We start from the raw sequence: 456,635 nt of genomic DNA on the forward strand, positions 1-456,635 counted from the left end.
CGCGACCGAGCGGGGCCGTCCGCCAGGAAGCCGACGATCGCGCCGACTGCGATCACATCCGGCCTCCACGGCACCGCCCTGGGCATCGACCTCGGGCCGGGGTCTCCCCCCCCCCCCGTACGGCACCCACCAGGCGGAGCAGACCCCGGCCCGAGCCCCCGGAAACCCTCGCCGCCGGCCGCCCGGATCGCGAGCCGAGCCCGACGCATCCGGCGGGATGGCCCGACGCCGTGGGTCTCGTCCGGGTGGGGCTCCGTCGATCGCTCCGGGAAATGTCGGGGGGTGGGTCTAGCGTCCGGAGGACATCTTCCGACGGCGAGGGAGCCTGTGATGACGTCCCGACTCAATCCGTACCTCACGTTCGACGGCAACGCCCGTGAGGCCATGGAGACCTACCAGTCGATCTTCGGCGGTCAGCTGCGGGTGAGCACGTTCGGCGAGTTCGGCTCGCCCGACCCGCAGATCAAGGACAAGGTGATGCACGCGATGCTGGAGACCCCGCAGGGCTACACCCTGATGGCCTCGGACACCGCGCCCGGTATGCCGTTCACCCCGGGCAATGCCAACACCGTGAGCCTCAGCGGCGACGACGGCGACGACCTGCGCGACTTCTGGACCAAGCTGGCCGACGGCGCGACCGTCAGCGTCCCCCTGGAGAAGCAGATGTGGGGCGACGAGTTCGGCCAGCTCATCGACAAGTTCGGCGTCCCCTGGATGGTCAACATCAGCGCCGCGCAGTGACCTTCCGACGGCAGCCGTCCCCTCGGGCGGCTGCCGTCCGGTCATCCCCGGCGCCGCGCCGTCACGGGTCCGGTGCGCGGCCTACCGTCACGAGGCGGGTGCGCGGCCTACCGTCACGGGTCCGGTGCGCGGCCTACCGTCACGAGGCCGGTGCGCGGCCTACCGTCACGGGTCCGGTGCGCGGCCTACCGTCACGAGGCCGGTGCGCGGCCTACCGGCGCGGTGCGGCCGGTTCGATGCGGGCTGCGGGCGGCGTCCGGGCGCGGTGTCACGCCGCGCGGTGCGGCTCGTGCCACACGGCGGTGTGGTCCCGGATCCGCGGTCCGGCCGATTCCGGGCCGCGTGCGCACGTCGTGCCGCGGCGGCCGGACCGGCCCCGTAGTCTCCCCGAACGGGCCCGGTGTCTCTACTCCTCGGTCGTGGTCGCCCCCGGCGTCTCGCCGCGCACGACGGCCAGCACGTCGTCGCCGAACCTGGTGAGCTTGCTCTGGCCGACCCCGCTGACCGTGCCCAGCTGGTCCGATGACGACGGAGCCAGCGCCGCGACCGCGCGCAGCGTCTTGTCGTGAAAGATCACATAGGGCGGGACGCCCTGCTCCTTCGCCACCGAGGCGCGCCACGCGCGCAGCCGTTCGAACAGCGGCTCGGCCTCGGCGGGGAAGTCGGCGGGGACCGCGGCGGCCGTGCGCGCGGCCCGGGGCGAGGACGAGCCGGAGCGGGACCGCTGCGCCGGGATCTCGCGGCGCATCATCACGGTGGCCTCGCCGCGCAGGACCGCGGAGCTGCGGTCGGTGAGCACCAGAGTGCTGTACTCGCCCTCGACCGCGAGATAGCCACCGGCGAGCAGCTGGCGGACCACCCCGCGCCACTCGGCGTCGCGCAGGTCGGCGCCGATGCCGAAGACGCTCAGCTCGTCGTGGCGGAACTGGATGACCTTCTCGGTGCGCTTGCCGAGCAGGATGTCGATCGACTGGCCGGCGCCGAACTTCTGGCCGCGCTCCTTCTTCAGGCGGAACACCGTGGACAGCAGTTTCTGCGCCGCCACCGTGCCGTCCCAGGACTCCGGCGGGCTCAGGCAGGTGTCGCAGTTGCCGCACGACTCGGCCGGCGCCTGCTGATCGAAGTACGCCAGCAGCTGCCCGCGCCGGCAGGAGACCGTCTCGCACAGCGCGAGCATCGCGTCGAGATGGCGCGCGGCGTTGCGGCGGAACGCGAGATCCCCCTCCGAGCTGTCGATCATCTTGCGCTGCTGCACCACGTCCTGCAGCCCGTACGCCAGCCAGGCGGTCGACGGCAGCCCGTCGCGCCCGGCCCGCCCGGTCTCCTGGTAGTAGCCCTCCACCGACTTGGGCAGGTCCAGGTGGGCGACGAAGCGCACGTCGGGTTTGTCGATGCCCATCCCGAAGGCGATCGTCGCCACCATCACCAGCCCGTCCTCGCGCAGGAAGCGGGACTGGTTGGCCGCCCGGGTGCGCGGGTCCAGCCCGGCGTGGTACGGCAGAGCCGGAATCCCGTTGGCCGAGAGGAACTCCGCGTGCTTCTCCACCGACGCCCGGGACAGGCAGTAGACGATCCCCGCGTCGCCCGGGTGCTCGGTGCGCAGCAGGTCGAGCAGCTGACGCTTGGGCTCGTTCTTCGGCACGATCCGGTACTGGATGTTGGGGCGGTCGAAGCTGGCGGTGAAGTGCCGGGCCTGCGTCAGCTGCAGCCGCGTGGCGATCTCGTCGCGGGTGGCCGTGGTCGCGGTGGCGGTCAGCGCGATCCGCGGCACGTCCGGCCAGCGCTCGTGCAGCATCGACAGCGCCAGGTAGTCCGGCCGGAAGTCGTGGCCCCACTGCGCGACGCAGTGCGCCTCGTCGATGGCGAACAGCGAGACATGCCCCCGGTCGAGCAGCCGCTGCACGCCGGGCGTCCCCAGCCCCTCCGGCGCGACGTAGAGCAGGTCCAGCTCACCGGCGACGAACTCGGCCTCGACCAGGCGCCGCTCGTCCAGATCCTGCGAGGAGTTCAGGAAGTTCGCCCGGACGCCGAGCGTGCGCAGGGCGTCGACCTGGTCCTGCATCAGCGCGATGAGCGGCGAGATGACCACCCCGGTGCCCGGCCGCACCAGCGCGGGGATCTGGTAGCACAGCGACTTGCCACCGCCGGTCGGCATCAGCACCAGCGCGTCGCCACCGCCGATCACGTGCTCGACGATCTCGCGCTGCTGCCCGCGGAACTCCGGATAGCCGAAGATGCGGTTGAGCGCGTCGGTGGCGCTGGAAACGGGGATCGGGGGAGCCGAAGTCACCCAGCGATAGTAGAGAGCCGGACCGGCATCCCGCCCCTCCCTGTGGACAACCCGGTCGGGTGACAGCCCCGCCCGGCCCGGGCCCGCGGGGAGGCGACGGCCGCCCGCGAGCCGCGGGCGGCCGTCGCCCGTCCGTCACCGGGCCGCCGTGCCGGAGACCCGGCCCCGGGTCACTCGGCCAGCGGCAGGTCGATGGTGTGCGACGTGTGCGACGCCTTGGTACGCAGGTACCGCACGTTCGCCGCGGACACGTGCACCCCGGTCGGGATCCGCTGTGTCACCTCCACGCCCAGCGTCTGCAGTTGCAGCGCCTTGTCGGGGTTGTTGCTGAGCAGCCGGATCCGGTCGGCGCCCACCGCGAGCAGCATCTGCGCGGCCGCGGTGTAGTCCCGCTCGTCCTCGCCGCGGCCCAGCGCCAGGTTCGCCTCGTAGGTGTCCAGCCCGTCGTCCTGCAGCGCGTACGCGTCCAGCTTCGCGTACAGGCCGATGCCGCGGCCCTCCTGGCGCAGGTAGAGCAGGAAACCGCCCTGCTCGGTGATCCGCTCGGCGGCCTCGCGCAGCTGCGGCCCGCAGTCGCAGCGCTGGCTGCCGAACACGTCCCCGGTCAGGCACTCGCTGTGCGGCCGGACCAGCGGCGCGCGGCCACCCGCGGCCGACTTGGTCAGCGCCCGCCGCCAGTCGCCCAGGCCCAGCGCCAGGTGCTCGCGGCCGTCGGCCAGGCCGTCGAAGGTCATCACCTGGGCGGTCGTGGCGTACCCGTCGGGGAACCGCAGCGGGACGGTCACCTGCCGCCGGATCGTCGCCCTCGCCGTTGCCGGGGCTTCAGACATCGGTCCTCCTCATGTGTTGCCGCTGGCCGCGGCGTCGCCCGAAGATCGGGCGCCGTACGCCGCGGATTATCGTGGACGCACGATGGCTGAGCGTCCTTACACCTTGTTGAGTTGCGGGATGTCGATCGACGGTTATCTCGACGACACCACCGAGGAGCGTCTGCTCCTGTCGAACGACGCGGATTTCGACCGCGTCGACGAGGTGCGCGCCGGCTGCGACGCCATCCTGGTCGGCGCGGCGACGATCCGTCAGGACAACCCGCGCCTGCTGGTGCGCTCCGCGCGGCGCCGCGCCGCGCGGGTGGCGCGCGGGGCGCCGGCGAACCCGGTGAAGGTGACCGTGACCAGCCGCGGCGACCTCGACCCGGGGGCGTCGTTCTTCACCGCCGGGGATCCGGAGAAGCTGGTCTACTGCGCCACCCCGGCGCTGGCCGAGGCCCGCGCCCGGCTCGGCGCGGTGGCCACCGTGGTGGACGGCGGCGACCCGGTCGACGTGCACCTGGTCTCGGTGGACCTGGCCGCGCGCGGGGTGCGCCGGCTGATGGTCGAGGGCGGCGGCACCGTGCACACCCAGTTCCTCACCCGTGACCTCGCGGACGAGTTGCAGCTGGTGGTGGCCCCGTTCTTCGTGGGGGACTCGCGGGCTCCGCGGTTCGTGCACGACGGCGACTTCCCGGCCGGCCCGAAGAACCGGGCCCGGCTGGCCGGGGTCCGCCAGATCGGGGACGTGGTGCTGCTGCGCTACGCCCTGTCCGACCGCTGCCGGGACTGAGCGCCCCGCCGCGCCCGGCGGCGTCGCGCCCCGGACGAGCCGGCGTCCCCGGAGGCGTCCACGCTGCGCGCGCCCGTTCCGGATCCCGCGACGCGGTGCGGGCCGGCGACCCGGTCGGCCGGTCAAACCGCGACCTGACCCGTGTACGCCGGTTGCCGCACCGTGGCCAGGCGGATCCGTACCGGCTCCGGCACGCACGTGCCGACCGCCGGGGAGATCGGCGCGGTGTCCCGTACCCGGGAATCGGCCCGCGCCGGGAGCGCCGGGACCGGCTCGGCCACCGGCTGGTCGTCCGCGGGCGCCGGCCGCAGCCGCCGCGCGGCGCGGACCGCGACCACCAGCGCGCCCGGCGCCGCCGCGACGAAGGCGCAGATCCCGTACGCCACCGCGATCGTCACGCCCTGCTCCGCGCTCAGCCCGGCCGCGCCGAACGCCCAGGCCAGCACGCCCTCCCGCGGCCCCCAGCCGCCCACGTTCAGCGGGATGCCCATGGCGAGTAGGGCCAGCAGCAGCAGCGGGGCGAGCGTCAGCAGCGAGGCGCCGTTGCCGGCCACCCGGGCCGCCACCAGGAACGTCGCCAGGTGCCCGGCCAGCACCAACGCCGAGGCGAACAGCACCCCGGGCCAGTTCCGGCGGGCCAGCAGCCCGGAGCGGATCTCCGCGGCGCCGGTGCGGGCCGCGCCGGCGAGCCGGGAGCGGCCCCGCTCCACCCGGCGTGCCACGCCCACCACCAGCAGCGAGCAGATCGTCACGACGGCGGCGCCGGCGGCCACCTCGGCGCCGTGCGCGCCGATCAGGGTCAGCACCGGCGACGGCACGGTGACCAGCACCGCCCCGCCCACGACCAGCAGGACCAGCTGCCCCGCGGTGCGCTCCAGCACCACCGCCCGGACGCCGCGCCCCACGTCGCCCTCCTCGCGGCCGTGCTGCACGGCGCGGCCGACGTCGCCGAGCACCCCGCCGGGCAGCGCCGCGTTCAGGAACAGCGCCTGGTAGTAGTCGGCGGTCGCGTCCCGGATCGACAGCCGCAGGCCGAGGCCGCGGGCGACCAGGCACCAGCGCCACGCGCTGAGCACCGTGGTGAGCACGCCGATCCCGAAGGCCAGCGCCAGGGTGCCGGTGTCGAGCACCCGCAGCCCGTCCAGGAAGGCGCCGGTGCCCAGCCGCCACAGCACCAGCGCGATGATCCCGGCGCCGCCCAGCAGCCGTGCCCAGGCCCAGAACGATCGCGTCACTTTCCCGTCCCCTCGTCGATCCTCAGGGACTAGTACGCCGGACCGCCTCACCAGGGTTCACTCGAAGATCGCCAGAACATCCCGGTGTCCGACCGTGACCTCCGGCAGCGCCGCCAGCCGGGCCGCCAGGTACTCGTCGAAGCGCAGGTCGGGCCGCTGCTGCGCGGCCGCGCCGACCCAGCCGCGCAGCCACTCGGCGGTCAGCCGCGCGCGCTGCGGGCCGAGGCGCCACGGACTCTCCCGGGTGACCACCCGCGCTCCGGCGCGGGTGAACGCGGCCGCCGTGTACGCCGGCGCGTCCGGCCCGAGCAGCGGCCGCCCACCGGTCTCCCGGCGCTGGTGCGCGTTGAACGCCGCCTCGACCTCCCGGTCGCGCGGGTCCTGCGGGGTGAACCGGACCTGCCCGGTGACCGACAGCGTGAACAGCGCGGTCGTGCGGGCCTGCGCGCACACCTCGACGAGCCGGTCCACCTCGGCCGCGGTCAGCAGGTCCAGCAGCGCCGAGCAGGTGACCAGGTCGGCGCCGGTCAGGTCGTCACGTGTCAGCGCGGTCACGTCCCGCTCGTCGATCGCCACGTTGGCGCCCTCCGGCATCCGGTCCGCGGCCACCTCGAGCAGCTCGTGGTCGCGGTCGGTGAGGATCCACAGCTGTGGCGCCGGCAGCCGCGGCGCCAGCCACCGGCCCAGCGAGCCGGTCCCGCAGCCCAGGTCGCGGATCACCTTGACCGGCTGGGGCAGCAGCCCGACCAGCTCCAGGGAGCGGGCATCGGCGTCGGCGGGCTCGCGCAGGGCCAGCCAGTCGGCGCTGAATTCTCCGGTCATGGGGTTCCTTCCTCGATGGTTCGCAGAATGGCGGTCAGCCGGCGGGCGGTCTCGTCCCAGCCGGTCAGCGTCGCCCGGCGGGCCCGGGCCCGGTCCCGCCAGGTCTCGCGCAGGCCGGCGTCGGTGAGCCAGGCGCGCAGGACGGCCGCGAGCGCGCCGGCGTCCTCGGGTGGCACGAGACTCCCGGGCACGCCGCCGCCGGCCTCGCCGAGGGCCTCCGGGACGCCGCCGACGTCGGTGGCGACGACCGGGAGGGCGTGCGCGAGCGCCTCGGTGATCACCATGCCGTACGTCTCGGCGCGTGAGGCGAGCACGAACAGGTCGGCGTCGCGGTAGGCGGCGTCGAGCTGCGCGCCGGCCAGCGGGCCGGGGAACGTGACCCGATCGGCGACCGGGTCCGGCACCGGCGGGATCCGCCCGGCGCCGGCGAACGTGCACTCCCAGGCCAGGTCGGTGAGCCGGGCCAGGGCCGCCAGCAGCAGGTCCTGGCCCTTGCGCGGGGTCAGCGAGGCCACGCAGAGCAGCCGGTGGCCGGTGCCGGACGGCACGCCCGGGTCGGCCCGGTCCACCCCCGGCGCGGCCACGTGGACGTGCGGCAGGTCGTGCAGGGCCTCGACGCGCCGGGCGGCCGGGGCGCTGGTGGCGACGACCGCGGCGGCCAGGCGCAGGGCGCGCCGTTCCAGGGCGCGCAGCTCGGCGGCCTCGGCCGGGCTCAGGCCGGTCTCGTCGCCGAGCGGCAGGTGGACCAGGATCACCAGGCGCAGGCGGTCGGCGTGCGGCTGGAGAACCTCCGGGACGCCGCCGGCCACCAGGCCGTCGAGCAGGACCGTCGCACCGGCCGGGAGCCGGGCCAGGGCGTGGGCGAGCCGGTCCCGGTCGGCCGCGGCGGGGCGCGGCCAGGCGCCCGCCACGGCGATCTCCCGTACGTCGTACGACGCCGCCAGGTGGTCGAGCACCCGGCGGTCGTAGCGGTTGCCGCCGCTGGGCGTCGCCGGGTCGTCGACGCCGGCCGGCAGCACCACGTGGAGCCGGTGGGTCACCGCAGGGTTCGTTCGTAGCTCGCCCAGGCGATGTGCGACTCGTGCAGGGTGACCTGGATGCCGGTCAGGCCGCGCGCGCCCGGCCCGAGCTCACCGGCGCAGACCCGTACGGCCAGCCGGTCGGCGATCACCTTGGCGAGGAACTCGGTGGAGGTGTTGACGCCGGAGAACTCCGGATCGTCGTCGAGGTTGCGGTAGCTGAGGCCGGAGCAGATGGTGCGCAGCTGCTCGCTCGCCCGGCCGATGTCGACGACGATGTTGTCCTCGTCCAGCTCCGGGCGGCGGAAGGTGGCGTCCACCACGAAGGTGGCGCCGTGCAGCCGCTGCGCGGGCCCGAAGACCTCGCCGGAGAAGCTGTGCGCGATCATGATGTGGTCGCGGACGGTGACGCTGAACAAGGGCTCTCTCCTCGGTTGGCGGATCTGGACTGCACAACGGTTACCCGGACCGGAAAGATCAATTCTCGGCCGGATAGTCGATCACATGGCACAGCGCGGCCAGGCCGCCGCCGGCCAGCCGGGGCAGCAACTCGGGCAGCTCGGTGAAGGCGGACCGACCGCTGACCAGGGCGTCGAACCGGTCGTCGCGCAGCAGGCGCAGGGCCAGCCGCAGGCGTTCGGCGTACGACCGGCCGCGCGCCGGGGCGATCCCGCCCACCTGGCTGCTGCGGATCGTCAGCCGCCGGGAGTGGAAGAACTCGCCGAGCGGCAGCGCGACCTGGCGGTCGCCGTACCAGCTGAGCTCCACCACGGTCCGCTCCGGCGCGGCCAGCTCCAGACAGCGGACCAGCCCGGCCGGGTTGGCGCTGGCGTGGATGACCAGGTCCCGGCCGGACAGGGCGTCCGCCGGCAGGGCGAAGTCGACGCCGAGCGCGTCCGCGACCGCCTTCCGCGCCGGGTCGGCGTCGACCAGCTGCACGTCCGCGCCCGGGAACCCGGCCAGCACCGCGGCCACCGACGAGCCGACCATGCCGCCGCCGACCACGGTGATCCGGTCGCCCAGCTGCGGGGCGGCGTCCCAGATCGCGTTCACCGCGGTCTCCACCGTGCCGGTCAGCACCGCCCGGGCGGCCGGCACACCGTCGGGGACGACGGTGACGCTCTCCACCGGCACGACGAACCGCGTCTGATGCGGGAAGAGCGAGAAGACGGTCCGCCCGCGCAGGTGCCCCGGGCCGATCTCGACCACGCCGACGTTCAGGTAGCCGTACTTCACCGGCGCCGGGAAGTCGCCGGCCTGGAACGGCGCGCGCATGGTGGCCCACTGGCTCTGCGGCACCCGCCCCTGGAAGACCAGCGTCTCGGTGCCGCGGCTGACGCCGGAGTGCAGCGTACGCACCAGGACCTCGCCCGGACCGGGATCCGGCACCGTTTCCGGGCGTATCTCCCCCTCCCCGGGGGAAACCAACCAAAAGGCCCTCGCGTCGAACACGAACCCCACTCCCTCTGAACCGAAAGTCCTCGCCAAGCGTGTGTGTGGAGGACAGCGGTTAGACCCTATGTCCAGGAGGCACGGTGACCACCACTACCGCCACGACGACCCCGTCCCGGGCGCCGTTGTTCGGGTTCGCCGCCCAGCTCGCGCTGATCGCCGTCCTGGCCGGGACCGCGGGGCTGACCCTGGCCGGCGGGCTCGCCGGGATCGTCTACGGCGTGGTCCTGTGCGCCCTGCTCGGCGCCGCCCTGCAGCGCGCCGGGACGACCGTGCTGGGCTGGGCCAACCTCGTCACGCTCGGCCGGGCCGTGCTCACCGGCGGGGTGACCGCGCTGGTCACCAGCTCGGCGCTGGGCCGCCCGGCGCCGGTCTGGCTGCTGGTCACGATGGCGGCCGTGGCCCTGGCCATGGACGGGGTGGACGGCCAGGTGGCCCGCCGCACCGGGACGTCCTCGCAGCTCGGCGCGCGGTTCGACATGGAGGTGGACGCGTTCCTGATCCTGGTGCTCAGCGTGCACGCCGCGATCTCCTACGGCTGGTGGGCGCTGGCCATCGGCGCGTTCCGGTACGCGTTCGTCGCCGCCTCCTGGGCGCTGCCCTGGCTGACCGCGGCGCTGCCGCCGCGCTTCTCCCGCAAGGTGGTGGCCGCCCAGCAGGGGGTGCTGCTGGCGGCGGTGGCGACCGGGCTGCTGCCGGACTGGGCCGCGATCGCCGTGCTGGCCGTCGCGCTGGCCTCGCTGACCTGGTCCTTCGGGCGGGACATCGCCTGGCTGCACCGGGCGTCGCGGATCCGGGCGGCGGCACACGAGCGGTGGTCCGCGCCTCGGCGTCCGGCCCTGGCGCGCTAGGTTCCCGGGGTCGCGTCCCGGGCGCCGCCGGGGCCGACCCGGGCCACCGTGCCCGCCCGCGCCCGCGGGACCGCCCCCGGGTGCAGGATCGCGGCGATCGCCTCCACCCCGTCGACCAGCCGCGGGCCCGGCCGCACCACCAGGCCGTCCCCGTCGATCGCCCACACCTGGGCGTCCGGGAAGTGCGGCAGCACCGTCTCGGCCTGCCGGATCGCGCCGTCCAGGTGGTAACCGCACGGCGTCACCAGCACCACGTCCGGCTTCGGCGCGGCCAGCTCGGCCCAGGACACCTGCACCGACCGCCGGCCCGGCTGCGCCGCCACCGGCTCGCCACCGGCCGCCACCACCAGGTCCGGCACCCAGTGCCCACCGGTGAACGGCGGATCCACCCACTCCACGATCGCCACCCGGGGCCGCGGCCGGCCGGCGACCGCCGCGGCCACCGCGTCCAGCCGCCGCTGCAGGCCCGCGACCAGCGCCCGGCCCCGCTCCGGTACGCCCGTCGCCGCCGCCACCTCGACGAACGTGGCCAGCACGTCGGCCAGGCTGTGCGGGTCCAGGCTGAGCACGGCGGCGCGGCAGCCGAGATGGGCCAGCGCGTCGTCGACGTGCCCGGACGGCAGCGCGCACACCCGGCACAGGTCCTGTGTCAGGATCAGGTCGGGGGACAGGCCGGCCAGGGCGTCGGCGTGCAGGGTGTAGAGGTCGCCGCCGGCCGCCATCCGGGTGCGGACGTAGTCGTCGATCTCGGCGGGGGTCATCCCACGGGTGTCCCGGCCGCCGACCACCACGGTCTTGTCCGAGCGGGCGGCGGCCGGCTCGTCGCACTCGAAGGTGACGCCGACCAGGTCGTCGCCGAGGCCCAGGGCGTACACGATCTCGGTGGCGGAGGGCAGCAGGGACACCAGACGCATACCCCCATCCTGCCCGCTCCCCGGCCGCTGCGGTGGGTCGCTCCGCGCGGGGCCGGCACCCCGCGCCGACGCCCGGCGGCCGGCTCCCCGCTCGCCCCTATGCCGAAAGTCCGATGCGGGCGGCCCAAGAATACGACTCCGGTCCGATGTGCCCGCGGCGCCGGGTGGCCATGCTGAACGGCATCACCGGACCGCGGATCCCGTCCAGGCAGCCGCGGCGCCCGTGTGACCGGCTTCGGGAGGAGACCGAGATGACGACAGCCCCGCTGGCCCACACCGATGCGCTCGTCCTCGACTACCTGGCCGCGCTCTGGGCGGCGAGTGAGGACCTGCCGCCCGAGCGGCGCGACGAGCTGATGCGGACGGTGACCGACTATCTCGCGCTGCGCCGCGCGCCCGACGGCGATCCGTCACCGGTGCTGGCCCGGTTAGGCCCCCCGGAGCAGCTCGCCGAGGCCACCCGGCGCGGCTTCCTGCCGCTGCACCTGCGGCTGCCGGCGCCGCCGCCGGCCCCGGCCACTCCGGCCCGGGTGTCCGTGGTCGGCGGCGCCGAGTCCGTGGCGATCGCCCTGTTGACCGCTGGCACGTTCCTGATGCCGGTGGTGAGCCCGGCCGCCGGCATGCTGATCGCCACCGGCTCGTCCCGGTGGACATCGGGCCAGAAAGCGGCCGGCTGGATGCTGACCTCGGGCTCCGCCGCGGCCGCGGTGCTGACCGTCCTGGCGCTCGCCGGCCTCGGCGCCGGCGCGGGCGCGATCCTGCTGCTGGCCTATCTGGCGGCCTGCGCCGGTTCGGTGATCGCCGGCCTGGTCCTGCTGGCCGGCATACCCCAGCCGGAACGGGACTGAGCGCGGCCGGGACCGGCGGCGTCCGCGACGGGTCCGGGGACGGTCATCGCGGCGGCTCCGCCACCCGCTCCAGCCGGGTCCACCGGGCCCACCCGCGCTCGCGCATCAGCTCCCGCAGCCGCTGCAAACGCGCGTCGGACTCGACGGCGAGCGCGTCCAGCAGGTCGAACGGCAGGTCGTCGTGCAGGTCCTCGCCGACCTCGCCGGACGTGTACGACTGCTCGGCCATGGCGGCCATGATGTCGGCGACCTCCCGCAGCAGCGGGTCGTCGTCGCCCCGGTCGTTGTCGAACAGCTCCGACAGCAGCAGGTACAACCGCAGCATCCGCGGGTCCTCCAGCTGCGCGACCTTCTCGGCGATCCAGTCGCTCACCCGATCGGGCCAGCGGGCCGCGATCAGGATCCACCCGTCGCGCTCGCCCGCCACCATCCGTTCCGACACGCCGGCCGCCCGCAGCCGGTCCAGGTAGGACGCCGCCGCCGGTGGCAGCACCAGGCTGTCACCGGCGGCGAGTTGGGCGATCTGCTTACGGCTGGTCTCCAGCCGTTCGATCTCCTCGCGCAGGTGGCTGTCGATCCGCTCGGCGGCGTGCGCGAACGTCGCGGCGTCCGCGTCGAGCATCTGACGGATCTGCGACAGCGGCACGCCGGCGTTGGCGAGGGTACGGATCTTGATGAGGGACACGACCGCCGTGGCGCCGTACCGCCGGTAGCCCGACGCGTCGCGCTCCGGCTCGGGCAGCAGCCCGACCTGGTGGTAGTGCCGCACCGCCCGCACCGTGACGCCGGCGTACTCCGCCAGCCGACCGATCGTCAGCATGTCCTCATCCCGCCCTTACCGAATGCCGTTCAGGAGATCTTGCGACGGTAGGTGATGGTCGCGACGACGTAGGCGACGACGAGGATGCCGGCGCACCACGCGAGCGCGATCCCGATGTCGTCGCCGACCGGCCGCTGGGCGAGCAGGGCGCGGATCGCGTCGACGATGGAGGTTACCGGCTGGTTCTCGGCGAAGGCGCGCACCGGGCCGGGCATGGTCCCGGTCGGCACGAACGCCGAGCTGATGAACGGCAGGAAGACCAGCGGGTAGGAGAATGCGCTCGCCCCGTCCACGCTCTTGGCGGTCAGGCCCGGGATGACGGCGAGCCAGGTCAGCGCCAGCGTGAACAGCACGAGGATGCCGGCGACGACGAGCCAGCTGAGCACCCCGGCGCCCGAGCGGAAGCCCATCAGCAGGGCGACGCCGACGACCACCACGACCGAGATCAGGTTGGCGAGCAGCGACGTCAGAACGTGCGCCCAGAGCACCCCCGAGCGGGCGATCGGCATGGATTGGAAACGTTCGAAGATCCCGTCGCGCATGTCCATGAACAGCCGGAACGCGGTGTACGAGATGCCCGACGCGATGGTGATCAGCAGGATGCCCGGGAGCAGGTAGTTCACGTACGGGCCGCCCCCGGTGTCGATCGCGCCGCCGAAGACGTAGACGAAGATGAGCATGAGGGCGATCGGTGTGACCGCGGTGGTGATGATCGTGTCGAGGCTGCGGGTGACGTGGCGCATGGTCCGCCCGGTCAGCACGGCGGTGTCGGTGAGAAAGTGCGTGGTCATCGTCGTCCTTGTCGCTGGGCGTCTTCGCCGGTGCGGCCGACGACCGCGAGGAAGACATCTTCGAGGGAGGGCTGCTTCTCGACGTACCGGACCTCGGCGGCCGGCAGGAGCTGCTTGAGTTCGGCCAGGGTGCCGTCGACGATGATCCGGCCCTCGTGGAGGATCGCGATCCGGTCGGCGAGCTGTTCGGCCTCCTCCAGGTACTGCGTGGTGAGCAGCACGGTGGTGCCGCCCCGGGCCAGTTCCTCGACCGCCCGCCACACCTCGATGCGCGCCTCCGGGTCGAGGCCGGTGGTCGGCTCGTCGAGGAAGATGACCGGTGGATCGCCGATCAGGCTCATCGCGATGTCCAGCCGGCGGCGCATCCCACCGGAGTACGTCGCCACCCTGCGGTCGCCGGCCTCGGTCAGAGAGAAGCGCTCCAGGAGGTCGGCCGCGACCGCGGCCGGGTCGCTCAGGTGCCTCAGCCGGGCGACCAGGACCAGGTTCTCCCGCCCGGTGAGGATCTCGTCGACGGCCGCGAACTGGCCGGTGAGACTGATGGACTCGCGGACGTCGGCGGCCTGGGCCGTGACGTCGAAGCCGTTGACCCGGGCGGTGCCCGCGTCCGCCTTGAGCAGTGTGGAGAGGATTCGCACCACTGTGGTCTTGCCCGCCCCGTTGGAGCCGAGCAGGGCGAAGATGCTGCCCCGTGCCACCTCGATGTCCACGCCGCGCAGCACGCGCAGCTGCTTGTACGACTTCTCCAGGCCCCGCGCGAGGATCGCGGGGCCGGAGATCTGCCGGGTTGTCGCCGGGATGCTCATGCGGTCAGTGTCGAGGGTTGACGCTGCGTCAGGGTCAAGCCCGGGAGCGGACGCGTTGCGGCTGCGCCGGTCCCGCTCGCTCCCACCCGCGGCCACCGGATGCCGGGTCCGCCGGCGGCCGACCCGACGACTCCCGTCAGGCGGCCGGCGTCAGCGGGTCGGCCGGCTCGCCGAGGATCTCGGTGAGGACCTGGTTCCAGACCGCCCGGGGCGGGACCTCGTGGCCGACGCCCTCCAGCCAGACCAGCCGGGACCCGGGGATCACCCGGGCCAGCTCGCGCGGATGCTCCGGCGGGAACCGCTGGTCGAGGGTCCCGTGCAGGATGAGCGTGGGGGCGGTGACGGCGGGCAGGCGGTCGCGCACCGGCGGCCCGAAACCGGCGAGGCGGTGGTTGAGCCGGGCGGTGGCCAGGTTCGCGGACCGGTCGAAGACGCGTTCGGCGAGGCGGCGCAGCTGGGGCTCGTCCGGGGTGAACGGGCCGCCGCGCGAGCGGATCTCGGCGATCAGGCCGGCCACCGCGGTGCGCCGGTCCGACCAGTCGATCTCGTCGGCGGGGGCGCGGAGGCGCACCTCGGTGGCGGGCGCGGTACGGACCGCGACCGCGGTCACGCCGGCGAGCACCGGGACGGCGTCCGGGCCGAGTCCGGCGCTGGTCGCGATCAGGGTCAGGGTGAGCACCCGGTGCGGCTGCTCGACGGCGATCCGCTGGGCCAGCGCGCCGCCGAGGGAGAGGCCGACCAGGTGCGCGGCGGGCACCCCGAGCGCGTCCAGCACGCCGAGCGCGTCGTTCATCAGGTCCGCTCCCGAGTACCCCGCCCCGGCCGGGAACGACGTGGAGCGGCCGGTGTCGCGGTGGTCGTAGCGGATGACGAACCGGCCACCGGCGGCCAGCCGGCGGCAGAACTCGTCGTCCCACCAATCCATCGAACTGGCCTCCCCGGCGAGCAGCAGAAGGGGCGGGTCGGTGCGTTCGCCGAAGGTCTCCAGGCACACCTGGATGCCGTTGACCGGCATCATCGTCTCGGTCACCACGAGGCCATTGTGCGGGCGCTCACCGACAGTCAAGTTAAAACCGGATCACAACGGATGACGAGATCGATGTGAGCGGTTCTCGGCTCTTGCGGGCCGTCCGGCGATCCGGTGCCGGAAGTGCCGAGCCGGCCTGCTCCGGCCCGGCGCTGTGCTTGACTCCACACGTGAATATTCCCGATTTGTCGGAATTTGAGCCGCATCGGAGCGAGGCGGACGCGGCCTTCGAGGGCGCCCGGGTGCCCGGGCTGCGGGCCGAGTTCTTCCGCCGGGCCGAGGGTGGCCGGATCGCCAGCGTCGGACGGTACTGCCTGGGCGCTCAGGAGCTGTTCCTCGCCTGGGGTTACGTCGACGAGGAGCACTGCCGGCACCACGCGGTCCGGGACCGGCGGGGTGGCTGGCACCCGGCCGCCGCCGGGTGTCCCGAGGTCGAGCTGATCAGAGACGGCGAGGTCGTGGTCGGCCTGGCCGTCCGCGCCTCCACCGGCGACTGGGTCCGGGCCCGGCGTGACTGACCCGGCCGCAGGCCAAGGGGGCGGGAGCGGTGCCGGGCGTGAGTGACCCGGCCGCAGGCCACGGGGGCGGGAGCGGTGCCGGGCGTGAGTGACCCGGCCGCGGGCCACGGGAGCGGTGCGGGGCCCGGCGTGACTGACCCGGCCGCGGGCCACGGGGGCGGGAGCGGTGCCGGGCGTGAGTGACCCGGCCGCAGGCCACGGGGGCGGTGCGGGGCCCGGCGTGACTGACCCGGCCGCGGGCCACGGGAGCGGGCCGGAAGCGGGGCCGGGCGGGTGGGGGCGGGCCGGGGAAGCGGGCCCGGCGGGCGAGAGCGGGCCGGTGGTTGGAGGTGGGCCGGTGGGTCGAGCGATCGCGCGCCGGCCGGCCTCGGGCGCGGGAGCGGGCGCCCCGCCCGGTGGGGGACGCCCGCGGTTGAGCGGTGCCGGTGGCCCGGGTGCGGGCCACGCCCGGCCGTGGCCGGACGCCTACCGGTGGGTCGGGGCGGGTGCCGTGACGGCGTCCCGGGCCTGGTTGCGGACGATCCGCAGGGAGGCGGCGGTGAGTCCGAGGGCCAGCAGGAACAGGGCCAGGTGCAGGTACGGGTCGACGACCGGCACGAAGCCGATCACCGCGACCGGGATCTGCACCACGGCGATCAGCGCGGCCAGCAGCCATCTGCGGTGACCGCTCCACAGCATCGCCGTCCACACCGGCGCCGAGGCGACCAGCAGGGTGAGGCCGTCGAGCACCGCGTGCAGGTACGTGTTGTGGACGTTGTTGTGAGCGAACGCCTGGGCCGGTGCGGCGATCCAGAGACCGGCGACGGCGAGGGCGAGAACGACAGCGGCACGACGCATGGGATCCTCCAGCGTGATCAGACCGTTGCTCCGAGTAATCACGGTACAAACGCGGCAGCCGTCAGGTAAAGCGTCACGGGGATTCATTCCCGCGGATTGGCACATCGCCACGTGACGTCGCTGTCCGTACCGATGATCCTGCCCGATCGGACCACTGGCTACCGAATGTGATGATCACTAGCCTGCTCTCGTGCGTTTAGTGGAGATGGCCACCGCGTGTGCGGTGACGGTCGGTATTTCAGCGTCCTCTTACGCTGCGTTGAATCCGCAGGAGTTGGAGGCGCGGGCGCGGCGGGTTGCCGACCGGGCGACGTGCCGGACCGTGGACACCGCGATCGTCGCGTTCATCGCGCTCAACGACACCGATCCCACATCGATCCAGCAGCTCCGGCCGTACGTCAGGGGCGACATCTCGGGTTACCGCATCGTCGCCGGGAGGGCCGCCGGCCCGGGTTGCTGACGCGCGGGCCCGGGACCACGCCTCACGTCCGGTCCCGGCCGCTCCGGAACCGGGCCCGGACCGGACGCGGTGACCGGGGCCGCCCCGCCTTCCCGCGGCGGGCGGCGGCCGCCGGGACCGCGCGGCTTCCGGTCGCGGGCGGCGTCTGCCCGTGGTGCCGACCGGACGGCCGGGCGACCGTCATACCATCGGCCTGTACCACCGGATGAGGATGGAAACGGGTGACGATGGAGACGTTGGAGTTCCAGGCCGAGGCGCGCCAGCTGCTGCAGCTGATGGTCCACTCGATCTATTCGAACAAGGACATCTTCCTGCGCGAGTTGATCTCGAACGCGTCCGACGCGCTGGACAAGCTGCGCCTGGCCAAGCTGCAGGACGGTCTGGAGGCGGACACCTCCGACCTGCACATCGAGATCGAGGCGGACTCCGAGGCACGGACGCTGACCGTCCGGGACAACGGCATCGGCATGACCCGCGAGGAGGTCGTGACGCTGATCGGGACGATCGCCAAGTCCGGGACCGCCGACCTGCTCGCCAAGCTCAAGGAGGCGTCCGACAGCAAGGGCGACGCCGAGCTGATCGGTCAGTTCGGGGTCGGCTTCTACTCGACCTTCATGGTCGCCGACCGGGTGAGCCTGGTGACCCGCAAGGCCGGCACCGAGGGGCACGGCACCCGATGGGAGTCGGCCGGCGAGGGAACGTACACGATCGACGACGCGCCGGACGCGCCGGTCGGCACCGCGGTGACGCTGCACCTGCGGCCCAAGGACGAGGAGGACGCGCTCTACGACTACGCCGACCAGTGGCGGATCAAGCAGATCGTGAAGCGCTACTCGGACTTCATCTCCTTCCCCATCCGGATGGGGGAGGAGACGCTGAACTCGATGAAGGCGCTCTGGGCACGCCCGCGCAGCGAGGTCTCGGACGACGAGTACCACCAGTTCTACCGGCACATCAGCCACGACTGGGCCGACCCGCTCGAGATCATCAACATGAAGGCGGAGGGCACCTTCGAGTACGAGGCGCTGCTGTTCATCCCGTCCCGCGCCCCGCACGACCTGTTCCAGCGTGACGCCCGCCGTGGCCTGCAGCTCTACGTCAAGCGCGTCTTCATCATGGACGACAGCAAGGAGCTGATCCCCGACTACCTGCGCTTCGTCAAGGGCGTCGTGGACGCGGCGGACCTGTCGCTGAACATCTCCCGGGAGATCCTGCAGCAGGACCGGCACATCCAGATGATCCGCCGCCGGCTGGTCAAGAAGGTCCTGTCCACGATCAAGGACATGATGACCGGCAACCCGGAGAAGTACGCGACGTTCTGGCGCGAGTTCGGCCGGGCGGTCAAGGAGGGCCTGCTCAGCGAGCCGGACAACCACAAGCCGATCCTGGACATCGCCTCCTTCGCCACCACGCACTCCGCCGAGCCGACCACGCTCGCCGGCTACGTGGAGCGGATGAAGGAGGGCCAGGAGGAGATCTACTACCTGACCGGCGAGAGCCGCTCCCAGGTGGAGAACTCGCCGCACATGGAGGCGTTCCGGGAGCAGGGCTACGAGGTGCTGATCCTCACCGACCCGGTCGACGAGATCTGGGTCGACGCGGTGCCCGAGTACGACGGCCGGAAGCTGCGCTCGATCGCCCGCGGGTCGGTGGACCTGAAGAAGGACGAGGAGGAGAAGGAGCCGGAGGGCGACTTCGGCCCGCTGCTGGGCTTCCTCAAGGAGAAGCTCGACGAGCAGGTCAAGGAGGTGCGCCTCTCGCACCGGCTGACCACCTCGCCGGCCTGCCTGGTCAGCGACTCCGACGACATCACCCCGGCGCTGGAGAAGATGTACCGCGCGATGGGCCAGGAGGGGCCGCGGGTGAAGCGGATCCTGGAGCTCAACCCGAACCACCCGCTGGTCACCGGGTTGCGGTCGGCGCACGAGCGCGGCGCCGACGACCCGGCGCTGCCGGAGACCGCCGAGCTGCTGTACGGCACCGCCCTGCTGGCCGAGGGCGGCGACCTGGAGGACCCGGCCCGTTTCGCGAAACTGCTCGCCGACCGGCTGGCTCGCACCGTCTGATCGGCAATACGCATAAGCGGCCCCGGGAGCATTCCGGGGCCGCTTTTATCTTTGTGACTGCCGTCGATATGGCTATGCTCGCGGAATGAGGTGCGAAGCCTGCGGCTTGGACAACGACCCGTCGCTCGACTATTGCGACAATTGTGAGCATCCGCTGCGGGATTCCACCACCGCCGTCATTTCTCCGCGGCAGCCGGTCCCGGTGCCGCGGCCCCGGCCCGTCCCGACGGTGGAGTTCATCGACGACGGGGACGACGAGGAGGAGACCCGGGTCCACGGCGGGATCCCGCGGCAGCCGGCCGAGCCGCGCCCGCTGACCCGCCCGCTGCTGGCCGCTGTCGCGGTGCTGACGCTGGCCGGGGCGGTCGGCGGCACGGTGCTGGCGCTCAACCGGGACGAACCGGAACCCGGCCCCGAGCCGATCGTCACGGTCACCACCAGCGCGTTCACCGAGCCGGCGCTGCCGCTCACGGCGGAGCCCACCATTGGTCCGCCGTCGCCGACCGCCGACCGGGCGGCGCAGGGCGCGGCACTGGACGAGCTGCTCGATCGCAGCAAGCGCAGCCGCGACAAGCTGGTCCAGGCGAACGACGCGGTGTTCCGGTGTGCCGGCCTGGCCGGCGCGATCCGGCGGTTGCGTGACGTCGGCACCGAACGCAACCAGGAGCGGGCCACCCTGGCCGGCCTGGACCTGTCCGCGTTGGCGAACGGCGAGGAGCTCCGCAGCGCCCTCGACTCTGCGCTGTCGCATTCGCTGACCGCCGACGGCTATTACGTGAAATGGGCTCAGGAAAAGCAGCGTAACGGCTGCCGGGAAACCGCCGTGGCGGAAGCGCACCGCATCGACGGGGACAACGAGTCGAAGATCGCCGGCACGGCCAAGAAACGATTCCTCGATTCGTGGAATCCGGTCGCCGCGCAGCTGGGGCTGCCGCTGCGCGACCGCGACGGGATCTAGCGACCGGCTCCGGGTGCGGCGGGACTTCCACGCCCGGTCCAAGTGCGGCAGCCGCCATTGATCATGGCTGGAGCTCGAGGTTGAGGCGGCGGGTGTGGTGGGCTCGTCTGGCTCGTGCCTGGTGCCGGCGTCGCCGGTTTGACCGGCGCAGACGGTAGGTGATGCTGCGGGTCGGACGGATCAGCAGGACGTTGATCAGACGGCGGATCTCGTTGCCGGTCAGATCGATCATGGTGGGCTGGCCGTGGCGGTCTGTTGCTCGGGCGTCGGCGGCGCAGATCGCGTGCCCGCACGAGCTGGGCGAAGGTGACCGGGCCGGGCGCCCAGCATCGGTAGAAGGCCAGCTCACCGGTGGTGTTGTCGCGGCGGATCAGCAGACCGTGCCGGCCGTCGTCGTCCGGATCACCGTCGGCGCCGACGAGCAGGGCGCACTGGTCCTCAGCGAGTTCACCGGCGCCGCGGCCGAACTCGACGACGCCTTCCTGATCAACGCTCACGACACCGATGACGTCGGAGGCGGGATTCCCGAGGCCCTCAACGCCGAATCGCAGGACCTTGTGGTGCGGATGCGCCACATGCGGGAGCAGGTCCGTGCATACGATATCGCCTACTGGGCCCGCGACTTCCTGAAGGTTCTCGGTGTTCGGCGGAACACCCCACGAGGCCGGGCAGGCCGAAACAGCGATGTCCTGATTCACTCATGCGAAAGGCTTTCCGATGTCCGAGCAGTCACACGAGCCCGACAACAATGGTGATTCCTCTCCGCAGAAGTCGTCCGCGGAGCCCGGGAGTTACGGCAGCCTCACCGTGGAAGACGAGCCTGGCGGCACCACAGATCCCGCCGACCTCGCCGGTTCGGCAACTACGGACGACGCCGAAGTCGGCCCCTCCAACAACGAAGCGGACGATCTCTGATCGCTCCGGCCGCATGCGACGACGGATGTATGCGGCGGCTCGCTCTACCCCTCGTAGCCGGCAGTGGTGTGCCGGCGCGGACTTCGGTCCCGACCTTCCGTGCTGCCCCCGGCCAGCAGCACACAACCGGTGCAGCTCCGGCGGAATCTTCTCGCGCAGCACTTTCAGTGCGTGATCCTTCTGGCCGGTCACCAGCACCCGCTGCCCGCGGGCCATCAGCGCGGACACCAGGTTGGCAATCGTGCAGGTCTTGCCAGTGCCGGGCGCCCAGCCGGCCTCTGCGCCGATCCATCAGCTGCGCATCGAACGCGGCCAGGTCCGGGCGACGACCTGTCGCGCTGGGCGTGTCCCCGATCCGGATGGAAACCGTCCAGACCGGCGAGCACCTGGCGGTCCTCCAACGTCTGCGGCCGGAGACGATCACAACAGCGATCTCCGCGGTGGCCCGGTCCAGACGCGGGACCACGGTCTCGACCAACAGATGCCGGCGTAGAGGGTCACCCTCGGTGCTCTGCCAGCGCAGCAGGCCCGTTCCCGGCACCATCTCGAACTCGTCGTCCTGCTGCTTGAGCAGTCTCGCGGCCTGCTCGAGCAGCTCGTACAAATTCCGGTGCTGCTGCGGCCAAGCGCTGCTGCTGCGTCCACGTCGTCAGCCAGCGGGCGAACACGGACGTCACCGATGGCGGCTCGGCGCGTTCCCATGACGGTATGGTCAGCGGCCCGGCACCGACCAGGCGTGGCGATGGGCCGTCGTGCGGCGGTGACGTCGGCGAGGAACTCCATCAGTGTTCCTGAAGAAGGGCGTCAAAGCCCGCCGGCGTGGCCCGGCAGGACTCCGGCACCGCCGGACGGATCGAGAGCTGCCAGGGCTGCCGGTCGTCGCCGTGTCCGCCGCGAGCCACTCCAGGATCTCGGAGTCGCCCGGGGCGATCGCGGGCTCGGCGATGGCTCCGGGCGTGCAGGACGTCTGCCCTTCCATCCGCGGCCGGCGCCACCGGAGGTCGATGACGAGTCCTCGATCATTTCCGGACGGCTCCCGCCGTGCCGCATCCGTTCATCTGGCGTCCAACTGGGACCCCTAGCCTGGCCCGGCACGATAGGCCGACGCGAGGAGCCCGGACTGATGCGGCAGACGCATGCCCGCCCGACGACCAGTGCCGGGGCGGGCCGTTCCGTCCCGCCGGTGGGGGCTCGCCGGCATTCCCACGAGGTCGAGACGATGCTGGCCCTGCAACGGTCGGCCGGGAACGCCGGTGTGTCCCGGTTGATCGACCGGCAGGGTGGCCCGGTCGTGCAACGCACGGAGATGCCGGGCGCCTGGAATCCGTCCTGGGACGCCGACAGCGTCGAACTCGACGACCTTTCCCCGGCCGAACCGGCCCCGGCCGAACCGGCCCAGGCCGCCCCGGGCCTGGACGTCGCCGCGGTCATCCGGGCGAGCCTGGAGGCCGAGTCCGAGGTGGCGGTTGATCCGGCTGCTGTTGCGTTGCCGGCGTCGCGGCCGGGGTCGGTGGCGTCGTTGTCGGGTGGGGTGTCTGAGGTGGCGGTTGATCCGGCTGCTGTTGCGTTGCCGGCGTCGCGGCCGGGGTCGGTGGCGTCGTTGTCGGGTGGGGTGTCTGAGGTGGCGGTTGATCCGGCTGCTGTCGCGTTGCCGGCGTCGCGGCCCGGCACGCCGGCGTCCGTCGTCGAGTCGCAGCAGCCGGGATGGTTGCGGCGGACCTTCAACGGCGATGAGGCGAAGATGACCGGGGCGGCGCTGGCGGTCGCCGGTCCCGGCGCGGGCCTGGCGAACAATGCCAACCCGTCCTTCGGTCTGATGGCGGGTGCGACCGGCGGCGCCAGCCTGACCGCGTTCGGCGACGCCATGAGCGAGGTGGTCAAGGCCGCGCGCTCGCCCGAGGGGTACAAGACGATGAACTGGGGCAAACTCGTCGGCGGCGTTCTCGCTTTCGGTGGCCTGGTCACCGCCGCGCCGAGCATCGCCGAGAAGGTGCCCCACGGCCGGGCCGCCGGCATGCTCCTGCAGGGCGTCGGCCTGCTCATCAAGAGCTACGGCGAGGGATACAGGCTGGAGAAGGGCTCGACCGCGCTCTCCGGCCTGCCCGACGGCGACATCGCCAAGGCCGCCGGCAACTTCGTCGCCGCCGTGGCGCCCATCCTGCAGGGCGCCGTCTACCTGAAGGAACCCGAGCTGGGCAGGATGCTGACGTCGGACGCTCTCGCCGCCGGCACGACAGGATCCCGGATGCTGAAGGCGGCGCTCTACTTCACCGTCGGGAGCGGGGCCGGAGACTTCGCCAGCGAGGTGGTCAAGGGCGTCAAGGAGGGCAGGGTCAACCCCGGTAAGGCGTTCGGCGGTCTCCTCCAGTCGGCCGGCGCGTTGACGTTCGCGAACGGCGCGGTCTTCCAGAACCTGCGCGCCCGTAACGGCGGGCTGTACCTGCAGGCCCTCGGCCTGGCCGCGAAGAGTGCCGGTGAGGGAATCAAGTTGGAGGACACGTCACTGAACGCCTGGCCGTCACGCCGGCGGCGCACCGCGCCGGCCACCACCGGAGCGAACGCCGTCTGACCCGGTGCGTGAAGCGGCCCGCGTTCCGGAGGGAACGCGGGCCGCTCACGTGGGTGGGACGTCAGTTCGACGCGGCGGGCGCCGCGGTCCTGACCATCAGGCCGTTGAGGTAGAGCGACTCGCGGCACTGGGTCGCCCGGCTGGCGTTGGCCGGGGTGCCCGGCGTCCGGCAGGTCACCAGCATGCTCACCCTCGCGCCGGCCGGCACCCGGATCGGGGTGACCGAGTGGTAGTCCTGGTTGCGGAAGTTCTCCAGCGCGTACGTCACGACCGGGACGCCGTTGGCGGTCACCCGCAGCGTGCCCTCGTCGCCCTGGACGTTGTCCACCAGGAAGTCGGTGAGCAGGAAGGTCCGCCTCGGCGGAACGGTGAAGCTGCGCTCGGCGGAGCCCGCCTTGTTCGTCCGGAACGAGATGGCGGCGGAGAACTGCTGGCCCTGGCCGCTGCCCGTGGCGCCGCTGCCGCCGCCCTCCGCCGTGCCGCTGTCCGTCCGGCCCGCGCTGCCGGAGCCGGGTGCGGCGGAGGTGGCGGCCGCGGTGGGGGTCGGGTCCGGCGGGGTGGTGGCGAGCTCGTTCTCCGCGGCGGCCTGCTGCTGCCGCGCGGTGTTCTGGTCGACTGCTTCCTTCGCCGCCGACTTCACCGCTGGCCGGACCAGGCCGAACCAGAGGGCGAGCAGCGCCAGCAGGAGCGTGAGCAGGGCGGCCAGCAGTTTGAGCAGTCCAGCCGAGATCACCGGCTTCTGGACGAAGACGCCCTCCAGCGTAAGGACCCGGCCGTGCTCAGGCCGTATCTCCACGGTGAACGGGGACTCGCGGGGCGGGCCCCACCAGTGCCAGCGGCGGGCCCGTACGGTCAAGCGTGTCTCTGCCCGGGTGCCGTTCCCGACGGTCATGGCCGCCGGCTGGAGCGCGAACGTGACCTGGTCGGTCCCGTCGGCGGCGGCGAAGGTCAGCTCCTCCGCGACGTTGCCGTGGTTGTCGGTGTCGACGCGGTATCGGCCCTGGCGGAGGCCGGACTGCGAGCCCGGCTGCAGCAGGGCCGCGACCTCCTGGAACGGCTCGATCGCGAGCACGCCCTCCTGCACCACGGTGGCGTCCGGGTGCTCCGACGGCACGATCCGCACGCCGAACGGCCGCTCGCCGGCCGGGACGCGGGGGGACCGCGGAGGGGCAAAGGTCACCGTCACGGTCTCGCTACCCGCCGGGTAGAGGTTGATCTCCGCTGGCTCGACGTGGGCCCATTCCGCGGGCTCGCCGAGCACCTCGATCCGATAGGCCTCCACAGTGTCGCCGGTGTTACGAACGGTGACCGGGACCGTCGCTGTCGAGCCGGGGGCCAGGGAGACGTACTCGGTCCCCAGATTCGCCGATGCGCGCATGTCGCTGAGCGTAGAGATCGATCCGAACCACAGTAGGGCCGTGCGGGAACCGGCGCGGGCAGACCTGCTGCCCGTCCGGGCTGCCGCGCCCCGGGCTCACCGTCCGTTAAGTACTTGCTAAGCGGATCGGAGCAGGATGTCGGCGGCACGGCGAAGGAGGAATCGATCATGCAACGGGTGCCGGTATATGTCCAGGCCACGGATCCGATCACGCTGCTGGGCATGAAGAGCCATCTCTCGGGGAGCGCGGAGGTCCGCGTCGTCGGCGAGACGGAACGGGAGTCCGCCTCGGTCACCGTGGTCGTCCCGGATGCCGTGACCGAGGAGACCTTCGCCACTCTGCGTGAGCTGCGTCGCGGTCCGAGTCGGCTGGTGCTGATCTCGTCCACCCTGGACGACGCCCAGCTGTCGCGTGCGGTCGAGTGCGGCGTCGTCGGCGTGGTCCGCCGCTCCGAGGTGTCGAGCGCGAGGCTCGTGCAGGTGTTGGTCGGCGCGGCCCGCGGCGAGGGCAGCGTGCCGGGCGACCTGCTGGGCCGGCTGCTGGAGCAGATGGGCCGGCTCCAGCGTGAGGTGCTGCACCCGCGCGGCCTCACCCTGCGCGGGCTGACCACCCGCGAGGTCGACGTGCTGCGCCTGGTCGCCGACGGATTGGAGACCCGCGAGATCGCCTCCCAGCTGTCCTATTCGGAGCGTACGGTGAAGAACGTGCTGCACGAGGTCACCACCCGGCTGCAGCTGCGCAACCGGGCGCACGCGGTGGCATACGCGCTCCGGCACGACCTGATCTGAGGGCACACATCCTGCCCCCGGGAATGCCCCGTTGCCCGGTGCGGGTACCGGGGTGTTTCGCCGAGGATGAAGTCCCGCCTGTCTTCCTGAGGGGCCTTCACGTGCGTAAGTCTCTGGTCCACATGGCCCTCGCCGTGGCCGTGCTCGTCGCGGCGCCGGGCGTGTGGGCGGTCGTCGCCGGTGAGGCGGATGCCGCGCCCGACGATCCGCCGCCGGCCGCCGCCGACCTGCGAGTGGCCTATGTCGGCACGGCGCACCGGTCCATCGGTGTTGTCTCCGGCAGCGGCGCCGACGCGGTCTCGGACCCGCTGTTCGCCACGACCGTGCAGCACTTCGACGACGAGGCGTCGGCTCGCGGCGCCACGGTGACCTGGGTGAGCCGCCGCACGTCCCGCCTGGCGCAGGTGTGGGTGCGGGTGGGCGCCGGCGCTCCGGTGCAGCTCACCTCGGACACCGCCCAGGTGGCCGGGCACCCGGTGATCTCCCCGGACGGCACGCGGGTCGCCTACGCGATGACCCGTGAGGGCCAGGGCAGCGCCCGCGACATCTACGTGGTGCCGGTCTCGGGCGGCCAACCTCGGCGGGTCACCGACGGCACCGGGGACAACTACTGGCCGTCCTGGTCGCCGGACGGCACCGAGATCGCCTTCGAGGGCAAGCGCGGCTCGGCCGTCACGCAGGTGTGGTGCATCCCGACCGCCGGCGGCGAGGCCCGGTACGTCACCAACATCGAGGGCGGCGCGGGCGAGCCGTCGTGGAATCCCGTCGCGAGCCGTAACCTGATCGCCTACACCGCCGCGCCGGCCAGCGTGACCGACCGCAAGGTGCACATCATCGCCCGGGACGGCACCAATGACCGGTTGATGCTCAACGCGGCCTGGGAGAGCCGGCAGCCCGCGTGGTCCCCGGACGGCGTCACGGTCGCCTTCATCAGCCGCAGCACCCAGCCCGCCGGCGCGCTGGGCGACGTCGACCTGCTCTACAGCGGCGAGCCCCGCGACGACGGCTGCGCCTGCGTCGCGCAGCTGCGGTACGACCAGGACCGCTCGATCGGCACGCCCGGCTGGTACAACCCGGACGGCGCCGGCGAGCGACTGCTGATCACCCGGACCACCGCGGCGGACCGGTACACCGCCGACCTCTGCGACATCCGGCCGGACGCCGTCGACCCGCGCGATCTCGGCGTGACCGTGCTCCGCGAGGACCCGGGCGCCGCCGCGAACCCCGACCGGCTGTGGAACCCGGTCAACGGCGATCCGTGGACGTCCCGGCCGTCGTACTCGCCGGACGGGCAGCACATCCTGATCAGCCGGTTCGAGACCGAGGGCCCGAACCGGGTCGCGCGGCTCTGGGTGGTCGGGGCGGACGGCGCCGGGGCGCGACGCCTGGAACTCGCGGAGCGGACCGCCACCGGCTCGGAGACCGAGGCGGTCTGGTCGCCGGACGGTACGAGGATCGCCTACTCGCTGCGCACGCCGGGCGCCCCGGCACGGATCGTGGTGGTGAACGCGGAGACCGGCGCCCTGGGGGCCGCGCTGCCCACCAGCACCGACCCGGTGGGCGACACCCAGCCGGCCTGGTCACCCGACAGCGGCACGCTGGCGTTCGCCCGCGGGCAGACCGAGGGGCGGGCCGCGAACAGCCACGTCCGGCTCGCCGCCGCCGACGGTTCGGGCACCGGAACCGACATCACCGCGGCCTCGGGCGGCGCGGGCCGCTCCGACTACGGCGTGGGCTTCGCGCCGGACGGCAACCGGATCGCCTTCGGCCGGGCGCCGGACGGCATGCTCGCCACCGACCTGTACGGCGGCAACTGCCAGGTGCTGGTGCCGGCGGGCAGCGCCTGCGGCGGCGCGCTGATCGCGCCGGACGACGGGCCGCACCATCCCCGGGATGTGGACTGGTCGCCGGACAGTGCGCGGCTGGCGCACGCGGGGCGGCGCTACGCCGCCGCCACCGAGGCGGACTACGTCAAAACGTACGACCTGGCCAGCGGCGTCCGTGACGGCCTGACCTGGGAGATCCCCGGACGGCACCGGTGGCCGGCCTGGCAGCGCGCCAGCGACCTCGAGACCGCGGTGGTGCAACCGCCGCAGAGGTTCACGGCCGGGAAGAGCACCACCCTGACGCTGTCGGTCACCGACAACGGTCCGGTCACCGCCCACGGGGTGCACGTGGACCTGGAGGTGCCGGAGGGCTTCCGGGTCACCGCCCTGGAGGCCGGCGCCGGCGTCTGCGACGTCACCGCCCTCACCTGCGACCTGGGTACGCCCGGCATCGGCGGCACGGTCCGGGTGCGAGTCACGGTGACCGCCACCGGAGCGGCCACCGCGACCCTGCGCTGGACGGCCGGGGGCTGGCTCGCCGACGCCGCCCCGGGCGACAACACCGCCGAGGTCCGGCTGGTGGCCGACGCGCCACCGTCGCCGTCGCCCAGCATCTCCCCGAGCGCGTCACCGAGTGTGTCACCCAGCGTGCCGGTGGTGCCGCCCGCGCCGCCGATGCCGCCCCTGCTGCAGGTCAGCGTGGTGATCACCCCGACGCCCACCTGGGTGGGCCACCGGACGACGGTGCGCTACACCGTTCGCAACGTCGGCGGCGGCACCGCCACCGGTGTCACCATCCAGCCCAGGCTGCCCACCGGCATCCCGGTCGTCACCCGGCCGGCGAACTGCGACGCGACCGTCTGCCGGATCGGCGACCTGCCCCCGGGCGCGGCCCGTCAGCTCACCTTCGTGCTGGTCCCGCAACGGAAGACCACCACGACCGTACGAGGGACGGTCACCGCGGACACGGTCGTCGCCCGGCAGGTGAGCGCGCCGCTGCGGGTGCTGCAACCGCGCATCGAGGCCATCCCGGAGATCGGGCCGCCCGGCTTCGTCACCATCATCCGCGGCCAGGACTTCCCGCCCGGTGTGCCGGTGCGGCTGGCCTGGGACACCGGGGTCACCGTGGCGGCGAACCCGGCGGTGCCGGACGCCGAGGGCACGTTCGACGCGCAACTGCTGGTGCTCTGGAAGGACGCGCTCGGCCCGCGCAAGGCGGTCGCGACCGGGAACGGCTTCCCCGCGGTGACCGCCGACTTCCGGGTCGTCGCACCGGCGCAGCAGCCACCGGGGCTGGTGCTGCGCAAGTGATCGACGAGGTGGACGCGGCGCTGCTCGCGCTGCTGAGCGAGGACACCCTGCCGGGCACGGACATCCAGGTGGCGTTCGACGCGCCGACCAAGGAGTGGACGGCGCGGCGCACCGCTCCGACGGTGAACCTGTTCCTCTACGACATCCAGGAGGACATGTCGTTGCGGCAGGAGGGTTCGGCGGTCGAGTACGACGAGGACGGAGCGGTGGTGGCCGAGCACGACGCGCCGCGCTACTTCTCCCTGTCCTACCTGGTCACGGCGTGGACCAGTCGGCCGCAGGACGAGCACCGCATCCTGTCGATCCTGCTGGCGGGGCTGGTCCGGCATGACGTTCTGCCGCCCGCGCGGCTGACCGGGACACTGGCCGGGCTCGGCCTGCCGGTCTCCATGTCGATCGCCGTGCCGCCGGTCCGGGACCGGGGTCTCGCGGACATCTGGACGGCGGTCGGCGGCAACCTGAAGCCCTCGCTCGACCTGGTCGTGCTCGCCCCGCTGGCGGGCAGCCGGGTGCGGGCCGCCGCGGCCGTCACCGACGGGCTGCGGCTGCACGCGAGCGACGCGTACACCGGCGCGGACGAGTCCCGGCGGCTCAACCTGCCGGACGTCCCGGCCGAGGACCCGGCAGCCGCGCTGGGCGTGCCACGGGAACGTGAGCTGCCGGCCGAGCGCCGCCGGCGAGGTGGCGGCAGCCGGCCGGTCGGGCCTCGGCGATGAGCGCGCCCACGGTCGACGGCGCGGTCGACGACACCGCACTGACCGGCGTCGAGTACCTCGGTGTCCGGCTCTCGCTCGTGGAGCAGCGCGTGCGTCAGGCGGTCGCGCTCCGGCAGGCCACCGATCCGGAACCCGGCGATCCGCTGCGCGGCCTGCACATCTCCGGTGCCGCGGCCCGGCGGCTGATCGAGGATCCGGACGCCGGCCCGCTGCCGGACCTCGTCGACCGGGAGGCGCAGCAGGCCGCCGAGGCGGTCGCCGACCGCGCCGAGCAGGCCGGGGTACGCGTGCCGCTGCGTCACCTCGCCCGCGAGTTCGACCTGCTGACCCTGGATACCGAGCTCCTGCTGACCGCGCTGCTGCCGGACCTGGATCGCCGGTACGAGAAGCTGTACGGCTACCTCAACGACGACGTGACCCGTCCGCGGGCCACCGTCGGGCTGGCCATCGAGCTGTGCGGCGTCCCGTCCTTCCTCGGCACGGCCCGCGCCCGCCTCAGCGCCGGGTGCCCCCTCGTCGACGGGGGCCTGCTGCTGGTCGAGGACGCCGACCGGCCGTTTCTGACCCGTACCTTGCGGGTACCGGACCGGGTGACCGCGCATCTGCTCGGTGACGACCGGCCCGATCCGCGGGTGAGCCGCGTGCTGCGGCCGGTCCCCGAGCCCGGCTGGGAGCCGGCCGGCGCGGCCGGGCTGGCGGCCGCCATCCGTGCCGGACACCGGCTCGGCTACGTGCACGACCCGGCCGGGGGCGCGGCCGAGGACCTCGCGGCGTCCGCGCTGGCCGGAGTGGGACGCCCGGCGTTTCGCCTGGACCTGGACGCGGTGGCCGGGGATCCGGCGCCCGCGGAGACGGTCGCGGCCGCGGTCCGTGAGGCCCGGCTGGCCGGCGCCGGGCTGGTCGCCGGACCGGTCGACCCGGCGAGCCTGAACGTCCTGCAGGGTCTTCTCGACGCGACGGTGCCGGTCGTGCTGACCGGCCGGTCACGCTGGGATCCGCTCTGGGCCGGGCACACCCCCGTGCTGGTGGCCGCGCCGCGGTTCGGCGCCGGGCGGCGGGCGCAGCTGTGGCACGCCGCGCTCGACGGGACGGGTGCGCGGGTCGCGGCGGACGTGGACGTGGCGCGGGAGCTGTCGCCGTACACCTTGACCGCGCCGCAGGCGCGACAGGCCGCTACGGTCGCCGCCCAGCAGGCGTTGCTCGATGGCGCGGATCGCGTCGGCGCCGGGCACATCCGGATCGGGGTGCGCAGCCAGAACGCGGCCGGCCTGGAACAGCTGGCCCGCCGGGTGGAGCCCGGTGTCGGCTGGACGGATCTCGTGGTGCCCGAGGACGTCGGGCGGCAGCTGCGGGACCTGACCGACCGGGTCCGGCACCGCGAACAGGTACTGGGCGGCTGGCGGCTGCGGCCGGGCGGTGGCCGGGGCCGCGGCGTGACCGGGCTGTTCGCCGGCGACTCGGGCACCGGCAAGACCATGTCCGCCGAGGTCGTCGCCGCGGACCTCGGTCTCGACCTGTACATCGTGGATCTGTCGACGGTGGTGGACAAGTACGTCGGCCAGACCGAGAAGAACCTGGAGCGCATCTTCACCGAGGCCGCCGGGGTCAACGGGGTGCTGCTTTTCGACGAGGCGGACGCCATCTTCGGCAAGCGTTCCGAGGTGAGCGACGCGCACGACCGGTACGCCAACATGGAGAGCGCCTACCTGCTGCAGCGGATGGAGTCGTTCGACGGTATCGCCATCCTGACCACGAACCTGCGGGCCAACCTGGACGAGGCGTTCATCCGCAGGCTCGACGTCATCGTCGATTTCCCGGTGCCCGACCAGGCCCAGCGGCGTTCCCTGTGGGACCACTGCCTCGGCGACGAGCTGCCCCGGGCCGACGACGTCGACCTGGACCGCTGCGCCCGGGTCTACGAGCTCTCGGGCGGGGCGATCCGGGCGTGCGCGGTCAGCGCCGGATATCTCGCGGCGGTGGCCGGCGGCCCGGTGACGATGGCCCACCTGGTGGCCGCCGCCGAGCGCGAGTACCGCAAGATGGGCCGCCTGTTGCCGACCGGCTGACCGCCGTCGACGAGCCGGCCAGGCCGTTAGGTCCAGCATCCGGATCTCCACCCACGGGCTCATGAGCGTGGCGGGGTCGCGGTCGACCGGGCGTGGACGAACTCGCGGCTGCGGAACCGCGATCCGCGGTCGCTCGACCAGGTCGTCGTGTTACCGGCGGGCCCGGCCTGCCGACGCTGCCGCTCACGCCGGGCCAGGCCCTCACACGGCACCGATCCCCTGGTCGGTGAGCCACGCCTCGCCCGCTCCGACACTCGCGCTCTCGGTCCAGAAGCCCCACGTCTTGGGACCCACGTCCATGGCGGCCAGGATGTTCGGGACCTGCGACATGGGCAGGTCGTAGCCGGCCGGTAGCGAGAACATCTGCCTGATCTTGCCGGTGATGAATTCCTGGAGTCTCTCCGGTTGCAGCTCCTGCAGGTCCTTGGTCAGTCCGGTCGCGCGGACCTCGCTGTTCAACTTGCTCTTCTGCAGGTCCTTGCCGATGTTGATCCAGTTGGCCTTCATCGCCTGGTACTTCGCTGTCGCGGCCGCCTTCCTCGCATCGAGCTCCGCTTGGCTGAGGCCACCGGTGTTGTCCTTGTTGCCCTTCATGGTCAGCAGGGTGGCAGGCAGGAGGGACGGGTAGGTCACCTCGGCGAAGATGGCGACGTGCTTGTCCCAGCGGTCCTTGGCGAAGATGTGACCCTGACTCTGGGACGCGGTGAGGTCGGCCCACGCGACGTGGCCGCCGTCCTTGACCAGGACCAGGTCGGGGCGGGTGCCGCCCTTGGTCACCTGCGTCGCGATCGAGTAACCGCCGCCGGCCTTGACGCTGAAGTCGGAAGTGGGGTTGCTGACCAGGGTCTCGATCACGTAACCGAACGCGGCCGCCATCCCCTGCGTGCTCCCGGTTTCGAGGTAGTCGTCCCACAACCGTGTCCACAGGGCTGTCCGCCCGTCCAGGTTGGCGTACGCCCCGAGCGACGGAACGCTCAGCACGAAGGTGTAGGCGTCCTGGGTCTTCGCGTCGATCGCGTCGAAGAAGTCCTTGGCCGCCTTCTGCCGGTCCGCGTCGCCGTCGTTGTAGGTCGCGTGCTCGACGGCTCGCGCGAGCGCCGGCGTGCCGGCGCCGGCCCGCTCCCCGGTGACCAGGCTGTCGCGCCCGGCGGCGATCTGCCGCGCGTTGGCCTCCGCCTCGCGTTCGCCGGCGCCGCCCGGGTCGGTCACGCCCACCCCGCCCACGGTGGAGCCGACCTGGGTGATCGGCTTGACGACGTGGGTGAGCTCGTGGATCCGGGTCTGCCTGTTGTCGCCGCCGGAGCCGTAGACGATGTCCTGCCCGATGGTGAACGCGCTCGCGTTCACCGCCGCGGCGGCGCGGGCGGCGGCCGGGCCACGGAACTCTCGCACACCCGACAGGTCCGCCTGGAACGCCGACTCCATCTCCCGCTGGAACGGTGCTTCCAGCGGCCGGCCCGCACCGCTCAGCACCTCGTCGATCCGGTCGCTCGCACCGGTCTCGGCGACCTCGTCCGTGCAGCCCGCACCGTGTTCGTGCACCTGTCGGGCCAGGAGCTGCCCGACCGCGCGGTTGCCGATCGCCCGCTGCAGGGCCAGCACCCGGCCGGGGCCGGACACCGCGGCCGGTGGTTCCTTCCCCGGCCCCGTCCGGTCCGGACCAGGCCCGCTTCGGGCGCCCGCCGGCTCCGTGGTCCGCCGGGGTTCCTGCCTGGCCGCGCTTCGTCCGTACTGCATCCCGCCAGTCAACACCGCGACCGCCACCGCCACGGGTAGCCACTCGGGCAGGCTTTCTGCCCCCCGAGACGCCCTGACGGACCTTGGCACGACGCGGCCGCCCGGCGAGGCTGGCAGCGTCCACCATTACGGGTTTGAAGGGGTTCCGCATGCCGACGTACCTGTCTCCCGGCGTCTACGTGGAGGAGGCGCCGAGCGGTTCGCGTCCCATCGAGGGCGTCGGCACCGCCGTGGCGGCATTCGTGGGGTTCGCGGAGAAGGGCCCCTTCCACACGCCGACGCTCGTCACCAACTGGAGCCAGTACGTCCAGGTGTTCGGTGGCATGGTCGATGGCACCTACCTGGCCAACTCGGTCTACGGCTACTTCGCCAACGGCGGCGGCGTCGCGTACGTCGTCCGGGTCGGCGCACCGGCCACCGGCGGCACGAGCGGCAACGGCCAGAAGGCGCTGCCGAACGGTGCCCCGGCCAGGATCGGCACCTTCCGGGCCGCGGCGCTGTCCGGTTCCGCGTCCGGCGGTGAGGTCACCGTCGAGATCGCCGACCCGGACGGCGAGGGCGCCGGGGAGGACCAGTTCCGGCTGATCGTGCACCAGGCCGGCCAGCAGGCCGAGGTCTTCCAGGGCTCGTTCCGCCGCCGCTCCGACAACAACGTGGTCAACCAGGTCCGTGAGCACTCGAAGCTGATCGTGCTGGAGGAGGCCGCCTCGGCCAATTCGCTGGCCCGCCCGGCCAACCAGACGGTCACCCTGGCCACCCCGGCCCCGGGCACGGATGTCGTCCCGGCCGGCCTGTCGGTCGACGAGTTCGCCGGCGACCTCGACACCCGCTCCGGCCTGGGCGGCCTGGAGGCGATCGACGAGATCACCATGGTGGCGGCGCCCGACCTGATGGCGGCGTACCAGCAGGGCGCGCTCAGCCTGGAGGAGGTCAAGGCGGCGCAGCTCGCGCTCATCTCGCACTGCGAGCAGATGGGTGACCGGCTGGCGATCCTGGACACCCCGCCGGACCTCAGTGCGCAGCAGGTGCGCGTCTGGCGGCAGGAGACGGCCGGCTACGACTCGAAGTTCGCCGCCCTGTACTACCCGTGGGTCAAGGTCTTCGACCCGGCCGGCGGCCGCAATGTGGTCATGCCGCCCAGCGGTCACGTGGCCGGGCTCTGGTCGCGGACCGACAACGAGCGCGGCGTGCACAAGGCCCCGGCCAACGAGGTGCTGCGCGGCGTCGTCGAGGTGCAGAACAACGTCACCAAGGGCGAGCAGGACCTGCTCAACCCGATCGGGGTCAACTGCATCCGGGCGTTCCCGGGCCGTGGGGTCCGGGTCTGGGGCGCGCGTACCCTCTCGTCCGACCCGGCCTGGCGGTACGTGCCCGTGCGCCGCCTCTTCAACTACATCGAGGAGTCGATCCTCCTCGGCACCCAGTGGATCGTCTTCGAGCCGAACGATCAGCGGCTCTGGGGCACGATCCGGCGCAACATCGGCGCGTTCCTGACCGAGGAGTGGCGTCGCGGCGCGCTGTTCGGCGCCACCGCCGCCGACGCTTTCTACGTCAAGTGCGACAGCGAGACGAACCCGCCCGAGGTCATCGACCGGGGGCAGGTCGTGTGTGAGATCGGCATCTGCCCGGTCAAGCCGGCCGAGTTCGTGGTCTTCCGGCTTTCGCAGTTCTCCGACAGCACCAGTCTCGTCAACGAGTAGTAACGAAAGGCGGCGAACATGGCCGGTGGCGATACCCTCATCGTCCACAGTTTCTCCATCGAGCTGGGCGGCATCCAGGTCGAGTACGTGCAGGAGGTCAGCGGGCTGACGTTCGAACTGGACGCCATCGAGGTCCAGCAGGTCACCCCGACCGGCGAGCTGGTCATCCGCAAGATCCCGGGCGCGCGCAAGGGCGGCGAGTGCACCATCACCCGCGGTCTCGACAAGAGCAGCGCGTTCACCGACTGGATCAAGAAGACGTTCCTGAACGGCGCGGTCGACGACGCCCGGCGGCACATCAGCATCATCATCAACGACTCGCAGCGCCAGGAAGGCCGGCGCTTCGAGCTGACCAACGCGTGGGTCAACAAGTGGGAGGGCCCGAGCCTCAAGGCCGGCGACTCGACCGCCGCGACCGAGAAGGTCACCGTGGTGTACGAGGACATCAGCACCTCATGAGACGGCGCAGCGTCTCCGGCGGAGATCTCGACACCCTCACGGCGGAGCAGGTGGCGGCGCCGGTGGTTCCGGCGCCACCACGGCTGCAGACCGAGTTCACCTTCCAGCTCCCGCGCGGGTACGTCGACGAGGACGGCATGGTTCACCGCGACGGCACGATGCGGCTGGCCACCGCCCGCGACGAACTGGCCCCGCTGATCGACGTGCGGGTCAAGCAGAACCCCGCGTACCTGTCGGTGGTGCTGCTCAGCCTGGTCGTGACCCGGATCGGCACGATCACCACGATCCGGACCGAGACGATCGAGCGGCTGTTCGCCTCCGACCTGGCATTCCTGCAGGACCTGTACCGGCGGATCAACGCGGAGGGGCACACCCTCGCCGAGGTGACCTGCCCGAACTGTGAGACCTCCTTCGACGTCGACCTGGCCGGCAGCCGCCTGGGGGAATCGTGACGTACGGGGCCGACCGGCTCCACGAGGAGGTCGCGTACGTCGCCTACCACTTCCACTGGCCGCGGCCGGAAATCCTCGACCTCACCCACGCCGAGCGTGTCCGCTGGGTGGAGGAGATCGCGCGGATCAACACCAGGATGAACGAGGTTCGATAGCACCATGGCGGTATGGGACAGGCTGCGGCGGCGCGGGCCGCGGGCCGTGCCCTCCGAGGCCGGGCAGGCGACCGCGGCGACCGGTCCGGTGAACGCGGATCCGGCCGCCGCCGACCCGGGTTGGCCGGCACTGCCGCCGCTACGTCCGGTGCTGGCGGCTCGGCAGATCGACCTGCTCAGTGACGGCGATCGGTTCACGGCGGGTCTCAGCACCAGACAAGACCCCTCTTTCCGTACGGCATTCGAGCCGCGCCGTGACCCGCAGGCACCGGTCGGGGTGGTTCGTGATCTGCTGCGCCCGGCCGGCGTGCCCCGGTCCCGCACGGCAGCCGGCCCCCCGTTCGTGCACCGCGCGCCGTCCACCGAGAGCCCCGAGATCTCGCCCACCGGTCCGGTGGCCCCCGAGGGTCCCGCGTCGTCGCCCGGCTCGGCCGCGCCCGGTGTGACTTCGCCCGGTTCGACCCCGTCCCGGTCCGGCTCGCCGGGTGCGGCGGCGTCCGGCCCGGCGGCTCGTTCCGCGCGGACGGCCGTGCCCGCGCGCACCGCCACGCGAGGGCGGTCGCTGGTGTCCGCGCGGCCGGCCGAGCCGGCCCGGCGGTTGCCCGTCCGACCCCGGCCGGCGGCTCCCCGGAGTGCCGCGCCGACCCCGCCGGTGGCCGGGGAAGCGGCTTCCAGCGGCGCGGGCCGGGGTGGCTCGGACTCCCTCGGTGGTGTGCCCGCGGCCGGCGCGGGCTCCGACGGACCGGACGCGCAGGCGGCCCGGCCCGACCGGCCGGCGCACCGACAGGCTGTCGAACGCCCCGGGCCGGCCGACGCGATGCGGGCCGCGGCGCGCAGCGCGGAATCGCCCGCGGCCCCCCCGCAGCGTACGGTGGACATGCCCCTGCCGCAGCCGGCTGTTCCGCCGCCGGTGGACGCGGATGTGGTTCAGCGCTCGGCACAGACGCCTCCGGTGCCGCGGGCGCGGCCCGTGGGGCTCGGCGAGCCGATCCAGGGTGTGCCGCCGACAGCGCGCTTCGGTCCGGTGGATCCGGACCGTCCAGCTCGCGGCACGATCCGCCCCGCCCGCCCGCACGCGCAGCGGCCCGGTCCGGCGCCGCGATCCGGCCGTCCGGCCGACGGCGACCGGGCGAATCCGGTGGTGACATCCCGGGCCGGCACGGATTCACCGCCGGTCGCGGGCGGTGACCGGGCCCCCGTGGTGGGTCAGCACGCCGCGGAACCGGGCTCCGGCTCACGTGCGGCGGCTCCCCCCAGCGATGCGGCGTCACCGGTGGCACGGTCCGTGGGACCGGTGTCGCCCACAACAGAATCGCCGGATCCGGCGTCCTCCAGGGGCGGCCGCCCGGTGTCACCTGTGGTGCGGTCCGGCGGTCCGGGCACGCCCGGAACGCGGCCGGCAGGCTCCGCGACGTCCGGTGGCCCGGGCCGGCGCGGGGGCCCAGCATCGCCTGGCGGTTCCGCAACGCCGGGTGACGCGACCACCTCCGGTGGTCCGGTCACCCCTGCCGGTGCCGCCGGCTCGGGTGAGCCGGGACCCCCCGGTACCCCCGCGACGTCCGGTGGCCCGGTCACGCCGCCGGTGGTCTCCGCCCGCCCGGTGCAGCGCAGCCCGTTGCCGGGCTCGGCCGATGCGACCGCGGCTGACGGGCAGGCCGGATCCCGGTCGGCCGGCTCGCCGGACCGGCTTCCCGATGCGGCGGCCGGTGCCGCGCCCGGTGGGGCGGCGAGCGGGCACGGCGCGGCCGCGGTCCACGCGGCACCCGCCGATCGGCGGGCTGCCGAGCCGGCGCCGGGCGACAGCGCCCGGCCCCCCGTCGTACCGCCGCGGGTTTCGCCGGACTCCGGCCGGGTCCGCCGCGCCGGCCTCGGTGCCCCGCTGTCCGTGCCGCCGCCGTCGATGTCCCTGGCGCCACCCGCCGCTCGTGCCTCCTCGCTCGACAGCGGGCCCGGCGACGGTGCCCGGCCGGATCCGGCGTTCGTCCAGCGTGCGGTCATGCCGACGCCGCCGGTGCGCCCGGCGGTGCCGCCCGCCTCGCCGGTGCAACGCGCGGTGACGCCCGCCTCGCCGGTGCAACGCGCGGTGACGCCCGCCTCGCCGGTGCAACGCGCGGTGACGCCCGCCTCGCCGGTGCAGCCGGTGGTGACGCCGGCCTTCCCGGCGCAACGTGCGGTGCCGCCTGCCCCACCGGAGGCGCCGGCTTCGCAGCGCGCCACGCGCGGGTCGCTCGCTTCTCCGGCCCCGGCGGCGGGCCCGCAGCGGCGCGACACCCCAGCACAGCGGTCGGAGTGGCATCCGGTGATCCGATCGGTGGTACCGGGCGACGTCACCCGGTCCCCGTTGCCCGCAGAGCCACGACCCGCTGGCCGGGCACCGGCAGCCGGCGGCGGGCGAACGTCATCGCCCGGTGGCGATGCGGTGGCGGCGCGGACCGGAACGGCATACCGGGCCACCCCGCGCTCCGCTACGGTCCGCCCGGGTCCGTCCCGCACCGGCGGGCCGCTCCCGCAGGCCGGGGCGAGGACATCTTCCACCGGGGTGCTGCGGACCGGGAGCGGGTCGCCGCTCGCCGGCGGACCGCGTATGCACGGCGACGGAGCGACTTCCGTACGGCCGCGCGCCGAGCTGGTCGAACCGGCCGGCCCGCGGTCCACCGGTTCACCCTCCGCCCTCGCCGCCGCGACCGCACCGGTGGTAGCGCGCTCGACGCACGTACTTGATCGGGGTCTTCCCGTCGTGCCCGCCCGCATCCGGAACGGGGAGCAACACCCGGAGCTTGTCGCCGGCGCCGCGCCGCAGAGCCTGCGGAGCGCCGGCCGTCCGATCCCGACCGGTTCGCCGGTGCCCCTGGGGGGCCGCTCGAGCGCGCCGTTGTCGGTGGTGCAGCGCGCCCCGGCCCCGCTCGCGCGGACCGCGCACCCGACGGCGGCACCGGCTCAGCGGGCCGGCGGGCCGGCCCCCGCGGCCCGCGGTGAAGCGGCGACATCCGCGGCACCGCGCGCGGCGACACCGGCGCCGGACCTGGACACGCTGTTCCAACGGCTGGAGCCGCGACATGTCGACGCCCTGCTGGGGCGTCTCGACGACCGGCAGCTGCACAGGCTGATCAAGCTGTTCCGGCGCGAGCACCTCGACGCGCTCGCCCACCGGCTGACCGATCCGGTTCAGCGCCTGCTGCGGGCTGAGATGCGCACCAGCCGGGAACGGTCCGCGCGGCTGCGGGACGGCTGGCGATGACGGGAACCAACGGCCGGCGGCGGCGAGAAGGAGGACCAGATGAGTGATCCCGGTACCAGCGTTCACTTCCGGCTGCGCATCGACAGCATCGACCTCGGCGAGTGGAACTCCTGCGACGGCCTGGGCATCCAGGTGGAGCTGGAGCAGCACCAGGAGGGTGGCAACAACGACTTCGTCTGGCAGCTGCCGTCCCGCCTGGTCTACACGAACGTGACCCTGACCCGGCCGCTGACCGACGACACCGAGAAGGTCTTCAAGTACCTGTCGAAGCTGCCGCAGCGGGTGCGCCGCGGCACCGCCGAGATCGCCGCGCTCAAACCGGACCGGTCGCTGCTGGTGCAGTGGGGGCTGGCCGACGTCGTGCTGGTGCGCTGGTCCGGGCCGACCTTCGACCCGAGCCGCTCCGAGGTCGCCTCGGAGAGCATCGAACTCGCCTACCACGGTTTCACCGAGGTGAGCGGCTGATGGCCCGGACCGGGAAAGTGGCCGCGGGCCTCCAGCTCTACCAACCGCCGCCGGCCGGTGGGGACCAGCCGGGTGGGCCACTCGGCGGGCCGATCCGGTTCATGTTCAATCCGAACGAGCTTTCGCTGAGCAAGTCGGCGAACTGGATTCCGCACGTGGTGCGGGCCGCCGAGGACGTCGGCGTGGCCGAGTTCAGCGGCTCCGGGCCGCGTACGCTCAGCCTGACGATCTTCCTGGACGCCACCGACACCCACGACCGGTCCGTGCAGGAGCGGGTGGAGAAGCTGCTGACCTGCTGCGTGCCGACCAAGGCGAGCATCGCGGCGAAGGCCCCGTCGCCGCCGTGGGTCAAGTTCACCTGGGGACAGTTCCAGACCGTGTCGTTCTACTCGTACGTCAGCCAGATCGACGCGACGTACAAGCTGTTCGACCCGGACGGCACCCCGCTGCGGGCCACGTGCTCGCTGACCCTGACCGAGATCAGCGGGTCGACGCCGGGGCAGAACCCGACCTCCGGCACGCTCACCGCGCAGCGGGTGCATCGCCTGGTCGCCGGGGACACGCTGGAGATGCTGGCGTACCGCGAGTACGGCGATCCGACCGCCTGGCGGGTGATCGCGGAGGCCAACGACATCGACGACCCGGTGCGGCTGCGGCCCGGGCGGCAGCTGCTGCTGCCGGCCGCGGAGGGGTGAGGCGTGGGCGCCGGCACCGACCACGTCAATAACCTTCAGATCGGGCTCCCCGGGCAACTGCCCAAGAAGTGGGAGCGGCGGCTGGTCTCGGCCACCGTGGAGGACAGCAGCAACCTCGCGGCCGTCGCGGAGCTGCGCTTCCGCGACGAGCACGGCGTCTTCTACGCCGAGAACGGGGTGCGGATCGGGACCAGGGTGACCGTCCGCGTACGGCGGGGACGCACCGCGCCGATCCTGCTCTTCCAGGGCGAGGTCGTCACCCTGGAGTCGCAGCACGACGGGCACGGGACGTTCTCGGTGGTCCGCGCGCTCGACCTCTCCCACCGGCTGATGCGCGGGCAGCGGGTCCGGGGCTTCGTGAAGCAGACCCCGACGATGATCGCCCGGCGGCTGGCCGGCGCCGCGGGTCTGCCGATCGGGCGGATCGACTCGTTCGCCCGCTCCTACGACATGCTGACCCAGCCGAACGTGAGCGACTGGGACTTCCTCAAGATGCTCGCCGTCGACAACGAGGCCGAGGTGCTGATGGTCGACGGCAAGTTCTGCTTCCGGGCCAGCGAGCGTGCCTCGACCGCGCCGGGCGCCGGGCTGACCGCCGAGCAGAGCCCCAAGGTGATCGAGGCCGGCAACAACGTGCTGGCGGTCCGCTCCACGGTCACCTCGGTCGGGCAGGTGCCGGCGGTGACCGTACGGGGATGGGATCCGGTGCGGAAGAAGTCGATCAAGACGTACCTGCCGGTCACCGGCAGCACCGAGCTCGACATCAAGACGACGCCGCAGAAGGCGGTCCAACCGTTCCGCTCGGGTGGTGCGGGGCTGAACGTGACCGACGTGCCGTACGAGACCGAGGCCGAGACGCGGGTGGTGGCCGGGGCCGTCGCCGCCGACGTGACCGCCGCGCTGGCCGAGCTGGAGGTGGGCGTGCGTGGCCGGCCCGAGCTGCGCGCCGGGGTGCCGATGTCGCTGCAGAAGGTCGGCCCCGAGTTCGACGGGAGATACACCATCACGTCCAGCCGGCACGTCTTCGCGCCCGGCGCGGTCTACGAGACCTGGGTGACGGTCAGCGGCCGCCAGGACCGGTCGATCTACGGACTGGCCGGCGGATCCGCTGCCCCGGCCCGGCCGGTCCGGGTGCCCGGCATGGCGATCGGTATCGTCACCGACACCAAGGTGGACGCCGATCCACGCCAGGCCGGGCGCGCGTCCAGGCGCAAGAACCAGGGCTGGGTCCGGCTCCGGTTCCCCTGGCTGACCGACGACACCGAGTACCAGACCGACTGGGTGCGGACCGTGCAGCTGGGCGGGGTCGGTGGTGGCGGCGTCTTCTGCCCGGAGATCAACGACGAGGTGCTGGTCGGGTTCGAGCAGGGGCTGCTGGACCGGCCGTACGTCATCGGTGGCCTCTACAACGGCAAGGACGACCCGTCGCCGCACCAGACCAATCTCATCGACCCGACCACCGGCAAGGTGAACCGGCGCTCGTTCAGTTCCCGCTCCGGCGACCGGGTGGAGCTGCTCGACTCCCGGCTCAACCCGAAGGGCATCCGCCTCGCCACGGCCAGGGACAAGCTCGTCGTCTTCCTGGACCGGGGCAACAAGAAGATCGTCGTGCATGCCGACGGCAGGATCGAGATCGACGCGACCGGCGCCATCGAGGTGCGCGGCCGCGGCATCACCCTGGACGCCGGAATCGGCGACCTGACGCTCAAGGGCCGGCGGGTCGAGGTGGCCGGCACCGTCGAGGCGGACATCCACGCGCCCATCGTGAAGCTGAACTGACGGGGGACTCCCATGCCGCACTTACCCGCAGCCCGCATCGGTGATCCGATCAGCGACCTGGCCGCCCCGATGGTGCCCGGCCCGCCCACCGGCGTCCTCGGCACCCCCGCCGGCGGCCCACCGGTGAAGGGCATGCCGGCCGCCGGCGCGCCGCCGCTGATGGGCGTGCCGTCCGTGCTCATCGCCGGCAGACCGGCCGCGGTGGTCGGCACCCTCGGGGTGTGCACGCCGCACTACGCCCTCGCGGTGACGAACGTGGTCCGCCCGCCGACGCCGCCGCGCATCGGCGGTCAGGTGCTGATCGGTGGGTTCCCGGCGGTCCGGCAGTTCGACCAGGTGGTGTGCAACGCCCGCGTCGTGGCCGGCGCGCCGACCGTCCTGATCGGGGGTTGACGTGGCCGAGCAGTTCATCGGCAACGGGTGGGCGTTCCCGCTGCGGGTCGACGCCACCGGCGGCATCGCGCTGGTCAGCCGGGAACGGGAGATCGCCGAGGCGATCAGGTTGATCCTGGCCACCGCTCCCGGCGAGCGGCCGATGCGGCCGGAGTTCGGCTGCGGCGTGCACGAGTACGTCTTCGCGCCGGCGGACGAGAACACCGCCGGGCGGGTCGCCTTCGAGGTGCGCCGCGCGCTGGACCGCTGGGAGCCCCGGATCGACGTCAGCGACGTGGTGGTCGGCTTCGACGACGAGGACGCCGGTGTGCTCTACATCGACGTGCGCTACACCATCCGGGGCACCAACGACCCGCGCAACCTGGTCTTCCCGTTCTACGTCATCCCGTCGCACGACGACGCCGCCGAAGAGAGCGCCGCCTGATGCCGCTGCCCGCACCGAACCTCGACGACCGACGCTTCCAGCAGCTCGTCGACGAGGCCAAGAAGTTCATCCAGCAGCGCGCTCCCGAGTGGAGCGACCACAACGTGTCGGATCCCGGCGTGACGTTGATCGAGGCGTTCGCGCACATGGTCGATCAGTTGATCTACCGGCTCAACCGAGTGCCCGACAAGAACTACCTGGCCTTCCTCGACCTGATCGGGGTCCGGCTCTTCCCGCCGGCGGCGGCCCGCGGCGGCGTCACGTTCTGGTTGTCCGGCCCGCAGGAACAGCCCGTGCTGGTGCCGGCCGGCACCGAGGTGGCGACCGAGCGGACCGTCACCGAGGACGCCGTCGTCTTCACCACCTCGGCCGACCTGGCGATCGTGCCGTGCCGGCTCACCCGGCTCCGCCGGCATCCGGTCGCGGGCCCGCCGGCGGACCTGCTGGACGCGGTGATCGACGGCCGGGACATGTCGGTCTTCCAGCAGACGCCGGCGGTCGGCGACAGTCTGCTCCTCGGCCTCTCCGCGCCGGTGCCGTCCTGCGCGGTGCTGCTCGAGCTGGACAGCCGGGTGGAGGGCGTCGGCGTCGACCCGCGGCAGCCGCCCCTGGTCTGGGAGGCGTGGACCGGCGAGGGCTGGGCGGCCTGCGACGTCGAACGGGACGACACCGGTGGCCTCAACAAGCCGGGCGACGTGATCCTGCACGTGCCCGCAGGCCACGTCACGTCGGTGCAGGCCGGTCAGGTGGCCGGGTGGCTGCGTTGCCGGCTCGTCGAACCGGAGCCGGGACAGCCGTCCTACGCGCAGTCGCCGACCGTGCGGGCGGTCACCGCGGCCACCATCGGCGGCACGACACCGGCGATGCACGCCGAGACCGTCAGCGAGGAGATGCTGGGCGACTCGGAGGGTGTTCCGGGACAGTGCTTCCTGGTGTCGCGGCCGCCGATCGTCGCCGGCGCCGAACCGCTGGTGGTCGAGACCTCGGACGGGGACTCCTGGACGCGCTGGACCGAGGTGGACAACTTCGCCGGCTCGGAGCCCTTCGACCGGCACGTGACCGTCGATCGCACCATCGGCGAGATCGGCTTCGGGCCGGCGGTGCGGCAGGCGGACGGCACGCTGCGGCAGTACGGCGCGGTGCCGGCGGTCGGTGCCCGGGTGCGGATCCGCCGGTACCGGACCGGTGGCGGGCGGCAGGGGAACGTGGCGCGGCGGGCGCTGTCGGTGCTGCGCAGCTCGATTCCGTACGTCAGCGTGGTGGAGAACCGCAACCCGGCCCTCGGCGGGGTGGACGGCGAGACGGTGGCCGAGGCCCGCATCCGTGGCCCGGTGCAGTTGCGCGCCCAGGACCGGGCGGTCACCGCGGCCGACTACGAGCTGCTCGCCCGGCAGGCGGCGCCGGCCGCGGCCCGGGTCCGGTGCCTGCCGGCCGGGGACGGCAGCGCGGCCGGGGGCGTGCGGCTGCTCGTCGTGCCGGCCGCGGTGCCGGACGAGACCGGGCGGCTCCCGTTCGAGGACCTGGTGCCCGACGACACCATGCTGGCCACCATCGCCGCCGACCTGGACGCCCGCCGGCCGATCGGCGCCAGGCTGGTCGTGGAGCCGCCGTTCTACCAGGGCGTCACCGTGGTGGCCCGGCTGCGGCCCCGCCCGGACGCGTCCGCGGTGCGGCTGCGCGCCCAGGCCGAGGAGGCGCTGTACCGGTATCTCGACCCGCTCCAGGGCGGACCGGACGGGCGCGGGTGGCCATTCGGCCGGCCAGTGCACTCGGGCGAGGTGTTCGGGGTGCTGCAACGGCTACCGGGTGTCGAGGTGGTGGAGGAGGTGCGGATGTTTCCCGCCGACCCGCTCACCGGCCGGCGCGGTGACGAGGTCACCCGCATCGAGCTGGACCGGCACGCCCTGGTCTTCTCGCACCAGCACCAGGTCCGGGTGGAGCAGCGATGAGCGGGCGGCGGGCCGCGGTGCCGGGCCTGCGGTCGCCGGACCCGTTGGGGCGGCGGCTGCCGGCCGTGTACGCGGCGGACGAGTTGGCGCAGCGTATGACCGACGGCTTCGACCAGGTGCTGGCGCCGGTGCAGGCCACGCTGGACAGTCTGTGGGCGTACCTGTCCCCGGCCCTCGCGCCGGAGGACTTCGTCGACTGGCTGGGCGGCTGGGTCGGCGCCACGGCCGGGCCGGACCGGCCCGTCGGACAGCGCCGGGTCGCGGTGAGCACCGCGATCGCGACGCATCGGATCCGCGGGACCGCGGCCGGACTGCGGGCGGAGATCCGGGACGTGTTCGGGGTCGAGGCGGAGATCGTGGAGAGCGGTGGCACGTCGTGGTCGGCGACTCCGGGCACCGCCCTGCCCGGGAGCGCGGAACCGGACCTGCTGGTGCGGGTACGGGTGGGGGAGCCGTCGAACGTGTTCGTGGAGCGGCTCCGGGAGTTCGTCGAGGGGAATCGGCCGGCTCATGTGCCGTGCCGGGTCGAGGTGTTGCCGCTATGACGTTGTGTGACAACTGCGGATCTCCGGTCACGCCGGGCGATGCGTTCTGCGGGGTGTGCGGGGCGTTCCTGGACTGGGCCGCGGCCGCGCCGCGACCGGCGGCTTCCGGGCCGGTCGCGGCTGTGCCCGCGGGTCCGGGGGCGGTGCCGGAGGCGCCTGTGTCCGAGCCGCGACCGGCGGCTTCCGGCCTGGTGGGGGCGGTGCCGGAGGCGCCTGTGTCCGAGCCGCGACCGGCGGCTTCCGGCCTGGTGGGGGCGGTGCCGGAGGTGCCTGTGTCCGAGCCGCGACCGGCGGCTTCCGGGCCGGTGGCGGCGGTGCCGGAGGCGCCTGTGTCGGAGCCGCGACCGGCGGAAGAGGAGGCCGCGAGCCCGGAGCCGCCCGCGGCGGCCGAAACGCCGCAGGAGGCCCCGAGGGAGACGCCGGCGACCCCGGAGCCCGAGGAGCCGGACCCGCAGCGCCGCGCCGCCGCCCTGGTCATCCCGGTCGCCGAGGCCACCCTCCGGCCGATAGCCGATCCCATCGTCGTACCGAAGGATCCCACCGCCGACCAACCCGGCGCGGTCCAGCCGGGCCGTCCCGTCGCCCCGCGCCCCGTCCTGCGCGAGTTCGCCGACGTCCCGGACATGGCGGGCGAGGTCACCTGCCCGAACTGCGAAGCCCGCAATCCCGCCGACCGTGCCTTCTGCCGCCGCTGCGGTCACTCCCTGCGCGCGGAGCGGGCCGTCGAGCGCACCCGCCGCCGCTTCCGCCTGCGCCTGCCTCGGAACCGCGGCCGGCTGCGCCGCCTGCTGGCCGTCCTGGCCGTCCTGGCCCTGCTGGTGGCTCTGGTGTGGGCTGGCGTGCAGTACGGCCCGCGCATGGTCGACGCCGTCCGGGACCGGACCGCCACTCCCAAGCTGGTCACCCCGGATGCCGTCACCGCATCCAGTTCCGCCCGCGGGCACGGCCCCTCGCTGATCAGCGACGGGCTGAACAATCGGTACTGGGCTCCGGCGGAGGGCAAGGGGAAGGGCGCCTGGGTGGAGCTGACGTTCGACAAGCCGATCCGGGTGCTCAACCTGATCGTGCACGGCGGTGTCTCCCCGCAGCAGCAGAAGTACGCCGGTCAGGGCCGCCCGGCCGATGTGCTGCTCACCCTTTGGACGCCGGACGGCAAGCACACCGACCGGGAGTTGCACCTGGTCGACCGATCCGGTCCGCAGACCTTCGAGATGGCCGTCGGCGACGTGACCCGGATGCGCCTGACCGTCAGGTCCGGTTACGGCCTGACCGGCGGCAAGGTCCCGGCGATCGCCGAGATCGAGGTGTTCAAGCGACCCTGAGGGGGCTGTTGAGCGGGACGCCGAGGGTGCGCAGGACATTCTCGTACTGCCGCCGGCTTCGTTCCGCCGCGGCCCGATCCCCGGCCCGCAACTGCGCCGCGATGAGCAGCCGCCACCCCGCGTCGTGGTGCTGGTCGAGGTCGAGCGCCCACCGTGCCGCCCGGGCCGCCGCCACCGGCCGCCCGGCATCGAGCTCGAGGTCGGCCAGCCTCTCGGCGGCGTGCGCGGCCTGTGCCCGGTACCGTTCCCGGCTGGGGACGACCCAGTCGGCCGGTCCCTCCTCGGGGAGCAGATCGTCGGTGTGAAGCTGTAGCGCTGCCCGGAACAGCCGGATCGCCTCGCCCGGGTCGGTCGCCGCGGCGCGCCGCCCGGCCCGGTACGTCTGGGCGAACGCCGCCACGTCGAGGTCCATCGTCTCGGTGACCAGCCGGTACGTCGGCCCGCTGCGGACGATGTAGCGCGACGCCCCGCGGGCCACGCCCGGCTCGAGGAACGTGCGCAGCGTCGACACCGCCACGTGAAGGTTGTTGACCGCGCCGGCGGCGGTCATCTCCGGCCACAGCGCGTCTATGATCTGCTCACGGTGCACCGGGCGGCCCTCGGCCGCGGCCAGGTAGCGCAACAGGGTGCGGCTGCGTGGCCGGATGGCGCCGAGGTCGAGAGCCCGTCCGTCCTCCTCGACTCGGAAACCGCCGAAACAGTACCAGCGCAGCGTCATGATCTCTCCGTGGGGCATGGGGTGCGTCTGGGCCGTCAGGGCAACAGCGAATGACCAAAGAGGACAGATACTGTGCCCGACCGGGGTGAGTATCAACGACGCGGGCGGAACAACGGGAGGCGGCGTATGAAAATATCGTGTTACCGGCGACCCTGTGTATGCCGGTCTGTTTCGGTCCTATCGGTTCCTCAGCAGGGAAATCGACGACCGTACGGCTACCGCCGGGCGGTGACGGTCATTGCCTCGATGTCGCCCGAATCACAGTCGGTGGCCGGTGCCGCAGATCTCAGTTCTCCCCACCGGTGACCATGCGGGGGCCGCCGGCGGCGATCCGCCGGGCGTTCGCCTCCGCCTCGCGCTCACCGGCACCGCCCGGGTTCGTGACGTCCACCCCGCCGACCGTCGAGCCCGCGGTGGTGATCGGTTCGCCACGTGCGTCAGCTCGTGGATCCGGGTCTCCCGGCTCTGGCCGCCGGCTCCGTACACGATGGCGTTGCCAATCGTGAAGGCCTTGGCGTCCACCGCCGAGGCGGCCCGCTCGGCAGCCGGACCGCGGAACTCCCGGACTGCCGAGAGGTCCGGCGGGAAGGTCGGCTCCATCTCGCGCTGGAACGGCGTCTCCAGCGGGCGCCCGCCGCCCCGGAGTGCGGCATCCACCAGACTGTCCGCACTCCCCGAGCCGCCATGCCTGCACCCGTCACCGCATCCGGCGTCGTGGCTGCGGGCCGCCAGCAGGTCGCCGGCCGCCCGGTTCCCGATCGTGCGTCGCAGCGCTGGCAGCCCCGGGTCGCCGCCACCGGTCCACCTGGCCGTGGCGGCGGGTGCGACTGCCCGTGCGGCCTCCACGCGTCCCTCGGCCGGCCGTCGGGTGCTGCCCATGCGCGCTCTTCCCTCACCGGGCGATGTCGTCTGACGTTAGCCCGTCCCGCCTGCGCCGTGTCGTCGGGCGGCGGGTTCCCGCCCCTCCCGGGCAATCATCGTGCCCCGCGGATCCCCGCCCGTGACGACCGGCGACCCGAGCGGTCGGGCCCCGCGAAGGCGCGGTGCAGAACACGCCGCTGTGGGCCGGTAATCACCCGGAGATAACCCGCTACAACTATCTGCTCGCCGCTGCGCAGCTGGATCGGTATCTCCTTGACCGTGGTGACGACTTGGCGGCGGGGGAGGCGTCGGAAGGATCGGGTGCCACGCGCCCGAGCCCGGCGGCCTCACGACGGCATGGTCACCCCGGAAGTGACGATCAGCGAACGGCCCGCCGAGGCCGAGGACCGCGCAATGCCGGGGCATGGGGAGGGGGACCTCATCATCGGACTGGACCGATCCGCGATCGGGACCCTGGTGGAACGCACAACCAGCGCGCGAGGACAGCCTGCCCGAAACAACCTCAGAACCGACGGATTACACGGCCGGCGTTCAAGGACGAGGCGCTAGCCGGTCACCCCGCCGATCGCGGTGACCAGGGCGGTCAGGGCGGTCAGCGCCTCGGTGCCCGGACGGGCGTACCGGAGGAGCTCCTCCAGCGCGGCCCGGGCCCGGCCCGGCCGGGCCAGCTCCTCCGGCGCCGCGGCCTCGACCTCGGCCAGGCTGCGGCCGGCCGCCTCCGGGTCCGGGAAATCACCCAGGTTGGTGCGTACCCGGCTGAGCAGCCGGGTCACCCCGGCCGCGTCGAGCCCGTTGTTCTGCTGGTTGAAGACGTTGTCGTGGCCGCCGAAGTTGTTCTGGCCGCCGCTGACGGCGCCGATGTGGAAGTTGTGCGAGTCAGGCATCCGGGGTCCCTCCGCTCGTGGTGAACACGTTGCCGCTGCCACCGAAGTTGTTCTGCCCGCCGACGATCGTGCCGACCTGGACGAGGCTGCTGTTCTGCAGCGTGATCTGGTTGACCGCCTGGCGGAACTCGAGCGGGTCGACGCCCGCCTCGACGAGATAGTCGATGATCGCCTCGCCGACGATCCGGTCGACCAGCTTGACGTACTTGATGCCGTCGAGCTTCTGCAGGTAGCTCTCCGGGGCGGGGGAGGAGGCGAGGTCGCGCACGCTGATCCGGGCGCCGTAGTCGTGGGTCCGGAACTCGTCCGCCGCGCTGTCCGAGCGGTGCATCGCCCAGCGCAGCGCGACCGCCGCGCCGATCGACCGGACCAGCCGGACCGGGCCGGCCACCACGTCGACGACGACGGTACGCAGGGCGGCGGCCAGGGCGTACGACCCGGCCTTCTCCGGGCGCAGGCTGTCGGCCAGCCGGCACTCCGGGCGCAGCGGCGGCAGCACGGTGCCGAGGAACTCCGCGTAGAGCATCCCGCCCTCGACCGCGACGTGCACGAACGCGCTGACCGAGATGCCCAGCGCCTGCGCGCCCAGGATGACCCGGTCGTGCTGATCCTGGATGTCCTTGCCGCGCACCGGGATGACCACCCGCAGGTACTGCCGGAGCCCGCCCTGCGGATTGGCCACGATCGCGTCCACGGTGGCGTCGTCGGCCATCGTGTACGGCATCCGGGTGGTCGGGTCGAGCACCGGGTCGTTCTCGTCGCGGATCCCGTCGGCCACCACGTACGACCGGACGGACAGCCCGGCGACCCGCTGGCCCTCGTCCAGCCAGGGCGCGCGCATCGCCTCGATGGCGTGCTTGAGCCGCCGGTTCAGCGCCACCGCGTCGATGTGCACCGGCTGCTCCGGGCGCTTGCCGTCCGGGGTGCGCGGGCGCAGCGTCATGCTGAACGACCAGCCCTGCTCGACCCGGCCGCAGCCGAGGAACGGGTCGTCGTGGTGCACCACCACGTTGCCCCGCTGCGCGGCGGCGATCAGCGCCAGCCGGTCCTCGATCATGCTGTCCCGCATCCGGCGGCGCTGGTGCGCGGCGCCCGGGGCGAACTCGGTGGTGACGATCCGGTAGTCCGCGCGGCGGTGGAGGACCGACATCGCGGCGATCGCCAGCAGCAGGAGCAGGGCCATCCACGGCCGGTCCGGACGGTCGGTGGAGCCGGCCGGGCCGTACTCCTCGGCGAGGTCCCACAGCTGGAGGATCAGCATCGCCCCGCAGGCGGCCAGCAGTCCGGAGACGAGCCAGCGGAGCCGGGTCAGCCGGAGGCGGCGCAGCAGCTGCCGCAGGCTGTCCGAGCGGGCGAACGCCACCACCGCGCCGAGCGCCGCGACCGCGAGCACGGTCGCCGGGCTGCACAGCGCGGCCGCGATCAGCAGGGCCGTCGCGATGGCGTGCCGCGCCGCGTTGCGGCGGCGGACCCGGAAGCACTGCCGGACGATCGGGTCGAGGTCGAAGCCGTGCGACGGCGGGACCGACCGACGGGTCTCGCCGATCAGCTCGTCCACCACCGCGTCGGCGAAGCCGGGCACGAGGAAGGCGGCGCTGCACAGATAGCGGGTGGTGTTGCTCAGCCGATCACTGGAGCGCGTGTACAGCGGCATGGAGAGCGGGGCGCCGGGCGCCGGGCCGGGAGTGTGCAACGTGGTCATCGGCGTCCGTCCGGGGTGTGCGGAGCGCATCCTGATCGCACGACGGTAGGCGCGGCCGCGCGATGTCGTCAATGGACTTCCCGGACGGCATGACCAGGGTGTCGGCCGGGGCGCACGAGCCGTTCGGCCGAGCGGCTCAGCCCCGGGCGAGATCGACGAAGAACGTGCCGATGTTGGTGAAGATCTCCGCGAAGCCGTCGCCGATGCTGCGCGCCACGTCGGCGGCCGGCCCGGGGCTGGTGCCGATCCAGAACACCAGCAGGAACAGCAGCACCCAGCCGAGCACCTTCTTCATGGCGATCCCCACCCCCCACAGCGCGATCCATGATCCTCACACAGCCAGGGAGAACTGTAGGGAAGACGCGCCCGTTCCTGAGGCCGCTCACAGTAAAGTGGGAGTGACTTTCTTTTGACAGACACTCTCAGATTATGGCTTCCTCGAAAGCGCGCTGGCTCGCGCTCGCCGCCATGGCGTTCTGCACACTCGCCGTCGGCCTCGACGGCACGGTGCTCAGCGTCGCGCTGCCCACCCTGGCCCGCGACCTCGGCGCATCCACCGGTGACCTGCAGTGGTTCACCACCTCGTACCTGCTGGTCCTGGCCGCCGCGCTGCTGCCGGCCGGGATGCTCGGCGACCGGTTCGGGCGCAAGCGGTTCCTGCTCGGCGCGCTCGTGCTGTTCGGCGCCGCATCCGCCTGGTGCGCCTGGGCCACCGGCGCGGGGCAGCTGATCGCCGCACGAGCCGTCCTCGGCCTCGCCTCCGCGGTGATCATGCCGTTGATCGGTGCGGTGCTCACCGTCGTCTTCGACGACGCGTCCCGGCCCCGCGCGCTGTCCGTCTGGGTGAGCGCGAACGCGCTGGGCATCCCGCTCGGCCCGCTGCTCGGCGGCTGGCTGCTCGACCACTTCTGGTGGGGCTCGGTCTTCCTGATCAACCTGCCGATCGTCGGGTTCGGGCTGCTCGCCGTCAGCGCCTGGGTGCCCGAGTCGTACGGCGACCGGCAGCGCCGGCTGGACTTGCCCGGTGTGCTGCTCTCCGCGACCGGGCTGGTGGCGATGACGTACGGGATCATCGAAGCCGGCGAACGCGGCCCGGACGAGGCGCGGTCCCTGCTGGCCCTCGGCGTCGGCGCCGCCGCCCTGATCGCCCTGGCGATCTGGCAGCGGCGCGCGAGTGCGCCGCTGATCGACCTGGACCTGTTCCGCTCCCGCGGCTTCACCGGCGGCTCGATCCTGGCCACGATCGCCAACTTCGCGTTCTTCGGCCTGCTCTTCGCGCTGCCGCAGCTCTTCCAGGCGGTCGGCGCTCAGGACGCGCTCGGCACCGGCGTGCGCCTGCTCCCGGTCATCGGCGGCCTGATGGTCGGCGCCCGGCTCGCCGACGCGCTGGTGGCCCGGGCCGGGACCCGCGTGGTGGTCGCCGTCGGCCTGACCATGATGGCCGTGGCGCTGCTGGCCGGCGCCCGCACCGGCGTGGACACCGGCTACGGCTACGTCGCCGCGTGGATCACCGTCGCCGGGGTCGGCCTCGGCTTCACCATGCCGCCCGCCATGAGCGCCGCGCTCGCCGCGCTCACCCCGCACCGCAGCGGCGTCGGCAACGGCCTGATCCAGGCGATGCGCCAGGTCGGTAGCGCGGTCGGTGTCGCCGTGCTCGGCACCGTGCTCAACGCCGGATACCGCGACCGGGTGGACGCCGCCGGCCTGCCGGCCGCGGCCCGCGACAGCGCCGCCTCCGGGGTCGCGGTCGCCCAGCAGGCCGGCGATCCCGGGATGCTGGACACGGTGCGCCACGCGTTCACCGACGGCATGGCCGCCGCCCTGATCACCAGCGGCGTGGTCGCCGCGGTGGGGGTGCTGCTCGCGCTGATCCTGCCCCGGCGCGGCCCTCGCCCGGCGACCGGGGCGGAGCCGGGCGTGCTGGCAGAATCGGGGGCATGACCGCGACCCCCACCAGCCTGCGCGAGCGCAAGAAGGCGAAGACCCGGGCCGCCATCCGCGAGCACGCGATGCGGTTGTTCGAGGAGCAGGGGTACGCGTCGACCACCGTGGAGCAGATCGCCGAGGCGGCCGAGGTCTCGCCGAGCACCTTCTTCCGGTACTTCCCGGCCAAGGAGGACGTGATCCTGACCGACGACTACGACCCGCTCATCGTCGCCGCGATCCGTGCCCAGCCGCCGGAGGTGCCCCCGATCCGGGCGGTGCGGCACGCGATGCGCGAGGTGTTCGCCGGCCTCCCCGCCGAGGCGTGGGCGAGCGAGCAGCGCCGCCAGCGGTTGTTCGCCCAGGTCCCGGAGCTGCGGGCGCGGGCGTTGCACCAGATGGGCGAGGCCCTCGACCTCATCACCGGGGCGATCGCCGAGCGGGTCGGCCTGCCGGCCGACGACATCCGGGTCCGGGCGGTCGGCGGCGCCGTCACCGGGGTGGTCATGGCGGTGCTGCCGCCGGGCCGGATGACCGGTGAGACGTCGCTGGAGAACGCGGACCTCGAGCGCCTCCAGGAGGGGCTGGCCCTGCTGGAGCAGGGACTGCCCCTGCCCTGAGCGGTCCGCGCGCCAGCCTTGGCGCGTCAGCTCCGGCGCGGGTCAGGGTCGGCGCGGTCCGGCCTCGGTGCGGGTTCCCGGTTTCGGTCTGGTTCCCGGTTTCGGTGCGGGTCGGCTTCGGTCCGGTTCCCGGCCCCGGTGCGGGTCGGCTTCGGTGCCGGTCTCCGGCTTCGGTGCGGGTCGGCTTCGGCGCGGGTCAGCCGAGGGCTTCCCGGGCCGCGGCGAGGAGCTGTTCGGAGAGCTCGGTGCCGGCGGTGGCGCGGGCCAGCAGCAGGGCGCCGACCATGGTGCTGACGGCGGCCAGGTCCGGTTCGCCGTCCCGGCCCAGCATCCGGGCGTAGGCCGCCACCCCGTCGGCGTAGGCGCGCCGGGCTGTCTCGCCCCCCGCCGCGCGGGCGACATCGCCCGCGAACCCGGCGGAGGGGCAGCCCGCGCCGGGCCCGTCCCGATGCGCCGCCGACAGGTACGCATCCACGAACGCCCGCCGCGCCCGCGCATCGAGCGACCCGTCGGTGTCACCGCGCCCGGGCGAGCCCTCGGCCGCCTCCGGCACCGTCCGCGCATCGAGCGACCCGCCCGGGTCGCCTGGCTCCGGCGAGCCCTCGGCCCCCTCCGGCGCCGCCCGGCCCGTGGCTCCCGCCGCCCGGCCCGTGGCTCCCGCCGCCCGGCCCGTGGCTCCCGCCGCCCGGCCCGTGGTTCCCGCCGCCCGGCCGGTCTCGCCCGCGCCCCGCAGGCGCGCCGCCTGTTCCGCGAAGGCGTGCTCGATCGCCTCGGCGACCAGCGCGTCCTTGGACTCGAACTGCTTGTAGAACCCGCCGTGCGTCAGCCCTGCGGCAGCGCTCACGTCGGCGACGCTCACCCCGGAGACGCCGCGCTCCCGGAAGAGCCGGGCCGCCGTCGCGACGATCCGCTCCCGGTTCTGCCTGGCCTGCGCCTGCGACACCCGTCCCATGCCCCAACTATAGATGGCATCCGTCATCTATAGCCGCGCGACGCAACCGGCGCCCCTGCTGCCTCCGCACCCGCTGCCGCCGTCTCGGCAGGGGCGCGGGAGTGAAATCCCGGTCCGCTGGGTACCGCCGCGTCATGTCGACCATCACCGATGCCGGCACCGGCCAGCTCGTCCTCGCCGCGGTGCTCGGCATCGCGGCAGTCATCCTGCTGATCGCCTGGGCGAAGTGGCACCCGTTCCTCGCCCTCATCGCCGGAACCGGCGTCCTCGGCATGGTGGCCGGCGCCGACCCCGCCAAGATCGTCACTTCGTTCACCGCCGGGCTGGGCAGCACCGCCGGCAGCGTCGGCGTGCTGATCGCGCTCGGCTCGATGATCGGCGCGCTGCTGGCCGACTCCGGCGGCGCGGACGGCATCGTCCGCCGGATCGTGGCCGGGGTCGGCGGGGCGGCGCTGCCGTGGGCCATGGCCGGGGTGGCCGCGCTGATTGGGCTGCCGCTGTTCTTCGAGGTCGGCGTCGTGCTGCTGGTGCCGATCGTGCTGCTGGTGGCGCGGCGTACCGATGTCGGGCTGCTGCGGATCGGCATCCCGGCGCTGGCCGGCCTGTCGGTGCTGCACGGCCTGGTGCCGCCGCACCCGGGTCCCCTGGTCGCGATCGACAGCCTGCACGCCGATCTCGGGCTGACGCTGATGTTCGGCCTGATCTGCGCGATCCCGACGGTGATCGTGGCCGGGCCGGTGTTCGGCAACTTCATCGCGCCGCGGGTGCCGCTGGCGGCCGGGGGCGGCCTCGTCGCGGACAGGTCGGAGCGGGCCGGTGACGCCGGCGCGGTGCCGGAGCCGGCCGGCAGCGACGCCGGTGCGGTGCCGGAGCGGGCCGGCGGCGACGCCGGTGCGGTGCCGGAGCGGGTCGGCGGCGACGCCGACATGGCGCCGGAGCGGGCGGCCCCGCGGCGCGACCCGGGCTTCTGGCCCGCCGTCCTGACCGTCCTGCTGCCGATCGTGCTGATGCTGGCCCGCGGCGTCGCCGAGATCACCCTGGCCGAGGGGGACGGCGCCCGCGACGTGCTGGAGGTGCTCGGCCAGCCGGTGGTGGCCCTGCTCTTCGGCGTGCTGCTGGCGATGTGGAGCCTCGGCCACCGTAGCGGCTTCGACCGCCGGGAGACTTCCGCGGTGGTCGGCGGCGCGCTGCCCCCGATCGCCGGCATCCTGCTGATCGTCGCCGCGGGCGGCGGTTTCAAGCAGGTCCTGGTGGACACCGGGGTGGGGGAGGTGATCGCCGACGCGGCGAAGGACGCCAACATCAACGCGCTGCTGCTGGGCTTCCTGGTCGCGGTCGGGATCCGGGTGGCGACCGGCTCGGCCACGGTCGCCACCATCACCGCCGCGGGCATCGTCGCGCCGCTCGCCGCCGGCCTGGACCGGCCCGAGGTGTCCCTGCTGGTGCTGGCGATCGGCGCCGGCTCGTTGTTCTTCTCGCACGTCAACGACGCCGGGTTCTGGCTGGTCAAGGAGTACTTCGGGATGACCGTCGGGCAGACCGTCAAGACCTGGTCGGTGCTGGAGACGATCATCTCGGTGGTCGGTTTCGCCTGCGTGCTGCTGCTGAGCCTGCTGGTGTGACCGGGAGGTCGCGGCCGGTGTCGCGCGGCAGCCGCACCCCGCCGCGTGGGCGGACGAGTGGCCGACACGGCGTGGCCGCGCCCACCCGGGAAGCGCGCTGTCTCGTACCGGAAAAACCGGAACATCCGCAAGACCGGCTGGTCCTGGCCGGCCTGCTGCTGATCGAGTCGGCCGAGGAGGAGGCCACCGGGCTGGGCGTCGGGAACGGCGTCCCGGCGCGGTGCGCGCACCGGGCGTCGGCCGCGGTCGGCGCCGATCGCCGCGGTCGGCACCGATGCGACCGGCCTGCTTCGCCTGCTCGACGCACCGCGGGGTTGACGCCGGCCGGGTCGCGCGGCCGGCGTCGAGTGCCGACCGCGCGACCGGCCGCGGCGCGGCCGGCCGGGGTCGCGCGGATGTACCGGTACGCGGTCGCCCCGGGCGGTGGGTGATCAGTTGCCGCTGGTGCGGCTACGCGTTGCGCTTGTCGCGCCAGGCGAGGAACTCGCGGAGTGCGGTGAGGTCGGGTTCCGGGCCGCCGGTGTGGATGCTGAAGAGGCGGGCGCCGAGGTCGTACATCCGGTCGCGGTCTTCGGGCTTGCCCATCACGGAGATCTCGATGTCGGCCGGGTCGCGGCCGATGGCGGCGCAGTGTTCGCGGAGGACGCCGAGTTTGTGTTCGAGGGTCTCGGCGTCGGAGAAGCTGTGCCAGATGTCGGCGTGTTTGGCCGTGAGGCGCAGCGTCTTCTTCTCGCCGCCGCCGCCGATCAGGACCGGGATGTCGCGGGTCGGCTTCGGGTTGAGCTTCTCCCAGCGCGACTCGATGCGGGGAAGTGCGGTGGCGAGGTCGTCGAGACGGCCGCCGGCGGTGCCGAACTCGTAGCCGTACTCGGTGTAGTCGCGTTCGAACCAGCCCGAGCCGATGCCGAGGATCAGCCGGCCTTCGCTGATGTGGTCCACCGTGCGGGCCATGTCGGCGAGGAGATCGGGGTTGCGGTAGCTGTTGCAGGTGACCAGGGCGCCGATCTCCACCCGGGAGGTGGACTCGGCCCAGGCCGCCAGCATGGTCCAGCACTCGAAGTGCAGTCCGTCCGGTTCCCCGCTGAGCGGGTAGAAGTGGTCCCAGTTGAACAGGACGTCGACGCCGGCCTCCTCGGCCTCGGCGGCGGTGCGCCGGATGGTGGCGTAGTCCATGTGTTGCGGCTGCAGTTGCAGCCCGATCCGAACCGGCCTGTCAGTCATGGGTCGAGCCTATGTGCAAGTGGCGTCGATTTTCTGGCCGACCGTGACGAACTCGCCGTTGAGGAACGCTTTCGGATCCGCCGAGCGGCTGCCCTGGGTCAGTGCCGCGGCGACCTCGTCGACCGCGGCGCGCTGCGTCACGTCGTCGCTTCTGGCGCCGGCCGCGGAGACCTGCCCGGCCATGTCGGCGAAGGTCTTCTGCAGGGCCTTGCGCGCGTCGTCGCCCGAGCCGGTCGCGTAGGCGGCGGCCTTGACCGCGCCGTCGGTGAGGATCTTGTAGACCGCGGTGCAGACGTATTTCGGCTGGCCGGCCGAGGCGGACGGCACGGGGGCGACGCTGAACGGCGCCGGCAGCGATTCGGGGGAGACCTCGATCTCACAGCCGGCGGCCAGCGCCGCGGTCGCGATCAGGGCGATGGGCGCGGCGGTGCGGCGGCGCATCGGCATTCCCCTTTCTCGATTCGGGTACGCGGCAGCATAGTGCGCGGCGTCGCCGGCCGCCGATCTCGCCGATGCCGGACCGGCCGTGCGCGACCTTATGCCGAGCCGGGAAGTTACCCTGAACGTGGCCAAACTCCCCAAAAAAGCTCTCATCGCCGGGATAGCGACTATCCTCTTCGCGGCCGGCGGCACGGCGTTCGCCGAAATCGTCTCGCCCAGCCCGGTGACCTCGCCGTCGTTCAACGGCTCCGTGTACGCGGTCGCGTACCGGGGCAGCACCGTCTACGTCGGCGGCGCCTTCACCCGCGCCATCGTCGACGGCCGCAATGTGGAACGCACCCGGCTCGCCGCCTTCGACTCGCGCACCGGCGCCCTGCTCGACTGGAAGCCCAGCGCCGACGGCAACGTGCGGGCCCTCGCCGTCGACGGCGACACCGTCTACGCGGCCGGCGACTTCGACCGGATCAACGGCGAGTCCCGGGACGCGATCGCCGGGATCGGCGCCACCGACGGCGCCCTCACCGCGCTGCGGCACACCGTCGCCGGGCAGCCCAACGCGCTCGCCACCGGGCACGGCCGGCTCTACGTCGGTGGCCGGATCACCGCGGTGGACGGTGTGCCGCGCACCAATCTGGCCGCGTTCCGCACCGAGAGCGGCGCCCTGGACCCGTGGGCGCCGACCACCGACGACACCGTGAACGCGCTGGCCACCGGCGCCGACCGGGTCTACCTCGGCGGCAGCTTCCACCGCGCCAACGGGTTGCGGTCCACGCTGCGACTGGCCGCGGTGCACCCGGAGACCGGGGCGCTGGATCCGGGGTTCCGGCCGAAACCGGTCTCCCAGGTGCTCGCGCTGGCCGCCGCGGCCGACGGGGTGTACGCGGCGCTCGGCGGGCTGGGCGGGCGGGCCGTGTCGTACACCCGGGAGGGGGCGACGCGCTGGACGCGGGTCTTCGACGGCGACGCCCAGGCGATCACCGTGCTCGGCGGCATCGTCTACGTCGGCGGGCACTTCGACAAGGCGTGCACCACCACGAACAACGGGGTCCAGGGGGTGTGCACCGACGGCTCGCTGGCCCGCGGCAAGCTGGCCGCCGTCGACCCGCAGGGCAACCTGCTGGACTGGGCGCCGCAGGCCAACGGGGTCGCCGGGACCAGATCGCTGGCCGCCAGCCCGGAGCTGGGGTCGGTCAGCGCGGTCGGCGACTTCACCACCGTCGGCGGGCTGCCGCGCAAGCGGTACGCGGAGTTCGGCGTGGTCGCCCGCCGGGCCGAGAGCGCGCGGGCCACGTCGGACTTCGTGGCCTCGTACAACTTCGACACCACGATCGCGGACGGCACCTTCGACGACGGCTCCGGGCGCGGGCACCTGCTGCGTGCGGTGGCGCGCAACGGGGGCGCGCTGCGGCTGGTGCCGCACGGCGCCGGGCAGGCGCTGCGGTTCCCGGCGAAATGCACCGGCGCGGCCTGCCCACGCCTGGTGCTGCAGGGCGAGGCGGCGCCGGATCTCAACCCGGGGGCCCGGCCGATCCGGTACGGCGCCGGCGTGCTGCTCTCCCCGGCGGAGACCTCCAGCGGCGAGAACATCGTGCAGAAGGGCTACTCGACCGGCGGCGGCCAGTACAAACTGCAGGTCGACGGGGTGTCCGGCAAGCCCAGCTGCGGTTTCGGCGAGGACGTCGTGCACCTCGCGCGCAGCCGGGTGTCGGTGGCCGACGGCAACTGGCACAGCCTGGAGTGCCGGCGTACCGGCCCGACCCTGTCCATCCTCGTCGACGGCGTGCTGCAGTCCAGCGTGCCGGTTCCGGCCACGCTCGCGGTGAACACCGACTCGCCGTTCACCGTCGGCGGCAAGGGCGCGGGCGCGAACAACGACCAGTTCCACGGCACCCTCGACGACGTGTGGGTGCACATCGGATGACGGCCGACCGGGCCCGGCGACCCGCCACGCGCCCGGTCCGGGCCGGGAGGGGCCGCGGGCGGCGGGGCCCGGCCGCCGGGGGAGCGGGCGGGGACGGTACAGCGTGTGCCGGTCGGAGGTCCGGCACACGCTGTCCTCGCCACGCCGTCAGCGGCGGGCGGTGGCCTCCGGGCGGCCGACGGCGGCAGGCGCGAGGCGGGTGGACCGGCCGGACGAAGCCGGCGCCCCGCGGCGGCCACGCCGCCCGGAATTGAAGGTCATCGTTGCAGTCGGGTTGCGCGGATGCAACATCCCGTTCCGGATTGTTTCCGGCTGCCGCGCGTCAGGCCCGCCGGGGCAGCCGCAGGGCGATCACCGCGCCCACGGCGAGGACCGCGGCGCCGGTCAGTACGGCCGGGCGGGTGCCGTCGATGAACGACTCCAGGCTGCCGAAGCCGCCCAGCGAGCTGAAGATCGACGACAGCGCGGCGACGCCGGCCGCGACGCCGAACTCGCGGATCGTGTTGTTGGCGCCGGAGGCCACGCCCTGCTCCGCGACGTCCACGCTGGCCAGCACCATCGTGCTGACCGGCGCGAAGGTCAGGCCCATCCCGATGCCGGCCAGGACGAACGCGCCGATCAGGGCGGCGTACGGGGTGGTGGCCGACAGGGTCAGCGCTACCCAGAGCAGGCCGGCGGCCAGGCACACCTGCCCGGCGACGATCAGGACCCGCTGACCGACCCGGCCGGCGAGCAGCCCGGCCAGCGGCGCGACCACCATCGGCGCCGCGGTCCAGGGCAGGGTGCGCAGGCCGGACTGCAGCGGGCTGAGTCCCTGCACCACCTGGAAGAACTGGGCGAGCAGGAACACCGACCCGAACGCGCCCGCCGAGAACGTCAGGGTCACCGCGTTGACCACGCTGAAGCCCCGGCTGCGGAACAGGCGCAGCGGCAGCATCGGCGTGCGGTTGCGGGCCTGCCAGAACACGAACCCGGCGAGCAGCGCGGCGGCCGCGCCCAGCATGACCGGCACCCGTCCGGAGGTCCAGCCGCGGTCCGGGCCGTCCACCACGCCCCAGACCAGCAGCAGCATGCCGGTGGCGGAGAGCGCCAGGCCGATCGGGTCGAGTCTGCGGCCGTCGCCACGCGACTCGTCGAGCACCGTGGCCGCCAGGATCACCGCCAGCACACCGACCGGCACGTTCAGCCAGAAGATCCAGGACCAGTGCAGCCCGTCGGCGACCGCGCCGCCGACCACCGGGCCGACCGCGACGCCGAGGCCGGTGACGCCGCCCCAGACGCCGACCGCGGCGTTGCGCAGCCGGGCGGGGACCGCGCGGGCGAGCAGGGTCAGCGCGAGCGGGGTGATCGCCGCGCCGCCCAGGCCCTGCACCGCTCGGGCGGCGGTGAGCTGCCACGCCTCGGTGGCGAGCGCGGCGGCCGCGGAGGCGAGCGTGAAGACGATGATGCCGCCGAGGAACATCCGGCGCCGGCCGAGCCGGTCGCCGAGGGCCGCGGCGGTGAGCAGGAACGCCGCGAACGGCAGCGTGTACGCGTTGACGAACCACTGCAGGTCGGCGATGGAGGCGTGCAGCTCGGTGCGGATCACCGGCAGCGCGGTGCTGACCACCAGGTTGTCCAGCGACACCATGAAGGTCGGGATGCCGACGGCGGCCAGCACGGCGGCGAGCGGCCGGGCCGCCCGGGCGCCGGCCCGGGTGACGGGTTTTTCCGGTACGACAGTGGTCACGACTTCCCCCTGAATACGCATGACTGATCCGCGAAGTTGTTATCCGCTGATAACTAAGCACCGTAAGCATCAACTGATAACCTGTCAACGTGACTCGGACCCGCCTGACCGCATCGGAACGCCAGGAGCAGATCCTCGCCGCCGCGCTCACCGCCTTCGCGCAGGGCGGATACGCCGGCACCAGCACCGATCAGGTCGCCCGCCTGGCCGGCGTCTCCCAGCCGTACGTGATCCGCATCTTCGGCTCGAAGCAGGAACTGTTCCTGGCCACGGTGCGCCACGCCGGCCGGCGGATCGAGGCGCTGTGGCGGGCGGCGGCCGAGCGCGAGCCCACCCTGGCCGGCCTGGGCGGGGCGTACACCGAGCTGCTCGCCGAGCGGGAGCTGCCGATCATCCTGCTGCAGGGCTTCGCCGCCAGCGCGGACCCGGTGGTCGGCGAGGCGGTGCGCGCCTGCTACGGCAACCTCTACGAGACCGTGTGCGAGCTGACCGGCGCCGGCGCCGAGGAGGTGCGCGACTTCTTCGCGATGGGCATGCTGAAGACGATCCTCGGCGCGATGCGCGTCGTCGGTCCCGACCCGGTACCCACCGAGCCCTGGATGGCCGCGCTGATCAGCAGCTTCCCCGACGACGCCGGCTAGGACCCGGCTCCACCGGCGAGCACGAGCGCTTCCCGGCACGGCCGGCGGGCCCCGCGCCCCGGCCACGTCGGCGGCCGGGGCGGGTGCCACGCGCGATGGCCACGGGGCTCGGCGGTGGCCCGCGGACGGGGCCCGCGGGTCGTACCGGAAAGGCGACGGCGACCGGCGGCGACGCCGCGCCCCGACCGGGGTCTCAGATGTTGTGTCGCAGGTAGGCGGGCTCGCGCCAGCCGAGCATGGCCTCGGTCATCCGCACCGCGTCGACGGCCGGGCGCACGTCGTGCACGCGCACGATGCGGGCGCCGCGGACGATGCTGAAGACCACCGTGGCGAGAGTGCCGGCCAGGCGCTCACGCTGCGGGCGGTCCAGTGTCTCGCCGATGAAATCCTTGTTGCTGAGGGCGGCGAGCATCGGGTAGCCGATCTCGGCGATCTCGTCCAGGCGGCGGGTCAGTTCCAGCGAGTGCAGGGTGTTCTTGTTCAGGTCGTGGCCCGGATCGATGATGATCTGATCCGGGCGGACGCCGCGGGACAGGGCCAGCTCCACCTTCTGCCGCAGGAACGCGGCGACCTCCGCGGTCACGTCCCGGTACCGCGGGCTCGGGTACGCGGTGCGCGGCGGGGCCAGGCTGTGGCAGATCACCAGCTGGGCGTCGGTGCCGGCGACCGCGTCGGCCATCGCCGGGTCGCGCAGTCCCGAGGTGTCGTTGACCACCCCGGCGCCCTGCTTGATCACCTCGGCGGCGACCTCGGGGCGGAACGTGTCCACCGAGACCACGGCGAGACCCTGGGCCGCCTGGACCACCGGCAGGACCCGGTCCAGTTCCTCGGCGGCGGACACCTCGGGGCCCGGGGCGAACGGTACCCCGCCGATGTCGATCCAGTCGGCGCCGTCGGCGGCCGCCGCCCGCACCGCCTCGGTCGCCTTCTCCAGGGCGAAGGTGCGGCCCCGGTCGTGGAACGAATCCGGCGTCCGGTTCACGATCGCCATCACGACCACGCGGCGGGAGAAGTCGAAGGTCCGGCCGCCGATCACCCGGGCGCCGCTGATGTCGCTCACGGTCGCCGACCCTAACAGCGGCGGGCCGACGGTTCCGCACGCGCATCCCGCGGCCCGGCCCGGTGCGGCGGCCGAGCCACCCCGCACCCGGGGTGGCGGCTGTCCCCGCCCGGCCCGGTGTCAGCTCCTGACCAGCTCGGTCACCCAGTCCACGGCCACCCGCGCCTGCTCTGGCGGCCCGCTGTGCAGACCGTCCATGATCAGCCAGATCCGGTCGGCGAGCAGCCGGTCCCCGCCCAGTTCGGCGACCAGCCGGTCGACCAGCGCCCGGCTGTCCGCCAGATAGGCCCGGGCCACCTGCGCGGGCTCGTCGGCCGCCCCGGGGAACTCGGTCAGATGGTTGCGGAACGCGCATCCGCGGTAGCCGGGGCGGCGGGTGCTCTCGGCGATCGCGGTGACCAGCGCGATCAGCTGCTCGGCGGGACCGTCCGCCCAGCGCAGCGCCTCCGCGGTGGCCTGCTCCCGCTCCCGCCGGACCAGCGTCAGGTAGGCCGTGACGAGCTCCGTCTTGCTGGGGAAGTGCCGGTAGAGCAGGTTCTTCCCGCAGTGCGCGGCCTCCACCACCTGCGCCATCCCGACCGCGCGGACGCCGTACCGGTAGAACAGCCCGGCGGCCGCGGTGAGAATGGTGTCGCGGGTGCCGGGGGCCGGCCTGCGTACCATGAGCCCACCCTAGAGGACCGATCGGTCCAACCGGACATTCAACCGCCCGCCGGACAGTTCGCGGGTTTCCGTCACCAGCTCCAGGCCCTCCGCGCGATGCGCGAAGACCAGGACCGTACGCCCGGACGCCGCATCCAGCAGATCCGCCATCAGCTCCCGTGCCCCGTCCTCGTCGATCCCCTCGGTCGGCTCGTCCAGGATCAGCAGCGCCGGCTCGGCGAGCAGCGCCCGCGCGGTCGCGAACCGCCGCCGCTGGCCGCCGGACATCGTGCTGCCGCCGGCGCCCAGCCAGGTGTCCAAGCCGTCCGGCAGCCCGGCCAGCCAGGAGCCGAGACCGACCCGCCGGGCAACGGCGACAAGCCGCTCATCGGTCGCGGCCGGCGCGGCGAGACGGAGATTTTCCCGTACGGTCGACGCGAACACGTGCCCGGTCTCGTCCCCGACCAGCACCGCCCGCCCACCGACCCGGACGGTGCCGGCGCGCGGCGCGAGCAGCCCGCCGAGCACCGCGCCCAGCGTCGACTTGCCGGAGCCGGAACGGCCGGTCACCGCGACCTTCGCGCCGGGCGGCAGGTGCAGGTCCAGCCCGTCGAGCACCGGGTCGAGGGTGGGGTCCCAGCCGGCGACCAGGCCCCGCACGTGTACCTCGCCGGTCACGACCGCGTCCTGCCCCGCGGCTGTGCCGCGTACTGTCGTGCCCTCCGCACCGTTCCGTCCGTCCTTGCCGGCCCGGCGGCCGGCCACGCCGGTGGTCAGCGCGGCGACCCGGCGTTCCGCCCCGGCCGCCCGGCGGGCCGCGATCGCCGACTCCGGCAGCGCGACGACCGGCTCGCCCAGGGCGATCACGCCGAGCAGCAGCACCGCGCTCCACTCCGCCGGAATGCCGGCGTCGTGCAGTGCCAGCGCCGTCCCGGCCGCCGCCACCGCCCACCCGAGATGCGCGATCGCCGCGGCCAGCCCGGACATCCGCGCCGCGCGCGCCTCCAGGTCCGCCAGGGCCCGGCTCCGCCGCTCCGGTACGCCCGGGCGCCCGCTCCCGGCACCCAGCTCCTCCACCCCGTCGACGGTCTCCACCATCGCGTCCCGCAGCGCCGCCCGGGCCACCCCGGTCGCCGTGTCCTGCCGGTCCGCCTGCCACCCGGCCACCGCGGGCGCGATCACCCCGGAGATCAGCACGCCGAGGGTGAGCGGCGCGATCAGAGCCGGCGTCATCGCGTCCGTCCCGGCCGCCAGCAGCACGGCCGTCCCCGACCCGGCCACGATCACGGTGACCAGCGCGGTCAGCGCCGGCAGCCGGCCGCGCAGCAGCCCGTCCACCCGCGCGTCCACGTCGTCGACGAGCCGGGTGAGCAGGTCCCCGCGCCGGTGCAGCCGGGGCCCGGGAACGCGCGGGATCAGCCGCGCGTAGACCCTGGCCCGCCGCCTCCCCAGCCGCGCGAACGCCACGTCGTGCGCGACCAGCCGTTCCAGGTAGCGCAGCAGCGGCCGGGCCACCGCGCTGCCACGCACCAGGACCACCGCCGCCGAGAGGGTCAGCACCGGGGGCAGTTCCGCGGCCCGTACCAGCAGCCAGGCCGCGGAGCCGGTCAGCAGGATCCCGGCCAGCACCGACCCGGCCCCGAGCAGCACCGCCACCCACGGCCGCCGCCACCAGACACCACCGGAACGCCGCTCGGCGTCGTGCGGGGCCGGTGGCCGGTCCGCGGGGTCCGCCGGCTCCTGTTGGCCGGCGTCGTGCGGGGTTGGGGGTTGGTTCGCGGGGTCCGCCGGCTCCTGTTGGCCGATGTGGTGGGGGATCGGTGGGTGGTTCGCCGGGTCGGCGGACCGGGAGTGGCCGGTGTGGTGCGGGGTTGACGATCGGCCGGCCCGGCCGGTGGTCGCGTGCCGTCCGGTCTCGTCCAACGGCTGCCGCCTGTCGCCGGCAAGTTCCGCGATATGGCCTGTCGGCCGGCCGAGCCCGCAGGCCGGGGTCGTGCCCGGGCAACGGCCGTGGACCTGCGTCACGGGCCGATCCTGGTCGCCGACGTGGCTCGCCGGAGGCTGGATCTCGACGACCCGGTCGGCGGCGGCCAGCAGGGCCGGACGGTGCGCGACCACCAGCACGGCGCAGCCCCGCCGGGCGAACTCGCGCAGCCGGGCCGCCACGAGACGCTCGGCGGCCGGGTCCAGGTGGGCGGTCGGCTCGTCGAGCAGCAGGGTGACCACCGGCCGCGGGCGGCGTCCGGGGCCGGCCTCGTCGAGCCGCGGACGTTCCACGGCCCGCCGTGTCGGCCCGCCCGCCCGCCCGGCCCGGTGCAGCAGCGCGGCCAGGGCGAGGCGCTGGCGCTGACCGGCCGAGATGCCGTTGGCGTGCTCGCCGAGCGGCGTCTCCGGGGTGATCTCGGCGTCCAGGCCGACCAGGTGCAGCGCGTCGCGTACCTCGTCGGCGGTGGCGTCGGCCGGGAACGCCTGACCGACCGTACGGGCGTGCGGCAGTGCCGGGCGCTGCGGCAGGTGAAACGCCCGCCCCACCGCGACCGCCCCGGCCTCGGCCGGGTGCAGCCCGGCGAACACCCGCAGCGCCGTGCTCTTGCCGGCCCCGGACGGCCCCCGCAGCGCGACCATCTCCCCGGCCCGCACCGAGAGCTCCGGCAGCCACAGCGCCTCACCACCCGCGCCGGGGTAGGTGGCCCGCACCCCGGCCGCGAGCACCCCCCACCGAACCGTCTCGGCCACCGCGGTCCACTCCGCATCCCCGCCGAACCCGGCCACCTCTTCACCACCGCCGGCCGCTGCCGGTTGTCCTTCGAGCGCTGCCGTGCCCCCGCTGTGCCCTGCCGGTCCTGGTCCGGCCGCTGCCGTGCCCCCGCCGTGCGCTGCCGGTTCTCGTTCGAGCGCTACCGTGCCCCCGTCGAGTGGTACTGCGCCTTCGCTGAGTGGTGCCGGGTCCCCGCCCCGCTCAGTCGTGTCCGCTGCCTCGGCGGGCGACGCGGCCCTTGAGATCCCGCCGAGCCGGACCACGCTCCCAGCCTCGCTGTTCCGACCAGCCCCATAGGGTGCGCAGGCACCCGAGCTGGTGCTCATCGCGGTATCCCGCAGCGTGATAGCCCCGTCAACGCCAGCCGGGGTCGTTGGGCCGGTGATGACGGTGGTTTCCGGCGGCCTGATACCCCCGCCAGCGCCGGCTGGGGTCGCTGCGCCGGCGGTGGTTTCGCGTGCGTTGATGCGACGGCGAGTGCCAGCTGGGGTGGTCGGGCTGGCGCCGGGCGCGGTTTCGGGTGCGTTGATGCGAGCGTGAGCACCAGCTGAGGACGGATCGGCGTGGTGCGGGTCGCCGCGGTGCGGGACGGCGGGGCCCGGAGCGGCGAGGATCTCGTCGACGTCGGCGATGACCGCGGTGGCGTCGGTGGCGGCGTGGTAGCGGGCGGCCATCTCGCGCAGCGGCCGGTACGCCTCCGGGGCGAGCAGGATCGCGAGCAGCGCCGGTGCCAGGGACATCGAGCCACCGGCGACGCGCAGTCCGGCCTGCACCGCGATCAGGCCGACCGACAGCGTGCCGACCAGGTCGAGCGCGGTCGAGGAGAGGAACGCGACGCGCAGCACCCGCATGGTGGCGCGGCGATGCCGGTCGGTCAGGTCGGCGATGACGCCGATCTGGCGTTCGGCGCGGCCGTACATCCGGAGGGTGGCCAGTCCCTGTACGACGTCGAGGAAGTGCCCCGCCAGGCGCGCGTCGGCCGCCCAGCGCTGCCGGGCCCGGGCCTGCGTGGCCCAGCCCACGAGCGCGCCGAGCAGCGGCACCAGCGGAAGCGTGAGCACCGCGATCACGGCGGAGGCCGGGTCCACCAGGGCCAGCACGGCGATCACCGCGGGGGGCAGCAGCACGCCCAGGGCCAGGGACGGCAGGTAGCCGGAGAACCACGGGCGCAGCGAGTCCAGCCCGGTGCCGAGGACCGTGGTGAGCCGGCCCGCGCCGTACGACGCCACCCATGCCGGTCCGCGCCGCACCACCGCGGCCAGCAGTGACCGGCGCAGCTCGTCGGTGACCCGGGCGGCGGTCCGCCGGGCGACCACCTGCTCGGCCCAGGACAGCAGCCCGCGCGCCGCGAACGCCCCGCCGAGCAGGAGGATCGCCGCGGTGCGTGATCCGCCGTACAGCCACGATCGGGACAGCGATGGCGCGACGATCCGGCACAGCGCGACGGCGACGGCGATCGTGGCCGCCGCCTGTCCGATTCCGATCGCGGCCAGCAGCGCCACCCCGGCCCGCCCGGTGCGGGCGTGCCGCAGCAGCCGCGGATCGATCGGGCCCCGGGCGACGCGCCGGCCGGGCGCCTCCTCCTGCTTCACCGCCCCAGTGTCCGAGCGGGTGGTTTCGGCCGCGTTGTGGTGATCGCCCGGGGCGGAGTCGGTACCGGGAACGGCCCCGGACCGTGCGTCTTCCGGCAACCTCCCACGCGCCGGGCCGGTCCGCACCGCGCCACCTCCGGCGGTTCCGGCCGCGCAGGCGCCAGACCCCGGCCCGCCGGACCGGACCAAGCCGAACCTGGCCGGGTCGGGGTCCGGCGGTGCCGCCCGCCCGGGCCCCGGCGGCGTCACGACGGCACCCGTTCGCTGGCGATCCGGCGCCGGAACACCCAGTACGACCAGGTCTGGTAGGCCAGCACCCCGGGCAGCACGATCACGCCGGCGACGGTGATCAGCCGCAGCGCGGCCGGCCCGGCCGCCGCCGACTCGCGGGTCAGCGACCACATCGGGTCCAGTGTGCTGCGCAGCACCACCGACCCGTGCGCGGTGAACACCGCGACCACCGCCCCGGCCACGCCGAGCGCGACCGCCGTGAACGCCCCGCCCTCGCGGCCCTGCCGGGCCAGCATCCCGGCGATGACGCTGAGCACCGCCGCGACCAGGGCGAGCCGGGAGCCGGTGGCGATGCCGGCGAGCAGCAGGCCGACCGTGCCGAGGTTCCCGCCGTGCCGGCCCAGCGCCACCGCGCGGCGGCGGACCGGTCCGGTGGTGCGCAGGGCCAGGAAGGTGGCGCCGAGCATCACCGCGCCGAACAGCGCGGCCAGCGCGCCGAGACCGGCGGCCGGGGTGAGCAGCGGGGACAGGCTGCGGCCGAGGCCGTTGCCGGTGACCGTGCCGTCCGGGCCGAGGGCCAGGCCGTGGACGAAGACGCCGAGCAGCGCGCCCCAGAGCAGCACCACCCCGGCCGATGACCCGGCCAGCAGCCGGTCGCAGCGCCGCCGCCAGGCCGGCGAGTCGTGTTTGCCGCGGAACTCCAGGGCCACCCCGCGCACCGCGAGCAGCAGCAGGATGCCGACCATCGGCAGGTACGTCCCGGCCAGCAGGACGGCGTACCAGTCGGGGAAGGCGGCGAAGGTGACGCCGATCGCGGCGACCAGCCACACCTCGTTGCCGTCCCAGAACGGGCCGATCGTCCGGATGGCCGCCGCGCGCTCGTGGTCGTCGCGGCCGAGGAACGGGGCGAGCACGCCGACGCCGAAGTCGAAGCCCTCCAGGACGAAGTACAGCACCCAGGCGAGGACGAGGATCGCGAACCAGAACGTGATCATGGAAGGCAGCTCCTAGTAGGCCGGGGCGGGGTCCGCCGCGGGCGACTTCTCCGGGACCTCGGCGAGCGGCTTGCCGCAGAGATGGACGACGAGCCGGTACCAGGCGACCGCCAGCAGCCCGTAGACGAGCGTGAACCCGGCCAGCGACGCGACCACCTCGACGCTGGTGAGCCCGGGGGACACCCCGTCGGCCACGGTCGAGATCCCGAACGCCAGCCACGGCTGTCGCGCGGTCTCGGTGAACACCCACCCGAACGTGTTCGCGGCGGCCGGCAGCAGCGGCGCCAGCAGCAGGATCCGCCTCGCCCAGCCGGGGACGCCGGCGCCGGCCTGCAGGGCCGCGGGCAGCAGCGGGAGCCGCCACTTCCTGGTGGAGGAGGCCCAGAGGTAGTACGCCGCGAGCGCCATGCCGGCCACCCCGGCGCCGATCATCAGCCGGAACGTCCAGAACGCCACCGGGATCATCGGTACGTAGCTGCCCGGACCGTACTGCGCCACGTACTGCGCCTGCAGGTCGTCGATGCCCTGCACGGTCCCGCTGAACGAGCCGGTGCCGAGGAAGGAGAGCAGGCGGGGGATCTCCACGGTCAGGAACGGCTTCTCGTGGCCCAGCGTGCCGAGCGCGAAGACCGAGAACGGCGCGCCGGTGGTGGTCTCGTAGAGGGCCTCGGCGGCGGCCATCTTCATCGGCTGCACCGCGGTCATCACCTTGCCGAGGTGGTCGCCGGTGATCGCGGTCAGCGCCCCGCCGGCCAGCATCAGCCACGCGCCGAGGCGGGACAGCGTACGGAAGGCGGGGTCGGCCGCCAGCCGCCGGACGCCGATCGCCAGCAGCAGCCCGCCGCCGGCCATCGCGGCCCCGGCCATGGTGTGCGGGAACGCGGCCAGCACCACCTCGTTGGTGAGCAACTCGACGAAGCTGGTCAGATGGGCGCGCCCGGTGACCGGGTCGAGCGCGTACGCCACCGGGTTCTGCATGAACGAGTTCGCCGCCAGGATGATGTACGCCGACAGCAGTGTCCCGGCCGCGACGATCACGATGGTCGCGGCGTGCAGCCGCCGGGGCAGCCGGCCCCACCCGAAATACCACAGCGCGAGGAACGTCGCCTCCAGGAAGAACGCGAGCATCCCCTCGATGGCCAGCGTCGGGCCGAACACGTCGCCGTAGAACTTGGCGAACGCGCTCCAGCCGAGCCCGAACTGGAACTCCTGCACCAGGCCGGTGACCACGCCGACCGCGAACGTCACGATCAGCAGTTTCCCGACGAACCGGGTGAGGTCGCGGAACCGGTCGTCGCCGGTGCGCAGCCAGGTCAGGTGCAGCCCGGCCGCGGTCGCCGACAGGCAGATCGACAGCGGGACGAACAGGTAGTGGTAGATCGTCACGACCGCGAACTGCAGGCGGGTCAGGTCGAGCACGTCCATCGGGTGTCCCCCTCTACGACTCTTCGTAGTAGATACTACGAGGCGTAGTACGACCGGCCCTAGTAGGATGGGTCACATGGCACTAGGCGATCTCGAACGCGAGGTCATGACACAGCTGTGGGATGCTCGTGAGCCGCTGACCGTGCGGCAGGTGCACGAGCGGCTCAGCCGTGACCGGGAGCTGGCGTACACGACCGTGATGACCGTCCTCGACCGCCTCGCCAAGAAGCAGCTCGTCGTCCAGCAGCGGGCCGACCGGGCGTACCGGTACGCCCCGGCGCAGACGCGCGAGGAGATGACCGCCGGCCTGATGCTCGACGCGCTCAGCGCCACACCGGACCGCGACGCCGCGCTCGCCTACTTCCTCGGCCAGCTGCCGCCCGACGCGCTGCGGGCCGCCATGGAAGCCACCCAGAAGGAGCCGTGACCGCGCTCCTGCTCGGCGCTCTCGGGCTGACCCTCTCGCTGGTCGTCCCGGGCGTCCTGGCGGGCGCGCGCTGGCCGGACCGCGCGCCGGTGGCCGCCGTCCTGCTCTGGCAGGCGATCACGCTGACCTCGGTGCTCTGCGCGCTCGGGGTGGTCCTGGCCGCCCCGGAGGAGCTGACCCGGGCGGCCGGCGCGGACCATCCGTGGACCGTCGCGGCGCTGGTCCTGTCCCTGGCGGTGGCCGCCACCATCGTGATCCGGCTGCTGATCTCGCTGATCCGGGTCAGCGCCCGGGCCCGCGCCCGGCGGGCCCGGCACCGGATGCTGGTCGACCTGCTGGACCGGGTGGAGCGGCACCGCGAGCTGGGCGGCGCCGAGGTGCGGGTGCTCGACGGCGCGCTGCCGCTGGCGTACTGCGTGCCCGGGCGGCAGCCGCGGGTGGTGCTCAGCGACGCGGTGCTGCGCGTCCTCGACCGGGCGCAGGTCGACGCGGTGCTCGCCCACGAGCAGGCACACCTGCGGCACCGGCACGAGCTGGTGATGGAGTCGTTCACGGCGTTCTACCAGGCGGTGCCGCGCCCGCTGCGCAGCCGGGCGCCGCTGGATGCCGTACACCTGCTTCTGGAGATGGTCTCCGACGACGCCGCCCGCCGCCGCACCGGCCCGGCCCCGCTGCGTGCCGCGCTGGCCCGCCTGTCCGACGCCGTCCCCCTGGCGGAGGAGGCGCCCGCCGACCCGGCGGGTGAATCCCGCCGGCGCAGGCTCGACCGGCTGGCCGGTCCGGCGTCCACGTCGACCGGTCTGGCGGTCCTCGCCGGCATCGCCGCCGCCGGTCTCCTGGTGCTACCCACGGTGATCCTGGTCGTTCCGTGGCTCGGTCAGGCGCTGGACGCGTGGCCGTTTCGCTCACTCTGAGTGCGGATGGGTGTGCATGGGGTATCCCTGCCCGGCTGGCCTTCATCTGCCCGCATGATCCGAGTACGGTGGTCTCCGGTTCGGCAGCCCCCCATCGTCCACCCGGCCGATCTGACGAACCACCGCCTAATCGCCGCGAGGCGAGCCGGGGACCCAGGTACCCGGGGTGCAGCCACCCAGTGGCCGGGCGCGCTTCCCGCCCGAACCCGTCAGCTAACCCGGTCGGCGGCCGAGTGGGAAGAAAGGACAACGCACCTACGTGAAACGGATAGGCGCGCGTGGCGTGCTGCGCAGTGTGCTGTGCGCGGTCGCCGCTGCCGGGCTCGTTCTCACCGGACCTGTCGTTGCCCACGCCACACCTTCGCCGTCCAGCGTCGAGGACCAGATCGACAAGCGGTGGAACGAGCTCGAGCCCGTCATCGAGGACTACAACGACGTGCACGGGAAGCTGACCAAGCTGCAGAAGCAGCAGCGGCAGCTGAACAGGACGCTCGCCCCACTGCAGAAGCAGGTCGACGCGGCGATGTCGCAGGTGCGTGGCCTGGCGGCCGACGCCTACATGCAGGGCCCGCCGAGCGCCCTCGGCGCGATCCTGAGCGGCTCGCCGACCGGTCTGACCGAGAAGCTCTCGCTTCTCGAGCAGCTGGCCACCAACCGCCAGGAATCGATCAGCGGCGTCGTGAAACTGCGCGACAAGTACGCCGCCGACAAGCAGAAGGTGGATGCGCTGGCATCCGAGATCTCCGCCCGGGACGCCGACCTGAAGCAGAAGAAGGCGGCGATCGAGAAGGAGATCAAGTCCCTCCAGAAGTTGCGGATCAGGGCGTACGGCGCGGCGGGCGAGAGCGACGGGCCGTACCGCACGGGTCCGTGCCCGGTGGACTACACCAACGACAAGGGTGGCCGGGCCGCTCAGCGGGCGTGTGACCTGATCGGTAAGCCGTACGTCTTCGGTTCCGAGGGTCCGAACAGCTACGACTGCTCGGGGCTGACGAAGGAGGCGTGGGCGGCCGTCGGAGTGCACCTCGAGCACTACACGAAGGATCAGTGGGGTTCCACCACGCCGGTGAGCCGGAGCGAGTTGAGGCCGGGTGACCTGGTCTTCTACTACTCCGACGTGCATCATGTGGCCATCTACATCGGTGGCGGCATGGTGGTGCACGCGCCGCACACCGGCGACCACGTGCGGATGGCGACGATCGACCGCGGTCCGATCGCCGGCTACCGCCGGCCGGGCTAGACCGCCGGTCCGGATCGAGGGCCGCTTCCGGTTCGCCGGGGGCGGCCTTTCCTCCGGTACGACCCGGCAGCCCCCGTCCGCAGGCTTCGCAGCCGAGCCCCGTGCCGGTCGGCTCCTCGCGGCTCCCGCCGGCCGCCCACGCGGAGGATGCCGGTCGGGCGCCCCGCCGGCCGCCCATCGCCGTCGGTACGGCGCCGGTCGGGCGCTTGTCGAGCCTGCCGCGGCAACGCCGGGCCGGGGCGCGGGCATAATCGCGTCTCATGAGCGACGCCTTGATCGACAGCCTCACCGCGGCGGTGCGGGCCCGCCCGGACGACCTGCCGCTGCGGCTGCACCTGGCCGAGCTGCTGGTGGCCGCCGGGCGTGGCGCCGAGGCCGTCGAGCACGCCGCTCAGGTGCTCGGCCGGGAGCCGGGCAACGAGGCCGCGCGGCGTCTCATGATGTCCGCGCTGAACCCACCGGCCACCCCGGCGCGGCCGGTCCCCGGGCCCGGGCCGGCCCCGGGCGACACGCCCGGCGCCGTCGACTGGGCCGCCCTGGAGCAGCAGTTCGGCGATGTCGTCGCGCCGCGCTTCGCCCCCGCCGGCGACCGACCCGAAGCGGTCACCGGCCACGACGACCGCGCCTTCGACGTGGAGCGTTCCACGGTCACACTGGCCGATGTCGGCGGCATGGCCGAGGTCAAGAAGCGCCTGGAGGTCTCCTTCCTCGGCCCGCTGCGCAATCCCCGGCTGCGCAGCCTGTTCGGCAAGAGCCTGCGCGGCGGGCTGCTGCTCTACGGCCCGCCCGGCTGCGGCAAGACCTTCCTGGCCCGGGCGGTCGCGGGGGAGATGGGCGCCGCCTTCGTCTCGCTGTCGATCACCGACGTGCTCACCATGTGGGTGGGCAGCTCCGAGCGCAACCTGCACGATCTGTTCGAGTCGGCCCGCGCGCACGCGCCGTGCGTGCTGTTCCTCGACGAGATCGACGCGCTCGGGCACAAGCGCAGCCAGCTGCACTCGTCGGCGATGCGTACCGTGGTCAACCAGCTGCTCACCGAGCTGGACGGGGTGCAGGGCGGCAACGAGGGCGTCTTCGTGCTGGCGGCGACGAACGCCCCGTGGGACGTGGACGCCGCCCTGCGCCGGCCGGGACGGCTGGACCGGACCGTCCTGGTGCTGCCGCCGGACCGCCCGGCGCGGGCCGCGATCATCGAGTACCACCTGCGGGACCGTCCGGTCGCGGGCGTCGATCTCGCCGCCGTGGCCGCGGCGACCGACGGCTTCTCCGGCGCCGACCTGGCGCATCTGTGCGAAACCGCCGCCGAGTACGCGATGCGCGACTCCATCGCCACCGGCGAGATCCGCATGATCGCCCAGGTCGACATGCTGGCCGCGGCGCGCGAGGTCCGGCCCTCCACCGACGCGTGGTTCGCCACCGCCCGCAACGTCGCGCTGTTCGCCAACCAGAGCGGTGAGTACGACGACCTGGCCGCGTACCTGAAGAAGCGCAAGTCGCGGTGACCGCGGCGGCGCGTGCGCGACTGCTGGCCGAGCTGGGCCGCTACGACCGGGCCGAGGCCGAGGTGCGCTCCGGGCTGGCCGACCGGCTCGCAGACGCCGAGCTGCTCGCGCTGCTCGCCGCGGTGCTGCGGTTGCGTGGCCGGCCCGGCGACGCCCTCGCCGCCGCGGACGCCGCGGTCGCGGTGGTGCCCGGCGCGGCCGGGGCGCACGCGGAACGTGCGGAGAACCTGATCGCGCTCGCCCGTACCGCGGAGGCGGTCGCGGCCGCGACCGAAGCGGTCCGGCTGCGCCCCGCCGAACCCCAGGCGCACCGGGTCCTGGCCCGCGCGCACGCCGCCGGGCGGGATTTCGGCCGGGCCCGGACCGCGGCCCGGCAGGCGCTGGCCTTCGACCCCCGGTCGGTGGCCAGCCTGCTCACCCTCGCCGAGGTGGAGCGGATCTCCGGCCGCCGCCGGGCCGCGGCGCGGGCCACCCGGGCCGCGCTGGCCGAGGACCCGGAGCACCCCGGCGGACGGTGGCTGGTCGCCCTGCTCGACGCGGAGCGCCTGCATGTCGCCGGCGCCATGCGCGGACTGCGTCAGCTGGCCGCCGAGCATCCGGACCGGCTCGGCGGCCAGACGCTGGCGTGGCCGATCCTGGGCGTGCTGGCCGGGTTGCGGCGCGGGCTGGCGGTGGGCGTGCCGCTGGTGTTCGGGATGCGCCTGGCGGCCCGCTGGTGGGTGCCGGCGGAGTGTTTCGCGCGCCCGACCGCGTTGGTGGTGGCGGTCGTGATGATCACTTTCGCGGCGCGGGTGCTGCTGCCGGCGGGCCGCCTGCCGTGGCGGTGCCTGGCGTTTCTGCCGCGGCGCGCGGTGCTCGCCGGGCTGGTCGCGGCCGGCGGTTCGGTCGCGCTGCTCCTGGCGTACGCGGTGACCGGGCGGTGGCCGGTGCTGCTGCTCGCCGCGCTGTCCGGGGGCGCTCTGCTCCGGATGCGGGCTACATCACTATCGACCGGCTGAAACTTGCCCACCTGGCAAGATCTTTGGATGCTGGGCGTCATGGCGCATTCAGGCCCCGCTTGACCGGCCGACACCCGGACTTCTCCGGGCGCGCGAAGCCGCAGCTCAGCGCCGGTGTTGCAGTGGATCACTATTGTTGCGCCGGTGTCACGTCATGTCACCCTGCCCCATCGATGTGACGACTTTTCGTTTTTATCGTGCCGGTGTGCCCCACGCCGGCCGGCTCATCGAGGAGCTCTGCCGTGACCGTCGACGCCCCGCCCCGCGCCACCCGGTCCGGTTGGCTCTCCGCGCTCCGCGAGCTCGGCCTGGTCGCCGTCCTGTTCCTGGTCTACAAGGTCGGCCGGCTGGCGGCGACCGGACACGTCGCCCAGGCCTACGACAACGCCCGCACGGTGTGGGACCTGGAGCGCCGGTTACGCCTGCCGGGCGAGCTGAGCGTGCAGCACCGGCTGCTGAGCTGGCACTGGCTGGTCGAGGTGGCGAACTGCTACTACGCGTACGTGCACTTCCCGGCCACCGCCGCCTGCCTGATCTGGCTGTACCTCCGCCGTCCGGCGCACTACCGCTGGACCCGCAACGTGCTGGTCCTGCTCACCGGCGCCGCGCTGCTGGTGCACTTCGTGATGCCGCTGGCCCCGCCGCGGATGCTCACCGGCACCGGAATGCTCGACCTGGGCCGCCTGTACGGCCCGGCCGTCTACGGCGCGCCGGAGACCGACCAGCTCTCCAACCAGTACGCGGCGATGCCCTCCCTGCACGTCGGCTGGGCCGTCGTGGTGGCGATCGCGCTGATCAGCGCGACATCGATGCGGTGGCGTGCGCTGTGGCTCCTGCACCCGGTGATCACCCTGCTGGTGGTGGTGGCGACCGGCAACCACTACTGGCTGGACGCGATCGCGGCCGGTGCGCTGCTGGCCGTGGCGTACGCGGTGGTGCGTTCGCAGTTCCCCGGCGGCCCGGACGTCCCGGTCCCCGGACAGCTCCCGGGCGCCGCCACGGTCCCGGCGCCCGCCGTCGCTGCGGTACCCGGCGCCGGGCGCGGCGATTCGTCCGACCCGCTCGCCGCTTCGGCCACGGTCGCGCCGGGCGGCGCGCCGCCCCCCAGCACGCCGGGGGGCGCGCCCGCCGTCGGCCCGTCGGGGGATGTCACCGGTCCGGGGGCGGGCGCCGGCGTGTCGGTCCGGGCGTCGGTGCCACGTCCGCGTGTCCCGCTGGAGAGGTCCGCGTCGCGCCGTTGACGGCGTTGCCGTGCATCCGTGCAGTGAGCCGTTGAGCGATGCTGTGTGCAGGGGCCGCTGACCGGTGCCGCTGTGCAGGGAGCCGCTGAGCGGTGCCGCGCCGGGCGATGCTGCGCTGCGCGATGCTGCGCTGCGCTGCGCGATGCTGCGCTGCGCTGCGCTGCGCTGCGCTGCGCTGCGCTGCGCGATGCCGCGCTGCGCGATGCCGCGCTGCGCGATGCCGCGCTGCCGTGGTTCCGGTGCCGCGCTGCGCGGTGCCGCGGTTCCGGTGCTGCGCTGCCCGTGCCGCGTTGACGGGTCCGCCGCGGGTCGGGCTGCCGCTCGCGGCGCGCTCCGCGACCGCCGAGCGCTTCGCCGGCGCGTACCTTCGGGCCAGGTCCGAGTTGCGGCGGTGGCCCGTTCCGGCGCCCTTCGCTAGTCCTGCTGCTGCTCCCACCAGTTCAGTGGATTGCCCTCGGCGTCGTAGACGTTGCCGTACTCCCAGTGCGCCCCGCGCGGCCCGGTCCATCCGTCGATGGCCGCCTCCACCGCGTCGAACCCGGCGGCCGCCGGCACGGTGATCACGATGAACCGCCGGTCCGCCGGCAGCTCCACGATCCCGCCCAGCTCGTCGAAGGCGTCCCGCAACAGTCCCAGATCGTCCGCACCGGGCGGTCGTTTCGGTACCACCAGGAGGCAGATGTTGCCGCCGTGCCGCACCACCTCGAACGCGCCGCCGGCCTGCACCCGGATCCGGTCGCCGGCCGCGAGTCCCTCCACCAGCGCCGGTGTGCCGAGCACCAGGTGCACACCGGGCTCGATGGTCCGGGTCAGCACCGTCTCGTAGACAAGTCGCCCACCCGCCCCCAGTCCAGCCACCAGCCGAACGTGCGAGTGTTCCGCCAATTCCTCAACGGTCACGCCGGGCATTCTGGGGCATTCCACGCGGCCACGCCCGACCAACCCGCCGCAGTTTCGCACATCGTTGCCGACCCGCGATCTTCACCCACCCCTCCGATGCCCGGTCTCGGTTGCACGCCGCGCACCGGCGTCTTCGGTCCGCAGCCGTCGTTGGCCGGTCGTCCGGCTGGCGATCGTTTGCCCGCAGCTACGGCTGGGTGTGGTGTTGGTCCGGTCGTCGGGCCGGTGTGGGTCTGCTTTGTCGGTGGAATCGGCGGGTGTGGTGTTGGTGGGGTCGCTGGGCTGATGTGGGTTTGGTTTGTCGGTGGGGTCGGCGGGCCGGTGTGGGTTTGGGCTGTCGGTCCGGTCGGCGGGTGTGGTGCCGGTCCGCTGTTGGTCTGGATGCCGGACTGGCCGGTCGGGTCCGACGTCGCATCGTTCGTCTCGGCAGCTCGGCAGCTCGGCAGCTCGGCAGCTCGGCAGCTCGGCAGCTCGGCAGCTCGGCAGCGCTGTCCTCCCGGGTCTGCTGTCACCTCGTGACGCGCGCGGCGTCCTACGCTGGATCGGTGAACCTCGACTGGCCGGACTGCAAGAACGCTCGCGATCTCGGCGGTCTCCCCACCGCCGAAGGCGGCCGGGTCCGCCCCGGGGCGCTGATCCGGTCCGACAGCCACGGCCGCCTGACCCCGGACGCGGTCCGCGCCATCCGGGCCCTGGGCGTCGCGCGCATCCTGGACCTGCGCTCGTCTCGTGAGTGCGCCGCGGACCCGAGCCCATTCTCCGGCGACCCGTCCTACCGGCACGTGCCCCTCCTCGCCGACCCGATGGGCTACGACCCGCCGGCGGACACCTATGGCCCCATGCTGGACCACAACACCGTCCGGATCGCCCATGCCTTCCGGGAGATCGCCAGCGCTCCGCCGGGCGGCCTTCTCGTCCACTGCCGTAGCGGACGTGACCGCACCGGAGCCCTGGTCGCGCTCCTGCTCGCGGTAGCCGGTGTCGCCCCGGAGGACATCGCCAGCGACTTCGCCCAGACTCCTGGCACCTCCTCCGACGCGATGCGCAACACCCTGATGCACGCCACCACCCGCTACGGCGGGGTACCGGCCTACCTGACCTACTGCGGCGTGCCCGCCACCGACCTCACCGCGATCCGGGAACGCCTCACCGTCCGGCCGTCCTGACCGTGGTGCTCTTCCTGGCGACCCGAGCCAGGCGCCTGCCCTGAGCAGCGCACATGCCGGCCGCTTCCCCCGGCATCCCCGGCGGCGCGGCGCGCCGAACTGCTCGTAGCCGGCCAGGTGCGGGACTCGTGGCGCGGCTACCATGCACCGGCGCCGCTTCGCTCAGGGAAGGCCTGGGGAAGCCGGAGACGGGCCCAGCACCGCGCTGTGCCGGGCAGGCGATGGTTCAGGTGGCGGGGCGACTCCACTGGACGGAGAGACCGGAGGCCGCTCGCTCCGTCCGGATCTCCATGGCCGATCCGAGCATGGTGGCCCGGTCGACGACCAGCACCGTCTCGTCCAACGCGTATGTCACCCGCTCGGACACCAGCACCGGCTCACCCGGCGGCCGGCGAAGCAGCCCGGCCACCGGTTCCTCGAGCAATCCGGGCCGCACCACCTCGGAGGCTCGGTGCACCAGATGTCCCTGGTTGATCAACGCCGCGTACAGCGAGGTGTCGCTGAGGTCGACGGAGACCAGGTCGGTGCCGCGCACCCAGGACAGCTGGTGCACTGCGGGCCGCCCGGCGACCAGCCGTAGCCGTTCCAGGCGTAGCGCCGGCCCGTCGCCCAGCCGGGCGGCGGCCCAGTCCGGAGGTGTCGCCGCGGACTGGTCGAGGATCTCCGTGGTGACCGTCTGGCCCTGGGCTCGCAGATCGTCGGCGAATCCGTGCAGCGAGGTGAGCTGGTATTTCGCTCGCGGGAACACGAACGTGCCCCGCCCTGGCTCCTGCGAGAGCAGGCCCTCGTCCTCCAGCCGTTGGAGGGCCTGCCGCAGCGTCGCCAGGGTGACCCCGTACCGCGAGCTGAGCTCCTTCTGCGGAGGCAGGGCGGATCCGGGCGGCCACTCGCCGTCCTTGATCTTGCTGGTCAGATCATCGGCGATCACCTGGTACTTCGGCGTGCGCGGGGGCAGCGGGCACCTCCTGGTCGAGCTGGTCAAGGGCGGCGCGGAACGCGGCGACCTCGGCTCGCAGGTCATCGGGCGACGCACCGTCCAGAACCCTACGCATCAGGGCCGCGCCGATCACCACCCCGTCCGCGGACTGCGCGGCCGCAGCGGCCTGCGCCGGCGTGGAGATGCCGAATCCGATCAGCACCGGCAGGTCGGTGACCGCCTTGATCCGGGTGGCGAGCGGAGCGGCCGACTCGGCGAGGGTGTCGCGTTCCCCGGTGGTGTCCATGACGCTCACCGCGTACACGAAATTGCGGCTCCGGGCGCCGATCTGGGCCAACCGTTCCGGCGGCGTGACCGGCGCGGCGAGCAGGACCAGGTCGATGCCGGCGGAGGTCGCGGCCGCCTCCAGTCGATCCGCCTCGTCGACCGGCACGTCGGGAACGATCAGCCCGGAAATGCCGGCGGCGGCGAGCCGCCGGCAGAACTCCTCGGGGCCACCGGCGGAGGCGGCAGGTGCGCGGCCGGAGCCGTGCGGTGGGGCAACCGGCCCGCTGCCGGAGCCGTCCGGGACAGCGGTCGTTCGGGCGTCTGCGGTGGTGGCCGCTTCGGTGGTGAGGGTTGTGGGGCTCGGGGTGGTCGTCGGCCGGGTGCGCGGGGCGGTGGCCGCTTCGGTGGCGGGGGTTGTGGGGCTCGGGGTGGTCGTCGGCCGGGTGCGCGGGGCGGTGGCCGCTTCGGTGGCGGGGGTTGTGCGGCTCAGGGCGGTTGTCGGCCCGGCGTCCCGGGGGGTGTCTCGGGTGGTTGCCGCTCCCGTGGTGGGAAGGGAAGCGCGCAGAGGCGCCGGCGCCGCACTGACGTGACCTCTGCGGGACGTGGCGGGCTGCTCCCGGAAGACCAGGTTGGCGTAGGTCATGGCGATCAGCGGGATGCGGATACGATCCCGGGCGGCGGTCAGCTCGGTCAGGAGGGAGCCGATCGTGACGCCACGACGTAGCGCCTGGTCGGAGGCCTGCTGGATGGTGGCGCCGTCGAGCATCGGGTCGGAGAACGGGAGGCCGATCTCCACCGCGTCGGCGCCGCCCTCCTGGAAGGCCAGCAGGTAGTCGATCCAGTTCTCGGTGATGCCGGCGGTCAGGTACGGATTGAGCCGCTTCACCGGCCCTCACCCGCCAGCGTCGCCATGTCCTTGTCGCCCCGGCCGGAAAGCGTGAGCAGGACGGTGGAGCCGGTCGGCAGGTCCGGTGTGCCGGCTGCCCGCAGCACCCAGGCCACCGCGTGGGCCGACTCCAGCGCGCAGATGATGCCCTCGCTGCGGGCCAGCCGGCGCACCGCGGTGATCACCTCCTCGTCGGTGACCGTGCGGTATTCCGCTCGGCCGGAGGCGCCCAGATGGGCGTGCTCGGGACCGATGCCCGGATAGTCGAGGCCGGCGGCGATCGACTCGGCCTCCAGCACCTGCCCGTCCGGATCCTGCAGGACGAATGATCGGTAACCGTGCACCACGCCGGGCGTCCCGTCGGTCATCGCGGCGCCACCGGCGGCCTCCACCCCGACCAGCCGGGCCGGTGTGTCGACGAATCCGGCGAACGTGCCGGCCGCGTTGGAGCCGCCGCCCACGCATGCCACCACCACGTCGGGCACGCTCGGGGCCTGGGCGCGGGCCTCCTCGCCGATCACCCGCTGCAGTTCGCGGACCAGCCACGGATAGGGGTGTGGGCCGGCGACCGAGCCCAGACAGAAGTGCGCCTCGTCGACAGCGGCCACCCACGCGCGCATCGCCTCGTTGGTCGCGTCCTTCAGCGTGCGACTGCCGCTGGTCACCGGGATCACCTCGGCGCCGAGCAGCTCCATACGGAAGACGTTGAGCTGCTGCCGGGCGATGTCGCGCTCGCCCATGTAGACCGTGGCCCGCATGCCGAACAGGGCGGCCGCGGTGGCGGTGGCGACCCCGTGCTGGCCCGCGCCCGTCTCGGCGATCAGCCGGGTCTTGCCCATCCGCCGCGCGAGCAGCGCCTGGCCGAGGACATTGTTGATCTTGTGGGAGCCGGTGTGCGCCAGATCCTCGCGCTTGAGCAGCAGCGTGATGCCGAGCTGAGCGGACAGGTTCTCCGCCGGGGTGAGGGCGGTGGGGCGGCCGGCGTAGTCGGCGCGCAGGCGGGCGAGACGGTCCCGGAAGGCCGGGTCGGACCAGGCGTCACGGAACGCCACGTCCAGGGCGGCGCAGGCCGGGATCAGGGACTCGGGGACGTAGCGCCCACCGAACTGACCGAACCGGCCGGTCGCGGTGGGCGCACTCATCAAAGACATCGCCGCTCCAAAAGTTATAGAACTCTGCCGCCCCAGCATGCCATGATGGGGCGGCAAAGTTCTAGAACTATTTTCGGAACGGAGGTCAGGCGACCTTGTACAACGCCTCCGGAGTCACCAGGCCGGCGAACACCCGGCCGTCATCGGTGATGAGCACGCTGAACAGCGATCCGCTGAGCAGGCGTCCCTTGCCCCACGAGCCGCTGACCTCCGGCACCATGCTCAGCAGCGCCTTGGCCTGGTCGGCCTTCTCGCCCGAGCCCTTGCCCACGCCGGTCAGCCGGTCCAGGGCGTCGGCCGGGATCTTGCCGGAAGCGATGGCGGTCCAGCCCTTGCCGATCACCGTGGGCTCGGCGGCCTCGGCGCCGGCGGGCACCTTCGACGCGGGACGTGCCGTGCTCTTCTCCGTGGCGTCCGAGGGCTTCACGGCCTTCGACCCGACCTCGTCGATCTTCGCGCCCGGCGGCGGGTTGAAGGTGAACTGCTCGGCGTCCGGCACCTGGAAGCTGATGGTGTCGAAGGCGATCCGGACGGCCGGCTTGACCGCGTTCTTGGCGTACACCTCGACCCGCAGCGGGATGTGCTCCTCGGCGTCGATCGCCAGCCGCAGCTGGCCCACCAGCGACTCGGTGTCCTTCGGGCTGAGCACCAGTTCGTATGCGTCACGCCCGGCGACCTGCGCCGCGCCCGTGGTCTGGACCTTGGTGCTCGGGGTGATCGCGGCGAGAGCCGCGTCGGCCGCCTCCTGCGGGGTCGAGGGCACCGCGCTCGGCAGCGAGTGCGGCTTGGCAGTGGTGTCGGCCGGCAGCTTGAGGTGCATGCCGGTGTTCGCCGAGCTGCTCCACTGCCAGAGGTCCGACCCGTTACGGATCACATCGGTCTCACCCTGCGCGCTCTGCAGGGCGAGCCGCACCTTGTCCTCGCCCGCGTACCACACGCGGGCGGTGTTGCTCCCGGAGACAAGATTGGTCAGGCCGCCTCCCGCGGAGGCGCCGAGGCTGCTCGCCAGGCCCGCGACACCGGGCAGGCCGAGATCGGCGCTCTGTACCACGGTGCCGGAGAGGCCGGCGGGTTTGGCGTTCTGCAGATCCACCAGCAGCTGGGCCGCGCTGCGCTCCGGCAGCGACGGCTCAGCGCTGGCCACGATCGTGCCGGCCGCCGCGCCGCCTCCGATGACGACTATCGCCGTGGCCCCCGGCACCAGCCAGCGCAGTGCGGGCCTGGACTTCCACACGGACACGATGTCCACCTCCCGTTGGTCTGCACCCATCCTGCTTCGGCGCCGCTGTGATCAGGCTGAGAGCGACCCGTAGGGGCTCAGCGGTAAGGGTCGGCGTGCTGAGAGGTCACTGAGAGCCGGTGCCGGCCGACGACAACGACATGCGACTCTGAAAGGCGTGCGGTTGCTGGTGGTGGAGGACGAGGAACGGTTGGCGGCCGCCCTGCGCCGCGGCCTGCAGGCTGAGGGGTTCGCGGTGGACGTGGCCCATGACGGGCAGGACGGGCTGGAGATGGCCCGGCACGGCGGCTACGACGCGATGATCCTCGACGTGATGCTGCCCCGGCTGTCCGGTTACCGCGTGGTGCGGCAGTTGCGCGCCGAGCGGCACTGGCTGCCGGTGCTGATGCTGTCCGCCAAGGACGGCGAATACGACCAGGCCGACGGCCTGGACTGTGGCGCCGACGACTATCTGACCAAGCCGTTCTCGTACGTCGTCTTGCTGGCTCGTCTGCGTGCCCTGCTGCGCCGCGGCATCCAGGCCCGTCCCGTGGTCCTCGCGTGCGGCGACGTGGAGCTCGACCCGGCGGAGAAGCGCGTGCTCGTGACCGGCACCGAGGTGACCCTGACGACCCGCGAGTTCGCCCTGCTGGAGTACCTGATCCGCCGGCCCGGTGAGGTGGTCTCGAAGACCGAGCTGCTCGACCACGTGTGGGACGCGGCGCTGGACACCGCGCCGAACGCCGTCGAGGTGTATGTCGGCTACCTGCGTCGCAAGATCGGGCGGGAGCGGCTGGAGACAGTGCGCGGGGCCGGGTACCGGCTGGTGCCCCTGTCCGGGATGCCGGAGAAGCCGGGCGCACCGGCGGAGAGCCGCCCGTGACCCGGGAAGCGGCCGTCACGGTGTGCGCCTCGGCAATGTGCTGCCGCACGGCCGGACCCGCGGTGTGCGGTCGGTGCGGGGCACGGCGGGCCGTGTGGCCAGCGTGGGGCAGGGCAGGGCCCTGTGGCCAGCGTGGGGCACGGCGCGACGGTGCGGTCAGCGTGGGGCACGGCGCGACGCTGCGGCCAGCGCGTGGCACGGCGGGGCGGTGTGGCCAGCGCGGGGGAGGGCGCGACGCTGTGGCCAGCGTGGGGCACGGCGCGACGCTGCGGCATTTCAGACGGGTGGATAGATGCGACGCCGCCTGCGTGAGCTGAGCCTGCGGGCCCGCCTGCTGCTGATCTCCGCCGCCGCGCTGTCGTTCGGGCTGGCCGCGGGTGGGGTACTGCTGGTCGCGGTGCTGACCTTCGCGCAGGGGCGGGCCGTGCACGCGGAGGCGCTGGAGACCGCTGAGGGGGTGGCGCGGCTGGTCGACCAGGGGCAGCTCACCGACCCGATCCAGGTCACGCCGGGCGTTCAGGTCCAGGTCATCGACGAGCAGAACCGGGTGCGGGCGGTCTCGGCCACCGCGGACCGGCTGGTGCCGATCCTGTACGTGAAGGAGCTGCGCGTCCTGCGCGACGGCGAGGGCGTGGAGATCCCGGGGGAGCGGATCGGCTTCGACGGCGCCGCGCGGGTCGTCAAGGTCACCGCCGGGCCGGCCACCCATCCGCTGCGGATCCTGGTGGCGCGCTCCACCAGCCAGCTCACTCAGAGCGTGCACCTGCTCCGGGTCACCCTGCTGGTCGCGTTCCCGCTGTTGGTCGCGCTCCTGGCGGCGGGTCTGTGGCGGGCGTTGGGGGCGGCGTTGCGTCCGGTCGACGCGCTGCGGGCCGGCGCCGAGGAGATCACCGGGGGCACCCGGGCCGGCCGGTTGCCGGTGCCCGGCTCGCACGACGAGATCAGGCGTCTCGCGCTGACCCTCAACGACATGCTGCACCGGCTGGACACCGCGCGGGCCCGGCAGCGCGCCTTCGTGGCGGACGCCGCGCACGAGTTGCGCAGCCCGCTCACCAACATGCGGACCGAGCTGGAGGTGGCGCAGCGGCTGCCGGACGACACCGACTGGCCGGCGCTCGCCGACGACCTGCTCACCGACGTGCAGCGGCTCTCCCGGCTGGTGGACGACCTGCTGTTGCTGGCCCGGTCGGACGACGGGGCGGCGCGGGCCGTCTCCGGCAGGCTGGAACAGGTCGATCTCGGTCAACTGGTCGGGGAGGTGGCGGCACGCTATCCGGGGGTCCGGCACGACGAGTCCGCCGAGCCGCTGCCGCTGGTCGCCGAGCCGGACGCGCTGGCCCGGGTGGTGGCGAACCTGCTCGACAACGCCTGCCGGCACCGACGCTCACGGGTGACGGTCCGCACCGCCGCGTCCGGCGCCGAGCTGTTGGTGGTGGTCACCGACGACGGACCGGGCATTCCGGCGGCCGACCGGGAGCGGGTCTTCGACCGGTTCACCCGGCTCGACGACGCTCGCGCGCGGGACGCCGGTGGCTCCGGGCTCGGCCTGGCCATCGTCCGGGAACTGGTGCGCAGGCATGGCGGTTCGGTCACGCTGGGCGATGCGGAGCCGGGATTGCGGGTCGAGGTACGCCTGCCGCGCGCCCGGGAGGTGATCACGAGCGGGTGAGCGCCCGCGGAATCCCGGAAATTCGCGGGAACTCATCGGACCGTCGCGCCGACCAAGGAACGTGCCCGGCAGCGGGCGACGATACGACGGAAGGGTTCCCCCACCATGTCGCTGTTCAAGCGTTCCGCAGTGGTGGCCGCCGCGGCCGGAGTCCTGACCCTGGCGCTCGCCGGGCCGGCCGCCGCCCACGTGACGGTCAACCCGAACTCGGCCACCGCCGGCGGCTACGCGAAGGTGTCGTTCCGGGTGCCGAACGAGTCGGACAGCGCCTCCACCACCAAGCTCGAGGTGAACCTCCCCGCCGACCAGCCGATCGCGTCGGTCTCGGTCAAGCCGGTCCCCGGCTGGACCGCGGTGGCCCAGAAGACCAAGCTGGCCACCCCGATCAAGGCGCACGACACGGAGATCACCGAGGCGGTCTCGAAGATCACCTGGACCGCCGCGAAGGGCTCGGAGATCAAGCCGGGTGAGTTCCAGGAGTTCGACGTGTCGATGGGGGCGCTGCCGGAGTCGGGGCAACTGGTCTTCAAAGCACTGCAGACGTACTCCAACGGCGACGTGGTGCGCTGGATCGACGAGCCCACCACGGACGGATCCGAGCCGGAGAGCCCGGCGCCCGTTCTGAAGATCGTTCCGGCCGCGAACGGCAGCGCTGCCCCGTCGGCGGCCGCCGCGGCCCCGGCCGCCGAGGCGGATGACTCGGACGACTCGGATGACTCGGACGGCTCGGGCAGCGGCCTGGGGCTCGCCGGTCTGATCGCGGGACTCGTCGCCCTGCTGCTGGCCGGTCTGGCGTACCTGAAAGCGAGCCGCAAGCCGGAGTCCGCCGCGCCGGGTACGCCTGCCGCGAGCTGAAAAAGGAACCCCGGCCGAGATGTCGGGGGCGAGACGGCAGGGTGTCGCGGCCGGGAAGATCGGTCGTCTGAGGGAGCCCGTGGCAGCGTCTCGGCCGGGGAGGTCCATCGCGCCCGGTGCGCCGCTGTGCGCTGAGACCCGGATCGCGCCACGGTGACCCGCACTCCGCTGTCGCGGAAGACCGACGACGGTTGGCTGCAGAGATCAGCAAGTCCCGCGTCCGCACCGCAGGATCGCGCTGATCGTCGTCGCGCGCGGGGCGTATCAGTCGCGTTGGCGAGGTGGGCCACCGTGGTGACGATCTGATCTCGCCGGAGATGCGGCGTCACCGGGCCGATCCGTCGGCGGAGCGGGGCATCCGCGATCCTCGCGGAGATCCAGGACAGCGGCGAGCCGGGCCGGTACCTCGCGAAGCGCCGCGTCGTCCCCGGCCCTTCGGGCCCGGAGAAGGTGGAGCCGGTTCCATCTGACCGGCAGACGGGCGGCGTGGGGTGCTGGCCGATGCGGTCGTGTCGCGGTCCTGGGTGGTGAACTGCGGTGACGGCGGATATAGCATTGGCTGCAAGATCCAGCTTTACTACCGGGGTGAACGGATCTCGTGTCTACGCCCGGCTCTGGCATGGGCTTCTCGCCGCCGTCGTGGTGTGCTCGCTGGTGACCCAGATCGTGCTGACGGCGCAGGGTTCGCCCGATTCGGATGGTGTGGTGGAACCGGTGGTGACCCGGTTCGTTCGCATGCTCAGTTACTTCACGATCCAGAGCAACATCCTGCTTCTGATCGTGGCGGTCACGCTGGCGGTGAATCCGGAGCGGGACGGCCCACTGTGGCGGGTGATCCGTCTGGACGCGGTGCTGGGCATCATCATCACCGGCTTGGTGTATGCGACGGTGCTGGCGGGCCAGGCGAACCCGACGGGTGCGGGCTGGTGGTCGAATCTGGGGTTCCACTACGTGGCGCCGTGGTGGGCGCTGTCGGGCTGGTTGCTGTTCGGGCCGCGGTCGCGGATGGACAGGCGGACGCTGGGATGGGCGGTGGTCTGGCCGGTGCTGTGGATCGGCTACACGTTCGCCCATGGTGCGGTCACTGACTGGTATCCGTATCCCTTTGCCAGCGTGACGGACATCGGTTATGGCGCCGCGGTCCGCAATATGGCTTTCGTGGTGGTGATCGCGATCCTGTTCGGGGCGATCCTGTGGGGTTTGGACCGCCGTTTGCCGGGTGGGCGCCCGGTCGCCTCGACCCCGGTTCGAAACTCGCAGCGTGCTGAGTCCGTCGTGAGCGCTGATCCGGGTCCTGCCGACGGCACAGGGGTCGGCAGGTCGGGCGTCGAGCGCCAGCGCCAGGCCTGTTGATCCGGCCGCTGCTTCGGATCCCGGGCCCGGAGGGACATGGAGTCGTCGGCCAGGCGCGAGAACCGTTCGAGCCCCGTGCCCGGGCTGCGCCGGCGTAGCGGAGCGGCATTCCCCCGCGTGGGCAACACCTCGGCGTCGACGTTTCGTCGCGGCGACGGGTTGTGGTCCGGCCGGGCGCGTTTGCGGTGCGGTGCCCGCCGCTCATCCGGGGAGCTGACACCGCCGCCGGGCGGCGGGCAGGCACCACCGCCCGGCGGCACTTCGGCCGCATCACGCCGCGATGTCACCGCGTCCGGGGTGACCGACTCCGACGCTCACGCGGCCGGCGTCACGCCGCCCGGTGCGCGGGTCCGGTCACCGGCTCCAGCACCTCTCGCCCGCCGAGGTACGGCCGCAGGGCCGCGGGCACCCGCACCGAGCCGTCCGGCTGCTGGTGGTTCTCCAGGATCGGGATCAGCCAGCGGGTCGTCGCCAGCGTGCCGTTGAGCGTGGCCGGGGTGCGCAGCGTGCCGTCCCGGCCGCGGTGGCGGATGTCCAGCCGCCGTGCCTGGAACGTCGTGCAGTTCGACGTCGAGGTCACCTCGCGGTAGCGGCCCTGCGACGGCACCCACGCCTCGCAGTCGTACTTGCGCGCCGCGGAGGACCCCAGGTCGCCGGCGGCCACGTCGATCACCCGGTACGGCACCTCGACCTTGGCCAGCATCTCCTCCTGCATGGCGAGCAGCGCCAGGTGCTCGCCGGCCGCGTCGTCGGGGTCGCAGAAGGAGAACATCTCCACCTTGTCGAACTGGTGCACGCGCAGGATGCCGCGTACGTCACGCCCGTGCGAGCCGGCCTCCCGCCGGAAGCACGACGACCACCCGGCGTAGCGCAGCGGGCCGCCGCGCAGGTCGAGGACCTCGTCGCGGTGGTACGCGGCCAGGGCGACCTCGGAGGTGCCCACCAGGTAGAGGTCGTCGGCCTCCAACCGGTACACCTCGCCGGCGTGCGCGCCGAGAAAGCCGGTGCCCTGCATCGCCTCCGGTTTGACCAGCGCCGGAGTGATCGACGGCGTGAAGCCGTGCTCGACCGCCTGGGCGACGGCCAGTTGCAGCAGGCCCAGTTGCAGCAGCGCGCCGACGCCGGTCAGGAAGTAGAACCGCGACCCGGACACCTTGGCGCCCCGCTCGGTGTCGATCGCCCCGAGCGCCTCGCCGATCTCCAGGTGGTCCCTGGGCGCGGTCAGTCCGGGCGGATCGCCGACCGTGCGCAGCACCACGAAGTCGTCCTCGCCGCCCGGCGGGACGCCGTCCACCACCAGGTTGGGCAGGGCGAGGTGGGCCTGCCGGAGGACCTCGCCGGCCTTGTCCGCCGCGGCCTGGGCCGCCTTGACCTCGGCGGCCAGCTGCCGGGTCCGCGCCAGCAGTTCGGCACGCTCGTCGCCGGACGCCGCGGCGACCCGTTTGCCGAGCAGCTTCTGCTCGGTCCGGAGCGCCTCGAAACGCTGGACGGCGACCCGGCGCTCCTCGTCGGCGCGCAGCAGATCGTCCACCTTCGACACCGACTCACCGCGCAGCCGCTGGCCGGCACGGAACAGGTCGGGCTGTTCACGCAGCAGCCGCAGGTCAATCATGGGCACGTGCCAGCAGCTCGTCGACCTTCGCCAGCGTGTCGTCGGCCTGCGCGCACACGGCCGCGTCGTCGGGCGCCCCGCAGACCATCACGAACGACTGCAGCACGGCCTGCAGACCCGCCTGCACCTCATCCTGCGTGGTGTCGCTCATCGTCCGTCTCCTCAGACCTCGAGCGCGTTGGACGCGCGGAAGATGTGGGCCAGCCCCGCGATGCTCGCCCGGCCCTGGAACGCCACGTACTCGGGGATGCACACGTGCGGGTCCCACTTCTGCTTGTAGGCCAGCTGGGTCTGCGCGGGGTACACCGCCTCGCCGTGCAGCCACAGCAGCTGCATCAGCAGGTGGAAACCGGGACTGTGCCCGGCCGGCAGATTCTCCTCCGCCAGGCCGGTGAACGGGGTGAAACCGAAGTGCAGCCACGGGACGTTCTCGGACTGGAAGCGCTCGATCGCGGTGCGGTTGATCGCCTCCATGATCCCGGGCACCCGGTCGGGGATGCGCCGGCTCAGGTCGTGCATCCAGCCCGGCCGGTCGCCGTACACCGGGCTGTAGGAGATGTACCCGACCAGCCGGTCCTCGATCGTGCCGACGAACAGGCGGCGGTGCTGCTGCGCCTCGCCGCCGTACTGGCCGACGAGGAACTCCAGCTCGCGGCTGTGCTCGCCCTTCGAGGTCAGCCACACCGCGTCCAGCTCGCGCATCTGGTCGTACCAGTCGTCCAGCTTGGCCTCGATGACCTGCAGGCCGGCCCGGAACGACCGGGAGATCTTGTTGCGCAGCTGCATGAACTTGGTGCCGGCCAGGGTGAACCGGGCCAGGTCGACGGCCCAGGAGGCGCCGATCTGGTTGACCGTGAAGCCGCTGCGGGCGTAGGCGTCGACGTCGTCACGCTGCAGCTGTACGGCCACCACCGTGCGCTGCTGCGCACGCGCGAAGTCGAGGAAGCCGTGGAGCAGGTCGGCGTACGACTCCGCGGGGGCGAACGGGCCGCCGAACTGCACCAGGTAGCGGCCCGCGGTCCGATACGCGACGACGCCGGGGCGCCCGGGCAGCGTGAAATACTCGTTGCCCTCGTTGACTGCCAGGAAAGACGACGGGTTGTTCGCCCCGGGATAGTCGCGGATGCAATTCAGTGCGACTTCTGCGGGGGACGGTGAATCGGTCATGGGAAGTGTCCAATCGCGCCTGTGAGCGGACGGGATAGCCATCGCCAGTAGACCATGTGGGGATAGTGCCAACAAGGGCCGCTGTCGGTGTCAGAAGGTGGTCAGCGGGTTGTCAGCACGGGCCTGCAGAATCGTTGGTGTCAGCGAGGAGAGATACCCGAAGTGGTCTAACGGGGATCGGATCTCCAGGTTCGATCGGGTGTATGCCCGCGTAGGTTCGAATCCTGCTCTCTCCGCGGTGGTGAAAAGGGGTCCCGTGATGGGGCCCCTTTTTCATTTCCGGGCATTGTCAGGATAGCGTCAGCCACGCGTCAGAGCGGTCACCCACCATGGGTCGCGGCGAGTCAACTGCGACCGAGGAGAAATTGTGGTCCGAACTGCCGGCCGGCCGGAGCCATTGCGCAGCTACGGCTCATACATCGCAGACCGGGACGTCGACGGCGCCGGCTGGGTCTACACGGTGAGCGCCCGGTCCCTGCTGGAGGACGTCTTCACCAGTGTCAGCCTCAAGCGCGCGCTGGAGAACGATCCCGACGGCGAGGCCCTGCAGCATCCGTACGTGGTCGGCCGTTGCGCGGTCGCCGGGCCCGCGGACCTGGACGCGTCCCTCGACGCGGCCGCCGAGGCGGCCCCGCGCTGGGCCGCGATGCCGCTGGAGACCCGGATGAGCCTGGGGGAGCGGTTCCGCGCCGCGCTGCACGAGAACCGCGAGACGTTCCTGGAGCTGCTGATCGCCGAGGCGCACCCGCGCAAGCTCGCCGAGTGGGAGCTCGCCGGTCTGCTGCAGATCTACAGCCCGGAAAGCCTGTCGTTCGCCGCCAGCCAGATGCACACCGAGTTCCGCCACGGCGACCGGCGCCTCATCGTGCGCCGCCAGGCGGACGGCGTGGTCTGCGTCAACCCGCCGCAGAACGCGCCGGCCTCCAGCGCGGCGCTGGCCGTGCTGGCCCTGATGGCCGGCAACGCGGTGGTGGTGCGGGCCCCGCGCAGCATCCCGCTGAGCACCATGTGGCTGATGCGGGACCTGGTCGCGCCGCTGCTGCGCGAGCTCGGCGCCCCGCCCGGGACGCTCAACGTCGTCTGCAGCAAGCCCCGCGAGACGCTCGACCGCTGGCTGCGGCATCCCGGCGTCGACGACATCTTCTACTTCGGCGGCAGCGCGGAGGGGCTGCGCTTCCAGGCCGAGTGCGTCGAGCACGGCAAGAAGCCGATCCTCGAACTGGCCGGCAACGACGGTGTGGTCGTGTGGCACGACGCCGACCTGCAACTGGCCGCCGAGGCGATCACCGAGTGCTTCTTCGGCTCCGGCCAGATCTGCATGGTGCCCAACTACGTCATCGCCCACCCGTTGATCGCCGACGAGCTGCTGGAGCGGGTGGCCAAGGCGGCCGCCGAGATCCGGCCCGGCCTGCCCGGCGAACCGGACTCCCTGCTGTCCCCGGTGCGCCGCAGCGAGAAGTTCTTCGCCCTGCTCGAACAGGCGAGGTCGCGGGGCGCGCAGCTGGTCTGCGGCGGCGAGCGCATCGAGCTGGACGGCACGGTCTCGGACACCGGCGTGTTCCTGCAGCCGACCGTCCTGCGGGTCGACGGTCTCGCCGGGGCCCGCGACGTGGATGCGGTGCGGCACGAGACGTTCTTCCCGCTGCTGCCGGTCGTGGTGCCGGAACCGGCCGCGGACGCCGAGCTGCTGGACCGGGTGATCCAGTACGTCAACAGCAACGAGTACGGCCTGCGCAACTCGCTGTGGGCCGGCTCGGACGAGGTGGTCGGCCGGTTCGTCGCCGAGATCCGCAACGGCGGCCTGCTGAAGATCAACGACTCGCACATCGGCTTCCTGCCGTACCTGCCCACGCACGGCGGCACCGGCCTGACCAGCGGGGTCTACGGCGAGGCGAACTACCCGATCGTCAAGACCTCGCACCAGCAGGGGGTCAGCATCTCGACCGGCAGCAACCCCCGGCAAGCCGTCTTCGGCCTCGGCTGATCCGCTCGCGAACAGGAGACCTCACCATGCGTTCCCTCGACATCGCCCGCGAGGCTTGTGAAGCCTCGCACCCCGGCCTGCTCAAGGCCCTGTCCGAGCACTCGCTCAGCGAGCTGGAGCGCCCGGGCGGCCCGGCCGTCAAACTGTTCCGCGACCACGGTGGCGCCGGGCTGCTGGTGCCGCGGGACTTCGGCGGGGCCGGCGCCGGCGCGCTCACCGCCGTACGGATCAATCGGGCGCTCGGCGCCGCCAGCCCGTCGCTGGGCGCGGCGGTGACCATGCACCATTTCACCGCCGGCATGCTGTACAGCCTGACCGGCTCGGCCGGGCGTCTCACCGGCGCGCAGCTGGGCCTGCTGGAGCGGGTCGCGGGCGAGCGGCTGCTGATGGCGTCCGCCTGGGCCGAGGGCCGGTCCAGCCAGAACATCCTGGTGCCGGCCGTGAAGGCGGAACCTGCGCCCGGCGGCGGTTTCGTGGTCAACGGCGTGAAGAAGCCGTGCAGCCTGGCCCGTTCCATGGATCTGCTGACCGCCAGCGTGGCGGTGCCCGGCGACGACGGCGAGTCGCTGGCGGTGCTGCTGATCCCGGCCGACACGCCCGGCATCTCGGTGCATCCCTTCTGGAGCAACCCGGTGCTGGCCGCCGCCGAGAGCGAGGAGGTGCGGCTGGAGGACGTGCACGTACCGGAGGATCTGGTGATCCGCACGGTGCCGGACGACCCGACCCGCCTCGACGATCTGCAGTCGGCCGGATTCGTCTGGTTCGTCATGCTGATCTCGTCGGTCTACACCGGCGCCGCCTCGGCCCTGACCGAACGGGTGCTCAAGGCCGGGCGCGGCAGCGTCACCGACCGGGCCGCGCTGGGCGTGCAGCTGGACTCCGCGGTCGGGCTGCTCGAAGGGGTGGCCCGCGCGGTCGACGCCGGCGAACTGAACGAGGACGTCGTCGCCGCCGCGCTGGTGGCCCGCTACGCGGTCCAGGACCACCTGGTACGCGTCGCCGACCTGGCGGTGGAGACGCTCGGCGGCATCGCCTGGATCAAGGACCCGGAGATCGCCTACCTGGCCTCCGCGGTCCGCCCGCTGGCCTTCCACCCGCCGTCGCGGGCCAGCGCCGCCGAACCCCTGATCGACTACTTCAGCGGCGAGCCGCTGCGGCTGTCCTGACCGCCGAGAACCGGAAGGAGACCCGATGACCACGGTCGCATCTCCCGCATCCGTCGACACCGAGGAGGAGATCCTCAACCTGTACCGGGCGCACCTGAGCAAGGGCCGCGCCACTCTGGCGGAGCTGTTCGGCAGCCACATGGAGGTGGCCTCCGAGGGGGCCTGGATCTACACCAGCGACGGCGAGGAGTTCCTCAACTTCGGTGGGTACGGCGTCTTCGTCATGGGGGCGCGGCACCCGCGGGTGCTGGACGCCGTCACCCGGCAGCTGCGCACCCATCCCACCTCGACCCGGATCCTGCTGGAGCCGACCGTGGCGCGCGCCGCCGAGGCGCTGACCCGGATCACCCCGCCGGGCATGGACCGGGTGCACTTCTCGCTCTCCGGCGCCGAGGCGGTGGAGACCGCGCTCAAGCTCGGCCGCGCGCACGGCCGGCGCCGGCTCGTCTCCATGTCCGGCGGATACCACGGCAAGACCCTCGGCGCGCTCTCCGCGACCGCCAAGGAGGTCTACCAGCGGCCGTTCCGGCCGCTGCTGCCGGACGTCACCCATCTGCCGTACGGCGACGCGGACGCGCTGGGGGAGCACCTGTCCCGGTACCCGGGCGAGGTCACCGTCATCGTGGAGCCGGTCCAGGGCGAGGGTGGCGTGGTGATCCCCCCGGCCGGCTACCTCAAACAGGTCGAGCAGCTGTGCCGCCGGCACGGCGCCTTCCTGATCGTCGACGAGGTGCAGACCGGCATGGGGCGGCTCGGCTCCTGGTGGGGTTGCACCGCCGCGGATGTCGTCCCGGACGTGCTGCTGACCGGCAAGGCGCTCGGCGGCGGCATCCTGCCGGTGTCGGCCGCGGTCGCCGACCGCGCGACGTTCAAGCCCTTCGACAAGGACCCGTACCTGCACACCGCGACGTTCTCCGGCCAGCCGCTGCTGATGGCCGCGGTGCAGGGCGCGATCGAGGCGGTGGAGCAGGACGACCTGGTCGCCCGTGCGGCGGCGCTCGGCGCCCGCCTGCTGCCGGAGATCCGCGCCATCGTGCACCGCAACATCCCGGACCTGACCGTCGACGTCCGCGGCGTGGGCCTGCTGATCGGCGTGGAGCTGATCGAGGCCGGCCTCGCCGGTGAGCTGCTGATCGAGCTGTTCAACCACGGGGTGGTGGCGAACCACTCCATGATCGGCAGCTCGGTGGTGCGGTTCACCCCACCGGCGACCCTCACCGAGCGTGAGCTCACGACCTTCTTCCAGGCTCTCGACGGGGCCACCCGGGACCTCGTCAACCGTCGTACCCGAATGCCGAAAGGCGGCAACTGACCATGCGCCAGGTCTCCCTCGACGCGGTGATCCACAACACCGCCGCCGATTACGTGCTGCAGCAGATCGCCCGCTTCGACCAGTATCCGACGCTGGCCCCGCACGTGAACGCCACCACCGTGCACACCGGCCTGCCGGAGCCGGTCGGCTCCTCCAGCTGGGAGCTGCACTTCCGCAGCGGCCTGCTGCGCTGGACCGAGCAGGAGCGGTTCCTGACCGACCAGCTGCGCATCGAGTTCGCCCAGACCGACGGTGACTTCGACGAGTTCTCCGGCGTCTGGCAGCTGCGCCAGGACGGCGCCGACACCGCGCTCAGCTTCCGGTGCGACTTCGACTTCGGCATCCCGTCGCTGGAGGGCATCCTCGACCCGATCGCCGAGCGGGTGATCCGCGAGACCGCCGCCTGGGCGGTGGCCGGCCTGTTCGACCACCTCGAGGTCACCTTCGCCGGGCCCGCACCGGCCGTCCCCGTGCCGGCCGGCGACGCCGGCTGAGCCCGCACCCTTCGAGAGGCCATCTGATGGACGCGAAGAATCCGTTCGAAACCCGGGCCACCTTCCGGGCGCACCGGGCCGAGTACCTCGTCGGCTTCGCCGCCAGCACCGTGCTGCTGATCTGGCACTACGACGAGATCCGCTGGCTCCCCGCCATCGGGCTGTTCCTGTACATCGACCTGATCGGCTACATCCCCGGCGCGATCGCCTTCCACCGCAGCAGGACCAAGCGGATCAGCAAGGTCTACTACTACCTCTACAACACCATGCACAGCATGATCACGCAGGCCGCGGTCGTGGTGCTGTGGGGCCTGCTGATCGGGTGGGAGTGGGCGCTGCTGATCATCCCGTTCCACCTGTTCGGTGACCGCGGCGTGTTCGGCAACTTCCTCAAGCCGCTCAGCCTGCCGTTCGAGCCGGTCGCCTACCCCGGTTACGCGCGCCTGATCGACGCGCTGCGCTCCGGGGTGGACTCCAGCGGCTCGGCGGCCGGCGTGCTGGGCGCGGAAGCCCCGGCGCGGGTGCCGGACGCCGCGCCCGCGGCGGCCGTCCGCTGATGGACACCGAGACCCTGGAGGGGCGGCGGCGCCGGGCGGTACGCCACTTCGCGTCCGGCGTGGCCGTGCTGACCGTCGTCGACGACAGCGGCACACCGCACGGCACGACGGTCAGCGCGGTGACCGCCATCTCCCGCGAGCCCCTGCTGCTCGGCGTCTGCCTGCGCCTGAACTCGGCGTTCGCGCGCCGGGTCCGCGACGGCGGCCGGTTCACCGTGAACGTGTTGCGCAGCGACCAGTACGCGACGGCACGCTGGTTCGCCGACCCGGCACGTCCGGCCGGGACGGCCCAGTTCCGCGACGTCGCGTGGGAGACCGATGCGCTGACCGGCGCGCCGACGCTGACCGGATCGCTGGCCACCCTCGGCTGCCAGCTGGTCGAGCGGCTCGCCCTGGGCGACCACGACCTGCTGGTGGCGCAGGTCCTGGCCGGATCGGCGAGCTGGGGATCACCACTGCTCAGTTACGCCGGCCGGCTGCACGACGGCGACCTGCACAGCATGGCGCCGGACAGTTCGGAACTGACCGTTAGGAGTTCTCGATGACCGCCGTGATCCCTCCCGAGGCCGACTGGGAGCAGGCGCCCGGGCTGCTGACCGGGGCCAAGACCCTGGAGCTCAGCGCGGAGCGGTGCAACCTGGGTTACTGGCTCAGCGCCGTCGCCCAGGGCACCCTGCGCGACCGGGCGGTGACCGGGCACCACAACGCCGCGGTGCCGCCGTTCATGAAGCAGGACGGCCCGCTGCGCGAGGCGATGATGCTGGAGCTGGGGCTGCGCTCGGTGGCCGAGGAGAAGGCCACCCGCATCCTGTCCTACTACGTCGCGAACGCGCCGGGCATCGTGGAGATGGAGTTCTACGCCACGCAGCTCATCGACGAGGCCCGCCACTCCAAGGTGTTCCGCGACCACCTGGTCGAGCTGGGCGTCCCGGCGGCCGAGCTGCACGACACGATCGCCGAGATGTCCCGGGAGTACGTGCCCGAGGTGCTGCAGCCGGTGGAGGATCTGGCCGCCCGGATCATCCGCGACGAGCGGGACTTCGTCGGCGGGGTGGCGGTGTTCACCATCGTCATCGAGGGCGTGCTGGCGCCGGCCGCGGAGCTCGCCGAGCGCAAGTGGGACCGGCTCGACCCGGCGGCGAGCGAGATCTCCCGTGGCGCCGCGATCGACGAGATCCGGCATCTGACCGTGGGCAGCTCGATCATCCGCGACCACCTGATCCGGCACCCGGAGTACCGGCCGCGGCTGATGGAGATCCTGGCGGCCGGGCGCGAGCTGTGGGACCGGGTGCCCGACCGCAAGTACGTGATGTACCGCGAGGAGCTGTTCCAGAAGGGCATGGCCCAGCAGGCCGACCTGCTGCGCGACTACGAGGTGTGGCCGGGCCGGTTGCTGCTGGACACCACCCCCGAGGAGCGCTACGACATGGCCGAGCGCTGGACCGACGAGATGGCCGAGTCGCGGCTGCGGTTCATGGGGCTGGAGGACGCGCTCCCGCTGCTCAGCGGCACGGACGTGGCATGAGCGCCGGGGGTAGCGGCGACCGGCACCCGGTGCTCGCGGGCGTGGGTGGGTGGCTGCCGTCCCGGGTGGTCACCAACGACGACCTGGCCGCCCACCTGGACACCTCCGACGCGTGGATCCGCAGCCGTACCGGGATCGGTTCGCGGCGGTTCGCCGAGCCCGGCGTGTCGACCGGCGACCTGGCCGTGGCGGCGGGCGCGCTGGCCCTCAAGTCCAGCGGTGAGGCGCAGGCCGACGCGGTGGTGCTGGCCACCGCCACGCCGGACCACCCGCTGCCGGGCACCGCGCCCCAGGTCGCCGAGCGGCTGGGCCTGATCGGGGCCGCGGCGTTCGACGTGGCCGCGGTCTGCGCGGGCTTCGTGTACGGTCTGGCCACCGCCGGCGGGCTGATCGCCGCGGGGACCGCCCGCCGGGTGCTGCTGATCGGCGCGGAGACCTTCACCAGCATCGTGAACCCGCGTGACCGCAGCACCGCGGTGATCTTCGCGGACGGCGCCGGCGCGGTCGTGCTGCGCGCGGGCCGGCCGGACGAGCCGGGTGCGCTCGGCCCCACCGACCTGGGCAGCGACGGTGGGAACCATGAGCTGATCATGGTGCCGGGCGGTGGCTCCCGCCAGCGTTCCTCGGGCGCGGATCCCGGCCCGGAGGACCACTTCTTCCACATGGCCGGCCGCGACGTCTACCGGCACGCCGTCGAGCGGCTGACCTCCTCCTCGCGGGCCGCCCTGGCACACGCGGGGTGGCAGGTCACGGACGTCGACCGGTTCGTACCTCACCAGGCGAACGCGAAGATCTCCGCCGCGGTCGCCGACCGGCTGGGCCTGGACGCCGACCGCGTGCTGTCGAACATCGCCGAGGTGGGCAACACGTCGGCCGCGTCCATCCCGCTGCTGCTCGCCCAGGCCGGCGCCGACGGGCGCCTGCAGCCCGGCCACCGGGTCCTGCTGGCCGCGTTCGGCGGCGGGCTGACGTGGGGGGCATCCACCCTGGTCTGGCCGGACATCACCGCACTGACCGTCTGATCACTGTTGTATTCGGAGGGATTGCCATGTTCGACACCGTGAAGAAGGTCCTCGTCAGCCGCTTCCAGGTTCCGGCGGAGGACATCGAGCCGGAGGCCAGCCTGGAGGATCTGGAGCTCGACTCCCTCGATCTCGTCGAGCTCGCGACCATCCTGGAGAGCGAGTACGGCGTCCGGATCACCGACGACGAGATCGCCGAGGCCAAGCAGGTCGGCGCCGTCGCGGACCTGGCCGCGCGAAAGGCAGCGACGGTCTGATGCCGGCGCACCGCGTCGCCGTTACCGGCCTGGGGCTCGTCACCCCGGCCGGTATCGGCGTGACCGAGACGTGGGAGCGGATCCTCGACGCCGAGCCGACCGCCGCCCACGACCCCGAGCTGGCCGACAACCCGGTCACCATCTCGTGCCGGGTGCCCGGCTTCGACGGCGGCGCGCTGCTCGGCCGCCGCGCCCGCAAGATGGACCGGTTCACCCAGTTCGCCGTGGTCGCGGCGACCGAGGCGCTCGCCGACGCGGGTCTGGACCCGGCCCGCTGGGACGGCGCCCGCGTGGCCGTGGTGCTGGGCAACGCGGACGGCGGTTTCGCCACGGTCGAGCAGCAGCACAGCGTGCTGACGCAGCAGGGCGCCGGGTTCGTCTCCGCGCTGCTGCTGCCGATGCAGCTGTCCAACATGCTCGCCGGCCAGCTCTCCCTGCAGTTCGGGGCGACCGGCCCCAGCTTCTGTGTCGCGACCGCGTGCGCCTCCGGCACCACGGCCATCGGCCTGGCCTGCGATCTGCTGCGCCTGGACCGGTGCGACGTGGTCATCACCGGCGGCAGCGAGGCCCTGGTGACGCCGCTGATCATGGCCGGCTTCGCCCGGATGGGCGCGCTGTCACGGCGGGCCGGCGACCCGCGGGAGGCGATGCGGCCCTTCGAGGTGGAGCGGGACGGTTTCGTCGGGGCCGAGGGCGCCGGCATCCTGGTGCTGGAACGGCTGGCCGACGCCCGGGCCCGGGGCGCCGGGATCCGGGCCACCGTGGACGGCACCGGGCACTCCGCCGACGCGCACCACCTCACCGCGCCGGACCCGGAGGGCCGGGGGCTGGAGCGGGCGATCCGCGCCGCGCTCGCCGACGCCGACGCGGGCGCCGGCGACATCGACCACGTCAACGCGCACGGCACCGCCACCCCGCTCGGGGACCTCGCCGAGTCGCGGGCCGTCGAGCGGGTGCTGCGCTCGCGGCCGCTGGTGAGCTCCACCAAGGGCGTCACCGGGCACATGCTCGGCGCCGCCGGGGCGGTGGAGGCCGCGCTCACCGTGCTCGCGGTGCAGCACGGTGTGGTGCCTCCGACGGCCAACCTCGACCGGCAGGATCCGGAGGTGGAGGTCGAGGTGGCGACCAAGCCGGTGCACCGCCGGCTGGACGCGGCGCTGAGCCTGTCGGCCGGCTTCGGCGGGCAGAACGCGGCCGTGCTGGTGCGCGCGATCTGAGCCGCGCCGGCCGGCGCGGAGCCCGGTGGCCGGTCGGCTGTTCGCCGGCCGGCCACCGCCGGGCGCGGCACCGGCGGCGGCCGGCCGTGACGGCGGCCGGTGGCGCGGACCGCGACCGGAGGCGAGGATCGCCACCGGTGGGCCGGAGAGCATCCGATGCCGGCGGGCGGCGGTCGCCGCCCGCCTCAGCGTGCGGTGATGCTGCGCAGCGCCGTCGCGGTGGCCTCGTCGGCGGGGTAGAACGACTCGATGCACAACTCGGCGACGGTGATGTCGAGCGGGGTGCCGAAGGTCGCCACGGTGCTGAAGAACGCCAGCTCGCCGAATTCCGACTTCAACCGCAGCGGTACGAAGATGCGGGCCGACGCGCCCGGCTGCGGTTCCGGCTGGCCCGGGTCGCACGGGTACCCCTGCAGTTCTTCCTCCAGCGCGGCCAGCACGGAGTCGCCGCTGAGCAGCACCTGACGGTGCAGGCGGGCCAGCACGTGGGAGCGCCACTCGGCGAAGTTGAGGATGTGCGGCGCCAGCCCCTCGGGGTGCAGGCTGGCGCGCAGCACGTTGGCGTCCGGCGGGGTGACCAGCCACGGGGCGGCCATGCCGAGCAGCGTGGTGAGGGCCACGTTCGCGTCGACGATGTTCCAGTGCCGGTCGACGACCACCGCCGGGTACGGATCGTGCCCGCTGACCACCTGGCGCACGGCGGCGCGCACGGCGGTGATGCTCGGCGCGTCGAGCGGCGTCTCCAGGTAGGCCGGGGCGTACCCGCTGGCCAGCAGCAGGCGGTTGCGCTCGCGCAGCGACAGCTCCAGGCAGTCGGCCAGTTGCAGCAGCACATCGCGGCTCGGCACGGACCGCCCGGTCTCGATGAAGCTCAGGTGGCGTGCGGAGATGCCGGCCTTGTTGGCCAGCTCCAGCTGGCTCAGTCGGCGGCGATGGCGCCATTGCCGTACCAGGGCGCCGGCGGTGGAGCGGGAGGCGACGGGTGCATTCACGGAACTCACCCTGGCATGTTCATTGCTGTTTGTACATGTTTGTACCGAGATTGTAAAACGATGAGTAAATTGAACTTCACTCTACGTGGTAGAGCAGGGTGAGCGTCATGCGCAACGCCGGGGTGCCGGACCCCTCGGCGGCGAGCTCGACGCCGTAGTCGGTCTCCCAGAAGCCGCGCGGGCGCGGGCGCACCCGCGCCACCCGGACCCGGCCGCGCACCCGGTCGCCGACCCGGACCGGGCTCAGCAGCCGTACGTCCGAGACGCCCTTGTTGACGACGTGGTCGGCGCCGATGACGTCGACCACCTCCGACAGCATCGCCGGCACCATGGACATCAGCAGGAAGCCGTGGGCGACCGGGGCGCCGAACGGCCCCGCCGCGGCCCGTTCGGCGTCCACGTGGATCCACTGGCGGTCACCGGTGATCTCGGCGAAGGCGGTCACCGTCGCGGCGGAGACGTCGCGCCAGTCGCTCACCCCGAGCTCCTCGCCCACCAGCGCGGGCAGCCCGGTCACCGGGGTGCGGCGCGCGCTCATGCCGCCCGGCCCGCCGCGACGACCGCGGCCGCCCTGGCGCCCACCGCGTGCGCGCCGCCGTCCACGTGCAGCGTCTCCCCGGTGACGGCGGGCAGCCAGTCCGACCACAGCGCGCAGATGGCGCGGCCCACCGGCTCCGGATCGGTGTGGTCCCAGCCCAGCGCCGCCCGCTCCCGCCAGGCCTCGACGAGCGTCTCGAACGTGCCGATGGCGCTGGCCGCCACCGTCCGCAGCGGACCGGCGGCGACCAGGTTCACCCGGGTGCCCTGCGGCCCCAGGGCGTGCGCGAGGTAGCGGCAGCAGCTCTCCAGGCCGCCCTTGGCGACGCCCATCCAGTCGTACCCGGGCCAGACCTGCCCGGCGTCGAAGTCCAGGCCGACGATCGACCCGCCGCCGGCCGCCGCCAGCAGGGGCGCGGTCGCCCGGCCCAGCGCGGCGAAGGAGTACGTGGAGACGTGCATCGTGCGGGCCACCTCCGGCCACCCGGCGGTCAGGAAGCCGCCGTCCAGCGCCTCCGCGGGGGCGAAGGCCGCCGCGTGCAGCACCCCGTCGAGCCGTCCCCAGCGCTCCTGCACCTGCGCGGCGACGCGCGTCAGGTGCTCCGCGTCGGTCAGATCCAGCTCCAGCACGTCGCACCGGTGCGGAAGTCGCGCGGCGATCTTCTCGGTGATCCGCAGCCCGCGCCCGAAGCCGGTGAGCACGACCTCGGCGCCCTGCAGCTGAGCCTGGCGGGCCGCGGCGAACGCGATGGAGCGTTCGGTGATGACTCCGGTGATCAGAAGCTTCTTCCCGTCGAGCAGCACAGCGGTTCCCCATCTCTTCCGCAGATCGGACGACGTCATTCTGGTGAGCATTTCTGACACCGGGTTGACAGCTGACTGATAAGCGGCGTCCGACTACCTCGCAGGTAATGGACCCGTTCTGAACAGCCATGCCAGAGTTCGGACCGATCAGCGACGGATCTCGGGCAGAGAAGGAGAGGAACGGTTCGATGACTCAGGTCGCGCGTAGCCCGCTCGCCGGTTCCCAGCGGACCTCGATCGGCGACCGGATGGACCGTTTGCCGGTCACCGCCCTGCACCGATCGATGACCGCGTTCGTCGGTGCCGGCCTCTTCTTCGACTATTTCGACAGCAATCTTTCCGGCACGGTTTCCAAGGTGTTGCAGACCCAGTTCGCGGTCGGCGGGACCACGCTGATGCTCTTCCTCGCCTCCGGGTTCATCGGCCAGTTCGTGGGGTCGCTGGTGCTGGGCAGGTTGTCCGACCGGCTGGGGCGGCGGCGCGCGTTCATGCTCAACCTGCTGACCTACTCGCTGTTCACCCTGGCCGGCGCCTTCTCGCCGAGCGCGGGCTGGCTGATCGTGACCCGGTTCCTGGCCGGGCTGGGCATCGGGGCCGAGCAGACGCTGGCCGACTGCTATCTCGCCGAGGTGCTGCCGCCGGCCAAGCGGGGCCGGCTCATCGCCTGGGCCTACAGCCTGGCGTTCTGCGGTGTGCCGGCGGTCGGGTTCACGGCGCTGTGGCTGGCGCCGCGCAGCTGGCTGGGGGTGGCCGGCTGGCGGTGGGTCTTCGTCGCCGGGGCGCTGGGCACCGTCGCGGTGTGGCTGCTGCGCCGGGGCCTGATCGAGTCGCCGCGCTGGCTCGCCGCGCGTGGCCGGATCGCCGAGGCCGACCAGCTGGTGCGGCGGCTGGAGAGGCAGGCCGGCGTCGTGTCCGAGCCGCTCGCGCCGGTCGCGGCGGCCGGCGTGGACCGCCGCCCGCCCGGCTACCGCGTGCTGTTCAGCGCCGGCCAGCGTGGGCGCACCCTGGTGCTGTGGACCGTCTGCCTGCTCTCCGTGGTGGCGTACTACGGGTTCGGCACGCTGGCCCCGCAGGTGCTCGCGGTCAAGGGCGTCGACGTGGTGTCCGGGCTGGGCTACACCGCCCTGACGTTCCTGGGCTACCCGTTCGGGTCACTGCTGACGGTGCCGGTCATCGACCGCGTCGAGCGGCGCGTGCTCATCTGCGGCGCGGCGGTGCTGATGGCCGCGAGCGGGCTCGGGTTCGGGCTGTCGGCCGACCCGGTGGCGGTGGTGGTGTTCGGGTTCCTCTACACGCTGCTGAGCAACGTCTTCTCGACCGCGTCGCACGTCTTCCTCGCCGAGCAGTACCCGACCGAGTTCCGGACCACCGCCACCGGGGCCGCGTACTCGCTGTCGCGCCTCGGCGCCGGGGTGCTGCCGTTCGTGATGATCCCGATCCTGCAGCACGGCGGCGCGGGGCTGCTGTTCACCGTGATCGCGGGCGCCATGGCGGTGCTGGTCGTCGTGGTCGGGCTGTTCGGCCAGCGCACCACGGGCCTGTCGGTCGACCGGCACGACCAGCTGTCCTGAGCCGCCGGCGGGCGCGGCTCACTGCGGCAGGCCGAGCTGCCGCCCCGCCGAGTGGGCCACGTGGTCCCAGAACGCGTCCGGCTCGGGCAGCAGGCCCTGCACCAGCCTCTGCACCGCCACGTCCGCCGAGGCCAGCAGCTGGCTCCAGGCGAGCATCAGCGGTGGTATCACCTCCAGGGGGACGCCGACCAGCAGGCCGCGCGCCAGGCTGCCGACGTTGCGGGCCATGGCCGTCGACAGCTGCTCGCTCGCCGGCAGCGGCTGCTCCGGCGCCACCGTCCGGGCGTACAGCACGATGCCGGCCAGCACCAGCAGGGTCCGGCTGCCGGCGACGATGACCTCCGGCGACGGCCGGTAGTGCGGGTGCGACGGCTCCCAGAGCAGCGCGTACTCGGCGGGATGGGTCCGCGCCCAGGAGCGCACCGCGCGGGCGACCGCGACCCACTGCCGGGCCGGGCTCGCGGTCTGCCGCAGGGCCGTCGACGCGGCCTGTTCCATGGCACAGGCGAGGCTCGCGTACGCGTCCAGCATCAGCTCGCCGAGCAGCGCGTCCGGGGAGCCGCAGTGCCGCTGCAGCTCGGCCAGCGGCATCCCGGCCGCGTCGGCCACCGAGGCCAGGTCGAGCCGGCCCGGGCGGTGCCGGGTGAGGCACTGGTACGCGGCCCACCGGATCCGGAAGGCCGGGTCCGGGTCGTTGCCGGAAGTCCGCATGTGTCTCCTCATTCCTTTGCCGGGTTCCGCCCGCACACACGCGCCCGCACCACAGTCGGCCGGCGGCGCGGCATGACTATGGCGTGTGTCACTCGTCGTCGGCCGCCCCTGCCCGGACGCGGCGACTCCGCCCGCGGCGTCGCCGTCCGCGCCTGAAAGGGCAGGCCAGGCCGTTATGGTTCCGCGAAAGACGAGCGCTGTCGATTACCCGCCAGGTAGTGGAATGCGCAGTGTCGTACTGTATGTCCCACTCCTGAGCCGAGATGAACTCATCGTGTCTGGAGTGGAACTGTCCGTCACCGACAATTCGCCGGATAGCCCTCATCTCTCACGCAGCGTGAACCCGGCGGTTCGCCGCCGCGGGGTCACCGAGGCTCCTTCTCCGTGCGTCGATCTCCGGTCTCGATCGACTTGTGGGCGACGGCGCCGTCCGGGGCGGCTCGACCGCGGTCACTATGCGTGTTTGCGGGCGATTTCAGGCACTACGTGGCGGGTAATGGACGGCCCGGAAAATGCTGTGGTAAGAACTTCGATGTCCTTCTCATTGATCGATGGTCGGTAATGTTTCGACATTAATTCGGAGCGTCGAACGATAAGACGCGTCACGCCGTCAACGGTGACGGCCACGCCTCGACACGTCGCTGAAGGGCTGGACGAACCTGTGTCGCCGACCGGCACCGAATTGCGTCCGACGAGCTTAGCCCCGGCTTTCCGATATTTTGAGAACCGTCCGGAGCAATGCACGTCGCACGCGGGATGCCGGCAGGTGCATGTCGGTGGATCGAAGTCATGGGGGTTGCGCCGTGAACATCTGGATAATGGGCCAGATGCTGATCGAGTCCGGACATCGCAGTACGCGATTCCGGGGTGGTATGCAGGGGGCCCTGCTGGCCGCGCTGATCAGCGCGCAGGGGCAGATCATGCCGTTCGGCACGCTGTCGGAGGAGCTGTGGGGTGGTCGGCAGCCGGACGGTATGGAGAACGCGTTGCAGGCGCATGCCAGCCGGTTGCGGCGCAAGTTGCGGGCGCTGGAGCCGGAGCGGGCTGAGGCGCGGCTGGTGGCGCGGGCCGGTGGGTACCGTCTGGATCTGGACGGGGCGGCCACCGACGCGATCACGTTCGCCAGTGAGGTGGCCGCGGTGCAGGCGGATCCGGGTCTGCCGCCCGCGGTGGTCAGTCAGCGGTTGCGTGCGGTGCTGTCGCTGTGGCGTGGTCAGGTGTTCGGGGGTGCTCCGGTCGGCATGATCGCGCAGGCGTGGGCGGCCCGGTTGAGCGCGGTGCGGATCGCGGCGTTGGAGATGTTGTTCGACAACGAGTTGAAGCTGGGGTTGCACAGCGCGATCGTGCCGGAGTTGTCGGCGTTGGTGCGTTCCGAGGCGCTCAACGAGCGGTGGTGCGAGCAGTTGATGGTGGCGTTGTACCGGTCCGGGCGGCAGGCCGAGGCGCTCGGGGTGTATCAGCGGATGCGGCAGCAGATGAACGAGGAGCTCGGGGTGGACCCGTCGCCGATGCTGCGCAATCACGAGCGGGCGATCCTCGCGCACGACGACGGCCTGCTCATCCACGGTGACCACCGCCTGCTGCGCGCCGTGGCCCGCTGACCGCACGCCGGTCAGCGCCGTGTCAGCCGGCGGTCAGCGGCGCCGGGCAGGGTGTGCTCAACCGTACGTTCCCCAGCGCCGAAAGGGCGTCCCGATGCCTGCTGCCGCCGACCGGTTCACCTCGGTAGTGATCATCGCCAATCCGCGTGCCGGCACCACCTCCCCCGCGGTGGTGGCCGACATCGCGCGGCGGTGCGCCCGCCGGATACCGGACGTACGGTCGTTCTGGACGGCCGGTCGCGGGGACGGTGTCCGTCTCGCCCGCGCCGTGGCCGCGGCGGACGGCGCATCGGTCCTGGTCATCGCCGCTGGCGGGGACGGCACCGTGCGTGAGGTCGTCGAGGGCCTGGTGCAGGGCACGCCGCCCGGAGCGGCCCCGCCCGTGCTGGCCGTGGTGCCGGTGGGCACCGGCAACTCCAACTATCTCGCGCAGTGGGGCGAGGTGCCGTGGACCGACGCGCTGGAGGCGCTGCTGGAGCCGGCCGCGGACGGGCCGGTACGCGCCGAGATCCGCTGGCTCGATCTCTACCGGCTCGCCGAGACCTCCGAGCTGATCCTGCTGGGCGCCTGCTCCGGCCTGGTCGCCGAGGCGCTCGGGGTGGCCGCCGGCATCGAGCTGACCGGGCGGGCGCGCTACCGCGAGGCACTGACCCGCGCGGCCGCCCGGCACCGCCCCTACGCCGGGCGCGTCGAGGTGGACGGCGACGTGGTGCACGAGGGACCCACCATCCTGGCCAACGTCGGCGGCGGCCGCTACCGAGGCGGGATCGCCCGGCTCCTGCCGTTCTCCGTCCTCGACGACGGATACCTCGACGTCTGTGTCATCGACGCCACGGTCCCCGCCGAGCAGGTGCCCGAGCTGATCACCGACGGCGGGCACATCGGCCGCCCCGGTGTCGTCTACGCCCGCGGCAAGCGGGTGACCATCAGCAGCACCGACCACACCCCCGTCCCCTTCGAGCACGACGGTGAGCTGGTCCGCGGCGACCACCGCCGATTCACGGTCGAGGTCCTGGCCGCGGCGCTGCCGGTGGCCTGTCACGCCGGCCGGCCGGTCGGATGAGCGGCGCCGGCGGCGCGTCCGCGCAGCTCGCCCGGTGGGCGGCCGGACTACGGCCGGACGACGTGCCCGAGCGGGTCCGGGACCTCGCGGCCAGCCAGATCCTGTCCCAGCTCGCCGCCATCCGGGCCGGTCTGCGGCACAGCGCCGGCGCCCGGCTGGTGACCGCGTTCGGCCCGCCGCTCCAACCGGATCCCCGCCGCTCGGCCGCCGTCCTGGCCGCCCTCGGCTCGTGGCTCAACCTGGACGACACCGCGTACTCCGGCCACCTCGGACCGTCCTGCGTGGCGGTCCCGCTCGCCTACGCCCATGCCCGGGAAACCGACGGCGCCGCGCTGGTCACGGCCGTCGTCGCGGCCGACGAGTGCGCGGCCCGGATCACCGCCGCCGCCACGCTCGGGCCGCTGCGCGGGCAGAGCGCGCTGCACACCCACCTGGCCGGCGCGGTCACCGGCCGGATGAAGCTGTCCCCGGCGGCCCCGGGGCAGTGGGCGCACGCGCTCGCGCTGGCCTTCGCGGCGCCGCCCTGGCCGGTCATGCACGCGTTCCTCGGCGGTGATGCCAAGCTCACCCACGCGCTGGTCCCGGTCCGGGCGGCGATGGACGCCTGCGACGCGGCCGAAGCCGGCCTGACCGGGGTGCCGGACGTACTGGAGAATCCGCGCGGCTTCCTCAGCCGGTTCGCCTCCGTCGCGCTGCCGGAGACGCTCACCGGGGGACTCGGTCGCCGCTGGCACACCGAGACGCTCTCGTTCAAGGTGCGTCCCGGCGGCCCGGGCGTCGACGCGGCCGTGGACTGCGCGTGCGAGCTGCACCCGAGCATCGGCGGCGCCGCCATCGAGTCGGTCGTGGTGCAGGCCTCCGCCTACACCGGCTACGCGGCCCGCCAGGCGCAGCCGTACCTCGATGGGCAGCGCACGCCGCTGAGCGCGCTGCTGCTGTCCGTGGGCTACCCGGTGGCCACCGCCCTTCTCACCGGCGACCTGACGGTCGAGGACCTGGAGCCGGCGCGGCTGGCCGACCCGGCCCGCTGGGAGCTGGCGCACCGGGTGCGGCTGGAGCAGCACGACGGCATGACCGCGCAGCTGCTGGAATCGGCGGCCCCGTTCGGAGCGGCGCTGCGCTCGGCCGGTGAACCCGGACGGCAGTGGCTGCGCGACTTCGTCGGCCCCGACCTCGCCCGCCTGGCGGGCGACACCGTGCCGGAGGAGACGTTCACGACGGCGGAGAAGGCGACGCCCGCGCGGCTGACCGTGCGTCTGGGCGACGGCCGGGTGCTGACGCGCGAGCGCCGGGTGCCGGTCGGCGCCGCCGGCGACGACCTGCGCGCCCGGCATCGTGAGCTGGTCCGCGAGAAGTTCCTCGCGCAGGGCGGCGATCCGGCCGTCGCCGACGCCGGCGGTGACCTGGCCGACATGTCAGCGTCGCAGCTCAGGACTTGGATCGAGGCGGCGTTGCGCTGACCGCCGACGGTGTCAGCGCGCGGTCAGGTGCCGGTCAGAGGCCGGGCGCATCCTGAAGCGAGCCGAACCTCGTGAAGGAGTTCCGCCAATGCCAGAGCAAGCTTTCCGACCGGCCCCGGCGTCTCCGGGGCCGCGCAGCGGCCTCGTCGGCGTCGACCCGGCCGCGGCGACGACGAAGGAGGTCGGCGCACACTTCGCCGAGCTCGCCAAGGAGGTCCGTGCCGCCGGCCTCCTGGAGCTTCGACCCGCACGGTACTACGGCCGGCTGGCCTTCAACGCCGCGATGTTTCTCGCCGGGCTCGTCGCCTTCTTCCTGATCGGCGACTCGTGGTGGCAGCTGGCCGTCGCCGCGTGGATGGGAATCTCCTGCGTGCAGAGCGCCTACATGTTCCACGACGCCGGGCACAAGGCGATGTTCCGTGGCATGCCGGCCACCGCGGTCGGGCGTATCCATGCCAACCTGGTCAACGGGGTCAGCTACGGCTGGTGGGTGAACCACCACAACCGGCACCACAGCTTCCCCAACAACATCGACCTGGACCCGGACATCGGCCGGCGGACGGCCATCTTCGACATGAGCCAGTACGCCAGCCGTACCCGCTGGCAGAAGTTCGTGGTCCGGCACCAGCACGTGCTCTTCTTCGTGCTGCTGGTGCTGGAGGGTTACAAGATGCGGCGTACGTCGGTGCTGGCCATCGCCCGCGGCCAGACCAAGCGGCCGTGGGTCGAGGGCGGGCTGATCGCCCTGCACCTGGCCATCTACCTGACCGTGGTGTTCACGGTCCTGTCCCCGCTGCTCGCGGTCGCGTTCATCGTGGTGCAGCAGGGTGTGCTCGGCCTGCACTTCGGTCTGATCTTCGCGCCCAACCACAAGGGCATGGAGGTACGGCGTGGCGAGGAGTCGCTGGACTGGCTGGAGCGTCAGGTGCTGACCTCGCGCAACATCCGCCCGTCCGCGTTCATCGACTTCATGTACGGCGGCCTCAACTACCAGATCGAGCACCACCTGTTCCCGACCATGCCGCGGATGAACCTGGGCCGGGCCCGGCCGATGGTGCGCGACTACTGCGCGCGCAACGGCATCCCGTACCTGGAGGTCGGCGTGCTGGAGTCCTACCGTGAGGTGGCCGGCTTCCTGCACGACGTCAGCGAACCGGCGCGGCAGGGTGTGGCGCCCGTCGCCGCCTGAGCGGGTACCGGCCACCGGGGGCGTGCCCCCGGTGAGTTCCGTCGTTGAGGCGCCGGGCTGCTGTGGTCTCGAAGGGACCCGGCGGCCCGGCGCCTTCGCCCGTGCGGCGGCCGGCCGATGGAGCGGTCGCGGGTCCTGCTGGGATCCGGCGGCCCGGCGTCTTCGCCGGTGCGGCGCGCCGCCTGTCGGGCTCCTGCGGTTCCGATGGAACCAGGGGGCCCGGTGCCTTCGCCGATGCGACGGCCGTCATCAGGCCGATGCGGGCCGGGATGACGGTGGCGCGCCGCCCTCGCGGTGCGGCGGCCGCCCCCGGGCCGGGCATCCGATCCGGGCGCGCGGGTTCGCGCCGGTGCCCGCGGCCCGCGTTCGCGCTGGGCCCGAGCACGACGAAGACCTCCCGGGAGCCCGGGAGGTCTTCGTCGTGCCGCAGGCGCGGCCTACCCCTGCGATCGGCTCGGCACGTGGGCCAGCGCCGCGGTGTGGCCGGGGATGTGCTGCTCGGCGCGCAGGTCGATGACCGCGCTCCACGGGATGTCGTCCTCGAGCACCACCTGGCCCGCGCGGTCGACCAGGCGCGCGTGCACCGGCGTGGACGCCAGCTCCTGCGGCGTACCGGCCAGCAGGTCGATCAGCTCGGCGGCGTTGCGCCGCACCATGTCCACCCGTTCCAGGTGCGAGGTGGACGACAGGATGGTGTCGATGGCCGGCCCGGACATGGCGGGGGCGTTGTCGATGACGGCCGGCGTCCCGGCGATGACGGCGTGGGCGGTGCCCACCAGGGCACGGTCGCTGAGCGCGATGTGCGCGAGCCGCCACGCGGTGGCGGCCCGGTCGGCGTCCGTGGGCAGGGCGTCGAACGGCAGCTCTCCGGCGACGCGCACCAGTTCCCGGTACGCCACGGCCAGTTTCTCGGTCTGCATGAGGGACTCCGTGGGGTGTGGGCCGGATGTGTGGACAGCCCGGCGACCGTGGCCACGGGGAAGCCACGGTCGCCGGGGGCTAATCAGCTCACCTGCTGGACACCTGCGATGCCGCAGGGGCGGGAGCGGGCGGTTTGGCCGCGGCGCGGCGGCGACCGGGCAGCACCAGGAGGGCGAACAGCCCGCCGATCAGGGTGCCGATCGCGGCCACGACGAAGCCGATGTGCAGACCGTCGGTGAACACCGGCGCGACCGCGTCGAGCACCGGGCCGCGCAGCTGCTGCGGCAGCCGTTCGATCACGGACAGGTCACCGGCGGACAGCGCCTCGACCGTCCCGCCCTGCCCGGCCGGGCCCAGCGAGACACCGCGCAGCGCGTCGGGCACCGCCGCGTCGAGGTGGCGCAGCAGCAGGGTTCCGGTGATCGCGACGCCGAAGACGCTGCCGACCTGGCGGAAGGTGTTGGAGACACCGGACGCGGTGCCGGCCTGCTCGGGGCGGACCGAGGACAGCAGCGCCACGGTCGCCGGGGCGCCCACCAGGGACACACCGGCACCGAGAAGCGCCAGCGCCCACCAGTAGGCGGCGAAGCTGGTGCCCGGTTCGAGCCGCGCGAGCTGCAGCAGGCCCGCCGCGCTCGCCACGGAACCGATGACGATCGGCAGCTTCGGGCCGGTCTTGGCGGCGAGCACGCTGGCGACGTAGGAGAACACCATGATCGCCACGTTGAGCGCCAGGAAGCGTACGCCGGTGGCGGTGGTGGACAGCCCGTTGATCTGCTGCAGGTAGAGCGTGAGCAGGAAGATGCTGCCGTAGAGGCCGAACAGGCCGAGGAAGTTCACCGCGCCGGCGACGACCAGCACCGGGCTGCGGAACAGGTTCATCGGCAGCATCGGATCCGGCTGGCGCAGCTCCCAGGCGACGAAGGCGATCAGGGCGACGACCGCCACGGCGAAGGAGCTCAGGATCAGCGTGTCGCCCCAGCCGCGCGAGCTGGCCTCGATCAGGCCGTAGACGAGCGCGACCATGGCCAGTACGAACAGGACCTGGCCCACCACGTCGGCCCGGCGCCGGCCCGGTGCCCTGCTCTCGCCGAGCCGGCGGGCCAGCACCACGAAGGCGAGCACCCCGAACGGCACGTTCACCCAGAAGATCGCCGGCCAGCCGACGTTGTCCACCAGCAGGCCGCCGAGCACCGGGCCGGCGGCGAGCGCCAGGCCGCCGATGCCGGCCCAGATGCCGATCGCCCGGGCCCGGGCCGCCGGCTCCGGGAAGGTCACCGAGACCAGGGCCAGCGAGACCGGGATCATGACCGAGCCCGCGGCGCCCTGCAGGATGCGGGCCGCGAGCAGGAACTCGAAGTCCGGCGCCAGGGCGCAGAGTATGGAGGCGACCAGGAAGACCACCAGGCCACCCATGAAGATGCGCTTGCGGCCGAAGATGTCGCCGAGCGTGCCGGCGGTCAGCAGCAGACAGGCGACCGCGAGCGCGTAGGCGTCGATGATCCACTGCAACTGGGTGATGTCGGTCGACAGGTCACGCTGGATCTCGGGGAGCGCCACGTTCACGATCGTGGAGTCGAGATACACCATGAAGATGCCGATGCAGATGAACGTCAGCAGGAGGCCGCGCCCGCTGGCTTCCGGGGCGCTTCGGCTGGAGTTGGTCATGTCGTCCTCGTGGTTGCGGGGAGCGGACAGTGCGGAAAGGTCCGGGGCGCCCCGGATCTCTGACGTCATACGGACCGTATCTGACTGACCGTCAGTCAGTCAAATGACCCGTGGTCAGTCATGTAGGGTGGGGGCAGTCGGTGGTGGAGGAGTTGATCGTGACCCAGACCGTTTCCCGTGCCGGACGCAAACGAGTCGTCAAGACCCCCGAGGCGCGCCGCGCCGACATCATGCGCGCGGGCCTGGAGGTGTTCCGCTCCATCGGCTTCGCCGAGGCGACCATCGCCGACATCACCAGCGCCGCGGGCATGGGCAAGGGCAGCTTCTACCTCTACTTCGAGACCAAGGATCACGTCCTCGGCGCGCTGTGGGAGGAGTATGTCAACAAGTTCGTCGCCACCACCGAGGAGATCCTTGCGCGTGGGGGCGCCTGGTGGCCGACCATCGACGAGCTGCTCACCGCGCTGATCGACCACGCCGTGGAGCACGCCGAGCTGCACCGGCTGGTCTACGGCTCGGCCAACGCCAAGGCCCTCGAGCTGTGCCGGGCGTCCAACGCCCGGGTCATCGACCTGATCTGCGAGTTCGTCACGCGCGGCGCCGCCGCCGGCGCGTTCCGGACCCGGCAGCCCGCATGGACGTTCCGGATGATCTACCACGCGGCCGACGGCCTGCTCGACGACCTGATCGCCGGTGGGGCGCCGCTGGACACCGCGGAGATCACCCGCAGCGTCCTGGAGCTGGCGCACCGCTCCCTCGGCGACGTGGTCGTGGTGCACGGCGCGTGAGAGCGCGCCGCGCCGCGGCGACGTGGGCGGGGCTTGAGAGGGCGCCGTGGGCGGGGGCTCGAGAGCGCGCCGCGCCCGCGGCGACGGGGTTGTGGTGTGGCGGCGGACACGGCCACGGGCCGGCTCCCGGTGAGGGTGCCGGCCCGCGGCCGTGTCCGGGCGCGGAGTCTCAGCCGCGCACGCGCTCCATCTTCACGACCTTGCCGGCCCACGGGCAGAACCGCTCCGAGGTCCACCAGTCCTGGCCGACGTAGGACGGCAGGCCGTCGCACAGCTCGATGCTGATGGCGGCGAAGGTGACGTCGTTCGGGTCGAGGTGCCAGGTGTAGCCGGGGTTGTACGGCGACGTGGTGCGCACGATCCGGCCGTTGACGTGTTCGTTGCTCCGGCCGTACAGCACCTGGAACGCCTTGTCGATGTCGGCGCGCTCGACGAGCTGCACCCGGAACTGCTCGGTGCCGCCGGTCTCGCCGTCACCCGGGGTCTCGAAGGTGGCGACGTAGCCGCCCAGCGGCGCGGCACTGGTCGCGGCGGCGGGCGTGACCGCGGTCGCGAGCAGGCCGGCGGTGAGCGCCAGGGCGGACAGCGCGGTGGTCGTGGTGATACGCAACTTGCTCTCCCAGGTCGTGGTTGAGGCGACGGCCGGGCTTGTGGCCCGGCCCGTTCAGCGAACCACACGACCTTCCGAAGTGGATCACGATGTCATTGTTGTTCATGCTTTCTTAAGTAGTATTGCCGGTTGACCTTCGTTTCTTAGGGTGAGCCGGATCGTCGGCCGTGGCGCCCCACCGCCGCGCCGGCTGTCGCACATTTCGATTTGCGGGCGGGCGGGCACGCCGGGGTGGAAAGCTTCCTCGCGGCGGTTCGTGCCGGACAGGGGGGCGACATGGTCAGGATCGCGATTGTGGTCGGGAGCACCCGGCCGGGGCGTAACAGCGAGGCGGTGGCCGGGTGGGTGCACGAACAGGCGAGCAGGCGCGGCGACGCGCAGTTCGAGCTGGTCGACATCGCCACCTTCGATCTGCCGATTCTCGACGAGCCGGTGCCGCCGTCGATGGGTCAGTACAGCAAGGAGCACACCAAACGGTGGGCGGCCAAGATCGCCGAGTTCGACGGGTACGTGTTCGTCACCCCGGAGTACAACCACGGCCCGTCGGGCGCGCTGAAGAACGCGCTGGACTATCTGTACGGCGAGTGGAACAACAAGGCGGCCGGATTCGTCTCCTACGGCTCGGCCGGCGGCACCAGGGCGGTGGAGCAGCTGCGACTGATCGCCGCGGAGCTGCAGATGGCCACGGTGCGTTCACAGGTGGCGCTGTCGCTGTTCACCGACTTCGAGAACTTCAGCACCTTCCGTCCCACCGCCAACCACGACGCGGCGATGAACACGATGTTCGAGCAGCTCGTCTCGTGGAGCACGGCGATGAAGACGGTGCGTGAGCAGAGCCAGATCGCCGCGGCCTACCAGTCCTGACGGCGGGTCAGGGGTGTCGTCCAGCGGCGTCGTGCTGGGCCGCCCACAGCCGGAACCGAGGTATCGCCTCACCGAGGTTGAGCGGCCCGCAGGCCACCTCGAAGCGGCCGTCGTCGACGCCGGACATGAGCCAGTCGTGCTCGCTACGGTGCACCTGGTGGCCCGCGAAGGTGAGGCCGTGCAGGGCGGTTCCCCGCAGGTCCACCGTCAGCGACCATCCGGGATGGTCCAGCGTCTCGATCGACACGCCGGACTCGTGCTCCCAGTTCCCGTCGCACGGGGCGGCGTACCAGCCCTGCAGCCACGTCAACGGGTCGGGGTGATGGGCGTAGGGGCGCGGCTCCGGATCCGTCATCCGATCATGATGCGCGAGTTGCCGGCGCTTCTCGTCCGCCGCGCCGCCGGTCCGGCCCGTGTCGCGCCGCACGGCGTGCCCGCGCCCGGTCCGGCCGGGCCGGGTCCGCGGTGGAGGTGCCGCCCGGGTCAGGGGTGGAGGCGCCGCCCGGGTCAGCGGTAGAGGCGCAGGTCGGCGATGCTCCACCAGTTGGCGGCGGCCGCGGTCGTGGTGACCCGCAGGTGGCGCGCGCGGGTGCGTGGCAGGTCCACGGTGGTGAGCTGGCCGGTCCCGGCGCCCGCGGCCAGCGTGTGCCAGTGGGTGCCGTCGAGGCTGCCGGTCAGTCGCCAGCCGCGGGCGTAGTCGCCCAGGTTCGCGCCGCTGTCGATCGCCACCCGCCGGAACGACGTCGCGGCGCCCAGATCGACCTGCAGGTACTGACCGGGTCGCTGGGCCTGGCCGCTGCTGAAGCGGGTGGTGGCATCGTCGTCCAGGGCGGCTGCCGGGGTCTCGCCGGCCGGTGCCGCGGTGGCCGTCGCGCCGGTCAGCGGCACCCGGTGCAGGCGCGACTCCAACGCCGGGTGGCGGGGCCAGGTGAAGGTGGCCAGCGCGCCGCCCGGCAGGGTGTACTCGAACGACCGGTCACCCACGGCCACCGCGAAGGTCCGCGGGTCGTCGTTCTGGTTGTGCACCACCAGCGCGGTCGAGCCGTCCGGGTTGCGGAAGGCGACGTCCATGATCTGGCCGTTCCAGCCGGTGGTGCCGAACGATGTGCTGGCCACCCGTACGGCGCCGGGCGGCACGAACTTCGCCAGGTGCCCGATGGTGTAGTACTCGGCGTTGGTCGTCACGGCGCCGTCCGGCTGGACGGTGACCAGGCCGGTGCAGGTGTCGCAGCCACCCAGGTGCGGCCCGCCGGTGTCGTTCAGCGCGATGTTCCAGTTGACCACCGAGCGGGCCCAGCTGCGGGTGGCGCCGATGGCGGCCGTACGGGCGTGCCAGACCAGGGTGTCGCGGAAGAACTTGGCCGGGGGATCGTCCGGGCCGTGCGAGCCGGAGCATTCGGTGAACCAGATCCCTTTGTCCGGGAACGCGTCGTGCAGCGCCGTCTGCGCCGCGGGATCCCCGGCGTAGCAGTGGTACGCGGTGCCGGCGATCCACCGGGCGGCCGGGCCGGTCAGCAGCTCGTACGGATAATCGGTCTCCGGGTTCTCGCCCGGCGGCGTGTTGGCGACGTCGCCCGGGTGGGTGCTCCAGTTGTGGTCGTAGCCGAGGATCCTGGTGCGCGGGCTCGCCGCGCGCAGCAACGGGCCCAGCGCTTCGATCACCTTCGCCTGCTGGCGCACCGGCATGTCGGTGCCGGGATAACCGGACGGCGTGCGGTTCTGTGGCTCGTTCTGCACCGACAGGTAGTCGATCGGGACGCCGGCCCGGGCGTACGCCGTGACGAATGCGACCAGATAGCGGGCGTACGCGTCATAGATCGCCGGGTCGTCCCGCAGCCGGCCACCGATCAGTGATCCGGTCGTCTTCATCCAGGCCGGTGGGCTCCACGGCGTCGCCATCACGGTCAGTCGCGGGTTGATCCGGCGGGCCTCGCGCAGCAGGGGGAGGATACGGGCCTCGTCGTGGCGGATGCTGAACCTGCGCAGCGCGAAGTCGCTCTGCCCGGCCGGCACGTCGTCATAGGTGTGGTGCCGGTCGGCCGCGGTGAAGTCCGACGAGCCGACCGGCTGGCGCAGGAAGCTCACGCCGATGCCGTGGCGCGGATCGAACAGCGCGCGCAGGGTCCGCTCCCGCACGGCGGGGCTCAGGCCGGACAGCACCGCGGTCGAGGAGTCGGTGATCGACGCGCCGAAGCCGTCCATCCGCTGGTAGGACCGGCCGGGGTCGACCACGATGGTCGGCGCGGCCGAGTGCCGCCCGAACGTGACCGGCGCGCGCTGGTGCAGCAGCTCCGAGCGGTCCACCGTGGTGACCCAGACCCGCGCCCGCGGCGGGGCGTCGGACCGGTGGGCGGAGGCGCTGTCGGCGGCCCCGGTCAGGCCGAGCGTGGTCGCCAGGACGGTGATCCCGAGCCCGGAACCGAGCCTGCTCATCGTGCCTCCACCGGTCGATGCCTGTAACAAATGAAACAGCGGAACGCCGTTCCTCAGGCAGCGAAACATGCCCGGAAAAGCCGTGTCAACAGAGGATTGCCGCATCGACGAGCGGCCTGTTTGTTTCATGGTGTTCCAGGTCGGGCCCGGCGCTGACGGTGCGCCGCCCATCAGGCGTAACGCTTCTCCGCCCGGGCCCGCGCCTTCGCCGCCTCCACCTCGCGGTCCTTCGGCGGCGCGCTGGTGACCAGCCCGTCCAGCAACTGCTGAGTGGCCGCGGCGACCGCCGCCACCGCGGCGTCGAAGACCGCCCGGTTGGCCTGCGACGGGCGGGCCGCGCCGGCCACCTTGCGGACGTACTGCAGAGCGGCGGCGTGCACCTCCTCGGCGGTGGCGGGCGGCTGGAAATTGTGCAACTGGTGAATGTTGCGGCACACGTCGGTCTCCTTCGCGGGGGCCGTACATTGTCGGGAATCCATGCCATACTCGGCCATCCGGCGCTGATCGGATAGCCGTACCCGCAGCCGGTCACTCTCGCTGCCGGGAGCGGCGCGGCCGTGGAACGCGGGGTGGACAGGTGACTGCGGACGGCACTGACGGCGGGCGCGTGTCTCGCCGCAGCGGTCCAGGTACCTCCCCCATTCTTGCCGCGATCCGCCGGATGTGCCGTCTCCGATGTGATCGTGGCGTCCGCCGCCGGCTACGCCGCCTGGCACGACCGGCGGCGGGCCCGGCAGCCCCGCGACGGGCGGTCACTCCGGGCCGGGTACGCCCTCGGCGCCGCCGCGTGCGCCTGCGGGGGCGCCGCCCATCTGCTCATGCTGGCCGGGGGCCGTCCGCACCGGATCCCCACCACCCCGGCGCCCTGCATCTCCACGGCCGCCGCGGCGCCGGTGCCGGTCCGTGACGGTTGTCGGCGGGCGCCGCGCGGCCCGGGGACGCCGGTGCGGCCTTCTAAGCTTGCGGCATGGGCGCGCACTGGTACGAGTCCGCCATCGACCGGCAGCTCCGCGAGGCCACCGAGCGCGGCGAGTTCGAGAACCTGCCGGGCGCCGGCCGGCCGCTGCGCGGTTACGGCGAGGAGTACGACGAGGACTGGTGGGTCAAGGACTGGCTGCGCCGGGAGGGGGCGACCGCCGGGGTGATCCCGCCGACCCTGGCGCTGCGCCGGGCCGCCGAGGATCTGGAGACCATGATCGACCGGCTGCGCACCGAGCCGGAGGTCCGCGAGCACGTGGCGCAGCTGAACGCGCGGATCGATCGGGCCCGGCGCGGTCACCTGGACGGCCCGCCGGTGGTCCTGCCGCGGTTCGACGCCGACGCGGTCGTCGCCGCCTGGCGGCAGCGCCGGATCACCTGAACGGCGGCGGCCCCGCGCTCGCCGGCCGACGGCGCCGGCGGTCAGCTCTCGGTGACCTGCAGCGGCTTGGCGGTCAGCGTGTCACAGCTGACGTACGCCAGGTCGATCGTCACGTCGGTGAACAGCAGCCACGGCAGTGTCAGCGGCGGCGGCTGCTCCGGGGTGAACGTCACCGGGATCAGGCCGAACAGCTTGCCGGTGAACTTCGGGGTGTAGAACTTGACGTTCCCCTCGGTGATCAGCTCCCTGCTCTTGATCACGGTGGTGGCGTCGCCGGGCTCGTCGATGGTCAGGCTGAACGGGGTGTTGACCGCCTTGGACATGTTGAACTGCAGCGACTTGACCGGCCCGTCGGCGGTCGGCACGTCGGCCACGCCCTCGTAGGTCGAGTCGTACATGTTCAGCGCGGCCACCTTCATGATCCCGGGCCGGATCGCCGACTGCGGGACCGCGCCCTCGGCGACAAGCCCGCGCTGGCGCGGCCCGAGGCACGGGATGACGTCCGGATCGGCCGACGCCGACACCGACGCCGACACCGCGGGGGATGCGCCGGTGGTGCGGACCGGCGCGCTGCTCGGGACGCCGGTGGCGCCGGTGGCGCCGGTCGCCGGGGTGGTGGTGGTCGCGGTGGGGGTCGGTGCCGCGGTGGGCGTTGAGCTCGTCGCCGACGCCGACGGCGACGCGCTCGGAGCCGGCGACTCCTGGTCGTCGCCGATGCCGAGCAGGTTGCCGACGCCGTCGACCACGTCCTGGAGGCCGTCGAGGACCGGGTTGCCGTCCCCCGTCTCGGCGGGCGTCGATGCCGAGGCCGGGGCGGACGGCGTGCTGGCGCCGTCCTCGGCCGGGTCGGCCGGGGTGGTGGTGCGCCTGCCGGTCGGCTCGACGGTGCGCGTGGTCCCGGGCCTGGCGGTGCTCTTCGCCGAGGTCCGGGTGGACGCCGACGGGGTGGCGCTGATCGAGATCGACGGCAGGCCCGCCGGACAGTCCTCGGCGCTGGCCGGCATCCGGCTGCCGATCAGCACGACGCCGCCCACGAGGGCCGGCACCACGATGATCGCCAGCGCCTTGCGGTGGAGACTCCGGCCGGGGCCGGGCAGCTCGTCGCGCGGCCGGTCGAAGCCGGGCAGGATGCTGGGGTCGCTCTGCGCCGGGCCGTGCGCCGGGGCGGGCTCCGGACGGTCGTCGTGCCCGGCGGCCACCGGCTCGGTCGGGCTGTCGTGGCGCGTGTCGTCGTCGGCGGACGGCGGGGTCCGGTCGCCGGCCGGGCCGGTGCCGTCCAGCGGGCCCTGCAGGTTCGCGTCGGGCCGGTCGCCGGGGGCGGGGGACCAGGACACCGCGAGCGCGCCGCCGATGATGCCGAACAGCATGCCGAGGAACCAGCCACCGAAGTTCAGGCCGATGAACGAGTAGAGCGCGGTCAGCAGGCCGACGATGCCGTAGAACATCCGTTGAGCCGGGGTGAACCAGACCAGGACCCCGCAGAGGATCATGAGGACCGGCAGCACGTACGACAGGAAGCCCTGCGGTCCGATGTGGATATCCAGCTTCATGTCGCTGATCAGGGACATGTTGGCACTGAGGAACAGGAACAGACCGGACAGCAGGAGGAACAGACCGCCCCAGAACGGCCGGCCCCGCCGCCACCGGCGGAATCTGCTGCCGAATTCGTCCGTCGTCACTCGTCCTCCAGTGTTTCTTCACGCGTTCCGCAACGGGCGGGGCTCGCGGAATGCTCCACGAGCCCCAGGTGAGACCAGGTCAGCCGGGGAAGCACTCGCTGCTCTCGCCCTTACCGATGAGCAGCTTGAGACTCATGCCCTTGAGCTTGAAGCTCGACGCGGTCGTCGAGTACGCCCGCTGCTTCAGGTTCTCGATGCTGACCGAGGACGCCTGCTGGCCGAAGCCACCGACCTCGCCGTGCTCGTCCGCACCGTCGGCGTCGAGCTTGGAGGCGTCCACGCCGATCTGAATGTTCTTGAACGTCGCGTCGCCGCTCAGCTCCGACATGCCGATCAGCAGGTCGTCGGCCTGCACCGCGTTGGCCGCGGAGCCCTTCGGGTTGTTGGCGTCGAACGTGGCGCCCTTGGCCGCCTCGATACGGAGCGTGATCGGTCCGACGGCGACCGACTGGCACAGGTTGTAGATGTCGGCGTGCTGGATGCCGGACTTCGCCGCGACGATCGGCTTCTTCGGGTCAGCGGTGCTCAACGTGCCGCTGTACTGGGTGAAGCCCTGACCCTCGAGATGGTCCGCCGTCAGCTTGAACGGGGTGCCGGACACCGTGATGTTCGCGGCGAGGGCGCCCTGCGCGAGGGCGACGACAAGACCGCCGGCCACGGCGGTGGGAACGCCCACGGCCACGGCGAACCGGCGCCAGTTGGTACGTCCGGTGGCCGGAGCGCTCTGCGCTTCCTTCACGGAACCTCCTATGGAAGAGAAGACGGCTCGTAGCCACACCGCCGATGGCTCGTATCGACGGGCGACAGTGCGGCCGACCGTCGACAGTGAGGCAAGTCGATGCCGTCGTCGTAACGTTCGGGAAATGTTGCCGCCCCTGCACGGTGACTACAAGGGGCTTGGCTACTAGTCAGTAACCCACGTCACGTGATCATGATGACGGAGCGTCATGGCGTCGCCCCCGGAGTCCGATATGACGGCAATAAACCGGACAACCGGCCGTGATCCGTTAGTGTGGCGGTAACCACAGGTATACGAGGCATCGTGGGTTACGGATCGGTAACGAAATCCAGAGAACTCTCAGGAACCGGTATTTCGCCCGCCCGGGCAGGGGACTTCCGCCGGTCCGGCCGATGTTGATCTCCTAGGATGGCCGGGTCCGCTCATGTGCCCTCCGGCCCCTGCCGATGAGGTCTGCATGACCGCTTCCGTGGCGCCCGGCCGATGAGGCTGCAACGCCGGCTCCATCAGGGCTTCGCCGCCCTGCTGGCACTCTTCACGGCGTTCCTCGTGGTGCAGTTCGGGGTGGGCGCGCGGCTGCGCGACGACCACGACCGGCGCTTCGCCCGGATCGGCGACGCCCGCGATGCCAACCGGCTCGCCCTGCAACGGATGACCGACGCCGAGACCGGGGTGCGCGGCTACCAGCTCACCGGCGAACGGCTCTTCCTGTCGCCGTACGACAGCGGACGCGGCGCCGCGCTGGTCGCCCTCGACCGCGCCGCCACGCTCAGTCACGATCCGCAGGCCCGTGCACTGCTGCACGCGGAGCGGCAGGCGGCCGACGACTGGCTCGGCCAGTACGCCGTCCCGACCGCCGGTGGACCGGCCGCCGGTCGGCCGAGCGCCGCCCTGGGCAAGCAGCTCTTCGACCGCCTGCGCGCGGTGAACAGCGCCGCGGACGACGCGATCGCCGCCGAGCAGCACGCCGAGCGGGTCACCGCACGGCGTACCGAGCGGCTGCTCGGGCTCGCCTCGGGCGTGCTGGTGGTGGCCGTGCTGGCCGCGGGTTACCTGCTGGTCCGGGTCAGCCGCCGGCAGCTGCTCGTGCCGCTGGCCCGGGTCGGCGACACCATCCGCCGCCAGGCTGCCGGGGACCGCTCGGCCCGTGCCGAGCCGGACGGCGCGGCGGAACTGCGTACCGTGATCGAAGCCCTCAACGACCTGGGCGCGCAGACCGAGCGGCTGCTCGCCGACGAGCAGGCCCGGGCCGCCCGGGCCTGGCTGCGCCAGGCGGTCGCCGGCGAGCTGCAGCAGGAGGGCGCCGACCCGGCGGTCGTCGCCTACCGGGTGGTCGCGCGGATCGCCGGTGCGCTGGGCGCGGACGCGGTGTACGGCGCGCTGCCCGTGCCGGGCGCCGGGCAGGTCACCGCGCACTGGCCGGAGACCGCCGCCGAGCTGGACCCGGCGGTCGCCGGCGACCTGCTCGCCGGGCCGGCCGGCGAGCAGGTCGCCGGCCGGCCCGGCGGCGGCCTGGCCGTCACCCTCGGCGCGGACGGCGAGTGCCCCCGCGGCTATCTGCTGGTGGTGCGGGAGTCCGTGCCGCAGTGGGCCGAGTCGGAGCGCCGGCTGCTGGCCGGGGTGGCCCGGGAGATCGAGCGGGTGCTGCGCCAGCACGGCATCCGGGCCCAGCAGGACCTGCTGATCAGCGAACTGCGGATGCTGGACCAGCGCAAGGACGTCTTCATCCAGACCGTCACGCACGAGCTGCGCACCCCGCTGACCAGCATCCTGGGCTATGCGGAGATGCTCGCCGAGGCGGACGACGGCGAGCTGACGCCGATGCAGCGGCGTTCGGTGCAGGCGGTGCTGCGCAACGCCCACCGGCTCCACGACACCATCGGCGACCTGCTGCTTCTCGACCGGCCCGGCTGTGGCGCGGAGAGCACCGAGCCGCTGGACGTGGCCGAGCTGGCCACCTCGGTGCACACCGAGCTGTGCACGGCGGCGCAGGCCAAGGCGCTCACGGTGACCTTCGAGGCGGAGCCGGCCTGGGTGCACGGCGACCGGACGCAGCTGCAGCGGGCGCTGCGCAAGCTGATGGAGAACGCCATCAAGTTCACCCCGCCCGGTGGCAGCGTGACCTGGCGGTGCGGCATGCAGGAGCAGACCGTCACGGTGGCCGTCACGGACACCGGCATCGGCATCCCGGCCGCGGACGTGCCCGGGTTGTTCACCCCGTTCCACCGGGCCGGCAACGCGATGGACCAGGCGGTGCAGGGGCCCGGCCTGGGCCTGGCGATCGTCCGGGACATCGTGCGCGACCACGGCGGCGGCATCGCCGTGCAGTCGGCGGTCGGCCGGGGCAGCACCTTCACGGTCACCCTGCCGGCCGTGCCGGCCCCGGTGCCGGTCCCGGCGAACTGACTGCCGGCGGACACCCGCGGCGTGGCCGGCGGTCAGCGGGCCGGCACGGCCATCCGGACCACCCGCCACCCCTCCAGGTCGGCGGTGCGGTGCGTGATCAGCAGCACGGTCCGGTCGCCGGCCGCGGCCAGCAGGTCGGCGACCAGCGCGCCGGCGGTGGCGTCGTCCAGGTGCTCGCCCGGCTCGTCCAGGATCAGCACCCGGGCGCCGGTGAGCAGGATCCGGGCCAGCGCGAGGCGCCGCCGCTGCCCGCCGGAGAGGGCCATGCCGTGCTCGCCGACCAACGTCTCCAGCCCGTCCGGCAGGGTCCGCACCCAGTCCCGCAGGCGGGCCGCGGCCAGCGCGTCGAGCAGCTCGGCGTCGCTGGCTTCGGGCCGGGCGATCCGTAGGTTCGCACCGATCGTGGTGTCGAACAGGTAGGCGTCCTCCGGCAGGTAGCCGACGATCTCCCGGACCCGGTCGGCCGGGATGTCGCACAGGTCCGTGCCGTCCAGGGTGACCCGGCCGGCGCGCGGGTCGAGGAAGCGGACCAGCAGCGCGGCCACCGTGCTCTTGCCGGAGCCGCTCGGGCCGACCAGGGCGACCCGGGAGCCGGGCGGCAGCGTCAGGTCGAACCCGGCCACCGCGGTGCGCCCGGCCGTCCAGCCCGCGGTCACGCCGGCCAGCCGCAGCTCCGGGACGGGCGCGGCGGCCGGATGCGCGCCGGGGGCGCCGGCCGGCCGCGGGCGCGGCACGCTCGCGCCGGCCCGGGAACCGCCGGTCAGCGGGTCCGGGGCGGTCCAGATCTCCGCGAGCCGGCGCAGCGACGCGCGCGCGGTCGCGTACCGCTGCGCCGCGGCCGGCAGCGGCCCGGCGATCTCGAAGACCGCCAGGGGAGTGAGCACCACCAGCGCCAGCAGCTCACCGTGCAGGCTGCCGGCGCGGACGGCGGCGGCCCCGGCGAGCAGCCCGGCGAGCACGCTGACCCCGGTGCACAGCGCGGTCACCGCGGCGCCCAGGCCGGCGGCCGCCGCGGACCGGCGGGCCGCGGCGGTGAGCCGGGCGTCGATCCGCGCGAGATGGTCCCGGTGGCCGTCGGCCGCCGCGTACGCCACCAGGTCGGGCATCCCGTGCACCAGGTCGACCACGCCGGTGGCCAGCTCGGCGCGCAGCGGCGCCAGCCGGGCGTCGGCACGGCGCACGGCGGCGCGCTGCAACAGCGGCACCGCCACCCCGGTGGCCAGCAGCGCCGCGGCCAGGGTCAGCCCGGCGACCGGCACCAGGGCGCCGACCATCAGCACCGACGCCAGGCCGACCAGCGCGGCCACGGCGTAGGGCAGCAGCACCCGGGTGACCAGGTCGAGCACCGCGTCGACGTCGGAGGCCAGGCGCTGGGCCAGGTCGGCGCGGCGGAAGTCGGCCAGCCCGGCCGGGGCGAGCACCTCGAGACGCCGGTAGAGCGTGACCCGGACACCGGCCAGGACCCGGAACGCGGCGTCGTGCCCGATCAGCCGTTCCAGGTAGCGCAGCACGCCGCGGCCGAGGCCGCAGGCGCGGACCGCGACGATGGCCACCATCAGGTGCAGGATCGGCGGGTGCAGCGCGGCGCGGGAGATCAGCCAGGCGGAGACCGCGGCGAGCGCGACGGCGCAACCGGCGGCGCCGGCCCCGGCGAGCACGGCCACAAGGAGCCGGCCCCGGGCGGGGCGGAGGATCGCGTACGCCGAAAGCCCGCGTCGTGGCAGCGCACCGGTCGTCATCGTGGTTCCGTTCGTCGTCGTCATGCCCGGCCCGCGGGGACCAGGCCGGGTTCGCCGACCGTGAGCACCCGGTCGGCCAGGCGGATCAGTTCCGGACGGTGCGCCGCCATCAGCACGGTGCGCCCGCGGGCCAGCTCGCGGATGGCCGCCATCACCTCGGCCGCGGTGTCCGAGTCCAGGTTGGCGGTCGGCTCGTCGAGCAGCACGACCGGCGCGTCCCGCAGGAACGCCCGCGCCAGCGCGACCCGTTGCCGCTGCCCGGCGGACAGCCCGGTCCCGGCGTCACCGAGCACGGTGGCGTAGCCGTCCGGCAGCTCCGCGACGAACCCGGCGACCCCGGCGGCCTCGGCCGCCGCGTGCACGGCGGCGTCGGAGTGCTCCGCGCCGAGCGTGATGTTGTCACGCACCGAGGCGGCGAACAGGTGCGGCCGCTGCGGGACCCAGGCCACCCACCGGCGCCAGGCGTCCAGGTCGAGCTCGTCCAGGGGCGTCCCGCCGACGGTGACCCGGCCGGCGTCCGGGGTCACGAAGCCCAGCAGCACCGCCAGCGCGGTGGACTTGCCGCAACCGGACGGGCCGGTCAGCGCGACCACCTCGCCGGGCGCGACGGTGGCGCGCAGCCGCAGCGCGGGTTCGGCGCGACCGGGGTAGCGCACCTCGACGTCGTCGAAGACGATCTCGCCGGAGGCGGGCGTCCGGGTGCCCGGCCGCGGCGCCGGGGTCTCCAGCACGGCGAAGACCTCCTCGGCGGCGGCCAGCCCCTCCGCGCTCGCGTGGTAGTTGGCGCCCACCTCGCGCAGCGGCCGGTACGCCTCCGGCGCCAGGATCAGCACCAGCAGCGCGGTGGTCAGGTCCAGGTGGCCGGAGACCAGCCGCAGGCCGATGCCGACCGCGACCAGGGCCACCGACAGGGTGGCGAGCAGCTCCAGCACCAGCGAGGAGAGGAACGCGGTGCGCAGCGTGCGCATGGTGTGCTCGCGCTGCTGCGCGCTGATCCGCCGGATGATCCCGGCCTGGGCCCGGGCCCGGCCGAGCAGCTTGAGCGTGGGCAGCCCGGCGACCACGTCCAGGAAGTGGTGCGACAGGCGGGACAGCAGCCGGAACTGGCGGCGGTTCCGCTCCTCGGTGTGCATCCCGACCAGGGCCATGAACAGCGGGATCAGCGGCAGGGTGACCGCGATGGTGACGGTCGCGGTGAGGTCGGCGGGTAGCAGCCGGGCCAGCACCATCCCGGGTACCAGGACGGCGAGGACCAGCTGCGGGAGGTACTTGGCGAAGTAGCCGTCCAGCGCGTCCAGGCCGTGACTGACCAGGGTGGCCACCTCGCCGGCCGGGCGGCGCCCGGCCGGGCCGAGGCGGACCAGGTGCCGCAGCAGCCGGTCGCGCAGCTGGCTCTTGACCGCGGCGGCGGAACGGGCCGCGGCCACCTCCTGCAGCCAGGCCACCCCGGCCCGGGCGGCCAGGACCGCGGCCAGCAGCCCCCACGCCGCGTCCGCGCCGTCCAGGAACACCGCGGTGATCGCCCGGGCCAGCAGGGTGGCCTGGGCCAGCAGCAACGCGGCGTGCACGACGCCGAGCGCGACGGTGGCCGCCAGGTACGCCCGGGTGGTCCGGGCGTACCTGAGCAGGCGCGGGTCGAGCGGTTTCATGCGGGGATGTCGCTGAGCTTGAGCCGCTTGCGGAACACCCAGTACGTCCAGCCCTGGTAGATCAGGACGATCGGGGTGAAGAACACCGCCACCCAGGTCATCACCTTCAGCGTGTACGGCGTCGACGACGCGTTGTGCACGGTCAGGCTGTACGCCGGGTCGATGGTGGACGGCATCACGTCCGGGAACAGGGTCACGAACAGCGCGGCCACGGCGAGCAGCAGGGTCGCCCCGGTGGCCGCGAACGCCCAGCCCTCACGCCGGGCCCGGGTCAGCGGGATCGCGGCCAGCAGGGCGAGCGCGGCGGCCGCGGAGAGCGCGATGCCCCACCCGTCGGTGTGCGCGAGCCCGGTCCAGAGAAGGAACCCGGCCGCCACCGGCACCGCCGCCAGCGACAGCTGCGACGCCAGCCGGCCCGACTGCGCGCGCATCGGGCCGTCCGTCTTGAGCGCCAGGAAGACCGCGCCGTGCAGGGTGAACAGCACCAGCGTGGTCAGGCCGCCGAGCAGCGCGTACGGGTTGAGCAGGTCGAAGAAGCCGCCGACGTACTCGTGCCGGGCGTCGAGCCGGACGCCGCGCAGGATGTTGCCGAACGCCACGCCCCACAGGATCGCCGGGACCAGGCTGCCCACGAAGATCGCGATGTCCCAGCGCTTGCGCCAGAGCGCGCCGTCGCGCTTGCCGCGGTACTCGAAGGCCACGCCGCGCACGATCAGCGCGACCAGGATCAGCAGCAGCGGCAGGAAGAAGCCGCTGAACAGGGTGGCGTACCACTCCGGGAAGGCGGCGAAGGTGGCGCCGCCGGCGACCAGCAGCCACACCTCGTTGCCGTCCCAGACCGGCCCGATGGTGTTGATCGCCAGCCGGCGGGAGCGTTCGTCGCGGCCGACCACGGGCAGCAGGATGCCGACGCCGAAGTCGAAGCCCTCCAGCAGGAAGTAGCCGGCCCAGAGGACGCCGATCAGCAGAAACCAGACGGTGGTGAGTTCCATGGGTTCGTCCTCAGTACGCGAAGGCGAGCGGCCGGTCCTCGGCCTCGTCGCCGGTGTCGGCAGGGATTTCCGGGGCGCCGGCGCGGGCGTACTTGAGGAACAGCCCGACCTCGATCACCGCGAGCACGCCGTAGAGCAGGGTCAGCACGATCAGGCCGGTGGCCGCCTCGCCGGTGGAGACCGCCGGGGAGCCGGACTGGTCGGTCTTGAACAGGCCGAACACCGTCCACGGCTGGCGGCCCATCTCGGTGAAGATCCAGCCGAACGAGTTGGCCAGCAGCGGCATCGCGACGCATCCGATCGAGGCGATCCACAACCAGCGGCTGGTCGAGCGGCGCTCGCCCCGGTTGAACCAGAGCGCGGCCAGGGCGACCAGCATGGCCAGCCCGCCGAAGCCGATCATCAGGCGGAACGACCAGTAGGTGACCGGCACGATCGGCGTGTAGTCGCCCTCGCCGTACTCGCGCTGGTACGCGCTCTGCAGGTCGTTGATCCCCTCGACCTCGCCGGACGGGTCGCCGGTGGCCATGAAGGACAGCAGCGACGGGATCCGTACGCTCCAGACCTCCTCCTTGCCGTCGAGCGAGCCGATGGTGAAGACCGAGAACGAGGCCGACTCGGTGTTCTCGTAGAGCGCCTCGGCGGCGGCCATCTTCATCGGCTGCTGCTCGGTCATCACCCGGGCCTGCAGGTCACCGGTGATCAGCACGCCCAGCCCGGCGATCAGCACCACCCAGGCGCCGAGTCGCAGCGACGGCCGGAACACCTGCTCCTGGTTGCCCTTGCGCAGGTGCCAGGCGCTGACCGCGAGCAGCAGCGCGCCCGCGGTGAGGAAGCACGCGGTGATCGTGTGCGGGAAGGTGACCAGCGTGGTGCTGTTGGTCAGCACCGCCCAGATGCTGGTCAGCTCGGCCCGGCCGTCGCCCATCTTCCACCCGACCGGGTGCTGCATCCAGGAGTTGGCGGCCAGGATGAAGTAGGCCGAGAGCATGGTGCCGATCGCCGCGGTCCAGATGGTGGCCAGGTGCACGCGCTTCGGCAGCCGGTCCCAGCCGAAGATCCACAGTCCGAGGAACGTGGACTCCAGGAAGAAGGCGAGCAGGCCCTCCATGGCCAGCGGTGCGCCGAAGATGTCCCCGACGAACCGGGAGTAGTTGGACCAGTTCATGCCGAACTGGAACTCCTGCACGATGCCGGTGACCACACCGATCGCGAAGTTGATCAGGAACAGCTTGCCCCAGAACTTGGTGGCCCGCAGGTAGTGCTCCTTGCCGGTCCGGACCCAGGCGGTCTGAAGTCCGGCGACGAGGGCCGAAAGTCCGATCGTTATCGGTACGAAGATGAAGTGGTACACGGTGGTGATCCCGAATTGCCACCGCGAAAGGTCGAGCGAATCCACCGGGGGTCCTTTCCGCTAGTCGTCCTGACTCTTGACCAGCGGATACCTATCGATCAGGGGCAAAGGTCCCGACTGCGAACCGCGGAAGGTCCCGCCCCGAACCGGACCCGGAGAATTCCGGGATCGGAAACACACGGCGCGTAGCGTGCGACCGTGGACCTGCACACCGTGACCGAAGTCATCAGTCCCGCCGGCCCGGGTATGTGGCGGCCCGGGGACGCCTGGCTGGGTGGCGGAACGGCGCTGTTCGGCGAGCCGCGCCCCGAGCTCTCCCGGCTGCTCGACCTGCCCTCGGCCGGTTGGGATCCGCTGACCGTACGCGACGACGGCGTGGAGATCGCGGCGACCTGCACGATCGCCGAGCTGGCCGCCGCGCTGGCCGGGCCGGCGATCGTCCGGCAGTGCTGCGACGCGTTCCTGGCCTCCTTCAAGATCTGGAACGTGGCCACGGTCGGCGGCAACCTCTGCGCCGCCCTGCCGGCCGGGCCGATGATCTCGCTCGGCTCGGCCCTGGACGGGGTGTGCACCCTGATCGCGGCGTCCGGGCGGGAGCGGCAGGTGCCGGTCGCCGGCTTCGTGACCGGCGCCGGGCGCACCGTGCTGCGCGACGGTGAGCTGCTGCGGTCGATCTTCCTGCCGGCGGCGGCGCTGCGGGCCCGGACCGCGTACCGGCGGGGCCGTCTGCACCGGCACGGCCGCTCCGCCGTGCTGCTGATCGGCCGGGCCGAGCCCGGCGGCGGCCTGACGCTGACCGTGACCGCCGCGACCCGCCGGCCCCGGGTGCTGCGTTTCGCCCGGCCGCCGCACGCCGGCGAGCTGGCCGCCGCCCTGGCCGCCATCCCCGCCACCGAGTACGTCGACGACGTGCACGGCCACCCGGCCTGGCGCCGGCACCTGACCGGGTACTACGCCGAGCAGATCAGAACGGAGCTGGGCCGGTGAGCGTGGAGATCAACGGAACGCCGCACGAGCGGGCCCCCCGCCCCGGCCAGTGCCTGCGCACCTACCTGCGGGAGGAGGGCTGCTTCGGGGTCAAGAAGGGCTGCGACTCCGGGGATTGCGGGGCCTGCACCGTGCACGTCGACGGCCGGCCGGTGCACTCCTGCGTCTACCCGGCGTTCCGCGCGCAGGGGTGCCGGGTCACCACGGTGGAGGGCCTCGCCGGCCGCGACGGCCTGCACCCGGTGCAGCGTGCGTTCCTGGCGGCACAGGGCTTCCAGTGCGGCTTCTGCACGGCCGGGCTGATCATGACGGTCGCCGCACTGGACCCCGCCCAGCACGCCGATCTGCCCCGGGCGCTCAAGGGCAACCTCTGCCGCTGCACCGGGTACCGCGCCATCGCCGACGCGGTCGCCGGTGTGCCGAACCAGGCCGTCCCGGCGCCGGGCCGCGCGGTCGGCTCGGCGACCGGCGCCCCGGCCGGTCCCCAGGTGGTCACCGGAACCGCCCGGTACACCCTGGACGTCCGGGTGCCCGGCGTGCTGCACCTCAAGGTGCTGCGCTCCCCGCACGCGCACGCCCGGATCGTCGCCGTGGACGCCACCGAGGCGTTCCGGGTCGACGGCGTCGAGGCGGTCCTGACCCACCGGGACGCGCCGGAACGGCTGTTCTCCACCGCCCAGCACGAGAACGCGGCCGAGGACCCGGCCGACACCCGGGTCCTCGACGACGTGGTCCGGTTCGTCGGCCAGCGCGTCGCGGCGGTGGTCGCCACCAGCGAGGCGGCGGCCGAGGAGGGCTGCCGGCGGCTGCGCGTGCGGTACGAGGTCCGCCCCGCCGTGACCGACCCGGCGCTCGCCCTCGCCCCGGACGCCCCGCTCGTGCACGGCGACAAGCTCGACCGCAACGTGGTCGGCGAGCTGCACGCCGCGCTGGGCGACGTGGCCGGCGGGTTCGCCGACGCCGACGAGGTGTACCAGGCGACCTTCCGGACCCCGCGGGTGCAGCACGCCAGCCTGGAGACGCACGGGGCCCTCGGCTGGCTCGACGGCGACGGGCGCCTGGTCATCCGGTCCAGCACGCAGACGCCGTTCCTGACCCGCCGCGCCGTCGCCGAGCTGTACGACCTGCCCCTCGCGCGGGTACGGGTGATCGCCGGGCGGGTCGGCGGCGGCTTCGGCGGCAAGCAGGAGATGCTGGTGGAGGACCTGGTGGCGCTGGCCGTGCTGCGCACCGGCCGGCCGGTGCAGTGGGAGTACACCCGGGCCGAGCAGTTCTGCGCGGCGACCACCCGGCACCCGTTCACGGTGACCATGAAGGCCGGGGCGAAACGGGACGGGACGATCACCGCGATGCAGCTCGACGTGCTCGTGGACACCGGCGCGTACGGCAACCACGGTCCCGCGGTGATGTTCCACGGCTGCCACGAGTCGGTCGCGGTCTACCGGTGCGCGAACATGCGCACCGACGCGCGCACCGTCTACACCAACACCGTGCCGGCCGGCGCCTTCCGGGGGTACGGCCTCGGCCAGGTCACCTTCGCCGTCGAGTCGGTCCTCGACGAGCTGGCCCGCCGGATCGGGATGGACCCGGTCACGTTCCGCGAACGCAACGTGGTCCGCCCCGGCGACGACCTGACCGCTCCCGGCGACCACGCCGACGACCTGGGCATCGCCAGTTACGGCCTGGACCAGTGCCTGGCCCGGATGCGGCAGGCCGGGGCGACCCGCGACGCCGCGCCGGACGGCTGGCTGGTCGGCGAGGGCATGGCGATCGCGATGATCGCGGCCGGGCCGCCCGGCGGGCACCACGCCGACGCCACCGTCCGGTCGCTGGGCGAGGGCCGGTACGAGCTGTCGGTCGGCACGGCGGAGTTCGGCAACGGCAGCACCACGGTGCACGCCCAGATCGCCGCCGACGAGCTGGGCACCACACCGGACCGGATCGTGATCCGGCAGTCGGACACCGACGCGGTACGGCACGACACCGGGGCGTTCGCCTCCACCGGTGTGGTGGTGGCCGGGCAGGCGGTGCTGCGCGCGGCCCGGGCGCTGCGGGCCTGCGGCGGCCCGGTCGGGCACGGGCACTGCGACGGGACACCGCGGTCGGTGGCGTTCAACGCCCAGTGGTTCCGGATCGCCGTCGACCCGGACACCGGCGAGCTGCGGATCCTGCGCAGCGTGCACAGCGCGGACGCGGGCACCGTGCTGAACCCGCTGCAGCTGCGCGGGCAGATCGAGGGCGGGGTGGCGCAGGCGCTCGGCTCGGCGCTGGCCGAGCACGTCGACCTCGACGAGCGCGGCGCGGTCACCACCACCACGTTCCGGCAGTACCACCTGCCGACCCTCGCGGACACGCCGCGGACCGAGGTGCACTTCGCGCGGACGTCCGACGCGATCGGGCCGCTGGGCGCCAAGTCGATGAGCGAGAGCCCGTACAACCCGGTCGCGCCGGCGCTGGCCAACGCCCTGCGCGACGCGACCGGCGTGCGGATGACCGTGATCCCGTTCACCGCGGACCGGATCTGGGCCGCCATGCACTAGTTTGCGGGTGTGGACGCGACGTTGAGACGGCGGCTGGGCACGGGCGACGCGGTGACCGTCGGGCTCGGGGCGATGCTCGGAGCCGGCGTGTTCGCCGCGTTCGGGCCGGCCGCCCGGTCGGCGCGGGAACTGCTGCCGGTCGCGCTCGGCATCGCCGCGGTGGTGGCGTACTGCAACGCGACCTCGTCGGCGCGCCTGGCGGCGCGGCATCCGCAGAGCGGCGGCACCTATGTGTACGGCCGGGAGCGGCTCGGCCCGTTCTGGGGCTACCTGGCCGGGTGGACGTTCGTGGTCGGCAAGACGGCCTCCTGCGCGGCGATGGCGATGACCTTCGCGGCGTACGTCGCGCCGGGCTGGGAACGGCCCGCCGGGATGGCCGCGGTCCTCGTGCTGACCTGGCTGAACTGGCAGGGCGTGCAGCGCTCCGCCGCGGTCAGCCGGGTGATCGTGGCGATCGTGCTGGCGGTGCTGCTGGCCGTGGTCGTGGCGGCGCTGGCCGGTCCCGGGCACCCGGACGCGGCGCCGGCCAGCGTTGCGGCGCCCACCCCGGGCGGGGTGCTGCAGGCGGCCGGCCTGCTGTTCTTCGCCTTCGCCGGGTACGCCCGGATCGCCACCCTGGGCGAGGAGGTGCGTGACCCGGCGCGGACCATCCCGCGGGCGGTGACGATCGCGCTCGGCGCGGTGCTGCTGACGTACGCGGCAGTCTGTTTCGCCCTGCTGGCTGCCCTCGGACCCGGCGGCCTGGCCGCCTCCGCCACGCCGGTCGCGGACGCCGCGGCGGCCTCCGGCGCGTCCTGGCTGGTCCCGGTGGTCCGCGCGGCGGCGGCGCTGGCCGCGCTCGGCGCCCTGCTGGCGCTGATCCTCGGCGTCTCCCGAACCGCCCTGGCGATGGCCCGCGACGGGTTCCTGCCGCGCCGGCTGGCCGCCGTGCACCCCCGCCACCAGGTCCCGCACGTGGCCGAACTGGCTGTCGGCCTGATCGTGGTGGCGCTGGTGGCCACCGTGGACCTGCGCGGCGCGATCGGTTTCTCGTCCTTCGGGGTGCTGCTGTACTACGCGATCGCGAACGCCGCCGCGCTCACCCTCTCCCGCGTCGTGCCGATCACCGGGCTGGTGGGCTGCCTGGTGCTGGCGTTCGCTCTGCCGTGGCGCTCGGTCCTGACCGGCGCCGCGGTGGTCCTGGCCGGTGCGCTCGCCTACGCGCTGACCCGCCGCGGCGGTGACCGACCGGAGCGTTGACTCGCCGTGGCGGTGACCGGCTCCGGCGTTGACCGGCCCCGGCGTGGCCAGCCGTGGCGTGACCAGCCGTGGCGTTGATCCGCTGCGGCGTGACCAGCCGTGGCGTTGATCCGCTGCGGCGTTGACTCGCCGTGGCGTTGACCGGCCCCGGCGTAAACCGCCGGACCAGTGACCCAGCCTCCTAGGACGGCTTGGCGGAGGTGTCCCAGGTGACATTGCCGAGCATGGGGTCGCTGCTGGTCACGGGCGTGCTCGTCACCCTGCGGGCGACGCCGGTGCCGGACCGGACGGGTCCCGGCGGGTGAATCCGGCAGTCGCGCGACTGAACCGGGCGGCGGCGCGGCTGGTACCCAGGGAAGTAGTGACCGTATGCACACCTTCCGTGAGGAGCCGCCGTCATGACCTCCGCCGACCTGATCCTGATGGCGGACCGGATCCACACCCTGGCACCCGGTCCACAACCGACCGCGATCGCCGTCACGGGCGCGACGGTCACCGCGCTCGGCGACCGGGCGGACGCACGTGACTGGCGCGGCCCCCGGACCGAGATCGTCGACCTGGGTTCCGCCACGATCACCCCCGGCCTGGTCGACGGGCACGCGCACCCGGTGATGGGGCTGAGCATGACCCGGGGCACGGACCTGTCCGGAGTCCGTACCCGGGAGGAGTTGACGAAGGCCCTGCGGGCCGCGGCCGTCCCGCCCGGTGGCTGGCTGCAGGGCTTCGGCCTGGACCCGAACGCGTTCGAGGGCGCGCCGATCACCCACGCGCCGCTGGTCGAGGCGCTCGGCCCGGACGTCCCGGTGTTCCTGGTGATGTTCGACGCGCACTCCGCGCTGGTCAGCCCGCGGGCGCTGGAGATCGCCGGGATCACCGGGCCGCGCGAGTTCGCCTCCGGGGCCAGCGTCGTGTGCGACCCGCAGGGCCGGCCCACCGGGCACCTGCTGGAGTGGGAGGCGGCGATGGTGGTGCACGAGATGCTGCCCGCGGACGCGCCGGGCGACCGGCGGGCCCGGCTGCGCGATCTGATGGCCCGGATGGCGGCCAGTGGGCTGACCGCGGCCAACGCGATGGATTTCGGGCTGGACTCGCTGGAGCTGTTCCGCGCCCTGGAGGACGACGGTGAGTTGCCGCTGCGCTGGCGGTGCGCGCCGTTCGTGATGCCCGGCGACGGCCTGGACCGGGTCGTCGAGCAGCAGCGGCTGAGCGGGCGCCGGTGGCGGGTCGACGGCGCCAAATTCATGATCGACGGGACCATCGACGGCGGCACCGCCTGGCTCGACGAACCGGACAGCCACGGCGAGTCGACCGCCTGTCTCTGGCCCGACCCGGCCGAGTACGCCGCCGCGGCGACCTGTCTCGCCGGGCACGGGATCCCGCTGGTCACGCACGCCATCGGCGACGCCGGCATCCGGTTCGTGCTGGACACCGTCGCCGGGCTGCCACGCCCCCGGGTGCCGCACCGCATCGAGCACCTGGAGACCATGCCGACCGAGCTGGTCGCCCGGTTCGCCGCAGTCGACGTGACCGCCAGTATGCAACCCACGCACTGCACCCACTACACCCGCGCCGACCACACCGACAACTGGTCGCGCCGGCTCGGCAAGCAGCGCGCCGACCGGGCGTTCCGCGCCCGCGACCTGCGCGAGCGGGGTGCGCGGCTGGTGCTGGGCTCGGACTGGCCGATCGCCCCGTTCGACCCGCGCGGCATCATCGCCGCGGCCCGGCTGCGCCGTCCGGCCGGCTCGCCCGATGTCGAGCCGATCCTGCCGGGGCAGGCGCTCACCGCCCGGATGGCGCTCGAGGGCTACACGACGCAGGCGGCGGCCGCGGCCGGCCGTGCCGGCGGCGGGCGGATCGTACCCGGCTGTCCCGCCGACCTGTCGGTGTTCGGGTTGGACCCGCTGACCGCGGGGGCGGACGAGTTCGCCGAGTCCCCGGTGCCGCTGACGGTCGTCGCCGGGACGATCACCCACCGCGCCTGAGCGGGGCGGCCGTCTCGCTTCCCGCCGGCCGGCCGGTGCTGACAGAGAACGGCTGAGCCCGCTGCCCCGTCGGTTGGTGCTGGTGGTGGTTGGCCAGGCCGGGCGCCGGCTGGTGTTGGGCGCGGTTATGGGTGGTGGTTGGTGACGCTGGGCGCCGGTTGGCGGTACTCGGCTGGCGTTCGTGGTCGTCATGGGTGGCCGATTAGCGCGGTGGGCGCCAGCTGGCCGCCCGCGGCTGGCGTCGGTGGTGGTGGAGCGGGGCGGCATACGACGACGGGTGCCGGTTGGTCGGTGGTTGCGGCTTGCCGCTTTCTGGTACGGGTGAGGGCTGCGTCTTCCGGTTCGGGTTCGCGGTCCCGGTGCCGCGCTTCGGACCGCTGTGACGTCGGCATCGCGCCGTGCAGCCACGGGGCGCATGACCACGGGCGCGGAGGGCTGGATCGTCAAGGGAAGGTGGGTTTTCCCGTGGGGCGGCGGCCGCGGGCGGCTGGATCGGTCTGGACGTGGGGCGGTGTTGCGCCGGCGTCGTCAGCGAGGGCGGAAGTGGCCGGGGCTCACGCCGAGGATGCGTTTGAAGTGGCGGGTCAGGTGCGGCTGGTCGTAGAAGCCGCTGCGCTGCGCGACCGTGGGCAGCGGGTGGCCGGCCACGATGAGGCGGCGGGCGAGGTCGACGCGGCGGGAGATGACGTACTGGTGGGGGGCCATGCCGTACTCGCGGCGGAAGGAGCGGACCAGGTGCGCCGGGGTGAAGTGCAACCGGTCGGCGGCCGTGCGCAGTGGGAGGCCGGGGACGATGTGAGCCTCCAGCAGGTCGCGCAGGTCACGTGCGGCTCCGCCGTGTGCCGGTGGGGCCGGACGGTCGTCGAGCCGGGCGCGTAACCGTTCGAGCGCGACGGCGAGCAGGTCGTCGGCGGACGGCTCGTCGCCGGGCAGACGGACCAGGCGGTGCACCGTCGAGATCATCCGGCGCAGGGCGGGATCGGCCAGTGTGGGCGCGTCGACGGTGGCGCCGACCAGGCGGTCGGGAAGCTGGCCGGGCTCCAGGTAGAGCACGCGTTTGCGGAACCCGTGCGGGTTGGCGGCGGTGCCGTTGTGCGGAACGTGTGGCGGCAGCAGCGTGACCGTCCCGCCGAACGCGCCGCGCTCGTGGCGGTCCAGGTCGTAGCGCACCGCACCGTCGTCGACCAGCAGCAGGGTCCAGGTGGCGTGCGCGTGCATCGGGTACGCGTGCTCGCCGAACCGGGCGTGCAGCACCTCGGCCACACCGTCCAGCGCGGGGCGCCACGCGCGGATCGACGGGGCCGGCGACACGTCAAAATCGTACAAGACCCGCAGGTCGTGGCCCGGCCACGATCAGTGTCATGACCGGATTCACCACCAAGATCGCTGTCCTGCTCCGTGACGAACTGCTCGTCTGGCAACGCCTGAACGTCACCGCCTTCCTGGTCTCCGGGCTGGCCACGGTCGAGCCGGAGACGCTCGGCCAGACGTACGTCGACGGCGGCGACGTCGAGTACCTGCCGATGTTCCGCCAGCCCGTGCTGGTCTTCGCGGGCGGTAAGGAGCTGATGCGGGAGGCGCACACCCGGGGACTGGCTCGTGGCGTACGGATGTCGATCTTCACTGCGGATCTTTTCGCGACCGGGCACGACGCGGCGAACCGGGCCGCGGTCCGCTCGGTGCCTACCGCTGAGCTTAATCTCGTAGGGTTGGCGGTGTACGGCCCCCGCAACGCCGTCGACAAGGTCGTCAAGGGTGCGTCGATGCACGGTTGACGTCGTCGCCGGGCAGCTCCGTGCGGCTGGAAGCCGTCGCGTCGTCGCTCTCGCCGGTCGGTGGGCCGGGTCGATGGGCCGTAACCCGGGGTGGACCGGGTCGATGGTCCCGAACCGAGGGTAGGCCGGATCGATGGTCCCGGGCCGAGGGTAGGCCGGGTCGGTCGTCCGGGATCGGCGGTGGGCCGGCCGGTCGTCCGGGACCGGGGGGTGGGGGAGCGGCGTCGTCCGCGGCTCCGGGTTCAGCGCAGTGACCACCGCTGGTTGGGCTGGCTGCGGCAGGCGACCACCACGACGCGTGTGCCGGGGCGGGCGCCGCTGGACGGGTCGGTGAGGCAGCCGTTGCCCGCCGCGTTCACCAGCTCGCCGGAGCCGGTCGCCCGCCACTTCGCGGTGGTACGGCCGTCGCAGCCGGTCAGGTGGACGGTGCTGTCACCGACCAGCAGCGCGCACTTGCCCATCACCCGTAGCGTCCCGTCATCGGCAAGCGTCCACACCTGGGCGACGCTGCGGTTGCAGTCGAACACCTGGATGGTGCTGTCGTCGACCGGGATCGCGCCCGGGAGGTCGAGGCACAGGCCGTTTCCGCTGACCAGAGCGCCGGTGCCGGTCAGCAGCGGGGACGGCACGAGGCCCGCGGGCGTGTCCGGCTCATCCGGAGCGACCGCGCTGGTGGAGGCCGAAGCGGTGGCCCTGGCGGAGGTCGGGCTCGTGGCCGGTGCGCTGCTGGTCGTGGCGGACGAGCTCGCAGCGGTGCTGCCGGCGGCTGCGGGGCCGGAACCGGCGCCCCGGTCGCCACCGCCGGTCGAGCCGTCCGCGGCGCCCGGCGTCGGCGACGCGGACACGGCAGCCGGTCCGGTGACGGCGGGCAGCGGGTGGTCCGGCAGCCCGGACGACAGCGCGGTGTCCGAGCCGGGTCGCAGCGCGGTGTACCCGACCAGGGCCAGCGCCGTCGCCGCTGCCGCTCCGGCGCCGGTCAGCAGCAGCGGCCGCCGCTTGCGTCGCGGCGTTTCCGGCCCGTTCCCGGTGCCGCCCGAGAAGACCGGAAGCACCTGCGTGGGTGAGTCCGGAGCGGGGCCGGCCGGCCAGGTGGCGTCCGATGTGGCCGCCGCGTCGGCCACATCGTCCTGAACGACGAACGGACGCACCAGCAACGGGTCTCGGTCGGCACCGGAATCCTCGCCGTCCACGGACAGATCCACCCCCCGATCAGGAATCGATGAACCAACTTACCGGCAGCCGGCGGCCCGTGCGGGGACCGTTCGGCCGACCCGGGCCCCGGCCGGACCGGCCATTGCCCCGCCCGACCCGGTGATCATGCTCGTACGAGCGGTCGGTCACCTCGCTGACCAGTCCATCCCCGCACGGGGCCGGGCTCGCGACCGAGCCGGGAGATTCAGGTCACTTTCATGTCCGGTCGTCGATCGTGGATGCTCCTCTCCGCTGTTGAGCATCGGTTGCGTCCTTGCCCGGAGCCGGGGCCTGCAGACCTTGCTTCGTCGGGTCTTTGCCCCGGGCCGGGGCCCGCAGACCTCGCTTCGTCGGGTCTTCGCCCGGGGCTGGCACTCGCGGATTCGTTCAGCGTTTCCAGAACGGCTTGGACGCCGGCTCGGACGGCCCGGCGCCGAAATCCGTCAGCACCCGTACCGCCGTGGACCACTTGTCGTCCAGGGAGGCGTCCCCGCCGAGAAGGGCGACCAGGTCGCGCAGGGGTGCGAAGTCGTCCCCATCGAGCGGGCTGAGCAGCACGGTGAGCCGGCTGGTGAGGTCGTCGAGCAGGTCTCGTCGCTCGTGGTGGGGCCGGTCGGTGGCGTCGCGCAGCCGCTCGGCCTCCACCGTGGCGAGCCGGCGTACGTCAGCGATCGGGATGCCGGTGTCGTGCTGGAACGCCCGGCGGGCGCGGGTGAAACCGCGCGGCGCACCCGCCCCCGGGGCGCTACCCAGCATCGCGCCGGGTGGTGGGCCGCCGGCTGCCCGTCCCAGGACGCCCGGTGCACTTGTCTTGGCACTCGCCGGTGCGAAGCGCGGCCCGGTGGGGCCGGCCGGACCACCCGGGGCGGGCGGGAAGATTGCCGGCGGCGTGGGGGCCGCCGCGTCCGGGAACGGCGAGGCGGCCGCGGAGAGCACCATGCCCACCGGGACCGGTGCGGGCGGCTCCCAGCCGGACGGCATCTCGACCGGTTGGGTGACTCGCCGGACCTGGCCGCCCTCGTTCACCACGCGTTCGTCGACGGCGACATACGCGGTGAAGCGGCACAGAACGCCGAAGCGCAGCGACAAGTCGACGATCTGCTGCTCGAGGCCGTAGTCGCCGGCAGAATACGCGTCCTCGAGGTCGCGCAGCCGGGCCCGCGCCCACTGCTTGGTGATCGCCGCCTCGGTGCTGCGCCGCACCGCCACGGTGGTCCGGAACTCCCGGTCGTCGCGGGTTCTCCCGGTGACCGTGAGGCTGCCTGCGGCGGCGCCGGCGTACCGCCCCGTCACCACCAGCGGCACGCCGGGGTAGAGCCCGGGAAGACGGCCCGGCGTCCGGGTGCCGTCGGTCGGCGTGAACCCGTCGCCGCCGATCGTCAGGTCGGTGACCAGGGGAGCGCCGATCCGGCGGTGGATGTGCTCCATCGCCTCGTCCAGCCGGTCCTCGCTCTCCACCAGCTCGGCCCGCCCGGCGCCGAGGGTGGCCAGCCGGCCGAGGAATCCGGCGTTGACCGCGCGGTCGATGCCGATGGTGTGCAGCCGGGTGCCGCCGATCAGCGGGGTGACCTCATGGACGATCTGCTCCTCGTTGCCCACCTGCCCATCGGTGACCAGCACCAGCACCCGGTCCCGGCCGGTGCTGTCGGCGAGCAGGCCCAGCCCGGTCGTCAGCGGTGTGAGCAGCTCGGTGCCCCCGCGGGCGTCGGCGCGGGCCAGGTGCTCGACCGCGCGATACCGGTTACGGTCGGTCGCCTCGCTCAGCCCCGCCTCCAGCCCGTCCGGCCGTTCCACCTGATGGTCGAAGGTCAGCACGGCGAACCGGTCAGCCGCGGTGAGCGTGTCCACGACCCGGGCCGCGGCACGCCGGGCAGCCACCATCTTCCACCCGCCCATGCTGCCGGACCGGTCGAGCAGCAGCACCACGTCCTTCGGCCGGGGCGGCGCCTCTTCGGCGGGCGGCAGCACCACCAGCTGGTACGTGCCCGCATCGCCGTCACCGTCCGGTACCGCCACCGCGGTCTGACCGCCGGGGGAGTACGCCAGGCGCAGCACGAAGTCGCGGTCGGCGCGCTCGCCCGGGCTGATCCGCAGCGTCCCGTCCTGCTCGGAGACGGCGTGCAGGCTGGACCGCACCTCGCCCAGCTCCAGCCCGGCCGGGTCCACGGTCACGCCGATGGAGAGCCGCAACGGGTGGGGGAATCCGGGCAGCAGCACCGGCGGAGTGATGCGCGAGGCGTCGGGCACCGCGTCGGTGTCGGCGGTCTGCCCGTCCCCCGCGTACGGCGCCGGCAGCGCGTCGCCGGGGATGTATCGCGGGGCAACGACCAGCGGGAACCGCAACGTGGCCGCGCCGTCCTCATAGGGCAGCGGGCCGACCAGCCGCAGCCGGACCACGACCCGCTCGCCGGACAGGATGTTGCCGGCGCGCATGGTGAACACGTCCGGTCGTTCCTCCTCGGCGATCGACGCGCGCCGGCCGGCCGCGACGGCCTCGTCGTACTGCTGGCGGGCGGCGCCGCGCTCCCGCAGCTCGGCGGTCACCGTGCGGTCGTCGGCCGTCATCGTCATGCCGATGACGGCGGCGCGGTCGGGCAGGGGGAAGACATACGTCGCCTCGAGCGCGGTGTCGTGGGTGTTGACGAACTCGGCGGTCACTTCGGTGCGGACGACCAGGCCGCTGATCGCGGCTCGGACGTCGAGCCGGTCCAGCGGAAGGTTGCCGCGGTCGGTACGCATCGCGCCGAACCCGGACTCCGGCACGTGCCGGACGCGTTCCAACTCGCCGGGCCCCATCGGATTGACGTAGATGATCACGAATCTCTCCTATCGGTGAGCCCACGGGACGCGAGCAGGTCGAGCAGGGGCCGGGCTGCGGTGGCGAGCTCGGTGCGATCGATGTGGTCCAGGTGCGCGGCGCCGGGCACGAGCAGGATCACGCCGGCGCCCAGGGGCAGGCCGGTGAGCACGCCTCCCGTGCCGGCAGCGGGCCATCCGCCGGGTGGGTCGGACGGTGGTGGGGGCACATCCGGCGTACCGGAAAGGATGGCGCCGGTTCCCGGCGGCGCGGGAGCGAAGCCGCCGACCTCCGGGCTTTCCGCGTGGAATCCGGCCGAGCCTCGTGAACGGGAAGAGGGATCGCCGTTTCCGAGTGGGCCGGAAGGGAGGCTGCCTCCCTCCGTCGGGCTGGAGGGACAACCGGCTCCGGGCAGACCGGCGGGGGAGTCATCTCCGCGCGGACGGGCGGGGAAACCGGAGGGCCGGCCGGATGGTGCGCCGGATGGCTCGTCCGAACGTGGAGTGGATGGCGCGCCGGAAGGCGGCCCGGATCGTGCGCCGGATGGCGGCCCGGACTGCGTGCCGGAAGGTGGCGTGGATGCGGCGCCGGAGGGCGGGCCGGGCGGCGCAGGCGATGCGGCGCCGGAGGGCGGGCCGGGCGGCGCAGGCGATGCGGCGCCGGAGGGCGGGCCGGGCGGCACAGGGAATGCGGCGCCGGAAGACGGGCCGGGTGGCGCTGCGGACGGGGAGCTGGCGGCCGGTTCGCCGGGCATCGCCGGCGGCGCGCCGGTGCGGCTCTTCTGCCCTGCGCGACGGCTGATCCCGGGCGGTGGTGCTGACGCGCCGGCCCCGCCAGCCGCCGCGGGGGCAGGTGCGGGAAAGGACCAGTCGGCGGTGAGGTCCGTCGACCCCGAGGTGGCGGGTGCGGCCTTCCAGAACGGCGGCCGATCGGCCGGCGGGGGCGGTGGGGGCTCGGAGTTGAGCAGCACGGACGGCACCCGGGCGACCTCGGACAGGGCTTCCTCCGATGTGCCGGCGAGCTCGGCCTGGATCTCGGCGAGCGTGCGCCCGGCCGCCTGCAGGCGCTTGATCGCGACGAGCTGCAGCAGGTGTCGAGGGCCGTAGAGCGCGTTGCGGCCGCGCATGCCGAGCGGCCGGTCGACCAGGCCGATCGTCGAATACCACCGGATCGAGCGGCGGTCCGGCAGATCTCGGACGCGGCCGTTGGGCGCGCCGGAATACTCCGCGGCGAGCGCGATGCGCACCCGGTCGACCAGCTCCTCCATCGTCCACATGAGTGAAGCATGACACTGTCACCGTGACAGTGTCAACGTCGTCTGGCAGGATGACAGCATGCTGGATCGGTTCGGACTGGCCGGCGTAGGACTGGACGGCGTACGACTGGACGGCGTGGAACTGGACGGATGGGCACTGAACGGATGGGGACTGAACGATTTGGGACTGGATCGGTTGAGACTGGTGAGCCTCTCGCACGTCAACGACCCGGCGCGGATCAGCGTTTATCCCGGTGACCCGCCATTCGAGTTGGAGACCGTGGCGACCCTGTCGGCGCAGGGCTTCTACCTGCGCGCGGTGCGCGGCGGCGAGCACACCGGCACGCACTGGGGCGCCCCGGGGCACTTCACCGCGGGTGGGCTGCTCGCCGACGAGCTGGAACCGGCCGACCTGTTCCGTCCGGCGGTCAAGGTCGATGTGCGAGCGGCATGCGCCGCCGACCCGGACTATGCGGTCACCGTCGCTGACCTGCAGGCCTGGGAGCGGCGGCACGGCCGGATCCCGGACGAGTCTGTGGTGATCATCTGGACCGGATGGGAGGAGCGGTTCGGCGGTGACGGGTTCGACCGGCACCCCGGCTTCGCGCCGGAGGCCGTGCGCTGGCTGGTGGCGACCGGGCGGCTGGGGGAGCGCGGCGGCACCGGCACCGACGCGTTCAGCCCTGATGTCAGCACCGACTCCGAGTTCACCGTCTCCCGGCTGGTCTACCAGCGCCGCCGGATCAGCCTGGAGGTGCTGGCGCATCTGACGGATCTGCCGGCCACCGGCGCGTGGGTCCTGTGTGGCGGGCAGATCAACCGGGCCGGCTCAGGCTCGACGGCCCTCATCTATGGAGTGCTGCCACCCGCGGATCGAGCTGAGGCGGGGTGTGAGATAGCCGGTTGATCCGAGAGCGAGGTGTGAGTCAGGCCCAGGGCGCTGCCAGGTGCGGACGCTCCAGGTGCGGACGCTCCAGGCGCAAGGCGCAAGGCGCAAGGCGCAAGGCGCAAGGCGCGGGACAGGGCCGGACGCTGCCGCGTGCGCACCGATCGAGGGCCGGTGTGCCAGAAGCGGATGCTGCCACCCGCAGGTCGATCAGGGGAGGGATGTAGGGCAGGGCCCGGAACGCTGCCACGTGCGGACCGATCCGCGCCCGATGTGCGACGGGGCACCGGCTCCACCGGGCGCTCCCACCGGCGGACCCATCACGGCCGACGCCAGACGAACGCAGCGTCGACGAGGCAAGGACGACGCGGAACGGACGGGCGGGAGGACCCACATGAGGCGCGCGCGAGGCCGACGGAAACCGGCCACCCACCCACCGCAGCGCCACCCCACCCGTCCGGCGGCGACCCGCGCTACGAGGTCCCGCCCGTCACCGGGCCCCCGCCCCCGGGCTGCACCACCCCGTTCACCGTCAGCGTGTACGGCGCATACTGCGTGACCGCACCGCTCGGATCGTCCTGCGCCACGATCGCCACCACCTTGGGGAACTCGGCCAGCGCCGCCACCCGGTCGATCGGTACCACCGCGGCGCGCCGCGGCCCCAGCCCGACCAGCGACACGTGCCAGGACCGCACCGGGACCGGATGCCACTGGGTCGGCGACCTCCAGCCGGCCAGCGTGCTGCTCGGCACCCGGTTGCGCCCGATCGTGATCGCGCCGATGTGCCAGCCGCCCTGGTTGACCGCGGCGTCGGTGACGTACCGGAAGCCCAGCAGCACCTTCTTCCCGGCGTACGCGGTGAGGTCGTAAGCGACTTTGACGCCGGCGGCCAGGCCGGTCAGGCCCGGGCCGAGCGGCCCTTTGACCGTGCTGTCGCCGCCCACCATCTGGTACGTCTTGCCGCCGTCGGCGGAGATCGTCACGTAGCCGTAGTCGAACTCCTTCTCCAGGCCGTAGCTGGTGGTGAAGCGCAGCACCGGGTCGTCGGCCGGCACCTCGACCTGTCGTGCCGCGGTCTCGTCGGTGCTGGCGGTGTTGCCGGAGAACAGCATCCGCGCGTCGATTTTCCAGGCCAGCGGGGTGGGCGGCAGCGTGCGGGCCCCGCTGAAGGTGACCGTGGTGAGCTTGCCGCGCGGCAGCCGGATGAAGTCGGCCCCGTTGGGCGCCGCGCCGGGTTTGTCGTACGACGCCTTGTTGTCCAGGTTGACCGTGGAGCGCAGCCCGGCCGCGGTCACCCGGTCGCGGGCCACGCCGGTGATCGTGCCGCCGGGCGCGCCGACCTCCTTGTCCACCAGCGTCATCACCTGGAAGTCGTGCAGCACGTCGGTGAGTCTGACGCCGCTGGGCAGCGCCGCCTGCAGCGACTCCAGTGAGTGGCGTTTCTTGTCGCGATGCAGTGTGGAGAGCACCGCGGCGCCGAACCGGTCGCGCAGGTAGATCATCAGCTGATAGGTGATGCCGTAGTCGGCGAGCACCTCGTTCGGTTCGCCCTCGGCCCACAGGTTCAGCGAGTTCTGCGCGCCGCCGCATTCGCGCGGGTTGGCGTTGTAGAGCGTCTTGACGTTGCCGAACCCCTGGTAGCACGCGATGTGGCTGTCGTAGCCACGGTGGTGGACGCTCAACCGGGTGTCGACGTAACCGACCAGCGTCTGCGCGTAGTCGGACAGGCCCTCGTTGAGCCATTCGACCTCGTCCGGGTCGGCGTAGTACTCCAGCAGGTGCTGCCACTCGTGGGCGAAGGTGCCCTCGTACATGCGGGGGCGGGCCGGGCGGCTGGTGCACAGGTCGTCGGTCGGCTCGTTCTTCGGCTCGGCGCCCAGCCGGTGCGTCCAGTCGTAGGCGTCGATGGTCATCACGTTGCGGTCGAACAGCTCGTTGAGCTGCGCGGAGAAGAACCCCGCGATGTACGTCGGGCGTTGCGGGAAGTGGTAGAAGTTGTCGTCGCGCACGTTGTCGACCAGGGTGACCGTCTTGTCGCCGTCGCCGGTGAAGTCGCCCTCCATCGCCGCGTCGGCGCCCGAACGGTCCGGCGGCGTGCTGAACGCGGCGGTCTCCTTCGGGTAGATGGTGTTGTCGAACTCGCTCGCCAGGGCCGCCACCTGCGCGTCGGTCACCTCGACGGCGTTCTTGCGGCAGTCGTCGGCCGGGAACGCGATGTCCTGGGCGACCCACACCTCGATGTGCTTGCCGACCGCGCGCAGCGTGTAGTCCTTGCGGTAGAGGTCGCCCTCGGTGTCGTCCAGCCCGACCCAGCTGCGCACCGTGCCGACCGGCGGGGTCGCCGCGGGCGCGCGGCGGGCGCTGGGTTGCGGCCGGTATCGCGCCGCCGGCAGGGCCTTCCCGGCCAGGCTCAGCCGGGTACGCCGCAGCTTGCGGCCGTCGGGGTCCGGCAGCCTCGCGGCCCGCCCGCCGGCCGTGGTGGTGTCCGCCGGCGGCGTTCCGCCGAGCCCGCCGGTTCGGGCCGACGGCGTCCCGGCAGGTCCGCCGCGGCCGGTGTCGGCTGCCGGCAGCGCGCCGGCGTGCCCGCCCGCGGCGGGGCCGGACGCCGGCTGCTGTGCCTCGGCCGGGCTGGTGAGGAGCGGGGTCATGGCCACGATTGCGGCGAAGCAGGCAAATCCGGTGCGATTCACGAAGCGGACGTTACCCTCCTAACAGGGCGTCCGGTACCAAAACGCGCATTAGCCCATGAACCATCCACCGATCCCGCCGTTGCGGCGGGCGGGCCGCGCGGCTTCGCGGCCTCGCGGCGAGCTCACTCGAACAGGCTGTGCCGCTTGCCGCCCTCGGCGCGCCGGCGGGCCCGGCGGCGCAGCTGGATCACCACGATGTCGATCATCGCCACCGCCGCCCAGGCTGCCAGCAGCCAGCCCGGCACGGTCCAGCCGGCGCGGAACAGCAGCGCCGCCAGCGCCGCGCAGACCACCAGGCCGAAGGCGGCGAGCAGGAGCCGGAGGTTGAGCGGACTGTACGGCTCCTCGACGGTGCCGCGGCGGCCTGAGGGTTGCGGGCCGATGGGCATAGGCACGAATCTACCCGTGTCGGGCGCACCGGAAACAAGCCACCCCAAGATCGGGTAACTTCGATATCTTCGGCCTCTTGGCACTGATCCGCTGTGGACAGGAGAGGCCGTGTCGGAGACGGGGCGCACCGAGCAGAACACCCGCAAACTCGGCACCTGGTCGGTGTTCGTCATCGCGGTCTCCGCGATGACGCCACTCACCGTCGTGGCCGGGGCGCTTCCCCTCGGGTACGGGGAGGTGAAGGAGAAGGGCATCCCGGTCGCGTACGTCCTGGTGGCCGCGGTGCTGGCGATCTTCACGGTCGGGCTCACCGCGATGGCGCGGCACGTGCCCAACAGCGGAGCCTTCTACGCGTACGCGGCCAAGGGCCTGACCCGCCCGGCCGGCGTCGGCACCGCGCTGATCGCGCTGCTGGCCTACAACGCCATGCAGATCGGGCTGTACGGGGCGTTCGGCGTGGCCGCGCACAACGCGGCGGCGATCTTCGGGTTGGAGATGTCCTGGATCGTCTGGGCGCTGCTGGGCTGGGTGGCGATCACCGGTCTCGGGCTGCGGCGCATCGACGTCAACGCCCGCGTCCTGACCGTCCTGGTCGGTGCCGAGGTGCTGATCGTGCTGGTGCTCGACGCGGTCATGGTGGGCCATCCGGCCGGCGGCTCGGTCACCTTCGACACCGTCAACCCCGCGCTGATCGCCACCGCCGGCGGGGTGTCGCTGCTGGTCGGCGCGGTCGCCGGGATGGTCGGCTTCGAGGCGCCGCTGGTGTACGCGGCGGAGGCCCGCGACCCGCGCCGTACGGTCGCCCGCGCGATCTTCATGACGCTGGGCGTCGCCGCGATCCTGTACGGCGGGTCCGCCTGGGCGATGTCCGTGGTCGCCGGGCCGGACCGGATCGTCGAGGTCGCCGCCGAGTACCTCAACGACCTGTTCTTCGTGCTGCCCGACCCGTACCTGCCGGCCGCGATCACCGACCTGGCCCGGGTGTTCTTCGCGACCAGCCTGTTCGCCGCGATGCTCGCCTTCCACCACACGGTCGCCCGGTACGCGCTGACCGTCGCCCGCGAGGGCGTGCTCCCGCCGGCGCTGGCCCGCACCCGTGACGACGTGCCGGTCGCCGCCTCACTGGCCCAGTCCGGGCTGGCCCTCGTGGTGCTGCTGGTCTTCGCGGCGCTGGTGCTGAACCCGACGACCGACCTGTTCTTCTTCGGTACGGTCTCCGGCGGCCTCGGCGTGCTCGCCCTGATGACCATCGCGTCACTCGCGGTGCTGCGGTTCTTCCGGCGCGACCCGCACGGCGAGACGCGCTGGCGCCGCTCGGTGGCGCCGTGGATCGCGACGGTCTTCCTGGTGCTGATGCTGCTGCTGTCGGTGGCGTTCTTCGGCGACCTGCTGGACTCCGACAACCCGGTCAAGGTGTGGCTGCCGCCGCTGGCCTTCCTGCTGCTGTTCGTCGGCGGCGTCGGCTGGGGCCGCCGGCTGCGCCGGGACCGCCCGGCGGTGTATGCGGCGATCGGCGGCGGACTGCCGCCCGAGGGCGCGCCGGCCGCCGCCGGGGCGGACTCCGATCACCGAGGGTGACCCGGCGCGCGGCCCGGTGCGGTCGGCCGCCCGGCCGGTCGGCGCTCGCCGCAAACGCCGGACGGGCCGGGCCGCCCGGTGGCCGGCGGGAGCCGTCAGGCCCGTCGATACCGGCCACCCGGCTGTCGGCCGCCCCCGTGCCGAGCCTTATGATCTTGGTGTTCACGCGACTCACACCGCTGAACATCCGGCAGTTGTCGTGCGACCCAAGAAGTCCTGCGGCACCGAGTCGGCTGATCCGCCGGTGCCCCCGGCATCCGAACCCACCAGTCGGGCCCGGCGGATCCGCAAACTTCCGGCCGCGTCGAACGGCCGGCGCCTGGGCGGCGCGCCGTCGCCGCCCAGGACGTCACCGAGCGTGAGCACTCCGGGGCCAGAGCGGCTCGGTGGCATGCCGCTGCGCGTCGCGCAGCGCCCGCAGCACGTTGCCGTGCGCCAGTTTCCGCAGATCGCCGTCCGGCCAGCCGCGCGCCCGCAACTCGGCGAGCAGGTTCGGGTAGCCCGCGACGTCGGCCAGGCCCACCGGGACGTCCGGCGTGCCGTCGAAATCGCCGCCCAGCCCCACGTGATCGACACCGGCCACCGCGCGGGCGTGCTCGACGTGGTCGGCCACGTCCGAGACGGTCGCCTCCGGCCGCGGATTGGCCGCCAGCCAGGCCCGGAACGCCGGCTGCGCCCGCTGGTCGACGACCCGGGCCCGCGGCGGGTCACCCTCCCCGGCCCGGGGGCCGCGCGGCCAGTCGTCCTCGATCGGCGGCAGGCCCAGGCGCTCCCACTCGGCGTCCGCCGCCCGCTGCCACCGCAGCACGGCCGCCGAGACGAACGGCGCGACGAACGTCAGTTGCACCACCCCGCCGTTGCCGGGCAGCCGCTGCAGCACGTCGTCGGGCACGTTGCGGGGATGGTCGGTGACCGCCCGGGCCCCGGAATGGCTGAAGATCACCGGTGCGGTGGCCTCGTCCAGCGCGGCGTGCATGGTCTCCGCCGCGACGTGCGACAGGTCGACGAGCACGCCCAGGCGCTGCATCTGCCGTACCAGCGCACGCCCCTCGGCCGTCAGGCCGCCCACCAGCGGATCCTGCGCCGCGGAGTCGGCCCACGCCGTGTGGTGGTTGTGGGTGAGCGTCACGTAGCGCACGCCGAGCCGGGCGAAGGACCGCAGCACGCCGGGTGACCGCGCCAGGCAGTGCCCGCCCTCGATGCCGATCAGCGAGGCGATCCGCCCCTGAGCGACGATCCGTTCCACGTCGTCGGCGGTGTACGCCGCGGCCAGCTCCCCGGGATACGCCGCGAGCAGCCGGTACACCAGGTCGATCTGCTCCATGGTGTGCGTGACCGCCTCCGGCTCGGGCAGCGCGGACGGCACGTAGACGGACCAGAACTGCGCGCCCACCCGGCCGGCGCGCAGCCGCGGCAGATCGGTGTGCAGCTCCGGACGTGCCCGGTCGAGCGCCGCGACGTCCGAACCGTGCGCCTCGCGCAGGCGCATCGCCAGGTCATTGTGCCCATCGAAGATCCACATGTGCTCTGGCTACCGGCGCGACGCCCGTCGGGCAAGCCCGACACCCGCAACCTGCCCGCACCGGCACGGGCACTAGGCGTGCACCGTACGACCCGGAATCTCTTTCACATGCCCGGCGGGACACGCCGCCGGACAGGTGCCCGGCGGGACGAACCCGCTGGACAGATCTCGGGGGAGATTTCATCGTGAAGCGCTCGACGCTGCGTAAGACCGTACTGACGCTGACCGCTCTCGTCGCCGGATTCGGCGCCGCGACGGCCACGCCGGCACAGGCCGCGCAAGCCGCCGACGCCGGGTGCAGGACCGGCGCCAAGCTGGTCCCGACCTGTGGTGTTCTCTGGGGCGGCGCCGCCGGTGGATTCACCAGCGCGCCGCGCGACAAGGCACTGAAGGACTGGGAGAAGGCGAGCGGCCGGACCGCCACCATCTTCCACCAGTACCACAAGGGCAACGAGCCGTTCCCGACCAAGGCCGAGATCGCGATGACCGAGGACGCCGCGCACCCCCGGGTGCTGCTGGAGAACTGGAAGATCGCGTACGGCTCGACCTGGGCCAAGGTCGCCAAGGGCGAGCAGGACAAGCGGATCGACGCGTTCGCGGCGCGGGCCAAGGCGTACGGCAAGAAGTTCTTCCTGGCCCTCAACCACGAGCCGGAGAACGATGTGGTGGCGCGGGCCGGCTCCGGCATGCAGGCCAAGGACTTCGCGGCGATGTACCGGCACACCATCGAGCGGCTGCGCGCCAAGGGCGTGACGAACGTGGTCAACGTGCTGGCGTACATGGGCAACGAGAAGTGGATGGCGCAGTCCTGGTGGAAGGACCTCTACCCCGGTGACGACGTCGTCGACTGGGTCGGCCTGGACTCGTACGTCTCGGTGGAGAAGGGCTACTACCACTTCGGCGACTTCGGTGACCTGCTCGACCGCAAGCCCAAGGGCGGCGCGCTCGGCTTCTACGACTGGGCCACCACCAAGCACGCCAGCAAGCCGCTGATGATCGCCGAGTGGGGCGCGTACCACCGCGTGGGCAAGCGTGCCGACAAGTCGTTCGTCTACGACAGCGTGCTGGCCGAGCTGAAGAAGCGTCCCGCGATCAAGGCGATCGTGCACTTCGACACCAAGCACGACGACGAGGGCGACCGCGACATCAGCATCGACAGCACCAGCTCCTCGCTGTCGGCGTTCCGCAAGCTGGCCGCCAACCCGATCTTCAACGTGAAGCTCGGCTGAGACTCAACTCTCCCCCTGAAAGGAAGCGCCGCCCGGGTCCCCCGCCCGGGCGGCGCTTTCGTTGTCCGCCCCGCCCGCCCGGCCGGGACGCCGGGCCGCGCGGACCTCCTGCTCAGGAGGTCAGGACCGTCTGCAACCGCCTCGCCTCCTTGACCAAACGGGTGGAGCCGGGCCGGGCGGCGACCTCGGCCAGCCCCGGGATCGGCGCGCCCGCGCCGGCCCGGCCCGCCTGCACCGCTCCGGCGGCGTCACCCGTGCCGGCTTCCTGGTCCGTCGCGGACGCCTGGCCCGTTCCGGCGGCGTAGTCCGTGCCGGCCGCCCGGACCGTGCCGGCCACCTGGGTGGACAGTTCCAGCAGGTCGGGCAGCCCGCGCCGGGCGGTGGGCAGCAGCACCGGCAGGACGGCGGTCAGGATGTCCCAGACGGCGGCCGAAGCGCCGCCCCGGTGCGCGCCGGCCAGGGCCGGCACCAGGCGGGAGAGTTTCACCGTCGCGTCGGCGCAGAGGTCGGCCAGGGCCGCGCCGACCGCTGGCGCGAACGGCTCCGGACCGGCTGCCAGGGTGCAGAAAGCGTCCACCGCCGCGACGCGGTCCTGCTGGTGGCGGGCGCCCAGGGCGTAGGCGAGGCCGTAGGCCAGGGCCGGACCGACCGGGCCGGAGCACTCGGCGAGCAGCGGCAGCAGCGCCGCACCCGCGCGCTGCTCCTGGTCGGCCAGCGCGGCCAGTTCGGGCAGCGCCCAGGCCGCGGCCACCTCCCGATGCTGGGGCAGCACCATCGCCAGCACGTCGCCGCACTCGTGGAACGTCCGCGGCCAGCCGTCCGGCTCGGCTCCCGGGGTGACGGTGAGCAACTGACGCTCCAGGCGCAGCCCGCCGTCGCGGGCCGGGCGCACGGCGGCCACCACCCGCCGGGTGAGCGGGGAATACCAGGTGTGCCGGTAGCCGGACGGATGTTGCTCGAACCGGCTGCTGATCGGATCGGGCAGGCCCCCGGCGGCCAGCCAGGCGGCGAACTGGCGCCCGGCCGGGGAAGTCAGTCGCGTCGCGGCGGCGGCGACCGCCGGATCGGTTCGCCGGGGCAGCCGCAGCAGCGCCTGTTCGAAGTCCACCGGCCACGGCTGCCAGCCCTCCGCCTCGGCCCGGCGCAGCCGTTCCAGCAGCACCGCCGCGTCCAGACCGCCGGTCACATGGGTCGGGGTGGCGACCGTCACCGGCACCAGGGTGCTGCTCAGCTGGACCGCCGCCTCGGCGAGCCGCAGGGCCAGCACGCCGTCGGGGGTGGCGGCCAGCGGTGAGTCCGGCCCGCCGCGGCGGCCGTCCTGCCACGCCGCACGCACCGAGGTCACCAGCCGCTGCCGGCGGGAGCGCAGCGTGCGGGCGCCGGTCGCGCAGCGGATCGCCAGGCCGAGGTACATCAGCGGGGAGGATTCGTTGCCGCCGGCGTCGGCGAAGTGGCCCGGGTACCGGTCGAGGACCGGCCGCAGCGCGGCGGCCAGTGCCGGCGGACCCGCGGTGGTGTAGAGCGCGACCAGGCCGGCCAGCACCCGCTCCCAGCGGACCGCGGTCTGCTCGTGGCACAGCGCGGCCAGCTCCTCGGCGAGTTCCGCCGGGGTGGCGATGGGCGGTGGCATCTCGGCCGGCGGGGCGGCCGGACCCGGCCCGCGGATGCCGGCCGGCGCCGGGACGGCCGTGCCGAACAGCTCGGCGGCCCGGGCCGGCAGATCGCCGGAGAGCGCGGCGGCCGCGTCGGCGATCCGGGCCACGCTCGCCCGGTCCAGGCCGCCGGCCCGCCTGCCGATCAGGGTCAGCGCCCGTTCCTGCACATCCAGCGCCGGATGGCCGAACCCGGCGGCGACCGTCTCCAGCACCTCGCCGGCCCGGCCCGGGTGCCGGCGCGCGACCCTCTCCAGCCAGGACAGCTGCGCCGTGACCAGGGTCTTCTCCGCGCGCAGCAGGGTCGGCGCGCTGGCCTCCAGCAGGGTCGACAGCTCCAGCCGCCCGGCGTCGTCGACCGCCCGCAGCGCCTTCTGCGCCAGCGTGGCCACCGGGCCGGGAGCCTCGGGCAGCAGCCGGGCGTAGTCGAGGACATGGCTGGACAGCTCGTCGAGAGTCGGTTCCAGCGCGTCGTGCAGCAGCGCGAACGGGCGCAGCTGAGGTGCCCGGCCGCCACGGGCCAGGCGGTCGAGGGTCAGGTCCAGAACGGTCTTGCGGGCCAGCACGCCGTCGGCGACCAGGTCCGCGATGACCGCCGGGACCCGCGGCGTGGGGTCCCACCGCGCGGCCGTGGCGTCCCACGAGCCGCCGGCCAGGTCGGCGCCGAGGCCGTCGCACTCGAACAGAGCGGGCAGCAGCGAGTCGCGCAACGGGTCGTCGCGCAGCCGCGCGCCGAGCGCCGACCGGCCGCCGCGCCGCCCGGAGACCGGTTCCAGCAGGTTCGCCAGCCAGGCGCGGACCACGTTCTCCCGGACCGGTGGCTCGGCCCCGCCGGCCCGCAGCAGCTCCGCGATCATCGGCCACAGGTGCTGGTCGGCGTCGCGCAGCGGGATCCGCTCGGCGAGCCGCCGGCCCAGCTCGCCCAGCCAGGGCACCTGCCGGAGCCGGGCGACCTCCAGGAACCGGTCCGGGCCGACCCGGGTCCAGGCCTGCATGGCGCCGCGCGACAGCAGCGCCGCCGCGCGGGCGGCGGTCGGCATGCAGCCGATCACGGCCAGCGCGTACCCCGGGTTGGGGTTGACGTCGGCGCGCCACCAGGCGTTGCGCTCGGCGCGCCGGATGCCCGCCTCGACGTCGCCGGCCAGAGCGAGACGATGCTGTTCGGTGGCGCCGGCCAGCAGCGCGACGATCCGGGCCCGGTGCCCGCGCCGGGCGTGCCGCTGCAGGATCTCCCAGCTCAGGATCATGCCGCGGCCTCGGTGTCCGCGATCGTCGTGGCGGTCTTTCCGGAACGGGCCATCCGCACCGCGAGGAGGTGCTTGCACGGGCCGCGGCCGCCGCGGTGCCGCGCCCACCACGGGCAGGTGCAGGACTGCGCCGCGTCGCGTACGTGGTACGTCTGCCCGCCGCTGACCACCCGGGACACCTCCGCGCCGACGCTCACCGCGCCCGCGCTGATCAGCGCCCGCGCACCGGTCAGCCGCGGGCTCATCCGCTCGGCGGCGTCCGCGGTGTACGGCAGGGCGCGGTGGAAGTAGCCCGCCTCGGCCAGGTCGTAGCCCACCCGCCCGGCCGTGCCCAGCTGGGTCAGCGCGTCGCGGACCCGGGCGGCGTCCAGTCCGGATGCGGTGGCCAGCGTGTCCACGTCGATCGCCGGATCCCCGGTCAGCAGCGCGCTGACCAGGTCGGCGTCGTCGGCCACCTCGTCGGAGGTCAGCGACTCGAGGACCGTGCCCTCGCCGGGGAACCCGCGGTACGGCTCCGGGGACAGCGTCAGCGACAGCCGCTGCTGCGGCATGCTCAGCTCCCAGGCGCTGGCCACCGGGGCGCTGCCGGCGGTGACGGCCGGGCCGTACACGCGCAGGCCGGTCGCGTACCGCAGGAAGGGTTTCAGGGCGGCCAGGCGGCCGGCGCCCGGCAGGCACACCGCGCCCGGAACCGGCCGCGACGTCAGGCGCAGCGACCGCCCGGCCGCGACCGCCCAGAGCACCGACCGGTCGGCCGGCAGGCGGTGGAACAGGGCGCGGGCCTCGGTGACGCCGAGCTCGGCGCGCGCGTCGAACCGCGCGGTCAGCACCTGCGCCTCGGCGAAGCCGCGCAGCCACCGGGTCGGCAGCGGCACCCTGCGTTCCACCAGGCGACCGTCGAACGTGGTCACGGCCAGCTCGTCCGGGCCGACCGCGAGGTGCATCGCCTCGCCGGCGCCGACCCGGCTGAGCGCCCGCCGCAGCGGCAGGTCGACGTCCACGTTGGTGGTGCCGTGGCCGACGATGTCGCCGTCCAGCCCGGCGGGCAGCACGTCCAGTCGCGCGTGGACACCGCAGCAGCCGGAGAACGACTCGAAGCGCAGCCGGTCGCCGCCGGCGGTCACCACGGGGTCGAGGCTGGCCGGCGGCAGCGGCCGGAAGTACCGGGTGCGGGCCACCTCGGCCACGGCGAGCAGACCGGTCGCCGCAGCGCCGGGCACGGTCAGGAACCCGGTGAAGAATCGGGGGTGCGCCGCCGGGCCGCCGGAGGTCTGCAGGGTCAGGCCGCCGTCCAGAGCCGACGATCCGAGGTACGAATAAGCCGCGGTAACCATGCGCGAGAAACTAGAACACAGGTACGACAGATTTCGCCGCCGCCGGAGCCCGCCGGCTCGGCGCCGGACGCGCGGGGGCGCCGGTGGCAGGAGCGGCCGTGGCGGCAGGGCCAAAGGCATACGCTCCGGGGCACTTCGGGTCCGGTGGCGGAGGGTTGTCGTCATGGGACTAACCTCGCGGTTGGTTCTGCGACGCCTCCGTGATCAGTCTGTGGGGCGTCTATGAGCTCCAGTTCGCCGCGTCCGGCAGCGGTTCGTGCCACGATGGGCGAAGTGTGCGAGTGTCCCGGTCCGGAGTGGGAGAGATGAGCGAACACGTTTCCGACAGCGCCGAGTGGCAGGCCCTACAGGGCCACGCCGAGAAGATCTCCGGCGTCCACCTGCGTGACCTGTTCGACAGCGACCCGCGGCGTGGCGAGCGCTACGCCGCCGAGGTCGCCGATCTGTATGTCGACTACAGCAAGAACCTGGTCACCGACGAGGTGCTGTCCGCGCTGTTCGCGCTGGCCGGCCGGGCCAAGCTGACCGAGCGGATCACCGCGATGTTCAGCGGCGAGCACATCAACGTCACCGAGGACCGCGCCGTGCTGCACACCGCGCTGCGCCTGCCGCGCGACGCCCGGCTGGTGGTCGACGGCCAGGACGTGGTGGCCGACGTGCACGAGGTGCTGGACCGGATGGGCGTGTTCGCCGACAAGGTGCGCTCCGGGGAGTGGAAGGGGCACACCGGCGAGCGGATCCGTACCGTGGTGAACATCGGCATCGGTGGCTCCGACCTGGGCCCGGTGATGGCGTACGAGGCGCTGAAGGACTACACCCAGCGCGACATCGAGTGCCGGTTCGTGTCGAACATCGACCCCACCGACCTGTACGAGAAGACCCGCGACCTGGACCCGGCCAGCACGCTGTTCATCGTGGTGTCGAAGACCTTCACCACCCAGGAGACGCTGACCAACGCCGCGGAGGCGCGCAACTGGCTGCTCGCCGCGCTCAAGGACGAGGCCGCGGTGGCCAAGCACTTCGTCGCGGTCAGCACCAACGCCGCGAAGGTCGCCGACTTCGGCATCGACACCGAGAACATGTTCGGCTTCTGGGACTGGGTCGGCGGGCGCTACTCGCTGCCGTCCGCGGTCGGCCTGTCGGTGCTGATCGCGCTCGGCAAGGAGCGGTTCGCCGAGATGCTCGCCGGTTACCACGCCGTCGACGAGCACTTCCGGACCACCCCGATCGAGCGCAACGTGCCGGCCCTGCTCGGCCTGATCAACGTCTGGTACGACACGTTCCTCGGCGCGCAGTCGCACGCGGTCCTGCCGTACGCGCAGTACCTGCACCGGTTCGCGGCCTACCTGCAGCAGCTGACCATGGAGAGCAACGGCAAGTCGGTGCGGCTGTCCGGCGAGCGGGTCACCTTCCAGACCGGCGAGGTGTTCTGGGGCGAGCCCGGCACCAACGGCCAGCACGCCTTCTACCAGCTCATCCACCAGGGCAGCAAGCTGATCCCGGCGGACTTCATCGGGTTCAGCAAGCCGAACCACGACATCGGCCAGATGCACGACCTGTTCATGTCGAACTTCCTGGCCCAGACCGGCGCGCTGGCCTTCGGGCGGACGCTGGAGCAGGTCCAGGCCGAGGGCACCCGGCCCGAGGTGGCCCCGCACCGGGTGATGCCGGGCAACCACCCGACCACCACGATCCTCGCCGAGAAGCTCACCCCGGCGACGTTCGGCCAGCTGGTCGCCCTCTACGAGCACATCACGTTCACCCAGGGCGTGATCTGGGAGATCAACTCGTTCGACCAGTGGGGGGTGGAGCTGGGCAAGGTGATGGCCAACCAGCTCGCACCGAAGCTGACCTCGGCGCAGGCGCCCGCCGACGACGCCGACTCGTCGACGAACACGCTGATCAAGCGCTACCGCGCGCAGCGCGGCCGCTGATTCCTGTCGGACCCTGCTTCTAGGCTCGGTGCCGTGGATGTGAACACGGCACTGAGCCTTCGCATGACCAGCCTGTTGCTCGGCCCGCACCCGGGCAGCGCTCCCGGTGACGTCCGCGGCGTCACCGAGTGGTTCGGCGCGATGCAGGCGCAGGATCTCAACAGCGTGCTCTGGTCGCTGGGCGCGCGCCTGCCCGGGCGCACCCAGCCGGAGATCGTCGCCGAGACCGAGCGGCGCGACGTGGTGCGCACCTGGCCGATGCGCGGCACCGTGCACCTGGTCCCGTCCGCCGACGCGCACTGGATGCTGGAGCTGACCGGGGTGCGGGCGCTGGCCGGCGCGGCGCGCCGCCGCGAGTTCCTCGGCCTCTCCGAGGCCGACGCGGACCGAGCCGCGGAGATTCTCGGCGCCACGCTGGCCGGCGGCGGCCGGATGACGCGATCGGAGTGCATGGCCGCGATCGGCGAGGGCGGCGTCGCGGTCGCCGGTCAGCTCGGTTACCACCTGCTGTGGTACGCGAGTCAGCGCGGCGTCACGGCGATCGCCCCGAATCGGGGCACGGAGCAGACTTTCGTGCTGCTCGACGACTGGGCGCCCACGCGTAACAAACCGTCGCGGGAGGAGGCGCTGGCCATCCTGGCGCGTCGGTATTTCCGCAGTCACGGGCCGACCACGGTCAAGGACTTCGCGGGCTGGACCATGCTGCCGGTGACCGACGCCCGCGCCGGGATCGCCGCCGCGGGGCTGGTCGCCGTCGACGTCGACGGGATCCCGATGTGGGCCGATCCGGAGGTCCTCGACGCCGGTCCGGTGCGTGGCTGGCACGCTCTGCCCGGCTTCGACGAGTACCTGCTGGGTTACAAGGACCGCGCCATGATGGCCACCCCGGAACACCTGAGGAGCATCATCCCGGGCGGCAACGGGGTGTTCCAGGCGACCCTGGTGCGTGACGGCCGGGTGATGGCGGTGTGGAAGCGGACCCTGGGCAAACGGGCGGTCACCGTCACCGTGTCACCGCTGGAGCCGTTCACCGCCGCGGACTGGGTGAGCGCGGAGCGGGCGCTGGAGCCGTTCGCGGCGTTCGTCGGCCTCCCGCTAACTGTTAAGAGACTTGAATAATCGACTGTTAAGAACCCTTGATATTTGTGAACGTGAAAGTCACCATGTGGTGGCACAGGTCACCTTCGCTGTCGAGGAGTCGCCATGGGAGTTCGCCGCCAGGTACTGGCACTGGTCGCCGGGGCGGGGGTGGCGCTCGGCTCGGTCGTGGCGTTCTCGCCGGCCGGTGAGGCCGCCGTGACCTGCTCGTCCGTGGCCTGGGCCGAGGGGGTGACCTACCGCGCCGGCACCCAGGTGACCTACCGGTCCAGGCTGTACCAGGCCCTGGTCACCCACACGGCGCACGCGGGCGCCGGCTGGAACCCGGCCGCGACCCCGACGCTGTGGGGGGATCTGGGCGCGTGCAGCGGCGGCGGCACGCCGACGCCGACGGCCACCTCGGTCTCGCCGACGGCGTCGTCCACCACCTCCCCGGCGCCCACGCCGACCGCGACCGGCGGCGCCTGTGCGACCCGCGGCCGTCCCGCCGGCAAGGTGCTCCAGGGGTACTGGGAGAACTGGGACGGCGCGGCCAACGGCGTGCATCCCGGCCTCGGCTGGATCCCGATCAACGACGGCCGGATCGCCCAGCACGGCTACAACGTCCTGATGGCCGCCTTCCCGGTGATTCGCTCGGACGGCACCGTGCTGTGGGAGAACGGCATGGACGCCGGCGTCAAGGTGCCCACCGCCGCGGAGATCTGCGCGGCCAAGGCGCAGGGCGCCACGGTGCTGATGTCGATCGGAGGAGCGGCGGCCGGGATCGACCTGAGCTCCAGCACGGTCGCCGACCGCTTCGTGGCCAGCATCGTGCCGATCCTCAAGGCCTACCACTTCGACGGCATCGACATCGACATCGAGACCGGGCTCTCCGGCAGCGGCGACATCAACACGCTGTCCACCTCGCAGGCGAACCTGATCCGGATCATCGACGGGGTGCTCGCGGCGATGCCGGCCAACTTCGGGCTCACCATGGCGCCGGAGACGGCGTACGTCACCGGCGGCAGCGTGACCTACGGCTCGATCTGGGGGTCGTACCTGCCGATCATCAAGAAGTACCTGGACAACGGCCGGCTGTGGTGGCTCAACATGCAGTACTACAACGGAAGCATGTACGGCTGTTCCGGCGACTCGTACGCCGCGGGCACCGTGCAGGGTTTCACCGTGCAGACCCGGTGCCTGGCCGACGGCCTGACGATTCAGGGCACGACCATCAAGATTCCGTACGACAAGCAGGTCCCCGGACTGCCCGCGCAGCCCGGTGCCGGCGGCGGTCACATGACGCCGGCGCTGGTCGCCCAGGCCGTCAGCAGCGTCCCCGGCATCAAGGGCCTGATGACCTGGTCGATCAACTGGGACGGGTCGAAGGGCTGGACGTTCGGCGACAACGTGAAGGCCCTCCAGGGTCGCTGAGCGCCCGGCGATCACCGGCCCGGCCCGGGCCGGTGATCCGCCACCCCGGCGACGCGCCGCCATCGTCGATGTGGACGGTGGTCGACGTCCCGCCGTCGATGTGGGCGGTGGTCGACGTCCCGCCGTCGATGTGGGCGGTGGCTGGCGTGCCGCCGATGATGTGGGCGAGGGCCGACGTGTCCGTGCGGTTCAACCGGTGACCGGCAGCGGTCTGCGGTAGACGCTGACGTGGTCGCCGCTGTCCGGGCCGAACGGGTCGCGCCGCCACGTCGCGTAGCGTGCCTGGAGTTCCAGCCCGGCGGCGGCCGCCATCGCGTCGATCTGCTCCGGCCACTGGTACCGCATGCCGAACGGCTGCAGCCGGACCCCGCCGTCGGTGAAGGTGACCGTCTGCCGCAGGAAGGTCTGGGCGTCCCGGTCGTACCGGTGCAGACGCACGGTCACCGCCTCCTCGGTCACCTGCTGCACCTGCACCTGCTGCTCGTCGCGATCGAAATCGGACGGGTCCGGCACGAACGCCTCAACCACGAACCGGCCGCCCGGGGCCAGCACCCGGGCCACGTTGTGGAAACACTCCTCCTGCCGGCCCGGCACGGTCAGGTTGAACAGGGTGTTGAAGACCAGGTAGACCAGCGGATAGGGGCCGCGGACCGCGACGTCGGCCATGTCGTCGACGAGCACCGCGATGGCGTCGCCGCCCGGTTTGCGGCGCAACAGCTCGACCATCTCCGGGGACGCCTCGATGCCCTCCACCGGGACGCCACGCGCGGCGAGCGGCAGCGCCACCCGGCCGGTGCCGATGGCCAGCTCCAGCACCGGGCCGTCGCCGGCCAGCCCGGCCAGGAACTCCACCGCGGGACCCGGGTCGGGCAGGCCCGGGCCGTCGTAGTGCGCCGCCCACTGGCGGCCGAACAGTCCTGGATCGTCGAGTTTGGCCATGCCACAGGTCTATCCGTCGCGGATCGGCCCGGCAACCGCTTCGCGCCGCGCTGCCGCAGGATCACCAACCGGTCCATGATCGCGGGCCGGCGCAAATCCGCCGCTTCCGGCCCGCCGGCCCGGTGTCGGCCCGCCGGCTCAGTGTCGGCCTGCCCGGGCTGGCGCTGGTCTGCCCGGGCTGGCGCTGGTCTGCCCGGGCCGGCGCTGGTCTGCCCGGTCCGGTGTCGGTCAGCCCGGTCCGGTGTCGGGCGCCGGGCCGGGCCGACTGTTCCCCGATCGGTCACCGCGAAGCCCGGGCAGTGGTGGCGACCGGCCGGTGCACCACGCCACCCCGGCCGTCCCGGGCCGTCGGCGCCGCGGCCGCCCGGCACCGGAGCGCCCGGGCGGGGTGTGACCCCCGCCGCTGCCCAAGTTCTTTGAATCTGAAATAGTTTCTCCGTCAACAACGTTGTGCGGGGCAGTCCGGGACGTCAGAGCCCCGGCCGGAGGTTTCAGGAGCGGGTCATGCAATTCGGCATCTTCAGCGTCAGCGACATCACCACCGACCCCACCACCGGGAAGACCCCGACCGAGGCGCAGCGCATCAAGGACATCGTCACCATCGCGAAGCACGCGGAACAGGCCGGCCTCGACGTCTTCGCGCTCGGCGAGCACCACAACGAGCCGTTCTTCTCCTCGTCGCCGACCACGACGCTCGCCTACATCGCCGCGCAGACCACGACGCTGCAGCTGAGCACGGCCACCACGCTGATCACCACGAACGACCCGGTGAAGATCGCCGAGGACTTCGCGATGCTGCAGCACCTCGCGGACGGCCGCGTCGACCTGATGCTCGGCCGGGGCAACACCGGCCCGGTCTACCCGTGGTTCGGCAAGGACATCCGCGCCGGCATCCCGCTGGCCATCGAGAACTACGCGCTGCTGCACCAGCTGTGGCGCGAGCACGTGGTGGACTGGGAGGGCAAGTTCCGTACCCCGCTGCAGTCGTTCACCTCGACGCCGCGCCCGCTCGACGACGTCCCGCCGTTCGTCTGGCACGGCTCGATCCGCAGCCCGCAGATCGCCGAGCAGGCCGCTTACTACGGTGACGGCTTCTTCGCCAACCACATCTTCTGGCCGGCGTCGCACACCCAGCGGATGGTCGGGCTCTACCGGGAGCGGTTCGCGCACTACGGCCACGGTGACCCGGACCAGGCCATCGTCGGCCTCGGCGGCCAGGTGTTCATGCGCCGCAACAGCCAGGACGCGGTCAACGAGTTCCGGCCGTACTTCGACAACGCACCGGTCTACGGCCACGGGCCGTCCCTGGAGGACTTCAGCCGCGAGACGCCGCTGACCGTCGGCAGTCCGCAGCAGGTGATCGACCGTACCCTCGGATTCCGCGACTACGTGGGGGACTACCAGCGTCAGCTGTTCCTGATCGACCACGCCGGCCTGCCGCTCAAGACCGTCCTGGAGCAGCTCGACCTGCTCGGCGAGGAGGTCGTGCCGGTGCTCCGCAAGGAGTTCGCCGCGCTCAAGCCGGCGCACGTGCCGGACGCGCCCACCCACGCCTCGCTCGTCGCCAGGAAGCAGGCCGAGACCAAGGAAAACGCCGAAACCAGGGAAGAGGTCCAGGCATGAAACAGCGCACACTCGTCGTGGTCAGCGCGGGCCTGAGTCAGCCGTCGTCCACCCGCCTGCTCGCGGACCAGCTGTCCGCGGCGGCGGGGCGGGCCGCCAGCGGGCTCGGCGTCACCCTGGACATCCAGGTCGTCGAGCTGCGCGACCTGGCCCACGAGATCACCGACCACATGCTGACCGGCTTCCCGCCGGCCGCGCTCAAGCAGGCCCAGGAGGCGGTGGCGGCGGCCGACGCGCTGATCGTGGTCACGCCGGTGTTCAGCGCGAGCTACAGCGGCCTGTTCAAGTCGTTCTTCGACGTGCTGGAGCCCGACACGCTGACCGACAAGCCGGTCCTGCTCGCGGCGACGGCCGGCACCGCCCGGCACTCGCTGGTGCTGGAGCACGCGCTGCGGCCGCTCTTCGCGTACCTGCGTGCGGTCCCGGTCCCGACCGCGGTCTTCGCGGCCAGCGACGACTGGGGCGCGAACTCGGTGGAGGGCCCGCTGCGCGGCCGTATCGAACGGGCTGCGACCGAGCTGGCCCGCGAGGTCGAGCGCCGCGAACCGGTCACGGTCGCGGACCCGTTCGCCCTCACCGCCAGTTTCGAGGACATGATGAAGTCCCTCTGACCCCGGTCGGGTGAGCCCCGGGCCGCGTGCGCCGGCCGAGCCGGTCGCCGACGGCGCCCGCCGGCGGGGGACAGCCGCGCCGCGGGCCGTGATCACCCGGTGCGGGTGGCATGCTGAGGTGGTGCAGGTCCCGGGCACGCAGCGCGCCGACGTCCGCCGTTCCGCCGCCGGCCACCGGCCGGGGCCCGGCGACGAGCGCCCGCCCGCCGCCCGGCAGCCCCGGCAGCGCTGCGCGGCGCCGCCGGACGGCGCCGCGGCCGACGAGACCGTGGTACGGGCGTTGATGCTGGCCAGCCGGGCGTTCGTCGGGCTGACCCTGCGCTCGCTGGGGGCGGCCGCGGCGGACGTGACGCTGCCGCAGTTCCGGACGCTGGTGGTGCTGGCCGTACGCGGGCCGCTGCGCAGCACCGACATCGCCGAGGAACTCGGCGTCAACCCGTCCACCGGGACCCGGATGTGCGACCGCCTGGTGCGCAAGGGCCTGATCGACCGGATGCCCGACCCGGGCGACCGGCGGGTGGTCCGGCTGGGCCTGACCAGCGCCGGGCGCGACGTCGTCGGCCGGGTGATCGCCGCCCGGCGCGCCGAGCTCGTCCGGATCGTCGCCGCGACGGCCGGGGTGTGGCAGCCCGCGGTGATCGACGCGCTGACCGCCTTCGCCGCGGCCACCGGCGAGGGCGGCGAGCCGGACTGGTGGCTCGGCTGGTCCGCCGACCCGGCCGACGGGTCGCCTGACCGGTCCGGCGACCCGGTGTCCGGTGACCCGGCCGGTGGATGGGTCTGATCGGTCCGGCGACCCGTTGTCCGGCGACCCGGCCGGTGGATGCGGCTGACCGGTCCGGCGAGCCTGCCTGCGGATCGGCCTGACCGGTCCGGCGGCCCGGCCGAGGGTGGCCCGCCGAACGGCCCGCCGTGGTACGCCCGTATGGTGTGCGACACGTCGGCGGGCCGGGCCCGCCGACGTGTCTGCGTCGGACGGCGCCGGGCTCACGAAGTCCGGCCGGACCGTCGGTCAACCGTGGGTGATGCCGGCGGCGGCCGGTGGAGCCGTTTCCCCGGCGCAGACGCTTGCACAGTGCAAACATGGGATAGCGGCAGAGGAGGCGCTATGACGATGACCGGTGCTCGGGGGCCGGCCCTGGCGGAACGGCCGCGCGCGGACCTGCCCGCCACCCCACTGACCTGGCAGCGGACCGATGTGGTCGGCACCGAGCTGGTGTTCCCGCGCGGGTCGCGGCCGGCCGGATCGGCGATCGTCGCGGGGTCGCGCCCCTACACGATGACCTGGCAGGCCGAGCTGACGCCGGCCGCCGAGGTCACGGCGCTGCACGTGACCTGCCGGGGCGACGGCTGGAGCCGGGAGCTGCGGCTGGGTCGCGCGGACAGCGCGTGGTCGTGCCGGGTGGAGCACGCCGGTGACCCCGGTGAGCTGCCGTTCGCGGGCACCGACCAGCTCGACCTGCTGGACCCGGCGGCGGTGCTGCGGCTGGCCGATTCGCCGATCTTCGTCTCTTGGGCGATCCGCCGTCTCGGCCTGACCGTGACGTCCGGCCCGGTCACCGTGCCGGTCGTCCGGGTGCAGGCGCCGTCGCTGGCCGTGGTGCCCGGGACCATGACGTTCCACCTGGTCAGCCCGCAGCGGCTGCGCATCACCGGGGACCGGCCGGCGGTCACGCTCGAGCTCGACGACACCGGCACGGTCGCCTACCAGCCCGGTCACCTGCGCCTGGCACGCTGACCCGGGGCGCGGGCGCGCGCACCCGGCGCGAAGGGGTCAGAGCAGGCGCCAGTCGGCGTAGTCGAAGCCGGGGGCGACCACGCAACTGACCACGACCGGCTCGTCGCCGGCCGGGGCGGCGCTCTGCCAGCAGCCGGCCGGCACCACCAGCTGCGGCTGCTGCCCGGCGGCGAGGTCCGGCCCGAGCAGCAGCGGCTCCTCGGCGCCCGGCCGGTCACCGCTCCCACCCAGGGTCAGCGTCAGCGGCCCGCCGGAGTGCCAGAACCACAACTCGTCCGAGCGCACCACGTGCCACGCCGAGCGCTCCCCGGGGTGCAGCAGGAAGTAGATCGCGGTCGCGGCGGCGCGGGCTCCCGGGTACCCCGGAGGGTGGAAACTGTGCGGGGACCGCCAGGTCTCCCGGAACCAGCCGCCCTCCGGGTGGGGCGCCATGTCGAGCCGCTCGGCCAGCGGCGGTCGGTCGCTCATGACCGGATCCTAGACCGGCACGGGGCCGAACGACCGTTCGTTTTACCCGGTACGCTGACCCGGTGCCCCGCGTCTCGGAAGCCCACCTCGCCGCCCGCCGCCAGCAGATCCTCGACGCCGCGACGCGCTGCTTCGTCCGCAACGGCTTCCACCAGACCTCGATGCAGGACGTGATCCGGGAGGCCGGGCTCTCGGTCGGCGCGTTCTACCGCTACTTCAAGAGCAAGAACGAGCTGATCATGGCGATCGCCGGCGGCAAGATCGGGGACATCACCGGCATCATCGACCGGCTCCTCGCCGTGCAGCCGATGCCGCCGCTGCCGGCCTTCCTGGACGAGGTGATCGCGCAGGTGGAGGCGACCATCAGCGGGGACCAGACCGTGCTGATCGCGGTGCAGGTATGGGGCGAGGCCACCCACGACGAGGAGGTGGCCGCGCTGGTCCGGGACCTCTACGGGCGGATCCGCGAGCGGGTGGTGCGTACCGCGGAGCGGGCGAAGGACGCCGGTCAACTCCCGGCCGACGCCGACGCGGTCGGCGTCGGAGCCGCCCTCTTCGGGCTGCTGCAGGGCTACATCCTGCAGCGTGTCCTGGTGGGCACGATCGACCGCAAGACGTACGTGGACGGCGTGCGCGCCCTCCTCGGCACGGGCTGACCGGGACGCGATCCCGCCGCCGGCCGCCGCGACGCGCCGCCGGGCGACAGCCGGGCCTGGCGCCGGTCACGGACCCGGCCGTGCCCGTGGCCCGCCCGCGGCCGCCGCCGGGCCCCATCGGGCGAGATCCCGGTCTGGCGCCGGTCACGCACCCGGCCGTGCCCGTGGCCCGTCGCCGGCCGCCCCTGCCGTCGCCGGGCCCGCATGGCCCGCCGGGCCCGCATGGCCCGCCGGGCCCGCATGGCCCGCCGGGCCGGGCCATGCGGCCCTGTCCGCTGATGATCATTGGAAATAGCGTCGGCGCCATGACGGGATCGGGCACGCGGCAGCGGCCGGCACGGCGCCTCATCGTGGCGCCGATGGCGGGCCGCCGGTTCGCCGTGCCGATGGCCGGGGCGCACGTCCGGCGGGTCTTCGACGAGCGCTGTCGGGGCCGCTGAGCACGCCGCCCCCCGTCCGCACCGTTTCGAGGACGTCTCGTGTTCGAGGACATCCGCGCCGCCTGCCGGCGCGATCCCGCCCTGTACGGCATCCGCAGCGCCGAGGTGCTGCTCTATCCCGGACTCTGGGCCGTCTGGTCGCACCGCCTCGCGCACCCGCTGCACCGCGCCGGGCTGCCGCTGCTGCCCCGGCTGCTGTCCCAGGTGACCCGGCTGCTCACCGGCATCGAGATCCACCCGGGCGCGGTGATCGGGCGGCGGCTGTTCATCGACCACGGCGCCGGCGTGGTGATCGGCGAGACCGCCCGGATCGGCGACGACGTGACCGTGTACCACCGGGTCACCCTGGGCGGCCGTGGCTGGCGCCGGGACCCGAAGGGCAGCCGCCGGCACCCCACCGTCGGCGACCGGGTGGTGCTCGGCGTGGGCGCCACCGTCCTGGGCCCGGTCCGGGTCGGCGACGACGCGGAGATCGGCGCGCACTGCCTGGTGACCGCCGACGTGCCGGCCGGCGCCCGGCTGCGCGCCGGGCAGGCCCGGGAGACGCCGGACCGCAGCGACCTCGGGCCCCTGGAAGGCCCGGCGCGCGACGGTCCGGTCCACTCGTGGCCACCGCAGGGCCCGGCGACGGACGTCCCGGCCCGGCGTGGCCTGCCGATGCAGGAAACCCCCGATCCCGGCCTGTGCGCAGGCAACCAGCAGCGAGCGGCTGCCGCGCCGCGGACCAGAGAAGAACAGAGGAGCCGGCGATGATCTATGAGGACGTGACCGAGCTGATCGGTCGGACCCCGCTGGTGCGGCTGTCCCGCTTCGAGCCCGGGCTGCCGGCCCGCCTGCTCGCCAAGCTGGAGTCGTTCAACCCCGGCGGCAGCGTCAAGGACCGTATCGCCCTGGCCATCCTGGACGCCGCCGAGGAGTCCGGCGAGCTGCGCCCCGGTGTCGAGATCGTCGAGGCGACCAGCGGGAACACCGGCATCGGCCTGGCCCTGGTGGCGGCGGCCCGCGGATACCGGCTGACCCTGGCCATGCCGGAGAGCATGACCGCGGAGCGGCGGGCGCTGCTCGCGGCGTACGGGGCGGAGCTGGTGCTGACCCCGGCCGCGGAGGGGATGGGCGGCGCGGTGCGTCGGGCGCTGGAGCTGGCGGACGAGCGGAAGGCGTTCCTGCCCCGGCAGTTCGACAATCCGGCGAACCCGGAGGCGCACCGGCGCACCACCGCCCACGAGATCTGGGCGGACACCGGCGGTGAGGTGGACGTGCTGGTCGGCGGCGTCGGCACCGGCGGCACGATCACCGGCGTGGGCCAGGTGCTGCGCTCGCGCAACCCATGCCTGCGGGTGTACGCCGTGGAGCCCGCCGAGTCCCCGGTGCTCTCCGGCGGCTCTGCCGGCCCGCACGGCATCCAGGGCATCGGGGCCGGTTTCGTGCCGGAGGTGCTCGATCCGACCGTCTACGACGAGGTGCTGCGGGTCGACGTGGAACAGGCCCGGGCGACGGCGCGGCAGCTGGCCCGTACGGAGGGGATCCTGGCCGGGGTCTCCAGCGGCGCGGCGCTGTTCGCCGCCGCCGGGCTGGCCCGGCAGCCGGAGCTGGCCGGCCGGACCGTCGTCGTGGTCCTGCCGGACACCGGCGAACGCTATCTGAGCACCCCGCTGTTCACCGGCTGACCGCGGGTCAATGTGCCTGCGCGCCGGTCAGGTTGAGGATCACGACACCGGCGATGATCAGCACGATCGCGCCCAGCTTGACCAGGGTGAGCGGCTCGTCGAGGAAGATCGCGCCGATCACCACGATCGCCGCGGTGCCGACCGCGGACCAGATGGCGTAGGCCACGCCGACCTGGATGCCGCCCTTGATCGCGTGCGACAGCGCGGTGAACGAGACGGCGTAGCCGGCGAGGCAGGCGACGGTGGGCCAGAGCCGGGTGAACCCGTCGGTGGCCTTCATCATGCTGGTCGCCAAGAGCTCGGCGCCGATGGCGAGCGCGAGGAGGAGGTAGGGCACCGGGGCAACACCCTTTCTTGTACGTCGTACAACCGTGATCGTACGAGAGAGCCGGGCGCCGGAAAATCTGCCATCATCCGGCGGTGGCAGATGATGTACGGGCGCGGCGGATCGCCGCGATGCGCGGGTGTGACCGGCTGCTCTCCGGGGCGCGGCCGGCCACCGTGCGGGACCGGCTGGCCGAGCTGAGCGCGGCCGCCGGCGGTGAGCTGATGCCGGACTTCTACGGCGACGGCCTCGTCGCCGAGCTGGAGGACCGGGTGGCCGCCCTGCTCGGGACCGAGGCCGCGGTGTTCTTCCCGACCGGCACCATGGCGCAGCAGGTGGCGCTCCGCTACGGCGCCGAGCTCACCGGCCGCCGGGCGGTCGCCCTGCACCCGCTCGGGCACCAGGAGGTGTACGAGCGCCGCGCCTACGCCGACCTGACCGGCCTGCGCGCCGTGCACCCCACCGCCGCGCCGCGCAACCCGACCGCCGCGGAGATCGCCGCGCTGGCCGAGCCGGTTTCGACGGTGGTGTTCGAGCTGCCCGTGCGGGACGCCGGTTTCGTGCTGCCCACCTGGTCCGAGCTGACCGAGGCGTGTGACGCGGCCCGGGCGGCCGGCGCCCGCGTGCACTTCGACGGGGCGCGGATCTGGGAGTCCACGCCGTACCTGGGACACGGCCTGGCGGCGATCGCCGGCCGGGCGGACAGCACGTACGTCTCCTTCTACAAGACCCTGGGCGGTCTGGGCGGCGCGGCGCTGGCCGGGACCACCGCCCTCGCCCGGTACGCCCGCGCCTGGCGCCACCGTTACGGCGGGCAGCTGTTCCAGCAGTGGCCCGCAGCGCTGACCGCGCTGATCGGGCTGGAGCGGGAGCTGCCTCGGATCCCGGACTACGTGCGGCACGCCGGCACGGTCGCGGCCGCGCTGGCGGAACTGCCCGGCGCCGTGGTGTTCCCGCGGCCGCCGCACACCCACCAGTTCCGGCTCTGGCTGCCGCACCCGGCCGGTCTGCTGGACCGGGCCGCCCTGGCCCTGGCCGAGGAGGAGAAGGTCTGGTTCGCCGGCGGCTGGCGTGACACCGGGGTGCCGGGCCACGCGATGACCGAGATCACCGTGCTCGAACCGGCCCTGGAGTGGTCCGCGCGTGACGTCGTCGAAACGGGTACCCGTCTGCTGGATCGGATTCAACATTGATCAACGGGGTACCAGGAGAGGGTCCCGTTCCACCGGTTGCAGGAGGTTCAGATGAGCGCAGTCGCCAACCCGGCCACCGTCCAGGAGTGCCTGCGGGTGGGCGCCGGCTTCTCGCAGGGCGACCTTAACTGGATCGCCGAGCTGTTCAGCCCGCTCGACGCCCGGCTCTCCGGCTTCCACGCCGACACCACCGCGCTGTACATCTCGGTGAAGAACCGGGAGGCCGCCGGGCAGAAGGTGACCCTGGAGTCCACGATCGGAGGCCGGGAGAAGATCGTCACGACCTCGTCGGAGGACGACCTGCACGCGGCGATCATGGATGTGCGCGACGACCTGCGCCGCCGGCTCAACGACTCGCGGACCAAGCACGAGCCGCGCCACAACCGCCACCTGCGCGAGGTTCCGCAGCCCGAGTCAGTGGAGGAGCTTGCCTAGGTAGGTGAGCGGACCCGGGTCGGGGACCGGCAGCTCGGTGTAGCCGAGCCGGTCGTAGAAACCGCGGGCGCGCACGTTGGCGGTGACCATGCCGAGGTGCACGCCGGGGGCCCCGGCCCGGGCCACCGCCTGTTCGAAGCGCTCGATCAGCCGGCGGCCGTGACCTCGGCCCTGGTAGGCCGGGAGCAGGTCGATGTGCAGGTGGGCCGGATGACCGGCCAGCTCCGGGACGATCATGCGTTCCGGGTGGAAGTGCAGGGCGACCATGTCCTGCTCGGGCGTGCGCGGCGGGGGCGGCGGCACCGGGTACCGGTCGCCGACCAGGGGGATCCACTCGTCGCGGTAGCGCCGCACGAACGTGGCGGTGTCCGGGGTCCCGACCACGTAGCCGACCGCGTCGCCACCGTCGTCGAGCACGAACGCGAACCGCGGTTCGAGGTGCACGTACGGGCCGGCGAACAGATCGCCCATCAGATCGTCGGTGGAGTACCGGCCGCGGGCGTCGCCGCCGGCGTCGGCGGTGCGCACGCAGATGTCGTAGACGGCCGCGAGGTCGGCCGGGCGGTAGGAACGGATCTCAGGCACGTCCCGCAGGCTAGGCCCTGGGGCGGCCCGGCGCGACCCGACGGCGCATCGACACTCTTGACGGCCGCCGGTGCTGGTGGTGGTATTCCGGGCAGGGTTGCCACCTGCACCAGCCGGGATCGGACGGCATCGCGGCCACACCGGTGGTCGGGTTCGCAGGTCATGCGCCAGGCCAGTAGACCCTACTCGGGACTTTGGTCCCAACAGTCCCAGGTCTGCGGCCCCAGGGCAGCCGACATGTGATCCCGGAGGCTGTAGAGGCCACCGCTGATCGACCTGGGAGTGCCCGCCGTGTCACCCGAACCCGCCAACGACACTGTTCCGGGAACCGCGCCGCTGCTCGCGGCCCGCCGCTTCCTGACGCGCGAGACGGTCGGCGACCACGGCCGCACGCTGCACCAGGTGAACGGCAACGACTGGGACGCGTTCTACCGCGACCGCTGGAAGTACGACAAGGTGGTCCGCTCCACCCACGGTGTCAACTGCACCGGCTCGTGCTCGTGGAACGTCTTCGTCCGCGACGGGCTGATCACCTGGGAGCACCAGGCCACCGACTACCCGACGACCGGGCCGGACTCGCCCGACTACGAGCCCCGCGGCTGCCCGCGCGGCGCCTCCTTCTCCTGGTACGAGTACTCGCCGTCGCGGGTGCGCCACCCGTACCTGCGCGGCACCCTGGCCGAGATGTTCCGCGAGGCCCGGGAGCGGCTCGGCGACCCGGTGCTGGCCTGGGCGGAGATCGTGGAGAACCCGCTCAAGGCGCGGGCCTACAAGTCCCAGCGCGGCCGGGGCGGGTTCGTCCGGGCCAGCTGGGAGGAGGCCGTCGAGATCGCCGCGGCGGCGCACGTCTACACCACCAAGACGTACGGGCCGGACCGGGTGGTCGGGTTCTCCCCGATCCCGGCGATGTCGATGGCGTCGTTCGCGGCCGGGACCCGGTACCACGCGCTGCTCGGCGGGACGCTGCTGAGCTTCTACGACTGGTACGCCGACCTGCCGATCGCGTCGCCGCAGATCTGGGGCGACCAGACCGACGTGCCCGAGGCCGGCGACTGGTGGAACGCCACCTACCTGATGATGTGGGGCTCCAACATCCCGGTCACCCGCACCCCGGACGCGCACTTCCTGGCCGAGGCGCGGTACAAGGGGACCAAGGTGGTCGCGGTCAGCCCGGACTACGCCGACAACGTCAAGTTCGCCGACGACTGGCTGGCGCCGCACCCGGGCACCGACGGGGCCCTGGCCATGGCCATGGGCCACGTGGTGCTGAAGGAGTTCTTCGCCGACCGGACCGTGCCGTACTTCGAGGACTACGCCCGCAGGTTCACCGACCTGCCGTTCCTGGTCACCGTCGTGGATGGCCGGGCGGACCGGTTCCTGACCGCCGCGGACCTCGGCGAACAGGGCGGCGAGCACAAGACCGTGCTGGTCGACTCCCGCACCGGCGAGCTGGTCGTCCCCAACGGCTCGCTGGGCTTCCGCTACGCCGAGCCCGGCCGGTGGAACCTCGACCTGGGCGAGGTCGTCCCGGCGCTCGGCCTCACCTCGGACGAGGCGGTCGAGATCGAGCTCGCCCGCTTCGACATCGGCGACACCGAGGGCGGCGGCGTGATGACCCGCGGCGTCCCGGTCCGCCGGGTCGGCGAACACCTGGTCACCACGGTCTTCGACCTGGTCATGGCGCAGTACGGGGTGCGCCGCGGCGACCTGCCCGGACAGTGGCCGGCCGGGTACGACGACGCCGACAGCCCGAACACCCCGGCCTGGCAGGAGCGCATCACCGGCGTCCCGGCCGCGCTCGCCGCCCGGATCGGCCGGGAGTTCGCCCGCAACGCCGAGCGCAGCCGGGGCCGTTCGATGATCGTCCTGGGTGCCGGCGCCAACCAGTGGTTCCACTCCGACATGACCTACCGCGCGTTCATCTCGCTGGTCACCCTCACCGGCTGCCAGGGCGTGAACGGCGGCGGCTGGGCGCACTACGTCGGCCAGGAGAAGGCCCGGCCGATCACCGGACAGCAGCACATGTCGTTCGCGTTCGACTGGCAGCGGCCGATGCGGCACCAGGCCTCCACCCCGTTCTGGTACCTGCACACCGACCAGTGGCGCTACGAGCGGGTGCCGGCCGACGAGCTGGCCTCGCCGCTGGGCACCGGGCGGCTGGCCGGGATGGCGTTCGCCGACACGGTCGCCGCGGCGCAGCGGATGGGCTGGAGCCCGGGGCACCCGTTCTTCAACCGCAACCCGCTGGCGCTGGCCGACGAGGCCGACGCCGCCGGCCTGCCGGTCGGCGAGTACATCGTCGGCGAGCTGCGCAAGGGCACGCTCAAGACGGTCGCCGAGGACCCGGACGACCCGGCGAACTTCCCGCGCTGCCTCACCCTGTGGCGGGCCAACCTGCTCGGCTCCTCCGGCAAGGGCAACGAGTACTTCATGCGGCACCTGCTCGGCGTCGAGGGCACCGCCACCGCCACCGAGTGCCCGCCCGGCGAGCGTCCGCGCGACGTGACCTGGCGTGCCGAGGCGCCGATCGGCAAGCTGGACCTGCTCACCGCGATCGACTTCCGGATGACCAACACCGGCCTGCACGCCGACCTGGTGCTGCCGGCCGCCACCTGGTACGAGAAGCACGACATCTCGACCACCGACATGCACCCGTTCGTGCACGCGTTCAACCCGGCGGTGGAGCCGCCCGGCGAGGCGCACGCCGACTACGACACCTTCCTGGCGCTGGCCGACCGGGTGAGCGAGCTGGCCGTGACGCACCTGGGCACGCGCACCGACGTGCTGGCCGCCCCGCTGCAGCACGACACCCCGGACGAGCTGGCGATGCCCAGCGGCCGGGTGCGCGACTGGAAGTTCGGCGAGTGCGAGCCGGTGCCCGGTCGGACCATGCCGAAGCTGGTCACCGTCGAGCGTGACTACACGCTGATCGGGCAGAAGATGCGCACCGTCGGCCCGCTGCTGGACAAGCTGGGCACCACCACCAAGGCGATCACCGTGGACGTGACCGAGGAGATCGCGTACCTCAAGCACCAGAACGGCGTGATCGACGGCCGGCCCTCGCTGGCCACCGCCGACCGGATGTGCGAGGCGATCCTCACCCTGTCCGGGACCACCAACGGGCGGGTCGCCCACGCCGGCTTCGCCGAGCTGGAGAAGCGCACCGGCCAGCCGTTCACCGACCTGATCGAGGGTCACGAGAACGACCGGATCACCTACGCGGACACCCAGCGGGCGCCGCAGCCGGTGTTCACCAGCCCGGAGTGGTCCGGCTCGGAGAAGGGCGGGCGCCGCTACTCGCCGTTCACCCTCAACGTGGAGCGGCTCAAGCCGTGGCACACGGTGACCGGGCGGCAGCACTTCTTCGTCGAGCACGACTGGGTCGCCGAGCTGGGCGAGCAGCTGCCGGCCTTCCGGCCGCCGCTGAACATGGCGCGGCACTTCGGCAAGCCGGGCGAGGCGGTGGACGGCGGGGTGACCGTACGGTTCCTGACCCCGCACGCCAAGTGGTCGATCCACTCGATGTACCACGACAACGAGCTGATGCTGGCGCTCTCCCGCGGCGGCCCGGTGATCTGGATGAGCGTGCAGGACGCGCAGAAGATCGGCGTACGCGACAACGAGTGGATCGAGGCGCACAACCGCAACGGCGTCGTGGTGGCCCGCGCGGTCGTCTCGCACCGGATGCCCGAGGGCACCGTCTTCCAGTACCACTCGCCGGAACGCACGGTGAACGTCCCCAAGGCGGAGAAGTCCGGCCGCCGCGGTGGCTACCACAACTCGATGACCCGGCTGCTGATCAAGCCGACCCACCTGGCCGGCGGGCACGCCCAGCTGACCTACGCCTTCAACTACTACGGCCCGATCGGCAGCCAGCGCGACGAGATCACCGTGATCCGCCGCCGTACCCAGGAGGTTCAGTACTGATGCGGATCCGCGCGCAGATGGCGATGGTGATGAACCTCGACAAGTGCATCGGCTGCCACACCTGCTCGGTCACCTGCAAGCAGACCTGGACCAACCGGGAGGGCACCGAGTACGTCTGGTTCAACAACGTCGAGACCAAGCCGGGCATCGGCTACCCGAAGCACTACGAGGACCAGGAGCGCTGGAAGGGCGGCTGGAAGCTGGACCGCAAGGGCCGGCTCACGCTGCGCTCCGGCGGCCGGCTGGCCCGTCTCGGGCACATCTTCGCCAACCCCGACCTGCCGTCCATCGACGACTACTACGAACCGGCCACCTTCGACAAGGACATCCTGGTCAGCGCGCCGGCCGGGCTCACCGACACCCCGGTGAAGCGGCCGTACTCCCAGCTGACCGGCGAGCCGATGGCGGTGACGTGGGGCGCGAACTGGGAGGACAGCTTGGGCGGGTCGTCCATGACGGAGGATCCCAACCTGGCACGGATGCCCGCCGAGGCGGTCGAGAAGGTCAAGTTCGAGTTCGAGAAGACCTTCATGTTCCACCTGCCGAGGATCTGCGAGCACTGCCTCAACCCGGCCTGCGTCTCGGCGTGCCCGTCCGGCGCGATGTACAAGCGCGAGGAGGACGGCATCGTCCTGGTCGACCAGCACCGCTGCCGCGGCTGGCGGATGTGCGTGTCGGCCTGTCCGTACAAGAAGGTCTACGTCAACCACGCCACCGGCAAGGCGGAGAAGTGCACCTTCTGCTTCCCGCGCCTGGAGGCGGGGCAGCCGACGATCTGCTCGGAGACGTGCGTCGGCCGGCTGCGCTACCTGGGCCTGCTCTGGTACGACGAGGACGCGGTGCTGGCCGCGGCCTCGGTGGCCGACGAGGCCGACCTGCTCGACGCGCAGCGCTCGGTGTTCCTCGACCCGACCGACCCCGCGGTGCAGCAGGCCGCCCGGGACGCCGGGATGCCGCAGGACTGGATCGAGGCGGCCGCGAACTCGCCGGTGTGGAAGCTGATCGGGGAGTACCGGATCGCGCTGCCGCTGCACCCGGAGTACCGCACGCTGCCGATGGTCTGGTACGTGCCGCCGCTGTCGCCGGTGCTGGACGCGGCGGGCGCCGCGGGACGCGACGACACCGACGCGGACGACATCTTCCACACCATCCGTGATCTGCGGATCCCGGTCGAGTACCTGGCCGAGCTGTTCACCGCCGGCGACACCGAGGTGGCGGCCGGGGTGCTGATGAAGCTCGCGGCGATGCGGTCGTACATGCGGGCCCGGACGTTGGACGGCACGGTCGCCCAGGAGCTGCTGGACGGCATCGGGATGACCGCCGAGCAGGTGGAGGCCATGTACCGCCTGCTGGCCGTCGCCAAGTACGACGAGCGCTACGTCGTCCCGGTCGCGCACACCAAGGACGCGGCCGCGCTGGAGGCGCAGGCCACCGCGCACAACGACTGCTCGCTGGACTGCTCGGGCGGACCGGGCATGAGCAACGAGCAGACCGTCGAGGCGTTCCACCTGACGCAACCGGGCACCGGCCTGTTCCGCCGCGACGACGGCCGCCGCGGCCTCACCATCAACCCGCTGCGAGGCCGGTCATGACCGCTTCACCCGCCGACCGGGCCCGGATCTTCCAGCTCGCGTCGCTGCTGCTCACCTACCCGGACGCGGAGCTGCTCGGCGCCGGCGCGCCACTGCGGGCGGCGGCGCTGGAGATCGGGCACGAGGGCGCCCGGACGCTGCTGCGCGCATTCCTCGACGAGTTCCTGAGCGGCACCCTGATCGAGGCGCAGCGGCACTACGTGCAGACGTTCGACCTGCGCCGCAAGTCGGGCCTCTACCTGACGTACTACCTGCACGGCGACACCCGCAAGCGGGGGATGGCGCTGCTCATGCTGAAGCAGCGGTACCGCGCGCACGGGCTGCGGCTCGACGGCGGCGAGCTGCCCGACCTGCTGCCGGTGGTGCTGGAGTTCGCCGCGACGGCCGGACCCGGGGACGGGGAGGCGCCGCTGCGCCAGCACCGGCAGGGGCTGGAGCTGCTGCGCGCCGCCCTGGGCGAGAGCGGTTCGGCGTACGCCAAGGTGCTCGAAGCCGTCTGTGCCGTCCTGCCGGAACTCTCCGACGCCGACCGGGCCGCCGTGGCGGCCCTCGCCTTCGACGGGCCGCCGGTGGAGACCGTCGGTCTCGACTCCCTGGGCCAGGGACCCGACCTGGCGCCCTACGCCACCTACGCCACCTGCTCCGCCGCGGAGGTCTCCCGATGAACACCCTGATCTGGGTCGTGCTGCCCTACGCCTGCCTGGCGGTCTTCGTGGCCGGGCACGTCTGGCGCTGGCGGCACGACCAGTTCGGCTGGACCACGCACACCAGCCAGCTGCTGGAGAACCGGCTGCTGCGGCTGGGCTCACCGATGTTCCACCTCGGGGCGTTCGGGGTGATCGCCGGGCACGCGATGGGCCTGCTCATCCCGGCCTCGGCGACCTCGGCGCTGGGCATCCCGGAGCACCTCTACCACGAGGTCGCGGTCTGGGGCGGCACGATCACCGGCGTGGTGATGGTGGCCGGGCTGGCCCTGCTGATCGCGCGCCGCTTCGTCAGCGGGCGGGTCCGGCGGGTCACCACGACGATGGACAAGGTCCTGTACGTCTTCCTGGCCGCCATGGTCGTGCTCGGGATGACCGCGACGGTCGGTGAGAACCTGTTCGGGCCCGGCTACGACTACCGGGAGACGATCGCGGTGTGGTTCCGCGGCGTCTTCTGGTTCCAGCCGCACACCTCGCTGATGACCGGCGCGCCGCTGGTGTACCAGCTGCACGCGATCGGCGGATTCCTGTTCCTGGCGCTGTGGCCGTTCACCCGGCTGGTGCACGTGTGGTCGGCGCCGCTGGCCTACCTGTGGCGGCCGTACGTCGTCTACCGCGCCCGGCGCGGGGCGGCGCCCGCGGGACCGCCGGCGCCGGCGGTGGTCCGCGACGCCGGGCGGCGCCCGGTCCGCTCCGGTCACTGACCCTTCCCGGTACGACCTCGCCCCGCCCGCCTCGGCGAAAGTGTCGGAGGGTGGTTCTAGGGTGGAGCCCACATCGACGATGGAGGTTCTCCCATGACGACCCCCTCCGGCCGCCCCGGCACCGCGCTGCTCGTCATCGACGTGCAGAACGGCGTGGTGGACAAGGCCTGGCAGCGCGACGCGGTGATCGCCAACATCGCCACCCTGGTCGCCCGGGCCCGGGCCGGGCAGGTGCCGGTGATCTGGGTGCAGCACTCCGACGACGAGGATCTGCGGCTCGGCAGCGACCCGTGGGAGTACGTGCCCGAGCTGCCCCCGGCCGACGGCGAGCCGGTGGTGCACAAGAGGTACGGCGACGCGTTCGAGGCCACCGACCTCGAGGAGCGCCTCGCCGAGCGGGGTGTGGGCCGGCTCGTGGTGGCCGGCGCGGCGTCCGACGGGTGCATCCGCTGCACCATCCACGGCGCCTTCACCCGGGGCTACGGCGTGACCCTGGTCAGCGACGCGCACACCACGCAGGACCTGACCCGCTGGGGCGCGCCGAGTCCCGACCAGGTGATCGCGCACACCAACATGTATTGGAACTATCAGAGCGCGCCCGGCCGCACCGCCGGGACGGTGGAGACCGCGGGGGTCAGCTTCACGGCCGCGTGATCCACCGTACGGTGGGGGGATGAGCGACGAGTACCTTCCCCAGGTGTACCAGCAGTTCCTCGACCGCTTCCCGGAAGTGGCCGAGGCACAGGGCGCGCTCGCGCGGACGGTGCGCGAGCGCAGCCCGTTCGACCCGCGTACCGAGCGCCTGCTGCGGCTGGCCATGGCGATCGGGGCGGAGGCCGAGGGGGCGGTGCGGTCCAATGTCCGTAAGGCGCTGCAGCACGGCGCCACGCTGGACGAGGTGCGTGCCGTGGCCCTGGGCGCGATCACGACGTGTGGTTTCCCCACCGCGATAGCCGCGATGGGCTGGATCGAGGAAGTCGCCGAATCGAAGTGACGGTACAGAACGGGTGGCTGCGCAAGCTCGCCGAGGACCCGGGACACTCGCAGTGGTACATCAAGCGTTTCCGGGACATGGCCGCCGCCGGCCGCGACCTGGTCGGTGAGGCGCGGCTGGTCGACGCGATGGTGCCGCGCGGCGCCCGCATCCTGGACGCCGGCTGCGGCCCCGGCCGGCTCGGCGGCTACCTGTCCTCGATCGGCCACGACGTCACCGGCGTCGACCTGGACCCGGAGCTGATCGCCGCCGCCGTCGCCGACCACCCGGGCCCGCGGTGGCTGGTCGGCGACCTGTCCGAGCTGTCGCTGCCCGGGCCGCCCTTCGACGCCATCGTCTGCGCCGGCAACGTGATGACCTTCGCCGCGCCGGACACCCGCGTCGAGATCCTCCGCCGGTTCGCGCGGCACCTGGCCCCCGGTGGCCGCGCGGCGATCGGCTTCGGCGCGGGCCGCGGCTACCCCTTCGACGAGTTCCTCGCCGACGCCGTGGCCGCCGGCCTGACCCCGGACCTGCTGCTGAGCACCTGGGATCTGCGACCCTTCACGCCCGAGGCGGACTTCCTGGTGGCCGTGCTGCGCCACCCCTGACCGGTCCGGTCGCGGCTGCGCCGTCCACCCGCCGACGGCCCGGGCGGCGCAGCCGCGACCCCGGGGCGTCGGCGGGTGGACGGCGGCCGGGCGGCGCACGCGACCCCGGGTGGCCCGGCCGTCCGGATCGCGGCCTCCGTAACGCTGACCGTCACGGCGCGTGCTGCCCGCCCGCGGGCGCGCGCCGGGCGTCGCCGCCGGCCCCGCGGCCGGCGATCACGGGCAGCAGCAGACCCAGGAGGCCGATGATGATCAGCGTCAGCGAGACGAGCTGGTAGGCGTACACCGGACGGCCGAGCAGGACGGCCCCGAGCAGCGCCGTCACCGCCGGGGCCGGCACGGTGATCGTGCTGGCCAGGGAGACGTCGATGTGGCGCATCGCGTTGAACCACAGCACGAGCTCCAGGTAGTACGCGAGCCCCAGCAGCGCGCCGGCCGCCGGCACACCCGGGTTCCCGAGCGTGGTCCGCAGGGCCGTCGGCCCCTCGACGGCCAGCGCCAGCGGCCCCAGCACCAGAACCGAGACGACGAGGCGGGACGTGGTCACCTGGTTCGGTGTGATCGACGTGGTGATCAGCACCTCCCGCAGGACGATGTGGGCCACGCTCCACAGTGCCGGTACGGCCAGTGCCACGGCGAACCACGGCGAGAGCCCCGCCGGGCGCCAGGTGCCGCCGGTGGCCAGGTGGTACAGCGTCACGACGATCAGGGCGATGAGCGCCAGCTCGGTCCGGCTCCTGCGGCGCTTGCCCAGCATCGTCTCCGAACCGGCCGCGAACAGCGGATACGCCTGCAGGGCGAGGGCCGCCTCGGTCGTGCCCGCGGTGTCGAAAGCCAGGACGTACGCCCAGGTGGAGAGCGCGAAGAGGACCCCGGTCCCGACCGTGATGAGCACCGTCCGGGCCGGTGTCGCCGAGCCGGCGCCCGCCGTCGCGGGCCGCTCCGGCGACGCGGCGCCGAACACTCCCCGCTCGCCGGACCACCACTCGCGGGCCAGCAGCGGCAGCGAGAAGGCCGCCTGCCAGACGCTGAGCAGGAACGCGAAGGCCAGCGCCCCGGCACCGGCCGGGCGCCCCGCCGAGATCAGCGGCATCGCGCCGAGCAGCAGCAGGCAGGCGGACGCGAGCACGGCCCCGAGCCGGGGGTCGGCGTGACGAACGTGGGGCATGGTGGCGCTCCTCCCGCGGAATGCCCTGCGGATTGCATCGAGGTTCGCCACCCTAACGTCGATACAATGCGATGATTGCCGCTATGACCTCCTGGCGGCCGACCCTCGCCGACCATCCCGGATCCCGGGCCCGAGCCATCGCCGACGCGATCGGCGCCGACATCGTCGCGGGCCGGCTGCGGGCCGGCGACCGCCTCCCGCCGCAGCGGGAGCTCGCCGAGGTGCTGGGCCTGTCGCCCAACACCGTGATGCGCGCCTACACCGAGGCGACCCGGCGCGGTCACGTCACCGGCGAGGTGGGCCGGGGCACCTACGTCCGCCCGGCCGACCCGCCCCGCGCGCGACCCGCCACGCTCGCGCGTCCCGTCGACGGGCCGATCGATCTGTCCGTCGGCCTGCCGTTCCCCGGCGACGCCGGACGGGCGCTGGCGACCACCCTCGCGGCGATCTCCCGCACCGATGATCCGGCCGCCCTCCTGGACAACGCGTCCGCACCGGACCCGGCCGGCCAGGGCATCCGCCGCGGACCCGCGACCGCCGCGGCCGCCTGGCTCGGTCGCCTGGGCCTGCCGGCGGAGCCGCAGCGGGTGGTGCTGACCAACGGCGCCCAGCACGGCCTCTTCGCCGCGCTGCTCACCCTGCTGCGCCCCGGCGACACGCTGCTCTGCGAGAACCTGACCTACGCCCCGCTCAAGGCGATCGCCCGGCACCTCGGCGTACGCCTGGAGGGGCTGGCCATGGACGGGGAGGGACTGGATCCGGACGCGCTGCGCGCCGCCTGTAGCGCGGGGCGCTCCGATCGGCCCGGAACCGGGCGCGCGCCGACGGTGCTGTACTGCACGCCCACCCTGCAGACGCCGACCACCGCCACCATGAGCGAGCAGCGTCGCTCGCGCATCGCCCGGATCGCCGCGGACCACGATCTGACCATCGTGGAGGACGACGTCTTCGGCTTCCTGCCCCCGGACCGCCCCCGGCCGCTGGCCGCCTTCGCCCCCGAACGTACGGTCTTCGTCACCAGCGTCTCCAAGTCCATGGGCCCGGGACTGCGCGTCGGCTTCCTGCTCGCGCCCGAGCGGCTGACCCCCGCCCTGGCCTCGGCGGTGACCGTCTCCTGCTGGATGCCGCCGCCGCTGATGGCCGAGATCGTCCGCCGCTGGATCGAGGACGGCACGGCCGGACGGCTCAACGACGACCAGCGCGCGCACGCCGCCCGCCGTCAGGGGATGGCTCGTGAGCTGCTCGGCGGGCAGACGTTCCGCGCCGACCCGTACGGGCCGCACCTGTGGCTGTCGCTGCCCGGCCACTGGTCGGCGCGGTCGTTCACGGCGGCCGCCGAGCGTGCCGGGGTGCTGGTGAACCCGGCCGAGACGTTCGCCACCGGCCCGGCCGCGGCGCCGGCCGTACGGGTCTGCCTCAGCCACGAGGTCAGCGACGAGCGGGTGGCCCGTGGGCTGGCCGCTCTGGCGACCCTCCTGGACGCCCCGGCCGGCACCGGCCCGCTGGTCGTCTGACCGGCGCCGGCGCGTTGCGGCGGAACGGGGTGGCGGCGCGCGACTCGTCCGGCCACGGCGGTGCGCGGCCGCGCGCCCGGTGATCCGCGATGTACGGTCGGTGGCGATCAGCCGGAGAAGTCCGCTTCCGGACTTCCGGCCCGGCGCCGGATCGTTGCGCCGGGCCTGGCTGGTGACCGGGTTCCGGGTTCCGCTGCCGGTGCGCGGGCGACACCAGGGCCGTCGGCGACGGGTGAGGGGACGTGCCGCCCGCCGGCGGGGGAGCGGCGGTCCCACCGGGACGGGTCCAAGGTCCCTGTTTGCCCGGGTCAGCGCCAGCGACGCTGGACCGGTAGCGCCCGGCCGGCAGCCGGGCACCGGACAGTGGAGTTGACCATGAGCGACACCGTGGCGAGGGCGGCGCGGCCCGGCGGCGAAACATCGACGGGAGCCCGGCGGGGGCTGATGCTGGCGCTCGCGACCATCGGATTCGCCGTGAACTTCTGGGCGTGGGCGCTGCTCAGCCCACTCGCGGTCAAGTTCCAGGCGGCGCTCGACCTGAGCTCCTTCCAGCAGGCCCTGCTGGTGGCGGTGCCGGTGGTGGTCGGCTCGCTCGGGCGCATCCCGGTCGGCGCGCTGACCGACCGGTTCGGCGGGCGGATCATGTTCCCGCTGGTCTCGCTGGCCACCGTCGTACCGGTGCTCTTCATCGGCCTGGGCGCGCACGACTCGCTGGCCGCCCTGCTGATCGGCGGGTTCTTCCTGGGCATCGGCGGCACCGCGTTCGCGGTCGGCGTCCCGTTCGTCAACGCGTGGTTCCCGCCGGAGCGGCGCGGCCTCGCGGTCGGGATCTTCGGCGTCGGCATGGGCGGCACCGCGATCAGCGCGCTCACCACGGTCCGGCTGGTGAACGCCGGCACCACCGCCACCCCGTTCATCCTGACCGCGGCTGTGCTGGCCGTCTACGCCGTGGTCGCCTGGCTGCTGCTGCGGGACGCCCCGGGCCGCGTGGTCCCGTCCGCCCCGCTGACCCAGCGGCTCGGCGCCGCCCTGCGGCTGCGGGTCACCTGGCAGGCCTCCGCGCTGTATGCGGTCGCGTTCGGCGGGTACGTCGCCTTCTCGGTCTACCTGCCGGCCTACCTCAAGACGGCGTACGGCCTGGCCCCGGCCGACGCCGCGAACCGGATGGCCGGGTTCGTCCTGCTGGCGGTGCTGATGCGCCCGATCGGCGGCTGGCTCTCCGACCGGTACGCGCCCAGCCGGGTGCTCGCCGTCGCGCTGGGCGTGGTCATTCTCGGCGCGGTGGTGCAGTCCTTCACGCCGGGCCTCGCGCCGGTCGGCACGGTCGCCTTCCTGTCCATGGCGGTCGCTCTGGGCACCGGCAGCGGCGCGACCTTCGCCCTGGTCGCCCAGCTCGCCCCGGCGCAGCAGGTGGGCTCGGTGACCGGTGTGGTCGGCGCGGCCGGCGGTCTCGGCGGGTTCGTCCCGCCGCTGGTGATGGGCGCGATCTACGGCCACTTCCAGTCGTACGCGCTCGGTCTGGCCCTGCTCGGGGTGGTCGCCCTGGCCGCTCTGCTGCTCGACATCCTGTCGGTCGGCCGTCCGTCGGCCGCCCGGGCCTGACCGGCCCGCTCGACGCCCGCGGCCCGCTGGAGTTGTCTCCAGCGGGCCGCGGGCGTCGGCGTGTCGGGCCGGGCGGTCAGTGCAGGAACCAGGCGCGCTGCCGGACCCGGTCGACCGCGATCTGGTACGACAGCTCGAAGCGGTGGGCCGGGTTCGCGTGGTACCAGCGCAGCGTCTGCAGCACCAGCGCAGGGTCCGCCGCCAGCCACGGGGTCTGGATCGCCAAGGCCCGCGACGCGCGGAACGGCGACTGCCGCGCCCGGGTCGGCCCGGCCGGCTCGGCGGGCACCGCGATCACCGGGATCCGGGCCTGCTCGCCGGGGCGGATCTCGCGTACCGCCTGCCACGGGACGAAGCGCCGGTCCCGGACCCCGTGGTGCTCGATGCCGTCCGGGGTAAGCGTGAGCCGCCCGGGGGCGTGCCGCAGCAGCACGTACAGCGCCGCGCCGGTGAGCGCCGCGCCCAGCAGCAGCGGCGGGGTGCGCGCCGCGACGGCGGCCTGGGTCACGGTGAGCAGCGTGAGGAAACCGGCGTACCAGTAGTAGAGCCGCCGTGAGTAGGCGAAGGTCAGGCCGGGCGTGCCGGCGCCGGTGCGGGTGATGTGCATCCGGTCGCCGGTGTTGTGCGGGCGCACCCACAGGCTGAGCAGCAGGCCGAACAGGTGCCCGAGCAGCAGTACGCCCAGCCCGCAGGCGAGCGCCGCGCGGACGTCGCCGAGCACGGCCGACCAGACGCCGGCGGCGAGGACCAGAACGGCCAGGAAGCCGCTGCCGACGGCCGCGTGCACCAAGCGCGGGGAGGGCTCGTAGTCGCGCCACGGCGACGGCTCGGCGGTGACCGGCGTGGTGCGCGGCAGGTCGAAGTAGAGGGTCATCGTGGTCCCCGATCAGCGGTACGCGGCGGGCCGGTACGGGTTCGTGCGGCGCGGCGGGCGGCGGGGCGGCCGGGCTGCACCGGTCCCCCGGGATTGACGCTCAGGGGTACGGGCATCGAGAGCCATGAGTTCAAGCGGAGAGTGACCGCCGGGAACCCGCTCGTGCAGCGACCGCCACTTCGGACAACTCGCCAGGATCCGCCGGATGCCGGTGAGCTCCCAATGGGGTGCACGGTCCCCGGCGGGCGGCGCGCCTCGTGGAAGCGCTCCCACCGAACGTGCCGTCCCACCGGCGCACGTGGACCGGCACGTCCCGGTCCCGGCGCGGTGCCGAGTCGCACGACAGGTCGCCGCCGGCCCCGGTGTTCAGCGCCCGCGCCGCGACCGGCGCGGGCGAGAGGACCGACCGGCGCCCGTACCCCGTGCCCGGCGCCGTCCGGGTCGGCCCGGCGTCCGCCGCCGGTGATGCTGTCGCCGGTGAACAGCGCGGTGTGCGTGTCCAGCGCGGGACCTCCCGGTTCGGTCGCGTGCCGGGAAATGACGTACCGAGCGACGACCCGACATCCACTCTTGACATCGCAAACTTAAGCCACTTAATAATGGGGCCCGTCAACGGTGAATCTCGCGCTGGGCTGGGCATGCGCGGGTGACCCGGGCCGGAACCGCCGCCGGCCACCCGGCGGCGTCGAAGATCGAGGTATCCACAGATGTTGAACCCTCTGCGCCGCCGGGACCGACACCCCGGCGACAGTCACCGCACCGGCCGCCGGGGCCGGCTCGGCGCCGTGGTGGCCGGGACCGCCGCGCTGGCCCTGACCGCCGCCGGGTGCTCCGGCGGCGCGGGCGACGGCGAGAAGCCCGCGGGCAACGCCGCGAACAGCTCGGTGACCGTGTTCAACGGCGCCACCGGCACGATCGTCGAGAACTGGAACCCGTTCAGCCCGACCTTCCTGCAGCCCACCAACGGCCTGATCTACGAGCCGTTGTACTGGTACAACTTCGCCACCGAGTCGACGCCGACGCCGATGCTGGCCACCGGGTACTCCTGGGACGCGGCCGGCAAGGTCCTGACCGTCACCACCCGGGAGGGTGTGAAGTGGTCGGACGGCCAGCCGTTCTCCGCCAGGGACGTGGCGTTCACCTTCGACCTGATCCGCCGCCACAAGGCGATCAACGCGACCGGCCTCAAGCTGGTCTCGTCCACCGCCGAGGACGACAGGACCGCGGTGCTGACCTTCGAGAAGCCGTCGTTCACCGACGAGGCCGCGGTCATCGCGAACACCCCGATCATCGCCGAGCACGTGTGGAGCAAGATCTCCGATCCGGCGAAGACCACCAACCCGAAGCCGATCGGCACCGGGCCGTACAAGCTGAAGACCTTCACCGCGCAGAGCTACGTGATGGAGAAGAACGCGAGCTACTGGCAGCCCGGCAAGCCGCGGATCCAGAACGTCCGCTACATCGCGCTGGCCACCGCCGACGCCGCCACCGCCGCGCTGACCGCCGGCCAGGTGGACTGGATGAGCTCCTTCCTGCCCGGCCTGGAACAGCTGCTGAAGAGCCAGAAAAACCTGACCTACGTGAACACCCCGACGCTCACCGCCTCGATCTTCACCTGCGCCGGCGCCGACCTGGGCTGCACGGGCCCGCAGACCGACCCGGCCGTGCGCCAGGCCATCTACCACGCGCTCAACCGCGACCAGCTGAACAAGCTGGCCGGCGGCGGCTTCGCGGAAACCGCCTCGCCGACCCTGCTGCTGCCCCAGCGGGACAAGAACTGGATCGCCGACCCGGCGAACGCCACCACCCCCGGCGGCCCGGACGTGGCCAAGGCCAACCAGATCCTGGACGCCGCCGGCTGGGTCCGCGGCGGTGCCGGCATCCGCGCCAAGGGCGGCCAGAAGTTGTCGCTGACCATCCAGACGGTCACCGGCTGGAGCGACTTCATCTCGCTCAACGACGCGATGTCGCAGCAGCTCAAGGAGGTCGGCATCGAGCTCAAGCCGACCCAGCTGTCCTGGAACGAGTGGAACAACAACCAGGTCCAGGGCAAGTTCCAGCTGTCGCTGGACTCGATCGGCCTGAACGCGTCGACCAACCCGTACTTCACGTACCAGCCGAGATACTCCAGCGCGACCACGGCCAAGGTCGGCGAGAACGCCAGCACCAGCGGCAACTACGCCCGGTACACCAACGACAAGGTGGACGCGGCGGTCGCCGCGGCGGCGGCCACCAACGACGAGGCGGTCCAGAAGGCGCAGTACGCGATCGTGCAGCAGGAGATCGTCCGCGACCTGCCGTACATCCCGATCTACGTCAACTCGATGCTCACCGAGTTCAACACCAGCCACGCCACCGGCTGGCCGTCCAACGACAACAAGTACGCCCTGCCCGCCTCCTGGAAACAGTGGGACAACGGCGTCGTGCTGAGCAACCTGCAGCCGGCCGAGTAGGGGCGACGACCGTGCGCCACCTGCTTCGTAAACTGGGGTTCTACCTGGTCGCCCTGTGGGCGGCGCTGACGGTGAACTTCTTCGTCCCGCGCCTGATGCCCGGCGACCCGGTCGAGATCCTGATCTCGAAGCTGGGTCAGCGCGGGCCGGTCACCCCTGAGATGCGGGCCTCGGTGGAGGCCCTGCTGGGCACCGACAGCGGCGCCCCGCTGTGGCGGCAGTACGTCGACTACCTGGGGAACCTGGCACGCGGGGATCTGGGCGTCTCGGTGACGTTCTTCCCCGCGTCGGTCGGCTCGATCATCGAGCAGACCCTGCCCTGGACGATCGGCCTGATCGGTCTCGCCACGGTCATCTCGTTCCTGGTCGGCGTCGGTCTGGGCACCCTCGCCGGCTGGAGACGGGGCTCCTGGCTGGACAACCTCATCCCGGTCACCACGATGTTCCAGTCCGTGCCGTACTTCTGGCTGGCGCTGATCCTGCTCTTCGCGTTCGGCAGCGTCTGGCCGCTGTTCCCGCTCAACGGCGGGTACGACGTCTACACCGTCACGCCGGGCTGGAACGGGCCGTTCCTCGGCTCGGTGCTCTACTACGGCGCGCTTCCCGCGCTGACCATCATCCTGTCCTCGGTGGGCGGCTGGATGCTCGGGATGCGCAACATGATGGTGTCCACGCTGTCCGAGGACTACATGCTCACCGCCGAGGCGAAGGGCCTGCGTCCGGGCCGGATCATGCGACGCTACGCGGCGCGCAACGCGATCCTGCCCTCGGTCTCCGGGTTCGCCATCTCGCTCGGGTTCGTGGTGGCCGGCTCGATCGTCACCGAGGCGGTGTTCTCCTACCCCGGTATCGGCTCCGCGCTGCTGCAGTCGGTGGGTGGCAACGACTACGCCCTCATGCAGGGCATCTTCCTGGTCATCACGCTGTCCGTGCTCGGCGCGAACCTGCTGGTCGACCTCCTGTACTCGGTCATCGACCCGCGCACCCGGGCGCGGGCCTGAAGGGGGCGGCCATGACCATGACCACGGAACTGGCCGAATCGTCGGTGAGCGCGACGGCGAAGGGCCGGCCGGCCCGCGGGTTCGGCCTGCGCAACCGCAAGCTGGTGGCTGGGTTGGTCATCGGCGGCGCGATCCTGCTCTTCGGCCTGCTCGGGCCGCTCGTCACCCAGGACCCGTCGCTGGTGCACGACCAGGGGCTGACCGGCCCGAGCGCCGAGCACTGGCTGGGCACCACGCAGACCGGTCAGGACGTGCTGGCCCAGCTCGCCCACGGCACCCGCGGCTCGCTCGCCGTCGGCGCGATCGTCGGGGTGCTGACCCTGCTGCTGTCCACCTTCTTCGGTGTGGTCGGCGCGTACGCCGGCGGCTGGGTCGACGAGGCGTTCTCCCTGTTCACCAACATCATGCTGGTGATCCCCGGGCTGCCGCTGGTGATCGTGATCTCCAGTTACGCGCCGGACAAGAGCATCTGGCTGGTCTCCATCGTCCTGGCGATCACCGGCTGGGCCGGCTCGGCGCGGGTGCTGCGCGGATACACGCTGAGCCTGCGCAACCGCGACTACGTGCTCGCCTCCCGGGTGGCCGGCGAGAAACGCTGGCGGATCCTGACCGTGGAGATCCTGCCCAACCTGATCCCGCTGCTGGCCTCGCAGGTGGTGTTCGCGGTCATCTTCGCGATCCTGGGCGAGGCCGGCCTGTCGTATCTCGGGCTCGGCGCGAGCGGCTCGTTCACCTGGGGCACCATGCTCTACTACGCGCAGAACGGCCTGGCCCTGCGGCTCGGCGCGTGGTGGTGGTTCGTGCCGCCGGGCCTGCTGCTGGCGCTGTTCGGCGCCGCGCTCTCGCTGATCAACTTCGCGATCGACGAGATCATCAACCCGAAGCTGCGCAACCAGACCCGCGCCGCCCGCAAGAGCTGGCGGATGTCGCGCGAGCAGCTGTCGAAGGCGAAGGAGGCCACGCTGTGAACCACAGTCCGGTGCTGTCCATCGAGGGTTTCAGCGTGGACTACCTGGTCGATCCGGTGGTCCACGCGGTCCGCGACGTGAACCTGGAGCTGCGGCGCGGTGAGGTGCTGGGCCTGGCCGGGGAGAGCGGCTGCGGCAAGAGCACCCTGGCGTACGGGATGATCCGCCTGCTCAAACCGCCCGCGATGATCACCTCGGGCCGGGCGGTGTTCCGCTCCCGCGAGGGCGCGGAGATCGACTGGAATCGGCTGGACGCCGCGGAGCTGCGCGCCCACCGCTGGGAGAAGATCTCCATGGTCTTCCAGGGCGCGATGAACTCGCTCAACCCGGTGATCTCGATCCGCGATCAGTTCGAGGACGTGTTCACCACCCACCGGCCGCGGATGAGCCGCAAACAACGCCTGGAGCGCTGCGGCGAGCTGCTGGAACGCGTCGGCGTCGAACGCCGGCGGCTGAGCTCCTACCCGCACGAGCTGTCCGGCGGCATGCGGCAGCGCGTCATGATCGCAATGGCGATGGCCCTGGAGCCGGAAGTCATGATCATGGATGAGCCGACCACCGCGCTCGACGTGGTGGTGCAGCGGGAGATCCTGCGGGAGATCACCCGGCTGCGCGACGAGCTCGGCTTCGCGGTCGTCTTCATCACCCACGACCTGCCGCTACTGCTGGAGATCAGCGACCGGATCGCGGTGATGCGCCACGGCGAGATCGTCGAGCTGGGTGCCGCCGCCGAGCTCTACAGCGCGCCGAAGCACGACTACACCAGGCAGCTGCTGGCGTCCTTCCCCAGCCTCACCGGCGACCGCGGCTCCTTCGTGCGCGGCGCGATGGACGACCGGCTGCTGGCCCTCGACGCCGTCGAGGTGCAGGCATGACCACGCTGGAGGCGCGCGGGCTGCGCAAGGAGTACCGGCTGCGGGACGGGTGGCGCACCGGCACGCTGCGCGCCGTCGACGACGTGAGCTTCACCCTCGACCCCGGGCGGACCCTGGCGCTGGTCGGGCAGAGCGGCAGCGGCAAGTCCACCGTCGCCAAGCTGCTGCTGCAACTGGAACGGCCCACCGCGGGGCAGATCCGGCTCGACGGCGAGCCGGTGGCCCGGCGGGGAGCGGGGCTGGCCGCCTACCGGCGTGCCGTGCAGATGGTCTTCCAGGATCCGTTCGCGTCGCTCAATCCGTACCACACGATCGGGCACCACCTGGCCCGCCCGGTCCGGCTGCACCACCCGCGGATGACCGACGCCGAGGTTCGCGCGAGGGTGCTGGAACTGCTGGAACGCGTCCGGCTGACGCCGGCGGCCACCGTCGCGCGGCGCCGCCCGCACGAGCTCTCCGGCGGCCAGCGCCAGCGCGTCGCCATCGCCCGCGCGCTGGCGCCCGAACCCGGCGTGCTGATCGCCGACGAGCCGGTGTCGATGCTGGACGTCTCGATCCGGCTGGGCGTGCTCAACCTGCTCGCCACCCTGCAGCGCGAGGAGCGGCTGGGCGTCCTCTACATCACCCACGACCTGGCCACCGCGCGGCACTTCTCCGACGAGATCCTGGTGATGTACCGGGGGCGGATCGTCGAGCGGGGCCCGGCCGACGAGGTCATCCTCAACCCCCGGCACGAGTACACCCGGACCCTGGCCGAGGCCGCGCCGAATCCGGAGCGGAGGATCGGCGAGCTGCGCTCGTCCCCGCGATGAGCGCGGCCCCCGACGCCCGTGCGGCGGCCCGGCCCGGCCGCCGCGCGGGCCGCCCCTGCCGTACGGCGGGCGCGTCCCGGCTGGCGCTGGACCCGCCGGGCTACCGTTGTCGGTAACGTTTCCGGCAGGGAGGCATCCGGTGGGCTTCGTCAAGCGAATGGTCCTGTCCATGGTCGCGTCAAGCCTGGAGCGCCGCGCGCACCACAGCCGCAACCCGCTGGTGCACAGCATGTTGCGTGAGGTCAACCACCGGCTCGGCCGGTACGCCGGTCCCGCGCACGGGGCCTACCCGCCGGCCGGCTACCCGCACTACGGCGCCGGCCCGGCCTACCACGGCCACTACCGCCACCACGGCCACTACCGGCACCACGGCCACTACCGCCGCCGCCGTTTCTGGTGACCGTTGGATAGCGTGGGCCCGGTGATCGCACATCCGGGGCTGCGCTTCGCCGACCACACCGTCACCGTGCCGCTGGACCACCGGCGGCCCGGCGCCGCGAGCATCGAGGTGTTCGCCCGGGAGGTGGTCGCCGACGACCGGGCCGGCGACGACCTGCCCTGGCTGCTGTTCCTGCAGGGCGGCCCGGGCGGCAAGGCGCCCCGGCCGCTGGGCGCCGACGGCTGGCTGGCGCGGGCCCTGCGCACCCACCGGGTGCTGCTGCTCGACCAGCGGGGCACCGGCCGCAGCACCCCGGTCACCGCCCGTACGGTGCGCGGGCGCGACGACGCCGCCCTGGCGGCGTACCTGAGGCTCTTCCGCGCCGACAGCATCGTCGCCGACGCGGAGATCCTGCGGGAGCGGGTGGCCGGCGGAGCCCGCTGGGACACGCTGGGCCAGAGCTACGGCGGGTTCATCACCCTGACCTACCTGTCGTTCGCCCCGCAGGCGTTGCGGACCTGCTACATCACCGGCGGGCTGCCCGGCCTGGACAGCACCGCCGACGACGTCTACGCCCTGACCTACCCGAAGGTCGCCGCCCGCAACGCGGAGTTCTACCGGGCGTTCCCGGGCGCCGCCGCCGAGGTCCGCCGGATCGCCGCGCACCTGACCGAGCACGACGTGCGGCTGCCGGACGGCGACCGGCTCACCGTCGATCGCCTGCGCCTGATCGGCACCATGTTCGGGATGAGCACCGGCTACGCCCAGCTGCACTGGCTGCTGGACGAGGCGTGGCACGGCGACGAGCTCTCCGACACGTTCCGACAGGAGGTGTGGCGGCTGACCGCGTTCTGCGACGTGCCGTTGTTCGCCCTGCAGGAGTGCACGCTCGGCCAGGGCGACCGGGCCACCGCGTGGGCCGCCGACCGGGCCCTGCGCCGGCACCCCCGGTTCGCCCCCGACGCCGATCCGCTGCTGTTCACCGGCGAGATGATGTACCCCTGGATGTTCCGTGAGATCGCGGCCCTGCGCCCGTTCGCCGGGGCCGCCGAGATCCTGGCCGCCGACACCGGCTGGCCCCCGCTGTACGACCTGGATCGGCTGGCCGCCAACGACGTCCCGGTCCTGGCCGCGGTCTACGCCGACGACATGTACGTCCCGGCCGAGCTGTCCCTGCGCACCGCCGCCCGGGTCGGCAACCTTCGTGCCTGGGTGACCGACGAGTACCAGCACGACGGGTTGCGCACCGCCGGCGACCGGGTCCTGCGCCACCTCACCGAGATGGCCGCCGGGCTGCGCTGAGCTCGCCGTTCCACCTCCGGCACCAGCCAGCCAGCATCGTGTTGGCCTCCGCCGACTCGGGCCCGCGCTCAGGTGAGCTCCGGATGTGTGCTGGGCGCCGAGGCGGTGACAGCCCTCGATGCTCTGGTCATGATCACGCCGAGGGCCAAGCCGGCGTAGAGCAGGAAGATGTAGGCGTCGACGTCGGTGGTGTCGCCGACGGTCCAGATCTGGTCGGCGGTCATGCCGGGCAGTCTGATCCCGTCGAGGCCGCCGCCGTTGAGCGCGGCGAACAGCCACAGCGGCGCGGACGCGATGGGGGGATCGTCGCCGCTGGACAGCAGGACCGGAAGGGTGACCGCGAGGTCGGTGAGTGTCAGGGCCCCGACCGCGCCGGTCCACCAGGCCAGGGTGCGCCGGCCGGTGGCGGTCAGCCGGTCGACGGCGTAGAGCAGCGCGGCGAGGCCACCGAAGAACACGGCATACGCGGGCCAGTGCAGGGCGTAGCTGTCGGACATCCCGGCCGGCAACAGATAGGTCAGGCTGGCGAACACGAAGCCGGGGATGGTGATCGCGAGCACCAGCGCGGCGATCCCGGCGCCCTCGGCCGTCCACCACCGGCCGGACCGGGCGAGCACGACAGCCGCGGCGGCCGTGGCCAGCGCCGCCACCCACTGCCGCGGCTGCTCGCCGAACGGCATCGCGGCCAGCAGCGGATCCAGGACGGTCAGCGCGGCTGCCAGGCAGGCAGCGAACACGACGACGGCGGCCACCGGCGCCAGGACGCACAGTCGCACGGCCCGCCACAGTGCTGCCGCTCGCACCGCGACGGCGACCGGTTCACGCACGGGCCGGGCGGCCGTGAGGCTCGCCGCGTACCGCAGCATCGCCGCGGTGCGGCGTTCGGCGGCCAGAACGTGCAGTTCGGCGAGCCACTCCTGGTGCATCTCGCCACGCAGCCGGGCCGGCCAGCGGCGGGCGGCCAGCCGCAGCAGGGCCTCGGCGATCCGCCGGCTCACCACGCCAGGCTCCGCGTCGCGAGGCCCACGATCCCGGGCACGGCGGTCTGTGCTCGCAGCCGGGCGAGCGCCGACCGGGCCTGACTGACGCCGTCGGGCGTCAGCCGATAGAACCGGCGGGCCGGTCGTCCGAGCTCGGACGGGTCGATGTCCTCCCACCGCGCGGTCAGCCAGCCCGCGTCCTGCAGTCGGTGCAGGATCGGGTAAAGGCTGCCGCTGGCCAGGCCGGTCGCCCCCATCAGGTCCAGGCCATACCGGTCGGCCTCCGGCTCGGTGAGCAGCACGGCCAGCAGCCGAGCAGTCGCTACAGTGATCCGCATCGCCGCACTATATCCGAACTCTACATAGCCCACCATGCCCCGGCGCCGGGCCAGGTGTGGTGCCCATGAGGGGTGGTGACAGCGGCGTGAGCGGGCTATGAGTGAGCCTGAGGCCCGTTTCGTCGGTGAGTGGCTGTCTCGCAACCTGTTCTCGCAGCTAGCGCGGACATTGGGCTGCCGGGTTCCCTCTCTGCCGTTCGTATCACCGTCACGTGACGCCGATTTGAACGCCGCACAGCCGGGAGGCGTAGACGTAAGCCATCGCGTGCAGATAGGACAGGGCATTAGCATCGCCTCCGTGACCGAGGACTTCACGAGCCGGCTCCTGCGCGACATGGCCCGCCTCGACCCTTGCACGGCGGTGGTGGACGCTGGGGAGCAAGAGGTTGATGGGCTCACCGACTACAGTCCGGACGGTCACCAGGCTCGCGCCGATCTCGCTGCTTCAGCCCTGCGCGACCTGGAAGCCCTGATTCCGACGAGCTCGCTGCATGCTCACCTGGTCGAACGGCTGCGGGCCCGGATCGCCTTTCACGAGGCCGGGGAGGATCTGCGGGAACTGCATGCGGCGGCTACTGGCCCGCTCCAGCTGATCCGCCAGGCGGTGGAGGCTGCGGTGCCCGGCCGTGACGCTGAGGGCGCAGCCTACGAGGATGGATGGGCTCGCGTCGCCGCACGTCAGGCCGCGATCCCCGCGGCTCTGGACGGGTACGCCCGCAGTCTCCTGCTCGCTGCCGAACGCGGTCACCTGCCGACGCGGCGGCAGGTGGAGCTCGTGACGCAGCGCTGCCGCAATTGGGCCGACGATGACATCGCCCTGGTCGAGCGCTACGGCGGTGGGCGGCAGCAGGCATCGTTGCAGGCCACGGCGCAGCAGGCTCGCGTGGCGTACCAGAGACTGGCCGCGACGCTCGCCGCGGACCTGGCGCCACAGGCGCGTAGCGATGAGGCTTTCGGGCCGCAGCGATACGCACTCTGGGTGCGGAGCTTCCTCGGGACCGAGCCGGATCTGCGCGAGCTCTACGCCTGGGGCTGGGACGAGTTCACCAGGATCGAGGCGGAGCTGGTCGCAGAAGCGAAGGTCCTGGGTGGGAGCGTGCCGGAGGTGATCGACCGGCTCGACGAGCGCGACGCGCCGGGCACCCTGCACAGCCGAGCAGCATTCGGTGCGTGGCTGCAGGAGCTGCTGGAGACCACCATCGAGCAGTTGGACGGTGTGCATTTCGACATCCCCACGCCGCTGCGGCGCATCGAGTCTCGAGTAACGGTGTCGGGCGGCATCGCCTACACCGGGCCGTCGCGCGACCTGACGCGACCCGGTCGGGTCTGGTGGCTCCTACCCGAAGGGCAGGAGAGCTTCCCCACCTGGTGGGCCCACAGCACCGCGTACCACGAAGGTGTTCCCGGACACCATCTTCAGATCGGCCACGAGGCATGCCAGGGCGGCCTCGGGCAACGGCTGAGTCTGCTCGGCGGGCTCTCCGGCTGCCAAGAGGGCTGGGCGCTGTACGCCGAGCGGTTCATGGATGAACTCGGGCACTACGAGCAGCCGGGTGCACGACTGGGGTACCTGTTCTCGCAGCTGCTGCGGGCCGCGCGAGTCGTACTCGATATCGGCTTACATTTGCGACTGCCAATGCCGTCCGGTGGCGGCGCGTCATGGACGCCGGATGCCGCACTACGGCTGCTGCAAGATCGTTGCCATCAAGGGCCGTACGCGTCCCCGGAACTCGCGCGTTATCTGGGCAGGCCAGGCCAGGCGCTGACCTACAAGGTAGGTGAGCGGGTGTGGCTGGCAGGTCGCGCGTCCTTTCGCGGCGACCAGCGAGCATTCCACCGTCGGGCACTGGACGCGGGCTCGCTGGGATTGGACCAGCTGAGGAAAGCGCTGACCGAATAGCCGCGCGTGACGTCCGGATCGGCCGCGATCCGTGTCTCCGGATGCCCAGCTGGTCAGGCGGCGACCGACGGGGACACGGCGGCCCGCCGACTCTCCATGCGGGCTACTCGGCGGGTCATGAGGGTGATGTTTGCCCAGGTGATGTGGGCTCCTGAGTGTTGGGGAGGCGTTCGTGGTCGCGGGCGTTGCGGCGGGCGCGGATCAGCCAGGAGAGCGATCGTTCGACGATCCACCGGCGGGGCGGCACCCTGACCCGACCTGGTTCGGTGGCTTCTTCACGACCTTGAAGGTGAGGCGCCCGCCCCTACGGAACCTCTTGCCAACATGAATACTCATGTCTGAGATGCCCGATGCTCCGGGTCTCGCCTCAACAACGAGGCCGACTCATCGAGATCATGCACAACCTCACCGACCGCATCGCCGAAGCACGCATCAACGGCTGGCTCGGCGAGGTTCAAGGTCTCCAGACCAGCCTCACCAAGGCCCAGGAGAAGCTCGCCGGCCTGGACCGCAGCATCGAACGCAACCGCTCCACCAGGCACCCCCGTCAACCTTGGCATGCCGATCATCGCGGGCATCCGACCGCCCCATGCCGAAGATGGACTCGGCTGAAATCATAAGGACCATGACCACCTTCCGGCTGCTACGGCAGACGAGCCGCTGCTCTCGCTTCGCTCAGGTCACCGTCGACCTCGACCCGGTGGGTGGGCCCGGTGTTGAGGTGGCTGCCACGGTCGCCGTCGAATTTCGTCGTGAAGCTGATCTGGGTGCTCGATGGGCTTTACGTGGTGTCTCAACTGCGACGAAGGTCATCGTGACCGCCGTGGTCGCTACCGAAATTGACACCGGTACCGCAGACGTCTACGAAGCCACGGCGCACGCCGTGTGGCAGGCGCTGGGCGTCCAGCACAGTGTGCCGTACGTCGGTTTCAGCGATCCCCAGATGGTCGCGTCATGGCTGACCGAGATGATCGGCCGGCGGCTCGACGCCGTGATCGAGGCGCGACACTGGTATCAAGGCCGACGCGAGTCGGACGCCGAGAGCCTGCTCCACGCGTGGCTGTACTTCGACCATGCCATGCCCGTCGGTCTCCATCACCGCGGCGACGAATTGCTGCTGGCGAAGGAGGACCCGTACCGCTCGTACGACATGGATGAGCATGGGGAAACCAGGGTCGGCCCGGCGCTATCTCCGGACGTTCTGTCGAAGTTCGTCGGAGCCCGGCTCATCGACGGCGCCGTAATAGTCGGCCACGACGGTGCCCTGGTTGGCGCCGGTCTAGATTTGCGGTTCGACACTGGGAGCCTCGTTGTTGGCGCGCTCGGCGACGAATGGGTTCTCGCCACCGATGCCGAGCCGGCGGCCTTAACTTCCTACTGGACCAGGCAACCTTTCCTACGTGGCACGACCCGTTGACGGCCGGTCGTCTCGGAGTCGAACGGACCAGCTCGTGCACCGCGATGACCTTTTCCTGGACCGTCTCCGGCCGGGGTGACCTGCCGGCCCACCCGCCGTTTCGCCTCGTCCTCGGTCCACCGGCGCTCGCCGGTCCGGGCCAGCACCGGCGGCTCGCCGATCACCGCGAACCGCTGGTCGGCATCGGGGATCGAGGCCAGCACGCGATGGAGGTGGAACGACACGTCGGCGCGGCGCCGGTCGGCTGGCCACCGTGACGCCACCCACCGCCAGCTCGGTAGAGCTGCTCACGGAACCCCGCCAATACATCGGTCGCTTCCGCCCTGTCCGTCACGACCGCAGGCCCTGGATCCGCTGAACCTGTTCAACCCCGCCAAGGTCATCGGCTTCTCGATCCGGCGGGAACCCCGGGATGCTCCATCCCGTCGAAGCGGGATGACGTCTATGACACGCCGGCGGGTCGCCCTGGCAGTGGCTACGGCCGCGCTTTCTGGTTGCGGTGGGAATCCCGAGCCAGCGGCCGCCGCGGCTTGGCGGGAGCCCACCAGGTATACCTACGAGCTCGAATCCTCCTGTGGGGAGCGCGCCCTCATCGGTCGTTTCCGGATCACCGTCGAGCAGGGCGAGGTCACCGCAGCCGCGGGCCTCGACGAATCCGGGCGTTGGTTCGTGGAGAACGCCCGCAGCGAAACGGTGCCGACGCTGGGCCAGCTCCTCGACGAGGTGGACCGGGCTCGACAGCACGGCGCGGCCGTCGCTGAGGTCACCACAGATCCGGCCGACGGTCACCCCACCACGATCAACATCGATCAGGAGGCCAACGCGATCGATGACGAATCCTGCTTCACCATCGCCGGCTACACCCTTGAGTGACCGGGGACGGCACGGGCAGCAGCAGCGGGTGGCGAGGGGGGCACCCCCGCTGACGGCCGCCGAGCGCCGGAACACCGAAGGCGAGGCCGTACTGTCCGGCCGGGAGGTTGATTCGCCGAGCAGCAGGACGGGCCAGGAGCGGGGCGGCGGCCATGATCGCGCCGTTGACCGAGAGCGCGTTGAGGAACAGGACATGCACGCCAGCCGCCGATGGCAAAGCGAATCAGCTCACGCGCCGAACGTCGAGGTTGCCAGCCCGGTGGACCATCCGGCTCTGCCGCAGCGAAAGCGCGCTCGATCCCGCCGCTGCCCGCGGCTGACGCGCAGGCCGGCTCTCGGCGACGGCCGGGGTGGGCCTGGAGGTTGAACGACAAGCTGAGCGGACCCGCCGCGCCGCACACCCAAGGACGCCCGGCCCAGGTGTGCGGCGCACCGAGCCTCGTGAGTCTGTGACGTCATGGACCTGTGAGGCCGGCGCCGCCACGGCCGGCGTGCGCCACGCTCAGCGGCCCGGCAGCCGCCGTGGGCCAGCGTGACCGGCCCACGGCGGTGCCCGCCACCGGATGAGGGCTGACCCGGGGTCAGCAGCGCTTGAGGTGCGGACGGACGGCCTTCGGGACGAAGCCGTCGCAGTAGCCAGAGGTGCCGCCGCTGACCGCGTGCCACGCGTCGTCGGTGTAGCGGAAGACCACCACGGCGTCGTCGGCCTCCTTCGGGTGGGTCTGGGCGAGCGCGTATCCCTGGTAGCAGGTGATGTCGGTCAGCGTGTCGGTCGGCGCGAGCGCGTCACCGACCTCGCTGGACGAGCGCAGCGCCTTGAGCAGCGTCGCCTCCGACGGCGTGCAGCTGCCGCCGGCGGCCGGCTTCGCGGTCGAGGACCGGGTGCTGGAGGTCGGCGCGACCGAGGATCCCGCGGTGGCACCGCCGGCCGCCGGGCTGCTGGCCGACGGGCCGGATGCGGTGGTGCTGGTCGTCGCTCCCGCGGCGGAGCCCGTGGCGGGCGCGGCCGCGCCGCTGGTGGTCTTGGTGCTCGAGCAGCCCGCGAGGGCGGCAGCGGCCACGGCGGCAACGACGATCGGCGTACGAACGTTCACGATTCTTTCTCTCCTCCGAAGGACCCATCCCCGCACCCCGTGATGCGCCGGATGGCCATCAGCATGGTGGCTCGGCACGCCCGGCGAATCACGGAAACATGCCAAGGCGCGGCGTCATCCGACAGGCCGGCTCCGGAGTCGGTGCCGGCGGCCGGGCGGGCCTGACGTGGAGGTGACCGGAGCACCCGCGGCACAGCCGAGTTCGGCGGCGAGATCGAGGATCCGGCCTTCACCGGCAGCGCCGGACTCGATGTCCGGCGAGTCCACGCGGACGTCCCGGTCGTCGTCACGACCGGTGAGGGCCGCGGCGTCAGCGTCGAACACGGCCCTTTTTCGCTTCGCCTTCAGCGATCTGTCCACCTTCCGCGACGGGTTCGTCAGTTCGTTCGCGGCGGATCGATGCACGGAGTCCGACCGGCGGCGGTGAAAATCACCGTAGATCCCTACGGCTGACTGGTGATCAGGTGTAGGGCGTCGAAGCGCGGCTCGCCCATTCGGCGATCACGTTTGCCGGCTGCCCGCTCGGCGGGCCGCGCCGGCACGCTGGTTGCCGTCCGCTGCTCTGCCGCCTGCTGCCCAGCTTCGGTTCTGACGAGCTGGATCGCGGCGCGTCGAACTGCCCGGGCCGGCCGCCGTACTGAAGGAGCCTTTTCGGCGGTCGGAGCAGGGCATTGATCGTAGGAGATGTGTAATGGTGACCGGCGCGACATCCTGACTACTCGAATATGTTAAATGGAAACGCTCCCGGTTGAGCTTTGATGTACATCCGGTTACCCGGTCACAATCGTCAAAGCGTGGCAATAACGGGCCGCCATCATCAGGTTGTCGACGGCGACGGGAATTCCGAAGAATAAAGATCATGAGGGGGAGCCATGCGTTTCGGTCGGATCTTGATGGGGTCGGCGCTGCTGGGTGCCGGGTTGCTGGTCGCGCCCGGCGTGGCGGAGGCAGCGCCCGCCGCCGGGTCCTGTGTGGGCGGGGCGTTCCGCGGGCAGCCGTCGAGCGGAGCCAGGGTTTCGCCGCGTCAGACCATCCGGCTGCAGCTGAGCGTGGAGGTCACCGGCGGCCCGGTCGCCGGTTGCAGCCGTGACGTGCTGCTGTCCGGGCCGGTCAGTTTCGTGGCGGCCGGTCCGAGCGGCGCCTACTGGCCGGCCACGTCTTTCGGGCCGATGGCCGAGGTCGACTGGAGCGGCGGTTTCCCGGCCGGCACCAGACTGCACGGAACGATCACGCTGAAGGTCCCGGCGACCGCCGCCTCCGGCGCCGTCATCACCGCCACCAGCGGTAGCGCCGTTACCTACACGGTTCGCTAGAGCCGTTCGCCGCAGCGTAGCCATCGTCGCCGGCAGCGTCGGCTTCCCGGTCGTGTTCGAGCTGAGCCGCAACCTGCGCTGGGCCGCCGAACCGGCCCATGTCGCGCACGCCGACGCGCCGACGACGATGCGGGATGCGTCAAGCGGTCGGCGCGGACAGCACCCATCGCCCGCGGCCCAGCCGTTTCGCCTGGTACATCGCGGTGTCGGCGGCACGCAGCAGGGCGGCGGGCCGCCATGGCCCGTCGGGGCGTTCGGTGCAGGCGATGCCGATGCTGGCGCCCACGGTGTACCACGCGCCCTCGTGCTCGATCGGCATCGCCACGTCCTCGATGATCCGGTCGGCGACCCGGACGCCGTCGGCGCTGCCGAGGCCGGCCAGCACCACGGCGAACTCGTCGCCGCCCAGCCGGGCGACCACGTCACAGTCGCGGACCGCGCCCCGCAGGCGGAGCGCGACCGTCTGCAGGATCGTGTCACCGGCGACGTGGCCGGCGCTGTCGTTGACCGCCTTGAAGCCGTCCAGGTCCAGGTACAGCACGGTGGAGCCGGGCGGGCACTGGTCCAGTTCGTGGCCGAGCGCGGCCCGGTTCAGCAGCCCGGTCAGGGGATCGTGCCGGCTGCGGTGCTCCAGCGTGCGTTCGGCGCGCTCCAGGGAGCGCAGCGCGCTGGCGAACCGGGCCAGGATGAACGCCGCGGTGGCGACCGTGGCGAAGAACAGCAGGAACCGCTCGGCCTCGGCGTACTCCCGGCGGGCGAACAGGATCGCCGGAGCGGTCAGCAGGCCGACCCCGAGGAACCAGACGCGGGCCGGGTGCAGGGTGGGCGCCCGGCGGGCGGTCACCGTCAACTCGCTGCTGTTGGCGTGCAGGGCGGCCGCGGCCAGCAGCGAGTTGCTCAGCAGGATCGAGCCGACGCCGACCGCCGTGGCCACCGCGAGCGACGGGATGAAACTGGAGCCGAGATCCGAGGCGATCCGCAGCACGGCGGAGAGCAGCAGCAACCGGGTCGCACCGGTGCGCCGGCCGGGCGACATCACCAGCAGCAGGACCCCGGCGAGGATGCCGATGTCGCCCATCGGGCTCATCACGTACAGGTATGCGCCGAGCGGATCAGCGGCCAGCTCCGCCAGGTAGGGCGAGATGAACACGACCCAGATCACGATCGCGCAGGCGACCGCCAGCGTCAGCATGTCCAGCACCGCCGGTCGCAGCCATCGGCCCGCGCGACGCCGCGCCATCGAGAACAGCGCCGCACCGTACGCCAGGTAGCCGGCGGTCCACAGCACGGCCGACGCGGTGCCGTCGTCGGTGCGGTGCAGCAGCATGGCGATCGGATAGACCGCGTCCCCGGCCAGCCACGCCACCTGCCCCACCGCGACGTACAGCCAGGGCAGGCGATCCCCGCTGCGGCGCCGGGACGCCGCGGTCCGGCAGAGGAGGACCACGACGGTCAGGTAGACGCCGAAGTACACCGGATCGCCGTACCGCGTCCCGGCGGTCGTCCCCGCCGCCGTGGCGGCGAGCACCGCCACGGCGAGATAGCTCGCTAGCCTCCAGCCGGTCATGGCCGTCGCATCGGCACGGGAGGTGTCCGCTTGCGCCGAGCAGCGCCGCTGCTCCGCAGATGCAACCGAACGGCAACCGCGGCCTCAGCGCAGCGGCAGCTCCGCCCGCTCACCGTGCGGCCGGGGCCCGTGGATGCGCCGCTGCGACTCGGTGATCGGCACGTCGTCGATGCTGGCCTCGCGGCGGCGCATCAGGCCGCGCTCGTCGAACTCCCACAGCTCGTTGCCGTAGCTGCGCCACCACTGGCCGGTGGCGTCGCGGCACTCGTACTGGAAGCGGACCGCGATGCGGTCGGCGGTGAACGCCCACAGCGACTTGCGCAGCGCGTAGTCCCGCTCGCGCGCCCACTTGGCGGTGAGGAACTCGACGATGGCGGCGCGCCCGGTGACGAAGACGTCGCGGTTGCGCCAGACCGAGTCCTCGGTGTAGGCCAGCGCGACCCGCTGCGGGTCGCGGGTGTTCCAGGCGTCCTCGGCGGCCTGGACCTTGGCGGCCGCGGACGCGGCGGTGAACGGGGGGGTGAGCGCGGACATGGCGGCCTCCATCGCGACCTGGGGAGAACGGTGGTTCTCCGGTAGGCTAGAGAACCATGGTTCTCCCCGTCAACAACGACCCCTCGGCCGCCGTCCCGGCCCGCTCGACCGACCATCCCGGCCCGCCGGGCAGTGCTGGTCCGGCGGGCAGTGCTGGTCCGGCGGGCAGTGCTGGTCCGCCGGGCAGTGCTGGTCCGGCGGGCAGTGCTGGTCCGGCCCGCGGCGCGGCCTCGGCCACCCGGGCTCGCTCGGCCGACCGGGCCCGGTCGGACAGCGAGGCTCGGCAGAGGGTGCTGGACGCCGCCGAGCGGCTGATCTACGCGCGCGGCATCCGCGCGGTCGGCATGGACGACGTGCGGACCGCGTCCGGCGTGGCGCTCAAACGGCTCTACTCGCTCTATCCCAGCAAGGACGCCGTGGTCGAGGCGGTCCTGGAGCGCCGGGACCGGTGGTGGCGCGAACGGCTCGCCGAGCACGTGCAGCGGGTGGACGACCCCCGCGAACGCCTGCTGGCGGTCTTCGACTGGCTGGGTGAGTGGTTCGCCGAGCCGGATTTCCGCGGCTGCGCCTGGATCAACGCCTTCGGCGAGGCCGGGGCCACCTCGCCGGCCGTCGCCGCCCAGGTCGACCGGCACAAGCGTGCCTTCGCCGCCCAGCTCGCCGAGTGGTGCTCCGCGGCCGGCTGCCCGCCCGAGCTGGCCGAGCAGCTGTTCCTGCTGGCCGAGGGTGCCGTGGTCACGGCCGGCATCCAGCGCAGCACCGGGCCGGCGGGTACGGCCCGCGACGCGGCCGCCGTCCTGCTGTCCCGGGTGACCCCGGCGGTGTGAGCCAGCCCGAGCCGGGTAATAGCACGGGCGTTCGAAGAGCCGGATCGGAAGGATGGCATCATGGCTGACCCGAAGAACGCCGCGCCGGACGGCAACCGGGTGAAGGATCCGGAGGACTGGACCACCGGCGGCGAGCCGGCGACCGGGGCGCAGGAGTCGTATCTGCACACCCTGGCCACCGAGGCGCACGAGGAGGTCCCGGACGGCCTGACCAAGGCCGAGGCGTCCCAGCGTATCGACGAGTTGCAGGAGAAGACCGGCCGCGGCCGGTAGGGGCGGCGTGTGCGGCCGGGGCGGCCGGTCGCACACCACGTCCGTCGTCACCCGTAATCCGATAGGGTCGGTTCTTCCCGTTCCGCGATCGGTGTCCGACACTGTGACCGCCTGCCGGTTCCGCACGGGCGGTCCGGCGGCTGTGGCGATGCCTGATCCGGTGAGGAGGAGCGTGGCGATGACGGCCGGGGCCCTGGAGTACATCGCCGCCGAGAGTGTCGACGAGGTGCTGGCCGCGCTCGCGGACGGCGACACCTCGGTGCTCGCCGGTGGCCAGAGCCTGATCCTCGACCTGAGCGGGCCGGACTCGCCTCCGCGCCGGATCGTCGACATCAACCGGGTGGCCGGGCTGGACACCCTGGTCGAGACCGGCGGCATGTTGCGGGTCGGGCCGCTGGTGCGGCACCGCGCGTTCGAGTCGGACACCGTCGGCGGCCCGCTCGGCGAGTTGCTGCGCATCGTCGTGTGCCACATCGGGCACCCGCCGATCCGCGCCCGGGGCACGATGCTGGGCAGCTTCGCCTACGCCCACCCGGCGGCCGAGTGGCCGGTCGTGGCGATCACGCTGGGCGCGCAGCTCGTGCTCACCGGGCCGCGCGGCCGCCGTACGGTGCCGGCCCAGGAGTTCTTCACCGGGCCGTTCTCGACCGCGCGCCGGCCCGAGGAGCTGCTGATCGAGGCGTGCCTGCCGGTGCTGCCGCCGGGCACCGGCGTCGGGTACGCCGAGGACCGGCGTACCTCGATCTACCCGCAGGCGGCCGCGATGACGGCGGTGACGACGGCCGGCGGCGTGGTCAGCGCCGCCGCGCTCGGCCTGGTGAACGCGGGACCGTGCCCGGTGCGGGCGCGCGCCGCGGAAAGTGTGCTGGTCGGCAGCGTGCTGTCGGACGCGGTGATCACCGCGGCGGCGGAGGCGGCCGCCGAGGCCGACGCCGTGTTCCCGTCCGCGCCGGACGACCGGCGGGCGCGGCGCGCGGTGAAGGTGCTGGTCCGCCGGGCGCTGTCGCAGGCCCGGGAGGGGTTGGCCACGGCGTGTGGGTGAGCCTGAGCGTCGACGGCGCCGACCGGGAGCTGGACCTCGCGCCGGACCGTACCCTGGTCGCCGTGCTGCGGGAGGACTGTGGGCGCACCGGCGTCCAGCACGGCTGCGCCGACGGCACGTGCGGCGCGTGCACGGTGCGGGTGGACGGCGAGGCGCTGCGCTCCTGCCTGATGCTGGCGGTGCAGTGTCACGGCGCGCACGTGGACACCGTGGCGGCCTGAGCGCGGCAGTGGACACCGTGGCGGCCTGAGCGCGGCGCGAGTGCGGCCCCGGCGCGAGCGCGGCCGTGGCGCGAGTGCGACCCGGCGCGAGTGCGGCCGTGGCGCGAGTGCGACCCGGCGCCGGTGGCCGGGACGGCCCGGCGCGCCGGCTCAGTTCCGCGGGTGCGACGGCGACACCGAAGGGCGCGCCGGACTCAGGCCCGCAGGTGCGACTGCAACACCAGGGCCGCGGCGCCGGTGGCCGAGGCGGTGGCGGCGGCCAGCGAGACGGTGACCGTCACGTCGCGGTGCCAGGTGCGGCTGTCGGCCGGGGCCAGGCGCCGCATGATGGCCGGGCCGTAGATCGCCGACGCCGCCGCGAACCCCGGGCCGGTGAGCACCACCAGGTCGATGTCGAGGAGGTTGACCAGCGACTCGGCGGCGGCGGCGACGTAGCGCGCGGAGGACTCCAGCAGGGCCCGGCAGTGCGGGGCGCCGGCCCGGGCGGCCCGGGCGACCGCCCCGAACTCGGCGGCCACGCTGCGGATCGGCTGGGCCGGATCGAGACCGGCCTCGGCGGCCGCGACCTGGTCGGCGCGGGCCGAGTTCACCACCGTACGCGGACCGGCCAGCACCTCCAGGCAACCGCGACTGCCGCACCAGCACTCCGGGCCGAAGACGTCCAGGCAGAAGTGCCCGAACTCGCCGGCGCTGGCGTGACCGCCGCGCATCGCGCGCCCCTCGACGACGATCCCGGCGCCGATCCCGCCGCCCATGTACAGCGCCGCGAACGCCCGGTCCGGGCCGACCCGGGCCACCCAGTACTCGCCGACCGCCGCCGCGGTCGCGTCGTTCTCCACGAGCACCGGCCAGCCGGTCGTCTCGGACAGCCGGCGGCCCAGCTCACCGCCGTGCCAGCCGCGCAGGTGCGGCAGGGCGTCCTCGGTGGGCGTGCCGCCGCTGTGCGGGCCCGGCCAGACGATGCCGACGCCCAGGCAGCGGGCCGGGTCGACGCCGGAGCCGGCCAGCAGCACGTCGATGTCGGCGGACAGCGCGCCCAGCACCGCCGGGTCGTCGCCGAGCGGGGCGGGCCGGGCCAGCCGGGAGATGACCCCTCCGGTCTGGCCGGTCAGCACGTACGTCGTGGCGTCCTCGTCCAGGTGCACCCCGACGGCGAGGCGCGCGGCCGGGTCGAGTCGCAACAGGGTGCGCGGCTTGCCGCCGGTCGGGGTGCGGCCGGTCTCCACGACCAGGCCCTCCTCCAGCAGCCGGCGCACCGTCATCGAGACCGCGGCCTCGGTCAGCCCGGTCATCCGGGCCAGCTCGACACGGCTCAGCGGCTCGGCGGCGCGAATGGCGTCGAGGATGCTCTCCCGGGCGCCGGGGCGGCGGCCCCGGCCCGGTCGGCCTGCCGGCGCGCCGGCGCCGACCGCTTCTCTCACGCTTCCTCCACAGACGAGACGCGCACGAGAAGGACGCGGTCCGGATAGAGCACCGGGAGCCGGAGTCCGACGGTGCCGAGCGTGCGGCCGTTCAGGCGTACCCCCTGGGGCGTGCACCAGGGTAACGCAGCGCCCCACGCTGCGGCGTTACCGTCGGCAACGTCACCCGGGGGCTGCGGCCGCACGTGGTAGGTGCGGGCCGGGTCGAGGCCGGGCAGCCCGACCGTGCCGGGCGGGTACGACGCGCTGGTGGCCGTCGCGATCACGGCGTACACGGCCGCGGAGCGGTCCGCGGCGACCACCCCGGTCACCCGGTACGCCGGATCGGCCACGTCGGCGTGCACCAGCGTCCCGGTGTGCAGCAGCGGGCGCAGCTGCTTGTAGAGCGCCACCCAGCGGCCCAGCTCGGCGAGCTCCTCGGCGGACGCGCCGGTCAGGTCCCACTCGATGCCGAGGTGGCCGAAGATCGCCGTGCCGGCGCGCATGCTCAGCGGCAGCTCCCGGTGGGTGGTGTGGCACAGCGGCGCGCCGATGTGCGAGCCGATCAGCTCCAGGGGGATCAGCAGGCTGGTCCAGCGCTGGATGGCGACCCGCTCGTGGGCGTCGATGCAGTCGGAGGCCCACACCCGGTCGGTGCGCTCCAGGATCTCCAGGTCCACCCGGCCGCCGCCGGAGGAGCAGGACTCGATCTCCACGCCGGGGTGCCGGGCGCGCAGCTCGTCGAGGAGCCGGTAGACCGCGTGGGTCTGGTCGTGCACGCCGGCGCGGCCGGTGCCGGGGTGACCGGCCTCCACCAGGTCCCGGTTGTGATCCCACTTGAGGTAGGCGATGTCGTACTCGGTGAGCAGCGCGTCCAGCCGCTCCAGCAGGTACGCGTAGGCGTCCGGCCGGGCCAGGTCGAGCACCTGCTGGTGGCGGGCCGGGCGGGGGAGCCGGTCACCGGTCGCCATGATCCAGTCGGGGTGCGCGCGGGCCAGCTCGGAGTCCGGATTGATCATCTCGGGCTCGACCCACAGGCCGAACTCCATGCCCAGCTCGCGGACCACGCGCACCAGCGGACCCAGCCCGTCCGGCCACACCTGCGGCGAGACGAACCAGTCGCCCAGGCCGGACGTGTCGTCGCGGCGGGAGCCGAACCAGCCGTCGTCCAGCACGAAACGTTCCGCGCCGATGGCGGCGGCCGCCTTCGCCAGCTCGGTCAAGCGGGCAAGATCGTGGTCGAAGTAGACCGCTTCCCAGGTGTTCACCACCACCGGGCGCGGCGTCGTCGGGTGGTGCGGCCGGCTGCGGAGGTACTGGTGGAAACGGGACGAGACGCCGTCGAGCCCGGTCGTGCTGTGCACGGCGTACGTCCACGGGGTGCGATAGGTCTCGCCCTGGCCCAGCCCCACCTCGCCGGGCAGCAGCAGCTCGCCGCCGCCCAGCGCGGACCAGCCGTGATAGGTGCGCTCGGCGACCGAGCGGGCGCCGCCGGAGAACGCGGTGTGCACCGCCCAGACCTCGCCGTGGCGGTTGCCGAACCCGGCGGTCCCGGCGCAGAGCAGGTAGGCCGAGTCGTAGCCGGTGCGGCCGGTACGGTTCTCCCGCACCCGCAGCCCGTGCGTGAAGGCGGTCCGCTGCGGCTGCCGCTCGCGCAGGTGATGTCCGGTGAAGTCGAGCAGTTCGGTGGTGTGCTCGGGGACCGGCAGGAACAGCGTGAGGTGCTCCAGCCAGTAGGTGCCCGGCGCGGTGCTGGTCAGGGCGGCGCGTCCGCGCAGCACCCCGCTGGAGTGCAGTTCCAGGTCGATGCCCAGGTCCAGGCCGGCGGCGGGGTCGGTGGCGCTGATGCGTACGCCGCCGGCGTCGCGCTCGATCCCGGTGAGCGCGAACGCCGTCGCCCACGCGCGCCCGTCCCGGTGGCCGGCCAGGCCCGGGGCGCCCAGCCAGCCGGCGGACTGCTCGGGCAGCGGCGACACCCGCACCGCGCCGTCCACCGAGAAGCCGATCGGCTGCGCGGCGGTGGCCCGGAGCAGGTCGGCGCCGGGCTCGTCCAGGGCGGTGCCCCAGTGTGCGACGGTGGGCAGGCCGGGGCCCCGGCAGTCGAGCACCAGACTCACCCCGGCGGCGCTCAGGTGTACCAGTTCCGGCCCCATGAGTGACTCCCTACCAGCGTTGACGGCCTTCGTTCAGTTGCTTAAGAATGTTAGTCGCGCCGCCCGCGGCGGCACTACGACAGGAGTCATCTTCGATGATCAGAACCGAGCTCCACTCGGGCTGGACCGTGCGTGCCGCGGGTGGGCCGGTGCCGGACGGGATCGCCGCCGTGCCGGTCCCGGCCACCGTGCCCGGCACGGTGCACACCGACCTGCTCGCCGCCGAGCTGATCCCCGATCCGTACCTCGGCGAGAACGAGGCGGCCCTGGTCTGGTTCCACCGCTCGTCCTGGCTCTACGAGACCGCCCTGCAAGCGGCGCCGGCCGCCCCCGGCGAGCGGGTGGACCTGGTCTTCGACGGCCTGGACACGGTCGCCACCATCACCCTCGACGGGGCGGAGCTGGGCCGCACCGCGAACATGCACCGCGGCTACCGGTTCGACGTGCGTGACCGGCTGCGCGGCGCGGCGGTCCCGCTGTCGGTGCGCTTCGACTCCGCGCTGGAGTACGCCGAGCAGGTGCAGAAAGTGCTCGGGGAGCGCCCCCGGCCGTATCCGCACCCGTTCAACGCGGTCCGCAAGATGGCCTGCTCGTTCGGCTGGGACTGGGGGCCCGACCTGCAGACGGCCGGGATCTGGAAGCCGGTCCGGCTGGAGCGCTGGCGGGTGGCGCGGCTCGCCTCGGTACGGCCGCTGGCCACCCTCGACGGCAGCACCGGCCGGCTGGTCGTGCACGTCGACGTCGAGCGATCCGGGCTCGGCGTGGACGGTCCGCTGGTCGCCGAGGTGCGCGTCGGCGACCACGTCGGCCAGATCCCGCTGCGCGCCGGCGAGACCTCCGGGATGACCGAGATCGCGGTGCCGGACGCCCCGGTCTGGTGGCCCGTCGGGCACGGCGACCAGCCGCTGGCCCGCGTGGACGTGCTGCTGCGCGACGACACCGGCGAGCTGGACGCCCACCACGCCCGGGTCGGCTTCCGGACGATCACCCTGGACGAGACGCCGGACGAGATCGGCAGCGCGTTCACGCTGGTGGTCAACGGCAAGCCGATCTTCGTACGGGGGCTCAACTGGATCCCCGAGGACCACCTGCTCACCCGTCTGACCCGGGACGTCTACGCGGCCGCCATCGGGCGCGCCGTCGACGCCAACGCCAACCTGCTGCGCGTCTGGGGCGGCGGCATCTACGAGAGCGACGACTTCTACGACCTCTGCGACGAGCTCGGCGTCCTGGTCTGGCAGGACTTCCCGCTGGCCTGCGCGGCGTACGCGGAGGAGGAGCCGATCCGCTCGGAGATCCTCGCCGAGGCCCGGCAGAACATCGCCCGGCTCGCCCCGCACCCGTCGCTCGCGCTCTGGAACGGCGGCAACGAGAACATCTGGGGCCACGAGGACTGGGACTGGAAGGCCGCGCTCGGCGGGATGAGCTGGGGCGCGCGCTACTACTACGAGGACTTCCCGGCGCTGCTGGCCGCACTCGACCCGACCCGGCCGTACCACCCGGGCAGCCCGTCCAGCCCGGGCCACGACCCCGAGGCGGTGCACCCCAACGACGACCGGTACGGCACCCGGCACGAGTGGGAGGCGTGGAACCGGCAGGACTACACGTACCACGCCAACTTCCTGCCCCGCTTCTGCTCCGAGTTCGGCTGGCAGGCGCCGCCCACCTGGTCGACGCTGCGGGAGTCGCTCGCCGCCGAGGATTTCGACCGGGAATCGCCGGCGTTCCTGGCGCACCAGAAGGCCGAGGACGGCAACGGCAAACTCGACCGCGGGATCGCCCGCCACATGCGGGTGCCGGCCGACTTCGCGGAATGGCACTGGGCGACGCAGCTCACCCAGGCGCGGGCCACGGCGTACGCGGTCGCGCACCTGCGCGGCCACGCGCCGCGCACCACGGGCAGCGTCCTCTGGCAGCTCAACGACTGCTGGCCGGTCACCTCCTGGGCCGTGGTGGACGGCGCCGGCCGGCGCAAACCGGCCTGGTACGCGCTGCGTCGCGGCTACGCGCCGCGCCTGCTCGCCTTCCGCGTCGAGGACGGCCGTCCGGTGCTGGTCGCGGTCAACGACACCGACCAGCCCTGGCGGGGCACGGTCCGGCTGCGCCGGGTGGCGTTCGACGGGACGCCGTCCGCCGGCGCCGACGCCGCGCTCGTCGTCGCGCCCCGGGCGGTGTCCGTGCTGCGACCCGCCCCGGACCTGGTCACCGCCGCCGACCCGGCCCGCGAGGTGCTGGTCGCCGACATGGACGCGCTGCGCGCCACGCACCTGTTCGCCGAGGACTTCGACCTCGCGTACGATCCGGCGGCGCTGTCCGCCGACATCCGCCCCGCCGAGGGCGGATACTCCATCACCGTGACCGCCACCTCGTTCGCCCGGGACGTCGCCCTGCTCGTCGACAAGATCGACCCGGATGCCGTCGTGGACGACATGCTCGTCGATCTGCTGGCGGGCGAGAGCCACACCTTCCACGTGCGCACCGCCTGGGCGGACCCGCAGGCGTTCCGAAGTCCCGCGGTGCTGCGCTCGGCGAACGCGCTCGCCGCCCCGGCCGGGGCCTGATCGCGGTGGCCGGCGGGCTGATCGGGCTGGTGCTGACCGGCAGCGCCGACCGGATCGGGGTGGAGCCGTTCTTCATGGAGCTGATCACGGGCATGGAGGAGGCGCTCGCCCCGGCCGGCGCGACGGTGCTGCTGCTGGTGGTGCCGGACCTGGCGACCGAGCTGGCCACCTACCGGCGGTGGGCGCGGGACCACACGGTCGCCGCGGTCGTGGTGGTCAACCTGGTGCACGACGACGTCCGCCCGGCGTACGTGGCCGGGCTCGGCCTGCCGGTCGTGCTGGCCGGGCGGCACCCCGGGCCGTACGCGAAAGTCGTCACCGACGATGCCGGCGCCATGACCACGGCGATCGAGACGCTCAGCGGCCTCGGCCACCGGGTCGTCGGCCGCGTCAGCGGGCCGGCCGAGCTGGTGCACACCACCGAACGGACCGCCGCGTTCCGCGCCGCGGCCGCCCGGCACGGTGTCCGTGTGACCGTCGTCGAAGGCGACTACAGCGCCGAGGGCGGGGTGCGGGGACTGCGCACGCTGCTGGCCGCCGACCCGCGGCCCACCGCGATCGTGTTCGACAACGACGTGATGGCGGTGGCCGCCGAACAGGAACTGATCCGCTCCGGCGTCGCCGTGCCCGCCGAGATCAGCCTGCTGGCCTGCGACGACTCACCGCTGTGCGAACTGGCGGTGCCGCCGCTGTCGGCGTTGAGCACCGACGTGCACGAGCACGGGCTGACGCTGGGGCGGGCCGTTCTCGGGCTGGTGCGCGGTGAGCCCGGGCGGGAGCATTCCGGCCCGACGGTCAGCATCCGGCAGCGGGAGAGCACCGGCTGAGAAGGTTCATGGCTCTGCTTATGGCCTCGCCTTCGGCTCGGCGGCATTGCGCCCTCGCAGGCGCAATGCGTGGTGGTTGCGGAAACTTCGCCGGGGGCGGGTTGCGCTCCGGAGGACGGCCCAGCGCTTGTGGCGCTGGGCTCGGGTGAGAGGTGGTGGGTCAGTGGACGGTGGTGGGGCGGATCTGGGCTTCCGGGCCGGGGAAGACGAGGCCCGTGTGGCCGTCGGACCAGCGCACCTCGTAGGGTGGCGTGCCGTCCTGGTGGCGTAGTCTGGTGATGGTTCCGACCTTGGCGCCGTCACCGACATGTCTGCCGTTGACGACGAGCTGGTCGCCCTCGTGCGCGATCATTCGTGCCTCCCTTCGGATGTCGTTCGTGGCAGCATCGCACCGCACTGACCACCGGCACACGATCTGAAGGACCTCAGCCGCGCGGGCCGTCGGCCGCTGGCACAGGACTGTGCACTGTGGCCTGTGCCATACCGTCCGGTCCTCCGGCCACCGCCTCCAAAACGATCACCCGCGCGTCCGAATGTGCTGATCACGCACGCCCGGCCGCTGTGCCACCGCGGCACGACGCCCACCCGGCCGCCGTCCTGCGCGCGGCCAGGATCGGTGCGGCGCCCGGCGGCCGGACGGCCGGTGCAACCGGCGCGGGCCGAGACCCCGGGAAACCGCCGCATTCGCTTCATCTGCCGGTACGGGCATAGCGCCGCACCCCCTCCATCATACGAAGCCGCAGGTCAAAGCGCTGCTGTCAGAAGATTGCCGATGCCCTTCGATGGGACTCTCGGCGAAGATGTCCGGTACGAGCGTCAGGTACGGGGGTGCCGATGATGATGATTGTGCTCGTCGCCCTACTCGCGTTGGTGGTCGCGCTCGGCCTGGCCTTCTGGCCCTGGCCCGGACGCGCCGCCCGGTCCCGGCACGGCGCCCCTCCGGTGGCGAGCCGGTCGGCACCGGCCAGCCTCGAGGGCGTGCTCGCCGCCCAGCTCCTCGGCGGCGAGATCTCCGCACGCCAGTACGTGCGGGCGCTGGAACGGATCGCAGCCCGGGACGAGCGGCGGCACCCGATGTCGGTGCCCCGCGACTACCGCCCCTGACCTCGCGCGCCGCTGACCTGGTGCACTGCTGACCTGGTGCGCTGCTGATCTCGTGCGCTGCTGGCCTCGCGCGCCGCTCACCTCGCGCGCCGCTCACCTCGCGCGCCGCTCACCTCGCGCGCCGCTCACCTCGCGCGGTCCCTGACCTCGCGCGCTCCTGATCTCGTGCGCCGCTGACTTCGCGCGCCTCCGTTCAAGGAGTCCGTGTCCGTGTCGCGGTGCGCGCGGCCGCGGCGGTGGGCGGATTCCCGGGAGCCGCCCACCGTGCCGGTTCCCGGCGGCGTGGGCCCGGTCATGTCCGCTTTTCACCGTGCGGGGTGATCCGTCCGCTCTCAGTGGAGCCGCTGGTCAGAGCGATCTGTCCGCTCTGCGCTTCAAGATCACCAGTTGCCTGAGTGATGTATAAAGCACAGGGCCTGATGGGTATCGCTGACCGGACCTGACCGCTGAGGGGATGATCGCCATGCTGCTGACCGTGCTGAGCGCCGGCGTGATCGCCGCTGTCGCGTTCGTGTTCTGGTCGCGGCGCCACGCCGCTCCGGCGGGGCTCGTGACGGGTCCGGGGCCGCTCTCCACCGTCCTGCTGCCCGCGGTCGCGATCATCGAGGTCCCGGCCGCGCCGGTCCCGCCCGCGCCGGCACGGGCGGCGCAGGTCCCGCCCGCGCCGGCACGGGCGGCGCAGGTCCCGCCCGCGCCGGCGCCGCCGGTCCCGCGCGCCGAGAGCACCGAGGGCCTGCTGGTCGTCCAGCTGCTGCGCGGCGAGCTCACCGGCGCGCAGTACCGGGAGGCGATGGCCTGCCTGGCCGCCCGTGACGAGGCCCGCAACCCGATGCCGACACCCGGCGAGATCGGCCCGGCCAGCGAGTGATCCGCCGCTCGTCGGAGGCTCCGCCCGCCGCGCCGCCGCCCGTCGGGCGGTCCGGACCGCCACGGCCGACATCGCTTCGCGCGGACCGTCACGGTCGGCGCCGCTAGGGGTGGATGGTCGTGGCGACGTCGCGCCGCCGACCGTCATGGTCGGTACCGCTAGGGGTGGATGGTCGTGGCGACGTCGCGCCGCCGACCGTCATGGTCGGTACCGCTAGGGGTGGATGGTCGTGGCGACGTCGCGCCGCCGACCGTCATGGTCGGCACCGCTTCGGGTAAATGGTCGTGGGCGACATCGTTGCGCGGACCGTCATGGTCGGCACCGCCCGGCTCAGCCGCGACGGTCCAGCGGTCCCCACTCGGCGGAGTTCTGCGACTCGACCAGCGTCCGAGCGTCGTCGAGGGCCCTGCCGTCGATCCAGGCCACCGGCTGCCGGCAGTGGACCAGCGGCTCGTTGTCCGGGCCGCGACCGGCCTCGACGCCGGTGAGCAGCCAGGGGCGGACGCCCGGGCCGCGCAGTTCGCGCAGGTGCAGGTAGTCGTAGAGGCGCCGGGCGACCCACAGGCGCAGAGGGCGGTCACCCCACCAGGGCTCGACGACCATGGAGTTCGCGGAGAGCCCGGGCAGCGGGATGCCGGTGAGCGAGTCCCGGCTGCGCCCCGTGCCGGAGTCCCGTAGGTCGGTGGCGGGCCCCCGGGACCAGCGGACGTAGAGATCGTTGCGATGCTGGCGCACCATCGCGACGACGGAGTCCAGATCGGTGAGAACGGGTAGGTCATCTCTGCGGTCCGGCACCAGCGGCGGATTCCCCGCCGGGCGGCGGTTAATCCTCGACGCCGCGGGGCGCCCGGGACGTGGACGCCGCGGGTGCGGTGCACCGGCGGAGATGACAGGCTGAGAACGGCTACGAAAGGGCGTCGCATGGCGGAGATCGTGTTGGTCCGGCACGGGCAGACCGAGTGGAGCGCGAACGGGCGGCACACGTCGTACACCGATCTGGAATTGACCGCGGAGGGGGAGGCGCAGGCGCGCCGCGCCGGAGAACGTCTCCGCGGGCGGACCTTCGCGGCGGTCCTGTCGAGCCCGCGCAAGCGGGCGTTGCGGACCGCGGAGCTGGCCGGTCTGGAGGTCACCGAGGTGATCGAGGATCTCGCCGAGTGGAACTACGGGGAGTACGAGGGGATCACCACCAAACAGATCCGCGCGCACCGGCCGGACTGGTCGCTGTGGGCGGACGGCTGCCCGGGCGGCGAGTCCCCGGCCGCGATCGGCGCGCGGCTGGACCGGGTGCTGGCCCGCGCTCGGGAGCTGCTCAGCGGCGGGGACGTGGCGCTGATCGGGCACGGCCACAGTCTGCGGGTGACCGGCGCCCGCTGGATCGGCCTGCCGGCGAGCGCCGGTGGCCTGCTCAAGCTGGACACCGCGACGGTGTCGGTGCTCGGTTTCGAGCACGAGGTGGACCCGGTCATCACGACGTGGAACGCCCCCTGCTGATCGGTGGGTCGCCGCCGAACGCCGAGCCCGCGGATCGCCAGGACGGGTGGCTCGCTGCCGGCCGGGCGGGTCGCTGGTGGGGGAGTGTCGCTGCCGGGTGGGCGGGTCGCTGGTGGGTGGGTCGCTGCCGGGTGGGCGGGTCGCTGGTGGGTGGGTCGCTGCCGGGTGGGCGGGTCGCTGGTGGGCGGGTCGTCGGGCGGGCGGCCCGCCTGAAGCAGGACGGTTGCTTGAGGCGGGCCGGCCCGCCCGGTCACAGGATGGCTCGGATGTCGCCCGGCCCGCGAGCGACCAGCCATTGTCCACCCGAGTCACGCTCCCATTCACCCGACGTGGCCTTGCACACAGGTAACATCCGGAAAACGGTGCGCGGCCCCGGGCCGGCCGGTCGCGACGGCCGGGTGGTGGCTGGTCCGAGGCGTGGCCGTGCCGCCGAGCGCCGTCCGGGGGCGTGACCGTGCCGCCGGCCCGAGTGTCACGCGCGGTGTATTGACACGTGTAAGTAGTAAAGTCACGCCATGTCCGAGCCCCGCAGGATCACCAGCGCCGACGTCGCCCGCCGGGCCGGGGTGTCCCGCGCCACCGTCAGCTACGTGCTCAACGCCACCCCCGGGCAGAGCATCTCGCCGGCCACCCGCGACCGGGTGCTCGCGGCCGCCGCCGGACTCGGCTACGCGCCGTCCGCCGCCGCCCGCACCCTGCGCACCGGGCGTTCCGAGGTGGTCCTCTGCCTGCTCCCGGACTGGCCGATCGGCAACGAGGTGGGCAACCTGCTGGGCAACCTGTCGACCGCGCTGGCCCGCGAGGGATTCACCTTCGTGGCGCACCCGGGCAGCCGGCAGGACCGGCCGATCGCGGACATCTGGAAGACCATCACCCCGGCCGCCGTGCTGTCCTTCACCGACTTCTCCGACGACGAGACCGAGGCGATGCGGGCCGCCGGGGTCGCCCTCGTCGTCGCCCTGCTCGGCCGGGCCGGCCGGCACGGCCGGGAACTGGAGCTGCCGCAGCAGCTGATCGGGCGCCGCCAGGCCGAGCATCTGACCGGCGCGGGCCACGCCCGCCTCGGATACGCCTACCCCGACGACCCGCGACTGCAGATCTTCGCGGAGCCGCGGCTGGCCGGGGTGCGGTCCGCCGCGCCGCGGCGACCGGTGGTGCGCACCGTCGCGCTCGACGCCGCGCAGGCGGCCGCGGCCGTACGCCGGTGGCGCGCCGACGGCGTGACCGGGATCTGCGCATACAACGACGAGGTCGCGCTCGCCGTGCTGGCCGGGGCGCGGCGGCTCGGGCCGGTGCCGGGCGACCTCGCGGTGATCGGCGTCGACGACATCCCGGCGGCGCGTCTGGCCGTACCGTCGCTGACGACCGTGACCACCGACCAGCGCACCCTCGCCGCCCACCTGGCCACCACCGTGGTGGCCGCGGTGAGCGGCCGGACCGCCCCGGTGCTGCCCACCGCCGACCTGGTCCGCGTCGTGGTCCGCGAGTCGGCCTGACGACCGGCGCCCGGGCCGGCCTTTCACCTTGCCGATCGGCCGCGACGACTCGGCGGACGCCGAGCGTTCCGCGTGGCTGACCGGGCCACGGCCGGCGGTCGGGCAGCGTCACTTCAGCGGGTCCCAGGATCTCCCGAACCAGCGGCGCAGCGATTTTGCCAGGTAGCGGTGCTCGGATGCCCACACGTCGTCGAAGAGGAACAGCTGCAGGTAACCGAAGTCGTCGTCCATGTGCAGCACCGCCTGCGCCAGGTGTTCGGTGACCTCGACCCGGCTGAGCGCGGGCCGGCGTTGGCCGAGCGGACCGGGAATGACCTGCCGGCCCGCGCCCCGTGTCGTCACCGATCGGACGACCCCGTGCGCATCCTCGTGAGGGCCGTCCATGCCCCGCAGGTCGGGGGCCTCATCGTCCCAGGCGCCCCATCGGTTCATCCGGTCCAGAGCCGCGGCGAGGTCGTCGTCGGGGCCGATGCAGCCGCGCAGCAGGGTCAGCTCCTCGGGCCACGTGTCCGCGGCACGCAGCCATCCGGCCAGCTCCGGAAGCCGGACGCCGGGGACGCGGATCACCGTGCCCGGCGTGTCCCAGTCGGCGGCGAGGATCTGCGACATCGCGATCGTGGTGACCGGGTCGTCGTGGCCGGCGGTGGTGCCGGTGTGCGTGGGCAGGGGCCACCGTCCGTGGACGGGGTAGGCCAGCCGTGCCGGGCGCTCGTCGACGAGTGCGTGATCGAGGAAGAAGTAGGCCAGGGGCACCTCGTCGTCATCGGTCAGGGCCCGGACGCTGTGGTCGTCGACCATCACCCGCCCTTCCACGTACAGATGCTTCTTGAGGTGTTCGCGCAGCTCGGCCATGCTCTCCGGCTTGGGCGGGGAGCGCTTGTCCACCTCGTCGAAGACGGTGTGCAGGCCGTAGACGTCGACGCCCAGCTCCGCCTGCAGCCAGGCGTTCGAGTCGGGGGCCGCCTCGTCCCAGCCGCGACGGAACCAGTCGAGCACCGACGCGTCGGGTAGCTCGCGGACGTGTTTGCCGAGCACGCCGTGGTACGGCGACCGGTAGACGAACCAGATCATGCGGCTCATCCTGCACCTCCGGTACGACGGTGAGGATGATCGCGTTGCACGACAGGCTGACCGGCTGACAACGAACCCACAGGCACGGCACATGGGGTCTTAAGGCCGCAGGCGAATGGTGAAGACATCACCAGGGACCCAGTCGAGGGGGATGACCACCATGATCGTCGAGCGGAATCGCGAGGCCGGAACCGCCACCGCGCGCATCCCGGGACCCGCCGCCGGTCCGGTCGTCGCCGTGTTCGGTCAGCGGAGCCGGGTCGGGGCGCTCCCGCAGCACCTCCCCTCCGGCTGGAGCATGCGCCCGCTGACCGAGCTGGCCGACGTCCGGCCCGGTGAGCTGGTGCTGTTCAACGGCGCGAGCGCGGAGGACGTCCGGCAGGCCCGGGCGGTCCTGCCGCGGGCCAGCCGGATCGTCGTGCTGACCGACGAGTGGGCGCCCGCGGAGCTGGTTGCCGCGGTGCTCACCGCCGGTGCGGACGTCTGCGTGCGTGGCGGCCACCCGGCGATTCTCGCCGGTCACCTGGTCGCCTGCCGCCGCCGGCAGCTGTCCGAGCGGTGGGCGGCGCTCGACCTCACCCGGTGACCGGCGCGCCGGCTCGTCCGGTGAGCAGAGCAGTGGGGCGGCACCGGCCGATCCCGCGCCGGGTCAGCGCTCAGCCAGCAGATGCGCCATCTCGGTGCGTGACCTGACCCCCAGGCGGGCGAAGACGTTGCGCAGGTGATGGTCCACGGTTCGCGGACTGAGATGCAGCTCCTGCGCCACCTCCCGATTGGTGGCGCCGGCCGCGACGAGCGTCGCGATCCGCTCCTGCTGGGCGGTCAGCCCGCCGTCGGCGGGCCGGGGACCGCAGGTGCGTGCTTCGGGGGCGGTTCGTTCCCCGGCGGCACGCAGTTCCCGTACGCTCTGCGCCGCCCAAGGGTCCGCCCCGAGCAGCCGGAACGTCTCCGCCGCCCGGCGCAGATGCGTCCGCGCCTCGACATGCCGGCGCCGCCGCCGCAGCAGCCGGCCGTACAGCAGTTCGGTGTGCGCCCGGGGGAACCCGCCCTCCCCGACGCGCCGTAACGCGGCGTGGAAGTGCGCTTCGGCGGCCTCCCCGTCGCGGGTCCGCAGCGCCCGGCACCGGTCGCGCAGCGCGAGCCACCCGGTCTGTCCGGTCCGCCCGGCCCACTCGTCGAACGCCGCGGCCACCGGATTCAGCGCCGGCTCCGGTCCGGCCGCCTCCAGCAGGTGCGGCACCACCGCGACCCGCAGCAGCACGGATCCTCGTCCGGGCGGCCCGGCGACCACCGTGCCCAGCCGTTCCGCCGCCGCCCGTTGCCGCCCGTCGACCAGGTCGAGCAGGGCGAGCGCCCACCCGCACAGCGGTCGTGCCTGTTCGGTGCCGGTCGCCGCCCGGATCCGGCTCTGCCCGGTGTCCCGGTCGCCGACCAGCGCGGCCAGCACCGCGAGCAGCCCCAGATGGGTGCCGGCCAGGGCGTGCTGCCCGGTGCCGCGGGCCACCGCCACCCCGTCGAGGGCCGCGTCCGTCGCCGCTTCGTAGTCCCCGGCCGCCATCCCGGCGAGGACGGCCAGTTCCAGGGCACGCGGCACCAGACTGTGCGCGCCCTCCGCCCCGGCCAGCTGCGCTGCCCGGCCGGCGGCGACGGTAGCCCGGCGGGCGTCCCCGACCACGATCGCCGCGGTCGCCGCCCGGATCAGTGGCAGCGGCTCGGCGACCCGCCCGGCCAGGTCGAGCTCCTGCCGTAACCGGGCGAACGCTGTCGGCTCGTCCGCCTCGGCGATCGCGGCCAGCCCGGCGACGTGGTGATATGCCATGGTCATCGCGGGCGGCTCGTCCCCGCGCCGCCCGGCCGCCAGGCGCCGGGCCAGTGCCGCGAACCGTTCCTGCTGTCCGGCCAGGCTCGCGGCCTCCCCGGCGAGCGACAGCGCGTCCAGCGCCACGACCGGGTCGACGTCGGCGAACTCCGCGGCCACGTCCATCAGGATCTCCCGCGCGGCCGGCTCGTCCGGTCGCATCTCGGCGGCCACACCCCGGGCCCGCAACCGCGTCCGCGCCGCCTCGCGCCGTCCCCACCCCGCCCCGGCGGCTGCGCGTCCCGCGGCCGGCTCCGGCGCGGTGGCAGCCCCGGGCCGCCCGGCGAGCGCCGGAGGCGGCGGTGCGGCGCCCGCCGACTGTTCCGCTCGGCGCAGCAGCAGCCCGGCCCGGTGCGGGTGGCCGGCCAGCCAGGCGCAGCGGGCCGCGTCGAGCAGCGCGGCAGCGCGCGTGGCGGGGTCGAGGGTGAGTTCCGCGGCGTACCGGAAAGCCTCTGCCGCGTCGAACGGCCCGGCGGCCGCGGCGGCTTCGGTGAGTGCCGCGGCGAGCGCGGGGTCCGCGGTGGTCGTCGCCGCCGCACGGTGCAGCAGGGCGGGCAGGTGGCGGCCGCGGGCCGCGGCGACCCGGGCGAGAGCCAGGTGCGCGGCCCGCCGCGCGGTCGCCGACATCTCCCGGTACGCGACCGTGCGCGCGATCGTGGATCCGAAACGGACCGTGGCGCCGTCGATGGTGACCAGGCCGGCTCGTTCGGCCGGGCCGAACCAGGCGAGCCCGCCGTCCGCGCGCTCCCGGCCGAGCCACGCGTCGTCGCCGCAGGAGGTGGTGGTGGCGTCGAGCGGCCCGGTCAACGGCGTGGGCCGATCGGCGCCGGGCCGCGACCCGGTCCATGGTGTGGGTGCTTCGAGGGCGGTCAGCGGCCCGGTCAACGGTTCGAGGGCGGGGAGCGGCCCGGTCAACGGCGTGGGTGCTTCGGTGCCCGGAAGCCGGTCGATCGGCGGCCCGGGTGGCCCGGCCGCGGCGAGCAGATCGGTCAGCGGGGCCGGCGGGTCGGCGGCGGCGAGCAGCAGCAGGTGCCGGGTGACCGGGGGAAGCGCGGCGATCTCGGCGCGCAGGCGCAGGCGCAGCGCGCTGTCCGGGGGCAGCGTGTCCGGCAGCGGGGCGTAGCCGCGGCGCTGCGGGGGTGACAGGGCGGCGGCCAGGTCGGTGAGGGCGGCCGGGTTGCCGCCGGAGAGTTCGGTCAGGGCGCCGGCCACGTCCTCGGTGAGGTCCGGGACCAGCGTGCTGAGCAGGGCGCGGCACGAGTCGGCGGGCAGTGGCCGCAGGCGCCGGGCCGGCAGGCCGCATCCGGCGAGGCTGGGGGCGCCGGCGGCGAGCACGGCGATCCGGTCGCCGTCGTCGAGGCGCCGGGCGGCGTAGGCGACGGCCCGCAGGGACGGTTCGTCGAGCAGGTGCGCGTCGTCGAGGACGCAGAGCAGCGGGTGGTGCGCCGCGGTCGTACGCCAGTGGTGCAGGAGGGACTCGCCGGTGGTGACCAGGTCACCGGCCGGCGGGTGGGCGCCGGCGAGGCGGTGCAGCGCGGCCAGCGGCAGCGTGCGCTCGGCGGCGTGCCCAGCAGCGGTGCGGACCGTCCAGCCGGTGGCGTGCGAGACGGCCGTGCGCAGCAGCGTGCTGCGGCCCGATCCGGGGCCGCCGCAGAGCAGCAGCGCGCCGCCCCGGCCGGCGGCGGCCGCGGCCAGCAGCCGGTCAATTTCTTGCACTAAAGGTGCATGAAACATGCCGAGAGTCTCGCTCGCCGGGCCCGGGATCGAAAGGAGCGCGTCGATGTCGTGCAGGGAGTGAAATTTCCAGGATGTTGCGGGCTGATGACATGAGGCCGGTGATTTCGCCGATGCGTCGCCCCGCGGTGGCTGCGCAGACTGGCGCTCGTCGATCCGTTCCCCCAGGTGAAGGAGTGTTCGACGTGCACCGATCAACCTCACGGGTACGCCGGTTCCTGCTGACCACGGCCGCCGCCCTCGCGCTCACCGTGCCGCTCGGCGCCACCGCCGCGCAGGCCGCCGACAACCCGTACGAGCGTGGCCCGGCGCCGACCCTGGCCGCTCTGCAGGCGAGCCGCGGCCCGTACGCGGTCTCCACCACCTCGGTCTCCCGGCTGAGCGTGTCCGGCTTCGGCGGCGGCACCATCTACTACCCCACCACCACCGCCGACGGCACCTTCGGCGCGATCGCCATCTCGCCCGGCTTCACCGCGTACTGGTCGAGCATCTCCTGGCTGGGACCCCGCCTGGCCTCGCACGGCTTCGTGGTGATCGGCATCGAGACCCTGACCACGCTGGACCAGCCGGACTCGCGCGGGCAGCAGCTGCTGGCCGCGCTGGACTACCTGACCAGGTCGAGCTCGGTGCGGAGCCGGATCGACGCCAGCCGGCTCGCCGTGTCCGGTCACTCGATGGGTGGCGGCGGCAGCCTGGAGGCGGCCAGTGACCGGCCGTCGTTGCAGGCCGCGGTGCCGCTCGCGCCGTGGAACACGGACAAGTTGTGGACCGAGCTGCGGGTCCCGACGCTGATCGTGGGCGGGCAGGCGGACGCCATCGCGCCGGTGGCCACCCACTCGATCCCGTTCTACACGACCATCCCGTCGTCGGCGGAGAAGGCGTACCTGGAACTGGCCGGCGCCAGCCACTTCTTCCCGCAGACGGTGGACACGCCGACCGCGGTGCAGGCGGTGGCCTGGCTCAAGCGTTTCGTCGACAACGACACGCGGTACGACCAGTTCCTCTGCCCGGGCCCGCGCGGCCTGCAGATCTCCGAATACCGCAACACCTGCCCGATCTCCTAGACGCGGCACGGGCCGGGCCGGTGATCCAGGGCGATCACCGGCCCCGCCGGCCGTATCCGCATTCCGGGCGGCCGGCGCTGGCCGATCCGGAACCCGTGGAGGCCCCACCGCGCAGCTGCCGATCGGCGACCGGGATCTCCACCTGGTCCCGTGGGCCGAAGCCGCTCGGGCGACCGAGGGCCACCGCCGCGCCCACGGATACGTCAGCGGATGCATCACCGGCCACCGGCCCCGGACCGGCAAGGGCGTCACCCGCCTGTCGTGACCGCCCGGGAGTGACCGTGCCGGCGCCGTCACGAGGGGGCCGACGACGCCGGCACGGTGGTCGGTCTCAGGAGCCGGCGGCCGCGCTGGGCTGCAGCACCCTGCAGGTCTCGACGGCCTTGGCGGTGGCGTCGGACGCGTCGAGCTTGCCGGGGTCGGCGACGCCGTTGTCCTTGAGACAGTTCAGGTACGCCGCGTTCGCGCCGTCGCCACCGCCGCCGTCGCCCGGCCCGCCGAAGCTGGGCCGCACCGACGCGCAGGCCTGCTGGGCCTTGGTCCAGGTCGCGTCGTCCACGTCCGCGGGCTTCTGCAGGCCGCCCCCGCCGGGGAAGCCGCCGCGGCCACCGAAGCTGCCGGAGGGCCGGGGCTGGCCGGAGGGCCGCGCGCCGGCGCCGCCCGGAGCGCCGGAGGGCCGGGCGCCGCCGGAGGGCATCGTGACGGTCACGCCGTTCTCGGCGAGGCATGCGGTGTACGCGCCGAACGCCGAGCTGCCGCCGTTCTGCCCGGCCGAGCCGTTCGCCGAGCTGCCGTCGCCGTCCTTGCCGCCGCACGCCGCGGTGAAGGCGGCCGAGACGAACGCCACCGCCGCGCAGGCCGCGACCCGGCGGGCCATCTTCGACTTGACTACCGGCACAAGCGTCTCCTCATCGACACGATGCCGCCTCCTCGGTCACCGGGCGGGCACGTCGGCACAGCGAACCCGGCCTTCCTGTGCGGCAGATCGGATGACGCTAGGAATTGCCTTTGAGCGGATCGGATGACGCCAGGAATTGCCTTTGATCAGGCCCGGCGGCTCCGAGGCAACTCCGAGGCAGGACCGAGGCGGCCGCGAGGACCGCTCGCCAGACTCCTCGGCCATGGGTGTTGCACTGGCCGGTCGCCGGCGTCTGATCTGGCTCGGCGTGACGGTCGCCGTGCTCCTGCTGCTCGCTTACGGTGTGGCGCATGCGCTGACGGCCGGCGCCGCGCAGGAGCCGAAGGCCGCCGAGACGGCCACCGTGGACCGGGGCGCGGTGACCACCGAGGTGGCCACCACCGGGACGCTGACGGCGGCGCAGACGCGCGCCCTGTCCTTCGCGGTGGACGGCACGGTGGCGAGCGTCTCGGTGCGGGCCGGCACCACGGTCGCCGCCGGCGACGTGCTCGCGAAGGTGGACGACGCCGATGCGCGGGACGCGGTCGACGAGGCACAGGCCGCGCTGGACGACGCCGAGGACGCGCTCGCCGACGCGAGGGCCGCCGGCACGAGCGCCGGCTCGTGCGATGTCGCGGCGGCGTACCGGTCGCCGGGCGTCGCGGCGTCGGCCTCCCCGTCGGTTTCCGCATCGGCCTCGCCCCGCCCGACGGTCACCGGGACCGTCCGGCCCACCGGGACCGTCCGGCCCACCGGGACCGCCCGGCCCACCGGGACCGTCCGGCCCACCGCGACGGCCCGGCCCACCGCGACGGCCCGGCCCACCGCGACCGCCACCGGCTCCCGGGGCGCCGGTGGCGGGTCGAGCGCCTGCGCCGGCTCGGGCAGCTCCGGCAGCGGCCAGCAGGGCGGCCAGGGCAGCGGCGGTGACGCCGTCCTCACCGCCCAGCGGCGGGTCAACCAGGCCGAGGTGACCCTGGAGCAGGCCGAGGAGGCCCTGGCCGGCGCCACCATCACCGCCCCGATCGCCGGCCGGGTCCTGTCGGTCGGTGGCAAGGTGGGCACCCGGGTCAGCTCCGGGTCGGCGTTCATCACCCTGGCCGACATCTACGACATGCAGATCAGCGCGGACTTCCCGGAGGCCGACGCGGACCACCTGGCGGTCAGGCAGAAGGCGGTCATCACGCTGGCCGACCGGCCGGGCGAGACGTTCGAGGCCACCGTGGTGGTGGTCGATCCGGTCGGCGCCAGCGACGGGACGCTGACCCGCTTCGGGGTGGTGCTGTCCTTCGTCGACGCTCCGGAGGACGTGCTGGTCGGGCAGAGCGCCCGGGTGCGGGTCACCACCGGCAGCAAGCCGGACGTGCCGCGGGTGCCGAGCACCGCGGTGCACGACGTGACCGGGTCGACCGGCACGGTGCGCAGGGACGGCGCCGAGCTGCGGGTACGGATCGGCCTCCGGGGTGACCGGTACACCGAGATCGTCTCTGGGCTCACGGAGGGTGATGTGGTGTCCCGTTCCTGGTAGTACAGCTGGCTCCTGCCCGGCTCATAGCTGAATCAAAGAAACCGTTGATAGTTCTGTGCGGTGCTTTCCGGAACCCGCTACCCCATGACCGCCGGCGACGCCCCGGCGCGGCACACCCGTGTCCTCGTCGTCGATGACGAGCCCAACATCTCCGCGCTGCTCAGCGCCACGTTGCGGCTGGTCGCCTTCGATGTGCGGGTGGCCGGGACCGGGCACGCGGCGCTGGTGGCGGCCAGCGAGTTCGAGCCCGACCTGATCGTGCTCGACGTGATGCTGCCGGACGTGGACGGGTTCGAGGTGGCCCGGCGGCTGCGCGCCGCGGGATCCCGGACCCCGGTGCTGTTCCTCACCGCGCGTGACGCGGTCGAGGACCGCATCCTCGGGCTCTCGACCGGCGCCGACGACTACGTCACCAAGCCGTTCAGTCTGGAGGAGGTCGTGCTACGGATCCGCGCCATCCTGCGGCGCAGCCAGCCGGAGGACCCGGGACCGGACACCGCGGTGCTCCGGTACGCCGACCTGGAGCTCGACCCCGACGCCCACGAGGTACGCCGGGCGGGCCGCCCGATCGAGCTGTCGCCGACCGAGTTCAACCTGCTGCGCTACCTGATGATCAATGCCGGCCGGGTGGTCAGCAAGGCACAGATCCTGGACCGGGTGTGGAAGTACGACTTCGGTGGCGACGGCCGCATCGTCGAGTCCTACGTCTACTACCTGCGCCGCAAGATCGACCGGACCGACCCGCCGCTGATCCACACCGTCCGGGGGGTGGGGTACGCCCTGCGCCTGCCCCGCGGCGGAGACGAGTGATCCCGCGCCACTGGACACTACGGTCCCGTCTGGTCCTGGTGGTCGGCGCGCTCGCCGCGGTCGCGCTGATCGCCGCGAACCTGGCCGGCGTCCTGCTGATCCGCTCCTACCTGCAGGGCCGGATCGACCAGCAGCTGACCGGCATGGTCCGCCCGCTGGAGTTCGCCGACCAGCAGCCGAACGACAACCTCCCGCCGCGTACCCGGCTCTTCCGGGTCGGCCCGGAACAGGTGGTGTACCTCTACGGCCCGGACGGCAGGCTGGACACCGAGCGCAGCTACCCGGCCGACGCGAGCCGGCCGCCCGTCCCGTCGTTCAGCCGGCTGGCCTCGCGGGCGGCGGACCGCAAGCCGTACACCGTGTCCAGCCCGGACGGCACCGACTGGCGGGTGGTCGCGCTGCCGGTCGGCGCCACCGGCGGATACGCCCTGTTCGGCACCTCGCTGGTCGAGGTGCAGCAGACCGCCGACCAGCTGATGCTCATCGACGGCGGGGTGATGCTGCTCATCCTGGCCCTGCTCGGGCTGGGCGCGGCGTACGTGGTCCGGCTGGGTCTGCGCCCGCTCACCGAGATGGAGGCGGCGGCCGCGGAGATCTCCGGCGGCGACCTCTCCCCGCGGGTGCCCGGCGCCGACCCGCACACCGAACCCGGCCGGCTCGGGCTGGCGCTCAACTCGATGCTCACCCGGATCGAGGCCGAGGTCGGCGCCCGGACCGCCTCCGAGCAGCGGCTGCGCCAGTTCGTCGCGGACGCCTCGCACGAGCTGCGCACCCCGCTCACCTCGATCCGCGGGTTCGCCGAGCTGTACCGGCGCGGCGGCGCCCCGGCCGGCCCGGTGCTGGACGAGACGATGAGCCGGATCGAGGCCGAGGCCGCCCGGATGGGCGTGCTGGTCGAGGACCTGCTCATGCTCGCCCGGCTGGACCGGCAGCGCACCCTGGACCTGCGGCCGGTCGACCTGCTGGAGATCGCCGCGGACACCATCCGGGACGCGCACGCCCGCGCCCCGGGCCGTACGGTGCTGCTCTGCGGACTCAGCGACGACGAGGACACCTTCGAGCCGGCCACCGTCCTCGGTGACGACCACGGCCTGCGCCAGGTGGCCATCAACCTGGTCGCGAACGCGCTGAACCACACGCCGGCCGGCACCCGGGTCACGGTGCGGGTCGGGCGGGCGGTGGCGGGGGCCGGGGACGCCGCGACCCGCTCCGGAGCGGTCACGGTCAGTGACGGAATGCCGGTGGCGGTGCTGGAGGTCGCGGACGACGGCCCGGGCGTCCCGCCGGCGCACGCGCCGCGCATCTTCGAGCGGCTGTACCGGGCGGATTCCAGCCGTACCCGGGCGCGCGGCGGGGGATCCGGGCTGGGGCTGGCGATCGTGGCGGCCATCGTGCACGGGCACGGCGGCTGGGTGGAACTGCACGAGACCGCCGGTGGCGGGGCCACCTTCCGGGTGCTGTTCCCGTCCGTCGGTGACTCCCCGTGAGATTCTGAGCTGGCTCCCAGGTGGCGCCGAATCTCCTCCCAGGCCGTGCCCCGAGAGTGGGCGGCATGAAGGCACGCTCTGCTCCTGCCGCGGCGGAACACTAGATGAAGATTCGGGTTCTGAGCCGCCACCCGTCCCTGGTGGTCAACACCGTCATCGGCGTCGTGCTGGTGGCCGGCGCCGGCACGGTGTACGAGATGTTCGCCGGCGCCGGCGACGCGGGCACGCCCGCCACGGCCGCCCAGCGCACGGTCACCGTCCAGCAGGGCACGGTCACCAAGACCGTGACCGCGGACGGCGCCGTGGAGAGCGCCAGCACCGCCAGCGCCAGTTTCCAGACCGGCGGCACGGTCACCGCGATCAGCGTCAAGGTCGGCGACAAGGTGAAGAAGGGCCAGGTGCTGGCCACGGTGGACCCCGCGGCGGCGCAGCGCGACCTGGCCGCCGCCGAGGCCGACCTGGACGCCGCCAACGACGCCCTGGACCGCGCCCAGGACGCCGGCTCGGACACCTCCGACGCGCAGAACATGGTGGAGGAGGCCGAGCTGGCGGTCGACGACGCGCGGGCCGCGGTGGACGGCACCGTGCTCAGGGCGCCGATGGCCGGCACGGTGACCGCGATCAGCGGCACGATCGGCAGCTCGGCGTCCGGCGCCGGCTCGTCCGGTTCATCCGGCTCGTCCTCCGGCGGCGGTGGCTCGCCGGGCAGCGGCGGCGCCGGCTCCTCCTCGTCGTCGTCCTCGGCCGCCAGCGGTTTCATCGAGCTCGCCGATCTCACCAGGATGCAGGTCAGCGCCGGCTTCGCCGAGGCGGACGCGACCAAGCTGAAGGAGAAGCAGGTCGCCACGGTCACCTGGAACGCGCTCAGCGGCACCACGCAGAGCGCCACGGTCACTGCGATCGACCCGTCCGGCTCCACCTCGAACAACGTGGTCACCTACGGCGTCACGCTGACCCTGGACCGGGTGCCGGCCGGGGTGAAGGTGGGACAGACCGTGTCGGTGGCGGTCACCACCGGCTCCAAGCAGAACGTGGTCATGGTGAACGCCGCGGCGATCACCACGGCCGGTGACCGGCACACCGTCACCGTGGTCAGCAACGGCACGCAGGAGACCCGCCCGGTGCGGATCGGCCTGCAGGGCGACTCGGCGACCGAGATCACCTCCGGGCTCGCCGCGGGGGAGCAGGTGGTGGTTAAGACCACCTCGACCACCAGCGGCTCCGGCACCCAGCCGGGCGGTGGCTTCGGCGGCAACTTCGGCGGCGGCGGCAACTTCGGCGGCGGCGCGCCGGGCGGGGGCGGACGATGACCCGGCCGGTCCTGGAGGTCCGCGACCTGAAGAAGATCTACGGCACCGGGGAGGCCACCGTGCACGCGCTGCGCGGCGTCTCGATGACCGTGCACCGCGGCGACTACGTGGCGATCATGGGGTCGTCCGGCTCCGGCAAGTCGACCCTGATGAACATCCTGGGCGCCCTCGACGTGCCCACGCACGGCAGGTACCTGCTGGACGGCGTGGACGTCGGCGGCCTCTCCGACGGCCAGCTGGCGCTGGCCCGGAACCGGCTGATCGGCTTCATCTTCCAGGCGTTCAACCTCATCCCGCGGACCAGCGCGGTGGCCAACGTGGAGCTGCCCCTGGCGTACGCCGGGGTGGGGCCCCGGGAACGCCGCCGCCGCGCGATGGCGGCCCTGGACGTCGTCGGCCTCGCGGACCGCGCCGACCACGAGCCCAACCAGCTCTCCGGCGGCCAGCAGCAGCGTGTCGCGGTGGCCCGGGCGCTGGTCACCGAGCCGGCCCTGCTGCTCGCCGACGAGCCCACCGGCAACCTCGACAGCCGCTCCACCGACGACGTGCTGCAGGTCTTCGACGACCTGAGCACGGCCGGCCGGACCATCGTGATCATCACGCACGAGGACGAGGTGGGCGCCCGGGCCAAACGGCTGATCCGCCTGGTCGACGGCGCGATCGTCACCGACGCCCGGCAGTCGCCGATCGACCGGCCACCGATCGGCGCGACCGCCGCGCACGCCCGGGTCCGGGCGGTGGCGGCCGGTCACCTCGCCGCCGGGCACGGGGTCGCCGCGCGGGCCGCCGTCCGGTCCTCCGGCGGGCGGCACAGCGCATGAACCTCTTCGAGGTGGTCCGGTTCTCGCTGCGCGGGCTCTCGGCCAACAAGCTGCGCTCGGCGCTGACCATGCTGGGCATCCTGATCGGGGTCGCCGCGGTGATCCTGCTGGTGGCGGTCGGCAACGGCTCGGCCAAGGCGATCAGCGACCGGATCGAGGCGCTGGGCACCAACACCATCACCGTGATGAGCACCGGTCGCGGCGGCTCCAGCAGCACCGCGCTGACCACGGCGATGGCCGACGCGCTGCTCGACCCGGAGCTGGCCCCGGACATCAGGTCGGTGTCGCCGGTGGTGAGCGCGTCGTCGGCGGCCATGACCCACGAGGGCGCCGACCACGCGGTGAGCACCTTCGTCGGCACCACCCCGGACTGGTTCGGCGCCTCCAGCACCCCGGTCGAGCGGGGCTCGGCGTTCACCGCCGACGATGTCGCCCAGGGCCGCCGGGTGGTCGTGATCGGGCAGACCGTGGCCGAGGAGCTGTTCGGCGGCGTCGACCCGATCGACAGGCAGGTCACCGTGAGCGGCGCGCTGTTCACCGTGGTCGGCGTGCTCAAGGAGAAGAGCTCCACCGGCTTCCAGGACTCCAACGACACCGCGGTCGCCCCACTCACCGCCGTACAGCAGGTGCTGGCCGGCTACGGCGCGCTGACGTCGATCATCGTGGAGGCCAAGGACCCGGACCGGGTGGACGCGGTGCAGAGCGAGGTGTCCACGATCCTGAACCAGAAGCTCGGCGTGACCTCCGGCGGCGGCTCGCGTACCGGCACCACCAGCACGCCGTACCGGATCCAGAACGCGTCGTCGCTGCTTCAGACGCAGACCGAGACCGCCGACACGTTCACCGCCCTGCTCGGGACGGTGGCCGCGATCAGCCTGCTGGTCGGCGGCATCGGCATCACCAACATCATGCTGGTCACGGTCACCGAGCGGACCCGGGAGATCGGCATCCGCAAGGCCCTCGGCGCGCCCCGCCGGGTGATCCTGACCCAGTTCCTGATCGAGGCGACGCTGCTGAGCGTGCTCGGCGGCGCCCTCGGGGTGGCCGCCGCGCTGATCGGCAGCCGATTCGAGATCGTCGGCGTGAAACCGGTGATCGTGCCCAGTTCGATCGGGCTCGCCGTCGGTGTGTCCGTCGCGATCGGGCTGTTCTTCGGCGGTCTGCCCGCCGCCCGCGCCGCCCGGCTGCGTCCCATCGACGCGCTGCGCTACGAGTGAGGACCGAAGCTGTGAACCGGATGAACGACGAGACCGCCGTCCTGCCGACCGTGTCGCGCGAACCCGCCGACCCGGCCGGCGACGGGCTGGCCCGAGAGCTCGCCGCGGTCGCGCCGCGGAGGTGGTGGAACAAGGGCACCGTCGGGCTCGGGGTGGGCGTGCTGCTGATGGGCGGTTTCCTCGGCGGGGTCCAGGCGCAGAAGCAGTGGGGCACGTCGAGCGTCGCCACCACCGGCTTCCCCGGCACCGGTGGACGCGGCAGCTTCGGCGGCTTCGGCGGCGCGAACGCCAGCGCGGCCCCCGGCGCGGGCGGCGCCCAGGGGGCGGGCGGCGCCCCGGCCGGCACCACCGGCACCACCGGCACCATCGGCACCATCGGCACCACCGGCACCGTCAAGCTGGTCAACGGCAAGACGATCTACGTGCAGACGGCGGACGGCACCGTGGTCACCGTCCGGACCGGCGGCGGCACCACGGTGTCGACCGCCAGGAAAGGCAAGCTCAGCGACGTCAAGGCGGGCGACGCGGTGACCGTCCAGGGCGAGACCGGCAGCGACGGCACGGTCACCGCCACGTCCGTGACCGCACAGGGCAAGTGACCCGTCCAGGTGTGACGAAGCTACCCATTGATGATTACGTCTCCAGCTCCCTAGGCTGAGCCCAGCTCAGACCTAGGGGGTGAGCCGCCTGCCACGCGACGCGCCCACGCTGCACGGCCGGGCCGCGTTGCTCGCGGAGATCGACGCGAGACTCGCCGCCGGCGGCGGGGTGGCCCTGCACGGGCCGCCCGGCATCGGAAAGACCGCGCTGCTCGACGCCGCCGCCGACCAGGCGACGGCACGCGGAGAGCTCGTGCTGCGCCTGCGGCCGGCCCGCAGCGAGCGGACCCTGGCGTACGCCGCGGTCGCCGACCTCCTCCGGCAGGTCCCCCCGCACGCGGAAGCGGCCCTAGCGCCGACCGCCCGCAACGCGCTCGCCGCCCTGCGTCAGGGCCGGCCGCCCCGCACCGGCGTACCGGCCCTGGCCCGGCGCCTCGCGCTGCCCGCCCTGCTGGCGCACTGCTCCCGCAGCGGCCCGGTGCTGCTCGTGCTGGACGACGTGCAGTGGCTGGACGCGGAGTCGGCCGCCCTGATCGCCTTCGCGATGCGCCGCCGACCCGGCCCCCGGGTCCGGACCCTGGCCGCCGAGCGCCGCCCGGCCCCGGCCGCCCATCCCCGGGCCGCCCGGCTCTGCCCGTCACCGGTCACCGTGCTGGCCGTGCCGCCGCTCGCCCCGGACGACCTCACCGCCATGCTGGAGGCCCGCGGCCTGCCCTGCCGTACGGCCAGCGGGCTGCACCGGGCCAGCGGCGGCAACCCGTTCCTGGCCCTCGCCCTGGGCAGCACCGGGGCGGACGGGCCCGCGTGGCGGCCGGCGCCGCTGCCGGAGATCGCCCGGGAGCTGGCCCGGGAGCGGCTGAGCTGCCTGTCCGCCGAGGTGAACGCCACCCTGCTGGTGGCCGCGCTGGCCACCGACCCGACGGTCACCCTGCTGCTGCGGGCCGGTCGCGACGACGCCGACCGGGAACTGCGGCTGGCCGCCGCGGCGGGGGTCGTCGAGGTGGTCGGGGAGGCGATCCGGTTCACCCCGCCGCTGATCGGGCAGGTGCTGGTCGACGAGACGCCGGCGCCGCAGCGTACCCGGACCCACGCCGCCCTCTCCGCGGCCGCACTGGATCCGGTCGAGGCGTTGCGGCACCGCGCCCTGCGCAGCGCCCGCCCGGACGCCGCGGTGGCGCGGCGGCTCGCCGCCGTCGCCGGCCAGTGCGTCGCCCGGGGCGCCGAGCGCACCGCCGCCGAGCTCTACCTGCTGGCCGCCGACCGCTGCCCGCACCAGCTGGCCGTCGAGCGCCTCGACTGGCTGGTCACCGCCGCCCGCACCGCGCTCACCGGCGGAGCGCCGGCCCTGGCCGGCCGGGCCGCGGAGGCGGTGATCGCCGCCGACGCGCCCGCCGGGCACCGGGTCCGCGCCCGCGTGGTGCTGATCGACCTGGCCGGGCAGGCGCTCGGCGAGATGGGCGAGACGTTCGCCGCCGCGCTCGCCGAGGCCGGCGACGACCCGGCGCTGCTCGCCCCGGTCCGGCTCCGGCTCACCTGGCAAGCCATGATCACCGGCGATCCGGACCGGGCCGCGTTCGAGGCGCGCGGCACCGCCGACATCGCCCGCCGCGCCGGCGACACGACCAGCGAGGCGATGGCGCTCAGCAGCCTCGCCCAGATCCAGCGGATGCGCGGCGAACCGGAGTGGCGCGACTCGCTGGCCCGCGCGCTCACCCTGCCCGCCTCCCCGGCTCCGGACTGGCTGCACTACGGCCCGCACTACATGGCGGCCCGGTTCGCGCTGATCGACGACCGGCTCGACGAGGCCCGCTCCGAGCTGCTCCGGCTGCTGGCGGTCGCCGAGCACGACCGGATCGGCGAGGCCCGGGTCGAGGTGCTGCGCAGCCTCTCCGAGGTGGCGACGCGGGCCGGCCGCTGCCGGGAGGCGCTGCGCTACGCCCACCGTGCCGTCCAGGCCGCTCAGGAGGCCGGCCTGAGCCCGGGTCCGACCTGGTACACCGCCGCTGTCGCCGAGCTGGCCGGCGGCAGCCTGCCCGCGGCGGCCGGGTTCGCCCGGCGCGGCATCCGGGCGTCCGAGCAGGAGGGCGACAACCTCTACCTGCGGCGCAACCTGCACGCGCTGGGCCAGGCCGGGCTACGGTCCGGGGACACCCGGGCCGGCGTGGCCGCGCTGCGCCGGCTGCGCGACTTGGAGGCCGAGGCCGGCAGCTCGGACCCGATGATCGTGCGCTGGCACGCCGACCTGGCCGCCGGCCTGGCCGCGCTCGGCGAGCACGTGGAGGCGTGGGAGACCCTGGCCCGGGCCCGCCGGGCCGCCGAGCGGCTGGGCAGCACCCCGGCGCTGGCCGGCTACCTGGACCGGGCCACCGCGATCGTGCACTCCGAGAGCGGGCACGCCGACTCCGCGGTCGAGCTGTCCACCGCGGCCGCGCGACTGTTCGAGCAGTTGCGCCAGCCGGTCGAGCAGGGCCACGCGCTGCTGGTGGCCGGGGGCGCCGAACGCCGCCGCCGCCGGTACGCCGCCGCCCGCCTGCTGATCGGCGCGGCGCTGACCACCTTCCTGTCCGTGGACGCCCGCCCGTGGGCCGAGGAGACCGAGCGGGCGCTGGCCCGCACCGAGGGCGGTTTCGTCCCGGAGCAGGGCCTGACCTCGACCGAGTTGCGCATCGCCGGGATGGTGCGGGACGGCGCCAGCAACCGGGAGATCGCCAACCGGCTGTACCTGAGCGTGAAGACCGTCGAGGCCACCCTGACCCGGGTGTACCGCAAGCTCGGTGTCCGCTCCCGCACCCAGCTCTCGTCCCGCCTGCAGACCGCCGAGATCGGCGCCCCGGTGTTCGAGATCACCTCGCCCTCCTGACCAGGGCTTTGGCGACGGAGAGTGACGCGGGTTACCGCTATCCGGTGGTGGCCGTCACTTTCGTCTTCCAGGTTTTACCTGGTTGATTTGGGGATGACGCGGAAACGGGGCAAGGTTGTAGCCGGAAGCGACGAGGCTTTCTCCGTCACTATCCGTCAAGGAGTGTCCCATGCCGTTCATCCGTGACATCCGTACCGCGATCTCCCACCGTCTCGCCGAGGGCCGCGCCCACCGTCAGCTGAGCCAGGAGCTGGCCGCGTTCCGCACCGCCGCCGAGCGCACCGAACTCGACCTCGTCCTGGGTCGGCACACCGCCGAGGAGACCCGCGAGATCGAGGCCATCCTCAACCGGCAGGACGCCGAGCGCCGCTACCACGCCGCCGCCCGCCACCTGTAGGACACCACCGACCCCGGGCCGTAGGGCCGGCCCGGCGGGTTACCACGACCGGCCCGGACCGTCCCCGGGCCGCGCAGGCTGACCCACCACCGCCCCCGGCGCCTCCCGCGCCGGGGGCGGTTCTGCACCGGGGCTGGTTCGGGGCGGGTCCGGTTCTGCGCCGGGGCTGATTCGGGGCGGGTCCGGTTCTGCGCCGGGGGCCGGTTCCGGGGCAGGGGTGGTTCTGCGCCCGGGGCAGTTCCGGGGCGGGGGCGGTTCTGCGCCGGGGGCCGGTTCCGGGGCGGAGGCGGTTCTGCGCCCGGGGCCGGTTCCGGCGCTGGAGCCGGTTCCGGGTCGCGGGTCGGGTGAGGCCCGGCGGGCGGGCGACGGACCCACCGTGCGGGCGGCCCGTCACCCGCCCCCGTGGACCGGGCGGCCCGGACGCGACGGTCATTCCTGGCGCTGGTGTTCCGGATGCGCGTGCAGACTGCCGGCGTGCGCCTTCAGCGACGGGTCACGCTTCGACTTGATCAGGCTGGCGATCGTGGTGACGACGAGAATGCCGACGATCACCGCGAGCGAAACCGGCGTGCCGACCTCCGGCACCGCCTCGCTCACCGCCTTGTGCGCCCAGTGCAGCACCAGCTTCACACCGATGAACGCCAGGATCACCGACAACCCGGTGGAGAGGTAGACCAGCCGGTCCAGCAGGCCCTTCACCAGGAAGAACAGGGCGCGCAGCCCGAGCAGGGCGAAGGCGTTGGCGACGAAGACGATGTACGCCTCCTCGGTCACCCCGAAGACCGCCGGGATGGAGTCCAGCGCGAACAGGATGTCGGTGCTGCCGATCGCCAGCAGCACCAGGAACAGCGGGGTGACCATCCGGCGTCCGTCGATCCGGGTGGTCATCCGGCCCTCGACGTAGTCCTCGGTCACTGGAAGGAACCGGCGGCCGGCTCGGACCAGGGCGTTGTCCTCCACGCTGGGATCCTCGTCGCGATGCCGGTAGAGCTGCACCGCCGTGTAGATCAGGATCAGCCCGAAGATCAGGAACATGAACGAGAACAGGTTCAGCAGGGCGGCGCCGAGCACGATGAAGATCACTCGCAGGACCAGCGCGATGATGATCCCGAAGGTGAGCACCTCCTGCTGGTAGCGCTCCGGCACGGCGAAGCTGCTCATGATGATGACGAAAACGAACAGGTTGTCGACAGACAGGCTCTTCTCGACGATGTAGCCGGCGAAATACTCGGTGCCGTAATCCCAACCGGCGACACTCGCGAAGACCACCCCGAAGGCGATCGCAACCGCGATGTAGAAGATCGACCAACCGGCCGCCTCACGGAAGCCGACAACGTGCGGACGCAACACCCCCAATGTCAGGTCGAGGGCGAGCAGGGCGACGATGACGCCGATCGTCAGGGTCCAGCCGAGCGCGGTTACCTCAAGCATCCTCAAAGAATCCCCAGAGTTCCTGCAAAAAGGCCCCGAACTGCCTGGAAAAAACCTGGAATCCTGGGGCACGGTCCGCTTCGCGACGGCGAGGTCGGCGGTTTCCATTCTGGTACGAAACGGCCCGTCCCCGCCGCGGTTATGCGCCCGCGAGGAGCTTGGATGGGAGCGGCTGCGGCCGCGACTCCGGGCTGCTCCGCTTCCGGGCGCTCCGCTTCCGGCTGCTCCGCTTCCGAGGGCCGCCGCTTCCGGCTGCTCCGCTTCCGGGCGCCGCCGTTTCGGCCCCGACCCGCTTCCGCGCCGCCGCTTCCGCGCCGCCGCTTCCGCGCCGCCGCTCTCGGCCGCCCCTGCTTCCGCGCCGCCGCTCTCGGCCGTCCCCGCTCCCGGCCGTTGTCCGCGGGACTCCTCGTCCGCGTCGACCTGTTTGACCGCCGTGAGCGTCAGCTGGTGGGTTTCGGCCGGTGATGGGGTTTTGGGGTTCGGGTTGGCCGCCGTGAGCGTCAGCTGGTGTGTTTCGGTCGGTGGTGGGGTCCGGGTCTTCCATGACCACGCTGGTCAGCAACCGGCGGCTCCCGGTCTCGATGCGCCGCACCGAGCGCCACCTGGCGTTTCAGGCTTCACTTGACCACCTGAGCGCCCATCTGCCGGTTCAGGCATCACTTCACCGCGTGAGCGCTATCTGCCGTTTCAGGCTTCAGCTGCCGTTTCAGGCTCCAGTTGACCACCTGAGCGTCAGCCGGCGCTTTGTGGCCGATGTGTTACTGGCTCGCGGCCTGGAACGACCGCGCCGAGCGCCAGCCGGGCGGCGGCGTGGCATCCGCCGGTGGGGTGGTGAGTCGGCCCGGTGACGCTTCGTGATCAGCCTTGAGGGGGGTGGGAGCGCACCGGACCGGGGGAGAGGGACGGTCCGGCGCGCTCGGTCGATGACCCGCAGGTGTCGTGCGCACCCGATGTGGTGCCCGGTGGATGGGGCGGTCCCAGGGGTTGTCGGGCGGCGGGCCGCGTGTCGTTTCGGCGGCCCGGACCCATCGGCTCGGTGGCCCGGACCCATCGGATCGTGGCGCGGCTTGTCGGCCCGGTGGCCCGCTGGCCCGGCGTGTCGGCCCGCTGGCCCGGCCCGTCGGCTCGTGACCCGGCCTGTCGGATCGCCGGCGCAGGAGCGGTGGCTTGGTGGCGAGGGCCGGCGGCTCGGTTCGCGGCCGTACCGGGGCCGGGGCGGTCAGGCGGTGACGAAGGAGCGCTTCGCCAGGCCCATCCAGAAGCCGTCGATCGGCTGCTCGGGCGACTGCTCCGGGGCCCCGGAGGCGCCCAGGGTGAGGAACATCGGCGCGAAGTGCTCGATGGTCGGGTGCGCGTACGGCATGCCGGGCGCCACGGCGCGGAAGTTCGCGAGCTCGTCGACGGCGCCGCGGGCCAGGGTCTCGGCGGTCCAGGCGTCGAACTCGCGGGACCAGCCGGGCGCCGCGGCCTCCGGGCGCCAGTCGCGCAGGAACGGCAGCCCGTGCGTGGTGAAGCCGGATCCGACGATCAGCACGCCCTCGTCGCGCAGCGGGGCGAGCCGGGCGCCGAGTTCGAGGAGCCGGTCGGGTTCCAGGGTGGGCAGCGACATCTGCAGCACCGGGATGTCGGCGTCCGGGTACATCACCGAGAGTGGGACGTACGCCCCGTGGTCGAGGCCCCGGTCGGTGCGGGCGACGGTCTCGCCGTCCGGCATCAGGGCGGCGACCCGGTCGGCCAGGACCGGCGCGCCGGGTGCCCGGTACCGCGCCTGGTAGTAGCGCTGGGGGAAGCCGCCGAAGTCGTAGACCAGGGGCACGGTCTCGGTGGCGCCGAGCATCAGCGGCGCGGACTCCCAGTGGGCCGACGCCATCAGGATGGCCCGGGGCCGGGGGAGGGCGGCGGCCAAGTCGCGCAGCTGCGCCACCCAGGTGGGGTCGTCCACCAGGGGCGGGGCGCCGTGGCTCAGGAACAGGGTGGGCATCCGCACGGTGACCTCCGTTGAAACTTCAACTAACTGACCCCACCGTACGGGAAAATGCTTGATCCTTCAACTATCCGCAAGGAAGATTACGTACCGTAATAATTGATCTTGATTTGTGACCCTCCGCCTCCGGTGATGCCTTGTCTCCAGGGGTGTCAATGTGTCGATGTGGTCAAGGCTGTGTTACCGGCCGGACGAATTCCGGCGTTATTGATCGGCGCTCAAAGTCCCTGGCAAGGCATGTGATCAACTTCGCCCACTGTGGAGAGGGCATTTGTCGCATCCGGACGTTGCGAGAAACCGTCCGGTTTGGCAGGCTACACGCGGTCGCGCTGCGGGGAGCGCTCCGTCATTGCTTCGTGGTACGTCACCTTGATTACGCTCGGTGAACTGCGCGGGCATTTCCAAGGCTTCGAAAGGAGATCCAGCAGTGGCGTTGCCGCCGCAGCTACCGCCCGCGGACGATCTGTACCTCACGGCTCACGACACGATCCGCGGCAAATCCCTGCTGTCCCCGGCCACTCTCGGGCTGGGCCTGGGCGCGGCGCTGCTCGGCGAGCTGATGTTGTGGCGCCGGATCGACCTGGTCGAGACCGAGCTGATCGTCATCGACGAACGCCCGACCGGGGACGCCGCCACCACCGCCCTGCTGGAGCAGATCCGCCGGGAGGCCGGGCAGCACGGCGTACGCAACTGGATCGCCTACCTCTCCACCGGCATCGCCACCGACCTGGTCGAACGCCGCCTCGCCCGCGGCGGCCTGATCAAGCGGGTGGAGAAGCGCGGCCTGCTGGGCACCAAAACCTCGTTCGTGCCGGCCGACTCGATGACCGCCGGCTGGCCCGCCACCCGGATCCGCACCAAGGTCTCCCGTGACGAGCAACTGGATGTCGCCGACCTGCTGCTCGCCGGGCTCATCCTGGCCACCGGCCTGGACCAGCACGTGCTGGCCACCCTCAACGCCCGCGACCGGGCCCGGTTGTTCGAGCAGTTCCGTCGGCTGTTCCCAGCGATGTTGCAGCAGCTCGTCGCGCACGCCGAAGCCGCCGTGGGTGACGCCGTGATGGCCCGCCGGGCCTGACCCCAGCCTTCTCTTCCCTTCACCCCTCATCAAATCTGGAGATTCGCGTGTCTTCGACCGCAACCCAACCCACGGAGAGTCAGCTCTCCAACGCCCTGGCCAGAGACCGGCTCGGCGTCGCCGCCGTGGTGTTCTTCGTGATGTCCGCGGCCGCCCCGCTCACCGTGGTCGCCGGCGTGGTGCCCACCGGTCTCGCGGTCACCGGACTGACCGGCATCTCCGTCGCGTTCGTCGCGGTCGCGCTGATCCTGGCGATCTTCTCGGTCGGCTACGTGGCGATGGCCCGGCACATCTCCAACGCGGGCGCGTTCTACGCCTACGTGTCGCGCGGCCTCGGCCGCCCGGTCGGTGTCGGGGCCTCCTGGGTGGCCCTGCTGGCCTACAACATGTTCCAGGTCGCCTCCTACGGCGGTTTCGGCGCCATCGCCCAGCCGCTGTTCGTCGACTGGTTCGGCCTGGACGCCCCGTGGTGGGCGTTCGCCCTGGTCGCCTGGGCGCTGGTCGCCGTGCTGGGCGTGCGCGACGTCGCGGTCAACGGCAAGGTGCTGGCCACCCTGCTGGTCGCCGAGATCGCGCTGACCGTGGTGTTCAGCATCGCCGAGATGCTGTCCGACGGGTTCCAGGCCTCGTCCGCCCCGGTCGACGTGTCCACCCTGACCGGCGCCGGCTCCGGCGCGCTGCTGGTCATGGCGATCACCGGCTTCGTCGGCTTCGAGCAGTCGGTGGTGTTCAGCGAGGAGTCGCGTGACCCGCGCCGCACCGTGCCCCGCGCCACCTACATCGCGATCGCGCTGATCGCGGTCATCTACGCGTTCGCGTCCTGGGCGATGATCTCCGCGGCCGGCGACGAGGTGGTCACCCGGGCCGGTGAGGAGGGCCCGGAGCTCTTCTTCAACCTGGCCTCCGGCCCGCTCGGCAACATCGCGCTGCACCTGGGCCACATCCTGTTCCTGACCTCGCTGATCGCCGCGATGATCTCGTTCCACAACATCATCTCGCGGTACATGTTCTCGCTCGGTCGTGAGGGCGTGGTGCCGCGCCTGTTCGGCCGTACCGTGCCCGGCACCGGCGCGCCGAAGAACGGCTCCCTGGCCCAGTCCGCGGTCGGCCTGCTGGTGATCGTGGCGTACGCGGTGGCCGGCTGGGACCCGCTGGTCCAGCTCTTCTTCTGGGGCGGCACCGGCGGCGGCCTCGGCGTGCTGCTGCTGATCACGCTCACCGCGTTCGCGGTCATCGGGTTCTTCGCCCGCAACCCGCAGGGTGAGGACGTGCTGCACCGGATCGTCGCCCCGGTGGCCGGCGCGGTGCTCCTGGTCGTCGTGTCGTACCTGGCGCTGGACAACATCGCCACCCTGCTCGGCGTGGAGCCGGGCAGCAAGCCGGCCGTCGTGGTGCCCGGGGCGTTCCTGGTCGTACTGGTCGCCGGCATCCTGTGGGGCGTGTTCCTGCGGTCGAGCCGCCCGCAGGTGTACGCCGGCATCGGCCTCGGCGCCAACAGCGCCACCACCGGCGGCGGGTTCGCCGCCGCGCTCAACGAAGCCAACGACGTGGAGTACAACCGATGACCGAGTTCACCATCCGTCCCGCCCGTGCGGATGAGCTCGCCGCGATCGGCGCGCTGATCTCGAACTCGTTCGACCACCTGGCCGCCGACGCGTACCTGGTGCCGGTCCCCGAGGACCGCGAGCGGATCATGGCCGACTTCTTCACGCTGGAGACCGAGTACGCCTTCAGCCACGGCAAGGTCGAGGTCGTCGACCACCCGGACGGCGGCTACGCGGCCGCCGCGGTGTGGTACGACCGGGTCAGCCCGCTGCCCGAGTTCCCCGGCTACATGGACCGGCTCACCGAGCTGGCCGGCGACCACCTGGACCGCTTCGGCGCGCTGGGTGAGCTGTTCGAGAAGAACCACCCCAGCGAGCAGCACTGGCACCTGCAGTTCCTCGCGGTCCGGCCGTCCGAGCAGGGCCACGGCCTGGGCGGCAAGCTGATGAAGAACGTGCACGACATCCTGGACGCGCAGGGGCTGCCGGCGTACCTGGAGGCCACGAACGAGAACAACGTGCGGCTGTACCGGCGGTACGGCTACACGGACATGGACCCGTTCGAGATCAACCTGCCGGACGGCACCCCGTTCTACCGGATGTGGCGTCCCGCTTCCTGAGCAACCTTCACCCGGAAGGGGTACCGGCGATGAGCCGGTACCCCTTCCGTCGTTTCCCGGCAGGTATTGACGCGGGCGCGGTCCCGTAATTACATCGGACCAGATCCACTCAGCGTCGCTGCGCAGTCACCGGCCGCTGACGGCTTGGTCGATCGCGCCCGTGACCGCACGGGACCCGAGCCTCCCGGGTCGATGGCCGGAAGGGCGGCATGCCTGTACACGAGGCTCTGACCAGGCGACGCGCCGGCATCGCCCGGTATCCCGAGCGGACCGGTGCCCCGCCGGGCGAGGCGTGCCAGGTGCCGGCCGGAGTCGGCCGTGGCTGACGGCCCGGTCCCGCGGCCGCTGGGCCGGGGTGTCGGTTGTTGGTTCGGCGTGGCTGGTGGCGTGGTCCTGCGGCTGTTGGGTCGGGGTGTCGGTTGTTGGTTCGGCGTGGCTGGTGGCGTGGTCCTGCGGCTGTTGGGTCGGGGTGTCGGTTGTTGGTTCGGCGTGGCTGGTGGCGTGGTCCTGCGGCTGTTGGGTCGGGGTGTCGGTCGTCGGTTCGGTGCCGACGGGTTCGCTGATCCCGAACGCCTCGCCGGTCCCGGCCGGCCGGGACCGCGTCGGCTGGGCCGATGCCGCCGGGCTCGGCGCGGATCTATTCGTCGTGGTCGAGGACGACATGTGCCCCTCGGCGTTCCACCTTCCGCTGCCGATTGCCGCCCACACTCGCGGGTATCCCGAGGAGACAGGAGATTTCGTATGAGGAAAGGCCTGCTCGCCGCCGGGGCGGTGGGTGTTCTCGCGCTCGCTGGGTGCAGCGACGGCGGCCGGGACAAGTCGGAGCCGGACGGCTCCGGTGGCGGCAACGCGGCCGGCAGTTCCGGTTACACCATCGCTTTCGTCACCCACGAAACGCCCGGCGACACTTTCTGGGACAAGGTGCGGGCCGGCGCCGAGCAGGCCGCCAAGGATGAGGGCGTCACGCTGAAATACTCCAACGACCCGGACGCCGGTAAGCAGGCCGGGCTCATCCAGAGCGCGGTCGACGCCAAGGTCGATGGCATCGCGACCACCCTGGTCACCCCGGACGCCCTGGCCGGTGCGGTCAGGGCGGCCGGTGCCGCCGGCATCCCGGTGGTCGGCCTGAACGCGGGCCTCGACCAGTACCAGAAGCTGGGCGCGCTGATGTATTTCGGTTCCGACGAGTTCGTGGCCGGCGCCAGTCTCGGCAAGCGGATCGCCGGGGAGGGTGCCAAGCACCCACTCTGCGTGATCCACCAGACCGGCTCGGTAGCCCTGGAGGCGCGCTGCGCCGGGGTCAAGAGCGCCGTCCCCGGTACCGAGAACCTCCAGGTCAACGGTGCTGACGACAGCGCGGTCACGACCACCCTGCAGGCCAAGCTCGCCCAGGACACATCGATCGACTACGTGGTGACCCTGGGCGCGCCGATCGCCCTCGACGCGATCAACGCCAAGCAACAGGCGTCGTCTTCGGCCAAGCTGGTCACCTTCGACCTGAACCAGGAGATGGCCGAGCGGATCAAGGACGGTCAGGTCGAGTTCGCCATCGACCAGCAGCCGTATGTTCAGGGCTACATGGCGGTCACCTCCCTGTACCTCTATCTGAAGAACGGCAACGACATCGGCGGGGGCCGGGCGGTGCTGACCGGCCCCTCCTTCGTCGATCGGTCGAACATCGACAAGATTCTGCCCTTCACCGGGAAGAACACCCGGTGAGGCGTGCGATCCGGCTGCTGGCGCGTCCCGAATCGGGCGCGCTGACAGCGGCCGTTGTGATTTTCGTGTTCTTCCTGCTGGTGGCGCCGTCGTTCCGTTCGGCGGCGTCGTTCCTCACCGTCCTCTACCAGTCGTCGACGATCGGGATCGTCGCGGTCGGGGTGGGGCTGCTCATGATTGGCGGCGAGTTCGACCTGTCAGCGGGGGTGATCACCACCAGCGCCGGTCTCGTCAACTCGATGTTCTGCTGGTATTTCGGGGTCGACCTGTGGGTCGGCGCGGTGCTGTCGCTGGTGTTCTGCCTGGCCGTCGGCTTCCTGAACGGGTGGCTGGTGATGCGCACGGGGATACCCAGCTTCCTGGTCACGTTGGGCACGTTCTTCGTGTTGCAGGGCGCCAATCTCGGGGTGACCAAGCTGGTCACCGGGTCGGTGTCGAGCCGGGACATCACGGCGATCGACGGGTTCGGGCCGCTGCGGAAGATCTTCGCGTCGAGTTTCACCGTGGGCTCGGCGACGGTGTGGATCACGGTGCTGTGGTGGGCGCTGTTCGTCGCGCTGGCGGCGTGGACGTTGCAGCGAGCTCGGCTCGGTAACTGGATCTATGCGGTTGGGGGAGCGGCGGCGAGTGCCCGTGCGGTGGGCGTGCCGGTGGTGCGTACCACAATCGGACTGTTCATGACGGTGTCGTTCCTCGGCTGGTTCGTCGGGATGCATACGCTGTACCGCTTCAACACGCTGCAGGCCGGGAACGGTGTGGGGAACGAGTTCCTCTACATCATCGCGGCCGTGGTCGGCGGGACACTTCTGACCGGCGGGTTCGGCAACGCCTTCGGCGTCGCCATCGGCGCGTTCATCTTCGGCATGACGAGCCTGGGCATCGTGTACGCCGGGTGGGACCCGAACTGGTTCAGAGCGTTCCTGGGGGTGATGTTGCTGCTGGCGGTGCTGGTCAATGCGTACGTCAAACGGCTCTCCTCCTCGCCGGCCTTCCCGTCGGGCGCGGCGTCCGCGTCTCCGCCCGCCTCCCCGGCGCCGGACTCCTCGACCCTCGTGCCTCCCTCGTCGTCCGCCGTGCCGATGGCCATCGAGAGGGAGCGCTGACGTGACCGACGCCCTGGCTGACCACGCCGACCGTGGGCTGCGCCGCGGCCAGCCCCTGGTGGAACTGACCGGGGTGGGCAAGAGCTACGGCCCGGTCCGCGCCCTGCACGACATCGACCTGCGTGTCGTAGCCGGGGAGGTGATCTGCGTGCTGGGCGACAACGGCGCCGGCAAGTCCACCCTGATAAAGATCATCTCTGGATTGCATCGGCACACCTCCGGTGTACTCAAAGTCGATGGCCAGGCGGTCACCTTCGGCTCTCCTCGGGAGGCTCTCGACCACGGCATCGCGACCGTCTACCAGGATCTGGCCGTCGTCCCACTGATGGAGGTGTGGCGCAACTTCTTCCTCGGCTCCGAGCTCACCTCCGGCCGCTTCCCGCTGGCCGGGATGCGGGTCCGGGAGATGAGGCGGATCGCCGACCAGGAGCTGCGCAAGATGGGCATCGTCGTGCACGACATCAACCAGCCGGTCGCCACGCTCTCCGGTGGACAGCGGCAGTGCGTCGCGATCGCCCGCGCCGTCTACTTCGGAGCGCGGGTGCTGATCCTCGACGAGCCCACCGCGGCGCTCGGCGTCAAGCAGTCCGGTGTGGTGCTCAGGTACGTCGCGGCGGCCCGCGACGCGGGTCTCGGCGTCGTCTTCATCACCCACAACCCGCAGCACGCCCACCTGGTGGGGGACCACTTCGTGATCCTCAAGCGGGGCGCGACCGCCCTCGACGCCCGGCGCGGCCGGGTCACCCTGGACGAGCTGACCGCGCAGATGGCCGGCGGTGACGAACTCGCCGAGCTGTCACGTGAGCTGGCGCGGCCGTCAACCGACGGGAAGCGGAACACCGGCTCGGCGCGGGGATCGGAGCATCGGTCATGACAGTCACCCTCTTTCGTGGCCGGACTTCATCCTGCCACTTCCGGGCCTCGCCGAGTGTGCCCACTTTGTTTCCGCATAGGCGTTCACCAGGCACTTCGTCGGCCGGTGTGCCGTCGAACGCCCGGTCCCGCCGACGGCACGCCCTGGCGTCACCAGGCACCGTGCGGGCCGGGTAGATCGCGGCGGCTTGATCGGGCGCGACCACATCCGGGTGGGCGGTCACCGCCTTTGCCGGGCCGTCCGTGGCTGGGGTGGTCGCGTTTCTGCGGGTCGTACGTGGCCGGGGTGGCGGCGTTTCTGCGGGTCCTCCGTGGCCAGGTCTTCATGCCTTCCCGAGGCGATCCTGGCCGGGGCGGTCATCGTTCTTGCCGCGGCGTTGGCGGCCGCGGTGGTTGTCGTGCTTGCTGCGGCGTTGGCGGTTGCGGTGGTTGGCGTGCTTGGCGGGGCTTTCGTGGCTGTGGTGGTTGTCGTGCTTGGCGGGGCTCTCGCGGCTGGGGTGGTTGTCGTGCTTGCGGGGCGTTCGCGGCTGGGGTGGTTGCTGTGCTTGGCGGGGCGACGTGGCCGCGGCGGATGCCGTGCATTGCCGGGCCTTCGTGGCCGCGGTGGCTGTCGTGCTCGCGGGGCGTTCGTGGGCGCGGTGGTTGTGGCCCCGGTCGCCGACGTGGACGCCGTGCCTCCCGGGATCGCCGAGACGTCCCGCGGAGATCGACGCGCGGCGCGGGCGGGGACTGGCCGCCGGGAGCGGGACGGTGGCGTACCCGGAGGGTCCCGACCTGATCGCCGTGCCCGAAGCGGAGCCGATCCGCTCGTGGGGTGCCACGCTGGAGGGATTCGTGCGGGTTGCCATCGCGACCGGCGAACCGGGAAGCTGCCGGCCACCCACGGGAGGCGGGCTGCGCATCCTCCGGGCCGAGGTCGCGCGGCGGGCGGCCGGTCCCGATGCGACGGTACTACGTCGGGGGGATCTCGTCGGCCGCGGGAGCCGGCGTGCCGGCGCCGGATGCCCGCGGGAGTGTCATCGCCGACGTCGTTGGCGGCGATGACACCCGGTCTCCGGGCGGCCTGCATCCCGCGTGCGATTTCGTTCCCGCGGAGGCATTACTACCCGCCTGGGGCAACGTTAACTCATTGTTCTTGTTGCCGGCGTTGATCATCTGTTGTGTCGATTGTCCGAAGTCCGTCGAAGGCCAGCCGGACCACCGTCGCGGCGATCGCCTCCGGCCGTCCCCGCTCCGGCCGGTACCACTCGGCGAGCGAGTTCACCATGCCGAAGAGCAGCCGCGCCGCGGTGGCCGGGTCGACGTCGGCGCGGATCCCGCCCTCCGCCTGCGCCTGCTTGACCAGCTCGGTGACCAGGGCGTCGAATTCGCGCCGCCGGGCCAGGGCATGCTGTTCCACCGCGGTGTTGCCGCGGACGCGCAGCAGCAGGGTGACGAACTCCAGCCGCTCGGCGAGGACCAGCACGCTGCGCCGGATCAACTCCTCCAGGCGTACGGTGGCGGTGGTCCCCTCGTCGCGCACCCGCGCGGCCGCCTCGAAGAGCCCGTCGACCGCCCGGTCCACGGCCATTGCCAGCAGCTGCTCCTTGCCGCTGACGTGGTGATACAGGGTCGACTTGGTGATGCCGAGCGTCTCCGCCACGTCGAACATGCTGGTCGCGTCGTATCCGTGAGCGTTGAAGAGCCGGACCGCGGCGGCCAGCACCGCGTCCAGATCGTGGCCGGGCCGGCCGCGCCGGCGCGGGGCGGGTCGCGCGCTGTCCATGGGGCGCAATATGTCAGACCTCGCGAGCGGAGTACGGCAGGGGCTTGAATTACCGACCGAGTGGACGGTAAACATGAGATGCAGCCGATCGCAACGGAGCGGACGAATGACCACACCGGCAGACCTGTACGCCTCTCACCGTGAGCTCCTGGAGCGCGCCATCGCGGCGACCGCCGCCCGCGAGTACTGGTCCGCGTTCCCCGAGTCGCCCAGCAAGTCGGTCTATGGCGAGGACGCCGCGCCCGCCGGCGAGCGCGCCTTCACCGGCCTGCTCGGCAAGCAGTTCCCGGTCGACGTGCCCGGCGCCGTCGGCACGGTGTCGACCGAGCGCTCGCCCTACGGCATCGAACTCGGCGTCAGCTATCCCAAGGCCGACCCGCTGGCCCTGGTCGCCGCCGCCCGCGCCACCGTCGCTTCCTGGCGCGCCGTGGGCCCCGAGGGTCGCGCCGGGGTGGCCGCCGAGATCCTGCGCCGGATCAACACGCGCATCTTCGAGATGGCGCACGCCGTGCAGCACACCTCCGGGCAGGCGTTCGTGATGGCCTTCCAGGCCGGTGGCGCGCACGCCCAGGACCGCGCGCTCGAGGCGATCGCGTACGCGCTGGCCGCCACCACCCGGATGCCGGACCACTCGTCCTGGTCCAAACCGCAGCGCGGCGGCGAGCCGTTGAGCATGGCCAAGACCGGCACGGTCGTGGGTCGTGGCGTGGCCCTGGTCATCGGCTGCAACACGTTCCCGACCTGGAACAGCTATCCCGGCCTGTTCGCCAGTCTGGTCACCGGCAACCCGGTGATCGTCAAGCCCCATCCGGGCGCGGTCCTGCCGCTGGCCATCACCGTGCAGGTGTGCCGTGAGGTCCTGGCCGAGGCGGGTCTGCACCCCGACATCGTCACCCTCGCCGCGGAGGAGCCGGGCGACGGCATCGCCGCGACCCTGGCCACCCATCCCGACGTGCGGATCGTCGACTTCACCGGCTCCAGCGAGTTCGGCGACTGGCTGGAGGCGAACGCGCGGCAGGCGGTCGTCTACACCGAGAAGGCCGGGCTGAACACGGTCGTGCTCGACTCCACCGCCGACTACCGCGGGCTGCTGCGCAACCTGGCGTTCTCCCTCTCGCTCTACAGCGGCCAGATGTGCACCACCCCGCAGAACCTGCTGATCCCGCGTGACGGCATCGAGACCGACGCCGGCCGCCGCACCCCGGAGGAGTTCGGCGCCGACCTGGCCACCGCGCTGGACAAGCTGCTCGGCGACCCGAAACGGGCGGCCGGCACGCTCGGCGCGATCGTCAACGACGGGGTGCTGGCCCGGCTGACCGAGGCGGCCGGATCGCCGGGCGTGGTGCACCCGTCCGCCGCGGTGACCGACGAGCAGTTCCCGGGCGCCACCATCCGCACCCCGGTCGTGCTGCGGCTCGACGCCGCCGACGAGAAGACGTACACGCGGGAATGGTTCGGGCCGGTGTCGTTCCTGATCACCACCGACTCGACCGAGCACAGCCTGCGGGTGTTCACCGAGACGGTGCGCGCGCACGGCGCGCTGACCGCGCTGGTGCACTCCACCTCACCTCAGGTGCTGGCCGCCGCCCGGGAGGCGGCGCTGGACGCGGGTGTGCACCTGTCGGAGAACCTGACCGGCGGGGTGTTCGTCAACCAGACCGCCGCATTCAGTGACCTGCACGGCACCGGGGCCAACCCGGCGGCGACCGCCTCGCTGACCGACGACTACTTCGTGTGCGGTCGGTTCTTCACCCTGCAGTCGCGTCACCACGTGGCGCCGGTGGCCGCGTCGTGACCGGAGCCGGCGCCGGCTCGGCCGGGGTGATCGCGGCATCCGCCCGTCACGGTCGCTCCGGTGACAGGCCGGCGCCGGTGATCGCGCTCCGGGGATCGCGGAAGTCACCTGAGACAGAGAGGAGGGTGCCATGAGCGGTGAGGAGACCTTCGCGGACACCATCGCGCGCGACCAGCGGGTGGAGCCGCGGGACTGGATGCCGGACGGCTACCGCCAGACCTTGATCCGGCAGATCGCGCAGCACGCCCACTCGGAGATCATCGGTATGCAGCCGGAGGGCGAGTGGATCACCCGTGCCCCGACCCTGCGGCGCAAGGCGATCCTGCTGGCCAAGGTGCAGGACGAGGCCGGACACGGGCTCTATCTCTACTCCGCGGCGGAAACCCTCGGCGCGGATCGCGGCGACCTGACCCGGCGGCTGATCGAGGGCCGGCAGAAGTACTCGTCGATCTTCAACTACCCGACGCTCAGCTTCGCCGACGTCGGCGTGATCGGCTGGCTCGTCGACGGCGCCGCGATCTGCAACCAGGTGCCCCTCTGTCGCAGCTCCTACGGGCCGTATGCCCGCGCCATGATCCGGATCTGCAAGGAAGAGTCCTTCCACCAACGGCAGGGCTACGAACTGCTGATGACCATGATGGGCGGCACCCCCGCACAGCGCGACATGGTGCAGGACGCGGTCAACCGCTGGTGGTGGCCGTCGCTGATGATGTTCGGCCCGCCGGACGCCGACTCGCCGAACTCGGCCCGCTCGATGGCTTGGAAGATCAAACGACACAGCAACGACGAGCTCCGGCAGCGCTTCGTCGACATGACGGTGCCGCAGGCCGAGACGCTCGGCGTGACCCTGCCCGACCCGCAACTGCGCTGGAACCCCGACCGCGGGCACCACGATTTCGGCGATCCGGACTGGTCCGAGCTGCACCGGGTGATCTCCGGGGACGGGCCGCTCAACCGGCAGCGGATCGCCCGGCGCCGCGAGGCCGACAGCGAAGGCGCCTGGGTGCGCGAGGCGGCCGCGGCCCACGCGGCGAAACACTCCGGCAGCGGGAGCGAGGATCGGCGATGAGCGACGAGGTGCGGCACGAGTGGCCGCTGTTCGAGGTGTTCGTGCGCGCCAAGCGCGGGCTCAACCACGTGCACGTCGGATCCCTACGGGCCGCTGACCACGCGATGGCCCTGCAGCACGCCCGCGATCTCTACACCCGGCGCAACGAGGGGGTCAGCATCTGGGTGGTGCGCTCCGCCGACGTGGTGGCCAGCGATCCCGACGACAAGGCGGCGTACTTCGAGCCGAGCGCCGACAAGGTGTACCGGCATCCGACGTACTACGCCATCCCCGACTCGGTGCCGCACATCTGAGGTGATGATGGCCTTCGACGACGCGTACGGTGCGCTCACCGACCACGATGACGACGCTCGCTGGGCGTACGGCACCGGCTTCACCGACCCGCTGGCCGGTGTGCCGTCCGAGCTGCCGTCCGGGGTGGACCGCGCGGACCTGGCGACGTACTGCCTGATGCTGGGCGACGACGCGCTCGTCATGTCGCACCGGTTGCAGCAGTGGGTGACTCGGGCACCCGAGTTGGAAGACGAGCTGGCCCTGGCCAACATCGGACTGGACCTGCTCGGTCAGGCGCGCCTGCTGCTCACCCGGGCCGGTGCGGCCGAGGGCGCGGGTCGCGACGAGGACGACCTCGCCTACCGGCGCGACCCGCATGAATTCCGCAACCTCCGGCTCGCCGAGCGTGCCGACGCCGACTTCGCCCACCTGATGGCCCGGCTGCTGGTCTTCACCACCTGGCGGCTGGCCCTCTTCGACCGGCTGGCCGGCTCCCGCGACCCCATGCTGGCCGCGATCGCCGCCAAGGGCGTCAAGGAGCTGACCTACCACCGCGACTACGCCGCCCGGTGGGTCGTCCGGCTCGGCGACGGGACCGCGCTGTCCCGCGAGCGCATGTCCGCCGCGGTGACCGCGATCCTGCCGCTGGTCACCGAGATGTTCCAGCCGCACGACATCGAACTGCGGCTGACCTCGGCCGGAGTCGCCGTCGATGTGGCCGGTCTGCGTGCCGAGTTCGACGGGGTGCTCAGCCAGGTGCTGAGCGCGGCGACCATCGATGTCGAGCCGGCGACGGCCGGGACCACCATACCGGTCACGACATCCGGCACCGCCGTCGTCGCTTCCGGGCGCGGCGGCGAGCACACCGAGGCGCTGGGCGACATCCTCGCCGAGATGCAGGAGCTGGCCCGCGCCATACCCGGAGGTGCGTGGTGATCCCGGTGACGATGCTGGACGCCGCGACGGTCGTCGGGCAGGTGACCGACCCGGAACTGCCGATGGTCACGCTGGCCGAGCTCGGCATCGTGCGTGACGTGCGGCAGGACGGCGATGGCGTGCTCGTGACGATCACACCGACCTACTCGGGTTGCCCGGCGATGGAAACCATCCGCGCCGACATCGCCGGCGCGTTGCGGCGGGCCGGGTTCGAGCGGGTCGAGGTGCGTACCGTGCTGGCGCCGGCCTGGACCACCGACTGGATCAGCGAAACCGGCCGCCGCAAGCTCGCCGAAGCCGGCATCGCGCCGCCCGGGCCGGCGCCACGCCGGCCCGCCGGCCCGGTGCCTCTCACGCTGACGCCACGCCCGAGCGACCTCCGATGCCCGCGCTGCGGTTCCGCCGACACCGAAGCGGTCGCCGCGTTCGGCGCCACCGCCTGCCGTGAGTTGCGCCGATGCCGAGCCTGCCGGGAACCGTTCGAGCACATGAAGGAGATCTGAGGTGGCGATCGGCGAGTTCCACGCGCTACGGGTCGCCACGGTGGACCGGCTCTGCCCGGACGCGGTCGCGGTCACCCTCGCGGTGCCGCCCGAACTGGCCCGACGGTTCGCGTTCCGGCCCGGCCAGTCGCTGACCGTGCGCCGCGCCGAGGAACGCCGCACCTACTCGATCTGCGCACCCGCCGGGGGCACGCCTCGCATCGGGGTGCGTGAGGTGCCGGGCGGCAAGATCTCCGGATGGATCGTGCACGACCTGCGGCCCGGCGACGAGATCGAGGTGGCCCCGCCGTCCGGGACGTTCACCCCCGACCTGACGACCGGCGGGCGGCACGTGCTGATCGCCGCCGGCTCCGGGATCACCCCGCTGTTGTCGATCGCGGCGTCACTGCTGCGCCGGCCGGACACCGAGGTCGTCCTGTTCTACGGCAACCGGCGCACGGACACGGTGATGTTCGCCGAGGAGCTCGCCGACCTCAAGGACCGCTACCCGTCCCGCCTTGAACTGGTGCACGTGCTGTCCCGGGAGCCGCGTGAGGTGGAACTCTTCTCCGGGCGGCTGGACGCGGCACGGCTTCGCGCGCTGTTACCGCTGCTGATCGACGTGCCGGCGGTCGATCACTGGTGGCTGTGCGGACCGTTCGGCATGGTGACCGACGCGACCACGGTGCTCGGCGAGGCCGGTGTCGCGCCGGAGCGCATCCACCGCGAGCTTTTCTGGGTGGACGAGGCGCCGCCGGAGCCGGTGCGTTCCGAGCCGGAGGCCCGCGGCCCCAGCAGCGAGATAACCGTTCACCTGGACGGCCGGTCCACCACGGTCACCGTCGAGGAGGGCGTCACCCTGCTCGACGGGGTGCAGCGGTCTCGGCCGGACCTGCCGTTCGCGTGCAAGGGCGGTGTCTGCGGGACCTGTCGGGCCAGGGTGATCGAGGGTGACGTGACCATGCGGCGCAACTTCGCTCTGGAGGCGGCCGAGCTGGCCGCCGGGTTCGTTCTGACCTGCCAGAGCACGGCCGCCTCGCCGAAGGTGGTGGTCGACTTCGACGAATGAGCCCGGGCGTACCAGGGCCGGTGTGCCCATCCGGACCTTCGCGCGCACAACTGCCCAGGCCGAACGCCGCGCCGGCGCGACACCGTGGCGGGCCTCCGCGGGCGCCACTCGCACACGCGGAGCAGAGCGGTCTGCCCGGTGGGCGCGGACCATCCCTCGTAGGAGGGGCACGGCGAACAGCTCGGCGACGTGGCTGACCAGGTCGACGAAGCCGAACGCCTGCCGTTGCAGGTCTCGGATGCGTCACCCCGCCCGGACGGTGCGGTCTCGGCCAGCACGGTATGGAGTCGATGCCGGCGATGCGACTTCTGTCTGGACGGGGCGGCGTGGCCCCAACGCCGGTGATGTGGCTCGTGTCTGGACGGGACGGTGTGGCCCCAACGCCGGTGATGTGGCTCGTGTCTGGACGGGGCGGCGTGGCCCCAACGCCGGTGATGTGGCTCGTGTCTGGACGGGGCGGCGTGGCCCCAACGCCGGTGATGTGGCTCGTGTCTGGACGGGGCGGCGTGGCCTCAACACCGGTGATGCGGCTCGCGCCTGGACGGCGCGGTCTCGACCGCGGCGGTGTCGCCGCAAAGCGACAGATACTCGTCGAGCACCCGGCGGAAGGCGGCTGGCTGCTCCACCCACGGGTAGTGGCCGCATCGCGCGAGCACCTCGGCACGCCCGGACGGGAACAAGGTTGCCAGCGCCACCACCGGGGCCAGGCCGGTCAGGCAGTCCTCAGCGCCCGCGATGACCAGCACCGGCGCGGTGACCCGGGCCAGGCGGGTGGCGAAGTCCGCCGGTGGGTCGACGCTGAAGTATGCCTTCACGGCGGGCAGCGCCCATTCGCCGACCAGGGCGTGGGTCTGCTCGGCGGGGCCCCAGGCGGCGTACCCCAGCGGCGCGCACGCCCGGTGCCAGGCGTTGAACGCCGCGTCGTCGCCGAGATCCGGCCCGGCCTTCGATGCCGCCTCGGCGGCGTCGAACGCGGGCTCGCCGCGCCGGCGGGCGATGAGATCCTCGGCGTCCGGCGGAGTGTCGACCAGATACGTTGCGGGCGGGGTGACCAGCGCCAGGCCGGCGACCCGGTCCGGGTACTGCGCGGCGTAGGCGAGAGCGAGCCGGGTTCCGGCGGAGTGCCCGACGAGCACGATCCGCTCCTGCCCGAGGTGCACCCGCAGCCGCTCCAGATCAGCGGCCTGGCGCCAGTAAGCCCCGGCCTGGCCCGGATCAGGAACTGCCGCCTCGGCACCAGCCTCGTCCGGGCGTGACGCGGCGTCGACCGGTTCGGGATCGGGGGCGATCTGTGGCGTCTGGGGCGCGGCGGGCTCGGCATCGGGGCCGGTCTGCGGTGCGAGCGGCGCGGCGGGGGAGCGACCCACGCCGCGCAGATGGGGAACGAGCAGCCGGTGCCGGTCCGGCAGACCCGCCAGGTCCCCGAGATAGTCCGGATGCCGTGCGGCGCCTCCGGCCAGCACGATCACCGGCGGATGATCTCCCGGTGCGGTGTCGTCGTAGTGCAGCGGCGTCCCATCGAACCCGGTATAGATCGGCACCTCCCGACCCTAAGTCATCGGCCGCGCCGGGCGCCCGGGAGGCGGTGTGTCGACGAGTGCGCGCGGGGGACCGGCCGCCCGGGAGGCGGTGTGTCGATGAGTGCGTGCGGGGGACCGGCCGCCCGGGAGGCGGTGTGTCGATGAGTGCGTGCGGGGGACCGGCCGCCCGGGAGGCGGTGTGTCGACGAGTGCGCGCGGGGGGACCGGGCGCCCGGGATGCCCGGCCGGCAGCGCGTGCGCGCGTGCAGGCTTCGGGCGGGGAAGGCTACCGGCCGTGTGTGTGCGCCGGGCCTGCGCGAAAGTCGGTGGGCAGGACGCGTAGGCGGCCCGGATGCGCATGACCCGACGGGACGGCGCCGGATGCGCCGGACCCGCGGTCGCACACGGGCCCGTGGTGCGGCTTCGGCTCGTCGTGGCAGCGGGGAACCGAAGCCGCGCGGATCACCCCGGAAGCTGGGCCAGGGCGAAGATCTGGCTCTCCGGCGGCCCCTCGGTCGGGGTGAAGGAGACCGTCTCGATGCTGACGACCGTGAAGCCGTGGTCTTCCAGGACCGCGCTGAGGTCCGGTTCGAGGTAGCCGGAAACGGTCACCGGGACGCCCATGAATTCGACCGGGATGCTGTCCGCGTCGAAGTTGACCATGCCGAGGCCGAGGTATCCGCCCGGCTTGAGCCAGCCTGCGATCTTGTCCAGCGTACGCTCGATGTTTGCCTTGCTCAGCATGAGAAGTGAGAAAAACGCGGTGACGGCATCGAACTTGCCGAAGTCGTCGGGCAGATGAGCGAAATCGGCGTGCACGAACTCGGCCCCGGGCACCTGCTCGCGAGCCAGGCGAAGCATTCCCTCGGCGATGTCGACGCCCACCACGCGGTGATCCGACTCGGTCAGGGCCTTGGCGGTGGGGACGCCGCTGCCGCAGCCGAGATCGAGCACCGAGGCGCCGGCGGGAAGCAGCGCGCCGATCCGCTCGGTCAGGGCTGCCTGGTACGGGTTGTGACTGTGCTCGCCCTGGTATTTCTCGGCGAGCTGATCGAAGACCTCCATGAGCGGAGACGCTACCGCTCTGAAGATCCACAGTAGAAGGGGGAGCCGGACCCCATGTCAGAACATCCGGGTCACGCCCTCGGCGGCGACGCGCTCGTCGAGCCGGGAACGGTCCAGACCGGCGCAGAGCACGACGGACGCGCCCGCGGTCAGCGGGGCGAGCAGCCAGATCAGCGGCTCCTCGGAACCGGCGGCGTCGATCAGCACCCGGTCACCGCGCTCGATCCCGCGTGACCGGGCGACGGCCGCGGCGGTCGCGCCGTACTCCCCGAACGTCGTACCGTCCGGGGTGGCCGCGTCGAGCACCGCGGCGCGATCCCGCGGCCGGGCCGCGCCCAGATGGGCGCGCACGGCAGGCGGAAAATCGCGATAACCTTCCGGTACGTCGCAAGCCGGCGCCCCGTTCGCCCCCAAGCCCAGCACGAACCGGTGCTTCGCGGGCGGCACCTCGTCGAGCCAGCTCCCCACCCGCCGCTGCTCCACGAAGGTCACGTCCAGCCGCGACCCGCCACCGCCGGTCCCGTTCTCGCTCAACCCGGCCGTGCTCCAGCCGCGGAACGACACCTCCAGTCCCGCCGACCACGCCCCGAGCAGCACCGCCGCGGTCTGCCAGTGCGGCGGCAGCAGCACCCCGGCCCGGCTGCCCGGGCCGAGCCCGCACTCTTCGGTGAGCAGCGACGCGACGGCCGCGCTCCATCCACCCAGCTGGGCGGCGGTCAGGCCGACCCGCTCCCCGGTGGCGTCGTCGTAGAAGGTGAACAGTTCGGCGGCGCGTTGCTCCATGCTCATCGCCGCCCAACCTAGCCAGCCGTCCCGCACGTGCCAACGATGCGCGGCTTTTCGGCGAATCCTGTCGCACGATGGGGCGAACGGCCGCCGCTCGTCCATCGGCTGCCGGCGTCCGTCCGGCTACGCGGCCGGCGGCTACGAGTCCGTCTGCGCTCGCGGGTCCGGCGGCAGCCATCCCGGTGCCGGGTCGCGTCGGCCGGTCGCGTGCGCCCGGTGGACGAACCGGGCTCCTCGGCGGGAACGAGGCGCGCGGTCTGCACACCGGTGCGGTGGCGCCCGGGTCGCGGAGCGCGCGGGATGCGGCGATGCTTGCTCAGGGTCCTTCGCGGAGCGCGCGGGACGCGGCGATGCTCGCTCAGGCCGCTTCCCGGACCGCGCGGGGTACGGCGATGCAACCTCAGGCCGCTTCGCGGAGTGCCCGGGAGGCGGCGAGCCCGGCTCAGGTTGCTTCGCGGAGCGCCCGGGAGGCGGCGATGCTGGCTCAGGCCGCTTCGCGGAGTGTGTGGGAGGCGGCCCGCCTGGCTCAGGCCGCTTCGCGGAATCGGGTCAGCTCGCGGGCTTCCGCGGCGTACCTGGCAAGGAGATGGACCGTTGTCGGTCCGGCCTCGCCGTCGGCGGCCAGGCCGACCCGGGCCTGGAAGGCCCGCACCGCCTCGGCCAGGTCGGCGCTGTCCGGGCCGACCTCGACCCCGAAGTCGGCGAAGAGTTCGCGCAGGCTCTCCGGGTCGGCGGTCGGCGCGGTCTCCGACCAGCCGATCAAGCCGCCGACGGCGGTGCCGACCACGTTCAGCATTCCTCGTGCGGACATCGTTGCCTCCCGGTGAGCGGTGTGCTTCCAGCATCGGAGAATCTGCTGTGCCCGACATCTGCCGAGGGTCTCGACTGCCTGTGCGCCCCTACGACTTTCGGCCGACCGGCGCGGCGGGCCGAAAGGACCGCAGGACCGCCGCCAGGTGGTGAGCGCGGAGGTATTTCGGCAGGTCAGGAACTGGTGCCTAGGGAGCGGAGGTGGAGCGGCGCCCGGGCAGACAAGGTGCCGGACGGCCCGGGAGGCGGGCCATCCGACGGTGTGCGCGCCGGGCCGGGCGGCAGAGGGTCAAAGGGGCCGGTCAGTCCGGCGCGGAGTGGTGCGGGCGTTCCGGCCGGGCCGGAACCGGCGGAGGCGCAGCGGGCGCACAGCCCGGCGACCCTCCTCTCAGCCGAGGCCGAGCGCGTCGGCGGCTGAGCGTGGGTCGGTCAGGACAGATCGCGTCGGCCGGTCGAGGGTGCGTCGGTCATGGCGCAGCGTGTGGGCGGGTTGAGGTGTGTCGGTCATGGCGCAGCGTGTGGGCGGGTTGAGGGTGCGTCGGTCATGGCGCAGCGTGTGGGCGGGTTGAGGGTGCGTCGGTCATGGCGCAGCGTGTGGGCGGGTTGAGGGTGTGTCGGTCATGGCGCAGCGTGTGGGCCGGTTGAGGGTGCGTCGGTCATGGCATACCGCGTCAGCCGGGACACAGCGCGGCACGCGCCACGCCCGTCAACCGCCGGGTCTCGCCGGCGGAGAGCCCGTATCCGTCCAGCGCCTCCGGGCGGCCGGTCCGGTGTGCCGTGCAGGCCTGGTCGCCGAGTTCCACGAGTTCCTCGTCGCGCCGGTCCAGGGCCAACCCCGGCAGCTGCCGACGAACCTCGGCGACGAAGCGGTCCGGGCTGCCGCCCGCCACCGCCCCGCCGGGCCCGGTGAGCGTGGCGGCGGACGCGGGCGGCAGCGACACCGTGGGGGCGGCGAGCGCGGAGCCGGCGGCGGGCGGCAGCCGAACCGCGGAGCTGGCAGCGGCCGGCGAGACCGCGCGCGAGGGCACCGGCGCGGCCCGGCCGGGCGACGGCGCGGCCCGCCCCTCGACCCACGCCGGCTGGGGACCCGCGCACCCGGCCACCGGCGCGAGCAGCAGCACGGTCAAACCGACAGACGGGACGACAGGTCCGGATGGCACGCCACCACCGTAGGCCGTGCCCGGTCCGGGAACCCGGCCGGCGCACCGACCCGGACGGGCGAACCCGGCCGGGTACAGCGAAGTCACAGACGACTCACCGCCACGGGACAAAGTTCCGAGCCACCTTGGTGTTCATGACCGATCTGCTGAGCCACCGCCCCGCTGACGACCACCACACCTACCGTGCGGCTGACCGCGTACCGGTGCAGGTCCTCCCGCCGGCCCACCACATTCCGCACCTGATGGTGCAGGCCCCGCGTGATCCGCGCTGGAAGCGCCGGATCGCCGGCGGCGCCGCGGTCCTGGTGCTGGTCGGTGGCGGCGGCAGCGCCGGCGCGTTCCTCGCCGAGCGGTACCTCGACAGCCGCCCGGCGTCCGCGGCGAGCAGCACCACCGGTACCACGGCCGCCGCGACCACCGTCACCGAGGGCACCGACCTGGCCCCGGTCGCCGCGAGGGTGCAGCCGAGCATCGTCACCGTCCTGGTCGACGGGGCGCGCGAGTCGTCGCTCGGCTCCGGCGTGGTGCTCGACGCGGACGGCCTGGTCCTCACCAACAACCATGTGATCGCCGCGGACGGCACGGTCAGCGTGCGGCTGTCCACCGGCGAGACGGTTCCGGCCCGGGTGGTCGCCGCGGACGCCACCCACGACCTGGCCCTGGTCCAGGCGAGCGGGTTGTCCGGCCTGACCCCGGTCACCTTCGCGACCGACGACAGCGTCGCGGTGGGCGACACGGTGCTCGCGTTCGGCGCCCCGCTCGGGCTGGAGGGCACCGTCACCTCGGGCATCGTGTCCGCCTTGGACCGCAGCCTGGACACCGGCGACGAGGAACTCACCGGCCTGCTGCAGACCGACGCCGCGATCAACCAGGGCAACTCCGGTGGCGCGCTGGTGGACATGTCCGGCCGGGTGGTCGGGATCAACGTCGCCATCGCCACCGCCGGGGACAGCAGCGGGAGCGTCGGGCTCGGCTTCGCGACCCCGGCCGGCACGGTGACCGGCGTGGTGCGGCAGCTGCAGGCCCGGATCGACAGCTGAGCCGGCCCGGCGAGCCCGCGGGCCGCCCCGCCATCCGGCGAACCAGAAACCGGCCGGCCCCGGACAGCTTCCGGAACGCGACCGGTCTCAGCCCGCCAGGTGACCCCAGCGGTCCGCGAGTTCCGGCCAGGTGCCCTGCTCGGCGACCTTCCCGCCGATCAGCACCACCACCCGGTCGGCCTGCGTGAGGGCGGCCCGTTTGGACGTCGACCCGACCACCGTCACCCCGTGCGCGCGCAGCGCCCGCCACAGCTGGAGCTCCGTGGTCACGTCCAGCGCGGAGGACACGTCGTCGGCGATCAGCAGCTCGGTACGCGGGGCGAGCGCCCGGGCCAGCGCCAGCCGCTGCAGCTGGCCGCCGGAGAGCCGGGTGCCCTTGTGCCCGATCAGCAGCTGCAGGCCGCCGCCGGACGCGGCCAGGTCGTGGTCCAGCTGGGCCACCGACACCGCGTCGGCCGCGTCCACCTCGTGCCCGAGCCGGATGTTGTCGGCCACCGTCCCGGACAGCACCCGGGGCAGCTGGGCGACGTAGCCGACCTGGTTGGGCCGCAGGAACAGCTCCGGATCGTGGACCGGCTCGCCGTTCCAGCACAGCTGACCGGTGTGGTGCACGATGCCGGCCAGGGCGCGCAGCAGCGACGACTTGCCCGACCCGACCGGGCCGACCACCAGCACCAGCTGGCCGCGCTCGACGGTCAGATCGACGTCGCGTACCCCCTGGGCGCCGTTCTCGTGGATCGCGCTGAAGCCGCGCAGCTCCAGCGTGCGCAGCGGACTGCGCGGCGCGGCCGGCGGGGCTGGCGCGGTCCCCGCCGAGATGTCCACCCCGGGCACGTCCGAGGAGTACTCCGCGACGCCGGCCATCGCCACCGTCCGCTCGGTCCACACCCGAGCCGACGGGTAGTGCGACACCAGCGACGCGGTCGTCCAGGCGAACCACCGGGCCGAGCCGAGCGTCGCCACCGCGATCAGCGTCGCCGCCGCGCTGAGCCGCCCGGACAGGTACAGCGCCCAGACCGCGATGGGCAGCAACCCGCTCACGATCGACGGCGTGGACCGCGCCCACACCTGGATCGCGATCTCCCGCCACTGCAGCTCGCTGCGTCTGGCGTCGAGCCGGGCCAGGTGGGCGAGCACCGGCTCGGTCGCGCCGGCCAGCTTCACCGTGCGCGCCGCCGACAGCGACGACACCAGCGCGGTCGCGAACGCCGCGCGCGCCGCCACGGTCCGCTGGGCGGCCCGCTCCAGCCGCGGCCCGAACAGGGTCGCGGCCAGGCCGGACACCAGCATGGTGCCGAGGAAGAACAGGGCCGGCACCGGCGACTGCGAGGTCAGCGTCATGGCGACCACGGTGATCAGCGCGACGCCGTTGTCCATCAGGTTGTCGGCGAGCATGACCACCCGCTCGGTGTCGCCGCCCTGGGCGACGACCTCGGCCGGGGTGTGCCTGCTGACCCGGCGCGGGCCGATCTGCCCGTGCACCAGGCGCAGGCTGATCCGCAGCATCTGCCGCACCCACCACTCCGGGAACCAGGCGCCGGTGAAGTACAGCGTCGGGATCAGGGCGAGCAGCGCGACGGCGATCCCGGCGGCCGGGTACAACGGGTTGCCGGTCCTGTCCACCACGTCCGCCCAGAGCAGCGGGAGGACCGCGCCGTCCAGACCGAGCAGGACCATGAACACGAACAGGGCGACGGCGCCGAGGCCGTACCGGGCGTCGTTGGTGGCCAGCCGGGCGATCTCGCGCATCGTGCGGGCCGGCGGCGCCGGTGGCAGCGGCGGGGGCGCCACGGTGGGCAGCGGGTTGCTCAGCGCGTCCGGGCCGAGCTCCAGCCGCGCCGCGGTGTCCCAGTCCGGTTCGTCGGCAACCAGCACCCCGCCCCCGGCGGATTTCTGCGCCGCGGCCGGGACGGCCAGGTTGCTGCTGGCCATCAGCTCGGCGAAGCGGCGCGACTCGCGCAGCGGCCCGGCCTCCAGCACCTCGCCGTCGGCCAGCACCACCACCTCGTCGCAGCGCTGCACCGAGGACAGCCGGTGCGCCACGATCACGCCGATCCGGCCCTGCAGCAGCCGGTCGGTGGCGCGCTGCACCCAGGACTCGGTGACCGGGTCCATCCGGGCGGTCGCCTCGTCCAGGATCACCACCTGCGGGGCGCGGACCAGGATCCGGGCGAACGCCACCAGCTGCTCCTGGCCGGCGGAGAGCTTGTAGCCACCCTCGCCGAGCCGGGTGTCCAACCCGTCCGGCAGGCCGGCCACCCACGCGGAGAGCCCGAGCTCGTCGAGCGCGGCGCCGGCCCGGGGCAGCAGCTCCTGGTCGAACAGCGCGATGTTCTCGGCCAGGGTGCCGGCCAGGATCTCGGTGCGCTGCGGGACGATCGCGGTCCACCGGCGCAGCGCCTCGACCCCGATGTCGTTGATGTCCGTGCCGCCCAGCAACACCGTGCCGGCTGGCACGTCCACGGCCCGGGTGAGCACCTTGGCCAGCGTGGACTTACCCGAGCCGGTGCGGCCGACCAGCGCGTAGGAACGGCCCCGGGCAAAGGTGAGGCTGACCCCGCGCAGGGCCGGCGGGCGCGTGCTGTCGCTCTCGGAGTACCGGAAGGTCAGGTCCCGCACGACCAGATCGCCGTCGACCGGGGGGCGGCCCTCGGTCGGCTCCTGGGGCACCGCGCTGAGCATCTGCACCCGGCTCCAGGCGCCCAGCGCGTTCTGCAGTTCCGGGACCATCCGGGTGACCTGCTCCAGGGTGCCGCCGAAGCCGAGCGCCAGCAGCCAGATCGCGGTCAGGCGGGCGCCGTCGATGTGCCCGGTGGCCAGCGCCGCGGCGCCGGCCAGGACCAGCGAGGCGATCAGGGTACGGGTGATCGCCCCGGCCCACATGGTGACCTTCGACGAGGCACGCCACACCCGCCGGCCGCGGGCCAGCACCTCGCGGGCGCGGTCGGCGTAGAGCCGCCGGACGTACGGCGCGGCCAGGCTGGTGCGTACGTCGTCCTGCCCGTGAATGGCCTCCTCCATCACCGCGGCCAGGTCGGACCAGGCCTCCTCCTCGGCGATGCGCACCGGGGAGATCCGCCGGATCGGCTTGTTCATGGTCAGGAAGATCAGGACGCAGACGGCGATCATGGCGAGGCCGGCCGGCCACCACACCAGGAACGCGGTGCCGACGGAGAGCGTGGCCACGGCGATCGACTGGGCGATCCGCACGCCGCTGCCGCGTAGCTCGGCGGCGACCTGGTAGACATCCGAGTCGATGCGGTCGAGCAGTTCGCCGACCGGGGTGTTCTCCAGGGTGGGGATGTCCTGGCCGAACGCCACCCGGTTGAGTCCACGCCGGACCCGGGCCGCCCAGTCGGCGGTCAGCCGGGCGGCGACCAGGCCGACGAAGACGTCGCTGAGCACCGCGGCGCCCAGTGCCGCGGCCAGCGTCACGAAGACCGAGCCGGAACGATCGACCAGCACCGGCCCGGCCAGCGCGAGCGCGCCCGCGGATCCGGCCGCGCCGAGCACGATCAGAAACGCGGCGAGCGCCGTGCGACTTCGGGAGGTAACCCACAGGTCGCGGAGCAGACGCATACGAAGTCCTCTGGACGATGGATGAGGCGGGGTCCCCATCGTGCGCGGCCCGGCAAGCCGCGCTCAACCGGTTTAATCCCGGCATGCCGTCATCCGGCAGGCGCCGTCCACCGGGCGCGGATCGCCTCGCCGGACGGTCCCGCCCCGGCGAACCGCGCGGCCGGGCGGCACGCCCGTCAGACCGTTCCGGTGACCGGGCGGGCGGCACGGCCCGGGCCGGTGTTTCCGCAGTGGCTGCCGGTCGGAGAGCCCCGGGCTTCGCGGACCGCGACGGTCAGGAAGCGGACCGCAGGGTCAGCAGGGTGATCTCACTGGGCGCGAAGATCCGGAACGGCGGTCCCCAGAAGCCGGTGCCGCGGCTGGTGTAGAGCTGGGTGCGCTCGGAATGCCGGGACAGGCCCTGCAGGACCGGCTGGTCGATGCGCACCAGGTAGTGGAAGGGCCACATCTGCCCGCCGTGCGTGTGACCGGACAGCTGCAGGTCGATGCCGTGGGCCACGGCGCCGGAAATCTGCTGGGGCTGATGGGCCAGCAGCAGGACCGGCAGGTCCGGGTCGGCGCCGGCCAGGGCGGCCTCGTGGTCGGCGTGGTGGCCGGGCACGCCCGAGCCGGCCGCCGTGCGGTCGTCGACGCCGGCCACGACGAGGGAGTCGCCGCCGCGGGAGACGACCAGGTGGCGGTTGTGCAGCGCCTCCCAGCCGAGCGAGGACATGTACTCCACCCAGCCCTGGGCGCCGCTCATGTACTCATGGTTGCCGGTCACGTAGACCCGGGCCAGCTCCGCCCGCACGTCACCCAGCGGCGACGCCTGCGCGATGCGCTGCGGCACCTCGCCGTCGGCGATGTCGCCGGTGTGCGCGACGATGTCCGGCCGCAGCGAGTTGACCACCTCGACCACGCCCCGCGACCAGCGGGACCGGTCGATCGGGCCGTAGTGCGTGTCGGTGATCAGCACCACCCGCAGGCCGTCCAGCCCGCGACCGAGCCGGGGCAGCGTCACGTCGACGCGCCGGACCCGGGACACCCGCATGGCCTCGACGTGTCCCCAGACCAGCAGGACCAGCGAGACGACCACGACCGACGCGGTGACCAGCCGGGAGCGCACCGGGTCGGCGACCCCGGCCAGAGCCAGGACCGCGCCGGCGGCCTGGCCGAGCAGAGACCAGACGAACAGCACCCACAGCACGCCGAGCGTGGTGTCGGCGATCCGCGCGCAGCGGTCGTCGTGGCGGCCGTGACCGCGGAACATCAGCACCGGGAAAGCCGCGGCGGCCAGCACGAACACCAGCGTGCCGGCGATGACCGCCGGGGCCGGCCAGGCGTTGCCCGACCAGAACAGCGTCGCCCACGGGACGCCGAACAGCAGCGCGAGCACCGCGACCAGGATCAGTCCGAACCGAGGGCCGGGCCCCCGCCGCCGGCGCGGCTGCGCCGCGACCGCCTCATCCACCGCCATGCCGGCAAGCATGCCACCCGGTCACCACAAAAACTTCCGATACGGTGGTGACTCGTAACTCACTCCGGGGCGGCGCCCGGCTCGCCCAGCAGCGCCGACGGCACCACCAGATCGGCCCGGTCCCGGGTGGCCGCGATCAGCGCGGCGTTGCGCTCGTCGGTCCCGGTCGCCCACTCGGCCGCGGCCGCCGGTTCCTTGCCGAAACGCACGTGCCGCGCGATCAGCCGGCGCAGCCGTTCGGCGGGCTCCAGATCGGCGTACCACACCTCGCTGAACAGGCCCCGCAGCCCGGCCCACCGCCCGTCGGTGAGCAGCAGGTAGTTGCCCTCGGTCAGCACCAGCCGGGCCGGCCCGGCCACCCCGATCGTGCCGGCGATCGGCTGCTCCAGCCGCCGGTCGAAGCCCGGCGCGTACACCATGTCGTCCTCGTCGGCGAGCAGCCGGCGCAGCAGCGCGGCGTATCCCCAGGCGTCGAAGGTCTCCGGCGCGCCCTTGCGGTCGCGCAGCCCGAGCCGGTCCAGTTCGGCGTCGGCCAGATGGAAACCGTCCATCGGCACGTGCGCCACCCAGCCGCCGGGGGCCAGGCCGGCCGGCGGGTGCGGCGCCAGCGCGGCCAGCAACGACTCGGCCAGGGTGGTCTTGCCGGCCCCGGGTGGCCCGGTGATGCCCAGCACCGCGCGTCGCCCGCCGCCGACCAGCGCGCGGGCCCGATCGGCCAGTTCCGCGAGCGTGCACGTCATCCGGCGACCGTACCGCCCGGGTCGGCCCGGCCGGGCGGGCGCGCCGGATCGGGGTCAGCCGAGTCCGAGGCGCAGCCCGGCCACCCCGGCGGGCGACAGCGGCCGGGCGGTCGCCCGGGACAGGTCCGCGCGGACCCCGTCGGGCAGTTCGTCGCCCAGCGCGCACAGCACCGGGTACAGGTCGAGGACCTGGCGGTGGCTGAGCGCCCCCGCGCCGATCAGCAGCCCGTTGAGCGCGGTCGGGGTCTGGCCCAGCTCGCCGCAGAGCTCCCGGCGCCAGGCCGGATCGTGCACGTGGTCGGCGAACTCGCGGGCGATCCGGTTGCCGGCCGGCGAGCGCAGCCCGCCGAGGGTGTTCCGCCGTTGCCGGGCCGGCGGCGGGGCGAGCCGGCACGCGATGCCGAGCCGGCGGGCCAGCTGGGGAACGGTGAGCACCTCCAGCCCGGCCGCGCAGCCCTCGCAGAGCCGCTGGTAGGTGCGGGCGTGGATGACCGAGGCGGGCCGCTGGCACGCGCCGTCCAGGCCGCAGGACGGGTCGAGGATCACCTCGGTGAGGGTGCCCTCGTGGTCGAACCGGCCGACCGCGAAATACGTGGCCGGGGCGGTGCGGTAGCGGGCCAGGGCGGCGCGGGCGCTGACGTAGCCGTCCGGGTCGACGCCGATGCGTGGCACACCGGCCTCGGTGTGCAGCTGGATGAGCCGGAACATGGTGCACGCTCCCGGGGTGAAGCGAATTCGGTGTCGTCCCCGGGTACGTCAGCCATCTCACAATGGTTCAGGAATTACTGTGAGTCACCGCATCGTGACGACATTTTTGCTGGCAGGCGTGCCGAGGGGAAGCGAACATTACTCCGTGTAGCGGAAATTGGCTAGGGCGAACGGGGGAGGCCGCACGATCGCCAAGGCGGGTACGGTAGCCGCCTGCCGCTGTGACGAAGGGGGACGTGTGGGAGACGGGGCGACGCGGGTCCGGACCACCCTGCCTGCGCTGATGTACCACTCGGTCTCCGCCGTGGACGGCCCGCTGCGCGACCTCGCGGTGCCACCGGAGCGGCTGGCCGAGCAGCTCGGGACGCTGACCGCGGCCGGGTACCGGCTGACCGGCCTGACCGAGGCGCTCGACCGGCGGCTCGCCGGGAGCACCGAGAAGCTGGTCGCGGTCACCTTCGACGACGGCTACCGCGACTTCCTCACCGTCGCGCTCCCCGCGCTGCGGGCCGCCGGCGCCGGGGCCACCCTCTACGCCTCGGTCGGCCACCTCGGCGGGCACGCCGGCTGGCTGGGCCGCTGGGCCCCGGACTTCGGCCCGATGCTGACCTGGGCGCAGCTGGCCGAGGTCGCGGCCGGCGGCGTGGAGATCGGCAACCACAGCCTGATCCACCACCCGCTCGACGTGCTGCCGCCGGCCCGGCTGCGCGAGGAGGTGTACCGCAGTCGCGCCGAGCTGGAGCAGCGGCTGCAGGCGCGGGTGCGCTCGTTCGCCTACCCGCACGGCTACCACGGCCGCCGGGTGCGCGAGGTGGTCGAGGCGGCCGGGCACGACAACGCCACCGAGGTCGGGCGGCGCCTGCACGCCCCGGGGCGGTGGCAATTCGCCGTACCCCGCTTCCAGCCCACCCCCGACCACAGCGGGGCCGACCTGCTCGCCCTCGTCGAGGGGCGCGGCCCTCGCCTGACGCCGCAGCTCAAACGCCTCGCCCAGCCCGGCTGGCGGCTCGTCCGCAGGGCCGCCCGCCGGGCGGGCCGGACGCTGACCTGACGATGGGCGCCCGACTCTCCCGACGCGACCTGCTGCTGCTCGCCGGGGCGACGGCACTGCCCGCCGCCGGGTGCACCGCGAAGCCGGCGCCGTGGCCGCCGGTGCCCTCCGGCCCGGCGCCGGCCGTCACCGCCGGCGGCGGGCCGGCCCCGTTCACGCCCGGCCGGGTCATGCTGGGCGGCTACGTCGACCTGCGGGGCATGACCGCCGCCGAGAGCCTGCGCCTGCGCCGCCGCCAGCTCGGCCGGGACCTGCGGATCGTGCACCGCTACTACTCGTGGACCGACCGGCTGCCGGCCACGCTCGCCTACCTGCCGGCCGGTAGCACGCTGATGCTCTCCTGGCGCGGTCCGACGCTGCGCGAGATCACCGGCGGCGGGGCGGACCGCCTGATCACCGCGGCGGCCCGCCGCCTCGCCGCCGGCCGCCGGCCGATCCTGCTGCGCTGGGGCTGGGACATGAACCGCGACTTCTTCCGCTGGGGCGGCGCGGCCAACGGGCGGTCCCCGGAGGGGTACGTCACCGCCTGGCGGCGGCTGCGCCGGCTGTTCCGCGAGGCCGGCGCGGACAACGTCGCCTGGGTGTGGAGCCCGAACGCCGACACCCAGCCGGACGAGGACTGGAACCGGATCGACGGCTACTACCCGGGCGACGAGCACGTCGACTGGGTCGGCGTCTCCGGCTACGCCCGCCAGGAGACCCCGGCCCAGATGTTCGACGAGGTGTACCAGCGGTACTCGGCGCGGAAACCGATCATGATCGCGGAGGTGGCGGTGGCGGACCGCGGCGGCGCCAGCAAGCCGGACTGGATCACCGATTTCGCCGCCTGGGTCCGGTTGCGGCCCGCGGTCGGCGCCGCCGTCTGGTTCGACACCGACACCCACCCGGGCTCGGCCGAGAACTGGCGGATCGACTCCGACCCGAACAGTCTCGCCGCGTACCGGGCGCTGGCCACCGAGCCGGTGTTCGGCGGGTGAGCGGCGCGGGCCGCCGGGCCGCTCGCGCCGTGCTGGCGCTCGCGGTCCTGGTCCCGCTGCTGGCGCTGGCCTGGTCGCGGTCCGGTCCGGTGGCCCCGTCCGAGCCGGCCGTCGCGGCCGGCGGGTACTGGGTGTCGCCGTACGGCGACGACGACAACGACGGCAGCGCCCGGCACCCGTGGCGCTCGGTCGTGCGGGCCCTGGCCGCCGTCCCGCCGGGCGCCACCGTCTACCTGCGGGCGGGCGAGTACCGGCCGTTCACCGCGGACCGGCCCGGCGTGACCGTGACCAGCGCTCCCGGCGAGCGCGGCACCGTCGTCGGACTGTCCGGGGCGCGGGACGTCGTGCTGGTCCGCGCGGATCGCGTGACGGTGCAGGACATCGAGGTCCGTGACTGCGTGCCGAATCCGTCCCCGGACAACACGGTGACCGGCGACCACGGCAGCGGCATCCGGATCGACGGCGCCACCGGGGTGACCGTCCACAACGTCCACGTGCACCACAGTCGCGGCACCAACGCGCACGGCCTGCCGGTCGGCTGCTACGGCATCCTCGCCACCGGCGCCCGCGACCTCACGGTCATCGGCAACGAGGTGGACCACAACGGCGCCGGCATCGCCGTCTCGGGCGGTGGCCGGGGCGTGCTCGTCGAGGGCAACGACGTCCACGACCAGGACCGGATCGTGCACAACAGCCCGGAGCCGGAGGACGACTTCGGCGGCTACGGCCTCGGCGCCACGTTCGTCACCGATCACCCCGGCCCGATCTTCCGCAACAACACGGTCACCCACAACCTCGGCCCGTCCACCGACTACGGCGTCGACGGCGGCGGCATGGAGATCTACGCCGCCTCGCATGTCTCGATCACCGGCAACACCTTCGTCGACAACGACGGCGCGCTGGAGACCGGCACCGACCCGGGCGGCGCCTGCGCCGGCAACACGTTCACCGGCAACACGGTGGCCGGTCGCGGCCACGAGCCGGAACGGGAATTTTTCACCGGCCTGATCCTGCGCTGCGCCGCCGGGATGCGGATCAGCGGCAACACGTTCGAGAACCTCAGCCAGTTCACCTTCCTGATCACCGCGGACGGCGGCTTCGCCGGCTCGGTCGCCGGCCTGCGGATCACCGGCAACGAGGTGATCCAGGCCGGTGACGTCGTGCACCGCGTGCAGATCGTCCCGCCGGCCGGGCTGCCCCGGATCACGGTCGACGGCAACCGCTACCGCACCGCCGGCGCCGGTTTCGCGGTGATCGGCCCGGAGGGCGCCCCGGACGCCGGGAACACCGTCGACTTCCCGGGCTGGCAGCGCCGCACCGGCCTGGACCGGACCTCCACCACCGGTTGAAGACCCGCCGGCAGCGTCCGGGCCGTCGGTTCGCCGGGTCCGCCTTCTCCGGTACGACCTGGCCCGGCCGCCGAGCCGGTGCGCCCCGTGCCGGCCGGGCGCGACGCGGTCCCGGCACCGGGCCGCGGCGCGCCCCCTGCCGGCTCGGGTCGAGCGTGGTCGTGCTCGGTCGGTCACCACCGCACCAGCCGGAACCGGGGCGCGCGCCGCGGTCCGCCGGAGGGGACCGCCGCGCGCGGGATCGGCACGGGACCCGGCCGAGCGGCCTGCGGGCGGGACCCGTCACGGCGTACCGGGAAAGAGCGGGCCTGGAGCGCGCCGCGGCCGGGAGCCAACGGCGGGCCTGGAGCGCGCCGCGGCCGGGAGCCAACCGGCGGACCTGGAGCGCGCCGCGGCCGGGGCCGGCAGGTCCGGGATCGGGCGCCCCGGCGCGCCACCCGGGCCGCTCCGGCGCCGGGGCGGGCCGGTGACCGTTACCGGACGAGCTGGAAGATGGTCACGCCGGGGGCGTCGTAGAAGACCTTCCAGTCGGGGGAGGCGCGCAGGCCCTGTTCCAGCGAGGCGAACGAGCCGTGCGGCAGGGTGCCGAAGTAGTCCGTCTGCCGCTCCATCGACTCGCTGACCACCAGGTAGTCCACCGGGTGGTTCATCGCCTCGATGTACTGTTTGATGTCGGCCAGCCGGGAGCTGTTCAGGTTGCCGGTGAAGTACGGGTCGCCGATCAGCGAGATGTCCACCGAGACGTGACCCCGGTTGTACGAGCCGTAGTTCGCCTTCAGCTTCGTCGGGAAGTTCGGCGCCACCAGGATGATCCCGGCGCCCGGCGTGGCGTGCGCGTACAGGTGCTCCGCGGCGGTGATGTCGCCGCGGCCGACCAGGTGTACCCGCAGCTGGCCCTGCAGACCCTGCAGCCCGGCGAACATCAGCACCGCGACCAGCAGCCCGGAGCCGGCCGTCAGGAGCCGGCCGGGGCGCGGGTTCCCGCCCGCCCACAGGGTGGCCACCAGCAGCGCGGTGAACGGCAGCGAGAACGCGTACACCCGGTAGATCGCCTCGCCGCCGTAGCTGCCGCCGGCCAGCGTGGTGATCGGCAGGTACGCCAGCAGCGCCGCGACCAGCACGGTGCCGAGCCGGTGCCGGGCCCGCCAGACGGTGAGCAGCGCCGCCGCCCACAGGCCCAGCGCCAGGCAGCGCGCCACCAGCGCGGAGAACTCCTGCTCCGGGGTGCTCCAGGTGCTGGCGTTGCCGGAGGCGTTGGCGAACAGGTCGAAGTCGAAGATCTGGTACTGGCTGTTGACCGAGCCCATCCGCGGGGCCAGGAAGCCGAGCAGCACCACGCCGAGAACGACGGTGAGCAGCCGTGGGCGCAGCACGCCCAGCACCGACAGGCCGACCAGCGGCACCATCATCATCACCGGGGTGAGCTGGTGCGACACCACGATCGCGGCGTAGACGACGGTGGCCGCTGCGGCGGCCCACAGCCGGGTGGCGCGAGCCGGTTCGGGGCGGTCCGGCATGTCCCGGGTCAGCCAGGCGCGGAGTCGCCCGGCGCGCGGGAACCGGGTGATGTGGCCGGTCGGCGCGCCGGTCAGCCAGCGGACGACGATCAACCAGAAGGCCAGCATCAGCGGATAGACGTAGCCCTGCGGGGAGAAGTAGCCGATGTCCACCCACATGGCCAGCTGGGTGAGCAGCGCGGCCAGCGCGACGACCCGCCGGTTCGCGGTGAACTGCCGCAGCAGCGCCGCCGTCATCAGCAGGTTGACCAGCATGCACACCAGCGACGACCAGGCGGCGAACGAGATCGGGTCCAGCCCGGAGACGTGCGACAACAGGGCCATGACCGCGAAGAAGCCGGGCCACTGCTGGTAGATGTCGGTGGAGTCGATCAGGTGGCCGTGGTCGCGGATCAGCTCGACGACGCCGAGGTGCTTGTACGTCCACGCGTACTCGATGGTGCCGCTCAGGATCGGCACGGTGCCCTGCATGATGGCCGGCACGGCGAGGATGCCGGCGGTCAGCACGAGCGGGCGGGCCCGGCCGAACAGCTCGAAGCCGAAGCCGAGGCCGAGCAGGCCGAGCGCGATCAGGAACGGCACGCCGAGCGAGGCGGACATGCCGTAGGAGTCGATGGCCGACGGGCTGGTCCGGACCAGCGTGATGATCCACAACGTGGCCGCGGCGGGGAGTGTGACCAGCGGCAGCACCGTGCGCAGCCGGTCGGCGGGCGGCTCGGCGGGGCCGCTGCGGCCGGGCCGGGACCACCGCACGCCGGCCCGGGACAGTCGCACCGCCCGCACCGCGCCGGTGAGCAGGGTGGCGGCGGCGAGAGCGCCGAGCGCGGCGGCCGGGTGCCAGATGTGCAGCCAGAGGGTGAGCACGGCCGGGGCGACCGCGAGGGAGAGGCTGAGCGCGGTGGCCAGGGCCCAGGCGGTGAGCCGGTTGCGCACCGTGGCGAACGACATCGCCGCCGCGCCCGGGCCGGCGCCGATCAGCACGAGCAGCAGCAGCACCCGGACGCCGCCGTGCGGCACCAGCTGGCCCGCCACACCGGCGAGTCCGGCGAGAACGGCCGCCGCCGCGAACTCCGGGCGGGAGTCCGGGCCGGGCGCGTCGGCCGGCCCGGCGGTGGGCGCGGGGACGGGCGCGGGGACGGGCGCGGCGGTGGGCGCGGGTCGGACGGGCCCGGCGGTGGGCGCGGGCGTCGGCCGCACCGGCACGGGCGCCGCCGGCAGCCGGATGACCTGGGTCTCCTGCGCCTCCAGCCGGGGGAGCACCTGGGTGTCCGCCTCCGGCCGGGGGATCAGCCGGGTGTCCGCCTCCAGCCGGGGGAGCGCCTGGGTGTCCGCCTCCGGGCGCGGGATCACCTGGGTGGCGGCCTCGTCCAGGCGGGGCCCGCGCGCGGCGGGGACGGTGAGCCGCACCGTCTCCTCGCCGATCGACCGATTCGTCGGCCACGAGGTGGTCGCCGCCGTGGCGGGCCGCGCCGCTTCCGGCCTCCCGGCCGCGGCCGGCGGTGCCGGGTCGGCCCGGCGTGCGGCGACGGGCGGTGCCGGGGCGGCCCGGCGTGCGGCGACGGGCGGTGCCGCCTCCGGCTTCCGGGCCGTGACGGGCGGTGCCGGGGCGGCCCGGCGTGCGGCGACGGGCGGTGCCGCCTCCGGCTTCCGGGCCGTGACGGGCGGTGCCGGGGCGGCCCTGCGTGCCGCGGCGGGCATTACCGCCTCCGGCTTCCTGGCCGCCGCGATCCGCGCCGCCGGGATGACCACGGTGGCCTCCGGGTCGTGGCCGGCCGGCGCGGTGGGATTCCCGCCCGAGCGGATGACCACGGTGGCCTCCGGGTCGTGGCCGGCCGGCGCGGTGGGACTCCCGCCCGAGCGGATGACCACGGTGGCCTCCGGATCCTGCGATCTGTCCTGGAATGCGGGCGAGCGGTGCTGCGCCATCTCGGAAGGGCCTCCCTCTGGTCTGCGTGCGGCCGGGACCCGTCCTCCGCTCACGGGTGCTGGCGGAGCCTGGCCCGGGCGGTCCGCCGACCCCGCAGGTAGGCACGGGGGCCCGCGATCATGCCGCGCCGGTTGGCGCCGAGCAGCTCACGCGGGAAGTCCGCGCGCAGGGTGGCGACCCGCAGGCTGTCCGCGCCGGTCAGGTCCCGGAACGCGACGGGCGCCAGCTTGAGCAGCTGCCAGATCAGCCCCGGCCGGCTCATCAGCAGACTGGTGTACGCCGCGGTCAGCCCGGTGCCGTAGCCGACCATCTGCTGGTGCAGGCCGGCGAGGTCGCGCCGGTGGTAGTGGTGGGTGACCGCGGTCGGCTGGTAGACGATCGTCCCACCGGCCAGCAGCACCTGGGTGAACGCCAGGGTGTCCTCGGAGCCCATCGCCGGGGTCCCGGCGCCCAGCGCGGTGTCCCAGCCGCCGATCCGTTCGATCACGCCGGGCCGGAACGTCATGTTCGCCCCGGTGCCGAACGGCGGCAGCGGGTAGAGCGGGCTCTGCCGGTGCGCGCTGTGCGGGCCGAACACGTCCGGCCGGAAGCCGCGGCCCTTGCTGTGCCCGCCGAACTGCTCGAACCAGAGCTGTGCACGGGTCTCCAGCTCGGCCGGGACGATCACGCCGGACACCACGTCGGCCTCCGGATGCTCGGCCAGCGCCCGGGCCACCTCGGCCAGCCAGTACGGGTCGGCGACCTCGTCGTCGTCGATCCAGGCCAGGATCTGCCCGGGGCAGGCGGCGACCGCGGCGTTGCGGGCGAACGACAGCCCGGCCTTCGGCTCCCGCAGGTACTCCACCGGCCCGCGGCGGGCGGCCGAGCGCACCACCTCGGCGGTCGCCCCGGTGGCCGGGGCGTTGTCGACCACCAGGATCCGCAGGCCCGGGTACTGCTGGGCGAGCAGGCTGTCCAGACAGCGGGCGAGCGCGCCGGGCCGCTCCCGGGTGCAGACCACCACGGTGATGTCCGGCGCGCCGGCGAGCACGGCCCGCCGGCCGGCCAGGAACTCCGGCTCGGTGGCCGGGGTGAACCCGCCGGCCGGGACCGGCGCGCCGCCGAGCCGCGGGCGCACCACGTCGCCCAGCTCGTCGTCGACGGCGGCGGCCAGGTCGGCGGGGCTCAGGCCATGATCCGGGACGTCGACCAGGACGCTGCCGAGCGGCTCGGTGAAGAGCCGGACCAGCGCCCAGGCCTGCTGCACGCGGCGCCCGTCCGGGGTGGTGGCGGCGACTCGCGGCAGCGGCTCGGACAGTTCCAGGTCGAGCACGACGGCGGGCAGCAGCGCGGCGTCTCTCTCGAAGACCGGAGCGGTGGTCACTGGGCCGCCCTCACCGTGGGGCGCCGGCCGGGCCGGCGCGAACTGACGGTCTCCACGACGCCACCGGCTCCGGCGGCGGCGACTCCGGCGACCACGCCGCCGGCCCGCAGCAGCTGGTCCACGCCCTGGCCGCGGGCGGCCCGGCCGAGGTGGCGCAGGACCGCCCGGGGCAGCGACCACAGGTAGTTCCGCTCGGCGCCAAGCGGGTCGCCGCGGTGCAGGGCGGCCATCTGGACCTTGCCGCGGCCCTCCGCGTAGCAGCGGCGCACGAAGAACCGGAAGGTGGCCCGCTCGGCCGGCACCTCATGCTGGATGACGGCGGCCGGGACGTACATCCAGTGGCCGCCGGCCTCGCTCATCCGCAGGCACAGGTCGGTGTCCTCGGGGCGGTTGCGGTTGCCGAGCTTGCCGAAGCCGAGCCGGAAGCCGCCGACCGCCAGGAACGTCGTGCGGCGGACGATCATGTTGGCGGACCAGACGTTGCGGACCGGGGCGGTCTCGGTGGGCATTCCGGCGTACGACCCGCCGACCGCCCAGAGGAACTCGGCTGGCATCCAGCGCGGCGGGCGACCCGCCCAGGCCGGCACGATCGCGCCACCGGTGCCGACCACGTCCGGGTCGGCGAACGGCTCGATCTGCCGGGCCAGCCAGTGCCGGTCGGCGATGATGTCGTCGTCCAGGAAGGCGATCAGCGGGGTGGACGCGTGCTCGGCGCCGGTGTTGCGGTTGCCCGAGACGCCCTGGGCGTAGGCGTTCTCCAGCACCGTGACGCCGTCCAGCTCACGCTTGGCCCGCTCGAACATCGCCGGGTTGTGATCGACCACGACGACGATCTCGTCCGGCTGATGACTCTGGGCGCGGGCCGACGCCAGCGTGCGCAGTAGGTAGCTCCAGCGCTTCTCGGTGTAGGTGGGGATGACGATCGTGGTCGCGAGGGGGGTTTCTGTCACGGGTCCGAGTGCTTCTGTGAACGGGCGCTCAGTCGTCGAGCGTGGCGCGGGTCTGGCTGACGTCCGGGCTCTGCCGGCCGTCGAGGGCCCGGGCCCGCAGCGCCCGCAGGTCCTGCGTGGGCCGGGTGCCGAGATCGTCGAGCGCGGTGCCGCGCCGCTTCTTGACGTCCTCGGAGCGGCGGGCGCCGATCTCGTCGCGGCGGCCCCGGTTGAGGTGGGCGCGCGGGTCGACCGGGTGCGGGCCGGCGGCGGCCACGACGTGCGGGCCGGCCGGCCGGCGGGTGCTCGAGGCGGTCAGCTTCGCGGCGAACGGCACGATGCCGGCCTTGCGGCGGGCCCGGGCCCGGCCGAACTCGCTGAAGATGGTGCGCAGCACGCGGAAGCCGTCGCGGAAGGTGTTCAGGTTGCTCTGGCCGTGGATGCGCTCGTGCTCGGTGCTGCCGACCTCGCCGACCTTGAGCCGTTCGGCCACCGCGCGGATATTGATCATGGTTTCGATCTCGAAGCCGTCGCCCCACAGCTTGCTGCCGTCGGCGGGGCGGGGCAGGTCGACGTCCGGCAGGTCGAGCGCCGGCACCACGTCGCGCCAGAAGGCGTTGTAGCCGTAGCACAGATCGGTGAACTTCGTCTTGAACAGGACGTTGACCACCAGGTTGAGCCCGTCGTTGCCGAGCTTGCGCAGCCGGGTGATGTCGTGGCTGTGGCCGCCGAAGTTGAACCGGGTGCCCTTGACGAACTGATCGCCACCGGTCAGCTTGGCGACGAACAGCGGGATCTCGGCCGGGTCGGTGGAGCCGTCGGCGTCGATCATCACGATGATGTCGCCGGTGCAGGCAGCGAAACCACAGGCCAGCGCGTTGCCCTTGCCGGTCCGGGTCTGCTGCACCACCACCACGTCCGGGCGCAGTTGCCGCGCCACCTCGACGGTCCGGTCCCGGGAGCCTCCGTCGACCAGGATCACCTCGGTGATCAGGGCCGGCAGCTTCGCGAACACGTGCGGCAGGTTCCGCTCCTCGTTCAGCGTGGGAATGACAACGCTTACGGTGGGTGAGAGCGGCCGGTTACTGTCTGTGTTCGGATTCAAGTGCGAGAGCTCCATGTCGTTCCCTTCCGGGGGCGGCAATGCGACCTGTCGCGCGATTTCCCGGAGTTGGGTTCGCCAGACGCTCGCTGCAGGGAATCAAACTAGCAAGGGATTACGTAGCGTCAACAGTTCATGGGACGGTTGCGCGTCACAGCTGGCTTAACGGATGAGTCTCCGCGCGCTTGTGGCCGCTTTTTCCGAGCGCTCGGAGCGATCTTGGCCACAGCGTTACGCTCCGTAACTATCGGGGCCTCATCGTGTGAGTCTTCGGTGCTTGTCCGGCCAATGCCAGATATCGGAATCGATCACCGTGTACTTGGACAGGGGCGGCAATCCGGATGGATATCCAAAAAGTCACGTACCCGGCGGTTGCCGCTACGCTGCGTGTAAGCGGACCGGAGATGGTGTGACGGTGGGTCCGGTGCGCCTCGCCGCGCGGCCCGGCGCCGGGTGGCATGCTGGTGGTCGTGCGAATCGGTCGGCGTGCCACCCGAGGCCCCAGCGGCTGTCCGCCGGCGGGGTGCCGATGACGGCCGGCGAGACCCGCTGCGTGTGCGGGCACCCGCTGGCGGCGCATCAGCACTACCGTCCGGGCACCGAGTGCGTGACGTGTCCGCCCGGGCAGTGCCGGCGGTTCCGGCGTTCGCGCTGGTGGCGGCGCTGGCTGACGGGCGGCGCGAGCTGAGGCCGGGTGGCCGGTCCGGGCCGCGAAAACTCCCGGGTCGCGAAAACCTACAAGTTCTGTAGGCTTAACCCACTTTTGCACAGGCCGCGCATCCGTGGGGGGAACATGTCACTTCCCGACTTCCTGATCGCCGGTGTTCCCAAAGCCGGGACCACCGCCCTGCACGCTGCCCTGACCGGTCATCCCGAGCTGTTCCTGCCATCGGTCAAGGAACCGAAGTTCTTCCTCTCCGACGGGCCGCCGCCGGTGCACGGCGGGCCCGGCGACGTGCAGACCTACCAGGAGCACGTGTGGCGACGCCCGGATTACGAGGCGCTGTTCGCACCTGCCGAGCCGGGCGCCCTGCGGGGTGAGGCCACCCCGTTCTACCTGCACGACCTCGCCGCCCACGACCGGATCCGGGCGCTGGTCCCGGACGTGCGGATCATCCTGCTGCTGCGCGACCCGGTGGACCGGGCGCACTCCAACTGGACCCACCTGTGGAACGCCGGCCTGGAGCCGGAGGCCGACTTCCTGGCCGCGTGCCGGGCCGAGCCGCAGCGCCGTGCGGCCGGTTGGGCGCAGTTCTGGCACTACCTGGACCTGGGCCGGTACGGCCGCCAGCTGGAGCACCTCTACCAGCGTTTCCCCCGGGAGCAGGTGCTGCTGCTGCGCTACCGGGATCTCAAGGACGCCCCGGCGGCCACGCTGGACCGGGTCTGCGCGTTCCTCGGCGTGCGCACCGGATTGCTCACGGCCATCCCCAAGGAGAACGTGAACCGGCACGTCGTGCACGACAACGCGGTCAACCGGGTGCTGCGCGGCCTGCTGCGGGCCGGTGGCACCTTCGGTCACCGCTTCCCGGTGCCGCTGCGCCTGGCCGCCCGCGGGCCGCTGCTCACCCTGCTGCACCGCCGCAAGGGCACCCGCCCGGTGACCACCCCGGCCGAGCGCGCCGAGCTGCTGCCGTACTTCGCCGAGGACATCGCGCTGCTGCAGGACATCACCGGCGAGCGGTACGACGACTGGCTCAGCGTGGACCGACACGCCCGCGCGCCGGAAACCCCACCGATTCAATAGGTTATGCGAGACTCGGCGGGTACGCCGTAGCCACCGCATCCGGGGAGTCACCGTGTCTGTCGGAATCACCGCCCTGCCCCTGCCACGCTGGGAAGACTCCACGGTGGTGGTGGAGCCGCCGGGCACCGAGCCAGGCGCCTGGTCCGGCGCGCCGAGCACCGTCACCGCGGGCGGCTACGTCTACCTGGCCTACCGTCTGCGCCTGCCGATCGGCGCCGGCCGGGGCATCGCCAACGTGATCGCCCGCTCCGCCGACGGCGTTCGCTTCACCGTGGTGGCCGAGGTCGGCAAGGACCGCTTCGGCGCCGAGTCGCTGGAGCGCCCGGCCCTGGTGCGTACCCCGGAGGGGCGCTGGCGGCTCTACGTCAGCGCCGCCACCCCGGGCACCAAGCACTGGCGGGTCGAGCTGCTGGAGGCCGACACCCCGGAGGGCCTGCCCGCCGCGCCGGCCCGCACGGTGCTGGCCGGTGACGACACGGCCGGGGTCAAGGACCCGGTGCTGCACCACGACGAGCACGGCTGGCACCTGTGGGCGTCGGTGCATCCGCTGGAGTCCTGGGACGACGCCGACCGGATGACCACCGAGTACGCGACCAGCCCGGAGGGTGTGCACTGGACCTGGCGGCGCACGGCGCTGGCCGGCCGCCCGGGCCGCTGGGACGCCCGGGGCGTGCGGGTCTCGTCGGTGCAGGTGACCGGAGACGAGATCACGGTCGCCTACGACGGGCGGGCCACGGCCCGGGAGAACTGGGAGGAGCGCACCGGGGTGGCCCGGGGGCGGCGCCTGCCGGACGGCAGCTTCGGCGAGCTCGTCGCGGAGGACGACGAGCCGGTCGGCAGCCCGCACCCGCCGTACGGGCTGCGCTACCTGAGCCTGCTGGAGCTGCCGGACGGGGGCCGGCGGCTGTACTACGAGGCGACTCGGCCGGACGGCGCGCACGACCTGCGTACGGAAAGGGTCTGATCGCTCAGCGTGATGCCGTCCGGCGGCGTCCCGCGGGCTGGGTTGCCTGCTCAGGGCACTGATGGCCCACCCCGCTCCGGGCGACGGCTGAGAGGGCCGTCACGGTGGGTGGGGGCCAGCGCGGGCAGCGTGCCGCGATGGCCTAGTTTTGTCCCCGACGTCAGGTGGTCGCTTACCGAAGCGGCACGGTCGATGGCGGAACCGGACCCACAAGGTCCGGTTCCGCCATTTTTTCAGGTCTTGCCATCACGCAGCGTGACCACGAGGTGCTGACCGATTTGGCCCCTGGCGCTCCCGGCATCCCTTCACCGACAGTGAGCGCCAGCCGTCCCTTTGGCGGCTTTCGTGACGCGAACAGCGGGCCCGGCGCGGTATCGGACATCGGTTCCGGAAAATGCATTGATCGGGCATGCCAATCGGCTCCCCAAATCGATGCAGGGCAATTGTGGGAGCGTTTCCAGCGGTTCATCGAATCGGCGATCCGGCATCCCGATGAAACCGTTAAGTCACCTTTCTTGAACCGGACGTCGGGAGTGGTTCTCACCCGTTCGGCGCCCACCGTCCCGGGAAGCGGGTTTGTGCCCGTGCGGCACGGGTATCGACCTGCCGAGCCGCGAGACGTCGAAAGTGCTCACGCGGGGGAGGGGGCGCCGTGCGGATGCTGGGTGGGCGGTATCAGCTGGTGCACCGGATCGGTCTGGGCGGCATGTCCGAGGTCTGGCGAGGCCACGACCAGGTGCTGGACCGCCCGGTCGCCGTCAAGATCATGGCGCCGGCGGTGGAGGGCACCCTCGGCCAGGCCGGCGTCGAGCTGATCCGCGCCGAGGCCCGGTCGGCAGCCCGGCTGGCCCATCCCAACGTGGCCGGCGTGCACGACTTCGGCACCTCACCGGCGCCCGGGCGGCCCGACGTGCCCTACATCGTGATGGAGCTGGTCGAGGGGCAGACGCTGAGCCAGCACCTGGCGAGCGGGCCGCTGGACTGGCGGATCGGGGTGCGGATCTGCGCCGAGGTGGCCGCCGCCCTGGCCGCCGCGCACGCCGAGCAGGTGGTGCACCGCGACATCAAGCCGGCCAACGTGATGCTCACCCCCAGCGGGGCGAAGGTGCTGGACTTCGGCATCGCGGCCGCGGTCGGCGCGCCCGAGCCGGACCCGGACGGGCCGGTGATGGGCACCCCGGCGTACGTGGCCCCGGAGCGCTTCGAGGGGATGCCGGCCACCCCGGCGACCGACATGTTCGCGCTCGGCTCGCTGCTCTACCACTGCCTGGCCGGGCGGGTGCCGTGGACCACCCGGTCGCACACCGAGCTGATCCACGCGCAGCGGTACTGGGACCCGGAGCCGCTACCGGCGCTGGACGGGCTGCCGGCCGAGGTGCTCGACCTGTGCTTCCGGTGCCTGCGCCGCGACCCGCGGGAGCGGCCGACCGCGCTGGTCGCCGCGCTGCTGCTGGCCGAGGCGGTGGACGCGCGGGTGTACGTGCCGCTGTCCGACCTGCAGCCGACCCTGCCGCCGTGGGACGAGCGCGCCGCGGAGGAGCCCACCTACATCGGCGAGCACGCCGGACACGCCGAGCACGCCGGCCGGCATCGCGCCGACTGACCAGACCGGGCCGAGGGCTGCCCGGGCCGAGGGCTGCCCGGGGCGGGGCGGCTGCCCGGAGGCCGGGCGCCACGCGGCTGCCCGCGGGCCCGGCGGCTCATGCCCGCGGGGCCCGGCGGCTGCCCGCGGGTGGCCCGGCGGCTCATGCCCGCGGCGCCACGACCAGCGGGCGGGCGGCCCGGCGCAGCAGCCGTCCGGACACCCCGCCGAGCAGCACCCGCCGTGCCGGCCCGTACCCGCGCGATCCGCAGAACAGCACGTCCACCTCGTCCAGTCCGGCCAGTTGCTGGACCACGTCCCCGGAGCGCAGCTGCCACTCCACCGGCACGTCCGGGACGGTCGCGGCGGCCCGGCGCAGCGCCTCCTCGTACGTCTCCCGCGCCGTCTCCAGGAAGGCCCGTTCCGCGTCGTCGCCGATCAGGAACGGCAGTGCCGCGTCCCCGCCGGCCACCACGGTGACCAGCAGCAGCGGGTTGCCGGTACGGCGGGCCAGGTCGGCGGCCGCGGCCAGCGCGACCCGCCCGTCCGGGGTGTCCACATAGGCGACCCCGATCCGCCCGAGGGTGCCCGGGGCCGGGCCGCCGCCCGCCGGCGTCACCGCGATCGGGCAGACACTGCCGGCGAGCAGCCGTTGCGCGGTGCTGCCGGCGAGGATCCGGGCGGCCGGGGCGGATGCGCCGGAGCCGACCACCAGCATCGCCGCGCCGGTCTGCTCGGCCAGGTCGTGCAGGCCGTGCGCGGCCGAGGTGGACGCGACGACCCGGTAGTCGACGCCGGGCGTGTCGTCCAGGGCGGCGCGCGCCCCGGCGAGGATCCGCTCGGCGGCCCGGTGCCGGTCGGCCACCCACTCGGCGTCCACCCGGCCGGAGCCGATCGCGGACGGCGCCGGGTGCACCACCGCGACGATCAACGGCACCCGCTGGGCCCCGGCCAGCCAGCGGCCGAGCGCCAGGGCGTCGGCGGCGCCCGGGCCGCCGTCCGTCCCGACGATCACCGGCGCGGTCATGACGCGCCGTCCCGCGGCCGCCGCGGCGTGGCCGGGCTCGGCGCCGCCGCCTGCCGCAGCCGGGAGTGCCGGTAGCCGTAGCAGCCGTAGATGAGCAGGCCGGCGGCCAGCCACACCGCGAACCGGATCCAGGTGTCCACCGGCAGGTCGCCCATCAGGTAGACGGCGAGCGCCACACCGATCAGCGGCAGCACCGGCGACCACGGCACCCGGTACGGCCGCGGCATGTCCGGCCGCGTCCGCCGCAGCACGATCACCCCGACATTGACCAGGACGAACGCGAACAGCGTGCCGATGTTGACCAACTCCACGATGGTGCCCAGCGGGACCAGCGCGGCGAGCACCGCGATCAGGACGCCGAGCACGACGGTCAGCCGCGCCGGGGTGCCGTACCGCTGGTTGACCGCGGCCATCCGGCGCGGCAGCAGGCCGTCGCGGCACATGGCGAAGAAGATCCGGGTCTGGCCGTAGAAGATCACCAGGACCACGCTGGTGATCGCGACCACCGCGCCCAGCGCGAGCAGGCCCGCCGCCCAGCTCATCCCGGCGCCCTGGTCGAGCGCGGCGGCCAGCGGCGCGTCGCTGTCCTTCATCTGCTCCGGGCTGGCGATGCCGAGCGCGCTCACCGTGGTCAGCACGTAGAAGACGGTGCAGATGGCGAGCGAGCCGAGGATCGCCAGCGGCAGGTCCCGGGACGGGTTGCGGGCCTCCTCGCTGCCGGTGGAGACCGCGTCGAACCCGATGTACGCGAAGAAGATGATCGCCGCGGCCGAGGTCACCCCGTCCACGCCGGCCGGGGCGAACGGGCGGAAGTTGCCGGTGCCGAAGTTGGCGAACGCCACGACGATGAAGAACACCAGCACCACCAGTTTGACCACGACCATGATCAGGTTCGCCCGGGCGCTCTCGCTCACCCCACGAACCAGCAGGAACGTGATGGCCAGCACCACGAAGACGGCGGGCAGGTTGACGACGCCGCCGTCCGACGGGGACTTGGCGACGGCGTCCGGCAGGCTGACGCCGAAGGCCGCGTCCAGGAACGCGTTGAGGTTGCCGCCCCAGCCGATCGCGATGCCGGCCACCGAGACGCCGTACTCCAGGATCAGGTCCCACCCGATGACCCAGGCGACCACCTCGCCGAGGGTGGCGTAGGCGTAGGTGTACGCGCTGCCGGAGACCGGGATCGACGACGCCAGCTCGGCGTAGGACAGTGCGGAGAACGCGCAGGCCACCGCGGCGAGCACGAACGACAGGACGACGGCCGGCCCGGCGATCCCGGACCCCTTGCCGATCACCACGAAGATGCCGGTGCCGATGATCGCGCCGACGCCCATCGCGGTGAGCTGGGTGACGCCCACCGCCCGTTTGAGCCCGGTGCCCTCCTCGGTGGTCTGGTGAATCAGCGACCCGACGTCCCGGATCGCGAACAACCCCCGTCCAGCCATGCTGCGTCCCCTTCCCCTCAGCACACCGTCATCCCGCGTTTCGCGCCCGCGCAAGCGGGTCGGCGAGACGATCAGCGGGATGTGGGAAGTTCGGTCGCCCGGGTTGCGGGTACAGCGGACGCGGCGGGGTAAAAGGCCCTCGGCGTACGGGGTGTGCGCCGTACCGGGCAAACCGCGCGGCAGCCTGCGAGGGGTACGGCGGGGCAGGTACGGTTGGCGGATCGGGCAAATCGCCCGATTCGAGTATTCGTGGGCGAGGTCGTGATGGGCGATGCCGTGATGACGACACGGCGGCAGGTCGACGGCGCCACGGTCGTCGACGTGCGGGGCACCCTGGACTCGGCCACCGTCGACGCGCTGCGCGAGGTGCTGCTGGAGACCCTGCAGCGGGACCGGCCGACCGCGATGATCGTCGACCTGACGTACGTCACCTTCATGGACTCGGTCGGCATCGGCGCCCTGGTCGCCGGCCAGCGCGCGGCCCGCAACATCGGCGCCCGCTTCCAGTTGCGCAACCCGAGCGACTTCGTGCACCGCCAACTGCGCGTCACCGGCCTGACCGAGCTCCTCGGCTGCATCTGAACCGGCCCGGCCCGGACCGCTCGGGTGCCCGGCGTGCGCGTGAGCGCCGGCCCCCGCCCGCTGCCACACCACGATCCGAGGCGCGCCGATCGTCCGGTGTGCTCGCCGACCGCCCCGGGCGCTGGCCGATCGCCCCGTGTGTTCGCCGATCGTCCGGTGTGCTCGCCGGCCGGACCGGGTTACCGGCCTCTGTCCGAGCGCCGGCTTCGCCCGGCGAACCCAACCCCTATCGGATACGACATCGGGGCCCCGTCCGCAGGCCACCGGCCGAGCCCCGTGCCTCGCCGCGCGGCGTCGCAGCGGCGCCGGGCCGCGGCCGCGCGCACCGCCGCGCCGTGCCACCCCGCCCCGGCCGGGTCCCCACCTCCGACGCCGGGTCACCACCGCCCGGGCCGGGCAACCCGCTGGTGCCGGGCACCCCGTCCGGGCGTGTCAGCTGCCACGGCGACGATCGGCGCCGGCCGGGTCTGTCGCGTCGGCGGCGGCACGCCGGGGTACGGGCGGGGGTGGGCCTGTGCCTGCGGGCGGGGCCACCAGGGCGTACCGGGAAATCAGCGGGTGGCGAGCACCCGGCCGACCGTGACCGGCAGGGTCAGCGGGCCGCGGATGATGCTGGCGTTGCGGCGGCGCGGCGCGCCGCCGCGGCGCAGGCCCGGCATCGTCTCGGCCAGCATGCGCAGCGCGATGCCGGCCTCCAGTCGGGCCAGCGGCGCGCCGATGCAATAGTGGATGCCGCTGGAGAAGGCCAGGTGGTCGGCTTCCGGGGTGCGGTGGATGTCGAACCGCGCCGCGTCGGTGTAGACGGCCGGGTCGCGGTTGGCGCCGCCGAGCAGGGACACGACGAACTGGCCGCGGCGCACCGGGACGCCGGCGACCTCGACGTCCTCGCGGGCGCAGCGGGCGGTGCGCTGCACCGGCGGGTCCCAGCGCAGCGTCTCCTCGACGGCCGCGTCGGCCAGCCCGGCCGGATCGGCGCACAGCGCCGCCCACTGCCGCGGGTGGTCGAGCAGCGCGCCGACCGCGTTGCCGATCAGGTTGACGGTGGTCTCGAAGCCGGCCACCAGCAGCAGCCGGCACATCGGCAGCAACTCGTGCGACTCGATCCGGTCGCCCTCGGCGGCCAGGATCCGGCTCACCGCGTCGTCGCCCGGCTCCCGCCGGCGCAGCACGAACAGGCGGATGAACACGTCGTCGATGGCGTCGCTGGCGGCTTTGAGCCGGGCCGCGTGCCGCAGCGAGCGGACCCCGTCGAGGGCGCTGCCGACCACCGCGCCGTGCTCGGCGAACGCCTCCGTGTCGGCGTCCGGGACACCCAGCAGATCGGTGATCACCGCGATCGGCAGCGGCGCGGCGAAGTCGTGCACCAGGTCGAAGGTGCCCTTCGCGGCGGCCGCGGCGAGCAGCTCGCCGACCACCCGCTCGACGAGCGGCCGGTAGCCGGCGATCTGTTTCGGACTGAACGCCGGCTGGGCCAGGCGGCGCAGGCGGGTGTGCTCCGGCGGGTCCTTGTCCAGGAACGACATGTCGATCTCGTCGCCGGGCGCGCCGGGGCCGTTCATCTCCACCGCGCGCGGGCCGAACCGGCGGTCGCGCAACACCGAGTCGCAGACGGCGTGGGTCGCGCTCACGTAGTCGCCGAGCCGGGTCGGCATCAGCGGCCCGTACGCCCGCACCGCGTCGTAGATGGCATACGGATCGTCCCGCCCCGGGGCCAGGTGCAGCCGGGACAGCGGGTCCCGCCGCACCCGGCCCCAGTAGTGGATGGCGAGCTGGCGCCGGTAGAGCGCGGCGGCGAATCGCAGGGCCTGCATGACTCGCAGGTTACGCCACGAAACGCCGCCGTCGCGTCAGGTGATCTAGGACAGTTCGGCGACGTAGCCGCTGAGCCGGACCAGCGCCGCGTTCCAGTTGATGGTCAGCTCGTTGGTGGACCAGGACTGGATGTCGTCGATGTAGCAGAACTGGCCGACGCAGCCGGTGAGCTTCTCCTGCGCCAGCGGGTCCTGGATCGACGAGTTCGGGCCGCCGGCGAGGCTGCCGGCCGGCGGGTTCGGCAGCGCCGGGTCCAGCTGGTGGGCGTACCAGCGGCTGTGCTGGTTCTGGGCGCTGACCTCGCCGTACCCGGTGACGAACGAGATGTTCAGCGCGTTGCGGCCGAGCAGCCAGTCCAGCCCGGTCACGACCCCGTCACGGTACCGGTCGCGGCCGGTGAGCTGGTGCGCGGCGGCGATCACGACCACGTTGTTGGCGACGATGCTCGCCGAGCCCCAGTCCCACGTGTTGTTCGCCGGAGCGTAGGCGACGCCGTACGGGTGCTCCTTCTGGATGGCCAGGTACTTGTCGGCACCGGCCAGCAGCTGCGCCCGGACCTTGGCCAGGCCGGGCAGCCGGTTCGGCAGCAGGGCCAGATCGATCTTGGCGGCGGCCGCGGTGGAGGCCCAGTCGAAGGCGACCGGCCCGAAGACGTCGGCGGTGTGCTCGGGCGAGGCCTGCACGTCGGTGGCGTACTGCTTCTCGCCGGTGGTCAGGTAGAGCTCGGCGGCCGCCCAGTAGAACTCGTCGGTGACCTTCGGGTCGTTGTAGGCGCCGCCGCCCACGCCGTCGGTCTCCGGGGCGTACACGATCGGGTTGGTCTTGGCGGCGGCGTAGGCCTTGCGCGCCGCGCCCAGCGCGCGGGCCGCGAACGCCGGGTCGAAGCGCTTGTAGATCCGGGCCGCCTGAGCCGCGGTGGCGGCCAGGTTCAGCGTCGCCGCGGTGGAGACCGGGTGCAGCTCACGCGGCTGCGGGTCGAGGTGCGGCAGCAGCGGCAGGCCGGTCCAGGCCTGGTCGTGGATCTTGTGGTGCACCATGCCGGACGGAGCCTGCATCTTCAGCAGGAAGTCCAGCTCCCAGCGCACCTCGTCGAGGATGTCCGGGACCCGGTTGCCGCTCTCCGGGATGGCCAGGTCGAGCCGGCCCGCGCCGCGGGAGTGCTCGTACTCGCTGAGCAGCTCCCAGACCGAGATGCCGCCGTTGACCACGTACTTGCCGTGGTCGCCGGCGTCGTACCAGCCGCCGCGCACGTCGAGCCGGTAGTCGCAGACGCCGGGCTGGCACGGCACGTTGCCGTCGCCCTGGTTGGGGGCCACGTCGACGTGGCCGGCCGGGCGGGCGTACCCGGGGCGCAGGTCGTCGCGGATCTCGATGCCGGACCGCTGGGTGTAGTAGAACTTCAGCGCGTCGGCGCGCAGCCGGTCGTAGGCGTCGCCGCCGATGTCGAACGGGCGGGAGGTCTGCCCGTCCGCGGTCAGCGTGTAGCCCTGGCCGGCCCGGGTGTACCGGCCGAAGTCGATGGTGTGCACGTTCTGGCCGGAGGACGCGTCGACGCCGCGCGGGGTGGTCCGGCCGCTGGCGACGACCTTGCCCGCGGCGTTGGCCAGCCGCCAGGGCAGGGCCGTCGTCGCCTCGGTGACCAGGGTGGCGGCCTTCGGCCCGGACGGCAGGTAGGCGACCTGGTTGACCCGGACCCGCGGCCCGGTGTCCGGCACGTAGACCTCCGGCGGCACGCCGCCGACCAGCGAGACGTTGTCCACGCAGAAGCGCCACGGTTCGGCGCTGCCGCCCAGCTGGAAGGCGACCTGTGCCTGGTCGGTGTCGGCCGAGGCGGTGAAGGTGTACTCGTAGTGCTTCAGGTCGCCGAGGACCGGCGACTGCTCGAAGTAGGTGTCGTACGGGCTGACCGCCAGCCCGGTGATGGCCCGGACCACGTGCCCGGCGTCGCCGGACGCGTCGAAGCTGAACCGGTAGGTCTCGCCGGCGACCAGGTCGATGTCGTTCTGCCCGATCGCGGCGTCCCAGCGGTTGGTGGTGCCGCCGGGCACGTCCACGCAGGCTCGCCCGTCGACGCGGGTGATCGGCATGCCGGAGGTGGACCAGAAGGGATCGGTGGTGTCGTCGAAGCCGCCGTTGACGACCTGCTCGACCTCGTCGGCCGCGGCCGGGGCGGCGGCGCCGGCGACGAGCAGGGCGGCTATCGCAGCCACGGTTCGGGAGCGCTCCCATAGATGCATGGGAACGTATTTATTACATGTTCGTTACCGCGTCAACGGTTCTGGTCGCGGATCCAGGCATCGATCAGCCCGGTGAAGTGCGCGAGGAACTTCTCGTGCTCGTGCACCGGGTACGTCGCGCGCACCGTCTCGCGCAGCAGCGAGGCGAACTCCTCCGAGGTCACCCAGTCGTAGACGATCCCGTCGACGGTGCTCAGATGCTTGTCGCAGAACTCCTGGTACCGCTCCACCTCGAAGTACCGGTCGGCCAGCGCCCGGTAGCGGGCCAGCTTCTCCGGGTACGACAACGCCGGATCGTCGGCCACCGCGAAGTAGTCCGCGGTGTCGGTGTCCAGGCGCATCCGCCGGCCGGTCACCACGCAGAACACCGTCCACCGCAGCAGCGCGGTCATCGCCCACGGGAAGTAGTAGTGCAGCGAGGTCAGCGCCACGTCCGGGCAGGCGTTGGCGTAGTCGATCGGGTACACCTCGTCGCCGCGCACCAGCGACTCGCACGAGTTGAACTCCCACCGGAAGAACGCGTTGACCACCCGGGAGATGGTCACCACCTCCTCGCCGGCGCAGTCCGACAGGAAGTTGTGGTCGACCTGGTAGCGGGCGTGCATCGGCTGGTCCGGCTGGAACCGCATGACCATCGTCTCCGGCCCGATGGTCAGCGAGCGGGCGAACGCGTCGTAGTCCTCGACGGACGCCTGCAGGTGCATCAGCCGCTCGCCGGACGCGTCGTAGGCCGCGTGCAGGTCCTCCTGGCTGCGGATCTTCGAGACGCCCACCCAGGCCCCGCCGTCGTAGGGCTTCATGTACAGCGGGTAGCCGATCGAGGCGGCCGTCGCCTCCAGGTCGAAGGGCCGGTTGTACCGGGCCGCGGTGTACGCCCACCGGGAGTTGTCCAGCGGATTCTTGAACGGCACCAGCACCGTGTCCGGCACCTTCAGCCCGAGCCGCATCATCGCGCAGTACGCCGCGTGCTTCTCCATCGACTGGAAGGTGAACGGGCTGTTCAGCAGGTACACGTCGTCCATCAGGGCGATCTTCTTGAGCCACTCCCGCGGGTGGTAGTACCAGTACGCCAGCCGGTCGATGACCAGCTCGTGCTTCGGCTTGTCGCGCAGGTTGAACGGCTCGATGGTGACCCGTACCGGCCGGGTGCGGTGCGAGAGCCCGTCCGGCCCGGTGACCGTACCCAGCCGGCGCAGCAGCGCCTCGAAGGCCCGTGGCCAGTCGTCCTCGGTGCCCAGCAGCAATCCGATGGTGTGCTCGACATCGGCCACGATCGCCTCCTCAGTTCGGCCAGGCCCGGTTCAGCAGGGTGGTCAGGTGGGGATCCAGCGCCTCGCGCCAGGTGGTCCAGTCGTGCCCACCGGGGCCGACGGCGAGGGTCACCGCATACCCCTGTCTGCGCAGCGCATCCGCCATGTCCCGGTTGTTGGCCAGGTTCTCCTCGACGGTGCCGCAGGTCAGGGTCGCGGGCACGGCCGGCCCGCGGCCGGCGACCAGCACCCGCCGGACGTAGCGCACGATGCGCGACCAGCGCCGGAAGCCGGACTCCTGGCGGTCGTGGCGGGCCTGGAAGTAGCTGCCCGACTGCAGGAAGAGGCCGGCGAAGCCGGCCGGGTGGCAGCGCTGCGCGTGCAGCATGGCGAGCGCGCCGAGGCTGACGCCGGCGCCGACGGCGCGGCGCGTCCCGAGGCGGGCCCGCAGGCGCGGCAGGGTGTCCAGGGCGAGCGATTCGGCGTACGCCGGGCAGGCCGAATACCACTCGTCGCGGTCCCCGCTCGGCAGCAGCACCAGGTGGTACGCCGGTTCCCGGCCCCGCTCGGCGGCGCGCGCCGCGTGCTCGGCGAGCCCGCCGCGGCGCTGGTACTCCGGCCCGTCGTGGGCGATGAGCATCCGGTCGGTGTCCTGCCCGGGCGACCAGATCCGGGCGGTCACCACGGATTGCAGGGCGGGCATCGGCAGGCGGATCCTCCGCCATCGGCCCGCTCCCATGCACGCACCCTAACTCCGCGCCGTGCTTCGCGCCGTGCTTCGCGGCGGCTGGGCGGCCATCGTGGCGCCCGGCTCGGCGGCCCGGCGGTCCCCGCGCCGATTCCGGCGGGCCGGTCCGTCCGCGCCGGGCCCGCCGCCGGCGCCGGCCAGCTCCGCCATGCGCGCGGCCACGTCGTCGACCAGGTCCGGATCGCCGGTCGCCGCCGCGGCCCGCAGCAGCACGCCCAGCGCCGCCTCGGTCCGTTCGGCCGGGCAGTGCGGCAGCAGGGCGGGCAGCCGTGCGGTCATCAGGTCCACCGCGGATCGCGGGTGGTCCCGGTGCCGGTGCAGGAAGCCGCCGCGCAGGGTGATCGCGTCCAGCGCGTTGTCCGGCGCGACGCGGTGGTGCGTCGACAGCTCGATGGCGTGCCGGGTCAGCCGGTCCAGCCGGTCGGTGTCGCCGCGCAGCGCCGCGGCGTCCGCCCGGTTCAGCACCGACCGCAGGTAGTCGTCCACCGCCGCGGGCAGCGCGCTGCGGAACAGCCGCTCGGCGGCCGCGAAGCGGGTCTCGGCCTCGGCCAGGTGCGCCGGCGCCGCCCGGCCGGCCTGCCGGGCCAGCTCCACCTCGACCACGCCGAGGTTGTCGTAGGTGATCGCCCGCCCGACCGGGTCGCCGACCAGCGGCCCCACCTCCAGCGAGCGGACCAGGTAGCGCTTGGCCAGGGCGAGCTCGCCCCGCTCGTGGGCGGTCAGCGCGAGGTTGTTCAGGATCGCCGAGTGCGTCCCGGGGTCCGGCTCGGGCGCCGCCGCGAGCGTGTGCAGAGCCCGCGCGAAGTGCTCGGCGGCCTCCGCCGGGCGGCCGGACCGGCGCAGCAGCTCCCCGCGCTCGTTCTCGGCGGCCGCGATGGTCACGGCAGCATGCGCGCTCCGGTAGATCTCCGCCACCCGACCTCCAGTTGCCGCCCGCCCGGCCCGGCGGTCCGATCAGTATAAAAAATGACATATCGGAAATATCGTCCCTCCCGGTGGGGTGTCGGCGGCCACCCGGACCATCCCGGGCACGGTTCAGCGGCCCTATGGTGTCGGCATGCGGATCCGGATCGAGGGGCGCGACCTGCCGCAGTCGGCGCAACTGCGGTTGAACGACGTGCACGTGGGGGTCCAGCGGCGCGCCGAGGTGGTCGGCCGGGTCCCGGTGACCGCGGACACCGCGGTCTGGGCGTTCGAGGTGACCGCCCGCGAGGTGGACGGGCTGCTCGACGTCGGCGGGCCCTGGGTGCACGGCCGGCCCGGCGCCCGCTTCCTGTACCTGGGCTGGGGCGCCGGGCGCGGCGCCGAGTTCGCCGTGTTCCGGCGCGCGAAGCTGCTGTTCGGCGATGTGCCGGGGCCACTGCTGCGCGGCGCCTTCACCGGGCCGGGGGTGCTGGTGGGGCGCCTGCGGCTGACCGACGAGGCGGGCGGCCCGCGCGGCGCGCGGGTGCGCCCACCCGTGATCGCCTGGGCCCTGGAGTGACGCCGCCGGCCGGCGCGGGCCCGGGACGTCCCGGGGCGCCGGTCCGGGGTACGCCGGCAGGGCGCCCCGGGCGGCTTCGCCCGCCGGTCGCGGCCGGTGGGCGGCTCGGAAAGTGTCGCAGGGGCGGCCTAGAGTCGTCGGCGTGCCGAACCTGCTGCCCACCGCCGAGCCGGGCGTCCGCGTCCTGCACGGTTTCGTCTCCCGCGACGGCGGGCTGAACCTGTGGGCCGAGGGCGGCACGCCGACCGTCGGGCCGGCGGGTGGCCGCGGGGCCCCGTGGCACCCGTTCGCGGTGCCGGCCGGTGAGCTGCCGCCCGGTGAGCGGCGCGGGCCCGCGCTGCTGATGCTGCCCTCCACCGGGGCCGGCCCGCTGCCGTCGCCGCAGGTCGGCGTGCCACCCCGGCGCGGAGTGCGGCGGGCGCGGGTGTGGCGGGTGCCGGCCGTCGGCGTGCCGTTCCTCGACGCCGACCTGGCAGCCGAGTTCGACGGGCGGATCTCGCCGGGGGTCCGCTGGATGATCGAGCTGTGCGGGTTCGCCGCGAGCCTGGTGCGGCGCGGCCGGGTGCTGCCCGGCGTGCGCCTCGACGGCGCGCGCCCGGTGGCGTGCTGGCGGCCGGTGCTGATCGGCGCCGACGCGGCCCGGCACGGCACGCTGCTGGAGCGGATGCCGCCCGCCTGCCGGGCGGACACGTCCGGCCCCGGTCCATCGGTGCGCCGCCCCGGCGCGGGCCCCGCGGGATCGGCGGGGGAGCTGCTCACCGCCGCGCTGGAGCGGCTGGTCGACGGCCTGGCCCGGACCCGGCTGGCCGAGGCCGGGGTGACCCTGGCTGGGGACGGGTGGCTGGCCGCGCTGACCGGCGAGCCCGAGTTCGACGCCCCGACCGACCGGCTGGACGAGCTGATCCGCTCCCTCGACGGCTGGTTCGCCCAGGCCGCCCGCGGCTCCGAGGTGCGGGTCTGCTTCCGGCTGAGCGACCCGCGCGAGCACGAGCCGGTCCTGCCCGGCGACGTCCGGTTGCCGCACGACGCCTGGCGCCTGGAGTTCCTGCTGCAGGCCGCGGACGAGCCGAGCGTGCTGGTCCCGGCCGCCGACGTCTGGCGGGACCGGTTCACCCCGCTACGCCGCTGGACCTCCTATCCGCAGGAGCGGCTGCTCGCCGGACTGGGCCGCGCCGCCCGGCTCCACCCGGCGCTCGGCGAGGCGCTGCGCGAGGCACACCCGGCGGAGATGATCCTGGACACCGAGGGCGCGCACGGCTTCCTGCGCCACGCCGGGCTGCTGGCGGACGCCGGCTACGGCGTGCTGCTGCCGGCCTGGTGGCGGCGGCGCCCCGGGCTCGGTCTGTCGCTGCGGGTGCGCAGCCGGGAGCCGATCGCGCCGGTGCTGCGCGACCACGCCGCCGGGCTGCGTGACCTGGTCGACTACCGGTGGGGGCTGGCCCTCGGCGGGCGTACGCTCACCGAGGACGACCTGGCCGACCTGGCGCGGGCCAAGGTTCCGCTGGTCAAGCTGCGCGGGCGCTGGGTGTTCCTGGACCCGGAGCGGCTGGCCGCCGGGTTGGCCTTCCTGCGCCGGGGCGGCGGCACGATGACCGCCGGCGACGCGCTGCGGATGATCCGGCTGCTGCCGCCGGAGGAGCTGCCGCTGCCGGTCACCGACGCGCGCGGCGAGGGCTGGCTGGCCGGCCTGCTCAGCGGGGAGCTCGACGAGCGGCTGGAGCTGCTGGAGCCGCCCGGCGAGTTGCGGGCGGTGCTGCGGCCGTACCAGGTCCGGGGTTTCTCCTGGCTGGCCTTCATGGACTCGCTGGGCCTGGGCGCCTGCCTGGCCGACGACATGGGGCTGGGCAAGACGATCCAGCTGCTCACCCTGCTGCTGCATCGGCGGGACGGCCCGGCGTTGCTGGTCTGCCCGCTGTCGGTGCTGGGCAACTGGCAGCGGGAGGCGCAGCGGTTCGCGCCGGCCCTGCGGGTCCGGGTGCTGCACGGCGCCGACCGGGCCGATCCGGCGCGGCTCGCCGACGGAGCCGACCTGCTCCTGACGACGTATGCGACCGCGGTCCGCGACGCCGACGCGCTCGCCGCGGTGCAGTGGGACCGGGTGGTGCTCGACGAGGCGCAGCACATCAAGAACAGCGCGGGCGCGGCGGCCCGGGCGGTGCGGCGCTTCCCGGCCCGCAACCGGATCGCGCTGACCGGCACCCCGGTGGAGAACCGGCTGGCCGAGCTGTGGTCGATCCTGGACTTCGTCAATCCGGGCGTGCTGGCCTCCGCGCACACCTTCCGGGCCCGGTTCGCCGTCCCGATCGAGCGGTACTCCGACGAGGACGCCGCCGCCCGGCTGCGCCAGGCCACCCGCCCGTTCCTGCTGCGCCGCACCAAGGCCGACCCGGGCATCGCCGGTGACCTGCCCGCGAAACGGCACGTCCGGCACCTGTGCGGGATGACCACCGAGCAGGTCAGCCTCTACCGCGCCGTCCTCGACGAGCTGATGGAGCGCCTCGCCGAGCCGGGCGGCACCCGCGGCAAGGGGCTGGTGCTGGCCGCCATGACCAAGCTGAAACAGGTCTGCGTGCACCCGGCGCTGCTGCTCAAGGACGCGTCGCCGCTGCCCGGGCGATCCGGCAAAATCGACCGGCTGGAGGAGATCGTCGACCACGCTCTGGGCGGCGGCGAGAGCGTGCTGTGCTTCACCCAGTTCGCCCGGTTCGGCGGGATGCTCGCCCCGCACCTGGCCGCGCGCTTCGGGGTGCCGGTGCCGTTCCTGCACGGCGGCACGCCGCGCGGCGCCCGGGACGCGATGGTCGCCGAATTCCAGCAGGCCCAGCGGCCCGGCGTGTTCGTGCTGTCGCTGAAGGCGGGCGGTACCGGGCTGAACCTGACCGCCGCCAACCACGTCGTGCACCTCGACCGCTGGTGGAACCCGGCGACCGAGACGCAGGCCAGCGACCGTGCGTTCCGGATCGGGCAGCGCCGCGACGTGCACGTGCACACCCTGGTCTGTCTCGGCACCCTGGAGGAACGCATCGACCAGTTGCTGTCCGACAAGGGCGTGCTCGCCGAGCGGGTGGTCGGCTCCGGCGAGGGCTGGCTGACCGCGCTGTCCACCAACGAGTTGCGTGACCTGTTCGCGCTGGCCCCGGAGGCGATCGTTGACTGAGCCGGACACCGACTTCGCGCCCGCGTTCCTGGGCATGTTCGAGTCCCTGCGGATGGGCCCGACGTTCGCCCGTGGCCGGCGGGACGAGCGGGCCGGGCACGTCCGCAGCCTGACCGTCTCCAGCAGCCTGGCCGTCGCCCTGGTCCGTGGCCCGGACGACCCGGCCGCCTTCCGGGCCCGGATCGCGGTGCGTGCCTTCGGCGCGGCCGAGTGGGCGCGGGTGGAGTCGGTCCTGGTGAAGGAGGCCCGGTTCGTCGCCGGGCTGCTCGACGGGCGGATGCCGCCCGGGATCGAGTCGGTCTTCGCCGGCGCCGGGCTGACCCTGCTGCCGCTCTCGTTCGACGAGGTGGCGATGGACTGCACCTGCGAGCGCTGGCCGATGCCGTGCGTGCATCTGGCCGCGACGTGTTACGCGCTGGCCCGGGCGTTCCGGACCGACCCGTTCGAGGTGTTCGCCTGGCGCGGGCGGCACCGCGACGAGCTGCTGATGCGGCTGCGCCGGCTGCGTGAGGCGGCCGCGGCGCGCGACCCCGTGACCGATGCTGAAAGAACGGATGGCCGGGCGGAGACCGTACCGGAGCCGGACGCCCCGTCGATCGACCCGCAGGACCCGGAGGCCTTCTGGGGCAGCCGCCTCGACTTCAGCGAATCCGCAGGTCAGGAGCCATCCGGTGGGCGTTCCGACGCGCTGCTCGACCAGCTTGACCCGCCGCGACTCGACCACCTCGGGCAGCCGCTGACCGAGGTGCTCCGCCCGGCTTTCCGCGCCTTTTCGGACACGTCGGGGGTCGGTCGAAAGGACTAGATCCCGCGAAACGCCGGACCCGTTCGGACGACCGTGATGCGCTAAGTGCGTAATGACGTTATGTCCGAAAAGGTGTGACATGAACAAGGCACAGCGTTTCTTGGCGCTCGCCGGCATGGGTGTCGCCGCAGGCGCGATGATCGGCGTGAGCCCGGTGCAGGCCGCCCCGGCCGGCGCCTCGTCGGCCTCCGGCGGTGGCGCCGCCACCCGGGTGTCGGACTGGGGCGGCGATGCCGTCGTCGGCTACTACCGCACGGAGTGGGCGTGCGAGCGTGCCGGCTGGACCGGCCGGCGGTACGGCGCCTGGGACGCATACGACTGCAACCCCGTCCGCTACGGGTGGCGCGGCTGGGTCTTCCAGCTGGTCGTCCAGGAGGACGACTGGGAATGGAACGACTGGGACGGCCCGTGGCCGGGCGGCTGGCCGTACCGGCCGGACTACGCGGGCCGGCCCTACCACGGCCACGGTCATGGCGACCGGGACCGTGGCGACGACCGTGGCCACGGCGACCGGGGCCGCGACTGCGATGACCGCGGTCATGGCGCCGGCGACCGGGACCGCGGTGACTGGGACCGGGGCCGGGGCTGCGACGACCGCGGTCACGGTGCCGGCGACCGGGACCGCGGCGACCGGGACCGGGGTGACCGGGACCGGGGTCGGGACTGCGACGACCGTGGCCATGGTGCCGGGGACCGGGACCGGGGCCACGGCGACTGGGACCGTGACCGGGGCTGCGGCGACCAGGGCCGGGGCCACGGCGACTGGGACCGTGACCGGGACCGTGGCGACCGGGACCGGGGTGACCGGGACCGGGGTGACCGGGACCGGGGTGACCGGGACCGTGGCGACGACGACGGGCCGTGGGGCGGTCCGCTCGGCGCCTCGCACGACCAGCACGGCCCGAAGGGGATGCCCGGCCGCCCGCGCGGCGACCACGACACCAGGACCTGGCCGAAGCCGTAGATCACGACCGCCGGGAAACGCGGGCCGCACCCGTCACCGGGTGTGGCCCGCGATGGGCCTCACCAGGCCACGGAGGCGTAGTCCTTGAGGAAGCAGCCGTACACGTCCTCGCCCTGCTCGCCGCGCACGATCGGGTCGTACACCCGGGCCGCGCCGTCCACCAGGTCCAGCGGGGCGTGAAAACCCTCGTCGTGCAGCCGCATCTTGGTCGGGTGCGGCCGCTCGTCGGTGATCCAGCCGGTGTCGACGCTGGTCATCAGGATGCCGTCGGCGAACATGTCAGCCGCGCTGGTGCGGGTCAGCATGTTCAGCGCGGCCTTCGCCATGTTCGTGTGCGGGTGCCCGGCGCCCTTGTAGCCGCGGCTGAAGATGCCCTCCATGGCGGAGACGTTCACCACGTACCGCCGGGGGAACGGCGACGCGGTCATCGCCGCCCGCAGCCGGCTGACCAGGACGAACGGCGCGGTCACGTTGCACAGCTGCACCTCGAGCAGCTCCAGCGGGTCCACCTCGTGCACCCGGTCGCTCCAACTGTTGGTCGGCGTGGTGTCCGGCACCAGGCCGCCCGCGTCGATCTGCACCGACCGCGCGGTCAGCGCCAGCTCGGTGACCTGCTGCGGGGTCAGCGTCGTGGTCCCGGCGGTCAGCACCGCCGCCGGCGAGCTGCCGGCGCCGCCGAAGTACTCCAGCTCCGGCAGCTTCCCGCCGGGCAGCGGCTCGGCCTCGGCGGCCGCGATCGCCGAGTACGCCCCGGCCGTGCGCCGCACCGTCTGCGCCGCGTTGTTGATCAGGATGTCCAGCGGCCCGCGCGCCGCCACCGAGTCGGCCAGGCCCACCACCTGCGCCGGGTCACGCAGGTCGATCCCGACGATCCGCAGCCGGTGCAGCCATTCCGAGCTGTCCGGCATCGCGGTGAACCGGCGCACCGCGTCGTGCGGGAACCGCGTCGTGATCGTCAGGTCCGCGCCGTCACGCAGCAACCGCAGCGCGATGTACATGCCGATCTTGGCGCGGCCGCCGGTGAGCAGCGCCCGCCGCCCGGTCAGAACGGTCCGGGCCTCCCGGCGCGCATGGTTCAGCTTCGCGCAGTCCGGGCAGAGCTGGTGGTAGAACGCGTCCACCACGGTGTAGCGCTGCTTGCACACGTAACAGCCGCGCGCCTGCTTCAGGATCCCGGCCGTCGCGCCCGCCGTCGCGCTCTTCAGCGGGATGCCGGCGGTCTCGTCGTCGATCCGCCCCGGCGCCCCGGTCGCGGTCGCCGCGGTCACCGCCCGGTCGTTGGCGAGAACCGCCTGCCGGCGATCCCTGCGCCGCTGCAGCTTCGCGGTCTTGAACAGCCCGGCCGTCGCGCGCCGCACCCGTACCGCGTCCGGATGCTCCACCGGCAGAGCCTCCACCTCGGCCAGGACGGCGAGGCAGACCGCCAGGCGGTCCGGGTCCACGCCCACGGTCGGGTCACTGCCGGTCATTCGTGATTTCTCCTTCTCGGCCGAACTGTCGCCAGGCACTGTATTACCTCGCGGTCCTATCGGCCGCCGCGCGCGTCCGGCAAGGGGTCCGGGTCACCTCGCCTTCCGGTACGACGGGGGCGGGGTGCGTCCGTCGCGTGCTCCCGTCGCCGATGCGCGCCCCGCCGGGCTGGGGCGCGCATCGGCGGGTGCCGGTCACCGGGTCGGGTCCGGGTCGCTGTCGTGGCCGGCGCGTTGGTCCGTGGGGCGGTCCGGTGCGGCCGGGTCGTCGGTGCCCGGACGCGGGCGTCGCGGCCCGGGGGAGTGGTCGGCGAGCGTCGCCGGGCGCCGTCCGGCCGCCGGTGGCCGGCCACCGCTCAGCCAGTCGTCCAGCGTCTGCGGCCGGGGTGCCGCCGAGCTGACCGGCTCGTCGCCGGTGGGCTGGTCCTGCGGGTTCGATGGACGCGGTGTGGCCGCGCTGGCGGGCCGGTCCGCCCCGAGGTGCGGGGCCGCGCTGACGGGCCGGTCCGCCCCGGGGTGCGGGGCCGCGCTGGCGGGCCGGTCCGCCCCGGGGTGCGGGGCCGCGCTGGCGGGCCGGTCCGCCCCGAGGTGCGGGGCCGCGCTGACGGGCCGGTCCGCCTCGGGGTGCGGGGCCGCCGAGCTGACCGGGCGGTTGTCGCCGGGCCAGTCCGCTAGGCTCCGTGGCCGGGATGCGGGCGAGCTGACCGGGCGGTCGTCGCCGGCCGGCCGGTCGCCGAGGCTCTGCGGGCGGCCCGGCGCCGGGCTGCCGTGCAGCCACTCGTCCAGCGTCTGCGGGCGCCGCGCCGGCGAGGAACTGACCGGCACCGAACTGACCGGAGGCAGGTCACCCAGCGTCTGCGGGCGGGGTGCCGGGGCCGGGTCGGCTGATCGGGTGGGCGTGGTGCCGTGCAGCCACTCGTCCAGGGTCTGCGGCCGTGGCCGGGAAGCGGGCGCGCTGACCGGTGCGGCCGTCGGCTCGACCTCCTCGGCCGTCGGCTCGACCTCCTCGGCGTCCGCCTCGTTCGACGCCGCCGGTCGGGCCTTCGGGTCTGCTTCCGTACCCGGTTCGGTTCCGGCGTCCGCCGCCGCGTCGGGCTCCGTGCGCTCCTCGGCGGGGGTCGCTTCCGCCGACTCCGTCTCACTCTCGGCCGGCGCTTCGGTCGTGACCTGCGGAGTTTCGTCCGGTGCGAGGTCAGCCGCAGGGCTGGTTGCCGCTCGGGGTGACTCCTCGGCCGTCGCCGGGTCGCCCGGAAGTCGGTCGCCGGCCGTGGTCGCGGTCGCCCCGGGGTCGCCGGTGGTGGTCGCGGTGGCCTTGGGGTCGCCGGTGGTGGTCGCGGTGGCCTCGGGATCGCCGGGCGTGGTCGCGGTGGCCGACTCGGCGTCGCTCGTGCCTTTCGCAGCTGGCGAAGGATCAGTCTCGGTCACCGGCTCCGGGGACCGCGGCCCGGTGGCCGACTCCTCCGCGGCGCCGGGGTGAGCCCGGCGCCGGGATGGAGCGGGCAGGTCGCCCAGGGTCGCCGGGCGGTTCGGGCGGGTGGCGGGAACACCGGGCGGCTGCGCACGATCCGCGTCAGCAGGGCCGGTGGGATAGTCTCCGGGCCCGTCATCGTCTCCGGGCCCGTCATCGACGGCGGGACCGGCATCGACGGCGGGCGACCCGAGATCGGCGGGTGCCCGCTCCTCGGCTTTCGGGGTGATCCGGTGCTCGCCCGTGGCATCGGTCGCGGTCCCGGCGAGAACCGGTTCGGCATCGGCCGGCTCCGGCGCAGCCGGGGCGTCAGCCGTGTCCCCGGAGCCGGAGAGCCACGTGAAATCCGAGCCGACCGGAGCGCCCGGAGCCCGGACGATTCCCGCGATACGGGGGTCCGACATCCAGGTGAAGGCGTCCGCCACCTCAGCGGGGATCGCACTGACCGGCGCGACCTCGGGCACGAGGACATGTTCCGCCGCGCCCGTGTCGACGCTCGCCCGGTCGGATCCGGCCACCCGCTCGGTATCGGGGCCGGGGTGGTGCGGGTCGGTGGACGCGCTGTCAGTACCGGCCTGTTCCACCTCACCGGTCCCGGAGGTGCTCGGACCCGCAGCCGCGACGGCGGGATCGGCCGGTTCTCCGGACGCGTTGCCGGAGTGGGGCATGTCGCCGGAGCTCGGAGCAGAGGTCGTCGCTGTCGCGGCGATGTCCTCGCGGTCCCCCTTCGGTGCGTCAGGATCCAGGGATTCGTCTGCCGGCGTTGCGGGCTCCGCCGACGGTGCGGTGTCCTCGGGGGTTGTGGCGTCCGCTGATGGTGCGGTGTCCTCGGACGGTGCGGGCTCCGGCCGGGTGGCTCCGGTGGTGCTCGCGGCTTCCGGTGGCCGTGTGGCGTCCGCCGCCGGCGCGGTTGTGGCTTCGCTGTCAGCGTCCGCCGGGGAGTCAGCGTCCGCCGGGGAGTCAGCGGCCGGCTGCTCGGCGTCGCTGGTACCGGCAGGCACCTCGACGGCGGTTCGGTAGATGGGGAGCACCTGGGTGGCGTCCGAGGTGATCAGCGCGGCGTCGGCGTTTTCGTCCTGACCGCCGTTCGCGATCTGCGCCACGTCCGGGCTCGGCTGAGCCGCCGCCGATGGACCGTCGGCGGGATCCTGGAGGAACGGCGCCGGGAAGGCGTCCGCCGGCCCGGGCTCCGGCTCCGGCCCGGGCTCCGGCTCCGGCCCGGGCTCCGGCTCCGGCCCGGGCTCCGGGTCCGGCTCCGACTCCGGGTCGGAAGGCTGGCGGGCGGTTGTGGGTTCGCTGGAGAGCGAGGTGGGGGGCTCCGCGGCGAGCCCGTTGAGGCTGTACGCCGACGCGGTCTCGGCGAACAGCGGCGGTGCCTCCTCCGGCGGCGCGGTGCCGGTGCCGATGGCGGCCGACGCCGCGGCCTCCGAGTAGATCGGGAGAACCTGGGTCAGGTCGGCCGTGCCCGGCTCGGCGGGGTGCGGCGCGGTCACTCCCGCCGCACCCGGGGTGGCGGCCGGAGCCGGTACGCCCGCACCGGTGATCACCGGCATGACCTGCGTCCGGTCGGATGCCGCCGTCGCCGCCGCGTCGTCGGCGACAGCGGCCGGGGACGAGGCGCCAGCGGACGCCTCCGGGACGTCGGTGGCCACGGCCGGGGTGTCGTCCGACGAGCGGGCCGCGACAGCGGATGCCGCCGGGTGAGCGGCGACGGCCGGAGGCTCATCCGGCCCCGCCGACACCGAACCGCCCGGTTCCTCCGCGTCGTCCGCCGCATGGTCCGTTACGCCGGGCTCGTCGCCGGCCGGGGGCGGTGTGCTCAGCGAGTCTTGCCCGGCGGCGATGACCGGAAGAACCTGAGTGCGGTCCGAGGCTCCGACGATGTCGTCCGCACCCGCCCGCGACTGACCGGAAACGATCCCCTCACCGTCGGAGCGACCGTCATCACCCGCGCCCACCTCCGGCGCGGACCCCGCCTGCGGAGACAGCCCCGATCCGGCCGAGGAACCCGCCCCCGGCGAGGAGGTCGGGCCGCCCGCCGCGGAAGCGACCGGGGACGACGGCGCGACCGAGGAGGACCGAGCGGCGGCATCCGTGGTGGCGGGAGCGGCGGCCGAAGAGGGCCCGGCCGCATCCGTGGCGGAGGCGGCCTCATCAGCCGTCTCACCAGCGGACTCCTCACCCCAGACGATGATCGAGGTCTCGTCCGGCGCGGTGACCAGCTGCTCCTGCCCAGAGCCGAGCACCGGCAGCACGGTCGTCACCGCGTCCGGCCCGGTGAGCGGCGACCGCGCCGGACGCTCCGCCGCGCCGGGCAGCTCCAGCACTTCGGTCTCCGCGTCGGCGACCCGTGGCGTCCGGCCGGCGCCCGCCAACTCCGGCGCGCCGGAGCCCGCCGCCGCGCCGGTGTCCTCGAGCTCGGCGCTCTCCAGCCGCTCCTCACCGGCGTGTTCGGCGAGGCCGGCCCGCTCCTGCAGCCGCCGCAGCGGCCCGGGCGCCCACCAGGCCGCGTTCCCGAACAGGGCCAGCACCGCCGGCACCAGCAGCATGCGGACGACGGTGGCGTCCAGCACCAGCGCGATGATCATGCCGACGCCGACGAAGCGCATCGTGGTCACGGTGGACAAAGCGAACGCCCCGGTGACCACGATGAGCAGCAGGGCGGCCGCGCTGATCACGCGTCCGGTCCGGGTCAGGCCGGTGGTGACCGCCTCGGCGGTGCTGGCTCCCCGGGTCCGCGCCTCCACCATCCGCGACAGCAGGAACACCTCGTAGTCGGTGGACAGGCCGAACACCACGGCGGCCATCAGCACCACGATCCCGGCCTCCAGCGGGGCCGGCGTGACGTGCAGCAGGCCCGCCCCGTGGCCCTCCTGGAACAGCCAGACGAGCACGCCGAACGTGGCGCTGAGGCTGAGTCCGCTCATCACCACCGCCTTGATCGGCAGCAGGACGGATCCGAAGGCGAGGAACATCAGCAGCAGGGTGGCGCCGGTGAGCAGCCCGATCATCAGCGGCAGCCGGTCGCCGATCGCGTGCAGGCTGTCGACGTTGCGGGCGGTGACGCCGCCGACCAGGATCTGGCCGCCGGCCGGTGGCTGGAGCGCGCGGATGTCGTCGACCACTCGCCGGGCCGTGGAGCTGAACGAGTCGGTGCTGCTCAGCGCGGCGTTGAAGACGGTGACGCCCGCCCCGGCCCCGGCCGGGGTGACCGCGGCGACCCCGGGGATCTTCGCGAGCCGCGCGGCGACGTCGTTCGGCCTGCCGCGCACGACGACCTGCACGCCGTCGCTGCTGAACTGCGGGTATGAGGTCTTGAGGGTCTCCACGGCCACCCGGGACGGGTCGCCGGCGGGCAGCATCCGCTCGTCGTTCTCGCCGAACCGGACGTCGCCGATCGGCAGCGCCAGCGCGATCAACCCGGCCAGGATCGGCAGGACGACCAGCACCGGGCGGCGCAGCACGAATCCGGCGAGCCGGTGCCAGCCGCCGCCGTCCTCGCGGGGACCGCGCCGGCCGGGCAGCCGGACCGGCAGCTTGTCGACGCGCGGGCCGAGGACGGCCAGGATCGCCGGGAGCAGCGTGAGCGACAGGAGCATGGCGAGGAAGACGGCGGCGAGGCCGCCGTACGCCAGGGATTTGAGGAAACCCTGCGGGAACAACAGCAGGCCGGCGAGGGCGGTCATCAGCAGGGTCGCGGAGAAGAGCACGGTACGGCCGGCGGTGGCGACGGTACGGCGTACCGCCTCGGCCGAGGCGTGCCCACCGGCCTGCTCCTCGCGGAAGCGGCCCACCATGAACAGGCCGTAGTCGATGGCCATGCCGAGCCCGAGCAGGCTGGCCACGTTGACCGCGAACGAGTTGACCTCGTGGGCGAGCGCGATGGCGTGCAGCACGCCGAGCGCGCCGAGGACCGCGCACCCGCCGACGAGCACCGGCAGTGACGCGGCGACCAGCGAGCCGAAGATGAACAGCAGCAGGAGCAGCACCACCGGCATCGAGACCATCTCGGCGAAGGCGAGGTCGTCGGTGGAGCGCTGGTTGGAGGTGTGCGCGAGCGGGATGCCACCGGCCAGTTGAACGGTGGCGCCGTCGACGGCGAACCGGTCATCGATGTCGTCGTACGCATCGAGTTTGGCCGCGTCGTCGGCGCCGGCCAGGGTGATCACCGCGACCGCGCTGGACCGGTCCTCGGCGGCGTAGGCCGCGTTCCGGGAGTCCCAGTACGACGTGGTGGCCACGACCGCCGACTCCGGCAGCGACGACAGCCGTTCCCGGATGCGCCCGGCCAGCCCGGCGTCGTTGATCGTGGTGCCGGTGGCGGGGGTGTAGATGGCGATGACGTCACCGCCCCGGCCGCCGACCGCCTCCGCGACCAGGTCGGCGGCGCGTGCCGACTCGCTCGTCGGATCGGCGTAGCCGCCCTCGGTGAGCTGTCCGAAAACGCCCATGCCCCAGACTCCGGCGCCGAGGACCGTCACCAGCGTGACGACCAGCACCTGCCACCGGAGGCGGGCGACCCGCGATCCCCAGCCCGCGAACACCCTGTTCCCCTTTCCCGGTAACGGCCGAGCCGCCCACCGGTTAGTCGTGCGATGCCAGAAAAGAGCCGTGCGAAAGTGCCTAGGAGAGGGTCGCGGCCTGCAGCGCGACCCCACCGCAGTCCGCGCCGTACGACTTCTCGGTGATCCACTCGATGGAGATCTTGCCAGGCCCGGTGGCGCGGTAGTCGACGGTGTATTTCCGGGTGGCCAGCGAGCCGCCGCGCTGGGTGAGGCGTACGGTCACCGGCTCTCCGCCGGTGCTCAGCCGCAGCGTGAGCCGCCCCTGGGCCCGGGCGGCGCCGAGGTAGAGCCGCATCGTGTGCAGGTCGGTGGTGGCCGGCGCGGACAGGGTGAAGCCGTTGCCGGTCCCGCAGGTACGGATGCCGCTGGTGGTGCCGTCGTTGCCGGCCGCCGGGGTGCCGCCGGTCCAGCGGAAGCGCTCGGGACTGCTGGTGTGCCGGTAGCGGGGCGCGTCCGGGGTGCCCTCCAGGATGGCGAAGCCGCCCTCGGCGTCGCGCTCCAGAGCGTACGTGCCCTGCTCGCCCCAGTGCACCCAGTCGATCGTGCCGTCCTCGGCCAGGTCGACGGTGTCCGGCACGGAGCCGGCCTCGACGACGATCGAGTCGACCGGCGGCGGGCTGGTCGAGACCGACGGGCTGGGCAGCGGGATCGGCACCTGGGCCAGCGGCGGGTCGGTGACCGCGCCGATCGCCGGGGTCGTCTCCGGCGGCGCGTCGCCGGCTCGGATCGCGCGGGCGACCAGGCCGACGACGACCACGACCAGCACGCCGGCCAGGATCACCGCGGCCGGGCCGAGGTGGTCCCGCCAGCGTGGCGTGCCGGGGGCGAGCAGCACCTCCGGCACCTCGGGGCGGCGAGGGCGCAACGATTCTCCAGCGGGCGTGCGTGGATCGGACCAGGGCGGATGAAACGATCTCATCTCCGGCGCGGGCGGTGAAGGGCGGGTGCGGGGACGGCCCGTACGGTGGATCGTCGCCATCGGAGATTCGGCGGAGATTCTTCGCGCCTTTGCTCCCCGGTCCGAGTACCGTGTCCGGAGTTTCCGACTGAGCACGAGGAGCTTGACGGATGAGTGACCAGAGCAGACGCCGCAGCCAGGCGATCATGGGCGGCCTGGCCGGCGTGCTCGTCTTCGTGGTGCTGGCCATCGTGTTCTTCGTGGTGCGGTCCGGCGGCGACGACGAAAAGCAGCCCGCCGCGACCGGCACCGCCACCACCCAGGAGGCGGCGACCCCGTCGCCGGCCGGCTCGACGAGCGCGGCCGCCCAGCCGGACGCCGGCGCGCCGGCCGGCTCGCTGTCGCCGGAGCTGTCCAAGGAGCCGGACGTGCAGCCGGGCACCGGCGGCCCGCTCACCAAACTGGTGGTCACCGAGCTGGTGAAGGGCACCGGGCCGGTGGTCAAGGCCGGGCAGACGGTGACGTTCAACTACAAGCTCATCCCGTACAAGGGCGGCGAGGTGGTCGACTCGTCGTGGAGCCGCGGCCAGCCGTTCACCTCGCCGATCGGTGTGGGACAGCTGATCCAGGGCTGGGACCAGGGCATCCCGGGGCAGCGGGTGGGCAGCCGGCTGCAGCTGGACGTGCCGGCCGCGCTCGCCTACAAGGAGGAGGACCTGCGGTTCGTCGTCGACATCCTGGCCGCTCAGTGACCCCTCCCGCCGGGTCCCGGCCGGGACCCGGCGGGAGGCGTCTCACAGCTGCGCGACGACGACGTCGAGCTGGCGCGGCCGGCCGGCCGGGGCGGGTCGTTCCTCGACCGTGAATCCGAGGTCGCGCATGGCGGTGACCAGGTCGTCCACGCTCGCCGGCGCCGCGGCGCCGACCGCCAGCGCGCGTACCAGCCGGCCCTTGGTGGCCTTGTTGAAGTGGCTCACCACGGACCGCTTGGCCACCCCGCCGACCACGCGTTCGTGCAGCACCCGCAGGGCCGCGACGCGGCCCGCGGTCTCCGCGGGCGGCGTCCACATCGCCGCGTACGCGCCGGAGCGCAGGTCCAGCACCGGCCCGCCGGCGGCGGCCCGGTCGAGCGCCTTCTTCAGGTTCTTCTTCCAGTACGCGGTGAGCCCGCCGACCGGCGCCGGCAGCGTCACCCCGACCGAGCACCGGTACGCCGGGATCCGGTCCCCGAGCCGGACCACACCCCACAGCCCGGAGAACACCACGGCGGTCTCGGACAGCCACCTGCGTGCCGCGTCGTCGAGCGTCGCCGCGTCCAGCGCCTCGTACAGCACCCCGGTGTAGACCTCGGCGGCGGGCGCGGCCGGCGCCTCCGGCAGGGCCGCGTTGCGGGCGATCTCGCCGCGCTGCCCGTCGCTGAGCCCGAGCACGGCGAGCGAGTCGGCCACCGAGCGCGCGCTGCTCCGCCGGCACATCGCCACCAGCCTGGTCAGCACCCTGGTGCGTGCGGCGCCCAGCTCGGGCAGCCACAGGTCGGTGACGTCCACCGGGTCACCGGAGGTGGCGGGCGTCTTGCCCTCGGACGGCGGCAGCAGGATCAGCACGCGGCGAGACTAGCCGTCACCGGGCCGCGGACCGGGCCGCCCTCGCCGGTGTGCCGCGTTCGTCACGCCCGGGTATCCCGACGTGCGGCACCGCGCACCGTGCCGGCCGCCCTCGCGGTGTTCCGCTCAGGTACCGCCGGCCGCGCTCGCCGGTTCCGCTCAGGCGGCGCCGGGCAGGATCGAGCTGACCATCCGGTGCACGGTCTCCTCGGCGGGCGGGTCGCCGGTGCGGTCGGCGAACAGCAGGTGGCCGGTCCCGATCAGCATGGCGGCCAGCGTCTCCACCTGCGCGCCGGGCGGGATCCGGCCCAGTTCCCGCTCGGCGGCGAGGTAGTCGGCGATCATCTCGGCCGCCTCGGTGAGCACCGGCACCCCGGCCGGCCAGGTGTGGCGCAGCCGGGCGCGCAGCTCGTCCCGGAAGGTGATCAGCGCGACGATCGCCACCGCGACCGAGCCGAAGACCGCGGTCAGGGCGGCGGTCAGGTTCCCGGCGACGGTGCCGGCGCCGGCCGCCGCACGCAGCGCGGCCGCCTCCGGATCGAGCCGCCTCGCCCGGTCGAGCACGTAGTCGGCGAGGAACGCGTCGAAGTCCTCGAAGTGCCGGTGCAGCACGCCCTTGGCGCAGCCGGCCTCGGTGGTCACCGCCCGGCTGGTCAGCCCGCTCGGCCCGGCGCGCAGCAGGATGCGGTCGGCGGCCTCGAACAACTGACGGCGTACGTCGCGGAGGGCGACCCCTGTCGGCACCGGCGTTCCCTTCTGCGTCCCACCTGCACCGATCAACCTACCCGGTTCCCGAATGGGCTATTGCCCACTAGAGTGGGCACATGCCCACTCAGCCCGCGCCGCACCGGTTCCGGCAGGCCGCCGAGTCGTTCGGCGTCGACCCCGAGCGGTATGACCGCACCCGCCCGCCCTACCCGGCCGCCCTGCTCGCCCGCATCCTGGACGCCACCCCGGGCCGCGCCGTGCTGAACCCCGGCTGCGGCACCGGCATCGAAGCCCGGCAGCTGCGCGCCGCCGGCTGCACCGTCGTCGGTGTCGAGCCGGACCCGCGGATGGCCGATTTCGCCCGCGCCACCGGCATCGACGTCGAGGTCGCCCGGTTCGAGGACTGGGACCCGGCCCGCCGCCGGTTCGACCTGGTCGCCGCCGGCACCGCCTGGCACTGGATCGACCCGGTCGCCGGCGCCGCCCGCGCGGCCCAGGCGCTGCGCCCGGGCGGCCGGCTGGCCCCGTTCTGGCACACCTTCCGGCTGCCGGACGAGGTGGCCGCCGCCTTCGGCGAGGTCTATCGGCGGCTGGTGCCCGACTCGCCGTTCCAGCCCGGGCCGCTGCCCGCCCCGCCGCCCCTGGAGGGCTACCAGCCGATCCTGACCAGGGCGGCGGACGGCATCCGCGCGGCCGGTGGCTTCGGCGAGCCGCAACAGTGGCACGTGGACTGGACGAGGACGTACACCCGGGACGAGTGGCTGGACCAGATGCCGACGTCCGGGGCGCTCACCCGGCTGCCGGCCGGGCAGCTCGCCCAGCTCGCCGAGGCGCTCGGCGCGGCGATCGACCGGATCGGCGGGAGCTTCATCATGGCGTACACCTCGGTCACCGTCACCGCGGTGCGCGACCGGTCCCGGGTCACGAGCTCGGCGGCACGGTGACGGTGGTCCGCACGGTGGCCCGGTTCAGGTCGTCCACCCGGATGGTGAAGGCCACCTCGTACGTCCCGGGCAGCGGGAACGACACCGAGCCCAGCGCGTGGTGCGGCGGGTTCAGCCCGAGCAGCGGCTCCCGCACCGCCTCCAGCCCCCGGCCGGCCGGCTGCGTGCTGATCTGCCACTCCGCGGGCGCCAGCGGCTTGCCCTCCGGGGTGTAGAGGAAGGCGTGCACGGTGTTGTACTCGCCCAGTTCCACCGGATAGATGTTGAACTGCAGCGCGTACAGCGGGCAGGTCAGCGTCTCGGAGACCCCGGCGCCGGTGACCGCCCCCGCCTTCGCCCCCGCGGTCCGGCCCGGATCCACCTGCACCAGGACCGCGCTCAACACCAGGATCACCGCGGTCGCCGCCACCTCGACACCCACCGTGCGGCGCAGCCCGCCGCCGCCCGCCGAGCGGCGCGCCAACCGGCGGGCGGCGGCCGCGGCGGCCAGCACCAGCGCCAGCACGCCCAGCTTGGCGAGCAGGAGCCGGCCGTACCCGGTCTGCACCAGCGCCGCCGGCGTGCCCACCTGCACCGCCGCCTGCACCGTGCCGGCCATCGCCAGCCAGACCACGGCCAGCGCGGCCCAGCGCGACCACACCGGCAGCAGCACCCCGAGCACCCGCCGGTCGGTGCCGCGCAGCAGGAACCCGAGCAGCGTGACGAGCCCGCCCAGCCAGATCGCCATCGCCGCCAGGTGCACCACCCCGACCGCGACGGTGACCGCCGGCAGCGGCGCGGCGACCGCGTGCCCGGTCAGCGGCCAGGTGGCCGCGGCGCCCAGCCCGAGCAGCGCCACCGCGGCGCCGCGCGCTCGGCCGCCCGTGCCGCGCAGCAGCGGCGGCAGCAGGATCGTGAGCAGCGCCAGCACGGCCAGCCGCGCCAGCAGGAGCAGACCGAACCGGCTGGTGGCGACCTCGCCCAGCTCCCCGGCGGTGACCTGCCAGAGCGGAGCGCCGCTGCCCTGCTGCGCCTGGGTGCCCAGCGCGCCCAGGGTGGCCACCGCGGTCAGCGCCACACCCAGCCACACCGTACGGATCGCCCCGGCCCGGGCGCGGCGGCGCGGCCAGAGCAGCGCCAGAAACATCGCCGGACCGGCGATCAGGGTCAGACCGGCGTACCCCAGCAGGCGCAGCGCCGGAACGGCGCCCGCCACCGACGGATGGGCGCCGGTGGTGGTCGCGGCCCGCGGCCGCGCCGACGGCGCGCCGACCGAGAAGGTGATCGCGCCGCCCACCGGGTGGCTGTCGGCCGAGATGACGCGATAACTGACCAGGTACGTCCCCAGCGGCCGCTTCGCCGTGCGGACCGGGATGTGCAGCACCGCGCCGCGCGCCGTGGCCGGCCCGGAGATCCGCTCGCCGTCCGGCGCGAGCACCTGCACGTTCCCGCCGACGGCACGGACCGCCTCGCTGAAGGTGACCGTGACCTCGGTCGGTGAGACGCCCACCACACTGCCCGGCGCGGGGCTCGACCCGACCGCCGCGGCGTGCGCCGACGCGGACTCCGGCGCCGCCAGCAGCACTCCCAGGACGATCAGGAGCAGCAACGCCAAGCGCGGAGATTTCCCGGTCACGGAGGATAGTTCGGATGGGGATGCGGAAAGGTTCAAGGCATCCTCCGGTCGATACGATCCGCGGAAACCTTTCAGGAGGCACGAATGTCCGTCCATGCCCGTGCCGGCGAGCCCGCCGAGCCGTCCGATCTGATCGACGTGCCCAGGGTCATCTCCCGGTACTACACCGAGCACCCGGACCCGGCGCAGGCCGGTCAGCGGGTCGCCTTCGGCACCTCCGGGCACCGCGGATCGAGCCTGCGCACCGCGTTCAACGAGGATCACATCGCGGCGACCAGCCAGGCGATCGTCGAGTACCGCCGCGAGCAGGGCACCGACGGACCGCTCTTCCTGGCCCGCGACACGCACGCGTTGAGCGAGCCGGCGATGATCACGGCGCTGGAGGTGTTCGCCGCCAACGACGTGACCACGCTGATCGACAGCCGCGACGGGTACACCCCGACGCCGGCGCTGTCGCACGCCATCCTGACCTACAACCGCTCGTCGACCCGGAACAAGGCGGACGGCGTGGTGGTCACCCCGTCGCACAACCCGCCGGACGACGGCGGCTTCAAGTACAACCCGCCCAACGGCGGCCCAGCCGACACCGACGCCACCCGGTGGATCCAGGACCGGGCGAACGCGCTGATCGCCGCCGGGATGAAGGACGTGCGCCGGGTCAGCGCCGCGCGGGCCCGCGAGTCGGCCACCGTCTCCGGGTACGACTTCCTCGCCACGTACGTCGACGACCTGCCCTCGGTGATCGACCTCGAGGCGATCCGGCGCGCCGGGGTGCGCATCGGCGCCGACCCGCTCGGCGGGGCCAGCGTCGCGTACTGGGGGGAGATCGCCGAGCGGCACGGGCTGGACCTGACCGTGGTCAACCCGGTCGTCGACCCGCGCTTCGGCTTCATGACGCTGGACTGGGACGGCAAGATCCGGATGGACTGCTCGTCGCCGTACGCGATGGCCTCGCTGATCGCGCAGAAGGACCGTTTCCAGATCGCCACCGGCAACGACGCGGACGCCGACCGGCACGGGATCGTCACCCCGGACGGCGGCCTGATGAACCCCAACCACTACCTCGCGGTCGCCATCGACTACCTGTACCGCAACCGGACCGGGTGGCCGGGCGCCGCGGGCATCGGCAAGACCCTGGTCTCCTCCTCGATGATCGACCGGGTGGCCGCGGATCTGGGCCGGCGCCTGATCGAGGTCCCGGTCGGCTTCAAGTGGTTCGTGCCCGGTCTGCTGGACGCCTCGATCGGGTTCGGCGGCGAGGAGAGCGCCGGCGCGTCGTTCCTGCGCCGCGACGGCGGGGTGTGGAGCACCGACAAGGACGGCATCCTGCTCGACCTGCTCGCCTCGGAGATCATCGCGACCACCGGCCGGACGCCGAGCGAGCACTACCGGGCGCTGGTGGAGCGCTTCGGCGACCCGGCCTACGCCCGCATCGACGCCCCGGCCACCCGCGAGGAGAAGGCCGTCCTGGGCAGGCTGTCGCCGGAGCAGGTGACCGCGAAGGAGCTGGCCGGCGAGCCGATCACCGCGGTGCTGACCAGTGCGCCCGGCAACGGCGCGGCGATCGGCGGCCTCAAGGTGGTGACCGGCTCCGGCTGGTTCGCCGCCCGCCCGTCCGGCACCGAGGACGTCTACAAGATCTACGCGGAGTCCTTCCACGGCCCGGACCACCTGGCCCGCATCCAGGAGGAGGCGCGTGCGGTGGTGTCCGCCGCGCTGCGCGGCTGAGCTGTCCGGCTCAGTTCCGGCGCCGCCCGGCCGACAGGTAAGCCGTCACGACATCGCCGGTAGGCAGGGAGCCGTACGAATCCGATGAGCGCGCGCGAGACCGCCGGTGACCGGCCACGTCCCGGCGGGCTCGCACCCGCCGCGGTGGCGCTCGCCGCCACCCTGGCGGTGGTGGGCTGGCTGCTGCTGGGCGCGCCCGGCAACCTCTACGTCGGATACGCCGGTGGCCCGATCGCGATGGCCGCCGCGGTCGTCGCCTGCTGGCAGGTCGGCTCGACGGCCCCGCTGCCCCGGGCGGTCCGCTCGTTCTGGCGGCAGCTGCGGTACGCCGGGGTGTTCCTGCTGATCTCCGCGGTGATCTCGCTGCTGCGGGCGAACAACAACACCGGCCTGTCGCCGTACGTCGGCCTGCCCATGCTGGCCGGCGTCGTGATCCTGATGGTCGCCATGCTGCGCCTGCCGTTCGGTGAGCGCACCGCGCTCGGCTGGCTCCGGGCGCTGCTCGACGGCGCCACCGTGGCCGTGGCCAGCACGCTGATCTTCTGGTACGTGGTGCTCGACCTGGCCCCGCCCGGCACCTCCCTGGTGGCCCGGATCGCCGCCGCGGTCGTCGGGGTCAGCGGCGTGCTGCTGCTGGTGGTGATCGGCAAGGCCGCCGCCGCCCCGTCCGCCGCGGTGCACCCGGCGTCGCTGCGCGTGCTCGCCGTCGCGCCGCTGGTCGACATGGCCGGCACCATCCTGCTCATCGCCGGGGAACAGCGGGGCCGGCTGACGCTGTCGGTGCTGGCCCTGCCGCTGGTCGCGCTCTCCATGGCGGTCTCGGCACATCTGCAGCGGCGCGAGCCCGGCGCGCCGGCGCAACCGGTCATCGGGGCAGCGCAGCGCTCGATCTTCAATCTGCTGCCGTTCATCGCGGTGACCGCGACCGCCGCCCTGGTGGTCAGCGTCAGCGCCCAGGAGATGAGCACCCGCCAGCGCACCGTGATCATCGGCGCGGTGCTGATCGCCGGGTTCGTGGTGGCCCGCCAGCTGCTCAGCCTGCACGAGAACAACATCGCCCTGCGCGGCATCCGCCGGCAGCAGGCCGAGCTGGAGCGGCTGGCGCTCAGCGACAACCTGACCGGGCTGCTCAACCGCACCGGATTCGGGATGGCCCTGGCCGAGCGGATCGATGAGCGGCTGCCGGCCACCGCGCTGCTGATCGACATCGACGACTTCAAGATGATCAACGACACGCTCGGCCCGGCCGCCGGTGACCAGTTGCTCTACCACCTCGGACAGCGGCTGCGCGAGCACTGCCGGCCCGGTGAGCCGGCCGCGCGGCTCGGCGGCGACGAGTACGCCGTGCTGCTGCCGACCGACGACCCGGTGGTGGCCGAGGCCGCGACCGCCCGGTTGCTGGCCGGGCTGGGCGAGCCGTTCCGGATCGGCGACCAGCAGCTTCTGTTGCACGCCAGCGCCGGCATCGCGGTCGCGGCCGACGGCGAGAGCGCCGACGAGGTGCAGCGCAACGCGGACATCGCGATGTACGCGGCGAAGGAGTCCGGCAAGGCCTCCTGGGTGCGTTTCGAGCCGCGGATGCGCCAGGACATGACGCTGCACGCCCGGCTGGCCGGCGAGCTGCACGACGCGATCGTGCAGGGCCAGCTGCGGCTGGTCTACCAGCCGGTGTTCGACCTGGAGACCGGGGCCCTGCACGGCGCCGAGGCGCTGGTGCGCTGGCGGCACCCGACCCGCGGGTTCGTCTCGCCCGGCGACTTCATCCCGGTCGCCGAGCGCTCCGGCCTGATCGTCCCGCTCGGCTCCTGGGTGCTGCGCGAGGCGTGCGAGCAGCTGGCCCGCTGGCGGGCCGCGTTCGGCCCGGGCGCGATCGAGGCGATCAACGTCAACGTGGCGGTCCGGCAGTTGCGCGACGGCGGCTTCGTGGACGAGGTCGCGGCCGTGCTCAGCGAGACCGGCCTGACCTCCCGGAACCTGATCATCGAGGTGACCGAGTCGTCCGTGGTCGACGGCTGGCAGGTCCGCGAGACCCTGCAGGCGCTGCACGAGATGGGCGTCCGGCTGGCACTGGACGACTTCGGCACCGGGCAGTCGTCGCTGAGCCTGCTGCGGGCGTTCCCGGTGGACGTCCTCAAACTGGACAAGTCGTTCGTCGACGGCATCGCCGAGGGCGCCGACCGCGGCCGGCTCGCGGTGGCCGCGGCGGTCGCCCAGCTGGCGGAGTACCTGCAGCTCAAGGCGGTCGCCGAGGGGATCGAGAACGCGGAGCAGCTGGAGCGGCTGCGGGAGATGGGTTACCGGTACGGCCAGGGCTTTTTCATGGCGAAGCCGTTGCCGGCCGAGGAGTGCGGGAAGCTGATGTCCGCCCCGCCGGTCCAGGTGGGCGTCAGCTCCGCTTAGACCTTCCGGGGTGGTCGTTCCGGGTTGTGGTCAGCGCGCTGTGTGCCGGCTCGCGGCGGGGCTGGTGCGGGGTGGGGTCATGCGGTGCGGTCGGCAGGCCGGGTGCCGGCTCCCGGTGGGTGGCCGGCGTGAGTCCGGTGCGATCACGGCTGGCCGGTGACGGTGAGGGTGGACAGGCCGGCGACGGCGAGCAGGTCGACGCCGGCGTCCGCGCCGTTCCAGCCGTTGGCGGTGAACGACCGACCCGGCGCGATGCCCTGATGGGTCGTACCGCCCACGGTGACCCGGCCCGCCCCGGCCTGCACCCGGACCCGGACCGGGGTGGTCTCGGCCAGCCGTACCAGGAACTGGTCCACGCCACCGGTCATCCGCACCGGGAGCAGGCCGCGTGGCTCGGGCAGCGCGAGGTCGATGCGGCTCGCGCCGCCGTCGAGGTCGAGCGCGGCGAGATCAGCTTCGGTCAGATCGAGCCGGCTGTGCGCGGCGCCGCCGCTCATCCGCAGCGTCCAGCGCACCGCCGAGCTGAGCCGGATCGTCACGGTCGCCGAGCCGCCGCTGCCGTCCGAGCGCAGGCGCAGCCGGACGGCGCCGCCGTCCCGCTCGACAGCCGGGGTCAGGCCACTGCGCGCCGGGGTGCTGATGCGGAACAAATCGTCGCCGAGATCCCCGGTGCTCAGGTCGACCAGCGTGGCGCTGTCCAGCAGGTCGAAGGAGGCGGCGCCCAGGCCGGCGCGGGGCGCGGCCAGCCGGCCCGGCCCGGTGGTGGCGCCGGTCGCCGGGCCGGTGGTGGCGCCGGTCGCCGGGCCGGTGGTGGCGCCGGTCGCCGGGCCGGTGGTGGCGGCGGACGCCGGCGAGGACGCCGGATGCGCCCGCGGGATCAGCAGGACGGCTGCGACGACGCCGACGAGGGCGATCAACCCGGCGAGCACGGGCAGCAGCGGCTTGCGCCGCCGCGCGGCGGCGGGCACGGGTGCGAGGTCCGGCGGAGCGATCCAGCCGGGCATGGGGTACGCCGAGGTGAACCCGGGATCGTCGAACGGGTCGCTGGCGGGCGGGTACAGCGCTCCCGGCACGGGTGGCGATCCAGGGTCGGTGTCCTCCTCGGCGAAGGCGGCCGGATCGGGCGCCGGCCACCCGCTCGTCGGGTCGAGGCTCGAATCGCTGACCGGGCCGGCGGCCTGTGTCGCCCCGTCGGGTCCGGGCGCTGGGCCGGCGGTCCGTGTCGCCGTGTCGGGTCCGGGCGCGGAATCGGCGGCCTGTGTCGCCGTGTCCGATCCCGGCGCTGGGCCGGCGGTCCGTGTCGCCGCGTCGGGTTCGGGCGCTGAACCGGCGGCGGGCGCCGGCTCGGCGGGGCCGGGGACCGGGATTGCTGCCGGCGGGGGGAGCGCCGGCTCGGCGGCGGATGGTCCGGGTGCGGGCCGTCCCGGAGCGGCCGGGAGCGGGTGGCTGCCCGGGGCCGGCCGTACCGCCTGATCAGCTTCGGTCGGGGGATTGCCGGCCGGGTCCGTGCTCATCGCTCCTCCTGCGCCCGTGGTCCTCGTCCATGACTACGGGGCGCGGACGTTCGCGGATCGGCGTACCGGGGAGGAATGCCGCGCCGAAGCGGACCGGCCCCGGTCGCCTGCCGTGCCGGGCAGGCGACCGGGGCCGGTCTCACCGAGGTCGGATCAGGCGCTGACCTCGGCCCGGTCCTCGGTGGCCCACAGCGTGTGGAACGACCCCTCCCGGTCCACCCGGTGGTAGGTGTGCGCCCCGAAGAAGTCGCGCTGGCCCTGGATCAGCGCGGCCGGCAGGCGCTCGGCGCGCAGGCCGTCGTAGTACGCCAGCGCGGACGCGAAGCCGGGCGCCGGGATGCCCTGCTGCGCGGCCGTGACCACGACCCGCCGCCAGGCGTCCTGCGCGCCGCTGACGGCGTTCAGGAAGTAGTCGTCCACGAGCAGCGTCGACAGGTCCGGCTGCTTGTCGTACGCCTGCTTGATGAAGTCGAGGAACTTGGCGCGGATGATGCACCCGGCCCGCCAGATCTTGGCCATCGCGCCCGGGTCGATCTCCCAGCCGTACTCCTTGCTGGCGGCCTGGATCTGCTGGAAGCCCTGGGCGTACGCGACGATCTTGGAGGCGAACAGCGCCTGCTCGACGTCGGCGCGCAGGTCGCCGCCGACGTGCTCGGCGCCGGCCGACGGGCCCGGCAGGCCGGCGTCGGCGGCCGCCTTGCGCACGTCCGCGCCACCGGACAGGGCGCGGGCGAACACCGACTCGGCGATGCCGCTGACCGGCACCCCCAGGTCCAGCGCCGCCTGCACGGTCCAGCGGCCGGTGCCCTTCTGCTCGGCCTGGTCGAGGACCACGTCCACGAACGGCTTGCCGGTCCCGGCGTCGACCTGCTTGAGCACCTCGGCGGTGATCTCGATCAGGTACGACCCGAGCCGGCCGGAGTTCCACTCCGCGAACACGTCCGCGATCTGCTGCGGGGACAGCCCGCCGACCTGGCGGAGCAGGTCGTACGCCTCGGCGATGAGCTGCATGTCGGCGTACTCGATGCCGTTGTGCACCATCTTGACGAAGTGGCCGGCGCCGTCCGGGCCGACGTGCACGCAGCACGGCTCGCCGTCCACCTTGGCGGCGATGTCCTCGAGCAGCGGGCCGAGCGCCTCGTACGACTCCTTCGGCCCACCGGGCATGATGCTCGGGCCGTGCAGCGCGCCCTCCTCGCCCCCGGACACGCCGGCGCCGACGAAGTGCAGGCCCTTGGCCTTGAGCGCGGCCTCCCGGCGCCGGGTGTCCGCGTAGTGCGCGTTGCCCGCGTCGATCAGCATGTCGCCCTCCTCCAGGAGCGGGGCGAACTCGTCGATCACGGCATCGGTGGCCGGGCCGGCCTTCACCATGATGACCACCCGGCGCGGGCGCTCCAGGCTCGCCACGAACTGCTCGGCCGTCTCCGCGGGCAGGAACGTGCCCTCGTGGCCGAACTCCTCGACCAGCTCCTTGGTCCGGCCGTAGGACCGGTTGTGCACCGCCACGGTGTGGCCGTGCCGAGCGAAGTTACGGGCCAGGTTGCGGCCCATCACCGCAAGGCCGGTGACTCCGATCTGCGCCTTCTGCGACATCCCTACGTCCCTCCTCGTTACCGGGCCGTGACGGGCCCCGCGGTCTTTTCTACGCGATCGGGCGGCTGGAAGTTCGATCACGTCCACGTGGTGAGCAGCCCGGCCGTGCCGGGTGACCCGTGTCCTTTCATGATCGACGCCGGGGTGGCGTCCGGCCGCCGAAACGCCGGGGCGGGGCGGACGCCGGGGAGATCCGTGCGGCGGTACGCTTCCAGCCATGCCGAACCGGACCGTGCCGTCATCCGGTCGGTGCTGACATGCGCCGGGGCGAGATCTGGACCATCGGCGACCGCTCTGACCTGCGCTACCGCGTGCTGGTGCTCTCCGCCGACAGTTACAACGAGCGGGACAACGCGTCGCCGTACTGCGCGCCGATAGTGCGCCAGCGTGGCGTGACCGAGCTGCCGCCGTACGCGGTGGCCCTCACCGAGCAGGACCCGATCACCGGCGTCGTGGTGGTGAACCGGATGCGCCGGCTGCCCGCCTCAGTCGGCGCCGAGCGGATCGGCATGGTCACCGGCGCCAGCATGGCCCGGCTGACCGAGGCGGTCCGGGACCTCTTCGAGCTCTGACCCGCCCCGCGCCGCCCCCGAAAGCCGGACGCCCGAGCGGGTGACCCGCGCGCCGCGGGACGCAGGCGGCAGCCGGGCCCGGATGATCGGGGGATGTGTCCGGCCCGCGCGCTGGCGTAAAGCTGGAACCCGGACAGCGGACGGGAGGTCGCGGGTGGGTGGTCGGGCGCTGAGCGGTCAGCCGCCGGGCGCGGTGCTCGACCGGGCGGCCGCCGTGGAGCGGGCGGTCGGCCTGCTCGCCGGCCGGGCCCGCTGCCGGCTCGCCGACGCGTACCGGCACCTGCTGCGGATCGCCGCCGAGCAGCGCCGGCATCCGGCCGACGTGGCCGCCCGGGTGATCGCGTTGCTGGACCACGTGGACGGCCCGCCGCCGCTGCCGCCGGCCCTGATCGCCGACCGGCTCGCCGCGGTGGAGGAACTGGCGAACCTGGGCTGGGGCGAGTGGGACCTGACCACCGGCGAGGTCTACTGGTCGCCCCAGCTGTACCGGATCTACGAGCGCGACCCGGCGCTGGGGCCGCCGACCTGCGCCGAAGGGCCGCGCACCGGCGGCCTGTCGCTGCGCGAGGCCGCGTTCGCCGCGTCCGGCGACAAGGACCGGATCGAGGTGACCGAGCGGGTCCGGATCGGTGGCCGGATCCGCCGGCTGCGTACGGTCGCCGACACCGTCCGGGACGCCGACGGCCGGCCGGTACGCCTGTTCGGCGTCGTCCAGGACGTGACCGGACAGCAGGTCAGCGCCCAGCGGCTGGCCGAGGTGGAGCACGAGCTGGACCGGCAGCGCCGGGCCGCGACCGCCGAGCACGACCTGGCCCTGCGGTTGCAGGAGATCATCCTGCCGATCCCGGACGAGCCGATCGTGCTGCCCGGGCTCAGGGCCGCGGTCCGCTACCTGCCGGCCGGCCAGGAGACCATGGTCGGCGGCGACTGGTACCACGCGGGCGCCCTGCGCGACGGGTCGGTGCTGCTCGCGGTCGGTGACGTGGCCGGGCACGGCACGCAGGCGGCCAGCAACATGGCCCAGCTGCGCCACGCTCTGCGCGCGCTCACCGTGGTCGACAGCGACCCGGCCACCCTGCTGCGCCATCTCAACCGGCTCACCTGCGAGTTGGAACGCCAGACCCCGGAACTGGCGGTCACCGCGGTGATCGCGCGGTTCGACCCGTACCGCCGGGAGCTGGTGTGGGCGCAGGCCGGGCACCCGCCGCCGCTGCTGTGCCGCAACGGCCGGACCGCGCCGCTGGTGCGACCGGCCGGGCCGATGCTGGGGGTCGTGGAGGACGCCCGCTACGCCGCCGCGGTCACCGACCTGCTCCCCGGTGACGTGCTGCTGCTCTACACCGACGGGCTGGTCGAGCACCGCGGGCAGAGCCTGGATGCCGGCCTGGACGCGGTGATCGCCACGGTCGACGAGGCCGTCCGCGCCGCCCCGCAGCAGCCCCTGCCCGAGCTGGTCGGCCGGTTGCGCCGGGCCAACCCGGACGACGACACCTGCATCCTGGCGGTTCGCCCGTCGACCGGGACCACCCGGGACCTGCGGCACCTGGTCGGCCGGATCTGAAGCGGTGTTGCCGCCGCCTCGTATCGTCATCGGCAGTCGTCCGTGGATCCTCGGGGGGTGGGCGTTGCCGACAGTCGTTCGCCGTCCGGCCACACCGGACCTCTACCGGCTGGTCGCCGCGGCCCTGATCGTGCTCGGGGTGGGACTGGGGGCGACCGCGCTGGCCACCGTGCACCACCGGACCGCGCTGACCCGGGACATCACCGGGGTCAGCGGGCCGCTCAGCGTCAGCGCGCAGGACCTCTACCGGTCGCTGTCCGACGCGGACGCCACCGCGGCCACCGCGTTCCTCACCAGCGGCGCCGAGCCGGCCGCGCTCCGGCAGCGCTATCTCGACGACATCGCCCGGGCGAGCGCGGCGCTGACCGTGGCCGCCCGGGACGCCGACGACGCGGACACCGCGCGGCTCGCCGTGCTCACCGACCAGCTTCCGGTCTACACCGGGCTGGTGGAGACGGCCCGCTCCTACAACCGGCTCGGAATCCCGCTCGGCGGCGCCTACCTGCGCGAGGCGTCCGCCCTGATGCGCACGACGCTGCTGCCGCGGGCGCAGGATCTGTTCGAGTCCGCGCAGCGACGGCTGTCCGGCGCGCAGCGCGACGCGGCCGGCTTCCCCTGGGCGGTGCTGCTGCTCGGCCTGTGCACCGTGGCCGCGCTGGTCGCCGCACAGGTGCTGCTCGCCCGCCGGACCCATCGGATCTTCAACCTCGGGCTGGTCGCGGCCAGCCTGGTCGCGCTGGTCGCGCTGGTCTGGCCGGCGCTCGCGCTCAGCGCCGCGGCGCACCGGGTCGACGCCGGCCGGGGGACCGGCTCGGCGCTGGTCTCGGTGCTGGCCGACGCCCGGCGCGCGGCCCTGCAGGCCCGGGCCGACGAGGCGCTGACGCTGATCGCCCGGGGCAGCGGCGCCGCGTTCGAGACCGACTACCGTACGGCCATGCGGGACCTGACCGGCCTGCTCGGGGCGGCCGCCGCGCGCGCCCCGGAGTCCGACCGCGAGGTCATCCTGCAGGCCCGTGACCACGCGAGCCGGTGGGACCGGCTGCACGGCGAGCTGCGCCGGCTGGACGACAGGGGCGACTACCTGGCGGCGGTGGGGAGGGCGACGGCGACCGGTCCGGCCGACCCGCCCGCGGTGTTCGGCGCGCTCGACGCCGCGATCAGCCGGGCCCTGGCCACCGCCAACGACCGGGTGGACCGGCAGGCCGGGCACGGCCGCCGGGCCCTGACCGGCCTGGAGGCCGCCCTGCTGCTGGGTACCGCGGGCCTGGTCGCCGCGGTCCTGCTCGGCCTCCGCCCCAGGATCGGAGAATATCGGTGAGGCTGACCGCTCAGGAGGGAACCGTGCCGGTGCCGCCGGTGCCGCCGGTGCCGCCGGTGCCGCCGGTGCGGCCGATGCGGCCGGCGCTCGCCCTGCTCGTCGTGTTCGCCGTGCTCGCCGGCTGCGGCGCCGACCCGCGGCCGTGGCGCCCGACGACCGGCGCCACGGGCGTGCTGCCGCTGCCGGAGAACGTCCAGGACCCGGCCGAGGTGCCCGCCGCCGGCCCGGCCCCGACCTGCGTGCCGCGGGCCAGCCTGCGACCCCGCGGCGCGTTGCCGGCGCCGGGCCGGATGCCGGCCGGCAGCACGATGGCCCGGATCGCCGCTCGGGGCCGGCTGATCGTCGGCGTCGACCAGAACGCGTACCTGTTCGGCTACCGTGACCCGGCCAGCGGCGACCTGGTCGGTTTCGAGATCGACATCGCCCGCGCGGTGGCCGCGGCGATCTTCGGCGATCCGGCGAAGGTGCAGTTCCAGGCGATCACCACGGCCGACCGGATCCCGGTGATCCAGAACGGCTCGGTGGACATGGTGGTCCGTACCATGACGATGACCTGTGAGCGCTGGCAGCAGATCTCCTTCTCCACCGAGTACCTCGCCTCCCACCAGCGGCTGCTGGTCCGCAAGGGGTCCGGCATCCGCGACTTCGGCGACCTGGGCGGCCGCAAGGTCTGCGCGACCCGGGGCAGCACCAGCATCCGGACGATCGCGGCGCAGCCGTCCAAGCCGGTCGCCGTGGCCACCGACAGCACCCTGGACTGCCTGGTCATGCTCCAGCAGGGCCAGGTGGACGCGGTGTCCACGATCGACGTGCTGCTGGCCGGCCTGGCCGCGCAGGACCCGACGACCGAGGTGACCGGGCGCGCGGTCACCGACGAGCCGTCCGGGATCGGCATCTCCCGCAACTCGCCCGACCTGGTGCGCTTCGTCAACGGGGTGCTGGCAAAGATGCGCGCCGACGGCTCCTGGACCCGCAGCTACCAGCGCTGGCTGACCCCGCTCGGGCCGGCTCCGGCCCCGCCGGCTGCGGTCTACCGGGACTGACCGGTACGGTCTCTGCGATCTGTCAGCATCACCTGAGAAGAGCCGTATCCAGATGACATACCCCTACCCCGACGGCACCCCGAGCTCCGAGCCGCCCACCCAGGTGCCGACCACCCCGCCGCCGCACACCGGCGTCGCCCCCGACCTGGGCGTCCCGGTGGTCGGCAGCCTGCACGCCGCGGCCGCCGACCTGCACGAGTCGGTGGCCAAGCAGGTCGGCGCGCCGCCGCCCTACCCGGTCACCCCGCCGTACGCCGGTTACCAGACCCCGCCGTACGGTGGGTACCCGCCGCCGGCGTATCCCGCGCCGAACCTGGTCACGCCCGGCGGCCGGCTGGGCGCGCAGCTGCTGGAGGCCGTGCTGATCACGTTCACCGGCGGTATCGGCTGGCTCGTCTGGGCGTTGCTGATCTTCGGCCGGGGGCAGACGCCGGCCCGGCAGCTGCTCGGTCACGTGGTCGTCGACGGGCTGACCGGTCAGCCGTTCACCTGGGGCCGGATGGCGGCCCGCGAGCTGCTGATCAAGGGCCTGCTCGGGTACTTCGCCGGCGTGCTCACCATCGGGGTGTACTCGCTGATCGACGCGCTGATGGTCTTCGGGGAGCGCGCACGGACCCTGCACGACAAGATGGCCGGCAGCGTCGTCGTCTACAAGTGATCCGAGCGGCCCGGCCCACGGGCCGGGCCGCTCGACAAGTTCCCTCCCCGCGGCGGCGCGGCGCGCCTGAATCCTGCGGCGGTGCCGGGCGCCCGATCCTGTGGCGGTGCCGGGCGTCTGATCCTGCGGCGGTGCCGGGCGCCTGATCCCGCGGTCGTGCCGGGATCCGTCCTCAGCGGACGCCGGTGGCCGTCACAGCGGCCGGAAGATCAGCAGATCGCGGATCATGGCGAGCTGGTCCGGCGTCAGCTGCCGGCTGTGGATCAGCAGTTCCTCGGCCGAGGTCAGCCCGCCGGGCGCGCTGTCCCGGGCGCGCACGATGTCCTCGGCGAGCGCCTGCGGGATCTGCAGCGCGTAGGCCAGCCACTGCGCGGGGACGTGGTTGACGTCGACCAGGCCGCCGTCGTCGTACTGCCGGTTGGCCAGGTCCGGCCGGCCGATCCGCAGCTCCCACGCCATGGCCGGATCGGAGACGAGCAGGTTGCGTGCCTCCTGCCGGCGGGCCGCCCGGCGCGCGGCCGCGGCCACCGCCCGGTCCGGGCTGTGCGGCGGCGGGACCGGCGCGACCGGCCGTGGCGGGTCCAGCTTGCCGGCCAGGTGTTGCAGGATCGCGGTGTAGGCGGTGCCGCCCCACCAGACCACGACGACGTAGGCGAGCGAGAACACGGCGCCGGCCGCGGACGGCTCGGTGTTCGGATCCGAGTCGCTGGTGAGGCCGATGCCGCAGAACAGCGCGAGCGTCACGACCAGGAACGCGCCGCCGGCGTAGACATTCCGCCGCGACCGCAGCTTCCGGGCGCCGAGAAGGATCATGGCGAACGCGCCGAGCCCGAAGGAGCACAGCGGCACGAGGAACCACCACCAGGTGCTCGGCCAGCCGGCGCGGCGGGTGGTGGGCGGGTACGTCGACGGGCTGGGAACCATCGACTGATCCTATGATCGTGACCGGTCGTGCCGCCGCCGGGTGGATCCGCCCTTCGGGTGGCTTTCGACCCCGCACGGCCAGGTCCGGGTTCCGCCGCTCGGGCCGGATCCGGTGCTCGCTCAGCGCAGCCCCACGTCGACGCGGCTCCTCGTGCGCGGCCGGTGCGGCGCCATCTCGTCGTGCGCGGTCGGCGTGGTCCTGTCGTGCGGGGTCGGCGTGGTCCTGCCGTGCGCGGTCGGCGCCGTCCCGTCGTGCCCCGCCGTCGTCGTCCTGTCGTGCGCGGCCGGTGAGAGTGATCTTCCCGGGCCGGCGGGGCGAGCACGGCCGGATGCCGAGACGACCCGGAGATCAGGATCACTCGATTGCGGCAACCGGCCCGCGAACCGCTATCGTCACGCGTCACACCTGCGGGCCGCGAGCCGGGCCGCCACATACCCGGGGGAAACCGACCTCATGAAGACTGTCTCGCGCGCCGCGCTGGCCGCGCTCACCATGACCGCCGTCCTGCTCGCCGGCTGTGGCAGCGACGACTCCGGGGACAAGGCGCCGGCCGACACCGCGACCGCCGCCAACGGCGTCGCCGACCTGGAGGCCGCCGCGATCCTGGACCGGGCGAAGGCCGCGCTGAAGGGCGCGAAGTCGTTCCACGTCAAGGGCGTGATGAGCGATGAGGGCTCGGTGACCAACCTCGACCTGAAGGTCGCCGGCACCGACGTCGCCGGTTCGATCGAGTTCGGCGGGGCCAAGCTGGAGATGCTCTCCGTCGGCGGCCACCGCTACATGCGCCCGAACGACAAGTTCTGGACCATGATGGACTCGTCCGGCCAGATGGCGAAGACGATGGCGTCCCAGAGCGGCAAGTGGATCAAGCCGGCTGACAACGACACCAGCCTGGGCGCCTTCTTCGGCGCGGCGGACATCGACGAGCTGCTCAAGCCGGAGGGCACGGTCACCAAGGGCGAGGCCAAGACGGTCGACGGTGCGCCCGCGATCGGCCTGGTCGACAGCGGCGACGCCAAGAGCGTGCTGTACGTCGCCACCACGGGCGAGCCGTACCCGATCAAGATGGAACGCCCGGCTCCGGAGGGCCTGGCCTTCTCCGAGTTCGGTGCGACCTTCGCCGACATCAAGGAGCCGGCCGCCACCGACGTGATCGAGATGCCCAAGCAGTAAGCGATCTTTCCGCGTCCGGGCCGCCGTCACCTCGGCGGCGCCCGGACGCCCGCGCGCTCCGGGTCCGCTCCACGGGTCCCGGTCGGCGCCGGCCATGCTGACCACCGTTTCGATCCGCGCGCCGGCCAGCTCCCGGGCCCGGCCGGCGCGGGACGGCGGGCGGCCCCGGAGGCGTGCCGGGAGCGGAGCGTGGGACGGCGGGCGGCCCCGGAGGCGTGCCGGGAGCGGAGCGTGGGAGGGCGGCCGGCCCCGGAGGCGTGCCGGGAGCGGAGCGTGGGAGGGCGGCCGGCCCCGGAGGCGTGCCGGGAACGGGGCGTGGGAGGGCGGCCGGCCCCGGAGGCGTGCCCGGAACGGAGCGCGGGAGGGCGGGCGGCCCCGGGCGTACCGGGAAGGGGCGGAAGCCCACCGCGGGCCCGGGCGGAGGGCAACGCCGCGAATGCGGCGAAATCCGGGCAAGGTCTGACGTATGCTCGCGCGTCGCGGCGGGTAACGCTCAAAGATGATCCGGTACGGCGACGAGGTGGCGTCGATCGCCCGGGAGCTGCACGACCCCGGTGATCTCGAAATCGTGCTCGACCGCGCGGAGTCGGCCCGCGTGGTGATGATCGGCGAGGCCACGCACGGCACGCACGAGTTCTACACCTGGCGGGCGGCGCTGACCCGGCGGCTGATCGCCGAGCGCGGCTTCTCCTTCGTCGCGGTGGAGGGCGACTGGCCGGACTGCGAGCGGGTGAACGCGGCGGTCCGCGGCGTGCTCGGCGCCCCGGCCGACCCGCGGTCCGCGCTGCTGCGGTACGACCGCTGGCCCACCTGGATGTGGGCGAACGAGGAGCTGGTCGACTTCACCCGCTGGCTGCGCGAGCTCAACGAGGGCCGCGCGCCGCGGGGCCGGGCCGGCTTCCACGGCCTGGACGTGTACTCGCTGTGGGAGTCGATGCGCGAGATCCTCACCTGGCTGCGCGAGCACGATCCGGGCGCGGTCCGGGTGGCGCTGGCGGCCTACCGCTGTTTCGAGCCGTTCAACGAGGATCCGAACGCGTACGGCTGGGCCACCCAGCTGGTCAACGCGACCTGCGAGGACCGGGTCGTCGCGATGCTCGCCGAGCTGCGCGGCCGTGACTTCGGGGTGTGGCAGAACGCGGCCGTGGTGGCCGGCGCGGAGAGCTACTACCGGACCATGGTGCGCGGCGGCCCGGAGTCCTGGAACGGCCGGGACCGGCACATGGACGAGACCCTGGACCGGCTGCTCACCCGGTATGGGCCGGCGTCGAAGGCGGTGGTCTGGGCGCACAACACGCACGTCGGCGACGCCCGGGCGACCGACCAGGCCGACCACGGCGAGGTGACGCTGGGGCAGCTGGCCCGGGACCGGTTCGGCTGGGACGAGGTGCTGCTGGTCGGCATGGGTTCGTACCGCGGCAGCGTGGTGGCCGGGCCGCGGTGGGGCGACCCGATGGAGGCGATGGCGGTGCCGCCGGCGCGGGGCGGCTCGCTCGAGGAGATCCTGCACCTGACCGCGCCGCGGGATGCGCTGTTCGTGTTCCCGGCCGGGGACGAGCGTCCGGACCTGCTCACCACGGTGCTGCCGCACCGGGCGATCGGGGTGGTGTACCGGCCGGAGCGGGAACGCTGGGCCAACTACGTGCCGACCGTGCTCGGCGACCGGTACGACGCGTTCCTCTGGTTCGACGAGACACACGCGCTGCGGCCGTTGCACACACTGCGGGTGAACGCCCGCGAGCCGGAAACGTATCCGAGCGGTGTGTAATCGCGTTTGACCGAGTGATTAAAACGATCTTTCCAATGGTGGCCGTCCATCAACCTAGTGACGTGCACGGATGTCTGAAGGGTCATTGTTGTCTGACCGGGAATGCGCCCCGCCGTGGTGTGACGCGCATTACGCTGTGCATTCTGTCGATCTCCACTTCGGAATTTCCGGTACGGAACGGGGTGTTCATGAACAAGATTCTCCGCCTGCTGCTCGCCGCGCTGCTGAGCGCGTGCTGGGCAGCCGTCGCGGTCGCCCGACCGGCATCCGCGACCCTGGCGTCCGGGTACGTCCTGACCAGTTCGGCCGTCACCCTTCCGGCCGAACTGTCCGCGCTGGCGACCGGAAGGCGCATCCAGTACCTGTCCACGTCGATCACCGGGGCTGCCACCACCGCGACCGGCCTGGTCCTCACCCCGAGGACCGGGAAGAACAACCGGGTCGTCGCCTGGGCGCACGGCACCACCGGGCTCGCCGACCAGTGCGCCCCGTCGGCCAACCAGGCAGTGTTCTGGCCGGAGGCCCGCATCGCGGTGGCCGAGCTGCTGAGCCGGGGCTGGACGGTGGCCGCCACCGACTATCCCGGGCTGGGCACGGCCGGCGCGCACCCGTACCTGGTCGGCGCGAGCGAGGCCCGGGCGATCATCGACAGCGTCAAGGCGGCGCGCAACCTGGACGCCGCGCTGAGCACGCAGTACGTCATCGACGGCCACTCCCAGGGCGGCCAGGGCGCGCTGTTCGCCAACCAGATCGCTTCGTCCTACGACGGGAACCTGGTGCTGCGCGGCACGTCCGCCATCGCCCCGGTCAGCAACACCGACGTCATCGTGCCGTACATCCCCGGCACCCCCGAGCAGGGTTACCTGGTGATGGCGCTGTACGGCCTGAACGCCGTGGACCCCGGCGTGCAGCCGTTGAGCGTGCTCGCCGCCCCGGCCAAGGCCAAGCTGCCGGTGCTGGCCACCGGATGCCTCAACGAGATCCTGCTGGCGTACCGGGACCTCACCGCGGAACAGCTGGTGGTCGGTGGCGTGGTGCCCGACGCGGTGCTGGCCAAGTTCGCCCAGTACGACAACCCGGCGCAGACCGCACCCAGCGCCCCGATCCTGATCGTGCAGGGGACCGCCGACACCGCGGTGCCCTACGACGTCACCGCCGGCGTGCTGGTCCCGCAGCTGCAGGCGTACAGCCAGCCGGTGCGGTTCGAGGCGATCCAGGACGCCACGCACGACACCTCGGTGATCGAGTCGGCCGACCTGGTCGCCGACTGGATCGCGACCCGGTTCGCCTGACGCCGGCGCCCGGTCGTCACCGCGCCGGCACGCGGGTGACGACCAGGTGGATCGTCGTGGTCAGCTCGGGCGGATCGGGCAGCAGCGGGACGATCGCCGCGCGGGCGGCCGGCCACCGCGCGGCCGGGATCCGGCGCAGCACGGCCCGGCCGGTGTGCGAGCCGACCCAGGCGAGGAAGTGGTCGAGATCGCGGAACCGGCTGCGGACGGTGAACGGGGCGATGGTCGTACCGGAGAAGCCGGCCTCGGCCACCGCCTCGCGCAACCGGTCCGGGTCCTGGAAGGTCGCGGCCGCCGCCGGTGGGGCCGGCGGATCCTCCGCGTGGCTCGCCAGGGTCCGCATCACCGCGCGGTGGCGCGGATCGTGCGCCGCGAAGGTGCTGACGGCGAGCCGGCCGCCGGGCCGCAGCAGTTCCCGGTACGCCCGCAGCGCGGCCCCGGCGTCCGGCAGGAAGAACAGCACCAGCCCGGCGGTGACCACATCGAACGATCCGGGCCGGAACCGCGGCGCCTGCGCGTCGCCCAGCTCCACGGTCACCTGGGGCAGATGCGCGGCCGCCGCGCCGGTCAGCGCCACCATGCCGGGCGCCCGGTCGATCCCGGTCACCCGGCCCTGTGGCCCGGCCGCCTCGGCGGCCGGGAACAGCACCGCGCCGCGCCCGCAGCCGACGTCGAGCACCCGCTCACCGGCGGTGATGCCGGCCGCGTCGACCAGGGCCGCGCCCATCGGGGTGAAGAAATCCACGCCCACGCTGTCGTAGTCCGCCGCCACCTCGTCGAAGACGTCCATCGGTCCAGCCTGCCGAATGAGCGGTCCATCCGGGACGCCGTTCTGCCGCCGGCAGAGGGCGATTGCCGGTGCCCGCCTCGACCGATCCCGACGTGGTGCGTATCCGGCAAGGCTGCGGCATCGCTTGACTTAGCGGGCGCATCACTGTTCGTCTACCGCTGATGCTGTCACCTTCGCTCACCGACCGGACTGCCGAAGCGGAAGGATCGAGGGAGCGTCGATCGTAGAGGCGATGAGTGAATCGGCCTTACGGTGTCGGCCATGTCGGTACCGTTTGATCTTTGGGCCAGCGGGGCTGGGCGTCCACGGCCGGGCATCTGTCAATATCAACATCCGCTCAGCGACGCGGTCGCTTGTCAGGATGCCCTTGCCGGATTGCAGGAACAGATCAAGAACATGGCGAGGACGGACGGGGGAGCGGTCCGGGCAGCAGCGGGCTGGACGGTCAACGGTTCGCAGGCGCAGGGACGCACCATGCTGCGCGGTTACTCGAAATTGACGCTGCGCGCATACAACGCCGAAGCCGCCAACCTGTCCGGACGCTGAAGCCTTACCAACTGCCGGCCGCCGTCGGACGGCTGGGCAAGGTGGCCGCCACGATCGCCCGTCTCGGCAAGACGATGGACATCCGCATCACCGGCTGCGGGAGAGGCTCGCGCAGACCGATACTGATGGAGCTGACCGGCACCCTGTTGCAGTACGAAGAAGTTCCGGAGGCGCTGGAGTACCGTCAGAGTCCCAGCCGGACCCAGCGGCTCTGATCCGGCGCCGAAATCCGCGCCGACGGGGACGCGCCGGTGGTGCGAGGCGCCGGCGTCGGCCGGCAGCGGCGGAGTGTCGGCCGGGCCCGCGGCCTGCCCGCTATGGGCCGGCTCGGTGTCCATCTCGGATCGCCGGCCGACGCGGTGTGGCCGCTACCGTCGGCCAGTACGTCCGCAAGCTCAGGACGGCGGCGTGGGGACCTTGGTCACATCGACACCGCGTTTCCTGCGCGACACGATGTGGGCATGGTGGGCGGCATGAAAATCTGGCCCGGGAATCCGTACCCGCTGGGCGCGACCTACGACGGCGGCGGCACCAACTTCGCGATCTTCTCGGAGGCCGCCGAGCGGGTGGAGCTGTGCCTGTTCGACGACGAGGGCAACGAGACCCGGGTCGATCTGCCGGAGCGCGAGGCGCTGGTCTGGCACGGCTACCTGCCCCGCGTCGTCCCGGGCCAGCGGTACGGCTTCCGCGTGCACGGCCCGTACGACCCGGACCGGGGGCTGCGCTGCAACCCGAGCAAGCTGCTGCTCGACCCGTACGCCAAGGCGATCGACGGCGACTACCGCTGGGACCAGGCGCTGTTCTCGTACAACTTCGGCGACCCGCAGTCGCGCAACCACATCGACTCGGCCCCGTTCACGCCGAGGTCCGTGGTGATCAACCCGTTCTTCGACTGGGGCAACGACCGGCCGCTGAAGATCCCGTTCCACCAGACGGTGATCTACGAGGCGCACGTCAAGGGCATGACGATCAGCCATCCGGATGTCCCGGAGGACGTCCGCGGCACCTACTCCGGGCTGGCCCACCCAGTGATGATCGAGTATTTCCAGAGGCTGGGCGTCACCGCGGTGGAGCTGATGCCGGTGCACCAGTTCGTGCACGACAGCGGTCTGGTCGAGCGGGGGCTGCGCAACTACTGGGGTTACAACACGATCGGTTTCTTCGCCCCGCACAACGACTACTCGTCGTTCGGCGGCGCGGGCGGGCAGGTGCAGGAGTTCAAGTCGATGGTCAAGGCCCTGCACCAGGCCGGTATCGAGGTCATCCTGGACGTGGTCTACAACCACACCGCCGAGGGCAACCACCTCGGGCCGACGCTGTCGTTCCGGGGCATCGACAATCCGGCCTACTACCGGCTCGTGGACGGCGACCGGCAGTACTACTACGACACCACCGGCACCGGTAACAGCCTGAACGTGCGCCACCACGAGTCGCTGCGGCTGATCATGGATTCGTTGCGGTACTGGGTGACCGAGATGCACGTCGACGGGTTCCGGTTCGACCTGGCCGCGGCGCTGGCCCGGGAGTTCCACGAGGTGGACCGGCTGGCCGCGTTCTTCGACCTGGTGAATCAGGATCCGGTGGTGTCGCAGGTGAAGCTGATCGCCGAGCCGTGGGACGTCGGCGACGGCGGGTACCAGGTGGGCGGCTTCCCGCCGAACTGGACGGAGTGGAACGGCAAGTACCGCGACTGCGTGCGGGACTTCTGGCGCGGCGAGCCGTCCAGCCTGGGCGAGTTCGCGTCCCGGTTCACCGGCAGCTCCGACCTGTACGAGATCGACGGGCGCCGGCCGATCGCGTCGATCAACTTCGTCACCGCGCACGACGGGTTCACCCTGCACGACCTGGTGTCGTACAACGACAAGCACAACGAGGCCAACGGCGAGGACAACCGCGACGGGGAGAGCCACAACCGCTCGTGGAACTGCGGCGTCGAGGGGCCCACCGAGGACCCGGACGTGATCGTGCTGCGCGAGCGGCAGAAGCGCAACTTCCTGGCCACGCTGCTGCTCAGCCAGGGCGTGCCGATGATCGCGCACGGCGACGAGCTGGGCCGCACCCAGCGCGGCAACAACAACGTCTACTGTCAGGACAGCGAGCTGAGCTGGGTGGACTGGGTCGATGCGCGCGAGGAGGACGTGCTGACCCACTTCGTCCGGCTGCTCACCGAGCTGCGCGCCGAGCACCCGATCTTCCGGCGCCGCCGGTTCTTCACCGGCGAGCCGTCCGGCGACTCGAAGCTGCCGGACATCGCGTGGCTGCGCCGCGACGGCGAGGTGATGACCGAGGCGGACTGGAACACCCGCAGCGGCATGACCATGACGGTCTTCCTCAACGGGCACGGCATCCCGGAGCGCGGCCCGCTCGGCGAGGAGATCACCGACGACTCGTTCCTGCTGCTGTTCAACCCGCTCGACGAGGACGTGTCGTTCACCCTGCCGGCCCGCGAGTACGGCAAGACCTGGGAAATCGTCGCGCACACCGCCGACCCGCTGCTGGCCCGCCGCCGCAGGACCGCCCGGGCCGGCAGCCGCGTCGACGTCATCCGGCACGCCTTGGTGGTGCTGCGCTGCCGCTACTGACCGCCACGCCGGGCGCCCACCGGCCGTCCGGCGTGGTCAGTAGTTGTTGTACTTCACCGAGTGGTTCCAGGCGCCGCACGGGGTGTCGTAGCGCTTCTTGATGTAGTCCAGGCCCCACCTGATCTGGGTGGCCGGGTTCGTCCGCCAGTCCGAGCCGAACGCCGCCATCTTGCTGCCGGGCAGCGACTGCGGAATGCCGTACGCGCCGGAGCTGCGGTTCTCGGCCCGGTAGTTCCAGCCGCTCTCCTTGTTCCACAGCTTGTTCAGGCAGGCGAACTGGTCCAGGCCGAAGCCGGCCTTCAGGGTCAGCGCGCAGCCGACCGCCCGGCTGCCGCTGAACTCGCCGCACGAGCTCGGGATCGGGCCGGCGTACCCGACCGGGCCGCTGCTGCGCTGCTGGGCCGCCTTCTTCGCGGCGGCCACGCTGCGGTCCAGTTTGTCGGCGTACCCGGCGGCGACCTTGGCCACCGCGGCGGCCTTGCGCGCCGCGGCGCCCTCGGCCACGGTCACCCGGGCGCGGGCCGCGGCGTGCTCGTTCTGCCGCTGCTTGAGCAGTTGCATGTCGGCCAGCTCGACCTGCGCCGCATCCGGCGCCGCCGCGGTCGGCGCGGGCCGTTGCCGCCCGATGTAGACACCGCCGGCGGTGCCGGCGAGCAGCAGCGCGACGGACGCGGCGCGAATGGCGAGCCGGGTCACGGGGCCTCCTTGCGGCGTGCGGTCTCGGCACGGTACCAGGCGATCTTCTCGCGCACGCGCTCCTGCTCCCGTCGCAGCCGGGCGACCCTCTCGTCGATCTCCCGGTCGTGCTCGGCGAGCAGCTCGACGCGCTGCTGGGCCGCGTCCTCGCCGTCGTGCAGCAATTCGGCGAAGCGACGCAGCCGGGCGATCGGCATACCCGAGTCGCGCAGGCAGCGCAGCAACCCGATGCGGCCCAGATCGTCGTCGGAGAAGACCCGCTGGCCGCCGCTGGTGCGGGCGATGCCGTGCAGAAGTCCGATCCGTTCGTAATAGCGCAGTGTGTCGATGCTGACCCCGAGTTTCCCGGCCACCTCACCCGGCGTGTACGGCATCGCCCATCCCTCCCTCGACAGAGGCCGAACGTACCCGGATACCGTACGGTCGTGCGATCCGGAGTCCAGGCCCTGCACGTGGGCTGCGCGATGTGGTCCCTGAAGTCCTGGCAGGGCCGCTTCGCCCCGCACCCGCTGCCGCCGGGGGAGCGGCTGCGGGCGTACGCCGGCTGGTGCAACGCGGTCGAGGGCAACACCACGTTCTATGCCGTCCCGGCGCGCGAGACGGTGGCCACCTGGGCCGCACAGACCACCCCGGACTTCCGGCTGATTCCGAAGATCCCCAAGCGGATCACCCACGAGCTGCGGATGTCCGGCGCCGAGGAGGAGCTGCGGCTCTTCCTGGACGCCATCGAGCCGCTCGGCCCGCGCGCCGCGGCCCTGTGGATCCAGCTGCCCGGGTCCTTCGGCCCCGGTGACCTCGGCGTCCTGTCGCGGTTCCTGCGTGGCCTGCCGACCTCCTTCCGGTACGCCGTGGAGGTCCGCCACCCGCAGTTCTTCACCGATCCACGCCGTCTGGAGGAGGTGCTCGCCGCCGCCCGGGCCGAGTGGATCCCGTTCGACACCACCGCGTTCTTCGACCGCCCGCCGACCAGCGACGCCGAACGCGACGCCTGGACCAAGAAGCCGCGCATGCCCCGCCGTGACACCGCGCTGACCGACCGCCCGATCGTCCGCTACCTGGGGCGCGACGACACCGCCTCGACCGTGGCCGGCTGGCAGCCGTGGGTGCGCACGGTGGCCGGGTGGTTGCGCGAGGGCCGCTCGCCGACGGTGTTCGTGCACACCCCGGACAATGCCGACGCCCCGGAGCTGGCCCGCCGTTTCCACGCCGAGGTCCGGGCCCGGGTCCCCGGGCTGCCGCCGCTGCCGGAGCCCCCGCCGCTACCGGTCGACGAGCCGCTCACCCTGTTCTGATCGGGTCGTGCCCGGCCGGCGCGGTGTGCCGTTCCCGCAGGTGAGACGGATCTCGGACAGTTTCCCGCTGGGAGCAATGCTGAGAATGTGCCCGGAGGTGCGAGATGACAGAGAAGACCTACGCTGCGGAATTTGACCGGAAGGCGGCGGCCTGGCGCCGGAGCACCCGCAGCTACTCCGACAACTGCGTCGAGGTGGCCGAGCTGCCCGACGGTGGCCGCGCGGTCCGCGACTCGAAGAACCCGGACGGGCCGATCCTCTTCTTCACCCCGTCGGAGTGGGCGGCGTTCGTCGGCGGCGCCAAGGACGGCGAGTTCGACAACTGATCGGCGCCGGGAGCGAGCGGGCTCGGCGCCGTCCGGTGGCGTCGGAGGGGAGCGGGCTCGGCGCCGTCCGGCCGGCGTCTAAGGTGAGCGGGCTCGGCGCCGTCCGGCCGGCGTCGGAGGGCAGCGGGCTCGGCGCCGTCCGGCACGCGCTCGCCGGCTCACCGGTTGCGCGCCTCGCCGGCGCCCCCGCCCGGCCGGGAGCCCGGCGCGGACCACCGCCTCCTAGACTCGGCGGGATGAGTGACCTGGAACGGTTCGTCCGCGCCCAGGACGGCGGCGTCCACGAGCAGGCCCGCGCCGAGCTGGCCGCGGGCCGCAAACGCTCGCACTGGATGTGGTTCGTCTTCCCGCAGCTGGCCGGTCTCGGCTCCAGCCCGACCGCGCAGGCGTACGCGATCCGTGATCTCGCCGAGGCCCGCGCCTACCTCGCCCACCCGGTGCTCGGCCCGCGCCTGACCGAGTGCGCCGAGGCGCTGCTCGCCGTCGAGGGCCGCGCCGCCGCGCAGATCCTCGGCCACCCGGACGACCTGAAGCTGCGTTCGTCGATGACGCTGTTCGCCGAGGCGGCCGAGGATCCCGCGGTGTTCCGGCGGGTGCTCGGGCGGTACTACGACGGCCCCGATCCGCGCACCCTGGAGCTGCTCGGCCGGCCCGGGACCGGAGGCTGACCCCCGCCGGGACGGCGCCGATGCCACCCGGTCCCGGCGCCACTGTGTGCGCGGCCACGGCGGCGGCGCGGGCGGGTCGTTAGGGTCACCGGCATGATCGACAACGCCGCCCCACCGTTCGACGCCGTACTCTTCGACTGTGACGGGGTGCTCGTCGACTCGGAGCGGATCACGAACGGGGTGCTCCGCGCGATGCTGCACGAGCTCGGCTGGATGGTCTCCGAGGCGGACTGCTTCCGGATCTTCGTGGGGCGGGCGCTCCGCGACGAGATCGGCGTCATCACCGCCCACACCGGCGTCGCCGTGACCGAGGAGTGGATCGCGGAGTTCCGCCGGCGCCGCAACGAGGCCCTGCTGCTCGCGCTGGAGCCGATCCCCGGCGCGGTGGCCGCGGTGCACGAGGTCGACCGGATCTTCGGCGGCCGGATCGCCTGTGCCAGTGGCGCCGACCGTCCGAAGGTCGAGATGCAGCTGACGAAGGTCGGGCTGGACCGCGCCTTCGCCGGCAAGATCTTCAGCGGCATGGAGACGCCGCGCAGCAAGCCGGCCCCGGACGTCTACCTGGCCGCCGCGGCCGCCCTGGGCGTCGACCCGGCCCGCGCCGCGGTGGTCGAGGACACCGCGACCGGGGTGCGGGCGGGGGTGGCGGCCGGCGCCGTCGTCTTCGGTTACTGCCCGCCCGGCAGCCCGGCCCACCACCCGCCGCAGGTGCTGCTGGACGCCGGGGCGTCGCACATCCTGACCAGCATGGCCGATCTGCCCGCCCGGCTGACCCGGCGGCCCGACCCGGCGCCGGCCACACGGGTCGCCTGACCGCGGCGCGGCACGGCGTCGCGGGCGCGCGTCCCCGTCACGTCCGATCGGTCCCGGGCAGCGGCGTGATCGGCCGACCCGCCGATCAGCGTCCGTGCCGATCTGGAAGAGTCGGCGCTATGGCCGGGGACCTTTACGACGTCATCCATCGCCGCCGCGACGTGCGGGGCGAGTTCACCGGGGAGCCGCTCGCCGAGGGCGTACTGGAGAGGGTGTTGAACGCGGCGCACGCCGCGCCCAGCGTGGGCCTCTCGCAACCGTGGGACTTCGTGGTGATCCGCGACCGCGGGGTGCGCGAGGAGTTCCACCGGCACGTGCACCAGGAACGCGACGTCTTCGCGGCCACGCTCAGCGGCGAGGCCGCCGACCGGTTCGCCCGGATCAAGATCGACGGGGTGCTGGAGTCGACGCTGTCGGTCGTGGTCACCTACGACGCGGAGCGCGGCGGCCCGGCCGTGCTGGGCCGGCACGCGATCGCGGACGCCGGGCTGTACTCGGTGTGCCTGGCGGTGCAGAACCTGTGGCTGGCCGCCACCGCGGAGGGGCTCGGCGTCGGCTGGGTGTCGTTCTACCGGGAGGAGTTCCTGCGGGCGCTGCTGGGCATCCCGGCCGGGATCCGTCCGGTCGCGTGGCTCTGCCTGGGGCCGGTCAGCCGGCTGCACGAGGTGCCGGACCTGGAACGGCACGGCTGGCGGCGGCGCCGGCCGCTCACCGAGGCCCTGCATCAGGACCGGTGGTGAGCTCGCTCTGCACCTGCTCGGGGGCGCGCATCCGCCACGCGTCGGTGATCAGCTCGGCGAGCCGGGGCACGCTCACCGCGGGCAGGCGGAGCATGACCAGCGGCAGGCCGGCGTAGCCGGGGGCGGTGAAGAACAGCTCCGGTTCGCCCAGCAGCAGGGCCTGTTTCTCCGCCTCGTCGCCGACGTAGAGCACGGCGACGTCGGTGCGGATCACCCGCGGCTTGCCGGGCCGGCGCTCCGGATAGGACCAGACGAACCCCCGGTCGGCCACCCGGAAGTCGAAACCGGCACTGTCGATCTCGGTCACCTGTGGCAGCGCCAGGGCGAGCCGGCGTACGTCATCCGCGTCAGCCATGCCCAAGAGGATAGGGTCACGCCGTGACCGAACAGATCTGCGAGGTGGTGATCACGGCGCAGTCCGCGGAGTGGCTCGCCGAGTTCACCCGTGGCCTGGTGCAGCGGCGGCTGGCGGCCTGCGGGCAGAGCATCGCCGCGGTGCGCTCGATCTACCGCTGGCAGGGCGCGGTGGCCGACGAGGCGGAGGCCCGGGTCGCGTTGCACACCCGGCTGTCGCTGGTGGAGGCGATCGTCGCGGCGGCCGAGCGGGAGCATCCGTACGACGTGCCCTGCGTGCTGGCCCTGCCCGTCGTCGCCGGCAACCCGCGATACCTGCGGTGGGTGCTCGACGAGACAGCCGATCCGGCAACGGTCACCGGATGACCACCTCGGCCAGCCGGGACTGATCGCCGGCCCCGTTGCCGGCCAGCGTGACGATCCGTACGGCCGTGGCGCGCCGCGCGGCGAACGTGCTGGTGACCTCGACGGCGGTGTTGCCGCGCACGGCCGCGACCGTCTCCCAGCCGGCCGGCACGGCGACCTGCACGTCCCAGTCGCGCAGGCCGCCCCGCGCGGTGGTCACCACCCGCACCAGGCCGACCCGGTGCGGCCGGTCCCAGGCCAGCTGCCACCGGTCCGGCCAGCGGCGGCCGGTGGCGTCGTTCCACATGGTGCCCGGATCGCCGTCGATCGCCGCGCAGACCCCTCCGGAGGCGCGGGCCGACGAGGCGGTGACCCGGGCGGCCAGCCGCACCAGGGCGGCGTCCGGCGCCGGCGCGGTGACCGTGACCGGCACGTCGATCCGCCTGCCGCCACCGCTGACCCGCACGTGGTAGACCCCGGCGCGGGTGCCGACGGCGGCGCTGACCATGACCGGGACGCTGCGGGTGTAGCCGGGCGGCAGCCACGTCGAGATCAGTCTGCGGGGCAGGTGCAGTCCGGGCGAGGCGGCGAGCACCGCGTCGGCGTAGACCGGCGCCGGCCCGTCGTTGGTCATCCGTACCGTGACGGCACGGCCGTTGCACGGCCCGCTGGTGATCGCCAGCGTGGCCGGGTCGGCGGCCAGTCCCAGCAGCAGGCCGGCGGCGAGCCAGATCATGCCGCCACCAGCCCCGGCCGGGCCCGCTCGGAGACGAACGAGGCGCGCGTCGTGATCGTCCCGCCGGGCCGGGTGACCTGCGACATCACCCGATAGTCGGCGCGTATCCGGTCCGGGGTCAGCTCGCACCTCAGGTAGCCGCGCTGCGCGTTGGCGAACCGCAGGTGCGGGTTGTACCGCCGCTGCAGGTCCAGCTGCCCGGTGGTGTCGCTGCCGTCGCCGCCGCTGGTGATCGACGTGCCGACGAATTCCACGCCCACCACCGCCGGCCCGGCGTGCAGGTCGGCGGCGTAGTTGCAGTGGATGTCCCCGGAGAGCACGACGGTGCCGGGCATCCGGGCGGCGGTCTGCAGGATCCGCCGGCGGTCGGTCGCGTAGCCGTCCCACTTGTCCATGTCCAGCCGGTTGGCCGGGCCGCCGTACCGGCACTCGGCCATCATGACCTGCTGGGCGAGCACGTTCCAGCGAGCCTCGGAGCGGCCCAGCCCGTCCAGCAGCCAGTCGCGCTGGGCCGCGCCGAGCAGCGTCCGGCCGGGGCGGTCGCGTTCGGCGCAGCCGGCCCGCAGACCGTCGCCGCAGGCCTGGTCGGCGCGGTACTGCCGGGTGTCGAGCACGTACGCGTGGGCCAGGTCGCCGAAGCGGAACCGGCGGTAGAGCGACATGTCCGGGCCGGAGGGCTGGCGCGGGCGGCGCAGCGGTTGGTTCTCCCAGTAGGCGCGGTAGGCGTCGGCACGCCGGACCGCGAAGTCGGCGGGCAGCGCGCCGGGCAGGCGCGGCACCTCGTCGGCATAGTTGTCCTGCACCTCGTGGTCGTCCCAGGTGAGCACCCAGGGCAGCGCGGCGTGCGCCGCCTGCAGGTCCGGATCGGTGCGGTAGAGCGCGTAGCGCATCCGGTACAGGTCGAGGGTGTCGGTCTCCAGCTCGAAGGTGTCCGGCAGCCGCAGCGCGGGGTCCATCCGGCTGCCGCCGACGCTGTTGATCGCGCCCTCGTAGATGTAGTCGCCGAGGAAGAACACCAGGTCCAGATCCTCGGCCGCGAGGTGCCGCCAGGCGTCGTAGTACCCGTCGGTGTAGGACTGGCAGGACGCGGTCGCGAACCGCAGCCGGCGCGGCGAGGCGCCCCGGGCCGGCGCGGTGCGGGTGCGGCCGGGTGGGCTCAGATGGGCGCCGGCGCGGAAGCGGTAGTGGTACTCCCGGCCGGGGCGCAGGCCGCGCACGTCGACGTGGACCGAGTGGCCGTACTCCGGGGCGGCGGTGGCGGTACCGCTGCGCACCACCCGGCGGAACCGGTCGTCCTCGGCGACCTGCCACGCCACCGGGTAACGCACCGGCGGGACGCCGCCGGCCGGCTCCAGCGGGCGCGGCGCCAGCCGGGTCCACAGCAGCACGCCCTCCGGCAGCGGATCGCCGGACGCGACGCCCAGGGTGAACGGGTTCCGCAGCCGGGGCGCCGGGAGCGTGCCGAGCAGCGCCGCGCTGCCGAGCATGAAGAGGCGGCGGCGGGGAAGTCGCAGCATACGCACTCCTAATCCTGACATTTCGGACAGGCTACGTCGCGGGTCACCGGCTCGCGGGCGACGTAGCCGGATGTACATGTGCCGGAAACCCTCTTCGCGTGCGGGAAACACGGAATTCATGCCAGCATTCATCCACGGTCGTCGAGATCGCGTACCTCTTCGGTGTCCCCACTCGATCCCGATCGGAGCACCATGCGATTCCTCACCCGCATGCTGGCCACCGCGGCCGTCGCCGCGATCACCGCCGGCGTGCCGGTCTCCCCGGCCCGGGCCACCCCGCCGAACATCCCCTCCAAGGCCACCGCGCAGACCCAGCTGAACACGCTTACCGTCGCCGCCGAGGCGAACGCGGGCACCTACGACCGGGACCTGTTCCCGCACTGGATCACGATCAGCGGCACCTGCAACACCCGCGAGACCGTGCTCGAGCGGGACGGCTCCGGCGTGGTCGTCAGCTCCTCGTGCGCCGCCACCAGCGGCTCCTGGTACTCGCCGTACGACGGGGCCACCTGGACCGCCGCCGCCGACCTGGACATCGACCACGTCGTGCCGCTCGCCGAGGCGTGGCGCTCCGGCGCCAGCGCCTGGACCACCAGCAAGCGCCAGAGCTTCGCCAACGACCTGACCCGCCCGCAGCTGATCGCCGTCACCGACGACGTCAACCAGACCAAGGGCGACCAGGACCCGTCGACCTGGCAGCCGTCGCTGTCGTCGTACCGGTGCACCTACGCGCGGATGTGGATCGCGGTGAAGTACTACTGGGGCCTGACGTTGCAGTCCGCGGAGAAGACCGCCCTGCAGGGCATGCTCAACACCTGCGCCTGACCCTGGTCCGCCTGGCGGCGCGTGCCCGGCGATGTCGGCCGGGCGGGCGCCGCCGGCCGCGCGGGCGCGCCCGGTAGGGCGTGCCCGGCGATGTCGGCTGGGCGGTCGGTGGGGTCGGGTGTGCCGGATGCCGACGGCTGGGCGGTCCGGTCCGTCGGCATGGCCGCGGCGGTGGCTTGAGCGGTCCGGTCACGGCCGCCGCGGGGAAGAACCTTTCCCGATACGACCTGGGCGTCCCGCCCGTGGTCACGCGCCCCGTACCGGCCCGCGCGGGCGGTCCCGGCTCCCGGTCGCCCGGCGAGCGCCGGACCGCTCCGGAGCGGCCGCGCCGGCGGTCGTGAACGCCGCGGCGAGCGCGGGCGGTGACTGGCTGGCGCCGATGCCGAGCGGGTAGCCTCTGCCGCGCCATGTCAGAGCCCTCCCGCCTCCGCGTGCCCTCCTGCCGTCCCGATCCGGCCCGCTCCCCAGCGGCCGGGGAACCGGCGGCCGGGTCGCTGCCGGGCCCTGCGGCCGGGTCGCTGCCGGACTCGTCGGCCGGGTCGCTGCCAAACTCATTGGCCGGGTCGCTGCCGGGCCCATCGGCCGGATTGACGCCGGGCCCGGCGGCCGGACCGGTGCGGGGCTGGCCGGACGGATCGCCGGAGGCGGCGGCCGGATCCGGGGTGGCGCCGGATCGCGCCGAGCCTCACCCGTCCGGGCGACGGCTGGCCCTGGTCTTCGGGGCGGTCCTGGCAATCCTGGCCGCGGTCAACGTCGCGGACAAATACGGGCCGCACCACACCGGCCTGGTCGCCGGCCCGGTGGTCGCGCTGGCCCTGGTGCTGATCGCCCGCCGGGCCGGCCTCACCTGGCACGACCTGGGACTGTCGCGCCGCACCCTGCTGCCCGGCCTGCGCTACGCGGTGGGCGCCGTCGCCGCGGTCGCGGTGGTCTACGCGATCGGCGCCGCCATCCCGGCCACCCGGGTCGCCTTCCACGACGTCCGCTACCACCTGCACCCCGGGGCCGCGCTGCTCACCGCGCTGGTCGTGGTGCCGTTCGGGACGGTGCTGCTGGAGGAGGTGGCGTTCCGCGGCGTGCTGGTCGGCCTGGTCAACCGGCATCGCGGCGCGACCTGGGCCAGCATCACCTCGTCGGTGCTGTTCGGCCTCTGGCACATCCTGCCGTCGCTGCGCCTGGCGCAGGTCAACCAGGCGGTCGGCGCCACCCTCGGCTCGGGCACGGTGGGCAGCGTCCTCGCCGTCGTCGGCGCGGTCGGGTTCACGGCGGTGGCCGGACTGCTGCTGTGCGAGCTGCGCCGCCGTTCCGGCAGCCTGCTCGCCGCCGCCGGGCTGCACTGGGCCACCAACGGCCTGGGTCTGCTGATCGCCGCCGGGCTGGCCACGACCAGCCTCCCCTGACAGGTGCAGCCCGGTCCGGCCGAGGACGGGCCCGGCCACGACCACCCCGGCCTGGGTTGGTCAGGGCACGACGGGTTGGCCCGGCCGAGCCATGATCAGCCTGGCCTGGGTCGATCAGGGCACGGCGAGCTGGCTCGGCCGAGCCATGACCAGCCTGGCCTGGGTCGATCAGGCCACGACCAGCTGGCCCGGCCAGCCATGACCAGCCCGGCCTGACCGGTGCGGCCTGACCTGGCTCTGGGCGGCCCGGCCCCGACCGGGGCCGGCGGGTCGTCGAACCGGCGCGCGGCCGGTAGTAGGGTCGGCTCATGCGTGTTCCCACCGCCGTGATCACCGCCGGTTCGCTCATCGGCGGCTGGCAGCTCGCCCGCCGCACCGGCATCCGCCCGCTCGGTGGCGCCGTCCTGGCCGCCGGTGGTGTGCTGGCCGGCCGAGAGTGGGCCCGCCGCACCGGCCCGGCGACGACCGGTGCGCTCGCCGCGACGTACATCGCCGCCTTCGGCCTCTCGCACCCGCTGGCCAAGCGGATCGGGTCCTGGCCCGCGGTCCTGACCGTCTCGGCGCTCACCGCCGCGGCGTCCTACGCCGCCGCCGACCGCCGCGTCCCACGCTGAGCGGGGGAGGGAGTCGCTGGTCGGCCCCACGCCGAGCCGGTGTCGTCGCGGTTCCGGGTCGCCGGCCGAGTCCCGTGCCGATCCGGTGCGAGGGCGGTTCCGGGTCGCCGGCCGAGTCCCGTGCGCCGAGCCGATGCGAGGGCGGCTCCGAGCCGCCGACCGGAGCCCACGCCGATCCGGTGCGAGGAACGGCGCCGAGTCGCCCGGCCCGACCCGGCCCCGGCCCGGCCCGGCCCGGGAGACGGTCGGTCGCCGGCCGGGCCCGCGCCCGGCCGGCGACGCCGGGATCACTGGTAGACGCGGACGTAGTCGACCAGCATCCGGCTCGGGAACGGGGTGCTGGCGTCGATCGGGCCGGGGAAGTCCCCGCCGACCGCCAGGTTCAGGATCAGGTAGAACTGGTGGTCGTAGATCCACGGGCCCCGGGTGTTCTCCACGGTGTCCTTGGCGGCGTAGAACACCTCACGGTTGTCGAGGAAGAACCGCATCCCCTTGCTGTCCCACTCCACCGCCCACACGTGGAAGTCCGCCGACAGATCGACGGTCGCGTACTTCTGCCCGTAGCCGCCGGCCCCGTTGTACGCCGGGGCGTGCAGCGTGGAGTACGCCTCGGACGTGTTGCGTCCCAGCACCTCCATGATGTCGATCTCCCCGTTGTACGGCCACGGCCGCCCGGCGAGGAAGTCGGAGCCCATCATCCAGAAGGCGGGCCACAGCCCGTTGCCCTTCGGCACCCGGATGCGCGCCTCGATCCGGCCGTACTGGACGTGGAACTTGTTGCTGGTGTTCATCCGGTGCGAGGTGTACTGCCGGCCCTGGTAGTCCTGCCGGCGCGCCTCGATGACCAACTGCCCCTGACCGTTCATCGAGGCGTTCTCGCTGTTCGGGGTGTAGTACTGCACCTCGCCGTTCTGCGGGACGCCGGGGTCCATGGTCCACTTCGACCCGTCCGGTTTGGTGCCGGCCGCGCCGTTGAACTCGTCGGCGAAGACCAGCCGGGTGGCCGGGAAGGTGGGGTCGGCGGGCCGGGCGGGCGGGTCGACCGGGTTGCCGCCGGTGCCGTACACGCTGAACTCCCAGAGCGAGTAGCCGTACGGGCCGCTGCGCGCGGTGCCGTACATCCGCACGTACCGCCCGGTCCCGCTGGCGTTGATCACGTCCTTGAGGCCGTCGCCGGTGGTGGTGGACCAGATCGTGGTCCAGGTGACCGCGTCACCGGAGACCTGGATCTGGTAGGCCCTGGCGTACGCCGGGTCCCACTGCAGCACGACCTGGCTGACCTGCGCGGTCGCGCCCAGGTCGACGTAGATCCAGCCGGGGTCGACCCAGCCGGTGGTGGAGCTGGTCGCCCAGCGGCTGGCCGGGTCGTTGTCGAACGCCTTGTCCGCCGTGCACGGGTTGCAGTTCACGTCGTTCTGCTCCGACGAGGCCCGGCCCGGCTTGGCGTAGGACAGCAGGCGCGCGCCGGGCGTGCCGGTCCCGCCACCGGAGAAGACCTGGAATTCCCAGAACGAGTATCCGTACGCCTCCAGCGCCCGCTGGGTCAGGTTGATCCGCACGTAGCGCGCGGTCCCGGCGACCGGGATGCTCTGCTGACCGCCGGTCCCGCCGCTGGTCGTGTAGGCCTGGGTGTAGGCGCTGCCGTCGGTGGAGAACTGGATCGTGAACGCCTTCGCGTACGCGTTCTCCCAGTTGATCGCGATCCGGCTGACCGCGGTGGGCGCGCCGAGGTCGACCTGGAACCACTGCGTGGCGGCGAAGGCGCTGGCCCAGCGGGTGCCGTTGTCGCCGTCGACTGCGGCGCTCGCCGGCGTGCCGGCCCACTCCGAGGACGACGCGGTGACCGCTTTGTTCTGCGAGACCAGCGTCTCCGCCGCCTGCGCGCCGCTCGGCGTGGCCAGCAACGCGCCGAGCAGCCCGGTCAGGGCGGCGGCGGTGGCGAGAAGTCGTTTTCGCGGACGTTTCTGGGCAGGGGACATCAGCATGGGGGACTCCCGATGATGTGACGAAGCCGTTTCCAGCGGGGGAACAAGCTGTAAAGACGCTCTCTTGCCGGACACTGTGTCCCCGGGGTGAACCGGTGTCAATGGGTCGCCGGAACCGGTTCCGGCGATGCCTGCGGCATCGACGCAGGTCAAGCCCGGGGTCAGCGGTGGCCCGGCGCCGCGGTTCCGGAACCGCGCCGCTTCGTTCACAACCAATCCCCGGTACGAACCACCGGCCCCGCCGCGGGCCACGCGGCCCGGATCCGGCACCGATGCGGTGCGACGCCGCCACGCTGCGAGCCGCCACTTCCGAGTCGCCTGGTTGGGAGTCGCCTGGTTGGGAGTCGCCTGGTTGGGAGCCGCCCGGCTGGGAGCCGCCTGGTTGGGAGTTGCCTGGTTGGGAGTTGCCCGGCTGGGAGCCGCCCGGCTGGGAGCCGCCCGGCTGGGAGCCGCTCGGCTGGGAGTCGCCCGGCTGGGAGTCGCCCGGCTTCGGGCGGCTTGACTTCGGGTGGCCCGGGCTTCGGGTGGCCTGCCTAGCGGCCTTGCTTCCGGCGGCTCGGCTTCGCGCGGCTCCGCATCGAGCGGCGGCCCCGCTTCGAGCGGCCCCGCTCATGGCAGTTCAGGTGAACGTTGTCCGCAGCGCGAGAAGCCACCGAGTCGTCCATCCCTCTTTCGCATTTTCCGTTCCGGCGCGCCTGGAGGGCGGCGTCATCGACGGAATGGATATTGGCATGATCGAATACTGACTTGTGTCGGGCAGGCGGCGGGATAATTGAGGCATGGGGCAGTTGTCGCTGTTCGGCAGAGCGGAGCTCGCTAAAATGCGGGACCGGACTGCTTCGCGCGATTATTCGCCCGCGCGCGAGGAATTCCGCCGTGAGCATGAGCGTCGCCGGTTCTGGGGCTTGCGGCGCCGGCACGCCGAGAGGTTGCGGCGCGGCGGCGCAGCATCGTCGATCACCCCCACCGGCGAGGGTGAGCGGACCGGCCCCGTGGTCAGCGCTGCGTCCGCCGGGGTTCCGGCTGTGTCACGGGTCGTTCCGGTTCCGGTTCCGGTTCCGGGGGCGGGAATTCCGGCTGTGTCACCGGTTGGTCCGGCTCCTGTTTCGCGGGCGGAGTTTCGGCGTGCGTGGCAGGTTGCCTTGGTTCGGGTTCCGGGTGTGTGGCAGGTTGCCTTGGTTCGGGTTCCGGGTGTGCGGCAGGCTGCCTCGGTTCGGGTTCTGGCTGTGTGGCAGCCTGCCCCGGCTCGGGTTTCGCCAGCCTCCGGTTCAGGGCCACGGGTGACGGCTTCGGGTTCGACACCGGCGTTTCCGGTGGTGGGGCCGGCGGCGGCCGGGAAGTGGATGCCGGCGGCTCCAACGTGGGTGTCGGCGGCCTTGCTGTTGGTGCCGGCGTCCTCGAAGCAGGTGTCGGCAGCCTTGATGTGGGTGCCGGGGGCCTCGGTGATGGCGCCCGCCGTGCGGGCCGCGGCGAATCCGGTGCCTCCGCGACCGGCGCGGCCATCGCGAGCATCGGCCCCGATGCCGCGGCTTGCGCTGCGACCGCTTGGAGCGACCTCGCGGTCAGCGGCATCGGGTGTCGCGGCCCGGTCCCGCGAGCCGCGCCCGGTCCCTGGTGCGTGGAGTGTTGCCGGTCCGGCTTGTGCTCCTGGTGCGTGGACCGTTGCCGGTCCGGCTTCTGGTGCGGGTCTCCCCGGCGGAGTCGGCCGCTGCGGGATGGCAATCGCGGTGACGCCCAGCGATATTCGGTGCCGCCGAGTCCGCGGTGGTCGTGGGGTGGCGGCCGGGGTGGCGAAAAGCGAGATTGCCGAATTCCGTCGGGGGCCTTTGTTCCGCCCATTCATGGTAAGTGCCGGCTTACCCGGCCTCCGGTCGAGAATTGTTCACCGGGCGCACGGTCCGCCGGCATCGTGCGGTTTCGATTCCACGAACGGTGTGCGAAAGCCGCTGTCTCGGGCAGGCGTTTTCGTCGCTTGTCGCATCGGGCCTATGGGGACCGTTGCGATGACTCCGTGCTCGGCGTGCCGCTGCACCGGGTTCTGATCGACGCGCGGCGCTTGTTCGGGTCCGACCCGCGGGGCGTGGGCTGGCTGCCTCATCCGGTGGGTCTGCGGGTGTTCGCCGAATGTCGGCGAGCGGCGCGGCTCCAGACGGCTCGGATCGGCTACGTGGGTGTCGACGGGCGGGGTCTTCAGGCAAGTCGCGGGACCTCCCGGGAGATCGGGTAGGTGCGGGTGCGCAATCGATCGGCGCGGTGCGCATGTGTACGAGCGTACGCATGATGTGTACTCTCGTACGTATGACAGCGTCTTCCGATTCGCGGTCCATGCGGGAGCGGATGCTCGCCGGGGACCTGTACATCGCCGACGACCCGGAGCTGGGCGAGGCGGCGCTGCGCGCGATGGACCTGACGGACGAGTACAACGTCACGCCGATCCGCAACTTCGACGAGCGCCGCCGGCTGCTGGCCGAGCTGCTCGGCGAGGTGGGCGAGGGGGTGGAGATCCGCCCGCCGCTACGGGTGGACTACGGCGCCCACATCCGGATCGGCGCCCGCACCTTCGCCAACTTCGGCCTGATCGCCCTGGACGTCGCCCCGATCACGATCGGCGCAGACGTGCAGATCGGCACGAACGTCCAGCTGCTCACGCCGACCCACCCGATCGAGCCGGGGCCTCGCCGCGACAAGTGGGAGGCGGCCAAGCCGATCACGATCGGCGACAACGTCTGGCTCGGCTCCGGCGCGATCGTCCTGCCCGGCATCACCATCGGCGCGAACACCGTCGTCGGCGCCGGCGCGGTGGTCACGCGTGACCTGCCGGCGAACGTGGTCGCGGCCGGCAACCCGGCTCGTGTCGTCCGCACCATCGACCCGGCATGAGCGGCGGCGTGCGATGCCCGGCATGAGCCGCGACAGCGCGCCGGGCCGTGCCACCGCGGGCGCCGCGGGGAGCGCCGTGCCGGGTCGCGTGCCCGCGAAAAGCGCCGTGCCGGGTCGCGTGCCGGTGGAGGGCGCCGTGCCCGCGGAGGGCGGCGTGGCCGGGGACGTCCCGAAGGGCCGGCGGACCCGGCGGCACGATCCGGGCCGCCGGGACCGGCTGATCGACGCCGCGCTCCGGGTGATCGCCGAGCGCGGGGTCGCCGGGACCACGCATCGCGAGATCGCCCGCGCCGCCGACGTCCCGCTCGGCTCGATGACCTACCACTTCAGCTCGCTGGACGAGGTGCTCGCCGAGGCGTTCACCCGGCATGCCGAGGCCGCCGCACGGGTCTTCGACGAACGGCTCGGCGCGGCCACCGACCGCGACAGCGCGGTCGAGGCCGTGATCACGCTGGTCCGCGACGACCTGCTCGGCTCGCCGGCCGATCTGGTGCTGACCGTCGAGCTGTACGTCGCCGCGGCCCGCAATCCGGCGCTGCGCGCGGTGACCCAGGGCTGGATGCAGCGCAGCCGCAGCGCCCTGGAGCGCCACTTCGACCCGACCACCGCCCGTGAGCTGGACGCCCTGATCGAGGGTCTGGTCCTGCACAGCGCCCTCTCCACCGACCCGATGAACCCCGGCCAGATCCGGCACGCCATCGAGCGCTATCTGCGCTGACCCCCCGCAACCCGCCCCGCACGCCGCCGCCGACGCGTGCCCGCAGCCCGGCCCGGTCCGCACGGCCGCCGGGCCGCCGCGCGCCGCGTCCGGCGTCGTACCCCCGAGCGCACCGTCCATCGCAACCGGAGAGCCCTGTGTCCGTTTCCCGCACCACCGGACCGACCCGCGACGCCCGCCGGGCCCGGGCCGCCGTCGCCGCCCTGTTCCTCACCAACGGCGCCGTCTTCTTCAACGTCGTCCCGCGCTACCCGCAGATCAAGGCCGACCTCGGGCTGAGCAACGCGCTCCTGGGCGCGGCGCTGGCGGCGTACCCGGTGGGCGCCCTGCTCGCCGGTCTCCTGGCCGGCGCCGCCATCCGCCGGGCCGGCTCCGCCCGGGTCGCGTCGTTCGGCATCGTGCTGACCGCCGCCGCGACCGTCGCCATCCCGTTCGCCCGCCACGGGAGCGTGTTCGCCGCGGTGCTGTTCGTCGTCGGCGCCCTCGACGCGATCGTCGACGTCGCCCAGAACGCGCACGGCCTGCGGGTGCAGCGCCGGTACGGCCGCTCGATCGTCAACTCGCTGCACGGGGTGTGGAGCATCGGCGCCGTGCTGGGCGGCCTGATGGGCTCCGCCGCGGCCGGGCTGCACCTCCCGCTGGCCGCGCACCTGACCCTGTCGGCGACGCTGTTCAGCCTGGTCGCGCTGGTCGCGTACCGGTTCACGCTGCCCGGCCCGGAAGACGCCGAACGTACCGTGGCATCGGTCCCCGGACCGGGCGACCGCGCCGCCGCCCATGCCCGGCGGCGCCCGTTCGGCGCCGCGGCCGTGCGGATGCTCGCCGCGCTGGGCGTCCTCGCCGCCTGCGGTTCCCTGGTCGAGGACGCCGGCGCCTCCTGGGGCGCGCTCTTCCTCACCGACCTGCGCGCGGACGCGGCCACCGCCGGGCTCGCCGTGGTCGCCCTGCAGGTCGCCATGACCGCCGGCCGTCTCGCCGGTGACCGGGTGGTCGACCGGTTCGGCCAGCGCACCGTGGTCCGGGCCGGGGGCGTGCTGGCCGCCGCCGGGATGGGCGCCGCCCTGGCCGTGCCGTCGGTGCCGACCGCGCTGGCCGGGTTCGCCCTCGCCGGGCTCGGCGTGGCCACCCTGGTCCCGGCCGCCATGCACACCGCCGACGAGCTGCCCGGCCTGCCGCCGGGCACCGGCCTGACCATCGTCAGCTGGCTGCTCCGCGGCGGTTTCCTGCTGTCCCCGCCCCTGGTCGGCGTGGTCGCCGACCGCACCAGCCTGCGCGCCGGCCTGCTGACCGTCGTCCTCGCCGGGGTGGTGACCGCGATCCTGGCCCGGGTCCTGGTCAACCGGCGGTCCGCGACCGGCCGGGACGAACCCGCCGCCGTGCCCGCCGGCCCTGCCGCCGTGCCCGCCGGCCCTGCCGCCGTGCCCGCCGACCGGGGGCCGGTCTAGGCGGCTGCCGCCGGCTGCTCCAGGGACGCCTGCCAGACCGCCCAGCGGGTCTGCGGGCCGAGCGCCTTGGCGCGGTACATCGCCAGGTCGGCCCGGTGCACGATCTCGTCGTGGGTGAGCTCGCCCGGCCCGGACACCGCCACCCCGATGCTGGCGGCCAGCGTGATCAACCGCTGGTCGACGGCGACCGGGCCGAGCGCCGCGGCGATCCGGCCGGCCACCTCGTACGCCTGCTCCGGGAAGTGCAGGTCGGTCAGGACCACGGAGAACTCGTCGCCGCCCATCCGGCACGGCAGGCCGGGCGCGGGCACGCACCGCTTGAGCACCTCGGCGAACTCGATCAGCACCAGGTCGCCCGACTTGTGGCCGAGAGTGTCGTTGACCTGCTTGAACCCGTTCATGTCGATGACCAGGACGGCCGAGTGGCGGCCGGCGCGGGCGTCGCGCGCCAGATTGCGGTACGACGTGGCCCGGAACCGGGACCGGTTCGCCAGCCCGGTCAGCCCGTCGGTCAGCGCCCGCTCGTCGCTCTCCCGCTGCACCAGCGCCTGCCGGAACAGCACCAGCCCGCTGAGCACGGCCCCGGCCAGCGCCAGACCGCCCCACGGGTACAGCGAGCGGTCCTGGACCGCGGCGTTGAGCATCAGCCCGTGCGCCAGGGCGACCGCGGCGAACGGCAGGTACTGGCCGGCCCGCAGGCTGCCCCGGGACTCGCGGGGCGCGGCGCCGAGCACCCGGCACTGCTCGACGGCGGCGGCCGCGAGCAGCGCGTCGGTGGTGATCCAGCAGAACAACTGCCACTGCGAGTGCATCTCGATCTGCCCGTGCCCGTGCAGGTAGCCGTGCACGCCGTCACCGGCGAGCAGGACCACGGTGCCGGCGGCGAGCAGGCGCAGCGGGCGCATCGCGGAGCGGTCGGCGCCGCGCAGCAGGGCCCGGGCGATCAGGAACAGCAGCGCCAGGTCGGTGATCGGGTAGACGCCGGCGGCGACCACCACGGTCAGCGTCAGGCCGTGCGCGTCGACGTACGGGCCGAACGAGGTGTACCAGAGCAGCACCCCGCCGGCGACCAGCACGGTGCCGGCGTCCAGCGCGGTCTTCCAGCGGTCCCGGCGGTTCATCGCGGCGAGCGGGAAGCGCTGCAGGGCGACCAGCAGCGCCAGGACGAAGGCGAAGTGGGTGACGTCGTCGGCGCCCCGGATCCCGGCGGCCCGCAGCGCGCCGACCACCACCGGGGCGACGATCAGCACGGTCAGGCAGACGGTGACCGCCCGCCACGCCTGCCGCAGCCGGGGCAGCAGCGCCGGGGCGCGCGACGCGCGGATCGCGGCGACCAGCCCGATCACGCCGAAGGTCACCCGGGCGCCCTCGGCGACCACCTCGTACGAGCCGACGCCGGCGCGCAGCGCGGTGGTGGACAGCAGCATGATGGCGGCGTAGAGGACGCCGAGCGCCAGGTACACCGCCGGCACCCGCCGGAGCCATGTGGGCATGCGTCCTCCTCCGCGTTGACCCGCGTCTGATCGGCGCTGCCCGGCCCGCACTTGAGAAGCCGCGGCGCTGCGGAACGGGAGCAGCCGGGTCACCGGGACGGGGCCGGTGCGGGAGCGGCCGGCGCGGGCCGTCCGGGCGCGGCGGTGAACCGTAGGATCGGTGGATGTCCGTTCCACAGACGCACGACGAGGCGGTCGCCGCCGCCCATCGGCTCGCCGCCGAGCTCGCCCCCGGCGCGATCCAGCGGGACCGGGCCGGCGCGACGGTGATCCCGTCCGAGGCGCTCGCCGCGCTCGATTCGTCCGGCCTGCTCGCGATCACCGTCCCGGCCGCCGACGGCGGACCCGGTCTCGGCCCGCGCACGCTCGCCGAGGTCGGCCGGATCGTCGCCGCCGCCGATCCGGCCATCGCCCAGGTCCCGCAGGCGCACTTCCTGATGGTCGACGTGCTCACCGTGCACGGCGGCCCGCAGACCCGCAAGCGTCTCTTCGGCGAGGTCCTGGCCGGGCGCCGGCTCGGCAACGCGCTCGCCGAGCGCGGCGGGAAACACGCGCAGGACCTGCGTACCAGGATCAGCGACGGCCGCCTCGACGGCGTCAAGTACTACACGACGGGGGCGCTGACCTGCGCCTGGATCGCGGTCAGCGCCCGCGACGAGCAGGACCGCCTGGTGCTGGCGTTCGTCGCCCGCGACGCCGAGGGGGTGGCTGTCGACACCGACTGGGACGTGGTCGGCCAGCGGGCCACCATCAGCGGCACCGCGACCTTCACCGCGGTGCCGGTCGAGCCCGCGCTGTGCCTGGACTACGGGCAGGCCTACCAGGTGCCGCAGCAGCTCGGCGCGCGCGCCCAGCTCTACCACGCCGCGATCGAGGTGGGCATCGCCGGCGCCGCGCTCGGCGACGCCCGTGACTACCTGCGGACCAGGGCCCGCCCGTCCACCGAGGCGGTCCGGGCCGGCGCCACGAGCGCCACCGACGATCCGCACGTGCGGCACCGCTACGGCCGGCTCGCCACCCGGGTGCGGGCCGCCGAGGCGCTGCTCGACTCCGCCGCCCGTACCCTCGAGGAGGTGACCCTGACCCCGGCCGACGCCGGCGCCGCGGCGCGTGGCTCGCTCGCCGTCGCCGCCGCGAAGGCGTTCGGCAGCGAGGTCGCGGTGGAGGCCGGCTCGGAGCTGTTCGCGATGTGCGGCACCAGCTCCGCCGCCGCGAAATACGACCTGGACCGGCACTGGCGCAACGCCCGCACGCACAGCGTCCACGACCCGCTGGACTGGAAGTACGCGCACATCGCGGCCTACGAGCTGGCCGACGTGCTGCCGCCCAACCACGGGCAGCTGTGAGCGCCCGCGCGGCGCGCCGGCGCGGGTCGTCGCGCCGGCGCTGACCGGCCGTCAGGGTCCGGCGAGCCCACGCCGGGGCCGCCGTCACGAGTCGGCGGCCGGGGCCCGGTGGCGGCGCCCGATCGTGGCGGTGGACCCGCGGGCGGGCCGGGCGGCCCGCCCGGGCGGCGGCCGGGGTCAGGGCTTGCCGGTGTAGCGGAAGGACGCGAAGACGACGTCGGCGCTGTGCTCGAAGCCGAGGCGCTGGTAGAGCCGGATGGCGCCGTCGTTGTCCTGCACGGTGTGCAGGAACGGCAGCTCGCCGCGGGCCAGGATGCCGGCCGCGACGGCGACGGTCAGGCGGGCGGCCAGGCCCTGCCCGCGGAACTCCGGGTCGGTGCAGACCGCGGACACCTCGGTCCAGCCCGGCATCCGGAAACGCTCGCCGGCCATCGAGATCAGCCGGCCGTCGCGGGTGCGGATGCCCAGGTAACGGCCCAGCTCGATGGTGCGCTTGCGGAACGGGCCGGGCTGGGCGCGGGCCACCAGCTCCAGCATCTCCGGGACGTCGTGCTCGGTGAGCGGGACGGCCTCGGGGTCGTCGACCGCGGTCATCGCGGTGCCGACCATCTGCACGCCGTGCGTCCGGCTGTCCTGCACCCAGCCCGGCGGCGGGCTGATCGACGGGCCGGTGAGCACCGCATGGTCGGTGAGCGTGGCCAGATCGCGCCAGGCCGCCGGGTCGGCGGTGTCGCTCACGGCGCAGAACGGGGCGATCTCGGGGAGGTAGCGGGCGGCGTCTCCGGCGGCCTCGGCGTAACCGGCCTGGGGCCCGGAGAGGGCGGCCCACACGGGATTGTTCAGCACTCCTGTGACCCTGCCCGCTACCGGCCGGTCGCGCCAGTGCATAACCGGCACGTCCACGCTGTGAGTGAGTGTTCGGTTACCGACAGTCGAGAATCTGGCGAATAATCGTTCCCTAGGGTGGATCGTTGCACGGTGGGCATCCTCAGCGGTCACGCGGGAAGCGCGGCCGGCTGGGCGGAAGCGGTCAGCGCCGGGATGTCGGCCGGCCACAGCGGCCGGGCGAAATGGTAGCCCTGGCCGTAGTCGCAGCCCATGGTGTCCAGCGCGATCCGCTGCCCGGCCTCCTCGATGCCCTCGGCGACCACGGCGAGATCCAGGTTGCCGGCCAGCGTGACGATCGCGTCGACCAGGGCATGCTGCTGCCGGCTGGTCAGGATGTCGTCGATGAACGATTTGTCCAGCTTCAGGACATCCACCGGCATCTGCCGCAAATAGCTCAGCGAGGAGTAGCCCGTACCGAAGTCGTCGATCGCGATCCGGACCCCCATGGCGCGCAACGCGCGCAGATCCCGGATCACCTTGTCGGCGTCCTTGAGCACCAGGCTCTCGGTGATCTCCAGCAGCAGCCACTCGGGCCGCGCCCCGGCCCCGGCCAGCGCGGCCCGCACCTGCTCGACGAAGTCCGGCGAGCGGAACTGCCGCGGGGACACGTTGACGCTCACGTAACGCAGCGTGGTCGCCGGATCGGCGGCCTTCCAGTCGGCGATCTGCCGCAGCGCCTGGCGCAGCACCCAGTTGCCGATCCCGACGATCGCGCCGCTCTCCTCGGCGGCCTCCACGAAGTGGAACGGCCCGAGCAGCCCGCGGGTCGGGTGCTGCCAGCGCACCAGCGCCTCGACCCCGGTGACCCGCTGGTCGGCGAGCTCGACGATGGGCTGGAACTGCAGCATGAACTGCTCGCCCTCGATCGCCTCGTGCAGCTGGGTACGCATCTCCAGCCGCTGCACCATGGCGTGCGCCAGGTCGCTCTGGTACCGCTGCCAGTCGCCCTTGCCCATCCCCTTGGCCAGGTAGAGCGCCAGGTCGGCGTGCCGCAGCAGCTCGGTGGCGTTCGCCGTGCCCCGGTTGGTGGCGACGCCGATGCTGACCCGGCCGCTGACCAGGTGCAGACCGCCCTCGCTGTCGGGCACCTCGATCGGCGTCCCGAGCTCGGCCACGATCCGGGCCGCCACGTCCTCGGCGGCGTCCGCGCTGTCGCTCTGCTCGACCAGGATGGCGAACTCGTCGCCGCCCATCCGCGCCGCGGTGCTGCCGGCGCCGATGCTCGCCGAGATGCGCCGGGCCACGGCGAGCAGCAGCTGATCCCCGACCGCGTGCCCGAGCGTGTCGTTGACCTCCTTGAAGTCGTCCAGGTCCACGAAGAGCACGCCGAGCGTCGCGCCGTCCCGCTCGGCGACCATGAAGGCCTGCTCCAGCCGGTTGCGGAACAGCACCCGGTTGGCCAGCCCGGTCAGTGAGTCGTGGAACGCCTGATGGGTCAGGTCGTCCTCGAGCCGGCGCTGCTCGGTGACGTCACGCATGGTGACCACCAGGCCGGTCACGGTCGGGTCGTCGCGCAGGTTGCGCATGTCGCACTCGACGAGCACCCGGCGGCGGCCGGCGTCCTGCGCGGCCAGCTCGATGCCGGTCAGCTCGCCGTGCCCGTGCCGCAGCCGGCGCAGCACGTCGCGCAGCGCCTCCTGGGCGTCCGTGGCGACCAGCGCGGCCAGCGGCGTGCCCGGCACGATGGCCGCGCCGAACAGCTTGATCGCCGACGGGCTGGCGTACCGGATGGTGTCGTCCTCGTCGAGGATCAGGATGACATCGGCGGCGCTCTGGATCAGGGTACGGAAGTACGCCTCGCTGTCGCGGCGGTTGACCTCGGCGGTCAGCGCGATCCGCTCCAGGACCACGGCGATCTGCGCGCCCAGCGCCTCGAACGACGACCGCACCGCGTGCAGCACGTCCTCCGGCGCCCCGACGATTATCTGGCCGTGCCGTTCCCCGCCGGGCAGCGGCTGGGTGGCGAACAGGACCAGCGGGAACCCGCCGGAGCCGACGCCGGCGGGCAGGTCCGCCGCGGCCATCAACCGCACCGCGACCTCGCCCGGCCCGGCCACCGGCGGCGGCAGCTCCAGGTGGTACGGGCGGTCGGCCGGCATCAACCGGACGACCGCCCGGCTGAGCGCCGCGCGCACGTCACCCTCGGTCGCCGCGGCGAACAGCGTGGCGCCGGCCTCGCGCAGCGCCCGCTCCCGGGCCATCGCCTGCCGCTGGGCCAGCGCCAGGTCCGCGACCCGGCCCAGCACCAGCAGGAACATCACCGCGGCGGCGGCCGCGATGACCGGCGCGTCGACGATCCCGCCGCGCGCGATCTCGGCCGGCCGGCCGTGCAGGTACTCCACGCACAGCACCGCCGGGGCGATCAGCGCCGCCGCGGTCAGCCAGGCGAGACGGTGCCGGCCCATCCCGGCCCGGGCGGTCCGCTCGGCCGGCGCGGTGAGCTCGCGCATCGACGGCCGCAGCGCGGTGTAGCCCATCACCGCGTAGAAGACGGTCCAGCCCAGGTCCACCGGGCCGCCCAGCGACCAGTCGCTGCGCAGCTGGGACTGCCCGTAGAAGACATCCGAGACGAGCAGGCCGATCATCGCCACGCCCAGGCCGAGCAGCGCCTTCGGCCGTTTGCCGGTCGTGCTGACCATCCGCAGGATCATCGCCAGCGCCAGAATGTCGCCGAGCGGGTAGCCGACCGAGACCACCTTCTCCAGCACGCTCAGGTCCTGCGCCCGGGTGAACGGCGCGATCCAGTAGACCCAGGCCACCAGGCCGAGCCCGACGGTCGGCACCAGCGCGTCCAGCAGCGCCGCCCGGTCGTCGCCGCGGCCCGCGCGGGCCCGGACGAACAGCAGGAAGCCGCCGGTCAGCAGCGGGTAGACCAGCAGGTAGAACACGTCGGCGAGCCCGGGGAAGCCGGGCTCCCCGCCGAGCGTCTGGACCAGGTTGTACCAGCTGTCGCCGGTGGTGAAGAAAGCCAGCGCGGCGCTGACCAGGTACCAGGGCAGGCGCTGGGCGGGACGATTCAGGCGGACGCCCACCAGGATCGCGGCGGCCGCCGAATAGCCCAGCAGCGCCCACGTGTACAGGTGCGTGGCAGGGAACGTGTAGTAGAGGGCGACCAGCGCCAGGATCCAGGCGCCGAAGCACGCGCGAGCGGTCCGCGTCGTCATGCGTACTCCGTTCGAGGGGGGTTCCGGGTCCGACCTCCGCGTTATCGGGGCGGGCCGGGCCGACCTGAGCCGGGTGCGCGGGTCGCACCCGGTTGGCAATCGAACGAGCCCTCGGCGGCTGGTGGACACCCGGCCCCCGGCACGGCGGATCCGGTGCGCGGGCCGGGCGGCCCAGAAAGATCGACCCGGGCCCGGTCACGGTGTCCGCGGGCGACCACCCGCGGCGGGCGCCGCCTCTTCGGTACGCCGGGCCGCCCCGTTCGTGGCCCGGCGCGGGTCGCGGTTTCGGCACGGATCGGGCGGGGAACAGCAGCGGCATGTTCCCGGCGGAGAACCTGCGCGACTGGCGTGGCCACAAAGTCATCGACCCGGACGACGACAAGATCGGTGAGCTGGAGGCGGTCTACGTCGACACCGGCACCGACGAACCGGCGTTCATCACCGTGCGTGTCGGCTTCATCGGCCGGCACCGGCTGGCGTTCGTTCCGCTCGCCGGCGCGACGGTGAAGCCGGACGCCGTCCGGGTGCGGTACGCCAAGAAGCTGATCGGCGACGCGCCGGCCATCGACCTCGACGGGGAGCTGGCGGCGGCCGAGGAGCCCCGGGTGTTCGCGCACTACGGGCTGCCGTACATCCCCGGCGCGGGCGGTGAGCGGCGGCTGGCCCGGCGCTGACTCCTCCTGATCCGCGCGGCCCGCGCCGCGCGGCCGTAGTCTCGCCCCGGGGCAGCTCCTGGCCCCGGGGCCCGTCCCGTTACGGATGGTTTCGGCGCCTCGCCGGCTGCTTCTACCCTCCTGCCGGTCTGTTGACCTGGCTTTCATTGCATGGCACGGCTTCGTTGACCCGGCGCCGCTTGTGTTGACCCGGCGCCTCTTCGGTTGATCCGACGCCTCTTTGGTTGATCCGATGGCTCTTCGGTTGGCCCGGCGCCTCTTTGGTTGATCCGATGGCTCTTCGGTTGGCCCGGCGCCTCTTTGGTTGATCCGATGGCTCTTCGGTTGGCCCGGCGCCGCTTTCGTTGACCCGATGCCGCTTCCGGGCGTCGCCGCCGCAGGGTCCACCGGACGACCGGACGCGGGCGGCCGAACGGTTGAATACGGGTCACTTCGCTGTTTCGTCCGTTGTCGCGGCTTCCCCGGCTTTGTACGGTGGGTCGCCATGGAGCTCGATCAACTCGGCCGGGAGGCCGTCACGGCCGGCGCACGCCTGGCGCTCGATCAGTGGTCGCGGCGTCTCGGCGCGCCCCCGGCCATGACCCCCGGACTGCTGGCCCAGCTGGATCAGCACATGACCCACATCCTGGACGCCCTGGACAACCGGGCGGACACGGTGTCCCTGGCCGCCTATGCCGACGGGGTTGCCGACGCCGCGGGGGCCCGCGGCTGGTCGGCCGACGAGATCGCGGCGGACTGGCGGGACGCGTCCTGGCCGTCGGTGCACCTGCTGGCGGTCTGCCTGCTGGCGACCCGCCACCTGAACTGACGGCGATGCCCCGGCCGCACGAGCGGCCGGGGCATCGGCATCGACGGGCTCAGCCGAGCCGGCGCCGGCCCTCGTCGGGCAGGTCCGCCTCGATCCGCTCCTTGCGGACCTCGCCGCCGACGGTCTGCTCCTCGGTGACGGTCTCCTTGCCGAGGCGTACCCGCTCGACCGGCACGGTCTCGGTGCTCACCACCGGGCGCTCGGCGTGCAGGGTGACCTCGTGCTCGGACTCGGTCAGGTCCGGCCCGCGGTACGCGTCGTCCCGGTTCGCGTCGGTGACCGGCTCCCGCTCCAAGCGGACCTCCTCGCGGGTGACCGGCACGCTGACCTGCTCGTGCTCGGTGGTCACGTACTTGCGCAGCCGGGCCCGGCCGACCTGCTCGCGGTCGGTGCCGACGTTGAGCCGCTCCTCCGACCGGGTCATCGCGTCGTCGCCGCGGTCATCGTACGACCCGGTGTGGGACCGGCCGGCCGTGCCGGTGTAGGACTCGTTGCCCGTGGCCGAGCCGGTGTAGGACTCGCTGCTCGCGGCCGAGCCGGTGTAGGACTCGCTGCCCGTGCCCGAGCCGGTGTAGGACTCGTTGCTCGCGGCCGCGCCGGCCTGGTACGCCCGGTAGCTGTCGTGCTGGCGAAGGCCGTAGTACGAGTAGAGCTGGTCGACCTCGGCCTGGGTCAGCGGCTCGTCGTGCGAGGCGTCCACGTTCGGCGCGTCCTTGACGGTGGCCTTGTCGAACGGCACCACCAGCTGGTCGTCGCGCAGGTCGGCGTTCTGCAGGGGGACCAGCGACTCGTTGAGCCCGAAGAGGCCGGTGCGGACACTGACCCAGGTGGGCAGGCCGGCGGCATCCGTCCACACCTGACCGGCCGTACCGATCTTGTGACCGTCGCGGTCGTGGACGTCGCGGCCGTGCAGCGAATTGATGTGCTCCTGCGTGATCACGGGGGGTCTCCGATCAGTAGGTTTCTACGCCTTTAGCACCTTTGTGGTGATCCGTGGGGTTTTGAGCACCCGACAAGACTGATGCCCACCAGAGCCGACTTCTAACAACCCGGCACGGCTCATTCATCCACCGGCCGGGTGAGGACCCGGGTCAGCTGCGTGCGTACCGCCTCGGCGGGGGAGCCGTCGCCGGTCATGCCCCAGGTGATCAACGCGCCGTTGTAGGCGGCGTGCACCGCCCGGGGCAGCCCGGCCCGTGGGGCGGGCAGCTCACCGGCGCGCGCCGCGGCGTCCAGCACGGTCGCGATCGCGGCCTCGACCGCCTCCGCGTATCCCCGGGTGACCTCGCGGAACTGCGGATCGGAGAGGTCGAGCAGCAGGAACTGCAGGTGGTTCGCGAACTCCGCGGGCCCGCTGATCCCGCCGGCCAGCTCGGCGAACGTCTCGATCAGCGCCCGGGCCGGCTGTTCGGCGTCGCGGGCCGCCGCCAGCCGGGCCGGCATGGTCGCCGCGGCGCGCCGGGCCAGCGCCAGCAGCAGGTCGCGTTTCGACCCGAAGCGCTGGGACAGGGCGGCGGCGGTCACCCCGGCCCGGCTGCCGATCCGGGCCAGGGTGACGGCGGCGGGGCCGCACTCGGCGACGGCCGCTGCGGCGGCGTCGAGGATCGCGGCATCGGAAACGGTGCGGGGACGGGCCATGTTGGCCATATTACTAAATGATGGTTCACTAACCTCATGGGCATGACATCACGGCGCACTGCGCCGAACCTTTCTGGCCGCGTCGCGCTCGTCGCCGGCGGCACCCGCGGCGCCGGCCGCGGCATCGCGATCGAACTGGGCGCGGCCGGCGCGGTCGTCTACGTCAGCGGCCGCACCACCCGCGAGGCCCGCTCGGACATGGACCGCCCGGAGACCATCGAGGAGACGGCCGAGCTGGTCACCGCCGCCGGCGGCCAGGGCATCCCGGTCCGCTGCGACCACCGCGACCCGGCGCAGGTCCGGGCCCTCGTCGCCGGCATCGAGGACCGGCACGGGCGCCTCGACATCCTGGTCAACGACGTGTGGGGCGGCGACCCGCTGACCGAGTGGGACACCCCGTTCTGGCAGCTGGACCTGACCAAGGTGCACACCATGTGGGACCGCGCCGTCTTCACCCACGTGGTGACCAGCCGGTACGCGGTGCCGCTGATGATGCGCCGGCGCGGCGGCCTGATCGTCGAGATCAGCGACGGCCTCGGTCGTGAATACCGCGGAAACCTCGCGTACGACCTGGCCAAGACCGCGGTGAACCGCCTGGCCGTGGCGCAGGCCGCGGAGCTGGCCGAGCACGGGATCACCGCGCTCGCGGTCACGCCGGGCTTCCTGCGCAGCGAGGCGATGCTCGACCACTTCGGCGTCACCGAGGCGAACTGGCGCGACGGCGGCCGCAAGGATCCGCACTTCCTGGCGTCGGAGACCCCGCGCTACGTGGGCCGGGCGGTCGCCGCGCTGGCCGCCGACCCGGAGGTGGCCGCGCGCGCCGGCCAGGTCCTGACGTCGTGGGACCTGGCCGAGGAGTACGGCTTCACCGACGTGGACGGCCGCAAGCCGCACTGGGACCGCCATCTGCGCGACGCCGCCGCGCCGAACTGACCGGTTTCGGGCAGGCCTCGGTGCGGCCGGGCGTGGTTTCAGCGGCCGCAGTTTCGGGCCGGGCGCGGTTGTGGCGGCGCGGTTTCGGCCGGCCGCGGTTGCAGCGGGGCCCGGCGTCGTCTCGGGCGGGGCGTGGTTCCGGGCGGGGCGTGGTTCCGGCCGGGGCTTGGTTCCGGCCGGGGCGTGGTTCCGGCCGGACCTGGCTCCGCCCGGGCGCGGTCTCGGCCGTGGCGCGGGCCGGGCTCAGGCCGCCAGGGCGTCCACCAGGCGGCGGGCGGAACCCGCCAGGTTCCACCGCTCGGCCAGGGCCAGCAGCGCATCCGGGTCACGCGGCTGTCTGGGCAGCGCCGGGTCGAAGTCCGGAAGTTTCACGTCGAGCGCGACCCGGCACACCGGCAGGGCCCGTGCCAGGTACTCCCGGGCGGCGTCGAGCTTGGTGCGCACGCCCGGCGCGAAACCCGACGCCGGATCGTCGAGCGCGGCCAGGATCGCGGCGATCCCGCCGTACCTCTCGATCAGCCGCGCCGCGGTCTTCTCGCCGACGCCCGCCACGCCCGGCAGGCCGTCGCTGGGGTCGCCGCGCATCGCGGCGAAGTCCGCGTAGAAGCGCGCCGGAACGCCGTACTTCGCCTGCACCAGCGCCTCGTCGGCGTCCTCCAGCTTGGCCACGCCCCGCCCGCAGTACAGCAGCCGGGTCCCGCGCGCGTCGTCGACCAGCTGGAACAGGTCACGGTCGCCGGAGACCACCTCGACCGGCGCCGGCTGCGTCGCGGCCAGCGTGCCCAGCACGTCGTCGGCCTCGTAACCGGGCACGCCGAACGCCGGGATGCCGATCGCCGCGAGCACCTCCAGCAGCACCGGCACCTGCCGTTCCAGCGAGGCGGGCACCTCCTCCACGTCACCGTGGGCCACCCGGTGCGCCTTGTACGACCCGACGAGCTCGACCCGCCAGGCCGGCCGCCAGTCCGCGTCCAGCGCGCAGACCAGCCGGTCCGGCCGCCTGGTCCGGACCAGCTGCGCGATCATGTCGAGGAACCCGCGGATCGCGTTGACCGGCTCCCCGGCCGTGGTTCGCGCGGCTTTCTCCGGTATGCCGTGGAACGCGCGGAAATACAGGCTCGGGGCGTCGACGGCCAGCAGTGGTCGAGTCACGCGCCTACCCTGCCACACGGGTCCGACAAGTTCCGGCACCCGCGGCCCGCGGCGGCCGGACCGCCCGGCCCCGGTCCGGCCGCACGCCCCGCGCGCCCGGCTGCCTGGCCCGCTGGCCTGATCGCCTGTCCGCTCACCTGGCTGCCTGGACCGCGCGCCCGGCTGCCGGGCCCGCTCGCCTGGTCGCTCACCTGGCTGCCTGGATCGCGCGCCCGGCTGCCGGGCCCGCTCGCCTGGTCGCCTGCCCGCTCAGCCGGCTGCTCCGGCCCGCGGGACGGCGGTGTTGCTCGCCCAGATCGGCTTGCCGTCGGCATCGCGGTGCAGGACCAGGTTGCCGTCGTCCTGCAGCCACAGGGTGCAGCGCCCGGCGCTCGCGGTCGCCGAGGACCAGACCGGCGCCGGCCGGTCGGCGCCGCGGTAGAGGACCAGGTTGCCGTCCGGCTGGTTCAGCAGCCGCCGGGCGCCGGTATCGGCCACCGACCACAGGATCCGGCCGGTGGCGGTGTCGGACAGCACGAGGCTGCTGTCACCCTGCAGCATCAGCCGGAACCGCTGGTTCGGTGAGGCGATCCAGGACCAGCGGCGCAGGCTCTGCCCGGTGGACAGCCGGGACGGCTTCGCGTCCCGCACGGTGGCCATCAGATCGGAGTACAGCGGCTCCTTCGGCGTGCCGTCGGCGGTGACGATCCCGTAGTGACACTCCGGGTTCGTGCTGTCCGCGGCGCACGGCACCCCGGCGAACGCGGTGACGTCCCGGTGGGCGTGCAGGAAGAGCGGGCCGACGTAGTCCAGTTCCCGCCACATCTGTACGCCTTCGACGGCGAAGTCCCGGATCCGCTCCAGCGAGGGATGGCGGGTGCCCAGGTACGAGGCGGTCGGATAGCCCCATTCCGTACCCCAGATCTTCATGTCCGCGTGCCCGTGGTCGACCAGAACCGCCCGCAACGCCGCCAGCTGCCCGCACTGCCGGGTGTACGGCAGGTTCGGCCGGTAACGGGGGCCGAACAGGACCAGATCCGGGCGGGCGCAGTTCGACTGGGAGGGGCCCTGCGACTGATGCCAGATCGGATAGGGGTGGTGGGCGACCGCGTCGAAGTCGCCGCCGTACCCGTTGGCGAACGCCCAGTCGAGCCACGCCGCGGGCGAGTTCGGGTTCGGCTGCGACGCGGGTACCGCCGGCTGGTTTCCGGGCCTGGTGCCGGCCGCCGATCCGCCGGCCAGCACGGTGCACCCCGGGCACTGGGCTTTGATGCGGCTGTTGCTGAGCCGGACGATGTCCCAGTACCGGCGCTTGCGCTCGAGGTCGCCACCGTTGCCGTAGTTGCCGAAGCCGGCGTGGTTCGGCTCGTTCCAGATCTCGAATGCCTGGGCCCGGTCCTGGTACCGGCGGGTGAGCCGGGTGACGAAGTCGCCCCAGCGGTCGTCCCACTCCGGGGTCGGGAACCAGTGGTCGGAACCGTCGCCCCGGCCGTGGTCACCGCTGGCCCACGGCGGGGCGTACGTGACCAGCAGCAGAACCCGCATCCCGGCCGCGGCGGCCCGATCGATCGGCGCGTCGTACCTGCTCCAGTCCCATGCGGAGGTCGGGGTGTCCTGTGCGCCCCACCAGGACACCTCGATGCGGATGGGCATGCCGGCGGGCTCACCGACCTGGTCCGGGCCGCCCAGGCCCAGGTTGTGGAAAGCGGTCGGCGCGTCCGCCGCGGTGGGGCGCGCGGGCGGTGTGCCGGTCCGCGCCGGTGCGGTGCCGGCGGGCGGTCTCGTCGCCGTGCTCACCGGCGGGGCGGCGGCGCTGAGCGGCGGCGTGCTCACGGCCGTTGCCGGCGCGGGTTCGGCGCCGGTGGGCAACTGCGTGACGGCACCCACTGCCACCGCCGTGAGCAGCGCCGCGCCGGCGAGGACGGCGGCGAGACGCCCGAGAAAAGTCGCACTCATCGGGAGAGAACCTTAGTCAGCCGGGCCCTCGCGCCCGGGGCCGCGTCTCACTGGTCGTGCGACGCCGTGGTGATCCGGGGTGTCCTCATCCCGCAACGACTCGAGCGTGTGCCGCTGCTCCGCCCGGTGTGCTGCATGGCGCTGCTCCGCCCGGTGGCGGCATACCGCTGCTCCGCCCGGTGGCTGCGCGCCGCTGCTTTGGCTGCCGGAAGCGCCGTGCCATCCGGGTGGCGTCGGAAGCGCCGTGCCATCCGGGTGGCTGTCGGAATCTCGTCTACCCCCGGGATTGAACGACCGTTAAGCTGACGGGGTGACCGTGGATCGACTGCTTCCCACCCCTGAGGCACACGACCTGCTCGACCTGACCCGGGAGCTCGCCACCCGAGAGCTCGCCGGCAAGGTGGACGACTACGAGGCGCGCGGCGAGTTTCCGCGGGAGGTGCTGCGCACGCTGGGGCGCGCCGGGCTGCTCGGCCTGCCGTACCCGGAGGCCGACGGCGGCGCCGGTCAGGCGTACGAAATCTATCTGCAGGTCCTGGAGATCCTGGCCGGAACCTGGCTGGGCATCGCCGAGGCCGTCAGCGTGCACACGCTGTCGTGTTTCCCGGTCGCTGCCTTCGGCAGTGAACGGCAGCGCAAAGCGTTGCCGGAGATGCTCGGCGGTGAGCTGCTGGGCGCCTACTGCCTCTCCGAGCCGCACGGGGGCTCGGATGCGGCGAACCTGACCACCCGCGCCGTGCCGGACGGCGAGGACTGGCTGGTCAATGGCGTCAAGGCGTGGATCACGCACGGCGGGGTGGCGGACTTCTACAACCTGTTCGTCCGCACCGGCGGGCCCGGCGCGAAGGGCATCTCCTGCCTGATCGCCGACGCGAGCACCCCGGGCCTGCTGCCGCAGCCGCGCGAGCGGCTGATGGGTCTGCGGTCGTCGGCGCCGGCGCAGATCGTGCTGGAGAACGCGCGGATTCCGCACGATCGGCTGGTCGGCCGGGAGGGCGAGGGCTTCGCCATCGCCATGCGCGCGCTCGACGCGGGGCGTCTCGGCATCGCGGCGTGCGCGGTGGGACTGGCGCAGGCCGCGACCGACTACGCGATCGGGTACGCCCGGGAGCGTGAGCAGTTCGGTCAGCCGATCGGCCGGTTCCAGGGGGTCGGCTTCATGCTCGCCGACATGGCCACCCAGGTGTCCGCGGCCCGCGCGCTGCTGCTGTCGGCGGCGCGGCTCAAGGATGCCGGGCGGCCGTTCTCGATCGAGGCGGCGAAGGCGAAACTGTTCGCCACCGACGTCGCGATGCGCGTCACCACGGACGCGGTGCAGGTGCTCGGGGGGTACGGCTACGTCGCCGATCACCCGGTGGAGCGCTGGTTCCGCGAGGCCAAGGTGCTGCAGATCGTGGAGGGCACCAACCAGATCCAGCGGATGGTGATCGCGCGCTCGCTGACCGGCTGAGCCGGACGGGGCGGCCGGTGGGTAGTGTTGCCGGTGTGGAAGAGATCGACCGGGCGATCGTGTCGGCGCTCACCGTGGACGGGCGGCTGTCGTACACCGATCTGGCCGAACGGGTGGGCCTCAGCGTCTCCGCCGTGCACCAGCGGGTTCGCCGGCTCGAGCAGCGCGGTGTGATCTCCGGGTACACCGCGAAGGTGTCGTACGAGGCGCTGGATCTGCCGCTGACCGCGTTCGTGGCGATCCGCCCGTTCGACCCGTCCCAGCCGGACGACGCGCCGGAGCGGCTGGCCCACCTGGCCGAGATCGACTCGTGTTACTCGGTGGCCGGCGAGGACTTCTACATGCTGCTGGTGCGGGTGAAGAGCCCGGCCGATCTGGAGCGGTTGCTGCAGGACATCCGCACGGCGGCGAACGTCACGACGCGGACCACGGTGGTGTTGTCCACGCCGTACGAGAATCGGCCGCCGCGGATGGCTCCGCCGCCCGGTGCCGAGTGACGTCCCCGGGTCGTCGGCATGGACGCCCATGACGTGGAAGCGGCGCTCGGCGAACTGCGGCGCGCGCTGACCCCGCACCTCGGCGCGGACTGGACGGTCCCGGCCGGCGACCTGCGGTGGAGTTGCCGGGACACCGCCGCGCACATCGCGCACGACCTGCTGGCGTACGCCGCTCAGCTGGCCGCCGGGGCCGCCGACGGCTATCTGCCGCTCGATCTGGAGGTCCGGCCGGACGCGAGCGCGGCCGAGATCCTGCGGGTGGTCGCCGCCGCCGGGGCGCTGCTGGCCGCCCAGTTGCGTGCCGCCGGACCGGACACCCGCGCGTGGCACTGGGGGCCGACCGATCCGTCCGGCTTCGCCGCCCTCGGCGTGAACGAGATCCTGCTGCACACCTACGACATCAGCCGCGGCCTGGGCGCCGGTTGGCTCCCGCCGCCGGCGGCGTGCGCGGCCGTGCTGGCCCGGTTGTTCCCGGACCGCCCGCCGGTGGAGCCGGTCGCCGCGCTGCTCTGGTGCACCGGTCGGATCGCGCTGCCCGGCCGCCCGCGCCGCGCCTCGTGGAGCCTGCGGGCCGCCGTGGAATGACCGTCCGGCGCGTGGGCGTCGGTCGGTGCGTGAGTCGCGGCGCGTGGGCGGCGGTGCGTGAGTCGCAGTGCGTCGACGGCGGCGCGTGGGCGGCGGTGCCTGCGTGAGTCGCGGTGCGTCGGCGGCGGCGGTGCGTGGGCGGCGGTGCCTGCGTGAGTCGCGGTGCGTCGGCCGCGGTCATTCCGGGATGAGCGCGGTGACCAGGTCGCGCAGGGTGCGGTCGAGGCGTTCGCTCTCCCCGCGGGCGAGGGTGTCCAGGATCGGCTCGCTGTGCAGAGTGGCCAGCAGCACGTGGGCGAGCATGTCGGCGTCGAGGTCGGGTCGTTGCCGGCCGGCCAGCCCGGCGATGTGACCGTGCCAGGCCCGGTAGACCGGATGCGCCTCGCGCGGCCCCTGGTCCGCCGAGCTCACCGGTCGCCGGGTGGCCGCGCTCGCCCTGGACGCGTATGCGGAGTGTGCGGTCGCCGACGCGGCGTGGCTGGCGCCTGTGCCGGCGGGGCTCGGCGCTGCCGATGCCGTGATGCTGCCGATGGCCGGTGTGGTCGCGCTGCGCGTGCTGCGCTCGGCCGGCTTGCGGGGCGGCGAGAGTGTCCTGGTGCATGCGGCGGCGGGCGGCATCGGGCACGTGATCGTCCAGCTTGCCCGGGTGCTCGGCGCGGGCCCGGTCATCGGGGCGGCATCGGCGGGCAAGCTCGGCTTCGTCCGGTCGGTCGGCGCCGACCTGGCCGTGGACTACGACTCGGCGGACTGGCCCGAGCGGGTGCGTGCGGCCGTGCCCGGCGGAGTGGACGTGGTGCTGGATGCGGTCGGCGGCGCCGTGCTGCGGCGAGGTGTCGAACTGCTGGCGCCCTCCGGCCGCGCGGTGGTCTACGGCGCCGCCTCCGGTGGGACGGAGGATGTGCCGCCCGCGCTGCTGTTCCCGCTGCGGTCGATCACCGGGTTCAACCTGACGGCCTGGCGGCGTGCCGCGCCGGAGCAGGCCCGGTCCGAGATGGCCGAGGTGGCGGAGCTGTTCGCCACGGGGCGGCTGCGGACCACGGTGCACGCCGAGTTCCCGCTGGAGGAGGCGGCGAGCGCCCATCGGCTGATCGAGGAGCGAACCCATGTCGGCCGGGTCCTGCTCCGCCCGTGAGCCGCCCGGCCGGTCCCCGCGGGCCGACACGGAGACGTCCCGGCCCGCGGGCGGGGCACGACGCGGCATCGAGGGGTCCGGCAGAGGGATCCGACGGCCGCCCGCGGGCGTGGGTCACGACCGACGGCCCCCGCGGGCGCGGGTCACGACCGACGGCGGGCACGCGGGCGCGGGTCACGACCGAGGGCGGGCCGGTCCGGGGGCGTGGATCGGGCCCGAAGGCGGTGGTCCCGTCAGCGGCATGTCCGGCACCGTTTTACAAGATCCACTGACGAGCCTAGAGTTTGCCGCGCGCGGGGGGAGCTGGTCAGTGTGCAGCGCAGGAACATCGGAATAGCCGTCGCGGCGGTGGTCGGCGTCGGCCTCGCGACGGGTGTCGCGCTGTCGCGTCAAGCCGGTGACGGCGCCGGAGCGCCGCCGCTGCAAGCCGGTGACCTGATCGTCGACGAGTCCGTCCCCGAGTACCGGTTGCTGCAGGACGCCCTGCGGATCGATCTCGCCCGGCACGACGGCGAGGCCGAGCATTTCGCCCTGGTGCCGAAGACCCGGCCCCCCGACCTGCTCGGCATGGGCATCGGCTCCGACGGCCCCGACGCGGTGGTGGACGGCTACCAGTTCGGCCGGCAGCGGCTGCACACCCTGGTGGAGCTGTCCGCGCGGCCGACCGACACCTGCGCGGGCATCCGCTCCGAGCGGTCGTCCGCGATGTGCGTCCGCGACGGCGCCCTCACCCACGTCGCCCCGGACGCGCCCGGCCTGCGCCGCGTCACGGTCTACTTCACCGGCAACGTCGCCACCGCACCGAAGGCCGGGGACGCGGAAACGGACCGGGCCCGCTCGTTCTGGGCCGGGGCCGAGATGGTGCCGCTGGACCAGGCGCCCTGGTTCACCGACCTGGTCACGCGGGGCAGGGCCGCGCTGCACCGGTAGCGCATCGGCAAGGCGCTGGCGCCTACGGTTCGGCGGCCGGCGAACCGTTCGGACTCTAACGTGGCGGGGCCCGCGCGCCGCACCCGAGAGGAACGACACGATGCCGGAACCTGGCCGCATGATCGAGCAGGCGGTTTCCCACGCACTACGCCTCGCGCGGAGCTGGACCGCCTGGGAGGGCGTGCCCGTCCCGGCCGGCGACCGGGTGTACACGCCGCACAAGGCGGTCCGGCGCATCACCGACCACCTGATCGACCATCTCGCCGAGGTGGAGGCGCGGCTGGCCGGCGCGCCGACGATCCCGGACCATTGGCACGCGTCGGCGATCACCACGGCGGCCGATCTGGCGCCGTTCACCGAGGAGGATCTCGCCGAGGCGACCAGCCGGCTGACCCGGCTGGCGCAGATCTGGTCGGTGCGGCTGGGCTCGCTCACCCCGGAACAGCTGGACCGGGCGGAGCCGGGCGCGTGGACCATCCGGGAGATCGCCGTGCACCTGTCCGACACGTACTACGCGGACGCGGTCGGCGACCTGCGCCGCTGACCGGCCGGTTGCAGCCGCAGGACCGGTCCAGACCATCCGTTGTCGCGGCTTCGGCGTTGCGGAGCCGGGCGTCGCGGGCTTCGGCGTTGCGGAGCCGGGCGTCGCGGGCTTCGGCGTCGCGGGCCTCGGCGTTTGCGGGCCTCGGCGTCGCGGGCCTCGGTGTTTGCGGACCTCGGCGTTGCGGGCCTCGGCGAGGGCACGTTCCTCGTACCGGAAATGTGACTCCATGATGGCCCCGGACCGGCCAGCTCACGCCGGATCGCACTCGGGGCGGCGCTCGGGTCCGCACCCAGCTCGGCGACGCGGATCAGGATCCCGGCGATCAGCCCGTGGTCCTCGACCAGCTTGGCGATCGTCGGCGCGGGGGCGGGACGTTCCGGCGGTAGCGCGGGGACTCGTCGAGCACCCCGCCACCCAGCATGACCAGTCAACGAGCGCAACAGCGCGTTGCACTACCAACCGGCTGAACGCCGTTCCGTGACGACACGGCGGTTCACCTCGCTCATGCGCGCGCGTACCGCAACCGTCGGGGTCGATGACCGGGCCGCTCCTGGGCGGGGTCGGCCGGTTCGGAAGCGATGGCTTCGACAGCCCGCGCCGTCAGCGGCAGAACCAGCCGCCGGTCATCGACGCCTGCCGCCATCTCGATCGGCTCGGACCGGACCGGGCACACGATCCGTCCCGCGCTCGGAGGCGGATCCATCGCACCCGGCCTGGAGGCGGCGAGTGCAGGGTCATCCGACGACGGCAGCGGACCGGCCGGGGCGGGCCCGTGCGCCGCCCTCGATCCGGCGTGCTCCGCGGTGCGACGAACAGCGTCGATGTCCTTCTGTCGTACCCGTTGTTTACCGTTCGTGTGCGTCAGTATGCGAAGTGTGGGGCTGAGGGGGTTCGGGTGGCTCGACGTAGGCGCCGGAGAAAGGGCAGGATCAGCGATGGTGCCGTGGTGGCCGGGGCCGCCGGTGGTGTCCTGGCTGTCGCGATGCTGGTCCAGGTGGTCCGGGAGCATCCGGTCCTGACCGTCGTAGTGACCGGGCTCGTGCTGGCCGCCGGCGGGGTGTGGGCGTATCTGCGGTGGTCGGCGATGAACCGGCTGATGAGCTACGAGCGCGACGTCGCGGTGACCGACCACATGAGCGGTCCGGATTTCGAGCGCTACGTGGCCCGGCTGCTGCGCGACAGCGGCTGTCGCGGCGTGCGGGTCAGCGGCGGCGCCGGGGACATGGGCGCCGACGTCACCGCCCGGACTCCGGGCGGCCGACGCCTGGTCGTGCAGTGCAAGCGCTACGCCGGGAACCTGTCGAGCCCGGACGTCCAGCGCTTCGCCGGCACCGCCCGCGACATCCACGGCGCGGACATCGCCCTGTTGGTCACCACCGGCCGCCCGACCGGTCCGGCCCTGCAGATCGCCCGGCGATGCCGGATCACGCTGGTGGACCGGCCGGCCCTGGCCCGCTGGGTCGCCACCGGAGTCGCGCCCGAGGTCCTCGACGACCGCGCACGACGCTGAAGAACAGCATCAGCGGGAACCCGAGCCGGAAGTTCCGGATCGCGGCGCGCGGATCGGGCGCTGTGACCGCTGAGGCGAACACTCCCCGCCCGCGCGGCTGCCGGGACGGCCCGCAACGCGGCCGCGCTCACCCGTGCCCCGGGGCTGCGGCAACCGGCTTCGAACAGGCGGGACCTATGAGGCCCCGCCCTCCTGCCGTCGACCGTCAGCCGTTGGCGAAGTACAGCGTCAGTCCGGGGCAGGGTCGGTTGCACGACGCGTAGGCGGTGTAGTCGGAGTAGACGTTGGTCCGCCAGACGTTCGCGTTGTTCCAGATTCGTTCCGTGACGACGACCTTGCCGTTGTGCACATCCGTCACGATCAACAGCCAGGCCTGATCCGTCGGGGCGCCGGTCGTGCCGATGTGGAACACGTTCGATCCGGCGAGATCCAGCGTCTGGGTGATGCAGTCGCGGTCGACGCCGTCGTACTTGACCTGGCAGGTCTTCTGGTTGAGGGCCAGTGCCGGGTCGGCCACCGTCATCGCTGCGGCCGTTGCGGCGAACGTCATGACGGCCGCGAGGCCGGGTCTGATTCGCATCCTGCTTCCCTTCGTCGAAAGGTGCTTGCGGCTCCGGGAAGGCCAAGGGCCGGAGTTGTTCACCAGCCCGTTCCGCGGTGCACGAAGCCGGGCCGGCCGCCGGCCGGACGTGGCCACCCGTCGCCGTCCTTCGATCGAACCCGGTGAATCTCGATCGCGCAAGGGCGCGGACAGCACGCCGGCAAGTCAGCGCGACATGCGCACGCCTGACACCAGAGAAAAGGACCTGTTGCGGGGCCACCGGATCGCTCCGAGACGCGGAACGCGGCCTCACGGCGTGTGCTTCCGGGCGGACGCCGTGACGACCAACGCCACGGTGGCGATGAGAGCGGAGTATCCGCCGCAGAAGGGCTGGAACGGTCCGCCCGGCGGGGTCCGGCCGCGCTGACGCGGCACCCTGTTCTCTGAACCTGTCCCCGCCGGTGCGGTGGCCGTCTCGGCCGCGTGCTGTGCACCCTTCCGGGCGATGGTGTTCGAGGCCGTACGTTGTCTGAACTGCCGCGAGGGCCAGCCAACCCTGCGGCAGTTCAGCGCCGCTGGGGTCAGGCTGCTGGAATCAGGTCGGCGAGCAGCCCCTCGATGCGGCTCCTGATCTCGTCACGGATCGGGCGCACGGACTCGACACCCTTGCCGGCCGGGTCCTCGAGCTTCCAGTCCTCGTAGCGCTTGCCGGGGAAGACCGGGCAGGCGTCGCCGCAGCCCATGGTGACGATGACGTCGGATTCGTGGGCTGCGTCCCAGGTCAGCTTGGTGGGGGTCTGGTCGGTGATGTCGATGCCGACCTCGCGCATGGCCTCGACCGCGGCCGGGTTGACGGTGTCGGCGGGGGCGGAGCCGGCGGAGCGGACCTCGACGCGGTCGCCGGCGAGGTGGCGCAGCCAGCCGGCGGCCATCTGGGAGCGGCCGGCGTTGTGGACGCAGACGAACAGGACGGTGGGCTTGGTGTCGCTCATGGTGTTCCTCGCGGTGGTAGGGGTGAAAGCCCGCTCAGGGCGCGGCGGCGGGGTGTTCGACGACGATGTCGTCCGCCGTCCTGCCGGCGTCGGGGTACAGGGCCAGCAGCAGGCCGACGCCGGCGAGCAGGCCGACGAGTTGGAAGCCGACGAACCCGGGCACGGAGCCGGGGGCGATGCCGGCGAAGGTGTCGGTGAAGGCACGGCCGATCGTGACGGCCGGGTTGGCGAAGCTGGTGCTGCTGGTGAACCAGTACGCGGCGCCGATGTACGCGCCGACCGCGGCCGGGGCGACCGCGGCTCTGCCGGACCGGCCGAGCGCGAAGATCAGCAGAAGCAGGCCGGTGGTGGCGACGACCTCGCCGAGCCACAGGTGGCCGGCGGCGCGGTCCTTGGTCGAGAGCGTGACGGGGGCGAGGTCGAACATCAGGTTCGCCAGGATCGATCCGCCGATCGCGCCCAGGGTCTGGGCGACCGTGTAGCCGGCCAGGTCAGTGCCGCTGATCCCGGTGCGCCCGCGGCGTCCGAGCCACCAGTCGGCGGCGGAGACGACCGGGTTGAAGTGGGCGCCGGAGATCGGGCCGAAGGTGAGGATCAGCGCACCGAGCGCGAAGGCGGTGGCGACCGAGTTCTCCAGCAGCTGCAGGCCGACGTCGCCCGGCGACAGGGTGGTGGCCATGATGCCGGAGCCGACGACGGCGGTGACCAGCAGTGCGGTGCCGAGGAACTCGGCCAGCAGCCGTCGCCAGAGTGCGATGGAAGGCATGGAAGGTACAAGCTCCGGTCTTGGGTGCGGGCAGGATCGACCCACCCGGCGGTTCATCCGGCCGGGCGGGTCCGGAAGCGGGAGAGGTCAGTCCATGACGGCGCTCGGGTACGCGATCGGCGCGATCCGTTCGATGCGGCCGGCGAGGTCGGTGTAGGCGGCCTCGAACGCGTCGTCGGTGTCGACGCGGACCGGGTCGGGCACCGACCAGTGCAATTGCGGGCGCACCGGGCTGGTGAGGTCTTCGTGCGCGTTGTCGCAGACCGCGATGACCAGGTCCCCGTCATGCACCACGTCGCGGACATGGGCGGTGCGGGCCGGGTCCAGCCGCAGGCCGTGCCGGTGTGCGACCGTGACGGCGCGGGGGTGGACGCGGCTGGCCGGTCTGGTGCCGGCCGAGGCGGCGGGGCCGCCGACCCGGTCGCGCCACAGCGCGGCGGCCAGCTGGGAGCGGGCCGAGTTGTGGGTGCAGACGAACACCACCCGGTCGGCGTCGCGCAGCGGCGGCGGGGTCAGGCAGGCCAGGGCGGCGGGCTGTAGTCGCAGGTAGGTGCGGCGCCGATCGCCCTCGGAGCGGGTCCGCGCGATCAGGCCCGCCTCGTGGAGCACCTTCACGTGGTGGGCGACGAGATTGGTGGGCATACCCAGGTCGGCGCCGATCTCGCCGGGGGAGGCGTCGCCGAGGATGAGCGCGTCCACGATCGCCAGCCTCGCCGGGTCGCCGAGCGCGGCGTGGATACGTGCTCTCACCCGCAGCAAGGAAAGGTCGCCGTTCATTGACTCAATACTGGCTGAGCTTCTTTGTCGAGGCAAGCCGCGACCGTGGATGAGCGGCGGACCCGGGGCTCCGGCCGCCTCCGATCCGCTTCCCGGTGGATCTGATCCGAGCCGGCGGGCGGTGTCAGGCGGTGACGGTTCCGCCGACGGCGAGCAGGGTGGACAGCTGTCGCATCAACTCCGGCCGAGGGCGGTAGTAGACCCAGCTGGCGCGGCGCTCGCCGTCGATCAGTCCGGCTTCGCGCAGCACCTTCAGGTGATGCGAGATGGTCGTCCCGGAGATCGTGAACGCCGGGGTGAGGTCGCAGACGCAGATCTCCCCGTCGGGCGCCGAGGCGATCATCGACATCAGTTGCAGCCGGATCGGATCGCCCAGCGCTTTGAACGCCTGCGCGAGGGTGGCGGCGGCGGGGGCGGGGATCCGCTGTTGCGCCATCGGCGGGCAGCAGGGCGTCTGCGGTTCGGCGGGTGACACGACCGGTGGTTTCGACATGCGTCGAGGTTGACAGATGTCGAAGCCGCGTGCAACCGTGGATTCGACAGTCATCGGATTCGACATTTCTCGAATCCGGGTGCGGTGGGTTCGACGGACCCACCGCCCAGCCCGACCTTCACCTCAACGAGGAGTACCCCGCGATGAGTAGCGACGCTTCCAGCACCGCCCCGACCGCCGCCGGGCAGGACCTGTGCTGCGGCACCGCCGAGCAGGCCGCGGCCGCTGACGCCTGCTGCGCCCCGCAAGCCAAAGCGGAGGCGGTCGCCGGAGGCGCCGCCTGCTGCGGCCCGACCGATCAAGCCGCCCCGACCCACGCCGAACCCGAGGCCGGTTGTTGCGGCCCGGCCACCACGGTCAGCGCGGTGGAGCTGCTTCCCGCTCCCGCGGTCCGCGCCGAGGCCCTCGGTGCCGGGCGGCTGCCGGTGGTGGTCATCGGCGCCGGCCCGGTCGGGCTGGCCGCCGCCGCTCACCTGCACGAGCAGGGCGTCCCGTTCCTGGTGCTGGAAGCCGGCGACCAGGTCGGCGCGTCGGTGCGGCAGTGGTCGCACGTCGGCCTGTTCAGCCCGTGGCGCTACGACATCGACGCCGCCGCCCGCCGCCTGCTCGACGCCGCCGGGTGGGCCGCGCCGGACGACGAGGGTCTGCCCACCGGCGCCGAGCTCGTCGACACCTACCTGCAGCCGCTGGCGAAGCTGCCGGCCATCGCCCCGCACCTGCGTCTCGGCGCCCGGGTGACCGCGATCAGCCGCCTGGGCGCCGACCGCGTGCGCACCGCCGGCCGCGCCGACCTGCCCTTCGTGGTACGGCTCGCCGACGGCACGGAGGTCACCGCCAGCGCGATCATCGACGCGTCCGGCACCTGGCGCACCCCCAACCCGCTCGGCGTCAACGGGCTGCCCGCCCACGGCGAGCCCGAGGCCGCCGATCGGATCGACCACGCCCTGCCCGACGTGCTCGGCGCCGCCCGCGCCGCCCACGCCGGCAAGCACACCATCGTCGTCGGCTCCGGGCACTCGGCCGCCAACACCCTGCTCGACCTGGCGCGGCTGGCCGAGACCGAACCCGGCACCCGGATCACCTGGGCCGTGCGCGGCGGCTCCGCCCAGCGGGCGTTCGGCGGCGAGGGCGCCGACGAACTGCCCGCCCGCGGCGCGCTCGGCTCGGGTCTGCACGCCCTGGTCGACACCGGCAAGCTCACCCTGGTCACCGGGTTCGGCGTGCACACCGTACGCCGCGACGCGGACGGCATCACCCTGGTCGCCGCGGACGGGCGCACCCTGACCGCCGACCGGGTGGTGTCCGCGACCGGCTTCCGGCCCGACCACAGCATCACCGGTGAGCTGCGTCTGGACCTGGACCCGATCCTCGGCTGCACCCGGATCCTGGCCGACCTGATCGACCCGAACCAGCACTCCTGCGGCACCGTCGCCCCGCACGGCTACCGCGAGCTGGGCCAGCCGGAGCCGGACTACTACGCCGTCGGCATGAAGTCCTACGGCCGCGCGCCGACGTTCCTGATGGCCACCGGCTACGAGCAGGTCCGCTCGATCGCCGCGGCCCTGGCCGGCGACTTCGCCGCCGCCGACGACGTACGGCTCGACCTGCCCGAGACCGGGGTGTGCAGCTCCAGCGTGGTCGCCGAGAACGCCGCCCGCGAGGTCGCGGCCCGTTTCGGCCTCACCCCGGACGTGCCGGTCGCGCTGGCCCACGCCACCCTGGCGGTGCTGCCCACCGCGGCCAGCACCGGCGACGCCGTCCGGGCGGCCGCCGACCGGATCGGCCTCGACCACGAGACCGCCCTGCAGATCGCCGCCCTGGCCGACCGCTCCGGTGCCCTGCCCGGCGTCACCGGGTTGATCAACCTCACCAGCTCGGCCGGTGGCAGCTGCTGCTCGTGAACCGGCCTACCGGCACACCGGTGCCCGCCGACCCGCCGGTCGGCGAGCACCGCCCGCCCTTCCCGCCCAGCAGCCGGATGCTGGTGACCGCGCTGGCGATCACCCAGACCATCGGCTACGGCACGCTCTACTACGCGTTCGCCGTGATCCTCGTCCCGATCGCCGCCGACCTGCACACCTCCGCCACCGCCGTGACCGGCGCGTTCACCGCTTCGGTCCTCGCCTCGGCGGTGCTGGCCGTGCCGATCGGCCGCCGGCTGGACCGCCACGGCGGCCGCGCGCTGATGACCTGCGGCTCCCTGCTCGGGACCGTGCTGCTCGTGCTGTGGTCGCACGTCGAGCAGGTGTGGCAGCTGTACGCGGTGCAGCTCGGGATCGGCGTCGCGTCGGCGGCCAGCCTCTACGAGGCCGCCTTCGCCGTGATCATCGCCTGGCACCAGCCGCGGCAACGGTCCTCGGCGCTGCTCGCGCTGACCGTGGTCGCCGGCTTCGCCAGCACCATCTTCCTGCCCCTGACCGGGTGGCTCACCGACCAGCACGGCTGGCGCACCGCCCTGCTCGTCCTCGCCGGCATCCACGCCGTCACGGGGCCGCTGCACGCCACCGTCGTCCGGCGCCCACCATCAGCAGGCCCGCACACGGTCACCCGGCACCGCGACGCCGGCACCCGGGCGGTCCGCGCCGCGCTGGCCGATCGTGGCTTCTGGCTGCTGACCGCCGGGTTCACCGCCCACACCACGGCGACCAGTGCTTACACCCTGCTGCTGGTCGCCGCCCTCACCACCTGGGGCCACCCGCCCGCCTTCGCCGCCACCATCGCCGGCCTGCTCGGCCTCCTGTCCGTCGCCGGACGGCTGATCACCACCGGCCTGCAACGCCGCTACCGGACCACCACCATCACCGCCGGCGTCTTCGCGCTCCAGGCCGCCGCGGCCCTGCTGCTGCCGGCCGTCGGCGCCACCACCGGCGGCGCCGTCCTGGCGGTCGTCGGGTTCGGCCTCGGCTTCGGCGTGGCCACCATCGCCAAACCCGTCATCCTCGCCGAGCGCTACGACACCCGTCGCTACGCCACCCTCGCCGGCATCCTGGTCGCGCCGATGGCCCTGGCCAAAGCCGGCGCCCCGTTGGCCGCCGCGGCCCTGCACGCCGCCACCAGCTCCTACACGCCGGTCCTGGCGATTGTCGCCGCCTGCTGCGCCGTTGCCGCCATCGCCATCGCCGTCTGCTCCCGGCCCACCGCACAGCCATGAGGGCGGCTCGCCGCGGGCCGGCACCACCCGAAGGGGTGCGCTGGCCGCCGCTACGGCCGGAAAAGACCGTCGCCGGTCAAGGCGAGGGGGCCGGGGCCGGCGGGCGCGGGGTCGATCCGGAGCAGGGGCCGCCGGGCTGGCCCGGGCCCGCGTCGAGGCTCGGTCAGGTGCCCGGGGGACCGGTCCCGGAGCTCCACGTGTGCGGTCGGGGGAGCGCGCCGACGGTCACGCCGAGCACGCTGGAGCGGGCGTTCGAGCGGGGGCTGACCCGGCCGCGCTCGGCCGGGGGAGGGTCTCCGGTGGTGATCGGTCCGGATCGGCGACGCCGGTCCAGGGCCGGTGACAAGGTGCCGGAGTGTGAGGCCGCTATTTCTCCTCCCGGGTCGTTGTACGGCTGGGGCCACGCTGGCTCGGGCCGGCCGTGCGACCCGTCAAACGACCAAGATGGAGGAGAACGAGATGGAACCTGATGTCAGCTTCGGAGCCTGGCTGTCCCTCCAGACCGGACGTCATGACCCGGTGGGCGACCTGGCCCGCGACTTCCTCGGTGACGACGGCTGCGGCCGATGCTTGCACCTCGCCGAGGATGCCGAGTTCATGCAGGTCCAGGATGTGGCCGCGAGCATGGCCGAGCACCGAGCCGCCCAGCCCGCGTTCGATGCCTTCAACCTGGCATGCGCCGAGTGGACCGGCCGCCTGCCCTGACGATCTTCGGTGGTGATCAGCGAAACCGGCGGCAACACCGGTCAGGCCCGGCAACGCCGGTCAGGCCCGGCAACGCCGGTCAGGCCGGGCGGCGCCGGTCAGGCCGGGCGGCGCCGGTCGCGCCCGGCGGCACCGGGCGGGGGCCGCTCGTGCCGTCATGCGGCTGACCAGCGTTCCCGTTGGCTCGGGCGGGCAGCGGACGGGAGGCCGGCAGCGCTGCCGGATGGCCTGCATGCTGGGGTGAAGCATCGCCGCGTTCGCGGGCGGTGGCCGTCGCCTGCCGTGCCACGTCTGCGCGTGCTGCTTCGTCGCGTTCGACGATGGCCGGGTCCGGGCATGGCGGAGTTGTGCCCCGGCACGCGGGGCGACGCTGCGCTCGGGCACGGGCGGTGGCGGCACGCCGGTGGAGGTCATGAGCCGCGCCGCGGTCACGCCCGCCGGGCGGGAGCCGGCCGGCGGCGCCGGACAGGATCACGATCGGACGCGCAGTCCCTGGGACGGCGCGTGGTGGGTGTGCCGTTTCGGAATCGTGCCCGGCGGGCACACCCGGAAAGGCACCGGCGGGAACGTTCTACGGTGCGGCACCGGCGGGCAGGTCCCGCGGTGCGGCATCGGCGGGCACACCACCGATGCGGCACCAGAGCCATGACGACCACGGAGGGTTGACGAATGAGCTTCACCGACAAGGTCAAGAACAAGGCCGAGGAGCTGGCCGGGAAGGCGAAGCAGGGGGTCGGCGAGGCGACCGACAACCCGCGCCTGTACGCCGAGGGCGAGGCCCAGGAGGGCGCCGCGCACGCCAAGCAGGCCGGCGAGCACGTCAAGGACGCCGGCCGCGATGTGCGCGACGCGCTGAGCTGAAGGCGCGCGCGGCGCGCTGAGTCCGGAACCGCGCGGCGCGCTGAGTCCGGAACCGCGCGGCGCGCTGAGTCCGGGACGTGCGGGACGCGCTGAGCTGGATCGGAACAGGTGGGCCGGGGGCCCCGGCCGCGGCCGGGGCCCCCGTTCTCACACCGGTACGGCGGTGGCGGCCTGCTGCTTGCGCCACCAGTCCTGGCCGGTCTTCGGCAGCGTGTCGATCGGGTCGTAGTACTCGTACAGCTTGGTCAGCGCCTCGCTGTCGTCCTTCTCGAGCGAGGTGCGGTAGTTCTTGGTCCAGTACGAGATGCCGTGCTCGCGGTCGTACTCCGCGACCATGTGCACCCAGCGCTTGCCGACGAACGGCACGTCGCACACGAGCCGGGGCGTCGCGTACCCCGGCAGGTAGCCCATCAGGTCGTGCTGCAGCTGCTGGGCGTGCCACACCGGCACCCGCCAGTGCTCCGCGTTCGGGATCATGTCGCACATGTAGAAGTAGTACGGCAGGATGCCGGCCTCGCCCTGCAGCGCGAAGCACAGGTCCAGCAGGTCCGCCGCGGTGGCGTTCACCCCGCGCATCAGCACGCCCTGGTTGCGCACGTCGCGCACGCCGACCTCGAGCAGGGTGCGCACCGCGCGGGCGACCGTGGGGGTCAGCGAGTTCACGTGGTTGACGTGGGTGTGCACGGCCAGGTTGACGCCGCGGCGCTCGGCGGTGACCGCGACCCGGTGCATGCCCTCGACCACGTCGTCCTGCAACCAGTGCTGGGGCAGCCCCATCAGCGCCTTGGTGGCCAGCCGGATGTCGCGCACGGTGGGCACTGACAGCAGGCCCATCAGGTAGGCCTCCAGCTGCCGCCACGGCACGTTGGCCACGTCGCCGCCGGAGACCACCACGTCCCGGACGCCGGGGTGCGCCTTGAGGTAGTCCAGGTGGGCGGCGTACCGGTCGGCCGGTTTCTGCACCAGTTTCAGCTTGGCGACCGCCGGGGTGCTGTTGCCGACCAGGTCCATCCTGGTGCAGTGCCCGCAGTACTGCGGGCAGGTGGACAGCAGCTCGGCGAGCACCTTGGTGGGGTAACGGTGGGTGAGGCCCTCGGCCACCCACATGTCGTGCTCGTGCAGCGAGTCGCGGGTCGCGTACGGATGGGACGGCCAGTCCAGCTGGCGGTCGGTGGCCACCGGCAGCATGTAGCGGCGTACCGGGTCGGCGTAGAACGAGGCGGTGTCCGGCACCCGGTCCGGCACCATCGTGTTGAGCATCTGCGGGGGGATCAGCATCGACATGGTCGCCAGCCGCTGCTGGTCGGTCTCCAGGTCGGTGTAGAACGCGTCGTCGAGCAGGTCGCCGAGCACGGAGCGCAGCTGCTTCACGTTCTTCACGCAGTTGGCCCGCTGCCACTGGGCGGACTGCCACTGCCCGGCGCTGACGTGGCGCCACCCGGGGAGCCGGGTCCAATCCGGCTCGGCCAGCTCGCGCCGCTGGTACTCGTAGGGCTGTCCCGTGTCGAGATCGGGCACCTGGTCCTCCCCTGGCTCGGCTGTACAGGCTCATCAACGTACTGGAGAATCTTCGGTCTAGAAACCCAGGCTACGAAAGATTTACGGTGTACCGGCGGTCAGAGGCGATTGTTTAACGTGAGGGGGCTGTTGATGGCGGGTTCGGTGGGTCTGGCACGGGTGCTGGAGCCGGCCGGGGTGCTGCCCCAGGCGGCCTGGCGCCTGGACGCCTCCCCTGAGATCGGCCCGGACGAGGTGCGCATCCGCGTGCAGCGGCTCAACCTCGACGCGGCCAGCTATCGGCAGCTCGCGCAGAAGCACGGCGGCGACGGCGCGAAGATCCGGGCCGAGGTGCTGGCGATCGTGGCCGAGCGCGGCAAGATGCACAATCCGGTGACCGGCTCCGGCGGCATGCTGATCGGCGTGGTCGAGCAGGTCGGCCCGGACTCGCCGCTGCCGGTCGAACCGGGCGACCGGGTGGCCACCCTGGTGTCGTTGACGCTGACCCCGCTGCGGATCACCGACGGGCTCGCCGGCTGGGACGGGCTCAGTGAGCAGGCGCCGGCGGACGGCACCGCGATCCTGTTCGGCCGCTCGATCGTCGGGGTGCTGCCCGACGACCTGCCGCCGGAGCTGGCCCTGGCCGTCTACGACGTGTGCGGCGCCCCGGCGCTGGTCGACCGGGTGGTCCGGCAGTACCGGCAGCCCACCGTGCTGGTGCTCGGCGGCGCCGGCAAGAGCGGCTCGCTGAGCCTGGCCGCGGCCCGGCGCGCCGGCGCGCGTACCAAAGCCGTCGTCGTCTCCGAAGCCGAGCGCGACGCGCTGCGCGGCGCCGGCCTGGCCGACGAGATCGCGGTCGCCGACGCCCGGGACCCGGTCGCGGTCGCCGAGCGGGTCGGCGAGCCCGCGGACATCACCGTCGTCTGCGTGGACGTGCCCGGCTGCGAACACGGGGCGATCCTGGCCACCGCGGCCGGCGGCACGGTGATCTTCTTCTCCATGGCGACCAGCTTCCCGGCGGCCGCGCTCGGCGCGGAGGGCCTGGCCGCGGACGTGACCATGCTGGTCGGCAACGGGTACGTGCCGGGACACGCCGAATTCGCCGTCGACCTGCTGCGCACGGTGCCCGCGGTCCGATCACTGTTCGAGGCGCGGGTCGCGGGAGACTGAGCGCATGACTGTTCCCCCCACCGAAGCCCTGGTCCGCTACACCAACGGCCGCTTCTACTCCGCCGCCGAGCCGCGCGCCACCGCGATGCTGGTCCGCGGCGACACCATCGCGTGGCTGGGCGACACCGCCGACGCGCCCGCCGCCGACCGCACCGTCGACCTGGACGGCGCCCTGGTCACCCCGGCGTTCGTGGACGCGCACCTGCACGCCACCGACACCGGCCTGGCCGTCGACGGCCTCGACCTGTCCGGGGCGCGCTCGGCGCGGGAGCTGCTGGACGCGGTGGCCGCGTTCGCCCGCACCCGCCCGGCCGGCGCGGTGGTGCACGGGCACGGCTGGGACGAGTCGACCTGGGCCGAGCAGACCCCGCCCGGCGCGGCCGAGCTGGACCGGGCCGCCGGCGGCCGCAAGGTGTACCTGACGCAGGCGTCGGTGCACTCGGCGCTGGCCTCCTCGGCGCTGCTGCCGGCGGCCGAGGGCGTGGCCGGCTACGACGCCTCCGGCTGGGTGCGCGAGCAGGCGCACCACGCGGTGCGCGCGGTCGCGCTCGGCTCGCTCACCGGCGAGCAGCGGACCGCGGCGCAGCGCACCGCGCTGAGCCGGGCCGCGTCGATGGGCATCGCCGCGGTGCACGAGTGCGGCGGGCCGGGCACCTCCAGCGAGGCCGACTTCCAGTCGGTGCTGCGGCTGTCCGGACAGGGCCTGCCGCAGGTGTTCGGCTTCTGGGGCGAGCTGGGCGGCGCCGAGCGGGCGCGGCAGCTGGGCGCGCACGGCGCGGCCGGCGACCTGTACGCCGACGGCGCGCTGGGCTCGCGGACCGCGTCGCTGCGCTCGGCGTACCACGACGGCGACCACGGCTGCGGCGAGGCGTTCCTGACCGCCGAGCAGGCCGCCGAGCACATCCTCGACTGCGTGCGGGCCGGCTTCCAGAGCGGCTTCCACGCGATCGGCGACGCCGCGATCGAGACGGTGCTGGAGGGCTACGCGCTCGCCGCGCAGCAGGTCGGCGTGGACCGGCTGCGCGAGGGCCGCCACCGCATCGAGCACGTCGAGCTGATCGACAAGGCGATGATCGCCCGGATGGTGGAGTTCGGCGTGATCGCCTCGGTGCAGCCGGTGTTCGACGCGCTGTGGGGCGGCCCGGACCGGATGTACGCGCAGCGGCTGGGCGTCGACCGGGCGCTGGCCAGCAACCCGATCGGGGCGATGCACGCGACCGGGGTGGCGCTGGCGTTCGGCTCGGACTCGCCGGTGACCGCGCTGGACCCGTGGGCGATGGTGGTGGCCGCGGCCGCCCCGTGCAACCCGGCGTACCGGATGAAGGTGCGCGCCGCGTTCGCCGCGGCCAGCCGCGGCGGGTGGCGGGCCGCCGGCGTGGACCGGGTGGGGGTGCTCGCGCCCGGCGCGTCGGCCACGTTCGCGGCCTGGGAGACGCCCGGCGGGGTGGTCGAGGGACTGCCGGCGCTGCTGCCGGACGTCGACGGGGTGACGCCGGCGCGGCCGGTCTGCCGCCGCACGGTGCTGCACGGCGAAACGATTTTCGAGAGTTAGGAGAGACCCCTAGGTGGCCGGGAAGCTGGATCTGGACCCGCGGATCGTCGCGCGGGCGCGGGCGCTCGCCGCGAAAGCGGGGCAGCCCGTCGTCGACCTCGCGCGGTCGCACACCACCGTGTCGGTGGAGCGGGCGGTGCTGCGCCTGGCCGGCGTGCACGGCGCCGACTCGGACGGCATCCCCTGGGTGAACCGTCTGGTCGACGCCGTGCGCGCGGACGTCGGACTCGGGCACGGGGTGGCGGTTCCGGTGTTCCACGCGGCCGCCACGACCGGCGAGGCGGACCTGACCGTGCTGGCGCAGAAGGCGGCGGCCGGGGCGGTGCGGTTCGAGGTGCCGCAGAGGCGGGCCGAGCTCGCCGCGGCCCGGCGGCGGGCCCGCACGGCCGCCACCGCCGGCCTGCGGACCGTCGACCGGCGCCGGGCCGAACGGGATCGGCTGATCAAGAGGTACGGCGACCCGCCGCGGCGCCCGTGGATCTACCTGATCGTCGCGACCGGCGACATCCACGAGGACATCCCGCAGGCGCAGGCGGCGGCCCGGGCCGGCGCCGACGTCATCGCGGTGATCCGCTCGACCGGGCAGTCGCTGCTGGACTACGTGCCCGAGGGCGCCACCCGGGAGGGGTTCGCCGGCACCTACGCCACGCAGGAGAACTTCCGGCTGATGCGGGCCGCGCTCGACGAGACGTCGAGGGAGGTGGGCCGCTACATCCGGCTGACCAACTACGCGTCCGGGCTGTGCATGCCGGAGATCGCCGTGCTGGCCGGGCTGGAACGGCTGGACATGATGCTCAACGACTCGATGTACGGCATCCTGTTCCGCGACATCAACCCCATCCGTACCTTCGTCGACCAGCGCTTCTCCCGCCAGGTGCACGCCCGCGCCGGGATCATCATCAACACCGGCGAGGACAACTACCTGACCACCGCGGACGCGGTCGAGGCGGCGCACACGGTGACGGTGTCGCAGCTGCTCAACGAGTTCTTCGCGCACGAGGCCGGGCTGCAGGACTGGCAGCTGGGCCTCGGGCACGCCTTCGAGATCAACCCGGACCTGCCGGATTCGTTCCGGCTGGAGCTGGCGCACGCGCTGCTGGCCCGTGAGCTGTTCCCGGACGCCCCGCTGAAGTGGATGCCGCCGACCAAGCACATGACCGGGGACGTGTTCCGCGGCAACCTGCTCGACGGTTTCTTCAACCTGGTCGGCGCGCTGACCGGGCAGGGCATCCTGCTGGTCGGCATGATGACCGAGGCGGTGGTGACGCCGTGGCTGTCCGACCGCGACATCGCGCTGCAGAACGTCCGGTACGTGCTGGGCGCCGCCGGCAACCTGCACGAGGACTTCGTCCCGGCCGCCGGCGGCTTCATCCAGCAGCGCGCCGCGCAGGTCCTCGGCGAGGCCGTCGAGCTGCTGGAGCGCATCGTCGACGACACCCTGATGGAGGCCATCGCCGACGGCACCTTCGGGCTGATGAAGCGCCCGGCCACCCGGGGCAAGGGCCTGGACGGCGTGGCGAAACAGGAGCCCGACTACTACAACCCGGTGACGGAGGCCCTGGCATGAGCATCGTGCGGCCCTACGGCGACACCACCGGCGACGGGATGGTGCAGCTGTCCTTCACGCTGCCGATCCCGCACGACAAGCGCGCCGAGGGCGCGGCGATCCAGCTGGCCGCCAAGATGGGCATGGACCCGGCGCTGCTGGTGCACGCCAAGCAGATGGGCGACGGATTCACCTTCTTCGTCGTCTACGGCAAGGTCGCCCACCTGGTCGACACCGACAAGGTGCAGGTCGTCGAGCGTGACTTCCCGCTGCTGAGCGCCAAGGAGATCAACGCGGTGATCAAGCGCCGGCTGCGGCGCCGGCTCAACGTGGTGGGCGCCTGCATCGGCACCGACGCGCACACCGTCGGCATCGACGCGATCCTCAACCTCAAGGGCATCGCCGGTGAGAAGGGCCTGGAGTACTACTCCGAGCTGTCGGTGACCAACATGGGCGCGCAGGTGTCGGTGCCGGACCTGGTGGAGACCGCCCGGGCGCAGCGGGCCGACGCGGTGCTGGTCTCCCAGGTGGTCACCCAGCGCGACGCGCACCTGCACAACACCCGGGCCATGTCGGCGGCGTTCCGGGAGGCGCTGCCGGCCGGCAAGCGGCCGCTGCTGATCGTCGGCGGGCCGCGATTCGACGAGCTGATGACCGAGGAGCTCGGCGTGGACCGGATCTTCGGCCGCGGCACCACACCCCGCGAGGTCGCCTCGTACCTCGTCCACGCGCTGATCGGGAGCCCCGCATGATCACTGTCAGGCATCGCCGTTACGTGCCGTACTCGCACGCCCACTACGCCGGGAACCTGGTCGACGGGGCGTACTCGCTCGGCCTGTTCGGCGACGTCGCCACCGAGGTGTGCATCCGGCTGGACGGCGACGAGGGGCTGTTCGCGTCGTACGACGACGTGCAGTTCAGGGCGCCGGTGCAGGCCGGGGACGTGCTGGAGGTGACCGCCACGGTGGTGCACATGGGCACCCGCAGCCGCCGGATCGAGTTCACCTGCGCGGTGGTGTGCCGGGGGACCGGCGGCTCGTCGGCGCGGGTGCTGGACGAGCCGATCGTGGCGGTCACCGCGGTCGGCACCGTGGTCGTGCCCGCCAAGGCGTGAGCCGGGACACGCGACTCGTGTCACGTCCCGCGCGGGCGGTCTGTGTCGACGTCGGGTCGACGTACACCAAAGCCGCCCTGATCGACCTGGCCGGAGCGCGGCTGATCCGCCGTGCCGAGGTGCCCACCACGTCCGCGACGGACGTCCTGGCCGGTCTGGAGGCGGCGGTGGCCGCGGCCGGCGGCGACGGCGCGCCGCGCTACGTCTGCTCGTCCGCCGGTGGTGGCCTGCGCCTGGCCGTGGTCGGCTACGAGAGCCTGGTGACCGCGGAGGCCGGGCACCGCGTCGGCCTGTCAGCCGGCGCCCAGGTAGTGCACGTCGCGGCCGGGCCGCTGACCGGCGCGGCGGTCGCCGCGCTGCGCGCCGCGCGCCCGGACGTGCTGCTGCTGGTCGGCGGCACCGACGGCGGCGACGGCGAGGTGCTGCTGCACAACGCGCGGCGGCTGGCGGCGAACCGGTTGCGGATCCCGGTGGTCGTGGCCGGCAACGCGGACGTCCGCGAGGAGGCCGCCGGCCTGCTGCGGGAGCGTGCCGTGCCGGTGACCGCGACCGGCAACGTGCTGCCGCGCATCGGGGTGCTCGACCCGGGGCCGGCGCGCGCCGCGATCCGGGAGGTGTTCCTGCGGCACGTGATCGGCGGCAAACGCCTGTCCCGGGGGCCTCGGTTCGCGTCGCTGGTGCGTGCCGCCACCCCGGACGCGGTCCTGGCCGGGGTGGAACTGCTCGCCGACCGGGTCGCCGCCGGGGTGCTCGTGGTGGACGTGGGCGGGGCCACCACCGACGTGTACTCGGCGCTCCTGCCGGACGCGGAGGCGCAGACCGGGCCGCGCCGCGACGTGGCCGGCACGCTGTGGCGGCTGCGTACCGTCGAGGGCGATCTCGGGGTGGCCGCCGGGGCCGCCGGCACCCGGGCGGCCGCGGCGGCGGAGCGGCTGGACGAGCCGGGGGAGGAGCGGGCGCTGGCCGCGGCCGCGGCGACGGTCGCCCTGCGGCGGCACGCCCGGGGCCACCCGGCCGGGCCGGGACTGCCCCGCACCGGCGGCCGGGACCTGCGCGACGTACGCCTGGTCGTGGGATCCGGCGGGGTGCTGCGGCACGGTGGCGGCGATCACGTGCTGGGCGCGCTGCTGGCCGACACCGCCGGCGGCTGGGCGCTGCCGGACCGGGCGCGCACCGTGATCGACCGCGAGTACGTGCTGGCCGCCGCCGGCCTGCTGGCCGCCGATCATCCGAGCGCCGCTGCCGGACTGGTGGACACGCTGTCCGCCTGACGAACGACGCCGATGGGGGCGTTCTCGGACACGCCGAGGAACGCGACACGCCGGAACGGGTGCCACCCGGTTGACAGACCGCCCCCGTCCGGACGTACCGTCTTCAGGTCCTGTTTCACGGCGAAGCGACTGTGATCCGCTTCGTTCCTCCACCCGCTGGCCCCGCAGTCCTCGCCGGGATCGCGCGTCCAGCCAGGTCCAGGGGGTGGGGGTGCGCGGGCGGCGCGGACCGGGTCGCGACACCGGGAGCCACGACGAGCCGAGCCTGGTCAGTAGACAACGGCACGGCGCGGGCAGCCAGCCCGCGGTGGGTCGGTCCGAAGGTCAGCGGGAGGTTCACCGGGCACACCGGCCGGGAACGGACAGGAGCACCCGAGGGGCGCGGCAGCCAGACGCCGCGCCCCTCCGTAAGTCCGCCCAGGTTTCTCCCATCCGTTCGCTACCGGATTGCGGCCGGCCGCTTCTCCGGAATGCCGCGCGGCGGCGGGTAGCCTGCCTGGCGTGGAAATGACGATGCCGCCGCCGGATCTCGCGCGGCCCGCGCCCGGCAGCCGCCCCCCGGCCGGCCCGGCGCCGCTGCGGCTGCCGGTGGCCGTCGCGCTGGCGGTGGCCGCGGGACTCGCGCTGCTGCTGGCCCTGCCGCCGTACGACCTGTGGTGGCTCGCCCCGGCCGGGGTCGCGCTGCTCGCGGCCGCCGTGCACCGGCGCCGGCTGCGCGCCGGCCTGGGGCTCGGCTTCGTGGCCGGTCTGGTGCTGTTCTACCCGCTGCTGGAGTGGACCCGGATCGCCGCCGGCTGGCTGCCCTGGGCGCTGCTGGCGACCGCGCAGGCGGCGGTGCTCGGGCTGGCCGGGCTGGCCGGGGCCTGGCTGTCGCCGCTGCACGAGCGCTGGCGGGCGCTGTGGCCGCTGACCGCCGGGCTGGTCTGGGTGGCCGACGAGGCGCTGCGCGACCGGGCGCCGTTCGGCGGGTTCCCGTGGGGGCGGCTCGCCTTCAGCCAGGGCGACGCGCCGTCGCTGCGGCTGGCCGCGTGGGGTGGCGCCCCGCTGGTGACGTTCGCGGTGGCGGCCGCCGGTGGGGCGCTGGTGGCGCTGGCCTGGCGGCGCTGGGTGCGCGCGGCCGCGCTGCCGGCGGCCGGGTTCGCGGCGGTGGCCGTGGCGCTGATCGCCGGCCCGGCCGCGGTGCCGCTGTCCGCGCCGGCCGGCCCGGCCCGCACGGTTGCGATCGTGCAGGGCAACGTGCCGCGGCTGGGACTGGACTTCAACGCCCAGCGGCGCGCCGTGCTCGACAACCACGTGACCGCGACGCGCCGGCTGGCCGCGGACGTGGCCGCCGGCCGGCAGCCGCAGCCGGACCTGGTGGTCTGGCCGGAGAACTCCAGCGACATCGACCCGCTGCGCAACGCCGACGCGGCGCAGGCGATCTCCGGCGCGGCGCGGGCGATCGGGGCGCCGATCCTGGTCGGCACGGTGCTGCGTACCGACACCCCGGGCGACATCAAGAACGCCGGACTGCTCTGGCTGCCGGTGACCGGGCCGGACCTGGCCCAGACGTATGTCAAGCAGCACCCGGTGCCGTTCGCCGAGTACATGCCGCTGCGCTCGGTCGCCCGTCTGGTCACCGACAAGGTCGACCTGGTGAAGAACATGCTGGCCGGCGACCACGCCGGGGTGATCGACGCGGGCGCGCTGACGCTCGGTGACGTGATCTGCTTCGAGGTGGCCTACGACGGTCTGGTGCGCGACACCGTCGCCCAGGGCGCGCAGATTCTCGCGGTGCAGACCAACAACGCCACGTTCGACGTGGCCGAGGCCCGCCAGCAGCTGGCCATGGTGCGGTTGCGGGCGGTCGAGCACGGCCTGGACTCGCTGATGGTGTCGACCGTCGGTGTTTCGGCATTCGTCGATACAGCTGGTGGCGTGCACGGCGCGACGGCCTTCAACACCGCGGAGGTGGTGGTGCATAAGATGGCCACTGGGGCTACGCGTACGCTGGCGACTCGTTCGGGCGTCTGGCCCGAGCTGATCGCGGTCGCGCTGACCGCTATCGTGCTGGCCGTCGCCCTGCCTTTGCGTCGGCGGCGCGGGATCACGGGCACTGACGTAGAGAGCGCGGAGGAACGGTGAGCGAGGCGGAAGGCTACCCGGGAGTGGGACGGGTCCTCGTGATCATTCCCACCTACAACGAGGCGGACAACGTACGCCTGATCACCGGGCGGGTGCGCCAGGCGGTGCCCGAGGTCGACATCCTGGTGGCCGACGACAACTCGCCGGACGGCACCGGCGACATCGCCGATGAGCTCGCGCTCGCCGACGACCACATCTTCGTGCTGCACCGGCAGGGCAAGGAGGGCCTGGGCGCGGCGTACAAGGCCGGGTTCGCCTGGGCCAAGGACAAGGGGTACGACGCCGTCGTCGAGATGGACGCGGACGGCTCGCACGCCCCCGAGGAGCTGCCCAAGCTGCTCGGCGCGCTCGGCTCGGCGGACGCGGTGCTCGGCACCCGGTACATCTCCGGCGGCAGCGTGCACAACTGGCCGATGCACCGGCTGCTGCTGTCGCGCGGCGGCAACATCTACATCCGGATGGCGCTGGGCATGCCGTTCAAGGACGCCACCGGCGGCTACCGGGCGTACCGGATGACCGTGCTGGACGCCATCGACGTGCCCACGGTCGCCTCGACCGGCTACTCGTTCCAGGTGGAGCTGGCCTGGCGGGCGTACCGGGGCGGGTTCCGGGTCGTCGAGGTGCCGATCACGTTCACCGAGCGCGAGCACGGCGTCAGCAAGATGAGCGGCAACATCTTCAAGGAACAGCTGCTACGGGTCACCGTGTGGGGCGCCCAGGCCCGCAAGGAGAGCCTGCTGAACCTGCTCGGCCGCAAGCCGAGGCGGGACCAGACCTGGCCGTGACGGCGCACTCAGGCAGGTCGCAGGTTCCGGTGTCATGCTGGAGTGGCACGCATGACACCGGAGGATCCAATGCGCCGTAGCCGGATGGCCTACCTACCCTTCGTCTTCCCGCTGCTGGCCGTCGCCGAGATCTCGGCCTTCGTGGCGGTGGCCCACCTGATCGGGACCGGCTGGGCGTTCCTGGCGCTCGCCGCCGTCACCCTGACCGGCTTCTCCCTGCTGCGGCGCGAGGGCATCCGTGGCTGGCGGTCCTTCCAGCAGGCCGCCGCCTCCGGCCGGCCGCCCGGCCCCGAGGTGACGAACTCGCTCGTCGGCCTCGGCGGGGCGCTGCTGCTGGCGCTGCCCGGTTTCGTCACCGGCCTGGCCGGGGTCCTCCTGCTGTTGCCGCCCGGGCGCATCCTGGCCCGCCGGGGTGTGGAGGGGTTCGCCACGCGCCGTCTCGGCGGCGGCGTCACCGGTGACCTGTTCGGGCCGCGCCGGGTGCGGGTGCGCGTCGACGACCCGACCGTGGTCGACTCGTCGGTCGTCGGCGGTGACCCGACGGCGTCCCGGCAGCCGGCCGCGGCGATCGAGGGCGAGATCGTCCGGTAGCGGTGGCGGTGGCCGCCCGGCCAGGTCGGTCGTGGCGCGCGAGGCGTTGGTCGTGGCGCGCGAGGCGTCGGTCGTGGTCCGCGAGGCGTCGGTCTCGTGGTCCGCGAGGCGTTGGTCGTGGCCCACGGGGCGCCGTGCCGGGCACGGCACACGAAACGGGCCGCCCCGGCAGGGACGGCCCGTTCTCGGTGGTATCTGCTGCGGTCAGCGGCCCCGGCGGGTCCGCACCTCCTGCAGCCGCTCGTTGAGGATGTCCTCCAGCTCGGCGATCGAACGCCGCTCCAGCAGCATGTCCCAGTGGGTGCGCGGCGGCTTCGCCTTCTTCTGCTCCGGCTCGCTGCCGTCGACCAGGCGGGCGACGCTGCCGTCGAACTTGCACTCCCAGGTGGTCGGCACCTCGGCGTCGACGGCGAACGGAACCTCGAACTGGTGACCCTTGACGCAGAGGTACTCACGGGTCTGTCGGGGCGCCAGCTCGGTGTTACGGTCGGACTCGTAGCTGACTGCGCCTAGACGGCTGCCGCGCAGCATGCGTTCGCCCATGATCGGCTTCCCCTCGCTCGTGGTGCTGCTCTCGTTGGTCTAACGAAAGGGGCGGCCGCCGGATTCCTGCGCCCGCCGAATGTTCTATCGGTCTCTTACCCGCCCGGTAAAGGCGATGTAACGCTATGAGCGTAACCGGCCAGCGACCATACCCCGCAAATTGAACGTTCGTGAAGACGACCTTGGCCTGGTTCGGCGGGGTTTGACCCGTCTGCGGGTGGTGCGATGTCGGTCACTCCAGCGTTCACCGAGCATCAACCGTGCCCGCGGCCTCGCCCTCGCTCACCGCGGGTGACCGGACGGTGTCACACAGGATGATGCCCCGGTGCCCTCGCGGGCGCCCGCCTGCGCCGATGCCCGTGCCGGAATCGCCGGCGCGGGCACCGGTCAGCCCTCGACCGGGGTGGCCTGTGCCGGCGCGGGCGGACGGCCGCCGCCCAGCGTGGCCAGAGCCGACGCGAGGTCGCTGACCTGTCCGGTGAGCTGCGCGACCCGCTGATGCGCGGCGTCCGCGTCGGCTCGCGCCGCCGCCAGGCGGCGCTCCAGGTCGGCCCGCTCCTCGGCGGCCCGTTCCAGATCCTTTCGGGCACGGTCCAGGTCCCCCGCCACATGCCGCAACCCGTCCCGCTCGGACAGCGCCGCGGCCAGCTCCTCGCGCACGGCGGTCACCTCGGCGGCGGCCCGCTCGGCGCGCGCCGCGGCGTCGGCGGTCGCCCGCTCGGCGGCCTCCGTACGGCGGTTCGCCCGCTCGGCCGCCTCGCGCAGGTGGTCGGCGTCGCGGCGGGCGGCGGCCAGCGACTCCTCCGCGCGGGCGGCCGCCTCCTGCGCCGTACGCCGGAAGTCGTTGTGGTCGCGCAGCGCCGCGGCCAGATCGCGTTCCGCCGCGTCCCGCTGCCCCCGGGTGTCCTGCAATTCCTGCCGCGCGGCGGACAGCTCCGTGCCGGCCGCGTCGCGTTCCGCCTCGGCACGCTCGCGCAGCGCGGCCGCGGCCGTCGCGGCCCGCACCGCCTCGTCGCGCGCCTCCAGCGCCTCCCGCTCGCGCCGACCGGCCTCCTCCGCGGCCCGCTCCGCCTCCGTGGCCCGCTGCCGGGCCTCGTCCCGCTCGGCGGTCGCGGCCGCCGCGATCTGCTGGGCCGCCGCGGTCGCCGTCGCCGCCTGCTCCGCGTCGCGGCGGGCGTCGTCCCGCTCGGCGTGCGCGGCGGCCACCGCCCGTGACGTCTCCGCGCGCACCTCGGCGACCTGGCGTTCCACCCCGGCCGGCGACATCTCCGAGTGCAGCGCCTCGGTGAGCGTGCCGACCATCTGGTCCAGGCGGTCCACCACCTCCCAGGTGCGGGCCACCGAGCCGGCCAGGCCGGGGGAGGAGCGGTGCCGCATCCGCACGTTGCGGGAGGCGCGCTGGCACTCCCCGTCGTTGTCCCGGCAGTACCGGAACGGCCGGCCGGCGGAGGCGCGCTGCGGCACGGGGCGCCCGCAGTGCGCGCACGGTCGGGTCTCGCTCGCCTCGGCGGCGGTCTGGTCCTGCGTCGTCATAGCGGCTCCCACCCTAGGCGCAACGACGATCTTCCGGATGTCACCACACCGATGCGTGCTCTCCGGGCCGTCCCGGGGGTCCGCCCGTGCCGAGCCGTGGCGCGCGCGATCGACGTCGCGTCGATGCGGGCCGCCGGGCCGTTCCGGGGGTCCGGCCCCGGCCGGGGCCGCGCCCGTGATGCGTGCCCTCGGGCGGGCGCCGGCCGTCCGCTTCGCGTCTTCCGCGCGCGGGCCGCCGTCTCGCCAGCGGATCCGGTGTTGTCGCGGGCGTGGTGGCCATCCTCGCGGGCGTGGTGCGGCGTCTTCGCGGGCGTGGTGCGGCGTCTTCGCGGGCGTGGTGTGGCGTCTTCGCGGGCGTGGTGTGGCGTGCTCGCGGGCGTGGTGCGGCGGGCGTGGTGCCGCTCACCCCGTCCAGATCCGGCTCAGCCCGGAGCGTTTCTGCAGGTGGGCAAGGCTCCAGCTGAGGTCCAGGGTGGCCGGGTCCCGGCCGGCGACGCCGAGGAACAGCCAGGCGTGGAAGACCGGGACGATCAAGCTCCACTCCAGGTCCGACAGCGGGCGCACCTCGTCGTAGCCGCGGATCACCTCGTCCTGGTAGCCGCGCCAGGCCAGCGCGAAGTCGGCGACCTGGAAGTTGTGGTGGGCGATCTCGAAGTCCAGCACGCCGGTCAGCCGGTCGCCGTCGAACAGCAGGTTCCACGGGGCGAAGTCGCCGTGGACCACGCTGCGCGGGGCGTCGCCGGTGGGGAGGGCGGCGAACCGGGCGGCCGCCGCCTCGCGGCAGGCGCGCAGGCGGGCGCCGTCGGCCGGATGGATCCTCTCGTACGCCCGGAGCGTGCGCTCCAGCGCCGGATCCGCCAGCACCTCGACCGGCGAGCGGAACCCGCCGCGCTGCGCGGTGATGCCGGTGGCGGCCAGCTCGGCGTGCAACCGCGCGAGCAGCCGGCCGCGGGTGCGCTGCTGGGCCGGGCTGTCCGGGCCGGACGAGCGCAGCGGGCGGCCGGGCAGTCGCCGGTACAGCAGCCACACGCCGCCCGGCGTGACCAGCGGCTCGTCGGTCGGTTCCGGGACCGGCCAGCCTCGTGCGTGCAGCGCCGCCGCGACCCGCAGCGGGTACGGCCAGTCCGGGCTGTCGGCGGGATCGAGGCGCTTGAGGATGTGCCCGGCGCCGTCGCGGGTCACCGCCCAGGTGCGGCCGGCCCGGGCGGCCGGCAGCGCCTGCGGGGTCAGCCGCCACCGGGCGCACACCTCGGGGTCCGGCACCGCATCGGCCATCCCGGCATCGTATCGACCGGGCGCCCGCGCTTGTCCCCCCGGACGCGGTGCGCGCCACGGCCGCCGCGGCGCATCGGCGACCGTTCCGCGTCCCGCAGCGGCGTCAGGAGATCTCGGTGATCTTTCCGACGTGGAACGACCCGTCGGTCAGATGAACGGCGTACGCGCAAAGCGTCCCGCCGTCGGTGTCGATCGCGGCGGCGGCCGGCCACGTCCCCCCGGCCCGGGTCTGCAGCCAGGCCCCCAGCCCCGAGCGCACCGTGACCAGCTCCAGGGTCGATGCCGGCCACCCCGCCGCGGCGACCCCGGTGACCTGGCCCTTCGTCGCGTCCACCGGGACCGGCGTGGACGACTGCCACACCTTGCCGGCGCTCCGCACCCGGTGGAACACGCTCCCGCCGTGGGTGACGGTGAAGACGTTCAGCGTGCCGTCGGGCAGCGCCGCGGCGGAGACGTCGGCCAGCTCGCCGTTCGCGTCGATCTTCTCCGCGCCGGCGTCCCACACCCCGGCGGTGGTGCCGCTGCGATGCCAGACGCCGCTGCCCGGGATCAGGCCGAAGACATGCACGGTGTTCGCGACCGGGCTGGCCGCCGCGGCGACGGTGGCGATGCTCGCGTTGTCGTCGATCTTCACGGCATGGTCGTCCCAGTCGCCGGCGGCGGTGCGCTTGCGGTACCAGACGCCGCTGCCCGGGATCAGCGCGAACAGGTGCAGCCGTCCGGCGGAGTCGCCGGTGAGCGCCACATCCGAGACGGATCCGTTGGTGTCCAGCTGGGTGGCCGAGCCGGTCCACCCGCCGTCCGCGCCGCGGGTCCGGGCCCACAGCCCACTCCCGGGGACCAGGGTCACCACGTGCATCCGGCCGTCCGGCGTGGCGGTGGCCGCCACGTCGCGGATGGCCGCGTTGCCGTCGATCTGCGTGGCGGCGCCGGACCAGTCCCCGGCGGCGGGACGGGTGCGGTCCCAGACCTTGCCGCGCAGGCTCTGGTCGTCCGCGCTGTAGGCGGGGTTCATCACCCGGGCCTTGTAGAACGCCGCGCCGGTCCGGGTACGTCTCATGTCCGGACCGAAGAAGTCGACCGTGTCCGTGCACCAGTTCCGGAAGTTCTCCGTGTTGGTGAGGTAGCAGGCGCCCTGCGGGCTCTTCTGCACGTCGATCATCGTCTCGACGACCTGGCCCGACGGCTGGGTGCCGACGGCTTTGACGAACGGCCGGTCCCAGGCGGCGCCGGCGGCCTGGAACCGCCGGGTGGCCTTGTCGTACCGGTACGTGCGCGCATTCGTGGTGACCCAGAGCTTGCCCGGGTCCTGCGCGTCCGCCGACACGTCGTGCGCCCACTGGCTGTCCAGCACCTGCCGCCGGGACACGTCCTCGCGCAGGCCCGGCGCGGCCGGTGAGCCGGTCACCTCGAGGGCGGTGAGCACACCGGTCCAGACGGTCTGGCCGGCGCTGTTGGTGACCTGCGTGTCACCGGCTACCCAGAGCCGGCCGATCTGCGGATCCCACAGTGCCGCGTGCGCGCCGGGCAGCGCGAACGAGCCGTACGTGGTGGCGCCGGGGCCCTGCGAGGCGGCGTACACCCGCACGTGGCCGGCATTGCTGGCGGCCACCGCGACGTTGCCGTCCGGCAGCAGCTCCGCGGAGTGCCGGTTGTCGGCGGCGGCGGTGGCGTCCCGGTTCGCCCAGACCCGGACGCCGGACGGGTACGACACCACGGTGACCAGCCCGCCCCCGTCCACCACCACGACCCGCCGGCCGCCCGCGGTGTCGCGCAGCCGGAAGTCGTTGCCGCCGACGAAGCCCTGCGCCTCGGCCGCGGTGAAGCCGAGTCCGGTGGTGGGCGCCCACTGCCACTTCACCGCGCCCGGGTCGTTCCAGTCGGTCACGGCCGGGTCCAGTGCCAGGATCCGGTGGGAACGGTGGTCGCCGGCCAGGATCAGATGGTCGCCGGTCGCCGCCACCGCCGGGCCGGCCGGTGCGGCCAGGGTGGCGCAGGCGACGCCGACCAGCGCGGTGTACGTCGTGGTCCTTCTCATGTGCGCTCCTCGCTGGTGTGCGCTTGGGTGCGGAGGTCGGTCGGGCCGTACCGGGCGTGTTGCGCCCCGGTGGCCCGCGCCCAGCAGGCGTCGCCGTACGACCAGTGCCGGCTCGTCCCCGGATGACGGATCAACCCACCGGCGGTGAGCGCCCGGGTGAGCGTCCGGCCGGTCCAGCGGGCCGCGGTGACCCCGGGCGCCCGCAGCCGGACGGTGACGGCGGCGCCGGTGCGGTGGCAGGGGTGCCCGCCGGGTGTCGTGTCATGTCCGGTGACCAGCACGAGCCGGCATCCCGGGGGAAGGGCCATCTGGGCGATCACCAACCGGTCGGCCACCCCGTCGCGCAGGCGCAGACCGGGCGTGGCGGTGGTCAGCGCCGCGACGGCGGCCACGTCGACCAGTGGCTCCCCGCACTCCGCGACCGGTGCGGCCGCCGTCGCGCGGCACGGGTCGCCGGCGTGCATGGCATGACCACCTTTCGCGGCGGGGAACGGTCCCCGTGCCATGAGATGGCACGGGGACCGGGGGTGTGAGCTCGGTCCGGGGCGATCGTCGGGCCGAGGTGGTCACGGGCTGGGTCAGGCGACGTTGACCAGGCCGCCGACGTAGAGGGTGCCGTCGGCGAGACCCGCGGTGTAGGTGTCGAAGATCTTGCCGTTGGCGTCGATCTTGGTGGCCGAGGCGTCCCAGGCACCGGCGGCGCTGCGGCCCCGGTTCCACAGGCCGCTGCCGGCGAGCACCGCGGTCACCTCGACGGTGCCGTTCGGCAGCCCGGCGGCCGAGACGCCGTCGATGCTGCCGTTCTCGTCGATCTTGGTGGCCGAGGCGTCCCAGACACCGCTGGCGCTGCGGCCGCGGTTCCAGATGCCACTCTCCGAGACCACGCCGAAGAACTCCATGGTGCCGTTCGGCAGAGCGGCCGCCGCGATCGAGATGATCTCGTCGTTGTCGTCGATCTTCACCGCCGACGCCGCCCAGGTGCCGCTCGCCGACCGGGTGCGGTTCCAGACACCGGCGTTCGGCACCAGGGTCTGCACCTGCAACGAGCCGTCCTTGAGACCGGCCGAGGAGACCTTCACGATGTCACCGTTGTCGTCGATCTTGACGGCCGAGCCGGCCCAGACGCCGGCCGCGGACCGGGTACGGTTCCAGACGCCGCTGCCCGGGACCACGGCCTGCACGTTGATCGTGCCGTCCGGCAGCCCGGTGGCGGCGATCGCCGAGATCTTGCCGTTGGTGTCGATCTTCGTGGCGCCGCCCCAGGCCCCGGACGCGCTGCGGCTGCGGTACCAGATGCCGCTGTTCGGGATCACGTTGAAGACGTGCAGCGAGCCGTCGGAGAGGGTGGCCGAGGCGGTGGCGCTGATCGCCTCGTTGCTGTCCGCCAGGGTCGCGCTGGACGCCCACGCGCCGCCGCTGGTCCGGGTACGCATGTAGAGCGGCCCGTGCGCGTCCGGCGTGCCCGTGCTGGCGTCCTCGACGATCTTGTCGTACCGGTACGGCACGAACCCGTTACGGGTGTAGTAGGAGGCGGCGACGGTCTTGTGCTCGGCGAACCGGCCCCACGTCGGCTCCTGGTAGATCTTCATCCGGGTGTGCGCCGAGTCGGTCCACTTGTCGAACATCACGATGTGGCCGTCGCCCAGCAGCGCGTCGCCGGTCTTGAGCTGGCTGTACGAGCCGAGCTTCGTCCAGCCGCTCCAGTCCCGGAACGTCGCCGTGGTCCGCGAGGTCGTCAGGTGCCACATCATCGACACCATGCCGGAGCAGTCCTGCCGGTACGTGTGGCCGTCGCCGTCGCCGTAGTAGTCGCTCTGCGAGTACGGCACGCCCAGGTTGACCCAGCGCTGACCACGCTGGATGGCCTCGGCCCGGGTGATCGTGCCGCCCTGGTCGCTGGCGAGCGCGGCCGGTGCCAGACCGACGGTGAGAACGGAGGTGCTGACGGCGGTGAGTGCGAACGTGCGGAGCAGGGAACGGCGGGTCATGGGGCGAAACGCGGCGGACATCCAGATTCCTTAGGTCGGTGCTTCCGGGTGACGGGAAGCAATCTCGACCGGCCCGCTGCAGATTCGCTCCAGGTCGGCTGGAGTGGATCCGCAGCGGGATTGCAGCGCTCCTGCAGCGGGATTGCAGCGTTCCTGCAGCGGGATGGTCAGCCGGGCCCGGCGGCGCCGTACACCCGCAGGGCGTCGGCGACCGAGACCCGCAGCGCGGCCGCCGCCACCACGTCGCCGCCGCGGTCGTACGCGTCGGCGAGCTGCTCGTCGATCCGGGCCGCGGTCACCGGCTGCGCGGACACCTCGGCGGCCGAGCGGGCCTCGCGCAGGCAGTCCCGGGCCGCCGCGGTCCGGCCCGCCAGCAGGTGCAGCCGGCCCAGCGCGTACCCGGCGGCGGCCACCCGGGCCGGGTCGGCGCCGGACCGGGCCGCCGTCAACGCCTCCTCCAGCACCGGCCGGGCCGGCGCGTGCCGTCCCTGCTCGGCCCAGATCGCGGCCAGCTCCCGATCGGTGTCCCGGACGCCGTCCTCGTCGCCCAGCCGGCGCAGCACGTCCCGCGCCTGCTCGGCGCGCTCCTGGGCGGCCGCCGGATCGCCGGTGGCCAGCAGGGCGCGGGACGCGACCCGCAGGACCGCGGCCACGCCCCGTTCGCTGCCGGCGGCCCGGTAGTGCTCCTGCGCCGCGGCCAGGCATCGACCGGCGGCATCCGGGTCACCGCGGTCCAGGTGCGCCAGAGCGGCCTGCCGCCGGGCCCAGCCGGCGGTGACCGGATCGTCCGCTCCGGCCAGCACCGTGGCGCGGTCGAGCAGGTGCTGTGCCTCCGGGCAGCGGCCCAGCCGCCGCCCGGCAGCGCCGAGCGCGGCCAGCGTCCGGGCCTGACCGAGCCGGTTGCCGGACGTGGTGAAGGCGTCCAGCGCGCCCCGCAGCAGCGGCAGCGCGCCGGCCGGACGGTGCAGCCCGAGTTCCAGCAGGCCCTCCTCGCCCATCAGCAGGCCCCGGTCGTCCGGGTCGTCGCCGGCGGTGCGCAGAGCCGGGCGCACGGCCGCGGCGTCCGGACCGCACGCGGCGCGCAGGGTGGCGGCCAGGTGAACGGTCATCCGGGCGTCGCCGCGTGCCGCCGCGGCCGTCACCGCCGCCGCGACGGTCAGCCGCTCGGCGCGCACCCACTGCCGGGGGCGGTCGCCGACCAGCCGGTCCAGGTCCGTCACGGCCGGCGCCGGCGGCTGCGGACGGTGCATCCGCAGCTCGTCGGACCAGGCTGGGGACGCCCGGGTGGCCAGCTCGGCGACCCGGGCGGCCAGCGCCTGCACGTCGTCAGCGGGGTCGGCGGCCCGCTCGCGGGCGTAGAGCCGGACCAGACCCGGCATCCGGTAGCGGACCTGCCCGGCCCCGTCCACCCCGGTGCAGGTGAGCAGGTGGGCGTCGGCCAGGGCCTCGACGAGCGCCTCGGCGGCCACCTCGCCGACGCGCAGCGCCGGGGCGAGGACCCAGGCCGCGAAGTCGGCGGCGGCGGAGCGCCCGAGCCAACCCAGGGCCGCGCGCGCGTCCGCGGACAGCCCGCGGTGGGCCGGTTCGAGGCTCGCCCGGACGCCGCCGGAGCCCAGGGTCAGCTCGTCGAGCCGGCGGTGCTCGGCGGCGAGCCGGTCGGCGAGCACGGTGAGCGGCCATCGGCGCCGGGCGGCCAGGCGGGCGCCGGCGATCCGGACGGCCAGCGGCAGGCCGTCGCAGGCCACGACGATGCGCCGGGCGGCCTCCGGTTCGGCCCGCACCCGGTCGTCCCCGGCGATCCCGGCCAGCAGCTCCGTGGCGGCGCCGACCGGGAGCACGTCCGGCTCGGTGCGCCCGGTCACCGGCAGCCCGGCGAGCCGGTTGCGGGAGGTGATCAGCACGGCGCAGCCGGCGGCGCCGGGCAGCAGCGGCCCGATCTGCTCCTCGTCCCGCGCGTCGTCGAGTAGCAGCAGCACCCGCCGCCCGGACAGCAGGGTGCGCATCTGCGCGGCACGCTCGGCGACGCTGTCCGGCAGCGGACCCGCCGGGGCGCCCAGCGTCCTCAGTAGGGCGGCGAGCACGGCCGCGGGTTCGGCCGCCGCGTCGGCGGTGCCGCCGAGCTGCGCGTAGAGCTGGCCGTCCGGGTAGCCGGCGGCAAGCTGATGCGCGGCGTGCAGGGCCAGGGCGGTCTTGCCGACGCCGGCGGCGCCGGTGACCACGTGGACCGGCATCCGGCCGGACCGCTCGGCCGAGGCCGCCGACGCGAGCAGGGCGGCGAGCTCGTCGGCGCGGCCGGTGTAGTCGCCCGGGGCGGGCGGCAGCTGCGCGGGCGCGAGGGGCCGGGGCGGCGCGGGCTCCGGCCGCCGGGACGGCGCGGTGGGTTGCGCGGTCACCGGTGTGCCCGCCGCAGCGGTCGTGCTCCCCGTCCGCCCGCCGGTCAGCGCGACCGATGTGGTCGGGGCCGATGCGCTCGCGGGCGATGCGCTCGCGGGCGATGTGGTCGGGGCCGGTGCGCTCGCGGGCGATGTGGCCGGGGCCGGTGCGGGCGGTGCCGGAGCGGGCGCGCCGAGCAGCCGGGCGTCGCCGCGCAGTACAGCGCTGTGCACGGCGGACAACTCGACGCCCGGCTCGACACCCAGCTCGTCGCGCAGGATCCGGCGCCCTTCGCGGTACACCGCCAGCGCGTCCGCCTGCCGCCCCAGCCGGAACAGAGTGATCATGAGCTGGCCGCGCAGGCGTTCGCGGAGCGGGTGACGGGCGAGCAGCGCGGCGAGCTCACCGGCCAGTTCCGCCAGCCGGCCGACGGCGAGGTCCACCGCCACGCGCTCCTCGACCGCCTCCAGCCGCAGCTCGTCCAGGCGGGCGGCCTCGCTGCGCAGCGGCCCGGTCGTGGCGCCGACCAGTGCCGGCCCGCGCCACAGCGACAACGCTTCGCGGTACAGCGCGGCGGCGTGGTGGTGCCGGCCGTCGCCGGCCGCGGCCCGCGCGTCCCCGACGGTTCGCAGGAAGACGTCCCGGTCCAGGCGGGGAGCGGCCAGGTCGGCGAGGTAGCCCCACGGCTTGGTGAGGATCACGGAGCCGCCGCCGTACGCCTTGAACCGGTTGCGCAGCCCGGAAACGTAGGTCTGCACCAGCGCCCGCGCCGTAGCCGGCGGCCGTTCGTCCCAGATCGCGTCGATCAGCCGGTTAACCGGCACCACCCGGCCCCGTTCGACCAGCAGCGCGCCGAGCAGCGCGCGCGGTTTGCCGCCGCCCAGCTCCACCGGCCGGTCGGCGCTCCAGGCCTCGATCGGCCCGAGGACGCGGAATTCCACCTGATCTCCTCTACGCTCGGCGGCCGCGAACGCGGCCCCGGCGCGTCGAGGGGCGCTCAGCGACGCTGGGACCATCGTCGGCGCCCGCTGCGGCCACCGACAGAGCCCGGCGATGGACACCAGCGGCCCTGACCTGAAACGGCCAGGCGGCGCACGCGGCTGCCGACGACCGCGACCGGCTTCCGGTCGCGGTGCGTCCAGGGGAAACGCACCGATCCGGTACGACCTGAGGGCCCCGCCCGCAGGCTCTCCGCCGCGTCCCGTGCGATCACGACCGGACGTTGGCCTCCAGCCACTGCCGCAGCGGCCGGCTGGCGCGCAGGAAGCCGGCGATCCGGTTCCGGGCCGCCGCGGTGCCCAGCCAGGCGGCCGGCGGCCACTCGATCCAGGTGGTCAGGCCCCGGTGGCGCAGCAGCGCGACCCGTGGATGATCGCGTGGATAGCCACGGGGCGCGGTCTTGAGGCTGTCGTGCCCGCGTACGCCGATCCCGCCGCTCTCGATGGCCGCGATCAGCTCGGTCAGCTCGGTGCCGGTGCGTTCGCCGGCCACCGCGCGGCGGTACCGGTCCAGCTCGTCGGGCTCCATCCGGTAGGCGCCGGAGCCGGCGGCCAGCCCGTCCGCGGACAGCTGGATGTACCCGCCGAGCGCCAGCCACGCGCCCAGGTGCGTCTTGTACGGCGACTTGTCCTTGCTGAAGCGCACGTCCCGGTACGGCCGGAAGATCTTGCCCGGTCCGAACTCCGGCTCCAGCTCGGCGAGCAGCTCCCGCATCGGCCCGCGCACCCGGTCCTCGTAGAACGCCAGGTGCTCGGTCCAGTACGTCTTGGAGTTGTCGGCGGCGAGTCCCTCGTAGAACTCGAGGGCCTCGACCGGCCAGCCACGGAACGCCACCCACCGATTCTGCGTCATGCGCATCGCCGGGCGGCGTGATCAGCGCGACGGCAGGCCGAGGCGGTCGAGGATCTCGCGCAGGCGGTGGCGGCCGGCCATCGACTCCGGGCCACGCAGCCGGGTCAGCACCCGCTGGCTCCAGTCGCCGCCCAGGCCGTACCGGCGGTGGTAGGCGGCCAGTCGCCGGTCGTAGGCCGGGATGTGCGCGTCGGCGGCGGCCGCGTCGTACACCTCCCGGTGCAGCACCGCGGCCTGCGGCAGCCGCGGCTTGACGCCGGCCGCCTCGGACGGGTCCGGCTCGCCGACGGCCAGGCCGAACGCCGCGACCGTGTGCGGCGGCAGGCGCAGCTCGGCCGCGACCCGCTCCGGGTGGTTGCGGAACGCGCCGACGAAGACCGAGCCCAGGCCGAGTGACTCGGCGGCGAGCACCGCGTTCTGGGCGGCGAGCGCGGTGTCGACGAAGCCGATGAGTGTGCTCTCCAGGTAGTCGGCGGCGGCGACCGCGGTCCCGGCGCGCTCGCCGAGGCGGCGGGCCCGGCCCAGGTCGGCGATCCAGACCAGCAGCAACGGCGCCCGCTCGACGAAGATCTGCTCGCCGGCGAGCGCGGCGAGCCGGGCGCGCCGCTTCGGATCGCGGACCGCGATCACGCTCCACGGCTGCAGGTTCGACGAGGTGGGCGCCGACTGGGCGGCGGCGATCAGCGCGATGAGCTCGTCCTCGGTGACGTCGCGGGCGGTGAAGCGGCGCACCGACCGGCGCGCCAGTTGCAGGCGCAGGGTGTCGGTGAGCACGCCGAGGCGGGCGTCGGGGTCGCCGTAGCGATCGGTGACGAGCGTGTCGGACATGGGGCTCCTGCCGGCCGGGATCCGCTGGAGATCACGACGCGTTTCGCGGGCGGGGGTGGCGCCGGACCTGATTCATATATTAGCTATAGAGGAGGTAGGAAAAACCGGGAGGGCGCGCTGATGGGTTCCGAATTTCTCTGGTACATCCCCAACCAGGACCGTCCCGGTCACCGCGGCGACGACGTGGTGACCGGGCACAACAGCCTCGACACGCTCACCGAGCACGCCCGCGCCTGCGAGCGGCACGGCTGGGGCGGCGCGCTGATCGGCACCGGCTGGGGCCGGCCGGACACGTTCACCGTCGCCACCGCGCTGGCCGCGCGCACCACGACGTTCCGGCCGCTGATCGCGGCCCGGCCCGGGTACTGGCGGCCCGCGCACTTCGCCTCGGCCGCCGCCACACTGCAGCACCTGACCGGCGGACGGGTGCTGATCAACATCGTGTCCGGCAAGGACAACCTCGCCGCCTACGGCGACACCGAGGGCGACCAGGCCCACCGGTACGCCCGGACCCGCGAGTTCCTGCGCATCGTCCGCCGGCTGTGGGCCACCACGGACGTCACCTATCACGGCGAGCACTTCCAGGTGGCCGGCGCCACCGTGGTGCCGCGCCCGGCCCAGCCGCCGCGGCTGTACTTCGGCGGCGCCTCGGCTGCCGCCGAGCGGGTCGCCGCGGCCGAGGCCGACGTGCAGTTGTTCTGGGGCGAGCCGCTCGACGGCGTACGGGAGCGGATCGAACGTCTCCGGACGCTCAGCGCCGAGCTGGGCCGCGAACATCCGCCCCTGGAATTCGGCCTGCGCGTCACCACGCTGGTCCGCGACACCACCGAGCAGGCCTGGGCCGACGCGGAGGCGAAGGTCGCCGAGATGGCCCGCCGGCAGGAGGCGGACCCGATCCGGCACGGCGCCGTCGGCCAGCAGCGGCTGCTCGACCTGGCCGCGCGCGGCGAGGTCCTCGACGACAACCTCTACACCGCGCCGGGCCGCTTCGGTGGCGGCGGCGCCGGCACCACCTGGCTGGTCGGCTCCGCCGCGGACGTCGCCAAGTCCCTGCGCAGGTACCAGGACCTGGGCATCAGCCACTTCGTGCTGTCCGACACGCCCTACCTGCCGGAGATCGGCAGGCAGGGCGATCAGCTGCTGCCGCTGCTCAGAGCTTGAAGCCGGCGACCAGCTCGCGCAGCTCGCTGCTGGTGCGGGCCAGGTTCGCCGCGTTCTCCTGAGCCTGGTTGACCACCGTCGTGGTGGTGCCGACCGCGGTCGCCACCCCGGCGATGCTGGTCGCGATGGTCGTGCTGCTGTCGGCCACCTCGGCCACGTTGCGGCCCATCTCGCTGGTCGTGGCGGTCTGCTCCTCGACGGCCGCCGCGATCAGCGTCTGGAAGTCGCTGATCCGGGACACCACGGCGCCGATCTGGCCGATGGCGCCGACCGCGTCCGAGGAGTCGGCCTGGATCGCCTGGACCAGCCGGCCGATCTCGTCGGTCGCCTTGGCCGTCTCCTGCGCCAGCTCCTTCACCTCACCGGCCACCACCGCAAAGCCCTTGCCCAGCTCACCCGCGCGGGCCGCCTCGATCGTCGCGTTCAGCGCCAGCAGGTTCGTCTGCTCGGCGATCGAAGTGATCATCTTGACGACGTTGCCGATCTCGGCGGACGACTCGCCCAGCTTGCCGACGGTCTGGTTGGTCCGCTCCACCACGCCGACCGCCTCCCCGGCGACCTGCGCGGCCTCGCCCGCGTTCCGGGCGATCTCGTCGATCGCCAGGGTCATCTCGGAGCTGCCGGCCTGCAGCGTCTGCACGTTGCCGGAGACGTGGTCGGCCGACGTCGCGACCGCGTTAGCCTGCGAGTTCATCTCGGCGCTGGCGGCGGCGATCCGCGCGGACACCTCCGACAGCTCGTGCGAGGCGGCCGACACCGTGCCGGCGTGCCCGGCGATGGCCGACACCGTGTCGCGCAGCGACTGCGCGGTACGGTTCACCGCGTCGCCGAGCACCCCCAGTTCGTCCTGGCGGTCCAGGTCGACGCGGGCGGTGAGGTCGTAGCCGGCGAGCCGCTTGAGCGCCGCCAGCACCTTCGCCAGCGGACCGGTCACCGAGCGGGTCACCCAGACGCCCATCAGCACCCCGAGCACCACCGCGAGGGCCAGCGCGACGACCATCATCCGCACCGCGGCGTCGCGGGTCTGCTCGACGTCGGCGCGCACCGCCTCCACCCGGGTGTTGACCGATTCGTCCAGCGCCGCGGTGATGTCCAGCACCTCCCCGTACGCCTCCGACGCCTCACCGCCGTTGATGCTGGTCATCGCCTTGGCCCGGGCCGCGCGGGTATCCGCCGCCAGCCACCGCATGACCTGCTCGTCCCAGTCGAAGAAATCGTCCCAGGCCGGCTTCAGCTTGGCGAACTGCGCCCGCTCGGCCGCGGTCATGGCGGTCGTGTCGGTGGCCTCCAGCCCGGCGTAGATGGCGTCCTTACTCTTCATCTCGCCCTGCCGGTTGAAACCGTCCGGGCCCGTCGCGTACGCGTAGCCGAACGCGCCCGCGTCCGCGACCACCAGGCCCTGCCAGCCGGTCACGTCGGCGGCGTTGTACTTGACGGCCTGGATGTCGTCGCGCACCCGCTCCAGCGCGGCCAGCTCCCGCTGGGCCGAGGCCTGCTGCCGCAGCCCCCACCAGCCGACTCCGGCCGAGGTGACGATCAGTGTGGTCAGGACAAGGTAGGACGTGCCGAGGCGTTTGCCGACACTCACGTCGCGGATACGCATGCAGATCTCCCCGAGTTGAACACGCTGGAGGCGTGCTGACCCCTAGTCGGCCGCCGGCGTGCCGGGTTGAGGGTTCCGGGGCGGCCCGGCTCCGCAGTCGCGCCGGGGCGGTGGCGCGGGCCGGGCCGGGGCGGTGGCGCGGGCCGGGCCGGGGCGGTGGCGTGGGCCGGGCCGGGACGGGACGGTGGCGTGGGCCGGGGGCGGTGGCGTGCGCCGCGCCGGGACGGTGGCGTGCGCCGCGCCGGGACGGTGGCGTGGGCCGGCCGGGACGGTGGCGTGGGCCGGCCGGGGCGGTGGCGCGCGGCAAGCGGCGCCGCGTCAGGGCGAAGTGACCGGCTCCACCAGGGCGAACGGGACGTTCAGCAGGCCCGGGCGGGTCTGCACCTGGTAGCGGGTCCGGCCCTGCTTGACGATGGTGCCGACCAGGCCGCCGTACCTGCCGCCGCCCTTGAGCCGTACCCGGTCACCGACCCGCGGCCGGAACGGCGGCGCGGCGGCGGCGCCCCGGATCCGGGCCAGCTCGGCCACGTAGTCCGGATGCATCGGGGCCGGATGCTCCCGGTAGGTCCAGGCGAACAGCGCGGACCGGTCGAACGCCGGCGAGCACCGGCGGCACGACCGCACCCGGACCGGCCGGCGGTGTGCCGTGGTGCGGTGCCCGGCCCGGCACACCCCGGTCCACGCGCCGGCCACCCGGGGCGCCTCCTCCGGTACGCAGCGGCGCCCGGAGCAGCCGATGCGGATCGCCGTCGCCCGCCACACCGCGTCGTGACCGTGGCGCGGACCGGCGAGGGCGTGCGCGATCTCGTGCAGCACCGTCTCGGTCACCTGTTCGGGCGAGTACAGCCGGACCAGCGGGCGGGAGAGGCCGATCTCCTTGCGGTCGGCCCGGCACACCCCGGCACGGGTCTTGGCGTCGTCGAAGGTCAGCCGCCATCCGGTGAGCCGGTGCCGGGCCATCAGGCCGACGGCGAGCTCACGTGCGTCGCTCAGGTCCAACCGTGCCGCTCCCTTCCGTCCCGACCATGATGAACGGTCGGCGCGGGGCGGTGACGGCGGCCCCGGCGCCCCGCCGGGACGTCCGGCCGCCGGTGCCGCGCCGCGTGCGGGCGAGCGGCGGGCCCGGGGCGCGCGGCGGCCGGTACCGAGCGGCGGGCCCGGGGCGCGCGGAGGGCGGTACCGAGCGGCGGGCCTACTCCGGCGGCAGGGCGGGCAGCAGCTTGTCCAGCCGGGCCGGGAAGTCGCGGATCCGGACCCCGGTGGCGTGCCAGACGGCGTTGAGGATGGCGGCCGGGGAACCCACGATGCCGATCTCCCCGATGCCCTTGCTGCCCATCGGGTTGAGCTGCTCGTCCGCGGGCTCGTCGAGCCACTCCGCCTCGATCCGCTCCACGTCGGCGTGCGCCGGGATGTGGTATTCGGCCAGGTCGTGGTTGACCCAGGCGCCGACCGACGGGTCCAGCACGCCCTCCTCGTGCAGGGCCATGCCCATCCCCATGATCATGCCGCCGAGGAACTGGCTGCGGGCGGTACGCGGGTTCAGGATGCGCCCGGCGTCGTACATGCCGTACAGGCGGGACACCCGGATCTCACCGGTGACCGCGTCGACGCGGACCTCGGCGAAGTGCGCGCCGAAGGCGTGCCGCTGTTCCCGCTCGCCTCGCCGCAGCAGCTCGGTGGTGTCGAACAACACCTCGTCCCGGCCGGATTCGCGCAGCTCACGGCAGGCGCCGGTGACCGCCCAGCCCCACGAGGCGCTGCCCGAGGAGCCGCCCGCCACCGACGCCTGCGGCAGCGTGCTGTCGCCGATCCGGATCCGCACCCGCTCGACCGGCACGCCCAGCTCGTCCGCGGCGATCTGGGCCAGCACGGTACGCGCTCCGGTGCCCAGGTCGGCGGCCGCGATCGCCACCTCGAACCGGCCGTCGCCGAGCGCCCGCGCCCGGGCCGCGGACGGCTGGGCCATCGCCGGATAGGTCGCGCCGGCCACCCCGGTCCCGATCCACCAGTCACCGTCGCGCCGCCGGGCCGGCCGCGGATCCCGGCCGGCCCAGCCGAAGCGTTCCGCGCCGGCGCGCAGGCACCGCAGGTAGCCGGGGTTGCCGGCCGACGACCGGATCCGCAGCTCGACCGGGTCCACCCCGAGCGTCGTGGCGAGCTCGTCGAGGGCGCACTCCAGCGCCGCCATGCCGGGCGCCTCCCCGGGCGCGCGCATCCACCGGGGCGTGGGCATGTCCAGGCGGACGACGCGGTGGCCGGTGCGCCGGTCCGGTACGGCGTACATGTGCCGGGTCGCCACTGCGGTCTGCTCGGCGAACTCGAACAGCCGGCTGGTCTGCGAGTACGCCTGATGGTCGATCGCGGTCAGGGTGCCGTCCGGGCCGGCGCCGAGACGGATCCGCTGGATCGTCGGGGTGCGGTGCCCGACCAGGCTGAACATCGCCTGCCGGGGGAGCGCGACCTGCACCGGCCGGCCGGTGACCCGGGCGGCCAGCGCGGCCAGCACGGCGTTCGGGCGGGCGGTGCCCTTGGATCCGAAACCGCCGCCGACATGCTCGGTGATCACCCGTACCCGCTCCGGCGGCAACCCGAAGACGGTGGCCAGGGTGGCGGCCACCCCGGACGGGTGCTGGTTCGAGTCGTACACGAGCAGCTCGTCGCCGTGCCAGCGGGCGATCGTGGCGTGCGGTTCCATCGGGCTGTTGTGCAGCGCCGGGGTGGAGTAGGTGACGTCGACCGTCACCGGCGCCGCGGCCAGCGCCGCCTCGACGTCACCCTCGGCGGTCTCGGCCGGGAACGCCGGGTTGACCTTCTCCGGCGTGTACAGGCCCGGGTGGTCGGTGCGCAGTTCGACGTCGTGGTCCTCGGCGGTGATGTCCAGCTGGACGACCTGGGCGGCGTGCCGGGCCGCCTCCAGCGACGCGGCCACCACCAGGGCGACCGGCTGGCCGCGGTAGCTGATCCGGTCGGACTGCAGGACGGCCAGCTCCGGGTCGTCGGCGCCGGCCAGTTCCGGGGCGTTGCCGTACCAGAGCACGGCGAGCACGTTCTCCTCGGCCGGGTCGCTGAGGACCGCGTTGAGGCGCCCGCGCGGGACCGGGGACGGCACGATCCAGCCGTACGCCGGCTCGTCCTGCGGATATTCCGCGGCGTACCGGGCCGCGCCGGAGACCTTCGCGGGTCCTTCCAGGCGGGCCAGCGGCGCGCCGACCGCCCGCGGAGTCGTCGTCGTCATCGGTCCTCCCCGGTCAGGGCGGTCAGCACCGCGGCGGTGAGATTGCGGATCAGCGGGACCTTGTACGCGTTGTCCCGCAACGGCCGCGCGGCCTCCAGCTCGGCGTCCGCGGCGGCCAGGAACGACGCGCGGGTCGCCGGCCGGCCGCGCAGCGCCTGTTCGGCGGTGTACGCCCGCCACGGCTTGTGCGCCACCGCGCCGAACGCCAGGCGCACCTGTTCGACCAGGCCGTCGCGGGTCTGCAGGGCGGCGGCGACCGAACCGACGGCGAACGCGTAGGACGCGCGGTCGCGGGCCTTGCGGTACGCCGAGCGGGCCGCGACCGGCAGCGCCGGCAGGTCCACCGCGGTGATCAGCTCGCCGTGCTGCAGCGTCGTGTCCCGCTCGGGGGTGTCGCCGGGCAGCCGGTGCAGCTCGGTCACCGTGACGGCGCGCGCCCCGGCCGGGCCGTCGACGCGCACCACCGCGTCCAGGGCGGCGAGCGCGACGGCCATGTCCGACGGGTGCGTCGCGATGCACGCCGGTGAGCCGCCCAGGATCGCCAGGTTGCGGTGGTCGCCGTCGCGGGCCGGGCAGCCCGAGCCGGGCGTGTGCTTGTTGCACGGCATCGAGGCGTCCATGAAATACCGGCAGCGGGTGCGCTGCAGCAGGTTGCCACCGGTCGTGGCCATGTTGCGCAGCTGCCCGGAGGCGCCGGCGAGCAGGGCCTGGCTCAGCGCCGGGTAGCCGGTGCGGATCCGGGGGTCCGCGGCGAGGTCGCTGTTGCGTACGCCGGCGCCGACGCGGAGCCCGCCGTCCGGCAGCTTGCTCACCTCGTGCAGCGGCAGCCGGTTCACGTCGACGAGCACGTCCGGGGTGGCCACGCCCAGCTTCATCAGGTCGACCAGGTTCGTGCCGCCGGCCAGGAAGACCGCCCCGGGCTCCAGCCCGTCGGCGAGCCCGGTGGCGGCGCGGTACGCGAACGTCTTCACCGGCCCGCCGCCTGCCGGATCGCCGGCACCATGTTCGGGTACGCCCCGCAGCGGCACAGGTTGCCGCTCATCCGCTCGCGGATCTCCGCGTCGCTGAGCGGGTCCGCGTCGCCGTCGCCGGTCACCGCGCTCGGCCAGCCGCGGGCCACCTCGTCGAGCATGCCGACCGCCGAGCAGATCTGCCCCGGCGTGCAGTAGCCGCACTGGAAGCCGTCGTGTTCGAGGAAGCCCCGCTGCACCGGGTGTGGTTCGCCACGATGCCCGAGCCCCTCGATGGTGGTCACCTCGGCGTCCTGCTGGGTGATCGCCAGGATCAGGCAGCTGTTGACCCGGCGCCCGTTCAGCAGCACCGTGCAGGCCCCGCACTGGCCGTGGTCGCAGCCCTTCTTGGCGCCGGTCAGGTGCAGCCGCTCCCGCAGCGCGTCGAGCAGGGTGGTGCGCGGGTCCAGGCCGACCAGGTGGTGCTGGACCCCGTTGACGGTGAGACGCATTCCCGCCCGATACCCCGGCGCGCGCGAATCAACCTCGGCGCACGGTCGGGGGGTGGATCCGCGACCGCCGCTGTCGCAGATCGGTCGTTCCGCCGACCGGGCCGTTCTGCCAGGCTGATATGCGACGTCCGACGCCGGAGGTTCGCATGAGACCCCATGAGCCGATGGGCCTGGATCAGCCGTACCGGAGCGGGCCGCCGCGGGCGTGGCAGCCGCCCGCCCCACGCTCCCGGGAGTCGCCGGCCGCCGCGACGCTGCTCGCGCCGGGGATCCGCACGCCCGCGCCGGTCGGTGCGGGCGAGCCGCTGCCGCACCCGCCGGGGCCGGCCGGACACCCCGGTCCGCCGCAGCCGGTGACCCCGGCGACCGAGGCGTTCCGGCGGCGGGCCGCCGAGTTCCAGGTGATCGGCCTGCGGGCGTGCCGGGCGGCCCGGCAGCACGGGTACCGTGCCGAGCTGGAGCGCGTCGGGCAGCGGCTGGCCCGGGTCGACGCCCTGATCGCCCGGGTGTCGAGCCTGCCGCCGCCGCCCGGGCCGGAGCGGCTCGCCGCGCGGCTGGGCGAACTGCGCCGCCACGACATCGAGGCGTGCCTGGACCGGATCACCCGGGAGTGCCAGCGCCGGGGCGCCCGCGCGCTGTCCCTGCGCCGGGACCCGGACCGGTGGCTCGACCTGCTCCAGGACGCCGCCGCGGCGCTGGAGCGGCGCGCCGCGCCCCGGGTGGCGGCGTGCGCCGGGCCGGGCGGCGCGATCGACCGGCAGCCGGCGCGGGAGCCGGCCGCGCCGGACAGCCGGGCGGTGATGTACGGCTGTGGCGACGTCCTGCACGTGGTCCACGACTGTGCCGCCGAGCGGCCGGTCGTCGAGCTCGCCGAGCTGCTCGACCAGGACGAGCCCAGCGGGGCGCAGGTGTGGCTGGACGGCTGCACCGAGCCGTCGCTGCCGGTTCCGGCGGCCGGCGTGCCGGCCCTGCTCGCCGACTGTTATCGAGTGTCGCTGGGCCACCGTGACCGGCGCGACGCGGTGTTCGAGCAGCGGATGCCCGCCTGCCCGGTCAGTCTCGCCGCCGTCGCCGGGGACGCGCGGGTCCAGGCGGCGCTGGCCGGCTGCCGGGGCGCGGGGGACCGGCGCGCCGCGCTGGCCGCCCTGCACGAGGCGGTGCGCCGGGTGGCCGCAGCGGTCGATGTCAGCGTGCTGGTCCCGGAGCACGTCGTCGCGGCGGTGCCGGCACGGCGGCCGGATCCGGCGCCGCGTGGCGCGGGGGCGCGCCTCGCCGTCCTGCACGGGGCCGGCGCCGCGGCCGGTTGGGACATCACCGCGGCGCGGCGCGGCCGGGTTCGCTGACCGGTTCAGTCCGGCACGGTGCCGGCGCTGCGCTGCGGCCGGTTGGGACATCACCGCGGCGCGTGACCGGTTCAGTCCGGCACGGGGCCGGCGCTGCGGCCGGTTGGGACATCACCGCGGCGCGGCGCGGCCGGGTTCGCTGACCGGTTCAGTCCTGCGCGTGGTCGTCGGTCGCCGAGTCCGCGACGATCCGGCTGCCGTCGGTCTTCCGGGTGCCGTCGGCGGCGACCTCCGGGTGGGCGGTGCGCCGGTGCTCGTCGATCTCACCGTCCGGGATGTCCCGCCGGCCCGGCGGGCACAGATTGCACGTCGCCATCGTGACCCCTTCCTCCTCCGGCGGCGGCTGGTGCCTGCCGCCACCTGCGGCCATGCGAACCCGGCTCGACCGGCGGAGGTTTACGCTACGGGAAAGCTCTCGCCATCGGGATCAGCTTCGCAAAGGGGGCGCTCCCGTGAGCAAGCCAGCGGCGGCGGCAGCGGACCCGCGAGGGCGACCGCGCATGTCGTACGTGACGGTCGCGGTGGCGTCGGTGACCGTGCTCGCCGCGGTCGCGGCGGCGCTGCCGGCGGATGCCCTGGGCTTCGGCATGGTGGCGGTCGCCCCGGCGCTGGCCGCCCCGGCGGCGAGCCCGGCGGCGGTGCTGGCGGTCGGGGGCTACGCGCTGGCCGCCGGCTTCGCGGTCTCCTCCTGGCAGGGCCTGCTCGGCACCGGCGCGCAGATCGACCGGATGCTGCTGACGATCTGCTCCACCGTGGTCTGCTGGCTGCTGGCCCGCCATCACCGGCGGGCGCTGCGGGTGGCGACCGACGCGGCCACGGCCCGCGAGATGTTCGCCGCGGTCGCCGAGCAGTCCACCGACGCGATCATCACCTGCACCCTGGACGGCACCGTCACCGCCTGGAACGGCGGCGCGGAACGGATCTACGGCTGGTCGGCCGGCGAGGCCGTCGGCCAGCGGTGCGCCGACCTGCTGCCGCCGGAGAGCGTCGGCGTCCTGGAGGACGTGCTGGCCCGGCTCGCCCACGGCGAGCAGGTGCACCTGGAGCAGGCGGACCGGGTCCGCGCGGACGGCACGCCGTTCCTGGTCTCGGTCACCGTCTGGCCGATCCGTGACGAGAACGGCGTGGTGGTCGCGGCGGCCGCCACCGAACGCGACGTCACCGAGGAGCGGCGGGCCCAGGAACGGTCCGCGCGGGCCGCCCGGCTGGAAAGCCTGGGCCAGCTCGCCGGCGGGATCGCGCACGACTTCAACAACCTGCTGGCGATCATCCTGAACCACGCCGACTTCCTCGCCGAGGAGGTCAGCGGGCAGGCCGCGGAGGACGTGACGCGGATCCGCGGCGCCGCGGACCGGGCCAAGGCGCTGACCGGGCAGCTGCTGGTGTTCGCCAAGCGGGAGCCCACCCGGGTGGAGATCCTCGACCTCAACCGGGTGGTGGCCGAGGCCGGCGAGCTGCTGGAACGCACCATCGGCGAGAACATCCGGCTGGTCTGCCATCCTGGCCCGGGATGCATGCCGGTCCGCGCCAACCGCGGGCGGCTCGATCAGATCCTGCTCAACCTGGTGATCAACGCGCGTGACGCGATGCCCGACGGCGGTGTCGTGGTGGTCGAGACCGACTGGCTGAACCTGGACGAGCGATCGTCCTCGGGGCTGCCGCCGGGCCGCTATGTCCGGCTGACGGTCAGCGACACCGGCACCGGGATGACCGCCGAGGTGCGCGACCGGCTCTTCGAGCCGTTCTTCACCACCAAGCCGCCCGACCGGGGCACCGGGCTCGGGCTGGCCACCGTGTACGGCATCGTCGACGAGGCGGGCGGCACCATCGGCGTGGAGTCCGCGCCGGGATGCGGCACGACGTTCCGGATCCTGCTGCCCTCGGCCGCGACGGCGGAGACCGCCGGCCACGACCCGGCCGCCGGGCCGGCCCCCGGCCACGGTGAGCTGATCCTGGTGGTCGAGGACGACGAATTCGTACGGGACCTGGTGGTCCGCATCCTCCGGGACAACGGCTACCGGGCCGCCGCGCTCGAGGACCCGCTGCTCGACGACGACTTGAGCGACGTCTCCCTGATCATCTTCGACGTCGTGCTGCGCGGCCGCTCCGGCCCGGCGCTCGCCGAGCAGGTGCGGTCACGCCGGCCGGACCTGCGGGTGCTGTTCATGTCCGGCTACAGCGACGTCGAGGTGCGCCGGGAGTACCACCTCGGCCCGGACGCCCGGATCGTGCAGAAGCCGTTCACCGCGGCGGAGCTGCTGGCCGGAGTCGGTGAGGTGCTCGGCTCCCGGCAGGTCGAGGCGTGAACCGCCGGAGTGGGGTGTCCGACACTCCGGCGGGTTTGGAACCCCGAACCGCCCGTACCGATGATTCCTCCCAGTCCTGACCTATCCGGATCGATCGGGCACTTGCGGTGACGCTGTGCACCGGCGGTGCTACCGCCCGCGATTGTCGGCGGTGAATGCGGGATGCCCGGGGGACTGCGGCGGCCGGTGCCGTCGTCACGCAGACGGGGTGCCTCCGCGACGCGATGTTGACATTGGACAGGGTGCCGGGTGTACTTCGGAACGACGTCGACCCGCCTGAGTGGCCGGTCATCCGGATCGCGGCTGTCGCTGCGCGCCGCCGGACCGCCCCGACCGGGACGCGGTGGCCCTGGAGGGCGCGGCTCCCGCCGGTCGTACCAGGCACGGCGGCGGGCGGAGTCTCAGGGAAGGCAGGTGTCGCCGTGCCGCTCACCCCGGCCGAGATAGACAGCGTCGCGTTCCGGCGGCCGGCCGCCGGCGCACACGGATACAGCGAGGACGAGGTCGACGCGTTCCTGGACGACGTGGCCGGCGAGATGCGGCGGCTGGCGGCCGAGAACCGCGCGCTCAGCGACCAGCTCGCGCACGACGACCTCGCCGAACGGGTCCGCCGGGCGGAACTGGACCGGCTGCGCGCCGAGGAGGAGCTGCGGGCTCTGCGGGACGAGCTGGCGCAGGCCCGAGCGGCGGCCCCGGTCCCGGCGACGCAGCCGGCCGGCTCGCGCATGGTCGAAGCCGCGCGCCGGACCGCCGACGAGCACGTCGCCGAGGCACGCCGGCAGGCGCAGGCGCTGCTGGAGCAGGCCGCCACCAAGGCCGCGCAGCTGGTCAGCGACGCGGAGCTGCGGGCCTCGACGATCCTGGCGGACGCCCGGCACGCCCACGCTGAGGCGATCGCCGGACTGACCGCGAAGCGTGCCGCGGCCCTGGACCGGATCAACGAGCTGCGCGAGCTCGCGCGGCGTCACCGGGCGGCGCTGGAGGAGGACGTGACCGGCCGCCTGGCCGAATTCGCCGGTACCGGGGGTGGCGCTGGTGCCGGGGGCGGTGCTGGGGCTGAGGGCGGTGCTGGTGCCGGGGGCGGCGCTGGGGCTCAGGGCGGTGCTGGGGCCGGGAGCGGTGCTGGGGCCGGGAGCGGTGCTGGGGCCGGGAGCGGTGCTGGTGCTGGGGCGGCCGTCGGTGCCGGGAGCGGGGCCGACACCGGGATCGGCACCGCCCGGCGGGACGCCATCGGCGCGTGAGGCGACCCGAGGGCATCCCGTCCGTCACGGCGGCAACGGTGGGTGGTTCGGCCCCGACCGGTGCGGATCCGCGTGGATGATGGAGCCCGTGCCGCCTCGTCGCTGATTCGCCGACCGCGCGGTACTTACGCGCCACGGTGCACCTGGTGGTGGCGGTCGTCGCCCTGGTCGCGTCCACGTCGGCCGGCTGACCGATAGCTCCGCCCTGGTGACCGCGGCCAAGCCGAAGTTCGCCAGTCAGATGAACCGCAGCGTCTCCGAGGCGGCCGGCGGCAGCAGCGAGATCGCCACCAACATCGCCGAGGCGGCCACCGCGGCGGAGGAGACCGCGGCCGAGGTGGCGCACAACCGGCAGGCGGCCGGGCTGGCCCAGATCTCCGCCGGCCTTAGCTGGTTGGTGGGCCGCTTCGGGTACTGAAGGTCGTTGGTTTGGGTTGATGGTCTGTTTCGGTGCTGGCGGTTGCCGGGGCTGCATGCCTTCCGCTGGTTGGTGGCCCGCTTCGGGTACTGAAGGTCGTTGGTTTGGGTTGATGGTCTGTTTCGGTGCTGGCGGTTGCCGGGGCTGCATGCCTTCCGCTGGTTGGTGGCCCGCTTCGGGTACTGAAGGTCGTTGGTTTGGGTTGATGGTCTGTTTCGGTGCGGCGGTCGCCGGGGCTGGATTCCCTCCGCTGGTTGGTGGGCCGCCTCCGGCGCTGACAGCCATCGGGTCTGCGTTCCTTCCGAAAGTACTCGTCACGCAAGGTGACGGCCTGCCGAGAGCGTGGCGCGTCCTCCGCAGCGGCTCGGTGTGTCATCACATCCCCCTCTTTCGAACCGATTTCGTTTCGGCGCTTCTCGGACGGTGGCGCGGTCGAAGGAATGGGAATTGGCATGATCGAATGCTGATTTGGGGCGGGCGGGGGCGGGATAATGGTGGCATGGGGCAGTTGTCGCTGTTCAGCAGGGTGGAAATCGCGGGTATGCGGGAGCGGACCGTTGCGCGGAATTATTCACCCACTCGTGACGAGTTTCGTCGTGAACATGAGCGTCGGCGTTTCTGGGGTTTGCGGCGCCGGCATGCCGAGAAGTTGCGGCGTGGTGGCGCGGGGGTGTTGACCGCGCCCGTCGGCAGAGGGGACCGGATTCGGCCGGCGGTCACGGCTACGCCCGCGGGCGGATCGGCTTCGCGGCCGGTCGTCGCGGCTCCTGCCTCGTCTGCGGTGGTTCCGGCTTCGTCTGCGGTGGTCCCGGCTTCGGCGGGGATGGGCTCGGGTTCTGTGTCGCCAGTGGTGGTCGCCGCTTCGTCAGTGGCGCAGTCGGGCTCTGTCTCACCACCGGCGGTGGTGGCTTCGCCGCGGGCGGACCCGGCCTCCAGGCCCGCCGTGCCGGCGTCACCAGTCGGCGCGTGGTCTGGTGTGGAGCCGGTGGCTGCACCAGTGGGCGCGCAGTCTGGTGCCGACCCGGTGGCTGCACCAGTCGGCGCGCAGTCTGGTGTGGATCGGGCGGCTGCACCAGTCGACGCGCAGTCTGGCGTGGACCCGGTGACTGCACCAGTGGGCGCTCACTCTGGTGCGGACCCGGTGGCTGCGGCTCTGGCTCCGCCTCTGCGGAGTCTGATCTCCGGCCTGCGGCATGTGCCGTGGCCGGGTCGATCGCGCCCTCGGGCGGTGACACCGGTTGTCGCGGATTCATCGTGGGGATCGTGCCGAGTTGCGGGCGCGCCGATCGGTGTCGGTCCGGTCGGGGGTGGGGTTTTCCCGAGTGAGGTCGGTCGCCGCGGGATGGTGGTCGAGGTGACACTCGGCGATATCCGCCGCCGCCGGGTCCGCGGTGGTCACCGGGCGGTGGCCGAGGTTGAGAACAGCAAAACCGGTGGTCGAGGTAACGGCAGCGAATCCGGTGCTCGATGTAGCAAAAGTGCAGTTCGTGGTAACGGCTGGGAACCCGATGGTCGATGTAGCACAAGTGCAGGCGGCGGTGGCGGTAGGGAATCCGGTTGTCGATGTAACGACAGTGCGGGGCGCGGTAACGGTAGGGAATCCGATGGTCGATGTGACGAAAGTTCGCTCCGTGGTCGAGGTGACGGGAGCGTGATCGGCTGGTATTCCGGGTCGATCTTCTTTTCGCCTGAATTCGGTTCATGGTGGCTCATTGTTTCGCCAGTCGGACATGCGGAGGGGATGCGCGCGCCGCCGATTTCGCATATCTCCGATTCGGCATGACCGCGAATGCGTCGGCTTCGGCGCGAGCGGCCTCCGGTCCGGCGTCCGTGCGGTGGGGATTTACGGACTGTGACCTGATGCCCTTGCTCACCGGCGGCGGCGAGTGGGCCAGGATCAATCGGCCGGGCCGTGGAGACTCAGCGCGGGATGAGGACGTGTCGCCGGGGCTGGCGGATCGGCTCGGCCGGACATGGCGCGTGGTGCGCGTCTGGATGCGGTTGACCTGTCCTGCGTGCGATGGTGCTGGGCGGTTAGGTGGCCGGTGATCGCGGTGCGGTCACGGTGCGGTGGCGGCGCGTGTCGGTCACGAGGGTGTGCAGGTTGTCGGTCTGGGCCGTCTGCGTGCAGCCGTCGAGGCCGTTCCCCGGCGATCACCGGACGATCGTGAGCGAACGTCGCGCCGACTCACGAGCCAACCGAAAGGGACTCGCCCGACCGTCCACCGGATTTGTGCCCGGCTCGGCCGCCGGTTGGCTCGGCCGCCGTTGGCTCGGCCGTCGCTGGCTCGCCGCGGTGGCTCGGCCGTCGGCGGGTCGGTGGGCGGCGGTTTGGTGGGCGGTGGCTCGGCTGTCGGCGTATCGGTGGGCGGTGGTTTGGTGGGCGGTGGCTCGGCTGTCGGCGTATCGGTGGGCGGTGGCTCGGCCGTGGGCGGTTTGGTGGGCGGTGGCTCGGCCGTGGGCGGGTCGGTGGGCGGCGGGTCGGTGGGCGGCGGTCCGGTGGGCGGCGGTCGAGTTTGGACTTTCGCTGCGATGCGTCTCGGCGTTTCGGTGTTTCGGGTGGCGCGGCGGAGCATGGCTAACGTGGGAGCGTGGACGATCGTGAAGTGAGACTGCCGGAGGGTGGGACGCCGAGCGCCCTCGCGGCCGGGGCGGACGGCGCCGTGTGGGCGGCGGTTCTCGGTCTCGCCGCGCCGGCCGGTTCCGGTGCCCGCGGCGACGTGGTGAGGCGGCGCCCGCCGTACGGGAGTCGGTCGGTGCCGGCGGCCGCCGTCCGGGGCGGCTGCCTGGCGCCGGTCGGGCGATGCTGAGGCCGGTGACGGCCGGGGACTGGCCGGCCGTGCACGAGTGGGCGCGGCTGCCGGAGTCGTGCCGGTTCCAGGCGTGGGGCCCGAACACGCCGGAGGAGACCGAGGAGTACGTCCGGACAGCGGCGGCGCAGTGGCAGCGGCGGCCGCAGAGCCGCTTGCCGTACCTGGTGGTCCACGACGGCACGGTCGTCGGCATCGCCGAGCTGAAGATGCACGACCGGCACCGGGGCGAGATCAGCTACGGCATCCATCCCGCGTGGTGGGGCCGGGGCCTGGCCACCGCCGCGGCGCGGGAACTGCTCGACCTGGGCTTCAGCGGGCACGGGCTGCACCGGATCTTCGCCACCTGCGATCCGCGTAACGTGGCGTCGGCGCGCGTGCTGCGCAAGCTCGGTATGCGGCACGAGGGCCGGATGCGCGAGACCATGCTCATCCGCGACGGCTGGCGCGACTCCGATCTCTACGCGATCCTCGCGCCGGAGTGGCGGTCCTGACCGCCCCGGGGACCGTACCTCACCGGTATCGCCGCGGGTCGAAGAAAGGGGGCACAGGTCGTCGACGAACGGGCCGGGCACCCGCGGGGCGGGACGTGGCCGCCGCCCGGTCGATGCGCTCGGCGTGGCGCCGGGCCGCCGACGTCGCGGTCCCGGTCCGCCGGTACAGCGTCACCTGGTCGGGGATGCTCCCGGGTCAGCGGGACGTCGCTCCAGGTCAGCGGCTTCGCGGCCAGCCACGCGCACAGCCCGCCGGGGAGCCGGCGAGCGCGTGGCCCACGGTCCGCGGCGCGGTGCGATGAATCTGGCGAGTAGGTCGACGAGTCCGGGGCACGCTCGGCGGCGAGTAGGTCGACGAGTCCGGGGCACGCTCGGCGCGCCGTGCACGCCCTGCCCGGGCGCGGGCGCGGCTACCGGGTCCGCCGCAGCCGCTCGCGCAACTCCGCCGGGGTCGGACTCCGGCACGTGCACCCGGAGAGGTCTCCGCCCGCCACTGTGGGGCACGTCGCCGCCCGGCGCGGCGGTGCGCCGCGCGCCGCACCGCTCAGTCCGGCAGGTCGGCGCCCCAGCGGGCGAACCGGGCGCGCGCCTGACGTTCGCCGCGGGCCAGCAGCCGTGACCGGCCGCCCGGCAGCCGGCCCAGCCCCTGGCTGATCAGCAGGTTCGCGGCGACCCGGGCCAGGCCGTACCACGGTGGGCGGCGGGGCAGACCCAGGTCGCGCATCGCGGAACGGCCCAGCAGCCAGGTGCTGACCGACAGGGCCCGCTCGCGTTCGTACACCCGCCGCCAGCCGTGCGTCACGTGATCGGTCATCGCGATCAGGGCGCGGGCCAGCGCGACGCTGTTGGCGTCCGGCGGCGGGTCGTACGACAGGAGGTGGTACAGCTGGCGTCGCCCCTGCCGCTCGGTGTGCGGCAGCCACCGCTCATCGACGCCGAGCAGCCAGCCGACGTAACACCACAGGTGCATGACCGCCCGCGCGTCGGCGCGCGAGACCCGCACCCCGAGCAGCCGCAGATGCAGCAGGAAGCTGGTGGAGAACACGCCCAGGGTGCTGGCCTGGTCGTACTGGTTGATGGGCAGGCCGCGGCCGGCGTGGTCCCAGGTCGGGTCGTCCTCCAGCCGGGCGTTGACCAGGGCGTGCATGACGCGTACGTGCAGGGTGGCGCGGAATCCGGCGCCGTGCGGCGCCAGAGCGCCCGGCGCGGTGACCGCGCGCCACCACAGCGTCGTCTCCATGATTCGCCGCAGCGTCTCGTCGCCGGTGAGGCGGCCGGTGCGGACCAGCGGTTCGAGGGCCGCGCCGGTGCGGTAGCCGCCCAGCAGCGAACCGTAGGCCAGCACCAGCCCGGCGTCCATGCCGAACGCCCGGCACGCCTGCGCCCCGCGGGCCAGCAGGCCGTCGTCGACCCAGGCGGGCCGGTCCAGCACGGTGGCGTAGAAGGCCGCGAACGGCTCGGGCACGTCGCCGGCCGGGCCGGCGGCCAGCACCCGGCGCAGGTCGCCGACGCTCAGTCCGGGCGTGGCCCGCACCGCCCGGACCAGCGCGGCGGCGGGCTCGTCGCGCCGGGTCAGGGCGGCCCGCAGCGCCGCGAGCTCCGGTCCGGTCGGTTGCGCCCCGGCCCCGGCGAGCAGCCGCAGTGGCCGCGCGGCGCGCTCACCCCACGCCCGGTCCGCGCCGAACCTGGTGGGAACCATGCCACGACTCTAGGGGCGCCGGGCACCACCCGCGTACCCGGGCACGCATCGTGACCGTCAGCTGCCGGACCGGCGTTCTTGCGGCACGGGCGGGAGTAGTGTGGTAGATGCCCTGGACCCCGGCGCCGTCTCTCATGTCAGGGGTAGGCCATGAGTTCTTTCCTGCACGCCGTGCCGACCACGTTCGCCGCCACCCCGCCGGCGGACTATCTCGATGTCATCGACCTGCTGCTGGAGCAGCACGACGAGATCCGCGAAATGTGTGCCGGGGTGGAGCGGTCCCGGGGCGAGGAACGGGAGCGGCGCTTCGCCGAGCTGGCTGCCACCGTGCGTGTCCACGAGCGCGGTGAACGCGCCGTGGTGCACCCGGCCACCCGCGCCGGCTCGCCCGCCGGCAACCTGCTCGGCCTGTCCCGCATGCTGGAGGAGGACGCGATCGAGCGGTCCGTCGCCGGGCTGCAGGTTCTCGGCGCCCGGCACCCGGACTTCGATCGCGGGTTCGCCGCGTTGTACCACGCCATCCTGGACCACGCGACCCGTGAGGAGCTCGACGAGTTCCCGCTGCTGCGCGACCTGGTGCCGGTCCAGCGGCTGCACGTGATGGCCGGCGAGCTGTACGACGTCCAGGCCGCGGAGGCCGGCTGAGCAGCGGCCGGCCCCGTCCGCGACGACTTCGGCCGCTCGCCGGCCAAGACGTGGCCGGCCGCATCGGTTCCGCCCGGATCGGCTACCGCCGGTCGGCTCACAGCTCGCGGCGCATGACGACGCGCGGGAACCCGCCGGACACCGCGCTGGTCGCGCTGGCCAGGGTGAACCCGGCCGCCTCGAAGAGACCGCGGGTGCCGACGTAGGCCATCACCACGTCGACCCTCGTGCCCTCGTTGTCGACCGGGTAGCCCTCGACGGCCGGCGCGCCGTGCCCGCGGGCGAAATCGACCGCGCCGTCCAGCAGCGTCCGGCTGATGCCGCGGCCGCGATGACCGGGGCGGACCCGGAAACACCACACCGACCACACCGGCAGGTCGTCCACGTGCGGGATCTTGCGCGACCGGGCGAATGGCAGCTCGGCGCGCGGCGCGACGGCCGCCCACCCCACGACCTCGTCACCGTCGTAGGCGAGCACGCCCGGCGCGACGTCGCGCTCGGTGAGCTTCTTGACGTACTCCCCGCGCTGCGGGCCGACCAGCGATCTGTTGGTTCTCGCGTCGACGCGGTGACTCAGGCACCAGCACACCGACGACCCGGGATTCTTCGGGCCCAGGATCGTGGCGAGGTCCTGGAAGGACGTGGCGGGCCGGACTTCGATGCTCATGTGCGCAAACTACTGTGCTCTGACCTCGTCCGTGAGGCGTTCGCGACTCGATGTGGTCATCGTGATCGTGTGCGAACCGCCCCCCGGGGGCGGGACGGCGGTGTGCCGTCCCACCACGTTCCGCGCGCCGGGGAGCCCGCCGGCTCAGCGGGCGAAGCCGACCAGCTCCTCGGCGAACTCGATCTGCGGCTCGCCGGCGAGCAACTCCGGGAAGCGGGCGACGAAACCGGCGACGTACGGCGCGGCGAAGTGTGCGTCCCGCGCCGCCTCGTCGGCGTACTTCTCGTACACGATGAAGGTGTCGGCGCCCTGCCGGTGCAGGACGAAGGCCAGCGCCCCGGGCTCGTCGCGGGTGGCCGCGGCGATGTCCCGGATGGTGCGCTCCACCTCCTCGGCGTGTTCCGGTTCGGCCCGCAGAATCGCGACACACACCGCCATCGTCCATCTCCCCCCACTGTGGATGGTGGCATCCTCGCACGTTTTCCCCGCCGTGTCCGCACCGGTCAGCCGCGCGCCGGGCGGCCGTCGGCGCGCACCCTGGTGGCCGGCGGCCGGGAGCACCGGCGTCACGCGGGGTGGCCGGTCAGCGGGGCGTCAGCAGATCGGCCATGCGGCTGAAGCCGTCCGTGCCGTGCCCCTGCTCGACGACCCGGCGGGCCAGGCGCTCGGCGGCGCGCATGACGCCGGCGTCGATGCCGTGCGCCTCGGAGGTCTCGACGATGTGCGCCATCGACGACGCGGCGGAGGTGATCGGGTTGCCCGCCCCGGAGAAGCTGCCGCTGTCGATGTCCCGGGCGGCCTGCTCGAACAGGGGCGGCAGGATCGCCCCGATCCCGGCGGCGAAGGGCGCCAGCTCCCGTGCGGTGATGCCCTCGGCCTTCGCCAGCGCCAGCGCGTGCGTGTAACCGGCCATCGCGGTCCAGAAGACGTCCAGCAGCGCGAGGTCGTACGCGGCGGCCCGGCCGATGTCCGCGCCGAGGTAGGTGTGGGTGCCGCCGAGCCGCTCCAGCACCGGCCGGTGCCGCCGGTGCAGATCCTCCGGGCCGCTGTGGAGGAACACCGCGGCCGGCGTCCCGATGGTCGGCACCGGCGTCATGATCGCGCCGTCCAGATACCCGATGCCGTGCCGGGCGGCCCAGGCCGCGGCGTCCCGCGCCCGGTTCGGCGTGTCGGCTGTCAGGTTCACCACGGTACGGCCTCGCAGCGCCGCGGTGACCGCGTCACGCCGCAGGATGGAGTTCGCCGCCGCGTAGTCGACGACGCACACCACGATCAGGTCGCTGCCGGCGACCGCCTCCTCCGCCGAGACGGCCGCGACCGCGCCCCGTGCGGCCAGGTCCCCGGCCCGGCCCGGGGTCCGGTTCCAGACGGTGGTGGAAAGCCTGGCGCCCACCAGGGCCCCGGCCAGCGCGCGCCCCATCGGCCCGAGGCCCAGGACAGTGACAGACTTTTCGGCGTACGACATGGAGAACCCCTTGCTCGGCAAGCAGAACGAAATGGACGAGGATGACGCGTGGTCGCGCCCGGGACACGAATGTCTGCGGAGTCACCGCAGCGATCGCCGTGATCGACGGCAAATGGAAGACGGCGTTGCTCTGGTTGCTGGAATCCGGTCCGTGCCGGCCCGGGGAATTGCGCCGGCGGTTGCCCGGCCTCACCGAGAAGGTGCTGACTCAGGCCCTGCGGGAGATGGAGTCCGACGGCCTGGTGCACCGGGAGACGTACCCGGGGGTGCCGCTGCGGACCGAGTACTCCCTGACGCCGTTCGGCCGGGAGCTGTCCGACGCGCTGGCCCCGCTGGCCGACTGGGGCCATCGACGGCTGGCGATCCTCGCCGAGACCCCGCCGCTCACCTGAGCCATCATCACCCCCGCCCGGCCCGCGGGACCGGTGTTCCGGCCCCCGGCAACGAGCTTCGTGCCCGGGCCGGCCGGTTGCCAAGTACCCACAAAAAAGTGGCTACCCGCAGCGCCGGACGCGGTCAGGGATGCACCCGCTGCGCGCCGATGCGCCGCATACGTTCGACGCCCCACGCGCCCAGGTCGGTCAGCGCGGTGTTGAGGGACTCGCCGTCGCGGGTCAGCGAGTACTCCACCCTGGGCGGCACCTCGCGGTACACCTCACGATGCACCAGGCCGTCGGACTCCATCTCGCGCAGGTGCTGGATCAGCATCTTCTCGCTGACCCCTGGAAGCCCGCGGCGGAGTTCGGCGAACCGGCGGACGCCGTGCTGGTGCAGCTCCCAGAGAATGAGCACCTTCCATTTCCCGGAAACGACGTCCATCGCCGCGTCGATGCCGCAGAAGTACGGTCCGCGTCGCGCTGTCCCGGTCATCGGTCCTCCGTACTCACCAGAAAGTCGGTACCGAACAAAATAGTCAGTACTGGTCAGCCTCGCCGGCCGCGGTGAGGATCGGATGCATGACGACGAACGAACCGATCCGGGTGACCGTGCTGGGCCTCGGCGCGATGGGCGGCGCGCTGGCCACCGCGCTGATCGACGGCGGACATCGCACCACCGTCTGGAACCGCTCACCGGCCCGCGCCGAACCCTTCGCCGGGCGGGGCGCGGCGGTGGCGGCCACCGCCGCCGAGGCGGTCCGCGCCAGCCCGGTCGTCATCGCCTGCCTGCTCGACCACGCGTCGGTCCGGGACGTGCTTGATCCGCTGGCCGCCGACCTGCGCGGCCGGATCCTGGTGAACGTGACCACCACGTCCCCGGCCCAGGCACGCGAGCTGGCGGCCTGGGGCGCCACGGTCGGCGTGGACTGCCTGGACGGCGGCGTCCTCGCCGTACCCGGCATGATCGGCCGGCCCGGGGCGTCGGTCCTCTACAGCGGCTCGGCCGCCGCCTTCCAACGGTGCCGGCCGCTGCTTCACCGGTGGGGGACCAGCACCTATCTGGGCGCCGACCCCGGGCTGGCCTCGCTCTACGACCTGGCCCTGCTCGCCGGCATGTACACGATGTTCGCCGGCTTCCTGCACGGCGCCGCGATGGTCGCGCCGGCCGGGGTGACGGCGGGGGAGTTCGCCACCCGTGCCGCGCCCTGGCTGGCGGCGATGACCGACGGCCTGCGGCACTTCGCCGACGTCGTGGACGGCGGGGACTACGCCGTGGCCGGACAGCAGAGCCTGGAGTTCTCCGACCTGTCGGCGCTGGTCGACGCGAGCGCCGAGCAGGGCCTGAGCACCGAGGTGGTCGACATGGTGCAGCGGCTGATCCGGCGGCAGATCGACGGCGGCCACGGCGGGGAGGGTTTCGCCCGGATCATCGAGAGCATCCGGACGGGCTGAGCCCGTCCTCCCGGCCGCCGGGGCGCGACTAGGGTGATCTTCGTGAGTGTGGACGAGCCGGTGGGATGCACGGTGACGGTGTGCCGGGACTGCTGCTGCGGCAGCCGGAGCAAGCATCCGGCGGTGGACCACGACCGGCAGCTGGCGCGGTTGCGGGTCGAGCTGGCCCCGGGGCACCGCGTGCGTACCAGTCTCTGCCTGGACGTCTGCGCCCAGTCGAACGTGCTGGTCGTGCAGCCGGACCCGGCCGCGCGGCGGGCCGGCGCCCGGCCGGTGTGGTTCGGGCTCGTCCTGGACGACACGGTCCTGGGTGACATCGTCGGGTGGATCCGGGCCGGTGGCCCGGGCCGCGCGCCGATGTCCGCGGCCCTGGAGCTGTCCGTGATCACGGCGCCGCGGCCGGGCGGGATCGACGCGTCACCCGCCCTGCCCGGCACGCCGTAGCGCCCAGCCGCGCCGCTGCGCCGCCCGGCCCGCCGCGTCGTGGCCGGGCCGGGCGACCGAGGCCGCCGCGGCGCGGCCCCTCAGTCCCGGACCACCCGGAACGTGGCCAGGGACGGGTCGGCGGCGTCCGGCAGGGTCATGCCGGCGGCCAGGCCGGCCCGCAGGTAGTCGACCACCTCGGTGGTGAAGCGCTCGCCGGGCAGGATGGCCGGCACCCCCGGCGGGTACGGGCTGATCATCTCGGCGCTGATCCGTCCGGCCGGGTCGGCGACCTGCTCGGTCCGGGCGAAGAACGCCGCCCGCGGCGGCATCGCCTGTTCCAGGTTCAGGTGCTCCAGCCGCGGGATGCGCGGCGCCGGGCGGTCGGCCCGCGGCGGCTCCGCCGCCAGCGCCGCCACGGCGTCGGCGAGGCGGTCGATCGCGTCGTCGTCATCGGCGTACGTCAGGGAGAACACCACCCGCCGCGCGTCGCCGAGCTGGACGGTCAGCCGCCTCTGCTGCCCGAGCCACTCCGCGGCCTGGTAGCCGGTGATGCCCAGCCCGGTCACCTCGACGCAGAGCTTGAGCGGGTCCCACTCGGCCACCCCGTCGTGCCCGATGATCGACTCGTCCATCACGGACAACCCGGGGATCCGCGCCAGCCGGGTGCGCAGCCGCTCGGCACGCTCCAGGGCCGCGCCGAGCAGCTTGCGGCCCTCGGTGACCGCGTGCCGGCGCCAGCCGTCGATGGAGCCGTAGAGCAGCGCCGACGGGCTGGTCGTGGTGATCAGGTCGAGGCGGAGCCGCAGGTCGACCGGGTCCACCAGGTCGCCGCCGACCAGGATCATCGACGCCTGGCACAGCCCGCCACCGGCCTTGTGCACGCTCTGCACCACCACGTCGGCGCCGGCCCGCACGGCCGCGGTCGGCAGCCCGTCGTGGAACGGGAAGTGCGCGCCCCACGCCTCGTCGACCAGCAGCGGGATGCCGCGCCGGTGGCAGATCGCGGCGACGCCGCGCACGTCCGCGCCGGTGCCGTACTCGGTCGGGGTGATCATCAGCACCGCGCTGATGTCGGGTGTGGCCGCCAGGGCGGCCTCGACGTCGCCGGCGGTGGCCGGGTGGGCGATCTGGCGCTCGTGGTCCCAGCGCGGGCGCAGCCACACCGGTTCGGCGCCGGCCATGATCAGCGAGGCGACCACCGACTTGTGCACGTTGCGGTCGGCGAGGATCTTCGTGCCCGGCCCGATCAGCGCGAGCATCGCGGTGTGCATGGAGATGCTGGAGCCGCAGGTGGTGAAGATGACGTCGCGGGCGCCGACCGCGTCGGCGTAGAGCTTCTCGGCCTCGTCGACCGCCTCCTTCGCGAAGATCGCGTCGGCGGCGAACGCGTCGCGCGACAGCACCTCGGCGGTCCGGTCGTCGATGCCCTTGCCGAGCCGGTGGCCGGGCAGCGCGAAGGAGTAGTCCTCGCTGCGGTACCTCTCGATCGCGGTGAGTACGGGCGTCCTGTCCTGGTTCATGGCTTCCGGGGTACCACGATCATGTTCCGGCGAAACGCGCTGCCCAGACGGGTGAATACCACGGCGATCAGGGGGAACACGGGCACCATGACGACCGATGAGGCACTGTTGGAGCTCGGCCGGGCCCTGCGTAGCGGCGGGTACCACTTCACCACCGTCACCCCGGCGACGCATGCCCGGGTGAACCGGCGGCCGGCCAACGCCGTGGCCCGTGACCTGCGCGACGTGTTCGGGTGGAGCCGGCCGTTTCACGCCGGGGTGCTGCCGGGCGACCTGCTGGACCTGTTGCGCGCCGCGGAGGCGGTCGAACAGGACGGTGAGCTGTGGCGCAGCCGGGTGCGTTTCTCCTCGTACGACGGCGAGCTGTTCGTCCACTCCGCCTTCCCGACCGAGGCGGCCGACTCGGTGTTCTTCGGACCGGACACGTACCGGATGGCGGACGCCGCCGCGGCGTACGTCCGGGACCGGGCCGAGCCGGTGACCCGGGCGGTGGACATCGGCTGCGGCACCGGGGCCGGCGCGATCGCGGTCGCCAAGCGCGCGCCCGGCGCGGAGGTGATCGCCGTGGACATCAACGACACCGCGCTGCGCTACGCCCGGATCAACGCCGCGCTGGCCGGAACCGACCGGGTGACGCCACGGCACAGCGACCTGCTCTCCGGCGTGGACGGCGACCTCGACCTGATCATCTCCAACCCGCCGTTCATGATCGACCCGGCGGGGCGGACGTACCGCGACGGCGGCGGGCCGGACGGCAACGACCTGTCGCTGCGGATCATCGACGCGGCGGCCGAGCGGCTGGCCCCGGGCGGCGCGCTGGTGCTGTTCAGCGGCACCGGCATCGTCGACGGGCAGGACCCGCTGCGGCAGGCGGCCGAGAAGCGGCTGTCCGAGACGGATCTGTCCTGGACCTACCGGGAGGTGGACCCGGACGTCTACGGCGAGGAGCTGGACGGCGACGCGTACGTCCGTGCCGAGCGGATCGCGGTGGTTCTGCTCACCGCCACCCGCGCGCGGTGAGGACGTTCGGGGTCGAGGAGGAGTTCCTGCTGCTCGACCTGCGTACCGGGGAGAACATGCCAGAGGCGGACAAGGTCGTCGCCGCCCTGCCGGAACCGATGCGCCGGCGCAGCCGCCGCGAGTTCCGGCCCAGCATGATGGAGATGGTCACCGACGTCTGCGTGGACAGCGGCGAGCTCGCGGCGCAGGTGCTGAGCGCCCGCCGGGCCGCGGCGGAGGCGGCCGAGGCGACCGGCGCGGCGCTGGTGGCGATCGGCGCCACCCCGGTCGCCGAACGGTTCCGGGAACCCGCCGACGACGAGCGGTTCCGCGCGATCGTGGCCCATTACGGCCCGGTCGCCCGGGACCCCGCGGTCTGCGGCTGTCACGTGCACGTCGGGGTGCCGGACCGGGCGCTCGCCGTGGAGGTGTGCACCCGGCTGCGCGGCTGGCTGCCGGTCGTCCAGGCGCTGGCCGCGAACTCACCGTGGTCCGCGGGCGCCGACACCGGGTACGCCAGCTGGCGCTGCGTGCAGCTGGAGCGCTGGCCGAGCCTGGGGCCGTGGCCGCACCTGCGGTCGGTCGAGGACTTCGAGCGGACCGTCGCCGCCCTGGTCTCCTCCGGCGCGATGATGGACGCCAGCATGGTGCTGTGGTGGGCCCGGCCGTCGGCGACGTTCCCGACCGTGGAGGTCCGGATCGCCGACGTCTGCCCGCGGGCTTGCGACACCGTGCTGGTCGCGGCGCTGGTCCGGGCCCTGGTCGACACCGCGGCCGCGGACGCGGCGGCCGGCGTGCCCGCGCCGGAGGTGTCCGATCCGCTGCTCGCCGCGGCGCACTTCAACGCCGCCCGCAGCGGCCTGGCCGGCACCCTGCTGGATCCGGCCACCGGGCGCTCCCGGCCGGCCTGGGAGCTGGTCGGCGAGCTGCTCGACCGGGTCACCCCGGCGCTGCGCCGGCACGGCGACCTGGACCTGGTGACCGCGGAGCTGACCCGGGTGCGCCGGGACGGCACCGGGGCGGCCCGGCAGCTCGCCGACGCCCGGACCGGCGGGTTGCTGAGCATGTTGGCGCGGCTGGCGGCCTCGACCGTGCGGTGACCCGCCGGTCGCGCCGGACCGGGGCGGCCGGCGGCTCAGCCACGCAGCGAGGACCGCCCGGCCGCCCACGCGTCGAGCACCGACTGCGCCCAGTGGTTGTCGACCGCCAGGGCGCACCGGGCGCCCCACAGCAGCTGCCCGGCGAGCTCGGGCTCCTCCCGGGCGAAGGTGCCGCACATGTCGTGCGCGGCGATCTGCTCGTGCACCGCGTCGGCCTCGACGTGCTCGTCGTAGAAGGCGGTCGCGTCCGGGTCGCCGCCGAGGCGGCGCAGGCCGTTGGCGTACGCCCGGTTCGGCAGCGAGGAGGTCATCTCGTAGGCGGCGAGGTGGCCCAGGATCGCGCCCCGGTTCGCCCGGCGCAGGCCGAACAGCGACATCAGGTTGTTGACCGCCAGGGTGCTCGCGGGTACGGACTCCACGTACGCTCCGTACGTCAGGTCCAGCCCGAACCAGGTCATGGTCTTCTTGAACAGCTCCTGGTGCATCCGGTCGGCGATCCCGCCGCCGTACTCGTCGGCCTGGATCTCGATCAGCGCGGCCTTGGCCCGCCCGCCCAGCCGGGGGATCGCCCAGCTGTGCGGGTCGGCCTCCCGCAGGTGGTAGACCGAACGGTGGGTGACGAACTCCCGGAACTGCTCGTGGGTGGCCCGGCCCCGCAGGTAACCGGAGAGCGACGGCCCGTCGTCGGCCGCGACGATCTCGGCGAGCGCGGCCGGCACCGTCGCCGGGTCGGCCGGGGCCGGCGGCTCGACCAGCTCGTCGAGCCAGGCACGGTAGCGCTCCTCCAGGGCGGCGCGCAGGCGCAGCAGGTCGAGGTCCCACTCCCAGGCGTCGTCGAGGCCGTCCCAGGAGCGGTAGGCCAGCTCGTAGCAGATGAACAGGGACAGCTGCAGGTCTTCGTGGTCGTCCGGGTCGGCGGTGACCGGGATCGCGGTGCCCAGGCCGCGAAGAGCGTCGACCAGGGCGCTGGAAAGAGATCCTCGCGGTGCCGGAAGTTTCATGGGGCCGCGAATTCCCGTTTGCGCGGCGGCGAAACGGAAACAACACCGGCCATGACATCGATCATCACCCCGTACGAGGACGGTCCCCTGATCGTGCGGGGCGACTTCGAGTTGCGTACGCCGGAGGGCGAACCGATCGATCCGGGCCGGGGCACCATCGCGCTGTGCCGGTGCGGCAAGTCCGCCGTCAAACCGTTCTGCGACGGCACGCACAAGGTGGTCCGGTTCAAGGCCGGCACCGGGCGGGACAGGCCGGCGCCGCGGTGAGCACACCGACGCCGCTGACTGCCGTGATGGCATGTCGGGCCCCACCATCGCGCTGCTGAGCAGCTATAATGGAGCAACTTCGGGTCACCTCGCCGGAGCCGAACGCGCCGAACCAACTCGCCGAAGATCAGATGGCCTCTCCGCGGTGCACTTCGTCCGCCTGCGATGCCTACGAGACCATCCCGGGAGTGATCCGATGACAGCCACGGTGGACGAGACCCGCACAGCCGAGGACGAGTTCGCCTGGGACGAGCCGGAGCCCGAGGCGCTCGCCCGGTCCCGGGCCGAGGCCAGTACCGTCACCTCCGCCGATCCGGTCCGCGCCTATCTGCGGGAGATCGGCCGCGTCCCGCTGCTCAACGCCGAGCAGGAGGTGGAGATCGCCAAGCGCATCGAGGCGGGGGTGTACGCCGGCGAGCTGCTGCGCGCCCACGACGCCGGCGAGACGCCGCTGACCGCCGAGCTGGCGCACGACCTGCGCCTGGTCTCCCGCGACGGGGAACGCGCCAAGAGCCACCTGCTGCAGGCGAACCTGCGTCTGGTGGTCAGCATCGCGAAACGCTACGCCGGGCGCAGCATGCCGTTCCTCGACCTGATCCAGGAGGGCAATGTCGGGCTGATCCGCGCCGTGGAGAAGTTCGACTACGTGCGCGGCTTCAAATTCTCCACCTACGCCACCTGGTGGATCCGTCAGGCCATCTCCCGGGCGACCGCCGACCAGGCGCGGACCATCCGGATCCCGGTGCACATGATCGAGCTGATCAACAAGCTGGTCCGGGTCCAGCGCGACTGCCTGCACGAGCTCGGCCGCGAGGCGACCGTCGCGGAGCTGGCCCGGCAGATGGACCTCACCCCGGAGAGGGTGCTGGAGATCCAGCAGCACGCCCGCGAGCCGATCTCGCTGGACCAGTCGATCGGCTCGGCCGGCGACACCGCGCAGATCGGCGACTTCATCGAGGACGAGGACGCGGTCGTCGCCCTCGACGCGGTCAGCCACAACCTGCTGCGCGACGAGCTGGAGATGATCCTGGCCACCCTCACCGACCGCGAGGCCGGCGTGGTACGGCTGCGATTCGGCCTCAGCGACGGCACCCCGCGCACGCTCGACGAGATCGGCCGGGTCTACGGCGTCACCCGGGAGCGGATCCGGCAGATCGAGGCGAAGACGATGTCGAAGCTGCGCCACCCGGCGCGTTCCCGGCTGCTGCGCGACTTCCTGGCCTGACCGGCTTGCTCCCGCCCGCTGCGCGACTTCCTGGCCTGACCGGCTTACTCCGGGCCGCTGCGCGACTTCCTCGCCTGCCCGGCGCCGCGCCGGGGACCCGGTCCGTGCCGGCCGGCGCCGACGCCACGCGGCCCGGACGCGCCCGGCGCGCCGCAGCCCCCGTGGATGACGGGCGGCCCGGCCCCGGAAGGACTACCGTGAAGACGCGGACAGCAGTCCGATCAGGCGTCGCGGCGCGGAAGCGGAAGATCCGCGACGTCCGCAATCACGACGTCAGGAACACCGTGACCGGCCTTCCGCTGTGGCAGTCCCGCATCGCCGAGCAGGGTGACACCAGCACCGTGACCCTCGCCGGTGAGCTGGACCTGGCCGCCGCCGACGAGCTGCGGGAGATGCTGACCGCGCGGATCGACCGCCCCGACGTACGGATCGTCGTCGTCGACATCGCCGCGGTGGACTTCCTCGACTCGGCCGCCCTCGGCGCGCTGCTGCTGGCCTACCGGCACGCGGCCGACAACGACTGCGAGTTCGTGGTCACCGGCGCCGCCCGCGGCGTCCGCCGGCTCATGGAGATCGCCGGCGTCCACGGGATCCTGGCCGGCACCGAGCCGGTTCCGGGCGACTAGTACCGCGACGGCCCCCGGCACAGCGCGTGGCGCGGCGTTCGTGGTGGCCGGGGCGGGCTCGGCGCCGGCCTCCGGACGGCGACGACCGGGCCGCGCTCCTCGGCACGTCCGTCCAGGAGACGTCGATCGTTGTGCGGGCTCCGTTCATGGACGGTCATGGTGCAGACGGTCAGGTCGGCGTGGCCGGGCGAGCGGGCTCGTAGGTGTACAGCCATGCGGTCGCCCTCTCGTAGAAGAGCGGCACGAACACGCGCATCCCAGCGGCCTGGAGTTTCCGCTTGAGCGGGCCGGCCTTCTTGATGCCGCGGTTGTCCTCCGCCGCGGCGAGGAGCTTCGCGATGCGGGGCCGCCGCGCGGCATCGTACGCCCTCAGGGCCGCGGGGACCGTCGGCTCCGCCCGGACCGCGGCGGCGATGGTGACGGCGTCCTCGATGGCCATCGAGGCGCCCTGTCCCGCGCCGACCGGATGAGCGGCGTCGCCGATCAGCACGAGGCGGTCGCTGTGCCAGGTCCGCACCGGATCGAGCGCGTGGAAGATGACCGGCGGGTGCAGGCGGGTCGTGGCCGCGATGACCGTCGACGCGACCGCCTCCCGTCGATAGAGCTCGGCGGTACGGTGCAGCCACTCGGCATCGTCGACCCCGTGGCGGTCCGGTTCGACCGGCTCGGCGATCTGCGCCTGCCACCACACCTCACCGTCGCCGGCGGCCAGGTGGAGGAACGCGCCGTTGCGGGCGAAGGTCATGTTGAACACCCCGGCCTGCACGCCGTCCATCCGGGACACGCCGGAGACCGCGTAGAGTCCGGCGTACCCGGGCGTGGGCGCGGCCGGGTCGAGCAGGCCGCGCACCGTCGACCAGAGGCCGTCGGCCCCCACCAGCATGTCGGCACGGTCGCGACGGCCGCTGGCGAACTCGGCGGCCACGCCGTCGGTGGTCTCCGTGACGCCGACGACCCGCTCGCCGGTGATGATCCGGGCGCCGGCCGCGACGGCCGCCTCCCGCAACGCCGCCACCAGACGCCCGCGCATCAGCGTGATGCTGTGCAGTGGGTCCGTGCCGCGCCGGCCCCGCGGCACGTCGCCGAGCAGATGGCCGTTCGCGGACCACATCCGCTGCCGCGGTACGTCGACACCCGCCGCCCGGACCGCTGCGAGGCAGCCGAGCAGGTCCAGGCCGCGCAGTCCGTTGCCGGCCAGGCTGACGAACGAGCCGACGTCGCCGGCCGGGTCCGCATACGTCTCGTAGACGGTGGCGTCGACCCCGGCCCGGCGTAGCGCCAGCGCCGCCGCCGAGCCCGCGACACCGCCGCCGACGATGATCGTCCGCATCTCCCACGCTCCCTGAACACCGATCCACCGAATGGCAATTCAGTGAATCATAAGTCACTGAACGCAAATTCGGTGAACTCGTGTTCGCCTACGATGGTCGAAGACACCCGATCCTGGAGGGACCTCCCGTGCCTCGGCCCACAGCCGCCACCGCGAAAGCGGGCACCCGCAAGGCGCAGGCTGCCCAGACGCGCGCCGCCCTACTGGCCGCCGCCCGCCGTCTCTTCAGCGAACGCGGCTACCTGAACACCAAGATCACCGACATAACGGCGGCCGCAGGACGCTCCACCGGCTCGTTCTACGAGCACTTCGCGGACAAGGAGGGGCTCCTGCGGGCGCTCACCGACGAGAGGGAAGCCGCGGCTGACGCCGACCTCGCCCAGCAGGACCACCCGGACGACCACGATCTGACCGACCGCGCCCAGCTGCGGGAGCACATCGCCATCGCCTGGACGGTGATGCGCGAGCACCGCGCGGTCACCGTGGCCCAGCTGCAGTCGACGATCGCCGCCGATCCCCGCTCCGACCGGGCCTGGCGGGACCTGATCGACCAGACCACCATCCTGCGTGAGCATCTGGACCACCTGCGCGGGCAGGGCCACCGGTTGCCGGGCGAGCCCGAACTGATCGCCGCCGCCATCGGCGCCATGCTCGGGATGCTCGGCTACGCCGCCCCGGCCGGCGACGACGACCGCGTCGTCGATTCCCTCACCGACCTGCTGCTGCACGGCCTCGCCGGCCCCCGGTAACCGGGCGGACGGTCTGGCCGCGCCAGGACTCTCGCCCGGCGTCCGGTGCCGGCCACGGGTTCCGCGTCACCATGACCGGCGCGCAGCGCCCGTGCGCACCGTCACACCCCGCCAGCACTGTCGGCTTCCCCGGTGACGTCTCGCCGGCCCGGCGGCATCACGCCACGCCGCAGCCGCAAGCCCGGCCCGGGGTCAGCGCCCGAGCACCGCCCGCCAGTGCCGCTGCCGCTCGGCGGCGCCGGTCAGCACGCAGTCGCCGCAGGTGCCGCCGCCCGGGATGCGGTAGTAGAGGCAGCAGTTGCGGCGGACCAGGAACCAGCGCTCCCGCCCCGGATCGGGCCGGACCAGGTCGGCGCTCGCGTGCAGCGGCGCGCGCCGCAGGAGCGCCTCGACGATCTGTGCGCTGCGGGCGGCGTGCTCCGGCAGATTGTCGGCGATCATGCCGGCGGCGCCGCCCAGCGCGGACGCCACGTTGCCCCACAGCACCCGCGGCGACACCGCGAACCGGCTGCCGAACGCCTCGAGCAGCGGCTGCACCAGCGGAATCGTCGCGGCGTCGATGAGCCGTTCGGCGACCACCTCGGCCGGCAGGCCGGCGCACCGGATCGCGGTCAGCTCGCCGAACGCGATCGGGACCGGGCCGGCCGGCGCGGGCCGCCACCACAGCCGGTCACCGCCGGGCAGCGGCAGCGCGCCCCCGGCGGTCGCCGCGGCCAGCAGCGGGGACAGCAGCCGGGAGGCCAGCCCCAGGAAGGTGATCGAGGCGGACTCCCGCACGCCGATGGCGTCGTGGTCGAGACCGGACATCCGGACCAGGGTGTCCCGCGCCGTGGCGACCCGCTCGGCGATCGCCGGCTCGTCCCACAGCTGCGGCAGCGGCCGCCAGGCCGGGTCGCCGTCCCACGGCTGCCAGGCGAAGTACGGCCCGAGCCGCCCGGCGGCGCGCAACGCGTCCGCGGCGTTCACCGTGGGCTCCACCCCGGACTCCTCCGCACACACGACCGTCGACACCTCCAGGCGAACCCTATCGGGTACGACCTCGTGGCCCCGCCCGCAGGCCGCAGCCGAGCCCCGGGACGGTCCCGCGCGGGAGCGGCGGTGCGCGCGGTCGCGGCCGCGCGCCACGGCCCGCGCCGGCCACCGCGTTGCGGTCCGGTGGGCGGCGGGCGTCGCGCGGGACAGGCCGGGGCCCGGCCTCCGGCCTGCGGGCGGGGCCACGAGGTCGTACCGGGAAGGGGTGTGCGATGCTCGGCGGGGCGGAGCGCGCGCGGGTTAATGTGGATCAATGACTTCCGCATCCGCAGCGCTGCCCGGCGAGCTCCGCGACCTGATCGGGGCCGGTCCGCTGGCGCATCTGACCACCATCAACAGCGACGGCAGCCCGCAGGTCTCGGTGATCTGGATCGGACTGGACGGTGACGAGCTGGTGAGCGGCCACCTGGGCTGGTACGCCAAGTTGCGCAACATCGAACGGGACCCGCGGGTGGTGCTGTCCTTCGACGCTCCGCGCACGCCCGGGGTGGTGATGGCCGAGCATGTCATCCTGCGGGCCACCGCCTCGATCGAGCCGAGCGACGACACCTGGGATCTGCTGAACCGCCTGCACAAGGTGTATGTGGACGCGTCCGGTGAGTTCCCGGCGCCGCGCAAGCCCGGCTGGATCGTCCGCTACCGCGTCGAGCGCATCGGTGGTGTCGGCCCCTGGGCGTCCTGACCGCTTCCCGCGCCGGGCGGCCTCGGCGATCCGGCGGGGGAGCGCGGGCCGGCGTCGGACGCGGGGCGCGGGCCGGCGTCGGGCGCGGGGCGCGGGCCGGCGTCGGGCGCGGACGTGGCGCGCGGGCGGTTGGGTCAGCCGGCCGTCGCCAGGTAGAACACCGCGATCAGCACGGCCAGGACGCCCAGCAGCAGGCGCAGTCCGGTCTCGGGCAGGTGGCGCTGCAGCCGCGCGCCGAGGTAGCCGCCGACGAGCCCACCCGCCCCGCACAGCAGGCCGACCGTCCACTGCGGCGCGATGTCGCCGGCGGTGGCCAGGGCGAGCACGCCGTAGGCGCCGGCGCCGACGACGGAGGTGACGAAGGTGGCGGCCAGCGCGGCCGGCGCGATCCGGGTCATCGGGGTGCCCCGGCCGGCCAGGACCGGGCCCAGGATGGAGCCGCCGCCGATGCCGTAGACGCCGCCGACGGCGCCGGTGGCCAGGCTCAGCGCCAGGATCGTGCGCCGCGACAGCGGCGGCCGGTCGGGCCGGCCGGGACGCAGCGCGCGGACGCAGAGCCAGCCGCCCAGCGGCAGCAGGATCGCGGCCGCGACGAGCCGGAACACCCGCGGCCCCGGGATGGCGAAGACCCGGATCAGCGCCCCGGCGAGCACACCGGGCACGGTGCCGGCGATCAGCAGCCGGGCCAGCGACCCGGTGAGCTGGCCACCGCGGCGGTAGCGCAGCAGCGCGCCGGGGCCGGCGACGACGTTGAACAGCAGGTTGGTCGGGGTGACCGCCGGGTTCGGCACGTGCAGGACGCTGAGCTGGACGGGCAGCAGGAACACCGCTCCGGACACGCCGACCGGCGAGGTGACGGTCGAGATGAGGAGCCCGGCGCCGAAGGCGGTCAGCCAGGTCTGCATGACCGGACAACCTACGGGACCGGCCGGCGCGGCGGCTGCCCGGCCTGGTGTTCGGCGGCGGCGGCAACCGCGCGACGCGCCCGCCGCGGGTGCGGTCCGTGCCGCGGGTGGGCTCCATGCCGCGGGTGCGTTCCGTGCGGCGGGTGCGTTCCGTGCCGCGGGTGCGTTTTCGTGCCGGGGGTCGGCTCCGGGTCTCAGCCGGCCAGCCCGGCCTTGACGGCGCGGGTGACGTCGTCGGCGAGGATCTCCGGCACGCCGGCCGCGACGCCGTCCAGGGCGAGCCGCGCCACCACGGCCGGATCGATCTTCTGCTCGTCCGCGACGGCGGCCGCCATGTCGGTGTCCATGTAACCCACGTGCAGGGCGGACACCGTGATGCCGCGTGGCGCGAGCTGCTCGCGTACCGCGTCGGTGAGTGCCCAGGCGGCGGCCTTGGCCGCGGTGTACGCCCCCAGCGCGCCCGGGTGGTACCAGGAGAGCACCGAGAGCACGTTGAGGATCGCGCCGCCGCCGTTGCCCTCGATCACCGGTGCGAACGCGCGGGTGGTGGTCAGTGTGCCGAAGTAGTGGGTCTCCATCTCCAGCCGGATCAGCTCCAGGTCGCCGCCGATGAGTGGCTGCCCGGTGCCGGAGCCGGCGTTGTTGATCAGGAGGGTGACGTCCGGCGCGGCCTGGACCGCGCGTTCCACCGAGGCCGGATCGGTGACGTCGACGCGCACCGCGATGGCGCCGGGCAGGTCCACCGAGTCCGGGTTGCGGGCGCCGGCGTACACCTTCGCGCCGCGCTCGAGCAGCTGGGCGGCGAAGTGGCGGCCGAGGCCGCGGTTGGCGCCGGTGACGAGGACTACCGCGTGATCGAGTTCCATGGGTTTAGATTACGCTCATAATCCAAAACCGCGACGGTGATAGATGACACACGTAATCTAAGAGGGTGTCAGTGCCGCGGCTCGTTCCCGCACCGCGGCCCGGAACGCGGCCAGCGCCGGCGCCTGCGGCCCCTGCCGGGTCACCACGACCAGCCGGCGCCCCACACGCGCCTCGGCGACGTCCCGCACCGCCAGCGCCGGATCGGCGCCGGGCAGCGACAGGCACGGCAGCAGCGCGACGGCGCCCGTGCTGCGTACCAGCTCCAGCTGCACCTCGGCGTCGTAGGCCAGATGCCGAAGGTCCGGTTCGTAACCGCCGAGAGCGCGGCAGGTGCCGACGACCATGGCGTGGTGGCCGGTGCCCTCGCTGGAGGCCGCCCACACCGCGGCGCGCAGCCCGGCGATCGGCACCGGGCCGCCGTCTTCGGCCAGCGGGTGCGCCGCCGGCAGCACCAGCCGCAGCGGCTCCCGGAACACCACCTCGAAGACCAGCCCGTCCGGGCGGGGGCGGGGGTGGCCGTCGTACTCGTCGCTGACGATCAGGTCGACCGCGCCGAGCCGCAGCTCCGGCAGCGCCTGCTCGAGTTCCAGCTCGCGCACCTCGACGCGTACCCGGGGGTGCTCGGCCAGCATCCGCGCCACGGCCGGCACCAGCAGGCGGCGGGCCGCCGACTGCAGGCCACCCACCCGTACCGTGCCGCGCACCTCGTCGTGCAGCGCGGCCAGATCGGCGCTCGCCGCCTCGGCGGTGGCCAGCAGCACGCGGGCGTGTCCGGCCAGCAGCGCCCCGGCGTCGGTCAGCCGGACCCCGCGGCCGGCCCTCTCGAACAGCCGGGCGCCGGCCTCCCGCTCCAGCACCGCCAGCTGCTGCGACACCGCGGACGGGCTGTAGCCGAGCGCGGCGGCGACCGCGCCCAGCGTGCCGCGCTCCTGGAGCTCGCGGAGGAACCGCAGCCGCCGCAGATCGAACTCCACCATGCACAAATCCTAATGAATCCCGTCCACAAATCGTCACTGGACGTGAACGGTCCGGCGCTCGATGCTCTTGTCGTATGGGACCACTGCTCTGCCTGCTGTCCGCGGCCGCCTTCGGCGCGATGGCCGTCTTCGGCAAACTCGCCTTCCAGGCCGGGGTCACCCCCGGCACGCTGCTGCTGGTGCGCTTCACCCTGGCCGCGGCGATCCTCGCCGCGTTCCACCGGGCCCGGCCCGGCGCCACCGGCCGCATCCCGGCCCGCACCGTGGCCACCGCGCTGGGTCTGGGCGTCTTCGGGTACGCCGTGCAGGCCGGTCTCTACTTCGCCGCCCTGCGCCGGATGGACGCCTCGCTGCTCGCGCTGATCTTCTACGTCTACCCGCTGCTGGTGACCGTGGCCGCCGTGCTGCTCGGCCGGGACCGGCTGACCCCGCGGCGGCGGGCCGCGCTGGCCGCCGCCTCCGGCGGGACGCTGCTGGTCCTGCTCGGCGCCGGCGAACTGGACTTCGACGTGGTCGGCGCGCTGATGGCGTTCGGCTGCGCGCTGACCTACACGGGGTACATCCTGGTCTCCGACACGGTCGTGCACCGGGTGCCCCCGGTGCTGCTGTCCGCGCTGGTGATGGCCGGGGCGGCGGCCGGGCAGGCGGTCTACGCCCCACTGGCCGGACAGGTGGATCTCGGCTTCCGCCCGGCGGGGTGGTTCTGGCTGGCGTGCATCGTGATGGTGTCCACCGTGCTCGCGATGTTCACCTTCCTGGCCGGCCTGCGGCGTACCGGGCCGTCGGTCGCGGCGATCCTGTCCACCTTCGAGCCGGTGGTCACCGCCGCCCTGGCCGCGGTGGTCCTGCGCGAGTCGCTGACCCCGCTGCAGTACGCCGGCGCGGTGCTCGTGCTCTGCTCCGCCGTCGTGCTGCAACTGCGGTCGGCGAGCTCGGCCCCGGCCGGGAGCACGACCGGGACAAGCTGGTGGCGGCCGGCGACGGGCAGCCGGCGCCGCGCTTCGACGACCGCTACCCGGCGCTGAGGTCCCGCCACGGCGCGCTGAGCGACGCCGCTGACCGGGCTCAGCGTCCGGGTCGGGTGGCCGGCGTTGGGCGCCGGCGGCCCGCTTCGTCACCGCGCCGTACGCCGTCCACGCCGCGATGAAGGGCGCCGTCGAGGTGCTGGCCCGGTACGGGGCCGCGGAGCTCGGCGCCCGGGGCATCACCGTCACCACCATCGCCCCCGGACCGGTCGCCACCGACGTCGCCGGCGGCCACGTCCGCGACGACCAGGAGGTCCGGCGGGTGATGAGCGGCCTGACGGCGTTCGGCCGGACCGCCACCGCCGCCGACCTCGGTCCGCTCGTCGCGCGCTGCGGGGCGAGCGCACCGGCCGGCGCATCGAAGCCAGCGGTGGCTTCCGGCTCCGAGACGGCCACAGCCGGCCGGTCGGCGGGGCGGGACGGGGCTCAGCCGGCCTGCGCCAGCAGTTCGCGGCAGCGGGCCAGGAGCCGCTCGTCCCGGTCGATCTCCGGCGCCGGCAGCCCGTGACGGCCGCCGTTGTGGCGCAGCGCCGTGCCCAGCTCCGCCCGTGCGTACCGGCCCGCGTACCGGGCGTCGCCGGTCTCCACCCACAGCCGGGCGATCCGAGGGCGCAGCCGCGGCGCCGACTCCCAGACCGGGCCCAGCGTGCGGGCCGCGTTCCGGTCCGCGGTGATCCGCCACAGCGCGCCGGCGATGGCGACCACCACCGCGGCGTCGGTCCGGCCCCGCATCCGCGCCGCCAGGTGCCGGGACCGGCCGGCGACCCGCACGCCCAGCCGGCCCAGCCCGTCGATGGCGGCCACGGCGTGCTCGACGCCGGTGTAGCGCGGATCGAAGTACCGGTCGTAGACCGCCGCGGCGGCCTCCGCGTCCCCGGCGACCTGCCAGATCGCGTCGGCCGCGGCCAGCTCCAGGTCCGGGTCGCCGCCGGTCAGGGCGGCGCGGATGGCCGGCGCGCGGCCGGCGGCCGCGCGCCCCGCCCGGGCCAGCAGCCGCAGCGTGGTCACGTCGATCGGCTCCCGCACCAGGTGGTCGGCCGCCTCGTCCGGGGCGACCGCGGTCAGCGCGTGCAGCAGGCCCGCACGCTGTGCCTCGTGTCCGGCGGGCAGGGCGCGCAGCCGCCGCCGCAGCGTGCGGCTCAGGCCGTGGGCGCGCACGCCGTACCCGGCGATGCGCTGGTGCAGGCCGGCCGTGTCCGGCGCCTCGTCCAGCAGCCGGTGCAGCACCGGCAGGACACGCTCGTCGCGCAGCGCGGACAGCAGGTGCACCGCCGGGCCGAGCACCGGCCCCGGCGTGCCCTCGGCGATCCAGGTCACCGGACCGTCGTGCGGGCGGATCCGCCGCTGCACCCGGGGCAGAGCGGCCCACACCGCGTCGGCGGCCGGCCGGGCCAGCTCACCGATGCCGTGCAACAGCCGTAGCGCCGCCGCCCGCACCTGCGGGTCCGTGTCGTGCAGCAGCGCGGCGGCCCGTGTCACCAGCGCGGTGTACCGGCCGCGCAGCCGCTGCGCCAGCGCCAGCGCCTGGTGCAGCCCGTCGTGCCGGGCGTCGCGGGCGTCCAGGTCCAGCATCCGTTCCAGCAGGTCCAGCTGGGCGTCCACGTCGTTGCGGTAGGCCGCCCGCACCGCGCTCACCACCTGCGGGTATCCGGGCGTCCACTGCCGCGCCGCCATCCGCTGCCCGCTGCGCAGCGGCGCGATCACGTCGTCCACCGGCTCCGGCTCGCGGTTCAACCCCTCCCGGTACGCGGCCAGCACCGTGTCCCGGGCCGTCTCCACGTCGAACGGCGGCGGGTCGGCCAGCGCCATCAGCTCGGTCAGCGCGGTGATGCGGACCCGCAGGTCGGCGTCGCTGTCGGCGACCCACGCCAGCCACCGTTTGGTCGGCTGGTAGCCGCTGCCGACCGCCCCGGTCAGCACGCTGCTGCACAGCAGGGTCACCCGTACCGCCGGGTCCGGCTCGTCGACGTACCGCTGCCGGAGCAGGCCGGGCAGCGCCGGCGTCAGGCGGGCGACGGCGCGCACGGTGTAGGCGGCGGCCTCCCGTACCCGCGGATCGGTGTCGGTCAGCAGCCCGGTCAGCCCGGCGTACCCGGCCAGCACCCGCTTGGCCCGCAGCGTCTGCCCGGACATCTGCCACGTCCGGTCCGCGCCGGCCAGGTCACCGGCCAGCCGCAGCAGCCGCTCCCGGTCCGGCCGCGCCGGGTCGGCGACCAGGCCCAGCAGCACCGGCAGGGCCGCCACCACCCACGGCCGGACGTCCGCGCCGTCCGGCGCCAGCCGGTACAGCTGTCCGATTGCGGTGCTGCCGGCGGCCGCGTCGCCGCCGGCGAGACCGGACAGGAGCCGGCGTACGGCCGGGCCGTGCTCCAGCGACGACCAGTCGGCATCGTGCGCGGCGGCGAGCGGCGCCTCGGTCTCCGTCATGCCGTAGATCATGGATGCCCGGGCCGCCGCCGGCCACCGGGGGACCACCCGGTCCAGCGCATCGGCCACCCGATCGGGCGGGTTCGCCGGCGCCGGGGCGGTACCGGGCTTGTGTCCCGGTACCGCCGGGTGCTCAGCTGTGTTCGACGTCAGCTGTGCTCGACGGCGGCCTGCTGCACCGGCAGGGCGGCCACGTACCGTCGCATGAAGGCGTCGAAGCCGGCGACGTCGGCCGGGTCCGGGTCGACGGTGTCCAGCTGGGCGCCGGCGAACACCGAGGTGTTCAGGAAGTCGTCCAGGCTCTGGCCGGGGGTGCGGGTGCGGTGGAAGGCGGCGAGCACCGCGATGCCCCACGCGCCGCCCTCGGCGGCGAGGTTCCCGACCGAGACCGGGGTGTCGATGGCGGCGGCCAGCAGGCGCTGGGCCACCCCCTCGGTCTTGAACAGGCCGCCGTGCGCGAACATCCGGTCCAGCCGGACCGACTCGGCCTTCTGCAGCACGTCCATGCCGATCCGCAGGGTGGCCAGCGCGGAGTACAGCTGGGTCCGCATGAACGTGGCCAGGTTGAGCGAGCTGCCCGGCTCGCGCAGGAACATCGGCCGGCCCTCGTGCAACCGGGTGATCGGCTCGCCGGACAGGTAGTTGAACGCCATCAGCCCGCCGCCGTCGGCAGCGCCGTCGAGCGCGGACCGGAACAGCGTCTCGAAGATGGTCGAGCTGTCCCGCTCCACCCCCAGCGCCGCGGCGAACTCGGCGAACAGCCCGGCCCACGAGTTCAGCTCGCTGGCGCCGTTGTTGCAGTGCACCATCGCGACCAGGTCCCCGGCCGGGGTGGTGACCAGGTCGATCTCCGGGTGCACCCGGCTCAGCTCGCCGTCGAGCACGATCATCGCGAAGATGCTGGTGCCCGCGCTGATGTTGCCGGTCCGCCGGGCGACCGAGTTGGTGGCCACCATGCCGGTGCCGGCGTCGCCCTCCGGCGGGCACATCGCGACGCCGGGCTGCAGCACCCCGCTGGGGTCGAGCAGCCGTGCCCCGGCCTCGGTCAGGGTGCCGGCCGGCTCACCGGCGGGCAGGACGGCGGGCAGCAGGTCGGCCAGTTTCAGCGGCAGTCCGCGCCCGGCCACCAGGTCGTCGAACTGGCCCAGCATCCGGGTGTCGTAGCCGCCGGTGGCGATGTCGATGGGGAACATGCCGCTGGCGTCACCGGTGCCGAGCACCTGCCGGCCGGTCAGTTTCCAGTGCACGTAGCCGGCCAGGGTGGTCAGGTGGGCGAGCCGGCCCAGGTGTTCCTCGCCGTTGAGCACCGCCTGGTACAGGTGGGCGATGCTCCAGCGGTGCGGGATGTTGTAACCGAACAGCTCGCTGAGCTGCTCGGCGGCCTCGCCGGTGTTGGTGTTGCGCCAGGTGCGGAACGGGGTGAGCAGCTCGCCGTCGGCGTCGAAGGCGAGGTAGCCGTGCATCATCGCGGAGACGCCCAGGGCGCCGGTGGTCCGCAGCTCGGTCCCGTAACGCTGCTTCACGTCGGCGGCCAGCGCGGCGAAGCAGGCCTGCAGCCCGGACCAGACCGCCTCCAGCGAGTACGTCCAGGTCCGATCGACGAACTGGTTCTCCCAGTCGTGGCTGCCGACCGCGATCGCCGCGTGGTCGGGGCCGGTCAGCACGGCCTTGATCCGGGTCGAGCCCAACTCGATCCCGAGAGCGGTGCGGCCCTGGTCGATCACTTCGCGCATGTCGGCCGGCGGCCGTGCAACCGTGTCAGTCATCGTCATGTTGTACCTCAGCCGCGATGCGCGCCGAGCCCACCCCACGGCGGACGGGAAAAAGGTGCCCTAGCGCACCCGGAAGACCGATTCGCCGGGGGCCGCCGAGGTGCCTTCCGCCTCTGGCGGCCACCCCTCGACGGCACCCTCCGGCTCATCGCCGCGCCGGGGCCGGTCCGTCCCGATGACGGCGGGCCCGGCCGCGGCGGGGCGGGGGCTCAGGCGGCCACCCGGTCCAGCAGCCGGTCGCAGAAGGCCGGCAGGTCGTCCGGCTTGCGGCTGGTGATCAGCGAGCCGTCCACGTGGACCTCCTCGTCGACCCAGGTGGCGCCGGCGTTCTTCACGTCGGTGCGCAGGCTGGGCCAGCTGGTCAGGGTGCGGCCGTCGACGACCCCGGCCTCGACCAGCGTCCACGGGCCGTGGCAGATCGCGGCGACCGGCTTGCCGGTGGCGACGAAGTCACGCACGAACCGGACGGCGCTCGCGTCGGCGCGCAGGAAGTCCGGGTTGGCGACGCCGCCGGGCAGCACCAGCGCGTCGTACTCGGCGACGCGGGCGTCGCGGACCAGCTTGTCCACCGGGTACGTGCCCGCCTTGTCCATGTGGTTGACGGCCTGGATGGCGCCGTCCTTGATCGAGAGCAGCTCGGCGGTGCCGCCGGCGTTCTCCACCGCCTTGCGCGGCTCGGTGTACTCGACCTCCTCCACGCCGTCGGTGGCGAGGAAGGCGATCCGCTTACCGGAGATCGATGTAGCCATGATGGATGGTTCCTCCCGCTGTTGGGCTTTTTCGGGCACCCGATCCGGTGCCCCCGGCGCGGCCGGGTAAACGCGGCGGGAATGCATCGGACATCACGGTCGCGGACGGGCGTGCTGGACCCGCCCGGGTGCGCCGGTCGCGGAGATCGTCCGCACCCGGCACGCCGCCGCCTACCTGATCGACCTGGCCACCCCGGAGGACGCCGGGACGCGGTGACCGGCCGAGCGGTGCGTCCGCGAAGGGGCGTCCCGAGCGTGGGTTGCAGCTGGATAGCACTGACTTTTCGAGGTCGCCGCTTTTCCGGGCCGCCGCGCTCATGGCGCGCCGTTCCGGCCCGAAAGGGGGGACACGAAGCGGCACCGGGTCGCTCTCATCGGAAACGGGGCGACGAATGTTCGGCGCGCGCAATTCGCAGAAGGTCGCGACACTTCACGACGAGCTCGCCGAGGCCGCGACCGACGTGGAGGCGGTCACCGAGGTCGTGCGGGCGATGGAGCGGGCGAGCTCGCCGGAGGCCGCCATCGGCACCGCGCTGCGGCTGGTGCGCGAGCGTTTCGGATGGGAGTACAGCTCGTACTGGCAGCTGGACGCCGCGACCCGGACACTGCGCTTCGCCCAGGAGAGCGGCCGGGTCAACGACGAGTTCCGGAAGGTGACGCTGGAGGCCACGTTCGCCGAGGGCGTGGGCCTGTCCGGGCGGGCCTGGCGTACCCGGGACCTGGTCTTCGTGCGCAACCTCGCCGACGTCACCGACTGTGTGCGGGCGCCGGCCGCGCTGCGCGCCGGGGTACGCAGCGGCATCTGCTTCCCGATCATCGAGAGCGGCGCGGTCGTCGGCACCATGGACTTCTTCGCCACGGCGGAGATGCACCCGACGGGCAACCGGCTGTCGGTCCTCCGGGCGATCGGGGTGCTGGTCTCCGGGGCGCTGGTGCGGCTGCGCGAGACGATTCAGCAGGAGAAGGCGGCGCAGGACGTGGAGGCGGTCTCCACCGTGATCCGTCAGATGACCCAGGCGACGAGCCGGGATGAGGCGCTGCGGTCGGCGCTGGAGACCATCCGCAAGGAGTTCGACTGGCAGTACGGGTCCTTCTGGCACCTCGACGAGGAGGCCGAGGTGCTGCGGTTCGCCCTGGAGTCCGGCGACGCCGGCGCGGAGTTCCGGCGGGTCACGACGACCGCGTCGTTCGCCCGCGGCGTGGGGCTGTCCGGTCGCGCCTGGCAGCGGGGTGACCTGGTCTTCGTGGAGGACCTCGGCGAGCTGACCGACTGCGTGCGCCGCCCGGCCGCGCAGGCGGTGGGCGTCCGGTCGGGGGTGTGCCTGCCCATCCGGGTCGGCGGCCGGATCGTCGGCACGATGGACTTCTTCGCCACCCGGACGCTGATCATGTACCCGGGCCGGGAGAGCGCCCTGCGCAACACCGCCTTCCTGGTCGGTCAGGCGCTGGAACGGTTCGTCTCGGCCCAGCAGCTGCACAGCGCCGGCCGGGAGCTGCTGGAGTCGATCGGCGAGGTGGAACGCAACGTCAGTTCCGCCTCCACCGTGGCCGCGCGGGGCGAGGAGCTCACCGTGGAGGCCAACGAGCAGGTGGCCGCCCTGGGCCGGGCCAGCGCCGAGATCAGCAACGTGGTCCGCGACATCCAGAGCATCGCGGCGCAGACCAAGCTGCTCGCCCTCAACGCGACGATCGAGGCGGCCCGGGCGGGCGAGTCCGGCAAGGGCTTCGCGGTCGTCGCCGGCGAGGTCAAGGAGCTGTCCACCGAGACGGAGCGGGCCACCGACGAGGTCAGCGCGAGGGTCAGCGCCATCCAGGCGGCGGTCGACGCGGTCACCGCGTCGCTGGCCCAGATCCACACCGCGGTGGAGGAGATCAACCACACCCAGGAACTGATCGGCGCGGTCCTCAAGGATCAGGTCGCGGTCACCGGCGCGATCCTCGTCTGAGCCGCCGGCCGGCCCGGCTCACCGCTCCCGCGTGACCGCCACGATCGCGGCGTGCGGCCGGTTGGCGCCGTCGGCGGGCCGGCGCCCGCGCTCCACCTCGATGAACCCGGCTCCGCGCAACCGCTCGGAGAACTCGTCGGCCGGCCAGCGGTAGGCCGTCGTGACCTTGTGGTCGAACGGGCCGGCCACGTCGCCGTCGACGAAGCCGGCCACCAGCGTGCCGCCCGGGGCGAGCACCCGCCGGAACTCGGCCAGGGCGCCGTCGAGGTCCGGCGGCGGCAGATGGATCAGCGAGTACCAGGCGAGGATCCCGCCGATCGTGTGGTCCCCGGCGTCGAGCGCGGTCATCGACCCGAGGCGGTAGTCACCGTCCGGGTGGGCCGCCCGGGCGTGGGCGATGAACTCGGGAACCATGTCGATCCCGGTCGCGTCGACGCCGAGCGACCGGAGATGCCCGGTCAGGTGGCCGGGCCCGCAGCCGAGGTCGAGCACCCGGCCCGGCCGGATCGACAGGTGGCGCCCGATCAGGGCGAGGTCGTCGGCGTGCACCTGAGCGGTCGAGCCGAACAGTTCGATGTAGAGGCCGGCGACCGCGGAGTAGCCGTCCCGTACCCGCTCGGAGTCCATCAGGTGACTGTACGGACCGGTCCGCCCGGCGCCGGTCACCGGGCGCGGCGATCCGGGCGGCGTGCTTGCCGATCCGGGCCCGGTCTGCTCGACTGTGCTGGGCACGCCGGGCCGCCACCGGGCGGTCCGCCGGTCCTGACGACGCGAGGGCCGCGGGGCCTTACCCACGCGCCGCGCCGCGCGCAGACGGCACCCCACCGGGTCCGTCCTGGAGGGAGCCGACATGTCCGCCGCCCGCCGCTTCGCCCGGCTCAGCACGGCGCAGCCGCCGCGAAACCCCGGACTGCTGCTGCACCGGGCGATCGTGCTCGGTGGCGGCGTGGCCGGGCTGATGGCGGCCCGGGTGCTCAGCGACCACGCCGCACAGGTGCTGATCGTCGAGCCGGACGACCTGGTGGCGCTGGACGTGCCGGACGAGCGGCTCGCCGCCGACCCGGCCGGCGCGGCCGTCCCGCGGCCCGGGGTGCCGCAGGGCAGTCAGGTGCACGCGCTGCTGGCGGCCGGGCAGATCCAGCTCGAACGCTGGTTCCCCGGCTTCGTGCGGGAGGCGGTCGCGGCCGGTGCGGTGATCGCCCCGCCCGGCGCCACCCGCCTCTACCTGGACGGCCGGTTGCGGGTGAACCCGCCGGGCGGGGTGGCCGGGCGGTCGCTCAGCTCCAGCCGGCCGTTCCTGGAGGCGCTGCTGCGGCACCGGGTGCTGCGGCTGCCCCGGGTCCGTACCGTGCCGGGGCGGGCCGAGGGTCTGCTGACCGGCGGCGGCGCGGTGACCGGCGTCCGCTACCGCCCGGCCGGGTCCGCCGGCACCGTGGACGAGCCGGCGGACTTCGTGGTGGATGCCACCGGACGCGCCAGCCGGTTGGGCGACTGGCTGGTCGCGGCCGGTTTCCCGCGTCCGGCGACGCGCCGCGTGGGCATCCGGCTCAACTACGCGACCGCGCTGTTCCCGCGCCCGGCGGACACCGCGGTGTGGACGTGCGTCTCGATCGCCGGCCCGGGGCCGGGCCGGACGGCGCGGATCGGCGGCTTCACCCCGATCGAGGGGGACCGCTGGATGATGCTGGTGTCCGGGTACGCCGGCGACCGGCCCGGGCGCGACCCCGGCGAGTTCCGCGAGCGGTGCGTGCGCGACTTCCCGGCCGAGTTCGCCGCGGTCGCGACGGCGGCCGCGCCGATCGGCGGGGTGGTCACCTACCACCAGGCCGACAGCCGGCGCCGGGACTTCGAGCTGGACCGCTTCCCGGCCCGCCTGATCGCCGCCGGCGATGCGGTGGCCTCTTTCAACCCGGTGTACGGCCAGGGCATGACCGCGGCGATGCTGCACGCGTCCGGCCTCTCGGAGTACCTGCGCGGCCGGCCGGACCTGAGCCGCCCGGCCCGCTCCTACTTCGCCGACGTGCGGGTGGTCGTCGATGCGGCCTGGCAGGTGTCGGCCACCGCCGATCTGGCGCTGCCGCACGTGGACGGGCCGTACCCGCCCGGGTACCGGGCGATGCGCCGGGTCAGCCGGCTGATCGCCGAGGCGGCGGCGCGTGACCCGGCGGTGAACCGCCGGGTCGGCCGGGTGACCGCGATGCTGGCACACCCGAGCTCGCTGAGCGGCCCCGGTCTCCTGCTGCGCGCGCTGGCGGCGGCCGCCCGCCGCTGACCGGACGCGTCGGGCGCCGGTTCGCCGGTGTGTGGCTCAGCGTCGGCGGGTGGTTCGACGGTGTGTGGCTCAGTGCCCGGCGGGTGGTTCGCCGGTGTGTGGTTCAGTGCCCGGCGGCTGGTTCGCCGGTGTGTGGTTCAGTGCCCGGCGGCTGGTTCGCCGGTGTGTGGTTCAGTGCCCGGCCGCCGGTCCGACGGTGTGTGGCTCAGTGCCCGGCGGCTGGTTCGCCGCGCGGCTCAACGTCGGCCGCCCGGTGGGTGCCGGGGACGGCCCGCAGGGCGATGTCGACGGTGGCGTGCAGGCGGGCCCGGTCGACGCCGGCCGCGGCGTGCACGGCGTTGCCCTCGCTGACGACCATGACGTAGCGGGCCAGCGCCGCCGCGTCGGTGCCGGCCGGCAGGTCGCCCTCGCGGACGGCGCGGGCGAGGCGGTCGGCCAGGGCGGCCTCGCCGGCGAGCCGGCTGGCCGCGAGGCACTTCGCGGCGCTGCCGCCGTCGCTGCCGGCGGCCAGGCCGCCCTGGACGGACAGGCATCCGCGCGGGCGGTCGGCCCGGGTGAGCGCGTCGGCGTTGGCCCGCAGGAAGCTCTCGATCACCGCGTACGCCGTGGGCTGCGCGAGCGCCTCGCGTGCGTACGCCATGTCGGCCTCGGCGTAGCGGGCCACCGCGCGACGGAACAGCTGCTCCTTGTTGCCGTACGCGGCGTACATGCTGGGCCGGCTGATCCCCATCGCGTCGGTGAGGTCGGTCAGCGAGGCGCCCTCGTAGCCGTGGCGCCAGAACACCTCGACGGCCCGGTCGAGGGCGGTGTCGGCGTCGAACGCCCGGGGCCGGCCGCGCTCGCGCGTCTTCTCCGCCATGAGTGCCTCCGTGGATCGTGACGCACGTCATCTTAACCGGTCGGTACAGAAATATGTGCGGCGGTGCCGGCGTTCCGATATCCGTACCGGACGGTATAGAAATGGAGGTGCTCGTGATGAGCGCGCCATCATCCCCGGCGCTCGGCCGGGTCGGCGTCGGGAACATGCGGCTGCGGTCCGCGGCCCGGCCCCAGATCCGGGCGGCCGTGGCCGAACGGGACGGGCTCGCCCGGGGCGCCATCTGGCTGCCCGGGCTCGACGGCGCGGGCGCCCCGGTGCCCGGCCGCAGCGACCGCCTGATCGACGCGCTGGTGGCGCACGGCGACGTCGACGGTCTCGCCCGCCGCGTCCGCGAGCATCTCGACGCGGGCGTCGACCACGTCGCCCCGCACGTGTTCACCGACCCCGGATCCACCGAACTCCCGCTCGCGCAATGGCGCGAGCCGGCCGCAACCCTCGTGCACTGACCTCTCGAAGGAGACAACCATCATGGGACAGCTCACCGGCAGGACCGCCCTCGTCACCGGCGCCACCGCGGGCATCGGCCTCGCCGCCGCCCGCCGGCTGGCCGCCGAGGGTGCGTACGTCTTCCTCACCGGCCGCCGCCAGCAAGCCCTGGACGCCGCCGTCGCCGAACTCGGCGGGCCGGCCACCGGCATCCGTGCCGACGTCGCCGACCCCGACGACCTGGTCCGCGTCGCCGACGTGATCCGCGAACGGGGCAGCGGCCTGGACGTGCTCTTCGCGAACGCGGGCGGCGGCGAGTTCGCGGCCCTCGGCGAGATCACCTGGCAGCACTACGCCGACACGTTCAACACCAACGTCGGAGGCACCCTGTTCACCGTGCAGACCGTGCTGCCCCTGCTCAACCCGGGCGCCTCGATCATCGTGACCAGCTCGAACATCGACGTGAAGGGCGCCGCGGCGTTCAGCGTCTACGCCGCCAGCAAGGCCGCGCTGCGCTCGTTCACCCGCAGCTGGGCCGCCGAGCTCGCGGGCCGGGACATCCGGGTCAACAGCATCGCGCCCGGCCCGGTCGCCACGCCCGGTCTCAGCGGACTGGCCCCCGACCCGGCGGCCGCCCAGCAGTTGCTCGACAACCTGGCCGCGGGCGTGCCGATGAAGCGGCTCGGGCGCCCCGAGGAGATCGCCGACGCGGTCGCCTTCCTCGCCTCGCCGGCGAGCAGCTTCATGACCGGCGCGGAGATCTACGTCGACGGGGGCGCCAGCCAGATCTGACCCGGGGGCCCGGCGTCGACCATCCGCAGCAGGACGCGCCGGGTGACGTCCTGGTGGTCGGTGCGGCGTACCGGGCCGCTCGCCCTCGCCCGTCCCGTCGCCCGCCGCGCCCGTCGCCCGCCGGTGCGGGCGGCGGGCGGCGCGGCCGGGATGCCCCGACCATCCGGCCCGATCAGGTCCGGCTGTCCTGGTCGCCGTCGCTGCTGCCGCTGCTGCCGCTGCTGCCGCTGTCGCCGGGAGCCGGCTGGAAGAGGGTGCACAGGATCTCGTAGCGCGCCCCGGCGTCGCCGGCGTCCTCCAGACCGTCGATCAGGCTTTCCAGCGCGGCCGCCGCGGCCCGTGCCTGCTCCCGGGTCAGCCGCAGGTTACGGATGCGGAAGCCGGGGACCTCGCCGGCGCCGGCCAGGTCGTCGGCGACCGCGCGCACCGAGACCGGGCCGGACTCCGGGCCGGTGAACACCAGGCGGCGGGCGGTGCGCAGGTAGTAGTGCTCGGTGCCGCCGCGGACCTGCCGGGTCTCGACCACGGTGGCCAGTCCGGCCGCCTGCAGCACGCCGAGGTGGTGGGCGATGTTGCCCTTGCGCTGGCCCAGGGCCTTGGCGAGCTGGCTGATCGTGGCGGCCTGCTGGCCGATGGCGAACAGGATGCGGTGCCGCAGCGGGTGCCCGAGCGCCCGGTGCTGCTCCGGCGCGGAGATCTCCAGTCGCTCGTCCACGAACCAAGCGTCAAATCTTCTTGACGCTTTGTCAAGTGTGGTGCTTCACTGCTGCGGTCGACAGTGGACGGCGAGGGAGGCCCATGCGCCAGGACGAGATCACCGCGGTGGTGAAGCAGGTCGTCGACCTGCTCGCCGAGAAGTACGTGTTCCCCGACGTCGGGCACCGGGCCGGCGCCGTGCTGACCGCCGCGCTGGCCTCCGGGCGCTATCCGGACGGCGTCGCCGCGCCGGCGCTGGCCGCGCTGGTCACCGAGGACCTCCAGTCGGTCAACGGCGACCTGCACCTGCGCCTGCTCTTCAGCGAGGAGCCGCTGCGCGACGACCACGGCGACGATGCCGCGGACCTGGCCGCGGCGGCCGGCTGGGCGGCCCGCACCGGGGGCGGCATCGAGCGGGTCGAGCGGCTCGACGGCAACATCGGCCTGATCACGATCAACCCGCTGCTGTTCCCGCCGACGCTGGCCGGCGAGCCGATCGCGGCGGCGATGACGCTGGTCGCCGGCTCCTCCGCGCTGGTGCTCGACGTGCGCGGCTGCCGTGGCGGCTCGCCGGACACCGTCGCGCTGCTGTGCAGCTACCTGTTCGGGCCGGAGCCGGTCCACCTGAACAACATCCAGTCCCGGGCCGGTGACTCGACCCGGCAGATGTGGACGCTGCCGTACCTGGGGGGCCCGCGTTACGGCCCGGACCGGCCGGTCGCCGTGCTGACCAGCGCCACGACCTTCTCCGGCGCCGAGGAACTGGCGTTCGACCTGCAGGAACGGCAGCGAGCGACGATCGTGGGGGAGGTGACCCGGGGCGGGGCGCACCCCCGCGACGGCTTCGCGGTGCATCCGCACCTGGAGGTGACCATCCCGGTCGCCCGTTCGGTGAGCCCGATCTCCGGTACGAACTGGGAGGGCGTCGGGGTGCGGCCGGACCTGGCGGCGCCCGCGGAGCAGGCGCTCGACCGGGCGGTCCGGCATCTGCGGACGCTGCTCGGGGAATGAGCCCCCACCACGGCATGACCCGGTCCGTACCCGGGTAGGACGGTGGATGCCGGCGGCACGGTCTCTGCGCTTGGCGGCCGGACGGCCGTACCGCCGGCCACGACGGCGCGGGGCGGCGAAGGCGGCGGATCAGGCGCCCTCGCCGCCCCGCGGACTCAGCCGGCGGCGTGCGCCGGGACCGGGTCGGTCACCCGGTGGTCGTCCACATCGAACGCGATCTCGTCCAGCACGTCGACGACGCCGGGCACCAGCCGCACCAACCGGACCGCGAGCATCGCCGTGGACCAGCGCTCGACCCGGCCGGTCAGGTCGACGACACCCTGGCGCACCTCGACCTCGACAGCCGCCAGATTCTCGGTGTACGTGGCCTCGTGCACCGCCGCCCGGACGTCGGTGGCGATCTCGTCGTCCGGCCGCAGGTGCTCCTTGAGCAGGTCGCTGCGGCTGACGATGCCGACCAGCCGGCCCAGCGGGTCCTCGACCGGCATCTGCTTGACGTGCGCCTCGTTCATCCGCCGCGCGGCGGTGCGGATGCCGGTGGTCGGCAGCACCACCACGGCCGGCGCGGTCATCAGCTCGCCGGCGGTCAGAGCGTCCGCCTTGCGGCGCGCGGTCCGGTCGTTGCGCTCGAACCAGCGAGGCTGCCCGGCGCCGACATATTCGATCTTGCGAAGCAGGTCCGATTCGGAGACCACCCCGAGGACCCGCCGGTCACGGTCGACGACCGGCACCGCGTTGATACGGTTCGCGGCGAGCAGGGCGACCAGCTCTCGATACGCAACGTCCGGGCCGACCGCGATCACGTCGGTGGTCATGACGTCGTTGACATGCCAAACCTTCATCGTGCATCCCTCCACCGCCACGCTAGGAAGCGGTGGCACCCGTCCGGCAGGACCGGGCGGCCCGGCCGGACGGGTCCAACGGCACCCGGTCGGCGGGTCAGGCCTCGGCCAGCACCCAGCGTCCCCGGCCGCGGCGCTTCGCCTCGTACATCGCCGAGTCGGCGGCGCGCAGCGCGTCCCGCTCCCGGGCCGGTTCGCCCCGGCCGTACGCGGCGATGCCGACGCTCGCGCCGACGTCCAGCATCCGGCCGCGGAACGGGATCGGGCGCGCCACGTCGGCGACCACCCGTTCGGCCAGCCGGATCGCGTCGTCGGCCGCCAGCTCCGGGCAGAACAGCACGAACTCGTCACCGCCGAGGCGGACCACCAGGTCGGTGTTGCGTACCGCGCTGGACAGCCGGCCGGCCACCGCGGTGAGCACCGCGTCCCCGGCCTCGTGCCCGTACTCGTCGTTGACCTGCTTGAAGCCGTCGAGGTCGAGGTAGAGCACGGCGACCGGCCCGGATCGCGGCGGCAGGGTCCGGTCCATCTCGTCGGTCAGCATGGCCCGGTTGGGCAGCCCGGTCAGCGCGTCGTGGCGCGCCTGGTAGGCCAGCTGCGCCTGGGCGCGCTCCTGCTCGCGGACCGCGAGGGTGAACCGGGCCAGCACGAACCCGGTGCTCAGCGCGGTGGCCACCAGCGTGGCGACGGCGTTCTTCTCCAGACCCTCCTGGATCAGCGTCAGGGCGGGCGCGGTCAAAAAGGCCAGGCCGAGAAAGAGCACCCGGGACGGGTGCAGCACCTTGACGTGGCTGCCGGGACGGGTCAGCTCGTCGCGCCCCCGGTGCAGGCACGCCGCGATGAGCAGCGCGTTGCCCAGCATGATCAGCGGGCCGATGCGCTCCACGAGCCCGTAGTCCAGGAAGTACGGCAGGACGTTGTAGGACACGTCGATGGCCAGGTACAGCACCACCGCGCCGAGCACCAGGAGCGTCGGGGCGCCGCGGGTGCCGGGCGACAGCGCGATGAACAGGATGCCGGCCAGCAGCACCACATCGGCCACCGGGTAGAGCGGCGGGACGATAGTCTCGGCCAGCGAGGTGCCCGTGCCCAGCAGCGGCACGATCAGGAACTGCCAGGCGGCCAGCCCGGCGGCGACCGCCAGCGTGAGCCCGTCGAGCACCGCGCCGCGCATCCGGCCGGGTGCCCGCCGCCGGGCCATCATGGTCAGCGCCACCGCGATCAGCGGGTAGCCGCTGAGCCAGCAGACATCGGCGATGCCGACGCTCGGCACACCGACCGAGAAGTAGTAGTACGCCAGCTCGATCAGGTCGCCCAGCAGCCACAGCGACTGCGCCAGCGCCACCAGCACCCACGGCCGCCGCGGCGAGCCGCCCGGGACGCGGGCGGCGGCCACCCAGGCGGCCGTGCACAGGGTCCCGTAGAGCAGCACATAGACGACGTTGCCGAACGTCGTGCCGTACGTCGCCATCGCGAGCGCGATGGCGCCGGTGACCCCGCCGAGCAATGCCCACAACCTGCCTGTCGCCATGGGCTGACGATCGGCGGGCGCGCCGTCATGCTGTGCCGAACGGGCAGTGAGCCGCACCACATTCACTTCGTGGGCACCTTCACCGCGCCGCTGAGGATGCGGTACCGCGCCTTCTCCATGCCGGACCGGTACGGGCCCAGCACCGTGTTGGAGGTGGCGTAGCCGACGCCGTCGACCTTGAGGTCGTAGCGCTTGCTGCCGCCCGCCCGGTCACCCTTGACGAACGCCTGGATCTCCTGGAAGACCCCGTTGTCCACGCGTTTGAGCATGGAGGTCAGGATCCGCGGCCGGACCGCCTCCGCGGCGCTGGCGTACTGGTCGGAGTCGACGCCGATGGCCCACGTCCGGGGTGCGGCGGCGACCGCCTCGAACACCCCGCCACCGGACCCGCCGGCGGCCGTGTAGATCACGTCCGCGCCGTCGTCGATCAGCCGCCGGGCGGCCGACCGCGCCTTGTCCGGCGCCCCGAAACCGCTGAAGTCCGGCGGCTTGCTCAGGTACCGGGCGTCCACCCGGATGTCCGGGTCCACGCTGTGCACCCCGGCGGCGTACCCGGCCTGGAACTTGTGGATCAGCGGGACGTCGACGCCGCCGACGAAACCGACTCGGCCGGTGCGGGTGGCCTGCGCGGCCGCCACCCCGACCAGATAGGAGCCCTGCTCCTCGGAGAACAGCAGCGAGACCACGTTCTTCGCCGACACCGAGTCGTCGTCGATGATCGCGAACAGGGTGTCCGGGAACTCCTTGGCCACCGTGCCCACCGCGGCGGCGTACAGGAAGCCGACCGCGATGACCGGGTTGCTGCCGCCCTGCGCGAGCCCGCGCAGGGTGTCCGCCCGGGCGTCGTCGCTCTCCGCCGCCGTGGTCGCCTCGGTCGCCTCGACCAGCAGCTCCTTCTTCGCCCGGTCCAGTCCCGCGCCGGCGGCGTCGTTGAAGCTCTTGTCGCCGCGGCCGGCGCTGTCGTAGGCGATCCCGACGTGCACCGCCGCGCGGCCCAGCCCGGAGGAGTCCACCGAGGAGACCGGAACGGTCGCCGCGGTGCACGCCGACAGGAGGGTGACGGCCGCGGCGAGAACCGCGACCCGGATGCTCTTGGTCAACTCAGCTCCTCAGTACCGGAACTGCCCGACCGCGTCACGCAGCGCGGTGGACATGCGACTCAGTTCGGCGGCCGCCTCCCGGGAGCGGGCGACCTCGGCGGAGGTGGCGGCGGTGGCGGCGGCCACCGCCCGGATGTTCTCCGCGATGCTGGCCGTGCTGGTGGAGGCCGCCACGGCGCCGCGGTTCATCTCGCCGGTGGTCGCGGTCTGCTCCTCCACCGCTCCGGCGATGCTGTTCTGGTAGTCGCTGATCCGGCCGATGACCTCGCCGATCAGCTCGATCGCGCCGACCGCCGCCTGGGTGTCCGACTGGATCGCCTGGACCAGCGAGTCGATCTCCTCGGCGGCGCGGGCGCTCTCCTGCGCCAGGTCCTTGACCTCACCGGCGACGACGGCGAACCCCTTGCCCATGTCGCCGGCCCGGGCCGCCTCGATGGTGGCGTTCAGCGCGAGCAGGTTGGTCTGCGCGGCGATGCTGGTGATCAGCCGGACCGCGTCGCCGATCGCGGAGGACGACGAGCCCAGGTTCCCGACCGTACGGTTGGCGGTCTGCGCCGCGGTCACCGCCTCGGCGGCCACCGCGACCGCCTCGGCCGCGTTCCGGGAGATCTCCTCGATCGAGATGCCCATCTCCTCCGAGCCGGCCGCCATCGTGTCGACGTTGCGGTTGACGTCCTCGGCCGCGCCGGCGACCAGGTCGGCCTGCTGGGAGGTGTCGCCGACGGCCTTCGCGAAGGCGCCGGAGACGGCGTTGAGCTCGGCCGAGGTCTGGGTGAGCACGTCGGCCTGGTGCGCGACGTCGGAGACGATGGTACGGACGGTGCCGACCGCCTGCCCGAGCGCGGACGCCATCTGGGCCACCTCGTCGCGGCCCTCGGTCACCGGCTCGACGGTGAGGTCGCCGTCGGCCACCCGGCGCAGCGCGTCGCGGGCGGCGCCGACCGGCCGGACGATGCTGCGCGTCACCACGATGGCCGACACCGTGCCGAGCAGCAGGGCGAGCGCCGTGGCGACGCCGATGACCAGCTGCGCCCGCTCGGCGTCGTCCGCGGAGTCGCCGACCGCCGCGACGCTGCGTGCGTCGACCGACGCGGCGAGCTTCTGCGCGGCCACCATCATCCGGTAGTAACTGTTCCAGCTGTCGTACATGGCGATCTGGTCGGCGTTCCACAGCGCCTGCGCGGTTCCGGGACGGTACGCCGCCACCACCCGGTCGTTGATCGTGACGTAGTCGGCGAGCTCGTCGTTCAGCTGCTCGAACACGTCCCGCTCGGCGGGGGTCATGCTGGCGACGTCGACGCTGTCGAGGTACGCCTGGAACGCGTCCCGCTCCTGCTGCCAGGCCTTGTAGGCGACCGAGTCGCCGCCCAGCGCCCGGGCCGCGCCGAGGCGGTAGATGTCGTTGATGAAGCCGGCCTGCCAGCCGTTCAGGGTGCCCGCGTGGGTCTTGATCTCGCCGGCCTGCCGAGTCAGCAGCTCCAGACGCCGTACCTCAGTGGCGGCGTCACGCTGGGCGACAATGGTCGCGAAGGCGACCGCGGCGACTGCGAACAGCAGCGTGAGCACGGCGGCGAAGGCGCCGAACAGGCGGGCGCCGATGGTGAATCGCCGCAAGGGGGATCCTTCCGTCGAGGTGCCGGGTTATGATCGCTCCCCTTTTCGGCAGCCTGCGAGGTTCGCTTAGGGTTCCCGGGGGCGCGCTCGGTTGCGCCGAGGTGGTAGAAAGCTTGGCCACGGGCCCGCGGCGACGCGGGTGACCGGCCGGCGGAGCGCCTGGGATCGTGCCGGTCGGTGCATCGCCAACGGCCGCCGTCACCGCCGTCCGGAGGCCACGCATGGGCACGGGTGTCCCGCACCGCGTTCGACCGCTCTGGAGTGTGTCGCCGACGTGGATGCCGTCTCCGCTGGAGGAGGCCCGCAGCCACGCGGAGGCGTACTCCCGCGCCCTGGCGGGTTTGCGCCTGCCGCGACCGCCGCGCCGGGCGGTGGCGTCGGCGGCGCGCAAGGCGGCCGTCTTCCAGGCGCTGCGTCTACTGGTCGAGACCCGGCTCCGGTGGGCCGGTGGAGCGGTGATCGGGGTGCTGGCCACGAGCGCGCTCCTGGTCGTGGTCCTCGGCTCGGCGCCGGACGGGAACGACCCGCGCACCGCGAGCGCCGTGCAGACCGCCACGCTGCTGGGGATGCTGGCCGGAGCCGGTGTGGCCGGGCTGCTGTTCCCCAGGCTCATCCTGGTGCGGTGGTGGGTCCAGAGCCGTCGGCCATGGCTGCGGCCGGTGACCGATGCGGCCGTCTTCGCCGTCCAGATCGCGGCCGCCGCGCTGTGCGGATGGTACGCCGCCGGGCACGTGGTGGGCTTACCGGCCGGGGTCGCCTGGGGGGTGGTGACGTACCTCGGATTCGCCGGTGCGGGCGCGGTGTGCCGGATCGTCACGGCCCGGTGGTGGCGCACCCGCTACGGTGACCCGCCGTGGTCGGCGGTCGCCACCGCCGACGTGCTCAAGGTCGCGTGGCTGCTGGCGCGCGACCGTCGGGCCTGGCGGAGGCCCGCCGCACGCAAGGA

At 73.5% G+C, this 456,635-nt stretch carries 397 protein-coding genes, 1 tRNA gene, 3 pseudogenes and 1 riboswitch (1 of these 402 cut by a window edge); of the genes and pseudogenes, 230 read left to right on the top strand and 171 right to left on the bottom strand.

Features of this window, described 5'->3' with window-relative positions:
* Window positions 1–330 precede the first annotated feature (330 nt).
* Window positions 331–741 carry a VOC family protein gene (locus tag ACTEI_RS12255; protein ID WP_122977770.1) on the top strand — a complete coding sequence of 137 codons (411 nt, stop codon included), beginning with the start codon at window positions 331–333 and terminating at the stop codon, window positions 739–741.
* A gap of 406 nt (window positions 742–1,147) precedes the next feature.
* Here ACTEI_RS12255 and recQ read toward each other — a convergent pair whose 3' ends face one another.
* Window positions 1,148–3,031 (bottom strand): DNA helicase RecQ, encoded by a 1,884-nt coding sequence (gene recQ / locus ACTEI_RS12260; RefSeq protein ID WP_122977771.1) that lies wholly within the window; start codon window positions 3,029–3,031, stop codon window positions 1,148–1,150.
* Between the two features lie 170 nt (window positions 3,032–3,201).
* A complete protein-coding gene (locus ACTEI_RS12265) occupies window positions 3,202–3,861 on the bottom strand; it encodes a GTP cyclohydrolase II (protein ID WP_122977772.1) in 660 nt (219 codons plus the stop codon).
* 82 nt (window positions 3,862–3,943) lie between these two features.
* On the opposite strand from ACTEI_RS12265, the gene ACTEI_RS12270 reads away from it, so the two are divergent.
* A complete protein-coding gene (locus ACTEI_RS12270) occupies window positions 3,944–4,633 on the top strand; it encodes a RibD family protein (RefSeq protein WP_122982095.1) in 690 nt (229 codons plus the stop codon).
* 122 nt (window positions 4,634–4,755) lie between these two features.
* Here the strand turns inward: ACTEI_RS12270 and ACTEI_RS12275 are convergent, their stop codons facing one another.
* The 5 genes from ACTEI_RS12275 to ACTEI_RS12295 are packed head-to-tail and all read right to left on the bottom strand — an operon-like array spanning window position 4,756 to window position 9,197.
* Window positions 4,756–5,868, bottom strand: coding sequence for a lysylphosphatidylglycerol synthase transmembrane domain-containing protein (locus ACTEI_RS12275; RefSeq protein ID WP_187645974.1), 1,113 nt, complete (start codon window positions 5,866–5,868; stop codon window positions 4,756–4,758).
* 57 nt (window positions 5,869–5,925) lie between these two features.
* Window positions 5,926–6,690 (bottom strand): class I SAM-dependent methyltransferase, encoded by a 765-nt coding sequence (locus tag ACTEI_RS12280; protein ID WP_122977773.1) that lies wholly within the window; start codon window positions 6,688–6,690, stop codon window positions 5,926–5,928.
* Window positions 6,687–7,730, bottom strand: a complete 1,044-nt coding sequence (locus tag ACTEI_RS12285; protein WP_122977774.1) for a glycosyltransferase family 4 protein — start codon at window positions 7,728–7,730, stop codon at window positions 6,687–6,689. Before ACTEI_RS12285 ends, ACTEI_RS12280 begins: the two co-directional genes overlap by 4 nt.
* Entirely contained in the window at window positions 7,727–8,128 is a 402-nt protein-coding gene (locus ACTEI_RS12290; RefSeq protein ID WP_122977775.1) for a 6-pyruvoyl trahydropterin synthase family protein, read from the bottom strand. Before ACTEI_RS12290 ends, ACTEI_RS12285 begins: the two co-directional genes overlap by 4 nt.
* Window positions 8,129–8,186: 58 nt before the next feature.
* Entirely contained in the window at window positions 8,187–9,197 is a 1,011-nt protein-coding gene (locus ACTEI_RS12295; RefSeq protein WP_372443275.1) for a zinc-dependent alcohol dehydrogenase, read from the bottom strand.
* Window positions 9,198–9,244: 47 nt separating this feature from the next.
* On the opposite strand from ACTEI_RS12295, the gene ACTEI_RS12300 reads away from it, so the two are divergent.
* Complete coding sequence (locus tag ACTEI_RS12300; protein WP_122977776.1) at window positions 9,245–10,012, top strand: CDP-alcohol phosphatidyltransferase family protein; 768 nt, start codon at window positions 9,245–9,247, stop codon at window positions 10,010–10,012.
* On the opposite strand, the gene ACTEI_RS12305 is transcribed toward ACTEI_RS12300, so the two are convergent.
* Window positions 10,009–10,926, bottom strand: coding sequence for a cobalamin-binding protein (locus ACTEI_RS12305; protein ID WP_122977777.1), 918 nt, complete (start codon window positions 10,924–10,926; stop codon window positions 10,009–10,011). The genes ACTEI_RS12300 and ACTEI_RS12305 overlap by 4 nt on opposite strands.
* A gap of 251 nt (window positions 10,927–11,177) precedes the next feature.
* On the opposite strand from ACTEI_RS12305, the gene ACTEI_RS12310 reads away from it, so the two are divergent.
* A complete protein-coding gene (locus ACTEI_RS12310; RefSeq protein WP_122982098.1) occupies window positions 11,178–11,774 on the top strand; it encodes an HAAS signaling domain-containing protein in 597 nt (198 codons plus the stop codon).
* A 43-nt stretch (window positions 11,775–11,817) separates the two neighbouring features.
* Here ACTEI_RS12310 and ACTEI_RS12315 read toward each other — a convergent pair whose 3' ends face one another.
* From ACTEI_RS12315 to ACTEI_RS12330, 4 genes are all read right to left on the bottom strand, one after another.
* Entirely contained in the window at window positions 11,818–12,594 is a 777-nt protein-coding gene (locus ACTEI_RS12315) for a helix-turn-helix domain-containing protein (protein WP_122977778.1), read from the bottom strand.
* A gap of 29 nt (window positions 12,595–12,623) precedes the next feature.
* Window positions 12,624–13,385, bottom strand: a complete 762-nt coding sequence (locus ACTEI_RS12320; RefSeq protein ID WP_122977779.1) for an ABC transporter permease — start codon at window positions 13,383–13,385, stop codon at window positions 12,624–12,626.
* The gene (locus ACTEI_RS12325) at window positions 13,382–14,191 is read right to left on the bottom strand and encodes an ABC transporter ATP-binding protein (RefSeq protein WP_122977780.1); all 810 of its coding nucleotides are present in this window, start codon (window positions 14,189–14,191) and stop codon (window positions 13,382–13,384) included. Before ACTEI_RS12325 ends, ACTEI_RS12320 begins: the two co-directional genes overlap by 4 nt.
* A gap of 136 nt (window positions 14,192–14,327) precedes the next feature.
* Window positions 14,328–15,224 carry an alpha/beta fold hydrolase gene (locus ACTEI_RS12330; protein WP_239082493.1) on the bottom strand — a complete coding sequence of 299 codons (897 nt, stop codon included), beginning with the start codon at window positions 15,222–15,224 and terminating at the stop codon, window positions 14,328–14,330.
* 179 nt (window positions 15,225–15,403) lie between these two features.
* Here ACTEI_RS12330 and ACTEI_RS12335 point away from each other — a divergent pair, with 179 nt between their 5' ends.
* Entirely contained in the window at window positions 15,404–15,736 is a 333-nt protein-coding gene (locus ACTEI_RS12335; protein ID WP_122977781.1) for a hypothetical protein, read from the top strand.
* 465 nt (window positions 15,737–16,201) lie between these two features.
* Here the strand turns inward: ACTEI_RS12335 and ACTEI_RS12340 are convergent, their stop codons facing one another.
* Complete coding sequence (locus ACTEI_RS12340) at window positions 16,202–16,573, bottom strand: hypothetical protein (protein ID WP_122977782.1); 372 nt, start codon at window positions 16,571–16,573, stop codon at window positions 16,202–16,204.
* Between the two features lie 205 nt (window positions 16,574–16,778).
* Here ACTEI_RS12340 and ACTEI_RS12345 point away from each other — a divergent pair, with 205 nt between their 5' ends.
* The 5 genes from ACTEI_RS12345 (at window position 16,779) to ACTEI_RS36905 (ending at window position 23,541) form a co-directional block, all read left to right on the top strand.
* On the top strand, window positions 16,779–17,033 hold the full coding sequence (locus tag ACTEI_RS12345; protein WP_239082494.1) for a hypothetical protein: 255 nt from the start codon (window positions 16,779–16,781) through the stop codon (window positions 17,031–17,033).
* Window positions 17,034–17,254: 221 nt separating this feature from the next.
* On the top strand, window positions 17,255–19,099 hold the full coding sequence (htpG, locus tag ACTEI_RS12350) for a molecular chaperone HtpG (RefSeq protein ID WP_122977784.1): 1,845 nt from the start codon (window positions 17,255–17,257) through the stop codon (window positions 19,097–19,099).
* A gap of 85 nt (window positions 19,100–19,184) precedes the next feature.
* Window positions 19,185–20,057: a zinc finger Ran-binding domain-containing protein gene (locus tag ACTEI_RS12355; RefSeq protein ID WP_145830861.1), complete on the top strand. Its 873-nt coding sequence runs from the start codon at window positions 19,185–19,187 to the stop codon at window positions 20,055–20,057.
* 161 nt (window positions 20,058–20,218) lie between these two features.
* Window positions 20,219–20,812: a trehalose-6-phosphate synthase gene (locus ACTEI_RS12360; protein WP_203723719.1), complete on the top strand. Its 594-nt coding sequence runs from the start codon at window positions 20,219–20,221 to the stop codon at window positions 20,810–20,812.
* Window positions 20,813–22,095: 1,283 nt separating this feature from the next.
* The gene (locus tag ACTEI_RS36905; RefSeq protein ID WP_164465921.1) at window positions 22,096–23,541 is read left to right on the top strand and encodes a hypothetical protein; all 1,446 of its coding nucleotides are present in this window, start codon (window positions 22,096–22,098) and stop codon (window positions 23,539–23,541) included.
* Window positions 23,542–23,602: 61 nt separating this feature from the next.
* Here ACTEI_RS36905 and ACTEI_RS12380 read toward each other — a convergent pair whose 3' ends face one another.
* Window positions 23,603–24,919, bottom strand: coding sequence for a COG1470 family protein (locus ACTEI_RS12380; protein WP_122977789.1), 1,317 nt, complete (start codon window positions 24,917–24,919; stop codon window positions 23,603–23,605).
* Window positions 24,920–25,087: 168 nt separating this feature from the next.
* Between ACTEI_RS12380 and ACTEI_RS12385 the strand changes: the two genes are divergently transcribed.
* From ACTEI_RS12385 to ACTEI_RS12400, 4 genes are all read left to right on the top strand, one after another.
* On the top strand, window positions 25,088–25,708 hold the full coding sequence (locus tag ACTEI_RS12385; protein ID WP_122977790.1) for a helix-turn-helix transcriptional regulator: 621 nt from the start codon (window positions 25,088–25,090) through the stop codon (window positions 25,706–25,708).
* 101 nt (window positions 25,709–25,809) lie between these two features.
* Entirely contained in the window at window positions 25,810–28,845 is a 3,036-nt protein-coding gene (locus tag ACTEI_RS12390) for a DUF11 domain-containing protein (protein WP_164465922.1), read from the top strand.
* On the top strand, window positions 28,842–29,561 hold the full coding sequence (locus ACTEI_RS12395; RefSeq protein WP_122977792.1) for a Pvc16 family protein: 720 nt from the start codon (window positions 28,842–28,844) through the stop codon (window positions 29,559–29,561). Before ACTEI_RS12390 ends, ACTEI_RS12395 begins: the two co-directional genes overlap by 4 nt.
* Complete coding sequence (locus ACTEI_RS12400; RefSeq protein ID WP_122977793.1) at window positions 29,558–31,627, top strand: ATP-binding protein; 2,070 nt, start codon at window positions 29,558–29,560, stop codon at window positions 31,625–31,627. Before ACTEI_RS12395 ends, ACTEI_RS12400 begins: the two co-directional genes overlap by 4 nt.
* Before the next feature lie 201 nt (window positions 31,628–31,828).
* On the opposite strand, the gene ACTEI_RS12405 is transcribed toward ACTEI_RS12400, so the two are convergent.
* Window positions 31,829–33,247, bottom strand: a complete 1,419-nt coding sequence (locus tag ACTEI_RS12405) for an eCIS core domain-containing protein (RefSeq protein ID WP_164465923.1) — start codon at window positions 33,245–33,247, stop codon at window positions 31,829–31,831.
* 266 nt (window positions 33,248–33,513) lie between these two features.
* Here ACTEI_RS12405 and ACTEI_RS12410 point away from each other — a divergent pair, with 266 nt between their 5' ends.
* From ACTEI_RS12410 to ACTEI_RS12470, 13 genes are all read left to right on the top strand, one after another.
* The gene (locus ACTEI_RS12410) at window positions 33,514–35,064 is read left to right on the top strand and encodes a phage tail sheath family protein (RefSeq protein WP_122977795.1); all 1,551 of its coding nucleotides are present in this window, start codon (window positions 33,514–33,516) and stop codon (window positions 35,062–35,064) included.
* Between the two features lie 18 nt (window positions 35,065–35,082).
* Window positions 35,083–35,523 carry a phage tail protein gene (locus tag ACTEI_RS12415; RefSeq protein ID WP_122977796.1) on the top strand — a complete coding sequence of 147 codons (441 nt, stop codon included), beginning with the start codon at window positions 35,083–35,085 and terminating at the stop codon, window positions 35,521–35,523.
* On the top strand, window positions 35,520–35,975 hold the full coding sequence (locus tag ACTEI_RS12420) for a hypothetical protein (protein WP_122977797.1): 456 nt from the start codon (window positions 35,520–35,522) through the stop codon (window positions 35,973–35,975). The genes ACTEI_RS12415 and ACTEI_RS12420 overlap by 4 nt, the downstream gene beginning before the upstream one ends.
* Window positions 35,972–36,130, top strand: coding sequence for a DUF6760 family protein (locus ACTEI_RS36910; protein WP_164465924.1), 159 nt, complete (start codon window positions 35,972–35,974; stop codon window positions 36,128–36,130). The genes ACTEI_RS12420 and ACTEI_RS36910 overlap by 4 nt, the downstream gene beginning before the upstream one ends.
* A gap of 2,842 nt (window positions 36,131–38,972) precedes the next feature.
* Window positions 38,973–39,368 (top strand): hypothetical protein, encoded by a 396-nt coding sequence (locus ACTEI_RS12430; protein WP_145830863.1) that lies wholly within the window; start codon window positions 38,973–38,975, stop codon window positions 39,366–39,368.
* Window positions 39,369–39,407: 39 nt separating this feature from the next.
* Window positions 39,408–39,833, top strand: coding sequence for a phage tail protein (locus ACTEI_RS12435; protein WP_122977800.1), 426 nt, complete (start codon window positions 39,408–39,410; stop codon window positions 39,831–39,833).
* A 101-nt stretch (window positions 39,834–39,934) separates the two neighbouring features.
* Complete coding sequence (locus tag ACTEI_RS12440; protein ID WP_203723716.1) at window positions 39,935–40,528, top strand: CIS tube protein; 594 nt, start codon at window positions 39,935–39,937, stop codon at window positions 40,526–40,528.
* A gap of 3 nt (window positions 40,529–40,531) precedes the next feature.
* The gene (locus ACTEI_RS12445; RefSeq protein ID WP_122977802.1) at window positions 40,532–42,307 is read left to right on the top strand and encodes a VgrG-related protein; all 1,776 of its coding nucleotides are present in this window, start codon (window positions 40,532–40,534) and stop codon (window positions 42,305–42,307) included.
* Between the two features lie 12 nt (window positions 42,308–42,319).
* Entirely contained in the window at window positions 42,320–42,700 is a 381-nt protein-coding gene (locus tag ACTEI_RS12450; protein WP_122977803.1) for a PAAR domain-containing protein, read from the top strand.
* A 1-nt stretch (window position 42,701) separates the two neighbouring features.
* Complete coding sequence (locus tag ACTEI_RS12455) at window positions 42,702–43,124, top strand: GPW/gp25 family protein (protein WP_122977804.1); 423 nt, start codon at window positions 42,702–42,704, stop codon at window positions 43,122–43,124.
* Window positions 43,124–45,073, top strand: a complete 1,950-nt coding sequence (locus tag ACTEI_RS12460) for a putative baseplate assembly protein (RefSeq protein WP_122977805.1) — start codon at window positions 43,124–43,126, stop codon at window positions 45,071–45,073. Before ACTEI_RS12455 ends, ACTEI_RS12460 begins: the two co-directional genes overlap by 1 nt.
* Window positions 45,070–45,618: a phage tail protein gene (locus tag ACTEI_RS12465; protein ID WP_122977806.1), complete on the top strand. Its 549-nt coding sequence runs from the start codon at window positions 45,070–45,072 to the stop codon at window positions 45,616–45,618. The genes ACTEI_RS12460 and ACTEI_RS12465 overlap by 4 nt, the downstream gene beginning before the upstream one ends.
* Before the next feature lie 329 nt (window positions 45,619–45,947).
* Window positions 45,948–46,940 carry an NADase-type glycan-binding domain-containing protein gene (locus ACTEI_RS12470; RefSeq protein WP_145830864.1) on the top strand — a complete coding sequence of 331 codons (993 nt, stop codon included), beginning with the start codon at window positions 45,948–45,950 and terminating at the stop codon, window positions 46,938–46,940.
* On the opposite strand, the gene ACTEI_RS12475 is transcribed toward ACTEI_RS12470, so the two are convergent.
* Together ACTEI_RS12475 and ACTEI_RS39315 are read right to left on the bottom strand one after the other, a co-directional pair.
* Window positions 46,927–47,658, bottom strand: coding sequence for an AfsR/SARP family transcriptional regulator (locus ACTEI_RS12475; protein ID WP_164465925.1), 732 nt, complete (start codon window positions 47,656–47,658; stop codon window positions 46,927–46,929). The two genes, ACTEI_RS12470 and ACTEI_RS12475, sit on opposite strands and share 14 nt — an antisense overlap.
* A gap of 480 nt (window positions 47,659–48,138) precedes the next feature.
* Window positions 48,139–48,537, bottom strand: a pseudogene (locus tag ACTEI_RS39315) (eCIS core domain-containing protein); the annotation flags it as partial.
* Window positions 48,538–48,798: 261 nt separating this feature from the next.
* Here ACTEI_RS39315 and ACTEI_RS39320 point away from each other — a divergent pair.
* A pseudogene (locus tag ACTEI_RS39320) lies at window positions 48,799–49,011 on the top strand (IS30 family transposase); the annotation flags it as partial.
* A 74-nt stretch (window positions 49,012–49,085) separates the two neighbouring features.
* On the opposite strand, the gene ACTEI_RS12490 reads toward ACTEI_RS39320, so the two are convergent.
* From ACTEI_RS12490 to ACTEI_RS36920, 3 genes are all read right to left on the bottom strand, one after another.
* Window positions 49,086–49,424, bottom strand: coding sequence for a hypothetical protein (locus tag ACTEI_RS12490; protein ID WP_122977810.1), 339 nt, complete (start codon window positions 49,422–49,424; stop codon window positions 49,086–49,088).
* On the bottom strand, window positions 49,417–51,126 hold the full coding sequence (locus tag ACTEI_RS12495; protein ID WP_145830865.1) for a hypothetical protein: 1,710 nt from the start codon (window positions 51,124–51,126) through the stop codon (window positions 49,417–49,419). Before ACTEI_RS12495 ends, ACTEI_RS12490 begins: the two co-directional genes overlap by 8 nt.
* A gap of 136 nt (window positions 51,127–51,262) precedes the next feature.
* Window positions 51,263–51,421 (bottom strand): hypothetical protein, encoded by a 159-nt coding sequence (locus ACTEI_RS36920; RefSeq protein ID WP_164465927.1) that lies wholly within the window; start codon window positions 51,419–51,421, stop codon window positions 51,263–51,265.
* A gap of 134 nt (window positions 51,422–51,555) precedes the next feature.
* On the opposite strand from ACTEI_RS36920, the gene ACTEI_RS12500 reads away from it, so the two are divergent.
* Together ACTEI_RS12500 and ACTEI_RS12505 are read left to right on the top strand one after the other, a co-directional pair.
* Window positions 51,556–53,067 carry an MFS transporter gene (locus tag ACTEI_RS12500; protein ID WP_122977812.1) on the top strand — a complete coding sequence of 504 codons (1,512 nt, stop codon included), beginning with the start codon at window positions 51,556–51,558 and terminating at the stop codon, window positions 53,065–53,067.
* Window positions 53,064–53,669: an acyl-CoA-like ligand-binding transcription factor gene (locus ACTEI_RS12505; protein WP_122977813.1), complete on the top strand. Its 606-nt coding sequence runs from the start codon at window positions 53,064–53,066 to the stop codon at window positions 53,667–53,669. Before ACTEI_RS12500 ends, ACTEI_RS12505 begins: the two co-directional genes overlap by 4 nt.
* 196 nt (window positions 53,670–53,865) lie before the next feature.
* On the opposite strand, the gene ACTEI_RS38240 is transcribed toward ACTEI_RS12505, so the two are convergent.
* Window positions 53,866–54,621 (bottom strand): TetR/AcrR family transcriptional regulator, encoded by a 756-nt coding sequence (locus ACTEI_RS38240; protein WP_122977814.1) that lies wholly within the window; start codon window positions 54,619–54,621, stop codon window positions 53,866–53,868.
* 134 nt (window positions 54,622–54,755) lie between these two features.
* On the opposite strand from ACTEI_RS38240, the gene ACTEI_RS12515 reads away from it, so the two are divergent.
* Window positions 54,756–56,243, top strand: a complete 1,488-nt coding sequence (locus ACTEI_RS12515) for a GntP family permease (protein ID WP_122977815.1) — start codon at window positions 54,756–54,758, stop codon at window positions 56,241–56,243.
* A gap of 450 nt (window positions 56,244–56,693) precedes the next feature.
* On the opposite strand, the gene ACTEI_RS12525 is transcribed toward ACTEI_RS12515, so the two are convergent.
* Window positions 56,694–57,464: an LLM class F420-dependent oxidoreductase gene (locus tag ACTEI_RS12525; RefSeq protein ID WP_122977817.1), complete on the bottom strand. Its 771-nt coding sequence runs from the start codon at window positions 57,462–57,464 to the stop codon at window positions 56,694–56,696.
* A gap of 9 nt (window positions 57,465–57,473) precedes the next feature.
* Complete coding sequence (locus ACTEI_RS12530) at window positions 57,474–57,905, bottom strand: hypothetical protein (RefSeq protein ID WP_239082492.1); 432 nt, start codon at window positions 57,903–57,905, stop codon at window positions 57,474–57,476.
* 124 nt (window positions 57,906–58,029) lie between these two features.
* On the opposite strand from ACTEI_RS12530, the gene ACTEI_RS12535 reads away from it, so the two are divergent.
* Entirely contained in the window at window positions 58,030–59,826 is a 1,797-nt protein-coding gene (locus ACTEI_RS12535) for a LamG-like jellyroll fold domain-containing protein (RefSeq protein ID WP_239082491.1), read from the top strand.
* 322 nt (window positions 59,827–60,148) lie between these two features.
* On the opposite strand, the gene ACTEI_RS12540 is transcribed toward ACTEI_RS12535, so the two are convergent.
* On the bottom strand, window positions 60,149–61,555 hold the full coding sequence (locus ACTEI_RS12540; protein ID WP_122977820.1) for a DHA2 family efflux MFS transporter permease subunit: 1,407 nt from the start codon (window positions 61,553–61,555) through the stop codon (window positions 60,149–60,151).
* 89 nt (window positions 61,556–61,644) lie between these two features.
* Here ACTEI_RS12540 and ACTEI_RS12545 point away from each other — a divergent pair, with 89 nt between their 5' ends.
* Window positions 61,645–62,196 (top strand): TetR/AcrR family transcriptional regulator, encoded by a 552-nt coding sequence (locus ACTEI_RS12545; RefSeq protein WP_122977821.1) that lies wholly within the window; start codon window positions 61,645–61,647, stop codon window positions 62,194–62,196.
* 193 nt (window positions 62,197–62,389) lie between these two features.
* On the opposite strand, the gene folP is transcribed toward ACTEI_RS12545, so the two are convergent.
* The 5 genes from folP to ACTEI_RS12575 all read right to left on the bottom strand — a co-directional run bounded on the left by folP (window position 62,390) and on the right by ACTEI_RS12575 (window position 70,899).
* Window positions 62,390–63,247, bottom strand: a complete 858-nt coding sequence (gene folP, locus ACTEI_RS12550; RefSeq protein WP_372443273.1) for a dihydropteroate synthase — start codon at window positions 63,245–63,247, stop codon at window positions 62,390–62,392.
* Between the two features lie 129 nt (window positions 63,248–63,376).
* Window positions 63,377–63,919, bottom strand: coding sequence for a TetR/AcrR family transcriptional regulator (locus ACTEI_RS12555; protein WP_122977822.1), 543 nt, complete (start codon window positions 63,917–63,919; stop codon window positions 63,377–63,379).
* Between the two features lie 9 nt (window positions 63,920–63,928).
* Entirely contained in the window at window positions 63,929–68,248 is a 4,320-nt protein-coding gene (gene cydC, locus ACTEI_RS38245) for a thiol reductant ABC exporter subunit CydC (RefSeq protein WP_239082490.1), read from the bottom strand.
* Between the two features lie 245 nt (window positions 68,249–68,493).
* Window positions 68,494–69,474 (bottom strand): cytochrome d ubiquinol oxidase subunit II, encoded by a 981-nt coding sequence (cydB, locus tag ACTEI_RS12570; protein WP_122977823.1) that lies wholly within the window; start codon window positions 69,472–69,474, stop codon window positions 68,494–68,496.
* A gap of 12 nt (window positions 69,475–69,486) precedes the next feature.
* Window positions 69,487–70,899, bottom strand: coding sequence for a cytochrome ubiquinol oxidase subunit I (locus tag ACTEI_RS12575; RefSeq protein WP_122977824.1), 1,413 nt, complete (start codon window positions 70,897–70,899; stop codon window positions 69,487–69,489).
* Between the two features lie 76 nt (window positions 70,900–70,975).
* Here ACTEI_RS12575 and ACTEI_RS12580 point away from each other — a divergent pair, with 76 nt between their 5' ends.
* From ACTEI_RS12580 to ACTEI_RS12605, 6 genes are all read left to right on the top strand, one after another.
* On the top strand, window positions 70,976–71,326 hold the full coding sequence (locus ACTEI_RS12580) for a BlaI/MecI/CopY family transcriptional regulator (protein WP_122977825.1): 351 nt from the start codon (window positions 70,976–70,978) through the stop codon (window positions 71,324–71,326).
* Window positions 71,323–72,240, top strand: a complete 918-nt coding sequence (locus ACTEI_RS12585) for a M56 family metallopeptidase (protein WP_122977826.1) — start codon at window positions 71,323–71,325, stop codon at window positions 72,238–72,240. Before ACTEI_RS12580 ends, ACTEI_RS12585 begins: the two co-directional genes overlap by 4 nt.
* Before the next feature lie 113 nt (window positions 72,241–72,353).
* Window positions 72,354–72,483, top strand: a riboswitch (cyclic di-AMP (ydaO/yuaA leader).
* Between the two features lie 16 nt (window positions 72,484–72,499).
* Window positions 72,500–73,480: a C40 family peptidase gene (locus ACTEI_RS12590; protein ID WP_239082489.1), complete on the top strand. Its 981-nt coding sequence runs from the start codon at window positions 72,500–72,502 to the stop codon at window positions 73,478–73,480.
* Window positions 73,481–73,740: 260 nt separating this feature from the next.
* Window positions 73,741–74,982: a tetratricopeptide repeat protein gene (locus ACTEI_RS12595; RefSeq protein ID WP_122977828.1), complete on the top strand. Its 1,242-nt coding sequence runs from the start codon at window positions 73,741–73,743 to the stop codon at window positions 74,980–74,982.
* A complete protein-coding gene (locus tag ACTEI_RS12600; protein ID WP_122977829.1) occupies window positions 74,979–75,980 on the top strand; it encodes a tetratricopeptide repeat protein in 1,002 nt (333 codons plus the stop codon). Before ACTEI_RS12595 ends, ACTEI_RS12600 begins: the two co-directional genes overlap by 4 nt.
* Window positions 75,981–76,222: 242 nt before the next feature.
* A complete protein-coding gene (locus ACTEI_RS12605; protein ID WP_122977830.1) occupies window positions 76,223–77,221 on the top strand; it encodes a phosphatase PAP2 family protein in 999 nt (332 codons plus the stop codon).
* A 414-nt stretch (window positions 77,222–77,635) separates the two neighbouring features.
* On the opposite strand, the gene ACTEI_RS12610 is transcribed toward ACTEI_RS12605, so the two are convergent.
* Window positions 77,636–78,079 (bottom strand): DUF4265 domain-containing protein, encoded by a 444-nt coding sequence (locus tag ACTEI_RS12610; RefSeq protein WP_164465928.1) that lies wholly within the window; start codon window positions 78,077–78,079, stop codon window positions 77,636–77,638.
* Between the two features lie 587 nt (window positions 78,080–78,666).
* Here ACTEI_RS12610 and ACTEI_RS12615 point away from each other — a divergent pair.
* On the top strand, window positions 78,667–79,287 hold the full coding sequence (locus ACTEI_RS12615; protein WP_122982103.1) for a tyrosine-protein phosphatase: 621 nt from the start codon (window positions 78,667–78,669) through the stop codon (window positions 79,285–79,287).
* A 226-nt stretch (window positions 79,288–79,513) separates the two neighbouring features.
* Here the strand turns inward: ACTEI_RS12615 and ACTEI_RS12620 are convergent, their stop codons facing one another.
* The 4 genes from ACTEI_RS12620 to ACTEI_RS12640 form a co-directional block, all read right to left on the bottom strand.
* Window positions 79,514–80,215, bottom strand: coding sequence for a GntR family transcriptional regulator (locus ACTEI_RS12620; protein WP_239082488.1), 702 nt, complete (start codon window positions 80,213–80,215; stop codon window positions 79,514–79,516).
* On the bottom strand, window positions 80,202–81,377 hold the full coding sequence (trpA, locus tag ACTEI_RS38250) for a tryptophan synthase subunit alpha (RefSeq protein ID WP_244940679.1): 1,176 nt from the start codon (window positions 81,375–81,377) through the stop codon (window positions 80,202–80,204). The genes ACTEI_RS12620 and trpA overlap by 14 nt, the downstream gene beginning before the upstream one ends.
* Window positions 81,374–82,528, bottom strand: coding sequence for a tryptophan synthase subunit beta (trpB, locus tag ACTEI_RS12635; protein ID WP_122977833.1), 1,155 nt, complete (start codon window positions 82,526–82,528; stop codon window positions 81,374–81,376). The genes trpA and trpB overlap by 4 nt, the downstream gene beginning before the upstream one ends.
* 85 nt (window positions 82,529–82,613) lie before the next feature.
* The gene (locus ACTEI_RS12640; RefSeq protein WP_122982104.1) at window positions 82,614–83,768 is read right to left on the bottom strand and encodes a LolA family protein; all 1,155 of its coding nucleotides are present in this window, start codon (window positions 83,766–83,768) and stop codon (window positions 82,614–82,616) included.
* A gap of 157 nt (window positions 83,769–83,925) precedes the next feature.
* Between ACTEI_RS12640 and ACTEI_RS12645 the strand changes: the two genes are divergently transcribed.
* From ACTEI_RS12645 to ACTEI_RS12660, 4 genes are all read left to right on the top strand, one after another.
* Window positions 83,926–84,630 carry a response regulator transcription factor gene (locus tag ACTEI_RS12645; RefSeq protein ID WP_122977834.1) on the top strand — a complete coding sequence of 235 codons (705 nt, stop codon included), beginning with the start codon at window positions 83,926–83,928 and terminating at the stop codon, window positions 84,628–84,630.
* 334 nt (window positions 84,631–84,964) lie between these two features.
* A complete protein-coding gene (locus ACTEI_RS12650; protein ID WP_372443272.1) occupies window positions 84,965–86,299 on the top strand; it encodes a sensor histidine kinase in 1,335 nt (444 codons plus the stop codon).
* Between the two features lie 105 nt (window positions 86,300–86,404).
* The gene (locus tag ACTEI_RS12655; RefSeq protein ID WP_122977836.1) at window positions 86,405–87,154 is read left to right on the top strand and encodes a YcnI family copper-binding membrane protein; all 750 of its coding nucleotides are present in this window, start codon (window positions 86,405–86,407) and stop codon (window positions 87,152–87,154) included.
* A 585-nt stretch (window positions 87,155–87,739) separates the two neighbouring features.
* Complete coding sequence (locus ACTEI_RS12660) at window positions 87,740–88,507, top strand: Pr6Pr family membrane protein (RefSeq protein ID WP_170206133.1); 768 nt, start codon at window positions 87,740–87,742, stop codon at window positions 88,505–88,507.
* Window positions 88,508–88,835: 328 nt separating this feature from the next.
* Here the strand turns inward: ACTEI_RS12660 and serS are convergent, their stop codons facing one another.
* Genes serS through ACTEI_RS12670 form a run of 3 tightly spaced genes read right to left on the bottom strand, consistent with a single transcriptional unit; the run spans window position 88,836 to window position 91,286 of the window.
* Window positions 88,836–90,119: a serine--tRNA ligase gene (serS, locus tag ACTEI_RS12665; protein WP_122977837.1), complete on the bottom strand. Its 1,284-nt coding sequence runs from the start codon at window positions 90,117–90,119 to the stop codon at window positions 88,836–88,838.
* Window positions 90,112–90,270 carry a hypothetical protein gene (locus tag ACTEI_RS36925; RefSeq protein WP_164465929.1) on the bottom strand — a complete coding sequence of 53 codons (159 nt, stop codon included), beginning with the start codon at window positions 90,268–90,270 and terminating at the stop codon, window positions 90,112–90,114. The genes serS and ACTEI_RS36925 overlap by 8 nt, the downstream gene beginning before the upstream one ends.
* An 11-nt stretch (window positions 90,271–90,281) precedes the next feature.
* Window positions 90,282–91,286, bottom strand: a complete 1,005-nt coding sequence (locus ACTEI_RS12670; RefSeq protein ID WP_122977838.1) for a bifunctional lysylphosphatidylglycerol flippase/synthetase MprF — start codon at window positions 91,284–91,286, stop codon at window positions 90,282–90,284.
* A gap of 147 nt (window positions 91,287–91,433) precedes the next feature.
* Between ACTEI_RS12670 and ACTEI_RS36930 the strand changes: the two genes are divergently transcribed.
* From ACTEI_RS36930 to ACTEI_RS12720, 11 genes are all read left to right on the top strand, one after another.
* Window positions 91,434–91,522 (top strand) — tRNA-Gly (locus ACTEI_RS36930).
* Window positions 91,523–91,653: 131 nt separating this feature from the next.
* On the top strand, window positions 91,654–93,270 hold the full coding sequence (locus tag ACTEI_RS12675; RefSeq protein WP_203723710.1) for an aldehyde dehydrogenase family protein: 1,617 nt from the start codon (window positions 91,654–91,656) through the stop codon (window positions 93,268–93,270).
* 26 nt (window positions 93,271–93,296) lie between these two features.
* A complete protein-coding gene (locus ACTEI_RS12680; RefSeq protein WP_122977840.1) occupies window positions 93,297–94,436 on the top strand; it encodes an acyl-CoA dehydrogenase family protein in 1,140 nt (379 codons plus the stop codon).
* Between the two features lie 25 nt (window positions 94,437–94,461).
* Window positions 94,462–95,748: an aspartate aminotransferase family protein gene (locus ACTEI_RS12685; protein WP_122977841.1), complete on the top strand. Its 1,287-nt coding sequence runs from the start codon at window positions 94,462–94,464 to the stop codon at window positions 95,746–95,748.
* A 2-nt stretch (window positions 95,749–95,750) separates the two neighbouring features.
* Window positions 95,751–96,242, top strand: a complete 492-nt coding sequence (locus ACTEI_RS12690) for an SRPBCC family protein (protein WP_122977842.1) — start codon at window positions 95,751–95,753, stop codon at window positions 96,240–96,242.
* A 26-nt stretch (window positions 96,243–96,268) separates the two neighbouring features.
* Window positions 96,269–96,799 (top strand): hypothetical protein, encoded by a 531-nt coding sequence (locus ACTEI_RS12695; RefSeq protein ID WP_122977843.1) that lies wholly within the window; start codon window positions 96,269–96,271, stop codon window positions 96,797–96,799.
* Complete coding sequence (locus ACTEI_RS12700; protein ID WP_122977844.1) at window positions 96,799–97,344, top strand: flavin reductase family protein; 546 nt, start codon at window positions 96,799–96,801, stop codon at window positions 97,342–97,344. Before ACTEI_RS12695 ends, ACTEI_RS12700 begins: the two co-directional genes overlap by 1 nt.
* Entirely contained in the window at window positions 97,341–98,324 is a 984-nt protein-coding gene (locus ACTEI_RS12705; RefSeq protein WP_122977845.1) for a ferritin family protein, read from the top strand. The genes ACTEI_RS12700 and ACTEI_RS12705 overlap by 4 nt, the downstream gene beginning before the upstream one ends.
* A complete protein-coding gene (locus ACTEI_RS12710; protein ID WP_122977846.1) occupies window positions 98,321–99,346 on the top strand; it encodes a beta-ketoacyl-ACP synthase III in 1,026 nt (341 codons plus the stop codon). The genes ACTEI_RS12705 and ACTEI_RS12710 overlap by 4 nt, the downstream gene beginning before the upstream one ends.
* Window positions 99,347–99,372: 26 nt before the next feature.
* Entirely contained in the window at window positions 99,373–99,603 is a 231-nt protein-coding gene (locus ACTEI_RS12715; protein WP_122977847.1) for an acyl carrier protein, read from the top strand.
* Complete coding sequence (locus tag ACTEI_RS12720; RefSeq protein WP_122977848.1) at window positions 99,603–100,820, top strand: beta-ketoacyl-[acyl-carrier-protein] synthase family protein; 1,218 nt, start codon at window positions 99,603–99,605, stop codon at window positions 100,818–100,820. Before ACTEI_RS12715 ends, ACTEI_RS12720 begins: the two co-directional genes overlap by 1 nt.
* A gap of 185 nt (window positions 100,821–101,005) precedes the next feature.
* Here ACTEI_RS12720 and ACTEI_RS12725 read toward each other — a convergent pair whose 3' ends face one another.
* The 3 genes from ACTEI_RS12725 to fabI all read right to left on the bottom strand — a co-directional run bounded on the left by ACTEI_RS12725 (window position 101,006) and on the right by fabI (window position 103,192).
* The gene (locus ACTEI_RS12725; RefSeq protein ID WP_239082487.1) at window positions 101,006–101,812 is read right to left on the bottom strand and encodes a helix-turn-helix domain-containing protein; all 807 of its coding nucleotides are present in this window, start codon (window positions 101,810–101,812) and stop codon (window positions 101,006–101,008) included.
* A gap of 76 nt (window positions 101,813–101,888) precedes the next feature.
* A complete protein-coding gene (locus ACTEI_RS12730; protein ID WP_122977849.1) occupies window positions 101,889–102,350 on the bottom strand; it encodes a MaoC/PaaZ C-terminal domain-containing protein in 462 nt (153 codons plus the stop codon).
* Window positions 102,347–103,192, bottom strand: a complete 846-nt coding sequence (gene fabI / locus ACTEI_RS12735) for an enoyl-ACP reductase FabI (RefSeq protein WP_122977850.1) — start codon at window positions 103,190–103,192, stop codon at window positions 102,347–102,349. Before fabI ends, ACTEI_RS12730 begins: the two co-directional genes overlap by 4 nt.
* Before the next feature lie 149 nt (window positions 103,193–103,341).
* On the opposite strand from fabI, the gene ACTEI_RS12740 reads away from it, so the two are divergent.
* Complete coding sequence (locus ACTEI_RS12740) at window positions 103,342–104,724, top strand: MFS transporter (RefSeq protein WP_122977851.1); 1,383 nt, start codon at window positions 103,342–103,344, stop codon at window positions 104,722–104,724.
* Window positions 104,725–104,742: 18 nt separating this feature from the next.
* Here ACTEI_RS12740 and ACTEI_RS12745 read toward each other — a convergent pair whose 3' ends face one another.
* Window positions 104,743–105,435 carry a TetR/AcrR family transcriptional regulator gene (locus tag ACTEI_RS12745; RefSeq protein ID WP_122977852.1) on the bottom strand — a complete coding sequence of 231 codons (693 nt, stop codon included), beginning with the start codon at window positions 105,433–105,435 and terminating at the stop codon, window positions 104,743–104,745.
* 803 nt (window positions 105,436–106,238) lie between these two features.
* On the opposite strand from ACTEI_RS12745, the gene ACTEI_RS12750 reads away from it, so the two are divergent.
* The 4 genes from ACTEI_RS12750 (at window position 106,239) to ACTEI_RS12765 (ending at window position 110,748) form a co-directional block, all read left to right on the top strand.
* The gene (locus tag ACTEI_RS12750; RefSeq protein ID WP_122977853.1) at window positions 106,239–107,036 is read left to right on the top strand and encodes an AfsR/SARP family transcriptional regulator; all 798 of its coding nucleotides are present in this window, start codon (window positions 106,239–106,241) and stop codon (window positions 107,034–107,036) included.
* Between the two features lie 94 nt (window positions 107,037–107,130).
* A complete protein-coding gene (locus ACTEI_RS12755) occupies window positions 107,131–108,099 on the top strand; it encodes a diacylglycerol/lipid kinase family protein (RefSeq protein WP_203723764.1) in 969 nt (322 codons plus the stop codon).
* Entirely contained in the window at window positions 108,096–109,559 is a 1,464-nt protein-coding gene (locus tag ACTEI_RS12760; protein ID WP_122977855.1) for an MmgE/PrpD family protein, read from the top strand. Before ACTEI_RS12755 ends, ACTEI_RS12760 begins: the two co-directional genes overlap by 4 nt.
* Before the next feature lie 88 nt (window positions 109,560–109,647).
* Window positions 109,648–110,748, top strand: a complete 1,101-nt coding sequence (locus ACTEI_RS12765) for a fatty acid desaturase family protein (protein ID WP_122977856.1) — start codon at window positions 109,648–109,650, stop codon at window positions 110,746–110,748.
* 437 nt (window positions 110,749–111,185) lie between these two features.
* On the opposite strand, the gene ACTEI_RS12770 is transcribed toward ACTEI_RS12765, so the two are convergent.
* Window positions 111,186–111,668 (bottom strand): hypothetical protein, encoded by a 483-nt coding sequence (locus tag ACTEI_RS12770; RefSeq protein ID WP_122977857.1) that lies wholly within the window; start codon window positions 111,666–111,668, stop codon window positions 111,186–111,188.
* Window positions 111,669–111,756: 88 nt separating this feature from the next.
* Window positions 111,757–113,406, bottom strand: coding sequence for a DHA2 family efflux MFS transporter permease subunit (locus tag ACTEI_RS12775; protein ID WP_122977858.1), 1,650 nt, complete (start codon window positions 113,404–113,406; stop codon window positions 111,757–111,759).
* Window positions 113,407–113,495: 89 nt separating this feature from the next.
* Here ACTEI_RS12775 and ACTEI_RS12780 point away from each other — a divergent pair, with 89 nt between their 5' ends.
* On the top strand, window positions 113,496–114,125 hold the full coding sequence (locus tag ACTEI_RS12780; protein WP_145830866.1) for a TetR/AcrR family transcriptional regulator: 630 nt from the start codon (window positions 113,496–113,498) through the stop codon (window positions 114,123–114,125).
* A gap of 169 nt (window positions 114,126–114,294) precedes the next feature.
* Here the strand turns inward: ACTEI_RS12780 and ACTEI_RS12785 are convergent, their stop codons facing one another.
* Window positions 114,295–114,735, bottom strand: a complete 441-nt coding sequence (locus ACTEI_RS12785; protein ID WP_122977860.1) for a BP74-related protein — start codon at window positions 114,733–114,735, stop codon at window positions 114,295–114,297.
* Between the two features lie 276 nt (window positions 114,736–115,011).
* Here ACTEI_RS12785 and ACTEI_RS12790 point away from each other — a divergent pair, with 276 nt between their 5' ends.
* Window positions 115,012–115,599: an NADPH-dependent FMN reductase gene (locus ACTEI_RS12790; protein WP_122977861.1), complete on the top strand. Its 588-nt coding sequence runs from the start codon at window positions 115,012–115,014 to the stop codon at window positions 115,597–115,599.
* Between the two features lie 7 nt (window positions 115,600–115,606).
* Here the strand turns inward: ACTEI_RS12790 and ACTEI_RS12795 are convergent, their stop codons facing one another.
* The 3 genes from ACTEI_RS12795 to ACTEI_RS12805 form a co-directional block, all read right to left on the bottom strand.
* Entirely contained in the window at window positions 115,607–115,954 is a 348-nt protein-coding gene (locus ACTEI_RS12795; protein ID WP_122982106.1) for an immunity 53 family protein, read from the bottom strand.
* A 152-nt stretch (window positions 115,955–116,106) separates the two neighbouring features.
* The gene (locus tag ACTEI_RS12800; protein ID WP_122977862.1) at window positions 116,107–118,032 is read right to left on the bottom strand and encodes a discoidin domain-containing protein; all 1,926 of its coding nucleotides are present in this window, start codon (window positions 118,030–118,032) and stop codon (window positions 116,107–116,109) included.
* A gap of 170 nt (window positions 118,033–118,202) precedes the next feature.
* A complete protein-coding gene (locus ACTEI_RS12805) occupies window positions 118,203–118,469 on the bottom strand; it encodes a DUF2277 domain-containing protein (protein ID WP_122977863.1) in 267 nt (88 codons plus the stop codon).
* Window positions 118,470–118,999: 530 nt separating this feature from the next.
* Here ACTEI_RS12805 and ACTEI_RS12810 point away from each other — a divergent pair.
* Complete coding sequence (locus tag ACTEI_RS12810) at window positions 119,000–119,392, top strand: DnaJ family domain-containing protein (RefSeq protein WP_122977864.1); 393 nt, start codon at window positions 119,000–119,002, stop codon at window positions 119,390–119,392.
* 41 nt (window positions 119,393–119,433) lie between these two features.
* Here the strand turns inward: ACTEI_RS12810 and ACTEI_RS12815 are convergent, their stop codons facing one another.
* Both ACTEI_RS12815 and ACTEI_RS12820 read right to left on the bottom strand, forming a co-directional pair.
* Window positions 119,434–121,071 carry a DUF6114 domain-containing protein gene (locus ACTEI_RS12815; RefSeq protein WP_122977865.1) on the bottom strand — a complete coding sequence of 546 codons (1,638 nt, stop codon included), beginning with the start codon at window positions 121,069–121,071 and terminating at the stop codon, window positions 119,434–119,436.
* 79 nt (window positions 121,072–121,150) lie between these two features.
* The gene (locus ACTEI_RS12820; RefSeq protein ID WP_122977866.1) at window positions 121,151–121,810 is read right to left on the bottom strand and encodes a DUF6230 family protein; all 660 of its coding nucleotides are present in this window, start codon (window positions 121,808–121,810) and stop codon (window positions 121,151–121,153) included.
* A 483-nt stretch (window positions 121,811–122,293) separates the two neighbouring features.
* On the opposite strand from ACTEI_RS12820, the gene ACTEI_RS12825 reads away from it, so the two are divergent.
* Complete coding sequence (locus ACTEI_RS12825; protein ID WP_122977867.1) at window positions 122,294–124,216, top strand: ATP-binding protein; 1,923 nt, start codon at window positions 122,294–122,296, stop codon at window positions 124,214–124,216.
* 32 nt (window positions 124,217–124,248) lie between these two features.
* Here the strand turns inward: ACTEI_RS12825 and cydC (ACTEI_RS12830) are convergent, their stop codons facing one another.
* The 4 genes from cydC (ACTEI_RS12830) to ACTEI_RS12845 are packed head-to-tail and all read right to left on the bottom strand — an operon-like array spanning window position 124,249 to window position 129,995.
* Window positions 124,249–125,955, bottom strand: coding sequence for a thiol reductant ABC exporter subunit CydC (cydC, locus tag ACTEI_RS12830; RefSeq protein WP_122977868.1), 1,707 nt, complete (start codon window positions 125,953–125,955; stop codon window positions 124,249–124,251).
* Between the two features lie 20 nt (window positions 125,956–125,975).
* On the bottom strand, window positions 125,976–127,604 hold the full coding sequence (cydD, locus tag ACTEI_RS12835; protein WP_122977869.1) for a thiol reductant ABC exporter subunit CydD: 1,629 nt from the start codon (window positions 127,602–127,604) through the stop codon (window positions 125,976–125,978).
* Window positions 127,601–128,596 carry a cytochrome d ubiquinol oxidase subunit II gene (cydB, locus tag ACTEI_RS12840; RefSeq protein ID WP_122977870.1) on the bottom strand — a complete coding sequence of 332 codons (996 nt, stop codon included), beginning with the start codon at window positions 128,594–128,596 and terminating at the stop codon, window positions 127,601–127,603. Before cydB (ACTEI_RS12840) ends, cydD begins: the two co-directional genes overlap by 4 nt.
* Window positions 128,597–128,606: 10 nt before the next feature.
* A complete protein-coding gene (locus ACTEI_RS12845) occupies window positions 128,607–129,995 on the bottom strand; it encodes a cytochrome ubiquinol oxidase subunit I (protein WP_122977871.1) in 1,389 nt (462 codons plus the stop codon).
* Between the two features lie 153 nt (window positions 129,996–130,148).
* Here ACTEI_RS12845 and ACTEI_RS12850 point away from each other — a divergent pair, with 153 nt between their 5' ends.
* The 4 genes from ACTEI_RS12850 (at window position 130,149) to ACTEI_RS12865 (ending at window position 136,701) form a co-directional block, all read left to right on the top strand.
* Complete coding sequence (locus tag ACTEI_RS12850; RefSeq protein WP_122977872.1) at window positions 130,149–130,937, top strand: FAD binding domain-containing protein; 789 nt, start codon at window positions 130,149–130,151, stop codon at window positions 130,935–130,937.
* A complete protein-coding gene (locus ACTEI_RS12855) occupies window positions 130,934–133,477 on the top strand; it encodes a molybdopterin-dependent oxidoreductase (protein ID WP_122977873.1) in 2,544 nt (847 codons plus the stop codon). Before ACTEI_RS12850 ends, ACTEI_RS12855 begins: the two co-directional genes overlap by 4 nt.
* 72 nt (window positions 133,478–133,549) lie before the next feature.
* A complete protein-coding gene (locus ACTEI_RS12860; protein WP_122982107.1) occupies window positions 133,550–134,716 on the top strand; it encodes an APC family permease in 1,167 nt (388 codons plus the stop codon).
* 398 nt (window positions 134,717–135,114) lie between these two features.
* Entirely contained in the window at window positions 135,115–136,701 is a 1,587-nt protein-coding gene (locus tag ACTEI_RS12865; protein WP_122977874.1) for an amidohydrolase, read from the top strand.
* 528 nt (window positions 136,702–137,229) lie between these two features.
* On the opposite strand, the gene ACTEI_RS12870 is transcribed toward ACTEI_RS12865, so the two are convergent.
* Window positions 137,230–138,012, bottom strand: a complete 783-nt coding sequence (locus tag ACTEI_RS12870; RefSeq protein WP_122977875.1) for a helix-turn-helix transcriptional regulator — start codon at window positions 138,010–138,012, stop codon at window positions 137,230–137,232.
* Window positions 138,013–138,062: 50 nt separating this feature from the next.
* On the opposite strand from ACTEI_RS12870, the gene ACTEI_RS12875 reads away from it, so the two are divergent.
* Entirely contained in the window at window positions 138,063–138,476 is a 414-nt protein-coding gene (locus ACTEI_RS12875) for a DUF2000 domain-containing protein (RefSeq protein WP_122977876.1), read from the top strand.
* Between the two features lie 242 nt (window positions 138,477–138,718).
* Here ACTEI_RS12875 and ACTEI_RS12880 read toward each other — a convergent pair whose 3' ends face one another.
* The 3 genes from ACTEI_RS12880 to ACTEI_RS38925 form a co-directional block, all read right to left on the bottom strand.
* Window positions 138,719–139,678 carry an RICIN domain-containing protein gene (locus ACTEI_RS12880; protein WP_122977877.1) on the bottom strand — a complete coding sequence of 320 codons (960 nt, stop codon included), beginning with the start codon at window positions 139,676–139,678 and terminating at the stop codon, window positions 138,719–138,721.
* 376 nt (window positions 139,679–140,054) lie between these two features.
* On the bottom strand, window positions 140,055–142,484 hold the full coding sequence (locus ACTEI_RS12885; RefSeq protein WP_122977878.1) for a VIT domain-containing protein: 2,430 nt from the start codon (window positions 142,482–142,484) through the stop codon (window positions 140,055–140,057).
* Complete coding sequence (locus tag ACTEI_RS38925; RefSeq protein ID WP_280525899.1) at window positions 142,481–143,740, bottom strand: helix-turn-helix domain-containing protein; 1,260 nt, start codon at window positions 143,738–143,740, stop codon at window positions 142,481–142,483. The genes ACTEI_RS12885 and ACTEI_RS38925 overlap by 4 nt, the downstream gene beginning before the upstream one ends.
* Before the next feature lie 58 nt (window positions 143,741–143,798).
* On the opposite strand from ACTEI_RS38925, the gene ACTEI_RS12905 reads away from it, so the two are divergent.
* A complete protein-coding gene (locus tag ACTEI_RS12905) occupies window positions 143,799–144,626 on the top strand; it encodes a cyclase family protein (protein WP_122977880.1) in 828 nt (275 codons plus the stop codon).
* A gap of 452 nt (window positions 144,627–145,078) precedes the next feature.
* Here the strand turns inward: ACTEI_RS12905 and ACTEI_RS12910 are convergent, their stop codons facing one another.
* Together ACTEI_RS12910 and ACTEI_RS12915 are read right to left on the bottom strand one after the other, a co-directional pair.
* The gene (locus ACTEI_RS12910; protein ID WP_239082600.1) at window positions 145,079–147,253 is read right to left on the bottom strand and encodes an immune inhibitor A domain-containing protein; all 2,175 of its coding nucleotides are present in this window, start codon (window positions 147,251–147,253) and stop codon (window positions 145,079–145,081) included.
* A 164-nt stretch (window positions 147,254–147,417) separates the two neighbouring features.
* Window positions 147,418–147,684, bottom strand: a complete 267-nt coding sequence (locus ACTEI_RS12915) for a hypothetical protein (protein WP_122977882.1) — start codon at window positions 147,682–147,684, stop codon at window positions 147,418–147,420.
* 109 nt (window positions 147,685–147,793) lie between these two features.
* On the opposite strand from ACTEI_RS12915, the gene ACTEI_RS12920 reads away from it, so the two are divergent.
* Window positions 147,794–149,263: an APC family permease gene (locus ACTEI_RS12920; RefSeq protein WP_239082599.1), complete on the top strand. Its 1,470-nt coding sequence runs from the start codon at window positions 147,794–147,796 to the stop codon at window positions 149,261–149,263.
* A gap of 349 nt (window positions 149,264–149,612) precedes the next feature.
* On the opposite strand, the gene ACTEI_RS12925 is transcribed toward ACTEI_RS12920, so the two are convergent.
* Complete coding sequence (locus ACTEI_RS12925; protein ID WP_122977883.1) at window positions 149,613–150,785, bottom strand: dipeptidase; 1,173 nt, start codon at window positions 150,783–150,785, stop codon at window positions 149,613–149,615.
* 185 nt (window positions 150,786–150,970) lie between these two features.
* Here ACTEI_RS12925 and ACTEI_RS12930 point away from each other — a divergent pair, with 185 nt between their 5' ends.
* Window positions 150,971–152,014: a glycosyl hydrolase gene (locus ACTEI_RS12930; protein ID WP_122977884.1), complete on the top strand. Its 1,044-nt coding sequence runs from the start codon at window positions 150,971–150,973 to the stop codon at window positions 152,012–152,014.
* A gap of 112 nt (window positions 152,015–152,126) precedes the next feature.
* Here ACTEI_RS12930 and ACTEI_RS12935 read toward each other — a convergent pair whose 3' ends face one another.
* Together ACTEI_RS12935 and ACTEI_RS12940 are read right to left on the bottom strand one after the other, a co-directional pair.
* A complete protein-coding gene (locus tag ACTEI_RS12935) occupies window positions 152,127–154,913 on the bottom strand; it encodes a DUF6493 family protein (RefSeq protein ID WP_122977885.1) in 2,787 nt (928 codons plus the stop codon).
* Complete coding sequence (locus ACTEI_RS12940; RefSeq protein ID WP_122977886.1) at window positions 154,910–156,247, bottom strand: SWIM zinc finger family protein; 1,338 nt, start codon at window positions 156,245–156,247, stop codon at window positions 154,910–154,912. The genes ACTEI_RS12935 and ACTEI_RS12940 overlap by 4 nt, the downstream gene beginning before the upstream one ends.
* A gap of 305 nt (window positions 156,248–156,552) precedes the next feature.
* Between ACTEI_RS12940 and pgi the strand changes: the two genes are divergently transcribed.
* From pgi to ACTEI_RS12955, 3 genes are all read left to right on the top strand, one after another.
* Window positions 156,553–158,181 carry a glucose-6-phosphate isomerase gene (gene pgi / locus ACTEI_RS12945; RefSeq protein ID WP_122977887.1) on the top strand — a complete coding sequence of 543 codons (1,629 nt, stop codon included), beginning with the start codon at window positions 156,553–156,555 and terminating at the stop codon, window positions 158,179–158,181.
* Window positions 158,182–158,244: 63 nt separating this feature from the next.
* Window positions 158,245–159,300: a winged helix DNA-binding domain-containing protein gene (locus ACTEI_RS12950; protein WP_122977888.1), complete on the top strand. Its 1,056-nt coding sequence runs from the start codon at window positions 158,245–158,247 to the stop codon at window positions 159,298–159,300.
* An 84-nt stretch (window positions 159,301–159,384) separates the two neighbouring features.
* The gene (locus ACTEI_RS12955; protein ID WP_164465930.1) at window positions 159,385–160,692 is read left to right on the top strand and encodes a carbohydrate-binding protein; all 1,308 of its coding nucleotides are present in this window, start codon (window positions 159,385–159,387) and stop codon (window positions 160,690–160,692) included.
* 189 nt (window positions 160,693–160,881) lie between these two features.
* Here ACTEI_RS12955 and ACTEI_RS12960 read toward each other — a convergent pair whose 3' ends face one another.
* A complete protein-coding gene (locus ACTEI_RS12960; protein WP_122977889.1) occupies window positions 160,882–161,631 on the bottom strand; it encodes a class I SAM-dependent methyltransferase in 750 nt (249 codons plus the stop codon).
* Window positions 161,632–162,135: 504 nt separating this feature from the next.
* Between ACTEI_RS12960 and ACTEI_RS12965 the strand changes: the two genes are divergently transcribed.
* From ACTEI_RS12965 to ACTEI_RS12980, 4 genes are all read left to right on the top strand, one after another.
* The gene (locus tag ACTEI_RS12965) at window positions 162,136–163,254 is read left to right on the top strand and encodes an LLM class flavin-dependent oxidoreductase (RefSeq protein ID WP_122977890.1); all 1,119 of its coding nucleotides are present in this window, start codon (window positions 162,136–162,138) and stop codon (window positions 163,252–163,254) included.
* On the top strand, window positions 163,251–163,865 hold the full coding sequence (locus tag ACTEI_RS12970) for an FMN reductase (RefSeq protein WP_122977891.1): 615 nt from the start codon (window positions 163,251–163,253) through the stop codon (window positions 163,863–163,865). The genes ACTEI_RS12965 and ACTEI_RS12970 overlap by 4 nt, the downstream gene beginning before the upstream one ends.
* 118 nt (window positions 163,866–163,983) lie before the next feature.
* Window positions 163,984–164,649 carry a MarR family winged helix-turn-helix transcriptional regulator gene (locus ACTEI_RS38930; RefSeq protein ID WP_275412286.1) on the top strand — a complete coding sequence of 222 codons (666 nt, stop codon included), beginning with the start codon at window positions 163,984–163,986 and terminating at the stop codon, window positions 164,647–164,649.
* Window positions 164,650–164,973: 324 nt separating this feature from the next.
* Window positions 164,974–165,603 (top strand): putative glycolipid-binding domain-containing protein, encoded by a 630-nt coding sequence (locus ACTEI_RS12980; RefSeq protein ID WP_164465931.1) that lies wholly within the window; start codon window positions 164,974–164,976, stop codon window positions 165,601–165,603.
* A 36-nt stretch (window positions 165,604–165,639) separates the two neighbouring features.
* On the opposite strand, the gene ACTEI_RS12985 is transcribed toward ACTEI_RS12980, so the two are convergent.
* Window positions 165,640–166,071, bottom strand: coding sequence for a cupin domain-containing protein (locus ACTEI_RS12985; RefSeq protein WP_122977893.1), 432 nt, complete (start codon window positions 166,069–166,071; stop codon window positions 165,640–165,642).
* A 62-nt stretch (window positions 166,072–166,133) separates the two neighbouring features.
* On the opposite strand from ACTEI_RS12985, the gene ACTEI_RS12990 reads away from it, so the two are divergent.
* The 4 genes from ACTEI_RS12990 (at window position 166,134) to cysK (ending at window position 168,834) form a co-directional block, all read left to right on the top strand.
* Window positions 166,134–166,727, top strand: coding sequence for a TetR/AcrR family transcriptional regulator (locus ACTEI_RS12990; protein WP_122977894.1), 594 nt, complete (start codon window positions 166,134–166,136; stop codon window positions 166,725–166,727).
* A gap of 305 nt (window positions 166,728–167,032) precedes the next feature.
* On the top strand, window positions 167,033–167,167 hold the full coding sequence (locus tag ACTEI_RS38935; protein ID WP_262384825.1) for a hypothetical protein: 135 nt from the start codon (window positions 167,033–167,035) through the stop codon (window positions 167,165–167,167).
* 39 nt (window positions 167,168–167,206) lie between these two features.
* Window positions 167,207–167,920: a serine O-acetyltransferase EpsC gene (epsC, locus tag ACTEI_RS13000; protein ID WP_122977895.1), complete on the top strand. Its 714-nt coding sequence runs from the start codon at window positions 167,207–167,209 to the stop codon at window positions 167,918–167,920.
* A complete protein-coding gene (cysK, locus tag ACTEI_RS13005; RefSeq protein WP_122977896.1) occupies window positions 167,917–168,834 on the top strand; it encodes a cysteine synthase A in 918 nt (305 codons plus the stop codon). Before epsC ends, cysK begins: the two co-directional genes overlap by 4 nt.
* A gap of 7 nt (window positions 168,835–168,841) precedes the next feature.
* On the opposite strand, the gene ACTEI_RS13010 is transcribed toward cysK, so the two are convergent.
* A complete protein-coding gene (locus ACTEI_RS13010) occupies window positions 168,842–169,171 on the bottom strand; it encodes a DMT family transporter (protein WP_122977897.1) in 330 nt (109 codons plus the stop codon).
* A gap of 83 nt (window positions 169,172–169,254) precedes the next feature.
* Between ACTEI_RS13010 and ACTEI_RS13015 the strand changes: the two genes are divergently transcribed.
* Both ACTEI_RS13015 and ACTEI_RS13020 read left to right on the top strand, forming a co-directional pair.
* A complete protein-coding gene (locus ACTEI_RS13015; RefSeq protein WP_122977898.1) occupies window positions 169,255–170,352 on the top strand; it encodes a threonine aldolase family protein in 1,098 nt (365 codons plus the stop codon).
* A gap of 51 nt (window positions 170,353–170,403) precedes the next feature.
* Window positions 170,404–170,787, top strand: a complete 384-nt coding sequence (locus ACTEI_RS13020; RefSeq protein WP_122977899.1) for an HPF/RaiA family ribosome-associated protein — start codon at window positions 170,404–170,406, stop codon at window positions 170,785–170,787.
* Here ACTEI_RS13020 and ACTEI_RS13025 read toward each other — a convergent pair.
* Entirely contained in the window at window positions 170,767–171,372 is a 606-nt protein-coding gene (locus ACTEI_RS13025; protein ID WP_187645984.1) for a GNAT family N-acetyltransferase, read from the bottom strand. The two genes, ACTEI_RS13020 and ACTEI_RS13025, sit on opposite strands and share 21 nt — an antisense overlap.
* Window positions 171,373–171,708: 336 nt before the next feature.
* Here ACTEI_RS13025 and ACTEI_RS13030 point away from each other — a divergent pair, with 336 nt between their 5' ends.
* From ACTEI_RS13030 to ACTEI_RS13060, 7 genes are all read left to right on the top strand, one after another.
* Entirely contained in the window at window positions 171,709–175,299 is a 3,591-nt protein-coding gene (locus ACTEI_RS13030; protein ID WP_122982111.1) for a nitrate reductase subunit alpha, read from the top strand.
* A complete protein-coding gene (narH, locus tag ACTEI_RS13035; protein ID WP_122977900.1) occupies window positions 175,299–176,891 on the top strand; it encodes a nitrate reductase subunit beta in 1,593 nt (530 codons plus the stop codon). Before ACTEI_RS13030 ends, narH begins: the two co-directional genes overlap by 1 nt.
* Window positions 176,888–177,556, top strand: coding sequence for a nitrate reductase molybdenum cofactor assembly chaperone (gene narJ / locus ACTEI_RS13040; protein WP_122977901.1), 669 nt, complete (start codon window positions 176,888–176,890; stop codon window positions 177,554–177,556). The genes narH and narJ overlap by 4 nt, the downstream gene beginning before the upstream one ends.
* On the top strand, window positions 177,553–178,299 hold the full coding sequence (narI, locus tag ACTEI_RS13045) for a respiratory nitrate reductase subunit gamma (protein ID WP_122977902.1): 747 nt from the start codon (window positions 177,553–177,555) through the stop codon (window positions 178,297–178,299). The genes narJ and narI overlap by 4 nt, the downstream gene beginning before the upstream one ends.
* Window positions 178,300–178,392: 93 nt before the next feature.
* Window positions 178,393–178,953 carry a cysteine hydrolase family protein gene (locus ACTEI_RS13050; RefSeq protein WP_122977903.1) on the top strand — a complete coding sequence of 187 codons (561 nt, stop codon included), beginning with the start codon at window positions 178,393–178,395 and terminating at the stop codon, window positions 178,951–178,953.
* 19 nt (window positions 178,954–178,972) lie between these two features.
* Window positions 178,973–179,293, top strand: coding sequence for a carboxymuconolactone decarboxylase family protein (locus tag ACTEI_RS13055; RefSeq protein ID WP_122977904.1), 321 nt, complete (start codon window positions 178,973–178,975; stop codon window positions 179,291–179,293).
* A gap of 77 nt (window positions 179,294–179,370) precedes the next feature.
* A complete protein-coding gene (locus ACTEI_RS13060) occupies window positions 179,371–179,883 on the top strand; it encodes a class I SAM-dependent methyltransferase (RefSeq protein ID WP_203723765.1) in 513 nt (170 codons plus the stop codon).
* A 151-nt stretch (window positions 179,884–180,034) separates the two neighbouring features.
* Here the strand turns inward: ACTEI_RS13060 and ACTEI_RS13065 are convergent, their stop codons facing one another.
* A complete protein-coding gene (locus ACTEI_RS13065; protein ID WP_145830867.1) occupies window positions 180,035–181,051 on the bottom strand; it encodes an EamA family transporter in 1,017 nt (338 codons plus the stop codon).
* Between the two features lie 83 nt (window positions 181,052–181,134).
* Between ACTEI_RS13065 and ACTEI_RS13070 the strand changes: the two genes are divergently transcribed.
* Window positions 181,135–182,565: an aminotransferase-like domain-containing protein gene (locus tag ACTEI_RS13070; RefSeq protein ID WP_164465932.1), complete on the top strand. Its 1,431-nt coding sequence runs from the start codon at window positions 181,135–181,137 to the stop codon at window positions 182,563–182,565.
* Between the two features lie 375 nt (window positions 182,566–182,940).
* Window positions 182,941–184,167 (top strand): MFS transporter, encoded by a 1,227-nt coding sequence (locus ACTEI_RS13075; protein ID WP_122977908.1) that lies wholly within the window; start codon window positions 182,941–182,943, stop codon window positions 184,165–184,167.
* 76 nt (window positions 184,168–184,243) lie between these two features.
* On the opposite strand, the gene ACTEI_RS13080 is transcribed toward ACTEI_RS13075, so the two are convergent.
* Window positions 184,244–185,041 carry a hypothetical protein gene (locus ACTEI_RS13080; RefSeq protein ID WP_122977909.1) on the bottom strand — a complete coding sequence of 266 codons (798 nt, stop codon included), beginning with the start codon at window positions 185,039–185,041 and terminating at the stop codon, window positions 184,244–184,246.
* A gap of 707 nt (window positions 185,042–185,748) precedes the next feature.
* On the opposite strand from ACTEI_RS13080, the gene ACTEI_RS13085 reads away from it, so the two are divergent.
* From ACTEI_RS13085 to ACTEI_RS13115, 7 genes are all read left to right on the top strand, one after another.
* On the top strand, window positions 185,749–187,494 hold the full coding sequence (locus ACTEI_RS13085) for an ABC transporter substrate-binding protein (protein ID WP_122977910.1): 1,746 nt from the start codon (window positions 185,749–185,751) through the stop codon (window positions 187,492–187,494).
* 11 nt (window positions 187,495–187,505) lie between these two features.
* Window positions 187,506–188,495 carry an ABC transporter permease gene (locus tag ACTEI_RS13090; RefSeq protein WP_122977911.1) on the top strand — a complete coding sequence of 330 codons (990 nt, stop codon included), beginning with the start codon at window positions 187,506–187,508 and terminating at the stop codon, window positions 188,493–188,495.
* Between the two features lie 11 nt (window positions 188,496–188,506).
* Window positions 188,507–189,463 carry an ABC transporter permease gene (locus tag ACTEI_RS13095; RefSeq protein ID WP_122977912.1) on the top strand — a complete coding sequence of 319 codons (957 nt, stop codon included), beginning with the start codon at window positions 188,507–188,509 and terminating at the stop codon, window positions 189,461–189,463.
* The gene (locus ACTEI_RS13100) at window positions 189,460–190,338 is read left to right on the top strand and encodes an ABC transporter ATP-binding protein (RefSeq protein WP_122977913.1); all 879 of its coding nucleotides are present in this window, start codon (window positions 189,460–189,462) and stop codon (window positions 190,336–190,338) included. Before ACTEI_RS13095 ends, ACTEI_RS13100 begins: the two co-directional genes overlap by 4 nt.
* On the top strand, window positions 190,335–191,150 hold the full coding sequence (locus tag ACTEI_RS13105; protein WP_122977914.1) for an ABC transporter ATP-binding protein: 816 nt from the start codon (window positions 190,335–190,337) through the stop codon (window positions 191,148–191,150). Before ACTEI_RS13100 ends, ACTEI_RS13105 begins: the two co-directional genes overlap by 4 nt.
* Window positions 191,151–191,319: 169 nt before the next feature.
* On the top strand, window positions 191,320–191,550 hold the full coding sequence (locus ACTEI_RS13110) for a hypothetical protein (protein ID WP_164465933.1): 231 nt from the start codon (window positions 191,320–191,322) through the stop codon (window positions 191,548–191,550).
* A gap of 21 nt (window positions 191,551–191,571) precedes the next feature.
* Window positions 191,572–192,831 (top strand): alpha/beta fold hydrolase, encoded by a 1,260-nt coding sequence (locus ACTEI_RS13115; protein ID WP_122982112.1) that lies wholly within the window; start codon window positions 191,572–191,574, stop codon window positions 192,829–192,831.
* Window positions 192,832–192,899: 68 nt separating this feature from the next.
* Here the strand turns inward: ACTEI_RS13115 and ACTEI_RS13120 are convergent, their stop codons facing one another.
* A complete protein-coding gene (locus tag ACTEI_RS13120; protein ID WP_145830868.1) occupies window positions 192,900–193,829 on the bottom strand; it encodes a hypothetical protein in 930 nt (309 codons plus the stop codon).
* A complete protein-coding gene (locus tag ACTEI_RS13125) occupies window positions 193,826–194,149 on the bottom strand; it encodes a PadR family transcriptional regulator (RefSeq protein ID WP_122977917.1) in 324 nt (107 codons plus the stop codon). Before ACTEI_RS13125 ends, ACTEI_RS13120 begins: the two co-directional genes overlap by 4 nt.
* Before the next feature lie 298 nt (window positions 194,150–194,447).
* Between ACTEI_RS13125 and ACTEI_RS13130 the strand changes: the two genes are divergently transcribed.
* From ACTEI_RS13130 to ACTEI_RS13145, 3 genes are all read left to right on the top strand, one after another.
* Entirely contained in the window at window positions 194,448–196,049 is a 1,602-nt protein-coding gene (locus ACTEI_RS13130) for a DUF885 domain-containing protein (protein WP_122982113.1), read from the top strand.
* 395 nt (window positions 196,050–196,444) lie between these two features.
* Window positions 196,445–196,669 (top strand): hypothetical protein, encoded by a 225-nt coding sequence (locus tag ACTEI_RS36935; protein ID WP_145830869.1) that lies wholly within the window; start codon window positions 196,445–196,447, stop codon window positions 196,667–196,669.
* Between the two features lie 5 nt (window positions 196,670–196,674).
* Window positions 196,675–197,466, top strand: coding sequence for a hypothetical protein (locus ACTEI_RS13145; protein WP_187645983.1), 792 nt, complete (start codon window positions 196,675–196,677; stop codon window positions 197,464–197,466).
* Here the strand turns inward: ACTEI_RS13145 and ACTEI_RS39325 are convergent.
* Complete coding sequence (locus ACTEI_RS39325) at window positions 197,424–197,729, bottom strand: DUF6192 family protein (RefSeq protein WP_222942291.1); 306 nt, start codon at window positions 197,727–197,729, stop codon at window positions 197,424–197,426. The two genes, ACTEI_RS13145 and ACTEI_RS39325, sit on opposite strands and share 43 nt — an antisense overlap.
* A gap of 181 nt (window positions 197,730–197,910) precedes the next feature.
* Here ACTEI_RS39325 and ACTEI_RS13155 point away from each other — a divergent pair, with 181 nt between their 5' ends.
* On the top strand, window positions 197,911–198,339 hold the full coding sequence (locus ACTEI_RS13155; RefSeq protein WP_203723761.1) for a DUF6174 domain-containing protein: 429 nt from the start codon (window positions 197,911–197,913) through the stop codon (window positions 198,337–198,339).
* Window positions 198,340–198,920: 581 nt separating this feature from the next.
* Here the strand turns inward: ACTEI_RS13155 and ACTEI_RS13160 are convergent.
* A complete protein-coding gene (locus ACTEI_RS13160; protein ID WP_145830870.1) occupies window positions 198,921–199,433 on the bottom strand; it encodes a hypothetical protein in 513 nt (170 codons plus the stop codon).
* 872 nt (window positions 199,434–200,305) lie between these two features.
* On the opposite strand from ACTEI_RS13160, the gene ACTEI_RS13170 reads away from it, so the two are divergent.
* The gene (locus ACTEI_RS13170) at window positions 200,306–200,746 is read left to right on the top strand and encodes a hypothetical protein (RefSeq protein ID WP_122977922.1); all 441 of its coding nucleotides are present in this window, start codon (window positions 200,306–200,308) and stop codon (window positions 200,744–200,746) included.
* A 139-nt stretch (window positions 200,747–200,885) separates the two neighbouring features.
* Here ACTEI_RS13170 and ACTEI_RS13175 read toward each other — a convergent pair whose 3' ends face one another.
* Together ACTEI_RS13175 and ACTEI_RS13180 are read right to left on the bottom strand one after the other, a co-directional pair.
* The gene (locus ACTEI_RS13175) at window positions 200,886–202,313 is read right to left on the bottom strand and encodes a GGDEF domain-containing protein (RefSeq protein WP_145830871.1); all 1,428 of its coding nucleotides are present in this window, start codon (window positions 202,311–202,313) and stop codon (window positions 200,886–200,888) included.
* Window positions 202,314–202,397: 84 nt separating this feature from the next.
* Entirely contained in the window at window positions 202,398–202,847 is a 450-nt protein-coding gene (locus ACTEI_RS13180; RefSeq protein ID WP_122982114.1) for a nuclear transport factor 2 family protein, read from the bottom strand.
* Window positions 202,848–202,903: 56 nt separating this feature from the next.
* On the opposite strand from ACTEI_RS13180, the gene ACTEI_RS13185 reads away from it, so the two are divergent.
* The 4 genes from ACTEI_RS13185 to ACTEI_RS13200 all read left to right on the top strand — a co-directional run bounded on the left by ACTEI_RS13185 (window position 202,904) and on the right by ACTEI_RS13200 (window position 205,210).
* Window positions 202,904–203,674 (top strand): TetR family transcriptional regulator, encoded by a 771-nt coding sequence (locus ACTEI_RS13185; protein ID WP_122977924.1) that lies wholly within the window; start codon window positions 202,904–202,906, stop codon window positions 203,672–203,674.
* Between the two features lie 60 nt (window positions 203,675–203,734).
* Window positions 203,735–203,947 (top strand): DUF3072 domain-containing protein, encoded by a 213-nt coding sequence (locus ACTEI_RS13190; protein WP_122977925.1) that lies wholly within the window; start codon window positions 203,735–203,737, stop codon window positions 203,945–203,947.
* A gap of 178 nt (window positions 203,948–204,125) precedes the next feature.
* The gene (locus ACTEI_RS13195) at window positions 204,126–204,989 is read left to right on the top strand and encodes an FAD binding domain-containing protein (RefSeq protein ID WP_122977926.1); all 864 of its coding nucleotides are present in this window, start codon (window positions 204,126–204,128) and stop codon (window positions 204,987–204,989) included.
* A complete protein-coding gene (locus ACTEI_RS13200) occupies window positions 204,986–205,210 on the top strand; it encodes a 2Fe-2S iron-sulfur cluster-binding protein (RefSeq protein WP_203723760.1) in 225 nt (74 codons plus the stop codon). The genes ACTEI_RS13195 and ACTEI_RS13200 overlap by 4 nt, the downstream gene beginning before the upstream one ends.
* 194 nt (window positions 205,211–205,404) lie before the next feature.
* Here the strand turns inward: ACTEI_RS13200 and ACTEI_RS13205 are convergent, their stop codons facing one another.
* Both ACTEI_RS13205 and ACTEI_RS13210 read right to left on the bottom strand, forming a co-directional pair.
* Window positions 205,405–206,631 (bottom strand): ROK family transcriptional regulator, encoded by a 1,227-nt coding sequence (locus ACTEI_RS13205; RefSeq protein ID WP_122977928.1) that lies wholly within the window; start codon window positions 206,629–206,631, stop codon window positions 205,405–205,407.
* Window positions 206,628–208,763 carry an alpha-galactosidase gene (locus ACTEI_RS13210; protein ID WP_122977929.1) on the bottom strand — a complete coding sequence of 712 codons (2,136 nt, stop codon included), beginning with the start codon at window positions 208,761–208,763 and terminating at the stop codon, window positions 206,628–206,630. Before ACTEI_RS13210 ends, ACTEI_RS13205 begins: the two co-directional genes overlap by 4 nt.
* A 95-nt stretch (window positions 208,764–208,858) precedes the next feature.
* Here ACTEI_RS13210 and ACTEI_RS13215 point away from each other — a divergent pair, with 95 nt between their 5' ends.
* Window positions 208,859–211,324 carry a glycoside hydrolase family 2 protein gene (locus ACTEI_RS13215; protein ID WP_122977930.1) on the top strand — a complete coding sequence of 822 codons (2,466 nt, stop codon included), beginning with the start codon at window positions 208,859–208,861 and terminating at the stop codon, window positions 211,322–211,324.
* Between the two features lie 5 nt (window positions 211,325–211,329).
* Complete coding sequence (locus ACTEI_RS13220) at window positions 211,330–212,151, top strand: LacI family DNA-binding transcriptional regulator (RefSeq protein WP_122977931.1); 822 nt, start codon at window positions 211,330–211,332, stop codon at window positions 212,149–212,151.
* Window positions 212,152–212,311: 160 nt separating this feature from the next.
* Here the strand turns inward: ACTEI_RS13220 and ACTEI_RS13225 are convergent, their stop codons facing one another.
* Window positions 212,312–212,503 (bottom strand): DUF1918 domain-containing protein, encoded by a 192-nt coding sequence (locus ACTEI_RS13225; RefSeq protein WP_122977932.1) that lies wholly within the window; start codon window positions 212,501–212,503, stop codon window positions 212,312–212,314.
* A 485-nt stretch (window positions 212,504–212,988) separates the two neighbouring features.
* Here ACTEI_RS13225 and ACTEI_RS13235 point away from each other — a divergent pair, with 485 nt between their 5' ends.
* Window positions 212,989–213,255, top strand: coding sequence for a hypothetical protein (locus ACTEI_RS13235; RefSeq protein WP_145830872.1), 267 nt, complete (start codon window positions 212,989–212,991; stop codon window positions 213,253–213,255).
* A gap of 454 nt (window positions 213,256–213,709) precedes the next feature.
* A complete protein-coding gene (locus tag ACTEI_RS13240) occupies window positions 213,710–214,123 on the top strand; it encodes a hypothetical protein (protein ID WP_122977935.1) in 414 nt (137 codons plus the stop codon).
* 330 nt (window positions 214,124–214,453) lie between these two features.
* Here the strand turns inward: ACTEI_RS13240 and ACTEI_RS13245 are convergent, their stop codons facing one another.
* Complete coding sequence (locus ACTEI_RS13245) at window positions 214,454–214,918, bottom strand: DUF6098 family protein (protein WP_203723759.1); 465 nt, start codon at window positions 214,916–214,918, stop codon at window positions 214,454–214,456.
* 126 nt (window positions 214,919–215,044) lie between these two features.
* On the opposite strand from ACTEI_RS13245, the gene ACTEI_RS13250 reads away from it, so the two are divergent.
* Both ACTEI_RS13250 and ACTEI_RS13255 read left to right on the top strand, forming a co-directional pair.
* Window positions 215,045–215,617, top strand: a complete 573-nt coding sequence (locus ACTEI_RS13250) for a histidine phosphatase family protein (RefSeq protein ID WP_122977937.1) — start codon at window positions 215,045–215,047, stop codon at window positions 215,615–215,617.
* Between the two features lie 515 nt (window positions 215,618–216,132).
* The gene (locus tag ACTEI_RS13255) at window positions 216,133–217,113 is read left to right on the top strand and encodes a LacI family DNA-binding transcriptional regulator (RefSeq protein ID WP_122977938.1); all 981 of its coding nucleotides are present in this window, start codon (window positions 216,133–216,135) and stop codon (window positions 217,111–217,113) included.
* Between the two features lie 108 nt (window positions 217,114–217,221).
* Here ACTEI_RS13255 and ACTEI_RS37750 read toward each other — a convergent pair whose 3' ends face one another.
* Entirely contained in the window at window positions 217,222–218,193 is a 972-nt protein-coding gene (locus ACTEI_RS37750) for a hypothetical protein (RefSeq protein ID WP_187645982.1), read from the bottom strand.
* A gap of 142 nt (window positions 218,194–218,335) precedes the next feature.
* On the opposite strand from ACTEI_RS37750, the gene ACTEI_RS13265 reads away from it, so the two are divergent.
* Complete coding sequence (locus tag ACTEI_RS13265; RefSeq protein ID WP_122977939.1) at window positions 218,336–218,770, top strand: hypothetical protein; 435 nt, start codon at window positions 218,336–218,338, stop codon at window positions 218,768–218,770.
* Window positions 218,771–218,833: 63 nt separating this feature from the next.
* On the opposite strand, the gene ACTEI_RS13270 is transcribed toward ACTEI_RS13265, so the two are convergent.
* Entirely contained in the window at window positions 218,834–221,758 is a 2,925-nt protein-coding gene (locus ACTEI_RS13270; RefSeq protein ID WP_122977940.1) for a helix-turn-helix domain-containing protein, read from the bottom strand.
* Between the two features lie 203 nt (window positions 221,759–221,961).
* On the opposite strand from ACTEI_RS13270, the gene ACTEI_RS13275 reads away from it, so the two are divergent.
* Window positions 221,962–222,840, top strand: coding sequence for an alpha/beta hydrolase family protein (locus tag ACTEI_RS13275; RefSeq protein ID WP_122982115.1), 879 nt, complete (start codon window positions 221,962–221,964; stop codon window positions 222,838–222,840).
* 331 nt (window positions 222,841–223,171) lie between these two features.
* Here the strand turns inward: ACTEI_RS13275 and ACTEI_RS13280 are convergent, their stop codons facing one another.
* Window positions 223,172–223,738 (bottom strand): hypothetical protein, encoded by a 567-nt coding sequence (locus ACTEI_RS13280; protein WP_122977941.1) that lies wholly within the window; start codon window positions 223,736–223,738, stop codon window positions 223,172–223,174.
* Between the two features lie 223 nt (window positions 223,739–223,961).
* Here ACTEI_RS13280 and ACTEI_RS13285 point away from each other — a divergent pair, with 223 nt between their 5' ends.
* The 9 genes from ACTEI_RS13285 to ACTEI_RS13325 all read left to right on the top strand — a co-directional run bounded on the left by ACTEI_RS13285 (window position 223,962) and on the right by ACTEI_RS13325 (window position 234,767).
* Window positions 223,962–225,266, top strand: a complete 1,305-nt coding sequence (locus tag ACTEI_RS13285) for an efflux RND transporter periplasmic adaptor subunit (RefSeq protein WP_122977942.1) — start codon at window positions 223,962–223,964, stop codon at window positions 225,264–225,266.
* An 84-nt stretch (window positions 225,267–225,350) separates the two neighbouring features.
* Window positions 225,351–226,076: a response regulator transcription factor gene (locus ACTEI_RS13290; RefSeq protein ID WP_122977943.1), complete on the top strand. Its 726-nt coding sequence runs from the start codon at window positions 225,351–225,353 to the stop codon at window positions 226,074–226,076.
* A complete protein-coding gene (locus ACTEI_RS13295; protein WP_239082598.1) occupies window positions 226,073–227,563 on the top strand; it encodes a sensor histidine kinase in 1,491 nt (496 codons plus the stop codon). Before ACTEI_RS13290 ends, ACTEI_RS13295 begins: the two co-directional genes overlap by 4 nt.
* A gap of 104 nt (window positions 227,564–227,667) precedes the next feature.
* Window positions 227,668–228,873 (top strand): efflux RND transporter periplasmic adaptor subunit, encoded by a 1,206-nt coding sequence (locus ACTEI_RS13300; RefSeq protein ID WP_122977944.1) that lies wholly within the window; start codon window positions 227,668–227,670, stop codon window positions 228,871–228,873.
* A complete protein-coding gene (locus ACTEI_RS13305) occupies window positions 228,870–229,694 on the top strand; it encodes an ABC transporter ATP-binding protein (RefSeq protein ID WP_122977945.1) in 825 nt (274 codons plus the stop codon). Before ACTEI_RS13300 ends, ACTEI_RS13305 begins: the two co-directional genes overlap by 4 nt.
* Window positions 229,691–230,911, top strand: coding sequence for an ABC transporter permease (locus ACTEI_RS13310; protein WP_122977946.1), 1,221 nt, complete (start codon window positions 229,691–229,693; stop codon window positions 230,909–230,911). Before ACTEI_RS13305 ends, ACTEI_RS13310 begins: the two co-directional genes overlap by 4 nt.
* A gap of 20 nt (window positions 230,912–230,931) precedes the next feature.
* Window positions 230,932–231,510 carry a hypothetical protein gene (locus ACTEI_RS13315; protein ID WP_122982117.1) on the top strand — a complete coding sequence of 193 codons (579 nt, stop codon included), beginning with the start codon at window positions 230,932–230,934 and terminating at the stop codon, window positions 231,508–231,510.
* A 79-nt stretch (window positions 231,511–231,589) separates the two neighbouring features.
* A complete protein-coding gene (locus ACTEI_RS13320) occupies window positions 231,590–234,370 on the top strand; it encodes an AAA family ATPase (RefSeq protein ID WP_239082597.1) in 2,781 nt (926 codons plus the stop codon).
* Between the two features lie 169 nt (window positions 234,371–234,539).
* On the top strand, window positions 234,540–234,767 hold the full coding sequence (locus ACTEI_RS13325; protein ID WP_122977947.1) for a hypothetical protein: 228 nt from the start codon (window positions 234,540–234,542) through the stop codon (window positions 234,765–234,767).
* A gap of 429 nt (window positions 234,768–235,196) precedes the next feature.
* On the opposite strand, the gene ACTEI_RS13330 is transcribed toward ACTEI_RS13325, so the two are convergent.
* The gene (locus ACTEI_RS13330; RefSeq protein ID WP_122977948.1) at window positions 235,197–236,198 is read right to left on the bottom strand and encodes a TerC family protein; all 1,002 of its coding nucleotides are present in this window, start codon (window positions 236,196–236,198) and stop codon (window positions 235,197–235,199) included.
* Window positions 236,199–236,740: 542 nt separating this feature from the next.
* Between ACTEI_RS13330 and ACTEI_RS36940 the strand changes: the two genes are divergently transcribed.
* The gene (locus tag ACTEI_RS36940; RefSeq protein ID WP_145830873.1) at window positions 236,741–237,046 is read left to right on the top strand and encodes a hypothetical protein; all 306 of its coding nucleotides are present in this window, start codon (window positions 236,741–236,743) and stop codon (window positions 237,044–237,046) included.
* Window positions 237,047–237,417: 371 nt separating this feature from the next.
* Here the strand turns inward: ACTEI_RS36940 and ACTEI_RS13335 are convergent, their stop codons facing one another.
* Window positions 237,418–238,179: a dioxygenase family protein gene (locus ACTEI_RS13335; RefSeq protein ID WP_122977949.1), complete on the bottom strand. Its 762-nt coding sequence runs from the start codon at window positions 238,177–238,179 to the stop codon at window positions 237,418–237,420.
* Between the two features lie 430 nt (window positions 238,180–238,609).
* Here ACTEI_RS13335 and ACTEI_RS13340 point away from each other — a divergent pair, with 430 nt between their 5' ends.
* The 7 genes from ACTEI_RS13340 (at window position 238,610) to ACTEI_RS13370 (ending at window position 245,120) form a co-directional block, all read left to right on the top strand.
* Window positions 238,610–239,260, top strand: a complete 651-nt coding sequence (locus ACTEI_RS13340) for a GOLPH3/VPS74 family protein (RefSeq protein ID WP_122977950.1) — start codon at window positions 238,610–238,612, stop codon at window positions 239,258–239,260.
* 47 nt (window positions 239,261–239,307) lie between these two features.
* Window positions 239,308–240,825 (top strand): APC family permease, encoded by a 1,518-nt coding sequence (locus tag ACTEI_RS13345; protein ID WP_122977951.1) that lies wholly within the window; start codon window positions 239,308–239,310, stop codon window positions 240,823–240,825.
* A complete protein-coding gene (locus ACTEI_RS13350; protein ID WP_122977952.1) occupies window positions 240,822–241,424 on the top strand; it encodes a GNAT family N-acetyltransferase in 603 nt (200 codons plus the stop codon). The genes ACTEI_RS13345 and ACTEI_RS13350 overlap by 4 nt, the downstream gene beginning before the upstream one ends.
* A 526-nt stretch (window positions 241,425–241,950) precedes the next feature.
* Window positions 241,951–242,169: a hypothetical protein gene (locus ACTEI_RS13355; protein ID WP_145830874.1), complete on the top strand. Its 219-nt coding sequence runs from the start codon at window positions 241,951–241,953 to the stop codon at window positions 242,167–242,169.
* On the top strand, window positions 242,166–243,143 hold the full coding sequence (locus ACTEI_RS13360; RefSeq protein WP_122977954.1) for a substrate-binding domain-containing protein: 978 nt from the start codon (window positions 242,166–242,168) through the stop codon (window positions 243,141–243,143). The genes ACTEI_RS13355 and ACTEI_RS13360 overlap by 4 nt, the downstream gene beginning before the upstream one ends.
* Window positions 243,140–244,246, top strand: a complete 1,107-nt coding sequence (locus tag ACTEI_RS13365) for an ABC transporter permease (protein ID WP_122977955.1) — start codon at window positions 243,140–243,142, stop codon at window positions 244,244–244,246. Before ACTEI_RS13360 ends, ACTEI_RS13365 begins: the two co-directional genes overlap by 4 nt.
* A gap of 1 nt (window position 244,247) precedes the next feature.
* The gene (locus ACTEI_RS13370) at window positions 244,248–245,120 is read left to right on the top strand and encodes an ATP-binding cassette domain-containing protein (protein ID WP_122977956.1); all 873 of its coding nucleotides are present in this window, start codon (window positions 244,248–244,250) and stop codon (window positions 245,118–245,120) included.
* Window positions 245,121–246,245: 1,125 nt separating this feature from the next.
* On the opposite strand, the gene ACTEI_RS13375 is transcribed toward ACTEI_RS13370, so the two are convergent.
* On the bottom strand, window positions 246,246–246,884 hold the full coding sequence (locus tag ACTEI_RS13375) for a TetR/AcrR family transcriptional regulator (protein ID WP_122977957.1): 639 nt from the start codon (window positions 246,882–246,884) through the stop codon (window positions 246,246–246,248).
* 106 nt (window positions 246,885–246,990) lie between these two features.
* On the opposite strand from ACTEI_RS13375, the gene paaN reads away from it, so the two are divergent.
* From paaN to paaE, 6 genes are all read left to right on the top strand, one after another.
* Entirely contained in the window at window positions 246,991–248,679 is a 1,689-nt protein-coding gene (gene paaN, locus ACTEI_RS13380) for a phenylacetic acid degradation protein PaaN (RefSeq protein ID WP_122977958.1), read from the top strand.
* 130 nt (window positions 248,680–248,809) lie between these two features.
* Window positions 248,810–249,748, top strand: coding sequence for a 1,2-phenylacetyl-CoA epoxidase subunit PaaA (gene paaA / locus ACTEI_RS13385; RefSeq protein ID WP_122977959.1), 939 nt, complete (start codon window positions 248,810–248,812; stop codon window positions 249,746–249,748).
* The gene (gene paaB, locus ACTEI_RS13390; protein ID WP_187645981.1) at window positions 249,745–250,041 is read left to right on the top strand and encodes a 1,2-phenylacetyl-CoA epoxidase subunit PaaB; all 297 of its coding nucleotides are present in this window, start codon (window positions 249,745–249,747) and stop codon (window positions 250,039–250,041) included. The genes paaA and paaB overlap by 4 nt, the downstream gene beginning before the upstream one ends.
* A 7-nt stretch (window positions 250,042–250,048) precedes the next feature.
* Window positions 250,049–250,957, top strand: a complete 909-nt coding sequence (paaC, locus tag ACTEI_RS13395; protein WP_122982120.1) for a 1,2-phenylacetyl-CoA epoxidase subunit PaaC — start codon at window positions 250,049–250,051, stop codon at window positions 250,955–250,957.
* Window positions 250,958–250,968: 11 nt separating this feature from the next.
* Complete coding sequence (gene paaD, locus ACTEI_RS13400) at window positions 250,969–251,460, top strand: 1,2-phenylacetyl-CoA epoxidase subunit PaaD (protein ID WP_122982121.1); 492 nt, start codon at window positions 250,969–250,971, stop codon at window positions 251,458–251,460.
* 1 nt (window position 251,461) lies between these two features.
* Complete coding sequence (gene paaE, locus ACTEI_RS13405) at window positions 251,462–252,508, top strand: 1,2-phenylacetyl-CoA epoxidase subunit PaaE (RefSeq protein WP_122977960.1); 1,047 nt, start codon at window positions 251,462–251,464, stop codon at window positions 252,506–252,508.
* Window positions 252,509–253,020: 512 nt separating this feature from the next.
* Here paaE and ACTEI_RS13410 read toward each other — a convergent pair.
* The 5 genes from ACTEI_RS13410 to ACTEI_RS13430 form a co-directional block, all read right to left on the bottom strand.
* Entirely contained in the window at window positions 253,021–254,049 is a 1,029-nt protein-coding gene (locus tag ACTEI_RS13410; RefSeq protein ID WP_122977961.1) for an alpha/beta fold hydrolase, read from the bottom strand.
* Window positions 254,050–254,490: 441 nt separating this feature from the next.
* Complete coding sequence (locus ACTEI_RS13415; protein ID WP_122977962.1) at window positions 254,491–255,093, bottom strand: class I SAM-dependent methyltransferase; 603 nt, start codon at window positions 255,091–255,093, stop codon at window positions 254,491–254,493.
* A 57-nt stretch (window positions 255,094–255,150) separates the two neighbouring features.
* Entirely contained in the window at window positions 255,151–255,882 is a 732-nt protein-coding gene (locus ACTEI_RS13420; RefSeq protein WP_122977963.1) for a TIGR03089 family protein, read from the bottom strand.
* A gap of 523 nt (window positions 255,883–256,405) precedes the next feature.
* Window positions 256,406–256,690: a peptidoglycan-binding protein gene (locus ACTEI_RS13425; protein ID WP_122977964.1), complete on the bottom strand. Its 285-nt coding sequence runs from the start codon at window positions 256,688–256,690 to the stop codon at window positions 256,406–256,408.
* A 670-nt stretch (window positions 256,691–257,360) separates the two neighbouring features.
* Window positions 257,361–257,849, bottom strand: coding sequence for a hypothetical protein (locus tag ACTEI_RS13430; RefSeq protein WP_145830875.1), 489 nt, complete (start codon window positions 257,847–257,849; stop codon window positions 257,361–257,363).
* A 134-nt stretch (window positions 257,850–257,983) separates the two neighbouring features.
* On the opposite strand from ACTEI_RS13430, the gene ACTEI_RS13435 reads away from it, so the two are divergent.
* Window positions 257,984–258,889: a S1C family serine protease gene (locus ACTEI_RS13435; RefSeq protein WP_122982122.1), complete on the top strand. Its 906-nt coding sequence runs from the start codon at window positions 257,984–257,986 to the stop codon at window positions 258,887–258,889.
* 87 nt (window positions 258,890–258,976) lie between these two features.
* On the opposite strand, the gene ACTEI_RS13440 is transcribed toward ACTEI_RS13435, so the two are convergent.
* The 4 genes from ACTEI_RS13440 to ACTEI_RS13455 all read right to left on the bottom strand — a co-directional run bounded on the left by ACTEI_RS13440 (window position 258,977) and on the right by ACTEI_RS13455 (window position 265,372).
* Window positions 258,977–262,468, bottom strand: a complete 3,492-nt coding sequence (locus ACTEI_RS13440) for an ATP-binding cassette domain-containing protein (protein WP_122977966.1) — start codon at window positions 262,466–262,468, stop codon at window positions 258,977–258,979.
* Window positions 262,469–262,742: 274 nt separating this feature from the next.
* Window positions 262,743–263,924, bottom strand: a complete 1,182-nt coding sequence (locus ACTEI_RS13445; RefSeq protein WP_164465934.1) for a metallophosphoesterase — start codon at window positions 263,922–263,924, stop codon at window positions 262,743–262,745.
* A gap of 59 nt (window positions 263,925–263,983) precedes the next feature.
* Window positions 263,984–264,664: a nucleoside/nucleotide kinase family protein gene (locus tag ACTEI_RS13450; protein ID WP_122977968.1), complete on the bottom strand. Its 681-nt coding sequence runs from the start codon at window positions 264,662–264,664 to the stop codon at window positions 263,984–263,986.
* A gap of 54 nt (window positions 264,665–264,718) precedes the next feature.
* Window positions 264,719–265,372, bottom strand: a complete 654-nt coding sequence (locus ACTEI_RS13455) for a hypothetical protein (protein ID WP_122977969.1) — start codon at window positions 265,370–265,372, stop codon at window positions 264,719–264,721.
* 238 nt (window positions 265,373–265,610) lie between these two features.
* Here ACTEI_RS13455 and ACTEI_RS13460 point away from each other — a divergent pair, with 238 nt between their 5' ends.
* From ACTEI_RS13460 to ACTEI_RS13470, 3 genes are read left to right on the top strand one after another with little or no spacing between them, the layout of a single operon-like run.
* The gene (locus tag ACTEI_RS13460; RefSeq protein ID WP_145830876.1) at window positions 265,611–266,423 is read left to right on the top strand and encodes a polysaccharide deacetylase family protein; all 813 of its coding nucleotides are present in this window, start codon (window positions 265,611–265,613) and stop codon (window positions 266,421–266,423) included.
* A gap of 2 nt (window positions 266,424–266,425) precedes the next feature.
* On the top strand, window positions 266,426–267,400 hold the full coding sequence (locus ACTEI_RS13465; protein WP_122977971.1) for a glycoside hydrolase family 26 protein: 975 nt from the start codon (window positions 266,426–266,428) through the stop codon (window positions 267,398–267,400).
* Window positions 267,397–268,749 carry a right-handed parallel beta-helix repeat-containing protein gene (locus tag ACTEI_RS13470; protein WP_164465935.1) on the top strand — a complete coding sequence of 451 codons (1,353 nt, stop codon included), beginning with the start codon at window positions 267,397–267,399 and terminating at the stop codon, window positions 268,747–268,749. Before ACTEI_RS13465 ends, ACTEI_RS13470 begins: the two co-directional genes overlap by 4 nt.
* A gap of 473 nt (window positions 268,750–269,222) precedes the next feature.
* Here ACTEI_RS13470 and ACTEI_RS13475 read toward each other — a convergent pair whose 3' ends face one another.
* From ACTEI_RS13475 to ACTEI_RS13490, 4 genes are all read right to left on the bottom strand, one after another.
* On the bottom strand, window positions 269,223–271,673 hold the full coding sequence (locus ACTEI_RS13475) for a hypothetical protein (RefSeq protein WP_164465936.1): 2,451 nt from the start codon (window positions 271,671–271,673) through the stop codon (window positions 269,223–269,225).
* 569 nt (window positions 271,674–272,242) lie between these two features.
* Window positions 272,243–273,556: a glycosyltransferase family 2 protein gene (locus ACTEI_RS13480; RefSeq protein WP_164465937.1), complete on the bottom strand. Its 1,314-nt coding sequence runs from the start codon at window positions 273,554–273,556 to the stop codon at window positions 272,243–272,245.
* On the bottom strand, window positions 273,553–274,506 hold the full coding sequence (locus ACTEI_RS13485) for a glycosyltransferase family 2 protein (protein ID WP_164465938.1): 954 nt from the start codon (window positions 274,504–274,506) through the stop codon (window positions 273,553–273,555). The genes ACTEI_RS13480 and ACTEI_RS13485 overlap by 4 nt, the downstream gene beginning before the upstream one ends.
* A 28-nt stretch (window positions 274,507–274,534) precedes the next feature.
* Window positions 274,535–275,500, bottom strand: a complete 966-nt coding sequence (locus ACTEI_RS13490) for a glycosyltransferase family 2 protein (RefSeq protein WP_239082596.1) — start codon at window positions 275,498–275,500, stop codon at window positions 274,535–274,537.
* A gap of 880 nt (window positions 275,501–276,380) precedes the next feature.
* Between ACTEI_RS13490 and ACTEI_RS13495 the strand changes: the two genes are divergently transcribed.
* From ACTEI_RS13495 to ACTEI_RS13505, 3 genes are all read left to right on the top strand, one after another.
* A complete protein-coding gene (locus ACTEI_RS13495; protein WP_122977976.1) occupies window positions 276,381–277,334 on the top strand; it encodes a sulfotransferase family protein in 954 nt (317 codons plus the stop codon).
* A gap of 52 nt (window positions 277,335–277,386) precedes the next feature.
* Entirely contained in the window at window positions 277,387–278,298 is a 912-nt protein-coding gene (locus ACTEI_RS13500) for a hypothetical protein (protein WP_122977977.1), read from the top strand.
* 652 nt (window positions 278,299–278,950) lie between these two features.
* Window positions 278,951–279,901, top strand: coding sequence for a serine/threonine-protein kinase (locus ACTEI_RS13505; RefSeq protein ID WP_122977978.1), 951 nt, complete (start codon window positions 278,951–278,953; stop codon window positions 279,899–279,901).
* 142 nt (window positions 279,902–280,043) lie between these two features.
* On the opposite strand, the gene ACTEI_RS13510 is transcribed toward ACTEI_RS13505, so the two are convergent.
* Both ACTEI_RS13510 and ACTEI_RS13515 read right to left on the bottom strand, forming a co-directional pair.
* Window positions 280,044–280,907, bottom strand: a complete 864-nt coding sequence (locus ACTEI_RS13510; RefSeq protein WP_122977979.1) for a universal stress protein — start codon at window positions 280,905–280,907, stop codon at window positions 280,044–280,046.
* A complete protein-coding gene (locus tag ACTEI_RS13515) occupies window positions 280,904–282,352 on the bottom strand; it encodes an amino acid permease (protein ID WP_122977980.1) in 1,449 nt (482 codons plus the stop codon). Before ACTEI_RS13515 ends, ACTEI_RS13510 begins: the two co-directional genes overlap by 4 nt.
* 279 nt (window positions 282,353–282,631) lie before the next feature.
* On the opposite strand from ACTEI_RS13515, the gene ACTEI_RS13520 reads away from it, so the two are divergent.
* Window positions 282,632–282,934 (top strand): STAS domain-containing protein, encoded by a 303-nt coding sequence (locus ACTEI_RS13520; RefSeq protein ID WP_239082595.1) that lies wholly within the window; start codon window positions 282,632–282,634, stop codon window positions 282,932–282,934.
* 551 nt (window positions 282,935–283,485) lie between these two features.
* On the opposite strand, the gene ACTEI_RS13525 is transcribed toward ACTEI_RS13520, so the two are convergent.
* The 5 genes from ACTEI_RS13525 to ACTEI_RS13545 are packed head-to-tail and all read right to left on the bottom strand — an operon-like array spanning window position 283,486 to window position 289,896.
* Entirely contained in the window at window positions 283,486–284,745 is a 1,260-nt protein-coding gene (locus ACTEI_RS13525) for a cytochrome P450 (RefSeq protein ID WP_122977981.1), read from the bottom strand.
* A 45-nt stretch (window positions 284,746–284,790) separates the two neighbouring features.
* Window positions 284,791–286,983, bottom strand: coding sequence for a glycoside hydrolase family 9 protein (locus tag ACTEI_RS13530; RefSeq protein ID WP_122977982.1), 2,193 nt, complete (start codon window positions 286,981–286,983; stop codon window positions 284,791–284,793).
* A 32-nt stretch (window positions 286,984–287,015) separates the two neighbouring features.
* The gene (locus ACTEI_RS13535; protein ID WP_122977983.1) at window positions 287,016–288,254 is read right to left on the bottom strand and encodes an ATP-grasp domain-containing protein; all 1,239 of its coding nucleotides are present in this window, start codon (window positions 288,252–288,254) and stop codon (window positions 287,016–287,018) included.
* 10 nt (window positions 288,255–288,264) lie between these two features.
* Window positions 288,265–288,936, bottom strand: coding sequence for an alpha/beta hydrolase (locus ACTEI_RS13540; RefSeq protein WP_239082594.1), 672 nt, complete (start codon window positions 288,934–288,936; stop codon window positions 288,265–288,267).
* Between the two features lie 45 nt (window positions 288,937–288,981).
* Window positions 288,982–289,896, bottom strand: coding sequence for a tetratricopeptide repeat protein (locus ACTEI_RS13545; protein ID WP_122977985.1), 915 nt, complete (start codon window positions 289,894–289,896; stop codon window positions 288,982–288,984).
* A 142-nt stretch (window positions 289,897–290,038) separates the two neighbouring features.
* On the opposite strand from ACTEI_RS13545, the gene ACTEI_RS13550 reads away from it, so the two are divergent.
* From ACTEI_RS13550 to ACTEI_RS36945, 4 genes are all read left to right on the top strand, one after another.
* The gene (locus tag ACTEI_RS13550) at window positions 290,039–290,464 is read left to right on the top strand and encodes a DUF5990 family protein (protein WP_122982125.1); all 426 of its coding nucleotides are present in this window, start codon (window positions 290,039–290,041) and stop codon (window positions 290,462–290,464) included.
* Between the two features lie 142 nt (window positions 290,465–290,606).
* A complete protein-coding gene (locus ACTEI_RS13555; protein WP_239082593.1) occupies window positions 290,607–293,621 on the top strand; it encodes a DEAD/DEAH box helicase in 3,015 nt (1,004 codons plus the stop codon).
* A complete protein-coding gene (locus ACTEI_RS13560; RefSeq protein WP_239082592.1) occupies window positions 293,614–294,426 on the top strand; it encodes an SWIM zinc finger family protein in 813 nt (270 codons plus the stop codon). Before ACTEI_RS13555 ends, ACTEI_RS13560 begins: the two co-directional genes overlap by 8 nt.
* A gap of 79 nt (window positions 294,427–294,505) precedes the next feature.
* Window positions 294,506–295,390 (top strand): hypothetical protein, encoded by an 885-nt coding sequence (locus ACTEI_RS36945; RefSeq protein ID WP_164465939.1) that lies wholly within the window; start codon window positions 294,506–294,508, stop codon window positions 295,388–295,390.
* Between the two features lie 59 nt (window positions 295,391–295,449).
* On the opposite strand, the gene ACTEI_RS13570 is transcribed toward ACTEI_RS36945, so the two are convergent.
* The 3 genes from ACTEI_RS13570 to ACTEI_RS13590 all read right to left on the bottom strand — a co-directional run bounded on the left by ACTEI_RS13570 (window position 295,450) and on the right by ACTEI_RS13590 (window position 303,757).
* Window positions 295,450–296,859, bottom strand: coding sequence for an SDR family oxidoreductase (locus ACTEI_RS13570; RefSeq protein WP_122977989.1), 1,410 nt, complete (start codon window positions 296,857–296,859; stop codon window positions 295,450–295,452).
* Window positions 296,860–297,054: 195 nt separating this feature from the next.
* Window positions 297,055–302,871, bottom strand: coding sequence for an MMPL family transporter (locus ACTEI_RS38270; protein ID WP_244940680.1), 5,817 nt, complete (start codon window positions 302,869–302,871; stop codon window positions 297,055–297,057).
* A 79-nt stretch (window positions 302,872–302,950) separates the two neighbouring features.
* The gene (locus ACTEI_RS13590) at window positions 302,951–303,757 is read right to left on the bottom strand and encodes a hypothetical protein (RefSeq protein WP_239082590.1); all 807 of its coding nucleotides are present in this window, start codon (window positions 303,755–303,757) and stop codon (window positions 302,951–302,953) included.
* Between the two features lie 203 nt (window positions 303,758–303,960).
* Here ACTEI_RS13590 and ACTEI_RS13595 point away from each other — a divergent pair, with 203 nt between their 5' ends.
* On the top strand, window positions 303,961–304,542 hold the full coding sequence (locus ACTEI_RS13595) for an FKBP-type peptidyl-prolyl cis-trans isomerase (protein WP_122977990.1): 582 nt from the start codon (window positions 303,961–303,963) through the stop codon (window positions 304,540–304,542).
* Between the two features lie 42 nt (window positions 304,543–304,584).
* On the opposite strand, the gene yaaA is transcribed toward ACTEI_RS13595, so the two are convergent.
* Together yaaA and ACTEI_RS13605 are read right to left on the bottom strand one after the other, a co-directional pair.
* Window positions 304,585–305,394, bottom strand: a complete 810-nt coding sequence (gene yaaA / locus ACTEI_RS13600; protein WP_122977991.1) for a peroxide stress protein YaaA — start codon at window positions 305,392–305,394, stop codon at window positions 304,585–304,587.
* A 159-nt stretch (window positions 305,395–305,553) separates the two neighbouring features.
* Window positions 305,554–306,138, bottom strand: coding sequence for a TetR/AcrR family transcriptional regulator (locus ACTEI_RS13605; RefSeq protein ID WP_122977992.1), 585 nt, complete (start codon window positions 306,136–306,138; stop codon window positions 305,554–305,556).
* 80 nt (window positions 306,139–306,218) lie between these two features.
* Here ACTEI_RS13605 and ACTEI_RS13610 point away from each other — a divergent pair, with 80 nt between their 5' ends.
* Window positions 306,219–307,046: a class I SAM-dependent methyltransferase gene (locus ACTEI_RS13610; RefSeq protein ID WP_122977993.1), complete on the top strand. Its 828-nt coding sequence runs from the start codon at window positions 306,219–306,221 to the stop codon at window positions 307,044–307,046.
* Here the strand turns inward: ACTEI_RS13610 and ACTEI_RS13615 are convergent.
* On the bottom strand, window positions 307,024–308,640 hold the full coding sequence (locus ACTEI_RS13615) for a copper resistance CopC/CopD family protein (protein WP_122977994.1): 1,617 nt from the start codon (window positions 308,638–308,640) through the stop codon (window positions 307,024–307,026). The genes ACTEI_RS13610 and ACTEI_RS13615 overlap by 23 nt on opposite strands.
* A 105-nt stretch (window positions 308,641–308,745) precedes the next feature.
* Between ACTEI_RS13615 and pgm the strand changes: the two genes are divergently transcribed.
* Both pgm and ACTEI_RS13625 read left to right on the top strand, forming a co-directional pair.
* Entirely contained in the window at window positions 308,746–310,389 is a 1,644-nt protein-coding gene (pgm, locus tag ACTEI_RS13620) for a phosphoglucomutase (alpha-D-glucose-1,6-bisphosphate-dependent) (protein ID WP_122977995.1), read from the top strand.
* Window positions 310,390–310,473: 84 nt separating this feature from the next.
* Window positions 310,474–312,789, top strand: coding sequence for a putative bifunctional diguanylate cyclase/phosphodiesterase (locus ACTEI_RS13625; RefSeq protein WP_122977996.1), 2,316 nt, complete (start codon window positions 310,474–310,476; stop codon window positions 312,787–312,789).
* Between the two features lie 143 nt (window positions 312,790–312,932).
* Here ACTEI_RS13625 and ACTEI_RS13630 read toward each other — a convergent pair whose 3' ends face one another.
* Together ACTEI_RS13630 and gndA are read right to left on the bottom strand one after the other, a co-directional pair.
* Entirely contained in the window at window positions 312,933–313,862 is a 930-nt protein-coding gene (locus ACTEI_RS13630) for a hypothetical protein (protein WP_122977997.1), read from the bottom strand.
* Window positions 313,863–314,456: 594 nt separating this feature from the next.
* Entirely contained in the window at window positions 314,457–315,896 is a 1,440-nt protein-coding gene (gndA, locus tag ACTEI_RS13635) for an NADP-dependent phosphogluconate dehydrogenase (protein WP_122977998.1), read from the bottom strand.
* 257 nt (window positions 315,897–316,153) lie between these two features.
* On the opposite strand from gndA, the gene ACTEI_RS13640 reads away from it, so the two are divergent.
* From ACTEI_RS13640 to ACTEI_RS13660, 5 genes are all read left to right on the top strand, one after another.
* Window positions 316,154–316,468: a type II toxin-antitoxin system PemK/MazF family toxin gene (locus tag ACTEI_RS13640; protein WP_122977999.1), complete on the top strand. Its 315-nt coding sequence runs from the start codon at window positions 316,154–316,156 to the stop codon at window positions 316,466–316,468.
* 154 nt (window positions 316,469–316,622) lie between these two features.
* Window positions 316,623–318,029, top strand: a complete 1,407-nt coding sequence (locus ACTEI_RS13645) for a PP2C family protein-serine/threonine phosphatase (protein ID WP_239082589.1) — start codon at window positions 316,623–316,625, stop codon at window positions 318,027–318,029.
* Between the two features lie 64 nt (window positions 318,030–318,093).
* On the top strand, window positions 318,094–319,347 hold the full coding sequence (locus ACTEI_RS13650; protein WP_122978000.1) for a hypothetical protein: 1,254 nt from the start codon (window positions 318,094–318,096) through the stop codon (window positions 319,345–319,347).
* A complete protein-coding gene (locus ACTEI_RS13655) occupies window positions 319,344–320,390 on the top strand; it encodes a glutamate ABC transporter substrate-binding protein (protein ID WP_203723755.1) in 1,047 nt (348 codons plus the stop codon). Before ACTEI_RS13650 ends, ACTEI_RS13655 begins: the two co-directional genes overlap by 4 nt.
* A gap of 52 nt (window positions 320,391–320,442) precedes the next feature.
* Window positions 320,443–321,048, top strand: coding sequence for an RDD family protein (locus tag ACTEI_RS13660; protein WP_122978001.1), 606 nt, complete (start codon window positions 320,443–320,445; stop codon window positions 321,046–321,048).
* A 192-nt stretch (window positions 321,049–321,240) separates the two neighbouring features.
* Here the strand turns inward: ACTEI_RS13660 and ACTEI_RS13665 are convergent, their stop codons facing one another.
* The gene (locus tag ACTEI_RS13665) at window positions 321,241–321,972 is read right to left on the bottom strand and encodes a hypothetical protein (protein WP_122978002.1); all 732 of its coding nucleotides are present in this window, start codon (window positions 321,970–321,972) and stop codon (window positions 321,241–321,243) included.
* 454 nt (window positions 321,973–322,426) lie between these two features.
* On the opposite strand from ACTEI_RS13665, the gene ACTEI_RS13670 reads away from it, so the two are divergent.
* The 3 genes from ACTEI_RS13670 to ACTEI_RS13680 all read left to right on the top strand — a co-directional run bounded on the left by ACTEI_RS13670 (window position 322,427) and on the right by ACTEI_RS13680 (window position 326,206).
* A complete protein-coding gene (locus tag ACTEI_RS13670; protein WP_122978003.1) occupies window positions 322,427–323,146 on the top strand; it encodes a LolA-like protein in 720 nt (239 codons plus the stop codon).
* Window positions 323,147–323,645: 499 nt separating this feature from the next.
* Window positions 323,646–324,914: an erythromycin esterase family protein gene (locus ACTEI_RS13675; protein WP_122978004.1), complete on the top strand. Its 1,269-nt coding sequence runs from the start codon at window positions 323,646–323,648 to the stop codon at window positions 324,912–324,914.
* Window positions 324,915–325,102: 188 nt separating this feature from the next.
* Entirely contained in the window at window positions 325,103–326,206 is a 1,104-nt protein-coding gene (locus ACTEI_RS13680) for an alpha/beta fold hydrolase (protein WP_122982129.1), read from the top strand.
* 16 nt (window positions 326,207–326,222) lie between these two features.
* Here the strand turns inward: ACTEI_RS13680 and ACTEI_RS13685 are convergent, their stop codons facing one another.
* Window positions 326,223–326,996 carry a class I SAM-dependent methyltransferase gene (locus ACTEI_RS13685; protein WP_122978005.1) on the bottom strand — a complete coding sequence of 258 codons (774 nt, stop codon included), beginning with the start codon at window positions 326,994–326,996 and terminating at the stop codon, window positions 326,223–326,225.
* 261 nt (window positions 326,997–327,257) lie between these two features.
* Between ACTEI_RS13685 and ACTEI_RS13690 the strand changes: the two genes are divergently transcribed.
* The 3 genes from ACTEI_RS13690 to glgX all read left to right on the top strand — a co-directional run bounded on the left by ACTEI_RS13690 (window position 327,258) and on the right by glgX (window position 330,124).
* Window positions 327,258–327,542, top strand: a complete 285-nt coding sequence (locus ACTEI_RS13690; RefSeq protein WP_239082588.1) for an SNIPE associated domain-containing protein — start codon at window positions 327,258–327,260, stop codon at window positions 327,540–327,542.
* Window positions 327,543–327,583: 41 nt separating this feature from the next.
* A complete protein-coding gene (locus ACTEI_RS38280) occupies window positions 327,584–327,757 on the top strand; it encodes a hypothetical protein (RefSeq protein WP_239082587.1) in 174 nt (57 codons plus the stop codon).
* A 258-nt stretch (window positions 327,758–328,015) separates the two neighbouring features.
* On the top strand, window positions 328,016–330,124 hold the full coding sequence (glgX, locus tag ACTEI_RS13695; RefSeq protein ID WP_122982130.1) for a glycogen debranching protein GlgX: 2,109 nt from the start codon (window positions 328,016–328,018) through the stop codon (window positions 330,122–330,124).
* Between the two features lie 36 nt (window positions 330,125–330,160).
* Here the strand turns inward: glgX and ACTEI_RS13700 are convergent, their stop codons facing one another.
* Both ACTEI_RS13700 and ACTEI_RS13705 read right to left on the bottom strand, forming a co-directional pair.
* Window positions 330,161–330,820 carry an aggregation-promoting factor C-terminal-like domain-containing protein gene (locus ACTEI_RS13700; protein ID WP_122978006.1) on the bottom strand — a complete coding sequence of 220 codons (660 nt, stop codon included), beginning with the start codon at window positions 330,818–330,820 and terminating at the stop codon, window positions 330,161–330,163.
* Window positions 330,817–331,194: a MerR family transcriptional regulator gene (locus tag ACTEI_RS13705; RefSeq protein WP_122978007.1), complete on the bottom strand. Its 378-nt coding sequence runs from the start codon at window positions 331,192–331,194 to the stop codon at window positions 330,817–330,819. The genes ACTEI_RS13700 and ACTEI_RS13705 overlap by 4 nt, the downstream gene beginning before the upstream one ends.
* Window positions 331,195–331,284: 90 nt before the next feature.
* On the opposite strand from ACTEI_RS13705, the gene ACTEI_RS13710 reads away from it, so the two are divergent.
* From ACTEI_RS13710 to bluB, 5 genes are all read left to right on the top strand, one after another.
* Window positions 331,285–332,112, top strand: coding sequence for a DUF72 domain-containing protein (locus ACTEI_RS13710; RefSeq protein WP_122978008.1), 828 nt, complete (start codon window positions 331,285–331,287; stop codon window positions 332,110–332,112).
* Window positions 332,113–332,216: 104 nt separating this feature from the next.
* Window positions 332,217–332,438 (top strand): DUF397 domain-containing protein, encoded by a 222-nt coding sequence (locus ACTEI_RS13715; RefSeq protein ID WP_122978009.1) that lies wholly within the window; start codon window positions 332,217–332,219, stop codon window positions 332,436–332,438.
* Window positions 332,439–332,674: 236 nt separating this feature from the next.
* On the top strand, window positions 332,675–333,106 hold the full coding sequence (locus ACTEI_RS13720; protein ID WP_122978010.1) for a DUF1810 domain-containing protein: 432 nt from the start codon (window positions 332,675–332,677) through the stop codon (window positions 333,104–333,106).
* A gap of 93 nt (window positions 333,107–333,199) precedes the next feature.
* The gene (locus tag ACTEI_RS13725) at window positions 333,200–333,919 is read left to right on the top strand and encodes an HAD family hydrolase (protein ID WP_122978011.1); all 720 of its coding nucleotides are present in this window, start codon (window positions 333,200–333,202) and stop codon (window positions 333,917–333,919) included.
* 119 nt (window positions 333,920–334,038) lie between these two features.
* Window positions 334,039–334,659 (top strand): 5,6-dimethylbenzimidazole synthase, encoded by a 621-nt coding sequence (gene bluB, locus ACTEI_RS13730; protein WP_122978012.1) that lies wholly within the window; start codon window positions 334,039–334,041, stop codon window positions 334,657–334,659.
* Here the strand turns inward: bluB and ACTEI_RS13735 are convergent.
* Window positions 334,628–335,014, bottom strand: coding sequence for an MmcQ/YjbR family DNA-binding protein (locus ACTEI_RS13735; protein ID WP_122978013.1), 387 nt, complete (start codon window positions 335,012–335,014; stop codon window positions 334,628–334,630). The genes bluB and ACTEI_RS13735 overlap by 32 nt on opposite strands.
* 23 nt (window positions 335,015–335,037) lie before the next feature.
* Here ACTEI_RS13735 and cutA point away from each other — a divergent pair, with 23 nt between their 5' ends.
* On the top strand, window positions 335,038–335,379 hold the full coding sequence (cutA, locus tag ACTEI_RS13740) for a divalent-cation tolerance protein CutA (protein ID WP_122978014.1): 342 nt from the start codon (window positions 335,038–335,040) through the stop codon (window positions 335,377–335,379).
* Here cutA and ACTEI_RS13745 read toward each other — a convergent pair.
* The gene (locus tag ACTEI_RS13745; protein ID WP_122978015.1) at window positions 335,369–336,094 is read right to left on the bottom strand and encodes a hypothetical protein; all 726 of its coding nucleotides are present in this window, start codon (window positions 336,092–336,094) and stop codon (window positions 335,369–335,371) included. The two genes, cutA and ACTEI_RS13745, sit on opposite strands and share 11 nt — an antisense overlap.
* Complete coding sequence (locus tag ACTEI_RS13750; RefSeq protein ID WP_122978016.1) at window positions 336,091–337,611, bottom strand: alkaline phosphatase D family protein; 1,521 nt, start codon at window positions 337,609–337,611, stop codon at window positions 336,091–336,093. The genes ACTEI_RS13745 and ACTEI_RS13750 overlap by 4 nt, the downstream gene beginning before the upstream one ends.
* Window positions 337,612–337,821: 210 nt before the next feature.
* Between ACTEI_RS13750 and ACTEI_RS13755 the strand changes: the two genes are divergently transcribed.
* The 3 genes from ACTEI_RS13755 to ACTEI_RS13765 all read left to right on the top strand — a co-directional run bounded on the left by ACTEI_RS13755 (window position 337,822) and on the right by ACTEI_RS13765 (window position 340,450).
* On the top strand, window positions 337,822–338,436 hold the full coding sequence (locus tag ACTEI_RS13755; protein WP_239082639.1) for an HNH endonuclease family protein: 615 nt from the start codon (window positions 337,822–337,824) through the stop codon (window positions 338,434–338,436).
* A 662-nt stretch (window positions 338,437–339,098) separates the two neighbouring features.
* Window positions 339,099–339,836 (top strand): CPBP family intramembrane glutamic endopeptidase, encoded by a 738-nt coding sequence (locus ACTEI_RS13760; RefSeq protein ID WP_239082637.1) that lies wholly within the window; start codon window positions 339,099–339,101, stop codon window positions 339,834–339,836.
* Between the two features lie 308 nt (window positions 339,837–340,144).
* Window positions 340,145–340,450: a hypothetical protein gene (locus tag ACTEI_RS13765; RefSeq protein ID WP_122978019.1), complete on the top strand. Its 306-nt coding sequence runs from the start codon at window positions 340,145–340,147 to the stop codon at window positions 340,448–340,450.
* A gap of 287 nt (window positions 340,451–340,737) precedes the next feature.
* Here ACTEI_RS13765 and ACTEI_RS13770 read toward each other — a convergent pair whose 3' ends face one another.
* On the bottom strand, window positions 340,738–342,429 hold the full coding sequence (locus ACTEI_RS13770) for a discoidin domain-containing protein (RefSeq protein WP_483396352.1): 1,692 nt from the start codon (window positions 342,427–342,429) through the stop codon (window positions 340,738–340,740).
* A 2,304-nt stretch (window positions 342,430–344,733) separates the two neighbouring features.
* Between ACTEI_RS13770 and ACTEI_RS13785 the strand changes: the two genes are divergently transcribed.
* The 3 genes from ACTEI_RS13785 (at window position 344,734) to ACTEI_RS13795 (ending at window position 347,478) form a co-directional block, all read left to right on the top strand.
* Window positions 344,734–345,315, top strand: coding sequence for a sugar O-acetyltransferase (locus tag ACTEI_RS13785; RefSeq protein ID WP_122978023.1), 582 nt, complete (start codon window positions 344,734–344,736; stop codon window positions 345,313–345,315).
* 22 nt (window positions 345,316–345,337) lie between these two features.
* Window positions 345,338–346,033 (top strand): TetR/AcrR family transcriptional regulator, encoded by a 696-nt coding sequence (locus ACTEI_RS13790; protein WP_122978024.1) that lies wholly within the window; start codon window positions 345,338–345,340, stop codon window positions 346,031–346,033.
* A gap of 137 nt (window positions 346,034–346,170) precedes the next feature.
* The gene (locus tag ACTEI_RS13795) at window positions 346,171–347,478 is read left to right on the top strand and encodes an MFS transporter (RefSeq protein WP_122978025.1); all 1,308 of its coding nucleotides are present in this window, start codon (window positions 346,171–346,173) and stop codon (window positions 347,476–347,478) included.
* Here ACTEI_RS13795 and ACTEI_RS13800 read toward each other — a convergent pair.
* Window positions 347,475–348,971 (bottom strand): GGDEF domain-containing protein, encoded by a 1,497-nt coding sequence (locus tag ACTEI_RS13800; protein ID WP_122978026.1) that lies wholly within the window; start codon window positions 348,969–348,971, stop codon window positions 347,475–347,477. The two genes, ACTEI_RS13795 and ACTEI_RS13800, sit on opposite strands and share 4 nt — an antisense overlap.
* Before the next feature lie 164 nt (window positions 348,972–349,135).
* On the opposite strand from ACTEI_RS13800, the gene ACTEI_RS13805 reads away from it, so the two are divergent.
* Window positions 349,136–350,317 (top strand): acyl-CoA dehydrogenase family protein, encoded by a 1,182-nt coding sequence (locus ACTEI_RS13805; RefSeq protein WP_122978027.1) that lies wholly within the window; start codon window positions 349,136–349,138, stop codon window positions 350,315–350,317.
* Between the two features lie 177 nt (window positions 350,318–350,494).
* Here the strand turns inward: ACTEI_RS13805 and ACTEI_RS13810 are convergent, their stop codons facing one another.
* Entirely contained in the window at window positions 350,495–351,163 is a 669-nt protein-coding gene (locus tag ACTEI_RS13810) for a GNAT family N-acetyltransferase (RefSeq protein WP_122978028.1), read from the bottom strand.
* 149 nt (window positions 351,164–351,312) lie between these two features.
* Entirely contained in the window at window positions 351,313–354,369 is a 3,057-nt protein-coding gene (locus ACTEI_RS13815) for a putative bifunctional diguanylate cyclase/phosphodiesterase (RefSeq protein ID WP_122978029.1), read from the bottom strand.
* A 317-nt stretch (window positions 354,370–354,686) separates the two neighbouring features.
* Between ACTEI_RS13815 and ACTEI_RS13820 the strand changes: the two genes are divergently transcribed.
* Together ACTEI_RS13820 and ACTEI_RS13825 are read left to right on the top strand one after the other, a co-directional pair.
* Window positions 354,687–355,043 carry a PRC-barrel domain-containing protein gene (locus tag ACTEI_RS13820; protein ID WP_122978030.1) on the top strand — a complete coding sequence of 119 codons (357 nt, stop codon included), beginning with the start codon at window positions 354,687–354,689 and terminating at the stop codon, window positions 355,041–355,043.
* 484 nt (window positions 355,044–355,527) lie between these two features.
* The gene (locus ACTEI_RS13825; RefSeq protein WP_122978031.1) at window positions 355,528–355,851 is read left to right on the top strand and encodes a DUF6401 family natural product biosynthesis protein; all 324 of its coding nucleotides are present in this window, start codon (window positions 355,528–355,530) and stop codon (window positions 355,849–355,851) included.
* A 49-nt stretch (window positions 355,852–355,900) separates the two neighbouring features.
* Here ACTEI_RS13825 and ACTEI_RS13830 read toward each other — a convergent pair whose 3' ends face one another.
* Both ACTEI_RS13830 and ACTEI_RS13835 read right to left on the bottom strand, forming a co-directional pair.
* Window positions 355,901–356,791 (bottom strand): DUF2382 domain-containing protein, encoded by an 891-nt coding sequence (locus ACTEI_RS13830; protein WP_122978032.1) that lies wholly within the window; start codon window positions 356,789–356,791, stop codon window positions 355,901–355,903.
* Window positions 356,792–356,910: 119 nt separating this feature from the next.
* Window positions 356,911–357,489, bottom strand: coding sequence for a TetR family transcriptional regulator (locus tag ACTEI_RS13835; RefSeq protein ID WP_122982131.1), 579 nt, complete (start codon window positions 357,487–357,489; stop codon window positions 356,911–356,913).
* A 42-nt stretch (window positions 357,490–357,531) separates the two neighbouring features.
* Between ACTEI_RS13835 and ACTEI_RS13840 the strand changes: the two genes are divergently transcribed.
* Window positions 357,532–358,422, top strand: coding sequence for an SDR family oxidoreductase (locus tag ACTEI_RS13840; RefSeq protein ID WP_122982132.1), 891 nt, complete (start codon window positions 357,532–357,534; stop codon window positions 358,420–358,422).
* A 243-nt stretch (window positions 358,423–358,665) separates the two neighbouring features.
* Here ACTEI_RS13840 and ACTEI_RS13845 read toward each other — a convergent pair whose 3' ends face one another.
* Entirely contained in the window at window positions 358,666–359,574 is a 909-nt protein-coding gene (locus ACTEI_RS13845) for a 5'-3' exonuclease (RefSeq protein WP_122978033.1), read from the bottom strand.
* A gap of 249 nt (window positions 359,575–359,823) precedes the next feature.
* The gene (locus ACTEI_RS13850) at window positions 359,824–361,509 is read right to left on the bottom strand and encodes a hypothetical protein (RefSeq protein ID WP_122978034.1); all 1,686 of its coding nucleotides are present in this window, start codon (window positions 361,507–361,509) and stop codon (window positions 359,824–359,826) included.
* 310 nt (window positions 361,510–361,819) lie between these two features.
* On the opposite strand from ACTEI_RS13850, the gene ACTEI_RS13855 reads away from it, so the two are divergent.
* The 3 genes from ACTEI_RS13855 to ACTEI_RS13865 are packed head-to-tail and all read left to right on the top strand — an operon-like array spanning window position 361,820 to window position 364,041.
* Window positions 361,820–362,959 (top strand): acyl-CoA dehydrogenase family protein, encoded by a 1,140-nt coding sequence (locus ACTEI_RS13855; RefSeq protein ID WP_122978035.1) that lies wholly within the window; start codon window positions 361,820–361,822, stop codon window positions 362,957–362,959.
* A 35-nt stretch (window positions 362,960–362,994) separates the two neighbouring features.
* On the top strand, window positions 362,995–363,456 hold the full coding sequence (locus tag ACTEI_RS13860; RefSeq protein WP_122978036.1) for an Lrp/AsnC family transcriptional regulator: 462 nt from the start codon (window positions 362,995–362,997) through the stop codon (window positions 363,454–363,456).
* 18 nt (window positions 363,457–363,474) lie between these two features.
* A complete protein-coding gene (locus ACTEI_RS13865) occupies window positions 363,475–364,041 on the top strand; it encodes a maleylpyruvate isomerase N-terminal domain-containing protein (RefSeq protein ID WP_122978037.1) in 567 nt (188 codons plus the stop codon).
* A gap of 177 nt (window positions 364,042–364,218) precedes the next feature.
* Here the strand turns inward: ACTEI_RS13865 and ACTEI_RS13870 are convergent, their stop codons facing one another.
* Window positions 364,219–364,452, bottom strand: coding sequence for a hypothetical protein (locus ACTEI_RS13870; protein WP_122978038.1), 234 nt, complete (start codon window positions 364,450–364,452; stop codon window positions 364,219–364,221).
* 10 nt (window positions 364,453–364,462) lie between these two features.
* Here ACTEI_RS13870 and ACTEI_RS13875 point away from each other — a divergent pair, with 10 nt between their 5' ends.
* The 4 genes from ACTEI_RS13875 (at window position 364,463) to ACTEI_RS13890 (ending at window position 368,157) form a co-directional block, all read left to right on the top strand.
* Window positions 364,463–365,173: a quinone oxidoreductase family protein gene (locus tag ACTEI_RS13875; protein ID WP_122978039.1), complete on the top strand. Its 711-nt coding sequence runs from the start codon at window positions 364,463–364,465 to the stop codon at window positions 365,171–365,173.
* Window positions 365,174–365,485: 312 nt separating this feature from the next.
* Window positions 365,486–366,103, top strand: a complete 618-nt coding sequence (locus ACTEI_RS13880; RefSeq protein ID WP_145831092.1) for a hypothetical protein — start codon at window positions 365,486–365,488, stop codon at window positions 366,101–366,103.
* Between the two features lie 118 nt (window positions 366,104–366,221).
* On the top strand, window positions 366,222–366,647 hold the full coding sequence (locus ACTEI_RS13885) for a hypothetical protein (protein ID WP_122978041.1): 426 nt from the start codon (window positions 366,222–366,224) through the stop codon (window positions 366,645–366,647).
* A 946-nt stretch (window positions 366,648–367,593) separates the two neighbouring features.
* A complete protein-coding gene (locus ACTEI_RS13890; protein ID WP_203723787.1) occupies window positions 367,594–368,157 on the top strand; it encodes a restriction endonuclease in 564 nt (187 codons plus the stop codon).
* 205 nt (window positions 368,158–368,362) lie between these two features.
* On the opposite strand, the gene ACTEI_RS13895 is transcribed toward ACTEI_RS13890, so the two are convergent.
* The 5 genes from ACTEI_RS13895 to ACTEI_RS13915 all read right to left on the bottom strand — a co-directional run bounded on the left by ACTEI_RS13895 (window position 368,363) and on the right by ACTEI_RS13915 (window position 371,726).
* Window positions 368,363–368,737, bottom strand: coding sequence for a hypothetical protein (locus tag ACTEI_RS13895; RefSeq protein WP_145831091.1), 375 nt, complete (start codon window positions 368,735–368,737; stop codon window positions 368,363–368,365).
* A gap of 542 nt (window positions 368,738–369,279) precedes the next feature.
* Window positions 369,280–369,690: an arsenate reductase ArsC gene (locus ACTEI_RS13900; RefSeq protein ID WP_122978043.1), complete on the bottom strand. Its 411-nt coding sequence runs from the start codon at window positions 369,688–369,690 to the stop codon at window positions 369,280–369,282.
* A gap of 34 nt (window positions 369,691–369,724) precedes the next feature.
* The gene (locus tag ACTEI_RS13905) at window positions 369,725–370,456 is read right to left on the bottom strand and encodes an aquaporin (protein ID WP_122978044.1); all 732 of its coding nucleotides are present in this window, start codon (window positions 370,454–370,456) and stop codon (window positions 369,725–369,727) included.
* An 87-nt stretch (window positions 370,457–370,543) separates the two neighbouring features.
* Window positions 370,544–371,206: an arsenate reductase/protein-tyrosine-phosphatase family protein gene (locus ACTEI_RS13910; RefSeq protein WP_239082636.1), complete on the bottom strand. Its 663-nt coding sequence runs from the start codon at window positions 371,204–371,206 to the stop codon at window positions 370,544–370,546.
* A gap of 151 nt (window positions 371,207–371,357) precedes the next feature.
* Window positions 371,358–371,726: an ArsR/SmtB family transcription factor gene (locus ACTEI_RS13915; protein ID WP_122978046.1), complete on the bottom strand. Its 369-nt coding sequence runs from the start codon at window positions 371,724–371,726 to the stop codon at window positions 371,358–371,360.
* Between the two features lie 419 nt (window positions 371,727–372,145).
* Between ACTEI_RS13915 and ACTEI_RS13920 the strand changes: the two genes are divergently transcribed.
* The 4 genes from ACTEI_RS13920 to ACTEI_RS13935 all read left to right on the top strand — a co-directional run bounded on the left by ACTEI_RS13920 (window position 372,146) and on the right by ACTEI_RS13935 (window position 376,443).
* Entirely contained in the window at window positions 372,146–373,627 is a 1,482-nt protein-coding gene (locus ACTEI_RS13920; protein ID WP_239082638.1) for an NAD(P)-binding domain-containing protein, read from the top strand.
* Window positions 373,624–374,877 carry an MFS transporter gene (locus ACTEI_RS13925; RefSeq protein WP_122978048.1) on the top strand — a complete coding sequence of 418 codons (1,254 nt, stop codon included), beginning with the start codon at window positions 373,624–373,626 and terminating at the stop codon, window positions 374,875–374,877. The genes ACTEI_RS13920 and ACTEI_RS13925 overlap by 4 nt, the downstream gene beginning before the upstream one ends.
* 444 nt (window positions 374,878–375,321) lie before the next feature.
* Entirely contained in the window at window positions 375,322–375,582 is a 261-nt protein-coding gene (locus tag ACTEI_RS13930) for a hypothetical protein (RefSeq protein ID WP_122978049.1), read from the top strand.
* Between the two features lie 669 nt (window positions 375,583–376,251).
* On the top strand, window positions 376,252–376,443 hold the full coding sequence (locus ACTEI_RS13935) for a CsbD family protein (RefSeq protein WP_122978050.1): 192 nt from the start codon (window positions 376,252–376,254) through the stop codon (window positions 376,441–376,443).
* Window positions 376,444–376,590: 147 nt separating this feature from the next.
* Here ACTEI_RS13935 and ACTEI_RS13940 read toward each other — a convergent pair whose 3' ends face one another.
* Window positions 376,591–377,961, bottom strand: coding sequence for a KamA family radical SAM protein (locus ACTEI_RS13940; protein ID WP_122978051.1), 1,371 nt, complete (start codon window positions 377,959–377,961; stop codon window positions 376,591–376,593).
* A gap of 132 nt (window positions 377,962–378,093) precedes the next feature.
* On the opposite strand from ACTEI_RS13940, the gene kdd reads away from it, so the two are divergent.
* The 9 genes from kdd to ACTEI_RS13985 all read left to right on the top strand — a co-directional run bounded on the left by kdd (window position 378,094) and on the right by ACTEI_RS13985 (window position 388,093).
* Complete coding sequence (kdd, locus tag ACTEI_RS13945; protein WP_122978052.1) at window positions 378,094–379,110, top strand: L-erythro-3,5-diaminohexanoate dehydrogenase; 1,017 nt, start codon at window positions 378,094–378,096, stop codon at window positions 379,108–379,110.
* A 4-nt stretch (window positions 379,111–379,114) separates the two neighbouring features.
* Window positions 379,115–380,662: an amidohydrolase gene (locus tag ACTEI_RS13950; RefSeq protein WP_122978053.1), complete on the top strand. Its 1,548-nt coding sequence runs from the start codon at window positions 379,115–379,117 to the stop codon at window positions 380,660–380,662.
* Between the two features lie 13 nt (window positions 380,663–380,675).
* Window positions 380,676–382,229 (top strand): lysine 5,6-aminomutase subunit alpha, encoded by a 1,554-nt coding sequence (gene kamD, locus ACTEI_RS13955; protein WP_122978054.1) that lies wholly within the window; start codon window positions 380,676–380,678, stop codon window positions 382,227–382,229.
* Window positions 382,226–382,960, top strand: coding sequence for a lysine 5,6-aminomutase subunit beta (gene kamE / locus ACTEI_RS13960; protein ID WP_122978055.1), 735 nt, complete (start codon window positions 382,226–382,228; stop codon window positions 382,958–382,960). Before kamD ends, kamE begins: the two co-directional genes overlap by 4 nt.
* Window positions 382,957–383,322 carry a 3-aminobutyryl-CoA ammonia lyase gene (kal, locus tag ACTEI_RS13965; RefSeq protein ID WP_122978056.1) on the top strand — a complete coding sequence of 122 codons (366 nt, stop codon included), beginning with the start codon at window positions 382,957–382,959 and terminating at the stop codon, window positions 383,320–383,322. The genes kamE and kal overlap by 4 nt, the downstream gene beginning before the upstream one ends.
* Before the next feature lie 17 nt (window positions 383,323–383,339).
* A complete protein-coding gene (locus ACTEI_RS13970) occupies window positions 383,340–384,593 on the top strand; it encodes a glutamate mutase L (RefSeq protein ID WP_122982134.1) in 1,254 nt (417 codons plus the stop codon).
* A gap of 507 nt (window positions 384,594–385,100) precedes the next feature.
* Window positions 385,101–386,717, top strand: coding sequence for an apolipoprotein N-acyltransferase (gene lnt, locus ACTEI_RS13975; protein WP_164466280.1), 1,617 nt, complete (start codon window positions 385,101–385,103; stop codon window positions 386,715–386,717).
* Window positions 386,714–387,502, top strand: coding sequence for a polyprenol monophosphomannose synthase (locus ACTEI_RS13980; RefSeq protein ID WP_122978057.1), 789 nt, complete (start codon window positions 386,714–386,716; stop codon window positions 387,500–387,502). The genes lnt and ACTEI_RS13980 overlap by 4 nt, the downstream gene beginning before the upstream one ends.
* A gap of 69 nt (window positions 387,503–387,571) precedes the next feature.
* Window positions 387,572–388,093: an FxsA family protein gene (locus ACTEI_RS13985; RefSeq protein WP_122978058.1), complete on the top strand. Its 522-nt coding sequence runs from the start codon at window positions 387,572–387,574 to the stop codon at window positions 388,091–388,093.
* A gap of 204 nt (window positions 388,094–388,297) precedes the next feature.
* On the opposite strand, the gene ACTEI_RS13990 is transcribed toward ACTEI_RS13985, so the two are convergent.
* From ACTEI_RS13990 to ACTEI_RS14030, 9 genes are all read right to left on the bottom strand, one after another.
* On the bottom strand, window positions 388,298–388,636 hold the full coding sequence (locus ACTEI_RS13990) for an RNA polymerase-binding protein RbpA (RefSeq protein ID WP_014689763.1): 339 nt from the start codon (window positions 388,634–388,636) through the stop codon (window positions 388,298–388,300).
* A gap of 387 nt (window positions 388,637–389,023) precedes the next feature.
* The gene (locus tag ACTEI_RS13995; RefSeq protein ID WP_122978059.1) at window positions 389,024–390,169 is read right to left on the bottom strand and encodes a coiled-coil domain-containing protein; all 1,146 of its coding nucleotides are present in this window, start codon (window positions 390,167–390,169) and stop codon (window positions 389,024–389,026) included.
* A gap of 402 nt (window positions 390,170–390,571) precedes the next feature.
* On the bottom strand, window positions 390,572–391,444 hold the full coding sequence (locus ACTEI_RS14000; protein WP_122978060.1) for a phosphotransferase enzyme family protein: 873 nt from the start codon (window positions 391,442–391,444) through the stop codon (window positions 390,572–390,574).
* Between the two features lie 103 nt (window positions 391,445–391,547).
* A complete protein-coding gene (locus tag ACTEI_RS36950) occupies window positions 391,548–393,482 on the bottom strand; it encodes a DUF6528 family protein (protein WP_164465941.1) in 1,935 nt (644 codons plus the stop codon).
* Complete coding sequence (locus ACTEI_RS14010; protein WP_122978061.1) at window positions 393,479–393,946, bottom strand: M15 family metallopeptidase domain-containing protein; 468 nt, start codon at window positions 393,944–393,946, stop codon at window positions 393,479–393,481. The genes ACTEI_RS36950 and ACTEI_RS14010 overlap by 4 nt, the downstream gene beginning before the upstream one ends.
* A 114-nt stretch (window positions 393,947–394,060) precedes the next feature.
* Window positions 394,061–395,491 carry a hypothetical protein gene (locus ACTEI_RS14015; RefSeq protein WP_145831090.1) on the bottom strand — a complete coding sequence of 477 codons (1,431 nt, stop codon included), beginning with the start codon at window positions 395,489–395,491 and terminating at the stop codon, window positions 394,061–394,063.
* A 146-nt stretch (window positions 395,492–395,637) separates the two neighbouring features.
* Entirely contained in the window at window positions 395,638–398,784 is a 3,147-nt protein-coding gene (locus tag ACTEI_RS14020; RefSeq protein ID WP_164465942.1) for an AfsR/SARP family transcriptional regulator, read from the bottom strand.
* Window positions 398,785–399,052: 268 nt separating this feature from the next.
* A complete protein-coding gene (locus ACTEI_RS14025; RefSeq protein WP_122978064.1) occupies window positions 399,053–399,694 on the bottom strand; it encodes a DUF2461 domain-containing protein in 642 nt (213 codons plus the stop codon).
* A 21-nt stretch (window positions 399,695–399,715) separates the two neighbouring features.
* Window positions 399,716–400,522, bottom strand: a complete 807-nt coding sequence (locus ACTEI_RS14030; RefSeq protein WP_122978065.1) for an NADPH-dependent oxidoreductase — start codon at window positions 400,520–400,522, stop codon at window positions 399,716–399,718.
* 120 nt (window positions 400,523–400,642) lie between these two features.
* Here ACTEI_RS14030 and ACTEI_RS14035 point away from each other — a divergent pair, with 120 nt between their 5' ends.
* A complete protein-coding gene (locus tag ACTEI_RS14035; RefSeq protein WP_122978066.1) occupies window positions 400,643–401,683 on the top strand; it encodes an LLM class flavin-dependent oxidoreductase in 1,041 nt (346 codons plus the stop codon).
* Here ACTEI_RS14035 and ACTEI_RS14040 read toward each other — a convergent pair.
* The 5 genes from ACTEI_RS14040 to ACTEI_RS14060 all read right to left on the bottom strand — a co-directional run bounded on the left by ACTEI_RS14040 (window position 401,673) and on the right by ACTEI_RS14060 (window position 407,983).
* Window positions 401,673–403,286 carry a methyl-accepting chemotaxis protein gene (locus ACTEI_RS14040; RefSeq protein WP_122978067.1) on the bottom strand — a complete coding sequence of 538 codons (1,614 nt, stop codon included), beginning with the start codon at window positions 403,284–403,286 and terminating at the stop codon, window positions 401,673–401,675. The genes ACTEI_RS14035 and ACTEI_RS14040 overlap by 11 nt on opposite strands.
* Window positions 403,287–403,604: 318 nt before the next feature.
* On the bottom strand, window positions 403,605–404,285 hold the full coding sequence (locus tag ACTEI_RS14045) for a SprT-like domain-containing protein (protein WP_122978068.1): 681 nt from the start codon (window positions 404,283–404,285) through the stop codon (window positions 403,605–403,607).
* Between the two features lie 193 nt (window positions 404,286–404,478).
* On the bottom strand, window positions 404,479–406,521 hold the full coding sequence (locus ACTEI_RS14050; RefSeq protein ID WP_122978069.1) for a xanthine dehydrogenase family protein molybdopterin-binding subunit: 2,043 nt from the start codon (window positions 406,519–406,521) through the stop codon (window positions 404,479–404,481).
* The gene (locus ACTEI_RS14055; RefSeq protein WP_122978070.1) at window positions 406,518–407,492 is read right to left on the bottom strand and encodes an FAD binding domain-containing protein; all 975 of its coding nucleotides are present in this window, start codon (window positions 407,490–407,492) and stop codon (window positions 406,518–406,520) included. The genes ACTEI_RS14050 and ACTEI_RS14055 overlap by 4 nt, the downstream gene beginning before the upstream one ends.
* A complete protein-coding gene (locus ACTEI_RS14060) occupies window positions 407,489–407,983 on the bottom strand; it encodes a 2Fe-2S iron-sulfur cluster-binding protein (RefSeq protein ID WP_122978071.1) in 495 nt (164 codons plus the stop codon). Before ACTEI_RS14060 ends, ACTEI_RS14055 begins: the two co-directional genes overlap by 4 nt.
* Window positions 407,984–408,129: 146 nt before the next feature.
* Between ACTEI_RS14060 and ACTEI_RS14065 the strand changes: the two genes are divergently transcribed.
* On the top strand, window positions 408,130–409,326 hold the full coding sequence (locus ACTEI_RS14065) for a hypothetical protein (protein ID WP_145831088.1): 1,197 nt from the start codon (window positions 408,130–408,132) through the stop codon (window positions 409,324–409,326).
* Between the two features lie 148 nt (window positions 409,327–409,474).
* Here ACTEI_RS14065 and ACTEI_RS36955 read toward each other — a convergent pair whose 3' ends face one another.
* Window positions 409,475–409,642, bottom strand: coding sequence for a hypothetical protein (locus ACTEI_RS36955; protein WP_164465943.1), 168 nt, complete (start codon window positions 409,640–409,642; stop codon window positions 409,475–409,477).
* Window positions 409,643–409,826: 184 nt separating this feature from the next.
* On the opposite strand from ACTEI_RS36955, the gene ACTEI_RS14070 reads away from it, so the two are divergent.
* From ACTEI_RS14070 to ACTEI_RS14085, 5 genes are all read left to right on the top strand, one after another.
* The gene (locus ACTEI_RS14070) at window positions 409,827–411,632 is read left to right on the top strand and encodes a hybrid sensor histidine kinase/response regulator (protein WP_122978073.1); all 1,806 of its coding nucleotides are present in this window, start codon (window positions 409,827–409,829) and stop codon (window positions 411,630–411,632) included.
* 422 nt (window positions 411,633–412,054) lie between these two features.
* Window positions 412,055–412,873 (top strand): DivIVA domain-containing protein, encoded by an 819-nt coding sequence (locus ACTEI_RS38940; RefSeq protein ID WP_122978074.1) that lies wholly within the window; start codon window positions 412,055–412,057, stop codon window positions 412,871–412,873.
* Between the two features lie 208 nt (window positions 412,874–413,081).
* Complete coding sequence (locus ACTEI_RS14080) at window positions 413,082–413,291, top strand: hypothetical protein (RefSeq protein ID WP_122978075.1); 210 nt, start codon at window positions 413,082–413,084, stop codon at window positions 413,289–413,291.
* Window positions 413,292–414,724: 1,433 nt separating this feature from the next.
* Entirely contained in the window at window positions 414,725–414,946 is a 222-nt protein-coding gene (locus tag ACTEI_RS36960) for a hypothetical protein (RefSeq protein ID WP_145831087.1), read from the top strand.
* Between the two features lie 1,160 nt (window positions 414,947–416,106).
* A complete protein-coding gene (locus tag ACTEI_RS14085) occupies window positions 416,107–416,595 on the top strand; it encodes a GNAT family N-acetyltransferase (protein WP_239082634.1) in 489 nt (162 codons plus the stop codon).
* A 544-nt stretch (window positions 416,596–417,139) separates the two neighbouring features.
* Here ACTEI_RS14085 and ACTEI_RS14090 read toward each other — a convergent pair.
* Window positions 417,140–418,294 carry an oxygenase MpaB family protein gene (locus ACTEI_RS14090; RefSeq protein ID WP_122978077.1) on the bottom strand — a complete coding sequence of 385 codons (1,155 nt, stop codon included), beginning with the start codon at window positions 418,292–418,294 and terminating at the stop codon, window positions 417,140–417,142.
* A 150-nt stretch (window positions 418,295–418,444) separates the two neighbouring features.
* On the opposite strand from ACTEI_RS14090, the gene ACTEI_RS14095 reads away from it, so the two are divergent.
* Entirely contained in the window at window positions 418,445–418,939 is a 495-nt protein-coding gene (locus tag ACTEI_RS14095) for a hemerythrin domain-containing protein (RefSeq protein ID WP_122978078.1), read from the top strand.
* A gap of 97 nt (window positions 418,940–419,036) precedes the next feature.
* Here the strand turns inward: ACTEI_RS14095 and ACTEI_RS14100 are convergent, their stop codons facing one another.
* The 3 genes from ACTEI_RS14100 to ACTEI_RS14110 all read right to left on the bottom strand — a co-directional run bounded on the left by ACTEI_RS14100 (window position 419,037) and on the right by ACTEI_RS14110 (window position 421,071).
* Complete coding sequence (locus tag ACTEI_RS14100; RefSeq protein WP_122978079.1) at window positions 419,037–419,606, bottom strand: GNAT family N-acetyltransferase; 570 nt, start codon at window positions 419,604–419,606, stop codon at window positions 419,037–419,039.
* Between the two features lie 144 nt (window positions 419,607–419,750).
* Window positions 419,751–420,038 carry a putative quinol monooxygenase gene (locus ACTEI_RS14105; protein ID WP_164465944.1) on the bottom strand — a complete coding sequence of 96 codons (288 nt, stop codon included), beginning with the start codon at window positions 420,036–420,038 and terminating at the stop codon, window positions 419,751–419,753.
* A 151-nt stretch (window positions 420,039–420,189) separates the two neighbouring features.
* Window positions 420,190–421,071 carry an NAD(P)-dependent oxidoreductase gene (locus tag ACTEI_RS14110; RefSeq protein ID WP_122978081.1) on the bottom strand — a complete coding sequence of 294 codons (882 nt, stop codon included), beginning with the start codon at window positions 421,069–421,071 and terminating at the stop codon, window positions 420,190–420,192.
* A 41-nt stretch (window positions 421,072–421,112) separates the two neighbouring features.
* Here ACTEI_RS14110 and ACTEI_RS14115 point away from each other — a divergent pair, with 41 nt between their 5' ends.
* Complete coding sequence (locus ACTEI_RS14115; RefSeq protein WP_122978082.1) at window positions 421,113–421,463, top strand: winged helix-turn-helix transcriptional regulator; 351 nt, start codon at window positions 421,113–421,115, stop codon at window positions 421,461–421,463.
* A gap of 124 nt (window positions 421,464–421,587) precedes the next feature.
* Here ACTEI_RS14115 and ACTEI_RS14120 read toward each other — a convergent pair whose 3' ends face one another.
* Window positions 421,588–421,941: a winged helix-turn-helix transcriptional regulator gene (locus ACTEI_RS14120; protein ID WP_122978083.1), complete on the bottom strand. Its 354-nt coding sequence runs from the start codon at window positions 421,939–421,941 to the stop codon at window positions 421,588–421,590.
* Between the two features lie 86 nt (window positions 421,942–422,027).
* On the opposite strand from ACTEI_RS14120, the gene ACTEI_RS14125 reads away from it, so the two are divergent.
* Window positions 422,028–422,900: an NAD(P)-dependent oxidoreductase gene (locus tag ACTEI_RS14125; protein ID WP_122978084.1), complete on the top strand. Its 873-nt coding sequence runs from the start codon at window positions 422,028–422,030 to the stop codon at window positions 422,898–422,900.
* Window positions 422,901–422,972: 72 nt separating this feature from the next.
* The gene (locus ACTEI_RS14130; RefSeq protein ID WP_122982136.1) at window positions 422,973–423,344 is read left to right on the top strand and encodes a hypothetical protein; all 372 of its coding nucleotides are present in this window, start codon (window positions 422,973–422,975) and stop codon (window positions 423,342–423,344) included.
* An 80-nt stretch (window positions 423,345–423,424) separates the two neighbouring features.
* Here ACTEI_RS14130 and ACTEI_RS38945 read toward each other — a convergent pair whose 3' ends face one another.
* Window positions 423,425–424,846 carry an aminotransferase class I/II-fold pyridoxal phosphate-dependent enzyme gene (locus ACTEI_RS38945; protein ID WP_122978085.1) on the bottom strand — a complete coding sequence of 474 codons (1,422 nt, stop codon included), beginning with the start codon at window positions 424,844–424,846 and terminating at the stop codon, window positions 423,425–423,427.
* A gap of 87 nt (window positions 424,847–424,933) precedes the next feature.
* On the opposite strand from ACTEI_RS38945, the gene ACTEI_RS14140 reads away from it, so the two are divergent.
* Window positions 424,934–425,866, top strand: coding sequence for a methyltransferase (locus ACTEI_RS14140; protein ID WP_122978086.1), 933 nt, complete (start codon window positions 424,934–424,936; stop codon window positions 425,864–425,866).
* Window positions 425,863–426,945, top strand: a complete 1,083-nt coding sequence (locus ACTEI_RS14145) for a carboxylate-amine ligase (protein WP_122978087.1) — start codon at window positions 425,863–425,865, stop codon at window positions 426,943–426,945. The genes ACTEI_RS14140 and ACTEI_RS14145 overlap by 4 nt, the downstream gene beginning before the upstream one ends.
* A 35-nt stretch (window positions 426,946–426,980) precedes the next feature.
* Here the strand turns inward: ACTEI_RS14145 and ACTEI_RS14150 are convergent, their stop codons facing one another.
* Entirely contained in the window at window positions 426,981–427,946 is a 966-nt protein-coding gene (locus ACTEI_RS14150) for an iron-containing redox enzyme family protein (RefSeq protein ID WP_122978088.1), read from the bottom strand.
* 51 nt (window positions 427,947–427,997) lie between these two features.
* On the opposite strand from ACTEI_RS14150, the gene ACTEI_RS38300 reads away from it, so the two are divergent.
* The 3 genes and pseudogenes from ACTEI_RS38300 to ACTEI_RS36965 all read left to right on the top strand — a co-directional run bounded on the left by ACTEI_RS38300 (window position 427,998) and on the right by ACTEI_RS36965 (window position 430,064).
* Window positions 427,998–428,213, top strand: a complete 216-nt coding sequence (locus ACTEI_RS38300; RefSeq protein ID WP_122978089.1) for a CDGSH iron-sulfur domain-containing protein — start codon at window positions 427,998–428,000, stop codon at window positions 428,211–428,213.
* A gap of 232 nt (window positions 428,214–428,445) precedes the next feature.
* Window positions 428,446–429,438 (top strand): annotated as a pseudogene (locus ACTEI_RS14160) (RNA polymerase sigma factor); the annotation flags it as partial.
* Between the two features lie 284 nt (window positions 429,439–429,722).
* Window positions 429,723–430,064 carry an STAS domain-containing protein gene (locus ACTEI_RS36965; RefSeq protein ID WP_164465945.1) on the top strand — a complete coding sequence of 114 codons (342 nt, stop codon included), beginning with the start codon at window positions 429,723–429,725 and terminating at the stop codon, window positions 430,062–430,064.
* A gap of 169 nt (window positions 430,065–430,233) precedes the next feature.
* Here the strand turns inward: ACTEI_RS36965 and ACTEI_RS14170 are convergent, their stop codons facing one another.
* A complete protein-coding gene (locus ACTEI_RS14170; RefSeq protein WP_122978092.1) occupies window positions 430,234–431,394 on the bottom strand; it encodes an FAD-dependent oxidoreductase in 1,161 nt (386 codons plus the stop codon).
* Window positions 431,395–431,522: 128 nt separating this feature from the next.
* Here ACTEI_RS14170 and ACTEI_RS14175 point away from each other — a divergent pair, with 128 nt between their 5' ends.
* A complete protein-coding gene (locus tag ACTEI_RS14175; RefSeq protein ID WP_122978093.1) occupies window positions 431,523–432,143 on the top strand; it encodes a TetR/AcrR family transcriptional regulator in 621 nt (206 codons plus the stop codon).
* A gap of 192 nt (window positions 432,144–432,335) precedes the next feature.
* Here the strand turns inward: ACTEI_RS14175 and ACTEI_RS14180 are convergent, their stop codons facing one another.
* A complete protein-coding gene (locus ACTEI_RS14180) occupies window positions 432,336–433,154 on the bottom strand; it encodes a (2Fe-2S)-binding protein (RefSeq protein WP_239082633.1) in 819 nt (272 codons plus the stop codon).
* 274 nt (window positions 433,155–433,428) lie between these two features.
* On the opposite strand from ACTEI_RS14180, the gene ACTEI_RS14185 reads away from it, so the two are divergent.
* The gene (locus tag ACTEI_RS14185) at window positions 433,429–433,857 is read left to right on the top strand and encodes a PPOX class F420-dependent oxidoreductase (RefSeq protein WP_122978094.1); all 429 of its coding nucleotides are present in this window, start codon (window positions 433,429–433,431) and stop codon (window positions 433,855–433,857) included.
* A 134-nt stretch (window positions 433,858–433,991) separates the two neighbouring features.
* Here the strand turns inward: ACTEI_RS14185 and ACTEI_RS14195 are convergent, their stop codons facing one another.
* The 3 genes from ACTEI_RS14195 to ACTEI_RS14210 all read right to left on the bottom strand — a co-directional run bounded on the left by ACTEI_RS14195 (window position 433,992) and on the right by ACTEI_RS14210 (window position 436,606).
* A complete protein-coding gene (locus ACTEI_RS14195) occupies window positions 433,992–434,762 on the bottom strand; it encodes a sulfite exporter TauE/SafE family protein (RefSeq protein ID WP_122978095.1) in 771 nt (256 codons plus the stop codon).
* A gap of 194 nt (window positions 434,763–434,956) precedes the next feature.
* On the bottom strand, window positions 434,957–435,628 hold the full coding sequence (locus ACTEI_RS14205) for an SDR family oxidoreductase (protein ID WP_122978097.1): 672 nt from the start codon (window positions 435,626–435,628) through the stop codon (window positions 434,957–434,959).
* A 57-nt stretch (window positions 435,629–435,685) separates the two neighbouring features.
* Window positions 435,686–436,606 carry a LysR family transcriptional regulator gene (locus tag ACTEI_RS14210; RefSeq protein ID WP_122978098.1) on the bottom strand — a complete coding sequence of 307 codons (921 nt, stop codon included), beginning with the start codon at window positions 436,604–436,606 and terminating at the stop codon, window positions 435,686–435,688.
* A gap of 74 nt (window positions 436,607–436,680) precedes the next feature.
* On the opposite strand from ACTEI_RS14210, the gene ACTEI_RS14215 reads away from it, so the two are divergent.
* Both ACTEI_RS14215 and ACTEI_RS39330 read left to right on the top strand, forming a co-directional pair.
* On the top strand, window positions 436,681–437,631 hold the full coding sequence (locus tag ACTEI_RS14215) for a DMT family transporter (RefSeq protein WP_122978099.1): 951 nt from the start codon (window positions 436,681–436,683) through the stop codon (window positions 437,629–437,631).
* Between the two features lie 118 nt (window positions 437,632–437,749).
* Window positions 437,750–438,139: an SDR family oxidoreductase gene (locus ACTEI_RS39330; protein ID WP_203723785.1), complete on the top strand. Its 390-nt coding sequence runs from the start codon at window positions 437,750–437,752 to the stop codon at window positions 438,137–438,139.
* Here the strand turns inward: ACTEI_RS39330 and ACTEI_RS37760 are convergent.
* From ACTEI_RS37760 to ACTEI_RS14230, 3 genes are all read right to left on the bottom strand, one after another.
* Window positions 438,058–440,058 carry a hypothetical protein gene (locus ACTEI_RS37760; RefSeq protein WP_203723784.1) on the bottom strand — a complete coding sequence of 667 codons (2,001 nt, stop codon included), beginning with the start codon at window positions 440,056–440,058 and terminating at the stop codon, window positions 438,058–438,060. The genes ACTEI_RS39330 and ACTEI_RS37760 overlap by 82 nt on opposite strands.
* A 149-nt stretch (window positions 440,059–440,207) precedes the next feature.
* On the bottom strand, window positions 440,208–441,824 hold the full coding sequence (locus tag ACTEI_RS14225) for a xylulokinase (RefSeq protein WP_239082632.1): 1,617 nt from the start codon (window positions 441,822–441,824) through the stop codon (window positions 440,208–440,210).
* 215 nt (window positions 441,825–442,039) lie between these two features.
* Window positions 442,040–442,579 carry a type 1 glutamine amidotransferase domain-containing protein gene (locus tag ACTEI_RS14230; RefSeq protein WP_122978101.1) on the bottom strand — a complete coding sequence of 180 codons (540 nt, stop codon included), beginning with the start codon at window positions 442,577–442,579 and terminating at the stop codon, window positions 442,040–442,042.
* 392 nt (window positions 442,580–442,971) lie between these two features.
* Between ACTEI_RS14230 and ACTEI_RS38950 the strand changes: the two genes are divergently transcribed.
* Window positions 442,972–444,525, top strand: coding sequence for a GAF domain-containing protein (locus ACTEI_RS38950; RefSeq protein ID WP_122978102.1), 1,554 nt, complete (start codon window positions 442,972–442,974; stop codon window positions 444,523–444,525).
* A gap of 18 nt (window positions 444,526–444,543) precedes the next feature.
* Here ACTEI_RS38950 and ACTEI_RS14240 read toward each other — a convergent pair whose 3' ends face one another.
* Entirely contained in the window at window positions 444,544–445,152 is a 609-nt protein-coding gene (locus tag ACTEI_RS14240; RefSeq protein ID WP_122982138.1) for a class I SAM-dependent methyltransferase, read from the bottom strand.
* A 223-nt stretch (window positions 445,153–445,375) separates the two neighbouring features.
* Here ACTEI_RS14240 and ACTEI_RS14245 point away from each other — a divergent pair, with 223 nt between their 5' ends.
* A complete protein-coding gene (locus ACTEI_RS14245; protein WP_122978103.1) occupies window positions 445,376–446,797 on the top strand; it encodes an FAD-dependent oxidoreductase in 1,422 nt (473 codons plus the stop codon).
* A gap of 205 nt (window positions 446,798–447,002) precedes the next feature.
* Here the strand turns inward: ACTEI_RS14245 and ACTEI_RS14250 are convergent, their stop codons facing one another.
* The gene (locus ACTEI_RS14250) at window positions 447,003–447,656 is read right to left on the bottom strand and encodes a TetR/AcrR family transcriptional regulator (RefSeq protein WP_122978104.1); all 654 of its coding nucleotides are present in this window, start codon (window positions 447,654–447,656) and stop codon (window positions 447,003–447,005) included.
* Between the two features lie 116 nt (window positions 447,657–447,772).
* Between ACTEI_RS14250 and ACTEI_RS39335 the strand changes: the two genes are divergently transcribed.
* The gene (locus tag ACTEI_RS39335) at window positions 447,773–448,123 is read left to right on the top strand and encodes an LLM class oxidoreductase (RefSeq protein WP_145831086.1); all 351 of its coding nucleotides are present in this window, start codon (window positions 447,773–447,775) and stop codon (window positions 448,121–448,123) included.
* Window positions 448,124–448,145: 22 nt separating this feature from the next.
* On the top strand, window positions 448,146–448,895 hold the full coding sequence (locus ACTEI_RS14260; RefSeq protein ID WP_122978106.1) for an SDR family NAD(P)-dependent oxidoreductase: 750 nt from the start codon (window positions 448,146–448,148) through the stop codon (window positions 448,893–448,895).
* Window positions 448,896–449,067: 172 nt separating this feature from the next.
* Here the strand turns inward: ACTEI_RS14260 and ACTEI_RS14265 are convergent, their stop codons facing one another.
* Window positions 449,068–449,610 carry an ArsR/SmtB family transcription factor gene (locus tag ACTEI_RS14265; RefSeq protein WP_122978107.1) on the bottom strand — a complete coding sequence of 181 codons (543 nt, stop codon included), beginning with the start codon at window positions 449,608–449,610 and terminating at the stop codon, window positions 449,068–449,070.
* A gap of 83 nt (window positions 449,611–449,693) precedes the next feature.
* Between ACTEI_RS14265 and ACTEI_RS14270 the strand changes: the two genes are divergently transcribed.
* Window positions 449,694–450,602 carry a S41 family peptidase gene (locus tag ACTEI_RS14270; RefSeq protein WP_122978108.1) on the top strand — a complete coding sequence of 303 codons (909 nt, stop codon included), beginning with the start codon at window positions 449,694–449,696 and terminating at the stop codon, window positions 450,600–450,602.
* 155 nt (window positions 450,603–450,757) lie between these two features.
* Here the strand turns inward: ACTEI_RS14270 and ACTEI_RS14275 are convergent, their stop codons facing one another.
* The 4 genes from ACTEI_RS14275 to ACTEI_RS14290 form a co-directional block, all read right to left on the bottom strand.
* Window positions 450,758–451,444 carry a CBS domain-containing protein gene (locus tag ACTEI_RS14275; protein WP_122982139.1) on the bottom strand — a complete coding sequence of 229 codons (687 nt, stop codon included), beginning with the start codon at window positions 451,442–451,444 and terminating at the stop codon, window positions 450,758–450,760.
* Between the two features lie 97 nt (window positions 451,445–451,541).
* Window positions 451,542–452,975, bottom strand: coding sequence for a GGDEF domain-containing protein (locus tag ACTEI_RS14280; RefSeq protein ID WP_122978109.1), 1,434 nt, complete (start codon window positions 452,973–452,975; stop codon window positions 451,542–451,544).
* Window positions 452,976–453,037: 62 nt separating this feature from the next.
* Entirely contained in the window at window positions 453,038–454,075 is a 1,038-nt protein-coding gene (locus ACTEI_RS14285) for a BMP family lipoprotein (protein ID WP_122978110.1), read from the bottom strand.
* A 9-nt stretch (window positions 454,076–454,084) separates the two neighbouring features.
* A complete protein-coding gene (locus ACTEI_RS14290; protein WP_122978111.1) occupies window positions 454,085–455,689 on the bottom strand; it encodes a methyl-accepting chemotaxis protein in 1,605 nt (534 codons plus the stop codon).
* A gap of 278 nt (window positions 455,690–455,967) precedes the next feature.
* On the opposite strand from ACTEI_RS14290, the gene ACTEI_RS14295 reads away from it, so the two are divergent.
* A protein-coding gene (locus ACTEI_RS14295; protein ID WP_122978112.1) for a hypothetical protein crosses the window boundary here: on the top strand, window positions 455,968–456,635 show its 5' portion. 448 nt of this gene lie beyond the right edge of the window; 668 of the gene's 1,116 nt are visible here — the first part of the coding sequence; the start codon lies at window positions 455,968–455,970; its stop codon lies off the right edge, out of view.

The sequence above is a fragment of the Actinoplanes teichomyceticus ATCC 31121 genome (assembly GCF_003711105.1).
Lineage (GTDB): Bacteria > Actinomycetota > Actinomycetes > Mycobacteriales > Micromonosporaceae > Actinoplanes > Actinoplanes teichomyceticus.

Bases quoted from the DNA above. Each gene is read 5' to 3' on its own strand.
- ACTEI_RS13315 (WP_122982117.1), top strand. From the start codon at position 230,932: ATGAACGACGAGACCGCCGTCCTGCCGACCGTGTCGCGCGAACCCGCC.
- ACTEI_RS38300 (WP_122978089.1), top strand. From the start codon at position 427,998: ATGACATCGATCATCACCCCGTACGAGGACGGTCCCCTGATCGTGCGG.
- ACTEI_RS13515 (WP_122977980.1), bottom strand. From the start codon at position 282,352: ATGGCTGGACGGGGGTTGTTCGCGATCCGGGACGTCGGGTCGCTGATT.
- kamE (WP_122978055.1), top strand. From the start codon at position 382,226: ATGAGCATCGTGCGGCCCTACGGCGACACCACCGGCGACGGGATGGTG.
- paaD (WP_122982121.1), top strand. From the start codon at position 250,969: ATGCTGGACGCCGCGACGGTCGTCGGGCAGGTGACCGACCCGGAACTG.
- ACTEI_RS12475 (WP_164465925.1), bottom strand. From the start codon at position 47,658: ATGACGCTGCGCTGGTACTGTTTCGGCGGTTTCCGAGTCGAGGAGGAC.
- ACTEI_RS36935 (WP_145830869.1), top strand. From the start codon at position 196,445: ATGCACAACCTCACCGACCGCATCGCCGAAGCACGCATCAACGGCTGG.
- ACTEI_RS13265 (WP_122977939.1), top strand. From the start codon at position 218,336: ATGACCACCATGATCGTCGAGCGGAATCGCGAGGCCGGAACCGCCACC.
- ACTEI_RS13065 (WP_145830867.1), bottom strand. From the start codon at position 181,051: ATGCCCCACGTTCGTCACGCCGACCCCCGGCTCGGGGCCGTGCTCGCG.
- ACTEI_RS14215 (WP_122978099.1), top strand. From the start codon at position 436,681: ATGGGACCACTGCTCTGCCTGCTGTCCGCGGCCGCCTTCGGCGCGATG.
- ACTEI_RS13240 (WP_122977935.1), top strand. From the start codon at position 213,710: ATGATCGCCATGCTGCTGACCGTGCTGAGCGCCGGCGTGATCGCCGCT.
- ACTEI_RS14225 (WP_239082632.1), bottom strand. From the start codon at position 441,824: ATGACTGACACGGTTGCACGGCCGCCGGCCGACATGCGCGAAGTGATC.
- ACTEI_RS12955 (WP_164465930.1), top strand. From the start codon at position 159,385: ATGGGAGTTCGCCGCCAGGTACTGGCACTGGTCGCCGGGGCGGGGGTG.
- ACTEI_RS12440 (WP_203723716.1), top strand. From the start codon at position 39,935: ATGTTCAATCCGAACGAGCTTTCGCTGAGCAAGTCGGCGAACTGGATT.
- ACTEI_RS13445 (WP_164465934.1), bottom strand. From the start codon at position 263,924: ATGGCGGTGGATGAGGCGGTCGCGGCGCAGCCGCGCCGGCGGCGGGGG.
- bluB (WP_122978012.1), top strand. From the start codon at position 334,039: ATGGCCGGGGACCTTTACGACGTCATCCATCGCCGCCGCGACGTGCGG.
- ACTEI_RS13805 (WP_122978027.1), top strand. From the start codon at position 349,136: ATGTCCGTTCCACAGACGCACGACGAGGCGGTCGCCGCCGCCCATCGG.
- ACTEI_RS14010 (WP_122978061.1), bottom strand. From the start codon at position 393,946: ATGCACGCCGGCGACCCGTGCCGCGCGACGGCGGCCGCACCGGTCGCG.
- ACTEI_RS14170 (WP_122978092.1), bottom strand. From the start codon at position 431,394: ATGCGGACGATCATCGTCGGCGGCGGTGTCGCGGGCTCGGCGGCGGCG.
- ACTEI_RS12400 (WP_122977793.1), top strand. From the start codon at position 29,558: ATGAGCGCGCCCACGGTCGACGGCGCGGTCGACGACACCGCACTGACC.
- ACTEI_RS12970 (WP_122977891.1), top strand. From the start codon at position 163,251: ATGAAACAGCGCACACTCGTCGTGGTCAGCGCGGGCCTGAGTCAGCCG.
- ACTEI_RS12875 (WP_122977876.1), top strand. From the start codon at position 138,063: ATGACCGGATTCACCACCAAGATCGCTGTCCTGCTCCGTGACGAACTG.
- ACTEI_RS12670 (WP_122977838.1), bottom strand. From the start codon at position 91,286: ATGACCGATTCACCGTCCCCCGCAGAAGTCGCACTGAATTGCATCCGC.
- ACTEI_RS13290 (WP_122977943.1), top strand. From the start codon at position 225,351: ATGACCGCCGGCGACGCCCCGGCGCGGCACACCCGTGTCCTCGTCGTC.
- ACTEI_RS12800 (WP_122977862.1), bottom strand. From the start codon at position 118,032: ATGAGCAGGCTCGGTTCCGGGCTCGGGATCACCGTCCTGGCGACCACG.
- ACTEI_RS13075 (WP_122977908.1), top strand. From the start codon at position 182,941: ATGAGCGACACCGTGGCGAGGGCGGCGCGGCCCGGCGGCGAAACATCG.
- ACTEI_RS13415 (WP_122977962.1), bottom strand. From the start codon at position 255,093: ATGGAGGTCTTCGATCAGCTCGCCGAGAAATACCAGGGCGAGCACAGT.
- ACTEI_RS12500 (WP_122977812.1), top strand. From the start codon at position 51,556: ATGGCTTCCTCGAAAGCGCGCTGGCTCGCGCTCGCCGCCATGGCGTTC.
- ACTEI_RS12790 (WP_122977861.1), top strand. From the start codon at position 115,012: ATGGTCAGGATCGCGATTGTGGTCGGGAGCACCCGGCCGGGGCGTAAC.
- ACTEI_RS12530 (WP_239082492.1), bottom strand. From the start codon at position 57,905: ATGCGCCGCCGCACCGCCGCGCCCATCGCCCTGATCGCGACCGCGGCG.
- ACTEI_RS12495 (WP_145830865.1), bottom strand. From the start codon at position 51,126: ATGACCACGTTGCACACTCCCGGCCCGGCGCCCGGCGCCCCGCTCTCC.
- ACTEI_RS14195 (WP_122978095.1), bottom strand. From the start codon at position 434,762: ATGCAGACCTGGCTGACCGCCTTCGGCGCCGGGCTCCTCATCTCGACC.
- ACTEI_RS13300 (WP_122977944.1), top strand. From the start codon at position 227,668: ATGAAGATTCGGGTTCTGAGCCGCCACCCGTCCCTGGTGGTCAACACC.
- ACTEI_RS12265 (WP_122977772.1), bottom strand. From the start codon at position 3,861: ATGTCTGAAGCCCCGGCAACGGCGAGGGCGACGATCCGGCGGCAGGTG.
- ACTEI_RS13330 (WP_122977948.1), bottom strand. From the start codon at position 236,198: ATGCTTGAGGTAACCGCGCTCGGCTGGACCCTGACGATCGGCGTCATC.
- ACTEI_RS12320 (WP_122977779.1), bottom strand. From the start codon at position 13,385: ATGACCACGCACTTTCTCACCGACACCGCCGTGCTGACCGGGCGGACC.
- ACTEI_RS37760 (WP_203723784.1), bottom strand. From the start codon at position 440,058: ATGACGGAGACCGAGGCGCCGCTCGCCGCCGCGCACGATGCCGACTGG.
- ACTEI_RS38925 (WP_280525899.1), bottom strand. From the start codon at position 143,740: ATGTGGACGATGGAGGAGCTGGTCGACCGGGTGCGCATCGCGCTCGCC.
- ACTEI_RS13060 (WP_203723765.1), top strand. From the start codon at position 179,371: ATGGCCGCCGCCGGCCGCGACCTGGTCGGTGAGGCGCGGCTGGTCGAC.
- ACTEI_RS12345 (WP_239082494.1), top strand. From the start codon at position 16,779: ATGGCCACCGCGTGTGCGGTGACGGTCGGTATTTCAGCGTCCTCTTAC.
- ACTEI_RS14240 (WP_122982138.1), bottom strand. From the start codon at position 445,152: ATGGACTCCGAGCGGGTACGGGACGGCTACTCCGCGGTCGCCGGCCTC.
- ACTEI_RS14205 (WP_122978097.1), bottom strand. From the start codon at position 435,628: ATGGAACTCGATCACGCGGTAGTCCTCGTCACCGGCGCCAACCGCGGC.
- ACTEI_RS38950 (WP_122978102.1), top strand. From the start codon at position 442,972: ATGTTCGGCGCGCGCAATTCGCAGAAGGTCGCGACACTTCACGACGAG.
- ACTEI_RS13145 (WP_187645983.1), top strand. From the start codon at position 196,675: ATGACCACCTTCCGGCTGCTACGGCAGACGAGCCGCTGCTCTCGCTTC.
- ACTEI_RS12860 (WP_122982107.1), top strand. From the start codon at position 133,550: ATGCTCGGAGCCGGCGTGTTCGCCGCGTTCGGGCCGGCCGCCCGGTCG.
- ACTEI_RS13450 (WP_122977968.1), bottom strand. From the start codon at position 264,664: ATGACGTGCACGCTCGCGGAACTGGCCGATCGGGCCCGCGCGCTGGTC.
- ACTEI_RS14070 (WP_122978073.1), top strand. From the start codon at position 409,827: ATGTCGTACGTGACGGTCGCGGTGGCGTCGGTGACCGTGCTCGCCGCG.
- ACTEI_RS13895 (WP_145831091.1), bottom strand. From the start codon at position 368,737: ATGCGAATCAGACCCGGCCTCGCGGCCGTCATGACGTTCGCCGCAACG.
- ACTEI_RS13215 (WP_122977930.1), top strand. From the start codon at position 208,859: ATGATCAGAACCGAGCTCCACTCGGGCTGGACCGTGCGTGCCGCGGGT.
- ACTEI_RS13305 (WP_122977945.1), top strand. From the start codon at position 228,870: ATGACCCGGCCGGTCCTGGAGGTCCGCGACCTGAAGAAGATCTACGGC.
- ACTEI_RS38240 (WP_122977814.1), bottom strand. From the start codon at position 54,621: ATGGGACGGGTGTCGCAGGCGCAGGCCAGGCAGAACCGGGAGCGGATC.
- ACTEI_RS12325 (WP_122977780.1), bottom strand. From the start codon at position 14,191: ATGAGCATCCCGGCGACAACCCGGCAGATCTCCGGCCCCGCGATCCTC.
- ACTEI_RS14095 (WP_122978078.1), top strand. From the start codon at position 418,445: ATGAGTTCTTTCCTGCACGCCGTGCCGACCACGTTCGCCGCCACCCCG.
- ACTEI_RS12980 (WP_164465931.1), top strand. From the start codon at position 164,974: ATGACGATGACCGGTGCTCGGGGGCCGGCCCTGGCGGAACGGCCGCGC.
- ACTEI_RS13905 (WP_122978044.1), bottom strand. From the start codon at position 370,456: ATGCCTTCCATCGCACTCTGGCGACGGCTGCTGGCCGAGTTCCTCGGC.
- ACTEI_RS12700 (WP_122977844.1), top strand. From the start codon at position 96,799: ATGGACACCGAGACCCTGGAGGGGCGGCGGCGCCGGGCGGTACGCCAC.
- ACTEI_RS13110 (WP_164465933.1), top strand. From the start codon at position 191,320: ATGGTCGCGTCAAGCCTGGAGCGCCGCGCGCACCACAGCCGCAACCCG.
- ACTEI_RS12460 (WP_122977805.1), top strand. From the start codon at position 43,124: ATGCCGCTGCCCGCACCGAACCTCGACGACCGACGCTTCCAGCAGCTC.
- ACTEI_RS13155 (WP_203723761.1), top strand. From the start codon at position 197,911: ATGACACGCCGGCGGGTCGCCCTGGCAGTGGCTACGGCCGCGCTTTCT.
- ACTEI_RS13180 (WP_122982114.1), bottom strand. From the start codon at position 202,847: ATGTCCGCGCTCACCCCCCCGTTCACCGCCGCGTCCGCGGCCGCCAAG.
- ACTEI_RS14150 (WP_122978088.1), bottom strand. From the start codon at position 427,946: ATGAAACTTCCGGCACCGCGAGGATCTCTTTCCAGCGCCCTGGTCGAC.
- ACTEI_RS13050 (WP_122977903.1), top strand. From the start codon at position 178,393: ATGACGACCCCCTCCGGCCGCCCCGGCACCGCGCTGCTCGTCATCGAC.
- ACTEI_RS13850 (WP_122978034.1), bottom strand. From the start codon at position 361,509: ATGAGTGCGACTTTTCTCGGGCGTCTCGCCGCCGTCCTCGCCGGCGCG.
- ACTEI_RS13685 (WP_122978005.1), bottom strand. From the start codon at position 326,996: ATGGACGTCTTCGACGAGGTGGCGGCGGACTACGACAGCGTGGGCGTG.
- paaC (WP_122982120.1), top strand. From the start codon at position 250,049: ATGGCCTTCGACGACGCGTACGGTGCGCTCACCGACCACGATGACGAC.
- ACTEI_RS39330 (WP_203723785.1), top strand. From the start codon at position 437,750: ATGAAGGGCGCCGTCGAGGTGCTGGCCCGGTACGGGGCCGCGGAGCTC.
- ACTEI_RS14025 (WP_122978064.1), bottom strand. From the start codon at position 399,694: ATGACGCAGAATCGGTGGGTGGCGTTCCGTGGCTGGCCGGTCGAGGCC.
- ACTEI_RS13250 (WP_122977937.1), top strand. From the start codon at position 215,045: ATGGCGGAGATCGTGTTGGTCCGGCACGGGCAGACCGAGTGGAGCGCG.
- ACTEI_RS13495 (WP_122977976.1), top strand. From the start codon at position 276,381: ATGTCACTTCCCGACTTCCTGATCGCCGGTGTTCCCAAAGCCGGGACC.
- ACTEI_RS12505 (WP_122977813.1), top strand. From the start codon at position 53,064: ATGACCGCGACCCCCACCAGCCTGCGCGAGCGCAAGAAGGCGAAGACC.
- ACTEI_RS13375 (WP_122977957.1), bottom strand. From the start codon at position 246,884: ATGGACAGCGCGCGACCCGCCCCGCGCCGGCGCGGCCGGCCCGGCCAC.
- ACTEI_RS13540 (WP_239082594.1), bottom strand. From the start codon at position 288,936: ATGCCCGCCCTGCAATCCGTGGTGACCGCCCGGATCTGGTCGCCCGGG.
- ACTEI_RS13550 (WP_122982125.1), top strand. From the start codon at position 290,039: ATGCGGATCCGGATCGAGGGGCGCGACCTGCCGCAGTCGGCGCAACTG.
- ACTEI_RS14060 (WP_122978071.1), bottom strand. From the start codon at position 407,983: ATGCGTCTCACCGTCAACGGGGTCCAGCACCACCTGGTCGGCCTGGAC.
- ACTEI_RS13085 (WP_122977910.1), top strand. From the start codon at position 185,749: ATGTTGAACCCTCTGCGCCGCCGGGACCGACACCCCGGCGACAGTCAC.
- ACTEI_RS12740 (WP_122977851.1), top strand. From the start codon at position 103,342: ATGACTCAGGTCGCGCGTAGCCCGCTCGCCGGTTCCCAGCGGACCTCG.
- ACTEI_RS13690 (WP_239082588.1), top strand. From the start codon at position 327,258: ATGTCGGTACCGTTTGATCTTTGGGCCAGCGGGGCTGGGCGTCCACGG.
- ACTEI_RS14030 (WP_122978065.1), bottom strand. From the start codon at position 400,522: ATGTCCGACACGCTCGTCACCGATCGCTACGGCGACCCCGACGCCCGC.
- ACTEI_RS13660 (WP_122978001.1), top strand. From the start codon at position 320,443: ATGACATACCCCTACCCCGACGGCACCCCGAGCTCCGAGCCGCCCACC.
- ACTEI_RS12745 (WP_122977852.1), bottom strand. From the start codon at position 105,435: ATGCGGACTTCCGGCAACGACCCGGACCCGGCCTTCCGGATCCGGTGG.
- ACTEI_RS14280 (WP_122978109.1), bottom strand. From the start codon at position 452,975: ATGGCGACAGGCAGGTTGTGGGCATTGCTCGGCGGGGTCACCGGCGCC.
- ACTEI_RS13310 (WP_122977946.1), top strand. From the start codon at position 229,691: ATGAACCTCTTCGAGGTGGTCCGGTTCTCGCTGCGCGGGCTCTCGGCC.
- ACTEI_RS13915 (WP_122978046.1), bottom strand. From the start codon at position 371,726: ATGTCGAAACCACCGGTCGTGTCACCCGCCGAACCGCAGACGCCCTGC.
- ACTEI_RS14100 (WP_122978079.1), bottom strand. From the start codon at position 419,606: ATGAGCATCGAAGTCCGGCCCGCCACGTCCTTCCAGGACCTCGCCACG.
- ACTEI_RS14185 (WP_122978094.1), top strand. From the start codon at position 433,429: ATGACTTCCGCATCCGCAGCGCTGCCCGGCGAGCTCCGCGACCTGATC.
- ACTEI_RS12765 (WP_122977856.1), top strand. From the start codon at position 109,648: ATGCCAGAGCAAGCTTTCCGACCGGCCCCGGCGTCTCCGGGGCCGCGC.
- ACTEI_RS12580 (WP_122977825.1), top strand. From the start codon at position 70,976: ATGGCACTAGGCGATCTCGAACGCGAGGTCATGACACAGCTGTGGGAT.
- ACTEI_RS14245 (WP_122978103.1), top strand. From the start codon at position 445,376: ATGTCCGCCGCCCGCCGCTTCGCCCGGCTCAGCACGGCGCAGCCGCCG.
- ACTEI_RS13020 (WP_122977899.1), top strand. From the start codon at position 170,404: ATGAGCGCAGTCGCCAACCCGGCCACCGTCCAGGAGTGCCTGCGGGTG.
- ACTEI_RS13715 (WP_122978009.1), top strand. From the start codon at position 332,217: ATGACAGAGAAGACCTACGCTGCGGAATTTGACCGGAAGGCGGCGGCC.
- ACTEI_RS12360 (WP_203723719.1), top strand. From the start codon at position 20,219: ATGCTGCGGGTCGGACGGATCAGCAGGACGTTGATCAGACGGCGGATC.
- ACTEI_RS13425 (WP_122977964.1), bottom strand. From the start codon at position 256,690: ATGTCCGCACGAGGAATGCTGAACGTGGTCGGCACCGCCGTCGGCGGC.
- ACTEI_RS13900 (WP_122978043.1), bottom strand. From the start codon at position 369,690: ATGAGCGACACCAAGCCCACCGTCCTGTTCGTCTGCGTCCACAACGCC.
- lnt (WP_164466280.1), top strand. From the start codon at position 385,101: ATGACGATGCCGCCGCCGGATCTCGCGCGGCCCGCGCCCGGCAGCCGC.
- ACTEI_RS12755 (WP_203723764.1), top strand. From the start codon at position 107,131: ATGCCTGCTGCCGCCGACCGGTTCACCTCGGTAGTGATCATCGCCAAT.
- ACTEI_RS13595 (WP_122977990.1), top strand. From the start codon at position 303,961: ATGAGTGACCAGAGCAGACGCCGCAGCCAGGCGATCATGGGCGGCCTG.
- ACTEI_RS12695 (WP_122977843.1), top strand. From the start codon at position 96,269: ATGGACGCGAAGAATCCGTTCGAAACCCGGGCCACCTTCCGGGCGCAC.
- kal (WP_122978056.1), top strand. From the start codon at position 382,957: ATGATCACTGTCAGGCATCGCCGTTACGTGCCGTACTCGCACGCCCAC.
- ACTEI_RS12340 (WP_122977782.1), bottom strand. From the start codon at position 16,573: ATGCGTCGTGCCGCTGTCGTTCTCGCCCTCGCCGTCGCCGGTCTCTGG.
- ACTEI_RS12960 (WP_122977889.1), bottom strand. From the start codon at position 161,631: ATGGCCAAACTCGACGATCCAGGACTGTTCGGCCGCCAGTGGGCGGCG.
- ACTEI_RS12450 (WP_122977803.1), top strand. From the start codon at position 42,320: ATGCCGCACTTACCCGCAGCCCGCATCGGTGATCCGATCAGCGACCTG.
- cydD (WP_122977869.1), bottom strand. From the start codon at position 127,604: ATGAAACCGCTCGACCCGCGCCTGCTCAGGTACGCCCGGACCACCCGG.
- ACTEI_RS12730 (WP_122977849.1), bottom strand. From the start codon at position 102,350: ATGAGCGCGCGCCGCACCCCGGTGACCGGGCTGCCCGCGCTGGTGGGC.
- ACTEI_RS13440 (WP_122977966.1), bottom strand. From the start codon at position 262,468: ATGCGTCTGCTCCGCGACCTGTGGGTTACCTCCCGAAGTCGCACGGCG.
- ACTEI_RS13360 (WP_122977954.1), top strand. From the start codon at position 242,166: ATGAGGAAAGGCCTGCTCGCCGCCGGGGCGGTGGGTGTTCTCGCGCTC.
- ACTEI_RS36955 (WP_164465943.1), bottom strand. From the start codon at position 409,642: ATGGCGACGTGCAATCTGTGCCCGCCGGGCCGGCGGGACATCCCGGAC.
- ACTEI_RS12865 (WP_122977874.1), top strand. From the start codon at position 135,115: ATGACCTCCGCCGACCTGATCCTGATGGCGGACCGGATCCACACCCTG.
- ACTEI_RS13995 (WP_122978059.1), bottom strand. From the start codon at position 390,169: ATGACGACGCAGGACCAGACCGCCGCCGAGGCGAGCGAGACCCGACCG.
- ACTEI_RS13525 (WP_122977981.1), bottom strand. From the start codon at position 284,745: ATGCAGGCCCTGCGATTCGCCGCCGCGCTCTACCGGCGCCAGCTCGCC.
- ACTEI_RS14065 (WP_145831088.1), top strand. From the start codon at position 408,130: ATGAGACCCCATGAGCCGATGGGCCTGGATCAGCCGTACCGGAGCGGG.
- ACTEI_RS14210 (WP_122978098.1), bottom strand. From the start codon at position 436,606: ATGGTGGAGTTCGATCTGCGGCGGCTGCGGTTCCTCCGCGAGCTCCAG.
- ACTEI_RS13235 (WP_145830872.1), top strand. From the start codon at position 212,989: ATGATGATTGTGCTCGTCGCCCTACTCGCGTTGGTGGTCGCGCTCGGC.
- ACTEI_RS13675 (WP_122978004.1), top strand. From the start codon at position 323,646: ATGATCCGGTACGGCGACGAGGTGGCGTCGATCGCCCGGGAGCTGCAC.
- ACTEI_RS12915 (WP_122977882.1), bottom strand. From the start codon at position 147,684: ATGCCCATCGGCCCGCAACCCTCAGGCCGCCGCGGCACCGTCGAGGAG.
- ACTEI_RS13255 (WP_122977938.1), top strand. From the start codon at position 216,133: ATGTCCGAGCCCCGCAGGATCACCAGCGCCGACGTCGCCCGCCGGGCC.
- ACTEI_RS12655 (WP_122977836.1), top strand. From the start codon at position 86,405: ATGTCGCTGTTCAAGCGTTCCGCAGTGGTGGCCGCCGCGGCCGGAGTC.
- ACTEI_RS13570 (WP_122977989.1), bottom strand. From the start codon at position 296,859: ATGACCGGCAGTGACCCGACCGTGGGCGTGGACCCGGACCGCCTGGCG.
- ACTEI_RS13105 (WP_122977914.1), top strand. From the start codon at position 190,335: ATGACCACGCTGGAGGCGCGCGGGCTGCGCAAGGAGTACCGGCTGCGG.
- ACTEI_RS13095 (WP_122977912.1), top strand. From the start codon at position 188,507: ATGACCATGACCACGGAACTGGCCGAATCGTCGGTGAGCGCGACGGCG.
- ACTEI_RS13530 (WP_122977982.1), bottom strand. From the start codon at position 286,983: ATGCATCTATGGGAGCGCTCCCGAACCGTGGCTGCGATAGCCGCCCTG.
- ACTEI_RS14140 (WP_122978086.1), top strand. From the start codon at position 424,934: ATGACGACCGATGAGGCACTGTTGGAGCTCGGCCGGGCCCTGCGTAGC.
- ACTEI_RS13465 (WP_122977971.1), top strand. From the start codon at position 266,426: ATGGGCGCCCGACTCTCCCGACGCGACCTGCTGCTGCTCGCCGGGGCG.
- ACTEI_RS12905 (WP_122977880.1), top strand. From the start codon at position 143,799: ATGCTGGATCGGTTCGGACTGGCCGGCGTAGGACTGGACGGCGTACGA.
- ACTEI_RS12385 (WP_122977790.1), top strand. From the start codon at position 25,088: ATGCAACGGGTGCCGGTATATGTCCAGGCCACGGATCCGATCACGCTG.
- ACTEI_RS12775 (WP_122977858.1), bottom strand. From the start codon at position 113,406: ATGACGTCAGAGATCCGGGGCGCCCCGGACCTTTCCGCACTGTCCGCT.
- ACTEI_RS13055 (WP_122977904.1), top strand. From the start codon at position 178,973: ATGAGCGACGAGTACCTTCCCCAGGTGTACCAGCAGTTCCTCGACCGC.
- ACTEI_RS12555 (WP_122977822.1), bottom strand. From the start codon at position 63,919: ATGGTACGCAGGCCGGCCCCCGGCACCCGCGACACCATTCTCACCGCG.
- ACTEI_RS13665 (WP_122978002.1), bottom strand. From the start codon at position 321,972: ATGGTTCCCAGCCCGTCGACGTACCCGCCCACCACCCGCCGCGCCGGC.
- ACTEI_RS13950 (WP_122978053.1), top strand. From the start codon at position 379,115: ATGACTGTTCCCCCCACCGAAGCCCTGGTCCGCTACACCAACGGCCGC.
- ACTEI_RS14250 (WP_122978104.1), bottom strand. From the start codon at position 447,656: ATGGCGGAGAAGACGCGCGAGCGCGGCCGGCCCCGGGCGTTCGACGCC.
- ACTEI_RS12760 (WP_122977855.1), top strand. From the start codon at position 108,096: ATGAGCGGCGCCGGCGGCGCGTCCGCGCAGCTCGCCCGGTGGGCGGCC.
- paaA (WP_122977959.1), top strand. From the start codon at position 248,810: ATGAGCGGTGAGGAGACCTTCGCGGACACCATCGCGCGCGACCAGCGG.
- ACTEI_RS36940 (WP_145830873.1), top strand. From the start codon at position 236,741: ATGACCACGCTGGTCAGCAACCGGCGGCTCCCGGTCTCGATGCGCCGC.
- ACTEI_RS13350 (WP_122977952.1), top strand. From the start codon at position 240,822: ATGACCGAGTTCACCATCCGTCCCGCCCGTGCGGATGAGCTCGCCGCG.
- ACTEI_RS36905 (WP_164465921.1), top strand. From the start codon at position 22,096: ATGCGGCAGACGCATGCCCGCCCGACGACCAGTGCCGGGGCGGGCCGT.
- ACTEI_RS13335 (WP_122977949.1), bottom strand. From the start codon at position 238,179: ATGCCCACCCTGTTCCTGAGCCACGGCGCCCCGCCCCTGGTGGACGAC.
- ACTEI_RS12795 (WP_122982106.1), bottom strand. From the start codon at position 115,954: ATGACGGATCCGGAGCCGCGCCCCTACGCCCATCACCCCGACCCGTTG.
- ACTEI_RS13885 (WP_122978041.1), top strand. From the start codon at position 366,222: ATGATCGAGCAGGCGGTTTCCCACGCACTACGCCTCGCGCGGAGCTGG.
- ACTEI_RS13990 (WP_014689763.1), bottom strand. From the start codon at position 388,636: ATGGGCGAACGCATGCTGCGCGGCAGCCGTCTAGGCGCAGTCAGCTAC.
- paaN (WP_122977958.1), top strand. From the start codon at position 246,991: ATGACCACACCGGCAGACCTGTACGCCTCTCACCGTGAGCTCCTGGAG.
- narH (WP_122977900.1), top strand. From the start codon at position 175,299: ATGCGGATCCGCGCGCAGATGGCGATGGTGATGAACCTCGACAAGTGC.
- ACTEI_RS38935 (WP_262384825.1), top strand. From the start codon at position 167,033: ATGACGGGATCGGGCACGCGGCAGCGGCCGGCACGGCGCCTCATCGTG.
- ACTEI_RS13790 (WP_122978024.1), top strand. From the start codon at position 345,338: ATGAGCCGCGACAGCGCGCCGGGCCGTGCCACCGCGGGCGCCGCGGGG.
- ACTEI_RS36950 (WP_164465941.1), bottom strand. From the start codon at position 393,482: ATGAGAAGGACCACGACGTACACCGCGCTGGTCGGCGTCGCCTGCGCC.
- ACTEI_RS12280 (WP_122977773.1), bottom strand. From the start codon at position 6,690: ATGACCGGAGAATTCAGCGCCGACTGGCTGGCCCTGCGCGAGCCCGCC.
- ACTEI_RS13770 (WP_483396352.1), bottom strand. From the start codon at position 342,429: ATGTCCCCTGCCCAGAAACGTCCGCGAAAACGACTTCTCGCCACCGCC.
- ACTEI_RS13930 (WP_122978049.1), top strand. From the start codon at position 375,322: ATGGAGGAGAACGAGATGGAACCTGATGTCAGCTTCGGAGCCTGGCTG.
- ACTEI_RS14015 (WP_145831090.1), bottom strand. From the start codon at position 395,491: ATGTCCGCCGCGTTTCGCCCCATGACCCGCCGTTCCCTGCTCCGCACG.
- ACTEI_RS12310 (WP_122982098.1), top strand. From the start codon at position 11,178: ATGACGACAGCCCCGCTGGCCCACACCGATGCGCTCGTCCTCGACTAC.
- ACTEI_RS12680 (WP_122977840.1), top strand. From the start codon at position 93,297: ATGCGTTCCCTCGACATCGCCCGCGAGGCTTGTGAAGCCTCGCACCCC.
- ACTEI_RS13680 (WP_122982129.1), top strand. From the start codon at position 325,103: ATGAACAAGATTCTCCGCCTGCTGCTCGCCGCGCTGCTGAGCGCGTGC.
- ACTEI_RS12465 (WP_122977806.1), top strand. From the start codon at position 45,070: ATGAGCGGGCGGCGGGCCGCGGTGCCGGGCCTGCGGTCGCCGGACCCG.
- ACTEI_RS13190 (WP_122977925.1), top strand. From the start codon at position 203,735: ATGGCTGACCCGAAGAACGCCGCGCCGGACGGCAACCGGGTGAAGGAT.
- ACTEI_RS13325 (WP_122977947.1), top strand. From the start codon at position 234,540: ATGCCGTTCATCCGTGACATCCGTACCGCGATCTCCCACCGTCTCGCC.
- ACTEI_RS14040 (WP_122978067.1), bottom strand. From the start codon at position 403,286: ATGCGTATCCGCGACGTGAGTGTCGGCAAACGCCTCGGCACGTCCTAC.
- ACTEI_RS13935 (WP_122978050.1), top strand. From the start codon at position 376,252: ATGAGCTTCACCGACAAGGTCAAGAACAAGGCCGAGGAGCTGGCCGGG.
- ACTEI_RS14000 (WP_122978060.1), bottom strand. From the start codon at position 391,444: ATGGCCGATGCGGTGCCGGACCCCGAGGTGTGCGCCCGGTGGCGGCTG.
- ACTEI_RS13185 (WP_122977924.1), top strand. From the start codon at position 202,904: ATGGTTCTCCCCGTCAACAACGACCCCTCGGCCGCCGTCCCGGCCCGC.
- ACTEI_RS13815 (WP_122978029.1), bottom strand. From the start codon at position 354,369: ATGACGACGCGGACCGCTCGCGCGTGCTTCGGCGCCTGGATCCTGGCG.
- ACTEI_RS12685 (WP_122977841.1), top strand. From the start codon at position 94,462: ATGACCACGGTCGCATCTCCCGCATCCGTCGACACCGAGGAGGAGATC.
- ACTEI_RS39335 (WP_145831086.1), top strand. From the start codon at position 447,773: ATGAGCGCGCCATCATCCCCGGCGCTCGGCCGGGTCGGCGTCGGGAAC.
- ACTEI_RS13745 (WP_122978015.1), bottom strand. From the start codon at position 336,094: ATGATCTGGCTCGCCGCCGGCCTGCTGCTGGGACTGGCCGCCGACCCG.
- ACTEI_RS12965 (WP_122977890.1), top strand. From the start codon at position 162,136: ATGCAATTCGGCATCTTCAGCGTCAGCGACATCACCACCGACCCCACC.
- ACTEI_RS13720 (WP_122978010.1), top strand. From the start codon at position 332,675: ATGAGTGACCTGGAACGGTTCGTCCGCGCCCAGGACGGCGGCGTCCAC.
- ACTEI_RS13080 (WP_122977909.1), bottom strand. From the start codon at position 185,041: ATGACCCTCTACTTCGACCTGCCGCGCACCACGCCGGTCACCGCCGAG.
- ACTEI_RS14260 (WP_122978106.1), top strand. From the start codon at position 448,146: ATGGGACAGCTCACCGGCAGGACCGCCCTCGTCACCGGCGCCACCGCG.
- ACTEI_RS12380 (WP_122977789.1), bottom strand. From the start codon at position 24,919: ATGCGCGCATCGGCGAATCTGGGGACCGAGTACGTCTCCCTGGCCCCC.
- ACTEI_RS36945 (WP_164465939.1), top strand. From the start codon at position 294,506: ATGAACAAGGCACAGCGTTTCTTGGCGCTCGCCGGCATGGGTGTCGCC.
- ACTEI_RS13865 (WP_122978037.1), top strand. From the start codon at position 363,475: ATGGACGCCCATGACGTGGAAGCGGCGCTCGGCGAACTGCGGCGCGCG.
- ACTEI_RS13800 (WP_122978026.1), bottom strand. From the start codon at position 348,971: ATGCCCACATGGCTCCGGCGGGTGCCGGCGGTGTACCTGGCGCTCGGC.
- ACTEI_RS12255 (WP_122977770.1), top strand. From the start codon at position 331: ATGACGTCCCGACTCAATCCGTACCTCACGTTCGACGGCAACGCCCGT.
- serS (WP_122977837.1), bottom strand. From the start codon at position 90,119: ATGATTGACCTGCGGCTGCTGCGTGAACAGCCCGACCTGTTCCGTGCC.
- ACTEI_RS13765 (WP_122978019.1), top strand. From the start codon at position 340,145: ATGCGTGTTCCCACCGCCGTGATCACCGCCGGTTCGCTCATCGGCGGC.
- ACTEI_RS13520 (WP_239082595.1), top strand. From the start codon at position 282,632: ATGACGACACGGCGGCAGGTCGACGGCGCCACGGTCGTCGACGTGCGG.
- ACTEI_RS13820 (WP_122978030.1), top strand. From the start codon at position 354,687: ATGTTCCCGGCGGAGAACCTGCGCGACTGGCGTGGCCACAAAGTCATC.
- ACTEI_RS12525 (WP_122977817.1), bottom strand. From the start codon at position 57,464: ATGACTGACAGGCCGGTTCGGATCGGGCTGCAACTGCAGCCGCAACAC.
- ACTEI_RS38945 (WP_122978085.1), bottom strand. From the start codon at position 424,846: ATGAACCAGGACAGGACGCCCGTACTCACCGCGATCGAGAGGTACCGC.
- ACTEI_RS13835 (WP_122982131.1), bottom strand. From the start codon at position 357,489: ATGGCCCGTCCCCGCACCGTTTCCGATGCCGCGATCCTCGACGCCGCC.
- ACTEI_RS13670 (WP_122978003.1), top strand. From the start codon at position 322,427: ATGAAGACTGTCTCGCGCGCCGCGCTGGCCGCGCTCACCATGACCGCC.
- cydC (WP_122977868.1), bottom strand. From the start codon at position 125,955: ATGACGACCGGTGCGCTGCCACGACGCGGGCTTTCGGCGTACGCGATC.
- ACTEI_RS12490 (WP_122977810.1), bottom strand. From the start codon at position 49,424: ATGCCTGACTCGCACAACTTCCACATCGGCGCCGTCAGCGGCGGCCAG.
- ACTEI_RS12825 (WP_122977867.1), top strand. From the start codon at position 122,294: ATGAGGCTGCAACGCCGGCTCCATCAGGGCTTCGCCGCCCTGCTGGCA.
- ACTEI_RS13125 (WP_122977917.1), bottom strand. From the start codon at position 194,149: ATGCGGATCACTGTAGCGACTGCTCGGCTGCTGGCCGTGCTGCTCACC.
- ACTEI_RS14125 (WP_122978084.1), top strand. From the start codon at position 422,028: ATGACGACGAACGAACCGATCCGGGTGACCGTGCTGGGCCTCGGCGCG.
- ACTEI_RS12420 (WP_122977797.1), top strand. From the start codon at position 35,520: ATGAGACGGCGCAGCGTCTCCGGCGGAGATCTCGACACCCTCACGGCG.
- ACTEI_RS12410 (WP_122977795.1), top strand. From the start codon at position 33,514: ATGCCGACGTACCTGTCTCCCGGCGTCTACGTGGAGGAGGCGCCGAGC.
- ACTEI_RS12575 (WP_122977824.1), bottom strand. From the start codon at position 70,899: ATGGACGTGCTCGACCTGACCCGCCTGCAGTTCGCGGTCGTGACGATC.
- ACTEI_RS13735 (WP_122978013.1), bottom strand. From the start codon at position 335,014: ATGGCTGACGCGGATGACGTACGCCGGCTCGCCCTGGCGCTGCCACAG.
- ACTEI_RS12305 (WP_122977777.1), bottom strand. From the start codon at position 10,926: ATGCGTCTGGTGTCCCTGCTGCCCTCCGCCACCGAGATCGTGTACGCC.
- ACTEI_RS14230 (WP_122978101.1), bottom strand. From the start codon at position 442,579: ATGGCTACATCGATCTCCGGTAAGCGGATCGCCTTCCTCGCCACCGAC.
- ACTEI_RS13710 (WP_122978008.1), top strand. From the start codon at position 331,285: ATGTGGTCCCTGAAGTCCTGGCAGGGCCGCTTCGCCCCGCACCCGCTG.
- narI (WP_122977902.1), top strand. From the start codon at position 177,553: ATGAACACCCTGATCTGGGTCGTGCTGCCCTACGCCTGCCTGGCGGTC.
- ACTEI_RS13755 (WP_239082639.1), top strand. From the start codon at position 337,822: ATGCTGGCCACCGCGGCCGTCGCCGCGATCACCGCCGGCGTGCCGGTC.
- ACTEI_RS13785 (WP_122978023.1), top strand. From the start codon at position 344,734: ATGACAGCGTCTTCCGATTCGCGGTCCATGCGGGAGCGGATGCTCGCC.
- ACTEI_RS13510 (WP_122977979.1), bottom strand. From the start codon at position 280,907: ATGACCGCGCCGGTGATCGTCGGGACGGACGGCGGCCCGGGCGCCGCC.
- ACTEI_RS12315 (WP_122977778.1), bottom strand. From the start codon at position 12,594: ATGCTGACGATCGGTCGGCTGGCGGAGTACGCCGGCGTCACGGTGCGG.
- ACTEI_RS12415 (WP_122977796.1), top strand. From the start codon at position 35,083: ATGGCCGGTGGCGATACCCTCATCGTCCACAGTTTCTCCATCGAGCTG.
- ACTEI_RS12710 (WP_122977846.1), top strand. From the start codon at position 98,321: ATGAGCGCCGGGGGTAGCGGCGACCGGCACCCGGTGCTCGCGGGCGTG.
- fabI (WP_122977850.1), bottom strand. From the start codon at position 103,192: ATGACGTCGTCCGATCTGCGGAAGAGATGGGGAACCGCTGTGCTGCTC.
- ACTEI_RS13840 (WP_122982132.1), top strand. From the start codon at position 357,532: ATGACATCACGGCGCACTGCGCCGAACCTTTCTGGCCGCGTCGCGCTC.
- ACTEI_RS12810 (WP_122977864.1), top strand. From the start codon at position 119,000: ATGGGCGCGCACTGGTACGAGTCCGCCATCGACCGGCAGCTCCGCGAG.
- ACTEI_RS12515 (WP_122977815.1), top strand. From the start codon at position 54,756: ATGTCGACCATCACCGATGCCGGCACCGGCCAGCTCGTCCTCGCCGCG.
- ACTEI_RS13705 (WP_122978007.1), bottom strand. From the start codon at position 331,194: ATGCCGTACACGCCGGGTGAGGTGGCCGGGAAACTCGGGGTCAGCATC.
- pgm (WP_122977995.1), top strand. From the start codon at position 308,746: ATGTCCGTCCATGCCCGTGCCGGCGAGCCCGCCGAGCCGTCCGATCTG.
- ACTEI_RS13170 (WP_122977922.1), top strand. From the start codon at position 200,306: ATGCGTTTCGGTCGGATCTTGATGGGGTCGGCGCTGCTGGGTGCCGGG.
- ACTEI_RS14090 (WP_122978077.1), bottom strand. From the start codon at position 418,294: ATGGTTCCCACCAGGTTCGGCGCGGACCGGGCGTGGGGTGAGCGCGCC.
- ACTEI_RS13640 (WP_122977999.1), top strand. From the start codon at position 316,154: ATGCGCCGGGGCGAGATCTGGACCATCGGCGACCGCTCTGACCTGCGC.
- ACTEI_RS13625 (WP_122977996.1), top strand. From the start codon at position 310,474: ATGAGCGCGCGCGAGACCGCCGGTGACCGGCCACGTCCCGGCGGGCTC.
- pgi (WP_122977887.1), top strand. From the start codon at position 156,553: ATGAGCGAACACGTTTCCGACAGCGCCGAGTGGCAGGCCCTACAGGGC.
- ACTEI_RS14270 (WP_122978108.1), top strand. From the start codon at position 449,694: ATGCGCCAGGACGAGATCACCGCGGTGGTGAAGCAGGTCGTCGACCTG.
- ACTEI_RS13070 (WP_164465932.1), top strand. From the start codon at position 181,135: ATGACCTCCTGGCGGCCGACCCTCGCCGACCATCCCGGATCCCGGGCC.
- ACTEI_RS37750 (WP_187645982.1), bottom strand. From the start codon at position 218,193: ATGAGCCGCATGATCTGGTTCGTCTACCGGTCGCCGTACCACGGCGTG.
- ACTEI_RS12690 (WP_122977842.1), top strand. From the start codon at position 95,751: ATGCGCCAGGTCTCCCTCGACGCGGTGATCCACAACACCGCCGCCGAT.
- ACTEI_RS12940 (WP_122977886.1), bottom strand. From the start codon at position 156,247: ATGGTTACCGCGGCTTATTCGTACCTCGGATCGTCGGCTCTGGACGGC.
- cysK (WP_122977896.1), top strand. From the start codon at position 167,917: ATGATCTATGAGGACGTGACCGAGCTGATCGGTCGGACCCCGCTGGTG.
- ACTEI_RS12355 (WP_145830861.1), top strand. From the start codon at position 19,185: ATGAGGTGCGAAGCCTGCGGCTTGGACAACGACCCGTCGCTCGACTAT.
- ACTEI_RS12270 (WP_122982095.1), top strand. From the start codon at position 3,944: ATGGCTGAGCGTCCTTACACCTTGTTGAGTTGCGGGATGTCGATCGAC.
- ACTEI_RS13195 (WP_122977926.1), top strand. From the start codon at position 204,126: ATGACGGCCGGGGCCCTGGAGTACATCGCCGCCGAGAGTGTCGACGAG.
- ACTEI_RS36920 (WP_164465927.1), bottom strand. From the start codon at position 51,421: ATGAAGAAGGTGCTCGGCTGGGTGCTGCTGTTCCTGCTGGTGTTCTGG.
- glgX (WP_122982130.1), top strand. From the start codon at position 328,016: ATGAAAATCTGGCCCGGGAATCCGTACCCGCTGGGCGCGACCTACGAC.
- ACTEI_RS13985 (WP_122978058.1), top strand. From the start codon at position 387,572: ATGCGCCGTAGCCGGATGGCCTACCTACCCTTCGTCTTCCCGCTGCTG.
- cydB (WP_122977870.1), bottom strand. From the start codon at position 128,596: ATGGAACTCACCACCGTCTGGTTTCTGCTGATCGGCGTCCTCTGGGCC.
- ACTEI_RS13175 (WP_145830871.1), bottom strand. From the start codon at position 202,313: ATGACCGGCTGGAGGCTAGCGAGCTATCTCGCCGTGGCGGTGCTCGCC.
- ACTEI_RS14275 (WP_122982139.1), bottom strand. From the start codon at position 451,444: ATGAAGGTTTGGCATGTCAACGACGTCATGACCACCGACGTGATCGCG.
- ACTEI_RS14120 (WP_122978083.1), bottom strand. From the start codon at position 421,941: ATGACCGGGACAGCGCGACGCGGACCGTACTTCTGCGGCATCGACGCG.
- cydB (WP_122977823.1), bottom strand. From the start codon at position 69,474: ATGATCACGTTCTGGTTCGCGATCCTCGTCCTCGCCTGGGTGCTGTAC.
- ACTEI_RS12985 (WP_122977893.1), bottom strand. From the start codon at position 166,071: ATGAGCGACCGACCGCCGCTGGCCGAGCGGCTCGACATGGCGCCCCAC.
- ACTEI_RS14035 (WP_122978066.1), top strand. From the start codon at position 400,643: ATGGGTTCCGAATTTCTCTGGTACATCCCCAACCAGGACCGTCCCGGT.
- ACTEI_RS12950 (WP_122977888.1), top strand. From the start codon at position 158,245: ATGACCAGCCTGTTGCTCGGCCCGCACCCGGGCAGCGCTCCCGGTGAC.
- kdd (WP_122978052.1), top strand. From the start codon at position 378,094: ATGGCGGGTTCGGTGGGTCTGGCACGGGTGCTGGAGCCGGCCGGGGTG.
- ACTEI_RS14115 (WP_122978082.1), top strand. From the start codon at position 421,113: ATGACGCGTGGTCGCGCCCGGGACACGAATGTCTGCGGAGTCACCGCA.
- trpB (WP_122977833.1), bottom strand. From the start codon at position 82,528: ATGTCTTTGATGAGTGCGCCCACCGCGACCGGCCGGTTCGGTCAGTTC.
- ACTEI_RS13420 (WP_122977963.1), bottom strand. From the start codon at position 255,882: ATGAGCATGGAGCAACGCGCCGCCGAACTGTTCACCTTCTACGACGAC.
- ACTEI_RS13825 (WP_122978031.1), top strand. From the start codon at position 355,528: ATGGAGCTCGATCAACTCGGCCGGGAGGCCGTCACGGCCGGCGCACGC.
- ACTEI_RS14050 (WP_122978069.1), bottom strand. From the start codon at position 406,521: ATGACGACGACGACTCCGCGGGCGGTCGGCGCGCCGCTGGCCCGCCTG.
- ACTEI_RS13610 (WP_122977993.1), top strand. From the start codon at position 306,219: ATGCCCACTCAGCCCGCGCCGCACCGGTTCCGGCAGGCCGCCGAGTCG.
- ACTEI_RS12910 (WP_239082600.1), bottom strand. From the start codon at position 147,253: ATGACCCCGCTCCTCACCAGCCCGGCCGAGGCACAGCAGCCGGCGTCC.
- paaB (WP_187645981.1), top strand. From the start codon at position 249,745: ATGAGCGACGAGGTGCGGCACGAGTGGCCGCTGTTCGAGGTGTTCGTG.
- ACTEI_RS36925 (WP_164465929.1), bottom strand. From the start codon at position 90,270: ATGAGCGACACCACGCAGGATGAGGTGCAGGCGGGTCTGCAGGCCGTG.
- ACTEI_RS12595 (WP_122977828.1), top strand. From the start codon at position 73,741: ATGAGCGACGCCTTGATCGACAGCCTCACCGCGGCGGTGCGGGCCCGC.
- gndA (WP_122977998.1), bottom strand. From the start codon at position 315,896: ATGTCGCAGAAGGCGCAGATCGGAGTCACCGGCCTTGCGGTGATGGGC.
- ACTEI_RS13285 (WP_122977942.1), top strand. From the start codon at position 223,962: ATGGGTGTTGCACTGGCCGGTCGCCGGCGTCTGATCTGGCTCGGCGTG.
- ACTEI_RS13455 (WP_122977969.1), bottom strand. From the start codon at position 265,372: ATGTTCCGGCTCATCCAGCTGCACACCGAGGCCGGTGTGCCACGCATC.
- ACTEI_RS13750 (WP_122978016.1), bottom strand. From the start codon at position 337,611: ATGCTGCGACTTCCCCGCCGCCGCCTCTTCATGCTCGGCAGCGCGGCG.
- ACTEI_RS13725 (WP_122978011.1), top strand. From the start codon at position 333,200: ATGATCGACAACGCCGCCCCACCGTTCGACGCCGTACTCTTCGACTGT.
- ACTEI_RS12925 (WP_122977883.1), bottom strand. From the start codon at position 150,785: ATGTGGATCTTCGATGGGCACAATGACCTGGCGATGCGCCTGCGCGAG.
- ACTEI_RS12435 (WP_122977800.1), top strand. From the start codon at position 39,408: ATGAGTGATCCCGGTACCAGCGTTCACTTCCGGCTGCGCATCGACAGC.
- ACTEI_RS12935 (WP_122977885.1), bottom strand. From the start codon at position 154,913: ATGATCCTGAGCTGGGAGATCCTGCAGCGGCACGCCCGGCGCGGGCAC.
- ACTEI_RS13225 (WP_122977932.1), bottom strand. From the start codon at position 212,503: ATGATCGCGCACGAGGGCGACCAGCTCGTCGTCAACGGCAGACATGTC.
- ACTEI_RS13435 (WP_122982122.1), top strand. From the start codon at position 257,984: ATGACCGATCTGCTGAGCCACCGCCCCGCTGACGACCACCACACCTAC.
- ACTEI_RS13210 (WP_122977929.1), bottom strand. From the start codon at position 208,763: ATGGGGCCGGAACTGGTACACCTGAGCGCCGCCGGGGTGAGTCTGGTG.
- ACTEI_RS12705 (WP_122977845.1), top strand. From the start codon at position 97,341: ATGACCGCCGTGATCCCTCCCGAGGCCGACTGGGAGCAGGCGCCCGGG.
- ACTEI_RS12720 (WP_122977848.1), top strand. From the start codon at position 99,603: ATGCCGGCGCACCGCGTCGCCGTTACCGGCCTGGGGCTCGTCACCCCG.
- narJ (WP_122977901.1), top strand. From the start codon at position 176,888: ATGACCGCTTCACCCGCCGACCGGGCCCGGATCTTCCAGCTCGCGTCG.
- ACTEI_RS12715 (WP_122977847.1), top strand. From the start codon at position 99,373: ATGTTCGACACCGTGAAGAAGGTCCTCGTCAGCCGCTTCCAGGTTCCG.
- ACTEI_RS12770 (WP_122977857.1), bottom strand. From the start codon at position 111,668: ATGCAGACCGAGAAACTGGCCGTGGCGTACCGGGAACTGGTGCGCGTC.
- ACTEI_RS14110 (WP_122978081.1), bottom strand. From the start codon at position 421,071: ATGTCGTACGCCGAAAAGTCTGTCACTGTCCTGGGCCTCGGGCCGATG.